The following is a 460,090-nucleotide window of genomic DNA, read 5'->3' as shown; positions in this document are numbered from 1 at the left end:
AACCGTTCTCAAGCTCTTTGAGGAAGGCACCTACGAGATCGTTCCTCACGATGGTATGCGCAAAACCATTGCCCGCCGTCTGGTGGAATCGAAGCAGACTGTTCCGCATTTCTATCTGACGATTGATTGCGAACTGGATGCACTTCTGGCTCTGCGTTCGCAGATCAATGCAGCTGCACCGATGATCAAGACTGAAAAGGGTGAGGTTCCGGCCTACAAGCTTTCTGTCAACGATCTGGTGATCAAGGCTGTCGCTCTTGCACTGCGTGACATTCCTGAAGCCAATGTCTCCTGGACTGAAGGCGGTATGGTCAAGCACAAGCGTGCTGATGTCGGCGTTGCAGTCTCCATTCCGGGCGGTCTGATTACACCAATCGTGCGTCAATCGGACTCGAAGACGCTGTCCGCTATCTCCAATGAGATGAAGGACCTTGCCAAGCGTGCGCGTGATCGCAAGCTGAAGCCTGAAGAATATCAGGGCGGTTCGACCTCCGTGTCCAACCTTGGCATGTTTGGCGTGAAGGACTTTGCCGCGATCATCAATCCGCCGCATGCGACCATTTTCGCAATCGGCGCAGGTGAACAGCGTGCAGTGGTCAAGAACGGTGAAATCAAGGTTGCGACCGTTATGTCTGTAACCCTTTCAACTGATCACCGTGCCGTCGACGGCGCGTTGGCTGCTGAACTTGCTCAGGCCTTCAAGCGTCACATCGAAAACCCGATGGGTATGCTGGTCTGATTGATCAACTTCAAGGGCGTCGCGTTCTGCTGAACTCGACGCCTGAGGTTTTTGAATGGCTGGACAACCGAATCTACGCCCGGCTGAACGCCGTGAAGCCGCAGAGATCGCCATTCTTGTCGATATCTCTTCGCACGGTTTTGCGTCATGGCTCTGGTACGGGGCCGTTCTTGACGGGCGAACCGAAACGGCCATGGAACGCGGTCGGCAATATATGCGCGCTGACGGGAGCGAAGGCTGGCAGAGCGTGACCATAGCCGAATGGGCCGGCGATATTGCCGGGCTTTCCATCGGCTTCACTGTGGACGAAAGTATCAACGATCTGCCTGAAAAACATCCGGTTACGGATCAGCTGATCGCGATGCAGCGCAAGGTCATTGGCAACCGTTTTATAGATAGTGTTGGCGTTTATCGGGAGTTTCGCGGCAAAGGTATTGGCCGTGCACTCGTCGCCAACGAGATCGACCTGGCGTACCGGAACGGTAATCCGGCAATCAGCCTGATAACCGAAAGCCACAATGATGTGGCGCTTTCCCTTTACGGCGCCCATGGTTTCAAGGAAATTGAGCGGCTCGAAGCGATAGAACGCATTGGGCAGGACAAAAGACACGACTGGGTGCTGCTCACCCGAGAAGTGAACTGAGCAAAGGCAGGACAATATGGCCGACATTTACGACGTTATTGTTATCGGCTCGGGCCCGGGTGGCTATGTTACCGCAATCCGCGCTGCGCAGCTTGGCCTGAAGACGGCTATCGTTGAGCGTGAACATCTGGGTGGCATTTGCCTCAACTGGGGCTGTATTCCGACCAAGGCGCTTTTGCGCTCGGCTGAAATCCTGCATTTTGGCGAACACGCCAAGGATTACGGCCTGAAGCTGGAAGGAACGATCATACCTGATGTGACGGCTGTGGTACAGCGGTCGCGCGGTGTGTCCGCACGTCTTAATGGCGGCGTCGGCTTCCTGATGAAGAAGAACAAGATCGACGTGATCTGGGGCGAGGCAAAGCTTGTAAAGGCTGCTTCGGGCAACAATCCGGTTGAGATTTCGGTCGGCAAGTCGTCAAAGCAGCCGATGCAGCCGCAGAACCCTGTTCCGAAGGGCGTTCTGGGCGAGGGCACCTACAAGGCGAAGCATGTTATCGTCGCCACTGGCGCACGTCCGCGCTCTTTGCCGGGTATTGAGCCGGATGGCAAGCTGATCTGGACCTATTTCGAAGCAATGGTTCCGCAGGAACTGCCGAAGTCCATGCTGGTTATGGGGTCGGGTGCTATCGGTATCGAGTTTGCCTCTTTCTACAACGACATGGGCGTTGACGTGACGGTCGTGGAATTGATGCCGCAGATCATGCCGGTTGAAGATGCGGAGATTTCCGCACTCGCGCGCAAACAGCTTGAAAAGCGTGGCCTGAAGATCATTACCGATGCCAAGGTTACCAAGGTCGAGAAGGGGGTAAATAATGTGACCGCCCATATCGAGACCAAGGACGGCAAGACACAGTCGTTGACTGTGGACCGTATGATCTCGGCAGTTGGCGTTCAGGGTAATATCGAAAATCTTGGCCTTGAAGCACTCGGTGTGAAAACAGACCGTGGATGCGTCGTCATTGATGGATATGGCAAGACCAACGTTGCTGGCATCTATGCTATCGGCGACGTTGCCGGTCCGCCAATGCTAGCACACAAGGCCGAGCATGAAGGCGTTATCTGCATCGAGAAGATTGCAGGTCTTCCGAATGTTCACCCGCTCGAAAAGAACATGATTCCGGGCTGCACCTATTGTAATCCGCAGGTCGCTTCCGTTGGTCTGACCGAAGCAAAGGCCAAGGAAAAGGGCTACGATATCCGCGTTGGTCGCTATTCGTTTGCTGCAAATGGCAAGGCGATTGCGCTCGGTGAAGATCAGGGACTGGTTAAGACCATCTTCGACAAGAAGACGGGACAGCTGCTTGGTGCTCATATGGTCGGTGCTGAAGTGACTGAACTCATCCAGGGTTTCGTGATCGCCATGAACCTTGAAACGACTGAGGAAGAGCTGATGCATTCGGTCTTCCCGCACCCGACCCTTTCCGAGATGATGAAGGAAAGCGTTCTGGATGCGTACGGTCGTGTGCTGAACGCATAATACGGAGGGACGCTCATTCCGCTGATCGAGAACGGAGGGCAATGGCGGCGTGCCGCCTGGCCGATCATTAAGTGGTGTACTGTTGGAGGATTGGTGCTGGGGTTTGCAGCAGGCACCTTGAGTGTTCTTGGCGGCAACACCATATCGGTCAACGGAATGGCCATAACTGGTTGGTATGGGGTCTGGGTACTCACATTGGCGCTCGGCGCTGCAGGCTTGGTATTTGGCCTGATATGGGCATTAGTTTTCCGGGCTCTTGGACTGGCGGCGCGGCGATGAGTAGCAAATCGCTCAAGTTGACAGGGTTGAAGGCAGGGATTAGGACCGAACCGAATTTGGGAACATTTCAGGTCCATTCATGAAAATGCTTCGGATAGGCAGGAAAAAGCATGGTTACAGTTCTCGATCTGGTGAACCAAGGCAAGCGTGAGCGGCATCCCGAGAAGGCGCATCGTCCGGACAATGTTGTCCTGAAGAAGCCCGAGTGGATTCGTGTCAAGGCTCCTGTCTCACGCGGCTACAGCGAAACGCGCGATATCGTTCGCTCAAACAAGCTGGTTACGGTTTGCGAAGAGGCAGGTTGCCCGAACATCGGCGAGTGCTGGGAAAAGAAGCACGCGACCTTCATGATCATGGGCGAGATCTGCACGCGTGCTTGTGCTTTCTGTAACGTCTCGACCGGTATCCCGACTGCGCTCGATCCGAACGAACCCGAGAATGTTGCCAAGGCCGTCAAGCAGATGGGTCTGACGCATGTGGTTATAACATCGGTGGATCGCGACGATCTTGCCGATGGTGGTGCGCAGCATTTTGCTGAGGTCATTCAGGCGATCCGCGAAGCTACTCCTGCTACCACGATTGAAATCCTGACGCCGGATTTCCTGCGCAAGGAAGGTGCTCTCGAAGTCGTGGTCAGGGCTCGCCCGGACGTGTTCAACCACAATCTGGAAACTGTGCCGTCGCGTTATCTGAAGGTTCGTCCTGGCGCTCGTTATTTCCATTCGATCCGCCTGCTGCAGCGCGTCAAGGAACTGGACCCAACCATTTTCACCAAATCCGGTATCATGGTCGGTCTTGGCGAGGAGCGGAATGAAATCCTTCAGTTGATGGACGATCTGCGTTCGGCTGACGTGGATTTTATGACCATCGGCCAATATCTCCAGCCGACCCGCAAGCATCATCCTGTCATTCGCTTCGTGACACCCGACGAATTCAAGTCGTTCGAGACGATTGGTCGGACGAAGGGCTTCCTGCTGGTTGCATCCAGTCCGCTGACGCGTTCATCGCATCACGCTGGCGACGATTTCGCGAAGCTGAGAGCCGCGCGTGAGGCGCAGATCTCTGCACGGGCCTAAGACAGGAAATGCCGCAGTTTACGACCGTCAGGCGGGTACATCACCGGGCAGAGCAAATGTTCGGTCTCGTTGCGGATGTCGAGAAATATCCGCAGTTTCTGCCAATGTGCGAGGCCTTGTCTGTTCGCTCCCGCAAGGAGCGTGACGGTAAGGCTCTTCTCATTGCCGACATGACAGTTGGTTACAAGCTTATCCGTGAGACATTCACCAGTCAGGTGCTGCTGAAGCCCGAGGAAAACGTCATTGATGTAAAATATCTCGACGGGCCGTTTCGCTATCTCGACAACCGCTGGACCTTCAAGCCGGTAGGAGACGGAAGTGAGTGCGATGTCGAATTTTTCATCGATTATGAGTTCAAGAGCCGTACCCTCGGTCTTCTCATGGGAACGATGTTCGATCTCGCTTTCAAAAAATTTTCCGAAGCGTTTGAGAAGCGGGCCGATCAGATATACGGATTAACCTGAGAAAAGCCCTGGTTTTCCGGGGCCCTCATTTTCTTCTTTTCACGCACATCTTATCTGAAAACCGTTTCACACTTTTCAGGATGTGCTTTTACTGCGCCGTATAGCCGCCATCGACTAGTATGGATGCTCCCGTGACGAAGGAAGATTCGTCGCTTGCCAGAAAAAGCACGACGCTGGCTACTTCTTCGGCGCGACCGAGACGACCTATAGGATGCAGGGCTACTAGAGCCTGTTTCTTGTCGTCGGGTATATCCTTGAGAAGCGGCGTATCGATATAGCCGGGACAAACCGCGTTCACCCGGATGTTCTGCGCACCGTAATCAATGGCAAGTGTCTGCGTCAGAAGTTTTACGCCGCCCTTTGCAGCCGCATAGGCGGTGACGCCGGATTTCCCGACATGACTGTGAATGGAGCCGCAATTCACGATCACTCCGCCGCCCTGTGAGCGCATCTGGTCAATCGCGTATTTATCGCAAAGATAGACACCGGTAAGGTTGATATCGATGGTTTTCTGCCATGCAGTTTCATCCAGCTCGTCTATCGGGCCATCTGCGGCGATGCCTGCATTGGCGAACATGATGTCGAGGCGACCATAAGTTTCGACGGTTTTTGCAATCAACGCCTGCACGGCTTTCGTATCGGTTACATCGGTTTTGACGAATATTGCCCGTTCGGTGCCGCCTGCAAGCTCGTTGGCCAGTTGCTGGCCATGCTCCGAATAATCCGCGATAACGACATTCGCTCCCTCGCTAACAAAAGCCCGAACAGTCGCTTCACCGATACCGCTCGCCCCACCTGTAACGATTGCCACCTTACCACCGAAACGCATCGCCATGTTCTCCTTGTCTGATCAAAGACAAGGATAGGGCACGACGAATAAAAGTATATGCTTCAGACTATCGAAGGTTTTCCAGAACGAGGTCCAGTGCGGCGAGAACCGTCGCGTGGCGAATTTCGGCTCTGGCTTTTGGACCGAAATGGTATTCGCGATGAAGGGGCGGGTGGCCTTTTCGTGCCGATGCGATGTGCACGAGACCGACAGGTTTTTCATCGGAACCGCCACCTGGCCCCGCAACGCCCGTAACCGCCACCGTTACACCGGCGCGGGAGCGAGAAAGTGCCCCTTCAGCCATGGAAAGCGCCACTTCTTTCGAGACAGCGCCAACGCGATTGATCAATTCCATCGGAACACCGATCATTTCGGCTTTCGCTTCGTTGGAATAAGTAACGAAGCCGCGATCCACGACATCGGACGAACCGGCGATGTCGGTCAGACATCCAGCTATTAGCCCGCCTGTGCAAGACTCGGCCATCGCGATCATTACACCGGCCTTGCGGCAGGCTTCCAGTACGGCAATAGCTTTGTCTTCTGCGATGAGCGCGCTCATTCGGGAACCTCGCCGGGATAGATGACGGTTGCCGTTGCAATGGCAGCGATACCTTCACGGCGTCCGACGAAGCCCAGCTTTTCATTGGTCGTCGCTTTGATGGAAACGCGATCGGCGGCAATTCCCAGCATGTCGCAAAGAGCTTCCGTCATTGCTGCACGATGTGGGCCGATCTTCGGTGCTTCGCTGATAAAGGTCACGTCGACATTGGCGATACGACCGCCAGCTTCACGCACGATATTGGCAGCATGTTCGATAAAGATGCGGGAAGCAGCGCCTTTCCATTGTGGGTCGGAAGGCGGGAAATGCGTGCCGATATCGCCCGCTCCTCGCGTCGCAAGCAGGGCGTCGGTCAGTGCATGAAGTCCAACATCGGCGTCTGAATGGCCATTGAGTTTCGCTTCGTGGGGAATTTTCACACCGCACAGCGTCACATGATCGCCGGGTTCAAAGGAATGGACGTCATAACCATTGCCAGTACGAATGTCGGGAAACGAGACGTGGTCTTGCCGCAGGCGCTTGTCAGCCATTTCGATATCCTTTGCCCAGGTAAGCTTGGTATTGTCCGCCGATCCTTCGATGATGCGGACAGCGATGCTTTGCCATTCGGCAATGGCAGCATCGTCCGTGAAATCAGAGCGACTGATCGCGAAGGCCTTTTCATGTGCATCAAGGATTGGCGTATAGGGAAATGCTTGGGGGGTCTGTGCAGCAAAAAGACCAACGCGAGGCACCGTCGTTTTTACTGTTCCGTCTGTGGCTGACTGTTTCAGAGTGTCCGAAACTGCCAGAGCCGGTAGAACGCCTTCATCAGGCGCGAGATTTTCGACGATACGCTTCAGTAAATCCTGACTGACAAACGGTCTCACACCATCATGGATCATGACATATTGCGGTGCATAATCTCGCAATGCGAGGAGACCAAGGCGCGTTGATTCCTGCCGGGTAGCGCCGCCATTCACGACGAGAATGGTGTCGTAGTTTTCCTGGAGGGCGCGTTCGTAAAGCACATGGTCGTCAGGATGAATGACGACAACGATGCTATCAACCAGCGGGCAGTCGATAAAAGCGCGCAAAGTGCGGGCAAGTACGGCTTCGCCACCGATACGCCGGTATTGTTTCGGCCCTTCGATGCTCTGCCCGGCTCGCTCTCCGCGGCCAGCTGCCACAATGACTGCTGCTATCTTTGAAATGGTTGTCGCCTCTGCCAAAGGTTGCATCTGTTCAAATTTGCCTTTTCAAGCCGAATAATGCCTTGTGCAGATAAATGCCAGACGGCAATTGATTTATCGTGATTTTGCGCGCGCTTTTCCTTGCGTTGAAAATTGAGACTGATTAATGTATGTGCTAATTGCACTATGCACATCAAATAGGCATTTATTGGTGAGTTTTCTCGATCAACCTTTGACCATTGGCGGTGTGGCCCTTGCCAATCGCGTTTTCCTCGCGCCGATGTCCGGCGTTTCGGACCTTCCGTTCCGCAGGCGTGCCGCAGAGGCTGGCGCTGGCATGGTCGTGTCTGAAATGGTCGCCAGCGCCGAACTCTGTAACCGTCACAAGGAAAGCCTTCTGCGCCTCTCAGGCGAGGGGCTTGGAACGCATGTCGTGCAGCTCGCGGGACGAGAAGCACACTGGATGGGCGAGGCGGCCAGGATCGCCGAAGGTGAAGGCGCTGATATCATCGATATCAATATGGGGTGTCCGGCCAAGAAAGTGACGGGCGGTTATTCGGGGTCTGCGCTGATGCGCGATCTCGATCACGCAATGACCCTCGTCGAGGCCACAGTTAACGCGGTCCGCGTTCCGGTCACACTCAAGATGCGGCTGGGATGGGACGAGAAAAGTATCAACGCACCTGAACTTGCAAGGCGCGCTGAAGGCGCCGGTATCGCCATGGTGACGGTCCATGGGCGCACGCGTTGTCAGTTCTATGAAGGTAAAGCGGACTGGAATGCAATTCGCGCCGTCCGGGATGCAGTCAGGATTCCTCTGATTGCCAACGGAGACGTGGCGTGTCGACATGATGCGGAGGAAATTTTGCGCCGTTCCGGAGCGGATGCCGTGATGGTCGGGCGTGCTTCTTATGGACAGCCATGGCTGGCCGGGGCAATTGCTGGAAGCGATCTTGCCCCACAGTCACGAAGTGAAATTCTTGATTATATTATAAAGCACTACGAAGATATGCTCGAGCATTATGGAAGTACGACGGGCATCCGTCATTCGCGCAAACATCTCGGCTGGTATCTTGATCGTCATGCTGGCGCTGCATGTACGCCAATCGAGAAAGCAGAAGTCATGACCCTGACCGACCGAAAAGCCGTCATCGATGCCTTGCGTCGTATATTCATGCGCGAAGTTCCTGAAACCGCGCTCAAAGAGGTTGCCTGATGCGCGAGAGAACCGAAACGAACGGTATTCCGTCTGTTGTACTCGATGCGATCAGCCAACCGGTTATCATGGTTAGCGCCGAAAATTATATCGCCTATGCCAATCTGGACGCGGAACAGTTCTTTCGTTCCGGTTCGTCCATTCTGGCGCGCAACCGGCTGGAATCCTTTCTGCCCTTTGGCAGCCCACTTCTGGCACTCGTCGATCAGGTTCGCACCAGTCAGATGCCGGTGAACGAATATCGCGTCGATGTCTCGTCGCCGCGTCTTGGGGCAGAGCGCATCGTTGATGTTTACGTAGCGCCTGTAGCGGAGCTGCCGGGAGCTGTGGTCATCCTCTTCAAGGAAAAGACGATGGCTGAAAAGATAGACCGCCAGATGACGCATCGAGGTGCTGCGCGGTCCGTGACCGGGCTTGCCTCAATGCTGGCCCATGAAATCAAAAACCCTTTATCCGGTATCCGCGGTGCGGCACAATTGCTGGAGCAGGTTGTCAGCGATGAAGATCGAGCGCTTGCGCGCCTCATTACCGACGAAACGGATCGGATTGTTTCACTGGTTGACCGCATGGAAGTTTTCTCGGACGAGCGTCCCATCGAGCGCTCTGCGGTTAACATTCACGCGGTTCTGGATCATGTGAAGGCGATTGCGAAGAACGGGTTCGCACGGAAGATCCGCTTTGTGGAAGATTATGATCCTTCTCTCCCGCCGGTTTTCGCCAATCGTGACCAGCTCGTGCAGATCTTTCTCAATCTCCTGAAGAATGCCTCGGAAGCCATAGGCGATCGTGAGGGCGGCGAGATTGTCCTGTCCACGGCTTATCGTCCAGGTATTCGTCTGCAGGTGCCGGGCGCGCGGGATAGGGTGGCCCTGCCTCTCGAATTCTGTGTACACGATAACGGACCCGGTGTGCCGCAGGATATGCTGCCGCATTTGTTCGATCCCTTCGTGACCACGAAGACCAATGGTTCGGGGCTGGGACTGGCACTCGTTGCGAAGATCATTGGTGATCATGGCGGTATTATCGAATGTGACAGCCATCCTACGCGCACGACTTTCCGCGTTCTGATGCCCGCATGGAAAAATACTGAACTGGCAGCTGGAAATACTGGAGACAACGCATGATCGCAGGACGTCCGACGGGAACCATATTGGTGGCGGATGACGATGCAGCCATTCGGACCGTGCTGAACCAGGCATTGTCGCGAGCAGGTTATGATGTGCGCGTGACTTCCAATGCTGCCTCGCTCTGGCGATGGGTGGCGGCAGGTGACGGTGACCTTGTCATTACCGACGTCAATATGCCGGACGAGAATGCCTTTGATCTTCTGCCGCGCATCAAGAAGATGCGTCCCGACCTGCCGGTTGTGGTGATGAGCGCGCAGAACACATTCATGACGGCAATTAGGGCATCCGAGGCGGGAGCCTACGAATATCTGCCGAAGCCATTCGATTTGACGGAACTCATTAATATCGTCGGTCGTGCGCTGTCTGAACCAAAACACAAACCCATTGCCGCTCTATCGGATGAGCAGGCAGATAACATGCCGCTGGTGGGCCGTTCGCCTGCGATGCAGGAAATATACCGGGTACTGGCGCGCATGATGCAGACGGATTTGACCGTGATGGTTACGGGTGAATCCGGTACGGGCAAGGAACTGGTTGCGAGCGCCCTGCATGAATATGGGCGTCGTCGAAAAGGACCGTTTGTAGCCATTAACATGGCAGCAATTCCGCGCGATCTGATCGAGTCGGAACTGTTCGGACACGAAAAAGGCGCTTTTACCGGCGCGCAAAACCGTTCGAGCGGTCGCTTCGAGCAGGCGAATGGTGGAACACTGTTTCTCGACGAAATCGGCGATATGCCGATGGAAGCACAAACCCGACTTTTGCGTGTGCTGCAACAGGGCGAATATATGACAGTCGGCGGACGCACGCCGATCAAGACCGATGTGCGCATCGTTGCAGCAACCAACAAGGATTTGCGGCAGTTGATTGCACAAGGACTTTTCCGCGAAGACCTTTATTATCGGCTGAACGTCGTGCCTCTGCGCTTGCCGCCGCTTCGCGAGCGCAGCGAGGATGTGGCCGATCTCGTGCGCCATTTTTTCAAGCGGGCTGCCGAAGAAGGTCTGCCCGAAAAACGTATCAGCACTGCTGGCCTGGAAATGATGCGCCGGTACCCATGGCCTGGAAATGTGCGTGAGCTGGAAAATCTCGTGCGAAGACTTGCGGCGCTTTATCCGCAAGAGGAAATCTCGCCGGAGATCATCGAAACCGAATTGAAGTCTGAACTGGCCAAGCCGGATATCGTTCCCGCCGGTGGTGGCGATATGGAGAACATTTCCATATCGCAGGCTGTCGAGCAGAATATGCAGCGTTACTTCGCGTCATTCGGTGCCGATTTGCCGCCTCCAGGTCTCTACCATCGGGTTCTGGCGGAACTGGAATATCCCTTGATCCTTGCCTGTCTTACGGCAACACGTGGAAATCAAATCAAGGCGGCAGACCTTCTGGGATTAAATCGGAACACGCTGCGCAAGAAAATTCGTGAGCTCGGGGTCAATATATATCGCGGAAACAAGGGAAACTAAGCGGTAGTTGGGCGCTAATAACGCATTAACTACATTATTTAATAGGCAATTAAGTCTGCTCGACTACTGTTAGTTGCATGAGAGATCAGCAATCCACGCGAAGCAAGAAAACCCGGCGCATTCTCGAACCGGCTGTAAGGAGCGGCATTCTTGCTGCGCCTTTGATACTGATGCTAGCGATCGTCGTCATCTTGTCTGGAGCAGAGCCTAAACTCTCTGCGATGATAGATCAAACCTTCACCGGTTCGATAAGCCCCATCATAAAGTAATGCTCATTAGCCTTGAAGAAGACGCCTGAAGTCCTACTCTTTTAGGATAGCTAAAGGAGATAACCATGCGTCTTGCTGTTACGACTTTGTTTCTTGGTCTGTCTGTTGCTGCGGCCTATGCCGCTCCACCACCGGAAGGCACCAAGCTTTCGGAAATAATCGCGAAAATCGAACAGAGCGCGGATACTGCTTTCATTGATGAAGTCGACTGGAATGATCGTGGTTATTACGAGATCGAATATGTCACCAAGGCTGGCGCCAAGGTGGAGGTGAAGGTCGATCCAAAAACCGGAGAAAATGTTCGCTAGTCTCTGACACTTGTGCGAGCGATTGTGTTGGAGCGGGTAGCGGGAATCGAACCCGCGCGTTCAGCTTGGGAAGCTGACAGGCTACCATTACATCATACCCGCAAACTGTAATGTATTTCAGTCGATTAGCGACAAATTCGACGAGGCCGCTTTAGAAAGTTTTACAGTTGGTTTTGCCAAGCTATGTTCTCTTTCTGGTCTCGTCAAACTGTTTTGTCGACAGGTCGGCCTTTTCACTACATGCGGTCTCATGACCTCACGAAACACTACAGTACCGTGACAAATTTTTCATGAACCGTTCCATTGATATCCAGGATTGAGAGGCCATCTGCAGGTAACGCTCCCAACCATGCAGCCAGATTCGCAGGCTGTTGCAGATGACAGGAAGTCCATGGGTAAGACCACAAAGCGTCGAGCACTACTTATCGTAAACCCACATGCCCGGAATGGCAGGGGATACGGCGCGGATATTCGTGCAGCATTGGAACGCGGTGGCCTCCAGCTCATAGAACGAAATCCGCAGGACGATGAAACAATTTCAGATGTGATCCTTCGTGAAAGAGATTGCGATCTGGTTATTGTCGGTGGTGGCGACGGTTCGCTGAACGCTGCGGCCAAAGGATTGATGGAAACCGGATTGCCGCTTGCAATCCTTCCGCTGGGAACCGCAAACGATTTTGCCCGAACCATTGGCATTCCTGCCGATCCAGTTGAGGCAGCGCGTCGCCTTGCATCCTACGAGGTGCAGCCCATCGATCTGGGTGAGGTGAACGGTCACCTTTATTTCAATGTCGCAAGTATCGGTTTCAGCGCTGAATTGGCGCAGCAACTGAGTTCCGCGGCGAAGAAGAAATGGGGGAAGCTCGGTTATGCGATTGTCGCAGCGCGCATCCTCATGCGCTCCGAGCTTTTCACAGTCTATCTGGAGCATGACGGAATGACGGAAAAAATCCGTACGTTGCAGGTTTCTGTCGGGAATGGAAAATTCTACGGCGGCGGTATGGCTGTCGAAAAGGATGCGACAGTGGATGACGGTAAGCTGGATTTCTATAGTCTGGAAGTCGATCACTGGTGGAAACTTTTGCGCCTGCTTCCAAGCCTGCGTCGTGGCACCCATTCCAAATGGGATGATGTGCGGGCTTTTCCGACGACCGAAGTTATTGTGCGTACCAAGAAGCCGCGTGCCGTAAACACAGATGGTGAACTGTCAACCTGGACACCTGCCCATTTTCGTCTGCTGCGCAAAGCAATCAATGTTTACATGCCAGATTCAAAATTGAGGCCGTGATGTTGATCACGCAAAAAAAGACCCGCCTTGTTGGAGCGGGCCTAATCCATGACGTTAGGTGACTGGCTCGGAGGTCATAAGAGCCGTATGAATAACGATTGAAGGGTCTGAACGTTCCACATTTAAAAGAAAAAATACCAGATAAGCAGCACGACAACGAGTGGAACCCCCATCAGCCAAAGGATCATTGCTCTCAACATTTTTGTTCTCCTTCCTGTTGAAAATTCAACGTTTCGAAGGAGCGATTGTTCCACAAGTCACGACATTCATGGCGCGTCCGCGTAGAGCCCGTGCCGTTCAATGCGACTCAAAATACGCGGAATTCCAAAAGCTTTAATGATCCGTCAATGAATCGGTGACATCACTAAATTCTAAAAGGCGCAACCAGCGTTTCCGGTTGTGTTGTTGAGTAACGGGCGTGTGGCGTATGGATTCGAAACGAGGGCTGAAACATTCGGTCAACGGCAAGGCAGTGAAGCTGCGCGATAAGCGCAGTTCTGTCGTTATCTTTTCGTTTATGGCCATTGCTGTTGCCTTGGCGGGTTGTGCATCGGCACCGCAGCCGAAATCGAAGACAAAGCGCTCGAAGGAATATTTCGCCGAATCCAAATATGGTGTGAAAGCCAGCCCACGCGTAGCCTTTTCGAAAGGAAAGCCTCTACCACGTGGTGGCGGGCGCGATCAGACCGGTCAGCCCTACAAGGTCAAAGGTCGCTGGTATTATCCCAAGGAAGACAAGAAATACGTCAAGGTCGGCCATGCCTCCTGGTATGGTGAAGCTTTTCACGGTCGTCTGACTGCCAATGGTGAAGTCTACGACATGACACATTTGACCGCTGCGCATCCAACGATGCCGTTGCCGAGCTATGCCCGCGTGACCAATCTCGCCAATGGCAGTTCGGTGATCGTGCGTGTCAATGACCGTGGTCCATACGAATATGACCGCGTGATCGATCTTTCCCAGAAAGCGGCCGAAATGCTCGACTACCAGTATCACGGTACGGCGAATGTGAAGGTCGAATATGTCGGAAGGGCTCCGTTGAACGGCAATGATGATGCATTTCTGATGGCGTCGTACCGTCCGGCAGGTGGTGATGCGATTGGCCAGCCTGCAACTGGCGTCATGATGGCAATGAACGGGCCGACGCCGACCTCACCGAAGTCACGCGTTCCGATGCCTGTAATGGACGCGGTTCCAGTATCCGCGCCGATACCTGAAAACTCACCTTTTGCTGTCGATCCTGCTTATAGCGATCCGTCGGGTGGAGCAGCTCCAATGTTACCGGTAAATGTACCGGTACCGTCGCAGCGCCCCGGCTCAAGCTTTGGAGTGGCTAATGCTGCCGGTGTCAGCGGTCTCGCGGGCTATGCGTCTGACCGGCTTGCAGCAACAGTCTATGCCGAAGAGCGCGCCTATGGCAGCATCCTGACCAAGGATGCGGTCTCAAGCGCCTGGAAGCGTCGTGAAGCCGAGGAACATGGCGAATATGTTGAGATTGGCACATTCAACACGCTTGAAGAGGCCAAGCAGGTTCAGGCTTCATTGCCAGGCTCAACCAGATTTATGCTCACGAAGATTCCGACCGAAACCAGTGAGTTGTACGAGTTGACAGCCGTGGCCGAGAAGGGTGGAAATGATGCCCTGCTGCGTGCGGCCTGGAAGGTCGGCGCAGAAAATGCGTTTGTGGTGCGTCTCGATTGATCGCTCACGATACGGTGATAAACACTGGCATATTGATTTTGGTCGGATTCGTTGCGTAAGCTCTATCACATTGCTCACGTAACGGGATTTGCATGGGGCTGATTTCAAAAACACTGGTGTTTGCTCGTGCCGTCACTGTCGGCGTTTCGCTGGCTGTTGCCGTGCCGGTTGCTAGCTTGGCGGCACCTGTCGAAGCTGCATTCGTTACAAAAGCTCCGCAGGTCTTGCTCGTCGATGACCGGAGCGGAACTGTGCTTCTCTCCAAAAATGCCAATGTTCCGATTCCTCCTGCGTCTCTTGCCAAGCTGATGACTGCGGAAGTGGTATTCGAAGCGCTCGAACAGGGTGCCACGACACTCGGTACACCATACACAGTCAGCGAAAATGCATGGAGAACCGGAGGTGCACCCTCGGGGACGTCAACGATGTTCGCGCGTATCAAGTCGACGCCGACCGTCGCTGATCTTTTGCAAGGAATGATTGTTCAGTCGGCGAATGACGGAGCTATCGTACTGGCAGAAGGACTGGCAGGCAGCGAGCAGGCTTTCGCAGACCGCATGAATGACCGTGCGAAGGAGCTAGGCTTGACCGGCTCCAAATTCGTAAACTCGACGGGTTTGCCTGCTGAAGGGCAGGTTGTCTCGCTGCAGGATCTGGTCAGATTGGCGCGGCACATACGAACCACCCATCCTGAATACTATAAGTACTATGCTCAGCCGGCCTTCACCTGGAACAACATCATGCAGCGCAACCGCAATCCGTTGTTGCGGCTTGATGTCGGGGCTGACGGCATGGGAACAGGCTTTACGGAAGCATCGGGCTTTGCGCTGGTCGGGTCGGCGGAACAGAACGGTCGCAGGCTTTATCTGGCGATGAGCGGCCTTGCCAGCATCAAGGAGCGTGAAGAAGAAGCAAAGCGTCTCCTGCAATGGGGGATGACGGCATTTGATGATGTGCAGCTTTATCCGGCGGACGAAATCGTGGGTGAGGCGCAAGTTTTCGGTGGTGCGCTCACGCACGTGCCGTTGAAGGTCAAGGATCGCGTCGAGCTGTTGCTGCCCAAGGACGGTCGCGACAAGCTGAAAGCGCGTATTGTCTATAAGGGTCCACTCGATGCACCTGTTGCCGACAACCAGCAGGTCGGTGTTCTTCGGCTGGAGCTTAATGGTAGTATTCTTCGCGATGTTCCTGTTTTTACAGCGCAATCTGTTGAAGAAGGGAGCCTTTCAAAACGCGCATTGGGTGCGGCAATGGAGCTTTCCACTGGCTGGCTACGGAAATATCTTTAACCTGCGCTACGCGTATTCCAGGCTCGACCTGATAGCCAAAGGCCGATAATAACTTTCATAGAAGTCCATTCGGACATCGATTCAAACATTTGGAAGTTGGTTTGTCGGGATTGTTCATCACATTCGAAGGCGGCGAAGGAGCGGGCAAATCAACGCAAATTGCGTTGCTGGCCAAGCATTTGCGGGCAAACGGCTTCGATCCGGTCATCACGCGAGAACCGGGTGGTTCTCCTGGTGCGGAAGCAATTCGCCATGTCATATTGAGCGGCAATGCGGAGAACTACGGCACAGCGATGGAGGCGCTTCTGTTCGCGGCGGCAAGAGCAGACCATGTGGACCAGCTTATCCGCCCGGCGCTGAATGAGGGGCGGGTGGTCCTCTGTGACCGTTTCATCGACTCAAGTCGTGCGTATCAAGGTGTTACCGGCAATCTCGACAGAACCTATATGGCGGCGGTGGAGCGCATTGCGATCGATGGCGCCATGCCTGACATGACGATCATCCTCGATATTCCCGCAGAGAAGGGTTTGTCTCGTGCTGGAAAACGGAGAGGCAGCGAGACGGCGGACCGGTTCGAGAAGGAAGATATTGCTGTGCACGAGGCACGACGGCAAGCCTTTCTCGCAATCGCCGAGGCGGAACCTGAACGCTGCAAGGTGATCGACGCTGATCGCCTGCAAGACCAGATTGCAAGTGATGTCGCAAAAGAGGTTGATAGTGCTTTGAAGGAAAGGGGGTTGTTGTGATTGAGGAACTCGACGTCCCTAAAGCGCACGATTCCATTGAGGGTGTGCCAGAGCCTTCTGCAAGTGATTATGTTGCCGGGCACCGGGAGATTAGTGACTTTTTGGCGCAAGCCTATCGCGAGGGGCGTATGCATCATGCGCTGCTCTTTGAAGGTGCGCAGGGGATCGGCAAGGCAACGCTCGCTTTTCACCTGGCTGGCCATATGCTGGCGCATGGCGACAATAGCGAAGCGCCGGAGCATATTGCTGCTCCGGATTTTGCAAGACCGCTCTGGCGACAGATTGCAGGCGGGATGCATCCCGCTGTCCTGCATATTAATCGCCCATTCGATCAGAAGACCGGGAAATTCAAAACGGGTATTCCCGTGGAGGAAATCCGCCGCGTCACGCATTTTCTGACAAGAACGGCATCGGACCACGCCTGGCGCATCGTTATTGTCGATCCTGCCGATGATATGAACCGCAATGCCGCCAATGCACTTCTGAAAACTCTGGAAGAGCCCCCCGCGCGGGCGCTCTTTATCCTGATTTCCCATTCGGCGGGACGCTTGCTCCCAACAATCCGGTCCCGCTGTCAAAGTATCGGCTTCAAGCCGCTCGAAGATAGTGCGCTGAAGGATGCCCTGGCACATGTCGGTCCCGGTGTCGGAATGCAGGCTGATGCTGTAACGCAAACACTGCTCCGGCGATCGGAAGGCAGTGTGCGTAAGGCACTTCTGCTGGTAGCGAATGGCGGTATCGAAATCTCCGACACTGTCGATTCCCTTCTCGAAGGACAAAATTTCGATTTGCCGAAAGCGCAGGCGCTCGGCGGCATATTGAATGGTCGTGAGTCGGAGGTTCAATATGAGCTGTTCCGTGATCATCTGCTTGGGCAGGTTGCAATCGAAGCTCGTCGTCGTGCGGAGGCAGGGCAACTGCGTGATGCAGATCGCTGGTCGCGTTTCTGGAGCGATCTCGTACGCGAGACCGTGGATGCTGAAACCTACAATCTCGACCGCCGGCAAGCTGTGGTAATCCTTTTGGAAAAAACGCATCGCGCTTTTCGTTCCGGTCAGCCTCCGCTTGCGTGACATGGCCGCTGACATGCGTTATGTCACCGCTGATAATTTTCTCCTCGTGTGTCTGCTAATCATTCAGGCGCGCTTTCAAACTTCGAAAGACCGGGTCCATAATGAGCCGCGAAAAATATTACATCACCACCGCGATTGCTTATCCGAACGGAAAGCCGCACATCGGCCACGCGTATGAATTGATCGCGACCGATGCAATGGCGCGTTTTCAGCGCCTGAACGGCAAGGATGTTTTCTTTCTGACCGGTACGGACGAACACGGCATCAAGATGTTGCAGAGCGCGCGCAAGGAAGGCATTACGCCGCGCGAGCTCGCAGATCGCAATACGGCTGCGTTCCGCCAGATGGCGGATGTGCTGAACAGCTCGAATGACGACTATATTCGCACCTCGGAAGAGCGCCATTACAAGGCGAGTCAGGCTATCTGGAAAGCGATGGCTGGCAATGGCGATATCTACAAGGGTGGATATGCCGGCTGGTATTCCGTGCGTGACGAAGCCTATTACGGCGAAGAGGAAACGGAAGTCCGCGAGGATGGTGTGCGCTACGGTCCGCAAGGGACTCCTGTCGAATGGGTTGAGGAAGAAAGCTATTTCTTCCGTCTCTCAGCCTATCAGGACAAATTGCTCGATCTTTACGAGAAGAATCCGGGCTTCATCATGCCTGCGGAGCGCCGCAACGAGATTGTGAGCTTCGTCAAGTCGGGTCTGAAGGACCTGTCGATTTCGCGTACGACATTCGATTGGGGCATTCCGGTGCCGGGTGACGAGAAACACGTCATGTATGTCTGGGTCGATGCCCTGACCAATTACATTACTGCTCTTGGCTATCCTGATACTTCGGATGAAAAGTGGGGTTATTGGCCTGCCGATGCACATATCATCGGCAAGGATATCTCGCGCTTTCACGCCGTCTATTGGCCCGCATTCCTGATGTCGGCTGGTATTCCGCTGCCGAAGCGGGTTTTCGCACATGGCTTCCTGTTCAACCGTGGCGAGAAAATGTCGAAGTCCCTCGGCAATGTGATCGATCCCTTCGGTCTCGTTGAACGTTATGGGCTCGATCAGCTGCGCTATTTCCTGATGCGTGAAGTACCATTCGGTCAGGATGGCAGCTACAGTCATGACGCCATCGTCAACCGCACCAATGCCGATCTGGCCAATGATCTCGGTAATCTGGCGCAGCGTTCGCTGTCGATGATCGCCAAGAATTGCGAAGGTAAGGTTCCGGTTCCGGGTGAATTCTCCGACGCGGATAAAGCAATTCTCGATCAGGCCGATGCGGCGCTGGAAACGGCGCGTAAAGCTATGGACGACCAAGCGCTGCATCTGGCGCTCGGCGCGATCTTCGCCGTTGTCGCGGAAGCCAATCGTTATTTTGCGGGGCAGGAACCTTGGGCGCTGCGCAAGACCGATCCGGCGCGCATGGGTACTGTCCTTTATGTGACAGCCGAAGTGATCCGGCGCGTTGGCATCATGGTGCAGCCGTTCATTCCGCAGTCGGCAGAAAAGCTTCTCGACATACTGGCAATTCCTGCCGACAAGCGTCAGTTCTCTGACGTTACGGCAAGCCAGCTTGTCGGGGGTGCCGATCTGCCAGCCCCGCAGCCGGTATTTCCGCGCTATGTGGAAACAGAAGAACAGAACTGAGTTCGATGATGCTTGTCGACAGTCATTGTCACCTCGACTTTGCCGACTTTGAACCGGAGCGCGATGATATCGTTCAGCGCGCTCTGGATGCCAGAGTTAGGCGCATGGTGACGATTTCCACACGGGTCAAGAAATTCGATACGATCCGCGCGATCGCGGAAACCTATGACTCCGTTTATTGCTCGGTCGGTACCCACCCGAACAACGCGCATGAAGAACTCGACATTACGGCTGATGATCTCGTGCGTCTCTCGGAACATCCGAAGGTTGTCGCCATAGGCGAGGCGGGTCTCGATTATCACTACGACTATGCCCCACCGGAAGCGCAGCGCCAAGGTTTCCTCGTACACATTGAGGCGGCGCGTCGGACTCAGTTGCCGTTAGTCATTCATGCCCGCAGTGCGGATGAGGATATGGCCGAGATACTGGAGCGTGAGACGGAGAAGGGCGCTTTTCCGTTTATCTTGCACTGCTTCTCTTCCGGTCGTGCTCTGGCTGAAAAGGGCATCGCGCTCGGCGGTTATGTTTCTTTCTCAGGGATTCTGACTTTCAAGAACTCACCGGAGATTCGCGAAATAGCGACCATCGTTCCGCGTGACCGCCTGCTGGTGGAAACGGATGCGCCGTTCCTTGCTCCGTTGCCGCATCGCGGCAAGCGCAACGAACCGTCTTTCGTGCAGCATACGGCGGCCGTGCTGGCTGAGACGATTGGCGTGAGCAATGACGAAGTCGCGCGTATCACGAGCGACAACGTGTTCAGGCTGTTTTCCAAGATGCCTCGGCCTACACTGGCACTGTAAGGGGGAAGATTGAGCGTGAATCCCCCAAAAAATTGCCTGCGTTTCACGGTTCTGGGCTGTGGTTCGTCGCCCGGCGTGCCGCGTATCAATGGCGATTGGGGCAGTTGCGATCCCAATAATCCGAGAAACAAACGTCGTCGCGCATCGCTATTGGTCGAGCGATTTGACGATACAGGTAACAGCACGACAGTTGTGATCGATACCGGGCCGGATTTCCGTGCTCAGATGATTGATGCAGGCGCACACAGCCTCGATGCGGCTGTTTATACACATCCGCATGCTGACCATATTCACGGTGTCGACGATCTTCGCACATATGTCGTTGAAAATCGTCGTCTCATGGATGTCTATGCCAATCGATTGACGCGGAACCGGCTCTTCGAGGCATTTGGTTATTGTTTCGAAACACCTGCCGGATCGAGCTACCCGCCGATCCTCAGCATGCACGACATTGCTCCGGAGACGCCATTTTCCATATCGGGAGCGGGTGGCCCAATCCGCTTCGAGCCGTTTAGTCAGGTGCACGGCGATATTGAATCGCTCGGCTTTCGTATCGGATCTGTTGTTTATTGCACCGATGTGAGCGCTTTCCCTGAGCAAAGCCTTAAGCATTTGGGCGGGGCCGACGTGCTTATCATAGATGCGCTGCAATATCGCCCACATCCAAGCCATTTCTCGCTTGGTGAAGCGCTGGAATGGATCGAGAAGCTGGCGCCCAAGCGCGCCATTCTCACGCATATGCACGTTCCACTCGATTACGAGACAGTCATGCGTGAGACACCGGGTAATGTCGAACCGGGATATGATGGGCTCCGCTTCGAGGTACCGTTTTAGATTTTAGGCCATGAAGAAAAAAGCCCGCGATGAGATCATCGCGGGCTTTTCATTTGAAAGCTCTATGTTTTAGCCCACTGCGCCCTTGGACGGAAACGGCATCACATTGCTACCCTCGACAGCTTTGGGCGCTTTGTCCTCCAGCATGAGGCCGCCAGCACGAAGAAGGTCGGTGAAGCGACCGCCGCGTGCGGCCAGTTCATCGAAGCTGCCGCTTTCGACCAGGTGGCCCTTGTCCATGAAAAGGACCAGATCGGCGGAGCGGACTGTCGAAAGACGGTGAGCAATGATGAAGGTCGTGCGGTTGTGGCTGAGATCGTCAACCGCCTGCTTCACCTTCTCTTCGGTTTCAACGTCAAGCGCACTGGTGGCTTCGTCCAGAACGAGGATCGGCGAATCCTTCAGGATTGCGCGCGCAATAGCAAGGCGCTGACGTTCACCGCCCGAAAGCTGTGAGCCGCGTTCACCGACAACCGTATCGTAGCCATCGCTCTTGGCCAGAATGAAGTCGTGGGCTGCTGCGGCACGTGCTGCAGCATGCACTTCCTCATGCGTGGCACTTTCTCGACCCACACGAATATTCTCCTCGACCGATCGATTGAACAGGCCTGCATCCTGAAAGACGGTTGCGATGGCGTGACGCAGCGAACGACGGCTGACGGTACGCGTATCTGTTCCGTCGATCGTGATGCGGCCGGCTGCCGGATCAAAAACGCGCTGCAACAGATTGATGAGCGTCGTCTTGCCTGCACCGGTTGGGCCGACGATGGCCACCGTCTGTCCCGGCTTGATTTCAAACGATACATCATAAACGCCCTGGCCGGAGTTCGGAAACTCGAAGGTTACATTGTCGAAAATGATGTCGCCCTTGACGTCGTTCAGGTCTGAGACGCTCTGGGGCTCCTGACGATCAGCCGTGGCATCTTCCATCTGGAAGAATTCTTCAAGCTTGGCGCGTGCCGTAACGGTCTGGTTGATGAAGGCGCTGATCTGGTCGAGACGACCGATCATCAGCTGTGCAAAGCCGATAAAGGCAATTACATCGCCGACGCGCATCTGGCCCTTGGTGACAAAGTAAGCGCCGAGAACGAGAACAACCACCATCGAGAAGGTCGATGCCATGCGGTTCAGGCCGCTGGCCAGCGCCCACCAATTGAGAACAGGAAACTGTACCTTCTCCAGGTTCTTGGCATAATCACGCAGAGATTGGGTTTCCGACGCAATGCGGTTATAGCTCTGCACAACCGAGACGTTGCTGATCGTATCGCTCACATGTTCGAACAGCTTGTGGTGATGCTTTTCGACAGCGGTCTGGCCATCCTTGGTCTTGCGCATGACGAGCTGGCCAATCATCACATAGATGACACCAAGCACGATGAGCACCAGCGACATGCGCATATCCATGCTCATTGCGACCGGAATGAGCGTTGCCAGAGCAACCACGGTCGTCAGATGCTGGCGCATGAATTCGAGCCAGAGCGTGAAAAGCGAGTCTGTTGCGCGGATCAGCGTGTGGAGTGCGTTGGATGTACCGCGCTTCTGGTGCCACGAAAGCGGCATAGTGATGAGACGCTCATAAGAATCGATCATCACGCCCAGACGACGGCGGTGTGCGAGACGGTCGGCTCCGCGCGCCACGAAGACTGCAGCAACAATGTTGAAGCCGCCAAGCGCAGCCCACATCGCAAGAGGCGAGAAAATATCGCCCTTATCGGAGATAGCCTGAATGACCCGACCGAACAGAATAGGTTCGGCAAGTGTGACCAGGGCAACCAGCACGCTGGCGACACACATGGTAATCGTTGCAGTCTTTTCGACCGCAAGGTATTCCATGGCTCGCCAGTAGATTTTGAGCAATGACACTTTCGCACTCCCGCTCGTTCTATTTCACGGGACTAAATGGTATAGCCCCTTTGTTCTATCAATATCTGATGGCGACAAGAAGTGGCGATTGGGTGTCAAGATCGACCATAAATTAAAAACGTGTGTAACCGAGTGTGAAGATTCAGTAGTCAGAATGGAATTCTTTAGGGATTGCTGGACCAGTTTCTGCTAAAGCAGCCAAATTGCAGTTTTCAGGAATTCCGCCTAGCAATCGTCGGAACTCGCGTCTATTGACAGGACTTAATGACCGGCGCGCGCGTACGCACCGCAATAGCAAGAGTTGATCGGGTTTCTCCATGGCAGGCGTTGAACAGAAGATTGTGGATACAGGCGAGGCGGGCATGCGGCTCGACCGCTGGTTCAAGGTCCATTATCCGGGGTTGGGTTTCGGCCATCTGCAGAAGCTTCTGCGGTCGGGGCAAGTTCGTATCGACGGCTCAAGGGCCAAGGCAGATACGCGTATTCAGGCCGGACAGACTGTTCGTATTCCACCTCTTGGCGTCGATGAAAAGGCCGTCGGCCCGGTCACGGCGCGGACAATCCGCAGCCAGCAGGACGGCGACGTGCTTTCGCAGATGCTTCTCTATGAAGACCCGAAAGTGTACGTTTTCAACAAGCCTGCAGGTCTCGCCGTGCAGGGCGGTTCAGGCGTATCGCGTCATGTTGATGGAATGCTGGAGGCATGGCGCAACAAGAAGGGCGAAAAACCGCGTCTTGTGCATCGTATCGACCGTGACACATCGGGCGTGCTTGTCGTTGCTCGTACGCGGGGCGCAGCGCAGGCGTTGACCACCGCCTTCCGTGAACGCGACACTAAAAAGACCTATTGGGCTTTGGTCAAAGGCGTTCCACGCAAGCGCGAGGACAAGATTTCAACCTGGCTGGTCAGGGAACAGACACCGGATGGTGACAAGATGCGTGTTTGCCAGCATGGCGAGCCGGATTCCGATCACGCTGTCTCGTATTACCGCATCATCGAGAAGGCAGGGAACAATCTGACCTGGCTGGAGATGGAGCCTTATACCGGTAGAACCCATCAGCTGCGTGTGCATGCGGCTTATATCGGTCATCCTATCATCGGTGATCCAAAGTATTTTGAAGCTGACCAGAATTGGGAGTTTCCGGGCGGTATACAAAAACGTCTGCATCTTCATGCGCGCCGTATTCGTATTCCAAATCCGTCGGGCGGTACTATCGATGTGACCGCGCCACTGCCGCCGCATATGGTTCAGTCGTGGAACCTGCTCGGCTTTGATGAGGAAAGTGCGGAAGATTAAAAATGTCAGGCGGAGCGGGGGGATCGTCCGAGGGGCGAGTTTCGTTCGATGGGCTGGCCATCATGCTGGTCATGTTCATCATGTTCAGCTGGGGGCTCAATCAGGTTGCCATCAAGATCGGCAATCGAGGGTTCAATCCCATGCTGATGGCGGCGGGGCGTGCTGCGCTCGGTGGCCTGTGCGTTTTTCTCTGGTGTTACTGGCGCCGTATTCCGCTTTTCAAGCGTGATGGCACGCTCTGGGCCGGAATTGCCGCCGGGCTGTTGTTCGGAAGTGAATTCGTTCTGATTTTTCTGGCGATGGAGCTGACGAGCGTTGGGCGTGTCACACTCATGATGAACGTCATGCCGTTCTGGGTCGCTATTGGCAGTCATTTCCTTCTCGGCGAGCGGATGTCTGTCCGGGCCTTCGTTGGCATGTGTATCGCCTTTCTGGGTGTGTTTCTGGTCTTCTCCGATCATGTCAGCCGACCGGGGCCGCACGCCATCTATGGCGATATGCTTGCGCTCGTGTCAGGTGTGCTGTGGGGACTTACCACGCTGGTTATCAAGCGAACCCGGCTTGCCCATACGGCTCCAGAAAAGACGCTTCTCTACCAGCTGGTGGTCGCGACACTGGTGCCGCTGCCATTCATCGCGTTGAGCGGCCCATTGCTTCGTAGCCCGGATGCCTTGTCCATATCGGCGTTTCTCTTTCAGGCGATATTCGTGGTGGCTTTCACCTATCCGCTCTGGTTCTGGATGGTGCGCCGTTATCCGGCATCGAAACTTTCTAATTTCGCCTTTCTCACGCCCGCTTTCGGCGTGTTATTGAGCGGTCTGATCCTGAATGAGCCCCTGAGCTGGAAAATATTCGCGGCTCTTGCGCTGATTGGTTGCGGACTGATGATTATCAACAAGCCGGCAAAGGTCACCAACGCCCGATGAAACTGGTCCTTTTCGATTGCGACGGTACGCTGGTCGACAGCGGTGACTTCATTCACAGATGCATGGCTACGAGCTTTGCAGATGCCGGTCTGGAACCTCCCGCAATCGAGGAAACGCATTCGATCATCGGCCTGTCGCTGCATCTGGCTATTGCTAAGATTCTGGATCGCGAGCCGGATGAGCAGGTGCATTGGTTGACGCAACGCTACAAGGAAAACTTTGTGATGTTGCGACAGGCGCCCGATTTCACGGAGCCGCTCTACGATGGAATTCTGCCGCTTCTGACGGAGCTAGGGGCGAGGGACGATCTTCTGCTTGGCATAGTGACCGGAAAATCCCAGCGCGGTGTTCGCTCTGTTTTCGAACGTCATGGCATCGGGCATCATTTCGTGGTGACGCGTACTGCTGACGATTGCCCGTCGAAACCACACCCGGCCATGGTGCTTGAATCCTGCGCGGAAATGGGGATAGAACCCAGCCAGACAATTGTTATCGGCGATGCTGTTTATGATATGCAGATGGCACGCGCGGCGGCGGCTATGGCGGTGGGCGTCTCCTGGGGGTATCATAACCGGCAGGGACTGATTGAATCTGGCGCCCATCACATTCTGGAAGCGCCATCTGAACTCCATGCATTGCTGCAAGGTATGGACGAACAGGTTCTCTAGTTGTTGAGCCTTCCACCAAGTCAGCGACACAGAACTGGACAAATCTATGCGTGATATTTTGAGTGATCTTGAGGCAGGAAAGCAGCTTTCGGACGAAAACCCGATCGTGCGGGCACAAAAGCAGATGCTGGCGCAACTGCCTAAACGCTTCTACGAAAAGGCAGAAGTGGCGGAAGTTGAAGGCGGTTTTACCGTCCATCTGGATGGTCGCCCTGTCAAGACGCCGGCTCGCAATCTGCTGCTGTTGCCGACCAAGGCGGCGGCCCAGATTGTAGCGGACGAATTCACCGCTCAGGAAAAGGTTATCGACCCGGGGAAAATGCCTGCGACCCGTCTCGTCAACACGGCGATTGATGGGATTGCGCAGGATCCGCAGGCAGTTTTCGAGGACATTTTGCGTTTCGCAGGCACGGATATGCTTTGCTATCGCGCCGATAGTCCGCAGGAACTCGTTTCCCGGCAGACCGAGCAATGGGATCCGCTGATCGATTGGATGGAAGGCCTTGGCGCACGTTTTTCACTTGCTGAAGGTGTGATGCACATTGAACAGCCTCGGGAAGCCATCGCGGCATTCGGTGTTCATCTGGCAGGTTTCAAAGACCCAATCGCGCTGGCGTCACTGCATACAATGACGACGCTGACCGGATCAGCGATTATTGCACTTGCTATCGCGAAGGGCGAAATAACTGCAGAGCAAGGCTGGAATCTGGCTCATATTGATGAGGACTGGACCACCGAGCATTGGGGATCGGACGCGGAAGCCGCGGAGCGACGCAAGAACCGCGAAATTGAAATGATGATGGCGGCTCGTGTGCTCAAAGCACTTTAAATATTAGAATTATCGCATTGATCTAATAAAGAAACCCCGGCATTGCCGGGGTTTCTTTTGCGCGCGCAATCATCAAGTGTTGCGCGTCGTTCCCCTCGGTAAGAGCAAAAGAAATGGCGCGAACGGATTAACGCCCGCGCAGCTTTCTTAAACCGAGTAGTACATGTCGTACTCGACCGGATGCGGCGTCGTTTCGTAACGCATCACTTCGGCCATCTTGAGTTCGATGAAGCTGTCAATCTGATCGTCATCGAACACGCCGCCAGCCTTGAGGAATTCACGATCCTTATCGAGTGACTGCAGTGCTTCACGCAGCGAACCGCAGACGGTCGGAATCTTCTTCAGTTCTTTGGCAGGCAGATCGTAAAGATCCTTGTCCATGGCCTGACCCGGATGAATCTTGTTCTTGATGCCGTCAAGACCAGCCATGAGCAGGGCAGCAAAGCACAGATACGGGTTTGCCGCCGGATCAGGGAAACGAACTTCCAGACGCTTGGACTTCGGCGAATTGCCGAATGGAATACGGCAGGAAGCCGAACGGTTGCGAGCCGAGTAGGCAAGCAGAACCGGGGCTTCGTAACCCGGAACCAGACGCTTGTAAGAGTTGGTCGACGGGTTGGTGAAGGCATTCACGGCCTTGGCGTGCTTGATAACGCCACCGATGAAGTAAAGGCAATTTTCCGACAGGCCGGCATATTCGTTACCAGCGAAGGTTGGCTTGCCTTCTTTCCAGATCGAGAAGTGGACGTGCATGCCCGAACCGTTGTCACCGAAGATCGGCTTCGGCATGAAGGTTGCGGTCTTGCCATAGGCATTGGCAACCTGATGCACGACATACTTGTAGATCTGCATCTTGTCGGCGTTGCGGACCAGCGTATCGAATTTCACGCCGAGTTCGTGCTGTGCGGAAGCAACCTCATGGTGATGCTTTTCAACCGTGACACCCATTTCGGTGAGGACGGTCAGCATTTCCGAGCGCATGTCCTGCGCGCTGTCGATCGGCGGTACCGGGAAATAGCCGCCCTTGACGCGCGGACGGTGGCCGAGATTGCCCGTTTCATATTCAGTATCGTCGTTTGACGGCAGTTCGGTCGAGTCGAGCTTGAAACCGGTATTGTACGGGTCAGCCTTGTACTTCACGTCGTCGAAGACGAAGAATTCAGCTTCCGGACCGACATAGACCGTGTCGCCGATGCCGAGCGACTTCATGTAGGCTTCCGCCTTCTTTGCGGTCGTGCGCGGATCGCGGCCATAGGCTTCACCCGAGATCGGGTCAAGAATGTCACAAAGGATGACCAGTGTGGATTGAGCGAAGAACGGGTCGATATGGGCCGTCGTCGGATCCGGCATCAGAACCATGTCGGATTCATTGATGGCTTTCCAACCGGCGATGGAAGAGCCGTCGAACATCACGCCGTCGACAAACATTTCTTCGTCGACGAGGCCGATATCCATCGTAACATGCTGCAGTTTGCCCTTCGGGTCGGTGAAGCGAAGGTCGACGAACTTGATGTCGTTGTCTTTGATTTGTTTGAGAATATCGTTGGCAGTCGTCATTTTAATTCCCTGTTTGCACGACGATGGATTGTACGCAGGTATTATCAGATTGCATCCACGCCGGATTCACCGGTGCGGATACGGATAACTTCTTCGATGTTGGAGACGAAAATCTTGCCGTCCCCGATGCGTCCGGTCTGGGCAGCCTTGCGGATGGCTTCGATGGCGCTGTCCACGGTTTCGTCTGCGACGATGACTTCAACTTTCACCTTGGGAAGAAAGTCGACGACATATTCGGCGCCGCGGTAAAGCTCGGTATGACCTTTCTGTCGTCCGAAGCCCTTGGCTTCGATGACAGTGATCCCCTGTAAGCCGACTTCCTGAAGGGCTTCCTTCACTTCATCCAGCTTGAAGGGCTTAATGATGGCTTCGATCTTTTTCATCAGAGAATGGTCTCCGCTCTTCTACGGAAATGGACATTGTGCCCGTTTCACCAATAGAGAAGCATGAAGTGTGCCAGTTTGAAGTCCGTATAAAAAAATTCTTCGATTTCGTTCATCCACAGGCAGAGTGGCACTATTCATGACGCTTGTGCAAGCGGGACTCTGATGACGGGTATGAAATAGGCACTATCATTCTGGTTCATCTGTCTAAAAATTAGTCATTGTGCATCAAAAGAGGGCAAGCTTGCATAAAGTCCGGTGCCGCGTATTTAATCACAATGAGACCCCGTATTGAGAAGGTACGCGATGTACGAGTTGCTGACCCCGCAGGAAATGGCAGAAGCGGATCGCCAGACGATCGAGACTGGTATCAAGGATGGTTTCTCACTGATGCTTGCTGCAGGCCGGGCCGTCGCAGAGGTTGCACAGCGGATGTTTCCTCGCAATGCTCCGGTTGCTGTTCTGTGCGGGCCTGGCAACAATGGTGGCGACGGCTACATCGCCGCGCAGTTTCTGCTGGAAGCGGGTTTGGAAGTTGTGTGCTTCGCATCCGCTCCCCCGAGGAAAGGCTCCGATGCCATGCGTGCGTCGTTGTTCTACAAGGGGCCTGTCTCGAACTTAGGTGAATTTTCGGTCGCGAGTTTCGGTGGCGTAATCGATGCATTATTCGGCGCTGGCCTCGCTCGCGATGTTCACGGAGCCGAAGCCATCGCGATTGATGCTGTGAACACTTCTGATGTGCCGGTTGTGGCGGTTGATTTACCTAGCGGCATATCCGGTGAAAGCGGCCATATCCTCGGAACGGCGATCCGTGCACGAGCAACAGTTACGTTCTTTCGCAAGAAACCCGGCCATTTGCTACAACCGGGAAGGGCGCATTGCGGTGTACTTCATGCGGCCGATATCGGCATTCCCGATCACATACTCGCGGCGATCGAACCGCATGCATTCGAGAATGCTCCAGACCTTTGGGCAGGCGCCCTGCCAGTATCTGGCGTTGAGGCCCATAAGTATAGTCGCGGCCATGCAGCCGTGTTTTCCGGTGGCGCTCATTCGACAGGTGCCGCACGTTTATCAGCCCTCGCTGCGGCCCGTAGTGGAGCGGGTGCGGTAACGCTTCTGTCTCCGCCCGATGCTATGACGGTTAATGCCACGCATTTGACCAGTATCATGATCCGCGAAACCCGTGGTTTGAGGGATGTTCGACAGTTTTTTGCCGAACGCAAGGTCGCAGCAGCGGTACTCGGTCCGGGCTATGGAAATCCCGCGTTCGCGCGTGAGCACGCCCTGTTTCTCGCAAGCGGTGAGGCTGAGGGGTTTCATGGTTTGGTTCTTGATGCCGACGGGATTACGGCCTTTGAGCAGAATCCAGCTGAGCTTTTCGATAAGCGACAGGGCATAAAGACTGCTCTTGTGCTTACACCACATGAGGGAGAGTTCCGGCGGCTTTTTCCAGATATAGCAAAGAGTTCGACATCAAAGATCGAAAAGGCTCGCGAGGCTGCAAGGCGTGCTAACGCAGTCCTTATTTATAAGGGCCCCGATACCGTGATCGCGGAACCGGGTGGTCTGGCAGTGGTCAACGCCAATGGAACCCCGCTGCTCGCCACAGCGGGATCAGGCGATGTCTTGACGGGAATCGTGTGCGGCCTGCTTGCTCAAAGGATGCCCGCATTTGCAGCGGCGTGTGCTTCCGTGTGGATGCATGCGGACGCCGCACGACGCTTTGGCCATGGACTTATTGCGGAAGATTTGCCTGCTCAGATACCTGCTGTCCTATCGGCATTGGTGCGATCCGCTCGCAATTAACGACCGGACGTCCGGCTGTTCTTGGTGCCGACATCAATCGTGATGCTTCCAGAGACCGAAACGTCAGTATTGCCGACACGAAAATTTTTCCAGTTACCACTTGGTGCCTGTTCCGGTTCGGGAGCAGGCGGCGGGGCGGTCACAATTGGTTTTTGAGCCTGGACGCCGGGCAGTCCCGGCGATCCGTCGTTCGCAGACGCTGTTGATACCGTGGCTAAGAAAACAAAGCCAAATATAAGAAAACGCTGCGTAATCATTTACCATTCTCCCTTTATACGGGATCGGTGACCGCATCGATGAGCTGTTCGGCCATTTCGAGAGTGAACTCGTCAAAATGCGAAATCACACGGCTTGGATCGTAATGCTGCACGGGAAGATCGGTATACCCAAAGTCGACGGCAACAACGGGGATGCCTGCAGCTTTTGCGGTGTCGATGTCGGTTCGGCTATCCCCGACCATGATTGCCCGTTCACGATTGCCACCAGCCCGTACGATGGTCTCGGTGAGATGGCGCGGATCAGGCTTGCGATAAGCAAATGTATCGGCTCCGCAGATTGCAGCAAATCGTTCGGCTTCACCCATGGAAGTCAGGAGTTTTACCGACAAGGCCTCAAATTTGTTCGTGCAAACTGCCAACTCGTAGCCACTTGCCGAGAAGCGGTCCATTGCTTCCAGAACGCCTGGGAAAAAGGTTGAATGTCCCGGCATGTGATCGGCATAATGTTCGCGGAATTCTTCCACGAGATTGTCAAGCTGTGCTTCGTCGGCCTGTTTCTTCTGCGCAGCGAAAGCACGTTCGATCATGACACGTCCGCCTTGCCCTACGAATCTGCGTAACGATTCACGATCTGCTGTTTTCAGTCCCGATATTGCGAGGCAGTGATTGAGACTGTCGAGAAGGTCTGGCGCTGTGTCGACAAGTGTTCCGTCGAGATCGAAAACGATGATGGGCTTAGGGTTGGCAGCAGACATTAGCTTCTCGTGTGTGAAATGGGGAATAAGGAAGTCCTATCTGATTGTCGACTTCGGCTCAACCTCGCGATCGGGATGCGCTCTAAAAACCGAAATTCTGCGTCATAGTTCGAATAGGCGCTTTGTTGTGCCGCGTCCGCATGCTAGAGGCGAACCGGACCACAATGAGAATCCGCAGGGGAATATCGGGAATTCAAGTATGGACGAAGCTCGCAAGCTGAAAATCGCAGCCGCCGCAGAAGCGCTCACGCACGTCAAGGACGGAATGCGTCTGGGGATTGGTACTGGTTCGACAGCCGAGGAATTCGTGCGCCTGCTTGCCGACAAGGTAAGCAACGGCTTCAAGATCATTGGAGTGCCTACTTCCGAACGCACCGCAAAACTTTGCGAGGAACTCGGGGTTCCGCTTACGACGCTCGATGAAACGCCTCATCTTGATCTTACCGTGGATGGTGCCGATGAAGTAGATACCAACCTTTCGCTCATCAAGGGCGGCGGTGGAGCGCTTCTTCGTGAAAAGATCGTGGCTGCGGCATCTGATGCAATGATCGTTATTGCCGACAGTTCGAAGGTCGTCGAAACACTTGGGCGTTTTCCGCTGCCTGTGGAAGTCAATCGCTTCGGTCTTGGTGCTACCATGCGCGCGATTGAAGAAGCAGCTGCGAAGTGTGGTCTTGCAGGCCCGCTGGCACTGCGTTTAAAAGATGGCTCACCCTTCGTAACAGATGGTGGGCATTATATCGTGGATGCATCTTTTGGCCGCATTCCCGATCCAAAGACACTATCTGACGCTCTCTTCGCAATTCCAGGCGTTGTCGAGCACGGACTTTTCATCGGACTGGCGCGTGCGGCAGTGGTTGCCGGCAACGACGGCATCCGCACCATGAACCGGTCTTGAACTGATTGAACGGAGTACTGACCTTATGATCCCGGCAACTGGCTTTCGCCGTCTGATTGCACCGTTATCCGCGCTCGTACTGATGTCGGGCATTCATGCAGCTTCGGCACAGGAAATCACTGAAGCTCATCTGGAAGCTGCCCGTGCTGCTATTTCTGCGATTAGTGCTACTGAGCAGTTCGACGAAATTCTGCCGAACGCAGCGCGCTCCCTCAAGGGTGAACTGATCCAGAAGGATCCGAATCTGGAAGCCCTGATCACGAAGACTGTCGATGACAAGGCTCTCGCTCTTGCTTCCCGCCGTGCTGATCTCGAAACCGAATCCGCTCGCGCCTATGCAAAAGCGTTTTCCGAAGACGAACTCAAAGCCATCGCAGCATTCTATACGTCGCCTGCAGGCAAGAAGCTTCTGTCCGAAGGCCCGATTGTGACGCGTGAAGTCGTGAAGGCAGCAAATATCTGGCAGAATGGCATCGCCCGTGATCTGGCGACCGGCGTAGCTGAGGTTCTGGCGGCACAGGCTGGCGCTGCAGCAGCTCCGGCACAGCCTGCGCAGCAGTAATTTTTGCTGTAACGCGGAATTTGAAAGCCCGGTCCCTTGGCCGGGCTTTTTCTTTTGCTTACATAACAGCCAACCTAATGTTTATTGGAGAATCCCATGACCGGCTTCGACTATGATCTTTTTGTTATCGGCGGCGGTTCTGGCGGTGTTCGGGCAGCGCGTCTCGCTGGAGCCATGGGCAAAAAAGTCGGTCTTGCAGAAGAATATCGCATGGGCGGAACCTGCGTTATTCGTGGTTGCGTGCCGAAGAAGCTGTTCGTCTATGCTTCGCAGTTTCCTGAGCATTTCGAGGATGCAGCCGGCTATGGTTGGGATGTCGGCACATCGACGTTTGACTGGAAAAAGCTGATCGATGCCAAGGACAAAGAAATTGCCCGGCTTGAAGGGCTCTACACCAAGGGCCTCCAGAATTCCGATGTCGAAATTTTTGCCAGCCGCGCCGAATTGATCGATGAACATACTGTCGAGCTGAAGGCAGACGGTCGTCGCGTTACTGCAGACCAGATATTGATTGCGACCGGCGGTCATCCGAGCATGCCCGAATCCATGCCTGGACATGAATATTGCATCAGCTCCAACGAAGCGTTTCATCTCGCTGAGCTGCCGAAAGCGATTGCCATTGCGGGTGGCGGATATATCGCTGTTGAGTTCGCGAACATATTCCACGGCCTTGGCGTCGAAACGACACTCGTGTATCGAGGCAAGGAAATCCTCTCCCGTTTCGACCCGGACTTGCGCCATCTTTTGCATGAAACCATGGAAGCAAAAGGTATCCGTATCATTTGCGAAGCGGTTTTCGAGAAAATCGAGAAGCAGTCCGACGGTAATCTGAAAATTGCGTTGAACAATGGCGATACATTGGAAGTCGGTCAGGCAATGATGGCGATCGGGCGCAAGGCCAACACGACGGGTCTTGGGCTGGAGAGAGCCGGTGTGAGGACGGATGAAATCGGTGCCATTCCGGTTGATGATTATTCGCGCACCAATGTCGCGAACATCTGGGCTGTGGGTGATGTTACGAACCGCGTCCAGCTGACACCAGTGGCAATTCACGAAGCCATGTGCTTTCTCGAAACTGCATTCAAAGACAATCCGACAAAGCCCGACCATGAATTGATTGCGACGGCGGTGTTCTCTCAGCCGGAAATTGGTACGGTCGGTTTGCCGGAAGACGAGGCTGCGAAGAAGTATCCGGAACTTGAGGTTTACCGAGCGCTGTTCCGCCCTATGAAGAACACGCTTTCCGGCCGCAATGAAAAAATGCTGATGAAGCTCATCGTTGATGCCGCGAGCCGTAGGGTGGTCGGGGCCCATATCATGGGGCCAGATGCCGGTGAAATGGCTCAGCTTCTGGGTATTTCCCTCAAGGCTGGTGCGACCAAGGATGACTTCGATCGCACGATGGCGGTTCATCCGACAGCGGCCGAAGAACTGGTCACTATGTACAAGCCGACCTATCGCGTCGTGAATGGTGAGAAAGTTGACGGCTAACTCTTTCGCGACCGGTTTCTCCGGTTAACGATTATTGCTGGCATAAAGTCTCGGCCTGCATTATATCAGCGCGACCACGCAGGCCGGTTTTCCGGGGCAGACTGTCATCTTTGTCAGATGTGGGCTGCCCGTTAAGGGATACCGGCATTCGTGTAAGGAGGATATAATCCGAGAGAAATCGAGCGGATAGAAGCAAACAGGTGCTCAAATGACGAAGAACTGGACCCCGCATTCCTGGAGAAACAAACCGATCAAGCAAGTGCCGTTTTATCCGGACGCACAGGCTCTGAACGACGTTGAGGCCCGTCTTCGCACCTATCCGCCGCTGGTTTTTGCAGGTGAAGCGCGTAAGCTCAAGCAGCAATTGGCTGAAGTGGCCGAAGGCAAGGCATTTCTGCTCCAGGGCGGCGATTGCGCTGAAAGCTTTGCTGAACATGGCGCGGATAACATCCGCGACTTTTTCCGCGTCTTTCTTCAGATGGCCGTTGTACTCACATTCGGTGCGTCGAAGCCCGTCGTGAAGGTCGGTCGTATCGCCGGTCAGTTTGCCAAACCACGTTCATCGGACATGGAAACGCTGAATGGTGTGGAACTGCCTTCCTACCGTGGTGACATCATCAACGGTATCGAGTTCGACGCGGCATCGCGCATTCCCGATCCGCAGCGTCAGGACATGGCATATCGCCAGTCGGCGGCTACGCTTAACCTGCTGCGGGCATTCGCTCAGGGCGGTTACGCTAATCTGGAGAACGTTCACCAGTGGATGCTCGGCTTTGTCGGCAAGAGCCCGCAGGCAGAACGCTATGCAGCTTTGGCGCAGCGTATTTCCGAGACCATGAACTTCATGCGTGCAATCGGTATTACGGCTGACAGCAATCATTCGCTGCGTGAAACCGATTTCTACACCAGCCATGAAGCGCTGCTTCTTGGCTTTGAAGAAGCGCTGACTCGTGTGGACTCGACGTCCGGCGACTGGTACGGCACGTCCGGCCACATGATCTGGATCGGTGATCGCACACGTCAGGCTGACCATGCGCATATCGAATACTGCCGTGGAATCAAGAATCCGCTCGGTCTCAAGTGTGGGCCGTCGCTGCAGCCGGATGATCTCATCCGCCTTATCGATCTTCTGAATCCGGAAAACGAAGCAGGGCGTCTGACGTTGATTGCGCGCTTTGGCTACGACAAGGTTGGTGATCATCTGCCGCAGCTTATCCGTGCTGTCGAGAAGGAAGGTCGCAAGGTCGTATGGTCATGCGATCCTATGCACGGCAATACGATCACCGCCGGTGGCTACAAGACGCGTCCGTTCGACCGTATCCTCAAGGAAGTGGAGTCCTTCTTCGCGATCCATCGCGCTGAAGGATCGCATCCGGGAGGTATCCATGTCGAAATGACCGGCAAGAATGTGACGGAATGCACGGGCGGCGCGCGTGCGATCTCGGCAGAAGATCTGCACGATCGTTATCACACGCACTGCGATCCACGTCTCAACGCCGATCAGGCGCTGGAACTCGCGTTTTTGCTGGCCGAACTCCTCAAGAAGGAGCGCGATGCAGGTGCGGACAAGCAGGTTGCGAGTGCCTGACCTGTTTCCAACATTCTAGAGCTTGCAGGGCGGAGGTTTCGATCTCCGCCCTGTTGCATTTCGGGGAAACTCACCTATTGATTGCCTTGGAGCGGCATGTGTCTGAATGGATGCATAAAGGACGCTTTATGCTTTCAGAAAATTGGCTCTGATTTTCGGGCCAAGCTGTAACCAATTTGATTGAGGGTAATGATGCAGCGCATTTTCCTGGCCTTTCTTAATTCCATGCGAGCACTGAAGTACCTCGCACGACATGAAAAGGCCGTCCAACAGGAGCTTGTGCTGTTTCTTCTGTCTCTGCCGGTGGCTTTTTTCCTTGCGCCGACATGGCTCGCTTTCCTCTTCATGACTGGCTCGATCCTGTTTCTCATCCTCGTGGAAGTGTTGAACACTGGTATCGAGGCAACGTGTGATGCCGTCTCGCGGGATTTTCATAAGGAAATTCAGATTGCAAAGGACTGCGGTTCTCTTGCTGTTCTGATTTCCATTGTGTTCGTCGTCGCGATCTGGGGTTATATCCTCGCCAATACCTATTTGGCCTGACAAACAGAGTGCTCTGTTGATCGCATCCGTTGCATTTGCTTGCCCAAGCGCGCTAAAGCTTGGGCATGTTTGCCTCTCATGAGAATCTTGCCATGCTCCGTATTGCCGTTGCGCAGCTTAATCCCATCATGGGCGATATCGCCGGAAATCTGACCAAGGCACGCGCGGCACGCGCTGAGGCGGCCAGGATGAAGGCCGATCTCATTTTGTTTACAGAATTGTTCATCTCTGGTTATCCGCCGGAAGATCTGGTTCTGAAACCATCTTTTCTTGCTGCGTGTGAAAAGGCTGTTCGTGCGCTGGCGAGCGACACTGCCGACGGCGGACCAGGCGTCATTATCGGCACGCCGCTTAGCCGTGAAAGTGGTCTGCACAACTCTATCGCGGTTCTGGATGGCGGCGAGATCATTGCCGAACGGTTCAAGGTCGATCTGCCCAACTATGGCGAGTTTGACGAGAAGCGCGTATTTCAGGCAGGCCCAATGCCGGGGCCAGTCAATTTCCGTGGTGTTCGCATCGGGATTCCAATCTGTGAAGACATTTGGGGCGAACTCGGTGTGGCGGAAACGCTGGCTGAGAGTGGCGCAGAGATTTTGCTCGTACCGAATGGTTCGCCTTATCACCGTGCGAAGATGGACCGGCGCCATCAGGTTGTCCTGAAGCAGGTGATCGAAACCGAGTTACCGATGGTTTATGCCAATCAGGTTGGCGGACAGGATGAACTGGTTTTCGATGGTGGATCGTTTGCATTCAACACTGACCGGTCGCTCTGTCTGCAATTGCCTCAGTTTGAGGAGCAGATCACGCTGACCGTTTGGCGCAGAGAGAATGACGGCTGGCGCTGTGAAGAAGGCGAAAAGGCTATTCTTCCTGAAGGGCTTGAAGCTGATTATTCCGCCTGCATGCTGGGCTTGCGGGATTATGTGAACAAGAACGGTTTCAAGGATGTGGTGCTCGGGCTTTCGGGCGGCATCGATTCGGCAATCTGCGCGGCTCTCGGCGTCGATGCATTGGGTAAGGATCGGGTGCGCTGCATCATGCTCCCTTACCGCTATACATCTGATGAATCTCTGAAAGACGCGGCCGATTGTGCAAAAGCGCTCGGTGTTCGGTACGATATTGTTCCGATCTCTGCGCCAGTTGAAGGCTTTCTTGAAGCGCTACATCCGCTGTTCGAAGGCACCGAGAGCGGCGTTACCGAAGAAAACCTGCAAAGCCGCGCACGCGGCACCATTCTGATGGCTGTTTCAAACAAGTTCGGTTCGATGGTTGTCACCACCGGCAACAAGTCTGAAATGTCGGTGGGCTATGCGACGCTTTATGGCGACATGAATGGCGGGTTCAATCCGATCAAAGACGTCTACAAGATGCAGGTCTATGCGATGTCGGAATGGCGCAACAGTCATGTTCCGAACGGTGCGCTTGGCCCATCGGGTGAAGTGATCCCGCACAACATCATCTCCAAGGCGCCGTCTGCTGAACTGCGTGAAAACCAGACGGATCAGGATAGTCTGCCGCCTTATCCGGTTCTGGACGATATTCTTGAATGCCTTGTCGAAAACGAAATGAGCAACACCGAGATTGCTGAGCGCGGGCATCCGCTCGAAACCGTTCAACGGATCGAACATTTGCTCTATCTGGCTGAATACAAGCGCCGACAATCGGCGCCCGGTGTTAAAATTACCAAGAAGAATTTCGGACGCGATCGCCGCTACCCTATAACGAACCGCTTCCGCGACCGCTGAAAGACAATAAGATGACCGTAACCGTTCGTTTTGCTCCGTCGCCGACGGGCTATATCCATATTGGTAATACACGCACAGCGCTTTCAAACTGGCTTTTCGCACAGAAGAATGGCGGCAAGTTCATTCTGCGCTATGACGACACTGATGTTGAGCGCTCCCGGGAAGAATACGCGCAGGCAATCGCAGTCGATCTTGACTGGCTCGGTGTCAAACCTGATCGCGTCGAATATCAGTCGAAGCGTTTTGATGTTTATGGCAAGGCGGTAGAGAAGCTCAAACAGGCTGGTTTGCTTTATGCTTGCTATGAAACGGCTGATGAATTGGAGCGTCGCCGCAAACTGCGCCTCGCACGTCGTCTGCCGCCGGTATATGGCCGCGAAGGTTTAAAACTCACTGACGATGAGAAAGCTGCGTTTGAAGCTGAAGGACGCAAGCCACACTGGCGTTTCCTGCTGCCGAATTTCGAAGCTGATCCGTTTGATACGCAGCGCACGGAGGTTCATTGGGATGACCTTGTTCGGGGCCCGCAGACCGTCGATCTGGCCTCTATGTCCGATCCTGTGCTGGTGCGTGAAGACGGCACTTATCTTTATACCTTGCCGTCGGTGGTGGATGATATTGATCTCGGTGTCACGCACATCATTCGCGGTGACGACCACGTAACCAACACCGGTGTGCAGATTGCTATTTTCGAGGCACTGGGGGCCAAGGCTCCGGTTTTTGGGCACCACAATCTACTGACGACAATTTCGGGCGAGGGGCTTTCAAAGCGAACCGGCGCACTGTCTGTCGGATCGCTGCGCGACGCCGGGTTCGAGCCGATGGCAGTGGCCTCGTTGGCGATTTTGATCGGCACCTCGGAAAATGTTTCGGCGGCACCCAATATGGAAAGTCTCGCCGAACGTTTCGATCTGGCATCCATATCGAAGTCATCGGCAAAGTTCGATCCTGCGGAACTGGACACGCTCAATCGGGCCCTGCTGCACGAGATGCCGTTTTCAGAAGCCCAGCTACGTCTGGCTGCCATGGGCATTTGCGGCGAGAAGGCTGAGCCCTTTTGGCGGGCAGTGCGAGGAAATCTCGACCGCTTCAAGGATGCGGTGCATTGGTGGTCCATCGTTGACGGTGATCTGCCAGAAACGCCGGACCCGTCAGAAGAGGATCGCGTTTTCTTGGAAGAGGCTTTTGCCCTTCTGCCACCAGCTCCCTGGGATCATCAGACATGGAAAGTCTGGACCGAAGCAGTGAAGGCTGCAACTGGGCGCAAGGGCAAGAACCTTTTCATGCCCTTGCGCCTGGCGCTTACGGGGCAGGCGCATGGGCCGGAGTTGGCTGACTTGCTGGTGTTGATTGGTCCGGAAAGAACCCTGACCCGACGACCCTGACTTTTGCGTTTGCCGTATAGGGGCGTTCCACAGGCGGTGTCGTTGCGACAGGTGCAACATAGGCCGGTGTCGTATTCGAGGTCTCCACCGTTGCAGATGACGTGTAATCCACTTTCTCTGTTTCGACAGGAGCGGGAGTTTCATAGGCAGGCAATGCAATTGAGTTGGCCATCTCGGCGCTCGGCTTGGCGATGCCCCTGGACTTCCGCTGTGGTACGTGGACAGTTTTCGACTGAGGTTTCTTAGGGGGCACCACCCAGGAGGCCTTGCACGATTTGACATGTTTGGACGCAGACGGATGTCCGGCAAGCGCCATATTCAGCTCATTGACGCGTTCGCGCAAAGTCTGTGTTTCGCTTACCAGATGATCTGTTCTGGTCAGCAATTTCGTGCACTGTGCGGATTTGACAGCAGGTGTAAACAGGCTCCCGACGCAACGATTCTGAGCCGAGGTCTTTCTCATCTGAGAAAGCTCTGCTTCCTTGCGATCAAGGAGTGACTGGGTGACGCGAAGTTGCTTCTTAAGCTGTATTTGCTCGGCAGGCGTGCATAATTCTGGAGGGCGTATAGTTGTACAGCCAGCCAATATTCCCGAGAATATCAAAACTACTGAGTAAGTCAGTGATCTATTAGAATTAATTGAAATAAAAAACATGATAACCTCGATAACGATGCTGGCGATATCATGTTTAAAAAATATAGTAAATTAAATACTAACGGCGAGTATATCTAAATATACTCGCCGCTATTTAAATTCATTTTATAATCATCTAACTTAGTTGTTGTTAAATTACTTCTTCTTGCGAAGAGTCTCTCCTGATTTTTGCAAGGCTTCAACAACTGCCAGTGCTGTCATATTGACGACGCCACGCGAGGTGACGGATGGCGTCAGAATATGTGCCGGACGTGCCGCGCCGAGCAGGATTGGACCCACGTGCAGCGCATCTGTAACCATTTTGACTACGTTCAGCGTGATGTTTGCAGCGTCAAGGTTGGGGAAGACAAGAAGATTGGCTTCGCCCTTCAGGCGCGAATTCGGGAACACACGATCGCGCAGAGCCTGAGAGAGAGCAGAGTCGCCGTGCATTTCGCCATCGGATTCCAGCTCAGGTGCCTTCTCGGCAAGAATTGCCGCTGCTTCACGCATCTTTTCGGCGCTGGCTGATTCTTTCGATCCGAAATTCGAATGCGATACGAGAGCAGCCTTTGGCTCAATACCGAAGCGGCTGATTTCCTTTGCAGCAAGAATTGCCATTTCGGCGATCTCGTTCGCGCCCGGTTCGACGTTGACATAAGTGTCTGTGAGGAAGAGGGCGCCGCGCTGCGAGATGAGCAGGCTCAAGGCGGAATAGTCTCGGATACCGGGAACCTTGCCGATAATCTGCCGTACGACACGGAGGTGGCGTTCAAAGCGACCTTCAAGACCGCAGATCATGGCGTCTGCTTCGTCGCGCATAACCGCGAGAGCGGCAATTGCGGTCGAGTTCGTGCGGACGATGGTGCGTGCAGCTTCCGGTGTGACGCCCTGCCTGCCGGTGTAGGACAGATAAAGGTCTACATAGTCGCGATAGCGCGGATCGTCTTCCGGATTGATGAGTTCGAAATCCGTTCCCGGACGAATCTTGAGGCCGTAGCGGCGCAAGCGTGTTTCGATAACCTGCGGGCGTCCGACGAGAATCGGAGCTGCGATACGCTCTTCAATGACTACCTGAGCAGCGCGGAGCACGCGTTCATCTTCACCATCTGCATAAATGACGCGCTTTGGTTTTTCCTGCGCGCGGGCGGCAGCAAAGACTGGCTTCATGATGAGGCCGGAGCGGAAGACGAAGCGGTTCAGACGATCGAGATAGGCTTCCATGTCTTCGATCGGGCGTGTCGCCACGCCTGTTTCCATGGCCGCTTTGGCCACTGCCGGGGCGATACGCAGAATCAGGCGCTGATCGAATGGCGATGGAATGATGTAGTCTGGTCCGAAAGTGGGTGTGTCGCCGGAATAAGCGCGTGCAGCGACATCCGAAGGCTCTTCGCGGGCAAGAGCGGCAATTGCGCGGACAGCCGCCAGCTTCATTTCTTCGTTAATTGCAGTCGCACCGACATCGAGTGCGCCGCGGAAGATATAGGGGAAGCAGAGAACGTTGTTGACCTGGTTTGGATAATCCGAACGTCCGGTGCAGATCATGGCGTCGGCGCGGGCCGCACGAGCCTCTTCCGGCATGATTTCCGGCTTCGGATTGGCAAGGGCCATGATGAGTGGCTTTTCGGCCATCTGTTTCAGAAGTTCAGGCTTCAGCACGCCAGCAGCCGACAGGCCGAGGAAGACGTCAGCACCACCGATGACATCGGCCAGAACGCGCGCGTCAGTCTTCTGGGCGTAAACTTCCTTCCAACGATCCATCAGCGTGTTACGGCCTTCGTAGACAACGCCTTCGAGATCACAGACCCAGATGTTTTCGCGTTTCGCGCCGAGATTGACGAGAAGATTGAGGCAGGCAAGGGCCGCAGCGCCAGCGCCCGATGTAACGATCTTGGCGTCCCCGATTTTCTTGCCGGCAAGTTCCAAACCGTTCAACACCGCCGAAGCAACGATGATCGCTGTGCCGTGCTGGTCGTCGTGGAAAACCGGAATGTTCATTTTCGCGCGAAGCTGTTCTTCAACTTCGAAGCACTCCGGTGCCTTGATGTCTTCAAGGTTGATGCCGCCGAAAGTTGGCTCCAAAGCGGCAACAACATCAACGATGCGACCGATTTCGTGCGCGTCGATTTCAATGTCGAATACGTCGATGTCGGCGAATTTTTTGAAAAGGACGGCTTTACCTTCCATGACCGGTTTGGAAGCAAGCGCACCAATGTTACCGAGGCCGAGAACAGCAGTGCCGTTTGACACGACGGCAACGAGATTGCCGCGAGCGGTGTATTCGGCGGCAGTTGCCGGGTCTTCGTGGATTGCGAGGCAGGGAGCGGCTACGCCGGGAGAATAAGCTAACGCCAGATCTCGTTGGTTGCCAAGTGGCTTTGTCGCCTGAATTTCCAGCTTTCCGGGCTTCGGATAACGGTGGAAGAACAGAGCTGCTTCATCGAAATCCGAACGGGAAGTGGAAGGTGTTTTCTTGGTCATGGTCGCATCGCTTTCCAAAATCTTTCGTGCAGGGCAAAAGCTCGTTTGCACGTGGAGGGTGCGGTGTCCGCATACAGTTTCCGTACACGACTTCCGCACTCTGGGCCGTCATTGTTCTTAGTCTATCGGCTCAAATCTCAGTAGGCCCGTTTTCGAGAATGAGTTTTTCCAATTTTGCAGATCTATTATTTGATGCTGTTAAAACGCACTCTGATAGGCGCCGCCATCGATAACGAGATTCTGCCCGGTAATGAACCCGGAATGTTCCGAACATAGGAAGGCACAGGCCTGACCAAATTCCTTTGGCTGACCGATTCTCCCGGCAGGAATTGCTGATGCTCGCTTTGCAGCTTCCGCATCCGCTGTCGTGCCGTTCTTCTGGGCTGAGAATGCAAAGCCATTGCGAAGGCGATCCGTGTCAAAGGCGCCGGGAAGGATGTTATTGATCGTCACATTGGAGGCTGCAACCGTGCGGGCGACGCCAGCCAGAAATGCAGTCAGACCGGCGCGGGCGCCAGATGAGAGATCAAGCCCGGGAATGGGGGCGTAAACCGACGTCGATGTGATATTGACGATACGGCCGAAACGGCGCTCGACCATTCCGTCGATAACAGCTTTGATCAATTCTATGGGGGTGACCATATTCTGTGTCACACCCTGCAGGATCGCGTCGCGGTCGAGCAGGCGGAAATCCTTGAAGGCTGGACCGCCGTTATTATTCACGAGAATGTCCGGTGCAGGGCAGGCGGCAAGCAGTTTGGCTTGCCCTTCAGCGGTGGACACGTCGGCAACGACAGTATCGACTTTCACGCCAAATGTTTTGCGAATTGCTTCCGCGGTTGTGGCGAGAGTTTCTTCGTTGCGTCCATTGAGAACCAGATCGCAACCGGCTTCGGCGAGCGCCTCCGCGCATGCCCGTCCGAGTCCCTTGCTGGAAGCACACACAATTGCTTTTCGACCTTTCAGGCCCAAGTCCACGGCTCGATCCTCACATCTTGTTCAAGTTTTAGAGACATGCCACCAAGCGAGCAGTCCGATCAACCGGATTCTGGTTCACGGGCGCATATGTCCACCTTTTACCGGCAGAATATGCGTTCATTGCGAACAATATTTGGTGAAGCGCTATTCAAGCGGCGGCATGAATTCTGCCCTCGGGCGTATGAGCGATCCGCTATCAGCCTGTTCCAGTGCATGGGCGAGCCATCCCACGATGCGTGCGAGCGCAAACAGAAATAGCGGTGCGTCGAGCGGCAGATCATAGATTTCTGTAACGGCGGCGAGGGCGAAGTCGACGTTTGGCTTTTCTCCGAGAATGTTCGCGGCACTTTGTTCCAGATCGCTATAGGGGGGAGGCAATTCCAGATGTTCCAATAGTGCGGTGGCGCGAATATCACCTGTTTCGCGGTAAAGCGGGTGGCCGAAAAAGTGAAACTGTGTTCCTTGTCTGAGCTGGCCCTTGATCGCTGCTTCTGCTCCTATTTGCCGGGTTTGCGTAATAATAGCCGCCGCCGCTGTGGCCGCTCGTCCATGTCGCGGGCCAATCAATGTTGATAATCCGGCGAGAACCGCAGCGGAAAGCGGTGTACCTGTAGACGCCGCAACGCGTGTAGCGAATGCCGATGCATTGAGTTCGTGGTCGGCCAGAAGCACAAGAATGCGCCGGATCACATCACTTGCCTGCGGCTTTTGCCAAGCCTGAGCAATGCGTTCATGCATCGGCATATTCGATGCGGAAACGCCAAGAACGGTATTGTGAAACAGTTGCAGCAGACCAAAAGCCTCTTGCTGCAGGATTGATGTTGAACGCCCCGAACTGGGTAGATCATTCGCAGCGCGAACACCAAGGACAGTAAACAGCCGTTCCAGAGGCGCAGTCTCGGTCTGACGAATGTTCAAGGTCGATTCGTTGTCACTTCTGATGATACCGTCGAAATCCATCTGCCACAGCAGTGCAGCCACTTCCTCCAGCGTTGCTGTTTCGGACAGCTCAGCAGCGTCGCAGCCACGATAGAGCAAGCGGCCATCCAGGATGGTCGAAATGCCCGAGCGCATGATCGGCAGGCCCCAACGAATGGTGTCGGCGGCAACCACGCTATCTCTCTTGCGACCGGGACGCTTGCCAGCCAGACGATGGACATCCTCCGACCGATAGAGGCTGCGTCTCGGATCATCCGGCAATGGCTTGGAACGGATGCGGCCACGGCTCACATTTGCATAGAGAGTCTGCGGCTTTGTCTGGAGAACAGCAAGGGCTTCCTCCGCAGTTAGCCAGTCCATTATTGCCCCCTACATTGATCTATTTCGTCAAGATTGACGTCAACTATACTTGGATTCAATGTCGAAAGGCAAACAAGGAGAATAATTATGAATAGCGGACTTGAAGATGTGATTGCTGCTGAAACCGTGTTGTCTGACGTCGATGGGCTTGCAGGCAGGCTGGTTATTCGCGGTCGGTCGCTGGACGATCTGGTCCCGCATAGCAGCGTCGAAGATGGAATAGAACTTCTGTGGGGCGGCTTTTTCAATGATCTTCCCAAAGGGGAGGAACTTCAGAAAGCGCTCGGTGAAGCGCGCGTACAGGTATTTCATCATACGGATGCGCTTGACGATACATTGATGGAAATGTCTCCCATCGAAGCGCTTCGCGCATTGATGGCACGCATCCCTGACGACGATGATCTGACCGCAGCCTTGCATCTGATGGCGGCACCGGCGGTTTTCACGACGGCCATTCTGCGGGGCCAGAAGGGGCGCCGTCCCATACATCCTGATCCGACGCTTCCCCATAGCGCTGACATCCTTCGTATGATGAATGCGGGAATGCCGGATGAAGCAGAGGTCGCTGGGCTGAACACTTATCTTATGACGGTTTCAGACCACGGATTGAACGCATCGACTTTTGCTGCGCGTGTCGTGGCATCGACACGAGCCGGATTGACCTCATCGCTGCTTGCCGCAATCAGCGCATTGAAAGGACCGCTGCATGGTGGTGCACCCGGACCGGTCCTCGATATGCTGGATGCAATCGGTAGACCCGACAACGCTGAGCGTTGGCTTGAATCTGCTGTTGCCGATGGAGACAGACTGATGGGGTTCGGTCACAGGGTCTATCGTGTACGCGATCCTCGCGCCGATGCCTTGAAAGGTGCATTGAAGCACATCGAAGCCCTAGAACAAGGGCGTGGAAAACACCGCGTTGAATTGGCCGAGGCCGTTGAGAAAGCCGCTATCGCAGTTCTAAGGCGCCACAAGCCGGACCGCTCCCTCGAAACCAATGTCGAGTTTTATACTGCTTTGTTGTTGGAACAGCTGGGGTTCCCGCGTGAGGCTTTCACTTGCGTTTTCGCTATGGGGCGAACCATGGGCTGGATAGCGCATTGTCGTGAACAGGTGGCGGCAAACAAGCTCATTCGTCCGCAGTCGCGATATGTCGGCCCAACTGTGGGACTTGTCGCCTAAAGTGGACAGAACAGGAGGCGCGGACGCCACCTTCCGCGCCTCAAAGCCGACCGTCATATGTCTGTGACATGAATCGGGTTTTCTGCGCTCAGATCAGGTTGCCATTGAAGGGGACAACCATATGAGCACCGACGCTCCGCAGCCCAGAAAACTCCGAACCCTCTTTATCTCGGATGTGCATCTCGGTTCCAAGGCCGCACAGGCGGAACTGCTTCTGGATTTTCTTCGCTATCATGAAGCCGAGACGATCTATCTTGTCGGCGATATTGTCGATGGGTGGCGCCTGCGGCGCAATTGGCATTGGCCGCAAGAGCACAATGATGTGGTCCAGAAGCTGCTCCGCAAGAGTCGCAAGGGTGCCAACATCATCTACATTGCTGGTAATCACGATGAGTTCCTGCGCAATTTTCAGGGAACGCATTTTGGCGGCATCGAAGTGATGAACCGCGCGATCCATGAGACGGCAGACGGACGCAAGTTTCTGGTAATCCATGGTGATCAGTTCGATGTGGTTGTACGCAATGCCCGCTTTATCGCCTATCTGGGCGATTGGGCATATGACACAGCAATCTGGATAAATACGGTTATGAGCCGGGTTCGCTCGCTTTTCGGTCTGCGCTACTGGTCATTTTCAGCCTGGGCGAAGTTTCGCGTCAAAAAGGCGGTCAATTTCATTGGTCAGTTCGAGAGCGTGGTTTCGGAAGAAGCGCAGCGTATCGGGGTTGATGGTGTGATCTGCGGCCATATTCATCACGCCACGATCGAGAGCATGAATGGCGTGGAATACATCAATACGGGCGACTGGGTGGAAAGCTGCACGGCCGTGATTGAACATTTCGATGGCCGTATGGAGCTCATCGAATGGACGGAACGCCGTGATCGCCGCCCGACGACAGGTATTGTCAATTCCGACAGTGAAGAGCATGGCGAGGATAGGGTGATCCAGCTCCCACTTCCCGTCCGCGAACTGGCGACCTTCCGCCGATGAAGAAAATCGTCATCGTTACCGACGCCTGGCATCCTCAAGTCAACGGCGTCGTGCGCACGCTGACCAAATGTCGTGATCTGATGATTGAGCGCGGATACGACGTCACCGTCATATCTCCGCTGGATTATCGGTCGGTCCCCTGTCCGACCTATCCGGAAATCCGGCTAGCCTTGACGACGCCGGGTGCGCTTAGACGACGTCTGAAGGCCATGCGACCGGACTATGTGCACATTGCAACCGAGGGTCCGCTCGGGTTCATGGCACGGCGCGCCTGCCTGAAAATGGGCTGGTCCTTCACGACAAGCTTTCACACGCGGTTTCCCGAATATCTCGCGGAACGCTTTCCTGTCCCGCCACAATGGACCTATGCTTTCCTGCGACGGTTCCATAATGCAGCCCAGCATACGCTAGTACCGACCCAATCTATTGTGGATGATCTCAAGGGGCGAGGTTTTACGCGGCTGGACCTCTGGACGCGCGGTGTCGATCGCAATCTGTTTTATCCTCGACCGGAAGTGGTCAAGGACTTGCCACGTCCGGTGTTCATTTGTGTGGGACGCGTCGCCACGGAAAAGAACCTGCCAGCGTTCCTGGAGCTTGATCTTCCCGGCACAAAGTTGATCGTCGGGGATGGTCCTTCCCTCAACGATCTGCGTGCGCGTTTCCCGGAGGTTGTGTTTGTCGGGAAGCAGGAAGGTGAAACGCTGGCAAACACCTATGCCGCAGCCGACGTGTTTGTCTTCCCAAGCCGGACAGATACATTTGGTCTCGTCTTGCTTGAAGCAATTGCCTCCGGCTTGCCGGTGGCAGCCTATCCCGTTCCCGGATCAAGGGATGTTGTGGGGGCAACCGGGGCAGGCGTTCTCTCCGAAGATCTTGGGAAGGCGTGTCTGTCAGCTCTGCAGATGGAGCCGTTTGAGCCCGCGCAGGTACTCAGGCAGTTCACCTGGGACGCTTGTGCGGACATTTTCGAAGATGCTCTCGCTCCGATAAGCGGAACCGCGAGCGAGAGTTATCAACGTGCAAGTCAGCCCCAGACGGCGGCTTCCGGCGGGTAAACCAGAGCCCCATCATAGCGCAAGCCTGGGTCACGATCATGGGCGAGGAGTAGCGGGCCATCAAGGTCAACCACATTGGCTTTCTGGGCGAGCAGAACAGCTGGCGCCATGCCGAGCGATGTGCCGACCATACAGCCGACCATGATCTGAAGACCATAGTTGATTGCCTTGTCCCGCATGATGAGACCTTCAGTCAGTCCACCTGCTTTGTCGAGCTTGATGTTCACCGCGTCGTAGCGCTTGGCCAGCTCCTCAAGTCCGACCGACGTATGAACGCTTTCATCGGCACAGATAATGACAGGCCGTTCAATTTCACTGAGAATATGATCGTTATCCGCTGGTAAGGGCTGTTCGATAAGAACGACGCCTGCGTCGGCTGCTGCACGTATGTTCTCGGCAATATTGTCCGCCGTCCAGCCTTCGTTCGCATCGATAATGATGCGACTGTTCGGAGCCGCACTCGTGACCGCTTGTATCTTCTCGATATCGTTTTCACCACCCATTTTGACCTTGATGAGAGGATAGTGAGCGACCTTCGCTGCCGACTCTGCCATTTCGGCGGGTGTGCCGAGCGAAACGGTGATCGCGGTTTCAAGTGGTCGGGTTGGCGTACCGAGCATATCGGCGACGCTTCTGCCCGATGCCTTTGCCTCGAGATCCCATAAGGCACAATCGACCGCATTGCGGGCAGCGCCGGCTGGCATCAAAGTCTGGATATCCTGTCGTGTGGCACCACTTTCGATAGCTGTACGGGTGGCTTCAATCTGGGCACTCACGCTCTCGATGCTTTCGCCATAACGCGCATAAGGAACGCATTCGCCGCGCCCTTGATTGAGACCGTTGCCAATCACACACACAACGACAGCGGCTTCCGTCTTGGAGCCTCTGGAGATTGTGAATTTTCCGGCGATGGGATAGCGTTCGACAATGATATTCAAGGTATTGTGCATAGAGATGCCCTCTGGGACGCAGTATTTCGGTCGTTCAACGACTCGTATATGAGGTAGGCCATGTTGACCGACACTGCCGACAAAGCAAGAGCCACCAATAATCCTGCGCCGAAGATTGATCTGACGGAGCAGGACGGTGCGCGCCATATCAGGTTGAGCGGTCGCTGGGTCTCGCAGAGCGTCAATCTTGTCGATGACAAGATGCGCAGTCTTGAGAAAACGGACGAGCACAAAGCAACGATAATCGATGTTTCTGGCGTATCCGGTCTCGATACGGCAGGTGCCTGGCTGATTGAACGCTTGCGGCAGCGGCTCGTTGCAAAGAGTGCCGACGCGCAGCTTGAAGGCGTGCGTCAATCCTGGCTCCCTCTGATGGAGGAAGTGGGGCAGGCTGTCGAACGTACTCTGGATATTCCACGTCAGAAGAAGCCGTTCTTTTTTATCTCGTTTCTGGCCGCGCTTGGCGGTGGCGTTATCTCTATGGGTAACGACTTCAAGATGGCGATGCATATCCTGGGCGCCACCATCCGCGGGGCCCAGCTGAAATACGGTCGAGGAAGCGGTATTCCAATCGCTGCCATCGTTACGCAGATGGATCGCATGGGCGTCGGTGCGATTCCCATTATCATCCTGATGTCGACGATCGTTGGTGCGATCATCGCCCAGCAGGGCGCATTTCAGTTGCGCTATTTCGGTGCAGAAATCTTTGTCGTCGATCTGGTTGGCATTCTGGTGCTGCGTGAACTCGGGGTGCTTCTGACAGCTATCATGATCGCCGGTCGTTCAGGCAGTGCGATCACAGCTGAAATCGGCTCCATGAAAATGCGCGAGGAGACGGATGCTCTGACGGTTATCGGCCTCAATCCGGTCGGCGTTCTGGTTTTTCCCCGTCTTGTTGCGCTGGTCGTAGTCCTGCCATTGCTCACCATCATTTCCGACCTGGCTGCATTGATCGGGGCAGGCGGGGTCGCTTGGTTTTACTCCAATATTTCGCCCGATGCTTTCATCAGCCGCCTGCATGATGCGGTGGCGCTTAATACTTATTTCGCCGGTCTTATCAAGGCACCGTTTATGGCCATGATCATCGGGATTCTCGCCTCGGTAGAAGGTATGAAGGTCGGCGGCAGTGCAGAATCACTTGGTCGTCGTGTTACTGCTTCCGTTGTGAAGGCAATTTTTGTGGTTATTGTCGTGGATGGTTTGTTCGCGATGTTCTATGCGGCCATTAATTTTTAGAAGCTGCTTATGTTCTTTGTTTTTAATGGGTTCTTTGAGACACAGTTGCACAGAAAATTGACCCCTCAATCGTGTTCAACGGTTCAGTCCGAAGCCGAGCTCGGTTAAAGAATGATTATGGAGAACGGCATCGACCACCAGTCGCAACCGCAGGACGAAGACAATCGCCAGACGACCGCGCCGATGATCTCGGTGCGCGACGTGACGGTTTCGTTCGGGCGTCAGACGGTGCTCGACAAGCTGTCGCTTGAGATTTACCAGGGCGAGGTTCTGGGCTTCATCGGTCCTTCGGGGGCGGGAAAATCAGTGCTGATGCGGACCATTCTCGGTCTCAACAAGAAACAGTCGGGTGAAATCGAGATTCTCGGTCGCAACATCGATCAGCTGAATGAGATGGAAAAAATGTCCATCGACATGCGTATGGGCGTCTTGTTCCAGCACGGTGCGTTGTTTTCTGCACTGAATGTTCTTGAGAACATTCAGGTTCCGATGCGCGAGTATCTTGATCTGTCACCGAAGCTGATGGACGAGCTGGCGCGACTGAAAATCGACCTTGTCGGCTTGAAGCCTGACACGGCAGAAAAATTTCCGTCCGAACTTTCCGGCGGCATGATCAAGCGTGCCGCGCTTGCGCGTGCGTTGGCTCTGGATCCGGGCATTCTGTTTCTTGATGAACCGACATCGGGCCTGGATCCCATCGGTGCTGCGGAGTTCGATGACCTGATTGCCAATCTACGCGATACGATGGGTCTGACCGTTTATATGGTCACTCATGATCTCGATAGTCTTTTTGCAATTTGCGACCGGATCGCTGTTCTTGGAAACAAGAAGGTGCTCGTCAGCGGCACCATTGAAGACATGCTAACGGTAGACGATCCGTGGGTTAAATCCTATTTTCGGGGCAAGCGCGCGCGCCAGATTGATCCATCGGCGCCAACGAGACGGCGGCCCGGCAGCCGCTTGCAGACTGGATAAGATATGGAAACTAAAGCCAATTATGTTCTGGTGGGTGTCTTTACGCTGATCGTCAGCCTGTTGGCTTTCGCGTTTGTGTTCTGGATCGCCCGTTTTGGGGAAGCACGCGATTCTCAGGAGCTCGATGTTCGTATCCCGGGTTCTGTTACGGGGTTGTCGCTTGGTAGTCAGGTTCTGTTCAACGGTATCAAGGTTGGTGATGTTCGCGCACTTAAACTCGATGAAACCAATCCAGAAATGGTGATCGTTAAAACCCGCGTCAACGCGACGACACCTATTACCCGCTCAACTGCAGCAACTCTTGGTTTTCAGGGGCTGACCGGGCAGGCTTATATTGAACTGAAGGGCGGTCGTCTTGATGAGCCCAATCTTCTGACCGAGGCTGCAAACGTAGATTCGGTTGCGCGTATTGATGCCGATCCGTCCTCAATCAACAATCTTCTTGCTACCGCACAGGATATTGCTGCACGAGCCAATGCCGTGCTTGGTCAGTTGGAGGGTTTCGTGAAGGATGCTCGTGGACCGCTGACGGATACAATCAACAACACGAAGACTTTCACCGACGCACTGGCACAGAACGCCAACATTATTCAGGAACTTGGTGAGAACACCGGAAACATCAACCAGATCGTCACTGACGCCAAGGATATGATGGCTCGCTTGAACGCTGCTTCTGTGCGTGTTGACGCCATTCTGGCGAAAACGGACAAGCTCCTGTCGAGCGACGACAAGGATGGGGTTGTTGCACAGGCTAAGGCAACGCTGGAATCCATCCGCCAGACATCCGACAATCTCGACAAGCGGATGGGGCCGATTGCGGACAATCTCCAGCGTTTTTCGGGACAGGGATTGCGTGATGTGCAATCAGTCGTGGTGGATAGCCGCCGCTCCATTCAGCGGATAGAACAGGCAATTACCGATCTCGAGCGTAACCCTCAGCGCCTTATCTTTGGCGGTAAAGGGAATGTACCTCAGTATGACGGGAGGACGCGTCATTGATTTCCAAAGCTAGCCTTATTGACATGAAATCACGTCGCACTCTTTGTCGTACAACTTCAATATCTGTTCTGCTCAGCATACTTCTTGCTGGCTGCGGGACGACGACGCCGCTCGACACGTTCAATCTGTCTGCACCGCAGCCCGGTGTTTCTTCGCCAAGCCGCAAGAACACACAGTTGCTGGTTCCGACGCCAACAGCCCTTAAGGCGCTCGATAGCGAGAATATCGTTGTCAGCTCAGCGCCCGGTTCCATCGAATATCTGAAGGGTGCTCAATGGGGCGACAGGCTGACGAACATTGTGCAGTCACGTCTGGTGCAGGCCTATGAGAATACAGGTGTGTTCGGCGGGATTGGCCGTCCAGGAGACGGGCTGGCAATCAACTATCAGATTCTGACCGATCTGCGCATGTTCGGCATTCAGGCCTATGCATCGCCTAAGCTCGCAGTGGTCGAACTGGCTGTCAAACTGATGAATGACAAGAACGGCGAAGTCCGTGCAACCCGCGTATTCCGTACGGCCATTCCGGTAAGCGGTGCAACGAATGCGGCCTATGTGAAGGCACTCGACGCGGCTTTTGAACGGACTGCTAGCGAGATTGTTAGCTGGACAGTGACAGTGCTCTAACTGTTTGTTTTTTAAGTACATCTTGTCTAAAAACCGTTTCACTTTTTTCGAGATGTACTCCAACCGAGGCAAGATGGAACAATAAAAAAGGTCGGCATGTTGCGCCGACCTTTTTTATTGAACGGAACCAGCTGTTTTTATCTGAGCCAGACAAACAAAAACGCGGCCCGAAGGCCGCGTTTTCTTTTAGTTCTGGTCTTAGCGAAGGCGACCGCTTGCGTGGGCAAGCATGGTGTAGACCTTGCCAGTGTCCGAGGTGAGGTAAGTCCGCGTCACCATGTTGTCACGGTCGTTGCGGGCTACATCTTCAAGCAGACGCTGGAAGTCGTCCATGTAGCGGTCAACGGCGCGGCGGAATTCACCATCCGTCTGATACTTGCGCTTGATATCATCAAAAGTCTGCTGACCCTTCAGCGTATAGAGACGGCGAGTAAAGACGTTTCGTTCACCGCGACGATAACGGTCCCAAAGCTCCACCGAAGCTTCATGGTCGATAGCGCGGGCAATGTCCACCGAAAGCGAGTTCAGCGATTCAACGACATGGCTTGGTGAACGAGGCGTTGCGACCGGCTGAGCTTTCGGCTGCGCGGCTTCTTCTTCCTCGCGGGAAGCACGGGCTAGGAGATCAGACACCCATCCACGCGGCTTTTCTGCCTGTGCGGCTGCCGGTGCAGGCTGAGCCTTCGGCGCTTCGTAGGCGCGCTGGCGAATTGCAACATCTGCCTGTACCACCGGTGCCTGAACAGGGGCTGGACGAGCTGCTGCCGGTGCCGGACGCGAAACCGGACGATCAGCACGGCTTTCGCCGACATCTACCAGACGACCGGACTTATTGACGATTTCGGCCAGTTCCTTGAGCGCATTGATCTGCTCGCTCACGGCTTTGCGCATAGCGGTCGTGGTTTCCTTGGCCTCGGCAGGCATGTCGAGAACGCCACGCTTCAGTTCGCCACGGGTCGTGTTGAGCTCGTTGCGAATTTCGCTTGCAGTGCGGCGAATATCGTCGGTCGCTGCAGAGAACTTCTGTGCTGCCTGTTCAACGATTTCCGAAACGCTTTCCCGCATCTTCTCGGCAGACGAACGGGTCTGGCCTTCGGCGCGCTGGAATGCGGAGGTCACCAGCCCTTCGAAGGACTGCATCAGCTTTTCCACGCCTTCCGACTTCTCGACGAGACCGGATGCCAGTTTGTCGAGCGCCTGATGACGATCTTCAAGCGTGCTGACAAGGCCGTTCTGCGCCGTGTTGATCATGTCGGAAGCCGAAGAGAGAACCTTTCCGTGCTCTTCGAAGCGGTCGGCGATGTCTGCGATCTGCGACAGCGTGCTGTCGGAGATAGCGCGCAGCGTACCGATATTGCCGTCAATCAGGCCAGTGGAGGCCTGGAACATCTGCGCTGCACGGTTGGTGTTTTCAACGAAGCTCGAGGTCGTGTCGACAAGGCGACCATCGATATCGGTGAGATTGCGCGTTGCAGTGTCGATCAACTTGCCCAGTTCGCCGTTGGAGGCTGCAAGACGATCGATCAGTTCGCTGACATTGTCGGAAAGACCGGTCTTGGCCTGCTGAACAGCGGCAATCGTTTCCGCTGTGCGGCTTGCAAGCGCATTGACCAGAGCGGCGTTTTCCGAACGAAGCCTGTCTGTTGCGGCATGGGTTGCTTCTTCAAGCTGCTGCGCCAGTCCACGACCGCTATCAGCAAGCCGCTGTACAAGCGGTTCTGCCGTATCGTTGAGGATCTTGGTGATTTCCTGCGAACGGGCAGCGAGAACGGCATTGAGCTCACGAGTACGTTCTTCTAGCGTCACCGCAGTCGTGTCGGTTACCTGTGCAATACGAGCCTCGACGGAGCCGAGTTCCATCGTGATACGCGAGCCGATATCACCGAGACGGGTTGCAATCGCGTCAGCACGCTCAGCGAGGCGCGTTTCGGTGCCAGCGAGATTGTCGGCAACGCTGGCCGAGAAGGACTCGCTATGGCCTGCAAGCGTTTCACTCGTCTTGGAAGCCGTATCGGCAATCCGCGCTTCAATCGAGCTAAGTTCGCCGGTGAGGCGGCTTTCGATTGCTTCAAGACCGCTGGCAATAGCGCTGGCGCGTTCATTGAGGCGCGTTTCGGTGCCAGCAAGGTTGTCGGCGACGCTTGCAGCGAAGGCTTCGCTGTGACCAGCAAGCGTTTCGCTGGTTCTGCTTGCCGTGTTGGCGATGCGGGCTTCGATTGAGCCAAGCTCGCCGGTGAGGCGGCTTTCGATCTCACCAAGACGACCGGCAATCGCGTCGGCGCGGTCGCCGAGACGTGCTTCCGTGCCAGACAGATTATCGATCAGGCGAGCGCTGAATGCTTCGCCGAAGCCATCCAGAGCTTCACCAGCCTTGGCTGCTTCAGCCGAAAGCGTGCTCGCGGCTTCACCGATCTTCTCGCGCAGCGTGCCAGCAACGATGCCAGCGCTCTGTTCGAGTGCACGGCGGACATTGTCGACGCCGATGGTGAGTGCCTTTTCCATCGTCTGTGTGCGTTCTTCGATAATGCCGGTCTGGCCTTCAAATGCGCGGCTGATGGTCGAACTGCTGTCGGCAATTGCGTTGTGAAGGTTGGTCGTGCGCTGTTCCAGGATATCGCTGTGATCCTGCAGCGTCTGGCTCAGCGATGTAGTGCTCTCACTCAGGGTCGAGCGGATTTCGGCAGCACGCGTTTCAATTGTGCGCTCGTGACCGTCCAGAATGCCTGAGAGGGCATTGTTGTGATCGTTCAGGACGTTATGAAGGCCGCTCGTGCGCTCTTCGACCTGACGAACATGTTCGCCCAAGGCGGCAACAAATGCATCGCGACCGGCACCAATGGAATCAGTCATGCTGCTTGCACGTTCATCGAGAATGCGTGCGAGCGTGTTCTGATTATCAGTGATGAGCGCCTGTAGCGAATTTACGCGCTCATCGAAAGTGCGAGCGAGAACCTCACGGTTTTCGTTGAAGTTATCGCGCATTGCGGCGGCACGCTCATCCATCAGTTGAGCAAGCATGGCTTGATTGCCCGCAATGACACCATGAAGCGTGGTGGCACGCTCTTCCAGCGAACGAGCGTGGTCTGCAAAGCTTGCATCAAGCAGTGCGGAATGGCTTGCTATTGTCTCGCGCAGTGCGTTGGTCCGCTCTTCCAGAATTGCCGCATGACTATCGGCAACGGTGTTGAGGGCAGATGCGCTGACGTTAACGGCATTCTCGATATCGCTCGTGCGTGCAGCAAGCGTATCGGCATGACCGCGGATGACGGAGGAAACGCGTTCCGTTTCGCCTTCCAGCGAAGCAGCCAGAACATCACGGCTTTCGGCAAGCTTGCCTGCAAAGGCATCGGCCTTTTCGCCAAGAATATTGCCGACGCTTTCGCCGATAGATGTCAGATCTTCGCCGATCTTTGTCTTGGTTTCGTCGATCATCGTGCTCAGAGACGTGCGACCGCTGGAGAAGGTCTCTGCGATTTCACGAGTACGAGCGATGAGGTTTTCGTTGATCTGGCGCGAACGGGTTTCGAGAGCTGCATTGAGCTTCTCAGTGCTGCTGTCGAGAGCATGCGCACGGGCTTCGAATTCGGACAGAAGCGACCGGCCACGCTCGGAAAGGGTGCTTTCGAGGTTTGCAAGACGGGTGTCGAATTCGCTGACCATGGATTGCGTTGCACCGCCAAGCAGATTGGCAATACCGGTTGTGCGTTCGTCCAGAGCTTCCGTCAGGCGGTCCGATACAGTGCGCGACTGTTCATCAAGCGTTGCAATGCGGGTATCGAGCAGGTTTGCAAAAGCTTCGCCCGAAGTCGTGATGCGGGAACCGATGTCACCGGTGCGGGTTTCAATGGCTTCGGCAATGGCGCCGCCGCTTTCATTGATGCTGCCGATCAGGCGTTCACCGGATTCGCCGAGCAGGGTGCTCAGCTGCTGCGAGGCAGACAGTACATTGTCGCGGATGATGTTGGACGCGCTGGAAAGTTCTTCCTTAAGCTGCTCATGCGCACCGGAGATCGATGAACGTACCCGTTCGGCATGGCTGACAACAGCTTCACGCTCGTTGCCCAGATCGCTGACGAGCGAACGAATGCGAACTTCATTGTCGCTATAAGCACGCTCAAGCTGATTGACTTCGGACTGAACGAGCGTTTCCAGCTCGACGGCACGAGCCAAGGTGCGTTCGATGCCTTCGTTCATGGCGGCGACTTCGCGGCGCACTGCCTGTCCGAGGGTAGAAACGCGATCACCGGATACGGCTTCCGGCTGGAGCAGGCGCATTGCAGCTTCCGACATGCTGCGTGCTGCCGTATGCATTTCCTGCGCGCGCTTTACGAGTTGCGCGAAGCCCCAGAACATGGCGACCGGCAATGCTACACCCGCAACGACGCCGAGGCCGGCGGGCGAGGTGAAAAAGTCCTTGGTGGCTTGCAGGGTCGAAAAGACATCAGGATTGATGGCTTTGCTCAGGGCGACGCCGCCAGCGGCCCAGAGCACGCTGATTGCAGTTGTCGTCCAGAAAAGCTTAGAGGAGTTTTCCGTCGCACGGCGTGGAGCGGCGATAATCGCTTTTTCACTGCGGGAATCGTCATTGGCCGGCGTGAAGGTAGGGGATGCAACGGTGGCGGCGGTTGCAACAGGTGCAACGGAAACAGGCTTGCTGACAACAGGTTCGGGCGCAGGCGTTGCGACCTTCGAAGTGTTGGCAGGCTTGTGCTGAACATTGGCCGTACCTTGCGAAACTGGTTCGGCAGCTTTCACAACCGGCGGGACCGGCGGCGCTGCAGGCGTTGCAATCACCGAGGCAGTGGTGATGGTGGCCACTTTTGCAGCAGTTTCCACAGGGGAAACGGCAACGGGCTCTACCGTCTTGGTCTTCTGCTCAGCAACAAGTTCTTCAGCCGCGCGCGAAATCTGTTCTTCCAGATCATCGACGGAGAAGCCTTCATCGAACGCACTCAAGTCCATGTCGATATCAAGATCGTCACCGAAATCGATATCGAGTGCCTGTTCCAGCGCCTTTTCAACCTCAAGGTCGAGCTTCTGTGCCTTGGATTTGGAAGCCATTGTTTGCCTACCTCGTACTCATTACTGCGACGGCCGGACCATAAAAAGGCCGTTACAAAACTTTCTCCGCCATTTTGCATCGTATCGGCTCGGGCTTGTTAAGGAAATAGGCCTCTTCTGCCGATACCTAAAACTTTAAATACAAGGTTAACAGAAACCGGCTCAATTCATGAAAATTCGACATTTCCGGGCTTTCCGCATTTACCAGCAAGTTGTGGAAATCGATCCGGACCGTTTCCTTCATCCAGGAAAGCTCTACGAGTTTATTAACAAAAATACCCGTATAGAGTGTCTGGATAACTGAATTTCATTTCATGATTGCATCCGCTGGAGCGCTGGATTCTGTCCGTCATTCCTAACCGCCCCTCAATTCACATCATATGATGCAGTTTCCGCAGACGGCAAGGAAGAGTTTTCGGGTTTTAGGCGCAACTGTCGGGTTTATCAGGCAGGGAAACTCGTCGTCGATGCACGGCATATTGGCGCAGTTGTGGGCGCGGGCGCGGTCAAGGTTGAAACTAATTGCAGAACGCCGTATCTGCCATTCCGAGTTTATTTGCGTTTCCCTGCCAAGGCAGTGACGGGCGCTCAGGATGAAGATCGCGCGAAACTTGTGTGTTTCAAGGAATAAAAATGACGAAGATCGTATTCGTATCAGCTGATGGCGCGACACGGACCGAAGTCGAAGCCGACAACGGGTCAAGCGTGATGGAAGCTGCCATTCGCAATGGCATTCCGGGCATTGATGCGGAATGTGGCGGTGCCTGCGCCTGCGCAACCTGCCATGTCTATGTTGATGAAGACTGGACGGACACTGTCGGCGGGCCTGACGCGATGGAAGAGGACATGCTGGACTTCGCTTATGAAGTTCGTCCTACTTCACGCCTCTCGTGTCAGATCCGGGTTTCTGACGATATTGACGGCCTTGTCGTGCAGGTGCCCGAACGCCAGAATTAAGTTTTAAAAGAGATGGTGATGTGATGGGCGCCGAACCGCAGAATGATATTGTCATTATCGGCTGCGGGCCTGTTGCACTCTTTTCCGTTTTTCAGTTGGGGCTGTTCGGTTTCAGGTGCCATCTCATCGATGCCAGTGATCGGCCCGGTGGTCAATGTACGGCACTCTATGCCGACAAGCCGATTTACGACGTGCCCGGGTTTCCTGAAATCATGGGTGAGGAGCTTGTCGAAAGGCTTCTCAAGCAGATCGCGCCATATAATCCTGTTTTTCATTTTAACAAGATAGCGGTCAGCATCGCGGTCGATGATGACGGCGTGGCTGTTAACACTAGCAATGGCGACAAGCTTGAAGCACGGACAGCGGTGATTGCATCCGGTCTTGGTGCTTTCGGTCTCGATGGACAGGTTATTCGCCCCGACCCTCTGGCCGAAGTTTCCTTAATCAAGACGGGCAACATGCTGGCTGTTAGTCCCGAGACCTTCAGAACTTCAATTCCGAAGGTCTACGCTATCGGCGATGCTTGCCACTATCCGGGCAAGCTGAAACTTATCCTGTCAGGGTTCCATGAAGCAGCATTGATGACGCAGGCTATACGCCGCGAATTGAGATAGTTCGGCACTACTGTTATTTGGAAGCCTGCTGGGCGCGCTCCATGCGATAAGTCAGCAAGCGTGCAAAGCGGTTTTCGAAATTGATCGTCTCAACCCGGTCAAAACGTTGTTGCTCCTTATCATGCGCTTCCATAAGGCGTGCAGTCACTTTGTCGATGTCAGCGCGAAGCACAGAGCAATCCGTGCGGGTGCGCAGTCCGCGTATTTCCCGTTCCATCTGGCTTGCAAAGCTGCGGGCAATGACGATGTGGCTCTCTTCGTGGCGGCGAATATCCTGCAACAGAGTATCCCAGATCAGCGCCAGTTCCGGCGTGGCCTTGCGGCGCTGTTTCCAGCGGGGCAGGGAGACCTTTGCGTGAACGTTTACATAGACGTCCTGCACCTTGCAGGCTTTCCCGGGCGCGCGACCATAACGTACCTTCGCATCGAAACGGATTTCAGCGGCACCGGGATGATGCTGACCAGTCTTCTTGAGGAAGGGTCCATTGCGGGAAAGAGCCTTGTCGAGGTCCGCTGCCGTTTTGCCGCTCACGGTATAGTAGCTGAATTCGCGAAAGATCGCGGCGGCTTCCGCCTGGGGAGCTACGATGGCAAGAACTGCACTGAGAGCCAGAACCTTCTTCCTCAAATTCATGTCCTGGCACCTCTTTCTAAAACCAGTAAGAAATTCGCTTTTTATTGCCGCGAGCATGGCATGCAATCGTCAAGAGAACTATAACGCCCTTCACAAAATGACTTCAGGCGAGGTTGGTTGCAACCTCGCCGCAATGAAATGCCCCCAAGTAAACAGCCCAAGGAAATGACACAGGAACATTTCGCTATGACGAAAGAATGGCACGTTGCTCATGGAAGAAGCCTTCGTCTGGGGGAAAAGTCCGTGATCATGGGCATATTGAATGTCACGCCAGACTCATTTTCCGATGGCGGCCACCACAATGAGCTGGAAAGGGCCATCGAAGTGGCCGGTCAGATGCTCGCTGATGGAGCGACGATCATTGATGTTGGCGGAGAATCGACCCGGCCCGGAGCTGCTGCGATCGATTCCGAAACGGAAATCGCGCGCGTTGTCCCGGTCATCGAAGCATTGGTGAAAAAATACGATTGCATCATCTCCATCGACACTTACCGCGCAGCAACAGCACAGGCGGCAGTCAATGCCGGGGCACATATCGTCAATGATGTCTGGGGACTACAACGAGAACCAGAAATCGCTCATGTCGCCAAAAGGAGCGGCGCAGGGCTGGTCATCATGCATACCAGCAGGGATCGACCCGTTCTTGCTGATGTTATCGAAGATCAGTTCTCGTTCCTGGATGCTTCACTGGATATAGCGAAAAAGGCAGGCATTGAAGAAACCCGCATCGTGCTCGATCCCGGTTTCGGTTTCGGCAAAAACAAGGATGAGGATATTGCGCTGCTGGCGAGAGCAGGCGAATTGCAGAAATTCGGATTCCCGTTGCTCGTCGGCACGTCGCGCAAACGCTTTATCGGCGGCATGACGGGCAGGGACAATCCGCTCGACCGCGACATAGGAACTGCGGCAACGTCTGTCGCACTGCGTTTGGCAGGTGCCGACATCTTCCGTGTTCACAATGTCGCTTTTAATAGAGATGCACTTGCCGTTGCAGATGATATCCTGCAATCCAGACGCAGTGAAAATAGAAAGTGAAGCCGTGTACACGATCCGAATGATGAACTGCGCGTTTTTCGCGCATCACGGCGTTTTCGATGAAGAGCACAAGCTCGGTCAGCGTTTTTACGTCGATGCTATTCTCGATGTCGATCCGGGTAATGCGCTGGAGAACGACGATATCGATGGTACTGTGCATTACGGTATCGCTTTTGCGGTTATTGAAGACATTATCACCGGTCGGCAGCGCTATCTGATCGAGACGCTGGCTCTCGACGTGGCCAAGGCAATGACCGCCCGGTTTCCGCAGGTAAAGCGCGCAGAAATTACCGTCCGCAAGCCGAATGCACCTGTTCCGGGCGTATTGGACCATGTTGAAGTGACGGTGGTTTATCCGCAGTGACTACAGGCAGACATTATCGCGCCTGGTTGGGGCTGGGCGGAAACATCGATGATCCTGTCGCTTCGATGGGCAAGGCGTTACGTATATTGGACGAACGAGCCGACACGGATGTCGTTGCGGTTTCGGCAGTCTATCGCACGCCGCCATGGGGGAAGACGGATCAGGCGTGGTTTCACAATGCCTGTGCAGAGATAGAAACGTCGTTGCAGCCATTGGAGTTGATTGCGACCTGCCTTGATGTGGAGCGTTCTTTGAAGCGTGTCAGGCTTGAAAGATGGGGCCCGCGCATCATCGATATCGACATACTGGCAATGCAGGATGATGCGGGAGAGGCTGTCGTCATGACGGATGCTGCTCTCGAGCTTCCGCATCCGCGTATGCACGAGCGGGCTTTCGTCCTCGTGCCCCTGAACGATATTGCATCGTCTCTCGAAATTGCAGGCAAGGTCGTTGCGGACTGGAATGCCGGGATAGAGCGATCCGGAATAGAAAAAGCCCGCACGGATGCGGGCTGGTGGCGTGAATAGCGTTCCGGTCAGTTCTTGGCGATACTGCCGACAGCGATATTATCGACGCGCTTCAGGCTCATGCCGATGACCGGAACCAGTTCCTTGTCGACCCGCACCGAAACCGTCACGTTCATCGTGTTCGGATCGGAGACACGTGCCAGCATCGCACCATTGAGCTGCTTGCGGTTCAGGCCGAAAACAACCTTGTTTCCACTGACGGAACCCGACGTGACATCAAGGCCTTTGCCCGCTGCACCATCATTGAATTTGCCGGAATAAGCGGACCCGACACGCGTGACGGTGGCCTTCATCGGCTGCGAAAAGACGCCAACGCGGCAGGTGCCATCGAGTGTCATGCCAATATCTTCATCCGGAGTCGATCCGGCGAGATTGCAGACGAATTTCGTGCCTTTGTATTTCCCGGCGACGATTTCACCCGGGCCTGACCATTGGCCTTCGATCGTTTGAAAGAACTGTTTGTCCTTATCAGCGGCCAGAACCGGCGCAGCGGAAAATGACACGGGCAGCAGCGTCAGGCAGGCGGCGATGCAATTCTTCATATTCAGCTCTGTCCCGGATTCACGACCTTGATCGGACGTCATTCCTAATCGTTGTTTTCCAGCATGTCACGACCAAAAGCTGGCCGCGCCTCGCAAACCGTCGGATTTGCCGACGTTGCCATAAGCCGATTGACAGAGAAGGGCACGGTTCAGGGGAGTGTGCCGATACACCTGGTCGCTCGATTCTGGCGCAGATTTCTATCTATCCATAATCGTCGCGAATGGTTAATGCTTCGGAAATAAACCGCTATTTTCCGGGATGCTTTTTATCCGGTCGTTCGCCGTTGATCTTCACGAGATCGCCGATAAAGTCGCCGATGCCGGGGCGTTTTTCCGCATTGAATGGAAACGGACGCACCACATCCATGGCGGCAATCCCGATGCGCGCCGTCATGAGTCCGTTGACGACGCCTTCACCGAGCTTGGCCGATAGCCGGGACGCAAGACCATGGCCGACGAGCTGCTGGATCACACTATCACCCATAGCCAGCGTTCCTGTCACGGCCAGATGGGCAATGACCCGGCGGGCAAGTTTCAGAAAGCCCAGCGTGCCAGGACGACCACCGTAAAGTTGTGACAGTCGGCGGATCAGCCGAGCTGATTCAAAAATGACGTAACCGATATCGACCAGCGCACGCGGGCTGATTGCCGTGACAATCGAAACCCGCTTTGAAGCATTCATAATAAGTGTGCGTGCTTCACGGTCGAGGGGGCGAAGAATTTCTGTTTCGGCAAGCTGGATCAGGTTTCGGCCGTCAATGATATCGTCTGTCAGACCGTCCAGAAGCTGTCGTCCGCGTGCCGTCTCCGGCAAGCCCGCCGCAATTGAGCGCAAGGCGTCCACTGTCTTTCTGGCCGCGGCCATATCGTCCCGCTCTGCGGCATCTGCCGCGTCCTTGCGAAGGTGCTGCACCGAAGCGAGGCGGCGTAATGCGACCAGTTCGCGAACGACGATGGCGATAAAGGCGGCGAGCGCAATTATCGCGACACCTAGAGCAGTCCAGCCCAGCCAATCCGCGCGGGAAAATAGCGCTCGGATAAGGTCTTCGGTCCAGATGCCGATGGCGAATGAAACAAGGATACCGAGTGCACCGAAAAGTATTCTGCTAAGCGACCAGCCCTTGCGTTCAGGCGCTTCAAACGACGGATCGAGGATTTCCAGCTCTGCCGCTTCTTCCTCGCTCAATGCGAAAACATCCGGTTGGGCGACAACAACATCAAGGTCTCGCACAGCACGAGGGCGACGTGGCACTTCATCCGCTGCTTCGGGGCGGTTAGAGGACTGGCTTACCGTAAAGGAAGCTGGTTTGCGTGGTGTCTTCTCTGTCATGCGAGACGATCCCCAATCAGAAACTGCAAGGCACGATCCAGCCTTATATGGGGCAGGGACAACGTGATGCCTTCGGCAGTACGTTCAAGCCGGGGCGGCCGGAAACGGACGAAACGAATGGCTGGGTCATCCTGTGCAAAGGACTTTTCAAAAATCGCATTGGGATTCTTCGGTAAGTCACCGGGAAATATAGCTGTTTCGGTTTCGCCATCGAATACTTCACCGTCGATCCTTTCGCCTTCCAGCGGCGTGCCGACGATGACGGGAAGGGTTTCCTTGCCCTGTGTTACAGTTGCCTCACGGGTAGCGCGAACGGCGGCCATTGCCAGAACATCAATATCCGCGCCGGAAAAGTCGGCGCGCTCTATTGCTCGCTCCACGAGACGGCGCACGATGGCTTGCAGACGGTCATGACTTTCATGATGCAGATGGTCGGCCTTCGTTGCAGCCACGAGAATCCGGCCGATCCGTCGCTGGATCAGGCCGGTTAGCAGGTTAGAGCGTCCCGGTCGGAAGCAGGACAGGATATCGGTGAGTGCACGTTCGAGGTCGGCAACGACCGCGCCACCAGCATTCATTGCCTGCATGGCGTCGATAAGCACGATTTGCCGGTCGAGCCGCGCAATATGTTCGCGAAAGAAGGGCTTGATGACATAGGTTTTATAGGCTTCGTAGCGCCGCTCCATCATTGCCCCCAGAGAGCCGGCCTTCAGATCGTCCGGTTTCAGGTCGGGAAGCGGGGCAAATGTCAGTGCCGGTGATCCCTCGAGATCGCCCGGCATCAGGAAACGCCCTGGCGGCAAGGTCGATAATGCACGCTCATCGGCTTTGCCTGCACGCAAATAAGCCGTGAAGCTTTTTGCCAGTCGCTGTGCGGTCAGTTCGTCTGCCTTTTCGGAAGGGGTGACGAGGGAAGCTTCGGTGATCCAATCCTGAGCCAGATCCTTGTGCGTCGGTTCATGGGCCAGAGCAAAAGAATCCGCGCTGAACTCAGCATAGGATTTGCCCAGCAAAGGCAGATCCAGCAGCCATTCTCCGGGATAATCCACAATATCGACCGAAAGCTTGCCCGGTGACAGCCAGCGCCCCCAGGCAGAAGCGGATTCATATTCGATTGTCAGGCGCAATTGCGAGATTGCGCGCGTGGAGTCCGGCCAGATACGCTCATCGATCAAAGCCGACAGATGCTCTTCATATTGAAAGCGGGGGACTGCATCATCGGGCTGCGGTTCGAGCAGCGCACGTGAAATGCGACCCGATTTATAGGCCTCGAACATCGGAAGCCTGCCGCCATGCAGCATGTTGTGAACGAGAGCCGTGATGAAGACCGTTTTTCCGGCACGCGACAAACCAGTCACACCGAGCCGCAATGATGGAGACAAAAGCCCGGTCGCACGATCTGCCAGCGTATCCAGTGCGATCTTCGCTTCGTCGCCAATACTTGTCAGCTTAGCCAATTAATCCTCGCCGAATTCAATGATCTGTCAGCGGTATAGATAGGGTTGTGTCAGCGGTCTTGGCAAGGAATGTTGGTGCACTTACGGAAAATCTACTGGGGTAGTATGAAGCTTTCGAGATAGCCTGCTCCACGTTCGAGTTCGCCCAGTGTGGCAGGAAATGTAATATTTGCCAGTGCGGCAGTGGGAAAACCTGCACGGAGCTTCAAGAGGCCATCCTTGTTGCCATCGCCACATAAGGCCAGCGCCAGATCCTCTATGCTGGGATTGTGTCCCACGAGCAACAGCGTCTGCACATCGTCATGTTCACGTATGGCTTGCATGTAGTCAGCCGCGCCGCCGCTATAGATCGTATCGTCGACGATGGTTTCGACCTCGATACCCAGACGTTCAATAATGCCTAACGCGGTTTCTCGCGTTCTGCATGAACCGGAAAGAACCACCCGATCAGGATACAGATCGATTGACTTCATTGTCCTAGCAAGCCGGTCGAGCGAAGCTTTGCCTTCCTGATCAAGAGGGCGGTCAAAATCCTTCATTCCAGGTTTCGCCCACACGGCTTTAGCATGTCTAAGGAGAAGCAAACGACTCATCTGTAACGTTCCAAGCTGTGTTTTGTGAGCATTTTCGACCATATTTCGAGCGCAATTGAGCGCTCCGATGGTCCATTCTCCCGATTTTTTGATGTCTGTCAGCATTATTTACAGGTGCCGCATGCCTAATTATTGGGCTGATTATGCTTCCATAGGTTGATGGTGACAGTGACTGGAAAATATACCCACTTTATTGGCAATTGATTGAAGTTATTCTGAAAGTCCAAAGAGCAATTTTTTGCGTGCAGTTTTGAATTGCATAATTTTGATGCAAAATCATACAAAATTGATGCACTAAAAAGTAGTGGGATACGGTTGTTTGATGTTGTGTCCTTGTTGCTATGGAACTATATAACCGCTCGCGTCTCCTAGATGTGGGGTAATTCAGAATGAGTGAATTGATTGACCTTGACTATAGGCCCACTGAAGACGAGCCGTTCATGAATGAGCGGCAGAAGTCTTACTTCCGCGCGAAACTGGTCGCGTGGAAGAATGATATTCTGCGAGAAGCGCGTGAAACGCTTGAGGCGCTACAGCAGGAAAATGCAAACCACCCGGACCTGGCGGATAGGGCATCCTCCGAAACGGATCGGGCAATTGAGCTACGTGCTCGCGACAGACAGCGCAAATTGATCTCCAAAATCGATGCAGCATTGAGCCGCATTGATGAAGGAACATACGGCTTCTGCGAGGAAACGGGAGAACCTATCAGCTTGAAGCGGCTTGATGCGCGTCCAATCGCTACGCTATCTATCGAAGCGCAGGAGCGCCATGAGCGTCGTGAGAAAGTCTATCGCGACGACTAAGCTTCGAGACGGTTTGAAAAATTTATAGGCTGCGGTTTCCGCAGCCTATTTTCTTTGTATCGAGACAAGTTTTGGCCGGAAGCTCAGCTTCTGCGAATTTCATCCTTGGTCAATTCACCGAGAAGCTTTTCCATTTCATCTTCGATATCATCCTTCGCCTTGTCTTCGACAACGTCGTCCGTTGCGGAAATATCAAGTGAGCTTAGAAGCTCATTTTCGAAGAATTCGGTATCGAATGAGATCGCGTCCTTGGCGTCAGCGCTGGCGGCGCTCTCCGAATTGACGTCTGCAGCGATTGCTTCGTGCAACGCACCGCCGAGATCGGCCAGGTTATCGCTCGGCGTTTCTACTGCTACGGCTTCTGTTTCTACAGGCTTTGACTCGGCAACCACGATTTCCGGCTCGACGCGCTCCGGTTCCGAAGAGGCGCTGAATGCCGGAGCTGCAGTCGAAGAGACTGTAGGTCCGGTTACATCGACCGAAGGAGACTTATCCGCAACCGTTGTTTCACGCTCGGGAACGATGCTGCCAAGATTTGCTGAAGCAACCGATGCGGCGGCGGCAACACCGGCTGCAGTGGCGGTCGCACCGGACGAGGTTGAACTCAGAACGCCGCGCGAAACCTGGCTCAATGGATAGGCCGGATGTGCACGTGTTGACTGCGGCTGTGCTTGCGCGGGGCGGGGCGGCAATACGGTGCGTGGCTGCGGCGGATAGTTCGGCGCCGGGCGCGGTTGAGGCCGTGGTTGGGGTGGTTGAGCGGATTTCTGCTCGACAGGTGGTCGCGGCGGGATTGGTGCCGTCGGCGCCTGCGGCGGCACGCGAACAGGTGCAGCAGCCTGCTGGACCGGCTCTTCTCGTGCTGGCTCAGGCTTGCGGTAGACCGGTGCTTCGATTGCGGAGGTGATCTGGATCGCTTCGTCCTTCTCTTCGGCCTGCGGTGTTTGCAGTGAGAGAGCAGGGCGCTCCGCCTTGTCATTGGTCAGGGTTGCTTCGTGCTGCTTGAAGCGTTCGATATGTTCAGGCTCGATGCGTGAAGCTTGCACACGCGCATGAGCCCGCGATTCCATGACAATATTCTGTTCCACCACAACATCGGTTGGCCCGCCGATGAGCAGGAGATGTTCCACGTCGTCGCGGCGAATAAGCACGAGCTTGCGTCGGCTGTCGACTGCTGCTGCGTCCATCACCGAAAGGCGCGGCTGTCGCGTACGCCCGTTGGAAACGAAAGTACCTCCGCTGAAACGGCGAATGATACTGAGAACAACGAAAATTCCGCCAAGAATGATCGCAAATATTAGGATGAAGCCAACAATATTAGCCGCACTCTCTCCAACGATGCCGCTGAGCCATTCCTTCATGCGGATACCCTCTTATACAATAAACGAAAAACCTGCGACGAATGGAGACTGCGCTTCCCCCGGCACTCCGCATCATCACATGATTGGTACAGTAGTTGAATTTCTAAGCCTTGGGAATGTTTCTTGGAAATGCGAGAAATATATGATCCCCAGGCAAAACGGTGCAAAAAAGTCCAATTTGCACCGTTTCAGTGCAGCAATGCTTGTACTGCTCGCCGATTAAAGCATTCTGCGAATCGGATATACCCTGACATATTGGCTGCGCGTTCCCACGTGAGAGCTGAACTGTGCGGAAAAGTGCATTCGAGAAAATCGGATATGCGGATGATTGAAATGACGTCTTGGCTGATCGAAAAAATGCATGGCACCCGGGGCACCCGGATGCCTGTTGGTGCTCGGCCACGCAACATGAAAGGGCAGCAGGCTTGATGTCGCGACAGACGGACAACGCTTACCCGAAACCGCTCGTAATGCCCAAGCGCAATCGCAGCGGAGCTCTTCGCCTGCTGATCGTCGGTATTCTGCTTACGGTCGCCGCAATCGCCTATTTTGTGTTCCGCGACCAGCTTGGAGATGGATTCGCCCTCGTTCTTATGGGCATTCTGTCGATGGTCGGCGTATTCTACCTTTTCGGCGCAGCAACGGGTCTCATTCAATTCAGCCAGAAGAACGGTGAACAGGACCTCGCTCATTCCTTCATGGATTCGCAGCCGGAAGGGACTGTCATTTCCGACGCGCGCGGCCAGATCGTTTATGCCAATCAGGCTTATGCCGTCATGACTGGTGTTGCGAATGCCGAAGGAGTCCGTTCGCTCGATAATGTATTGACGGCAGAACCCGCGGCATCCGATGCCATATACCGTCTGACGAATGCCGTTCGCGATGGTCTGTCGGCACAGGAGGAAGTGCGTCTTTCCGGCGGCCTTTCCCGTGAAGGGCATGGCTCGCTGGCGCCTGTCTGGTATCGCATCAAGGCGCGTCCCGTTGAAGCCGGACACGAATTCAAAAGCCCGTTCGTCGCGTGGCAGATTGCCGATATTTCTGACGAGCGTGCGGAGCAGGAGCGATTCTTTCAAGAGCTGCAGGAAGCGATCAATCACCTCGATCACGCGCCAGCTGGGTTCTTTTCTGCCGACCCTTCCGGCCGGATCATCTACCTCAATGCGACGCTTGCAGAGTGGCTTGGTGTCGATCTGACCCAGTTCACACCGGGATCGTTGACACTCAACGATATAGTGGCAGGCAGCGGAATGGCGCTCATCAAGGCGGTGAAAGCCGAGCCGGGCACAAGCCGCAACACCGTCATCGATCTTGATCTCATCAAGCGGAACGGACAGAGCCTCGCCGTTCGCTTCTATCACCGTGTCCAGGCTGCGCGTGATGGAACGCGCGGTACGAGCCGTACCATCGTTCTGGATCGTGCGGAGGGCGAGGATTCATCAATGGCGCTGCGCTCCGCAGAAGTGCGCTTCACGCGTTTCTTCAACTCGGCTCCGATGGCCATCGCTGCGGTTGATTCTGCCGGACATATACTGCGCACCAATGCGCGCTTCCTCGATATTTTCGCTCCTGTTGTCGATCGTGATGCGATTGACGGCAATGCGAAGCTTGAAATCGTCGTGCATGAACGCGATCGCGAGACCTTCAACAGAGCGCTTGCCGCAGCCTTTGCAGGACAGGCAAGCATTTCGCCTGTTGATACGGTGTTGCCGGGCAACGAAGAGCGGCACATCCGCTTTTATATGAGCCCTGTCACTGATCTGGGCGGCGAGCGTGCCGAAGAAGCGGCGATTATCTCGGCTGTCGAAACAACCGAGCAGAAAGCCCTCGAAAACCAGATGGCGCAGAGCCAGAAGATGCAGGCTGTCGGCCAGCTTGCAGGTGGTATTGCGCACGACTTCAACAACGTTCTGACGGCGATCATCATGTCGTCGGACCTGCTGCTGACCAACCATCGCGCATCCGATCCGTCGTTCCCGGACATTATGAACATCAAGCAGAACGCCAATCGCGCGGCCTCGCTCGTGCGCCAGTTGTTGGCCTTCTCGCGCCGTCAGACGCTTCGTCCGGAAGTGCTCGACCTGACCGACGTTCTTGCAGATCTGCGTATGCTTCTGGCTCGCCTTGTCGGCAAGGATATAGAGCTGAAGATCGATCATGGACGTGATCTCTGGCCGGTCAAGGCCGATCTCGGACAGTTCGAACAGGTTGCCGTCAATCTCGCGGTCAATGCACGTGATGCCATGCCGGACGGCGGCGAAATCACGTTGCGTACCCGTAACGTGTCGACGCAGGAAGTCGCAAAGCTGCATTATCGCGATCTGCCGGAAGCGGACTATGTGGTCTTCGAAGTGGAAGACACCGGGACGGGCATTCCTGCGGATGTGCTCGAAAAGATTTTCGAGCCGTTCTTCACGACGAAGGAAGTGGGCAAGGGTACGGGTCTTGGGCTGTCGATGGTCTACGGGATCATCAAACAGACCGGTGGCTTCATCTATTGTGATTCCGAGGTTGGAAAAGGCACGACGTTTAAGATCTTCCTGCCACGCCTCATCGAGGAAAAACGCGCCGACGATGCTCCGGTTGTCGTGAAGGAAAAGAAGGTCGAGAAAGCAATCGATCTTTCCGGTTCCGCGACCGTTCTCCTGGTGGAAGACGAAGACGCGGTCCGTATGGGCGGCGTACGCGCACTCCAGTCACGCGGTTATACAGTCCACGAAGCGGCTTCCGGTGTCGAAGCGCTTGAAGTCATGGCAGAGCTTGGCGGCGAGGTGGATATCGTCGTATCGGATGTCGTCATGCCGGAAATGGATGGTCCGACATTGCTGCGTGAGCTTCGCAAGACGTATCCTGATATCAAATTCATTTTCGTGTCGGGTTACGCGGAGGATGCCTTTGCACGCAATCTTCCAGCTGATGCCAAGTTCGGATTCCTGCCAAAACCGTTCTCACTCAAGCAGTTGGCGACCACAGTTAAGGAAATGCTGGAGAAGCAGGATTAATACTTCGGCGAGGCTGATACCGTGATGCCTGAAGGCAATATTGCCATTCTCGGAGGCGGGCCATCTGGTCTGATGGCCGCCGAAAGACTGTCAGCGCGAGGCTATCGCGTGACGGTCTACGAGCAGATGCCGACAGTTGGCCGCAAGTTCCTGCTTGCCGGAAAGTCAGGGCTGAACATTACGCATTCGGAAGATTTTGCAACTTTCGCGAAACGCTTCGGCTCAAGCATTGACCGTATATTGCCAGCCTTGACGGCTTTCGGCCCGACCGAATTACGTGCCTGGGCGGATGAATTGGGTGCCGAGACATTTGTCGGCTCATCCGGTCGTGTCTTTCCCAAAGCGATGAAAGCGTCTCCGCTTTTGCGGGCTTGGGGAAAACGTCTGGAAGATCAGGGCGTTCGCATTCTCACCCGACATCGCTGGATTGGCTTCGAGGGCAATAGTCTCAAGATCGAGAACCCCGACGGTGTTCAGACGATTACATGCGATGCTGCGCTCTTTGCTTTTGGTGGCGGAAGCTGGCCGAAGCTCGGTTCCAACGGCCTCTGGATCAATGAGTTTCAGCGAAGGTCAATCGATATAGCGCCGTTTCAACCCGCAAATTGCGGTTTTGACGTTGCCTGGAGCGACTTCTTTGCTGAACGCTTCGCCGGTGAACCGGTGAAGTCTGTTATCGCAACTTCCCATGCAGGCGCGACACAGGGCGAGTTTGTCATTACACGCGGTGGGGTTGAGGGTAGTCTCATCTATGCGCATTCCGCAGCTCTGCGCGATAGCTTGCAAGAAAACGGGAAGGCGTTTCTGACGCTCGATCTTGTTCCCGGACGAACTACCGAGCGACTGGAAAGTGATATTGCCCGGCAGGATACAAAGCTGAGCTTTGGCAATCTGTTGCGCAAGGCTGCAGGTCTGACGGGCGTGAAGGCAGCTCTTGTGACGGAATTCACCCGCGACAGAAGCCCGAAAGTGCTGGCCACTACGATCAAAGCCATTTCAATTCCACTGCTCCGTCCGCGCCCGCTGGATGAAGTGATTTCGTCGGCAGGCGGTATTCGTTGGCACGAAATCGACAAGAACTACATGCTGCCGAAGCTACCCGGCATTTTCGTTGTCGGAGAAATGATTGACTGGGAGGCTCCAACTGGCGGCTATCTCCTGACTGCCTGTTTCGCGATGGGCCGCGCGGCGGCGGACGGTATCGATACATGGCTCGAGGCAGGTAACACGTTCGGCGGGAAATAAGACGACACTGACTTCTTTAAGTGGAAATCAGCACATTCGGATATACGGCTGATCGACTGCGGGCTAAGCTGCCGGACAGTGGCATTGAATGCTTGCCGTCTGAGGGGAAGGTACATTCGCATGAATTCAGCTTCTGCCGTCGCTTCACATCCGCTTTTGAGACAAAGAGACGGGCACCATGCCCGGGTGACATTCGAGGAATTGTTCTTCGATCTCGTCTATGTTTTCGCGGTTACGCAGCTCAGTCATGAACTTCTGCATAATCTGACGCTCACCGGTGTTGTCGAAACGCTGGTCCTCTGGTTCGCAGTATGGCTCGGCTGGCAATATACCTGCTGGGTGACAAACTGGTTCAACCCGGAAACGCCGCAGATACGCAGCCTTTTGTTCTGCGTCATGCTGCTCGGTTTGGTGATGGCATCGTCCATCCCCGGTGCTTTCGCTGACAAAGGCTGGATATTTGCTCTGGCCTATGTGGCGATTCAGGTCGGCAAAACAGCCTATATCGTGTTTGTTCTGGGGCAGGACCATCCACTTGCCGCCAATTACAGGCGTATGCTCGGTTGGCTCACTATTTCCGCTGTCTTCTGGATAGCCGGTTGTTTCGTCGAGCATGAAGCCCGTATGGTGTTGTGGCTTATTGCTGTGCTTTGCGAATATTTATCGCCGATGTTCGGCTTTGCGCTACCGGGTCTCGGACGCTCTCACACCAGTGATTGGACCATTGAAGGCGGACATCTGGCGGAGCGTTGCCAGTTGTTCGTAATCGTGGCCCTTGGCGAAACGGTTTTGGCTACCGGGGCAACCCTTGCAAATGCTGAAGTCTGGAATTTGGCCCTCATGTCGGCGCTGCTGGCCACTTTTCTCGGGACGCTTGCCATGTGGTGGCTCTACTTTGGCACCTCCAGCAAGGATGCGACAGATACGATCTCTCACTCCGCTGATCCTGGACGGATTGGCGCATATTTCCACTATGTTCACGCCATTCTGGTGGCCGGGATTATCGCAACGGCAGTTGGAAACGATCTTGTCATGGCCCATCCGCATGATCCGTTGAAGACTGCTTACGTTCTTGTTCTTGTCGCAGGACCGGCGATCTATCTGATTGGCAGCGCCATCTACAAGAAGGTTGTCTATGGCGTTATTCCCACGTCACACGTCTTTGGTGTTTTGGCTCTACTGGCAGCGATCCCGGTCGGCTATATGGCCGATCTATTGGAAATGGGCATATTAACGACGGTTATCATGCTGGTCGTGAGTGTTTGGGAGGGGCGCAATAAAAGACTGCGCTCGGCTGCGATGGTAGGATAGGTGGGCTTTCGACGCCGCCGTTCGATCCCTATCTACGGACACAAATCATATTTCGGAAGCCTATAGCGCATCATGTCAGATATACAGTCCGTCGATCAGCAGCCAGCCGATAATGGCCACGTGAAAGTCGCCCGCAAGGTCGACATTGTGGTTATTGGAGCCGGGCAGGCGGGACTCTCGTCGGCCTATCATCTGAATAAGCTTGGTCTCGCAGGCGAACGGCAATTCGTGGTTCTGGACAAGGCCGCAGGGCCGGGCGGAGCCTGGCAATTCCGCTGGCCTTCGCTAACTCTCCAGACTGCCAACGCCATTCACGATCTCCCAGGCATGAAGTTCGAGGATATTGTCGAAACGACCAATGGCGAGGTGCGTGCATCGGTTGCCGTCCCACAATATTACCGCGCCTATGAGGAAGCCTTCGATCTTCCGGTGCACCGTCCTGTGGCCGTGAAAGTCGTTTGCGATCGTGGCGAACGGCTTCGTGTGGAGACAGATCGGGGCAACTATTCGGCACGCGGGATCATCAACGCGACCGGCACATGGGAGTCTCCTTATATCCCACCCTATCCGGGTGCGGAGCTTTTCAAAGGCCAGCAACTTCACACGCGGGATTATCAGACAGCTGACGCCTTCAAGGGCAAACGTGTTCTTGTCGTCGGCGCGGGTATCTCGGCTGTGCAGCTTCTGGACGAGATATCGCGTGTGACGGAAACCGTATGGGTCACGCGCAAAGAACCTGCTTTCCGGGAAGGTCCGTTTACACCGGAGTTGGGCCGTGCTGCCGTGGCTTTGGTTGAGGAAAGGGTACGCCGGGGCTTGCCACCTGGATCGGTCGTTTCAGTAACGGGGCTGCCGTTGACGCCGGCCATTGAAGCGGCACGCGCTCGCGGTGTGCTCAACCGTTTGTCCATGTTCAGCGAAATCACGGAAACAGGTGTTCGGTGGGACGATGGAAGTGAACAATCCTTTGATGTTATTTTGTGGTGCACAGGATTTCGCAGTTCACTTGACCATCTTGCCCCGCTGCAATTGCGCAATGCGGAAGCCGGTATTCTCATGACTGGACGCCTTGCAACACAGGTGGCCGCCGATCCCCGTATTCATCTTGTTGGTTATGGCCCATCTGCCTCGACCATCGGTGCAAACAGGGCAGGTGGTGCCGCCGCGCGGGAGTTGGCAAGTTATCTCGGCTTGGTATGATTGACGTATCGACTATTTGCGAGGGGCAGCATGAAGCGTATTCTGAAGTTTGTCGGTGGTCTTCTGCTCGTCATCGTGCTGGGAGCAATTCTCTGGCTGGCGGTTCGACCGCCTGAGCTATTGCGTGTCGGCACCGGCTATGCTGCCAAGATTGTTTGTTCAAATGTTTTCATTGCCGGTCGGGATGCTGATGCCGTCCTTGCAGACGATGTTCAGGCACCGGGAAACCCGCTGCTGCGGTTTCTGAATGCCGCCCTCGACAAGAATAATAACAGTGTGACGGTGCGGATTTTCGGCTTTTTTGCACCAAGTACCGCAATCTATCGCCCAGCGCTGGGATGCGCGAATATCCAGAAAGATGATTTGCGCGTTGAAATTCCGACCGGCCCGCAGGTGCCCGCAGAACCGATCCGAATTGAGGCCGATCCAGCGGTGCAGGCTGTGATTGAGGATCAGGTTCTGGCCGGGCCGGGAATGCGCGCGATTGCGGTCGTCCGCGACGGCAAGCTGATTGCCGAGAATTACGGTTCGGGTTTTAATGCGGATACGCCTTTACTGGGCTGGTCCATGACCAAGTCCGTCATCGCGACACTGATCGGCATGCGCATTGCTGAAGGGCGCATGAGTTTGGAAAGCACAGCCCTTTTACCGGAATGGAAGAACGATGAGCGGGCAAAGATTTCTCTCGCAAATCTGATGGCGATGAATAGCGGTCTCCGCTTCGATGAGGACTACGGCACAGTAACGGATGTCACGCGCATGCTTTATCTGGAGCCGGATATGGCCGGGTTTGCTGCGTCTTTGCCGCTGGAGGTGGCGTCAGGGACGAAATTCAATTATTCCAGTGGAACGGCGAATATTCTGTCAGAGCTTTTCATGGATAGTTTTAACAGCCGCGAGGAGGCGCTGGCTTATCCGCGGCTTGCCCTATTCGGTCCGCTTGGCATGAACAGCGTCATTTTGGAGACGGATGCGTCAGGCGTCTTTGCCGGTTCTTCCTATATGTACGCTACCGCCCGTGACTGGGCTCGGTTGGGCGCATTTCTCGCGGATAGTGGAAACCTGTACGGAAAGCCGAGCCTGCCTGCGGACTATATTTCATTTATGCGCAAACCCAGGCCCGAGTCCGAAGGGCGCTATGGTTCCGCTCAGGTCTGGCTGCAGATTAGCGGTGTGAAGGCAGGTGAGGATGGCATTCCGGAAGATGCATTCTGGATGTCGGGCCATGACGGGCAAAGCGTCATGATCGTTCCTTCAATGCATCTTGCTGTCGTTCGTCTTGGCCTGACACCGTCCCGGGCACGCTATAATGTTCAACGTTTGAACGCCAAGGTGATTGAGTCTGCTCGACAGGCGCACTGATCGTCAGTTTGCGAAAATCGTTACCGCTTGGATTTTGGAAGGCACTGAGGCCGAATTCCGGCAACACCGCGTAAAGGTGATCGAAAATGTCCGATTGAATCTGTTCGAATGACGCCCAGACGGTCGTGTTCGTAAAGCAGTAGATTTCCAGCGGCAGTCCTTCGGGAGTAGGATCCATCTGACGCACCAGCAATGTCATGCCTTTGTGTATGCCGGGATGATTGCGCAGATAATTGTCTACATAGGCCCGAAACGTACCGACATTGGTGAACTGACGCCTGTTGACCGGATTGTTGGCGCGGTCGCCAAGCTTCTGGTTCCATTCGGCGATTTCCTTGGCCTTCTTGGGCAGATAATCCGCCAGCCAATCAACTGTGCCAAGTCTGGCTCGCTCGTCATCCGACAGAAAACGAATGGTGTTTTGATCGATATAAAGCGCGCGCTTGATGCGACGCCCGCCGGATTCCTGCATGCCGCGATAGTTCTTCATCGGCTCGGTGATGAGCTTGCGGATCGGAATGGTGGTGATCGTCTTGTCGAAATTCTGGACCTTGACGGTATAGAGCGCGATTTCCGTGACATCGCCATTGGCGTCGAGATTCTTCATTTCAATCCAGTCGCCGACACGAACCATGTTGGACGAGGCGATCTGCATACTGGCGACCAGAGAAAGCAATGTGTCCTGAAAGACAAGGATTAGCACCGCGGCCATAGCACCGACACCGGAAAGAAGGATAACCGGCGACTTGTCCAGCAGTGTCGCAATGACAAGGACTGCCGCCACGATGTAGACAGCAAGTTTGGCCACCTGAATGTAGCCCTTTATGGGGCGGTATCTGGCTTCGGGACGGCGATGATAGAGCGTATCGATCAGCCCAAAGACTGAATTGACCGCCAAAGCCAGCGTCAGAATGATGAAAGCTATCGCTACATTCCGAATAACGGTGATCACGCCTTCGGGCAGGCCCGGCACCGCCATGATCCCGGATGAAATAATCAACGCCGGAACGATATTGGCAAGACGGCTGATGACACTGTGTCTTTTAAGCTCTTCGTCTTGTCCGAAAGAGGTTTTCTGGACAAGACGTTCGAGTAGTTTGAGCAAAATCGCCTTGATTAGAAAGTTTGCAATGAAAGCTGAAAGAAATAATCCTCCAAGCGCCACAAGGGTTTCCGCCCAGGGATGAGCAATAAAAAATTCGGACAATAGACTTTCCTGAGATTAACCTGGTGAAAATTGGGGGCCGTGTTGCGATGCTTGTATCATGTTCTACCGGGAATTAAGGCGGCCATATGAATATTTCAACCGCGAGTAATGGTTATTTGCATCAAAACCCCGGCCAGAAGGCCGGGGTAGACTTGTCGTATTGCTCATCGAGACCGTATCATTGGGCTGGAGGTGGTGATGCGGGAGCTGTATCGCTTGCCGGGGCATCAGTCGTCGGGGCGTTGGTCTCGTTTGCTGCTGATGGATCGGCTACGCCATCCACAAAAAGCTTCGAGCGATCGAATGCCGGTGCATCGGTCAACTGCTGTTTGGTCGCCTTTATGACCAGCCATTTTTTGCCGTCACTGCGGGTTGCAAGCTGCAGCTGATCCGGACTTACGGCTACGTCCTTCTCGCCGATTCCAAGAAAACCACCCACGCCGATCACCGCAGCTTCAATCTCACCTTCGGGGCTGGCGATAAGATCATTCAGCTTGCCGACAGTCTGGGCGTCAGCAGCATCACTTTCATAGACGTTCTGTCCGATGAAAGAGGTCACGAGAAGCTGGCCCTCTTTCGGTTCCAGAAAGCCGACCTTGTCGGTCTCACCCGATGTGGGATTGCCAAACATGTCCTTGGACGAAACCGGCATTTCCTCTGCCGCAGCCGGTGGCTCGGCAGGTGCGGGCGTTGGTGCAGTTGTCTGAGCATAAGCAGCGCCACCTATCAGCAATGCACACGTCGTCGTCAGAAGTGTAGTCCTGAACATAACTATCTCCTTTATACGTTCGGTTGCTTAGACTGAACGTGGAAATAGTCGGTTCGTTCCGAAATTTGTTGAATTTCAGTATTTCATCATAGAACTATTATTATATATAATTGTTCTTTTAAAATACTTTAGGAAAAGAAAAGCCCGCATAAAGCGGGCTTTTTTATTTTCGTATACTACGAATTTTACTTAGCTGCAGCCACTCGTTGCACCGCAAGTGTCGCACTTGAGGCACGTTCCGTTGCGAACCATGGTAAAGTTCTGGCATTCGGTGCAGCTGTCGCCGGTATAGCCCTGCATCATCGACTTGATGCGGCGGTCGGCTTCCAGCTTCTTGGCGGCATTCGCACTTTCCGCGCGGGCAGAAGCAGCGTCTGCTGCAGCCTTATCCGAGAAAAGTTCGGTTGCTGTTGCCGATGTGCTTTCCTGCTGCTGTGCCGGAGCAGGTTGCTCTTCCAACTCCCGCTTGAAGGCGGTCGCACCATCCGTCACCAGACCGATTGTTGCGGGGCGATTGCCCGTCGGCGTGGTCGACTTCAAGGTTGTGACGTTGGAAGCCTGCGGCGCAGAATTTGTCGATCCCTTGGCTTCGTTAGTCGAGTTGGTCACCAGAGTGGGCTTGTAACCACGTGTCCAACCGGTCGAGACCAGATTGGTCTTACCTTCCTTGATACCCTTGCCAAGCGCCGTATTACCGAAATCGCTTGTGTCGACATGGGCGAGGTCATTGCGTCCGAGATAGGATACTGCCAGCTCACGGAAGACATAGTCGATGATCGACGTTGCGGTCTTGATGGCATCGTTGCCGATGACCATGCCTGCCGGTTCGAATTTCGTGAAAGTGAAGGCTTCCACATACTCCTCGAGCGGTACGCCGTACTGCAAGCCGAGTGATACGGCGATGGCGAAGTTGTTCATCATTGCACGGAAAGCAGCACCTTCCTTGTGCATATCGATGAAGATTTCACCGAGGCGTCCATTACCGAACTCGCCGGTGCGCAGATAGACCTTGTGACCGCCAACGACTGCCTTCTGCGTATAACCCTGACGACGGTTCGGCAGCTTTTCGCGCTCATGCACGATCTTTTCGACAACCTTTTCGACGATGCGCTCGGTTACCTGAACGGCGCGGGCTGCAGCGGGGGCTTCGATCAGTGCCTCGACTGCATCGTCTTCGTCCTCATCATCCGAGATGAGGGCGGCGTTGAGCGGCTGCGAAAGCTTGGAGCCGTCGCGATAAAGCGCATTGGCCTTGAGCGCCAGCTTCCAGGACAGCATATAGGCGTTCTTGCAGTCCTCGACGGTTGCGTCATTCGGCATGTTGATCGTCTTGGAGATCGCCCCCGAAATGAACGGCTGTGCGGCTGCCATCATGCGAATGTGGCTATCCACCGAGAGATAACGCTTGCCGATCTTGCCACAAGGATTGGCGCAATCGAACACGGCGTAGTGCTCTTCCTTGAGGAACGGCGCCCCTTCGAGGGTCATTGCGCCGCAAACATGGATGTTGGCAGCTTCGATGTCCTTCTTGGCGAAACCCAGCGCCGGGAGCATCTCGAACGAGAAATCGTTGAGCTGTTCATCGGTGAGCTTTAGCACGTCCTTGCAGAAGTCTTCGCCCAGCGTCCACTTGTTGAAAGCGAACTTGATGTCGAATGCGCTTTTGAGAGCAGCATTCAGGGCTTCGATCTTCTCGTCGGTGAAGCCCTTGGACTTCAAAGAAGACGGGTTGATGCCCGGAGCCTGATTGATGTTGCCGTGACCGACAGCATAGGCTTCGATTTCAGCGATCTGGCTTTCCGAATAGCCGAGCGTGCGGAGTGCTTCCGGTACGGCGCGGTTGATGATCTTGAAGTAACCGCCACCAGCGAGCTTCTTGAACTTCACCAGCGCAAAATCTGGCTCGATACCGGTCGTGTCGCAGTCCATGACGAGGCCGATCGTGCCGGTAGGCGCGATGACGGTGGACTGTGCATTGCGGTAGCCATGCTTTTCGCCAAGTTCCAGCGCCTTGTCCCAGGCAGCACGTGCATGGGTAATCATATCCTGATCCGGGCAATCCTCGGCAATCAGCGCCACCGGGTTGACGGCAAGGCCTTCATAGCCTTCGGTTTCACCATGGGCAGCGAGGCGGTGGTTGCGAATGACGCGCAACATATGCTCGGCGTTTGGCTCATAGCTCGGGAAGGTTCCGAGTTCCTTTGCCATTTCAGCGGAGGTGGCATAGGCCATACCGGTCATGATCGCCGTCAGCGCGCCACAAATTGCACGGCCTTCGTCGGAGTCATAAGGAATACCGGAAGTCATCAACAGGCCGCCAATATTGGCGTAGCCGAGGCCGAGCGTGCGGTATTCATAAGAAAGACGGGCGATTTCCTTCGACGGGAACTGCGCCATCATCACCGAGATTTCGAGAACGATGGTCCACAGGCGTGCCGTGTGCTCGTAAGCCGCAATATCGAATGAACCATCCTTGTTGCGATAGGTGAGCAGGTTGATCGACGCCAGATTGCAAGCCGTGTCGTCAAGGAACATGTATTCTGAGCACGGATTGGAAGCGCGGATCGGACCGGCGGTCGGGCAGGTGTGCCAATCGTTCATGGTCGTGTTGTAGTGCAGGCCCGGATCAGCGGACGCCCAGGCGGCGTAACCGATCTTTTCCCACAAATCGCGCGCCTTCAGCGTCTTCATGACGCGACCGTCGCGACGAGCTGTCAGGTTCCAGTCGCCGTCGTTTTCGACAGCGCGCAGGAATTCGTCCTTCAGCGAAACGGAATTGTTGGAGTTCTGGCCCGAAACAGTCAGATAGGCTTCCGAATCCCAGTCTGTATCGTAGGTCTTGAACTGAATGTCGGTGTAGCCCTGACGCGCGAACTGAATCACGCGCTTGACGTAGTTTTCCGGAACCTGGTTCTTCTTTGCGGCCTTGATTTCGCGCTTCAGGGCAGGGTTCTTCGCCGGATCGAAGCAATCATCATTGTCCGCTTCGCAGTTGACACAAGCCTTCATGATGGCGGTCAGATGCTGCTTGACGATCTTGGAACCGGTGACGAGCGAAGCAACCTTCTGCTCTTCCTTGACCTTCCAGTCGATATATTCCTCGATATCCGGATGATCGATGTCGACGACGACCATCTTGGCGGCGCGGCGGGTCGTGCCGCCCGACTTGATCGCACCTGCGGCGCGGTCGCCGATCTTCAGGAAGCTCATCAGACCGGAGGATTTGCCACCACCGGAAAGTTTTTCACCTTCGCCGCGCAGATAGCTGAAGTTGGAGCCCGTGCCGGAGCCATACTTGAACAGGCGTGCTTCACGGACCCACAGATCCATGATGCCGCCTTCATTGACGAGATCGTCGCCAACGGACTGAATGAAGCAGGCATGCGGCTGCGGATGTTCATAGGCCGACTTGGACTTGGTCAGTTTGCCGGTCTGCCAGTCGACATAGAAATGGCCCTGGCCGGGACCGTCGATGCCATAGGCCCAATGCAGGCCGGTGTTGAACCATTGCGGGCTGTTTGGAGCCACACGTTGGGTCGCGAGCATATAGGCAAGCTCGTCGCGGAAGGCGAGGGCATCTTCCTCAGAGGCGAAATAGCCACCCTTCCAGCCCCAATAGGTCCAGGTGCCTGCGAGACGGTCGAAAACCTGGCAGGCATCCATTTCGGAGCCGTAGCGCTCATTTTCAGGCAGCTTGGCAAGCGCGTCCTCGTCAGCGACCGAGCGCCACAGCCATGAGGGAACGTCGTTCTCCTCGATCTTCTTCAGCTGTGCGGGAACGCCAGCCTTGCGGAAGTACTTCTGTGCAAGAATGTCCGCGGCGACCTGGCTGAACTGCGCGGGCACATTGATGTTCTCAAGACGGAATACGATGGATCCATCGGGATTCTTGATCTCGCTGGTCGCAGTCCGGAACGCGATGTCCGCATAGGCCGACTGATTCTCTTTCGTGAAACGGCGTTCGATCTTCATCTGTCCCATCCAAACGTTCTATATATAGTAGCTCTAGTGACGGTTTTCAGCCACGGCCTGTCTGTATCGCGTCTCTGTCAAAACAGCTCTTCTGCGGGGAGGAGCGTCTTGTTGGGGAGAAAACTCCCGGAAATCCGCTTCCACCTCATCAAAGCCCACGAAAAAACACCTCAGGGGAGCTTAATTGCAACCTTGCTAGCGCGATCGCGATCAAAAATCGGCGGAACGAAAAATACCTTATCTTGTAAGAAGCATGAGCGCAAATACTAAATCTAGTGTTAACGCTGTTTCTGATCGATGTTGCATCTGCTTCTCCAGAGAAGGGCGAACCCAGAATTTGGGCGCAAGAAAGCACCGAGCGAAAACCGCACTTTCAAAGCGCAACGCTCGTTCGATACTCAACTTGACCGAAAAAAGGACCGGCAGATTACAACGCCCGATCACGCTACTTACGCAACGATAGTATCATAAAAAACGACTCGGCTTCGAGCGTCAAGCAATGGTTTGTTGTAACGCTCCAGCATCTAGATATTGTGCGTAACAGCTTGGGGCAAATGTGGATAACGGGGAGAAGCGACACTTTTGCGAACCAAGCCGGCTATGTGATTTGGGGAGCCTGGATAGCCGCTATTATTAGCAGTTAGAGGAACAAGCACGGCAGCGTCGACTGTCGAAAGAGAAAATCCCTGCAAAAGGATCGTAATCCGGGGGAATGTTGCATCGAAGACGGCTTGCGGGCTGCTTACTCCGCAGCAGCGGCAATTCCCGAATCACCAAAATGGTTCAGTAACTGCTTCAGTTCGGTCTCTTCGACGCGATTGGCCGCTTCCTGCGGCGACACCCATTCGCAGATGCGCTGATCCCGCTCAGGCCAGTCTTTCTCCTGCCCGGTGAACTGCACCGCGAATACCGCCGCCGTGAACTGGTTTATACGTTCAGGTGGCAGATCGGTCTTGCAGTAGCAGAAACTACCGATTGGTACTGGTGAGACCTCACCACGAATGCCTGCTTCTTCATAAGCTTCACGAAGAGCAGTATCTGCCAGAGTGCGACCAACTTGCGGCCAGCCTTTGGGGATGATCCAGCGGCCTGTACCGCGGCTCGTAATGACGAGAACCTTGAGGGTGCCCATGTCGCGACGATAGACAAGCGCCGCAACCTGCTGCAAACGACCGGAAGGCGTCAAAATACGCTTTTCGGTTGCAATCAGTTGTTTGGCCTGCGACTTCACCGCGAAAATCCCCTTTTTATCTATAGCATGATCCGATTCGCCAAAATAACAACTGATTAGTTAGGCAGCTGACCTTTGAAAATATTCAAAAAAGCTTTTATTTTAAAGGTATTACTAAAATTTCGGCAGGAGATGGCGGCTTTGAAAACGCTATCTGCCTCTAATCGGCGTTATTTCGATGCGCTTTCCATAAGGTGCGATTGCGGCGGAAATATCACCGCAATCGCGTTCGTTTGTTTTCGTTTCGCAGCGTTTTGATCTGGCGGATGTGAATCCGCCAGTTTTATCGGAAGTGCATTCGATGGATTTATGGCTTCAAGTCTGTCGGGCTTCAGCCGCGCTTGTCGCCTGCGATCGGTTCCTGATAGGTGAAGCCCATATCCCAAGGGAAATAGATCCAGGTGTCCTGAGACACTTCCGTTACGAAGGTATCGATCAGCGGACGGCCTTTCGGCTTGGCGTAAACAGTCGCAAAATGGGCCTTCGGCATCATTTCCCGCACGATGGCTGCGGTTTTGCCGGTGTCGGTCAGGTCGTCTACGACAATGACGCCTTCGCCGCCATTTTCCAGAAGTGTTTCGCTCACACCCTTGAGGATCTGCATGTCGCCTTGCGACGTGTAGTCGTGATAGGAGGCAATACAGACGGTTTCGATGAGACGAATGCCGAGTTCGCGGCAGACAATGGCTGCAGGGACCAGACCGCCACGCGTGATGGCAACAATTGCGTGCCAATCGCGATTCATACCGGCAATCCGCCAGGCGAGGGCGCGGGCATCACGGTGGAACTGATCCCATGAAACTGGGAAGGCTTTATCTGGCAAGGACATCGAAACGCTCCGTGGAACGATCCGGAGCTCGTTCTCCGGACCTTTAAAAACCAAAAATGCGCTATGACGGATTGCCAAGCGCTGTAACTGTCAGGATCTGCGGCTTTTCTTCGTCTGCGCCCTTTCAGGCGGGCGGCAAGAGAGGAAAAGGCTCTCCACCCGGCACAGTCAGCGCCGGGTGATGCTGATAACCGCAAAAATGGTGTTCTTGCAAGCGTGTCGTGTCATCACAGGCTAGTTGTCGGCCAGTTGTTGGCCAATTGCCGGATCAAACTGGCTTCAATCGTGTCTTCTAACGCGAGAAAAGCGTGAGAATGGGCAGCTCGTTCAGCATGGAGCGCGTCACTCCGCCAAAGACCAGTTCACGCAACCGGGAATGACTGTAAGCGCCCATCACGAAAAGATCAGCGCGTTCAGCGATGATATGTTCCCTCAACGCATCCTGCGCATAACGTCCGTTGGATGCCAGTGCTGTGGTCGTCACATCAATCCCATGCCGAGACAGTGATTCCGCAATATCGTGGCTCGCCAAAGCCTGATCCTCGCCTTCAATTTCCGGTGGATCGACCCAAACGATTTCCGTTCTGTCGGCATGTTTCATCAAGGGCAGGGCGTCGAAAGCGGCCCGGGCCGCTTCCCGCTTGCCGTTAAAGGCGACGACGATCCGGTCGAGCGAAACCATCTGCAGCACCGGTGCATAGGGAACCAGCAGAACAGGGCAGCTGGAATTGAAAACAATCGTATCGGCGGTTTCGTCGTTGGTGGCCGGATCGTCGGGGTCGGGTTGCCCGGCGATCAGCAATTCGGCTCCAAGACAAGCAGTCAGCACGCCATCAGCAGCGGTGCCGGTTTCGGATCGCGTGATGCGATATTCATAGTTGGTGCCCTGACGGCGCATCTCTTCCTCGAAGAGATGTTTCAGTCTTTCGGAAAGTTCCTTGTGCTGCTTGTCATGCAGTTCGAACATTCCCGGATCGATGAAGCCGTTCGGGTCGGCATAGACGATGGGCGAAGGGATTGAATAAAGCCCGATGACGTGAATATCGGGCACCTTCTGCTTTAGAAGTCCAACGGCGGACACAACCCGCTTCAACTCGGATTCACTGCGAGAATAGGCAACCACCGTCTTGTAGGACATGACCGAACTCCTTCCGGCTGTGTTTCTATTTTAGCATATAGTGCAACGAGTTGCGCGGGCAAAAGGTTGCAAAGGATTAAGCGGCACCTTTTGTTTCGAGCGACGAGATCATTTTTTCGATTGCATCAATTGCCGTATCGATTTTTTGAGGATCGCTCCCGCGGACGACAAGTTCCGTGCTGAAGCGCCCATTCTCGAATTTCGGATAGGAACCGATGATTGTGTCGGGGTTTTCTTTCTGGATTTCCGTCAGGCGCGCGCCAATCACGCCTTCGCCAAAAGGACAAAGCACTGATCTGGACAGAAGCTTGCGGCCGGTCTTCAGTGTCGGCAGTACATTGTCGAGCATTGCCTGAAACACGGAAGGCACGCCTGCCATCACATAGACATTGCCGATATGAAAGCCGGGTGCGGCGGAGATCGGGTTCGCTATATGCTCAGAACCTTGCGGCATACGCGCCATGCGCTTACGCGAGTCGGTGAATTCCAGCCCGCGCTTTGCATAATTGTCGCCAAGCAGTTTCATGGCTTTTTCGTCATAGATACAAGGCACGCCAAAGGCCGCAGAAACCGCATCGGCGGTGATGTCGTCATGGGTAGGGCCAATGCCACCGGACGTGAAAACATAGTCATAATGCGGTCGCAGTGCATTCAAAGCGGCGACGATGGCGATTTCTTCGTCCGGAACAATCCGTACTTCCTTGAGATCAATGCCCGCCGCTGTCAGGACATCGGCGAGATGTCCGATATTCTTGTCCTTGGTGCGGCCTGAGAGAAGCTCGTCGCCAATTGCCAGCATGGCTGCCTTGACGGCTTGCTGCGGATTGTTGGTCATATCCAGACTCCATTTTCTGGCATCAGTTAAGCGCCAGCAGGACAAGGCTGCAACTGCTTTATTGCAGCATTTTATTCGTGTGCGAGAAGTTGCGCCTTTCCAAAGAAGGCGGCTCCCCTAATTGAACCTGTCGAGGTTGGGACCTCACAAATCGGGATATGGAGACGTCACATGGTTAAAGTGCTGGTGCTGTATTATTCGGCCTATGGTCACATGGAGAAAATGGCCAAGGCGGCGGCTGAAGGTGCGCGCGAAGGCGGCGCGGAGGTCACGATCAAACGGGTGCCGGAACTGGTTCCGCCGGATGTCGCGAAAGCCTCGCACTATAAGATCGATCAGGATGCGCCGATTGCCACGCCGGCTGAACTCGCGGATTACGACGCCATCATCATCGGCACCGCTACCCGCTATGGCATGATGGCGGCTCAAATGAAGAATTTCCTCGACCAGACCGGCGGTCTCTGGGCAAAGGGTGCCCTCATTAACAAGGTCGGGTCGGTGATGGTTTCCACAGCCACGCAGCATGGTGGCGCGGAACTGGCGTTGATTTCCACACAGTGGCAGATGCAGCATCAGGGCATGATTATCGTCCCGCTTTCCTATGCCTATCAGGGGCAGATGGGAAATGATGTGGTGCGCGGCGGTGCTCCCTATGGGATGACGACAACTGCAGATGGCGACGGTTCGCGCCAGCCTTCGGAACAGGAACTGGACGGGGCGCGGTTTCAGGGCAAGCGTGTTGCGGAAATCACTGCCAAGCTGAACAGTTGAGTGGAGTAGCAGCTATTGAAAAGCCGCAGATTCAATCTGCGGCTTCTCTGAAAAAATAGTTAGAAAGATCAGTTAACTGTTTCTGTTTTATTATCTTTTTCAATAACATGATAAGTCATTTGCGGATAAGGGATGTTGATCCCGGCTTTGTCAAATTCGATCTTCACCGTTTTGATTGTGTGGCGCGACACCTGCGCATAATCGGCGCTGTTTATCCAGTAGTTGGCGCTGAGAACGACTGCACTGTCGCCCAGTTGCGATACGAAATAGGCCGGTGCGGGTGTTGAGAGAACACCTTTCTGATCTTCGACAATCTTCTTTATGATCGCGAAGGCCTGATCGATATTGTCTTCGTAGCCAATCCCCACCTTGAACTCGTGCATGCGGGTTTTCATGCGGCTGTAATTGGTGACGGGCGTATTCCAAAGAGAGGAATTGGGTGCCAGCACGTAAAGGCCATCAATGGTTTTGAGCTCCGTCGCAAACAAGCCGACGTCTTGCACGGTGCCGACGACGGTGCCTGCACTGATATATTCACCAACGCGAAATGGCCTGAGGACCAGAATCATGATGCCTGCTGCGATGTTCTGCAACGTACCTTGAAGGGCGAGGCCGATAGCAAGGCCAATGGCGCCTAGCGCTGCGAGAATGGACGCGGTCTGGACGCCAAACTGCCCGAGAACCATGACCAGAATAATGACGAGTATGCTGTAGCGGACGACAGCGCCGAAGAATCCGACCAGAGTCTGGTCGAAGCCGCGAATTTTCGACAGCGACTGTATGGTCCATTTTTGAAGGATTCCGGCCAGTATCCAGCCGACGCAAAGGATAATCAGCGCACCGAGTGTGGAGACTGAATATCGTATGAGAAGGTCGTACATCTGGAGAACGAATGCGTTTGTATTTGCGATCAACTGTGTGGCTTGCTCTTCCATTGTTCCGTCTGCATCTGTTTCGAGTAGGGGAAAACTGGAGGATAGGGCAGCAAATTGTCAAGGCGAGGTTGCCTGGAGCGGATATGGGAAAACTGAGCGCAAAAGGAGGAGGTGGTGCGGTCGGCGGGACTTGAACCCGCAAGTCTAAAAGACGACGGATTTTAAGTCCGTTGCGTATACCAATTTCGCCACGACCGCAGCAATTACCCACGTCTATGTCATGATTTGTGTCACGAATTCAAGCCACAAAGCCTGTTAACATCAACAGTTAGTATTGCCGAATATATGCTTACTCTAAATCGTTGATTTGGCGACCTGACGAGCTTCAACCTTGTCTGCATTGTCAAACCCATGTAGCCATGGGCGGAAATCCAGCAGGAAATGCAGAAAGTCGAATAATGACCGCCTTCGTCAAATCCGTATCCGAGGCCGAAAAGGCAATGCGCGCGCTGTTTCCTGAAACGCCGCTGCAGCTCAACGATTACCTTTCACGGAAGTACGGTGCGGAAATTTGGCTCAAGCGCGAAGATCTCACACCGGTTCGATCCTACAAGATTCGTGGCGCTTTCAACTTCATCTCCAAGGCGGTCGAAACGACCGACAAGAATGCGGTGTTCGTTTGCGCTTCCGCAGGCAATCATGCGCAGGGCTTTGCATTCGTCTGCCGCCATTTTGGCCGCAAGGGTGTCGTTTTCATGCCGGTTACGACGCCGCAGCAGAAAATCGACAAGACCCGCGCTTTTGGCGGCGAATTCATTGAAATTAAGCTGGTGGGCGATATTTTCGACGTTTGCTATGCCGCGTCGCAGGAGTTTGCCGCAAGCCAGAAAGGCGTGATGGTGCCGCCTTTCGATCATCCCGGTATCGTTGAGGGGCAGGCGACGGTAGCGCTTGAGATCGAGCGGCAGTTGCCGGAGGGAAAGAAGCCCGACTTTATTCTGCTGCCTGTCGGTGGCGGCGGATTGTCCGGCGGCGTTACGCAATATGTTTCAGATCTGGGCTGGAAGACGAGTTTCCGCTTTATCGAGCCACAGGGCGCAGCGAGCCTGAAAGGGAGCCTTGAAGCAGGCAAGCGTATCAAACTTACGCATGTCGACAATTTCGTCGATGGTGCAGCTGTTGCCGAGATAGGAAAAGAAAATTTCAAACTTCTCAAAGGGTTCGATCCGAAAACTGTTATAACTGTTCCGGAAAACCGGCTTTGCGCAACAATCATCGAAATGCTTAATATTGAGGGCGTTGTGCTTGAACCAGCGGGCGCGCTCGGCATTGATGCGCTGAAGGATTTCAAGAAGAGCGACCTCAAAGGTAAGCGCATCGTCATTGTTGTTTCGGGCGGCAATTTCGATTTCGAACGCCTGCCGGATGTTCGTGAGCGTGCACTGCGCTTCGAAGGTTTGAAGAAATATTTCATCTTCCGCTTCCCGCAAAGGCCGGGCGCGCTTCGCTCGTTTCTTGATCTTCTGGGACCTGAAGATGATATTGCGCGTTTCGAATATCTGAAGAAATCTGCGCGTAATTTCGGTTCAGTTCTGATCGGCATCGAAACGAAGAACGCAGCGAACTTCAAGCTTCTGGAAAAGAAATTCGCAGAAGCCGGTTGGGCCTATCAGGACATAACGGACAATCAGGTGCTCGCTGATTTCATCATCTGATTTCGGTGCCTTAAGCGAAATCAGTTGCTTTTTGGACGAAAACACCCCATATGCCGCGTCAGGCGCATGGGCCGACGTGTTCGTCGGCTTTCCCGGCATTGGACTTGTTGCGTCTCGCCTCTGTCTCCCGGAATGGTCCGGAAGCGGGGAGACCCGAGAAAATGTTCGGGCACGGCAGCGCAAGTCGCCTGGAGTTTACAAGCTTCGGCGTCCTGTCGTTATCATTGAACAGATAGAGTTCGGCAAGTTGCGCTTGACCGGCATTTGTATGCGGACCATGACATCATGGTGCCGCCGAAAGAGATTGAATTGACAAAAGAAATTACGGGCGGCTTTGCCGCTCTCGGCGTTACCGGCATTTTGCTCAAGGGCGTCGAAGCCGCTGGCATGACCGAGCCGAAGCCGATCCAGTTGCAGGCGATTCCACACCAGCTTGAAGGCCGCGATATTCTTGGTATCGCGCAGACGGGCTCCGGCAAGACCGCAGCTTTCAGCCTGCCGATCCTGCAGAAGATCATCGGCCTTGGCGACAAGCGCCGTCCAAAAACTGCACGCGCGCTGATCCTGGCACCAACGCGTGAACTCGCCGTGCAAATTGAACAGACGATCCGCAATGTTTCCAAACACGCGCATATCTCGACAGCGCTTGTGTTGGGCGGCGTTTCCAAGCTGTCCCAGATCAAGCGCATCGCACCGGGCATCGACGTTCTGATCGCCACGCCTGGTCGTTTGACCGATCTGATGCGTGACGGTCTGGTAGACCTTTCGCAGACGCGTTGGCTCGTCCTCGACGAAGCGGACCGTATGCTGGACATGGGCTTCATCAACGATGTGAAGCGCATTGCAAAAGCGACGCATTCCGATCGTCAGACCGCGCTGTTTTCGGCCACCATGCCGAAGGAAATCGCGTCGCTGGCAGGAAGCTTGCTGCGTGATCCGGTTCGTGTGGAAGTCGCTCCGCAGGGAACGACGGCTGCTGAAATCACGCAGGTTGTGCATCCTGTGCACACCAAGGAGAAGCGCCGTCTTCTTTCCGCGCTGCTGGGTGACAAGGCTATGCGTTCGGTCATCGTCTTCACCCGTACGAAACATGGTGCCGATGCAGTCGTCCGTCATCTGGAACGCGATGGCTATGAAGTCGCTGCCATCCACGGCAACAAGTCGCAGAATGCACGTCAGCGCGCGCTGAACGGATTCCGTGATGGATCGCTGCGGATTCTGATCGCAACCGACATTGCTGCACGCGGCATCGACGTGCCGGGTATCAGCCACGTCGTGAACTACGATCTGCCTGACGAGCCGGAAACCTATGTGCACCGTATTGGCCGTACCGGCCGTAATGGCGCTAGCGGCGCATCGATCACGCTCTATGATCCGGCAGCGGAAGAATCCAAGCTGAGAGCGGTTGAGCGTGTGACGCGTAACAAGCTTCCGATCAAGGATGCACCTGTGGAGCTTGCACCTGCTCCGGCACCGCGCGCAGCGGCTCCGGGCGAACGCCCACAGAAGACCCAGCATCGCAAGGGCGGAACGGCGCAGAAGCCGCGTCGTGCAGCCCCGAAGTCAGGCGACCATCGTACAGGCGGTCACGCAGCAGGTGAAGCCGCTCCGAAAGCGAAGCGTCCGTTCCGCCGCAAGCGCCGCAATGCCAACGGCGATGGCGGACAGCGCGCAGCGTAAGCTTGCCTTGAATATTTTTTCAAAAAGCCGCCCATTTCGGGCGGCTTTTCTATTTATGAGCGTAGGATGGGTTTCAATTTGCGTAATGGCTTGGAAAAATATTCCATGCTTGCTTGAAGGGCAGGGCCGTTCCTCATAATTTCCTCTTCAAAACAGGAAGGACGGAAGCCATGTTCCAATCGGTGCTCGACGCAATCGGCAATACGCCATTGATCCATTTGAAAAAGGCTTCCGAACTGACCGGCTGCGCAATTTATGGCAAGGCCGAGTTTCTCAATCCCGGACAGTCGGTGAAGGACCGCGCAGCGCTCTATATTATTCGCGATGCCGAAAAGCGCGGGCTTCTGAAACCCGGTGGTGTCATCGTTGAAGGTACGGCCGGCAATACCGGCATCGGCCTCACGATGGTCGCGAAAGCGCTTGGCTATCGGACAGTTATCGTTATTCCCGAAACGCAAAGCCAGGAAAAGAAGGACGCGCTGCGCCTGCTTGGCGCCGAACTGATTGAAGTTCCAGCTGCCCCCTATCGCAACCCGAACAATTATGTGCGTCTGTCGGGACGATTGGCCGAACAACTTGCCAGAAGCGAGCCGAACGGCGCGGTCTGGGCCAATCAATTCGATAATCCGATCAACCGGCAGGCCCATATCGAAACAACGGCGCAGGAAATCTGGCGGGATACTGACGGCAAGGTGGACGGGTTTGTCGCCGCTGTTGGATCGGGTGGAACGCTTGTCGGCACCGCATTCGGTCTGAAGGACCACAATGCCGATATCAAGATCGCACTTGCCGATCCATATGGAGCTGCACTCCATTCCTTCTATACGACAGGCGAGCTGAAAGCCGAAGGCGACTCGATCACCGAAGGCATCGGGCAGGGGCGTGTCACCGCCAATCTTGAGGGGTTCACCCCCGATTTCTCTTATCGCCTCTCCGACGCGGAGGCGCTCGATATCGTTTTCGATCTCGTGGAAAATGAGGGACTTTGCCTCGGTGGTTCTTCGGGTATCAATATTGCAGGCGCAATCCGGCTTGCAAAAGATCTCGGGCCGGGCCACACAATTGTGACGGTGCTTTGCGACTATGGTAATCGTTACCAGTCCAAGCTGTTCAATCCTGCTTTCCTGCGTGGCAAGAACCTGCCAGTGCCGGGATGGCTGGAAAGGAAGACCGAGATAGACATACCGTTCGAGGGATAATCATGGCATACGAGACCGAAGCGCTTTTCCGCGAAGATTCCTATCTTTCAACGGCGGAGGGCACGGTACTCGCCATTACCGAGACGGGCGGGATTATTCTCGACCAGACAAACTTCTATGCGACCTCCGGCGGCCAACCGGGGGATATCGGCTTTCTCGAGCGCGCGGATGGTTCTCGTATCGAGATTTCGGCAACCGTTACGGGCGAAAACAAGAACGAAATCATTCATGTTCCGGCAGAAGGACAGGCTTCGCCCACTGTCGGTGAAAAGCTGGTCCTGCATCTTGACTGGCCGCGTCGCTACAAGCTGATGCGGATGCATACGGCCTGCCACCTGCTTTCCGTTGTCTGCCCGTTTCCGATTACCGGCGCTGCGGTGGGCGAGGATGAAAGTCGCGTTGATTTCGATCTTCCCGATCCGAGCTACACCAAGGAATTCGTGACCGAAAGGCTCATGGAGCGGGTGAATGCCAATGACGCGGTTGCCATTCGCTGGATCAGCGATGAAGAATTCCTTGCAAATCCGGATATCGTAAAGTCGAAGAATGTGCGTCCTCCAGTGGGGCTCGGTCGCATACGCCTTGTTCTTATCGGTGAAAACGGCGTGGTGGATTCGCAACCTTGCGGTGGTACGCACGTTTCCGAAACGCAGGAAGTGGGTGAAATCCACATCGGCAAGATCGAGAAAAAGGGCAAGGAAAACCGCCGGTTCCGCATTCGCTTTGGCCCCTTGCCAGAAGCCTGAACCCATTGTTTTCTGCGTGTTTCCCGGTTTTACGAAACATGCTTGAGGAGTGTTTACCCATGGTAGAGAAAAGCGCCTTCGTCGTTTCACGGGACTGGTTGAAAGAACGGCTCGGCAAGCCGGGCATCGCGATTGTCGATGCCTCCTGGTATCTCCCGGCTGCTGGACGCAACGGGCAGGAAGAATACAACGCTGCACATATTTCAGGCGCTGTGTTCTTCGATCAGGACAAGATTGCCGACAAGGAATCCGGTCTGCCGCACACCCTGCCGTCGCCAGAGCTTTTTGCGCAGCATGTCGGTGCCATGGGAATTACGGCTGATGAGACAGTTGTTGTCTATGACGGAGTCGGCATGTTTTCCGCACCGCGCGTCTGGTGGATGTTCCGCGTGATGGGTGTGAAGAATGTCTATGTACTTGATGGCGGCTTCGACGGCTGGAAAAAGGCTGGTTATCCGGTGACCGAAGAAGCTACGAAGATTGCGCCAACGCTGTTCACGCCATCATTCGACGAGGCCGCAGTGGTCGATTTCGTGCAGATGCGCGAAATCGTGGACGAGCGAGGCTCGCAGATCGCCGATGCACGCGCAGCCGGGCGCTTCACCGGACGCGATGCCGAGCCACGGGCAGGCATGCGTTCCGGCCATATGCCCGGTGCACGCAACGTTCCCGTTGGCACTTTGTCTGAAAACGGTGAGCTAAAGGACCTTGCAAGCCTGCGCAAGATTTTCGACGAGGCCGGTGTTGATCTCTCACAACCGGTCGTTACGAGCTGTGGCTCTGGTGTGACCGCAGCGGTCATCATGCTTGCACTGGCGTCGGTCGGCCACAAGGATAATCGTCTATACGACGGTTCCTGGAGTGAATGGGGAAGCAGGCAGGATACACCAGTTGTCACCGGTGAAGCTGAATAAGCATGACCGGAAAACTGACCGCCCGCATCACCCACCTGGAAATGTCTGCCCGTCAGGCAGTTCAGGTGCCGGTGCCGTCTGGTATCCGCCTCGCTATAATGCGCGCGGGTGCCATGCCGGTCCATTACTACCGCTATCTCTATGAACAGATCGGGCGTAAGCATCACTGGATGATGCGCCGTGTTCAGACGGATGCGGAAGTTGCAGCCGTAATTCATGCAGATACGACTGAAATCCACGTTCTTTATGCAGAAGGCTGTCCCGCTGGATTTGTCGAACTCGACTTGACCGCTTTGCCGGAGGCTGCCGAGATTGTCTATTTCGGTCTCATCGATGATTTTCAGGGGCGGGGTCTCGGAAAATTTTTCCTGAGTGAGGCCATTTCCGCAGCCTGGGCGCATGGACCGGAAAAGGTGACGATCCATACCAATACGCTCGACAGCCCACGAGCTCTGCAACTCTATCAGAAAATGGGATTCGTGCCGGTCGGTTGGTCCGAAGAGGTAATAGAACCCTGGGAATGAAGCGCGGCGCTATCCGCGCGCCACTTCCCGAGCACTTACGATAGAAACGACAGATGCGCTGGCAAGGCGCCCACTTTCTTCGTCGAAAACCACGCAATTGCGTCCGCGCTGCTTCGCAATATAGAGGCAGCGATCAGCGCGGCTGAGTACCTGCGAGTTCGTCTCATTTTTCGGCGCAGAGGCAACACCGATACTGATCGTCAACGGATAGACCTGATACTCCGTTGTGTGAAACGGCGTATTTTCTACTTCTGCGCGTATGCGCTGTGCAACCCGCATACCGGTCTCTCCACTGGCGCCCGGCAGAAAAACGCAGAATTCTTCCCCACCGATACGGCCGACGAGATCGCCTTTTCGCGTCACATTCTGAAGCGCGAATGCGATCAGCTTCAATGCGCGGTCGCCGACGCCGTGGCCAAACGTATCGTTGATCGCCTTGAAATGGTCGGCATCGATAACGAGCAAGGTGCCGGTTTCGATGCGGGAGCGGCTAATCTTCATGGCTTCGAACAACGCTTCACGATTGAGAAGACCAGTCATGTGGTCAATCCGTGACCGTGCCTGCAGTTCGACATGCGCTTTTTCAAGCTGGAGATATGCGTCTTGCAACTTGCTATGTTGATGAAAAATATAGGCAAGGGAAGGGAAGGCCGTGGCTGCGGGAATGCCCGCGCTGAGGCCGAGCGCGACGATGCCAGGCGTGACGCCAGAAGTAAACGCCACTATCGAGGTTGCCCCGAGAGAGAACAACACGACAGACAACGTTATCAAGGCTGCTTTTAGTAGAGCAGTCTTCTTCATTTCCTCGCGCTCCCAACCCTGAGTGAGGATGATCTACGACCCGCGCCTGATCCCTATTAAGAACGGGCATTTATTTTGTGGGCCTTATAAAAGGAACGCCGGAGAGGGGAAAGATACCACCATGCGCTTCTTGCAATTTTTTGTCTATGAGTGCCATTATTGACACAATCACAGGTAGCATAGCGAATATATGTTACGAGGAAATGTAATTAAGCACAACTATGTTTAAAAGAACCGTCTCAACGAGACATAAATCGTAAGTGGCTAATATAAGTCAGGAAATACACTGGGTAAGGCATTGTAACGAATCCCGGAGCGGCCTGACACTCCGGGATTTTGGCCGGGATTTCGCCGGCATTATGACTGCTGATGGCTTGAATCAGAAGACCGCCAAATATTTCAGAAGCGAAATGATGCCAATAATGATCACGATAACTTGAGCGATCTGTTTGACCTTGGCATCCAGAGGCAGCATGTTGATGAGATAAAGTACGAGGAAGATAACAAGAATTGTTATCAGAAGGCTGATGAGGATGGACATAGGCGGTCTGATCCTTCCCGGAACTTGGGGTTGCGTTGCCTAACCGACGACCGTTCCTCGACGCCGCCGATTGAGCCCGTTCAAACCGAAAGAAAGAGCAGGGCTCTTGCTAGCGGCACATCGTCTCCAATCCAAAAACGATGTGCCGGTTAACGTTCCAAGGAAAAGAAGGTTCCGCTTTGTAAGCAATAACTTAAATCAAGCTGGCACCGAACAGTGCAAGATTTTTCAGATACTCAGCTACGCATGCTGCCCGTCTCGCGGCGGCGCTGATGCCAGCTGAAAGCCTCTTCAATTAGATGAGGCGTATGCCCGCCACGTGCGCAAGCGCGGTCGAAATAATCGTTGAGTTGTGGGCGATAATCCGGGTGCGCACAGTTGTCGATGATGACACGGGCCCGCTCACGAGGGGCGAGGCCGCGCAGATCGGCAAGGCCCTGTTCCGTTACCAGAATGTCCACGTCATGCTCCGTATGGTCGACATGCGTGACCATCGGAACGACGGACGATATCGCGCCGTTCTTGGCTTCGGATTTGGTCACGAAGATCGAGATGAAGGCGTTACGGGCAAAGTCGCCTGAACCGCCAATCCCGTTCATCATATGTGTGCCGTCGACATGCGTGGAATTCACATTGCCATAAATGTCGAATTCGAGCGCGGTATTGATACCGATAATGCCGAGACGACGGATGACTTCCGGGTGGTTGCTGATTTCCTGCGGGCGCAGAATAAGCTTGTCGCGGTAACGGTCGATATTGTTGAAGACACGCTCTCCACAGGCGGGGCTGAGCGTGATCGATGATCCTGATGCAAAGTCGAGCTTTCCGGCATCGAACAGGTCGAAGGTGCTGTCCTGCAGCACTTCGCTATACATGCGCAGATTGTGGAACGGGCTATCGGCAAAACCGTTCAATACGGCATTGGCAATGGTGCCGATGCCAGCCTGAAGCGGATTGAGCGTCAGATCAAGACGTCCGGCAGCGACTTCCTGCATCAGAAATTCAATCAGATGGCCCGCAATGGCTATTGTTTCACCGTCGGCCGGTTCCACGGTCGAGGCGCTGTCATTTTCCTGCGTGATGACGATGCCTGCGATCTTTTCCGGTGGGATCGGGATATAGGGCAGGCCGACGCGGCTGTCGCACGCCGTGACCGGTATAGGGTCGCGGGAAGGGCGCTTCGTTGGAATATAGATGTCGTGCAGACCTTCAAGCGCCATAGGCTGATTAAGGTTCACTTCAACGATGACCTTATCGGCCAGAATGGCAAAACTTGCCGAATTGCCGATCGATGTCGTGGGAATGATTCCGCCGCTCTCGGTGATGGCAAGAGCCTCGACCACGGCGTAGTCGATAGGACCGATCTGGTTTGAGCGCAATTGCTCTACAGTTTCGGAAAGATGCTGGTCGATGAACATCACTTCGCCGCGATTGATCGCGGCACGCAGGGTTCTGTCGACCTGAAACGGCATGCGCCGCGAAAGCACGTGTGCTTCTGTAAGAATCTTGTCGACGTCGTGGCCGAGGGAAGCGCCAGTAATCAGCGTGATCTTGAAGGGATCTGTCGCAGCACGGGCAGCCATGGCAACGGGTACAGCCTTGGCGTCGCCAGCGCGGGTAAATCCACTCATGCCGACGACCATACCGTCCTGGATAAGGCTCGCGGCCTGTTCAGCGGTAATGATCTTGTCTCGAAGCGAAGTGTTTCGAATACGTGCTTCCAACATCTTTAAATCTACCTTCCTTCCCATCCGGACTTGAGCCGGAAATGGCGCTCACCGTCTCGAAAGCAAGATATCGCTACCGACCATCTGCGAAATACGGCGCCGCCCGGGTAATAGCCTATATGGACCGACAGTACACGCATGCTTTGGTCTTAGATGCCAAGACAGATTGCTGTGATACTGGTCGTGTTTCTCACGTCACGCGATTCTTCGAAATGATTGAAATCAACGATGCAAAGCAGGCTGCTGCGCGTACAATCGGCATGACGGGCAGGATACAAACGGCTAGTGTTTGGTGACGTACATCGATCACATAAGATAGATTATGGAACCAACCCAAATCCATCTGTCTTGAAACATCGCGACAACCGCTTGCGGCGCTGTCGACATCTGAGCTCCTTCGAGACTTAGATGTGAATCCTCAATATCAGCCCAGAGTACTAGCGACGCCGAGCGATATAGAGATGGCCTGGAACTGGCGCTCCTTGTTCGCTGCGCACGACGATATCTTCGCAACGCACACAATCCATTCCGTGGTTGTCGAGCATTGCACGCACATAGGATTGTGCGTGTGCAAAGCGCTGATAGTCCCCAACCATGAATGCACGCCCGGCAAGCCTTGTATCGTCCAGCGTCTCGCTGGAGAAGCCGAAATGTCCGCCTGATGACAGATGCGAGGCAACGCCCGTGAAGAATTTGTCGAGTTCGCCCATATATGGCAGAACATCGGTAGCGACGATCAGATTCCAATCCTGTTCGCTCGTGGTTTCGAGAAAACGAACGGCTTCGCCGACGAACAGCACCTGATAGTCGCCTTTCTCGTAAGCGACTTCGATCATGTTCTCCGAGATATCGACGCCGGTCTTATGTCCGGCCATGTCATCGAGCGCATCAGCTGACAAGCCGGTGCCACAGCCCAGATCGAGCATGCGTTCTACGAAGAACTCGTCGTCCATATCGAGGAGCATTTCCCGCAGCTGCAGCGGAACGTCATAACCGAGCTGGTCAACAAGGATCGTGTCGAACATTTCGGCATGTTGATCGAAGAGTGTCGATACATAGGCATCCGGAGCCTTTAGAGGTACCGCGCCGCGTCCCATGCTCGCAAGCCGCACGGCTGCGCCGCCATGGTCATCAGGATCGATCCGCAGCACATCTTCATAGGCCTTAGCAGCGGCATCGAAATCGCCAGCTTTTTCCAGTGCAAGCGCCCGCTCATAGGCTTCTGCAAGCGCTTCCTGATCAAAAGCTGGGTTGTCATTCTCAGCCATAAAGATCGGCCCTTCTTCTGTTCTTGGCATCTGTTAGATGCGGTATGTAAGTGTTTGTAAAATCGGTAATTTCTTACTTTGGTGGACATTCGAGCGCGTAGAGCAAGAGTATCCCTTCCCGCTTCCTACGCTTATCTGGAAAATCTCGCAAGCGGGGTCGCTGCAATCAGATGGTTCCCTACTCGGCAGCTGCTGTGACGCGCTCGTCTTGTCCTTTATGATCCGCCAGCTTTCGTGCAATCACAGCACAGGCCATAAGCTGGATCTGGTGAAAGAGCATCAAGGGCAGAACGATGCTGCCGACATTCGCACCGGCGAAAATCGCACTTGCCATTGGAGCTCCGCTGGCGAGGCTCTTCTTTGATCCGCAGAACATGATCGTGATGCGGTCGGGATGATTGAAACCGAGCAACTTGCTGCCGTACCAGGTGGCCAGCAGCACAACGACCAGCAGAACGATGTTGACGCCCACCATCATGCCGAGATCGTGCCACGAAACGGTACGCCAAAGACCTTCAACCACAGCCTCGCTGAAAGCCAGATAAACGACCATCAGGATCGAGCCTCGGTCAACAAAGCCGAGTGCTTTGCTGTGCCGCCGCATGAAACTGCCGATCCATGGCTGCAGAATTTGTCCGAGCACGAAGGGTGCGAGCAACTGCAACAGAATGGATTCGAGCGCATCGACCGATATTCCACCACCGCCTTTGACTGCGAACAACAAGCCGACCAGCAAGGGCGTGAGAAACATGCCGAAAATGTTCGACGCAGATGCTGATACGATTGCCGCTGAAACATTGCCGCCCGCAATTGAGGTGAAGGCTATGGACGACTGGACCGTCGAAGGCAGAACGCAAAGAAAGAGGATACCTGTGTAGAAGGCTGATTGCGACAAGCCGGGAATGGTCCAGCCTGCCGCCAGACCGAGGATCGGAAACAGGATGAACGTCGATGACAGGACTGCCAGATGCAGCCTCCAGTGCGTTATGCCTGCAACGACGGCCTCACGCGAGAGCCTCGCACCATGCAGAAAGAACAGAAGCCCGACAGCAAATTTCGTCGCCAGCGCAAACCAGTCTGCAAAATCACCGTGCACGGGGAGCACGGACGCAAGCAGAATGGTCACGATCAGCATGCTGGTGAATTTGTCAGGCAGGAAGCGCATCATATCGTCCAATCTTGCAGGCATCGCGGAGCGCGACGCCCGCTTCATTCAAAATTCACATTCGTTCATAAACCTCTCGGGAGGAGTTTCAATCCTCCCGATATGGCGCGATAGCTCACACTTTTGAGATGTGGCTTCCAATTTAAAATCCAAGCTGATTCATTCGTAACCGTTGGGGTTCTTCGACTGCCAGTGCCACATATCCTGGCACATTTCGCGGAGGTTCTTCTCTGCGGACCAGCCGAGGAAATCGCGGGCAAAGGTTGGATCAGCGTAACATTCAGCAACGTCGCCTGGACGACGTGGTGCAATCTCGTATTTGATCTCGCGGTTCGAAACATGCTCGAAGGCCTTCACGACGTCCAGAACGCTATAGCCCTGCCCCGTGCCGAGATTCACCTCGAAACACTGCGGCTCATCCAGCTTCTTGAGTGCCTTCAAGTGGCCGGCGGCCAGATCCACTACGTGAATGTAGTCGCGAACGCCGGTGCCATCGGGCGTTGAATAATCATTGCCCCAGACATTCAGTTTTTCGCGACGACCGGTCGCGACCTGCGCGATGATCGGCATCAGATTATTCGGAATGCCCTTTGGATCTTCGCCGATCAGGCCGCTCTCATGTGCGCCAACCGGGTTGAAATAACGCAGGATGGCGATCTTCCAGCTGTTGTCGCCGTTATAAATATCGCGAAGCATGTCTTCGATGACGAGCTTGGTCCGACCATAGGGATTCGTTGCTGATAGCGGCTGGTCTTCCGTGATTGGCAATTTCTGCGGATCGCCATAGACCGTGGCTGATGAGCTGAAAACCAGTGTCTTGACGCCGGTTGCTTCCATGGCCTGCAACAGGCGGAGCGTGCCCACCACATTGCAATCATAATAGAGCATCGGCTTTTCGCTCGATTCACCGACGGCCTTCAGACCGGCAAAGTGAATGACGGCAGTGCATTTGTGATGCCTGATCACCTGTTCCAGAAAGGCGCGATCTCGAATATCACCTGCTTCCCGGCGCGGCGTGCGCCCGGTAATCTTTTCGATGCGATGCAGGGCTTCCGGGTGGCTATTGTCAAAATTGTCGACCACAACGACGTCGTGGCCTGCCTCGATGAGCTGAACACAGGTGTGCGAGCCGATATAACCAGCGCCGCCAGTCACAAGAATTGTCATCGTTTATGTATCCGCTTGTTGAACATGCCGCCCCGATGTGCGATCCCCGGCTGACTATGCAAAATCAGTAACAGACTTCAAGCCATCCGGTGCGATTCTCTTGAATGGTTGCAATAGATCAGCCAAGTTTGACGGAGCGATGATGAAACCATCCCGCAATATCGATCGCCTTCTGGAAATCATGGCAGCGCTCCGTGATCCTGAAACCGGCTGTCCGTGGGATGTGGAGCAGAGTTTCGAATCCATCATGCCCTACACGCTTGAGGAAACTTATGAAGTCCTCGATGCCATAGAGCGCAATGATATGGACGATCTGCGCGAAGAACTTGGCGATTTGTTGTTGCAAGTGGTGTTCCATTCGCGCATGGCCGAAGAACAGGGCAGCTTTGCATTTGGCGATGTTGTCGAAGCTATCACGCACAAGATGATCAGGCGACATCCGCATGTTTTCGGTGACGCTGAAGCCAGAAATGCAGGCATGGCCAAGGGTTCATGGAATCGCATCAAGGCTGAGGAAAAAGCCGAGCGGGCCGAACGGCGTGAGAAACTCGGACTTGAAACGGCCGAGAAGAACGGTTTTCTGGACGATATTCCACACGCCTTCCCTGCCCTGCTTCGTGCTTTGAAACTCCAGCAGAAAGCCGCGAAAGTCGGCTTCGACTGGTCTGAGGCAGCACCGATCCTCGACAAGATCGCCGAGGAAACCGCAGAGCTGAAGGAAGCTATGGCGGCGAAGGAGCGCGCGGATATCGAAGAGGAATATGGTGACCTGCTGTTTGCCATGGTCAATTTGGGCCGCCATCTTGAGATCGATGCGGAAACTGCGCTCGTCGCAGCCAATGAGAAGTTCAAGCGGCGGTTCCATTTCATCGAAAAAACGCTCGGTGAAACCGGAAGCGACCTTGACGCCGCTACTCTCGATGAAATGGAAGCAATCTGGGGCGAAGCCAAGAAAAAAGGCCTCTAACTATTTGTTTTTACGCATTTCCGGACGCAAAACCGTTTCACACTTTTGCTGGAATGTGCAATCGGTCTATTTCTCATCTTCCCATTTTGGACGGAACATCTGGTAGACGCTTTCCGTCGTGGCAAAATCCATATAGCCAAGTCTGCTGACAGGTCTGGCTTTCGCGATATCGATGAGACCGTTGGTCAGGACCTGTTCATCGATATGCACGCCGACAACCTCACCGATCACCATGTAATTGTCGGTCGGCCTGCCCTCTTTGTCCTGCAATCGTTTGATTTCCACCGCGACACATTCAAGCGCTGCATAGGCCTCCTTGACGCGTGGGGCTGCGATAAGCCTGCTCGACGTCTGGGTTAGTCCGGCATATTCGAACTCGCTGATACCGCGAGGCGCGTCGACAGATGATGCATTCATCTGGGTTCTCAAATGATCGCTCACCAGATTTGCGGTGAACTCGCCGGTTTCTTCGATGAATGAAACGCTGTCCTTCACACCACTCGATGAGAACATGACCATAGGCGGCGTGTCACAGATCGCGTTGAAGAAGGAGTAAGGCGCGAGGTTGACGGCGCCCCCCTTCGATTTCGTTCCGATCCAGCCTATGGGGCGTGGTGCAACGATTGCCTTGAACGGATTATGGGGCAGCGGGTGCCCTTCCCTCGGTTCATAAAACATATGTTTATCCGCTGATTAGAAAGTCTTGTTGAAGTCAGTTCTAAGCTTGCGTCCATGGGCCGGAATATTCGGTAACGATCTTGTCCATGTCGGCTCTCGGGCGTTCCGGCATCTTGTTTGCCGCCGTTCCGATATGAACAAACCCGGCAACACGTTCATTGGGTGCCAGTCCCAGAAAAGCGCGGGCGGAAGCGTCGTCCGAATACCAGTTTGTAATCCAGTTGCTGGCATAACCAAGCGCGTTCGCAGCCGTGCAAAGGTTCATTGCTACAGCGCCAGCCGAAAGGAATTGCTCCCATTCCGGAATGCGCTCATGCGCGACAGGCGACGACACCACGCCGACAACAAGGGGCGCACGCGAGAAACGCGTAAGCTCTTTTTCCTTGCGTCCTTCCGGCATCGGACCTTCAATTTCTTCGGCACGTTGGGCCAGATACTCGCCGACCTTGAGACGTGCATCGCCACGGTAAAGGATGAAACGCCAGGGTGTCAGGCGTCCGTGGTCAGGCACGCGTGCGGCAACTTTCAGCAATGCTGCCAGTTCCTCGCCCTCGGGTGCTGGTCCGGAAATTGCCGAAATCGGGGTGGAACTGCGCTGTGCCAGAAAATCGAAGATCGGATGGGCCACGGATAACCTCGTCACTAAAATGCTGCTTATATTGCTCCACTTATTCGGGGCTGCTTCTTCTCGCCCTTTGCATCCGCACTGTAAAGTCAAAATTCCGGAAACGATTAATCAACAGAAGTTGGAAAAATGCGGGTGCCGGAAGCGATTTGGCCTTGAATTCGCCACCCGCATGGGCTCAAAAATACAACATGTCGGATCGCTTGAACCTGTTTTACCCAAAGAGAAAAATTGCCCTGCGCGGAGGATCGTTTTTTACGGCGTTCGCGTTTGCCGTCAGTGCAATGCCATCGTTGGCTCAGAGCCTAAATCCGCAGACAAATATCCCGCAGTTGCAGACCACCACGACTGGCCTGCCAGACTTGCCGCAGCCAGCGCTCGATCTTCCGACACTGAACACTTATGCTGCCCCATCCAGCCCGGAGAACAATCCGCTCGTCCAGACGCGTGAACTCGATCTCAAGGCGCGGTTGAGTGAAGGTGGCGGTGATATTCCGGCGGGGCTTGTATGGCGCGTGTTCTCCCCGGATGTCGGAGCGGATGGTCAACTGCCGTTGATCGCAAGTGCAAAGGGCGGCAGCGCTGTTTTCAATCTGCCCGAGGGCAGCTATCTGGTGCATGTAGCCTATGGGCGCGCCGGTGCTACCAAGCGGATCACGGTGGGCAACGCGACTCGTCATGAAGTGATGATGCTCGATGCGGGCGGGATGAAGCTCAGTGCGATTCTGCCGGATGGCGGCAAGATTAATGACGATCTCCTGCGTTTCTCGATCTATGCGGACGAAGACAATAATGATCGTTCGCTGATCGTGCCCGACGTCAAGCCGAACGCGATCATCCGCCTCAACAGCGGCACTTATCATGTTGTTTCCAACTATGGCACGGCCAATGCCACCATTCGGGCCGATATTCGCGTGGAAGCCGGAAAACTGACGGAAGCAACCGTTCAGCATCGGGCCGCGGAAGTGACGTTGAAGCTTGTGCGCGAGCGCGGCGGCGAAGCGCTTGCCGATACGTCATGGTCAATTCTGAACGCTTCCGGCGACGTGGTACGCGAAAGCGCTGGCGCTTATTCGTCGATGGTCCTTATCGAAGGCGATTATGTTGCCGTCGCCAAGAACAAGGACCGCATCTACCAGCGAGACTTCAAGGTTTCATCCGGCAAGAACGAGGAAGTCGAAGTCGTCGCCAATGGCGAATCCGAGTCCGTTCAAGACAGCATGGATTGAGTTTAAACTATCTGCAAAAGCAAAAGGCCGCGCAATGCGCGGCCTTTTTATTGTTAGCCACCATTCTTGAGGCGGAGCAGATCGGGCGGGGTCGCCTCTTCCACCAGCCGTGCGATGGCTTCATCGAGCGTCATGGATTCCTGATCGCGCGAACCGAGACGGCGCATATTGACCGTGTTTTCTTCGGCTTCGCGCTTGCCGCAGACGAGGATCACCGGAACCTTCTGCAAGGAATGCTCACGAACCTTGTAGTTGATCTTCTCGTTGCGCAGATCGGTCGAGACCTGCAGTCCGGCGGCTTTCAGCTTTGCCGCAGCCTGCGCCGCATATTCGTCGGCATCCGAGGTGATCGTGGCGACGACAACCTGCACCGGAGCAAACCACAACGGCATGTGACCGGCGAAGTTCTCGATCAGGATGCCGAGGAAGCGTTCCATCGAGCCGCAGATCGCGCGGTGGATCATCACCGGCTGGCGCTTTTCAGAATCCTTGTCGATATAGAAGGCGCCGAAGCGTTCCGGCAGGTTGAAGTCCACCTGCGTCGTGCCGCACTGCCATTCACGACCGATGGCGTCCTTCAGCGTATATTCGAACTTAGGACCGTAGAACGCACCCTCGCCCGGCAGAATGCCGGTCTTGATGTTGTTGGACTGCTGCTGGATCTTTTCCAGCACCGACATCATCACGCTTTCGGCACGATCCCAGAGCTCATCCGAGCCTACGCGCTTTTCAGGACGGGTCGACAGCTTGATGGTGATCTCTTCGAAACCGAAATCCTTGTAGACCGACAGGATCAGGTCATTGATGCGCAGGCATTCGGCAGCCATCTGCTCTTCTGTGCAGAAGATGTGCGCATCGTCCTGCGTAAAGCCGCGTACGCGCATCAGGCCATGCAACGCGCCCGAAGGCTCGTAGCGGTGCACATTACCGAATTCCGCAAGCTTGATCGGCAGGTCGCGATAGGACTTGAGGCCATGCTTGAAGATCATGACATGGCCGGGACAGTTCATCGGCTTCAGCGCAAAGACACGATCATCATCGGTTTCGTCACCGGCAACGGTTACCTTGAACATGTTGTCGCGATACCAGCCCCAGTGGCCCGAGGTTTCCCAAAGCGATTTGTCGAGCACCTGCGGCGCGTTCACTTCCTGATAGCCATGGCTGTCGAGGCGGCGACGCATATAACTCACCAGATTCTGGAACATCTTCCAGCCCTTGGCGTGCCAGAACACAACGCCCGGTCCTTCTTCCTGGAAATGGAACAGGTCCATTTCGCGGCCAAGGCGGCGATGATCGCGCTTTTCGGCTTCTTCAAGCATATGGAGATAGGCCTGAAGATCGTTGTCGTTGGCGAAAGCCGTGCCGTAGATGCGGGTCAGCATCGGATTGTTGGAATCACCGCGCCAGTAGGCACCGGCGACCTTCATGAGCTTGAAGGAATTGCCGATCTGGCCGGTTGAAGCCATGTGCGGGCCACGGCAGAGGTCGAACCAGTCGCCCTGATAATAAATCTTGAGGTCTTGTCCGGCAGGAATGGCTTCCACCAGCTCGACCTTGTAGTTCTCGCCCTTGTCGGCAAAAACCTGCTTGGCTTTTTCACGCGACCAGACTTCCTTGGTGAAAGGCTTGTTGCGCTGAATGATCTCGCGCATCTTCTTTTCGATCACCGGAAGATCGTCGGGCGTGAACGGTTCATTACGCGCAAAGTCGTAGTAGAAGCCGTTCTCGATCACGGGGCCAATGGTAACCTGCGTGCCCGGAAAAAGCTCCTGCACGGCTTCTGCCAGTACGTGCGCCGTATCGTGACGAATGAGTTCGAGCGCGCGCGGGTCTTCGCGGGTCAGAATCTCAATCTTGCCGGAAGCGCCGAGAGGATCGGAAAGATCGCGCACGGTGCCATCGACGGCATAGGCAACAGCTTTTTTGGCGAGAGATTTGGAAATCGATTCCGCGAGGCCCGCGCCGGTCATCGACGCATCGTATTCACGCACAGAGCCATCGGGAAATTGCATGGAAACGGTATTCGACATTCTGATCATCCTTATCCAGTCCCGCCAACGATTGCGGGTGGGTTCATGCGTATGAAAATGAAGGTTGGGTTCTAGTCTTTTTTGCCCAGCCAGTAAAGCGCGACAGACTGACAGCGTCAGGTCGCGCTCATCTGTGCAATTGAAATGAAATCAGTTCCGAATCGGGAGGCAGTCGATCTTCTGCTGCTTCAACTGCGAGCATGCTTTTTCGGCGGATGCAGAGTCCTTGAAACCGGAAAAACGCGCGCGATAAACCTTGCGGCGCTTTTCTGCAGGCGAAATTTCAGCTTTCAGACCCGGCGCGACTTTGTCGACCGCCGGACGATATTTGGCCAGCAGCTCCTTGGCACCGGAAAGTGTCGGTGGAGCGCCGAGCTGAATCGTCCAGGCCGACGCTCCAGCGGCTGAGGCGATCAGGAAGCCACCGTCGCCCTGCTCGATACGGGAATCGTCGATCAGGTCTGCTACTGCGTCTGCTTTCGGCTGGGCCGGAGCTGCCTGTTTGGCGACAGGCTGCGGCTTTGCCATTGCAACGAGCTGCCCCTTAGCCTCAGTGCCTTCCGTGCCGAACCGGGTGAGCAGTTTCGCCATCTGGTCGTCGCGCTGCCGCGCCGATCCTGCCCCCAGTACGACACCGACAAGGTGCTTGTCGTTGATGACGGCTGAGGAAACGAGGTTGTAGCCAGATACATCCGTATAGCCGGTCTTGATGCCATCGACGCCCTGATAGCGATACATCAGATTGTTGTGGCCGTTGCGAACACGGTCGCGGAAAGTGAAGGAGCGCTGCGAGAACAGCTCATATTGTTCCGGAAAGTCACGGCGGAGCGACATGCCAAGCACGGCCATATCCCGCGCTGTGGTCAGCTGGGTTGACTTCGCGGTCAGTCCCGACGGATTGACGAAGAAAGTGCTCTTCATGCCGATCTGGCGCGCACGCTGCGTCATCAACCGGCCAAAAGCCGCTTCCGATCCGGCGATATATTCGCCCATGACCGTCGCCGCATCATTGGCCGAGACAATAATCATGCCGTTGATAGCGTCACGCACCGTGATCGTCTCACCCGACTTCAGCCAGAGCTTCATGCGAACCTTTGCCGCCGCATTTTTCGATACAGGCATTGCATCGTCCCAATGCAGCCTGCCGGTCTTGAGACCTTCAAAGGCGAGATAGAGCGTCATCATCTTGGCCAGTGAAGCTGGTGCGCGCTGCACATTCGCATCGTCCTGACCAAGGATTCGCCCGCTATCGGCGTCGAACACAACCCAAGACGTATTCGCCATCGCCGCAGACGTACAAAGCACACTCGCACCGAGCGCTAAGGATGCAATGAGACGTGAAAGACGGGACGATGATTTCAGCATAACAGCTCACAGGAATAGGGACGCCGGGGGGACATGCAGGCAAATTGCGGCCCGAAAAAGACCACAGCACTGCCTTAAATTCCAATTCTCAATGAAACGTTGATATCCTTAATGAATTATAATCAGCTAACAAAAAACCGTCAGAATTCACAACTGGGGTAATTCGGGGAACCGGGAGACGGCTTTGATAAAGCGCATCGCGCTCTAAGATGCCGAGCAGCGCCAATACCGCCAGGGCAGATACCATTTGAGATCGCTGGAGAGCGTTTGCGGCACCGGATCGAAACCGTGGGTTCCGAACGGCCCGCAACGCATGACGCGAAAAAGCCCCATCCATCCGCCGCTCCACAGGCCGTGGCGAGCAATGGCTTCATAGGCATATTCGGAACAGGTCGGCAGATGGCGGCAGGAATTGCCGATGAGAGACGACAATGTCACCTGATAAAAGCGCACGAACGAAGTGCCGATTACTCTTCCGGGTGTCTTGCGCCACGGATCTGTAAAATTCCGGCTATAGCGCTTTGGTGCGCCCTCGCCTGCGCGATTCTTGCCGCAAGAGCACATCAGGCAGCTTTGGCCTTTTCCTCGATTTGCCGGATGCAATCGACAACCGCATCGAATGTAAGCAGCGTGGAGGCGTGGCGAGCCCTGTATTCGCGGACAGGTTCGAAATATTTCAGGTCGGCAAAACGCCCTTCCGGCGCCGGACCTTCTTCCTTCAGCATCTTGTACATTTCATCGCGGACGGCTTTCAGTTCCTCTGCGGAAGCGCCGATAATATTGCGCGCCATCACGGACGAAGAAGCCTGCCCAAGTGCGCAGGCTTTCACCTCATGTGCGAAATCCGTCACAATGCCGTCAGCCATTTTCAGGTAGACGGTAACAGTCGATCCGCACAGTTTGGAATGCACTTTGGCAACGGCATCGGGCTCAGGAAGGCGTCCCAGACGCTCCATGTTTCCAGCGAATTCCAGAATACGTTTGTTATAAATATCATCGATCATGGAGGCGAACCTTCCGCAGTGCCGGAGAAAAACATAATTTTGTCGTCCGACTGCGGTTTGAAGTTGCAATTTAATGTCTATATAATAGGCAGGTAGCGTCTGCGCTATGGGTAACATTAGCACAGACCCGGGGGCAGTCGCACGAAAACCTGTCCGGTGGCCTCAAGCGCCGGATCAATACATCGCCCGCTCGCAAAGCGCATCGTTGTATTGTCCGTTTAACTCGTCTCCTCTTTGAAGGAGACTACTGGAGAATACTGATGGACGCTCGCATCCTCAAAGAAGATGACGAATCCGGCCTGCCGAACAAGCAGGCAGATGTAACTCTTTTGCATGGCAAGCCGACGCAGGCCGATGCAGAAGCAGCCGTACGCACGCTTTTGCTTTGGGCCGGAGACGACCCGGAGCGTGAAGGTCTTCTGGAAACGCCGAAGCGCGTTGCCAAGGCCTATAAGGAACTGTTCGCAGGTTATACGGAAAGCCCGGAAGAAGTCCTCGGCACGGTGTTCGAGGAAGTCGGCGGCTATAACGATCTTGTCCTCGTGAAGGATATTTCGTTCCATTCGCATTGCGAGCACCATATGGTGCCGATCATTGGCAAGGCGCACGTCGCCTATCTGCCTGATCACAAGGTGGTTGGCCTTTCCAAGATTGCCCGCGTCGTGGATATTTTCGCGCGCCGCCTGCAGACACAGGAAAGCATCACCGCACAAATCGCCGATAGCATCCAGCGCATTTTGAAGCCGCGTGGCGTCGCCGTCATGATCGAGGCCGAACACATGTGCATGGCCATGCGCGGCATCCGCAAGCAGGGTTCGACGACCATCACCACCACTTTTACCGGCGAAATGCAGGTGAATGCGGAGGAACAGGTTCGCTTCATGACCCTGACCCGCAGATAAGCGCAGACTATGAGCTTCTTTCCTGTCCAGCCTTCTGACAAGAAGGCCATCGAGGAAGGTGCGGCATTCATGCCGCGCTTCGATGCATCGGGTCTCATCACAGCCGTTGTAACCGATGCGCGTGACGGCGAGTTACTGATGGTCGCCCATATGAATGAGGAAGCCTTGCGCCTTACCCTCGAAACGGGAATTGCGCATTACTGGTCCCGTTCGCGCGGCAAGCTCTGGAAGAAGGGCGAGACGTCGGGCAATCTGCAAAGCGTTGTCGAGTTGCGCACGGATTGCGACCAGGATGCGCTTTGGCTGAAAGTGCGCGTCGCCGGTGACGGGCCGACCTGCCATACAGGCCGCCGCTCCTGCTTCTATCGGCAGGTTGTTGCCGAGAACGGCGATATATCGCTGGCTATTGAAGGCGCTTGCGATCACGAGCATTAATCTTGGTCAAAAGGATGTGATGGCGCGAATATGAGTCGCGCCATCAATTCGCAGCATTTATTCTTTGGATACTATGTTTCGCTAATCTGAAGCGGTTCCATTCAAACGGAGTTGTCGGAATCGTTTTAGCCATTTGTCTGGGCATTTCCTGACGCAAACCGCTTGAGTCTTTTGTCGGAAATGCTCCAAATCGAGACGAAGAGGTATCCATCGTGATGCTTGCATGGGGGCAGAGGCGGAAGGCTGCGAATAACGACCTTGCACCGCCGACAGAAGAAATCGTTGAAAAACCTGAAATCAAGCGTGAGCCGCGCCGGATAGCCTTGGCGCTGGGCGGCGGAGCTGCACGTGGCTGGGCGCATATCGGCGTTCTGCGCGCGCTGGACGAAGCCAATATCGATATCGAGATGATTGCCGGAACTTCCATCGGCGCGCTTGTCGGTGGCTGTTATCTGGCCGGAAAGCTCGATGAACTGGAAGATTTCGCCCGCAGCCTCACACGGCGACGCATGTTCAATCTTCTCGACATCACCTTTCGCGGCAGCGGGCTGTTCGGCGGAATGAAACTCGATGGTCGCCTGCGCGAGCATCTGGACGGGCTGCGCATCGAGGAACTGGACCGTCCCTTCGTCGCGATCTGCACCGAATTACGCACCGGTCACGAAATCTGGCTGTCATCTGGCCCGCTTATTGATGCTATGCGTGCTTCCTATGCCCTGCCCGGTGTTTTCGAGCCCGTACGCTGGCAGGAGCGTGTTCTGGTCGATGGCGCATTGGTCAATCCAGTTCCCGTATCCGTGTGCCGCGCTTACGAGCAGCGCCTCGTTCTGGCAGTCAACTTGCATTACGACCAGTATGGTCGCGCTGCAGTCATCAAACATGCGCAATCACGCCAGGAAGGTCTGGCTGAGGCAATTCATGGTGAGAAGGAAGCGCGCCTTGGCATTACGGGCGTGATGATGGAAGCTTTCAACATTATTCAGGACCGCATCTCGCGAGCCCGCATGGCGGGCGATCCACCGGATGTCACGCTTATGCCGATTGTGGGACAGATCGGGCTTGCCGATTTCCATCGCGCATCCGAGGCAATCGACGCCGGATATACGGAAACGCTGAAGCGTCTTGAGGATATCAAGCGCTTGCAGGGCATCGCCGGGTAATTTTTTGGCGATTGAGGCGAATCCGAATGAATCGGATTCGTCGGATTCGCTCTTGTTGCCCCTAGCAGCCCTTTGTTCCACCGCTACACTCTCGTTCGGTGACGTTTTTCGGATTTTTTTTAAGTTTGTGGAAGCCTTTGAAAAAGCCCGGAAATTCAGGGTTTCAATGATATCTTCAATGATTGGGCGCCGGCTTTTTCACATTCTTTTTCAAAAAGATTGCCGGAAGATGCAGATGGGGCTTGTGCACCCCAAAGTGATTTGCTAAATGCCCACTCGCCGACGGAGTTCGGCTCCTACCACGGGCGGTCGTGGCGGAATTGGTAGACGCGCAGCGTTGAGGTCGCTGTGGGGCAACCCGTGGAAGTTCGAGTCTTCTCGACCGCACCATCTTCTCTCAAGAACAATTTAAAATGCCTTCCCCGCAAGGGGTTAAAGTTGTTTCTTGATTAGAGACTTTCACTTTTCATCGATGCATTACAAACAAAAACGCGCCCTTCGATGAAGAGCGCGTCTGGTTGATGACACTATTCTCGTTCAGCTTTTGCCGATTTCCGAAAGAATGATGTTGCTGTGTTCTCCCAGCTTCGGCGAACGCTTGTCGAGCTTTAATTCGGCATCGGAGAAGCGAATAGGCGTCCGCAGACCGGGAACGCCTTGCGGGTCGATCTTCATCGCCCTCGCCTCGAATTGCGGGTCTGCGAATACATCGGCAACCGTGTTGATCGGACCGGCAGGCACGCCAATTCTGGCAAGCTCAGCCAGAAGATCGTCGCGCTTCCATGCCCGTGTCTTGTCTTCCAGAAGTGCCGTGAGAGCCGCCCGGTTGGCTACACGCGCCGAATTGCTGACGAAACGCTCGTCGACTGCAATGTCACCAATGCCAAGCAATGAGGTTAGTTTTCCGAACTGTCCGTCATTGCCGCAGGCGATGATGAAATAGCCGTCGGAAACAGGCAGCGTCTGATAGGGCGCAATATTCGGATGGGCATTGCCCATGCGCTTTGGTGAAACACCGGACGCCAGAAAATTCATGGCCTGATTGGCCAAAACCGCTGACATACAGTCGAATAGCGCCATATCGATATGCTGGCCGATGCCGGTGCGCTCGCGCATAATGAGTGCGGACTGGATCGCAATCACGCTGTAAAGCCCGGTGAAAATGTCGGCGAAAGCCACGCCAATTTTCTGCGGCTCACCGTCAGGTTCGCCAGTCAGATCCATGATGCCGCCCATGCCCTGGATCATGAAATCATAGCCTGCACGCTCGGCGTATGGGCCGGTATGGCCGAAACCGGTGATCGAGCAATAGATCAGGCGTGGATTGATGGCTTTAAGGCTCTCATAGTCGAGGCCGTATTTATCCAGCCCACCCAGCTTGAAGTTCTCGATGACAACATCGGCGTCAGCCACGAGCTGGCGTACCAGTTCCCTGCCCTCATCAGTGCGGAAATCTGCAGTGATCGAACGCTTGCCGCGATTGCAAGCATGGAAATAGGCGGCGGACCTTTCGCCTTCCACATCGATGAATGGCGGCCCCCATTTGCGCGTATCGTCACCTTCAGGGCTTTCCACCTTGATGACATCGGCGCCAAGATCGGAGAGCGTCTGCCCTACCCATGGTCCGGCAAGAATGCGCGCCAGTTCTACCACCTTGAGACCGTCAAGCGGCGTGTTCTGCATTTTCAGCAATCCCGTACAAAAATAAAGAGGCCCGCCCGCGAACTGCGAACGGGCCCGAATGGAAGGCTTGGCGATACAGCGATCAGAAGAATGCCTGAATGCCGGTCTGGGCGCGGCCCAGGATCAGCGCATGAACGTCATGCGTGCCTTCATAGGTGTTCACTGTTTCCAGATTCTGCGCATGGCGCATGACGTGGTATTCGATCTGGATACCATTACCGCCGTGCATATCGCGGGCCTGACGGGCAATATCGAGCGCCTTGCCGCAATTGTTGCGCTTGACGATGGAGATCATTTCCGGAGCCATCCTGCCGTCGTCGAACAGACGACCGACGCGCAAGCTTGCCTGAAGGCCAAGAGCAATTTCGGTCTGCATGTCAGCCAGCTTCTTCTGGTAAAGCTGCGTACCAGCCAGCGGCTTGTCGAATTGCTTGCGATCAAGACCATACTGACGAGCACGGAACCAGCAATCTTCTGCAGCGCCGAGGACGCCCCAGGAAATGCCGTAGCGGGCGCGATTGAGACAGCCGAACGGGCCCTTGAGGCCGGAGACATTCGGCAGAAGCGCATCTTCCGAAACTTCGACACCATCCATGACGATTTCGCCGGTAATCGATGCGCGCAGTGAGAGCTTGCCACCGATCTTCGGTGCGGAAAGACCCTTCATGCCCTTTTCGAGGATGAAGCCACGAATGGCGTTGTCATGCGCAGCGGACTTTGCCCAGACGACGAACACATCGGCGATCGGTGAGTTCGAAATCCACATCTTGGAGCCGCTGAGGCGATAGCCACCGTCGATCTTTTCGGCACGGGTCTTCATGCCTGCCGGATCGGAGCCTGCATCGGGCTCGGTCAGGCCGAAGCAGCCGATCAGCTCGCCGGAGACGAGGCCCGGAAGATATTTCTTGCGCTGCTCGTCCGAGCCATAGGCATAGATCGGATACATCACGAGCGACGACTGCACGCTCATCATCGAACGATAACCGGAATCGACACGCTCGACTTCGCGCGCCACCAGGCCGTAGGCAACATAGCCCGCATTGGCTGCGCCATATTCTTCAGGAAGCGTCACGCCCAGAAGACCAGCCTGCCCCATCAGACGGAACAGTTCCGGATCGGTCGTCTCATCCAGATAGGCCTTTTCAACGCGAGGCAGCAGAACGTCCGTCGCAAAAGCCTTGGCCGAGTCGCGGATCATGCGCTCGTCTTCGGTCAGCTGGTCATCCAGCAGAAACGGGTCTTCCCAGCTAAAAGCCGCACGTGACATCAGTGTATTCTCCTCAATGAAAATTTGCAGGAAATATGAACTGTGCCGAGGTCTGGTGCAATCGACGTTTACTCATCGATCTATTCCATTTAGTAATGGATCATGACTTCGATATCACGCCGCTTGCTCCCCTCCACCAGTGCACTTGCCGCCTTCGATGCGGTTGCGCGGCATGAAAGCTTTTCCGCTGCAGCCGAGGAACTGTCGCTGACGCAGGGCGCGGTGAGCCGACAGATTGCAACTCTTGAAGAGCAGCTTGGAACAGCGCTTTTCGACCGCACCAGCCGCAATGTGGTTCTATCCGATGCCGGGCGCGTCTATCTGAAGGCGGTGGGGCCAGCGCTGGCATCCATCCGTGCCGCTTCGCTGCAAGTCATGTCGCATATGCGTGGCACCACGCTTAATCTGGCTTTCCTGCCGACATTCGGCACACGTTGGCTGATCCCGCGCATACCGCGTTTCGTGGCAAAGTATCCCGATATCATCCTCAATTTTGCGACGCGTATCGGGCAGTTCGATTTTGATCGCGAAGGACTGGATGCAGCGATCCATATTGGCCAGCCGGACTGGCCCAACGCCGACAGTGTCTTCCTGATGGATGAAACGGTTGCGCCTGTGTGCAGCCCTGCATTTCTACAGCAGAATCCGGTTCATGCGCCTGCCGATCTGTTGCCGCTTCCCCTGTTCAATATGGCTTCACGCCCCGGTGCATGGGACCACTGGTTCAAGAGCCTCGATATCGCGGCTCCGGTTTCACCGGGAATGCGCTTTGAACAGTTTTCGAATGTCTCGCAGGCTTGCATTGCAGGCCTTGGCGTTGCGCTGATGCCGCTGTTCCTCATTCGCGCCGAAATCGATAGTGGCCAGCTTGTGGTTGCCTGTCCGCATACGGTCAAAAGCCCGAGCAGCTATTATTTTGTGACGCCGAAGGCTCGTTCGAGCACTCCGGCGGTGTCGGCTTTCCGGGATTGGCTGTTGGCGGAAGTCAAAAGCGAAAACAGCCGCTCAGGCGATTGATTGGCCGATTGAACGGCTGGCGATCTCGTATGAATGCAGACGCTTCTTGTGATCATGTATCATGCCGGTCAACATCAGTTCATCGGCGCCGGTGCTTTCTGCAAAGGCCTTGATGCCTTTCGCTACCGTGTCCGGTCCACCGACTACACGGCATGACAGCATCTGGCGAACAAGCGCCTGCGCTGCCGGATCAAGCTGGTCCGCATAGCCTTCGACCGGTGCAGGAAGCTTGCCGGGGCGACCGCTGCGCAGGTTGACGAAAGCCTGCAGTTGCGACGTGAAAAGATGGTTCGCCTCTTCGTCCGTGTCGGCTGCGATCACGTTGAGGCCCAGCATCACATAAGGCTTCTGCATATATTCCGATGGCTCGAACCGCTCGCGATATAGAGCGATGGCGCGCTCCATTTCGGCAGGCGCGAAGTGCGAGGCAAATGCGTAAGGCAGCCCCAGCATCGCGGCAAGCTGCGCGCCGAACAGGCTGGAACCGAGAATCCAGACAGGCACATTCAACCCCTCGCCCGGCACTGCGCGCACGCGCTGCCCCGGTTCGGCAGGTTTGAAATAGTTGAGCAACTCGACCACATCCTGCGGAAACGCATTGGCGTCACTGTCGAGATTGCGACGAAGCGCATGAGCGGTGATCTGGTCAGTGCCCGGAGCGCGCCCAAGACCGAGATCGATACGCCCCGGAAACAGGGAAGCCAGCGTGCCGAACTGTTCTGCAATCACCAGAGGTGCGTGGTTGGGCAGCATGACGCCTCCAGCACCGACGCGAATGGTTGAGGTGCCGTTGGCGACGTAACCGATGACCACAGATGTGGCGGCACTGGCGATGCCCGGCATATTGTGGTGTTCGGCAAGCCAGTAACGGTGAAAGCCGAGCCGTTCGGCATGTTGCGCAAGCTCCAGCGTATTATGCAGCGATTGTGCTGCATCGCTACCTTCGGGAACGGGCGAAAGATCGAGAACGGATAAGGGTATCATACTGGCTCATATGGGTTGGAACGCAGCGTTTGCAACGTTAGCAAAAATCAAAAGGGCGACCTATTTCTAGGCCGCCCTTTGTCATTGGTTCAACGCAAGTTTCAGTGATGTTGCGCTGGAGCCGGTTCGCCGCCTTCATCCGATGACGCAACATATTCGCCTTCAACATCCTTCTTGGCGATGAAGGTGTAGAACATCGGCACCACGAACAACGTGAAGATCGTGCCGATCACGATACCAGTGAAGATCACCAGACCCATCGAGTAACGTGCGGCTGCACCGGCACCGGTCGCGATGATGAGCGGTACAACGCCAAGCGCCATGGCGGCAGTGGTCATCAGGATCGGACGCAGGCGGGTTTCAGCCGCGACGATGATCGCATCCCGGCGTGAAAGACCATGCAGACGGCGTTGCTGGTTGGCGAATTCCACCATCAGAATACCGTGCTTGGTAATCAGCCCGACAAGGGTGATGAGACCGACCTGCGTGTAGATGTTGAGAGTGCCGAGACCGATGTTCAGCGGCACGATGGCACCGAAGATCGACAGCGGAACCGACATCATGATGATGAACGGATCGCGGAAGCTTTCGAACTGCGCCGCAAGCACGAGATAGATCACGATGACGGCGAGGCCGAAGGCGATCAGGATCGTGTTGCCCTGCTCCACTTCCAGACGCGACTGACCGGAATAATCCAGGAAGAAGCCTTCCGGCATCTTGGATTTGGCCAGATCGACCAGAGTTTGCAGGCCCTGCCCGGTTGTAACGCCTGGCAGCGGCAGAGCTGAAATCGTGGCCGAATTCAGCTGGTTGAACTGCTCGATTGCTGCAGGCGATGCGTTCTGGCTGATCGTGATGACCGACGACAGCGGGATCATCGAGCCGGAAACACTGCGCACATAGAAGTCGCCAAGCTTTTCCGGGTTCGAACGGTATGCATCGGGCACCTGCGTGATGATGTCATAGCTGTTCGAATCGCGGTCGAACTTCGCCACCGATGCGCCACCGGTCAGGAGACCCAGTGTCGAACCGATATCGCTGATCTGCACACCCAGCGTTGCTGCGCGGTCGCGATCGATGGTGATTGTGACCTGCGGTGCGTTGAAGGAAAGCGAGTTCTGCACAATGATATACTGGCCGGAAGCCTGTGCTTCGTTCTTGATTTCCTCAGCCAGTGCGAAAACCTGATCGGCTGGGCCAGTCGATTGGATAGCAATCGAGATCGGCAGGCCGCCACCCGTTCCCGGCAGGGACGGAGGCGCGAAGATGAAAGCTTCAACACCTGCGACCTTGGAAATACGTGCGGTCAGGTCTTCCTGAATCTGCTTCTGCGAACGGGTACGCTCGTTCCAGTCCTTCAAAACCCACAGCGCGATACCGGATGTCGTGCCACCGTCCATGCCGACGATCTGGAAGCGGGTCTTCAGTTCGGGAAGATCCTTGGTCAGTTCGTCGATCTGTTCGGCGTAGAGATTGGTATAGGCCGAGGTTGCATATTGCGGAGCCTGGAACATCGAGAACAGCGCGCCGGAATCTTCTTCCGGTGCCAGTTCGCTCGACGTGTTCATGAAAAGGAAGCCCGTCAATCCCATCAGCGCTACGACAATTGCGAGCGTAATGCCGCGATAGTTGAGCGAGTTGGAGACACGACGGTGATACCACTTTTCGAAACGCGAGAAGGTCCGGTCGATGAACTTCTGGAACCGGGTCTGGTCGCCATGCTTGAGCATACGCGCGCACATCATTGGCGAAACCGTCAAGGCGGCAACGCCCGAAATGATAACGGCGCCAGCCAGCGTGAAGGCGAATTCGCGGAACAGGGCGCCCGTCAGACCGCCCGTGAAGCCGAGTGGTGCGAACACCGCCGCCAGCGTGATCGTCATGGCGATGATCGAGCCGGTGATTTCCTTCATGCCCTTGAAGGCAGCGTCCATGGGCCGGAGGCCCTCTTCGATATGCCGGTGTATGTTCTCCAGAACCACGATGGCATCGTCGACCACAAGGCCGATGGCGAGAACCATCGCGAGCAGTGACAACAGGTTGATCGAGAAGCCGAGCGCATAAAGGAAAAAGCACACGCCGATCAACGAGATTGGGATCGTGACAATCGGAATCAGCACCGAGCGGAACGACCCGAGGAAGACGATGATGACCAGAATGACGATGGCCACGGCTTCGCCGATGGTCGTGAAGACTTCCTTGATCGAAGAGCTGATCTGCTCGGTCGCGTCATAGACGAGAACAAGCGACATGCCTTCCGGCAGCGACGCCTGAATCGACGGCAGTTCCTTGCGGACGGCAGCGGCCATGTCGATGGGGTTTGCCGCCGGTGTCGGGAAGACGCCGAGGAAGGTACCCGCTGAGCCGTTGAACGAAACGATGGTGTCCGTGCTTTTCGCAGCCAGTTCGACCCGCGCAACATCACGCAGACGAACGACGTCGTCACCCGAAGCCTTGATCGGCATGGCGCCAAAGGCTTCCGGTGTCTGCAAGGTCGACTTCAATGTGATCGATGACGACACATATTCGTTCTTGGTCGTGCCGGGCGCCGACAGGAAGTTGGAAGCGTTGATTGCCGCCAGAACTTCCGGTGCCGTGATCTGACGTGCCGCAAGCTGGATCGGGTCGAGCCAGACACGCATCGAATAGACCTGACCGCCCAGAATTTCAGCCTTTGCAACACCCTGAATGGTGGACATGCGCGGCTGGATAACGCGTTCCAGATATTCCGTGATCTGTTCGCTCGTCATATTCGGGTTCTGCGCTGCCAGATACATGGTAGCGAAGTTTTGACCCGTTCCCTTGACGATGACGGGATCATCGGATTCGTCCGGCAGATCGCCGCGAACCTGATTGACCTTGGCGATGACTTCCGTCAACGCCGCGTCGGGGTTTGCGCCGAGCTTCATCTGCACGGTCACCGTGCTCGACGACGGACGGCTCGAGGACGTCACATAGTCGATGTTTTCAGTCGTAGCGACCGCTTCGGCGATCGGCGCGGTGATGAAACCCTGAATGAGATCGGCACTCGCGCCGGCATAGTTTGTTGTGACCGTGATAACGGTTTCATCGACCTTCGGATATTCGCGCACCGTCAGCTGCGCGATACCCTGAAGGCCCAACAGAATGATCATGAGGGCGACTACCGTGGCAAGCACGGGTCGCCGGATGAAAATATCGGAAAAGCTCATCGGGATCGCCTATTGCTTGTCAGCCGGTTGGCCGGCCGGAATCGGATTGACGGTGTTGTCGATGTTCACCGGTACGCCGGGCGAGAGCCGGTTCTGGCCTGCCGTGATGATGATGTCTCCAGCCTTGAGGCCGCTCGTCACTTCGACAATGCCGGAATAGCGGCGTCCAAGCTTGATGAAGACCTGCTGTGCGACCTGCTTCTCGCCATCTTCCGGCTTGGCATCGGCAGCAGGAGCCTTGGCGGTGTTGTCGCCTTCGGCAGCCTTCGCGCCTTCCTGCTTCTGTTCCGGACGAACCGCATAGACATAGTCGCCGTACAGGCTGGAGATGATCGTGGTCTGTGGCAGGGCAATGACATTGTCTTCTTCCGGCAACTCGACGCGAACCTGCACAAACTGACCCGGTGTCAGTTCATGATCCGGATTCTGTACTTCCGCGCGCACGGAAACGAGACGGGTCGTCGGGTCGATCTTCGGATCGATACCGATAATCGTACCGGTGAAGTTGAGTGCTTCTGCAGTCGAACCGACCTTGACGGTTTGTCCAAGCTTGATGGAGGCAAGCGACTGTTCCGGGACAGTGAAGTCGATGCGCATCACGTCGGTGTTCTGCAGCGTGGCAATGACCGTGCCGGGCGTCAGATACTGGCCGAGATCGACCTTGGAAATGCCGATAACGCCTGAGAACGGGGCCTTGACCGACTTCTGCGCCAGCGTTGCACGCATCTTTTCCACCACCGCACCGGCGGCATTGGCGACCGATGCAGTCGTATCGACATTTGATACAGCACCGACACCGCGCGTGCGCAGCGTATCGGCGCGTTTCAGATTCTGCTGTGCAAGAACGGCTTCAGCTTCGGCGGCTGCGAGGTCCGCCTTCTGAATGCTGTCTTCCAGCTGAAGCAGCAGGTCGCCTTCCTTGACTTCCTGATTGGCCTTGAAGTTGATCTTCTGCACGAGGCCGTCAAGCTGTACGGTCAGATCGACGCCATTGAGCGCATTGGCCGTGCCGATGGCTTCCACACCAGGCTTCCATACGCCCGGCTCCACTGTCACGGTCGAAACCGTCTGGGCGGGCTGCTGCATGTTGGCGAAGAAGTCTTTGATGGCCTGTGATCGGAACAGGTTAAAGCCAACGAGGCCTCCAACGACGATCACGAGGAATATTATTGCCAGAATAAGGCGCTTGATCATTGCGGATGCACTCCAGATGGCTCCCTGATCGATCAGGGTTGGGGGATTGGCCGCGGCGCCTTCTTTCGCAGTCACGCAAAGGTCGCGCGTATTTTACTTGAATGAAAGTGGCGAATAACTGTACCGTCTGGACGGTATTGTCAACATACGAACTGTCAGGAGACACCAGTAAATTGCTAACAAAAAAGAAGGTCTCGTCGCGCGAGCGTATTTTGCGCGCTGCTACTGAGCTTGCCCGTGAGATCGGACCCGCTCACCTGTCTCTCGATGCTGTAGCAGCCCGTGCGGGCCTTTCAAAAGGCGGATTACTTTATTCTTTTCCGACAAAGGCCAAGCTGCTCGAAGCGGTGGTCGAAGAATATATGAAAGAGCACGAACACGCCATGGAGGTTCAGGAAACACTCCAGAAAGGCGATAAAAACCGCGTGGCACGGGCTTTTCTCGATGTTTACCGAGTTCAGGCCGATGATGAGCCACCGGCTTGTGGTGTCCTTGCCGCGCTTGCCGAAGATCCCGGTTTCATGGTGCCGGTTCGCCAATATCACAGGGCATTTCTCGACCGCATGATCAAGGACACGACCGATTCCGATACCGCGCTGATTGTCTACCTGGCCGTCGCGGGTCTCGAATGCTCCAAACTGATGGAATGTGAAATTCTGAACGATGAGGAACAGCGCGCCGTTCTCGTCCGTTTGGAAAACATGCTGACAGAAAACTGACAGCTATAAAGAAAAAGGGCGCCGGGCGCCCTTAATTTTAGCAAGTTTCGAATCAGAGTGCGGGAATATCACCCCTCGCCCATCCTTCCGAGGTTTCGGCGGAAAAATCGCCAAAGCGCCCGTCGGCAATCGATGCGCGGATGCCCTTCATCAGATACTGATAATAGGCCAGGTTATTCCAGGTCAGGAGCATGGCGCCGAGCGCTTCACCGGATTTTACCAGATGATGCAGATAGGCGCGGCTATAGTCGCGCGATGCCGGGCAATCCGATTCCGGATCGAGCGGGCGATGATCGTCTGCATGGCGCGCATTGCGCAAGTTCACTTTGCCAAAGCGCGTAAATGCGAGGCCGTGACGGCCCGCGCGCGTCGGCATCACGCAATCGAACATGTCGATCCCGCGCGCCACCGACTTCAGAATATCGTCCGGCGTGCCGACACCCATCAGGTAACGCGGCTTTTCCGATGGCAGGATCGGGCAGACCACTTCCAGCATGTCGAGCATGACCTGCTGCGGCTCGCCAACCGCAAGTCCACCGACCGAATAGCCCTTGAGATCCATGGCCTTCAACGCTTCCGCCGATTTCTCACGCAGACGCGCTACATCGCCGCCCTGCACGATGCCGAACATCGCCTTGCCCGGTTGATTGCCGAAAGCGACCTTGCAGCGCTCGGCCCAGCGCAGCGACAATTCCATTGCGCGCTCGGTGTTCTTTTCCGGTGAAGGCAGCGCCACGCATTCATCGAGCTGCATCTGGATATCGCTATCCAGCAGCCCCTGAATCTCGATGGATCGCTCCGGCGTCATTTCATAAGGCTTGCCGTCGATATGCGAGCGGAATGTCACGCCGTTCTCGTCGAGCTTGCGCAATTGCGCGAGCGACATGACCTGAAAACCACCGGAATCGGTCAGGATCGGGCCTTTCCAGCCGCCGAACTCATGCAGGCCACCCAGCCGCGCCACGCGCTCGGCACCCGGCCGCAGCATCAGGTGATAGGTATTGCCAAGGATGATATCGGCGCCAAGTTCTTTCACCTGGTCCATATACATGGCCTTGACCGTGCCAGCCGTACCGACCGGCATGAAGGCAGGTGTGCGCACCACGCCGCGCGGCATGGAAATCTCGCCCTGACGAGCAGCGCCGTCGGTTGCCAGCACGTTGAATTCGAAGTTTTCGCTTGTCTTTAGATTTTCCAGAGTCATGCGGTGTCTTTAGCTTTGTCGGCTCGCTCAAGCAAGCTGCCGTCACCATAGGAATAAAAGCGATAGCCATTGCTGATGGCGTGCTCATAGGCGGCGTGCATCGTCTCAAAGCCGCTGAAGGCCGATACCAGCATGAACAGCGTCGAGCGCGGCAGATGGAAGTTGGTCATCAGCAGATCGACTGCACGGAACTTGTAGCCCGGCGTGATGAAGATATCGGTCGCACCGGACCACGGACGAATGATGCCATCTTCGCCCGCAGCACTTTCGATCAGGCGCAGCGACGTCGTACCGACGCAGATGATCTTGCCGCCCCGCTCGTGCACAGCATTGAGCGCATCGGCGGTCCGCTGTGACACATAACCGATTTCAGAGTGCATCTTGTGGTCGGTCGTATCATCGGCCTTGACCGGCAAGAACGTTCCCGCCCCCACATGCAGCGTTACGAAATGTTCTTCAACGCCTTTGGCCTTGATCTTTTCCAGAAGATCGGGCGTGAAATGCAAACCGGCAGTGGGAGCGGCAACAGCGCCCTCCTCGCGGGCATAGACCGTCTGATAGTCCTTGCGGTCACGCTCGTCTTCGGCGCGCTTCGACGCGATATAGGGTGGCAGTGGAATGTGCCCGACCGATGCGATGGCCTCATCCAGCATGGCGCCGGAAAGGTCGAACACGAGAAGCGCTTCGCCCGCATCGCCCTTTTCCGCCACGGTGGCATCAAGTGTACCAAGGAAGCAACTTGAACCGGAATGGCCGAAACGGATGCGGTCGCCCTCCTTTATGCGCTTGCCCGGACGCAGAAACGCTTTCCAGCGATCCGGACCGGTGCGCATATGCAACGTGGCGCTGACCTGCGAAATATTGCCATCGCGCTCGCGCATGCCTTCAAGCTGCGCGGGTATCACCTTGGTATCATTGAAAACAAGCGCATCGCCGGGTTGCAATAGATCGGGCAGCTCGAACACCTGTCGATCTTCGAATGGCTGGCCGGGACGGACACGCAACAGTCTGGCGTGGTCACGTGGTTCGGCTGGACGCAGAGCAATGCTCTCTTCCGGCAAATCGAAATCGAAAAGATCAACACGCATTATGAACCTCTAAAGCATTTCCAGCAAAAGTGCGAAGCGGTTTTGCGTTCGGAAATGCGGTAAACAAATTACGGCCCCGGTATGAACCGGAGCCGTAATTTCTCAATGAAATCGGTAGGATCAGATGTCGGCAGCGATGCGCGCCGTCACGATCGTGTCCGGATCGGCAACAGGCTCACCGCGCTTGATCTTGTCGACATTGTCCATGCCTTCAATGACCTGGCCCCAGACGCTGTACTGGCGGTCGAGCCACGGAGCGTCGGCAAAGCAGATGAAGAACTGCGAATTGGCCGAATTCGGGTTGGCCGAACGGGCCATCGAAGCAGTGCCACGCTTGTGCGGCGTGTTGGAGAATTCAGCCTTCAGATCTGGCTTGTCCGAACCGCCCATGCCCGCACGCGAGCCATTGAAATGCGCGCCGCCGGTCTTGCCGAACTTCACGTCGCCAGTCTGGGCCATGAAGCCGTCGATCACGCGGTGGAACACAACGCCGTCATAAGCGCCTTCGCGAGCCAGTTCCTTGACACGCGCAACATGATCCGGCGCGAGGTCTGGATAGAGTTCAAGAACGACGTTGCCCTTGGTGGTTTCCAGAACGAGCGTGTTTTCAGGGTCTTTGTAAGCCATTGGGCCTCTCCTTGTATTTACTTCTTATCGTATTTTACTTTTTACTGGCCTGAAGCGTGGCCTTGATGATCTTGTCGGGGTTTTCCACGGCGCCATTATCGGCTTCGCTACCCTTCTTTATCTTGTCGACGATATCCATGCCGCTGACAACCTTGCCGACCACAGTGTACTGGCCGTTGAGGAATGCGCCGTCCGCAAACATGATGAAGAATTGCGAATTGGCCGAATTCGGGTTCTGGCTGCGGGCCATGCCGACCGTGCCGCGCACGAAGGGTTCTTTTGAGAACTCTGCCGGAATATCGGGATAGTCGGAACCGCCGGTGCCGACGCGCGAAGCATCGAAACCCTTGTCCACGTTACCGAACTTTACATCGCCGGTCTGGGCCATGAAGCCCGGAATGACGCGGTGGAAGGCAACGCCGTTATAAGCGCCTTCCCCGACCAGCTTTTCAATCTGGGCGACATGCTTCGGCGCGAGGTCGGGACGAAGCTGGATGGCAACGTCGCCGTCCTTCAGCTTGAGAACGACGGTGTTTTCGGCATTGGCGGCGGAAGCCGTCTGGACCGCCCCTTGCGACAGCGCGATAAAGGCAACAGCGGCAAGCGCCGAACGGATGAAAGACATGATCGAAAAACTCCCTGCAGTCAGGATTTGAATTTGGTGTTCAAGGCGGCAGCAACAGCCGCAGGAACGAAGGGCTTTATATCGCCGCCCATGGAGGCAATCTGGCGGACCAATGTGGCGGTAATTGTGCGTACTGCCGGGTCTGCCGGCAGGAATACGGTCTGCAATTCCGGCGCCATAGTGCCGTTCATGCCCGCCATCTGCATTTCATAGTCGAGATCGGTGCCATCGCGCAAACCACGCACCATCAATTGTGCGGCATGTTTGCGCGCTGCATCGATAACCAGCCCGTCGAAGGAAATGACCGATACCCGGCCTGCATCCTTGCCCAATATGGCCTTGGAGCTTTCACCGATGAGCGCCACGCGTTCCTCGAAGGTGAAGAGAGGTTTTTTGCCGGGATGAACGCCGATCGCGACAATAACCTCGTCGGCAAGGCGCAAGGCACCTTTGAGGACATCCATATGGCCGTTTGTCACCGGGTCGAAGGAGCCCGCATAAATCGCGATCGTCATTTCTTCCAGCTAGCCTTTTCTGACGGGATTTTCAACAAGAACCACTGCGATAAGAAAACAGAAACCAAGAAACCAGATGAATGCGATATGAACAGCAATTTCACGACAAGTTCACAACCGATTTACCAAGATAGGTGCAAGTTTGGTGCAACCTTTTCGCTTCTGAAGCGTATGTATGTCGAAAGGATAACACGATGATGATCTTTCTTCTGGCATTATCCATGATGGTCGCGATGGCTGCATCGGCAATCATACTGCTTCTCGAAGAGAACGAGTCCAAGCGTCAGCGCGTGCGTCAGGTGACATTTGACATCAATAGCTTGCGCAACATGCGTTCGCGCTAAGTATTAGCAGCCGAGTTCACGCAATAGCGTTGGAGCTTGCTGTGAAAGAGTTTCTGTGATCGCCAATTCCTCCAGTCTTGGCATCTGAAAAAGGCCGATGGTTCCCGCCATCGGCCTTTTTCATTGATCTATATAAAAAGCCCGGGTCCGTTGGTTTGTCGCATTATCCGATGCAAAACTGTTTCACACTTTTGGCTCGAAAATGCTCTACCCCGGGCTTCTCTATTATTCTTCGGTGTCCGCGATTGGTGCTTCGCCTTCAGAGGCTGCCTCGCCCTCACTGCCGTTTTCTTCATCGCTATCCGCTTCGGATATGCGTTCGACCGAGACGACCTTTTCGCCATCCGCCGTGTTGAAGATCGTGACGCCCTTGGTGGAACGTCCGGCAATACGGATACCGTCAACCGGTACGCGAATGAGCTGTCCGCCATCGGAAACAAGCAGAATCTGGTCGCTCGCCTCGACCGGGAACAGGGCAACGAGCTTGCCGATTTCGTCGGTCTTCGACGTGTCGGTAGCGCGGATGCCCTTGCCACCACGGCCTGAAACGCGGAACTCGTAGGACGAGGAACGTTTGCCGTAACCGTATTCGCTGACAGTCAGCACGGTTTCTTCGCGGGCCTTCAGCTCCTGATAGAGCTCTTCGGTCAGTTCCGCATCGGTTCCGACGTCCTCGCCGACAACCACGATGTCGTCTGCGTCGTCCGCACCCTGCGCCCGGCGCTCGGCAATCGAACGCTTGAGATAGGCGGAACGGGTTGATGCATCGGCATCGACGTGATGCAGGATCGCCATGGAGATGACCTTGTCGCCTTCCGCCAGGTTGATGCCGCGCACGCCGATGGAATTACGGCCTGCAAAGACGCGCACATCGGTAACCGGGAAGCGGATGCACTGGCCGCCGGCGCAGGTCAGAAGCACGTCGTCGAATTCCGTACAGGTATCGACCGAGAGGATTTCATCGCCCTCGTCGTCGAGCTTCATCGCGATCTTGCCGTTACGGTTGACCTGAACGAAGTCCGACAGCTTGTTACGGCGAACCGTGCCGCGCGTGGTCGAGAACATGACGTCGAGGTTTGCCCAGGATTCTTCATCCTCCGGCAGCGGCATGATTGTGGTGATGCGCTCGCCCTGCTGCAATGGCAGCATGTTGATGAGCGCCTTGCCGCGCGACTGCGGCGTGCCGACGGGCAGACGCCAGACCTTCTCCTTGTAGACAATGCCACGTGAGGAGAAGAACAGAACCGGCGTATGCGTATTGGCAACAAACAGGCGGGTGACGAAATCCTCGTCCTTCGTGGCCATGCCGGAGCGGCCCTTGCCGCCACGGCGCTGCGCACGATAGGTCGTCAGCGGAACGCGCTTGATATAGCCTGCATGGCTGACGGTGACGACCATATCCTCACGGGCGATCAGGTCTTCGTCATCCATTTCGGCGCCACCGAAACCGATTTCGGTGCGGCGTGGCGTGGCGAACTCGTCACGAACCGCAATCATCTCATCCTTGACGATCGTCATCACGCGCAGGCGCGACGAGAGAATGTCGAGATAATCGCGGATTTCCTCGCCGATCTTGTTCAGTTCGTCTGCCACTTCGTCGCGACCGAGCGCGGTCAGGCGCTGCAGACGCAGATCGAGAATGGCACGAGCCTGTTCTTCGGAGAGGTTATAGGTGTCGTCTTCATTGATACGATGGCGCGGATCGTCGATGAGACGGATCAGCGGAGCCACATCGGCTGCAGGCCAACGACGTTCCATCAACTGCTCGCGGGCCGTCGTCGGATCTGGCGCACGGCGGATGAGCGCAATCACTTCATCGATATTGGCGACGGCAATTGCAAGGCCGACCAACACATGCGCGCGGTCGCGCGCCTTGTTGAGCAGGAACTTGGTGCGGCGCGTCACGACTTCCTCGCGGAAGGCAACAAAAGCGCGCAGCATGTCGAGCAGATTGAGCTGTTCCGGCTTGCCGCCGTTCAGCGCCACCATGTTGCAACCGAACGAGGTTTGCAGCGGCGTGTAGCGATAGAGCTGGTTCAGAACGACATCGGCAACGGCGTCGCGCTTGAGTTCGACCACAACGCGATAGCCTTCGCGGTCGGATTCGTCACGCAGATCGGAAATGCCTTCGATGCGCTTGTCGCGCACCAGTTCGGCCATTTTCTCGATCATCGAAGCCTTGTTCACCTGATACGGGATCTCGGTGATGATAATGGCTTCGCGGTCACCGCGCATCGGCTCAATGGTGGCCCGCCCGCGCATGATCACAGAACCGCGCCCGGTCGTGTAGGCGGAATTGATGCCTGCGCGTCCGAGGATGATGCCACCGGTCGGGAAATCCGGACCAGGGATGATCTCAATCATTTCTTCCAGCTGAATGGCCGGATTCTCGATGAGCGCTACGCAGCCATCAATGACTTCACCGAGATTGTGTGGCGGAATGTTGGTCGCCATGCCGACAGCGATACCGCCCGAACCGTTGACGAGCAGGTTCGGGAAGCGTGCAGGCATAACCACAGGTTCCTGCTCGCGGCCGTCATAATTGTCCTGGAAGTCGACCGTGTCCTTGTCGATGTCCGACAGGATGGATTCGGTAAGCTTTTCCAGACGGCATTCGGTGTAACGCATCGCTGCCGGCGGATCGCCGTCGATGGAGCCGAAATTGCCCTGCCCGTCGACAAGCGGATCGCGCATGGAGAAATCCTGCGCCATACGCACGAGAGCGTCATAAATAGAAGCGTCGCCATGCGGGTGATACTTACCCATGACCTCACCGACCACACCCGCCGACTTACGGTACGGGCGGTTATAGGCGAGGTTCATCTCGTTCATGGCGTGGAGAATGCGGCGATGCACGGGCTTCAGGCCGTCGCGCACATCGGGCAGCGCACGGCTCACGATAACGCTCATCGCGTAATCGAGATAGGAGCGCTGCATCTCCTCGATAATGGAAATCGGTTCGATACCGCTAGGGCCGCCGTTTGGGCCACCATTCATATCGTCGGAACCGGGTGGAGGCGTTTGATCTGACACTATTCAGATTTCTTTCTCAACAGAATCGATAAAGTCACTTTATAACGGAAACCAGCAAAAAACGCCAATTTCACGACCGTTTCGGCGGGCTATTTCCGTCTGTCAATTCAATGACTTAAAAGATATTCACATAAAGATTGAGCAACGATGTTGCCCGTACTGGCGCTTTGCGTCGACCATGTGCCACTGATCGTCTACAATCCATGTATCCGATTGAGCATAACATGCCAACAAGAAGGGCGCGTGCAGTATGGGGTTCTACGATACGGTTTTCAGCGCGTTCGTCACCCTGCTTGTTACAATCGATCCGCCCGGACTGGCGCCATTGTTTCTGGCGCTCACGCCGGGCATGGAGCGGCACCACCGCGGACAGGTGGCGCTCCGCGCCTCGATCATCGGTTTTATCGTGATGGCGCTCTTTGCCATTGCGGGCGCGCAGATACTCGGCATGTTCGGCATTACCATCGGTGCGTTCCGCGTTGCCGGTGGCCTGTTGCTGTTCTGGATCGCATTTGAGATGATTTTCGAGAAGCGGACAGAGCGCAAGGAAAAGAGCGCAGAGGTGGCCATCACCAAGGACCATATCCGCAATATAGCCGCCTTCCCGCTTGCCATTCCACTGATTGCCGGTCCGGGCGCAATTTCGGCTATCGTGCTGACTTCGGACTCATTCCATGGCATCGGGCCGCGTTTGGCCCTTCTTGGTGTTATCTTCGTCTGCTTGCTGATCACCTATCTCGTGCTGCTGCTGGCAGAGCGCGTCGACCGGTTTCTCGGTGAAACCGGTCGTTCCATCCTGACCCGCCTTCTCGGCGTTATTCTGGCAGCGCTTGCCGTTCAGTTCGTTGCAGATGGCATCAAGACACTCATTACCGGTTAAGCAGACTTCTGTGCCTTCTTGCCGATCATCGCGTGACGAAGCTTGGATGAGAACCAGTCGATCACGGCAACAGCCACGAGGATCATCAGAATCAGGAATGAAACGTCCTGAAGATTGAGAACCTTGATCTGTTCCGCCAGATGCGCGCCGATGCCACCTGCCCCAACAATACCGATGATCGTTGCCGAACGGGTGTTTGACTCGAAGAAGTAAAGCACCTGACTGCCGATCAGTGGCAAAACCTGTGGCAGCACGCCGAAGCGATAACCGTGCAGCTTGCCGCCACCCGACGAGACCACGCCTTCGACCGGCTTCTTGTCGGCCCCTTCAATGGCTTCCGAGAACAGCTTGCCGAATGCGCCGAAATCCGAGCAGGCGATGGCGAGGATACCGGCAAACGGCCCAAGCCCCACAACCGACACCCAGATCAGCGCCCAGATCAGCGTATCGACGCCGCGAATGGTATCGAGGAAGCGGCGGATGCCGAAATGCAGGAAGACATTCGGAATGATGTTCTTCGCCGCCAGAAAACCGAATGGAAAAGCGAGGATCGCTGCCAGCAATGTGCCGAGATAGGCGATTGCCAGCGTTTCCATCATCGACCAGAGATAAAGGCTGAAACGACCGCCGGATGATGGCGGCATCATCATCAAGGCGAAATCGCCGAGGCGACCGAGGCCGTTTAGAATGCGCAGCAGCGAAAAATCGAGCCAGTAGAAGGCGAACCAGACCGAAGCGATAAGCGCTACGGTTAAAATCGCCAGATTGCGCCATGTGCGCCCATTGCCGAACAGATCGGCATATTCGGCTCTGAGTTCCTTTTCGTGCGCATGCGCTTCGCGGGAGAGACTTTGTGCAATGTCGGTCATAATTCTCTCCTCAACCAATACGGCCAAGCAGTGCGTGACGCACGCGCTGGGTGACAAGATCGATCACGACGATCGTCACGATGATCAGAAGCAGAATGGCGCTGACATCGCTGTAATAGAACTGGCGGATCGAGGTAAGCAGTTCCTGCCCGATGCCGCCTGCCCCCACAAAACCCATGACGGAAGCGCCGCGCACGTTGATTTCAAAGCGCAGCAGGCCATAGGAAGCAAAATTTGCGGCCACTTGTGGCAGCACGGCAAAGCGGATGACCTGCAGGCCGGAGCCGCCCGATGCGCGAATACCTTCTACCGGGCGCATGTCGATATTCTCGACGACTTCGGAAAACAGCTTGCCCAGCGCCCCTGTCGTATGAAGCATGAGCGCCAGCACACCAGCCATCGGCCCAAGACCAAAGGCAATGACGAAGAGCAGCGCGAAGACGATTTCTGGAACCGTACGCAACAATTCCAGCCCGCGACGGACGATGAAGCGAACCGTCGAATTGGGAGCCATGTTGGATGAAGCCGCGAAGGAAGCGGCGAAAGCGACGACTGCACCGATCAATGTCGCCAGATAGGCGATCAGCAACGTCTCAAACAGCATTTTGAGCCAGCCGCCGAGGTTCCAGTACCAGGCAGCGAGGTCGCCCCAGAAATTGGCAAGGGTCAGATCCGGCAGAATGCGACCGAGATAGCTTGTAAAGCGAAAGAGATTTTCAACCAGAGTGCCCGGCCGAACATCGGCAACGACGGAGGCAGCAATAGCGACAACGACAAGCGCGAGGAGCAGCGCGATACCGTAGAGACGCCGTTTGCCGACTTCTCTGCGATAATCGGCAAGCAGGCCTTTTGCACCGTTGCCGTCGAGTGAGGATACCGTCATGCGATCTTTCCTATAAAAATGCCCGGAACGGGGTACGTTCCGGGCACTTCAATTGTTCTACGGATTAAGACTTGCGAGCCTTGTCGTTGAACTTGAGCATCTCGATGATCGGCTCATATTCCTTGGCTTCGGTCGCCACGAATTCCTGATCCTTGCCGTCGGAAAGGGCGTCAAAACCCGCCTTGTCCTTCTTCGGCATATCGAGGAAAGCCTGCTTGATGTCGGCCTTCAGCTGGTCTGGAAGAGTGTTGAGAACAGCGAACGGACCTTCTGGAAGGAAGTCCGACTTGAAGATGACGCGGAAATCGTCCTTCGTCATTGCCTTACCGTCAGCATCCTTCAGCACGCCGCGGCTGACCATGCGGGTCAGGTTGGAATCGTTTTCCGAGTTCCAGGAGTTGGCAGCGGCGTCAGCGGTGCCCTGCGCAAGAGCAAGAACTGCATTTTCATGGCTGCCAGCGAAGAAGTTCTTACCGAAGAACGTATCGACGCTATAGCCTTCGCGGTTGAGGAAGAAGCGCGGAGCATTGTTGCCCGACGTGGAGTTCGGATCAACGAGAGCAATGGTCTTGCCCTTCAGGTCATCCATTTTCTGGTACGGGCTGTCGGCGCGAACATAAACGACCGAGTAGTAGCCGTTGACGCCGGTGTCATGACGCTGGTTGACGAGCGGAGTGGTTTCAACGCCGGTCATGACGGCGCGGGCATAAGAAGCCGGGCCATAGAATGCGATCTGGATGTTACCGGCGCGCTGGCCTTCGATGACGGCGGCGTAGTCGTTGGCGACGCGCAGCGTGACCTTGGTGCCAAGTTCCTTGCCGAGATATGCAGCCAGAGGCGCATAACGGTCGGAAGTGGTCGAGGCGTTTTCAGCCGGGATAACACCCAGAACGATTTCCGGATAATCCTTGCTCCAGTCAGCAGCCTGAGCGGTGGAGGCCATCATTGGCATGGTCAGCGTTGCGGTAAGCGCAGCAGCCGCCAGAAAGTTTCTACGGTTAAGCATAGGTATCTCCTGTTAATCCTGAGTTTGGAGCGTGTTTTTTTCCGGAGCTTTATGCGCTCAGGCGGAAAGCTGGCGCAGAACGGCTTCAGCCGACTGCGGAACTGGCATTGGCATTGGTTCGCCCTGCTGCTCATCGGCGTCGATGACGTCAGCGGCTTCCATGCCGTAAAGGTCGCGTGATGCCATATCTGTCAGCATCGACGGTGTGCCACGGAATACGATCTTGCCGGCAGACATGCCGACGAGGCGGTCGCAATAGCTGCGCGCAATATCGAGCGAGTGCAGATTGCAGAGGACCGTGATGCCGTATTCGCGATTGATGCGGCGCAGGGCGTCCATGACGCTGCGGGTGTTGCGCGGATCAAGCGATGCAATAGGCTCGTCGGCAAGAATAATGCGTGGCTGCTGCACGAGCGCGCGGGCAATCGCCACGCGCTGCTGCTGGCCACCCGAAAGTTCATCGGCGCGGTGCGCCGCAAGATGCGCAATATCGAACTGCTGCAGAGCGGAAAGCGCGATCAGGCGTTCTTCGTCGCTCCAGATACGCAGGAGCGACTTCGGCGTCGAAACATAGTTCAGGCGCCCCATCAGAACGTTGGTCAGAACATCAAGACGATCAACCAGATTGAAATGCTGGAAAATCATCGCGCATTGCGCGCGCCAGTCGCGCAATCCCGAACCTTTAAGGCCGGTAACATCACGGCCATCCCAGTGAATTGTTCCCTCGGACGGCTCGACAAGGCGATTGATCATACGCAGAAGCGTCGACTTGCCTGCGCCTGAGCGCCCGATAATTCCCACAAACGTGCCCGGCTCGATTTCGAGGTCCACGCCCGAAACCGCCACCTTGTCATTATAGCGGCGCGTTATGTTGTTCAGTTGAAGCATGAATTGGTCTCCATTCATGCTCACTTTGAATTGCTTCCATGACACTGCAATGAAAGCATAATGACGTTTGTGTAAATTTACACACCGCTATAGGAATTTTACCTAAGCAATTGTTTTAACAGTTATTTCCTTCAAATGACGAAGGAAGGTCTCTGTGGATGCATTGACATCACCTGAATTGTCTATTGTGACAACATCTCCGGCATCGTCATCGAAGCTCACTTCACGCGCAAGCCGCGCGGTGATTTCTTCCCGGCTTTCACGACCACGCGACGCAAGCCGTTCTGCCAGAACGTCCGGTCGGGCCGTTATCACAACCACAGAGCGCGACGTGTAGAGCCTGCGGATATCGCCCAGAACCCGGCGCGAAACGTTGGCTATCACCACCGTGCCCTCAGCGATTTCATCCTCAAGCGATTTCGGCAATCCATAGCTCAGGCCATGCGCCTGCCAGTGCAGAGCGAAGGCTCCCTCACCAGCAGCTTTTGCAAAAGATGCTTCGTCCAGACTGTCATGATCTTCCGTGCCCGGCATTTGCGGGCGGGTGATGATGCGGCGCACAAAATGAAAACGCATGTCGCCCGCAAGAGCCACACGCGCTGCATCCATGATCGTATCCTTGCCGGCCCCGCTGGGGCCGACGACGGCGACGAAACAGCCTTTCGGCATATCGGATTGCATCTGCATCAAAGCACCCGTTCGCCTTCGCGCCAGACCGTACGGACAACCGGGATTGCACCTTTCGGGCGCACGCGAACGAGATCGGCGCGCTTGCCGATGGCGATTTCGCCGCGATCATCCATGGCCATGGCGTCGGCAGGATTCTTGGTCACGAGGCGGACAGCCTGTGGCAGCGCAATCGGACGTTCGCCCGAAGCAAGGCCGAAAGCCGACTGAATGAGGCTGAACGGAATATAGTCCGAAGACAGAATGTCGAGGCTGCCATTGTCCACGAGATCACGTGCGGCGATATTGCCGGAATGCGAGCCACCGCGAACGATGTTCGGCGCACCCATCAGGATCGAGAGGCCTGCGCCTTTCGAAGCATTGGCCGCTTCCATCGTGGTCGGAAACTCGGCAATCCGCACGCCATGGTCGAGCGATTCATCGACATGCGCACTGGTCGCATCGTCATGGCTGGCCAGAACGATGCCACGTGTCGCAGCCATTTCGGCAATGGCGCGGCGATGATTGGCCGAATAGGCGTCCGAATCCGCCATGCGCTTCTCACAATGCACCCGGAACTCCTCATCCGTGAGCTTCATCTTGCGCATGTAATAAGTGCGATAGGTCTCAAGATCAACGAATTGACGCTGTCCCGGCGCATGATCCATCAGCGAAGCGAGTTTGACGCGGTCATCGCCCGCAAAAAGCTCGAATGTTTCAAGGCAATCCGCAGATGACACTTCGCAGCGCAGATGCAGAAAGTGGTCTGCACGCAGCCGGTTTTCGCGGACACCGCTTTCGATGGCGTCCGCAAGCATCCGCATATCCTTGCCCACGAAGTCGCGGTCATAGTCGGAGCCGACGCGCATCGCATCGAAAACCGTCGTGATGCCCGATGCTGCAACCTGCGCATCATGGGCCTGAACCGCAGCATCGACATTCCAGCGCACTTTCGGACGCGGCGCGTAATGGCTTTCCAACTGGTCGGTGTGCAGCTCGATGAGGCCCGGAATGACATAATCGCCATCCATGTCATCGCCGCCATTGGCATAGCCCTGATCGATGGCTGCAATTTTGCCGTCACGGATCAGGATAGAACCGGAAACAATCTCGTCAGCGAGCACGATCTGCGCATTTTTCAGAACGATTTCATTAGCCATGGGATAGCTCTTTCATCACCGCATTTGTATTGGCGGCAGTTTCATATTTCGAGAGGAAAGCTTCGATATCGAGCGCGCGGAAATCATCGAGCGCCTCACGCAGACGATCATGGCTCCAGTCCCACCAGGCCAGCCGATCCAGACGATTGCCGGTCGCGGCATCGAAGCGTTCGCGAATGAGACGCGCAGGCACACCGCCCACAATCGTATAGGGTGCCACGTCCTTGCTCACCACCGCTCCGGCCCCGACAACCGCACCATTGCCAACCGTCACACCCGGCAAAATGGTGGAGCCATGGCCGAGCCATGTGTCGTGACCGATTTTCACGGCATTGCCGCGACGCCACTCGAAAAACTCCGTCTCATCCTTTTCCTCCGGCCAGTAATCACCGGCGCGGTAGGTGAAATGATGCAACGTCGGACGCCATGTCGGATGGTTGGTGGCGTTGATGCGCACATGGCTGGCGATATTGGAAAACTTGCCAATTTCCGCACACCAGATTTCGCAATCGACGCCGAGATAGGAATAGTCATCGAGCATAGTTTCTGAAACGCGGCTGCGCTCGCCTATCTCTGTGTAGCGACCGAGTGTGCAACCGCTGACGATGGCGGTTTCATGCACCAGCGGTTCTACCGATAGCTTGGTCATGCGGCGGCCCTCGGAGAGAAAGCTGTCACGTCGATAATCCGGTCCGCAACCTCCGTACGCACATCTTCATCGTGGAAGATGCCTAGCATGGCGACGCCCTGCTCCTTCTTGGTCTTGATGAGATCAACCACGACAGCCCGGTTCTTCGCATCGAGCGAGGCGGTCGGCTCATCGAGCAACAGTATCGGATGATCCGTGATGAAACCGCGCGCGATGTTCACGCGCTGCTGTTCGCCGCCGGAGAAGGTTGCAGGCGGCAGGGCCCACAGCCTTTCTGGCAGGTTGAGCTGTGACAGAAGCTCGCGAGCGCGGTTCAGCGCCACTTCGCGATCGACGCCACGCGCAACCAGAGGCTCGGCAACCACATCAATTGCCGCGACGCGCGGCAATGTGCGCAGAAACTGGCTGACATAGCCAATCGTATCGCGCCGCACCGCCAGCACTTCGCGCGGATCGGCTGTTGCCAGATCCACCATACGGTCTTCGTGACGAATGAGGATCGAACCTGCATTCACAGCGTAATTGCCATAGACCATCTTGAGAATGGAGCTTTTACCGGCACCGGAAGGTCCGCCAAGCACGGCGCATTCGCCTGCTTCCAGATTGAAGTCCACGTTACTTACGACTGGCAACTGAATGCCACCTTGCAAGTGCATCGTGAACGTCTTCGCCAGCCCCGACACCGCCAGCGGAGAGGATGTTCTAACTTGTGTCATTTCTCACCTCACGCATGAAGTTTCGCTAATTTACGAACAACACGCTGCAAACATCTGTTTTAATTTACTAAACCTGCAAAATAGACGACACGAGCAGTTGCGTATATGGCGCCTGCGGGTCATCCAGTACGCGGTCGGTCAGGCCCTGTTCGACAATATGGCCGTCTTTCATGACCATGATGCGATGGGACAGAAGCCGGGCTACGGCAAGATCGTGAGTAACGATGATCACCGACAGACCAAGATCGCTGACGAGGCCGCGCAAAAGATCGAGAAGACGTGCCTGCACGGACACATCGAGACCGCCGGTCGGTTCATCCATGAAAACAAGTCGCGGAGCAGTCACCAGATTGCGGGCAATCTGCAAGCGCTGGCGCATGCCGCCAGAGAAGGCGCGCGGCTGATCGTCGATACGGTCAGAAGCGATTTCGACACGACCGAGCCATTCCGTGGCCGTCGAGCGGATATTACCGTAATGACGTTCACCGACTGCCATCAGGCGTTCGCCGACATTGGCGCCAGCTGAAACCGTCATGCGCAATCCGTCAGCCGGGTTCTGATGCACAAAACCCCAATCGGTCCGCATCAGGAAACGGCGTTCCGCTTCGCCAATCTTGTAGAGATCGCGGAATTCACCGTCACGCATCCGGTATTCGACGGTGCCCGATGTCGGCTCCAGACGGGTTGCCAGACTGTTCAGCAGCGTCGTCTTGCCCGAACCGGATTCGCCGACGATGGCCAGCACTTCGCCCGGCCACAGTTTGAAGGAAATATCTGCACAGCCACGGCGATTGCCGTAAAACTTCGACAGGCTGTTTACTCTCAGCAGGGGTTCGCTGTTCATTTTACGGTCTCCTTGGCCGCAGCCTCCTTGTTTGCAGCCAGATGACCGAAATGGCCGTTGGCCTGACGGTCTTCGCAAAAATCAGTGTCGGAGCAGACGAACATCGAGCCGCCGCGATCATCGAGCACGACTTCATCCAGATAGACGCCCTTCGCGCCGCACAGCGCACAGGGTTCCTTGAACTTCTGCACTTCGAACGGGTGATCCTCGAAATCGAGGCTGACCACCCGCGTATAGGGCGGGACGGCATAAATGCGCTTTTCGCGACCTGCGCCGAACAGCTGCAATGCCGGAGACATATGCATTTTCGGATTGTCGAATTTCGGCGTCGGCGAAGGCGCCATCACATAGCGCCCTTCGATCATCACCGGATAATCGTAGGTCTTGGCGATATGGCCGTGGCGCGCAATATCTTCATAAAGCTTCACATGCATGAGGCCATATTCGGCAAGCGCGTGCATCTTGCGGGTTTCGGTTTCGCGTGGCTCCAGAAAACGCAGTGGCTCGGGGATCGGCACCTGATAGACAATCACCTGCCCTTCGGTCAGCGGATATTCCGGGATACGATGGCGGGTCTGGATGATGGTCGCCTCGCCCGTATGGGTGGTGACGGCGACATCGGCGGTCTTCTGGAAGAAGGCGCGGATGGAAACGGCATTGGTCGTGTCATCGGCACCCTGATCGATGACCTTCAGCACATCATCCGGCCCCAGAATGGCAGCCGTCACCTGCACGCCGCCGGTGCCCCATCCATAAGGCATCGGCATTTCACGGCTGGCAAAAGGCACCTGATAGCCCGGTATTGCGATGGCCTTCAGGATGGCGCGGCGGATCATCCGCTTGGTCTGTTCGTCCAGATAGGCGAAGTTATAATTGGCCAGATCGCTCATTCTGCGGCCTCCTTCGTTACGCCTTCAGTCTCATTGTGCGCTTGGTCATATTCCGCGCGCATGCGGCGGATGAGGTCGAGTTCTGCCTGGAAATCCACGTAATGCGGCAGTTTCAGATGCTCGACGAAACCCGTCGCCTGCACATTGTCGGAATGCGAGATGACGAATTCCTCGTCCTCGGCAGGTGCCGTCACATCCGCATCGAATTCCCGCACGCGCAGTGCACGGTCGCAGAGCGACATGGACATGGCCTTGCGTTCGCTCTGGCCGAACACCAGACCGTAACCGCGCGTGAATTGCGGCGGCTGCTTGGCCGATCCCTTGAACTGATTGACCATCTGGCATTCGGTCAGCTGCACGCGACCGAGCGAGACGGCAAAACCAAGTTCGGGCACGTCGAACTCGACATCCACTTCGCCAATGCGGATTTCGCCGACGAAAGGATGGTTATTGCCATAGCCGCGCTGGGTGGAATAGCCGAGCGCCAGCAGGAAACCTTCATCACCGCGTGCCAATGCCTGAAGGCGCAGATCGCGCTCCATCGGGAATGTCCACGGTTCGCGGGTCAGGTCGCCCGGTTCGTGACCTTCCGGCAGGGAACCATCATCCTCAATCATGCCGACCGCGCCAAGAATATCGGTTACACGCGGCGTCTCTTCCTTCACGGCTTCCCGCATTTCGGGTTCCGGAACGGCAACATCACCGGCCAGATCTGGGTCGAGCAGACGATGCGTGTAATCAAAGGTCGGTCCGAGCAACTGACCACCCGGTAAATCCTTGTAGGTCGCAGAAATGCGGCGTTCGATCAGCATTTCAGCGGTTTCCATCGGCCGCGAATAGCCAAAGCGCGGCAAGGTGGTGCGGTAGGCGCGGACCAGAAAGATCGCTTCGATCAGATCGCCGCGCGACTGGCGCACAGCAAGTGCCGCCAGTTCGCGATCATAGAGCGAACCTTCGGCCATGACGCGATCAACCGCCAGCGCCAGCTGTTCGGCAATCTGATCGAGACGCAGTGCCGGAACCGAACGGTCGCCGCGACGACGATCATCGAGAAGACGGTGTGCATTATGGATGGCCGTTTCGCCACCCTTTACGGCAACATACATTTTCAGCCCTCCAGAGCGGAAACGCGAGTTGTGCGGGGAAGCGCTGCAACAGCGCCGTCGCTGACCAGAACAAGATCAACGCCGAGCGGGTATTGTGCGCCGTTCTCACGCCATTGCTGGATGAAATCCTGCGGCAGACCTTCGACATGAAGTGCACGTTCGCCATCGATACCGGGGCCTTTCAGCACAAAGCCCTGTCCGCTTGTCAGTGACGCAACAGCGAGAACGACGGTTGTCGAACAGTCGGGAAATTCGGCGTCGCCCTGCGAAAACCCTGCCAGAGACGGCAGCAGCGAAACATTGCTGGCTAGAGCGAATTGCGCGGCATCCGCACTTTCGACACGCGGCGCACCCGTGTGGAAAGTAAGCCAGGCGGTTGCGCTTTCATCAGCTGCTATCGCTGCATCGCACCAGACAGTTGCATCGTGATCGAGCAGGGTTGCTGCAATAACGCCCAGTTCAGGCGTCAGCGGCTGCGGTGGTGTGGCTGTGCGAGCCAATGGATAAATGCGACCGGGATTAGCCATGGCGTGCATGACGGCATGAAAAGCTGACTGCGCATCCGTCACCGGATCGGCAAAGCCACCCTCAAACGCGGAGGAAGTGCTGTTTTCGAGAGAAAAAGGAAGCATCAATTGTCTCCCCGGACCATTGTGAAGAAATCGACCTTGGTAGCGGCGGCTTCGCCGCGCAGCTTGGCATCGGCATCGTTCAACCGTTTGCGCAAGACATTCAGCACTTGTGCCTCCACGGCATCGCGATGGCCTTCATCGAGCCACAATGCATCAAAGACAGCGGCAAGCCGCGCCTTTTCCTGATCGCGACCGAGCGCATAAGAGTGACCGACAGAACCGTCGGAGAGCCGCACCGTAGCGCGCGTCACTGTTGCCTCGCCGACATTGAAGGATGCACCGCCGCCACCAATGCGGCCACGCAGCATTACGAGACCGGTTTCCGGTCCGCGCAGAACTTCAAATTCCGGCTTGTTGGACCATGCCTGCCAGAAGGCATGCAGCTCTTCGCCGCTTGCACGCGCAAGAACTGCCATGCTTGCCTGCCGTGCGGCTTGAACTGAATCTGGCACTGCATCCGGCACTGTTCCGCTTTCAGTGGCGGAACCGGCTCCGCCTCCCTTCGCACTTTGCTCCGTACCGTACATGAGCTTCCCTGCCCTGTTAGTTCCAGAGCGCGCTTTGACCTGATTGCATCAGATCAATGCTCTGGAGTTTGTTTTGAGGCGCATCTTGTCCGAAAACCGTTTCATGTTTTTCGGGATGCACTCCCGTTGACTTGATCTCTCAAATTGTCTAGTTATATAGACAACTATACAATACCAGAATGAATACACCCTGCCAATGACAGGACGATGACAGTTGATGACAAAGACCAGACGAATTGAGAGAAACAGCGGCGTGGCCATCTGGCGGCAGATTGCCGACGAGATACGCGGCGAGATCAGAGCCGGAAGGCTTCAGTCGGGTGCGCGTATGCCCGCCGAGATGGAACTTGCCGACAGGTTTGGAGTCAATCGCCATACGGTGCGCAGCGCCATTGCCGCGCTGACGCAGGAAGGCGTGCTGCGTGCCGAGCAAGGGCGCGGCACCTTCGTTGCCAATGCAAAGCGCCTCACCTATCAGATCGGACGTCGCACCCGCATTTCGCAATCACTGGCTTCGCAAGTGCGGGACATGAAAGGCGCGCTGCTCGCTTCCGGCACAGCGCCTGCCTCCCCGGATATAGCCGAAGCTCTTGAGATCGAGCCTGGTTCACCTGTCCTGCGGCTGGAAACCTTGCACAGCGCCGACGGACGCCCCGTGTCGCGCGCAACACTCTGGATCAGTGCCGAACAATTTCCGGAAATTGCCGAGGATTATGCGGAAAGCGGTTCCGTCACCGTGGCTTTCCGAAAAGCAGGAGTTGCCGACTACTTCCGTAAATCGACAATCATATCCGCCCGCCATGCGGATTCGGATGATCTGAAACATTTGAAGCTTTCGCCCGGCGCCATTGTACTGACGGCCAAGGCGATCAATGTGAATACCGATGGAGTGCCGATCCAGTATTCGCTGACACGGTTTTCAGCGGATAATATGGAGTTTTCTATCGACACGTATCCCGGTGACCCGCAGATGAATGACATGAACTGAATCGTGCTGGCACTGAACTGCTCTCGAAGCTGTTATGAACGCGCTCAATCCAGACAGGAAATTTCCAATGACCGTGACCATTTTTCATAATCCAAAATGCGGCACCTCGCGTAATACGCTGGCAATGATCCGTGCCAGTGGCAAAGAGCCCGTCATCATCGAATATGTGCAGAATCCACCCACGCGGGAACGTCTGCTCGGTCTGCTGGCGGCAATGAACATGACACCACGCGAACTATTGCGCGAGAAAGGTACACCCTATGCCGAACTCGGGCTGTCCGATCCGAAATGGACTGATGACGAGCTGATCGATTTCATGATGGCTCATCCGATTCTGATCAACCGGCCCATCGTCGAAACGCCGCGCGGCACCAGGCTTTGCCGTCCCTCTGAGCTGGTTCTGCCGCTTCTGGAAAACCCCGTCGCATCATTCACCAAAGAGGACGGTGAGCAGGTTAAATCTGAGGGCAAATCACGCTGACGAGCTCGCGATCAGACATCATTTTTCCTAGAGAATTGGAAGTATGATCCAATAGAAAAGGCGCTTTAAAACAGCGCCTTATCGTAATTCACTTATAAACTGAATTATATTCGTTCTCAGAACGGAATTTCGTCGTCCAGATCGCGCGAGAAGCCACCGCTGCTGCCACCCTGATTGGATGGGCCAGACGAGCCGAAATCACCGCCGCCACCGGAATAATCAGACATCTGGTTACGGTTGCCGCCACCGCCGCCGAACGAACGGCCTTCACCGCCGCCTTCACCACGGCTATCGAGCATCTGCAGCTCACCACGGAACTTCTGCAGCACGACTTCCGTCGAATAACGGTCATTGCCGTTCTGATCCTGCCACTTGCGGGTCTGGAGCGCGCCTTCGATGTAAACCTTGGCGCCCTTCTTCAGATATTGTTCCGCAACCTTGGCGAGGTTCTCATTGAAGATGACAACGCTGTGCCATTCGGTGCGGTCCTTGCGTTCGCCGCTCTGGCGATCGCGCCAGCTTTCCGACGTTGCAATGCGCAGATTGGCAACCACGTCGCCGGAGTTCAGACGACGAATTTCCGGATCGGCACCAAGATTGCCGACCAGAATGACTTTATTGACGCTACCAGCCATCGAAAATTACTCCGGGTCTTGCATGCACACTCTTTCCGCACTGCTTCGCGCGGACAAGAGGCACTTTTCAAATGAAAGATCAGGCGCAACAATGCGCCATCACCAGAAACTCATATGTTCACCTTACAGGACTGGCTCAAAGCGTGCTCAATCCGGGCCGGTGAATTCTTCAATGTCCACAGAGTTTATGTTCTTGTTTTGTTCAAAATGCAACCTTCCGACATTAAAAAGCCTTGCGTTCGCCATAAATTTCAGTGGGTTTTTGCACCGTTTACCGCGCTGATAATGCAGTTTGCCTCATTTCAGGGGCTGAAACTGCATCTGCCTTAATTTCAAAACAGCCTTGCCGACAACCTTCATAAAGCAATAGCTGCCTGCGCTTGGCAAACGGGATCAGCTTCCAAGGAAAAGCCCTGCCGCTCACTGTATCTTTGGCGCGCAGGGCTTGGGGTTTGAGCAATGCTCATGTGTCGACATTAATTCGTCGGCAGGTCTTTTCGGATCACAAAGGCGCACGGCCATTTGCATTCCGCGCAAATTCAAATTGTCGGCAATCACACTTTCGATCAACGAGGCATCATTCCTTGCGAAAAGATGCTGCCGCAACCGAAACGGATTGTGCTTTCATCTCTGTGAAAGCTAGGCACTGTAGTCAGGTGGACTCATGCTCCTTTACCTCCCTACTGGGTCTCCCCGCCTCCTGCGGACCTCTTGCCGATGCCGTGTCATCCCACCGCGGCACCTCTCCGCTATCAGCGAGTAAGGGTAGTCTGCTCCTGTCAGGAGTGACAGTCAACGCTCTTGCGTTCACATTTCGTATCGCCTATCAGAAGGCTGGTTGTTCGATATTTGTTCTAATGATAAGAGTGCACCGATGAATGACCGGAGCCCCCTTCTTATTGGAGGGTTTCACCCCATATTAGACACCGGCGCGACGTGTTTTACCATTCGGCGCCCGTTATCCATGGCATCATGAGCAGGCAGGACGCGGAATGAGCGATCAGAAATTCATTTCCATACGTGGCGCGCGCGAACACAATCTGAAAAATGTCGATCTCGATCTGCCTCGCGACAAGCTGATCGTAATGACGGGGCTTTCCGGCTCGGGCAAATCCTCGCTTGCCTTCGACACGATCTATGCGGAAGGCCAGCGCCGCTATGTCGAAAGCCTTTCGGCCTATGCGCGCCAGTTCCTCGAAATGATGCAGAAGCCGGATGTCGACCAGATCGACGGCCTGTCGCCCGCAATCTCTATCGAACAAAAGACGACGAGCCGCAATCCGCGCTCGACGGTCGGCACCGTCACCGAAATTTACGACTATATGCGCCTGCTCTTTGCGCGCGTGGGCGTGCCTTATTCGCCGGCGACCGGACTTCCCATCGAAAGCCAGACAGTCAGCCAGATGGTTGATCGCGTCATGGCGCTGGAAGAAGGCACGCGCCTTTATATCCTCGCGCCCATCGTTCGCGGCCGCAAGGGCGAGTACAAGAAGGAACTGGCGGAACTTCAGAAGAAGGGCTTTCAGCGCGTCAAGGTAGACGGCACCTTCTATGAAATCTCCGACGTTCCGGCGCTCGACAAGAAGTACAAGCACGACATCGATGTCGTGGTGGACCGTGTCGTGGTGCGCCCTGACCTGTCGACCCGCCTCGCCGACAGTCTTGAAACCTGCCTCAAGCTTGCCGAAGGTCTGGCCGTTGCCGAGTTTGCCGACAAGCCTCTGCCGCCGGAAGAAACGGCTGAAGGCGGTGCTGCCAACAAGTCCGCCAACGAAACGCATGAGCGCATTCTGTTTTCGGAAAAGTTTGCCTGCCCGGTTTCCGGTTTCACAATTCCTGAAATCGAACCGCGCCTGTTCTCGTTCAACAACCCATTCGGCGCCTGCCCGACCTGCGATGGTCTCGGCACGCAGCAGGCCATTGATCCGAACCTGATCGTTCCCGACGAAACGGCAGTGTTGAAGGACGGCGCAATTGCTCCGTGGGCGCGGTCCTCGTCGCCCTACTACAATCAGACGCTGGAAGCGCTGGGCAAAGCCTATGGCTTCAAGATCGGCGCACGCTGGGCCGATCTTTCGGAAGAGGCACAGCAGGCCATTCTTTATGGCACCAAGGGCAAGGAAATCACCTTCCAGTATGATGACGGCCTGCGCTCCTACCAGACGACGAAGCCTTTTGAAGGCGTGATCCCCAATCTGGAGCGCCGCTGGAAGGAGACCGACTCCGCCTGGTCGCGCGAAGATATCGAGCGCTTCATGGCCTCTACGCCCTGCCCTTCCTGTAACGGCTACCGTCTGAAGCCGGAAGCGCTTGCGGTCAAGGTTGGCATGAAGCATGTTGGCGAGATCACGGAAATGTCGATCCGCAAGGCCGACGCCTGGTTCCGCGACATTGATAGCAGCTTTAACGACAAGCAGCGCGAGATTGCCGCCCGCATCCTCAAGGAAATCCGGGAGCGCCTGCAGTTCCTCAATGATGTCGGCCTCGACTATCTGACGCTGGCGCGCAATTCCGGCACGCTGTCGGGCGGTGAAAGCCAGCGTATCCGTCTTGCCTCGCAGATCGGTTCCGGCCTGACCGGCGTGCTTTACGTGCTGGATGAACCATCCATCGGCCTGCATCAGCGTGATAATGCGCGTCTCCTCGACACGCTGCGCCATCTGCGCGATCTCGGCAACACGGTCATCGTGGTCGAACATGACGAAGATGCGATCCTGACTGCCGACTATGTGGTCGATATCGGTCCAGCGGCAGGTGTCCATGGCGGCAAGATCATCGCTCAAGGGTCGCCGCAGGACGTGATGTCTAATGCGAACTCGCTGACTGGCAAATATCTGTCAGGCGCGATGGAAGTTGCCGTTCCGGCGGAACGCCGCAAGATTTCAAAGTCCAAGCGCATTAAGGTCGTCGGCGCGCGCGGCAACAATCTGAAAAATGTCTCGGCGGATATTCCGCTTGGAACCTTTACCGCTGTCACCGGCGTTTCAGGCGGCGGCAAGTCCACCTTTCTGATTGAAACCCTGTTCAAGGCCGCTTCGCGCCGCATCATGGGTTCACGTGAGCATCCGGCGGAGCATGACCGCATCGAGGGGCTGGAATTCCTCGACAAGGTGATCGATATCGACCAGTCGCCGATTGGTCGTACGCCTCGTTCCAACCCGGCAACCTATACCGGCGCCTTCACGCCGATCCGCGACTGGTTTGCGGGTCTGCCGGAAGCCAAGGCGCGCGGTTATCAGGCGGGGCGCTTCTCGTTCAATGTGAAGGGCGGACGCTGCGAGGCCTGTCAGGGCGACGGCGTCATCAAGATCGAGATGCACTTCCTGCCGGATGTCTATGTGACTTGTGATGTCTGTCACGGCAAACGCTACAACCGCGAAACGCTGGAAGTCCTGTTCAAGGGCAAGTCCATCGCCGATGTGCTGGATATGACAGTCGAGGAAGGTGCGGAGTTTTTCTCCGCCGTGCCTGCGGTGCGCGACAAGATGGAAACGCTCGTCAAGGTGGGTCTCGGCTACATCAAGGTCGGCCAGCAGGCGACGACGCTTTCGGGTGGTGAGGCGCAGCGCGTAAAGCTTGCCAAGGAACTGTCGCGCCGCGCGACGGGCCGCACGCTCTATATTCTGGACGAACCGACAACCGGCCTGCACTTCCACGATGTGGCCAAGCTGCTTGAAGTGCTGCACGAGCTGGTGGAACAGGGCAACACAGTCGTTGTGATCGAGCATAATCTCGAAGTCATCAAGACTGCCGACTGGGTGATCGACCTTGGACCGGAAGGTGGCGATGGCGGCGGCGAGATTGTTGCCGTGGGCCGTCCGGAGGACATCGTGCAGGAGAAACGCTCCTACACCGGCCACTTCCTCAAGGAACTGCTGGAACGCCGCCCCAAGCGCAGTTCAGAGGCTGCCGAATAAGCGGCAGGCAAAGAGAGTTATCGGAAGCCGGGCCCAGTGCCCGGCTTTTTTGCGGATACTCCTCTGTCTGAGCGGGCAAGGACCTGAGAATAAAAGCGTTAGTCGCTTTATAACGGCCAGCGCGGTCACATCATGTTCTGAGGTAATATACGACTTTCTAATACTCCGGGTCTGTTCCCGATCTCGAATTTATACGCCGGGACTCATAGCTTGTTCACGCCCGGCAAGACTGCGTTCTGAATGGCTTCTGCGACATATGCGAGGTTCGTTTGCGGTCGAAGGTTCGGGTAACGGAGATCCAGAACAATGGCTTATGACGAACTCAGAACCAGATTGCGCGGAGTAACAACCGCTCTTGTTACCCCATTTGAAAACGGAGAAGTGGCGCACAAGGCTTTCGCAGAGTTGGTGGAGTGGCAGATTGGAGAAGGCATCCATGCTCTTTCTCCCTGTGGCACGACCGGAGAGGCCCCAACTCTCAATACGGCGGAAAAGATCAGCCTCATCAAAGCCTGTGTTGACGTCTCTGCAGGGCGTGTACCCGTTGTTGCAGGAACAGGCACCAACGATACTCTATCGACAATTGCATTGACGAGCGCTGCAGCTGCCTGCGGTGCTGACGCCGCCCTGATTGTGACGCCATACTATAACTGCCCGTCTCAGGAAGGCTTGTATCGCCACTTCGAAGCCGTGGCTCGCAATGTCCAGATACCAATCATCCTTTATAATGTCCCGAAGCGAACCGGCGTTGATCTTTCTCTGGAAACTATCGAACGGCTGAGTGAACTCCCGACCGTCATTGGTATCAAGGACGCGACTGGTGAACTCGACCGGCCCAAACGCATCGTTCGTCGTATAGGCGATCGGCTGATACAACTATCAGGACATGACGCGACCGCCGTTTCCTTCAATCTTGAGGGGGGAGACGGAATGATTTCAGTCATATCGAATGTGCTTCCAGCAACCACTGTCGAACTTTACGAAGCCTGTAAGCGAACCGATGCCTGCGCTGCCAGAACGCTCGGCTTCAAATTGAAGCCTCTTCTGACTGCTATGGAACAGGATACCAATCCCGTTCCGGTGAAGTACGCCTTGCACCATCGGCGCGGTCTGTCACCGGATGTACGGCTGCCGTTGGTTGGCGTCAGCGAAGAAACCGCCAGCGCCATTCGTCGGGCCTGTGCTGCCATTGACCATGTGGAAGAAACACCCTCGGCGCTCATAGCGCAGCATCAGCAAGCGGTACTTTCCATCACACTGGCGGCGCGCTGAAACACCGCCAGCCTAGCCCCCCAGCAATTGAAACATTCGTGCAACCATCAGAAGTGAGGTTTCGATCATGTACGGAAAATTGGGCCTGTTTTTACACCTGAGCAAAGCAAAGCGTACGCATGCAGGGTCCCGGAACATCAGTTCAGCCATTACCGAGGAAGAATTGCGCCAGGACATCAGCATACTGCTCCGCTTGATGACCGTGATTGGAGCCGGCGTTCTGGTGACGTTCCTCATCATGCAACTTACACAGTGAATGCGGTTACGTCTCTGGATGGAGCACTCGCTATGACCACAAAAAACCAGAGAAACGCCGCAGTTCCACTGCCGCGCTTTATCGTCGACAAGGAAGCCGCACGGCGCTGGGTCGTCTATGACCGGCTGGGACTTGTCGGGGGACTTTTCACAGATCGCGTATCAGCACTGCGTTTTGTGAAGTCCATTTGTGATACGCGGCCTGCTGCTACCTACAGACTTTCTCGTAAAAGCACATTGTGCACCGATATGATCTTCGGGAAGCGCACTTCCCTGCTGAAGATCGTCCGCTAGTCCATTGAGCCGCCAAATGGTGTCATTTGGCGGTGCAATCTCGCAAGATCAGCCGAGCATTCTTTCACTCATGAAAAACCTGGATATATTTTTCGACTGGCTGCTACCATTGGCAGCCGTTTTCGCACTGGCCAGAATCCTGACGGATATTTTTGGTTCTTAGAAGCCAACATCCAGTTGCAAGCACTCATTCACGCTTACTACACTTACGAAAAAAGCCCGGCAATGCCGGGCCTTCTCGACAGCCATTCGCGATCATGCCGCGATGGCTGGAAATTTAACGTCACGATCCGTTCGAAGAGCTTTCACTCTCCAGATCATGATTAGCCGTTTACGGCGTCCTTCAGGCCCTTGCCAGCCGAGAACTTCGGCACATTGCGAGCCGGAATAGCAACTTCCTTGCCGGTCGATGGGTTACGGCCGGTCGAGGCAGCGCGATGCGAAACGGAGAAAACGCCGAAGCCAGGCAGACGGACTTCTTCACCAGCCTTCAGGGCGCCGGTAACAGCGGCGAGTACGGCGTCAACTGCAGTACCGGCATCAGCCTTCGTCAAACCGCCCTTTTCCGCAACTGCGGCAACCAATTCGTTCTTGTTCATTGGCATTTCCTTTCTTTATCTACCGGAACGGATAACGTGACCGGATTGGTCGGAGTTTATTCAAATCGTTTCACAAACCAAGCCTGTCAACGTGAAAAAACCCCGGAAAACCGGGGTTAAACACAGAAATGCCGGGCAAATTGCCCGGCATTTCAATTGTTGGTCCTGATAGACGCCTTCCAGCGGGGCAATCTGACTGAAACAGAATCGCCCGCTGGACGTTCATTTCGGTGCATTACCTGTAAGCAAACCGCTTCGCACGTTTGCCGGAAATGCCTTAATGAGCGGTCGTGGCCCCTGCTTCTTCCTCGACCGAAGGCACGGTCGCCGGGGTTGCCGGCTCGGTCCATTCAATCGGCTCAGGTTCGCGAACCAGAGCATGCTTGAGGACTTCACCCACGCGAGACACCGGAACGATCTCAAGACTGTTCTTCACATTGTCCGGAATATCCGCCAGATCCTTGGCGTTTTCTTCCGGGATCAGAACCTTCTTGATGCCGCCGCGCAGAGCTGCGAGGAGCTTTTCTTTCAGGCCGCCGATTGGCAGGACACGACCGCGCAGGGTAACCTCACCCGTCATTGCGATGTCCTTGCGAACCGGAATGCCGGTCAGCACGGATACGATCGCCGTGACCATGGCGATACCGGCGGACGGACCGTCCTTCGGCGTTGCACCCTCCGGCACGTGCACGTGGATGTCGCGCTTGTCGAACAACGGAGGTTCGATGCCGAAATCGATGGCACGCGAGCGGACATAGGAAGCCGCTGCGGAGATCGATTCCTTCATCACGTCGCGGAGGTTACCCGTGACGGTCATGCGGCCCTTACCGGGCATCATGACACCTTCGATGGTCAGCAATTCACCGCCAACTTCCGTCCAGGCAAGACCTGTCACAACGCCAACCTGATCTTCGCCGTCGATCTGACCGAAGCGGAACCGCTCGACACCCAGATAGTCGGAGAGGTTCTTTTCGGTGACTTTCACCGACTTCTTCTTCGACTTCAGGATTTCGGTCACGGCCTTACGTGCCAGAGTCATCAATTCGCGTTCGAGGCTACGCACACCTGCTTCCCGCGTGTAGAGGCGGATAACATTGCGCAGCGCATCGTCCGTGACCGAAAACTCCTTCGGCTGCAGGGCATGATCCTTGATTGCCTTCGGCAACAGGTGCCGCTTGGCGATCTCGAGCTTTTCATCCTCGGTGTAGCCGGCGATACGGATGACTTCCATACGATCCAGCAATGGACCGGGAATATTCAGCGTATTTGCCGTCGTCACGAACATGACGTTCGACAGATCATATTCCACCTCAAGGTAGTGATCCATGAAGGTCGAGTTCTGTTCCGGATCCAGCACCTCAAGCATGGCCGATGACGGATCGCCGCGGAAATCCTGGCCCATCTTGTCGATTTCATCGAGCAGGAAGAGCGGGTTGGACTTCTTCGCCTTCTTCATCGACTGGATGACCTTGCCGGGCATCGAACCGATATAGGTACGGCGGTGACCGCGGATTTCAGCCTCGTCACGCACGCCGCCGAGCGACATACGGACATATTCACGGCCGGTAGCCTTGGCAATCGAACGTGCAAGCGAGGTCTTGCCGACGCCGGGAGGTCCGACGAGGCAGAGGATCGGGCCCTTGATCTTGGTCGAGCGAGCCTGCACCGCGAGATATTCGACAATGCGCTCCTTGACCTTTTCAAGACCAAAGTGATCGTCGCCAAGTACGCCTTCGGCAAAGTTCAGGTCCTGCTTGATCTTCGACTTCTTGCCCCACGGAATGGACAGCAGCCAGTCGAGATAGTTGCGGACGACCGTTGCTTCGGCAGACATCGGGCTCATACTGCGCAGCTTCTTCAGCTCAGCCTGGGCCTTTTCGCGGGCTTCCTTGGAGAGCTTGGTCTTGCTGATGCGTTCTTCGAGTTCAGCCGCTTCATCGCGACCATCCTCGCCATCGCCAAGCTCCTTCTGGATCGCCTTCATCTGCTCGTTGAGATAGTATTCGCGCTGCGTCTTCTCCATCTGGCGCTTGACGCGGCTGCGGATACGCTTCTCAACCTGAAGAACCGAAATTTCGGCTTCCATGAAGGAAACTGCCTTCTCGAGGCGCTCGCGCACCGAGAGGATCGACAGCATTTCCTGCTTCTCGGGAATCTTGATCGCGAGATGCGAGGCAACCGTGTCGGCAAGCTTCGAGTAGTCGTCGATCTGGCTGGCAGCGCCAACCACTTCCGGCGAAATCTTCTTGTTCAGCTTGACGTAATTTTCGAAATCGGAAACCACCGAGCGGGCAAGCGCCTCGATCTCGACGGCATCTTCTTCAGGCTCCGGCAAAGCCGCAGCATAGGCCTCGTGATAATCTTCGCGGTCGGTAAACTTGGAAACCTTGGCGCGCGCCGTGCCTTCGACCAGCACCTTGACGGTGCCGTCCGGCAGCTTCAGGAGCTGCAATACATTGGCAATCGTGCCGATTTCATAAATCGCGTCCGGTGCCGGATCGTCATCGGCAGCGTTTTTCTGGGTGGCAAGCAGAATCTGCTTGTCCACGCCCATCACTTCCTCCAGCGCGCGAATGGACTTTTCGCGGCCGACAAAAAGCGGAACGATCATATGCGGGAAAACGACGATGTCACGCAACGGCAAAACGGCATAGAGCCCGTCCGAACCGCCCGCTTCAGAACCACCCAATGGGGTCTTCTGTTCAGTACCCGTCATAACTCAAGTCCTTTCTCAGGTCTTTCAACCTGACTGCCACGTCCGCGCCCCCTTTCATCATGAGGCAGGTCACGAATGTGCTTCGTTCCATACTTGGAGAGCCGAACCCGGCAATTCAATAGCCTCGATCGGGACGGCTTTCATAGAATCGTCATCTATCCTGCGCTGTACCGTCATTAAGTACAATATCTAGCTTAGGCTGTACCCCGATTGCTGCGCCTGCAATAGTGACAGGATCAGCCCGGCGCAAGTTTGCACATGAAAAAGGCCGCTTGCGCGGCCTTTTTGTGGATTAGGTGCCCCCGCTTAAGCGGAAACATTACCCTTTTCATCCTGGCGCTCGGCATAGATATAGAGCGGACGGGCGCTGCCATCCACCACATCGCCGGAAATGACCACTTCCTGCACGCCTTCCAGCGTCGGAAGCTCGAACATCGTGTCGAGCAGGATCTTTTCCATGATCGAACGCAGACCGCGTGCACCCGTCTTGCGCTCGACCGCCTTGTTGGCAATGGCTCGCAGGGCGTCGTCGTGGAAGCTCAGCTCGACACTTTCCATGTCGAACAGGCGCTGATACTGCTTCACGAGCGCATTCTTCGGCTCGGTCAGGATCTGCACCAGAGCATCGACATCGAGGTCTTCGAGCGTCGCGATCACCGGCAGACGACCGACGAATTCCGGAATGAGGCCGAACTTCAGAAGATCTTCCGGCTCCAGCTCCCTGAAGACATCACCGATGCGGCGCTCATCGACCGAACGAACGGTGGCGCCGAAGCCGATGGACGTCTTCTCGCCGCGTGCGGAGATGATCTTGTCGAGACCGGCAAATGCGCCGCCGCAGATGAAGAGGATGTTCGTCGTGTCCACCTGCAGGAATTCCTGCTGCGGATGCTTGCGGCCACCCTGCGGTGGCACGGAAGCGACGGTGCCTTCCATGATCTTCAGAAGCGCCTGCTGGACGCCCTCGCCCGACACGTCGCGCGTGATGGACGGGTTATCCGACTTGCGGCTGATCTTGTCGACTTCGTCGATATAGACGATGCCGCGCTGTGCGCGTTCTACGTTGTAATCGGCGGCCTGAAGCAGCTTCAGGATGATGTTCTCGACATCTTCACCGACATAACCTGCTTCCGTCAGTGTCGTCGCATCGGCCATGGTGAATGGCACATCGATGATGCGTGCGAGCGTCTGGGCAAGATAGGTCTTGCCGCAACCCGTCGGACCGACGAGAAGAATGTTCGACTTCGCAAGCTCGATATCGCTGCTCTTGGACTGATGGGCGAGACGCTTGTAATGATTGTGTACCGCAACCGACAGAACGCGCTTGGCATCCTTCTGGCCGATGACGTAATCGTCAAGGACGGCCATGATTTCCTGCGGCGTAGGCACGCCCTCGCGCGACTTCACCATCGAGGATTTGTTTTCCTCGCGGATGATGTCCATGCAGAGTTCGACGCACTCGTCGCAGATGAAAACGGTCGGGCCTGCAATCAGCTTGCGCACTTCATGCTGGCTTTTGCCGCAGAACGAGCAATAAAGCGTATTCTTGGAATCGCCGCCGCTGTTGCTGACTTTGCTCATCGCAGTTTCCTTTCAATTGACCGAAATGAACCTTGGGCGTTCATATCGATCGTTTCTTCCGGTTCGGACCCAGTGCTGGAGGAGAAACGCACCTCCCGCTGGTCACAACGGCAGCAGATACGCGCTGCCTGTCATGTAGGGCCTGTAGTCTCAGGATTCCTGTCACCGTATGGCTCCCCGACCGAAGGAGCCATTTGGCGACTTTTGCAGAAGCTGCACCGTCGAACAATTGAAAAATAAGTTCCCGGCAAAGATTCGGCGTAATCTGACCAAGTTTAGCGCCCCGAACCCCAACAGATGCTTAACGTGGCGCGTTAACCATCACGTAGTTGCAAGAATTGGGCCCCTTTTGTGGCAAAGGGCGCTAAAAACGGGTGCGAGCCGGAGATTCCGGCTCTTACTTCGATTCGTCCGCGCCCACGTCGCGCGATTCAACCACCTTGTCGATAAGGCCGAATTCGAGCGCTTCCTGCGCGGTCATGAAATGGTCGCGGTCGAGCGTGCGTTCGATCGTCTCGTAATCGCGGCCCGTGTGCTTGACGTAGATCTCGTTCAGGCGGCGCTTCATCTTGATGATGTCCTGCGCATGACGTTCGATGTCCGAGGCCTGTCCCTGGAAACCGCCCGATGGCTGGTGAACCATGATACGGGCATTCGGCAGCGCATAACGCTGGCCGGTCGCACCGGCGGTCAGGAGCAGCGAGCCCATCGAAGCAGCCTGGCCCATGCAAAGCGTGGAAACCGGCGGACGGATGAACTGCATCGTGTCATAGATCGCCATGCCGGAGGTTACGACACCGCCGGGCGAATTGATGTACATGTTGATCTCTTTCTTCGGGTTTTCTGCCTCGAGAAAGAGAAGCTGTGCGCAAACCAGCATCGACATTCCGTCTTCAACCGGTCCGTTCACGAAGATGATGCGCTCCTTGAGAAGGCGCGAGAAAATATCATAGGCCCGTTCGCCACGGTTGGTCTGCTCAACCACCATCGGGACGAGGTTCATGACGGTTTCGATCGGATCTCTCATTATGGGCCTCTGGATATATTTATGGCGAAGTGAATAGTTCTGAATCGTAAGTGTTCCATACATAGGGCGTTGCGCCCCTGTTCCGCAAGTGGCGTAGCACTACCTGCCTCACTCCCAATCCGACTCCGGCTTTTCGGGGCGAATGCCGCGCTTCTCGTCCAGCGTTTTGCGGGCCACTTCGGTCAGTCGCGCCTTGATGCGAACGGAGCCATCTTCCAGATTCTCGCGTTCGACGCTGCTGCCATGTTGGTAAATCCAGTCGAGAAGATGGAGCTCGAATGGTGACAGCACAACATCGACCGGGCCGAGTGAGCCCGCTATCCGGGTTTCGATAAGCGAAAGCAACCTGTCAACGCCTTCACCGGTGATGGCTGACAGAGGGATGGGACGTCCCTCCTCACTACCGGCGGCGGCCAGACGCAGGGCGGCTTCGCGCCCGCTTTCGTCAAGGTTGTCGATCTTGTTCCAGATTTCGACGACACGCTTACGGTCCTGCGGCTCGATACCCAGCCCAGAAAGAATGCTTTCCACGTCTTCCGCCTGCGCGGCATTGTCCGGATCGGAAATGTCGCGGACATGCAGGATTAGATCCGCCTCCACCACTTCTTCAAGGGTGGCGCGGAAGGCAGCGACGAGATGGTGCGGCAGGTTCGAAATGAACCCGACCGTATCCGACAGGATAACCGTTTCGCCATGCGGAAGGCGAATGCGTCGCAATGTCGGATCGAGCGTGGCGAAGAGCATGTCTTCGGCCAACACTTCCGCACCCGTCATGCGGTTGAAAAGCGTAGATTTTCCGGCGTTGGTATAACCGACAAGTGCCACGATCGGATGCGGCACCTTGCGCCGCTTCTGACGATGCAGTGTGCGGGTGCGCACCACCGTTTCAAGCTCGCGCTTGATCTTCAGAATCTTGTCCTGCAGCAAGCGGCGGTCGGCTTCGATCTGGGTTTCACCCGGACCACCGAGGAAGCCGCCACCACCGCGCTGACGCTCAAGGTGGGTCCAGCTTCTGACCAGACGGCCCTTCTGATAATTCAGATGCGCCAGCTCGACCTGCAAGGCACCTTCCTTGGTGCGTGCGCGTTCACCGAAAATTTCGAGAATGAGCCCGGTGCGGTCGATGACCTTGACGTTCCATTCCTTTTCGAGATTGCGCTGCTGTACCGGTGTCAGTGCGTGATCGACGATGACCAGCCCGATAGCCTTTTCCTTGACGGTTTCGGCGATGGATTCCACCTTTCCCGCGCCAAGCAAGGTCGCAGGCCGTGGATTGGCGACAATCGCAATTTCGGCATGTTCGATGTCGAGATTGATTGCCCTGGCAAGCCCGACGGCTTCCTCCAGGCGCGCCTCGTTCGAGCGCTGAAATTCGGGGCGAGCCCCATCTTCCGCCGACGTGCCCGTATTATATCGCTCCGGCAGGACGGGAACGATGACGGCTGCCCTTGTGGGCTCAGGTTCTGAAAGCTCGAAAGCCTTGTCTGCATCGGCAGATGTCGGCTTTTTATCCTTGAACTTGGACAAATATATTCACTCCGGGACGCGGAACCTATTGTGGATGCATTTGGCTGAGAAAATCAGGTTAATGCACTATCTGCCAATGCAGATAAGTCGCCGCTAAAGCTGTTTCAAATGAAAGACGCCCCGGATTGTTTAAACATGACGAACCGGACAGGCAGAGCGTGTCCGGTTATCATCAGCAGAAACAAAACTGGAACGAAACGACTTGGAGCATGTCTCCCGAAAGTGGGAACCGGTTTCGGGACAAAGACATGCGTAAAAAAATTATAGAGCATTTCCAATGATTCAATCAAAACAGGAAAAGCTCTAAGTCATCGCGCTCCAGTGGAATTCGCAAAGCGTCAGGCTTCTTCGCCTTCGAACATCTGCACAGGCTGGCTTGGCATGATCGTCGAAATCGCATGCTTGTAGACAAGCTGCGAATGACCGTCACGGCGCAAAAGCACGCAGAAATTATCAAACGACGTTACAATGCCGGTCAGTTTCACGCCATTGATAAGAAAAATCGTCAGGGAAATTTTCTGCTTACGTACAGAATTCAGAAAAAGGTCTTGTAGATTTTGCGATCGTTCAGCCATTGTTTTTATTCCTTTAATCGATCAGCAGCCAGCTCGCGATGTGTTAAACGAACACGCGCATGCACATAAATCAAGCACCGGAGCGTGCAAAACCGGGGCTCGACTGCAATTGCTGTGGAAAGACAACTGCTTCGCTATTTAGCTTCGGTTAACAGGATGGGAATCTTTGCGCAACCGTCAATTTCATTAGTCGCCCGGCAAATTCCGTCAGGCGAGATGGTTTCGTTATCTCAATCGGCCACGACAAGCTCTTCATTTTATAGAGATTCAAGCAGTGGCTGCGTGAAATCTATCGTGCGATCCAAAAACTTCCGGGCCGGAGCGAAACGAGCGTTCCAACCCGACAGGAGTTTGATGCCCCAATGCGTCAGAAGAACTCCAGACTTACGCGGAACATCTGCTCCACATGCTTTACGGCGTCAGAGGTTGCGAAAATGACGACACGATCCTTGGGCTTGATCCGCACATCGCCATTGGGGCGGATCACCTGCCCGTCGCGATAGATTGCCCCGATTCGCAAGCCTTCCGGTAAGTCGAGATCGCGCAGCGGCGCACCGACGAGCGATGACGTTTCCAGCGCCTCGGCTTCGATCAGTTCGGCCATGTCGCGATAAACACTATAGACCGCGCGAATACGGCCCCGGCGCACATGCTGCAGGATTTTCGAGATCGTGACCGCCTTCGGATTGATGTAGGCATCGATCCCCACCATGTGGGTAAAATCCTGATAGGCGACCGTATTAAGCAGGGCCATGTTGGACTTGCAGCCCAGACGTTTGGCCATGATGCTCGACAGAATATTGACTTGATCCTGATTGGTCAGTGCCACCATCAGGTCGGCATCCTGAATATCGGCTTCCTGCAGGAGATTCTGGTCCAGCGCGCTGCCATGCAGAACCATGGTGCGCTTCAGCTGATCGGCAATCGCGAACGCACGATCATGCTCGCTCTCGATCATCTTGACGCGCGTATTCCACTTGCGGTCCTCGATGGCCTTGGCCACGTAGAGACCAATATTGCCGCCGCCTGCAATAACGATGCGGCTGGCTTCCGGTTTCTCGTGCCCGAACAAGGCAAGCGTGCGGCGAACCTGCTCGCGCGTTGTCACGACATAGGCCAGATCGCCCGCATTCAGCTCGTCGGATGAGCGCGGGATGAACAGGCTATCATTGCGCACCACGCCAACGACAGTCGCTGCAAGATCGGGAAACAGATCAGTCAGCTGTTTCAGCGGCGTATTGATGACCGGACATTCATCAAGACATTCGATCGCGAGACCGATGATCTTGTCGTCCGCGAAGCGCAACACGTCTGTCGCGCCCTGCAACGCGATGCGCCGCAGAACCACCTCGCCCACTTCCAGCTCAGGCGAAATAATAACATCGATTGGCAGGTTTTCGCGCAGGAACAGGTCCTGATACTCGGCCTTGAGATAGGACTGCGCACGGATGCGGGCAATCTTGGTCGGCACGTTGAAGACCGAGTGCGCCACCTGACAGGCCACCATATTGACCTCGTCGGACAATGTGACGGCAATGATCATATCCGCTTCGTCGGCGCCAGCAGCTGCAAGCACATCGGGCTGCGATCCGTGACCGACAAATCCCCGCACATCAAGTGTGTCGCGCACGATCTCGACATGGCGTGCGGATGTATCGATGACAGAGACATCGTTCTCTTCGGCGGCAAGCCGCTCGGCGATGCCGTATCCGACTTGCCCTGCTCCGCAAACGATTACCCGCATGACTGCTCCGTCCGAGACAATGAGAGCATTTCCAGCAAAAGTGCGAAGCGGTTTTGCGTAGGATAATGCAACAAAACAGATATCTAGAGCGGCTCCAGCCTCTCCTCTTTGGCTGGAGCGCCCTAAATGCTTATACGCCCAGAGACTTCAGTTTGCGATGCAGCGCCGAACGCTCCATGCCAACGAACTCCGCCGTGCGCGAAATATTGCCGCCGAACCGGTTGATCTGGGCGATCAGATATTCCTTCTCGAAACGCTCGCGCGCCTCGCGCAACGGAAGCGCCATGATGTGCTGGTCGGATTCCGTTGGTGCGCGTGGCAGGGTGTCGCCGATCTCAGCCGGCAAAAGATCGGCTGTCACGGGCTCTTCGGGATCGTCGCCACGTGCCAGAATCATCAGGCGTTCGACGTTGTTGCGCAGCTGGCGAAGATTGCCCGGCCAACTATGCGCCTGCAGAACCGCCATCGCGTCTGGCCCGATCTTGCGCGGCTTGATGCCAGCCTGTTCGGCAATCTGCTTCATGAAGTAATCAACCAGAGACGGAATATCCTCGCGCCGGGATGCAAGCGGCGGCACCTGCACAGGGACAACCGACAGACGGTGGAACAGGTCTTCGCGGAACGTGCCTTCCGCAATCATGCCTTCGAGGTTCTGTGCCGTCGAGGAGATGATACGCACATCCACCTTCACGCGCTTGGTGCCGCCAACGCGCTCAAACTGCTGGTCGACAAGCACACGCAGAATCTTGTTTTGCGTCTCGCGCGGCATATCCGCAACTTCATCGAGATAGAGAATACCGCCATGGGCTTCTTCCAGAGCGCCAACCTTGCGCTCGCCGCCGTCCATCTCTGTGCCGAAAAGCTCGATCTCCATCCGCTCTGGCGTGATGGTTGCGGCATTAACGGTCACGAACGGTCCACTGGCGCGGCTCGACTGCGCATGGATGGCACGCGCGGCAAGTTCCTTGCCCGCACCCGACGGGCCAGTGATCATGATGCGGCTGTTGGTTGGCGCCACGCGTTCAATGGTCTGGCGCAGCTGGTTCAACGCCAGTGATGCACCGATCAATTCCAGATGGTCGCCCGTACGTTTGCGCAAGTTCGAGACTTCGCGCTTCAGCTTCGAGGTTTCAAGCGCCCGTTCCGCAACGAGGATCAGACGATCAGCCTTGAACGGCTTTTCGATGAAATCGTAAGCGCCGCGCCGAATGGCAGACACCGCCGTTTCGATGTTGCCGTGACCGGAAATCATCACCACCGGCAGTTCGGGGTGCTGCTTCTTGATTTCATCGAGCAGCGCCAGACCATCCAGACGGCTGCCCTGCAGCCAGATATCCAGGAAAACCAGCCGGGGAACGCGATCGTTGATCGCTGCGAGCGCGCTGTCCGCATCGAAAGCCGTGCGGGTTTCATGGCCTTCATCGCTCAGGATGCCTGCAACAAGTTCCCGGATATCCGCTTCGTCATCAACTACAAGAATATCGGCAGCCATATCAAATCACCTGTCCAGCTATGTTCTTTTGGTCATTTTCCGCATTGGTGCCAGCCTCGCCGGCAGGTCCCGCATTCGCACCAGCTTCGTTGGCAGGCGCTTGCGGGAAGACCATGCGTATCATCGCGCCTCGGCCTCCGTGGAAATCCGAAGGCGCGTCATGCAATTCCAGATGCCCGCCATGATCCTCGACGATCTTGCGGACAATCGCGAGACCAAGGCCAGTGCCCTTCTCGCGCGTCGTCATATAAGGTTCGAGCAGCTTCTGGCGGTCGTCGCCCGGCAGGCCCTTGCCATTGTCAATAACATCGACAACCAGTTGCCCGTCCGCCTGATAGGAACGGATGAGGATATGCCCGCCTTCGCCTTCCTTGGCGCGATCTTCCTTCGGAAGTCCGTCAATGGCTTCGCTGGCATTCTTGATGACATTGCCGAACGCCTGCCCGATCAGGCGGCTGTCGAAGGAACCGACCAGTTTTTCCGCTCCGAAATCGTTCTGGAAGCGAATATCGCTGCGGCTGACTTCAATCAGGAACGAGGCTTCGCGCAATGCCTCGCGCATGTCCATAAGCCGCATTTCCGGCTTCGGCATGCGGGCAAAGGCGGAGAATTCATCGACCATGCGCCCGATATCTCCCACCTGGCGGATGATCGTATCCGTGCACTGGTCGAAAACCTCGCGATCCTCGGTGATCACCTTGCCGTAACGGCGGCGAATGCGTTCGGCTGAAAGCTGGATCGGCGTGAGCGGATTCTTGATCTCATGCGCAATGCGGCGGGCGACATCCGCCCAGGCCGACGAACGCTGTGCCTGCACCAGATCGGTGATGTCATCCACGGTCACCACATAGGAATGATCTTCGGATTCCGTATCCTCGACGGTCACCTGCACGTTGAACGTGCGCGCCACGCCGCCGCGGGTCATGCTGACCTGCTCGCGGTGTACGGCACGTCCCGTTGAACGGGCGACCTCGAAAGCCTGCCCAATCTCTGGCGCAATGCTGGTAAGGCTTTTGCCAACAGCATCATCCGATGTGACACCGAACATATGCTCTGCGGAACGGTTCAGAATGGAGATACAGCCATCTGTTTCGATGCCGATGACGCCTGCCGTCACACCGGAAAGCACGGCTTCAGAGAAGCGACGGCGCTCATCGATCTGGTCCTTGGCGGAAATCAACTCGTTACGCTGGCTCTTAAGTTCCGCGACCATGTTGTTGAAAGTGCCGGACAATGCGCCGACATCACCGTCCGAAGCGCGTACCGGAACCGAGATATCGAGGTTACCAGCCGCCACGTCGTCCGACGCGCCGATCAGCAGACGGATCGGGCGCACCAGCCGGTCAGCAACAGCAATACCGGTCCAGATCGCCGAAAGCAGAACGATCAGCGTCAGACCGAAATAGAGCAGCGCGAACGCGATCTGCGTTGGAATGCGGTTCGCATCCATTTCCTGATAGCGCTGGGTGTTGGCTTCCATCAGGCGCATGGCGTCGAGAATCTGCGAATCCACGGCGCGAACCGTATAGAGATAGACGTCCGGTATTTCGCGCATCTTGATAATTGCGCCGACGAAATTACTGTTTCCCGGCGGGATGATAACCGGCTTGCCGTCCGGTGCCGTCTTCAGTGCATCTTCAGTCGGCGGCGGCAAGCGATCTTCGACGCCGGTATCGCTTTTGACGACCACTTCACCATTTTCACGCACCAGGAACGCACCGAGCAGACCGCGACCGCGCGTCTGCAACGTCATCAACTGGACGAAGCCACCACGATCAAGACTGTAGATGGTGCGCTGCGCATCGAGATCCTGCAGCATCGAATAGGACGTGCTTTGCAGGTTAAGCGCAGTTTCGCGGATATAGGCGGTGGTCAGGCTCTGCGATGAACTGACAATGTCGCGGGTATTGGTATCGAACCAGCGATCAAGACCCAGATTGAGCGTTACGGAAGCAACGATGGCCACCACGATGGCAGGAACCGCCGCAATCAACGAAAACAGCGCGACGATGCGGACATGCAGGCGCGAAGCGGCCTTTCCAAGCCGGCGGGCCATGACGATGCGATAGACTTCGCGGCATATCAGCAGAATGAGGAACAGAATCAACGCGACATTGATGATGACCAATGCCAGCGTTACCGTCCGGTCAGGCGTGATCGGGGTGATGCCAATCAGAATGGCGAAGGATATCGATGCCGTAATCAGCGCTGAAACAACAGTGATGATACCCGGCAGCGCCAGAAGCCTGCGCCCCTCGCCGCCTTGCGATGATTGTTTCTCGCCGTTCATGTCCGTCGTCAGATTCGCCGTGCTCATGTTAACCATGTTACCCAATAGCGTTGCATCTATGCAACGCATTGTGGCGAAAATGCAACGTTTGTTTCGCACTCAGTTGTTGACGAAGGGTAACTCTCGTTCAGCGGCCATGCGGATACTCGTCAGTCAACCCAATGGAGACAACATTCGGCGCTCAATTTTTGGCGCAATGCATCAGAAATTGAGCCTGGCCATTGCAAGTGAATCGACAAACTCTCCGGCTCGGAAAGCATCCTTCACGTGAATGCCCTCCGGGACGAAACCGAACTTCTCATAGAGATGGATCGCGGCGACATTGTCGACATAAACGGTCAGTTCAAGCCGCTTCAGACCGAGCCAGTTATCGGCGATCTCGATCAGCTCGGTCATAAGTGCCGTGCCTATCCCCTTGCCGACATACTGGTCGTCTATTCCCATTATAATGCCTGCGGTATGGCTCCGTCTTCCGGTGCGCCGCAGCAAGCCAGCGTTTGCGACGATCTCCTCATTGATCGTCGCAACAATCACCGTCGATTCCGGTCCGAGCGAATCCAGCCATTTCTTCGTGGTCTCAAGGCGCTGGAACGGCGTGCGTAAAGTGCCGAACCGAAATCCCGGCATGTTCTGCAGGCGGGTGAGACCTTCAGCATCCGTAGCTTCTACTGCGCGAATGACGAGATTTTCAGGTCGCATTTGGACTCCTGATTTCAGTGTTCTGGCAATCTTCAGTTCGCAGGCTGGCAAACATCCAGACATGCTGAGACCGGTTCGCGGTTCTTATCGCAGATACAACCGTTTGACGCGGAATAGGATAGTCCGGGCTTTTCCCGGTCGTAAAATGAATAAATTGCAACAAGTACGAAGCCTGAAATCGTCAGGCACAATATTTGATACATTTTGACCTCCATTGCGCCGGAAGATCAACATTGTCCTTGCTGGCGGAGAATTTCTCAACGCCAACAAATGCCTCGTAATTATATGGATTAGCTATTGCGCGTGCGCGAGTAGCCCTTCTGACACAGCAACACCGCCCAAATTGGGCGGTGTTGCAAAATTCAGTATGCCGAACGACCCATTCGTTCTACGCGATCAGTTTTCAGCGCCGTAAGCGTCGAAATCAAAGTACTTGTCGTTGACTTCCTTGTACTTGCCGTTCGCGCGGATCGCCTTGATGGCATTGTTGAACTTTGCGACCAGTTCAGGACGGCCCTTCTTCAAGGCAACGCCGACGCCAACACCATGGATGTTGTCGTCGGACGGATAAGTGCCGACCATCTTGCAGCAGGCACCATCCGGCGTCTTCAGCCATTCGCTCAGCGTTACACTGTCGTCGTTGACGGCATCAAGGCGACCATTGGCCATATCGAGCCGGTATTCTTCGGCAGTCGGATAAGCCTTGATCGTGCTGTCGGTGAAGGCGTGTTCGGCATAGTTGGCGTGCGTCGTTGACACCTGAACGCCAATTGTCTTGCCCGCAAGGTCTTCCTTGGTCACACCCTTGATGTCGCTGTCCTTGGGTACCGCGATGCCGGGAGGCGTGTTGTAATACTTATTGGAGAAGTCGACCTGCTTCTTGCGCTCATCCGTGATCGACATGGAGGATACATAAGCGTCAAATTTTCCGGCCTGAAGTGCCGGAATAGTGCCATCCCACTCCTGCGTGATGAATGTGCACTCGGCTTTCATTTCCTCGCAGAGCGCCCTTGCGATATCGACATCGAAGCCCGACAGCGAGCCATCCGGATTGGTGAAATTGAACGGCGGATAGGCGCCTTCCGTTCCGATTACAAGTTTCAATGGCTCTTCGGCAGTTGCCGCGCCGATCACCAAACCACTTGCCGTTGCCGCGATCCCCACAATCGAAGCTGCCACAGCGATACGCTTTAATACGCGCATTCAGATCCCTCCCATTTCATTTTGGCTTTTCCAGAATTGAACTTCTGGTTAAGCCCCTGGCAAGGGGAGGTTCAAGCAGGCAATGCCAAATTGCCGACTCGTCATGATTTCTCCCCCGCCGCTATCAATAGATGGTTCGATGGAGCTTGCACAATGTCTTTTTGATTACGGAAATAGTTCTCGATTCTGTCCCGTTTGCACGCACAAACGCTGTTCATCAAGCTCATCAAGTAAATGGCGCACCCGACACGATGCGAACCTGTGCCCTCTGCCTTCGGTGTCTTCATCAATTAGGCAAGCACTAAAACCTATTTTGCAAACTACCGTACAGCTACCGCCGACAATAGATAAGATCGAAACAAAATAGACCTTTTCAACGATGAAAAAGTAATCATGATAAGCGATTAGGATAAAGCTAACGAGTTGATGTTCCCAGCGGGAGGGCTAAATAAAGTAAACATAAATCGTTCCAAACATTGGCGCGAAATTATGGGGTATAGTAGAATATATTAAACATAACACGCAAATATTGCCAAAGGTGTGCAATGAATAGCCTACTTGATGTGACTCTTGACGCAGCAAAACAAGACCAGAGAACAGTTGACGATAATCGCCGCAGCGTTGCTCCTCTGCTGGACGGGATGTCTTTCTATGAAAGTATCCGTCATAATGATGACCGTGGCAGCGTAACGGAAATATATGACCCGCGCTGGAACTGGCATCCAGATCCGATGGTGTTTTCCTATATGTTCACGATACGCCCCGGCATGGTAAAAGGCTGGGGACTACATAAGGAGCACGAAGATAGATACTTTGTGATCAGCGGCGAATTAGAGCTTGTCTTATTTGATCCAAGGCCGGAATCGAGCACTTACAATAAAGTTTGTAAAGTATATTTATCCGGAAACCAGCCAAGGCTTGTAAATGTACCGAAGTTTGTTTGGCATGCAGATCACAACATAGGTAACTCCGAACTCGTAGTGCTAAATTTCCCAACAATACAATATGATCATTCAAAACCAGATAAATATCGCCTCCCTCTCGATACGGATCTGATACCTTATGACTTCGGAGCAGCAAAGGGATGGTAAGCGACCCTCTGTTCTCGATATTGCTTCCTACCCATAGCCGGGTCGATGTAATCGGCTATGCGGTGCAATCAGTATTAAATCAGACAGTTAAGGATTTTGAACTACTCGTTGTCGGGGACGGATGCCCGCCCGAAACGCGTACAATTTTGCAAGGCTTCAACGACCCTCGGATTCGCTTTTTTGACCTGCCTAAGGCACCGCATTTTGGCTATGCAAATCGTAATATTGCATTGAAAGAATCGCGCGGTAAATTCATCGCCTTCATGGCGGACGATGACCTAATATTGCCAGATCATCTGGAGGTATTGGAGGAGGCATTAAGCGGAGGAAGCGCGCTCGCCTATACTCAGGCAATTTGGATTTCGACAGATGGAATTGCGGCACCATTTTTGACAAATCTTGAGTTCGAAGATGAACTTGAATTCTTTATACTGCATCAAAACTCGATACCAGCCAGTTGCTTCGCTTACCGGGCAGACGCGCTGTCGCAAAGGGATGTTTGGCCAGAAGATGTTTCTTCCGCCGGCGACTGGCGGCTATGGCACGAAATTATCCAAAAGAACTCTGACGATCCATTGACTTATCGGCGCTTGCCGACAGTACTTCATTTTTCGGCACACTGGAAACAGTCACGAAGTTCAGGCATGCCTCAACTTGCCAATTTTCTTGATATCGCTGACAGCGCTGATTGGTGGCCTACCGCTCTCAGGCCCAACGTACCAGCTTCAATGAACGAGCAGAGTGTATTCGCATCAATGCTGTTTGAAGAGCCAGTCTTGTGGCCGGCAAAAATACGTCGTGCCGCAACCGATTTAGTTAATAGGATTGCCTGGGACAACATTAGATTTTTACACGACGATGCTAGGAGGATCGAAGTACTATCTGAAGAATTACGCACACTAACTGAACGCAATAACGTACTTTCCGAGCAGCTTGCCAATCAAAAGGCGGAAAGCAACGTCCATTTGGAAGCGCTTTCAAAATCCCAACAAGATGTAGTAAAATATACGAATGAAATAGACCAACTCCGCAATTCAACTTGTTGGAAGCTCACAGCTCCGCTTCGAAATGTTGTTGAGTTTGTTCGCAGGCAGCTTGGCCAGGACGGAAAAAACTCTTTAAGAACGTGATGCTGCCCGTACCCGATCGAGAGGCTTGTTCGTTTTCTTCATTCGGTCGCGCAGTTGACGACCTTCATGCCGGCGAGATAGCCAGCCGCCACAAGGATGGGGCTTGTCCCGCAGAAATTCCACAGTGAATTTCAAATGCTCGAAACAGAGGGGCCAGCGACCCAATCAATCCAATTAGCGCCAGGAGGAGCGACAGTCGTATGACGACCCTTCGGGCGCATACCTGTGCAACGTCTCGCAGGAATCGACGGCGATAGTGATATGTCCCTGCTTGGGTAATGACGATGTGCTTCAATGCAAGCCCATTGCGCACCTTCCGTGGACCCGTCTATGGACCGGAAATGCCGAGAAATCATAGAAACCATTGATACTTAATGGCTTTTTGGAGAAAAATGGCGCACCCGACAGGATTCGAACCTGTGACCTCTGCCTTCGGAGGGCAGCACTCTATCCAGCTGAGCTACGGGTGCATTGCCGGAAGGCTCGAAGCCTTTACATGCGCGTTTCTAACTGAACCGCGCATATGCATCAATGGCTTATTTTGATTAAGCGGCGCAAATTTTGCCGTTAGAGCGCATCCCGAAAAGTGTGAAACGGTTTTCGGATGAGATGCGCGCCAGAACAGACAGTTGAAGCGCCCTATGAACGCAACCCCGGAGCCTCCTGCCCCGTGCGTTCCACATATTCCGTATAGCCGCCGCCATATTGCTGGATGCCATCCGGTGTCAGTTCCAGAACCCGGTTCGACAAAGCGCCGAGGAAATGCCGGTCGTGCGATACGAACAGCATCGTTCCCTCATAGGCAGCAAGCGCCTTGATGAGCATTTCCTTCGTGTCGAGATCAAGGTGGTTGGTCGGCTCGTCCAGGACCAGGAAATTCGGCGGATCGAACAGCATGGCCGCCATGACCAGACGCGCCTTTTCACCGCCCGAAAGCACCCGGCACTTCTTTTCGATATCGTCACCGGAGAATCCGAAGCAGCCAGCCAGTGCGCGAAGTGGGGCCTGCCCTGCCTTCGGGAAGCGCTCTTCCAGCCATTCCAGTATCGTTGCATCGCCGTCGAGCACGTCCATCGCATGCTGCGCGAAATAGCCGAGCTTGACGCTGGCACCGATGTTGACATTGCCCTTGTCCGGTTCGGCAGCGCCTGCAACCAGCTTCAGCAGTGTCGATTTTCCCGCTCCGTTGATGCCCATGATGCACCAGCGTTCGCGACGGCGAACCATGAAATCAAAGCCGTCATAGATCGTGCGGCTTCCATAGGTCTTGTGCACGCCCTTCAGGCTCACGACGTCCTCACCCGAACGCGGGGCCGGGGCAAAGTCGAAAGCGACCGTCTGGCGGCGGCGTGGCGGCTCCACGCGGTCGATCTTCTCCAGCTTCTTTACGCGGCTTTGAACCTGCGAAGCGTGGGACGCGCGCGCCTTGAAGCGCTCGATAAACTTGATTTCTTTGGCAAGCATGGCCTGCTGGCGCTCAAACTGTGCCTGCTGCTGCTTTTCGTTCAGCGCCCGCTGGCCCTCATAGAAGCCATAGTCGCCGGAATAGGTCGTGAGCGAACCACCATCGATTTCAATGATCTTGGTCACGATGCGGTTCATGAATTCACGGTCGTGCGAAGTCATCAGCAACGCGCCGTCGTAGTTCTTGAGGAATGCTTCCAGCCAGATGAGGCTTTCGAGATCAAGATGGTTGCTCGGTTCGTCGAGCAGCATCACATCCGGGCGCATCAGCAGAATGCGCGCCAGCGCAACACGCATTTTCCAACCGCCGGAGAGCTTGCCGACATCGCCATCCATCATTTCCTGCGTAAAGCTAAGGCCTGCCAGAACCTCACGCGCACGGCCATCCAGACCGTAGCCATCCAGCTCTTCGTAGCGCGCCTGCACTTCACCGTAGCGTTCGATGATCGCATCCATCTCGTCCATACGGGCCGGATCGACCATCGCGGCTTCCAGCTCGCGAAGTTCAGCCGCAACCACGCTGACGGGCCCCGCACCTTCCATCACTTCCGCAACGGCTGATCGACCGCCCATTTCGCCGACATTCTGGTCGAAATAACCAACCGTCACGCCTTTTTCGACGGAAACCTGCCCTTCGTCCGGCAGTTCATCGCCGGTGATCATGCGAAACAGGGTTGTCTTGCCCGCACCGTTTGGACCGACAAGGCCGATCTTTTCGCCACGGTTCAAAGCGGCGGAAGCCTCGATATAGAGAATGCGATGGCTGTTGGACTTGCTGATATTGTCGATGCGGATCATGGAACGGGAGGACTTTGTTGAGTGGAATGGAGCGCAGGGTTGTCGCGTTGCGGCCTCCCTATGCCATGACAGCACGGGCAAGTCACCCCGCTTCGCGATCAAGTGTCGGACGGAAAGCTCAGGGAATATTACGTAACCATTGCTGGGTCGAGAATTTCTCGACCGCAAGCTTTTCCGCAGCTGCATATTCTTCCGGCGTAATCTTGCTGCTCACGCCGCCATTCAGCGACACGAACATATCCTTCATGCGCTTGATGACTTCTTCGCGCGGCAGTCCTGTCTGGCTGCGAACCGGGTCGACACGCTTGACTGCGCTGGCCGTGCCCTTGTCACTCAGCTTCTCGCGCCCGATACGCAGGACCTTCACCATCTTCTCGGCATCCATGTCATAAGCCATGGTGACATGGTGGAGAACTGTTCCCTTGGAAAAGCGTTTCTGCGCCGCGCCGCCGATCTTGCCCTTGGAGCTCGAAATATCGTTCAGCGGTTTATAGAAAGCATCGATGCCGAGCGAGTTGAGCGCCTTCAACACCCAATCATCCAGAAATGCGTAGGAATCGGCGAAGCTCATATCCCCTACGAGTTCGCCCGGCGCATAAAGCGAATAGGTGATGGTACTGCCGGGTTCCACGAACATCGCGCCACCACCGGTAACGCGACGGACAGTTTCAACACCGAATTCCCGCGTTGCGTCCATATCGACTTCATTGCGCAGCGATTGAAATGCGCCGATGATGATGGCGGGACGTTCCCATTCCCAGAAGCGTAATGTTGGCGCGCGGCGTCCGGCGGCAACCTCCTGCGCCAGAACCTCGTCAAGCGCAAGATGCATGGCAGGGGAAACCGGAGGCATTTCAACGATCTGCCATTCGAAATCCCGCCATGTGCGAGCAACACCCAAAGCCCGCCGGACGGCAATCGCAACCGCTTCGGGGCTGAAGCCGAGCATCATGGCGTCGGGCCGAAGACCTGCCCTCACAGCGTCGGCAATCTGCTCCGACGACGCATCGGCAGAGAGACCTTCGACAGCGTTGCGGATATCCTCCAGAGCCTCGTCCGGCTCCAGGAAGAAGTCGCCCGCCACCTGCACATTGCTCAGACGCCCGTCACGAACATCCAGATCGACAACGACAAGTTTTCCGCCGTGGACTTTGTATTCGCCGTGCATATGGGCAGCCTTCCAAAGATTGAACGTGAGTGTTTCACTCTCATTTCATGAAAGCTGCGGGAAAGGAAGCGGTTCAGGAGTGGTCGCCGGATTATATTCCAGCTTCAGAAGGCGCAACGTGCTGAACAAGCGAGGTCTGGCGCACTTCCTTGGTCTTGTGGCCGACATAGAAGCCAGTGGCAATCATGGCCGCCAGAATAACGACAATCGATTTGAAACTGAAAGGCAGATGGTGCATTTCTGGTCCTCACTCCAGCTCCAAGCAAACCAGAGCAGGAAATGATTGTCGACCCCACATTCGTTCCAGCTCTTCGACACCCGCAAAATTCCTGTCAGGCGTTGCAAGCTTGCAGCTCTTTGTGAACTGCGCATTCATCCTCTGTTCAAGATATCGGAACTAAAGCATATTTCATCGATATCAGAGGGACTCATCATGACACCTGCACTCAAGACGACTGTTGCTTCACTATGCCTTGGCGGCCTGGTGGCCGTCCTCTCCCCCCTTGTAACGCCGGCGTCCGCAGCCAAGTTGCAGCGCTGCGCAAGTGAGAACGGAGTCTGCCAGCTGCCCTACCCGGCAGAAGTGGTCTATGGCACCGGCGGACAAAATACGTCGCGCTTCATTGATCGGCCACAGGTCACCTGTTCGAACCGCGTCTTCGGTGACCCGGCGCCGGGCAAAAAGAAAAGCTGCTCCTTCGTGGTTCAGGATCGCTGGGAAGACAGGCCTGGCCGTCCGGGTCGCCCTGATCGCCCCGGACGCCCGGATCGGTATGATCCGTATGACCGCTATGATGACCGCGACCGCGACTGGAGCCGTTGTGCGAAGGAAGGCGGGTTCTGCGATTTTTACGGTCGCAAGCGCGTCCGCTACGGCGCAAATGGCCGGTTCACGGAAGGCGTCTTCCGCAATGGCGTCCAATGTGACAATCGCGCCTTCGGCGATCCCGCACGCGGTAAGGCTAAAGCCTGCTACGTACTCGATTAAGAGCCGGACGTAAGAATATAGAAGCCCGGACTGATCAGTTCGGGCTTTTTCTATCTAGTTAATGCAGAATCTCGAAAATATACATATCACACTGTTTTTATTATACTTTGTTTCCAGCTTCACCGAAAATACTATAGCAGTTACGACCTTTGCCCTTTGCCTCATAGAGCGCAATGTCCGCATTGCGGGCGAGCGTGTCCGGCGTTGTGCCGTCGCGCGGTGCGAGAACTGCCCCGACGCTTGCCGAAACATCCAGATTGACGCCGTGGATGAGGAAAGGTTCACGAAAAGCCTCAACCACCCTTCCTGCCACCGTCTCGATGATTTCCATGCAATCTTCATCAGGAAGAATGACGGCGAACTCGTCACCTCCCACACGCACCGGAATATCTGTTTCCCTTAAGGCGGAACGCAAACGTTGAGCAGCTTCGATCAGAAGCGCGTCGCCCATCAGGTGACCGTAGGTGTCGTTGACCGCCTTGAACCGATCGAGATCAATTAGCAGCGCACCAATCGGCTTGCCCTGCTGCAAGGCTTTTTCGATCATCGGAATGGCAAGTTCGGTGAGAGCCCCGCGATTATAAAGTTTGGTCAGGCGGTCGGTCAGTGCGAGGCGCTTGAGAGCGGTGGAATCGTCAGTGAGGAATTTGTTGGTCTTTTGCAACCGCAGCAATCCACTCGCAATGCGGGCAAAATCCTCAAGCTTGGCACGTTCCGTATCGGAAATCTTTCGCGGCCTGCTATCGACAATGCACAGGGAGCCGACCGTCAATCCGGCATCGACAGACACCGGTGCACCAGCATAAAAGCGGAAACGCGGTTCGCCGGTCACATAAGGCATGCTGCAAAAGAGGTCGTTCTCGACCATATCCTCAATCACGAATAGCTCACCGCTTTCCACCACGAAGGTGCAGGCAGTCAACTCGCGGGGACAACTGCTGACCTTTTCGCCAGCATTGGCAGCAACACGCTGCCAGTCCTCGTCGATGATGTTGAGAGCAGACGTGCTGACGTCAAAAACGTCTTTCACAAGCGATACAAGGGTATCCAGTTCAGGCAGTCCAAGGCTGGACACGGAAACAAGGCTACGGACGCTTTCAAGTCGCTCGACTTCATTGGCAGGAACCGAAAAAGGCTTCTTTTCCGTCATCGAACTATAGGCATCCATGCTCATCATTCTCACCGTCATCTATGCTCCCTTTTGGGATATAGATAGTGATGAGAACCTCGACAGCAAGCCAAGCTTGTCCGGACAGACAGAGTTCGAACAGTTTTTTGTCAGGCGGAAGCCAGAGGGTGAAACAGGTATTTCACTATAAAACAAAAAAAGCGGCGACCGAATGGGCCGCCGCCTCTGTCGCTAGAAACATGGACTGGAGGTCATCATAGTTCTACGACAATGCGTGTGCCGAAGCGGGCACTATTAGCCAGCGTATCAGCCAGAATATCAGAACGAGCGCTGGAAGCGGATCTTGCCCTGCCAGGCGTCTTTGCCGTCCATGCTCGTGTTCTTGTCCTGCCACTTGGTGTAGGAAACTTCAGGCGTGATGGTGAAGCCAGGAACGAGCTGGTAGGCAACGTTTGCCGTTGCAGCGAAGGTTTCGCTGTCGTCATAAGCGGCCTGTACGTTGAAAGTGGCCTTGCTGGTTGCCTTGTAGGCCGCGCCGCCCCAGACTGCCCAGTCACCGCCCCAGGTACCGTAGAACGAGTCGATGATACGGACGCGATAACCGCCCGACGTGCCGTAATGATCGTCGTTGGACTTGTAAGCGCCCTGCAGCCAGACCGAGAACTGATCGGTGATGTTAACATCGCCGCGGACCTTTCCGGCCCATTCCTCGTTACGGGCGTCATAGGCGACGACACCGGCGATCTTGCCCCAGCTCTGCTCGTATTTCAGGCCACCGACCACATGCGGCATGTAATCCTTGATGGTGACGTCTACGTTCGAGTCGGTGTTGCCACCTTCTTCAAAGGAGACAATGGCCGAGAAACCGTTCCCGCCCTTGAAGGTGTAGCTGATAAGGTTGGTGCGGTAGCCGCCAGCGAGGATCACGTCGTCGCTGATGACGTTGCCGAGGTAACCGGTGAAGGTGACGAAAGCCGATTCATCCAGACCAATACGCAGACCGCCAAGCTGGATATAGGCGTAACGCAGCGAGGTGCTGGTGGAGCCGCCATTGTAATTGTTGGCTTTGCCGTTGCCGTCGCCGTTCCAGTCGTAACGCAGTTCGCTATAGGTCTTGAGCGTGCCGAGTTCTGTTTCGGAAGCGGTCGAGAAACGAAGGCTGACGCGGGCCAGCTTGTTCCAGGTGTCGCGCTCCAGCTGTGCGGGGGTACGAGCATAATTGTTGTCGCCACCGCTTGCGTCGTAGCGAACATAACCATGAATGCGAAGGCAGGTTTCCGTCCCCGGAATGTAGAAATAGCCAGCACCATATGCATCGCATACACGGACATATTCGACTGCTTCCGGCTCAGGTGCCACGATCGCATCGGCTGCTTGCGCGCCAGAAATCGCTACGAGCGATGCTGCTGAACCGAGAAGAACTTTTCTGATATTCATAAATGCGTCTCCAGTAGATGAGTTAGACGCCACCGCTATATTTATTCACAATAACTTGATCAATGTTTATTCAATGTAAGTTTTGTGAATTATTTATATGTGATATAAAAGTTACTTAATATATATTTTATAAATACAAAAATATTCAGAACAAAAATAAAGTAATTCCTTTCATCGCCGCTCCACGCAACGAATCCACCATATCAGCGATAATTTTATTCAGCCCCTTATGCCCTTCCAATCCGCGTAACGAGCGGACGCCCTCGCCTATCCGGCAACGGTGAAAGTTTTATAACAGCAACAAGAAATATACGTCGCGAGGCGGATAATTGCGCGTGTTTTCCAGTTCACGCTGGAAAGCCATAAACCGCGACTCGTCAATTCAAATGCATGGAATGTTGATTCGTCATTGTCGACCTGACGAAGTGAATTTCCTCGGTCATTCTCTGACCCAATAAAGAAAACGAAGGCAGCAGGGGTAATGCAATGGTTCTATTCTCTATTGTCATAGGCGTGCTGACGTCTGCGGTGGTAATTGCGGCGTGCATCATGCTTTGGAGATATGAACGTCCCTGAAATTTCCCACAGAAAGAGTGGGCGTGGCGACTGGCCCACTTCGACAGTCGAATCCAATAACAGCCTGACCTACTTCGGTTGATTGCCCTGCATTTTGTTCGCTTCCGCGATTGCAGATACGGTGATGCGTGGAGCTTCCGTCTTCGCTTTTTCGGCAATGTCAGCGAGCATGCGCAGCCTGCCACGGCCTTCCACTCGGCTTTTTCAGTCACCCTGGCGCGTATTTCATCAATTCGCTTCAAAATGTTTTCATTTGCTTTCAGACGCATTTTATTGCCAAGATTAGGCTCAAATCCGGCTCGCTGATATGCCCGTCTGCTGTCAGACCTTCAGCCAATTCCTTTGCGAACATTTCCTGCTTTGCATTTTTCAAGACTGGCTTATGCCCATCACCATAAGGATACTCTATGATGAGATCAGAAGACGCTCTGTTGCTGAATGCTATTAGCGCCCAGGCCGACCGGGCCGAATTGATTATACCCAAGACCCTTTCGCTAAATCCGATTGCCGAACGACTACACGACGAATTCCCACATCGATCCACTGCCGAAATAGAAACTCAGTGCCGAGTTGTCTGGCAGGATCGTTATCTGTTCTGGAACTGATATTCGCCTTCACAACTGGTTTTGGCGTAGACACGTCGTTATCGAGGCGCCGAAGAAAACCGATCCAATGCTGCTGACGCAGGGTCAGCAGTCACTACCCCGCTTCGGCGGGTTTTTGTTTAGGCAATAAGTGCGGTGGCTGTACGTGATGAGGTGGGCTCTTACGACTCGTTCATTTCGTTATTCTTTTTCTTTTTATCTTCGTCGTAATGCCACTTGATGGCGAAGAACATGGCCGCGCCTAACACGAGAACCTTGAACACCACGAAGAATATCGGAATCCATTCCATCTTCTGAATATTTCCATACAGCTATCAATCGCGAGGAGCATTACCTCAGAACCGCTGCCTCGGCATCTTCTTTTTTGTGCCATTGGTACTTTGATAAAATCAGGCGACATCGATTTCCAACCATTGCCGAGTTGGAAAATTTGATGGATCGGGATTTTTCTTTAATTTCAATGAAGTGAATGGTGGGCGTGACAGGGATTGAACCTGTGACCCCTCCCGTGTGAAGGGAGTGCTCTCCCGCTGAGCTACACGCCCGATGAGCCAAGCTCGATCAAGGTGGTGCGGATATACTGGCCAGCGGCTGCATAAGTCAAGCGTCTCGCAAGCCTGTTTCCAAAGAGATTTCGATCTTCTCCCCAACAGCTTCTGATCGCAAAGAAAAACGGCAATCACCCATCGATGATTACCGTTCTGTTTTGATACGGGAGGGATTTCAGAGCGCTGCGAGGCGCGAACCTGCCGTCTTGTCGAATGCTTTCTGCAATCCGGAATCACGGTCGTAAACATCGCCGTAATAATGGATTTTTCCATCCGCTTCCGGCCATGCGGTGAAATAGGAAATGAAGACAGGCACAGGTTCCTTGACCTTGATGCCGCGCTCATTCTTGCCGAAATATTTTTCCAGATCCGTCACCGATGTCCCCAGAACCGCCGCCGCCATGTCACGTGGGCGTTCCAGACGAATGCAGCCATGGCTCAGGGCACGCATATCGCGGCTGAAATAGGATTTGGCCGGAGTGTCGTGCATGTAGATATCATGCGCATTCGGGAACAGAATTTTGAGTTCGCCCAGCGCATTGTCGAGGCTCGGCTTCTGGCGAATACCGACATGGGCTTTGCCCGCGGCAACTGCACTCCAGTTGACGGCGCTGGCGGAAACCTTCTTGCCGCCTGCATAGACCTCGTAACCATTGCGGTCGAGATAGCTCGTATCACGCATGACCTTGGGTAGCATCTCGTTCAGGATGATGGAGCGCGGCACGCCCCATGACGGATTGAAAACGACCGTCTGGACCTTGTTGTAGAAGAAGTAGGTCTGATGGGTTGGAGAGCCGATAACCACATTCATGGCCAGCTTCTCTTTTCCGTCCTCGAAATATTCGGCACGGTAAGCCGGCTGATTGACCATCACGTAACGCGTGCCGAAATCATGCGGCAGCCAGCGCAGGCGCTCCATGGAATAAAGGATACGGTCGCGTTTGATGGAAGATTGCTCTCCTTGAAGTGCGGAAAGCGTATTGCGACCGATGACGCCGTCCGGCGTGCTGCCCGAAAGCTTCTGATAATCCTTGATTGCAGAAACCAGTTCCGGATCATAGACGTCGCCGCGCGCATGCGTGTCCAGCACTTGCTTGTGCTGTGCCAGATAGCCAGCAGGCGCATGTCTCGAAATCAGCGCAACCACCTTGCTGAGCTGGTCATTGGTATCGCCCGGCTTGATGATGCCATTCAGCGAGATGCGGATTGGCTCGGCAGATGGCGGCTCGGTATTCGCAAGCTCACGCTTCAACGCCGCATATTGCTGATTGCTCGGTTGGAAACCATGCAGATAGGCAGCCGGATCGCTTTCCGATGCCAGCTTTTCGAGAACGGCCTTCGGATCGACGCGGTTGCGCGGCAGATCGTGGAAACCGCTGAGGCGGTCCGCGATTACACGTCCCTCACCCGCATCGATGGCATAGCGCAGCGCGCGGGCAGACATGCGAATTTCAAATTCTGCGAGTTTCTGCTGGCGCTCAGATTCAGCAGCGCCATCGAAATTGTCAGCGGGGATCGTGACTGCATATTCATCCGGGTTGAGCCCATCTTCGTCCACACGGGCAAAGAAAGCCGCAACATTCTTGGCGCGGTCGAGCACTTTATCGTCGGCCGACCACATGAAAGAGCGCTGACTTGAATAATAGTCGACGATCGCCTGAGCGATCTCTTTCTCGGCTTTGACATTCACGGATTTCAGATAATTCGTCGCTGCATCGAAGGCACGCTGCCCCGGCGTTTCTTCGCGAATCTGCGGACGGATCGGCGACATGCCCGATGTCAGCGGATCGACGGTCACTGGTTCGGTTGCTGCAGTTACCTGCATATCGAGCGCGCTGAAATCGATATTGACCAGAGTATCCGGCTTGTAGTCGTAAATCTGCGGCCCTTTGACGGTCACGCGCTGGACTGGCGGAAGGCTGCGCACAGCGGCACGAGGAGCAGAAACGGCCTTCGGTGCTACAGGTGCGCGAGGAGTGACTTGCGGCTGAACAGGCTGGGCTGGCTGCACCTGCTGCTGGCGACGTTGTTGGAAAAGTTCCATCAGCGAATTTGCGGCTTGAGCCTGTGCCGTGGGGAGAAACACCGAAGCTGCCAGAGCTATCGCGGCTGCGCGGCGGATATTTTGTCCGCGTGCGGCGCTGCTCTTTTCATCCATCTGCGAGTGTCTGGAAAACTGCATTTCAAACCGCCAAAGTTAATGCGTTCGCTCAAAAGCGAATCCGTCCGAATCTCACCCGTAGAATTTACCAATCTCGTATAGAAACTTTTAACGCTATTGTTTCCTGAAGCAATTTTCTGTTTTGCGTTCATCACAATTGTTTGAGGCTTCTTCTCGGAAGACAAACCCGGAATGCCTTAATGAACAAAGTGACGCAGTGGCATCCACTCCGCATCGCGCTAAAAGCCCCACAGACTATGGTTCCGAAGCTCTTCTTCGGAACTTCGATCAACACATATCGCGCGAGCCGGAAACGATGACGACCTCCGGCTGGCGCAGCTGGCAAGCAAGCGAGGTACCGCGATGGCAGAAGCAAGCGCCGCCGATCTTTTTCCTCTTGGTGAAGACGACACCCCTTACCGCAAGCTGACTTCCGATCATGTCTCTGTCGATACGTTCAAGGGACAGGAAGTCCTGACTGTCGATCCGGAAGGGCTTCGTCTGCTTTCGGAAGCAGCTTTTGCCGATATCAACCATCTGCTGCGCCCCGGCCATCTGCAGCAGCTTGCCCATATTCTCGAAGACCCGGAAGCAACGGATAACGACCGTTTTGTCGCCTACGATCTTCTGAAGAACGCCAATATCGCAGCAGGCGGCGTGCTTCCCATGTGTCAGGATACCGGCACGGCCATCATCATGGGCAAGAAGGGCCGTCGTGTCTGGACCGAAGGCGGTGATGCCGATGCGCTTGGCGCTGGTGTGCTCGACGCCTACAACAAGAAGAACCTGCGTTATTCGCAGCTGGCGCCTCTTTCGATGTTCGAGGAAAAGAACACCAAGAACAATCTGCCTGCCCAGATCGATATCTATGAAGAAGGCGAAGACGCCTACAAGTTCCTTTTCGTTGCCAAGGGCGGCGGTTCGGCGAACAAGACATTCCTCTATCAGGGAACGCCGTCGCTCCTGACGCATGACCGCATGATCGACTTCCTCAAGGACAAGATCCTGAGCCTGGGAACAGCCGCCTGCCCGCCTTACCATCTGGCAATTGTCATCGGGGGCACTTCGGCTGAGATGAACCTCAAGACGGTCAAGCTTGCCTCAACGCGCTATCTGGACAGCTTGCCGACCGAAGGTTCCGAAACCGGACATGCTTTCCGCGACCTCGAAATGGAAGCTGAAATCCATAAGCTGACGCAGTCTCTCGGCGTCGGCGCTCAGTTCGGCGGCAAATATTTCTGCCATGACGTCCGTGTCATTCGCCTGCCGCGCCACGGCGCCTCGTTGCCGATCGGCATTGGTGTTTCCTGCTCCGCCGACCGTCAGGCCAAGGGCAAGATCACCAAGGACGGCATCTTTCTGGAAAAGCTGGAAACCAACCCGGCCAAGTACATGCCGGATATCGACGAGGAAAAACTGTCGTCGCATGTGGTCAAGATTGACCTCAACCAGCCGATGCAGGACATTCTCAAGGAATTGTCGAAACACCCGGTCAAGACGCGCCTGTCGCTCTCCGGTCCAATCATCGTGGCGCGCGATCTGGCCCATGCCAAAATTCGCGAGCGGCTTGAAAACGGCGAAGCCATGCCGGATTATTTCAAGAACCACCCGATCTATTATGCTGGCCCGGCCAAGACGCCTGCCGGTTATGCTTCCGGCTCGTTCGGGCCAACCACGGCAGGCCGTATGGATTCCTATGTGGACCAGTTCCAGTCCTTTGGCGGCTCGATGGTGATGCTCGCCAAGGGCAACCGTTCGCGTCAGGTGCGCGAAGCCTGCGGCCAGCACCGTGGGTTCTATCTGGGCTCCATCGGTGGCCCGGCTGCCCGTCTGGCCCAGGATTGCATCAAGAAGGTCGAGGTTGTCGAATATCCGGAACTCGGCATGGAAGCGATCTGGCGTATCGAAGTGGAAGATTTCCCGGCCTTCATCGTCATCGATGACAAGGGCAATGACTTCTTCAAGGAACTCAATCTGGGTTAAAGCATTTCCAGCAAAAGTGCGAAGCGGTTTTGCGTAGGATAATGCGACGAAACAAACGCTTAGAACACAAATCTGATTCAATCATATCAGAGCTCTAAGCAAAAAAGGGCGGCGCAAGCCGCCCCTTTTGTTTCAGGCATTTGTGCCGCCATCGATCGTGAGCGTAGCTCCAGACACGAAACGCCCTTCGGGGCTGGCAAGCCATGCCACCAGACTTGCAATATCGTCAGGCGAACCGAAACTGCCGGTTGCGATAAGCTCCCGCTGCTGTTCGGCATGTTCTCCAGCCGCCGGATTCATATCCGTATCGGTGGAGCCAGGCTGAACGACGTTGACCGTGACGCCCTTTGGACCAAGGTCGCGCGCCAGACCTTTCGTCAAACCGATCAGCGCCGCCTTGCTTGCCGCATATAGGCTGATGCCCGGCCACGGCACGCTTTCGGCGAGGTTTGAGCCGATGGTTATGACGCGTCCACCAGCACCGAGGTGTGGTGTGGCCGCTGAAACGGCGGCAAAGACAGCCCGGAAGTTCACAGCCATAACCTCATCGAAGTCGGCAAGTGTGACCTCTTCCAGCGGGGCCGCATGCCAGATGCCAGCACTGTTGACCAGTATATCCAGACGACCGAAATCCTTGACCGCTTTCTCGATTGCCGCCGCAATCTGGCTCGCGTCGCGATTGTCGGCCTTCAGCGCCAGAGCCTTGCCACCATTGGCTACGATTTCGGAAACCACAGCTTCAGCTTTTTCCTTGCCGTTCACATAAGTGACGACAACTGCCGCGCCATCTTTCGCGAGCCGTCGTGCAATCGCTGCACCGATGCCGCGACTTCCGCCGGTGATGAAGGCAACCTTTCCGTTCAAAGCTTCGGCTGACATACCATTTCCTTTCTGTATCGATTGATACATAATTGCTGACAGGCTTGCACAGAACCGTCAAGCGATTTATTTAATGATCGATACAGAAAGGTTCGCACGTGGCAGAAAAAGGACGGCCCCGCAGCTTCGACCGCGAAACAGCGCTTCGTGCTGCAATGTTGATATTTTGGGAAAAAGGCTTCGACGGATCGTCGCTGGCCGATCTGACGACGGCTATGGGCATCAATGCGCCAAGCCTCTATGCGGCATTCGGAAGCAAGGAAGAACTCTATCTCGAAGCCCTCACCCTTTATGCCGGTGAAGTGGGCATTGAAATCTGGTCGACACTGGATGAAACGCCGGATGTTCGCGCGGCTTTCGAGCGTTTTCTGCTTGCCACGATAGATGCCTATTGCGAGGAATCCGTGCCGCGGGGCTGCATGATTGCTCTGGATGCGCTTCATCGGACGCATTCAAGCGACAAAGTCTGCGACGTGCTGCGCAATCACCGCCAGACCAATATCGAAATCCTGAAAAAGCGGCTCGAACGCGGCATTCGTGACGGCAATATTCCCGCATCCGTCAATTGCGAAGCGGTTGCGACCTTTTACGCGACAGTCCAGAACGGCATGTCCATTCTCGCACGCGATGGCGGAACGCGGCAAGATCTCACCGCAACGGCACTGGGCGCCATGGCAGGTTGGGAGAAACTTGTTCTCACCGAAACATCATCAGGCAACCAGCCTTAATCGCGGACCGTCATCAAGATAATCCGCTACCAGGGACGCCACTTCAGCACTCGCAATGATGCGGCGATGCCCAAGGCCATCCGCCCAGTGCACCCTGACATGAGAGCCTGCCTTGCCGGCCATTTCCGCGCAGATGGCGGGAACTTCCTTATCGTCATGCGCGTGGATGACCAGCGTCGGAATTGTCATGCGGCGCAGATGAACGTCGGTATCGAAATCCGTGATCGGGCGCGCTGCGAGATGACGGACTTGCTCCTTCATTGCGTTGCGCACGTCACGACCAAGCCCAAGCACTTTGCCGAAACCGTCAAAGACGCCTGCCATGGAGTGCGGGGAAGCAATTGTCACCAGCTTTGCCGGGCGATGTGACTGGTAGCACCCGAGAGAACCCGCTGCGGCATTGACAATGACCGCACCGCCGAATGAGTGACCGATCATCGCATCGAACGGTCCATACTGGCGCCACGCAACATCAACGGCGGCGATTGCCTGTACCAGGTTGAGGGTGCGGCCTGCCGATGCGCCATGCCCCGGCAGGTCGATGGAGACAACTCGTTCCCCACGCGCAACAAGCTCGCGAATGATCGCTATCATATCCGCTGTGCGCGATCCCCAGCCATGAACGACAAGCGACGTTCTTCCCACATAAACATCGGGTTCGAACAAATAGGTTGCGATAAGTCCGCGATCGATAATCAGATCGAGCCGCTTTGCCTGACTGAGTTCGTTGCTCGCCTGTTCAAGCCGTGCGGCATAGGCCTTGGTCTTCGGCTTGCGGCTCGGCGTTCGACAGAAAATCCTGAACGCGGCGCGACCTGCCTTGTCGGTATCAATGCGGCCAAGCACACCCAGACCGAATCGCGTAACCTGCAAAGAAATCGATGTCATGACAGGGCCTCAATTATGTTCAATCCTGAACAAATAATTGTACAAGAATGAACAAAATGCAAGACAAGACTCAAAAACTGCCGTGGGACAATCCGCGCTTCAAGAACTGGATTGCCGTTGCGCGTGCCGGCAAAGCGGTGGAACGCGCCCTCGCCCAGGGGCTGGCGACCTTCGATCTCAAGATCGCCGATCTCGATGTGCTGATGAATGTTTATCGCCACCCCGGCGAATCCCAGCATGATCTTGCGCGCCGCATTCTCGTCGGACGTTCGAACATCACCATGTTGCTGCCGAAGCTAGAAAAGCGCGGCTTGCTGGTGCGCGAGGGCGACCCGGCAGACAAGCGTGTGATACGACTGACGCTAACTGCCAAGGGCGAAAAGCTTCTGGGACATGCGCTGACGACCTATACCGACCTGATTGACCGCGTCATGGCGCAATCGACGAACGCGCAATGCAACGCGATGGGCGATGTGATGCGGCGCATATCCGAAATGCTGGAGAAAGACTGACCGGCAGGCGGGATCAACGATCCCGTTTCAGGCCTTTTTCGGCAAGCTCATCGAGATAAGTTTGCCATAACGTGTCCTTCTCGGTGCCGAGCTTGTGGAGATAGGTCCACGAAAACAGGCCGGTATCGTGCATGTCGTCAAACGTTATGCGGACGGCGTAATTGCCGACCGGCTCCATCTTCATGATTTCGACGGTCTGCTTGCCACCAACCGTGATGCGCTGTGCCGGCGAATGACCCTGCACTTCTGCCGAGGGCGACAGGACACGCAGCAACTCGGCGGTCAGCTCGAATTTCTGGCCATCATCGAACGCCACAGTCAGCAGTTTGCGGTCGTGTGAAACACGCAATTCAGTCGGCCAGACCTCACTCATCACCATTCTCCAGCTTGGTTCTTCGCCAGCTTTTGATAGGCCCCGCGTTAAAATATCGCAATAGTCGCGGTCATTATTGAAAGAGCTTCGCGTGCGTGAAACTGGACATTGAGGCTCGCAGATCCTATTTCTAGGTAGACGACGCGGATATTCCTCCGCATCCTGTGGAAACAACGGCTTAATGATGTACACAAACCAAGCCCAGCCACTTGTTTCCCCGACTGGACCCATGATTGATCCTTTCGGGCGTGCCATCACCTATCTTCGCGTTTCAGTGACGGACCGCTGTGATTTCCGCTGCACCTATTGCATGGCGGAACACATGACGTTCCTGCCCAAGAAGGATTTGCTGACGCTTGAGGAACTGGACCGGCTTTGCACCGCCTTTATCGACAAGGGTGTCAGGAAACTGCGCCTGACCGGTGGCGAGCCTTTGGTGCGCAAAAACATCATGCACCTGATCCGGCAGCTGTCGCGCCATCTGAAATCAGGTGCGCTGGATGAATTGACGCTGACCACGAACGGATCGCAGCTTTCACGCTTTGCCGACGAACTGGCGGAATGCGGTATACGCCGTATCAATGTCTCGCTGGATACGCTCGATCCTGAAAAATTCCACCAGATCACCCGCTGGGGCGATCTTCCCCGGGTTCTTGAGGGTATTGAAGCCGCACAACGCGCCGGTATCCGCGTCAAGATCAATGCAGTCGCGTTGAAGGATTTCAACGATCACGAAATTCCCGAACTGATCCGCTGGGCCCATGGCCGCGGCATGGACATGACGCTCATCGAAACAATGCCGATGGGCGAGATCGAGTTCGACCGTACGGACCAGTATCTGCCGCTCTCGCAGCTGCGCGAGGACCTGTCGCAGCAATTCACGCTTTCAGATATTCCTTACCGCACAGGCGGCCCTGCCCGCTATGTTACGATTGAGGAAACAGGCGGACGGCTCGGCTTCATCACGCCGATGACGCATAATTTCTGCGAAAGCTGCAACCGCGTCCGGCTTACCTGCACCGGTATGCTTTATATGTGCCTAGGCCAGAATGATGACGCCGATCTGCGCAAGGCCTTGCGGGAAAGCGAAAGCGACCTGCTGCTCAGCCAGGCCATTGATGAAGCTATTTCGCGCAAGCCGAAAGGCCATGATTTCATCATCGACCGCGATCATAATCGACCGGCGGTTGCTCGCCACATGAGTCTTACCGGCGGCTGAGCGATTTATACTTAAAAAAGCACACAACCCGAAATAATTGTCGCGAGATCGACTTTAAAACGGTATGCAATCTTAAACTGGATTCTGTATCGTGCCGCAGTCAGCAAATTTTCGCGCAAGTATTTTCATGCTTCTCGCCATGGGCACTTTCACCATCGGCGATACGATTACAAAATACCTCCTGACCGAGATGAACAGCGGACAGTACATGCTGATCCGAGGCATATTCGCCACGGTGCTGATCGGTTTGCTCGCCTGGCGCCACGGTGCATTACGCAATCTGTCGCTTGAAAAGATGACGATCCTGCGCGTCGTAGGCGAAGTTGTCGCCACCATCACCTATATTTATTCGCTCGGCCATCTCTCGCAAGCATTCTGTTCGGCTGTCTTTCAGGCAACGCCGCTTGTCGTGACGCTTGGAGCGGCACTCTTCCTGAAGGAAAAAGTGGGCTGGCGTCGCTGGTCCTGTATTCTTGTCGGCCTTGTCGGGGTTCTCATCATCATCCGGCCCGGAACGGATGGTGCTGCAAGCCTTGCTTCCGTCGCTGTACTTCTTGCCAGCGTAGGTTTTGCCGCCACGCGGGATATCGCCACGCGCCGTGTGCCCGCTCACGTGCCGACCCTCTATCTCTCGACATTGACCGCAGGCGCGATAACATTGACCGGCGGCGCACTGACCGTTCCAATGGGCGGATGGCAGCCCGTTGGAATTACAGCAGTCGGCGCCATGGCCATTGCCGCTGTCCTTCTCCTTGTCGGATATCACTTCATCATTCTGGCCATGCGTGAAGGTGAAGTGTCCTTCGTTTCGCCGTTCCGCTATTCCAGCCTGCTTTGGGCAATCGGCCTCAGCACTTTGATTTTTGGCGAAGCGCCCGACATATATACGATCATGGGATCGGTTCTGGTGGTCGGAAGTGGCGTCTATATGGTCTATCGTGAAAACGTGTTGAAGAAGCGGGAACGCAACAAAAGCACATTGGCGACGATCCCGACCGGCGTGGAACCCTCATGATTGCAGGCGCAATCATCGCTGGCGGGCTCTCCAGCCGCATGCAGCAAGGCGGCGTTGCGGGTGACAAATTCCTTCAGCCGCTCGGCAGCACCGGCACTATCATTTCCCATGTCGTCAGAAGGATCAAACCGCAGGTCGAAGCGCTTGTCATCAATGCGAATAGCGATGATCCCCGCCTGACTGATCTCGGCGTGCCGGTGATCAAGGACCTGCCGGCGGAACATGGCGGCCCGCTGATCGGCATTCTGACCGCGCTGACGCAGGCACAAGAGCCCTCACTGCTGCTAACGACAGCAGCCGATACGCCATTCCTGCCTCGCGACCTCGCGGACCGCCTTCTTGCACGCCGGAACCAAACCGGGGCGCGGATCGTTCTCGCCAGTTCCCTTAACCGGGTCCATCCGATTTTCGGACTATGGGAAACCGGACTGGCTGACGAGCTCACCGTCTGGCTTACCAATACCAGCAGGGCCAGCGTCTTCGCATTCGCCGAACATATCGGATTTGAAACGGTTGATTTTCCGCTTGCCTTCGTTGGCGATAGCCCGGAAACATATGATCCGTTCTTCAATATCAATCGGCCCGACGATCTTGTCGCCGCCCGAAAACTGGTTGAGGCAATGGAATGAACCAGAAGCTTTTCGGCATTACCGGCTGGAAAAACTCCGGCAAGACGACAATGACCGAACGTCTGGTCGCATGCCTTACGGCACGTGGATACCGTATCGCCACCATCAAGCACGCCCATCATAATTTCGATATCGACCATGATGGCACCGATTCCTGGCGTCATCGAAAGGCCGGAGCAGCGGAAGTGGCTATCGTCTCGTCGCAGCGCTACGCAATCATGCATGAAGGTTTCGGCGAAGAAGAACCTTCTCTATGGGAGATTGCGGCCAAGATGGCGCCTTGCGATCTGATTCTGGTCGAGGGCTACAAGCGGGAAACGCACAAGAAAATCGAACTGCGTCGCGAAGGCGGCCATGCCGGGCCAGCTCTCTCCGTTGACGATCCCGCCATCGTCGCCATTGCCAGCGACCAGCAGCAACCCGGCGAAAAAGTGCCGGTGTTCGGCATCGATGAAATAGAGCAAATAGCCGATTTCATCGAAGGCGTTATGGGTCTCTGAGAGACTCTCTATAATTCCCCTCTTTGACAACATAATTCACCGCTTTCCGGTGAAGGCATGCAGAAAACGCCGAGGAATTCCCCCCTTGGACACACAATTTAATTACGCAGACCATCTTGCCAATCGTCTCAAAATGGTGGGAATATCGTTTGCAGATCTGATGGTGGGGACGGAAGCGCGAAAAAATATTGCGCATGATCGGCTCAACCATCTATTGGTAGTGGCCGGGGGGAATCCGCTACCAAACGTGCAATTTAAAGTTTCACGGTCGTGACTACCCCTTAAGCGGCTGAACCAGAAGAAATAATCAGGGAACCAGCCAGAACAAAACGAGAGGACTGAAAATGCGCGTATTGAAGCGTATCGCCGCTGCGGCATCTGTTGCAGCGCTGGCAATTACGATCGGTAGCATGACTGCCGGTGTTGCAAATGCAGAAGAGCCACTCAAGCTCAAGATCGGCACCGAAGGCGCCTATCCTCCATTCAACTTCATCAAGCCAGACGGCACCCTCTCGGGCTTCGACGTCGATATCGCCAAGGCGCTCTGCGAAGAAATGAAAGCGCAGTGCGAATTCGTCACCCAGGAATGGGACGGCGCTATTCCTGCCCTTCAGGCTGGCAAGTTCGACGCCTTCATCGCCTCCATGTCCATCACGGACGAGCGCAAGAAGCAGGTCGACTTCTCCAACAAATATTACAATACACCTCCCGGCATCGCAGCTCCCAAGGATACCGACATCAAGGGTGTGACCAAGGAAGACCTCGCTGGCAAGACCATTGGCGTTCAGGTTTCCACCACACACTCCAACTACTCGGAAAAGACTTTTACCGACAGCACGATCAAGGCCTATCCGACTGCTGAGGAATACCGTCTTGATCTCGCCAATGGCCGTCTCGACGCCGTCAACGACGATAGCGTGACACTGGCCGAATGGCTGAAGTCGCCGGATGGCGCCTGCTGCAAGATGGTCGGCACTTTCCCGCCGGTTATCGAGATCCACGGTCCGGGCGCTGGCGTTGCCTTCAAGAAGGGCCGTCCGGAGTTGGTTGAAAAATTCAACGCAGCCATCAAGGCGATCCGCGCAAACGGCAAATACAAGGAAGTCAACGACAAGTACTTTGACTTCGATGCTTATGGCGCCGAAAATTAATCAAAACTGACACCTATGCGCCGGTTTGCTTTCCGCAAATCGGCGCAAAACATTTGTATGGGCATGCCGTACAAGCCTTGCCGGGCAAAAACCTCGCAGGCGATAAAAACATAGGCAAATGCCTTTAGGAAAAAGAATAGGCGCATGGAACACTACGCCACTTTGTTGAGTTTCGGCCCCGACGGATGGGGTGCCAGTATTGCCTGGGGGCTTCTGGTAACCGTCTCGCTGGCTCTCGCAACACTCCCCGTTGGTCTCGCACTCGGATTTCTAGTTGCTATCGGCAAGCAGTCCACCGAACCATCGATCCGGCTCGCTTCAAACATTTACACGACAATCTTTCGTGGTTTGCCTGAGCTTCTAACCCTCTTTCTCGTTTATTTCGGCGCCTCTCTCGGGTTGCAACGGCTTCTCAGTCTGTTCGGCATCGAAGCGAATGTGGAAATCAATGCGTTCGGCGCCGGTATGGTTGCGCTGGGCTTCGTCTTCTCTTCCTATTCGAGCGAAGTCTTCCTTTCGGCGTTTCGCGCAATTCCGCGCGGGCAGTATGAAGGCGGTTATGCAGTTGGCCTGTCGCACTGGCAGACCATGCGCAAGGTCATCCTGCCGCAGTTGATCCGCATCGCCCTGCCCGGCCTTGCCAATCTTTGGCTGGTGCTGCTCAAGGATACGTCGCTGGTTTCGGTTATCACATTGTCCGATATTCTGCGGCAAACCTCCATCGCGGCACGCGTGACCAAGGAACCATTTCTGTTCTTCGGCATAGCCTGCCTGCTCTATCTGGTTCTCGCAATCATCTCGTCCTACTTCATCAATCGCATTGCCCGCTGGGCTGATGCGGGCGCCAACCGGTCGCGAGGTGCATGATATGAGCCAGACTGTTTCCACTACGACAATTCCCGCGATGGCTCCGCCACCCGTGGTCAAGCAATGGACGCGGATGCGCGTTGCCGGCCATATCATCGTTGCCTTCTGGTTCCTTCTTTTCGCTGGCCTTGCGATCTATCTCTACAATGCATGGCGTATCGATCTGTTTGAAACCTATGGGCCACGCTACTGGTCCGGGCTTCTGATAACGCTGAAACTGGTTGCCGTATCGATTGTCATAGGCGCCCTGCTCTCGCTACCGATCACGGCCGCGCGCATGTCCAACAACCGGTGGCTGCGGGGAATTGCTTTCGGCTATGTCTATTTCTTCCGCGGCACGCCGCTGCTGGCGCAGACATTCCTTATCTATTACGGCTTTGGCACTTTCCGTCCGTTTCTTGAAAGCATCGGGCTCTGGGTGTTTTTCCGCGATGCGTGGAATTGCGCCATTCTGGCGTTTTCGCTCAACACGGCAGCCTACCAGGCTGAAATCCTGCGCGGCGCTATCCAGAGTGTGGCGCTGGGCCAATGGGAAGGCGCTGCGGCGCTTGGCATTTCGAAGCGTGTGACGTTCTGGAAGGTCATTCTTCCGCAAGCGCTCATCGTGGCGTTGCGTCCTTACGGCAACGAAATCATCCTGATGATCAAGGGCTCGGCCATTGTAGCTATCATCACCGTACTTGACCTGATGGGTGAAACGCGTCGCGCCTATTCGCGGACATTCGATTTCCAGACTTATCTCTGGGCTGCAGTCATTTATCTGCTTATCGTCGAATGCCTGCGGCACGTTTGGGATTTCCTCGAACGAAGGCTGACCCGCCATCTCATTCGTTAGAGATCACTAAACCGGCATCAAACCAAAATATCGCCCCCGGCAGCCTTGCAGCTTCCGGGGGCGATCTGTTTAGAGCGCATTTCGATCTGATTGGATCAGATCGGCGCTCTAAATATTTGTTTTAACGCGCATCTTTTCCGAAAACCGTTTCACACTTTTCGGGATGCGCTCTAGAATACAGCTTCCAACAGTAAGGTAACAGGTTGAGTCATGCTGAAAATCTGGGGTCGTATCAATTCCACGAATGTGAAGAAGGCGCTCTGGACAGCGCGCGAACTCAATCTCGACTATGAACAGATCAATGTCGGTGGCCAGTTCGGTGGATTGAAAGATCCGGCTTACCTCGCACGCAATCCGAATGGGCTGATCCCCTTGCTGGAAGACGGCGACACAGTGCTGTGGGAATCCAATACCATCACGCGGTATCTCGCGGCAGCTTACGGCAAAGGCACACTGTGGATCGAAGATCCAGCCAAGCGCGCGCAGGCCGAAAAATGGATGGATTGGGCTTCCGCATCCTTCTACACCAATTTCAGCAATGTCATGAAGCATCTGATCCGGCTGCCGGAAGCTGAACGCGATCCAGCCATTCTGGAACAAGGTCTTCAGGGCCTTGCGCAATCAATGCAGATTGCCAACGAGGGCTTGAAGGAAGCTCCCTGGTTCTCGGGCGAGAACTTCGGTATCGGTGATATTCCCACCGGATGCTACGCCTATGCCTGGTTTGAGTTTCCGATTGAGCGCCCATCTCTTCCGCATCTTGAAGACTGGTATGGCCGCCTCAAACAGCGTCCGGCCTATCAGGCGGCCGTTATGACGCCTCTCACCTGATTTCTAGAAATATCCAGAGGAATGAACGAATGACAACATCCGCTAAAGTCGCCTTTCTGGGCCTGGGTGTCATGGGTTATCCCATGGCAGCTCACCTCAAGAACAAGGGCGGTCACGACGTCACGGTTTATAACCGCACGACGGCAAAAGCCGAAAAATGGGCCAAGGAATTCGGGGGCAACTTTGCAGCGACACCTGCCGAAGCCGTGCGCGATGCAGATTTTGTTTTTGCCTGTGTCGGCAACGATGATGACCTTCGTTCCGTGACCATCGGCCCGGATGGCGCCTTCTCAACCATGAAGAAGGACGCGATCTTCATCGACAACACAACAGCCTCTGCGGAGGTTGCTCGTGAATTGGATATCGAAGCACAGAAGCGCGGCTTTCATTTCATCGACGCCCCCGTCTCCGGTGGTCAGGCCGGCGCCGAGAACGGCATTCTCACGGTAATGGTCGGCGCGCCGGAAGCCGTTTTCGAGCGGGCCCGGCCAGTTATCGATGCTTATGCGCGTATGGTCGGCCTCATGGGACCGGTCGGCTCGGGCCAGCTTGCCAAGATGGTCAACCAGATCTGCATTGCCGGTCTCGTTCAGGGACTGGCCGAAGGTATCCATTTCGGCAAGAAAGCTGGTCTCGATATCGAAAAACTGATCTCGGTGATCTCGAAAGGCGCCGCTGGCTCCTGGCAGATGGAAAACCGGTCCGGCACCATGAACCAGGGCAAATATGATTTCGGCTTTGCCGTCGACTGGATGCGCAAAGACCTTGGCATCTGCCTTGAGGAAGCTGACCGCAATGGCGCACTTCTGCCTGTGACCGCCCTCGTGGACCAGTTCTATAAGGAAGTGCAGAAGATCGGTGGCAGCCGCTGGGACACATCTTCATTGCTTGCGCGGCTGGAACAGCCCTGAGACAAACGATCCTAAACAAAAAAGCCCGGCAATGCCGGGCTTTTCGTTTTCTATGCATCAAGCTTAGAACTTGACCTTTGCAGTGAGCGAAAGGGCGCTGACTAGATCATTACCGAAATCGCCGGTGCTGATCGAATCTCTCAACTCGCCTGAGCCGAGCCAACCGATAGCGCCAGCCAAACGCACATCAACGACGTCATTCGGCTTGTAGTTGGCTCCCAAGCCAAACAGCCAAACGTCGGTCTGAGACGTTGACCTTGCCCCCAAGTTTTATCCAGTTTTGAGTTCGCTCCAGCGGTTTTGGGTTGCTGTATTTGGGGCGGTAGCGGCGGGTTGCGGTGCGGAGCCATTTCGGCTGCGCAGCACCGCATCACGTCGCGGGTTGATGGTCTGAGCGAACTCGGCAGGTGTCAGCCAGCCGAGGCCAGAATGTGGACGGTGATCGTTGTAATCGCCGCGCCAGTTTGAAAGCGCTGATCGAGCATGGGTCAGTGACGAGAAGAGGGTTTCATTCAAGAACTCGTCTCGCAGCCGTCCATTGAAGCTTTCGATGAAAGCGTTCTGAATGGGTTTGCCAGGCGCAATGTAGTGCCAATCCACCTTAGTCTTGTCCGTCCATTGCAGGATCGCGTTGCTGGTGAACTCGCTGCCGTTGTCACTGACGATCATTTTCGGTTTGCCGCGCTCCTCGATGATCCGGTCAAGCTCGCGGGCAACGCGCAGACCGGAAAGCGATGTATCGGCGACGAGTGCCAGGCATTCCCTGGTGCAATCGTCGACGACCGTCAGAATCCGGAACCTGCGTCCATCGGTGAGTTGATCCGACACGAAGTCCAGTGACCAACGATCATTGGCTGTCATCGGAACCAGCATCGGTGCTCGTGTGCCGATCGCTCGCTTGCGACCGCCGCGCTTGCGCACCATCAGCTTTTCCTCCCGATAGAGCCGGAAGAGCCTCTTGTGGTTCACAAGGTGCCCCTCGCGTCTGAGTAGGACATGAATGCGTCGGTAGCCAAAGCGGCGGCGTTCATGCGCCAACGCCTTCATTCGCTCGCGAAGGTCATGGTCGTCGATGCGGCTGCTTTCGTAACGAACTGTCATCCGGCAAACACCGATGGCTTTACACGCCCGCCGTTCGCTCATCCGATGTTGGTTCATCAGATGCGCGATAGCGTTCCGCTGGGCTGCGGGCGTCACCACTTCTTTCCCAAAAGGTCTTTCAACGCGGCGTTGTCGAGCATCGCATCCGCCAGAAGCCGCTTCAGTTTCGTGTTCTCGTCCTCCAGCGTCTTCAGCCGCTTGGCCTCAGACACGTCCATCCCGCCGAACTTGGCCTTCCATTTATAGATGCTCGCATCGCTGACACCGTGTTTGCGGCAAAGCTCCGAGACAGGCGTGCCCGCCTCGTGCTCCTTCAGGATGCCAATGATCTGTTCGTCTGTGAAACGGTTGCGCTTCATTCTCTGGTCCTCTCAATGGGCCAGAGCTTACTTCAAAATGGATTATTTCAACGGGGCAAGGTCAACGTCCACCCCGTGCTGGTGCCGCGATCCCACGTTACGGTTGCTGCACCCGACCATTGTTCATTGAACTTGTGGCCCACGCCGCCCGAAACGGTCCAGCCATCCTGATAGTACAGATCCAGCGAGGTGATTTTGGTTCCATCCGGCAGGCCGCGATTACCATTCGAAACGAAGGTCGCCTGTTGGATGCTCTTCCAGTCGGTCCATTTAACCGAACCAAAAGCTAGCCAATCTGGTGCGATACCCGTCTGGAACTTGAATTCAACCGACTGTGGAGCAGCAATATCGTTCGTCACATTCAAGGGTACGCCCTGTCCTGTGAGCGGGTTCAGCATGAGATTGTCAATCGTACCGTCGAGGTTGTACTTGACCTCAGACTGATAGACGAGAGACGCTCTCATCGCATATTCAGGGATTTCGTAGGCCGCGCCCAGACGCCAGCCAACCGAGCCGTCTTCTACATCAAGTGTAGCGACGCGGAAATTGCCTCTGAATGCGGTCGTCGGAGGGATCAGGCGAGTTTGATAGCCCTTAAGTTCCTGATAGCTAACGCCGCCCAGAATTCTGAAATACGACTTTTCGCCGACGGCAAACCGGTACGAACAGTTTAAGCCAAAGTCGCGCGACGAAATTTTCTGTTCAATCGCAGTGAAGGAGCGAAGGGTATTGAGGCCTACATCGGTCTCGATTCCCCATGGCTCCCGGTATTGGGCGGCACAAGCCAGATCGTCGGTCAAATCGAATTTGGCAGATACTTTTGGTACCCAGTAAGTCTTTGCTTCGTCGACTGAAGTTGACCAAGGCTTGCCCCGATCCGGTCCATAAGGAACGACTGGCGGGGTCGCAACACCGGGGTTCGCACGAATATTTTTCAGTTTGCGCTAAGGCATAACTACCGTCGCACCAGCTTCGACAGCAGTTCCCTTTTCGAAGAGAATATCGAAATCCTGCGAGCTACGCTCGAAGCCGCCTGCATTGGCAGCAACCGCGCTTCCGAGGAGAGCTGCGACCATTCCTGCCATTTTCACGCGCTGTACACTCATAATGTCCTCCCAAACAGCAACGGTATTAACGTTGACGGAAACGTAAATCAGGAAGGATTCAGGCCGCAAGTCGCATTAATTTGGATTAGCATCATCGTACTTTCGGAGCATTCGTCAAAAATGGCTAAAACATCAAATATCGTGCCACTTCATTAGCAAAAATCGCCCGACACATGACAAAACAGGCCCAAATCGGCCAATTTTCCGCCTCTTTTTTGCCTTGTTGCGAAAGCGCAACATTGGTCGAAAACAATCGAAACCAGAGTTCGATCTACCGTTCCAACCCTTGAAACGGGTCCAAACTCTGTCCAGCCGCATAAAAAACACCCGACAGTGAAATGCACTGCCGGGCGTTTGATTCGATAGGGAATCGTTTTCTGATGTCAGGTCAAATCAGCCTGCATCACGGATGCGTGATTCAGCAGTTGCTACACGCTGCGCCGATTCCTTCAGTTCAGCCAACCGCTCACGCTCTGCCTCAACGACTTCCTCGCGCGCGTTCGCAACGAATTTTTCGTTGGAGAGCTTCTTCTCGATACGATCCATTTCAGCGGCAATCTTGCCGGCTTCCTTGGCGAGACGTGCTGCTTCAGCCTTGAGGTCAATCAGATTTCCAAGCGGGATGCAGATTGTCGCCTCACCAAGCAGCATCTGGGCTGAGCCCTTGGGAGCCTGTGCCTCGAACGAGACACTCTCCACGCGGGCAAGGCGCTTGATGGCAGCATCGTGGCGGGCGAAGCGTTCCACGCTTGTCGCGTTGGCATCCAACACGACAACCGGGGCAATCGCACCGGCGGGCACATTCATTTCCGCACGGACAGAACGAATGCCAGTGACGAGATCAACGAGCCAGTTGATGTCAGCCGCGGCTTCCTCGTCCTCAAACGACAGTTCCGGCCAGGCAGCAAGCGCCAGCACCGTATCGCGCTTCTGTCCCTCACCTGCGGTCAGGGTCCAAAGCTCTTCGGTCATGAAAGGCATGAACGGATGCAGAAGCTTATAAACCTGATCCAGACAATAGGCTGCCGTGGCTTGTGCTTCTGCCTTCGCAGCTTCATCGTCACCCATGAAGATCGGCTTCAGCAGCTCCAGATACCAATCGCAGAACTGGTTCCACACGAAGCGATAGGCAGCACCCGCAGCTTCATTGAAGCGGTAGGTGTCGATGCCTTCCGTCACGGCTCGCGTTGCCTTGGTCAGTTCCGTCAGAATCCAGCGATTGACGGCAAGCTTGGCGTTTTCCGGTTTGAAGCCGGCATCAAGCTTCACGCCATTCATCTGGGCAAAGCGCGTTGCGTTCCAGAGCTTGGTGCCAAAATTGCGATAGCCGGCAATACGCGCCGGGTCGAGCTTAACGTCACGACCCTGAGCGGCCATGATGGCAAGGGTGAACCGCAGCGCGTCAGCACCATATTCATCCATCAGCTCGAGCGGATCGATGACATTGCCTTTCGACTTCGACATCTTCGCGCCGTGCTTGTCACGAACGAGAGCATGCAGATAAACCGTATGGAACGGGATTTCGTCCATGAAATGGAGGCCCATCATCATCATGCGGGCAACCCAGAAGAACAGAATGTCGAAACCCGTAACCAGAACACTGGTTGGATAATAGGTTGCGAGTTCCGGCGTCTTGTCCGGCCAGCCGAGCGTCGAAAACGGCCAAAGCGCCGACGAGAACCACGTATCGAGAACGTCAGTATCGCGCTCAAGTGCAACGTCTTCGCCATAGTGAGCGCGTGCGGCGGCTTTCGCTTCCTCTTCGCTCTTTTCGACAAAATACTGGCCATCTGGACCGTACCAGGCCGGTATCTGATGTCCCCACCAGAGCTGGCGTGAAACCGCCCATGGCTGAATGTTTTCCATCCAGTCGAAATAGGTCTTTTCCCAATTCGTCGGGACGATCTTTGTCTTGCCCTCGCGCACCGCCGCCATTGCTGGCTTGGCCAGTTCGCCGGCGTTTACATACCACTGGTCAGTCAGATAAGGCTCGATCGGAACGCCGCCGCGATCACCATGTGGGACGGCGTGCGTGTGGTCCTCGACCTTTTCCAGATAACCGCGCTCGTCCATCAGCTCGACGATGCGCTTGCGGGCTGCGAAGCGGTCCTGCCCTTCGAGTTCGTGGATCAGCGCCTTCAATTCAGGCGTCAGCTGCAGCCCTTCGAGGAAATCAACATTGTCCTTGATCGTGATCGACGCATTCGTCGTCAGAATGTTGATAGCGCGCAGCTCATTCCGCTTGCCCACTTCGAAATCGTTGAAATCGTGCGCGGGCGTGATCTTGACAGCGCCGGAACCGGCTTCCGGATCAGCGTAATCGTCTGCAACAATCGGGATATGGCGACCGACAAGCGGCAGCACGACATCGTTGCCAATCAGGGCGTGGTAACGCTCGTCCTTCGGATTAACCGCAACGCCGGTATCGCCCAGCATGGTTTCCGGGCGCGTCGTCGCAACGACGATGTAGGTATGCGGGTTCTCTGGATCGAATGGAACGTTCTCAAGCGGGTAACGGAAATGCCAGAGATGACCTTTCGTTTCGCGTGACTCGACTTCGATGTCGGAAATTGCCGTCAGCAACTTCGGGTCCCAGTTGACCAGACGCTTGTCGCGATAGATGAGACCTTGCTTGTAGAGCGAGACAAAAACTTCCAGAACCGCGCGCGACAGTCCTTCGTCCATGGTAAAGCGCTCGCGTGACCAATCGCAGGAGGCACCAAGACGGCGCAGCTGGTTGGAAATCATACCGCCGGATTCGGCCTTCCACTGCCAGACGCGCTCAATGAACTTCTCGCGGCCCATGGTATGGCGGTTTGGCTCCTGCCGTTCGGCCAGCTGGCGTTCGACAACCATCTGCGTTGCAATGCCCGCATGGTCCATACCGGGCTGCCACAGCACGTTCTTGCCGCGCATACGCTCGAAGCGAACCATAATGTCCTGGATCGTGTTGTTGAGCGCGTGGCCCATATGCAGCGATCCGGTAACGTTCGGCGGAGGAATGACCACTGCGAACGGATCGGCTCCCGGCTTCGCGCCTGCACCCGCCTTGAATGCACCCGCTTCTTCCCAGCGTTCAGCAATTTTCGGCTCTATCGCCGCGGCGTCATAGGTCTTCTCAAGCATGGAATTATCCGGTCTTTATGCGCGATGAATGGATTGAAGGCTCAATAGCAACTAACAGCAGACAAATCACTTTAAAAGTGACAGCACCACTTTCGGTCACTTTAAAAGTGAAAACCCGCCTGCTGCACAGGCGGGTAATATTTCAATGGATCGGCTTGATACCGTTTATCGCTCGCCACGCACCACACGTTCGATTTCTTCCCGGACAAGCCGCTCAACAAGCGTCGGCAGATTATTGTCGAGCCAGTCCTGCAGCATCGGACGTAACAGTTCCGTAGCGATATCGTCGAACGAACGGCGTGGCTCGGCCCGAACCACATGGTTCAAATCCTGAAATGCGGCAGCTACCTGACGTTCGGCAATCGGCGACAGCATATGAGCAGCAGGCTGCATCTTTGCAGCGGGCTCAGTAACTGGCGCTACCGCCTCGGGCTGAACCGGGGTTTCCTGCTCGGCAATAGCTGCAGGTTCCTGCTTCATGTCCGCATCGAGTTCCGGTTCGAGCAAGGCGTCGACTGCTTCGGCAATTTCCGTCTCAACGGAAAGGTCGATTTCTTCCAGAGATATGTCCGCGTCGGCAGGCAGTTCCAAAGACTGCGCGGCCTTGGCGTGAGAATGATCGTCATTCTCAGCATTGAGAACAACCTCATCCTCGTCATCGGCTTCGATTTCAGGTTCTGGCGCTGCCTGAGCCGGTTCGCCAATCGGGCCGCGCAATGTCGGTTCGTCCTGGAATACGTTGCGCATCATTGCAGGCTTTTCCGGCTGTGCAACGGGCTGCTCGGTGACTGGACGACGGAACTCCGCAACCTCTCCACGAGCCGGAGAGGCCGTTGTCACCGGCGCTGGCTGGCGAGTGACATCGCTGTCTTCAATGATCCTGCGGATGGAAGCGAGAATCTCTTCCATCGACGGTTCACGCGCTGCGCTGGATGTCTGTGCCATGGCTACTATCCGCTTTCCTGTATTGCGACATTGTCTGCAAAAGACAGAGAATCAATGGATTAAGGGTAGCGGACGATCCTCCGTTTGAGAATCCCCGGCCAAGGCAAGCTGGATCAAACTCACAGCTTTATGGATTTGTTAAGAATTGCGGGCGCTGCAAAATCGAATCGCAGCAAACAAAAAGGCACCCGAAGGTGCCTTTTCAATTCTCACTATGCTTGCAAGCAATCACCGACCGTCCGGTGTGCGCAGACCAAACCACTTGTCCTTGACGGCTTCGTAATGCTCTTCCGGCTTGTACTGAGCGACCTGCAAGCCCATCTGGCTGGCAGTCATGCGACCGGTCGCATTAAGAAGAGCATAGCTGGCGACAATAACGTTACGCTCGGATTCGACCAGAGCGATCTGTGCATTGATCAGATCGTTTTGCGAATTCAAAACGTCCAGCGTCGTGCGCTGTCCAACCTTGCGCTCTTCAATGACGCCATCGAGAGCAAGCTGTGCGGCGGAAATACCGTCACGATTTGCCTTGACCGATGCGCGGGCAGCTTCAAGCTGCGACCATGCGGAGCCGATAGCCTGACGAACCTGATCGCGAACGACGTCGACTTCGATACGTGCCTGACCGAGCTGTTCCTTGGACTGGCGAACCTGAGCCGAACTACGGCCACCGGTATAGATTGGGATACTGACGCCGACGCCGATGGACGCCGAGTTGCCATCGGTCTGCGAGCCGCCCTCGCCGGAATAAGTATCAAGGTGGCTGGCGCTTGCCGTAAGGCCGACGGACGGAAGCAGAGCACCTTCCTTGGCCTTCACGTTATATCCAGCAGCATTAACGGCATATTGGGTCGCAAGAATGCCCGGGTGTCCGGCAGTCGCAATGGAGAAAGCCTGATTTGGCGAGCTCGGCAGGTTCTTGGCTGCGGCTGCGGTCGCAAGCTTGTCCGGCTGAACGCCGATAACCTGCACATAGGTTGCTTCTGCCGACTTGACATCCGCACGTGCGGAATTCAACGCCGCTACAGCGGTCGAACGGCTGGCATCTGCCTGCGCAACGTCGGTACGCGTACCTTCACCCACGTCGAGACGGGCACGAGCCGCACGAACCTGTTCGTTCAAAGCTGCAAGGTTGCGTTCACGCAGAACAGCGATCTGGCGAGCCTGATAGACATCCATATAGGCTGTTACCGCCTCATAGAGTCTGTTCTGCTCTTCGTTGCGGAGATTTTCGCGCTGGGCGAAGACCTGTGTTTCTGCGGCGGCGACATTGTTCTTGGTTTGAAACCCATCGAACAGCATCTGGTTCAGCTCGATGCCGAACGTGCCTGTTGTGCGATAACCCTGACTTGAAGGTGTCTTGCCACGCCCTACGTTATAAGAACCGGTAATCTGCGGACGATAACCGGACTTGGCAATGGCCACGCCTTCATCCGTGACGCGGACGCCTGCGCGGGAGTAGTTCAGGTTAGCATTGTTCTTGTAGGCCTTCACGAGAGCGCCGGTTAACGTCTCCGAGAACGCCGCCTGCCCCGTTAAAATGGTGCCAGACAACAATGCTGCGGCCGCTACCAGTCCTTTGCACGTTTTGAACACCGGGTACCTCATATTAAGAACAAACGAATCCAACTATCGAACCGATCGGTTCGGGCAAATCCTAATAACCTCTAAATTCGGTTATTTCCATTGCCCCCGCCAGAGCTTGCACAAACAAATTCCGCAGCGTTGCAGAATTGTATCATCCACTAAAATTAAAATTCGAACTGCGGAACGCGCTCGAATCCCGGTAGCGGACGAACCGCAGTGTTGAACACACCGCGTCCCGATGCAACACCATTTTCTTTAACGTAAATCCGCGCAACTCCGGCGTTCCCCCGGCCTTCAACGGCAACGAGGCGTCCGCCGTCCTTCAACTGGCTGAGAAGTGCGTCCGGAACAAAATCGACAGCGCCTTCAATGACGATCACATCGTAAGGCGCTTCCGACGGATAGCCTGCCTGCAGTTCGCCTGAAACGATCACAACATTGTCATAGCCGAATTCAGCGAGACGGGCAGTCGCAGCAGCCGACAATACGGAATCACTTTCCAGACCGATCACCGAGCCAGCAAGCTTGGAGAGGATGGCTGCCGAATATCCGGTGCCGCAACCGACATCGAGAACCACGTCGGTGTTCTTGATACGGGCGAGCTGCACGAGCTTGGCGAATGGCGAAGGTTCCATAAGGTAGCGAGGCTGCTTGCCTTCGCTTTCCAGAAGCTGGTCTTCATCGATATAGGCGAGAACCTGACGGGCTGCGGAAACAAAAGCCTCGCGCGGGACGGTCAGGAAAGCATCGATAACTGCCAGATCGGTTACGTCCGTCGTACGGATCTGGTTGTCGACCATCTTTGTGCGAAGATCCTGGAAATCGGCTGCCATAGCCCTAAACCCTTCCTTGTCGCGGAATGCGATGTTTCATGCCATTGGAGCGCCGTGCATCCTTTTGGACGCACAAAGAGCACCATAAACGAGATTTGCCGTTGATGTGGCAAAAATCGGGGGTCCAGTCAATGAAACACAGCATTTGCGGCATTTATGCTCACTGATACCCACTACAGTTGTCGGCATCTGGATATGAAGATGCCGGAAAGCCTTCCGAGTCCCGGCATCTCGGTGCCTGTTTTGACACACAGCCTGCCCGAAACCGTTTTACGCTTTTCGGGATGGGCTCTATCGTTCGCAGCACTTTGAAACAAGCGCCCCTCAAATCACATTATTGAGCGTTCGATGCCGGATAACCGGCCTCAGCCAGTGCAGAAAGAACGGCGTCCTGCGAAACCTTGCCGCCGAATTCGACCTCTTTCTTGTCGAGATCGATTTCAATTGGTGCGGTTGCATCGAGCTTGCGCAGTGCGACGGTAACGCTATCGGCGCAACCGCCGCACTTCATCTTGGGAATGGAAAACTTCATCAACTCAGTCACTCCTTATAGTGGATTGAATTTGACGTTTGATATCCGTCCGATATTAATCCCGTTTCAAACGTCAAATTCGAAAAACCCACTAGATTCACAAAGTTACTAGTGGTCTTTTTGCTCCGACATTTGCTCAGCACTCATATCCGAGGGATGCAAATGTCGGAATCAGACCACTAGGACTGAACATAAGATGGGGCTTCCCATCGTGGTAAGGTCAAGGGCTATTCTGCCATTCTTCTTATGGCGCTTCGCAGGTCTCCGGCACGCTCTTTTCCAATGCCAGCGGTGACTTGGTCAAAGACCCTGTCATGATCTGCATCGGCTTGAACGGCGGCTCTTCCTGCATGCCCGGATTTGTGAGGTGAATCGTGTAGCAGCCTGTAAAGACTTCCTTCTTGCCATCCGCCGTTTCGGCTTCGATGGCCAGTGGCTGGCTCCAGTAGATCTGTCCGGCGCCTGGATCAGGATCAGTCTTGCGCAGCGCGACTTTCACGCTCTTGGTATTCTCATAGCCTTTTACAAAGGTCTTGAAATCCGGCTCGCGCCCTTCCTCGGAATAATAACCGTAGGCTCGGGTATATTCCTTGCGATTGATCGCATTGTAATAGGATTCGATCAGGGCCTGTGGCGTCGAGCGATCGTCGCGATAATCGGGAACTGTCACGCCTCCGGCAGCATCCTGCGTCTGCTCGGAAGGCTTGGTTTCCTCCACAGGCTTGGAAGCATTGTCATGCTTTTCCTGAACGTTTCTCGGCGTTTCTTCGGGCGCAGCCTTCGGCGGATTTTGCGCAAAAGCGCTGTCAGCCGAAATGCCTGCAAGCCCCGTGCCCAGAAGGCCGATCACAGCAGCCAGCATCAGAGGTTTCATCCGGTCATTCGACATTCGCTTCTCCTCTTCCTAGCAAAGTTTTTGCGGAACGCGTCGAGGGCGCTCCCGATTTGGTGTATTGCAGTAATGATGTTACAACACTAACTATAGTGAAAACGTGGCAGGCGCAGAGGAAACTCAGCCTGTTGCGACATGATTGGACGATTCTCCGTCCATATGCCAGCACGATACCGGAAGAGAGAAAATGGGCCGTTTCGCAGTCATGACGCTAACTGACAAGGCAGCTGATCGCGTTCGCGAGATCATCGCATCGCGGGACGGCGCTCTTGGTATCCGGGTGGGTGTGAAAAAAGGCGGCTGCGCCGGAATGGAATACACCATCGATCTCGTCACGGAAGCCAAGGCAGGCGACGATGTGATCGAGAAGGATGACGCGAGAGTCTTCATCGCGCCTGAAGCCGTTCTTTTCCTGCTCGGCACCCAGATGGATTTTGAAGTAACGACGCTGCGGACGGGTTTTGTCTTCAACAACCCGAACCAGACATCAGCTTGCGGCTGCGGCGAATCTGTCGAAATCAAAGCCGCCTCCCCGGAAAGCCTCCGCCAGATGCAGGGCGCAGCCTAACTCACGACAAGGTCCATCAGCTAATGGATGACGAAGCTCTTCGCGATCTGTTGCAGGACTTCGGCCCCATCAGCATCCGCCGCATGTTTGGCGGCAAGGGCATCTATCATCAGGGCCTGATCTTTGCACTCGTCGTTCGCGACGAGTTGCTCTTCAAGGCTGACGAAATAACCATCCCGGATTTCATTGACGCAGGCGCCACCCAATGGACCTATGAAGGTCGCAAGGGCGGTGATCCAATCGCCATGCCTTACTGGAGCGTGCCAAGTGAAGCTTTCGATGATCCGGAAGTGATGACGCATTGGGCGCGCCTTGCTTATGATGCAGCGCTACGAAGCGAAAAAACCAAGCCCAAAAAGAAATCGGCTGCGAAGCGCTAGCCTCGCAGCCGATTGATTCATTTTTTTACTGCTTCGGTCAGATTCCAGTCGGAATCAGCATGAAGGCCGGAATGTCATTGCCGAAACCAACAGGCGTCGGGCCGTCATCGTCACGATCACGACGGCGTTTCTGTTCGTGCTGCGGCTTGCCGCGGCGCTCGTCATTGGAAGCGCGGATCGCATCACGGCGCTCGCTGGCTTCGATGACTGGTTGCGGCTGTTCGGCAGGATCGAGAACTTCGGCAGGCTTCGCCTTTGCCTTGTCTTTCGGCTTGTCCTTGCCCTTGGCATCCTTGCCTTTGCCGCGTGCATTCTTGCTCTTGCGCGGATCGTCTGCCTCATCAGAGGCTGGCAGGGTGGACAGATCACCATCGAGCCATTCGATCTTCTCGCCGATCATATTTTCGATGGCTGCAAGATATTTTGTATCGGAAGGCGTCACAATAGTGAATGCCTTGCCAGAACGCCCCGCGCGACCGGTACGGCCGATGCGGTGAACATAGTCTTCCGAGTGAATCGGAACGTCGAAATTGAAAACGTGGCTCACATCGGGAATGTCGAGACCGCGCGCGGCAACATCGGAAGCCACCAGCAGCTGCAGTTTGCCTTCCTTGAAGTTCGCCAACATGGTCATGCGCGCGCGCTGATCCATATCGCCATGCAAGGCACCAGCGTTGAACTCGTGCCGCGTCAGCGAGCGGAACAGTTCGGATACGTCTTTCTTGCGATTACAGAAGATGATCGCGTTCTTGAGCGTATCGCCTTCCGCACGGACGAGATCGCGCAGAACCGCGCGCTTGTCCCAATCCTTCTTGCTGGATTTCACCAGGCGTTGGGTCACGGTTTTGGCCGTAGACGAAGCCTTTGCAACTTCAACGCGCGTTGGCGAATGCAGGAACTGTTCGGTCAGCTTGGTGATTTCCGGCGGCATGGTGGCCGAGAAGAACAGGGTCTGACGCGTAAACGGAATGAGCTTGCAGATGCGTTCGATGTCCGGAATGAAGCCCATATCGAGCATACGGTCTGCTTCATCGATGACGAGAATTTCAACACCGGTCAGGAGCAGCTTGCCACGCTCGAAATGATCGAGCAGGCGACCGGGTGTCGCGATGAGAACATCGGCACCGCGTTCCAGCTTACGCTCCTGTTCATCGAACGACACGCCGCCAATCAGAAGGGCCACGTTCAGCCGATGATTGACGCCGTATTTGGTGAAGTTCTCCTCGACCTGCGCTGCGAGTTCGCGGGTCGGCTCCAGAATGAGCGTACGCGGCATGCGCGCCCGCGCCCGACCCTTTTCCAGTAGCGTGAGCATCGGAAGCACGAAAGACGCGGTCTTTCCGGTTCCCGTCTGCGCGATACCGAGAACATCCTTGCGTTCAAGGGCTGGAGGAATGGCTCCTGCCTGAATGGGTGTGGGCGCAGAATATCCCGCCGCTTCTACAGCAGCGAGCACTTTCGGGGAAAGACCGAGTTCGGCAAATGTCGTCAATGGAGGCGCAGCTCTCTTGGTTTGGAAATGATTTCCACCCATCCTGTCATTGCAGCCGCGTCATCGGGCGCAGGAACGAAGGCAGAATAAGGCGTCTGCAACGCAATATGCGTTTTCTTGCAGCATCGCGTACGTCCACAGCGTGCAAAAGTCAACCAAAATACCATCGAAAGATATCAAATTGCTTCAATTGTGTTGCGACAATCGAAATCAATGCGGAACTTGAACAAATTTACTCAAATTGTCAAAAGCCAAAGAGCATTTGCGTAGCTGAATTGCGTGCCACTTATACGCTGAAACTAATGCCTGAACTGTTCTGTCAGGATGCGCTCGTCCCAGGAATGATTTCGATCAAAGAGGATGGCCACCTGGCTGTTCGGTGCTTCTCGCACGGTAACAGCCCTGACCGATTTGACCTCATTATTGTCCGCGACCGCATTGACCGGGCGTTTTTCGGTTTCCAACAAATCCATGCGAACGGTTACGTGCTTCGGCAATAGCGCCCCACCCCAACGGCGCGGACGGAAGGGACTCACCGGGGTGAGCGCCAGAAGTGGCGCTTCAAGTGGCAGAATGGGACCTTGTGCTGAAAGATTGTAGGCGGTGGAACCTGCAGGCGTCGCGACCATCACACCATCGCAGACGAGTTCGTCCAGACGCACCTTGCCGTCAATCGTTATCCGAATCTTCGCAGCCTGATAGGACTGACGGAAAAGGGAAACTTCGTTGATCGCCAAAGCCTCGAATGATTGTCCGGATTCTGTTTCGGCGACCATGACAAGCGGGCGAATGGTTTCCATCTGCGCGGCCAGAATGCGCTCCGGCAGGTCATCCACGCTGAATTCGTTCATCAGGAAGCCGACAGAGCCGCGATTCATGCCATAGATCGGCGTACCGCTGTTCATGAAATCGCGAAGCGCCTGAAGCATGGTTCCATCGCCGCCAAGCGCAACGATGATATCGGCATCTTCAGCAGCCACATGACCGTAGCGGGCAACGAGTTCTTTTTGGGCGACAAGTGATTCTTCGGTTCCCGACGACAGAAAATGCAGCGCGAGCGATTTATCTTCCATATTTACAGTCCCGAATCTGGCCAACCCTGACAAGTTTGCCACTGTTTCCCCAACCCGCTATTGGCTATCACATGAAAAACCCGGTTGCCATGACCTGCTAGCGATGAATTTTCGTTTTACACGCGCTGCATTTGTGCTAATCGGGCGCAAGTGCCCTTATAGCTCAGTTGGTAGAGCACCTGATTTGTAATCAGGGGGTCGGGAGTTCGAGTCTCTCTGGGGGCACCAAATATCCTCTCATTTGGGGATAATTTATGAGTTATAACAATCGCTTATTGCGTCGTTTCACTTACACAATCCCCTCACCTATAGGCCCCAAATGGGGCATTGATTCCATTGAACAATCCCATTTCTGTTCCCTCACCTTTTCAGCCTAAACTTGCACATCTAGACGTGAGCGATTCAACATCATTTCGAATTTCTGTTGACTCTCCATTCCAGACGTGAACGAAATAGGAACATCTGAGGGGAGCCCGATAAACTCACAGGCATGCTTGGTGGCTTATGTGTCTGTTTCGCTGGAGCCGAGCAATGAATGCAGTTGCGCATGACCTGCAAGACGAAATCGCCCTGGTACTCTCGTACTACCAGGGCGACACGCGAGCTGCGATAAAAGCCATTGCTGGAAGATCGCGGTTCCTGTCGAATCAAATCGCAATTGCATGCATGGCTGCCGACCACAGATATACACGAGGCTGGAATAGTAGCCTCTGTTAACTCGGCGATAAGCGTCTCACATGAAGAACAGCAGCAAATTCAAAGCTTTGTCTACTTGTGGTTGCAGTCATCCGAATGATTGTACAGTCAATTCGTGGTGTGGTATTTGCTATTCTATTATTCTTAGGAGAACGATATGTCGAGAGTAGCAGAAATCCGAGAGAAACTTGGAAAAGCTCATATAGACACCCCATATTATGCAGGCGTGGACAACCCAAATCACCTCGGCATTTTTTGGAACACCGACAGTCTGTTTAGGAGAATGTTTGATCAACTAGACTTGACAAACGTGGTCGAGTTGGCCTGCGGACACGGGCGCCATGCCGCACAGATAGTGAACAGGGCTGGACGCATTACTGTCATTGATATTAATAAGGAAAACATTGATGTTTGCCGCAAACGGTTTTCCCAGAACTCTAATGTCTTTTACTCTGTAAACGCCGGTGTAGACCTTCGCGAAATAAAAACAGAAACCGTCACCGCCCTATTTTGTTATGACGCTATGGTTCACTTTGAAGCCAGTGACGTGATTGCATACTTAAGTGAAATTGCACGCATTATGCGCCCTGGAGGAAGGGCTCTTTTGCACTACTCGAATTGTGAAGATTTTCCCGAAGGAACATATGAAGATGAGCCGCATTGGCGCAATTTTTTCTCTGAAAAGTTGATGCGACACTTTGCAAACCGTGCAGGATTTAGGCTGATTGATACCCAAATTACCCCTTGGCCCCCGACCGCGGTAACACAACCAAGAATTGATGCGGTGACACTTTTAGAGAAATCACAACCATAACTATCACGGGTGAATATCCACATTATCGTTCTTTGCGGGGGGCAAACCTACTTCGCGACTAACAATTAGTAGGCTCGATATTCACCAAATAGATCAGTCCCCATCTGAACCAGACCAGAGTTCGTGATCCGAAAGAGGGTTATTGGTGTCCGGGCAGATTTATCGCGTGCGGAAAGACTACTCTGTCATTGCCGCGTTGACCTGATCGGCCTCCCCCCCCCAGAGAGCAATGGACAGAACCTCCATAACTAACGGTTCTTGCGTTGGAGCAACATTAGCAGCAATCGGGCTATAGACGCCCGCAATCGTCTTTATTCATATTTCGAAACCGTGCGCGGTGCCTACCCCCTTGGCTGTGAAAGCCACAGGACTAAAAGCCTCCTAAGCATAACGGGCCAAGGAATCACACAGATTTGGCCCGACAATCTGTTTGTTGGCCAATTGGGATCAGCGCCCCCCGCATCACGATAATGTCTTCCTATAAATACTAGATCGTTTTGACCGACGGTCGGATCGACATGGGCATAATCACAGGATGTTCAGCGTGTTAGGAGAGTTGACCGCCGAAACGGGAACCGGCATCGATCCAATTCGTTCATTTCGACGGCGGGTGCGAAACTAAAAATGGATAGGTGCCATGTACAAATTTTCGGCAATGGCAGCGGCGATGGTGATTATGTCGGCTTTTGTTTCAGCCGTTCCCGCACAGACCCAAAGTATCGAGATCGGTCCCAATGGTATTCAAGTCAACCCGGACAGCGACCGCCGGGTTATTCCTGATCGTCGTTCTGAACGGGATGAAATCAGCGAACGCCGGGCTGCGAGGATTGCACGTAGCGAGGGAATGGATGAAGTCGAAAGCGTTTCACGACGCAGAGGCGCGTATATTGTCCGAGGAATAGACCGTCGAGACAACGATATGCGTGTAGTTATTGATCGTCGCACCGGAGAAGTGCTTGAAGTGCGCTAGTCCAACGTTACCGTGCTGTCGGGCGCAATTTGATCCGTCTTGATCCACCGGGCCCTCCTCCCGAAGTCGTGTTACGATTTCGGGAGGAAAATGCATATTACCAATTGCGTACGCAATAGCCACGCGGTGTCAGATGATATCCGCGAGCGCAGACCTTATGGACAGGGCGGTTTCGCACACAAACGCCATTTCTGTTCAAGTGCCAGCCACGGGCGCAACGTGCTCTGGCCCGATTGGGAACACAGCGTCCATAGCGATTCATGTGCCAGCCAGGCCCACACCGCCACCCGACCTGCTCCGCAAGACTACCGGCATCATGCGTATTCGTGGGTTGTGACATTGGCAAAGCGAATGACGGCGCCGAAAAAGACATGACACCACCGAAAACAAGAAGAGCAGTTAGGCTGCTTCTGACTGACATCGTTACATCCTCCATAGTCAGCACTCCCGCCTCATTGAAAATAGGCGCTGGCGATTGAATGGAAGATGAATGATAAAATTTTCGTCTGGGTGGCCACGAAGTAAAAATGCGGCTCCTTGAGCCGCATTTTGTGTGCTTCGATCAGATTTCAGTACCAGCCGACAGCCACCTGGGCCTCTTCGGACATACGGTCCGGCGTCCAAGGTGGATCGAATGTCATCGTGACCTCCACCATGGAAACACCCTCAACGGCGCTGACTGCGTTCTCAACCCAGCCCGGCATCTCGCCTGCTACAGGGCAGCCGGGAGCAGTTAGAGTCATTTCGATTTTCACGGTGCGATCATCTTCGATATCGATCTTGTAGACGAGACCGAGTTCGTAGATGTCGGCTGGAATCTCGGGATCATAAACCGTCTTCAAGGCCGCGATGATGTCATCCGTCATACGCAGGAGGTCTTCCTGCGGGATGGCAGAAGCGGAAAACACCGAATTGTCTTCGGCTTTTTCTCCACCCTCGACAGGCGCGGTATCGGCTTTGTCCTGAACTTTCTGTTCCATATCGGTCATCCGAAAAACTTCCTTGCCTTTTCCAAGGCTTCCGCCAATGCATCCACTTCAGCACGGGTATTATACAGGGCGAAGGATGCACGGCATGTAGAGGTAACGCCGAAGCGTTTCAAGAGCGGCTGCGCGCAATGTGTTCCGGCACGGACCGCAACCCCTGCCCGATCAATCACCATCGAAACGTCGTGCGCATGAATTCCCTCCAGCGCAAACGAGATGATGGCTCCCTTGTCCGGCGCATTGCCGAAAATGCGCAACGAGTTGATCCGGCCGAGCTGCTCATGAGCATAATCGCGCAGATCCTCCTCATGGGCGAGGATCGCATGACGACCGATCTTTTCCATATATTCAAGCGCCGCACCAAGACCGATAGCCTGAACGATCGGCGGCGTGCCGGCTTCGAAACGGTGCGGCGGATGATTATATGTCACATATTCTTCCGTGACTTCCTCGATCATTTCGCCGCCGCCCTGGAAGGGACGCATCTTCTCAAGCATTTCCGCACGGCCATAGAGGACGCCGATACCTGATGGTCCGTAAACCTTGTGGCCGGTAAAGACATACCAGTCGCAGCCGAGATCCTGCACGTCGACAGGCAGGTGCACAGCGCCCTGGCTGCCATCGACCAGAACCGGAATACCACGCGCATGGGCAAGCTCGACGATCTTCTTGATCGGCGTCACCGTTCCAAGCGCATTCGACATATGCGTGATGGCGACGAGCTTGGTTCGCTCCGTCAGACGCTTTTCGAATTCTTCGATATGGAAGATGCCTTCATCGTCCACCGGCGTGAAGACCAGCTTTGCGCCCTGTCTTTCACGAATGAAATGCCATGGCACAATATTGGAGTGATGCTCCATGATCGACAGAAGGATTTCATCGCCTTCGCCGATATTCGGCATGCCATAACCATAGGCGACCGTGTTGATCGCTTCGGTCGCGTTCTTCGTAAAGACAATTTCGTTCACAGAACCGGCGTTCAGAAAGCGCCGTACCGTCTCACGCGACTTTTCATAAGCATCCGTTGCCGCATTTGACAAAAAATGCAGGCCGCGATGAACATTGGCATATTCGTTGGAATAGGCGTGCGTTACAGCGTCGATGACGCTCTGAGGCTTTTGCGCCGATGCGCCATTGTCGAGATAGATCAGCGGCTTGCCGTGCACTTCTCTCGAAAGGATCGGAAAGTCGCGACGGATCGCCTCGACGTCATAGCGCGCTACAAGCGGATTCTTCTGGTCCATGATCGTTCCTCTTGCCGTTTCGGCAGGAAAAGGCAGAGCGTGCACCTGCACACTCTGCCTCAATCAATCAGGCATGGGTGGCGAGCCAGTTGGACAGCACTTCTTCCAGTGCCTCAACCAGCGTTTCGTCTTCCAGCTCTTCGATAATCTCGGCGATGAAAGCCTTGATCAGCAGGCCACGTGCCTCGTTTTCGGGTATGCCGCGTGCCATCAGATAAAACAGATAGTCCCTCGACAATTCGGCAACCGTCGCACCATGGCCACACGCCACGTCATCGGCAAAGATTTCGAGTTCAGGCTTGGCATCGAACTCGCCATCATCAGAAAGCAGCAGCGTATTGCACGCCATGCGGGCATCGGTCTTCTGGGCGATCTGCGCAACGCGGATCATGCCCTGGAAAACGCCACGCGCACGGTCCTTGACCACGTTGCGAATGATCTGGGTCGAACGCGTGTTTTCCACCAGATGGCCGACCGTCATGGTGACATCGGTGTGCGTGTCGTCAGCCAGAAGATTGAGACCGCGAAGCTCGAAGTCGGAATCCTCACCCGTCACATTGACGTGCACTTCCTGACGAACCAGCTTGCCGCCCGCATTGACGATATAGAGCGTGAGCTTGGAGCCCTTGCCAATCGTCGCATTGAACTGCGAAAGCTGCGTTGCCTGACCGAAATCACGCAGGATGATCCAAAGGACTTCAGCGCCGTCGCCAACGGTCACATGGTTGACAGAGGTGGAGAAGGCATCGCCTTCGCCGCCATTCTGGCGTTCCACGATGGTGCCCTTGACATTTGCACCAATGCGGACAGGAAAACGAGTGTGTCCCTGTCCGGCCTTCTGGATGTTCTGAAGCTCCAATGGCGCTTCCAGTTCGGTGTCATCGGCGATGGAAACCATCCAGCCATCGCTGACATAGGCAGCGTTGATCTGGCCGATCGTATCGTCGAAGCCGCGCGACCGAAGCTGGGTGACGAGCGAGCCGTCGGCCAACGCCTCGCGAACCGGGGTCAGCGACACACCTTCAGGCGCTTTCGCGGCAAGAGCCACGCCATTGCTTGTGGCAGCGATGGACGAACCGGCGATGAGCGCAGGCAATGCCTGTGTTCCGGCAGCGGCATCGAATGGCGCCACACCCTTGAGAAGCGTACGGAAATCCGTGTAATGCCAGCTTTCGACGCGGCGGGACGGAATGCCGTTCTCCTTGAGAGTTTCAAGCGCCGCATCACGTGCAACGACAACATCGCCATTACCCGGCAGGTCGCCCATGCGGTCGGCAAAACTGTCGATCAGCGCGCTTTCAGCGGGCGTTCGCGGCTTGGTAGCCGGGGCGGTCTGGATATTCATGATCCATCCCTCCTCAGGCAGCTTCGCCGATTACGTCGGCATAACCATTTTCTTCAAGGTGCAGCGCAAGGTTCTTGTCACCGGACTTGATGACCTGGCCCTTGTAAAGCACGTGCACGCTATCCGGAACGATGTGTTCGAGCAGACGCTGGTAGTGCGTGATGACGATCACGGCGCGGTCCGGCGAACGCAGAGCATTCACGCCTTCCGAAACGATCTTCAGCGCGTCGATGTCGAGGCCGGAGTCGGTTTCGTCGAGGACGCAGAGGCTCGGCTCCAGAAGTTGCATCTGAAGAATTTCAGCACGCTTCTTCTCACCGCCAGAAAAGCCGACATTCAGCGGACGCTTCAGCATGTCCATGTCGATGCTGAGCTTGCCAGCAGCGTCCTTCACGCGCTTGATGAATTCCGGGATCTTCAGTTCCGGCTCGCCACGCGCCTTGCGCTGGCTGTTCATCGCAACCTTCAGGAACTCCATCGTGGCAACGCCCGGAATTTCCATCGGATACTGGAATGCGAGGAAGATGCCCTTGGCGGCGCGTTCAGCCGGGTCGAGTTCGAGGATCGACTCGCCGTTGTAGAGAATGTCGCCTTCCGTCACTTCATAGTCTTCGCGACCGGCGAGGATATAGGAAAGCGTGGACTTGCCCGAACCGTTCGGACCCATGATCGCAGCAACTTCACCCTTGTTTACGGTGAGGTTCAGGCCACGGATGATCTCGGTATCCGTGTCGGCGATCTTTGCATGGAGGTTCTTGATCTCAAGCATGAATGTAAACCTTGTTCTAATGCCAGGAAAAGGCTGGCCAGAAAAATCACTGGGAAAGAGGCGATCGGTTAACCGACACTACCTTCAAGCGAGATGCCGATAAGCTTCTGGGCTTCGACGGCGAATTCCATCGGCAGTTCCTGAATGACTTCCTTCACGAAGCCATTGACGATGAGAGCGATTGCCTCCTCTTCCGGAATGCCGCGCTGCATCACATAGAACAGCTGGTCTTCCGAAATCTTGGAGGTGGTTGCCTCGTGTTCGAACTGCGCCGTGGCGTTTTTCGCCTCGATATACGGCACCGTATGCGCGCCACAATCGTTACCGATCAGGAGCGAGTCGCACTGGGTAAAGTTACGGGCATTTTCGGCCTTGCGATGGGCAGAAACCTGTCCGCGATAGGTGTTGTTCGACTTACCGGCCGAAATACCCTTCGAAATGATGCGGCTCGACGTATTTTTGCCGAGGTGCAGCATCTTGGTGCCCGAGTCGATCTGCTGATGGCCATTCGAAACAGCGATTGAATAGAACTCGCCGCGCGAATTATCGCCACGCAGAATGCAGGACGGGTATTTCCACGTGATCGCAGAGCCGGTTTCAACCTGCGTCCACGAAATCTTGGAGTTATCGCCGCGGCAATCGCCACGCTTGGTGACGAAGTTATAGATGCCGCCCTTGCCGTCCTTGTCGCCAGGGAACCAGTTCTGGACTGTCGAATATTTGATTTCGGCGTTTTCGAGCGCAATCAGCTCAACGACAGCTGCGTGCAGCTGATTTTCATCGCGCTGCGGTGCGGTGCAACCTTCCAGATAGGAAACATACGCGCCTTCATCAGCGATGATGAGCGTACGTTCGAACTGGCCGGTGTTCTTCTCGTTGATGCGGAAATAGGTCGAAAGTTCCATCGGGCAGCGAACGCCCTTCGGAACGTAAACAAACGAACCATCCGTGAAGACAGCCGAATTCAGCGTCGCGTAATAGTTGTCCGAAACAGGAACCACAGAAGCCAGATACTTCTGCACCAGTTCGGGATGTTCGCGGATCGCTTCCGAAATCGAACAGAAGATTACGCCAGCTTTGGCGAGTTCTTCCTTGAAGGTCGTAACCACCGACACACTGTCGAACACGGCATCAACAGCAACGCGGCCGGACGCATAGACATTGTCGGAAGGATTGCCATCGATTTCGCTCGGCTCGCCCTGCTTGCGAACGCCAGCAAGGATTTCCTGCTCGCGCAGCGGAATGCCAAGCTTTTCGTAAGTCTTCAACAGCTCCGGATCAACTTCATCGAGCGACTTCGGGCCGGACTGGTTTTTCGGCGCCGCATAATAATATGCGTCCTGGAAATCGATCTTCGGATAATCGACGCGAGCCCATGTCGGCTCTTCCATGGTAAGCCAGCGTTCATAGGCTTTCAGACGCCATTCCAGCATCCATTCCGGCTCGTTTTTCTTGGCGGAAATGAAGCGAATGATATCTTCGTTCAGGCCCTTGGGGGCCTTCTCGGCTTCGATCGTCGTCTCGAAGCCATACTTGTACTGGTCCACGTCAAGGCCGCGGACCTGATCAATGGTCTCCTGCACTGCAGGCATTGGCGTTCTCCATCCTCGTCGGGGTCAAGGCCCGACAGTTGCAAACGTCAAGGTGATATGTCTTGAACAATACCGCCTCAATATAGTGTGCGTGGCCCTTCTTTAAAACCTCTCTAAACTGAATTTCAAGCACCGGGTTCAAATTTGCCCCTAAAAATGCCGATTAAAACGATCAACTTAATGAAACAGTCCGACGAAACGGCGATCGCAGACGACACATCCCGGCTTTGACGCCTTGATTTTCTTTGAAGAATTGGAATTTCCGGGCAGCCTATCAGAATCATGCCCGCCCTTGCCTTGTGCATGTAGGAACATAGATAGCCAAAGGAAAGGGAGACCATAATGAACACCCAAAATCTGCAGGACTATGTAAAGTTTCTCGAACAACAGGTGAACGACGAAGGCCGCACCATCAATCAGCTGAAGTTTTTTCAGGACGCCCACGACAAGTTCAACATTTCAAATGCCAGCGCTTCCGACGATATCGCCGCCGATATCGCCAAGCGGGAAGAATTTAAAACGCGCTACGAGAGCTATATCGCCGCTGCAAAGCAGAAGCTCGGCCTCGATTTTTGAATCACAATCACGCCTTCTTGGCGCGACGCTCGATAATTTTGCGGAACACGTCGAGAAACGCATCGACTTGATCGGGCGTTGCTGTTGGCTCAAGCGACACGCGGATCGCCCCGAGGCTGTCTCCATGTCCCATGGCCGACAGCACATGGCTGGGACCTACTTTCCCTGACGAACAGGCCGAGCCTGCCGAAAGCGCAATCCCGCCGAGATCAAAAGCTATCTGTACGGTTTCCGCCTTTTGCTCCTCAAGGGAAAAGAAGGTCGTGTTCGGCAATCTGCCGACCGATTTGCCATAGATCACCGCATCCGGGGCGATCGCCTCCAACCCGGCCTCCAGCCTGTCCCGCATCGCCGGGGACCAGCCCTCGCCGTCCAGTCGTGTCTTAGCAGTATCTGCCGCAGCACCGAAACCTGCGATCAGCGGCAGAGCTTCCGTTCCCGCTCTATGCCCCTTTTCCTGACCGCCGCCGCGAACAAGCGCGCGCGGCATCATGAGGTCGGAAATAGCGATAATCGCGCCGACGCCTTTCGGGCCGCCAATCTTGTGCGAGGAAATTATGAGATAATCACCACAATTATCTGAAATATCTAACTTAATGCGCCCTGCCGCCTGGACTGCGTCGACGATATAAATGCCGCCCGCAGCCTTCACGATAGTGGCAATTTCCGCAATCGGCTGGATGATGCCGGTCTCATTGTTGGCGGCCTGTATGGCCACGAGCGGCAGACCCTGGTTTTTGTCGTGACCGGCAAGCGCAGTTTTCAGGGCATCGAGTTGTACAATGCCATTTCCATCAACCGGTAGAACGGTGACGTCCTGCGCTGCAAACCGCCCTCCGGACAGCATGCAAGGGTGTTCCGTATCACTCACGTAAAGATGTGACAGGCGGACCGGCGAACGTCCCATCATATAGTTGGGTGTCAGCAGCGTCGACGCGGCTTCCGTTGCTCCCGACGTAAAGAAAACATGGTCTGGTCTGGCATTGACGAGCGCTGCAACGCTGCGGCGCGCCGCTTCGACGAGCGCACGCGCGGCGCGGCCTTCACGATGCACGGAAGATGGATTGCCGGTAATGCCGAGCGCATTGATAACCGCTTCGCGTGCTTCATCAAGCAACGGAGCACTGGCATTATAATCCAGATAGAGCCTCTTGCCGCTCCCGTTCACCGTACCTATCTCCTAAACAAAATTCTGGAAGCGCAATTTTCTTGAATTTTCAATCAAGAAAAGCCTATTAAGCCCCCATAGGAACTGAAACTCGCTTTCAGTCTGTCGAAATTTCCAACCGGTTCTAGAAGCGGCGTCCTACGACGTCAAGTTTCGCCGCCCCAGTCCGGTCTTCCCGTTACGAGCGGAGTACACATGCCAGAAGTCATTTTCAACGGCCCTGCCGGACGCCTCGAAGGTCGCTATCAGCCTTCCAAAGAAAAGAATGCTCCAATCGCGCTTATCCTTCATCCACATCCGCAGTTCGGCGGAACGATGAACAACAAGATCGTCTACGACCTCTTCTACATGTTCCAGCAGCGCGGCTTCACCACGTTGCGCTTCAATTTCCGTGGCATTGGCCGCAGTCAGGGCGAATTCGACCATGGTGCGGGCGAGCTTTCGGACGCTGCAAGCGCACTCGACTGGGTGCAGGCGCTGCATCCGGATTCCAAGACGTGCTGGGTCGCCGGTTACTCGTTCGGTTCATGGATCGGCATGCAGCTCCTGATGCGCCGTCCGGAAATCGAAGGCTTCATTTCGGTTGCACCGCAGCCGAATACATATGATTTCGCCTTCCTCGCCCCCTGCCCTTCGTCGGGTCTCATCATCCATGGCGACCAGGACAAGGTGGCGCCGCCAAAGGATGTGCAGGCTCTGGTCGACAAGCTGAAAACCCAGAAGGGTATCACGATCACCCAGACGACGATTCCGGGCGCGAACCACTTCTTCACCGGTCAGGGTGATGAGCTCATCGAGGATTGCGCAGAGTATCTGGATCGCCGCCTTGCAGGCGAACTGGTCGAAGCACGTCCGAAGCGCTTGCGTTAAGCTTACAAGAAATTCAGCTGTTGTTTTCCAGATTTGCAGCGTCTCATCCGGCGGGTCTCCCGCCGGATTTTTTATGCGATGCTACCATCGCGATCCAATGATTCGTTTTCTCAAATCCATCTCATGAGCGTGACATGCCGGTTTATGCCATTCTTGCTATCGCCATAGTGTCCGAAGTCATCGGAACGCTCAGCCTCAAGGCATCAGAAGGCTTCACACGGCTTGGGCCGTCCTTGATCGTTGTCGTCGCTTACGGTCTGGCTTTCTATTTTCTTTCCATGACCTTGAAGAGCATTCCTGTCGGGATTGCCTATGCGGTCTGGTCCGGGATCGGCGTCACGCTCGTGGCCCTGATCGGCTGGCTGGTGTTCGGCCAGAAGCTCGACCTCGCGGCAGTGCTCGGCATGGGATTGATCATTGCCGGTGTCATTGTGCTCAATCTGTTTTCGAACACGGCACAACACTAGAGCGCGTTTCAATCAATGAAGCGAAACCAAATTACTGGTTCGCAACCCATCAATTCGGGAGTTTCCTTGTTATTGGCGGTTGATTGGTGCTAAAGGCGGACATATCACAGGGATGCAAGCAGCCGCTTGCGACCAGTTTCAACTTCGCCTTATCAGTCAGGGAAAAGGAATGTCCGGTTTCAAATCCGATTTTCTTCGCACGCTTTCCGAGCGTGGCTTCATTCATCAAATTTCCGATGAAAGTGGCCTCGACGAATTGTTGGCCAAGGAAACCGTGACGGCCTATATCGGCTTCGATCCTACGGCTCCAAGCCTTCATGCGGGCGGTCTGATCCAGATCATGATGCTGCACTGGCTCCAGCAGACCGGGCACAAGCCTGTTGCGCTGATGGGCGGCGGCACCGGCATGGTCGGCGATCCGTCCTTCAAGGACGAAGCCCGCAAGCTGATGACCGAAGATACGATTGCCGAGAACATTGCCGGCATCAAGCGTGTCTTCGCCAACTACCTCACCTTTGGTGACAGCGCGACCGATGCCCTGATGGTCAATAATGCCGACTGGCTGCGCAACATCAATTACCTGGAATTCCTGCGCGATGTGGGCCGTCATTTCTCGGTCAATCGCATGCTTTCGTTCGATTCGGTGAAGACGCGCCTCGATCGTGAGCAGTCGCTGTCATTCCTCGAATTCAACTACATGATCCTTCAGGCCTACGATTTCGTGGAACTGAGCAAACGCTACGATCTGCGTCTGCAGATGGGCGGTTCGGATCAGTGGGGCAATATCATCAACGGTATCGATCTCGGTCACCGTATGGGAACCCCACAGCTTTATGCCCTCACCTCACCACTGCTGACGACAGCATCGGGCCAGAAGATGGGCAAGTCGCTTGGCGGCGCAATCTGGCTGAACGCTGAAATGCTGAGCGCCTATGATTTCTGGCAGTACTGGCGCAACACGGAGGACGCCGATGTCGAGCGCTTCCTGAAGCTCTACACGACGCTTCCGCTGGACGAAATCGCCAAGCTGGCAGCGCTCGAAGGCGTCGAAATCAACGAAGCGAAGAAAATCCTCGCGACGGAAGTAACGGCCATGCTCCACGGTCGCGATGCGGCCGAGGAATCCGCAGAAACAGCGCGCAAGACTTTTGAGGATGGCGAACTGTCGGAGAATCTTCCGACAGTCGGCGTTCACAAGGCAACGCTGAACAGCGGCATCGGGGTTTTGGCGCTGATGGTTCTGGCCGAACTCTGCACGACAAATGGCGAAGCCCGCCGTCACGTTGAGGGTGGTGCCGTACGTATCAATGACGAACCGGTCAGCGATCCTCGCATGACCGTAGATGCTGGTGCACTGAACGATCAGGGCGTTATCAAGCTGTCTCTCGGCAAGAAACGCCACGTACTGATCCGCCCGGCATAAAACGGGCGACAACTGAACCAAAAAGCCGGGCCTCGCGCCCGGTTTTTTTGTTATCAAAACTCAAAGATTGAGCGGAATATGCCCGGCGCGATGACGGAGATCGGATTGACGACCACCTGCGGCTGCTTGGCGCTGCCAGTAAGCTTGTAAGTGATTCCGATCAAGCCGCGATCACGACCATTTCCGAGCAGCGCGCCAAAGATGGGTAGTTCGCCGAACAGCCGATTGACACCATAGGCGGGCATGAATGTGCCGGTGATCGACATATTGCCCTGCTTGTCATAGAGCGTTCCCTGGAAGGTCGTGCCGACGGTCGGACCGCGAACGACACCCTTGGACAGGTTCAGATAACCGTTGCCCTTCTCAATCAACGAAAAACCGCGCTCGATATCAACGCGCGAAACGTCGATATCCCGTTTTACTGCCTGATTGAGACTTGTGCCGCCGCTCGATGGCGAACTGGAAACGATTTTCGCAAGACGCGGTTCGTTGATGATCGCAAAATTGCGCGCATCGATCTGACCACGCAACGGGCCGTTGCCCTGTGCGGCGAGACCAACCGTGATTTTGCCACCGCGCATTTTGTCGTAGAAATCGAAGAAACGAAGAACCGCTCCTGCATCATTCGATTGCAGCGAAATGGAGCGCGCATCGCCCTGGTCATTGTTCGTTGCCACAAAGGATTCGCCAGACGACGTTACAGCATTGACCGATACGCCCGATACTTTGCTGCCCGCGCTCTCGTAGGAGACATCGACATTGCTTAAAGCTTCACCGTTAAAGCCGCTGACTGCATCGATCTGAGCGCTCACGACCACCCGCGGATTATTGCTTTTACCGCCGCCGCTGCCCTTCTCGCCAAGGTCGGAAACCTGCTTGATCAGGGCCCGCGCGTCGAACTGCGAACCACGCACATTAACCCGATAGCCGCCGCCGCTCTTGGTCGCTTTGACTGCAAGATTATCGTTTCGGTTCAGGCGTATCTCGCTGAAATTCGCCGATTGAAAATCGCCTTTCGCAATGGAAAGATCGCCCTTCGCTCCAAAGGCATCGCCAGAGAAGACAAGATTATTGATGTCCATCTTGCTCTTGTCGTCCGCGCTCTGGACCAGATCGAAGGTTGCCTTCGCCGGTATGCCTGCCCCTTTGCGCCATCCGAGCCATGGCAGATCGATCTGCGTCTTGCCGAGATCAGCTGAAACATGGCGCTTGCCGCCATCATCCATGCCAAGATCAACAGACATGGGGCCGGAGAAGATGGAATTCAAACCGGGAAAGACTGCGTCACGGGTCTTGTCGTCGATATCCAGCTTGACCTTCTGCTCGCGCTTGACCGGTCCCGAGCGATTGACGGGCTCGACCATGCTGATTTTTGCAGGAACACCATCCAGTTTTGCATCGGCAGTAATAATGGCCGCCGACTGATCTACTTTGATACTGCCTGTCGCATCACTGACGGACGATCCGGCTATCGGCTTCGAAATGTCGAGACCGGTGAAGCCAATGTCAGCGTTCCAGCGAAGCGTGCCGGGCGGCGGATCCTTGGAAACGGCAAAGTTCACCTTGACGCGCGACTTCACATCACCGGTCACGTCGCCGGGCAGAAACGGCACATTCTTCAAAACGTCGATAGGCTTGTTTCCGGCAATTTCAGCGATTGCCGATGCCTCACCGGAAACACCGAGATCCAGTTCCGCGATAACCGGCCGTTGTGGCCCCCATGGAATGATGAGCGTGCCGTCAGACACATCAACTTTACGGTTGTTTGGCGTGTAGGCCACGCCTTTCAAAAGCTTGATGGTCGTATAGGCGCCACGAACCGATATCTCACCATCGGCATCGCGCACGGGCGGCAGTTCTCCAACGACATCAAAACGTGTATCGAAAACCTTGAAATCAGCTTTGATTTCGTCACCAGTCAGCGGTGGTGGCAGACCGGGCCCGTTGAAACGACCGCCTGCGAGCGAAATATCGATGCGGCTGTCTTTAAGAGTTCCGCCAAAGAGGTTTTTAAGCACCCATTCACGTGCGCCATCCGCAACATCGATGGGCCATAGGTGCTTGGCGTCTGCAACCGGCATTTGAGGAATGCGCAGCAGGAAGATCATCTCCGGCGAACCGGCACCGAAGCCCATGCTTCCCTGGCCAAAGAGTTGCCCGGTTTCCGTCTGTACGTCGAGATTGGCAAACTGGATGCGTTGCTGGTCGGCCATATAGCGCCCAGCTATCCGTGTTGCGAAGGATAGCGGCGGATCGGTCGATTCCGATGGCATACTCGTCGCCGAAGTGGTCAGAACCTCGAAGCGATATGTCGGACCGCCCGTATTGTTTTCAGCTTCCGGTTCCGGACCAAATGCCCCATTGAACTGTGCCTGCATCCCGCCAAGCTGCAGCCGGGACGACTTGATCTCGATCTTGCGGCTTCCTACCGTATGTTCAAGATTAAGGCGAATACCACCACGCACGTCTTCAACCTTGCCGAGCTGCATATCTATGCCGTCGACAGCGAGTTCTGTTGCAAGACGTTCCGGCTGATCGCCATCGGCAGCCGATCCTGTCAAGGACAAGCGTGCCGATGCTTCCAGTTCGAAATGGGCCGGATTGACACGATTGCCATTTATGACGGGAGAAACTTCTGGCGGGGAACCCAATGCAACGGGAATATCGCGGACATTCAGCTCGAAGCCGGCCAGACTGTTGTCACCTGCATGCCGGTCGATCTTGCCATCCAGTGCAATTTTCTTGCCTTTCCAGATGACGCTGCCGGCGATGTCGATCTTCCCACCATTTTCGATGAGACGGGCCTGCTCGATATCCAGAACCTGCTGTTCATCGCCAACCTTGAATGCAACGGTGCTGTTGAAAATGCCTATGACATGCGTGTCTTGCGCACGCAAAAGCTCCAGACTGCGGCGCATGGCGGCGAAAAGCTCACCCGAAACCGCATCGAAATCGACAATGCCATGTTCGTCGTAAGGCAAGGACTTCCAGAATCCCGGACCTTTCGTTTCTGGCATTTCAAAGGAAACGCCATCCACCTCGAGCTGAGCAACACGTACCTTGCCGGTCAAAAGCGGCAACGGCGCCAGCCCCAAGCGCACAGATTTGATTCCGCTGATTTCGACGCCCTGCTTCGGATCAGCGATCGATACGTCACGGGCTTCGAGCGCAACGTGACTATCCTGATCCAGCGATAGCGCCGCACTCCCGATGGAGGCGGACGCACCTTCACCGAGAATATGCGTCAGGCTTTTCTGTGCTTCGTCACGCAGAAGATTGCTATCGACACCGCTGCGAAGGATGACAAAACCGGCACCGACTATGAGAACCAGAAGGATACAGATCGACAAAATCGCATGGGAACAGCGCGATAAAAAAGAACGGCTCGGACGGGCCGGGCCGGGCAAAAAGCCACCCTCGCCGTCAGCGGCGAGACGCTCGATTCTTTTCATGTCCCGCTTGCTGAAGCGGATCTTCTGCGGTTTCTCTGTCAACAACCCAGCCAGAAAAAGAGTGCCATTCCATACGACCCTTCAGAGTTTACTTCATTAAGTGATCGTAATTATCTGTTTTATAATCGCTTCCTGTCCGCATCGCATACATGCATAGGCAGCCTTGCGCCTTTCAACCGACATCGCGGTGACGCCAGCATCAATGGTTGCACAAGCCCTGCCTGAATGCGATAGCTCAGACTGTAACAGGTGGTTTCCATCCTAATCCATAAAAGAAAGGCGCAGATATGGCTCATCCCCAAGTTGGCGATCCGGCACCCGATTTCACTCTGCCTTCGGATAATGGCGAAATCTCCCTGTCGTCTCTCAAAGGCAAGCCGGTTGTCATCTACTTCTATCCGAAAGACGACACGTCCGGCTGCACCAAGGAAGCTATTGCTTTCTCGCTGCTGAAGCCGGAGTTCGAAAAGATCGGCGTTCGCGTCATCGGTCTTTCTCCCGATAGCGCGACGAAACATGCAAAATTTCGCAAGAAGCACGATCTGACCGTCGACCTTGCTGCCGATGAAGATCGTGTAGCGCTCGAAGCCTATGGCGTGTGGGTCGAAAAAAGCATGTATGGCCGCAAATATATGGGCGTGGAACGCACGACATTCCTGATCGATGCAGAAGGACGCATCGCTCAAGTCTGGAACAAGGTCAAAGTCGACGGCCATGCCGAGGCGGTTCTGGACGCCGCACGCGCGCTTTGAGCGATGACAAGCAAGCCATCATACGAACAGACACTGCGCGGTAATGCCATCCGCGCCATATCCGCCGGCGATCTCGACGAAAAGGTCAGGCTGACGCGAGAGACCGCTGCTCGCTGGTTCGGTCGCACGCTGTCGGTTCGCAGCCCCCTCGATCCGCCTTTGCCTGAGCGTCCCGGACGCCCTGAAAAGCCGGAACTCGTGCCTCCCCGCATGTTGAAAAAGCGGTCGCTCAACACGGAACACGGGCGCATTGCGCTGATGCACGCGCTCGCCCATATCGAACTGAACGCCATAGATCTTGCGCTCGACATCGTTGCCCGTTTTGCGGCCAAACCAATACCGCGCAGTTTCTTCGATGGCTGGATGAAAGTCGCCGACGACGAAGCGCGGCATTTCACGCTGCTGCGTGATCGTCTCAAGTCGCTTGGCGCAGACTATGGCGACATGCCTGCCCACGATGGGCTTTGGCAGTCTGCTCACCAGACCCGCAACGATCTGGAGGCCCGTCTCGCTGTCGTGCCGCTCATACTCGAGGCGCGCGGGCTCGATGTCACGCCGTCTTTGCTTGAGAAGATGATCGAAACCGGCGACCACGAGACTGCAGCAATTCTTGACGTCATCTACAATGACGAGAAAACCCATGTCGCTGTTGGCGCTAAATGGTTTCGTTTCTTCTGCGCCCGAAACAAAGTCGATCCGGCAGCGCGATTTCGCGAACTGGTTCGCGCCAATTTCCGTGGCGAACTCAAACCACCGTTCAATGAACTGGCGCGTGCCGAAGCTGGGCTGACGCCGTCTTTCTACCGCTCTTTATCACCGGTATCCATCTAGTCGTTTCCTTAAACTCTTCAGTAAAAACAAAACTGCTCGCATGGCCCGCGCAAGCCTCGAATGTAAAGGTCTGTTAACCCTAATAAGTTGTAATCAAACAAGGGAATCGAGAAGGGGCATGCGGCTGGCATGACTGGGAAGCAGGTAAAAACATCGACGAAAAAGGTGTTCGGAGAGCGCAAGGAACCGCCTGTCCTGATTATTGCGCGCGGCGAAAAGATCAGCCATTTCACATTTCGTCCATGGATGGCCGCTCTTGGAGGCGCTGCTTTTCTGGCGCTTTCGGCCGGATATTTGGGAGCAACTGCCTATCTGGTGCTTCGCGACGACCTGATGAGCGCCGGTATTGCGCGCCATGCCCGCAACCAGCAGCTCTATGAGGACCGCATTTCAGCCCTTCGCACCGAGGTTGATCGCATCACCAGCCGTCAAATGCTCGATCAGCAGGTGATGGAGAACAAGGTCGCCGAACTGATGCAGCGCCAGCAAACGCTGAATGCGCGCGACGGAAAACTCGCACCTCTGCTGGAACGAGCTTCGCAATTGCAGCCAATGCCGGAAATGCCGACGGAAGGCGTGCCTGATCAGGAGCAGCATAGCCAGCTTATCCCCGATGAAGCGCTGGCAGGACGCGAGTTTCCAGGTATCGACCCGATCATTACCGGTCCCGTTCCAGGAAAGGCACCTGCAGGAAAGCCTGATCGCCGCGCCGATGCCGGCTCCATAGGACTGCGTCTTTCTGGCGGACTTTCGGGTGAATCGACACTTGAGACTTCCGACAAGATATTGGCCACGATCACCCAGAACCTTCATCGCATCGAAAGCGAGCAGAATGGCAAGGTGAGAGTGCTGGCTGACGCCGCCTATGAAAAGGCCGACAGCATCCTCGATACTTTGAACGCCGCCGGGCTGCGTATCGAAACGCCTGCCAATGCGGCTGTTGCAATGGGCGGGCCGCTTATCCCGGTTTCGTCGCCCGGTATGGTGGTCAATGATTTCGACATGCAATTGCGCAATCTCGACAGCGCGCTTGATCGGCTTGATCAGGTACGCAAACGTGTAAGCGCCCTGCCCTTGGCCAATCCGGCTCCGGGCAAGCCCGTTACCAGCCTGTTTGGCGTGCGCCGCGATCCATTTCTAGGTACGGCTGCGTTCCATTCCGGTATTGACTTTCGCGCAGCATACGGTCAGACGGTGAAGTCCACCGCAGCGGGCAAGGTTGTAAAGGCAGGTCGCTTTGGCGGATATGGCAATATGGTCGAAATCGATCATGGTAATGGATTCTCAACCCGTTTTGCCCATCTGAGCCGCGTTCTGGTACGCGACGGTCAACAGGTTGCCACCGGAGCGGTTGTCGGCGAGGCAGGAAGTTCCGGACGTTCCACCGGCAGTCATCTGCACTATGAAGTCCGCGAAAACGGTCGGGCGATCAATCCGGTCAATTTCCTCAAGGCAGGCAAACAGATAGAACCATTGCTCTGAGCCTCTGAAACGAGAAAACCCGGCCAAAGGCCGGGTTTCGTTTTCTGCACGCATGTTTGCGAATGATCAGTCGATATCGTCGATCATTTCGCCGCCACCCTGAATACGGTGGGCAAGTGCGGCTTCCATGAACGGCGTAACGGAGCCATCCAGCACTTCCTGGGGGTTGGTGCTTTCAACGCCGGTACGCAGATCCTTGACGAGCTGATAAGGCTGCAGGACGTAGGAGCGAATCTGGTGTCCCCAACCGATTTCGGTCTTGGTGGCATTCGCCGCATCCGTCGCTGCTTCGCGCTTTTTCAGTTCCTCTTCATAGAGGCGAGCGCGCAGCATCGACCATGCCTTTTCGCGGTTCTTGTGCTGTGAGCGCTCCGCCTGACACTGCACCACGATTCCGGTCGCAATATGTGTGATACGCACTGCCGAATCGGTGGTGTTGACGTGCTGGCCGCCCGCGCCCGAAGCGCGATAGGTATCGATGCGAACATCCGCCTCCGTAACCTGCACATCGATATTGTCATCGATGACAGGATAAACCCAGATGCTGGCAAAGGACGTATGACGGCGGGCGTTGGAATCGTAGGGCGAAATTCGCACCAGGCGATGGACGCCCGATTCGGTCTTCATCATGCCGTATGAATTGTGCCCCTTGACGAGAATGGTCGCGGACTTGATGCCCGCTTCTTCGCCTTCGTGCACTTCCATCACTTCGACCTTGCGGCCGTTGCGCTCGGCCCAGCGCGTATACATGCGCAGGAGCATCGACGCCCAGTCCTGGCTTTCCGTACCACCGGCACCGGCATGCACTTCGACATAGGTGTCGTTCGCGTCGGCTTCGCCCGACAACAGCATATCGATCTGGCGACGGTCGATCTCTTGCTTCAGTTCGCGGATGGTGTTTTCCGCATCCTGAATGATCGACTTGTCGTCCTCTTCTTCGCCCATGGCGATAAGTTCGATGCTGTCGTTCAGCGTCTGCTTCAGATGGTTGATGCCATTGATGCTATCTTCCAGCTGCTGGCGCTCGCGCATCAGCTTTTGGGCTTCCTGAGCATCATTCCAAAGCGTGGGATCTTCGGCTCTCTGATTGAGATAGCCGAGACGTTTTATCGCCTGATCCCAGTCAAAGATGCCTCCTCAGCAGGCTTATGGCCTGCTGGATTTCGTCAACCAGCGTCTCGATTTCCGCGCGCATGGGCAAATCGTTCCTTCATTATCATTCTATTTATTTGAGAAGCTGAACCGGTCGTTACGAGGCCCAGACTTTCGGGCATGGACGAATAGCCCAAGCGCCGCGGACCATAGTCAGCACGCGGCGCGGTGTAAAGGGCAAAGCCCTGCTTTCCCGGTCAGTAAAGTCCGCCAGATCCCGAGTTGATCGCACGTGTTGCCTGCGGCGACTGTGGTGCAACCGGAGAACCTTCGCGGAAGGAATCCATGCCGATAACCGAATAGCTGTCCGATGGACCCGTCCCCGGTTTGAACGCTTCCATGATCACATTCGGATCGCCCTGATTGGCGCGCATGCCGGTTTTGCGGTTGATAGCGATGACCGTCATGCCTTCAGGTACGCGGAAATCGACTTTCGGCGTCCCGACCAGAGCCTGTTCCATGAACGACTTGAACACAGGCGCTGCCAGACCACCACCGGTATTGCCGCGACCGAGCGGCGTCGGCGTATCGTAACCCATGAAGACGCCAACTACGAGATCGGGCGTGAAGCCGACGAACCACGCATCCTTTTCGTCGTTTGTCGTACCGGTCTTGCCAGCCATCGGACGGTCGAGGCTCTTCAAGATCTGCGCTGTACCGCGCTGAACGACGCCTTCCATCATCGACGTGATCTGATAGGCGGTCATCGGATCAAGTACCTGATCGCGATTGTCGATCAGTGTCGGCTCATCCTGATTTGCCCAATCCTGTGCATTGCAGCCCTCGCACTGGCGGGCATCGTGCTTGAAGACTGTCTTGCCGTAGCGATCCTGAATGCGGTCGATCATCGACGGCGTTATGCTCTGGCCGCCATTCGCAATGATGGAATATGCGGTCACCATGCGCAGAACCGTCGTTTCGCCAGCACCAAGCGCCATCGAAAGAACCGGCAGCATCTTGTCGTAGATACCGAAGCGTTCGGCATATTCGGCTACAAGTTTCATGCCCATGTCCTGTGCAAGACGCACAGTCATGACGTTACGCGACTGTTCGATACCATAGCGCAGCGTAGAAGGACCGGAGAACTTGCCGGAATAATTCTTCGGCGCCCAGACGCCGAGCGTACCACCCTGATTGACTTCCAGCGGACCGTCCAGAACAACGGAAGCAGGCGTATAGCCATTGTCGAGAGCCGCAGCATAAACGAACGGCTTAAATGACGAACCGGGCTGGCGATAGGCCTGTGTTGCGCGGTTAAATTCCGATTCCGCATAGGAGAAACCGCCAACCATGGCCAGAACACGGCCGGTATGCGGGTCCATGGCAACGAGCGCACCTTCAAGCTTCGGCGGCTGCTGGAGACGGAAACGGGAATCACCTTCCTTGGAGACATAGACAATGTCTCCCGCCTTCAGAACGCCTTCCGGCGACTTGGCGCTGGTGCGCTTGCCACCGATATTCACGACACGCATGGCCCACTTCATATCGTCAGCAGCGATGAATGCGCGCTTGCGCTCCTTGCTGCGCGAGCCTGATGCCTCAAGCGGCGGCTGCAGACCGATGTCTGCGCCAGCGGCAGAAACATTGAGCACGATCGCAAGCTGCCATTCCGGCACGTCCGCGTAGGACTGCATGTCACCGAAGGCCGTACCCCAGTCATTGCCAAGCTCGACATTCTTCATGGGGCCGCGCCAGCCGCGCGCCTCATCATAACGAAGCAATGCCGCCTGCAAGGACTTGCGAGCCTCGACCTGCAAGGTCGGGTTCAGTGTGGTACGAACAGAAAGACCGCCTTCGTAAAGCGCATCGACACCGTATTTCTGGATGATCTGGCGGCGCACTTCCTCGGTGAAATATTCCGACGCGAACACATAATGGGCGTCTGAACGTTCCTTCACACCGAGTGGCTGCTTCTTGGCTTCCGTCGCTTCTTCGGCGGTGATGTAGCCATTTTCGCTCATCCGGTCGATCACCCAGTTGCGGCGCTCGATAGCGCGCTCGGGCTGGCGGAAAGGATGGTAGTTGTTCGGACCTTTCGGCAGGGCTGCGAGATAAGCGCTCTCTGCGATGGAAAGTTCACCGACCGATTTGTCGAAATAGGTCAAAGCCGCGCTGGCAATACCGTAGGAACCAAGACCGAAGAAGATTTCGTTGAGATAGAGCTCGAGAATGCGGTCCTTCGAGTAGGCCTGCTCGATGCGCATCGCCAGAATGGCTTCCTTGATCTTGCGATCATAGGTCTGCTTGGACGTCAGAAGAAAGTTCTTCGCAACCTGCTGCGTGATCGTGGATGCGCCAACCGGGCGGCGACCCGAGCCCATATTCTTGACGTTCGTTATCATGGCACGGGCGAGACCCGCAAAATCGAGACCATGATGTTCGTAGAAGGTCTTGTCTTCAGCCGAAACGAAAGCGGCTTTCACGCGGTTCGGCACAGCCTGAATGGGAATATAAAGACGGCGCTCGCGCGCGAATTCCGACATCAGACTACCGTCCGAGGCGTGAACACGCGTCATGACGGGCGGCTCGTATTTTGCGAGCACCTCGTAATCTGGCAAATCCTTCGTGAGACTTCCGACGTAAAGGGCGACGCCACCTGCCACGAGGAGCATCAGCACCGTTCCGATCCCGAAGAAATATCCGATAAGCCTTACCATAAATGCGGAATCCTGCCTTCAGATTATTCACATGATAAGGGTCAAAGCACGAACAGCCAACCCTTTAACCCAATTATGCCGTATGGCAACTACTGGCTTAGTGACCAGCAAATGAGTCAAAGGCAAGATGGTTTACGTGTTTTTACCAATTTAACGCGGTCACTTTCGTCCGCACGACGAAAATCCACAAAACTGTTGCAAGCATGCATCTTATAAGCTGAAGTGCATGTAACTCCAAGTGGGACATCTCCACTTTTCAGGTCCCTACCCTTTGCTCACGCTTGCGGGATGCTTCAATGCTTCAAAAGCCCTGATCGCAATCGCCAGCCGCTCTGCAAGCTTCTTGCGCCATTCAGGATTGCTGATCAGTTTTTCGTCCTCGGCATTGGACAAATATCCGATTTCGATCAAGACGGACGGCACATCCGGCGCACGCAGCACCTGAAAACCGGCAAAGCGATGCGGATTATTAATGAGATTCACTTGTCCTTGCAGCGAATGAATCACCTTCTCGGCAAAGCTCAGCGAGAATGTATGCGTTTCGCGTCTCGTCAGATCGAGAAGAATGTCGGTGACCTCGGGCTGCTCCTCAGGTGCCGCACCTGCAAGGGTGTCAGACTTGTTCTCACGCTCAGCCATGGCGCGTGCAACGGAGTCCGATGCCTTGTCGGAAATTGTGTAGACCGTCGCACCGCGAATATCATGCTGATTGATCGTATCGGCATGGATGGAAATGAACAAATCCGCTTCGTGCTGGCGCGCAATCCGCACCCGTTCTGAAAGTCGCAGATAAGTGTCGTCATCACGCGTCATCAGAACTTTGATATTCTTGTCCTGCGCCAGACGATCTCTGAGCTCCTGTCCGAAAGCGAGGGTCAGGTCTTTTTCCTTGATGCCGCTCAGGCTTTCCGCACCGCTATCGATACCGCCGTGACCGGGATCGATCATAACGGTAAACGGACGCGTGGCGGGCGTGCTCTGGGATGCGGCTTGAACAGGCTTTTCACTGCGATCCGTGGAACTTGTTATTTCCTCGCGCCCCTTGAGCTGATCTGCAAACTCGCGATCCGAAGTCGCAACGATATCGGCCACAAGGCGATAGCCCGATGCGCTGTCATTTTTCAGAACACGGAGATCCTCGACCTTGAACGGACCGCGTAATGTCAGGATGAGGCGTGAACGACCCTTGCCCACCAGCCCGTAACGAACTCGGGATACCAGTCCTCGGGCTTCGAGACTTTTTTCATCAAAACCAAACCGCGTCTCAGGCAGGTCGACAACCAGACGATGTGGATTATCCAGAAGCAGGGTCGACAGCTTTGGCTCCTGATCGAACATGACAACAATGCGCGTTCGCAGATCGTCGCCGGCCATCCGGAAAGTCAGTGCTGATAATGGAGACGTCACGCGATCGGCAGCGGAAACAGATACAGCCTGCAACAGCAAAATCGACAAGAGAGCAAACAATGCCAGAAGGCATCGCAAACTCGCCAATCGTGTCATAGCGTTTTCAGCGCTTCGAAAATGCATCGGCTGCCACAATCAAGAACATCATTGAATGACTGGTATCAATAATCGCGATACCGGCACGCTTGCCCCTGCACCATCTCGCCCGAATACCCATTAAAACACTCGTACAAAACTACAGTTAAGGAAGGATTTCCAGCCGTATTTAGACCTTGAACAGGGCCTATACTCAGCTTTCGGCGAAATTGCGATGCGAATGTCAAATGATATTCGCACTTGTCATCGTTCAAACGACGCCATAAAAGCTATGAAAGGTTTTGGGTGAACTATCAGAATCGTTTGCCGGTTCTCAAAATGAACCGCAAGGAATGATAGTGAAAACAGCGGCATATTCATTCGTCGCCCCCGATAACCAGTACAGAATTCAGCGGAGATGTGGCTCCCCCGCCCTCCGTTTCTATCGGCCGACTGCGCATCTTTACGCGCTGTCGCCAACGCTCGAAAAGAGCACAGAGGTCGGCTCGGCTTTTCCGGGTCATATATGAGGTCGTTTCGTTCGGAACAGCTATGGGTCAAGCAAGACTGACCACTGCAAGCCTGAAGACCGTGATCGCCACGAGGCCGTCGCGCGCGGAGGCAGCAGCTTTTTTTCCGGCGAACCCAGAACCATCCGGCAGATGCAACGCAGTGAGCACGACAGCCCTCAAGGTTTCGTCCGGCGCACGCGTTTTGCGTCTTGGCGCCGGCAGGAAAGACAATAATGTCCAACAAAATGCTTATAGATGCCTCCCACCCGGAGGAGACCCGGGTTATCGTCACTCGGGGCAACAAGATTGAAGAATTCGACTTTGAGTCGGAACACAAGAAGCAGCTGAAAGGCAATATCTACCTCGCACGCGTCACCCGCGTCGAACCTTCGCTTCAAGCTGCGTTCGTGGAATATGGCGGCAATCGTCATGGCTTCCTCGCATTCTCGGAAATCCACCCCGACTACTACCAGATCCCGGTAGCAGATCGTCTTGCGCTGCTCGAAGCGGAAGCTAAGGCCGCACGTGCCGAAGACGATGAGGACGAACCGCGCGCCAAAAGTGAACGAAGCGAGCGCAGCGACCGGAACGATCGTTCGCGCCGCAACCGTCGTCGCGGTCGTCGTGACGGCCAGAATGGCGACGCGCAGGCCAATGCAGCCGACAAGGGATTGCCTGCAGCCGAGCCCGTCGGCCCGGCTTTTGAGAATTACGTGCCCGGCACACCGGCCATGGCTCTTTCGCAGAAAAGCGATGTGATCTCCGAAGCCCTCGATAACGGCGACGAGGACGACATCGAACATGAAGAGGACATGGTCGAATCTGTTGGTTCGGAAGATGCACTTGAGGAGCTTCCGACGCCTGCCCGTACCAATCGCCGCCAGTACAACATTCAGGAAGTGATCAAGCGTCGCCAGATTCTTCTGGTGCAGGTGGTCAAGGAAGAGCGCGGCAACAAGGGCGCTGCTCTTACGACCTATCTGTCGCTTGCCGGACGCTATTCGGTTTTGATGCCGAACACCGCGCGTGGCGGCGGCATTTCCCGCAAGATCACCCAACCGCAGGATCGCAAGCGCCTGAAGGAAATCGTCAAGGAACTCGAAGTGCCGCAGGGCATGGGCGTGATCCTGCGTACCGCTGGCGCCAATCGCACCAAGGCGGAAGTCAAGCGCGACTACGAATATCTGATGCGCCTTTGGGAAAATGTCCGCACGCTGACCTTGCAGTCGACGGCACCTTCCCTCGTCTATGAAGAAGGCAGCCTAATCAAGCGCTCGATCCGCGACCTTTATAACAAGGACATCACGGAAATCCTCGTTTCCGGCGAGAACGGCTATCGCGAGGCCAAGGACTTCATGCGCATGCTCATGCCGAGCCATGCCAAGGTGGTCCAGCCTTATCGTGAACAAGTGCCGATTTTCACACGCAACGGCGTCGAAGCCCAGCTCGACCGCATGCTGCTGCCGCAGGTGACGCTGAAATCGGGCGGCTACCTGATCATCAACCAGACCGAAGCGCTGGTTGCCATCGATGTCAACTCCGGTCGCTCGACGCGCGAACATTCCATCGAAGACACCGCGCTCCAGACCAATCTGGAAGCAGCCGAGGAAGTGGCGCGCCAGCTGCGTCTGCGCGACCTTGCCGGTCTGATCGTCGTCGACTTCATCGACATGGAAGAAAAGCGCAACAATCGCGCTGTCGAAAAGAAGATGAAGGATTGCCTGAAGGACGACCGCGCTCGCATTCAGGTTGGCCGCATCTCGCATTTCGGCCTACTGGAAATGTCGCGCCAGCGTATCCGCGCATCGGTGCTGGAAAGCACGATGCAGGTGTGCCAGCATTGCGGCGGCACCGGCCATGTCCGCTCGGATTCGTCGATGGCGCTGCATATCATTCGCGGCATCGAAGATTATCTGCTACGTCATTCGGGCTTTGACATCAATGTTCGCACGCCAGCGGCTTCGGCGCTTTATGTGCTGAACCACAAGCGTCAGTTGCTGGCGGATCTGGAAGGCCGCTTCGGCGTTGCCATCAGCATCGACGCCGATGAAAGTGTCGGCCATCAGCATTTCGTTATCGACAAGGGCGCGCCGTCGACACGGCCTATCACCCAGCCTCCGGTTCAGCCGATGGCCTATATCGAAGACGATATCGAAGACCCGGAAATCCCGGTCGATGAGGACGAAGCCGAAGAAGAAGCGACGGCTGACGTTCAGGCTCGCGAAGATCGTGGTGACGAAGGTGATCGCAAGCGTCGCCGCCGTCGTCGTCGTCGCGGCGGTCGTGATCGCGAGAACCCGGAACAGGCTGCAAAGACCGATTCCGTTTCGGAAGATGCCTCCGACGAAGACGATGACGCCGATGACGCGCAGGAATCATCTTCGAATGCTTCGCTGAGCGAAGAAGATCGCCGCAAGAAGCGTCGCCGTGGTCGCCGGGGCGGACGCAAGAATCGTCGCGACGACGAACCGCGTGTACGCAAGGTTCCAGATCCGGAGTTCGTCGGTTACACGCCGGTTCTGCCGGTTAAAGCCGAGGAAGCTGTTGTCGAAGCAGTTGCATCGGTAGCGGTGGAACAAGCGGCTGAAGTTGCTGTTCCGGCTATTGAAGCAACAGCCGAGGAAAAGCCTGCCAAGACTGCCCGCAAGCCCCGCGCTCGCAAGTCTGCGAAGACTGAAGAAGCGGCTGAGGACGTGGTAGTCGCGGAGGCGGAGGAAAAGCCCTCCAAGCCTGCGCGCAAGACCCGTAGCCGCAAGAAGGTTGCCGAAGAAGCTCCTGCTGAACCGGTAGCGGTCACTGAGGAGCCAGAAGCAGAAGCGGAGAAGCCAAAGCGGCGTACCCGCAGAGCTGCTGCGAAGCCAGCTGTCGAAGTCGAAGAGACGGTAGCGGTCGAGGCAGAAGTAGCAACGATTGCCGAGCCGCAGAAAAGCGCTGAGCCCGTTGTGACTTCAAGCGAGAGCGAAGACCAGAAGCCCAAGCGTGCTGGCTGGTGGCAGAAGAAGGGTTTCTTCTGAGATCTGTTTCATGATTGAAATGAAAAAACCGGCGGAAACGCCGGTTTTTCTTTATCTTTCGATATTGGTAAATGGTTGGAAGAAACCGGAACCGGCTCAGGCTTTCTGTTGTGGCAGCCAGCCTTCAAGGCGACGGACAGCCTCTTCCATTTCCTCGATCTTGCCAGCGTAGGAAAAACGCATTGTGCGATGTCCATCCAGCGGATCGAAATCGCGTCCCGGTGTTGCTGCTATATTGATTTCGGCAATCATGCGGCGAGCAAATTCCATACTGTCATTGGTGAAACGCGAAACGTCGCAATAGGCATAGAATGCGCCATCCATTGGTGCGGCCAGGCTGAGACCCATGCGTGGAAGATGATCCCGCAGGATCAGTCGGTTCTGACGATAGCGATCCTTTACCCGCTCAAGTTCCGCCGTTGCATGGAAGGCTTCGATGGCAGCGCGCTGCGAAAGCTCCGGTGCGGAGATATAAAGGCTCTGGCTCAGTCGCTCGATTGCGCGGATATCGTCTTCGGGCAGAACCATCCAGCCAATACGCCAGCCGGTCATGCAGTAATATTTGGAGAACGAGTTGATGACCGTCACATCATCGGAAATCTCCAACGCCGTGACATCGTCCGTTTCATAGGAAAGCCGATGATAGATTTCGTCTGAAATGACCCGGATACCCAGATCACGGGCAGTTTCAATGATCGCTTTCAGTTCCGGCTTGTCGATGACCGCGCCGGTCGGATTGGCCGGGCTTGCAAACAATACCCCTTTCAAGGGCTTCTCGGCATGTGCCGCAGCAAGCGCTTCAGCAGTCAGTGACGCCGATGTTCCATTGCCGGTCGGTATTTCCACGACCTCAAGGCCTAGCGCCGTCAATATATTGCGATAGGCGGGGTAGCCGGGACGGGTAATAGCAACCCTGTCGCCCGGATCGAAATAGACCACAAAGGCCAGATTGAAGGCAGCAGACGAGCCAGTCGTGACGGCAACACGTTCCGGTGAGACCGAAACACCGTAATGATCGGCATAATGCCCAGCAATGGCCTCTCTCAGTTCAATCAGCCCCAGAGCGTCAGTGTAACCAATGCGACCGTCCTTCAAGGCACGTTCAGCGGCTTGTCGAACGACTTCCGGTGCCGGATCAGCAGGCTGGCCTACCGCCATGGAAATAATCGGGTGCCCGGCCGCGCGACGACGGTTTGCCTCAGCCAAAACGTCCATAGCGTGAAAGGGCTCGACCGCACTGCGGCTGGAAAGAGTGACCAACTTTACCTCCAGAAACTTGCGAGTTTCGCATTCTACATCCGCCGTATAATCGCCGGATTGGTAAAGCAACAGCACTTTACGAGAAAATACGACCAAATCCCGAGATGGAGATTATGTCTCGCCTGCCTATCGATGATTGAATGCAAAGGCTATAAGATTCGCGCCGGTTTGAAGAAGGAAGAACAACACGATGGGGACGATGACTACACCTTTCCCAGCCAGGAGATTTTCTTTCCATAGTTTGGTTCGCCGTTCGGTCGCCGTAGTGGCCGCAACGTCCATAGCTGTTACCAGTGCCCTCCCTGCATTCGCGCAGTCGCGTGGCGGTGGTGTGCCTATCGTCCGGGACGCGGAAATCGAGGCACTTGTTGCCGATTACGCTGCGCCAATCCTCAAGGCTGCAGGTTTGGGTGGTCGCGGCGTTCGCGTTATTCTGGTCAATTCGCAAAGCTTCAACGCCTTCGTTGATGGACGGCGTATTTTCATAAATACAGGCGCAATCATGCAGGCGGAAACGCCCAATGAAATCATTGGCGTGATCGCACACGAATCGGGACACCTTGCAGGCGGGCATCAGGAGCGTTTGCGTGAACAGCTCAGCCGCGCCCGCAACATGGCGATCATTGGTATGCTGCTTGGCGTTGGCGCTGGCGTTGCAGGCGCTGCGAGCGGCAGCGGCAACGCCGCGGGCGCTGGCGCAGGTATTGCTATGGGCTCAAGCGAAATAGCCATGCGCAGCGTACTCAACTATCAGCGCACGGAAGAAATGACCGCCGATCGTCTTGCCGTGAACTATCTCAATGCCACCGGTCAGTCGACCAAGGGCATACTCGATACGTTCGAGCGTTTCGCATCGGCTCTGTCGCTTACGGGCACCCAGATCGACCAATATCGTATCAGCCACCCTCTCCCACGTGAGCGAATTGCCAATCTGGAAGAGCTTGCACGAAAGAGCCCATACTTCAACAAAACCGATTCTCCGGCCTTGCAGATGCGCCATGATATGGCGCGCGCGAAGATTGCTGCTTATTCGGGCAATATGGGCGCGCTGCAGCGCATGTTCCGCAGCAATCCCGGCGGGCTCCCTGCCCGCTATGGCAATGCCATCACAACATTCCTGAACGGCTCTGCCCGCTCTGCGCTACCGAAATTTGATGCCTTGATCAAGGAACAGCCAAAGAACCCGTATTTCCAGGAAATGCGCGGCGAAGTCTTGCTGAAAGCCAATGATGCCGCGGGAGCGGCAAAGGCTTTCCAGAAGGCGGTTTCGCTCGATCCGCGCAAATCGCCGTTGCTGCGCATGAGCTATGGGCGTGCGCTCATGCTCACCGGTGCCAAGGCAAACATGCCGACGGCGATCAAGGAGATCAAGGCAGGTATAGCTTCCGATCCGGAGTTTCCGGGCGGATATGGTTATCTGGCACAAGCATATGGCCAGCAAGGCGATATGGCGTTGGCCGACCTCGCCACTGCCGATATGAACTACTATTCTGGCAAGCTTCAGCAGGCCCAGATCTTCGCAATCCGCGCGCAAAAGCAGATGAAGCCCCGTTCGCCCGAATGGCTTCGCGCGCAGGACATCATTAATGCCAAGAAAAGCAAGTAAGGCGGTTGGCGCCTGATAGCGATATTAAAGACAGATTGGAATTTGGAATGAAGAATATAGTTTCCATAACAGTTGCCAGCGGCATCGTGGGGATCGCAGCTCTTGCAGCGGGTTATTATGCAGGCACTGCCCGGCAGGCTCCAGCTGCCGTGGAAAGCCCTGCCGCTTCCGCAGCCCCGGCAGCGATGAACCAGCAGGCCATTGAAAACGTCGTGCGCAACTATCTCATCCAGAATCCCGAACTGATGCTGGAAGTGCAAAGCGCGCTGGAAACCAAGCAGGCACACGCGGCGCAGGAACAGATCAAGCAGGTGCTGACTGCCAATCGTGCCGCCCTTTATGACCCCAAGCATGATGCAGTCTTCGGCAATCCGGACGGCGACGTGACGGTCTACGAGTTCTTCGATTACAATTGCGGTTATTGCAAGCGGGCACTGCCCGACATGGAAGCGATCCTGAAAACCGATAAGAATGTCCGTTTTGTCATGAAGGAATTCCCGATTCTTGGTCCGGATTCGGCCAAGGCGCATATCGTGGCACAGGCATTCAGAGCGCTGATGCCGGAAAAATATGCTGAATTCCACCAAGTACTGCTCGGCGCGCAGGAGCGTGCAACGGAAGATTCCGCCATCGCCGATGCCGTAAAGCTCGGCGCTGATGAAGCACAGTTGCGCGAAAAGATGAAAGATCCGGCCATCACCGGCGCATTCCAGCAGACCTATCAGCTGGCGCAACAGCTCAACATTACCGGCACACCATCCTACATCATCGGCGATGAACTGGTTCCGGGTGCAATCGGCGTCGATGGTCTGGTTGAGAGAATCGCAGCAGCGCGCGCTGCAGCGAAAAAGTAAGCTGATCGGCCATGGCTTGACTGATCACTTTTGTGAAACAGTTTATGCCGTGGCATCCAATGTTTATGTTGCGTGAAGAGAAATTGCCTTATCGGCTGCTTATTTTGCAAAGAATAGCGGGAAAAACCGGTTCGGCAAAACATCTGCAATGATTTAGAGGGTTTCGGCTTGCGTCCAAGCCCTCTATATGAAATGCGAAGTGTACCGAAATTTCGCGGTAACGCGTTATCAGTCGCGGACGGATATGGCAAAAACGGTTTTTGTTTTGAACGGCCCCAATCTCAACCTTCTCGGCAAACGAGAACCGGGGATATACGGTGTTGCAACGCTCGAGAATATCGAGGCGGACTGCAAGCGTGAGGCCGAACAACTCGGACTTGATGTCGATTTCCGTCAGTCCAATTACGAAGGCGATCTGGTGACCTGGATTCAGGAGGCTGGCGACAAAAACGCCTATGTCCTCATCAATCCAGCCGCTTACAGCCACACTTCGGTTGCTATTCATGATGCAATCCGCTCGGCCAAGGTAACGGTCGTGGAAGTGCATCTTTCGAACATTCATGCGCGTGAGGCTTTCCGGCATCACTCCTATGTATCCGCAGTCGCCAAAGGCGTTATTTGCGGCTTTGGCGCGGAAGGATATCTGCTCGGTCTGCGCGCGCTTGCGGCAATTGCCAAAGAAGAAGAAAACAACGGGCAAAGCGTTAAAGGGGCCTGATATGTCCAGCAAAAATTCCGTCATCGACAAGGAAACGATCCGCGACCTGGCGGACATTCTCAATGAAACTGACCTGACCGATATCGAAGTCGAACATGGCGATCTGCGTATCCGCGTTTCGCGCAAGGTCACGGTTCAGGCCGCAGCAACCGTTATGCCAGCCGCAGCCCCTGTTGCTGTTGCTGCCGCACCAGCTGCTGCAGCCGCCGAACCGACCAAGGCCGATCTGTCGAAGAACGCCGTTCCGTCGCCGATGGTTGGCACTGCCTATCTCGCTCCGGCTCCGGGTGCTCGCAACTTCATCGAAGTCGGCGCACAGGTGAAGGAAGGTCAGACGCTTCTCATCATCGAAGCCATGAAGACCATGAACCAGATTCCGGCCCCGCGGGCTGGTACGGTCAAGGCCATTCTCATCGAAGACGCTCAGCCGGTTGAATTCGGTGAGCCGCTCGTCGTAATCGAATAAGACAACAGATTACGGCTTATTCAATGAACGGGCAGCAAAGCGCAATGTTTCAAAAGATACTCATAGCCAATCGTGGCGAAATCGCTCTTCGCGTGCTCAGGGCTTGTAAGGAACTGGGCATTAAGACCGTCGCCGTTCACTCCACGGCAGACGCCGACGCGATGCATGTGCGTCTGGCAGACGAAAGTGTCTGCATCGGGCCGCCGCCATCGCGCGACAGCTATCTGAACATCCATCAGATCGTTGCTGCTTGCGAGATCACGGGCGCTGACGCAATCCATCCGGGTTATGGCTTCCTGTCGGAGAACGCCAAGTTCGCGGAAATTCTTGAAGCGCACGGCATCACCTTCATTGGCCCCACCGCTTCGCATATCCGCATCATGGGCGACAAGATCGAAGCCAAGCGCACTGCAAAGCGCCTCGGCATTCCGGTTGTTCCGGGTTCTGACGGCGGTGTGACGGATGACGTCGAAGCCGCTCGCATCGCGAAGGAAATCGGTTATCCGGTCATCATCAAGGCTTCGGCCGGTGGTGGCGGACGCGGCATGAAGGTTGCCCGCACCGAAGAAGATCTTTCGGTAGCACTTGCAACCGCGCGGACCGAAGCCGGTGCAGCCTTTGGTGACGACGCGGTCTATATCGAGAAATATCTCGAAAAGCCGCGCCACATCGAAGTTCAGGTCATGGGCGACGGTGCCGGCAATGCCATCCATCTGGGCGAACGCGACTGCTCGTTGCAGCGCCGTCACCAGAAGGTTTGGGAAGAAGCCAATTCACCGGCGCTCAATGCAGAAGCACGCGACAAGATCGGCATGGTTTGCGCCAACGCCTGTGCGGAACTGGGCTATCGCGGTGCGGGAACGATCGAGTTCCTTTATGAAGACGGCGAATTCTATTTCATCGAAATGAATACGCGTCTTCAGGTAGAACATCCGATTACGGAAGCCATCACGGGTATCGATCTCGTTCACGAGCAGATTCGCGTTGCAGCTGGCCTCGGCCTGTCGGTAAAGCAGAAGGATATCCGCTTCTCCGGCCATGCCATCGAATGCCGTATCAACGCTGAAGACCCGCTGACTTTTGCGCCTTCGCCGGGCCTGATCACGCATTATCATACGCCGGGTGGCCTCGGCATCCGCGTGGATTCGGGCGTCTACTCCGGCTATCGCATTCCGCCTTACTACGACAGCCTTATCGGCAAGCTGATTGTGCATGGTCGCAATCGCGTCGAATGTATGATGCGTCTGCGCCGCGCGCTGGACGAGTTCGTGGTGGATGGTGTGAAAACCACCCTCCCGCTTTTCCAGGACCTGATTGCCAATCAGGATATCGCTAACGGCGATTACGACATTCATTGGCTTGAAAAGTATCTGGCCAAGAAAACCAAGAGCGAAAGCGCCTGACGAAAGTGACCGCAGGAGTGTCCCCGGACGACTATTCAATCGAACCGGAGTTACTCCTGCGGGCCTATGCCACGGGAATATTTCCCATGGCCGAAGAAGCCGACGATCCCGAAGTCTTCTGGGTTCGTCCCGAGAGGCGCGGTGTCATACCCCTTGATGGCTTCCACATGCCGAAAAGCCTCCAGAAGACCATCCGCCAGGGCATTTTTGACATAAAGCTCGATAACGATTTTGATGGTGTGATCGACGGTTGTGCCAGCGGAACCGGTGAACGTGCGCGCACATGGATCAATGGACCTATCCGCGAAGCCTATAAGAATCTGTTCGAGATCGGACATTGCCACACGGTCGAAGCCTGGCATGACGGACAGCTCGTTGGTGGACTTTATGGGGTAACGCTTGGGCGTGCCTTTTTCGGCGAGAGCATGTTCACACGAAAACGGGACGCGTCAAAGGTCTGCCTTGCCTATCTGGTCCAGCATCTGGTGAAGCAAGGCTTCGTGCTGCTCGACACGCAGTTCACCACACCGCATCTCGAAAGATTCGGCGCTGTGGAAGTTCCAAGGAAAAAATACGAGAAACTGCTGGAAAACGCGCTGGATGGAATCGCGCGCTTCTAAATAGCTGCGGTTAATTGCGCTGATCCGGCGGAGGCACTTCCGACTTCTGCTTGCAGTCCTTCAGCCAGACGTCATAGATCGGATGCTCGACAGCATTGAGACCCGGACTATCGGCGAACATCCAGCCGGTAAAAATACGGCGAATCTTTCGGTCAAGCGTGATCTCTTCGACTTCAACGAAACCATCCGTGCGTGGTGCTTCGTTCTCTGTGCGCGAATAACAAACTTTCGGCGTTACCTGAAGGGCGCCGAACTGAACTGTCTCATTGATATAGACGTCGAACGTCGTGATACGCCCGGTGATTTTATCGAGACCCGAGAACTCAGCAACCGGATTGGTGATGCGTTCGGCCATTGCTGCTTGAAAGCTGCTGGTGGTCGCAATGAGCGAAATCAAGGCAACCTGAACAGCCCTTTTTATCGGGTTTTTTCCGTTGCCAGCCGCGCCGTGAGATTGCTTCGTCAAAACGGAGATCCGCATCCAAAGGGTTTAAATTAAGCCGGAACAATTCTTAAGCATGAAATGTGACGATTCGTTGCCCAGTCGCAAGCCGCAATGCTGCCGCTGGTCTTAAGCGAGCCGTCTATCCTCAAACCTTTTCCGCTATAGCGTCAAAAGGCGGACACATAATAAATCCGGCGCGGATGAACGCGCCGGACAAAAATCAAAACCGATTATCAGTTGCCCGGTGTCCAGGCATCGTATTCGCCGGTCACGCGCGGACGTTCCGCAGGTTCCGTGCCCGGACGAGCAATGGCGCCTTTCGGACGATACGCCAGCGGAGAACCGGTCAGGTTCTGCAGATGCGGCTTCTGCCAGTCGCGCGGCTTGTAGTCTTCCTTGGTAGGCGGCGTGTCAACGCGATGATGCATCCAACCATGCCAGCCGGGAGGAATAGCACTTGCTTCCGCATAGCCATTGAAGATTACCCAGCGACGTGTGCGACCTTCGGAGTCCTTGCCGCCCTGATAATAGATATTGCCGAACTCGTCCTCACCGACGCGCTCGCCCTTGCGCCACGTATGAAACCGCGTGCCGAGCGTCTGGCCGTTCCACCAGGTGAAAACTTGCGTAATAAATTTCTTCATGACCTATTCCAGATCCATTATTGCCACAGGTGACCGAAACCACCGGGTTTTCTTGCTTATGGCCCTATCGACTGGCCATGGCAAGGGTCAAGTTGCCGCTGTCACAAGAGTATGATGGGCCCAAAACGCCGCGCGCGTCAGGCTTTTATATTCTCGCATGTCTCCCCAAAGCGATCTCCACTTTGGCGAGACATGCTTTACATATTCCAGCTTTCGAGCGACTTTTCCATAACCAGCACCGGTTCCTTGCAATTGGGATCGCCCCAATCCTCGTTCCGGCCGACTTTGGTATAGCCCTTGCGCTCATAGAAATTCACCGCCTTGGTGTTTCGCTCGATCACTTCAAGCTTCATCGTTCGAACATCAGGAAAAGCCATCTCGATTTCGGCGAGAAGCATCGTTCCAATGCCCTGAACCTGCGTGTCGGGACGAACATAAAGCTGATGCAGCGAAGCCTTGCCTTCTTCGGACTGGCTGGCAAAAGCCATTCCGTCGATCCCACCATTGCCGTTATCGGCGACAATGAATTCCGAATAAGGCTTCTTCAGATTGGCCTTCAGAACAGCGATGCCGTGCCACCGGGCGGTAACGGCATCCACCGTTTCCCGCCCGAGGATGTCGTCAAAGGTCGCGTGCCAGGTCGATACAAGCAGCTCATGCACTGCCTTGAGATCAGCCTCTGTCGCGCTCCTGACCCACATTACTCTTCAATCCCGAGCTTGGCCTTGACCAGTTCATTCACGGATTGCGGGTTGGCCTTCCCGCCCGTTGCCTTCATGACCTGACCAACGAACCAGCCAGCCAGCGTCGGCTTGGCTTTCGCCTGCTCAACCTTTTCCGGGTTGGCAGCAATGACATCGTCCACTGCCTTCTCGATGGCACCGGTGTCCGTAACCTGCTTCATGCCACGTTCTTCAACAAGCTTCTTCGGGTCACCACCCTCATTCCAGACGATCTCGAAAAGATCCTTGGCGATCTTACCGGAAATCGTACCTTCCTTGATGAGATCGATGACTGCACCGAGCTGTTCCGGGCTGACCGGCGATTCCTCAATGTCCTTGCCCGCCTTGTTCAGCGCGCCGAGGAGATCGTTGATGACCCAGTTCGCTGCGGCCTTGCCGTCACGACCCGCAGCAACGGATTCATAATAATCAGCAATGGCCTTCTCGGTAACGAGAATCGATGCATCATAGATCGAGATACCCTGCTTCTCGACGAGGCGCTGCTTCTTGACGTCCGGCAGTTCCGGCAGATCCACTGCCAGCGCATCCACGAATGCCTGGTCGAACTCGAGTGGCAGAAGGTCCGGATCAGGGAAATAGCGATAGTCATGCGCTTCTTCCTTGGAGCGCATGGACCGGGTTTCACCCTTTACCGGATCGAACAGACGCGTTTCCTGATCGATGGAGCCACCGTCCTCGAGAATAGCAATCTGGCGACGAGCCTCATATTCAATCGCCTGACCGACGAAGCGGATCGAGTTGACGTTCTTGATTTCGCAGCGCGTGCCGAATTCCCCGCCCGGACGGCGCACGGAGACGTTTACGTCAGCGCGCATCGAGCCTTCGTCCATATTGCCGTCGCAAGTGCCGAGATAACGCACAATCGTGCGCAGCTTGGTCAGATAAGCGCGTGCTTCATCGGAGGAACGCAGGTCCGGCTTCGATACGATTTCCATCAACGCCACACCAGAACGGTTCAGGTCCACATAGGACATGGTCGGATGCTGATCGTGCATGGACTTGCCCGCATCCTGTTCCAGATGCAGGCGCTCGATGCCGATTTCCACGTCTTCGAACTGGCCCTTATTGTCCGGGCCGACCGAAATCATGATCTTGCCTTCGCCAACGATAGGCTGCTTGAACTGTGAGATCTGGTAGCCCTGCGGCAGATCGGGATAGAAATAGTTCTTGCGGTCGAAAACCGACTTCAGATTGATCTGAGCATTGAGCCCGATTCCCGTGCGAACCGCCTGTTTGACGCATTCCAGATTGATGACCGGCAGCATGCCCGGCATGGCTGCATCAACCAGAGAAACATTCGAATTCGGCTCCGCGCCAAACGAAGTGGAAGCGCCGGAGAACAGCTTCGATTCTGACGTGACCTGCGCATGGACTTCCATGCCGATGACGACTTCCCAGTCGCCGGTCGCGCCGGAGATAAAGCGTTTGGGTTCAGGTATACGCGTATCGATTAGGGACATTACTGGCTCGACAATACTGTGATTGGGCTGAAACTGATTGTTGTATTGGCTAGAGCAAAGCCCCACCGGATGCAAGCTTTTCAGCCACCATTTCCATGATCGCAAAACGAAAAGGCCGCGCTATGCGCGGCCCCTCCGAATTCCTGCTGGAAGTGAAGATCAAGCCTCTTCGGACTTGCCTTCGTCGGCCTTCTTCTTAGGAGCGGCCTTCTTCTTGGGAGCAGCCTTCTTGGCAGGCTTTGCTTCCGAAGCTGCATCTTCGTCTTCAGCCGTCAGCTCTTCCTTCGAGACCTTCTTGTCGGTCACGCTGATGTTGGCGAGCAGATGGTCAACGACCTTTTCTTCAAAGATCGGGGCGCGAAGGTTGGCAACGGCATCCGGCGTCTTGCGCAGGAATTCGTAGATTTCCTTTTCCTGGCCCGGATAGCGACGAACCTGATCGTAAACAGCGCGCTGCAGTTCTTCTTCAGAAACTTCAACGCCAGCCTTTTCGCCGATTTCCGACAGAACCAGACCGAGGCGTACGCGACGCTCAGCGAGCTTGCGATATTCTTCGCGAGCAGCTTCTTCGGTGGTTTCTTCGTCTTCGAACGTGCGGCCAGCCTGCTGCAGGTCGAAGTTGATCTGCTGCCAGATATTGTTGAATTCAGCGTCAACAAGCTTCTGCGGCGTTGCGAACTGGTAGTCACCGTCCAGAGCGTCGAGAATCTGACGCTTTACCTTCTGGCGGGTGATCTGGCCGTACTGGCTTTCGATCTGTTCGCGAACAACCTGACGCAGACGCTCAAGCGATTCGATGCCGAGCTTCTTTGCAGTTTCATCATCGAGAACGAGTTCGTTCGGCTTGGCAACTTCCTTGACGGTAATGTCGAAGGTAGCTTCCTTGCCAGCCAGATGGGCAGCGCCGTATTCTGCCGGGAACGTCACAGTGATGACCTTCTCGTCGCCAGCCTTGACACCAACAAGCTGCTCTTCGAAGCCCGGAATGAACTGACCCGAACCGAGAACGAGCTGCGCATCGTTGTCCGCGCCGCCTTCAAACGGCTCGCCGTCGAGCTTGCCCAGATAGTCGATCGTGACGCGATCTTCGTTTTCGGCCTTGCCCTTCTTGGTTTCGAAGGCGCGGGTCGACGAAGCGATGCGCTTGACCTGATCGTCAACTTCCTCAGCGGAAATATCGACGACTTCACGGGTAACGGCGATCTTCGAGAAGTCCTTGACTTCAATTGCCGGCAGAACTTCGTAGTTCAGCGAGAAAACGAAATCGGCCTTGCCGTCGAGAACCTGTTCGGCCTCTTTTTCGTCTTCCGACATGATGACTTCAGGCTGAGTAGCCGACTTTTCGTTACGTTCAGCGAGAAGCGAACGCGACGAGTCGTTGAGGATTTCGTTGACGATTTCCGCCATGAAGGACTTGCCGTACATCTTGCGGAGGTGAGCCGCAGGCACCTTGCCCGGACGGAAGCCGTTGATCTTGGCGCGGTCACGCGCAGTTTCCAGCCGCTCTGCGAGCTTGGCTTCGAGGTCCTTGGCCGGAACCACGACTTTGATCTCGCGCTTCAGCCCTTCATTGAGCGTTTCGGTAACCTGCATGTTCAAACCTTCACTTCTTGTCATTGTCCCGCCGTCACCGGCTTGTTTGCCTTGTCGCGGGAGAGAAATTCTTTTGCCTTATGGCAGTTGGTGCGGATGGAGAGCAGCCGCACCATACCCCCTGCATTGATTTCCTTGTACAAATTCTGCCAAATTGGCAGCTCTGTATCCCAGTTTGTGTCACAGTACGTATCGCAAAATTGCGCCGTAAAATCACACGTTGGCGCACCTACTACAATCAGAGCCTTCAAAAGACAAGATCGGAATGAACGCCAGTTGCCTGCAAAGACAAAAATTTAGCACCCATCAGTGGCAGGAATGAGGTGTCAGTCTCTATTCGTCGGTCTCTTAAATATGGCGATACTGTGTTGTCTTTTTGTCGTCTTTGTTGCATTCGAGGGTAAGAGTGTATTTCAAAAAGATTCGTCTGGAGATTGAATTGGGGATTCAAGAGAGGAAAGACGTATACGCGGCGATAGAAAAAAAGCTGGAGACCCGCGTAGTTACATATGTGACAGGAGATCGCCCAAGTCTGGAGACGCAAATCAGTCCAGATTGCTTTGATATCTTCGTCGACGTGTTGGACGAGATCGGTCCAACAAAGAAAATATCGCTCATACTTCATACAAATGGAGGAAGTACGTCAGCTGCGTGGCGATTGGTAAATCTCATAAAGACCTTTTGCGATGAATTCGAAGTGATTGTCCCCAATAAAGCAATGAGCGCAGGGACGCTCATTTCGTTGGGCGCAAATTCAATTATCATGACAAAGCAGGCTGCGCTCGGACCAATTGACCCGAGTCTAACGCATCCACTCGGTCCGCAATTTCAAGCCGGAAACCAATTAGCCCGAATACCCGTCAGTGTCGAAGCGGTGCGCGGATATTTGGATGCTGCGAGAGAAGACCTAAAGGTTACAGACGCAACAGTTTTGGGCGGGCTTCTAAACAATTTATCGGATAAGGTTCACCCTTTAGTTTTGGGTGAGATTTTTCGTTCGCAGGCTCAGATCCGTTATCTCGGAACAAAGCTGCTTAGCGGGCATATTCAGGATCACGATAAGGTTAATGAAATCGTAAATTTTTTATGCGCAGAGTCCGGTAGCCATGACTACACTATTAATCGTCGAGAAGCCATAGATCTCGGCCTGAACGTAGTAAAACCAGACAGCGAATTGTATGAGCTATTGAAGGCGCTCCATAAAGACTACGTAGCCGAAATGGAGCTGCTAACACCTTTCAACCCGCTTAATACCGTGCCAGCAAATGGTGTTTTTGACTATTTGTTTACACGGGGATTGATTGAGAGCACACTAGACGCTAATTACGCGTTCGTCTCGGAAGGGCAACTTCGGCGAGATGGCAACAACAATATCGGCGATCAACGGAATTTCGAAGGATGGAGGGAACAATGACTTTTGAATTCCGGAATGCGGATGCATCTTACATATACCGTGAGTCTAGCTCGTCATCGAGCTATCGCCTGGACGGAACAGCAAATACGGGTTCATTGTTCGAGTTGATGCGCGATACCGTTGTAGCTTTTGGAATTACAGATCCACGCCACAATAACGAGAGTGGGATCCCCTCTTCAGCTGGCGGTGACGTTAAGGCTGTATTTCGACAACGATAGTCTTCTAGATTGTTCTAGCCCCGCTCCGGCGGGGTTTTTTATTGCACAAACATGAGAGTCCCGGAGGTTCTGCGGATTTCCCGCCTTTTCAATGGTTTGTAAAAAAGTGGGACAGAAAAGCATGCGTTATAAACATTATGTTTTTTCATTCGCCTGCCCCACATTTCAGCAGCCAAGCGACCAAGCTTTTGCACCGATTTTCCACAACCGGAAAATGCAGATTGACTAACTTTCAAAATGAGAACATTTTAGGAACATATCCACATTGAGCGGAATATGTTCCTGAGCGCATAGGTGCACAGGGCAGGTTTCGCTCGCCCTGATTTTGGAGCGTGCCTTGCGCCTTCCTGAGACTATAGAGCGTCTTTATTTGGACTTTGACGGCTTTTTTGCGAGCGTCGAACAGCAATGCGACCGGCGTTTACGTGGTCGCCCCATCGGAGTCGTGCCCTTCGAAGGCACCGACCGCACTGCCGTCATCGCCTGCTCGAAAGAGGCGAAAAACTTCGGCGTTAAAAACGTCATGCCGATCAAGGAAGCGAAGCGGCTCTGCCCCGATCTTATCCTAGTCCCGCAAAAGCCAGACCTTTATCGGCGCGCTCACAATGCCCTGCTCTGCGAGATCGAGACTGTCATCGCCATCGACACAGCAAAAAGCATAGACGAGCTGACATGCGTGCTGGACGCCAGCGGCAAACGAGATCCGGAGCTACTGGCAGCGCGCATCAAATCGGCGATCTCAGACAACATTGGCCCGTTCATCACATGCTCAATCGGTTTCGCTGCAAATCGCCAGCTTGCAAAGATCGCCTGTAAGGCAGGGAAAGAAGAAACCAAACGGCGGGGATCTTACGGCAATGGACTAGCCATATGGTGGCCATCGATCATGCCGGACCCGCTCTTGCGCGTCGAGCTGGAGGATATACCCGGCGTCGGATCGAATATGGCAAAGCGGCTTTATCGCAATGGCGTGTTTACAACCGCCCAGCTCTACGCCCTACAACCGAAACACATGCGGAAGATCTGGAACAGCGTCAACGGCGAGCGACTTTGGTATGCCCTCCACGGTTATGATATCCAAGCGCCCTCGCAGCAGCGCGGTATGTTCGGCCATGGTCGAGTTCTACCACCAGAGGCGCGCTCGATCATAGGCGCATATGAAATATCCCGCCTTCTGCTGACGAAAGCCGCCCGTCGCCTTCGTCGTGAAAACTTCTACGCAGCAGGCCTATGGCTCTGGCTGTCCGTGCGCGACGGCTCTTGGTTTGGCAAACATTACTTACCGGTCGTGAATGACGATCAGGCTATTTTATCGGCGCTGCGCTTGCTCTGGCAACGCGTGCGAGAAGACCATCCGCGAGGCGTCACTATCTTCAGGGTTGGGGTGACGCTGTATGATCTGTCACCAGCAGGTGAGCGACAGATGGACATGCTGAATAATGACGATGCCGTTCGCCAGAAATGGGAAAAGGCGAACAACGCTGTCGATACGCTCAACGCGAAATATTCCGGAACCATTGTCAGCATGGGCGAATGGAAACCGCCTGCAGGCGGGCATGTGGGCGGCAAGATCAGTTACTCTCGCATCCCATCCGCAGAGGATTTCTGGTAATGGGCAATTGGAAATCCACAATCAAGGTCCGAGATCTGGATGATGAACAGCGACTTGAATTGACCTGCAAAAAGTGCAGTCGCGTGACTTACACAACCAGGCATATGCTTTGCGAGGGGACCGATCGTTCACAGAAATATCTGGATGAGATCGAGGCGAAAGCCCGATGCAAGGCGCGCGGCTGTCACGGCCATATGCGTATGGCAATGGTACGCCTGCAGGAAATGAGCGGATTTGTAGGGGGACTTGCATGAGCGAAACGACGAAGACCCTTTGGCTGGACAGCGAAAATTAATGCCCTACCTAATTCTAGACCATCGAAGGAGGATCGAATGTTCCGACCAAAACAGCCCGGCGATTATCCCGACCGTGAAATTGATTGTCAGGAAGCGATTTCGCAGGGCCTCGCTGACCTTGTTGAGCAACAGGTGGCGGCTGGCGCGACGGAAGCTGAAGCCACTGCGGCGCTTTCGGGCGCAAACGTCGTGGGTGTCCGAGAGCTTATTCAGGATGCGGTCGATGCTGGCTGGTCAGAAGAAGAAGCGGCAACAGCCATCCGTGTTGTATCTGAAGGATTACACCACGGAGCAACCGGCGCAGATCCGAACGAATGAGCGACGACGAAGGCAAGACACCATCCCGACCGGTAGAAAAGAAAAAGCCCGCCGCGTCGGATGACGGGCGGGCGCTTGGTCATTCATATTATAGCGGATCGCTACCGTTTTACCGCGGTAATGGACGCCGCTGTCCAGCCTCCAGACGCTGCAGGATCTCCATCACGACACGCACATCCCCGCGCACCGTCGTCAAAGTATCCTGAATTTCCTTAGAATTATCGGCAGCACTTTTGATCGCTTGCGTGTTTGACGCGATCTGATAGCTCATGCTTTCCTGATTACTGGAGAGCTTGCGAATATCAGCCTCGATGGTTTGGAACCGCTGATCGCTTTTTCCCTTCTCCTCGCGGACCTCAGCCAGACGCTCCTTATGATACGCCTCATGCGAAAGCTTCCACTTTGCGAGATCCTCGATATCGCGAGATCTGTTGACCCAGATCGTCACGCCGCCGAGGATCAGGACTGCGATCTGCCCCAGCTGTAGCAGCGTGTTAAAGTTCCACTCAAACTTTCCTTTGCTTGGTAACCGCATCGCACCTTCCCTCACCGTATCCCCCTTGCCCAGCTGTCATAGAATTCAGCACATCGATCAGTTCGCGCATTCTGCCTGTCGAGCGCCGCTCGCTCCCTTTTCAAGGTGGAGCGAATTTCCACCCCCTCAATCAATGGTGCATGCGCTTCTTTCTCGCGACAGTCATCAGGATAGTCAGGCGGGACGGCGCGCGCCTGCGCCTTGCCTTGCCGTTCAGCAGCCTCTTGCAGCAGTCGATCACTGGCGCAGGAACTGCAAATCATCGCGATCAAGCAGACAGGTACGGCCCGCAGCTGCCAGCTTCTTTTCATAATCTGCTATCTCCTGTTCAGATTTTTCGATCTGTGCGACCTCGGCTGCGCGAGCGTTCCGCAACTGCACCTGGTAGGCTTCTATGACGAGCGCATTGGCTTTGCCCTGCCGTTGCAACTCATCGAGTTCCGCCCGTAGCGCCACCGCCTGAAATTCGGGAACAAGGCCTTTCTTGGCCTGTCCCTCGAAAACAGCTCCGACATAGGGAAGATCCTTGAGAACCGGCACGCCGTTAAAATAGATCGCGGACAACACGATCCCGACGGCGCAGCCAGCGGCTATCTTGAGGTAGTCCAGCAGGCCGAACATCACAGACCTGCCAGACAGAGTTCCAACTCACCGATGCGCTGAGCGTCACCCAGTTCGCGGCGCTTTTTCAGACCATCCACGACCTTGCCCCCGGCGCGATTGAAAGCGGTCATCGCGTTGCAGGCTGCACGCCATTGCCGTTCACTCATGCGGCGGGCGGCGGTCGACTTGCAGGCCGCACCAGTCCCAATGTTATAGGAGAGATCCAGCATCGACGCCTGCACGCTGATAGGTGCCTGATCAAAAGTCCGGATACACTTGCGCAGCGGTTGCCTGAAATCGTTCTCCAGACGTGTGATGAGTTTCTCGCGGCACTGCTTGTCAGTGTAATAGTCACCTTTCTTGACATCTTTGGTTTCGCCGAGACATACGGTCCAGACTTTGCCGAGCTTGTCGTAATAGGCCTGGTTTTCCATTCCCTCCCATGGGGCGGTCAGATAAGTCGCCGTCAAAGCGACGAGCCCCAACCCAGACGCCAGAGCAGCTTTTGCGCGTTTACTCGCCATTTCGAAATACCTTCTGAGAAACAAGGCGCATCACAAAGGCTGCGACCACCACGAAGAAGGTCAGCAACGCGAACACGCCGGAGGGGATGGGGAAAGTGTCACCAAGGAGCGGCAACACGGCTTCAATGCCGGTTAGAACACCGGCAAGCAGGATCAGGCGGACAGACCACGCCTTTCGCAAGACGTGTCGCCAATCGGGCACAAGCTGCATGACAGCCTCTATTTGACGATGGATATGAGAGAGATTTTCAGCTGCAGGCTGACATTGTCGTAGGCGACATAGCTCCAGCCGATCCAGCAACCGCAGATCCTGCCGAAGACCTTGAAGCGGGCGCGATACGAGAAAAACAATCGGCCATTCGCGTCTCGATACACACCCTCATAGAATGTGCCGGGTTTCGACCAGTCAATGCCGCCGCTGTCGATCTGATAAACGGTGGTCACGCCATCTAACCTGAAACCGAGCACATTGGCCGCAAAGCCATAAGCCGGGTTTCGCATGATCCATCGTGTTCGCTGCCACCACAGTTTGAAGCCCTTGGCTTGCGGCCATCCAAGCTGATGTTGCCCGCCGTCCAGGTCGTCATCATGCGTGTGAAAAAGCGAGAATGGGTACGGCAGAACCGAAATCCCCGCCAACACTGAACAGAACGCCAATATCGGTGCGATCAGGATCGCTACCAGCTTGGCAATAAGCAGCAAGATCCCGTAGATCGCCCACTTGATGAAGACGACCGGATAATTCCGGATAATGTATTTCATGATTGCCCCGTTGGAAATTCGAGCGGCGCTATGCGCGACCTATACCCACGCCCATAGGTGACCCGCCCGTCGTTGAGGTTGCGGGCGCTTGCGGTTTGGGATCCGGCACCGCTGGCGTTTTCGGACTGTTCTCGTTTGTTTTCGACGTGCTGGCCGCAGTCGATTTTTTCTTATCCTTGGATGCTTTGCTGGCGACCGGCTTTAGCTTCGCCTCGATATCGGTCATATATCCCGACTTGCTGATGCGGTGGGTTGCTGTCTCGATAATGAATTCTATGCCGTCAATTTCCGGACGCACATTCTGGTAGGTAAACGGCGCGCCTGCCCGAATGGTCGGATCGCCAAACACTGTGACAAAGGTTTTGACAGTTTCCGCCTTGAGGCTTTCAGCCTTGGATTTCGCAGCCTTTTTCGCTTCGGCTTCCGTGCTGAAATTTTCCTTCACCGTAAAATCGGCAGTGCCTTCCTCGTCACTGTCTTCCTCTACCTCGACCGTCTCAGCCTTGGCGCGATCACGAACCTTTGCGCGCACTGTTTTGACTTTCTTGCGATAGGCGAAGTTGATGCGACATGTGCCCTGCACGATCTCGAATGGCCCGACGACAATAGGCGTCAGATCCTTTCCGCTCGCTGACTTTCCACTGCCACGCTTGGCGAAGATGAGCTTGCCATCCTTGACCGAGAACAGCGCACCATGAATGCGAGCCAGACGCTCGCAGACGTGCATGTCGCTCTCATCCTGCTGACCGAACCAGTCATACTTGTGCGAAGCGACCTCGTCGTCGATGACAGGCTGCAAACCGTTTTCGGAAGCGATCTGCTGCAGGATCTCGGCGACAGTCTTTTCATCCCAGTGGCGGGAGCGGCTTTGCTTGAACTTGTCGCGGATATTCGCCCCTCGCCCGCGAATGTTCATGCCGTAAGGAAGGCAGCGGATCTCTGGGTCATCTACAGTGAACGCCCCGAAAGGGAGTATGCCGGTCTCTGCATAGCCAAGCGACACCTCGATCTTGTCACCCTTTTTAGGGATGGCGGCGAACGGGTTGCCATCATTCAGGTCGACATCAACCGAGTCCGAGCCGACACCCTCTTTGTCAGTGACAGTCAGCGATATAAGCCGTTCATTCACAATGGACGCGACGGCTTTGCCGTTGACTTTTATTTCAAGGGCTGGAGTCTTCATACAATTAGCCTATTGGGGAGCATCCAGCCTGTTGAGCCGGAGGGGACATGAAGTTTCTGAGATTTTGTTACGCTGGAGCCGCCGCACTTTGCGCGACATCCGCTCTAGCCGAGGAAAAGTTTACTTGCGCAGATTACATTCGAGACACCGAAGCCGCCTACCTGCACGGCGGTGAATTGATGAGCGCGACCAATCACGGGTTGAACCAAGTCACAATGTTGGCGATGGGTGCCTTTCTGGCAAACAAGGGCATGAGGTTTTCACGCGCCACAAGTGCAGATCAAACGACCGCCTTCGTTAGCATGTATCGGTTCTGCCAGAGGAACCCGGATGAACTTGCCGTTGATGCTGCAATTATGGCAGCCACACCAGCTACTTACAACTCACAGGCTACCCAAGAGGAACCAAAGCGAGAAACAAAACTGGAGCCACAAGCCCACAGCATTACCGCCGCCGAAATTCTGTCTGGCATCAATAGAAACAAGACAGAACTCGAACAGCAAGCTTGGTGGGACAAGAATATGTCAGGCCAGATTTATGAATTAACGGGCGCGGTTACCGAAGTGGAAGAAGGCATGCTATCCGGCTACTGGGTCGACCTCGATCTGGGTCGCAATGTGTTGGTGCGCTGCGGCATGTCGAGTCAATGGAGCGATATCGTGAAAAAGCTCCATAAGGGCGACAAATTCACCTGCAAAGGCAAGGTCGACAGAAGTTGGACATCATTCTACAAAACCATGTTTCAGGTTGATGCCGGCTGATTAATCCCAGAGCGAAACGACCGTCTGCCTATCGTCTGCCTTACTCAATTCTGGCAGGTGAATTTTCGTTCCCATCGGCAATCGATGAGGGAGTGTAGCCAGACCGGGGTTCGCTTCGAACACCTGCTCGACATAGCCACTTTCGTCGCCATAAATTTTCCGGCAGATGGCGTCGACCATTTCCCCTTGTATGGTTGTGTAAATACGGCCCATGGCATCACCCGAATAGTGACTGAATAACTGAAATCGGCGAGAAGCTGCCACCGCTGTAGCGCTTAAGCTGGATGCGAAAAACATCCATTCGCGGCTGTCCTAGCGCAGTATGATACGATTGATCTTCACTAATACCTTCGATCACATGCATACCGTAGACATTCCCGGCTAGTGTAATAAGCGGCAATACAGTTCCGGCAACAGCCGCCCCGCGAAGGCCTTCAAGCGCAGCCAATCCGCCGAACTCATGGGGGAACAACACTCCTTCAATTGTCGTGCGATCATCATCGCCGCCAGTCCACTGCAGGCGGTTCAAACCGCCGACAGTGCTAACATCAGCCCATCGGGTCGATAGATCACGCCTCAACCCTTTGTAGCCAAAACGTAAGGAATGAAACATAAACGGCCCTAGACACATTGGAATTGCCATTACATTCCCCCATCCGAAAACGCACCGTTCGAAGCTGACGTAATCTTACCCACCAGCAATCGCTCCATTTCGCCGCGCAGCTCGGCTGCGGTGGCTCCAGTCTGGGCATTGAGAGTGATATAATTGTTGATTTGCGGAGGTTGCGGATTGGTAACCCGCACATCTTGCGTTCCGCTCGGCATTGTCTGGACCGGATTTGAGATCGATACAGATGGAGTGTCGACAATGGAAACGTCCGTCGGACCTTTGCCAATACCGGCAGTCGGCGACGGTGCTGTCAGAGCATCCCAAATAGCTCCGAGGCTAAAAGGCTGTGGCGCAGTTTGCGCAGGCTGATTAGGCAACGGCGCTGCGGGCACTATCTGTCCGACACCAGATCCAGCTTTGACCTTTTGTTCATTCGATTTCTCTACAAAAAACTCCGGGTCAATGTATCGCGGATCCGACGGTCCCTTTGCTTCCAAGCCCTTATAGAACCCGTAGGCGACAAGCCCCCATAAGCCGCCGCGAGCGACCATACCACCCGTCCCGCCGCCAGATCCCAAAATACGGCTAAGCCATCCCGCACTCGCTCCACCCGCTGCTGCAGTTCCACCGCCAGCGACAGTAGAAGCCGCACCTGCAGCAGCTGTTCCTGCAATCAAGTTCCTCAATTCGAGCAATGGCCCTGCAACGGCCAAAAGGCCTGCGCCAATTGTCACCCAATCCACAAGCGACAACTTCGTCAGGTTATCTGCAAACTCGCCAATGCTGTTTGCACCTTTTACAGCATCAATCAGTGTGATTGCGGTAGCAGCGGCCAACCCAATCCGACCAAATGGAGAGAACGCAAGTCGGGTGATCCCTCGCCCCATGGTCAGCATGGCTGCGCCTGTGGCAGCAATGCCGAGTGCGCTTATAACGGTAGCAGAGCCAGACATCTTGCTGAGAGCTTCCGAAATATTACCGGCAGCACCCAGAATATCGCCCGACCCGATGTCCTTGGCGAAGGCTTTCAGGTCGAGACCAATCTTGCGGAAATTGTTCGATAGCTTGGCCAGATCAATCATGCGCTGATCAACCTGTGTGCTGTCGCCCTCAAATGCCTTGCCGAACAGGAGGTCACCGAGATCGTTGATCAGCTGGCGCGTTCCGCCCTCACCCCCATAACCGAAACCGCTCATCAAACCCTTGACGGCCATTTCGATCTTGTCGATGACGCCCACACGTTTATCCAGTGTGTCCAGTACATCGCCGATACCAAGGCTCATATCCTTGATCGTCGGCAACCAGCTGTCACCAACGCCGATGCCATAAGCTTTGATCTTGTTTCCGAGCAGCTGCAAGGCGTTCGCGGTCGTTTCGGCGCGAACCATATATTCCTGAAACGCGGATCCGCTGTAGTTCGACTCGGTGCCGATCATCGCAAGCTCGCGGCGCAGTTCCTTTGTATCGGCAATGATCGGCATGAGCGCCCGCGACTCATCACCAAACAAGGCAGAAGCGATGCTGATATGCTGATCTTTCGGTAGCTGCTGGATCCGCTCGATCACGTTCAACGTGGTCTTGAGCGCATCTTTCTGCATGTTCTTCGACACCTTGACGGAATCGAGGCCGAGCTTTGCGAATGCCAAACGCTGCGACTTTGTCGCCTGCTCACCTTTCGTCAGCGCTCGCCCCATATTGCGGAACGAGGTCGCCGCAACTTCCGCCTCAGCACCTGCCGAAATCATCGACGCACCGAATGCGAGTGTCTGAGTATCGGAAAAGCCGAACATCTTGCCGGTCGCAGCAACCCGCTTGTCAAACTCGACGAGGTCGCGAGCAGCCGAAGCGGTATTGTTTGCAAGATGATTGATGGCGTCAGCGTGCAAACCGATCTGGTCGACGTTAAAGCCAAGCTGGGTTTTGATCTTCGCCAGTGCATCGCCGGTTTCCCCCTGCGACGTGTCCCACGCCACGCTGACCTTTGCCGCCATTTCCGAGAACTTTGTCAGTTCCTGCAAGGCAACGCCGGACTGACCGGCAGCAGCATAGATCGAGGCAAGCCCATCGGCAGTGACCGGGAGTTCCTTCGATAGTCCGAGGATCTCGGATCGAACGACTGACAATTGCGCAGGCGTGCCGTCAACGACCTTGCGGACATCGGCGAACGCTTCCTCGAATTTCATGGCAGCACCAACGGTGCCGCCGATGCCTTCACGAACGCCGACATAGCCTGCACCAATGGCGACAAGATTGCGAGCCAGCGCCCCGACGGAAAAGCCCCCGCCCGCCCCCATGATCGCGGACGTGGTTCTGCTGGCACGACGGTTGAGACCATCGAGCGCAGCAGCAACACCGCGAGCGGGCCCGGTGATCTGATCGACAAGCGAAACAACAAGCTTGGAACTCAGGACAGCCATTATTTTCTCTTTGCTTTCATCAGATCGACGGCCTCATCACGCCACAGCAAGACTTCCTGCGGCGTCATTTCCAGAAACGTCGATATCGGGGTGTAAAGGTTCTGGCTAAGCCAGATTGTCAGGCGTCGCCATCCGAGGTGCCCTGCCGCAAAAAAGGCGACACCACCTTTGTGCAACGCTCGTAGTCGGTCACGCTAAATTCGGCCACCTCCGGATAGGTGGATCCGGATAGCTGGGCGATCATCAGAGCCATAACCTGATTGTTGCCTCCGCCTTTGGCCACGTTTTCGACGGCGATTAGGTCTGCCAGCTTAGGCTCGCGAAACTCAATCTGGTTGGTATTCGTGCCACCAAGCTTATAAGACTTGGAAAGCAAGACTGTGTTTTTATCAGTCATGTTGTCGTGTCCTTGAAACTACGCTGATTACGCGAGAAGTGCGCTGCGGATGGATTGAGTGCGCGACGTGCCGCCGATGGACACATCAAACGGCGTCATTTCGATCAGGGTCGCCCCTTCGACTTCCAGCTTGTAATAGCGAAGCGTGATCGAGAAATCGTTTTCGGCCATATCACCCGGCTTCCAGGCACCATGATCGTTCTTGATGAGGCGACCGCGAATATAGGCAGTTGCGTTGACGACGGTGCCATCCTCGTGCACGAGCGCACCGGTCACCATGAACTCGCGTTCGGAGCCGACCTCCAGGCCGAACAGCGTGATAACCTGCGGGTCAAAGCCGGAGAGCTTGAAACTAGCCTCCATCTTTTCATAGCCCATCGGAACATCAATCGGCAGCACCATACCGGCGTTGCGCAGTTCCTCGACCTTTTCCGTCGGCACCGGCAGCGTGATTTCACTTGCCTGCCCGATCTTCGATACGCGGTCTGCAAAAATGGTGCAGTTCCGCAGGATATAACGCGGCATGTCAGACATGAGCCTAACCCCTTAATGACGTTGAAAAGTAAGAGCTGGAGAGGGACAGCCTGGCGCTTAGCCAGCCGATCCGGAAGTGATTTCCTGCGCAACCTGGTTGAGCAGCAGCGTATAGCTGGCGATGTTGCGGTAGGCTGTGATGCGGATATCGACCATCGGTGCAGGCGGCTCGAACTTCACGCCAAGCTTGATGATGCCTTGCGCCATATCGTTGTCGGTGTTCGTATCCAGCAGCCAGCAATCATGGCCAGGCAGAATTGCGCCTTCGGCTTCCATCTGCCGGAGGAAAGCGCGTCCGCCCTCGACCATGAATTTCAGATTTGCGCGGGAAAACGGCTTGTCGACAAATGCGAGATATGCCTTTTCCAGCGCTTCATTGATGGCGTCAGCAGTGCGCCGCACAGAAATGAACTGCCAGAGAAGTTCTGCAGCGCAAGTCCAGACACCCCAGAGCCGGAAGCCGGTATTATCGATATTGACGATAGTGTTGACCCGGTTTTCGTTGAGGTAGTTCGACTGGTCGCCGTATTCGATGGGGCGATTGACGCCGACAATACCGGAGATACCGACGTTCGAGCCTGACCACCAGAACCCCTGCTCCAGATCCATTTTCGCCTGCTTGGCGGCGAAGATCGGCGAGGATGGAGCCGGAACGTTGGCATCAAGTTCCGTGTCGTACTTCAAGACTTTCGGATCGCAAATCGCGATGCGCCCCGAATTGATCAGCCCACGATACTGCACAGCCGCCTGATCGGTCGTGTCAGGCCCGTCGACATAAGCAACGGCTTTCAGCTTTTCCGCCACGCCCATCAGCTCGGCAACAACCGGGTTCATAACAGAACCGATATTGGCGGTTGCGGTTGCGTCCTTGGATCCAGCCTTGCCGGTGATCGTAACCCCCGGCGTTCCGGTATAGCCGTAACCAGCCTTGCGAACGATGATCGCAGTGATCGCGCCTTCGGCAACAACAGCCTCTGCGACTGCACCGGAACCCGTCCCCGTGACCGCGACGGTCGTCGTGTCAGCATCATAACCGGTTCCGCCTGCAGTCACATTGATCGAGGCAATGCCGTCGGCTGGCGAGGTTTGGGTGAAGCCAGGAGCAATAAGCAACTTAGGCTTATAGAGACCGTCCGACGATGCGCGCCGGAATGCATGGACGCCGGTAAAGGCAGTCTGATCGCCGATCAGGTTCGACCAGGTTTCTGCCGTCGTGTCACCTTCCTCAACTCGAACCACAATGATCGGACAGCCGACCTGGTCGAAAATGCTGTCGATAGCGTTTTTCAGCGTTCCGGCATTGCCGAGAGTTGCTGCATCCTGCGGGCGCAGGATCTGCACCGGCTTATTCAACGGGAACGCAAGTATATCCGCATTCGGCGCAGTGCCGATAAGGCCGATGACGGCGGTGCGCGCCATGCGTACCAGAAGCGGGGTTTCGGCACTTTCGAATACACGCGTGCCATGGTGAAAGGACACAGATGCCATAGCGGCACTCCTTGGATTAAGACCTCTGAGGGTCGGTTTTCAGGAAAAATCAGAGCGCCGGTTGCGGCCACTCAATCGCATCAACAATGGCACGGGCAGCCGCTTCATCTGCGGCGGCGTCAATATCCCGCTTCGCACCAAGCCTGACTGCCTCGATTGCGGCACCTATCTGCTGCCATAATGCAAAGGCAGCAAGGACAATATCGGCTACCTCGGATAGCGTTTCCGCAGTAATGCCCACTTCCGACGACAGCACGGGATAGTCAGCTGCCTTTGGATTGCTCGCGGCTTTAAACGCTCGCGCTTCATCGACCTTCTGCTGATAGGTCATTGCCTGACCTTCACCCGGCGTGATGTATTTCAGGCGTTCGACTTCTGCTGCATCGTCAATTTCAATCTTCAACGCTTTCTTCAATGCAGTCAGATCAACCTCTGATCGAGGTGGCTTAACAAAGTCCCTGCCGTTGCTGATCCATCCGGCCTCGACTGCGTCTGGTACCGAAACGAACATAGCTGCCACATCAGGATGATAGTAATCAGCCGGCTCGGATCCATCTGGAAGAGCAACCACTTCAACCACAATGTCATCCGTAATTCTTCCGAATTTCATCGGTTTATTCCTTACCATTCAAGAACAACGAGGCCATCAGAGCCCAATCCGCCTTGGGAGTTTCCTGCACCTCCACCGCCGCCGCCACCCGGATAACTAGCTGTGAGGCCACCGGAAACCGACATACCCGTACCTGAAGTGCCATAACTGCCAGCTCCACCCGAACCATGCTTGGGTGTGAGATCAAAGTAAGCGTTTGCAGACGGCTGGCCTCCAACAGAGAATTGTCCGCCTGACGCTCCGCCGCCTTGAGCGCCATTGCCAATAACGCCCGAGGTGGCAGCGCCACCGCCGCCGCCGCCGCCCATGGCTGAAATCATCGTTCCAAAAGAAGATGTTCCGCCAGTGCCGCCATTCCAGACCGTTGCGTTTCCTCGCGTCCCTCCCGCGCCAACTGTGACATTGATTGATTGGCCGGGTACTACAGCGTAAGTCCCCTCAGCATAACCACCGCCAGCGCCTCCAGCAGCTGCCGCGCCTGCCGCAGCACCGCCGCCACCGCCTCCGCCGCCCCACAGCCGTACCCTCACACTGTAAACCCCATCAGGGACAACCCATGCTTGGGTACCAACGGTGTTGAAAGTCCTGCTTGAACGGGTTGGCAATAGAGCCGGATTTAGATTGCTGATCTGAAATGCGGCACCATCGTAGACGAGCTCTACGATCTGCCCTGCGACGATATCGTTTTTCTGCAATGCGCCACCGGATGCACGAACGACTGCTTTAGCGCCTAATGAATTCAGGTTGAGCGTGACAGCGCCCGTATTTGCGCCGATGGCTTTAATTTTTATTGAAAGCCCTGCCACGAGCGCCGGTGGAGCAGGGATCAGTGAAGCTGTCAGCGCGTTCACGGTTCCTTCGGCGACTACGTATAGCCATTTACCTGTCTGAACATCGATGGCAAATTTTTCTACATAAGCGCCGCCAACGCGCTCATAAACCCGGCCATCTGGCAGGGAAACGCCGTGTCCGTTTGGCGGTGTGAGGATTGCCCAACCTGCAGTCGTGTACTCAGCGATCTTTCCCGACTGCCCAGCCCACGCCCCTGTTGCCCCTGTCGGAACAAGATAGACATCGCCGATTGCCGGTGAGGCCGGTGGCGCCGTAACACTCATTGAGACAACAGGAAGCCACGGCAAACGTGAAACACGTTGCAACGGAATTGTGAAAGACGGATCTACAATAATCGTTACGTTCGCAAGGTTCGAAAACGCGACTTCTAAACGAACGGTTCCTTCGACTGTCTGCCCACTGGCTGGCACCGGCTTGTTAATAGGCGGATCATATCTCGCGATGGCAATCAGATCGCCATCCTGATCAATCAGGCCCGCTTCCCGAATTGTGTAAGGGCCTTCCGCAGCCTCCAGAAAAATATCGAAGTAAGCCACATTCGATGCACCCACCACAGTGCCATGACCAGAAATCGCCTTGCGGGCAACTTCATGGTAAAGCGCAGTTTCGCCGCCCGACGGAACGGTTGTGCCGTCACCAATTGCGATGTGAGTAATGACAACGGAAGTACCGTTGGCAAGCGCCGCCGCTTCCTTCGCGCGGCCAAGGTTCGTCATCAAAGCGAACGTGTTTTGAGCCATAGTATTAAACCTTGTAATGAGCAGTTGCCGATATGAAGGCGCACGGCGCACCGGCAATAAAACTGTATGCCCTTAATACGGGCGGTTCGAATGCAAACGGATGGGCAATTGCAGTCAGATTAGTTCGGGGAAATGCACCGATGTAGGTCGTGCCACGAGCCTGAATGACTGCACGTGTTCCAAACACACGCGATTTCGGCTTGGCAGCATCAACCGATGCGATTGCCGCTGCCTGCACTTCCAGATCAAAAACCGGACTGCCATTGCGATAAAGGATCTCGACCCGGAACGTCCCGCGCCTTGAACCATCCTCCCACCACTCGACAATGCTGGTTTCCAGCTCAAACGCTGCCAGCGCCCGCTCAACCGCACCACGCGTACCCTTGAGACGATGCACCATAGGTGAAGCAGCAATAACCCGGCGCTGTTGCGCCTCTGGCCAGTCTGCGGACCAGACATCGACGGACACCCCCATGGCCAAATATGGCAACAGGACCTTAGGGCACGTGGCAGGATTCCAGATCGTCGCAATGACGGTGGGATCAACTGTCGCAATCCGTGCCAGTTCAGCAGCGAGCAACGCGACAGTGAGGGGCGAAGAACGCGCAGGAAGAATGGAGCGTGCGAGATCTGCAACAGCGTCAATTGATTCTGCTGGCGTCATTGCCACGATCCTTGCGTTTCAACCGTATTGACCGTGATTGTGCCGACTTGTCCGACACCTTTCGAGCCCGGCTCGATATCAGCCACAGGCGAAACAACTTCGACAGTGACATTGTCATCAACCGCCGCGCGACCGCCGATCACCTCACGCTGCACAGCCAATCCGATACGACGGCGGGACGCTGCATAAGCAGTCAGCCGCTTTTTCGCTTCCGCTGCCATAGCCGACACATCGACACCCGGCGCATAATAAAGTGTGACCTCGATATCGTAGGCCGTGACTGTTGCAGGCTCGATACGAACATTGTCACCAATTGGCCGAACGTCCTTCGGCGTCACCGCCTCGAACGCCCGGTTCAACAACGTTTGATCTGTAAGGCCGTAGGTAACCGTCGGAAGAATTACGACCAGAATTTCAGGCGCTAGCACTGGATCGCCGGTAGCCCGACCAGAAAACGGGTTCGGGATCAGACCCATTGAATAGGCATCTGCATGAAGCCCATTCGTATAGGTTGCAGCATCTTCCTCGGAATAGACCGCGACATCGGCAATATCCCGTTTTCCATCCAGCTCCAGGGCATGAAAGGCATATGCACCCTCCGGCCCTGCGGTCGAAAACGCTTCAAAGGCAAGCAGGACGCGGGCGCGGAATATATCGTCAAGTTCGACCCACTTCCCCAAAACCGGATCCCATTGCGAATTTTCCGGCTGATCGTCCTCGGCATTATCGTAGACAAGGCGCGAGATCCCGGCATACGTCGCTGCGATATGGTCAAGGTCGCCGCCGATGGCCGTCGCAAGTGACAGGGCGCGGATTGCTTCATTGACCCGCTGGCGAAACTTCATCTCCTGATAGCCGCCGCCTTCCGAAAAGGCGATCACCATGGGATCGGTTTCCAACTTCTCAACATCGTAAGAAACGCCGAACCGCTCCAGCGCGGCAATCAGGTATTCGTCGCGTGAGCTTTTGATTTCCTCAAAATCAACAGCGACGACGCTTGGAACATCGCCAAGGTCAGCCAGGTTCGGCGCAACAAAGCGGCTCATGACATAGTCCTTGCTATTGTGATGTTCGTGGAGGTCTCGCCTTCGGTCACTGAAAAATCGCCCTTGTGACCGTTCGGGTAATAGACACCCCGTATCTGGAGATTGATGACGCCCTGTTCGCTCAGATCGCCTATGTTTATGCCGGTTACCGCAAAGCGCGGCTCCCATTTCGCAACGGCCATGGCGCAGGCTGAATAGATGCCGAGAATGACACGATCATTCATCGGCCTATCGATCAGGCCCATCAGCTCCGAACCGAAGTCCCGACGCATCACGCGAGATCCAACCGGCGTTGTTAGAATGACCTCAATCGACTGCCGAACATGGTCAAAGCCCGCCAGCAGTGAACCATCCACGTTCGAAAAGCCGAGCGATGACATGGCTTATTCCTTCACTGGGCGCACGGCCTTTTGCCGGTCAGACGGCTTTTCCAGCTGATGACCGTAGGGAGCCATAAATTGTTTGGCAACGGCATCCGGCATTTCCTGCTCTACGGCTTTGGCTATGTAATAGGTGCCGCCGTAAAAGCCGCTTTCCTTCACGATGACTTTCATCGCCTGTTCTCCTTTGGTCAGTCGCACGACCATTTGGTCGCGCCAGAAATGAGACTTGCGCCGCAACCCGTCGCGTCGCCGGTTCGCGCCACGGGATCGCCTTCGCAGATGAATTTCGATGATCCCGATACAATCGGCGTGACACCATGGCCGGGAATGGGGCAGGAATGCAGATCGCCTTTTCTGGCGATGAGCTTTCCCTCGCAGCTCCACTTGTCGGCTGACGAAATTACGGTGCCGCCATGACTGGAAGTATCACCGAGACGAACGATCAGTGGCATCAGGCGAGATTTCCGTTGGAGGCAGTAAAAGTGATGTTTGCCGCATCAATCGTGACAGTGTCATCGCTGATGAAAAAGCGGACACCGCCCTTGACTATCACCGCGTCCGGACCATCGTGCGGGCGCGGGTTAGCGTTCGAGTGCGTCGAGAAATCAATAACGGCGTCTGTAAGATCGCCGCTTTCTGACATCACATCGACCTGCTGTCCGACCGTTGGAGGAATATGTGTCGAGATTCCGCCTGCTGCGATTTCCTTCCACGGGATCCAGCCTGTTCGGAAAGGCTGCTCGCCGCCTTCGATTTTCACACGAGCGACGCCTTTGCCATGGTCGATCTCATCGATCACGCCGGTTCGACGATGATTTGCCAGGCGGCGCTCGACCTCGAACAGTCGGCGGTGCAGCTCGACGAGAATATCAGCGAGATTGTCAGCCATCAGATTTTCTTGAAATCGATCCGCGTAATGTCTGGTTCTGTCGCTTCCGCTGCCAGCGGCGGCACATCGCAAAGCGCCCTCGCCTCATCCAGCGTGAAACCAAACCGTCGGCGCTGATCGATGGAATTACGCTGTGTGACGGTTACGCCCATCAGTTCTTGCAGTTTCTGCAAATACGGATGCTGGACCGCTTCCATCTGATCGAGCAGTTTCTGCCATACCGAAGTCGACGCAACCTGCTCGCCGAAAACCGGATCCGGCAACAAATCACAGGTGATGCTTTGCTGATGCGCTGCCATACGGGTGCCGGTTTCGGCATCAGCCGTTCGCCTGCGCTCGACTTTCACGACATCGCGAACAAGCGTCCGCCAAATCTCTGCCCATGGATTGTCTGGATCCATCAAGGCGGCGATTGATTGCCTATCGACGACATCGAGAAACAATTCGAAGGCGGAGTCAGTTGCAGGTATTCCCGGAATGATCGTGCTTTCGCCTGTCTCCTGATTGGTTTCGACCATCGACGCTGCGACGCCCGTTTCAATCAAAAGTTCAGTAAGCCCGTTCTGCCAGAGGCGTCGCGCACCGCTCAGATCTTCCGCCTTCGATCCGTCGGTATAAACCGAGATAAAGGGCTTCTCCTGATCGGTGCGAAGGCTACCGTCCGCGCCGACATCAATCGATCCAATTTCACTGTCGAGAACATTCGAACCGACCGAGGTCGAACCGTTAAGTGCCCCGATTGTCGCGATACGCAGTGCAATTCGACCAATAGACATCAGATCTGCCCCAGCTTCACGACGATGAGATTGCTATATCGATCCGATACTGCGGCGACTTCAAACCAGGGCTTTCCCGCCCTATCATTCGCGCGGACCTTGTCGCCAACCTCCGGATTAGGGCCGGTGTAGGTTGAACGATCAAGGAACAGTTCCGCCTCGCCCAACGACAACCGAGATCGATACGTCCCGGTAGGACCGGGAGCGCGCGAGTCATCCCCACCGACATGCAGGAGTGCGATAATCTCGACCGTTGGCCGATCAGGATCGATCACCTGCTTTTTCATGAAAGACAGGCGAACCGACTCGCCATAGCTACGTGCCATCTTTTGATCGACCATAGCTTCCAGTTTTCGCCAGTTCGCCATGTCGCTTACACCGAAAGACGCACCGCGCCGAACTCGGACGGGTTTGCTGCCGCTTCGGTGGCGTGACCGATGAAGGTATTGCCGGATGCCGCCGTCGAGATATTCTTGTCAGCGGCAACGTAATAGACCTTGGCGCCAACGACCCACGCTTGCGCGGAAACCTTCGGCAAGGCGAAGACGCCCTTGGTAGCGATTTCCACATCTTCGCCAGCTTTTGCAGAGAACTGGGCAACGCCGAACAGATCGCCGACAACAACCAGGTCGCCAGACTTCACGTCGGCTGGAGCCGGAACGGTGACGCTGTCACCGGCCTGAATATAGTTTTTCATGGGAGTTTTTCCTTATGAAGGATCAGAACGGAAAGGATGGCGGGTCAATCGACCCGCCAGCAGTTGATCAGGCCCCGGCGTTCTTGTAGCCAAAGCGATAGTCGGTCGCGCCACAGCCGAAGTCATGTTCAACCGACATGCTGAAACCTTGACGCCCGAACGGCTCATCCATGCGCACGCGCGGTGCCTCGTAGCCTTCCAGATAGCCCCAGCGATAGTTCGAGCCTGCTGCCGGGTCAGAGAACAGATGCCAGGCATTACCCTTGATCTGGGTGCTTTCGATCAGCTCAAGCCTGCCAGAGAAAATGTTGACATTCGCAACTGTCGCAGGCGTGATCGAGGTCAAAAGCTTTTCAGCTTCGGTCAGCTTATCCGGCCCGACAAGCATGATCCGCGGCGAGTTGGACAGCAACGGATTTCCATCTTTGCTTTCCTGCTTGCCCATAGCCGTGCGACCAAGTCCGACGCTATCAACGGTGATGGCAGAAGCGGTAGCGGCCAGGTTCTTATGATCCGCATCAAATACGGTTTTGCCGTCAGCAAGTTTGCCGTTAAACGCACCCGCATAGAAAGTGACTTCCTCGAACAGTGCGACCGACGCACCATAGCTGGTCAGAAGCTCGGAGATCGCCCCCAGGTCGTCATTGATCAACATCTGGCGGCTGATGTTGAGCGCGATGGCATAGCTGTACGCCTGCACTTGCTCCTTACCTTCACCGAACGAGCCGTATTTGATCTCGCCGTTTTCCAGCACCTTTTTCAGGAGCGGGAAATCACCGACCTTAACGGTGGTATCGGGACGGAAATCACGGAAATTTCGCTTGCGTGCGAATCGCTTGAATGTCGGCTGGGCAAGCGCATAGCGCTGTTCGAGCGTCCGGTTGACGGCACCTTCGAATATTGCCGGGAAATCAGAGGTTGAATGCGAAGCGCGCGTAAACACATCGTCGATGTCACGGGCATTCATCATGCGACGACCGCGATAGTTGACGCTCTCGGCAGCCAGATCGACAAGGCCCATACCCATATACTGGCGAGCAGCTGCGGAAGGACCAGCCTGCGGCGTCGGGGCACCGAGACCGTATGCCAGCGCCTCAATCTGGGCTGACCGACGAGTGACCGCCTCATCGTGGACCACATCGACACGCACACGGCTGTCAGTCGGGCTCTGGCGCTCATTCGAGACCATGTGATCAAGGAGCAAGCTGCGGAACTGCTCGACCGGTGTGCCTGCGCGAACATGCTCACGACCGAGATCCGGAAAACCGGAACGGGTAGCCAGATCCTCAATAATGCTGGAACGCTCACGCTCGGCATTCACCGCCTCATCGACTGCGGCTCGAACGGACGGATCAACAGTCGGCGCGTTGCGTTGTTCGTTTTCCATCCGGGTAATATCCGCCCGGACCTGGTCGGCTTCGGCCAGAATAGCCGTATGTTCCTGCTCGATTGCCCGAACAGCATCTTCATCGAGATCATCGGTAATACGAGCGCGAGTAGCTTCCGCACGGCCAGTAATCTCTTTCAGCTTCGAACGCAGGCCCAGCAAGGCAACGTTGGCACCGATCAGGTGCATTCCGTCAGGCTGTACGAAAGCACGATAATCGAGGGATGCTGCATGCGATGGATCTGCGGCGAACAACGCCATAGCCAGACCGACGCAGACAAATGCGGCGACGGTCGCGAAAATGTAAGCACCCTTTTTCATGGTGTGCGTTTCCTTCTATGTACCGGGCAAAACAAGCGCCGTCGCCCTGCAACCCCCGGAGAATTGCAGGCGGCAAACTGGAAATAGAATTGCTGGATTAAGCGAGGCGGCGGACGGCTTCGGCCATTCTCATCCGGGCTGAGGCCGCAAAGGTCGAGACCGACTTACGGTCGATCATGAGCGGGAACGTATCCGCGTGATTGCGAACCTGTGCGCCGGGATCTGCCGGAACCGTCACGAATGAAATTTCGTTCGGCGTCCAACGCTCGACGAACACCTTTTCGACATCGCCCTTTTTCTGGGCTTCCTCGATACGGATCTTGTCGATGGAATAGCCGACCGACACATTTTTGATGATGCCATCGGAGACAAGGCCGAACATGCGGTCGGCGCGCTCGTCGATCCCGGCTTTTGGAAACCGTATCTTCGCTTTACCTTCACCGCCGTCAACCCACGCCCGTTCGACAACCGCGACCTGCGAAAATGTCGACCAGACGGAATGACTATCAAGAACCGGCGCACCGGCATTCATCCGCGACAGATCGATTGCTTTATCGCTGACAAGCAGGATCTCGTCGAACGGTACTACCGTATCCCAGCCGGCAAAACGGCGACGGCGAACAGTTGCGCCGGTAGTCCATACCAGATCCAGCGTACGCGTTTCAGCATCGACACCGGAAGGCAACAGCCGGACTTCCTGCATCTGCATTGGCAGACTGTCCGGCATTTTGCGCAGGTTAAGTTTCGTCATCGTTTTCGTCCTTCTCAGGAGGATCGTCGGTATCGACGGGCTGCTGGACCTGACCCGCCTGCGAGATGCGGCGTGGATCGCTGTCCAGGATGATGCCGCGCTTGTCGAGCTTGGCATTGTCCGACTGGATTTCGTCCAGAACGTCATCAGTGTTTTCACCGGTCTCGGCGATTGCAGATGAGAGCGAACGAAAACCGGCGCGAACTTCCTTGATCCTGGCATTCACATCTTTCAGCGGATCCGCCGAGTAGAAACGCGGCGGCGACCATTCCACCGCCACTGTCGGAGTGCTGATCTTCCCGGCGAGATAGGCAGCTTCACAGAACCAGTCCCACATCGGCTGCAATAGCATCGGTATGATGATCTGCCATTGCAGCATTGAGATCATGCGCCGGAAGCCTTCCAGACCGATCTTGCTCGACGAGTAATTGACCTTGTCGAGGCGACCCGTCATCAGTGCATAGGGAACGCGCCAACCAGCTGAGATCGTATGCAGCATCGAAACTTTATAAGGATCGTAGCTGTCGGTTACGGCAGGCTGAGAGAATTTCATATCTCGACCGCCAACTGCATTGTAGAACATGCCCGGCGTGAACTTTTCGACACGCTGGCCGTGCACATTGTAAATGCCCGGTGTTGTTGCCTCGCCATCCTTGCCGGTCAGCGGCATACCTATTGTGTCGTCAATGTCACCGCCGGTCATCACACCGACAATGCAGGACTCAAGGCGTTTTCTGACAAGCTCGGATTGTTCGTACTCGGCCAAATCGAATGTATCGTCCATCGCAGGCGTTCCCCATGGAACGCCCCTGACCTGCGTGCGCTGCTTTTCGAAGACATGCGCAATATCAGCTGCCGGAACGGGCTTCGAAACGATGGTCGATTGCGGGTCAAAGAAGCTGTTTCCGGGGTGAGACCCGAACATCCAGTAGGCGCGCTTGCGGCCTATCGCATCGAACTCGATCCCCTGAATTGCCTTGCCGCCCCCAGATAATACCCCTTCCTTGGTACTATCGAGCAGGTCCGATTCAATCACCTGTAGCTGCAGCGGGACCGGCAATCCATCTTCCAACCTGCGGCGGCGGCGGCGTACAATACCGTCACCACTTTCAAACATCTCTCTGACGGTCAGGGCAACGATGCCGTTGAAGTCGAGATCGCCATCAGCATCGCAAACCTTGCTCCATTCCTGGAAAAGCTTGATTGCTTCCTTGTTTTTCGAGCGTGGGATAATGCCGTCACCGATGGCATGGCTGACCAGCTCGGAAACTGCTTTCGCCGCATAAGGATTGTTGCGGACCAGATCCCGCATACGGTCGCGAAGCTTGCGACCGGCGCGAGCGATCTCGGCATCCGCCGATGTCGACTTTGCACGACGGCCTGATTTCAGGCGATTTGTTTCCGCACCGGAATAGCTACGCTGGACGATCTCCATTGCAGCCCGGTGACGAACACGGCGCAAGCCTGCCTCCGGCGACACGTAGCCGATGGCCTTATCAAGAATGTTCCCAATGCCCATTAGTCTAACGCCGCCAGAATAGTGCGAGGGCCGCGTGATTTACGGGCCCGAAGATCCGCAAGCGCTTCCCGCATATCTTTCAAGGAATGATATTCCACTTCACGGCGGGTGCCGCCTGAGTGGAATATGACTTTCTTCGCGCCGGTCAGAATAGCTTCCTCTAGCGCTGCGATCTGATCGTCTATTGACGCCATGACTATAACCACTCCGAAGGTGCGATCTGTGGAAGGGATGAAACAGGTTTGATTTCCGGTGGCGTCGACAACTCGCCCTCACGGTGCGCCCAGTTCGCATTCACCATCTGGCGAGCGGCGAAGGCATAAACCGTGCAGTCGAGAGCTTCGTGTCGTCGCCCCGGCACTGGCACGAATTGCCGAACCGTTTGTCCGCGCGAGTATTTGACTACCAGTTGCTCACCTACGAGCTGTTCAAACCAGACAACAGGCAGAACTTTCGAAAAACGCATGGAACCTGCGCGCGCCAGCCGACCGAAAATATGACTCTTGATGCCGTCGACACCGACGATGAACAGCTTTCCACCCTTGACGGTGGACTTGGATTTCTCAATCCATGGCCGGTTGCCGCCCACGCCCTTGATCGCAAACACGCGCCTGCGGAACCGCGGGAAAGCATAACGATAGACAGTCTCCATCGTTTCGCCGTCCGAGCTATCGATGCAGGTCGCATCGACCTTGATCTTGCCGCCGAGCGGATGATCCCATTGAGTGCCGAGAGCAACATCCAATTCCGACCAGGTTGTATGATCGTCGTATCGACCCCAGATCACCTCATGTCCGAGGGCGTAAGGAATCCCCTCTTTGTCCCAGCCAATGAAGGTGATTTCCAATCGATCATCCTGCACGTCAACGCCTGCGGTGATGATGAGAACCTGGACAGGAATGCCGGTCGTGGCCGTCGCATCGTCATCGTCTGGAGTTTCCGCAACCAGACTGAAATCTTCGGCGCGGCTTGCAAGCTCGATATCATCCAGCTCGTCAGTGTTTTCCTTCCAGCCTTGCGCGAGGATCGTGTTGATGAACGTTTGAAGCTTCGACGGATCATTCTTCGCGCCGACAAACTCTTTCGCCAACCGACCCCAAGAGGCATTCGGTAGCAAGGATATCAGGGCATTAATCCGAAACCCTGCATGGTCCTTGACTTCCGGCTTCAATGCCCGCCAGCGACCATTCGCAACCATGCCGGGCTTGTGGCGTTCATCGATAACCGAGCCACACTCCCGGCAAACATAATAGGCCTTCTCCGGCTCACCTTCCGGCCACTGAATGTCTGACCACTGGATTTCGTGGAAGTACCCGCACTCAGGGCAAGGCACCTCATAAATTCGCTTGTCAGACTGTTCATAGGATTGCAGCACATGGCTGGTTTCCTCATAAACCGGTGTCGACCCCATAACGATCTTGCGATCCGCAAACGACAGGGTCCGGCGCTCGGCAAGCAGGATCGGCGACCCTTCCTTGGTCGCCGACATGCCGTCAGCTTCGTCGATAAACAGGATGCGCACATTATGGCGGCGCAGGTTGCGGGGTGCCTTCGCAGCAATGACTTTCAGAAAGCCGCCTGGAAAGCGCCGGGAAAGCAGAGTGTTTCTGCCGCCCTCATCCACATCGCCGGTCAACAATCCGTTGAGTGCAGGCGAGGCATCAAAGATAGGCTCGACATCCGAAACCATATAGTCGCGGCAGTCGGCCTCAGTCGGCAGGAGCGAAAGGATCGGCGACGGATCGTTCGAACAGAAACTGGCCATCGCGCTTGTCAGAAGCGTCGTGAAGCCGACGCGCACCGGCTTCACCAGTGTGACACGCTCTATCGCGCTGTCGCCGATAGCGTCGGCAATCTCGCGCTGCGGTGGCCAGAGCCTGACCCGACCAGTGAGAGACGATACACCCTCAGGAAGATAAACTGTCTGCTCAATCCAATCCGAGAGCTTCAGTTTCGGTGGCGGCGTCAGGGCTTCCCACACCGCCCGCCGCAAGATCGCCAGAGCCGTCGTCATCGTCCTTTTCACCAAGCTCTGTAAGTGCCGTGCGAATTTCCTCGTCGATCAGGTCGACATCGAAAGTGGTTAGGTGGGGCAGCATCTGGCGGCATCTGGATGGAACCGCCATCATCACGTTTCGGACCCGTCGGGCTATCGAAACCCATTCGTTGCGAACCTCGGCAATCGGGACCAATTCCTTGCGCATTGCAGCATTACGCAATGCTGCCTGGTCGGCCTGCTCTCGCGCCAGTCTGGCGCGTTCTGTTGCGAGCGTATCGACATTGTCACCGCCTCGCCCCGCCGCGATCCCGCGCAGGTGCTCGCAATAGAGCTGGACGGACTTGCGCAGGTCGAAGCGATTCCGACCTGTCTTCACGATGATTCCACGTTCGACGTAATCGGATATTGCCCGCTTCGAAACGCCCAGGATCTCTGCGAGATCCGCCGCTGTTATCTCGGCATCGTTTTCAGGCTGCTCGTCATCCTCAACCGGCTCTTGCTCCGGCAAAAGCGGCTGCGCGGCCTGATCGACGTGCTTCTTGTGCGATTTGGCAGCAAAGCTGGGGCTGACACTGAACTTTTCCGCTGCCTGCCGGACGGTATGGCCTTCCTCAATGAAGGCTATCACCTGCTGGCGCAGCTCGTCTGAATACCCTTTGGCCATGTGATTCCGATTCCATTCAAAGGGCGGTGGAATCCCCCTGTAAAAATTCGCAGAGACCGAAATCCCGCAGTCGCGCTCACCCGCTCCGGTGATAGGCCCGGAAAAGGACCCAATGGAGGGGGGATGGGGTCAGGATCGGTCGGTCGGGTGCGCCCGACCTTCGACCCGCTCGCCGGTCGAAACGTTCTCTCGCACGATCTCCTAAAGCACTAGCTTTTTTAGTGCAGCATCGACACGCTGTTGCAGCAAAGGTGCCGCTGTTCTCTCAAATGCCGATCTCGTCGCGCCCTTGGTCATTTCCACCGGGATGAAAACGCCCGACCGGGTATAGGTGATCTTGGTTCCAGACGTGTTCAGCCTATGGAAAGCATGGCCGTAAAACTTTGGAACGTTGACGCGACCGGGAAAGCGTCCGCCTTTCAGAAATGATCCCGCGAACAACTTCCGCTGCCCGAATGGCTTTGCGGAAACGCCTGCACGCAATTCGCGAGGCGAAAGATATTTCAGACGAATATCGCCGCCTCGCGTCACCATTTCGTAGGAAAGCTTGCCCGGTCGAGCAACGCCCGGATCCCCAACGGCCTTGACGATTGTCTTGCGCGCCAGTCCCGTTTGCTTGGTCAGGTTTCGAATAACCTGCGTCTTTGCCCGGTTGCCCACCTGATTGACGATACGGGGCAGCACCGTCGGAAAGCGCGAATTGAGAACCGCTATCCTCGATCCAAATAACGAGAGGTGCTTGTCAGCCCAGTGAGCCGTGATCGTAGTCATGATCGCAATTCCACGTCACTTACAGGCGCTGCTGCTGAAATAGTCATCCATCGTGCAGAAATGCTTTGCGCATCCACTCAGCGCGAAAGCCACCAGCAGCAGTGCGATCAGGACAAACAGTCGATTGTCGATAGTTCTGATCATTGGCGCGGCCTTTCAACAAAACCGTTTATCCTTAGTACAAACGAAAAGAGCGCCTTGCGGCGCTCATCGTTCGGTGAAGTCTGGACATAGCTTACGCACTGGCCCTGAATCGATGCCTGCCATTCTGGCGGTCAGGGCGGGGTCCGAGCGCGACCACCTCAGGAACTAGTCCCCACGTTTTACCGTGTATCGAGGTTCACTATTCATACCGGATCATCCCGTGAGCAGATTACGCTCACAAAGGTTCGAGAATTGCAATAGGCACGGTCATAGCCACTGGCCTGCCCATAATCGAAACCTCAATCACAACCAGACCGTTGCCTTTTGTTCCACCCGAAACCAGTTCTGCACGGCAACCGGCAAAAGGACCGTCGGCAACACGTGCCCATTTCACCCCGAAAAACTTCCGGTGAAAATGCTCGTAATCATATTTACCATCTTCGGCTTTCGCTTTGAAAAGAAATACCTTTTCGGCACTGACCAGAAATGGCGCTTCATATCCACCAAGGATCGAAACGACGTGATCGAAACTCAACAGACCGGCAAGGCATTCGTTCAAAACTGCACAGCGTACAAGCACGTAACCATTCATGACGGGCTGCTGTTTTGCCGGAATGACTCGATGCTGTCGACGAACTACAGGCCCCATTTTCATGGGGACAAGTACTTCGATATTTTCTTTTTCGAGCGCTTCCCGCACCGAAAGTTCGCGTCCTGACGCCACCTGCAGCACCAGCCAAGGAGAATCATCGCCAACGCGATTCGCAGCCGCCGCCCTCATTCGAGCGACCCTGCGACGCTCAGCCAGCACCTTGTCGATAGCGCAAGCCTGCTCGAATGTCGGCTGTCTGGTGATAGCATCTGCAATCTGCTTTGCGTCAATTGCCATCATTTTCACCCAATCCCCTCAGTGCGATTTCGAAACCGTTCAAACCCTCCGGCCCACCAGCCGGGAAATATGCCCACTCGGCGTTTCCGGGATCCGGGAACCATGGCCAACCCTGCTGGCTGTGGAAATCGGCCCACGCCTTCCATTCGTCGCCGCCAACGCGAACCTGCACCAGCAAATCCTTGATCGCCTGCAGGCGAGCTGGAACAAGCGCACCGCGACCACCGGCTGCACGCTCGAAAAGCTCATTCACTGCTGGAAAGCCCTGCTTGGCCTGCTTATCGTGCAGCAGATATTCCTCGGAATAGCGCCCACTCTCCACCAAGCCACGTTCGATCTGGGTCAGGCCAACAACACGGGTGGGGCCGTTCAGCAAAAGCTCATAAACCCTTGCACCCCACATCTTGCCCAAAGGCGCTGCCTGCGCAGATCCGGTCTGCTCTACCGTCGCCTTGGCTGGCAGCTTCTCCCAGCGTCTTTCGCGAAGATAAACCGCATAGGAGCAAACCAGCTTCCGGCCCGTCGCCTTTGCAGCCTCGACGTAGCGCCCAGCCTCGTCGACTGCGGCTTGACGTTCCTCTGGCGTCAGAGACAGCCAGACGCGGAAAGCCTCAGGCTCACTATCGGATATCGCTGTAGGCCACCCATGGAAACCACGCTTGAACGAACGCTCGACAGATTTCCGGCTTTCCCTTCCATCGTCCTCATTCTCGCGCGCTCTCTCACCTAATGGTTTATCTAATGGTTCTATTACGGTTTGGGTGACACCGTGACACCCGTCGGCGTCCTCAATGTCACCCGTCGGTGCTTCCGTTGTCACGGGTGACACCGTGACACCCGTGACACCATGACACCCGTCGACAGCAGGTTTTCCCGCCTGCAAATTGTCCAAAGCCCGCATATCGAAATCGTACCGCGTGGCCTGCCCCGGTCGTCCGCCGCCCTCGGCGACGACAATCAGCAACCCTTCATCGACGAAGTCGCGCAGAAGACGCTGCACCGTACGCTCGGAAAGCTCTGTTTCAAGCGCAAGCCGTCCAACTGTAGGCCAGATTCCGCGCCCGTCATCGTCCGCGAAATCCGCCAGACGGATCGCGAGCATCTTGCGGCTCGGAGATCCAAGTTGGGCCTTGAACAGGCGTGACATGACAGCGATGCTCATTGTGCTGCCTCCAGATACTCAGCGGCAGGCAAACGCCCCCACTGGTCAGCCATCGCGGCTGCAATGCCTGTGAAAAACCGGCTGCGCTCGCGCCAACGGTCAGGACCTGGCGGCATACGATGCACGCGCGCCTCCCTGCCCTCGACGATGTCGGTCGCTGTCAACGGCGGAAGGTTACGCAGCCAGAAGCAGGTGCGCTTGACCTCACCATGGCCAAATTGCCAAGGCTGGACGCTCTGGGCAGGCGGCGCATAGTTTGCGATGCGGGCTTTTGCATGCTTGTGCATGACAGGATTTTCGACGCAAACGCGGTGAATGGGTGCGTTCCAGAACGTTGAAAACAGCTCTGCCGCTTCATCCAGTTCGCGCCAGATCTGTTCGACCGTCTTGCCACGCGGGGGCACCGTCAGCCAGCGAACGCCGGAATTGCAAAGCCGCGTGCATGGCGGATGCGCAACAATCAACAGATCCCAACCATCATGGAGCAGATCCCGAGCATCGCCGACAATATGACGGTTTGTCCTGTCCTCAGCAGGGAGAAGATCGCACGACCATGCATCGTGTCCCGCATCGAGGAATGCATTTCGCACCGTGCCGGAAAACTCACAAGCCACGAGAACGCGCAACGGTTTTATCGTGCCAGAATTTGTCGTCATTGCCCAACCCTCAGCCACACCTCAAAATCGGCGCGCAAATCGCCCCACCGATCTGCTGCAGCGGCATCGCTATTCAGTTCTTTTCTTGATTTGATCCGCAGGACGGCGCGCAATGCATCTGCGGCAGTATCAGCCGTCAGCGGCCCCTCAGCGCCGTGCCGTTCCTCCAGATAAATCCGGAAGGAAGCCTGATCACATTTCATGGCAGCTTCCGCCGCGAAGTCCTTCGAAACACGCCGCTTTTGCTGAACGGGCGCGGCCTTGCGTGATGCCGCAATTGCGCGGTCGACAAGCCCCAGCAAAAACCCGACCATATCCGGCGCGTTGACCAGAAAATCGATTTCATCCGGCGTTGCTACGGGATGAAAATTCGCGATTTCGATCAATTCGCCATTACGAGTTTTAGCTTCGACAAACGTCGTGTTGTCGACACAGCAAAGCTGCCAGCGCGCGCCGTCGAGCGCCCGATATCTATCTTTGATCTTCCGCAGATGATCGGCATCAGAGGTCATATCACCTCCAGCCATTCGACAATGTCGATGCCGCAGTTGAGCGCCAGCTGTCGTTCGGCATTCGCCCCCTTGGACGCCCGCCAGCCCGGCAGCAAAACTATCGTGTCGGCTTCAAGACAAATGAAGTTGCAATATGACGCGAACGCTTGTCGTATCGGGAAAAGTTCCGGTGGCCCCTTGTGCGGATACTCGGCGGGGTTATAGACGCGATGCCCCGCCAAGCGGAGAGCGGCGGCGGCTCTGCGAAAGGCCGGATAATTGAAATCCGGCAATCCGGTCATTGGCCCGGAAAGATAGATAATGCGCGGGCTTCCCAATGTGGCGATAAAGCAGTTGGAGCACATTACGCGGCCTCCACGTCGGCGGCAGGCGCTTCATATCCCCATACATCCCAGCCGGGACGCTTACGGCGCGCATTCAGTTCCAGCTTTGGGAGATCCGGATAAAATTTCTCGATCTGCTCGGCGAAATATTCGGGCTTGGCGGAATGCTCGCCCTTCTTTTCGACATAGACCGTCGGCGGCAGCATTTCCGGCAACGGACACGCGACCTCGCCGCGCCGTCCGATCAGCAGCAGTTCATGTCGGTCCCTGCCCCAATAGCCGGTGCCGATATCGACCTTGTCCCAAACCCAGTGATGAACGTAGGTAAAACCGCAAGCCTTCATGACCCGCAGCGAATCCGGCAACATCGGATTTGTGGCCCAAAGGAAAAGTACAGCAGGATGACTTCCGCCGATCAGCTCCACCATCTGGGCGACAATTTCGTCGGTGGTCATCGTCGGATAGTGATTCTCGGCACTCTTTTCGCGCCCCGTCACTTCCGAATGAACCTGAAATTTCCATGCCGGATCTGCATAATACACCGGATAGAGCCGATCCAGCTTTGCCGGTGCCGTCGCCTTACCGCGCTCGGCGGTCAGTGCCATTTCCGTAAGTCTGACAGCGTGACGCACCTTCTGTTGCTGGGCGCGAATGCTCTTGTTCTCGACTTTGATGCGCTTTTCTTCCGCCAGCGCACCCTCGACCCACGCAATTTGCGCAACATCCGACGGCAGAGCCTTGAGGCGATCCAGCGTAACACCATTATCGAGCCGGGTGCCCCGCAGCTTGTCGAGCGCCGCCTTGCAGATCTTTTCCCCTCGCTCGGCATCGCGCCGGATGCTTCGCTCTGGTTTTCCCGTCAGCTCTGCCGTGGCGGCTACAAAGCTCTTGCGTTCCGACCGGTCGACCAAGTGGCCAACTTGGCCGTTTGATTTTCGGTCGCCGCCATGCCCCGTTTCCGGGTATTTCAGGAGGTAAAGCTCCTTGCGCCGGAAAACAAACATGGCGCGATCAGCTGGCGTCAGTTCGGCACGGGCAAGATTCTCGTCGATCTCCCAAAGCTCGGCATCGAGCGCGCTTTCTTTTCGCACAAATGCCGGGATTTCCTCCCAGCCTATGGCAAGCGCAGCAGCCACCCGGTGGGCACCCGCCGACAGAATGTAAGGCGATGCGCCCTTGCGTTTGCTGTCGTTTGCCCGGACCGTGATCGGCGTCCGCAAGCCCAGCTCAGCGAAGGAGGGCTTCAACGCCTCAACCTTCGCCGGATCCACATCGCGCAGGCGCTTGCCCGTATCGATATCGGCTATCCGGATCATTTCAGGTAATAGCGCGTCCATGTCACCGCCCCGCAAGAAACAGAAAGAAGATGAGAAAAGCCGCGACTGGTGACTCAGCAACCAACGCGGCACAAACGATCAGCGCGACCTCGCGCGGCTGGAAACGAGCGGTCATGGACCGATCCGGCGAAGCGGCTCCCTGCCGTGCAACTGGCGAAAATCGTCGCGCAGCTCGGCCAGCTTTTCCCAGCCCATGACCTGCCAGCGTCCATCCACACGCTTTACGGCAAAGCGATTGCCCTTGCGCCGAACCTCGACGCCGAACCCTTGCATTTCATATTGCGTGGCATCAAAGCCGGATCTGACACCGCATTCGAAGCGACGAGGCCCACCGTGTGATGCAATCCATTGATCGACGAGCGCGGAAACAGCAGTCATTTTCCTGCCTCCAGACGACGCAACACGTCCTCCAGCGCTCGGATCGCCTCGCGCACTTCCCTGGTGATTTCCCGCTTTTCACCGGCGTCAATGCGTCCATCTTCCAGCGCCGTAACGATGGATTTCGAAACGTCCATGGTCTCGGACATGACGCGGTGTGCGTCCATTTCCGTGAGAGGCACATTGTCGGGTGCTTTCATGGCCCCCGATGCTGTCGGGACAAGCTCATATCCGAGCAATCCAGCTGCGGCCTTTATGATGGTCGGTGTTTGCGCGCGCCGGTCGACTTCGACCGCGACATCAATTGGCATGAAGCTGTCGGCATGTTCCTCGCCGAACGATGCGTACTTGGAAAGCGTCGATACGCCGACACGCGTAAAGGGAACGATGCAGGAAATGCCGCCCGACAGCATGTATGCGCCATCGGTAGCAGACTTGAGGGAACGCTGTTCTTGCTCGGAAATTGTGCGCACGGAAACACCCCTGAAAATTTCAAGGAAAAAAGTTCGTCAAAGGATTCGGTGAAGTTGATCAGATCCGCCCGTAAGGTCGGGCTTCAACGGCTACGGAGGCAGCAATGCAGGGATCGAAACAGAGCGGCAAGCACGCCAGCGCCGGAAGAACCGGCGCGCTTGCCATCCACCATGGCGCATGGCCTCATGCGAGTGTGAGAACACAGGAGAATCAGGGCCATGGGGGAATGGGAACTGCCGACGCTTGCGGAAGCTTTCGAGTTTCTCTGGCGAAGCCAGCTTTCGAACATTATCGCGACAATCAGCCTGGTCGTGGCGATCATCAACTATCGACTTTATCGCCGTCAGGAAAGGCGCGCGGACTCGGACATGATGCCGGAGGTAAACGTATCCATTTCCCCGGACAGCTACCCAAATGGCGCGAGAAAGCTCACGGTAAAGGTCAGGAACAACGATGGCTTTGGCCTTGATGGCATTCGCCTTACAATCAAGGCTCCGCGTGGTGCGAAACTTGTTCGCTACAACGATTATGTATCCATCGCGGACTATTCCGGCGAAGTGAAAGTGGCTGACATCGAACCCGATGGCTGCAGCAACACCGTTCCGCTGGACATCAAGTGCGAGAGTGCAGGGAAAGAAACCCGCACACAGGGACTTATTCGATGGAAAGGCACGGGCGATACGGATCACGAGGACTTCCTCCTCTTGCTTCCACCCAGATCGCGCTGGCGCTCCGGCCAAAACTCCGGATCCAATTCGCCACGAGATTCTTTGATGCACCATTCCTCATGGAGACGAGCAAAATGTTTGATCTCATGCAAATCACGTCGCAACGAAAATATCTCCTGGAGGATCATCGCGGTGACGGATATTCCAGCTGCAAAATAGAACAGCGTTACAACCCAGATTACTCTATGGGCATCGAGAAGATCAGCCATGATGCACCTCAGAAACAGGAGCCGGGGCGCGTCCGGCGTCATCCTTACGGCGCGCCCCGGCTTTTACGCCCGATGGGAGGATATCAGGCGATTGGAAACTGGTTGCAGGAGCGGGATTCGAACCCGCGACCTGTTGGGTATGAACCAACTGAGCTACCGCTGCTCTATCCTGCGACAAAGAAGCTGGAGCGTCCGAGGGCGGCAGGGACGCTCCAGCATCGCCCGCAGAGGAACTGACGGGCGAATTCTTTTCAAGGCATCTGCTTGCAATGCTTGAAATACGGTCAGCACAAAAAAAGTCTTCGCGAACCAGATCGACACCAGTGGTGCGGCAGTATTCTAGAAGCTTCTGCTGATCACGAAGGGGGATAATGCCGTCGCAACCCTCACGCTTTGAAGACGGATACGCCCAACGATAGATACGCGACGGATGTTTACCAACGATAGCTGCTACCGCCTTCGCTCCACCCAAGTAATCAATAATCGTTTTTGCAGGTTCCATATCCATAGCATGGATATTTGCGATCTTCGCAATTTTAAGTCAAGAGGGATTTTGCGATCTTCGCGATAGAAATAATCGCGACTATCGCAAATATTAAAGCATGGATATTCAGAAGCGCATCAAAGAATGGATCATCGGCGAGCTCAAGGCGCGCGGGCACGGATCTAAAAGCAAACTGGCGGCACATCTAGGCGTCAGACCCGATGCCATTACGAGAATGCTTAACTTAGCGCCGAATAAAGAAGTGCGAATTATTCACGCAGAAGAGCTTGTAAAGATAAGCGAATTTTTTGGTTCGCCACCTCCTGGTATTGCCGATACAATGTCATTCAACGACGACGAGTTTCTTCAGGCTTACAATGCGGCTGATGATGAGACAAAGGCGGACTTGAAACGCTATTTAAAATTCCTGACTGAATCAAAACGAACATAAGAGCGCGCTTTTCCTCATCAGTGAGAAGCCTCCAACATTCCAGCCCGTCATTACTCATTTATACCCACCTCACACCCTTTTCCCGGTGAATGATGCTGGAACAAGAAGAACAAAACAAGAATTAATTTACTATCCACACATACACACAGCGAATCGCATAAGCGCAAGTTGCGATGATCGCGATATTCTCATATTTGATATTTTGCGATGATCGCAATTTTTAGTTTGACAATTTTTTGCGATTATCGCAATTATTGACTCGCCCCCAACGGAAAGCTGACCGCGCCGGATCGGGTTTGAGTAGAAGGCGCGGTCGGCTCTCCGGATTGAAGCGGAGAGAACAAATGTCAGCAAGGCAATCTGTAGCGGATAAGAAAATTAGCGATCCCAGCCAGGGCGATACCTATAGCCGGCTGCGCAGGATCGCCCAGTTCTTTGGCGTGAGAAAACAGCCAATATTTGCTGAGATCACGAACCGCGTTCTTTTGCAGATGGAGGGATCTTCACTGCGGGAAGAAGTCCTTCCGCAGGGATATGTCTTCGTTCCAAATCAGCACGGCGACGGTATCGATGACAAAACCCGTCGTTATGGCCCTCGGGTGCAATGGCGCGGCACAACCGCTTCGCGAAACGAAGGACTGGTTTCAATTTCCTTCGTGAACGCGACAGGCGCAATCACGCGGCTGTCACTGGATTTTGAAAGCGCGACCAAGCTACGCGATTCAATCAACGCCCACCTGCCTGCCCTCGTCAAGACGCCAGCGGTCGAGGTGCCGTCATGAGATGGCACCCCGATAATAAATTGCCAAGCCGAACGCTGCTGCGCCCGTCACTTGGGGTTTTCCATTTCAAACTTGAAACCCCTCATCGGGAACCAGTTGGCGAATACCCTTCGCCAGAAACCGACCGCATAGCGATATCCAGAAGCTTCTGCTTCGGAGTATGTTGCATTAACGGCGGCGTTGAAGGCAATTGCTTGCACGCCACGATAAGAAGGTGGCGAGTCGGCAGTCGCTCTCTCCTTTTTCGCCCGAAGCGATCGCAACTCCTCAGCAGATCCATCGCATTCTTCGACATCGGCGAGAAGGTTGTGATACCGGCTGCGAAGCGCGCGATGGTCTCGCGCGCCGCCCGCCGGGTCGACGACCAGGAGAACCACGCCAGCCAACGCCGACGCCACTACAAGCCATGCCGGGTTTATCGCAACCGTGTTGGTCATGACAGCAATGGCGCTCGTTCCGAGAAACACCTGCAATCCGGTGAGGAAGCGGTTAAGGCGAGCGAGGGCCTGCTCTCGCATAGCGTGGTAGGCGATCAGCTCGCGCAGCCCAAATCTGAGATTGTGGCGCTCTACTTCGTCCGACGGGGCGGCGGTGGCGGCGGTGCGAAGTTTGTATCGCCTCTTTGCCCACCTTTGCCCGGCAGCGGCGACGGCGTGGGTCGTGGTGGTGGCGGAGGCGGCGTCGGCTTCCCGTCCTTCGATGCGTACCATTGCGATGGCTCCATCCCATTCATCTGGTCGTGTTCCTTTCCACGATTAGGTGTAGGTGCCGAATCGCGCTCCCCGCGACTCGGCACCACCAATTTACCAAGCAACTTCATTCCCACAGCGGGAAAGTGCAAGCCTTTCACAAGGATTAGTTGCGCGCGCCCGTTATCATCGAGCGGAGTGTAGAATGGCAGAGCATTTCAATATCAGCCCGCACATGACGGCAGCGGATTTCGATTGCCCGATCCGTAATACTTATCTCGGACAGGCGCATATCGCCGGAACGGGACCGGAAGGCACAACCTGCCGCCAGTGCAGGCACTGGGGCAAAAAGAAGCTCGTTAAAGACAGCCGCGGCAACTATGTCGAAAAGTTTGCCCCCCAAAGCGGAATGGCAAAAAGAACAAGCTGTATCCGGGCGAGCCGAAAGACGCTTACTGCCTCAAGCCCATCCTCAACAAAGCAAAGCGAGCCATCCCGCATCGCGCGTTGTCGTGCCGATTTTTCGAGCCGAGCGAGAACCCGATGCCCATTCTCACCGGTAAGGATGCGTAACCATGCAGGATAATCACGAGTTTAAAACCGAAACAGGCGGCTTTCACTTGCCGACGGCATACCAGACCGAAGACAGCGACCTGAATTACATGATCGTTCTGTCCACTCTGATTGCGTGCGTCGCTTGCGCAGCCATTCTGGCATCTCGAATTTTCGGCTGATCGACCGAATTTTATGGCCCGTTGGTCAGATCAGGGAGAACGGCAGGCAATAGCGGATGAAACCCGCGATGCCGTTCTCGATACGATCTTCAACCAGTGGCGCGAGATCCGCACATCCGGCGTGTCCGCCGAGGACGCCTTGGACGGCCTGACCGAAGGCCTGCTGGCAGCGGTCGCATCACTCATCACCGCAGTAACCGCGCCGGAAAGGCGCGAGTCAATGCCGCGATTGGCGGCAAACCGATTGATTCATCAATTCAAAATCACCCGCGAGAGGGGCTTGGATCCGCATGACTAAGATTGTTGCATACAAAGGCTTTGACGCCGAGCTGCGCTGCCGAGGATACCAGTTTGAGCTGAGTAAGAGCTTCCAGCATCAAGGCGGCGTTGTCGCTTGTGAAAGCGGCTTCCATGCCTGCGAATACCCTCTTGATGTCTTCGGATATTATCCTCCAGCGAGCAGCCGTTATGGAGAGGTCGAGCTTTCCGGCGACACTAGCAAGGAAGGTAAAGACACCAAAATCGCAGCAGCCGAAATCACCATCAAAGCCGAGTTGAAAATCCCGGAATTGATCGCAGCCGCAGTGCGCTACATCGTCGAGCGGGCCAAACGCATTGATGGTCATCTCGCATCTGGCGAACGCGAGCTAATAGAAGTTCAAGGCGACCGATCGATTGCAACTGTATCAGGACTCTGGAGCGCTGCCACCGCAACAGGATACCAGAGCGCTGCCACCGCAACAGGAGACCGGAGCGCTGCCACCGCATCGGGAGACTGGAGCGCTGCCACCGCATCGGGATGGCGGAGCGCTGCCACCGCAACAGGAGACCAGAGCGCTGCCACCGCATCGGGATGGCGGAGCGCTGCCACCGCAACGGGATACCAGAGCGCTGCCACCGCATCGGGAGACCGGAGCGCTGCCACCGCAACGGGATGCCAGAGCGCTGCCACCGCATCGGGAGACTGGAGCGCTGCCACCGCAACGGGATACCAGAGCGCTGCCACCGCAACAGGAGACCGGAGCGCTGCCACCGCATCGGGAGACCGGAGCGCTGCCACCGCAACAGGATACCAGGGCAAGGTACGCGGCAAGGAAGGCAGCGCGCTCTTTCTCGTCGAGCGTAACGACCAAATGGAGATCGTCGCGGTTTGGTCAGGCATCGCCGGTCAGAACGATATTAAGCCAGATACGTTTTACACCCTCCAAAACGGCAAACCCGTCGAGACCGAGTAATGGCCCGCTCTCGCAAGAAACCTCCAATGACTGCCGAGCGCGTGGAAAATGCGCTCGATATCCTCGCGCGGATCATGGCCGGGGCACCGAAGGGCGAAGCCGTCCTTATGGTCCCGCTGTGGAAGCGCCTGGAATCCGAGCTGGAGAAATTGCGAGACGCTGAGGACGTAGTTGCTAAGGCAATCAACCGCTTACAGAGCCGAACGCAAGTTTCACCTTAATAGGTTTACGCCATGATGATGCCAGAACACACAACCCATGAGGCCGCACATAATCATCCCACGTCTCTAGATAAACCTAGCGACGACGGAAAGAGGAACACACTGATCAGCAAAGCCATCAAGGCTTTCATTCCAGTATTGCAGTATGTGCAAGCCAAATACGGGAATGATCCTCATCTCGATAAACTAGCTCTTGCTGCTTGTCCCGATTTGGAAGCAGCAGTTACTGGAGTGGCAGCGCTTTCCGCAGTGCGTGAGCTTCACGGACCGTTTGGCCATATCGTTGGTCGTCGCGATTTGCGAGAGGACGAATGGAGCCTCGAGAACGACCCGGTTGACGAAGATGACGCCGCCAAGGGATTTTTTTCGGTACCGTTGTACGCCCTGACCGATCCATTCAAGGAAATTGGAGTTGACGGGCCAGCGAATGCAAACTCTCCGGCAACGCGTGAGCTGGCGTTGGAGGAACACCTTCAGGCTATAGAACAGCAGCTTGCCATTAATCTTGAATATTTCCACGACGAAAAGCGCTTCCTGCTTGAAACGCTTCAAGCTCACATCACCACGCGCATCGCCGCCATCCGCGCCCTATCCTCCCCGGACCATGCCGACGCCGGTAAGGTCGAGGGGGATGGGTGGTTGCCGATTGAAAGCGCGCCGAAGGATGGGACGGAGATTACTGCCCGCAGAAGTAACCGTTTCAAGGCGTTCTCATGCTTTTTCTGTCATGGAGAATGGCTTCATTATGATCATGAAGATGGACTGATTTCATATCGCCCAACAGAATGGAAGCCGTTCCCGCAGTCCTCTGCACCAGCTTCGGAGGGCGCGGAATGAACAAGCCATCAAAACAGCAAGTCAAAGACGTGATGGAAGAGGTGGAAGAACTCGATCTTCCAGATGGTGCGCATTGGGCGCTTATTCATGACCGGCTTGGATTGGATTACGGCGATGTATTCGACTTTATTGCCAATGATCCTGAATTTTTCGATTGCCACCCATCAGGAGGCGACCGTCATGGCGAGTGAACTGAAGCCTTGCCCTCTGTGTAGCGCTGATCCGTCTTCGAAATTCACGGATATCAAGGCCGCTATCTGGTGTGAGCCTTGCGGCCTACACATGGAATATTCAACTGCGATGGTATCTCTGCGCATTGCCGAAGAACATCAACGGGGCATTCTCACAAAACGCTGGAACACCCGCCCCACCCCCGTTGCTCCCTTATCGCCGGATGCTACCGGCAAGTACAGGGAGTTGGAGACGGTTGAACACCAGTATTGGCACAACCAAACATACGAATGGCTTCCGACTGGCTTTCCAGACCGTTACCGAAAGGACGGCTTCCTTGTCCGCGAACTCGTCACCCGCTCGCAGGCTGAGGAGCTATTGGCGGCGGAACGGGCGGAGAGTGACAGGCTTGCCAGTATCGCCAGTCAGCAGATGGCGCGTGCTGAGCAGACCGAACTGAAAGAGCGTTGGCTAAAGGAAATGGTTACGACCGTAATTTCCAATCCAATTGGCAGCGTTCAACATTATCGGTCCGTAGAAGATGCTCGTCTTGCACTTGGAAATCCCGAAGCGGCTTTGTCTGAGAATGAGAAGCTTATTCAACGCGCTCAAAAGGCTGAAGCCGACAACGCGGCGCAGGCAGCGCGGATTGAAGAACTGATCGGCACAAACATCGCTGTAGCCAGACGCCAAGAAGAATTGGCCAACCAACTCGCGGAAACCAAAGGGCTATTCAAAACAGCCGACGACTTAGCGTGGCAACGTGGCGCGGCAATCGAAGCCCTCGAAGCCAAGCTCGCGGCTGCTGAAAATGGCGTCCGATACGCGCTTGCCAATTTGCGCATGAACAAAAGTGATGAGGCATTTCTCGCCTCCGTTCTGGGAAGGAAGCCGTCATGAAAATCATCAGACAAGGCACCCTGACTAAGAACGTGACCTACACGCTCCAGTGCCGCAAATGCTCAACATTAGTGCAGGCTGAAGCGCATGAAGGCCGCACCGTCCACGATCCGCGAGACGGTGACTGTCTCGTTTTCGACTGCCCGACCTGCGGCAACGAAATGTGGGTGAATTACAAAGCGCAGGAACGGAGAATGTCATGGTGACCGACCTCATTACCCGTCTCTCCAAGCTAGACGCACCTGACAGGACGACCGCAGCAACCAAGCAGAAAATCCGCGATGCCTTCGCAGGCGTAAAGCCGTGCATCGCCCTCTTGCGCGCAAAGGAGGCCAGCAAGCTATGAACAAGCCTAGCGATGTTGATATCCGCAATGCCATCGATTACGCGCTGCGCCGTTGCCCGATTGAGGAATCAGCCGAGGGCGATGAAGGTGACTTTGTGATGGAAATCACGGATCCAGCCACGGTAACGCCTTTCGTCATGTGCTTACTGGAGGAGCTGGGCGTCATTTAAACGATAGCCGGACTAAAAGGCAGCGCGATTTTCTTGAGCTCGCTCTGCCGCCAATCCAGCGAGCCGCCCATGCCATACCGGGGGCGTTCGATTGTGTGCCCCATCAACAGCCGCCGCAGTTCATCATCCAGATTAGCCTCTTTCATTCGGTCCTCAAAAGAATGGCGGAATGAATAGATCTTATGTTGAGGCGTCGGGAAGAGGCTATTTTCCTTAAAATATTTGTTTAGCGTGGCGGATAGATCATTCTCACGGTTACGGTAACGCGGGAATCCTTGCTTGTGCTTGCGAAAAACGGCGAGCGCTACGCCGACCAAAGGTACGAGGCGCTCAGACGAAGTCGTTTTGATCTCACGCGGATCGTCCGGATCATCGCGCGGCTCGATAGCAATATGCGGAACCTTGTGCGAAAGCCGGATCGACGACGCGGTCAGGTTTGCCAACTCACTTGGTCGCGCCCCTGTTTCGATTAGCGCCAGCACAATCCCTCGAGCTTCATCATTCAAAGTCGCAAGATTTCCCGGCTTCATAATCGTTCCGGTCAGCCACTCACGAGGGAACGGCGGGCGGGAGCGCTTCTTCCGGGTGGAGAAGTTGAGGCGCGCAAACGGGTTCGCCCTGCCTTCCTCACCGATATAGGTGAAATACGCGTCATAAAGTACTCGCATGTTGCCGATGTCGCGATTGCCAGACGAAGCCGAGTGAGTGGACTTTCCCTCTTTGGGCGCGATCCTGGACAACCAATGACGGTATAGCTTCATCGCATCATCGCGCGTGATATCGGTCATCGCCTTATCACCCTCGACGAGAGCAATAAAATTGTTAACGGCGCGCAACTTCACCTTTTTCCATTGAGCCTTTTGAACAGCACTCTTGTTCACCAGCTCATCCGGCACAATCTCATCGCAGTAGATCTCGAATGCCTTGCTGACGGTCACATCAGGAACAGGAATACCACCGGCAACGCCTTGCGCCAGCTCTTGCGGCAACCGCTCGCTGGCAACGCGCTCCAGTCGGGTAACAATCTCGTCAAGTGACGATTGCGCGCTCATCGTCTGCGCAGATCGGTATGTCAGTCCGAGAGCTTCGACGCGCTTCATCGATGCTTCATATCGTGAGCGGGCCGGATCACGCGGTTCATCAAGCACCATTGATGCCCAAAGGATATTGTCAGCCTCTTCCATCAAATCCCGCTTGGCACGGGCGAGAGCGAGATCATCGGTTTTCAGGCTGACGCGAATCGTTGGCGCGCGCTCATCGCGGAGGGCGAGATTGTCCGGCACGCGACGACGATAATAGTATTTTCCGGACCTCAGAAACAGGAACCTGTCGGCATCTCTTTTAGATGAATTTCGCCCCATCAACCCACCATATCGCACCGAAAAAACGAGCTTAAAAACTCAGTTTGTAGCACAATATGTATCACAGTTTGGGGCAAAAATGTAAACCGCCAATTTTCAATTTGGCTGTTTTTCGTTTGTTTTCAATTAGTTGCTGATTTGAAGGAGAGTAAATTGTGGTGCGGATGGAGGGACTCGAACCCCCACGGTCTCCCGCCAGAACCTAAATCTGGTGCGTCTACCAATTTCGCCACATCCGCTTCTGAACCGAAGCACATTCCTCAGAACGCACCATTATTCGTCTCAGATATTGAACCGCCCCTCGAAAGCGCGCGTCTCTATATCATCCAATTTTCCCGGTTCAAAGGAAAAAAGCCGCCTTCCTTGCATAGATTTACAAGGTTCGATCAGGCTGAGCTCTTCCTACCCTTTCCGTCTCTATATAGCGATCCTGTCGCATCAGCCAACCCTTTTGAAACAGGGCGTGATGACAGGATCAATAAAGAGGCTCCTGATAAAGCTGCCGGCCGTCTTCCTGCAGGGCTTTGATGACCGGCGTTCCGTTCGGATCGACCGCCACAACGGCAGTAATCCGCCGCTCGCGCTGGCTGTCTTCAATCGCACGTCCCTGCCCCTCGGGTACATAATACCGTTCGATGCCAAAATTGAGACGAATATTCGATTCCGCATCATCGGATATAGAATAAGCAGCCTCGCCCCGAATCTGCTCCTCACCGGAGGTAAGGTCTGAAAGCGGAACGAATGACGCGCGTGAAAACCGCGCTATCCCGTTTGTATCGGGCTTCACGGCCACATAGACGGTTCGCGAACCGGCAGGACGCTCGCCCTGAATATCCTTTCGGGACAGACTGGAAATCTCGTACCCCAGAACGACATAGTCGCCGCGCATCAGATCGCGCGGGTCGAAAGGCTCCGTCTGCAGCGTCACTTCCGCACCCGAACGCAGGACAGAGGCGCGCTTTTCTATGCCTGCATAAAGAATGCCGGTCTGCAGCAATGCAGTGACGGTTGCCCCGACATAGAGCCATTTGAGCCGAATAATCATAGGCGGGCCTCCACGCTGCTTTTCCTTCCGAACCGGTTCTCCATGCGTCTCACAAAAGCAGCCAGCAGCAGCACGAGAATGCCCGCAGTCAGGAAGAAGCCGGATGTTCCGATCATGGTGCCAACCGTCTCGAAAGCCAGATAGAGAACCTGGATCGAAAATGCGGCATAGGCGATGGAACGCAGGCCGCCATTATTTCGACCGGCAACAGCAATCGCCCCGATCGCGAGCGCCAGTATGAAGATGCTATATAATATGTCCCTATCCAGATTTGCGGTAACGCTGGAATAGGAGAACATCTGGTTGATCTGAAGCGTAACAAGCGCCAACAGCGCGAGAGCCAGCCCGTATGCCGCGAGCGGATGAGCGAAGCGGGTCAGTCTCTGCACCGTATCATGGGCAAAACCGTCAGCCAGTATCAGACCGATTCCCACGACCAGCATAAGCACCAGCACCGTATTGCTCTCATGCTCCGCATAGACGAGCAAAGCCCAGCCGATGGAGAACATTGCCCACAGATGGGCTGCATGTCGCGAGCGCGTGAACAAGGCCGCTGCAGCACCGAACAGCAAAAGCAGCGGTCCGATCCAGCGATAGGTCACGTCATCATAGGACGAGGTATCAAAAACGTAGGTCGAAAGATAAAAGCAGGCGACACCGGCACCGAAAGCCGCCAGCACCGGCGCGCGTAGAAGAAAAGCCGAAACCAGAACGCCTATGGACCAATAGATTGCGGCGGAATGGATGTCGCCGGACAAATGATACATTTGCCCCACAAGCGCCAGCCCTGCCCCGAACGATGCAGCACCCACAATATAGAGCGTAGCCGGAAACAGCTTGTCACCACGAGACTGCCGCCAGGCTCCACCGAGATAACTCACCCAAATAAGAACGAATATGAGGCCGATGCGCATGAGGCGCGGCATTTCCTGCCAGTTCGCGGCAACCAGCATGATAACGGCTGCGCCGAGAAGCAGCCCGCCAAGCGTGGCCAGAACGGAACCAAGGCTGAAGACCGAAGCGCGCTTTTCAAGGTCGGCATTCAGTTTCGATGCTGTTTCCGCATCGATCAGACCGTCCCGCTGCCATCTCTCGATCAGGCGTTCAACAGAAATGGAAAATGACAAATTAGCTCCTGGTCATTCTGTCAGTTGTTGCTGTCGCAACCGTAAGCGTTTGAGAACATATAGGAAACTGCGCTGCCGGCAAAGAGTGGATCAAATCGCTTTGCGGCAATTTTGTGCCGTACCAGTCTAATCGATTTAACGTGTCGTGCAGAACCCGCAGAGCAGCTATGCAAACTCGGGTCTGCAACCTGCGAAAACAATAGCTTATATCATGGGCAACAAACGAGATGAATTGAACAGAACTCCAGTTCCTCAACGATGAAGGAATAGCACGATGAACCTCCTCCGCTCTTACAACAACTGGCGCCGTTACCGCGACACCGTCAATGAACTCAGCCAGCTCTCCACCCGTGAGCTGAACGATCTTGGCATCTCCCGCGCGGACATTCCGTTCGTGGCTCGCCAGACCAAGGCCCGTTAATTAACGAGCCTCACAGTTTCTCCCGATAGGGGTTTCTCCAAGTCTGGATCCTCCTCCCACCAGACTTGGTTCATCGCAGAACCATCCTCCTCCCAGGTTTTGCGATAACAAGACCGGTTCTCCTCCTCCCAATGCCGGTCTTACCATAATGGCATCCGTCGCTCCTCCTCCCGCGACGGATGCCATTTCTTTTTGCGGCTCGATTCCCATCCTTAGCGAGCCTTCTCCATTGAAGGCGTTCAGCAAAGGCGATAAGGGAATGGCCCATGTCAAACACATCCGATCTTTCTCCCGTTCACGTCGTCGGCGGCGGTCTTGCCGGTTCTGAAGCTGCATGGCAGCTCGCGCAGGCGGGCGTGCCCGTCATACTGCACGAAATGCGCCCCGTACGCGGCACCGACGCCCACAAGACCGAGCAACTGGCCGAGCTTGTCTGTTCCAACTCTTTCCGCTCGGATGATGCCGAAACCAATGCCGTCGGCGTTCTTCATGCCGAAATGCGCCTTGCCGGATCGCTCATCATGGCGTGCGCCGACACACATCAGGTTCCCGCAGGTGGTGCGCTGGCCGTCGACCGCGAAGGCTTTTCGCAGGCCGTCACTGCCAAGCTTGAAGCCCATCCGCTGATTACAATCGTTCGGGAAGAAGTCACCGGCCTGCCGCCTGAGGAATGGGGAACGACCATTGTTGCCACCGGTCCCCTGACCGCGCCTTCACTGGCTGAGGCCATTCAGGCGCAAACAGGAGCGGATGCTTTGGCCTTCTTCGATGCCATTGCTCCGATTATCCATTTTGATTCGATCAATATGGATGTCTGCTGGTTCCAGTCGCGCTATGACAAGGTTGGCCCCGGCGGCACCGGAAAAGACTACATCAACTGCCCGATGGACAAGGAGCAGTATGAGGCCTTCGTGGCCGCATTGGTCGAAGGCGACAAGACCGACTTCAAGGAATGGGAAGGCACTCCCTATTTCGACGGTTGCCTGCCGATCGAGGTGATGGCCGAACGCGGGCCGGAAACCTTGCGTCATGGGCCGATGAAGCCGATGGGCCTTACCAACGCCCATAATCCGACTGTGAAGGCTTATGCCGTCGTGCAGCTCCGTCAGGACAATGCGCTCGGCACGCTCTACAACATGGTCGGTTTCCAGACGAAGCTGAAATACGGCTCGCAGACCGGCATCTTCAAGATGATTCCGGGTCTCGAAAATGCGGAATTCGCCCGCCTCGGCGGCCTTCACCGCAACACCTATCTGAATTCTCCCGTGCTGCTCGACGGTACGCTTCGCCTGAAATCACGCGAAACACTGCGCTTTGCCGGTCAGGTGACGGGTTGTGAAGGCTATGTCGAATCGTCAGCCATTGGATTGCTGGCAGGTCGTTTCACTGCAGCAGAAAAGCTGGGGCAGACGTTGACGCCACCTCCCGGAACAACCGCGTTCGGTGCCCTGCTCGGTCATATAACGGGTGGGCACATCGTTGCCGACGACGAACCGGGCAAGCGTTCGTTCCAGCCGATGAATGTGAATTTCGGGCTTTTCCCGCCCGTCGATGTTCCGAAGCCGGAAGGCAAGCGTCTGCGTGGCAAGGAAAAGACTGTTGCCAAGAAACGCGCGCTTTCCGCACGTGCTCTGGCTGACTGCCGTCAATGGCTGGGCTTGTTGGGGCTGGGCTCGGGGCTAGAACCGGCTGAGTGATATTGCGATGGGCTTCGGTTCGAAGTGGACTGAAGCCCATCGGTTCCGGCTACTCAGAAGTTGGCTCTGAACATGAGCCATTGCTTCCGGATGGCTGAAATGTCCGCCACATTTTCCGCAGCCTGTGCGCCCAGGCGCTCGATTGCTCGCAGATAGGCCGGAACAAGCGCCAAAGGCAGAAACGCTGGAACAAGGCTCTTCGGCATCTGTGACTTGTTCTTCTCGAAAATCGCCAGATGTTCACGCGCGAAAGCCAGCATGATGCTGATCACGCGCTCGACAGCAGCCTTGTCTTCGCCAGCAATAAAAGCCTCGCGTGTCACACCGACTGCCTGCAACATATCGGCAGGCACATAGAGTTGCCCACGCCGCCGGTGAATAGGCATAAGGCGAAGCAAGCCGGTTACGGCCTGTGCCACGCCAGCATGGCCGGTTATTTCCGTCTGTGCCTGCGCGGCATCCCTGTCCAATATAAAGCCGGCTAACTGGATGATTGCCGATGCGGTTTCCCCGCAATAACCTTCCAGATCATTGCGGCTGGGCATCGGATCGTCATAAAGATCGAAGATGCGCGCTTCGCAATAATTGTCGAAAGCAGTTCGCGGCAGCTCATATTTTTCAATGGTGTTGATCAGCGCTGCGGCAACGGGATGTGCTTCCGCACTGCCCCTCGCCTCGCCGTTGATGAGATCGCGCCACCATTGCAGCCGGACTTCGCCCGGCAGCGGTTCGTGAACCAAATCACGGATACGCGCGACTTCGGCGTTGAATGCGTATAATGCAGCCAGACCGCCACGATGATCCTCCGGCGCATAAAGCACTGACAGATAGCGGTCCCGGTCAGCTTGGCGAAGCAATGCCAGGCAATGTGCCTCATTCTCGTTCATGATGTCAGTCTACAGCAATCAACGCCGCTGCGACCGCACGATCTTCGGCCAGAAGCACATTATAGGTGCGAACGGCGGCACCTGTACTCATCGGATCGGAAGAAATGCGGTGTTCGCGCAGGATAGCGCGCACGTCTTCTGGAATACGGCGCAGATCCATGCCCGTGCCTACCAGCAGAATTTCAATATCGGATGCCTGCTCAAGGATCATCTTGAGATCGGCTTTGGCCAGTGTCGGCGGCGTCGCAGGTTCCCAGCCATGAATGCCCGAAGGCAGGCAAAGAATGGAACCGCGATGCGACATTTCGGCAAAGCGGAATCCACCGTCGCCATAGGCGTCAATGGGAGCACGGCCCGGAAAATGGGCCTCGCGTATCTCTATCCCTTTGGCCATTTTCAGCTTTCCAAATTCAGCGATTGCGCCAGTTCATCATCCATTTGATCGCTGGATTCATCCGGCCCACGCGGCTTGAGGCCGAACTGAACCAACAATGGAGCGGCGATGAAGATCGATGAATAGCTTGCAACAATGATACCGACGCTCAGTGCCAGTGCAAAGCTGCGAATATCCGCGCCACCGAAGGCATAGAGTGGAATATGCGCGAGAAAGGTCACAAAGGACGTCAGCAAGGTACGCGACAGCGTCTGGTTGATCGAGGCATCGATGATGGCAGGCAGTGGTGCGCTTTTATAGACGCGCAGGTTCTCACGCACGCGGTCGTAGATCACCACCGTATCGTTCAGCGAATAGCCGATGATCGTCAGAATTGCTGCAACGCTCCAAAGATTGAACTCCATGCGGAAGACAATGAACATGCCCGCGAGAATGATGACGTCGTGCAAGGTTGAAAGCACCGCACCAAGCGCGAGCTGCCAGCGGAACCGGACCCATACGTAAATGAAGATACCGATCAGCGACAGAATGACCGCCAGAACTCCGGCGCGCGAAAGCTGTTCCGAAACGGTCGGCCCGACGACTTCAACGCGCTGGAATGAGTAGTCCTGCTCGAACTCTCCGCGCAGTTTCACCGCGACGGTTTGTTCGGCATCGTCGCCGACTTCCTGACTGCCGATAATGACAAGGGCAGAGCGCGGAGACTTTGCCGGCAGAACGCGGGCGCTGTCGATATTGAGTTCGGTAAGACGTTCGGTGATGTCTTCAATATTGGCGTCACCGCTGCGGGCCTGCAGTTCAACCATCGAACCGCCACGGAAATCAATGCCGTAGTTGAAGCCGATATTGACGAACAGCGCGACCACGATAGCGCAGGCCAGCACCGAGATGCCGAGCGTCACGAATTGCAGACGCATGAACGGAATGTGCGTTACAGTCGGAACCAGTTTCAGACGACGCTTCGGCACTTCCTTCGGTTTGGCTGTGCGCACCCACTGCGCGATCAGCAAGCGGGTGAAGGTGAGCGTCGTGAAGAGCGTGGTGCCGATGCCGACCGCGACCGTCAGCGCGAAGCCATGAACCGTCCCCGACCCGAGCAGAAACAGAACGAGCGCTGCAATAAGTGTGGTGAGGTTTGCGTCGATGATGGTCGAGAGTGCGCGATAGAATCCGGATTCCATCGCCTGGACAACGGAATAGCCCTTGCGGCGATCTTCGCGCACACGTTCGTAAATCAGGATGTGGGCGTCAACGGCCAAACCTATGGTCAGTACCAGACCGGCAATACTGGCGAGACTGATCGAGGCGCCGATCAGCGAGAGTATGGCTGTCAGAATGATGATGTTGACGGCCAGTGCGACCATGGCGATCACACCGAGGATACCGTAGGACAAGACCATGAACAGGCCGACGAGCAGTGCCGCAAGCAATGCTGCCAGTGCGGCCGCGCTGGCATAGTCCTCGCCCAGAGCCGACGCAATCGTGCGTTCTTCCAGAACCGTTACATCTTGCGGCAGCGCGCCGGAACGCAGCACAACGGCCATATTGTTGGCCGCCTGAAGATCGAAAGCACCTGAAATCTGCAGCTCATTCGTATCGAGCTTCTCATCGACGGCAGGCGCGGAAACGATCTGATTGTCGACGACGATAGCAAAGCTACCACCAACCAGATGCGATGTTGCTTCGGCAAGATTTTTGCGGCCTGCATCGTCCAATGTCAGCGTGATGACAGGCTCACTATCGTTATCCGACAGCGTCGCCTTGGCATCCGTCACATTGGCGCCAGTCAGGATCGGTTGCTTCTTGACGAGATAGCCGACAGGCGGATCGTCATAGGAATAGATGATTTCACTGTCAGCGGGCGGTGTACCGCGAATGGCATCATCCGGTGACATGGTGCTGTCGACGGCGCGGAAAGAGAAATTTCCACGAACGCTGAGAATGTCTTTCAGAAGCTGCGCGTCATAGACACCGGGAACTTCAACCCGAATCTGATTGCGGTTTTCCTCTTCGACGAGAGGTTTGCCATAACCAAGCTCCTCCAGACGCTGCCGCATGATATTTGCGGTGCGCTCGAGCTCCCCTCGTCCGGGATTCTGCACCTGCAGGACCAGACGTGAGCCGCCGGAGAGATCGAGCCCAAGAGCGATCTGCTGCTTCGGCAGGAAATTTGGCAGTTTTGCCAGCGTTTCACGCGAGAAAAAGTTAGGGGATGCGATGATGAAACTCACGAGAACCGCGAGCCAGATCAGGGCAGATTTCCAGCGTGAAAAATAGAGCATAGAGCAGCAATTCCGTATCAGCTTGGATAGAGCATGCCGGAGTTCACCTGTTGCGAACCGCTCTCCGGCGTCGTGGCACGCGCATCGTATATTAGCGCGCACCGAATAATGCGCAGGCCCCGGTTATGGAAACCTTACCGGGGCCTGCGTGTCGTAAAAAGAATTACTTGTTCTTGTTGTCGGCGACGGGCTCGCCCTTGACGCGAACATCCATCAGCGTGCTGCGCATAACGCGGATGCGCACGCCTTCAGCGATTTCGACTTCAAGTTCGTTGTCATCAACAACCTTCTGAACCTTGCCGACAATGCCGCCGCCGGTCACGACGGTATCGCCACGACGAACCTGGGTCAGCATTTCCTGACGCTTCTTCATCTGGGTCCGCTGCGGGCGGATGATAAGGAAGTACATGATCACGAAGATCAGGATGAACGGCAGAATGCTCATGAGCATATCTGGTCCAACAGCGCCGCCGGATGCCTGAGCGAAAGCCGGTGTTACGAACATTAGGAACTCCTCTGAAGTCTCGAAGACAAATTATTATCGGCATTACAATGGTTAGCGCGCCAAATGCAACCGGCGATGATCCCGCCTGCGCCAAGGTCGCACACTTTTCGCCTCCGCTGTGACATGTTAAGCCGTTAGCCCTATCATCAGGGGCATGAAATGACGACCGAAGACATACTCAGCCAGAAACTGGACCGTTTGATCGCCGCTCTGGAACGCATTGCGCCGCCGGAAGCCAAAACACCCGATCTTGATGCCGCAGACTGCTTTGTCTGGGCTCCCGAACGACTGACCCTGGATCCGGTCAAGCGCGTCAACCGAGTGGATATCGCACTGATCCGTGGCGTAGATTTGGTACGTGATCAGCTCGTGGACAATACCCGGCGCTTCGCAAAAGGATTTCCGGCAAACAATGTTCTGCTCTGGGGTGCGCGCGGCATGGGCAAATCCTCGCTCGTCAAGGCTGCACAGGCAAGTGTGAACGCTGAAATGGCGGATCGCGCTCCGCTCAAGCTGATCGAAATTCATCGCGAGGATATCGATAGTCTTCCGACATTGATGAACCTCATCAAGGATACGGACTATCGCTTCATCCTGTTTTGCGACGACCTTTCCTTCGATCATGACGATACGTCCTATAAATCGCTCAAGGCCGCGCTTGAAGGCGGCGTAGAAGGTCGCCCCGGCAATGTGATCTTTTATGCGACCTCGAACCGGCGCCATCTGATGCCGCGCGACATGATCGACAACGAGCGCTCGACGGCAATCAATCCTTCGGAAGCGATTGAGGAAAAGGTATCGCTGTCGGACCGTTTCGGCCTCTGGCTCGGCTTCCACAAATGCAGCCAGGACGATTATCTCGCGATGGTCGATGGCTATGCGGCCTATTTTAAGCTGGCTTACAATCCGGCCAAGATGCATGCCGAAGCGCTGGAATGGTCCACCACGCGCGGAAACCGTTCGGGGCGCGTTGCCTGGCAATATATCCAGGATCTGGCAGGTCGCCTCGGGATTGCAATGTAAAGAAGACGGAACCAACCAAAAAAGAAAGGCGGGCTTTTGGCCCGCCTTCTTTCGTTGTTAGATTTTGATCACGATTCCAGATACTTGGAAGGATTGACCGGAGCCGAATTTTTGCGCACTTCGAAATGCAGCTTCGGGGATTTCGCGTTGCCGCTCATGCCCGATTTTGCAACTTCTTCACCGCGGCGAACCTTCTGTCCGCGCTGAACCAGTATCTGGCTGTTGTGACCGTAAACGGTGACGAGGCCATTGTCGTGGCGGATCAGAACGGTCTGTCCGAACTCCTTGAGACCGTCACCGGCATAGATGACGACGCCGTTCTCAGCAGCTTTCACCGATGTGCCTTCCGGAACCATGATGTCGATACCGTCGCTTACCGATGTACCGTCACGCTGGCCGAAGCTTGCGAGAATACGGCCACGTACCGGCCAGCGCATCTGTGAAATACCGGTGGAAGAAGGCGCTGCCGCCTGATCCTTTTCGGCATCTTCGATCACCTTGTTGCTCGCCTGTGGCGGCGTGTAAGGCTTCACATCGGCGTTGGCGGCTGGTGCGGCGGCCTTGGCCGGGTTTTCCGGAGGCTGTGAAACCGCTGCGACCTGCGTTGCATTGCCCGCTGCAGCAGAAGGAATGACGAGCGCCTGTCCGACGCGGATAGCGCCGTTCGACAGACCGTTTGCCTTCTTCAACTGTTCGACAGGAACATTGTGCTTCTGCGCGATGGAGAAGAGCGAATCGCCGCTCTTAACCGTGTAGGTGCCGTTCGGCGCCGGCGGCGTCGTAGCATTTGCGCCTGCCGAAGCCATATCGTTCGCCGAAGGCTTCTTGCCGTTGACGGCAGGTGCCTGCGGGACAACCGCGATATTATTATCCGTTGGCCGGGGCATGGCTGGGTTCGCCGGAAGCTGCCCGAGAACCTTTTCCTGCGCACCATTTACGGTGTTGCGCGTAGACGTTGCCGCGCTGGCGACTTTGGTTTCTGCTGCATTGACCGTGTTGTTCACACGGTTTGCGGCCATGTCCTGCGCCTGCCCGACCTGATTCTGAATGTTATTGGATGCCGCTGCGACCGGAGCCTGAACCGACTGCCGTGCCGCCGCGACCGGTGCTGCCATCGGCGCCGAAGACACCGGAGGCAATGAATTGCGCTGAACGGAACCGCTCGATGCGGGAGCCACGGGAGCCGCAGATGCATAAAGATCGCCAGCCGGCTGCTGTGCGACACGCTGACTGGACGTAGAGCCCGTACTGATACCATCAGTGAAGCGCATCGTATCGGCACTGCACCCGGCACCAAAACCGGCAATCAGAACGATCGCGACATTCCGCAGGAGACGTTCAGACGTGTGCTGCAAAATTTGTAAACGCATGTTCAACTCGCCCATACTCGAAACTCAGTAAGGTGATTAAAACGCGTTAATGTTACTCTCTGGTTAAGAACGGCAAATCTTCGAAAAAAGATTCACCAATTAAATACCATAAGCGCACAAAGCGACCAAAAGCCCTCCCTGGCGCTGCCAAAGAGAGCCTGATAGCCATCATTTTGACGAATCGATACGCGTTCCGTTCACAGAACGGACGAAACGCCCTCGATGAAAGGCTGATAGCGGACCGCCATCAGGTCCTCCTGCTCGAATCGGCTGCCGACCTTGGCGATACGTGTCATGATCTGTCGGCCATCTCCCGGACCGATCGGAGCGATCAGCACGCCATGCGTTGCCAGAAGATCAACGAAATGACGCGGCACTTCGTCGAAGGCAAGCCAGATCAGGATGCGGTCAAAGGGGCCACCCGGCATTCCATGGCGACCATCGGCATGTTTGACCATGATGTTTTCGCGCTTAAGCGACACGAATTGCTGCAAGGCGTGGTCGCAGAGCTTGCGATAACGTTCGACCGTTGTGACACGACCGGCGAGCGAAGACATAACAGCAGCCGTGAAACCGGAGCCGGTTCCGATCTCCAGCACACGATGGCCGGGTTCCAGCTTGAGCGCGGCGATGGCGCGAGCCTGATCATCAATGCCCTCCATGTACTCGCCGCAGTCAAGCGGCGCAGTACGGGAGCTGTAGGAAAGATGAGACCATGACGACGCGAGAAAGCTCTGGCGTGGTGTGGACTCGATGGCTGCAAAAAGGCGCGGATCGTCAATCCCGTACCCGCGCATTCGCATAACGAAGGATGCGAATCCTTCTCTGTCCGAAAGCCGTGGGCGCTCAGACGCTGCCTGCCTCATGCTTCAACCCCCAAGTTCTGCAACCCCAAGTGCTGCGCTCAATTCTGCCCGAACCTTATGCGCGGTCAGATCGAGGTGCAACGGGGTTACAGAAATGCAATCGGAACGAATGGCTGCAATGTCGCTGTCGTCGGCGACCGGAGCCTTGCCACGGCCAAAATGCAACCAGAAATACGGGAAACCACGCCCGTCGCGACGCTCATCGAGGCGGGCATCATGGCTGAGCTTGCCTTGAGCTGTGACGCGCGTTCCCTTGACTTCATCCGCACCGCAGTTCGGGAAGTTGAGATTCAACAGGACGCCTTCCGGCCATCCTGCCTCCATCAGCTTTTTTATAAGATCAGGCGCGTGCGTTTCCGCCGTTTCCCACGGCACGATGCGGCGATCGCCTTCATATTCATATTCCTGCGACAGCGCGATAGACGGCACACCGAGCAACGTGCCCTCCATGGCGCCGGCAACCGTACCCGAATAGGTGACATCGTCGGCAATATTCGCGCCGGAGTTCACGCCCGAAAGAATGAGATCAGGCGCACCCGGCAGAACGTGGCGCACACCCATGATGACGCAATCGGTCGGCGTGCCGCGCAATGCGAAATGACGATCATCGATCTGGCGAAGGCGAAGCGGTTCCGACAACGTCAGCGAATGCGCGAGGCCGCTCTGGTCGGTTTCCGGAGCGACAACCCAGACATCGTCGGAGAGCTTGCGTGCGATCCGCTCCAGAACTGCGAGGCCTTCAGCGTGGATACCATCATCGTTCGTCAGCAGAATTCGCACGTCGTCACTCCTTCATTTATCAATAAATGTGATTCACGCAACTTTCTCTATCCGCGTGAGGCCGCCCATGTATGGCTGCAATGCTTCAGGAATATGAATGCTACCATCTTCTTCCTGATAATTTTCCATGACGGCGATCAGCGCGCGTCCGACGGCGACACCCGAACCGTTCAGCGTATGCACGAAACGGGTCGACTTCTCGCCTTCCGGACGATAGCGGGCGTTCATGCGACGGCCCTGGAAATCGCCGCAGACCGAGCAGCTGGAAATTTCGCGATAAGTGTTCTGGCCGGGCATCCATACTTCGATGTCGTAAGTCTTCTGTGCGCCGAAGCCCATGTCGCCGGTGCAGAGCACGACGGTACGGAACGGTAGGCCAAGGCGTTTCAGCACTTCTTCCGCACAGGCGGTCATGCGCTCATGCTCTGCGATCGAGCTGTCGGCATCGGTGATCGACACCATTTCCACTTTCAGGAACTGGTGCTGGCGCAGCATGCCGCGCGTGTCGCGACCGGCAGAACCCGCTTCCGAACGGAAGCATGGGGTCAGCGCCGTGTAGCGCTGGGGAAGCGACTTGGTATCGACGATTTCATCTGCAACCAGATTGGTCAGCGGAACTTCGGCGGTTGGAATCAACCCCAAACGCTTCGGAAGCATTGCCTTAGCTTCGATATCCATCGTTTGAAAAGTATCTTCTATAACAAAAGCACCTACGGCGTTCTGCACGACTGCATCAATTATCTCATCGACCCTCGTGCGGGAAAAAATTTCGCCACCGGCACTTAATGTCTCCGACGCAATACGTGTTATTGATTTCTTTACATCGGCAAACCACTCTGGCGTGCGCGGATCTGTAAAGAAAAGATCCTCTTCAAATTTAGGTAATTGGCCCGTTCCAAAAAAGGCCGAATCCTTAACCAATAACGGCGGCATTACTTCGGTATAACCATGCTCTCCACTATGAATATCAAGCATAAACTGACCGAGAGCGCGCTCAAGTCGTGCTAACGGACCCTTTAATACAGTGAATCGGGCTCCAGAAAGTTTCGCTGCCCGCTCAAAATCCATATACCCTAACGCTTCCCCTAACTCGTAGTGTTCCTTAGGTTGGAAAGAAAAGTTCCGTTGGTTGCCAACACGGCGAATTTCTATATTGCCAGTTTCGTCGGCACCCACTGGAACATCATCTAGCGGAATGTTGGGGAGACGAGACAGTGCATCATTCAACTCATGACTGATTTGGCGCTCAATGCGTTCAGCCTGCGCAAGAAAATCCTTCAACTCGGCAACTTCAGCCTTCAGCTTGTCAGCCGTCGCCGCGTCCTTCGCAGCCATGGCCTTGCCGATTTCCTTCGAAGCGGCATTACGGCGCTCCTGCGCGGCCTGAACCTTGCCAACATATTCGCGGCGTTTTTCGTCCAGCGCCATCAATTCGGACGACAGCGACTGAGCCCCACGCTTGGCAAGCGCCTTGTCGAGGGTTTCAGGGTTTTCGCGAATCCATTTGATGTCGAGCATGGGAAAAGCCGTTTCGTGAAATTGAACAGAAGAGAGGCCGCACAATCTGCGACCTCACAGAATCATAGTGACAAATCAGGACGATGAAGCGTTGTTTTCAGCGTCGGAAGCTTCCTGCGCCTCATCCCGCTTCTTCTCGATCATGCGAGCCACGATGATTGAAATCTCGTAGAGAAGGATTGTTGGCAAGGCAAGGCCGATCTGGCTCGCCGGATCGGGCGGGGTCAAGACCGCTGCAACGACGAAAGCAATGACAATTGCATATTTGCGCTTGTCCTTCAGGCCAGCCGACGTCACCAGTCCGACACGGGCCATCAGGCTCGTTACCACCGGCAGCTGGAAGACCAGACCGAACGCAAAGATGAGCGTCATGATGAGGCTCAGATATTCCGATACCTTCGGCAGGAGAGAAATCTGCACTTCACCGGCGCCGCCAGTCTGCTGCATTGCGAGGAAGAACCACATCACCATCGGCGTGAAGAAGAAGTAGACGAGCGCGCCGCCTGTCAAAAACAGGATCGGCGATGCAATCAGGAACGGCAGAAACGCCATGCGCTCATGCTTGTAGAGGCCGGGCGCCACAAACTTGTAAATCTGTGCTGCAATGATCGGAAATGCCAGCACGATGCCGCCGAACATGGCCACCTTCACCTGTGTGAAGAAGAATTCCTGCGGCGCGGTATAGATCAGTTCCGCTTTCGAGCGATCCATGCCCGCCCAGTCGAGCGCCCATTGATAAGGCACGACAAGCAGGTTGAAGAGCTGTTTGGCAAAAGCGAAACAGAAAATAAATGCCACGAAAAATGCCAGAATTGCCCAGATCAGGCGGCGGCGCAGCTCGATCAGGTGCTCAAGCAGAGGCGCTGCGCTCTGTTCGATTTCGTCCTCGTCGCGTGTCACGCTTTGGTTCCTGTCTTCTTCGTGGTCTTCTTGGCAGTTGTGGCGGCAGCAGCCTTGACCGTTCCAGCCTTTGCCGTTTCCGCTTTTGCCGCCGCGGGCTTTCGGGGAGCCGGCTTTGCAACGGAAGCCGCCTTCGGCGCAGCCTTCGTTTTGGCTACAGTGACTTCGGTCGCTTTATTCTCTGCCTTCGGTGCAGTCTTTCGGGTCGCCTTCTTGGGCGCTGCGGCTTTTTCCACAGCAGGCGGAACCGGTGCGCCACCGGCATCAACCGGCGTCGTCACTTCAGCGACTTTTTCAGGTGTCGCCGGAGACATGGAAGACGTGGACTGAAGGCCCGAGCGCAGATCCTCGCCCGCACTTCGAATCGGATCGAATACCTGCGTGATCTTCGAGCGCGGGTCTAGCTTGCGGGTCTCGTCGATGATGTTCTTGACGTCGTCAAGCTCAGCCTCTTTCAAGGCTTCGTCGAACTGCTGCTTGAACTCGTTGGCGGTGGCACGCATGCGCGCTGTCGCCTTGCCGAATGCACGCAGCATTTTCGGCAAATCCTTGGGACCGACCACCACGATCATCACGATCGCAATAATCAGAAGTTCAGACCAACCGATGTCGAACATATTCTTGATACCCCGCGCAATTCGCGCGCGCGTCCCGTCTTTCGGCGGAAAACCGCACTTGTAAATGGCAAAATATGCTGCGCGCGCTTGCACGTGCGCAGCATGCTTTATCCGTTAGATCAGGACTTGGTGGTTTTCTTGACGTCGTTGACGGTTTCGTCAGCCTTGGCGTCGATCGTACGACCCGAATCCCGCGCGTCATCCTTGGCGTCTTCGTCGGACATGCCCTGCTTGAAGTTCTTGATGCCCTTGGCAACATCACCCATCAGCTCGGGAATCTTGCCGCGGCCAAACAGAAGAAGGACAACCGCCAGGACGATCAGCCAGTGCCAGATGGAAAAGCTACCCATTTTATTCCTCTCATTGCCGCGAACGTGCGGCATGTTCCTGCAATGCCAGTTACGATTTAAGCGCTTTCAACAAATCTTTCAAACAGAAGTGTGACGGTGAACGGCTTTGCGACAAATAAAATTGGCTCCAAAGGCCATACTGAGACTATTCACCGCGTGGGGCGAGCAAGCCAAGGCTTTCCAGATCGATATCTTCGAGCGGCTCTTCGTCTTCTGTCAGCTCATCCGGGTCGATATTCGGCACCGGAACGGCAAAGCTCGATGGCATACGTGCCGAGAGCAGCCCTGCCCCGCGCAGCTCTTCCAGTCCCGGCAAATCGCGGATTTCCGGAAGGCCGAAATGGTCGAGAAACGAGTCGGTCGTGCCATAGGTGACCGGACGACCGGGCGTACGACGGCGTCCGCGCAATTTGATCCAGCCGGTCTCCATGAGGACATCCAGTGTGCCCTTTGAGGTCTCCACACCGCGGATATCTTCCAGCTCGGCGCGCGTGACCGGCTGGTGATAGGCGATGATGGCAAGCACTTCCATCGCGGCGCGGGACAGCTTGCGCTGCTGCACAGCTTCGCGGCTCATAAGAAAGGCGAGATCGGGTGCCGTACGGAACGCCCACGCACTGCCAACCTGAACAAGGTGCACGCCGCGCGTTTCATATATTTTCTGCAAATGTTTCAACACTGGCGCGACGTCAACATTGGCAGGCAGACGTTCGGCCAATGCGCGTTCGGAAACCGGTTCAGAGGACGCAAAAACAATGGCCTCGACAATGCGCGCAAGATCAGCAAGCCCCTGCGTCAAGACAGAAACTTCCGTTTCGATCTGATCGTCGTCACTATCGATTTCAGCCAGATTTCGACGTTCCGCCTCAGACATCCTCGTCCTCATCCAATTCGCTGATATCTCCTGTCGCCCGGATATAGATCGGCTCGAAAGGAGCGTTTTGCCTGACTTCCAGTTTGCCTTCACGCACAAGCTCAAGACTGGCGGCGAAGGAACTCGCGAGCGCCGAAGCTCTTTCTCGGGGCGAAAGCGCATAATCGATCAGGAAGCGATCGAGAGAAATCCAGTCGCCCACCGATCCCATCAAACGCACGAGCGCCACACGAGCTTCCTTCAATGACCAGACTGCGCGCTTGGCAATCTGCACCTGCGACACGGCCTGTCGCTGGCGCTGCGAAGCATAGGCGGTAAGAAGATCGTACAGCGTTCCAGAAAACTGGCTGGTCCTGTCCACCATGACCATTTCCGGCATACCGCGCGCAAAAACATCCCGCCCCAGCCGGTTGCGGTTGACGAGTTTCGCCGCCGCATCGCGCATGGCTTCAAGTCTCTTCAAACGGTAATGCAACGAAGCAGCCAGTTCTTCGCCGGTCGCTCCATCATCGCCCTGTTGCTTCGGGATCAGCAGCTTCGATTTGAGATAGGCAAGCCATGCCGCCATGACGAGATAGTCGGCCGCAAGTTCGAGGCGCAAGGCGCGTGCCTGTTCCACGAACACCAGATACTGCTCTGCAAGTGCAAGAACGGAAATACGGGCGAGATCGACGCGCTGGCTCCGCGCAAGGTGGAGCAGCAAATCAAGCGGGCCTTCAAACCCCTGCACATCGATGAGAAGCGACGGTTCACTTTCGCTACGCTCGGAATCGCCCTGCCACAGCGCGTCCATCGGCACGAGCGTGCCGTCTTTGCCGTCTGTGTCTGCTCCCGATGCCGCCAAACCCGTTTCCCTGCTGATAAGATCCACCGGCGGATCAGTCCGCCGGTGAAGTCAGTTTACCAAGTTTTGACGATTACGCTATCAGTTCGAACATGGCGTTGAATTCTGCACGCAGTTCGTCCTCATCGGAAAGATCGGGATCGCCTGCATAAACTTCGGCCAGATCGGCACGACGCTTCGCCTTGCCTTCAAGAACCGGCACACGCGCTGCAACCTGCTTCAGTTCTTCCATCACACCTGCGCAATAGAGAACCATATCACAACCGGCACCGATGATGCCGTCCGCAATGTCACCGAGTTCGCCCGAAAGCGCCTTCATGGAAATGTCGTCGCTCATGACAAGACCATCGAACTGGATGACATCGCGAATGATCGTGTTGATGACAGTCGGTGACAATGTCGAAGGGCGCTGCGGATCGATGCAATCGAATACGACATGCGCCGTCATTGCCATTGGCAGGTCATTGAGCGCCTTGAACGGCACGAAATCATGCGCAACCAGCTCATTCAGGGGAACCGTGACACGCGCCAGCTCCTTGTGGGTGTCGGCAAACGCACGGCCGTGCCCCGGCATATGCTTGACCACAGGCAGCAGACCACCGGCAAGCAAGCCTTCAGCAGCAGCTCGCCCCATTTCTGCAACCGCCTGCGGGTTCTTGGAATAGGCTCGCGCGCCGATAACATCATGTGCGCCTTCGACGGGTACGTCCAGAACCGGCAGGCAGTCCACATTGACGCCAACCTTCAGCAAATCGAATGCATGCAGGCGGGCATGAAGCCACGCAGCTCGCAGACCTGCTTCGCGATCACGCGCATAGATCGCACCGACTTCCGAGGCCGAAGGATAGTTTGGAACGAGCGGCGGGCGAAGGCGCTGCACGCGTCCACCTTCCTGATCGATGAAAACCGGCGTCTGGTGCCGACCCGTCAGGTCGCGCATGTGCGCCGTCAGCTCGGAAACCTGTTCCAGACTTTCGACATTGCGCGCAAAAAGAATAAAGCCCCAAGGTCTTTCATCGCGAAAAAATGCAATTTCGTCCTCAGTCAGTTTCGTTCCCGACACACCGGCAATCCATGCCTTGCACTCTTTCATGCGCTCTTCCCCAAAATTGTCTGGAAATGCTGTACTCAAACAACCCTGCCCCGGTTTACCCGAAAAGAACAAGGCTTGGTAGTGGACCATGAAAAAGGGCGACCGAGGCCGCCCTTTCCATATTCAATGTCCGACAAATCACTGCGTTACGAAGCAGCTGCCGCCAGCGGACTTAAGGCGTCCGCAAAGTGCGGATGCATCTTCCTTGGAACCACCCTGAACGCGGACACGATAGTAGGTGCCCTTGCCCGGAATGTCGGCACGCTTGATGTCGACGCTGCGGCCACCGATTACGCTGCCATACTTCTGGGCCATATTGGCATAGGACTTCTGTGCCAGCTCGGCAGATGGCTGCGAAGCAATCTGGATGAAATAACCGCCTGCACCTGCTGCCGATGCAACCTGCGACGCTGCCGGAGCAGGATTGGTTGCAGCGGCGGCCTGCGTGCGCTGCGGAACATTGCCGACGATGTTGACCGGTTGTTCAGCAGGCCGTGATGGCACCACTGGAGCACGGACAGGAAGACGCGGCGCTTCCGCAGCCGGCTCCGGCTGTTGTGCCACAGGAGCCGGTGCAGGTGTTTGCGCAGCCGGTTCTGCCGGTACGTTGCCAGCGGCCAGCGCAGCAATTTCATCACCACCGGCGGGAGCCGCCGGCTGAGCAGTGTTTGCTGGTGGCAGCTGCGAGGCTGTTTCCTGCGGAGCCGGAGAAGGCTGGACAATAGAGCCGTCTGGACGAACGATCATGGTTTCCACTTCGCGCGGCTGGACCAATGGCGCATTGTGGTTCGTGTTCTGATTCTCGGCCGAAGCATTATTCGTCACTGGCGGCTCGTCAGGCGTATTGTCCGCCATGTTCTCGCTGTCATCCGTGCCGGAAATGTCCACTGGCTCTTCACCGGAAGTAATCAGAGACTTTTGTTCCGGATTGTTCGGCAGCGTACCGGCAACGCGGTCATAAACCGCCTTGTCCTGGTTCGGTACCGTGGCACCGCCCGGATTTTCCGGCTGCATTTTGATCGGCTGATTGTCGGCACGAATCACGACCGGCTCACCGGAACCGCTACCTCCGAGGAAGTGATAGCCGATCCCGCCAAGAAGCACCGCCGCACCGGCCACGCTGGCCAGAATAAGACCACGACGGCCACGAACCGGGCGATTACGATAAGCTTCGGCAGCGCTGCCAAGATCATCGTCCGCCTGCATCGCAGCGCGTTCGCCAAAGTCGCCTCCTTCAAGGGTCTGTGCACCCTGGGCTGCCCAATGGTTATAGAAGTCGTCTTCATTGCCCAACGGATTGGAGGCTTTTGGCTGTGCTGGCGCCTGGGCTGTTGCCTGTGAGCGGCCATACGCTCCCGCAGCTGCGGCAGCGCCGACACCCACTGCTGCAGCACCGACAGCAGCACCAAGGCTGGCACCGGAGTTTGGCAGATAGCTCGAAGCGCTTTCGCGGAATATGTCCTCAAAAGCCCTGTCAGCTTCGCTCTGTGCGTCTGTTTTTGCCGATTCATCCACACCAACCGTGTTGAAGACCTCGGCGAATTCGGCTTCGAGATCAGTCAAACCGGCGTTGGTTTCTTCTTCGCCGTAGTTGATTTCCGGCAAATCGAGGGAATGCGTCTGCTCAACCTTTTCTTCGGCCACGCTCAAGGTTTCGACTTCGGGCGCCGGGGCGCTGACCGCAGCCGTATGAGCACCGCCGAACTGCTGGAATGAAGTCGATGAAGAACGGTAATCGTCGTCCGGACGCACCGCATGTGCGTAGGCGGTGGTTTCTTCTTCAGGTTCCGAGCTCAGATCGAGATCATCTTCCGTGAAGAAATCATCTTCGCTGAAAGCGTTCTCATCCTGAATGCTGGAAACATCGCCGGACATTTCGAAACCGAAATCATCTTCCGAAAGGCTGATTTCATCCAGCTCCGAAAGGTCGTCTTCGGTTCCTTCAGCAGCGATTGCAGCGGCTGTTTCCTCAACATTGAACGAAAAATCGTCGTCGAAAGAGAAATCGTCGTCGTCGCCAAGAGAAGGCGCAGTTTCTGTAACCGGCGCATAGTCGGCCTGCGGGGCTGTCGCCACTGCGTCCTGCCCTGCGATGCCCGAGGAGAAATTGCTCCGCGTATAGTACGGATATCCTGCAGGCACGACCTGAGGCTGAGGCGCATAGGTTTCAACGGGTGCAGCCGTCTGTGGTGCAGCATCGTAAGCCGGCTCATCGAACTGCAGATCATCGAAATGCAAATCTGCAAGCTCGGTCTCGTCTTGATATCCAACATTCTGCACCGGCACCACGTCGTGGTGGACGTAGGGCTCCTCTGCAGGCGCGACATGGGACGCGACATGGGAAAACCGGGTCTCGTCGTGAGACACTGGCTGCGGCTCATCGCCGAAAAGGAGATTTTCCAGCTCATCCTCAAGCGAAACCGGCGCAGCGGTAGCATAGGACTGTTCGGCAGGCTCAACAGCCTGAACGTTCCATTCATGATCGCGCGCAGGCTGATAAGCCTCTTGATGCGGCTCTATGGCTGGCTGATAGATGGTCGGATCGTAATCGGTCTGATCGACATGAAGCGGCTCGACAGTTTCCCGGCGAGCGTAGACCGACGACGATGCGACATAGGTCTCTTCGTTCGAATCGCGTGCAGTCGAATAATCGTTGTAATCGAATTGCGGCACAGGTTCGGTACGGTCAGCTTCTTCAAACTCAAGTGTTTCGAATGAGGGCGTTTCCAATTCTGGCGCCTGCTCATCTTCATCCATTTGAAGATCAAGCTCGTCTTCCAGAGCCGAAGCAAGTTCTTCCTCATGAATCAGAGGTTCATCCAACAGATGAGAATCATCTTGTGCAGGGGTCGCTGCGAACTGGGACTGGTCCGTAGGCTGAGAATAATCATTGAAGTCACCGAGCAATTCGCGCTCCAGATCCAGCGATGGATCGAAGCCCGGCTCTGTCCGGTTATCTTCAAAGTAACTAGGTCGGCGCTCATTCCAAGCGACGTTGTCATCAGCAGGCGTGCCGAAGTCCATGATCCGCGACAGTTCCATCAGTGGATCGTCTTCGTGCAACGGACGCTCGCCGTAATTACGGGGATTTGCACTGCTGTCCGTCATAGCGTGTTCCTAACTCAAACCCTGGACGTCGCAAGACGTCTCCATACATTGCTTTGTAGCGAGGCAATGTGGGCAAAAGTTGACGGAAGTTTCCTGCGCCAGAAGGAAGACCAATGACTTGCGTTCATTATGGCCTTCCACCTGTTCGACTTGCCAACTTTTGCCTTCAATCAGTCTTTCGACCTGAAAAGCTTCGTGACAGTCGCCTGACCTCCGAAGTCATCTCGAACCACATAGTGCGGCCCGTGAGCTGCGGAGACCGTTCTTCGAGTATAATCCATCTCAAAAGGCTTTCACCTTCGAACTATACTCTAGCGCATTTCCGTTGGAGCATCCGCACCGATTATCGTCAATCCGGAAGTCAGCACATCGGAAACAACCTGTACCAGCCCTAGCCTGGCTAATGACAAGTCTGGATCGTTAACCTTAATAAAACGTAAGTCCGGGTTCTCTGTGCCTCTATTCCACTGCGAATGGAACGCGCTGGCGAGATCATAGAGGTAAAAAGCAAGCCGATGCGGCTCCTGGTGAATGGCCGCAGCCTCGATCAGACGCGGATATTCGGCGAGCTTGCGAACGAGTGCAATTTCGCTCTCATCAGTCAGCTTGTCAAAATGCGCAGCCATACCGACTCGGTCGAGATCGGCGAGACCAAGCTGATCGGCAGCCTGACGGAAAACCGAATGGCAACGCGCGGAAGCATATTGCACGTAGAAGACCGGATTATCCTTCGACTGCTCCGTCACCTTGGCAAAATCGAAATCCAGCGGCGCATCGTTCTTCCGGTAAAGCATCATGAAACGAACCGGATCGCGGCCGACTTCATCCACCACATCGCGCAGCGTGATGAATTCGCCTGACCGCTTCGACATGCGCACAGGCTCGCCATCGCGGAACAGCTTGACCAGCTGGCAGAGCAGCACCGTCAGCTTCGCCTTGCCGTCGGAAACAGCCCTTGCGACCGCTTCCAGACGCTTGACGTAGCCGCCATGATCGGCACCCAGCACATAGATCATCTCGTTGAAGCCGCGGTCGTACTTGTCCTTGAAATAGGCCACGTCGCCTGCAAAGTAGGTAAAAGCGCCATCGGACTTCATCAGAGGACGGTCGATATCGTCACCCACTTCCGTCGAACGGAACAATGTCTGCTCGCGATCTTCCCAGTCTTCCGGAAGCTGACCCTTCGGGGGCGGCAGCTTGCCCTTGTAGACATGGCCCTTGAGCGTCAGATCGTTGATTGCATTGCGAATCGCCCGTGCGTGATCAACATGCAACTTGCGCTCGGAGAAGAACACGTCATGGTGCACGTTGAGCGCATCGAGATCGGCGCGGATCATCGCCATCATGGCATCGATCGTGCGATCCTTTACGAGAGCAAGCGCTTCGGCTTCCGGCATTTCCAGAAGCTTCGAACCAAATTCCTTGGCAAGCTCCTGCCCGACCGGAACGAGATAGTCGCCGGGATAAAGACCAGACGGAATTTCACCGATATTTTCACCGAGCGCTTCACGGTAGCGCATCATAACGGACCGCGCCAACACATCGATCTGCGCACCGGCATCGTTGATGTAGTATTCCTTGACCACATCATAGCCTGCAAATTTCAGCAGATTGGCCAGAACATCGCCCACAACTGCGCCGCGGCAATGGCCCACATGCATCGGGCCCGTCGGGTTTGCCGAAACATATTCGACATTGACCTTCGATCCTGCGCCAAGTTTGGAGCGACCGAAATCCTTACCTTCATTCAGCATCGCCGAGAGTTCGCGTTGCCAGTAAGTGGCCTTCAGACGCAGATTGATGAAGCCCGGACCGGCGACATCAACCGTTTCGACGTCGGCATCCGAGGCAAGAGCCTCGGCGATGCGACCGGCAAGTTCACGCGGGTTCTGACCGACAGCCTTGGAGAGCACCATCGCAGCATTGGTTGCGATATCACCATGGGAAGAATCTCGCGGTGGCTCGACACCGATGCGCGAAAGGTCTAAATCGCCACCGTCTTTCGGTTTCAGATCAATATCTTGCAACGTCTTTTTGATACGTGCGTCGAAATCTGCAAAGATATTCATGGTCTGTCCTGTCAGGCTTACGCCGGGCTTTGTTTTGTCGCATTGTCCGACGCAAAACCGCTTCGCACTTTTGCTGGAAATGCTGTTTCTTTCGCATTGTCCGACGCAAAACCGCTTCGCACTTTTGCTGGAAATGCTGTTTCTTTCGCATTGTCCGACGCAAAACCGCTTCGCACTTTTGCTGGAAATGCTCTAATCCTGTACGGAATCCGGTCAAACTGCCGATAGATGCCGCTTCGTTTGGCCCCCGATTAAGCTAAATCGGGTGTGTGGTCAAACAATCGTCGGTGTTCTCGCACGGCATAATTGTCAGTCATCCCGGCAAGATAGTCAGCGACCCGCCGCGCCCGCGCCGCCTCATCCAGCGTCTCGCAGCCCGATTGCCACTCTGACGGCATGATCGACGGATTGGTGAAACAGGTATCAAAAAGGTCCTGCAATATCTTGTCGGCGGCATGTCTGCGCACCACGACGCTGTCGTGGAAATAGAGATTCTTGAACAGAAACCGCTTCAGCACTTTTTCGTCGGTGCGCATGGTATCGGAAAACGCCACCAGTGCGTGCGACTGGCCATGCACATCTTCAACGCTCTGCGGTTTTGCCACTGCCAGACGGCGCTGGGCCTCCTCGATCACATCTTCCACCATGATGGTGATTTGCCTGCGCACCAGCTCATGTCCGGTTCGCACGGGATCGAGATCGGGATAACGCGCCCGCACGAGATCGAGCAGGCGTTTCGTCAACGGCACTTCGTCAAGCGCATCAAGGCTCAAAAGCCCTGCCCGCAAGCCGTCATCGATGTCATGAGCGTTATAGGCAATATCGTCGGCAATGGCCGCGCATTGCGCTTCGAGACTGGCGAACCGCGTGAGCTCCAGATCATAGCGTTCATTGAAGTCGAGGATCGGCAACGGAACAGCGGCATCCGGATGTGCTGCATGAGCGCCCAACAGCGGCCCGTTGTGCTTGACCAGCCCTTCCAGCGTTTCCCACGAGAGATTAAGCCCGTCGAAATCGGCATATCGATGTTCGAGCTTGGTCACGATCCGGAGCGACTGTGCATTATGGTCGAACCCGCCGAACGCCTTCATGCGATCGTTGAGCGCTTCCTCGCCCGTATGGCCAAAGGGTGTGTGGCCAAAATCGTGGACAAGCGCTACCGCCTCGGCCAGATCTTCATCGAGCCGCAATGCGCGCGCCAACGCACGCGCAATCTGGGCGACCTCTATCGTATGCGTAAGCCGCGTGCGGTAATGATCGCCTTCATGAGCGATGAAAACCTGCGTCTTATGTTTCAGACGACGAAATGCTGTGGAATGGATGATACGGTCGCGGTCGCGCTGGAATGGCGTGCGGGTCGGGCTTTCCGGCTCTGGCACCAGACGACCACGGCTCCGTGCAGGATCACAGGCATAGGGCGCGCGTTCGCGATAACCGAAGCCTATTCCTTCCAGCGACATTGCGATGCATCCTTCACTGTAATATGATTACACAAAACTGGTGCGAATATTGACTTCCGCAGTTCGCGTTCATAGCTATCAGCTAATCATGAAGGCAAGTATGCGGCTATCGGAAATCTGGAGAAATCACCCGGTTCGATATTCGCAATTGCAAACGGAACAAGGCAGATGACAGGCATTACCGTTTCAGATTCCGCAGCAAAGCGGATCGCCAAGATTCTCGGATCGGAACCGGGAAAGACTGCCCTTCGCGTTTCTGTCGAGGGCGGCGGGTGCTCCGGTTTCTCCTATAAATACGATCTGGTTGATGAGCAGACCGACGACGACATCGTCATCGAGAAGCTCGGCGCCAAGGTGCTGATCGATTCCATTTCAGTTCCCTATATGGATGGTTCGGAAATCGATTTCGTCGACGATCTGATGGGACAGTCGTTCCAGATCCGCAATCCGAACGCCACTTCGGCCTGCGGCTGCGGAACCAGCTTCGCCATCTGACGGGCGCGCGAATACGCGAATAGAAGATTTAAAACCGGCTGCCATGTGGCGGCCGGTTTTTTTCATGGCTGCCGGAAAACAACCGGCCTCAAACCTTTACCGAAGCGACCGTCGCTTCGATATGATCCACCAGGGCATCCGGCAGGCCGAGACGACCAGCCAGCATATCCAGATATCCACGTTCAGCCCTGTTATCGGGGTCTATTGCAAGACGCGAAGCCGTATAAAGCTCGACCTTCTGCTCCTCAGTCTGCGCGGCTGAAACCAGAACATTGAGATCAACGGGATCGGCAAGCTCCTTCTCAAGGAAGGCTTCCGCCTCGTCATCAAGACCGGAAATCTTCACCTTCTCCATGATGCGGGCCCGCTCGGCATCATCAATATGACCGTCGGCTTTGGCGGCGGCAATCATCGCCTGCACGAGTGTCAGCGCAAAACTGTTGCTCATAGCGGGAGATTGCGGGTGAAACGGAGAATCGGCCGGGGGCGGAGGAAGAAGCTCGGGCTCCTTCGCGACCGGCTGTTCGGCCGTCTGCGGTGCCTGACCGGACTTGTAATTTTTGTAGGCAAGATATCCCAATCCGGCGATGGCAGCGATGCCGCCGACGGTCGCCACATTGCCTGCGAGCTTGCGCCCGGTCTTCGTGCCAAGAATGGCGGCGGCAATGGCTCCCGTTGCAAGCGGGTTCTTCTTTGCCAGGTCTGTCACCTGCCCGGCCTTGTCGCGGACACTTCCCGACGTACCGGGTACTTGTGATCCCAGAAACTGCTCGAGAAGTTTCTTGGCGTCGAACATTCGAATATCTCCTGTTTGGCTCCTGTCCAGAGCAAATAGGAATGCAAAACCGCCAATACAAATAGTCTTGAGCCGATTTTTCCCCGGATATCGAAATTGTGGCCGATGAAAAGCTGTGACGCGCGATTGCGCCCTGCTTGCCCTCACCTACCTAAGCGCATAATCATAGCGATATGAAAATCGCGACCTGGAACATCAACGGCGTCAAAGCCCGTATCGAGAACCTCCAGCACTGGCTGAAGGAGTCCTCGCCCGATATTGCCTGCCTGCAGGAAATCAAGTCGGTCGATGACCAGTTTCCGCGCCTGGAGATTGAAGCGCTCGGCTATCATGTGGAAACACACGGCCAAAAGGGCTTCAACGGCGTCGCGCTTCTGTCCAAGAAATCACCGGATGAGGTCAATCGCGGTCTTCCCGGCGACGATGGCGATGAGCAGGCGCGTTTCATCGAAGGCGTCTACTCGACGGACAAGGGCGTTGTCCGCGTCGTTTCACTTTACCTGCCGAACGGCAATCCCGTGGACACGGAGAAATTTCCATACAAGCTTTCGTGGATGCAGCGGCTTGAGCTGTGGGCGAAAGATCGCCTTGCTCTTGAAGAACCTTTGGTGCTTGCCGGTGACTATAACGTCATTCCCGAGCCGGACGATGCCAAGAATCCCGAGCAGTGGATGGGCGACGCGCTCTTCAAGCCACAATCGCGTCAGGCATTCCGCAGGCTTGAAAATCTGGGCTTTACCGATGCAATCCGTGCGTCAACCGACGATAGCGGGATTTACTCGTTCTGGGATTATCAGGCTGGTGCTTGGCAGAAGAACAACGGCATCCGTATCGACCATCTGATGCTGTCGCCGGAGGCGGCCAATCGTTTCATATCGAGTGATGTGGAAAAGCACGTTCGTGCGTGGGAGAAGCCATCCGACCATGTGCCGGTGACGATAACGCTTTCGGTCTGAGAACTGACGCTAAATCAAGACCATAGCGTTTCCAGTTAAATCAGAAGTCGCCTTTGGTGACGTAGTCACTGGAGAGTGCAATCGCATTACGACGGTCCGCTTCGCCGGCAATCGAGAATGCCTGCTCCTGCATATCGCGTATCCATGGGCAATCTTCGGTCGGGCAGCGTTCGAAAGCTGCGGTCATCATAGCGAGGCCACGAACGGTCTTGCCTGCCTGAAACAGCATGTTGCCGAGCATGGCTTGCGCACCGGCATTACCCTTCTTGGCGGCAAGCTGGAACCAACGTGCGGCCTGAATGGAATTGCGTTCTCCGCCGTCGCCGTCGAGCAGCATTTTGCCAAGCTCGAACTGGGCAGCGGAATCACCGAAATTCGAGGCGGCCTGCACATAGAGATTGCGTGCCATACCCGGATTGGCATTGACCGGCGAGCCCGGAATGCCGCGCTTCACATAACCTGCAAGCGCCACGAGAGCGTCAGCCACATAAGAGTCGTTTTCCGAACCCGGTTCCGAACCTTCGCGAACGATCTTTTCGAAAATCTTATAGGCTTCATAGTCATTTTCCGGTACGCCGTCGCCATCGGCATACATGCGGGCCAGTTTCCACTTCGCACCCTGATGGCCGCGATCCGCAGCATAACGCAGAGCCTTGATCGCTTCGTCCTTGTGACCATTCTTGTATGCGGAAAAGCCGAACTTGAAGAGTTCAAACGGGCTTCTCGACTTTTCGGAATCGTCATTAAGGTCGAAAGCAAAGGCGCTGTTACAGGCAATGGCCAAGCCGAGAGCCATAGCAAGGGCGCTATATGAAAAACTGCGGATACGCATCACAACGCTGGTCTTTCACATTCAGAGGAAACATTCATAGAGGACAGAATGCACGCTGTTTTCGTCAAGACTGAGACCCGATCTTGGCCGAAAAAAGCCTTACCATCATTGGAAAGAATAAAGGGTGCGCGAACAGGGGTGATCCTGTTCCCAATCCGTTTGCTGTGCAACAACGCGCCCTTCGTCATTCCTGCCTATCCTGCTGGAGCCTGACAGCTCTCAATACTTTGGTGGCTTCTGCCTTTCCATGATCGGTGACGCCAGTTTGTGGCGGGAAATGGGCAAAATGTGCCTGAGCTCTTTCTAACCTAAAGCAACGGTAAAGACTGTTGCTAATTGACAACAAACTGACTGTTGTTCCGATCAACAATCTGCTCTTGTTGACGTCAGCGACAGGAGCTCGCAGTCTGCGCAAAATGAAGGATGCCGGGAGTCGCGAAGCTATCTATGAGCAAATACCGTCGCCCTTACAGACGTCCCTATCGTCCGGCTCGCAAAAGCAACAGCATAAGCTTTCGCAGTATCTTATTGACTATATTACTATTTTCTTTTTTAGCCGTGCTTATCGCCTATCTGCCAATCCAATCGGCGCCTAAAGAGGCATTGAACGGGCCGGTCTATGTGATTGATGGCGATACTGTCGTTCTCAGCAAGAAACATATACGTCTCAAGGGTATCGACGCACCGGAGATGCAACAGCAGTGTGTTCGGGCAGGAACCCCTTACGATTGCGGCAAGGAAGCCCGCAACATCTTGCGGGCCAGAATCGGGAAGTCCTCGATTCGGTGCGAGAAAGAGGGACGAGATCAGTATAATCGCGACCTGGCGCGCTGTTATCTTGGGGAAACCGACCTCAACCGCTGGATGGTTGAACAGGGCTGGGCCGTCTCCTACGGCGATTATCAGCGTGAGGAACGCGACGCCCGCCGCACCCGGCGTGGCATCTGGGCCGGTCAGTTTGAGCAACCGTCCCTATGGCGCAAGAACCATCGCGATCTTGAAATTGAACAGCCGTCCGGCCGCGAACCGTTGCTGGCTGTAATTGGCGATGGCTTTACCTATATTAGGGAACATATTCGAACCTTCATCGAAATGATCCTGCCCCGAAACTGATAGTATTCATGGAAAAACTGGACGAACTCAGTCACTCGATCCGGGCTTGCCGTATCTGTCGCGACACACCGCAGTTTCCGCCGCCCCTACCGCACGAGCCCAATCCCGTCTGCATCGTCTCGGATACAGCGAGAATTGCCATTTGCGGTCAGGCTCCCGGCATTCGCGTGCATAACACCTCCCTGCCGTTCAACGACCCGTCCGGTGATCGCCTGCGGCAATGGCTCGGCGTCTCACGAGAGGAGTTTTATGATCCGTCACGCTTTGCCATCGTCCCGATGGGCTTCTGCTTTCCCGGCTATGACAAGCATGGCGGTGATCTCCCGCCGCGCCGCGAATGCCGCCAGACCTGGCATGACCGTGTTTTCGCGGCAATGCCGCAGCTGGAATTCATTCTGGTCGTAGGACAATACGCTCTTGCCTATCACCTGCCCGATTATCGGGGCCGCAATCTGACTGAAACCGTCAGGAACTGGCGGTATTTCTTGGAGACACCCAATCCGGCGGGTCGAATCGCCCTGCCCTTGCCGCATCCATCCTGGCGCAACAGCGGCTGGCTCAAGCGAAATCCATGGTTCGATGCTGAAGTTGTGCCCGTTCTTCAGGCAAAAGTGCGAGACCTCATCCAAGACGATAAATAATTTTTACTCCATTCGTTTTCATCAGAATATTTTTCCTGTAACTTCGGATCATTGCGAACCATAAGGTATGACGTTTCACCTATTCGCACAGTTCGGGAAACGATTTCTAAAACCGGGAACGGAAACGCATGGACAGGCTCGACAGGAAGATACTGCGCTTATTGCAGGAAGACGCGACACTTGCGGTGGCAGACGTTGCCAAGAAAGTTGGCCTTTCCACGACGCCATGCTGGCGCCGCATCCAGAAACTTGAAGAAGATGGCGTCATCAAGCGCCGTGTCGCCATTCTCGATCCGATCCGCGTCAATGCGCGGGTGACGGTGTTCGTATCGGTGCGCACAAGCTCCCACAGCCATGAATGGCTGAAGCGCTTTTCTGAAGTGGTTCAGGAATTCCCTGAAGTCATCGAATTCTACCGCATGAGCGGTGATGTGGATTATCTGCTTCGTGTAGCCGTGCCGGACATCGGCGCTTATGACGCTTTCTACAAGCGCCTCATCAGCAAGATCGAAATTCGCGACGTGTCTTCGTCCTTCGCCATGGAGCAGATCAAGTACACCACCGAATTGCCGCTCGACTACATGGTGCTCGACAAAGACAACAACTGATGTTTTTAAGCTATTGATTTAAAATAAAAGCCCGCCAAATGGCGGGCTTTTTTGACGATGCGGTGACCGTTATTTCGAACCGGATATTCCAGCCTGTTCGAACGTGGCCATGCCGCTGTGGCACAGCGCTGCCGCCTTGACGATACTGGCTGCGAGCGCCGCACCGGTTCCTTCACCAAGGCGCATTCCCATATCAAGAAGCGGCTGCTTGCCCATCTTCTCCAGAAGCTTGCGGTGGCCCGGCTCGGCAGAAACATGGCCGAACAGGCAATGGTCGATGGCTTCCGGATTGGCGGCATAGAGAACAGCTGCGGCAGCGCTTGCCACAAAACCGTCGACGATGACCGGAATTTTCTCCATGCGCGCCGCCAGAATTGCACCGGCCATGGCTGCGATTTCACGACCGCCGAGACGGCTCAGCACTTCCAGCGGGTCCTGCAGGTGTGCCTGATGGAGGGCTACGGCCTGACGAACGGCGGCGAGCTTGCGCTGCAGCAGTTCACCCGTTGAGCCCGTGCCCGGCCCTACCCAGTCTTCCGCCGTACCACCGAAGAGCGCCAGCGCGATCGCTGCGGCAATCGTGGTATTACCGATACCCATTTCACCGATGCATAGGAGATCGGTTCCACCGGCAATCGCTTCCATGCCGAAAGCCATGGTCGCGGCGCAGGTGCGCTCATCCATGGCCGGTTCTTCGGTAATGTCACCGGTTGGATGCTCCAGCGCCAGATCGAAAACCTTTAGCCCAAGATCGTTGGCAATGCAGATCTGGTTGATGGCTGCGCCACCGGCGGCGAAATTCTCGACCATCTGTGCCGTGACACTTGGCGGAAATGGCGTGATGTTCTTGGCCGTAACCCCGTGATTGCCAGCAAACACCGCGACCAGCGGGCGATTGATCTGCGGTGTGCGCTTGCCAGTCCATGCGGCAAGCCATGCCACGATGTCTTCCATGCGTCCGAGCGAACCGGCAGGCTTGGTTAGTGTAGCCTCACGCTCGCGAACGGCCCTTTCCGCTCCGAGATCAGGCCCCGGCAGATTTCGGATCAATTCTCGGAAATCGTCAAAAGGTAGGCCGCTGGCGCTCATAAGTTCAGTCCAATCAATGATGGGAGGTGTAAATTCGTTGGGCTCGTCCTATAAGCACTGACGCGAATTTTCAAATCACCTCTTTGAGTTGAAGCAACATTGAGGCGAATTATCGCGGAAATCCATTTCGGGAAACAAAGTGGAACAGTCACTTGCAGCGAAATAGTCTCATTGGCGACACGATCCGGAGTCTGGGCTTTCTAAGCCGCCTGCCGCTTCCGCAGAGATGGTTCGAGGATGGCGATGATTCGTTGCCGCGCAATGCCCGTGCCTTTCCGCTCGCGGGAGCGGTTCTGGGCCTGCTGGCAGGCGCGGTGCTTTTCATGGCCTATAAAGTGAACCTGCCACCCCTTGCCTGCGCGATGCTCGCAATTGGCGCTCTGGCGGCGATGACCGGCGCGCTCCATGAAGACGGTCTGGGCGATACTGCTGACGGTTTCTTCGGTGCTTCTTCGCCTGATCGTCGGCTGGATATCATGAAAGATTCCCGCATCGGGACTTTCGCGGCGCTGACGCTGATTGTCTTCGTCGGTTTGAAAGCGGCTCTACTGATGACAATCATCGACCGCGCAGGCGCGGGATACGCAGCACTTGCGCTGGTCGGCTGCGAGGCGGCAAGCCGATCAGGCATGCTGGCATTCTGGCACGCCCTTCCTTCCGCGCGTCCCGGTGGACTGTCTGACAGTGTTGGCCAGCCACAATGGGAGACCGTAGTTTGCGGTTTCGGGATTGGGTTGGCCTTTCTTGTCTTCACGCTCATTCCAGCGGGCGGATTTCTCTCGCTCATCAATGCGCTTGTGCTGGCGACGGGTCTGCTTTTCGGCTTTGCCAGACTTTGCATCGCAAAAATCGGCGGGCAGACGGGTGACACGCTAGGCGCGGCGCAGCAGATCGGTTCGGTTGCCGTCCTCGCCGGGCTTGTCATGGCCCTTTGATGCAACCACATTGCATTCATGGACACGACAACCATCGAATCCCCGTGCATATTGGTTTGCACGATAGATACGGAAACCGGCTTCTGTCTCGGCTGTGCCCGGACGCTGGATGAAATCGCACGCTGGTCCAGCATGAGTGCAGAAGAGCGAATGGCCGTCTGGGCGCTTCTCGCCGACAGGCATGAGATTATTGTAGAAAAGAGAATTGGCTGATGGGGCGCTTTTTCTGGCTCATTATTGCGGCAGTCGCGATTGTTGTCCTGCTGCTGATGTCCAACAATGACAGCGGCTCAACGCTTGGCATGGACAATGACGTGTTTGCCCGCGCAGCCTATCTGGGCATTTGGGGCGTCGTGCTTGCCGCTGGCTTGCTCGGCTCCGGCATCAAGCTGACCGACTTCGCGCGCAATATGGCCATGTGGGCCGTAATTATCCTCGGTCTCGTCGCTGGCTACCAGTATCGTTATGAGCTGCAGGATGTCGCGAGCCGGGTCACGGCCGGGCTAATCCCCGGCAGTCCTATTTCAGGCCGCAATGCCGATGGTGCCCTGACTGTCACGCTTGCAAAGGCTGCAAACGGTCATTTCGAGGTCAACGGGCGCGTAAACGGCGAACGCGTTCACTTTCTGGTCGATACTGGCGCATCTTCGGTCGTCCTGTCCCAACAAGATGCAGAGCGCGCGCGCATAGACACGGCCTCGCTCAACTATTCGGTTCCGATCATGACGGCCAACGGCACGGCAAGTGCAGCAGTCATCAACATTGCCACATTGCAGATTGGCGATATCGAGCGCCAGAATGTGCGCGCCATGGTGACGAAGGAAGGCCTGATGACCGGCAGCCTACTCGGCATGAACTTCCTTCAAACCCTCGGCGGGTTCACTGTCCGCGGCGACCAGCTTATTCTGATTGATTAGACTGCATCCCGAAAAGTGTGAAACGGTTTTCGGATAAGATGCGCGTCAAAACAAATACTGAGAGCGCCGATCTGATCCAATCAGATCGAAACGTATTCTAAGCAGCTTCTGCTGCCGCTTCAGTCACGACGGCATAGGCCTGACGCAGCACGTCGCTGTTTGCGCCCGGCTTGGTGGCGTCTGTCGAAAGGATTTGCCGCCAGCGCCGTGCACCCGGCTGCCCGGTAAAAAGCCCAACCATATGGCGGCTCACATGCGAAAGCCTGCCGCCTGCCGCGATATGGCGATCAGTGTAAGCGCACATGTCATCGATGATATCAGCGATCGAGGTATCTGCCTGATCGCCGCCATAAAGGCGCGCATCCACCTCCGCCAAAATCTCGGGGTTATGGTAAGCGGCGCGACCGAGCATCACCGCATCGACCGTCTGCAAGTGCTGCTCTGCTTCGTCCAGTGTATTGATCCCCCCGTTGATGCCGACGAAAACATCACCAAGCCGCGCCTTGAGGCGATAGACGCGATCATAGTCGAGTGGTGGAATCTCGCGGTTTTCCTTCGGCGACAATCCCTTCAGCCAGGCCTTGCGGGCATGGACCCAAAGCGCATCAGCGCCAGCGTCAAGCGTCAGATCGGTCAAAGTGTCGAGCGCAACTTCCACATCCTGATCGTCAACGCCAATACGGCATTTGACCGTAACGGGCACGGAAACAGCCTCTTTCATGGCCGAAACGCAACGCGCCACCACATCCGGGGTCTGCATGAGGCAGGCTCCGAATGTACCGGACTGCACACGATCCGACGGGCAACCGACATTGAGATTGATTTCATCATAGCCGTAATCAGCGCTGATCTTCGCAGCCTCTTTCAGCTTCACCGGATCGGAACCGCCCAGCTGCAGTGCCACAGGATGTTCGGCGGCATCGAAACCCAACAATCGGTCACGCGGGCCGTGAATGATGGCATCCGCCACGACCATTTCAGTGTAGAGCAATGCGTGCCTGGAAAAGAGCCTGTGAAAGTAGCGGCAATGTCTGTCCGACCAGTCAATCATGGGCGCAACAGCAAAGCGCACGTCCGGATAGTTGCGTTTTTTTGATTTTATTTCAGTCATTTATACAACAATCCTGAGAATGCGATTCAGTCGCAATCGGCGCTTTCGGCATTTATTTGAATTCGGAAGGGTGCCAAAAGCCACAATTGATCGAAATGATCAAGTTTCACCAATATTGCAGTCGCTCCTCAATATAGTGAGCCGAAGCGAATTTTCATACCCGATGTGGGGACTCTGGCTGCTCCAAAGACTGTCTTCTCACCCAATAAACATTATGATCAATCACAGAAGCATTCTCCCGATTCTCATCCGCGTAGTTAAAGGACATTCAGCGTGACCTCCTTTTCCCCTTTCGGCAAATCATTCGATGCGTTTCTTTTCGACATGGACGGCACGATATTGAGTTCCATTGAAGCGACCGAACGTGTGTGGAGCGAATGGGCGATACGTCATGGCATCGATCCGGTCACATTCCTGCCGACGATCCACGGTGTTCGGGCCGTCGAAACCGTCCGTCGCCTCGCTCTGCCGGGCGTGGACCCGATCCGCGAGGCGGAGATATTGTTTCAGGCCGAAATGGCGGATCTGGACGGTATCGCACCTATCGACGGCGCGTATGACTTTCTCAGTTCATTGCCGCAAGACCGTTGGGCAATCGTTACCTCGGCGCCACTTGAACTTGCTACCCGCCGCGTCGCCGCAGCAGGACTGCCGATGCCAAAGACCATCGTTTCCGCCGAAGATGTAGAGCGTGGCAAGCCGAGCCCTGAATGTTTCCAGCTTGGCGCGAAACGACTTGGTTTCGATCCGCACAATTGCCTTGTGTTCGAGGATGCGCCAGCCGGTATCGTTGCCGGAGAAACTGCCGGTGCGAGCGTTGTCGTGGTCACCGCAACACATCCGCACTCCCCAAAGACATCCCATCTGAGCATTGAAAGCTATCGCTCTCTGCAGCTCGATATTCTGGATGATGGCAGACTGGCGCTGGAACCGACCACGCCCATCTCGGTGGGTTAGAGCATAATCCGACCGGAGTGAAACGAGGATCGATAAGATTATGCTTGAAATAGAAATATTTAGAGCGTCGGTCTGATCCAATCAGATCGATGCTCTAAATAACCCGCCGTCCCTCTCGCCAGACGGTGCGGATGATCGGAACGTGATCGGCAATCTGCACACGAACCAGATCAGCTCGTTTGCTGGCAACAATCTCGCCGCGATCATCCAGCCCTACCGCTTTGGCGGGGTTGGCGGAAACCAGACGAATGGCTTGCGGAAGCGAGATATTCTCGACGACATCAGCTAGAAAAAAAGCCGACTGCATCATGCTGGCCGGGATATAATCCGACGATATGATATCGAGATGCCCGGCTTCGACCAGCTCGCGCGCAGACACATTTCCCGAATGCGAACCGCCGCGTACGACATTCGGCGCTCCCATAAGCACCGACATTCCGGAATCTTTTGACGCTTTCGCAGCTGTGTGTGTCGTGGGAAATTCCGCGACGCGTATCCCCTGTGCCTGTGCTTCCGCGACATGCTCTGTCGTCGCGTCATCGTGGCTCGCCAGAATAACCCCGCGCTGGTGGCACAATTCGGCAATCGCCTTGCGTGTCGGCGCGGAATATTGCTGGGACTGCCCAATGCGCCGCTCGCAATAAAGCCGGAACTCTTCTTCCGAGAATTTCAGCTTGCGGATGAAATAGGTTTTGTAGGTTTCGATATCCGTAAACTGACGCTGCCCCGGCGCGTGATCCATCAGCGATACCAGCCTGACCAGCGCCTGATTGCCAAACTGTTCGAAGGCAGGAAGGCAGTCGGGTGCGGAAACCTCGCAACGCAAATGCAGGAAATGGTCGGCGCGCAAACGGCCCGCATCGCGGCCTTCGGCAATTGCCGACGATAGCTTGCGCATATCGTCGATACCCGTTTCGGCGTCGTCATCAAAGCCAATGCGCAATGCGTCGAAAACGGTGGTAATCCCTGAGGCGGCAATCTGGGCATCATGCGCCTGTACGGCGGCAATAGGGTTCCAGCGCACCTTTGGGCGCGGAGCATAGTGTCCTTCGAGATGATCTGTGTGCAGTTCCACCAGTCCCGGCGTCAGGAAGTCGCCTTCCATATCTTCGCCGACACTGGAGGTGCCGGTAGAGATATCGGCGATCTTGCCGTCGACGAGCTTCAGCGAACCGAGAACGACATCGTCGGAGAGCACGATACGGGCGTTGCGCAGAACCGTTTCATTTCCCATTGCTTACGGCCTCCCAACCGCTCGTGAGGCCCGAGCAGACGCAACCTTGCCACCGGTCAGAGGATGCAGCGAATGAATCTCGAAAGGAGCCCCTTTCTCAGGTTCCACGAACAGCGCGAGATTCGCAACCTCTACGGCGTCGTCCAGCAGCGGCGTAAAGAATTCGTCCAGCGTCCGCTCCACGCGGGCGCGGTCTTTCTCCTCAACCGGGCCGGTCAGGGTCATGTGAAAGCGGAACTCCTCGAACACATAAGGATAGCCCCAGCGTTCGATGTTGTGCCGCTGTGTCTCGCTGAGACGCTCCGGTCGCCGCTTTGCAATTTCCGCCTCAGTGAGCGGTGCGCGAAACCGGTCGAAGGCAACGACAACATCATTGGCGAGCTGGTTCAGCTCAGCAACCGGCTCTTCCGGCACGAGAGCGAAGAACGGGCCAATTGCATGCAGCTTCAAACGGGGAATGACGACCGGTGACGTCGACGATGCGAAATGCATCAATGCGGAAAGCAGGTCATTTTCAGTATGTTCTTCATCCAGACGGAACGGCGCTTTCATGGTCGCATGAAAACCATAACGGCGCGGCTCTTCGGTCAGCTGGGCGATTTCAGCGGTCGCGAGCGAGCGAATCGCCGGCATCTTGACCGGCTCACCGCTGAACGCATTGCGCCCGAGCCAGTTTGCGGCAACCTTCAAAAGCGCATCATTGGATGGCGGCGTGAAATAAATCGCATAACGCATGTCAAATCCTTAGGCGAGGTTCGCTACACGACGTCAGCGGAACTCCAAAATATCAGGTAATGCATCGTGCTTTTGAAAAGCTATCCCGATTTTGAGGGCGATGCAGTCGGGGGATGCTTACACAATGAATGTGGCAAGTCGATAAAGGCTGGATGACTACCGACAAACCAATTTTACATAGCGGCAAATTAGTATAGGCGTTAGCCCCATTGGAAGTGAGGAGACTGACATGGGCGGATTTGCGTCTATCGGCGAATGCATGATCGAGCTTTCAGGCAATGAAGGCGATCAATGGCGCATGGGTTTTGCGGGTGATACGCTGAACACCGCCTGGTACATGCGGGCACTGATGGAGAAATCCTACCCTGTCGAATATGTGACCGCTTTCGGCGAAGACAGCTTCTCCCAGAAGCAGCGCGTATTCCTGACATCAAATGGAATCGGAATCGCCCATAGCCCCATTATTGACGGGCTTCATCCCGGTCTTTACGCAATCACGCTCAACGGCGCCGAGCGTTCCTTCACCTACTGGCGGAGCGACGCCGCCGCAAGGCGTCTCGCCAGCGACCGCGAAGCCCTGGAAAAAAGCCTGACCGGCCGTGACATCATCTATTTTTCGGGCATTTCAATCGCCATCATCCTGCCCGAGCATCGCGACACATTTTTCGATGTCTTGCGGGAGTGCCGTGCCGCCGGCTCAAGAATCGCGTTCGATCCGAATTTCCGCCACCAGCTCTGGCCAGACCGGAAAGTTGCGCAGGAGATTATCAGCGAAGCGATGCGCATTGCGGATATTGCCCTACCCACATTCCCCGATGAACAAGCGCTCTTTGGCGACAAGGATGCCGCCGCCTGTGCAGATCGCCTTGCCGCACTCGGCGTGAAAGAGATCGTCGTCAAGGACGGCACCGAACCGGCTCTGGTCGTCTCCGGCGATGAAAGAGTGTCGGTACCATCCGTTATGGCGCAAGCCGTGGACACCACCGGCGCTGGCGACAGCTTCAACGGTGCTTATCTTGCTGCGCGATTAAACGGGCTCGCGCCGGTGGATGCAGCCCGCAAGGCGCATCTGGTTGCAGCGCGTGTCGTCGAGATACGCGGCGCGCTCGCTCCGATGGAAACCGCACGCGCCGCTTTTGCTGATTGATTACTTTTCGCGTGAAAAGCTGAAATGGCTGGTCTGGGCGTAAATCTCGCCCGGACGCAATATTGCCTGCGGGAAATACGGATATTCCAGCGATCCCGGCCATATCTGCGGCTCAAGACAGAAGCCTGCGTGTTTTCCGTAAGGCTTGCCCATCAGGCCGATGCAATCATTGGCCATGGTGTTGCCTGCATAGAACTGAACGCCCGGTTCTGTCGTTGAGATATCGAGACGAATACCGGAACGAGCGCCCTTGACCGACGCGCATGGGCGCAATGGTCCCCGCGCTGCGGTCAGGCAGAAATTGCTGTCGTACTGGACCTGACTGCCATTCTCCTCAAAGCGAATCGGACGGAACTCCCGGAAATCGAAAGGCGTTCCTTTGACCGGCAGAACGCGTCCGTCCGGAATGAGAGCATCATCGACCGGCATATAGGCGTCGGCTCCGATCTTGAGCTGATGATCGAGGATATCGCCCTCGCCGCCATCATCGAGATTGAAGTAGCTGTGATGCAGCAGGTTGCAGACGGTCGGCTTGTCGGTCACCGCTTCCAGCCGCACGATGAGCGTCCCATCCCCGGTGAGCATATAGGTGCAGCTGACATTCAGGTTGCCGGGAAACCCCATCTCGCCATCGGTTGCCACCGTCGCAAGCGTCACGAAATCCGGACCGTTTCCGGTTATCTTCCAGACGCGATTGCCGAGCCCCTTGCTGCCGCCGTGCAGGTTGTGGCGGCCCTGAAAATTCGGCTCTACCTCGTAAGTCGTTCCGTCCAGATCAAACCGGGCATTGCGGATACGATTGGCCGAACGACCCGCAATCGCACCCAGATGCGGTGAATGGGCCGGATAATCGGCAAAGTCGCGATAGCCGATCACCAGCGGAGCCGCATGCCCCTCCATGCGCAGATCCTGAATGGCTGCGCCCCAATTGATGATCCTGGCCGTCAGCGGGCCATTGGAGATCGTGAGCCGGTGAACCGCCTGCCCGTCCGGTGCATATCCAAAGATTTCCGAATTCACTTTTGCCCGCCTGTCAATGATGCAGCGATGAGATGCTCATGAAGCCGCATCATCGTGCAGTACGCAAGACACATCGTGATCAAATATTGATTTTGAACCAATCTTGATTGAATGCATGAACAAGTAGTTTTCACACTATTTTCTTCTGAAGAACCAATGATATCCTGAGCTATAAATTACTGTTTTTTATCGATAAATACTAAATTAGAGGCTTTTTCAATGAAATCGAATTTCCAGAAAGTCATGCCTTATATTTTTAGTGAAGAAGGCGGATATGCAGACAATCCCGCTGATCCCGGCGGCGCAACCAATATGGGTATCACCATCGCAACCCTGTCCGCATGGGACGGACATCAGGTATCGCCCGAAGATGTAAAGGAAATGACGCCAGCAACTGCCACGCAAATCTATCAGGCGCAATTCTGGAACAAGATCGACGGAGACAACCTGCCTTCGGGTCTCGACTACGCCCTGTTCGACTTTTCGGTCAATTCAGGTCCCGCACGCGCGGCAAGGATGCTGCAAGGTATTCTGGGCTTGCCCGAAGATGGAATAATTGGAGCCCAGACGGTTGCGGCCGCCAATATGCGATCTACCGACGAGGTCATCAATGCTTTGTGCGATGCACGCGCATCCTGGCTGGAAGGATTGTCTACAGCCTCAACCTTCGGCAAAGGCTGGCTCGCCCGTGTCGAACGGGTGCGTTCGCGCGCGCTGGCGCTCGCTGCCAACGCGCCCATCATCCATGCCGCAGGACCGACGAATGATATCTCACCCAAGGCCCGTCAGGGCGATATGGCCGTCACATCTGTTTTGAAGCACCCGGAAGCTTTGGGGACAATGGGGAGCGTGGCATCAGGCCTCGTGGCAATTGCATCGGGGAATGGCCCGGTGCAATACGCACTGGCAATTGTGATGATCGCCTGTGCTGCGGTTGGTCTTTGGTATTTTGTGCGGCGCGTCAGAAACGAACCCTAGCCCAGTTGTAATAACTCAGTTTTGAGAATATTTCCAAAATTAGAGTTTGTCTTTATGTTGCGCTTCGTATGTTGCGCGCCTTATATGCGGTTTTGAAAGCTCGGTGACTATGAAAGTAATATGACTTTCCCTGTCACCGGAAAAACGCTAGACACGCGCAAACAGTCAGATGCGTGCCAACTGTGGCACCGCCATGAATAAAGGAATCGAAACTTGTCCTCTACTTTTGACAAAGTCGCCGACATCATCGCCGAAACCAGTGAAATCGACCGTGACACCATCACGCCAGATAGCCACACCATCGACGATCTGGGCATCGACAGCCTCGACTTCCTCGACATCGTCTTCGCCATCGACAAGGCTTTCGGCATCAAGATTCCGCTTGAGCAGTGGACCCAGGAAGTGAACGAAGGCAAGGTTCCGACCGAAGAATATTTCGTTCTCAAGAACCTCTGCGCAAAAATCGATGAGCTGGTTGCAGCCAAAAAAGGCTGATCCGGCACATAATATGGCGGTATTGAGGGGTGAACAGAAATGTTCGCCCTGATTCCGTTTCTGGTAGCGCGAATTTTTCGCGTGTCAGAGCAGTCTCAGCATCGACGGACAAACGGGACCCATGCAGAACAATAAAGTCGTCATCACAGGTATCGGCATCATCTCCTCGCTCGGCGAAGGGGTCGATGTGCATTGGAACGCTTTCTCGAAGGCTGGCACTGAGCCGCGCCTCGAAAAGGAAGCCTTTGCGCCTTACACTGTTCATCCATTGGGTGAAGTGGACTGGAGCCTGCAGATTCCAAAGCGTGGCGATCAGCGCCAGATGGAAACCTGGCAGCGCCTTGGCACCTATGCCGCAGGGCTTGCTCTGCAGGATGCTGGCATGAAGGATGACGAAGCGCTTTGCGCGACCATGGATATGGTCGTGGGTGCCGGTGGCGGCGAACGCGACATCACCGTCGATATGCAGATTCTGGATGAAGGCCGCACCCGCAACGATCGCGGCGTCATGCTGAACGAGAAACTCTCGACCGAACTGCGCCCGACCCTGTTTCTGGCGCAGCTTTCCAACCTGCTCGCAGGCAATATTTCGATCGTCCACAAGGTGACCGGTTCTTCGCGTACCTTCATGGGCGAAGAAGGTTCCGGCCTTTCGGCTATCGAAACCGCAGCGGCGCGCATTCGCACGGGTCAGAGCACCCATGCGCTGGTTGGCGGTTCCTACAATGCCGAACATTTCGACATGATTCTCGGTCACGAGCTTGGCGGACTGCTCAAGCATGATGGTTGGGCGCCGCTCTGGCAGCGTGACGGTTCGGCTGGCGGCGGCATGATTTCCGGTTCCGGCGGCGTGTTCCTTGTTCTGGAAAGCGCTGACCACGCAGCCAAGCGCGGCGCACGCGCCTATGCGGAAGTTGCCGGCATCGAAAGTGCACAGATCCGGCGCGACAATGCCGATCTTACGAACACCATCCGTGAACTCATCCTCGCAGCCAATGACGGCAAGGACCCCTCCTATGTTGTTTCCGCCGCTTCCGGTGCCCATGAAGCGACCGGCGCGGAGAAAACCGCATTGGACGCTCTGTCAGCCACTTATCGCGGCATATCCGGCCTGACCGGTCATCTGCGCGAAGCGCAGTTCCCGCTGGCGCTGGCACTTGCGGCCATATCCGTCTGGAAAGGCGAGGCTTTTGCACCGCTGGATGCATCCGAAAAGGATGCCAGTGGCCCAATCAGCGAAGCAATTGTCACCGCAGTCGGAGCGACTCGTGCCGAAGGCGCAGCAAAGCTGGTGAGAGTATAAGATGACGAAATATACAGACCATCTCGGCCGTCCCATTGTCGCCATCACCGGCGCAGGTGTGGTTTCCTCGCTCGGTCAGGGCAAGGAAGACAATTGGGCTGCATTGACCGGCGGAAAATCGGGTATCCATGCCATCACCCGCTTTCCAACCGACAACCTCAATACACGCTTCTCCGGAACTGTCGATTTCCTGGCCGAAAGCGATGTGGGCGCATCGGCGCTCTCCGAAGCGCTGGCCCGGCTCGCAGGTGAGGAAGCCCTTGCCCAGTCCGGTCTTTCGTCTACCGATTTCGGCGGTCCGCTTTTTCTGGCGGCTCCTCCGGTCGAACTGGACTGGAAAAGCCGGTTCGCACTTGATGCGACCGTGAAGAATGAAGGTCCGGCAAGCTATCAGCTCCTGCTGGAAGCATGCCGCCGCGCCCGTCAGAATGACCTCTTCAATACGACCCAGTTCGGCTATATCGCTGAACGCCTGTCGGAAGCTTTTGGCACGCGCGGCCTGCCGATCACGCTTTCGACCGCATGTGCCTCGGGTGCGACAGCGATCCAGCTCGGTGTCGAGGCCATCCGTCGTGGCGAAAGTGATCGGGTTCTTTCCATCGGTACTGACGGCTCCGTCTCTGCCGAAGCCCTGATCCGCTTTTCGCTGCTTTCGGCCCTTTCCACCCAGAACGACAAGCCGGAAAAGGCTTCCAAGCCCTTCTCCAAGGATCGTGATGGCTTTGCCATGTCGGAAGGTTCCGGCGCGCTGGTGATGGAATCACTCGAAAGCGCTGTTGCACGCGGCGCCAAGGTTCTGGGCATTCTGGCCGGTTGCGGCGAAAAGGCCGATGATTTCCACCGCACCCGTTCCAAGCCGGACGCTTCACCTGCCATTGGCACGGTGCGCGCCGCATTGGCCGATGCCGGTCTGACCGAAGAGCAGATTTCTTACATCAACGCCCACGGCACCTCGACGCCGGAAAACGACAAGATGGAATATCTGGCGCTTTCGACCGTATTCGGCGACAAGCTTGCCTCCATCCCGGTTTCCTCCAACAAGTCGATGATCGGCCACACGCTGACCGCTGCAGGTGCTATCGAGGCAGTCTTCTCGCTGCTGACGATCCAGACGGGCACCCTGCCCCCGACCATCAATTATGACAATCCGGACCCGGCTATTCCGCTTGATGTCGTGCCGAATATGAAGCGTCAGGCAGAAGTTTCTGCCGTGCTTTCCAACTCGTTCGGTTTCGGCGGACAGAATACGAGCCTTGTTTTGGCGGCAAATCCGAATTAATCGGTCCGACAAATACGAATTTTCCCATGATCCCGGACGGTTCGCCGTTTCCGGGATTATGTCTTGAAAAGGATTACTTCATGCGCGCCTTGCAGCTTCTCGACGATCGCCGCCTTGAAATCACCGATATCGCACCGCCGCCTGCCCCCGGCATTGGCGAGGTAACCGTGAAGATCAAGGCCGTTGCGCTCAACCACATCGACGTGTGGGGCTGGCGCGGCATGGCGTTTGCCAAGCGCAAGATGCCGCTGGTTATCGGTGCGGAAGCTTCAGGCGTTGTGGATGCTGTCGGCCCCGGCGTTTCCAATCTCCTGCCCGGTCAGCTCGTCTCGATCTATGGTGCGCGCACCTGTGGTCTTTGCCGTGCCTGCCGCGAAGGTCGTGACAATCTGTGCGAACATGTCGGCGGCGTGCATGGTTTCCATCTCGACGGCTTTGCCTGCGAGGCAGTGAACCTGCCTGCCCGTCTTCTCGTTCCGGCACCTCCCGGTGTGGATGCCATCGGCGCCGCCGTCGCCCCTGTAACCTTCGGTACGGTCGAGCACATGCTGTTCGACAATGCCAAGCTTGAGCCCGGCGAAACCGTTCTCGTTCAGGCCGGCGGTTCCGGCATTGGTTCAGCCGCGATCCAGCTTGCCAAGAAGATGGGCTGCACCGTCATCACCACTGTCGGTTCTGACGACAAGATCGAGAAGGCCAAGGCACTCGGCGCCGATCACGTCATCAACTATCGCGAAGACCGCTTCGAGGGTGTGGTGCGCAAGCTCACCAAAAAGAAGGGCGTCGATGTCGTCTTTGAACATGTCGGCGCAGACACCTGGGCCGGTTCGATGCTTTGCATGAAGCGCGGCGCGCGTCTCGTCACCTGCGGATCGACCTCGGGCGTTTCCACCAATATGAACCTGATGCAGCTTTTCCAGCAGCAGCTCAAGATTCTGGGTTCCTTCGGTTGCCGTATGGAAAACATGGCCGACGCCATGCAGAAAATGGCGCGCGGCATTGTGCATCCGGTCATCGACACCGTGGTCGGCTTCAACGATATCGACACGGCGCTGAAGCGCATGGAAGGCCGCGACGTCTTCGGCAAGATCATTCTCGAGATCGACTGAGTCGCCCACGTCCATGATGTTCAAGCTGAAACTTCTGCTCTTCCGCTGGACCCGCAAGCTGAAGCAGTTCAACTACTGGCTCTGGGCGCAGGCCGTCTTTCTGCTGCTTGGCTTGCTGCGCCTTTTTCCGGCGAAGGCTGCAATCAGCTTTTCAGCCAAGGTGGCCCGTCTGGTCGGGCCGCTGACGCCGCGCCACAAGGTTGCCACCGATAATCTGCGTCAGGCTTATCCTGAGAAAAGCGACGCGGAAATCGAGGAAATCGCCCGCGAAATGTGGGATTCGATGGCGCGCCTTTTCGCGGAATATATCTTCCTCGACGCCGTTTTCGACTTCGACCCCAATGCCACAACGCCGGGCCTGGTCGAAGTGGAAGGCATTCCGATTTTCGAACGCCTCCGCGACGAGAAGAAGCCGCATATCTTCTTCACCGCTCATACCGGTAATTTCGAGCTTCTGCCGATCTGCGCCGCCACCTTCGGCCTGAACGTTACGGCGCTCTTCCGCCCGCCAAACAATCCCTATATCGCCAACAAGGTTCTGAAGGCCCGTCGCACCAATATGGGCCATCTGGTGCCGTCGAAAGCTGGGGCCGCGTGGTCGCTTGCGCATATCCTCGATGAAGGCGGCAATGTCGGTATGCTGGTGGACCAGAAATTCCGCCGCGGTGTGCCTTCCACCTTCTTCAATCGCCCGGTGAAGACCAATCCACTGTTGGCCAAGCTTGCGCGGCAATATGATTGCGACGTCTATCCGGCACGCTGTATCCGCCTTCCCGGCGGGCGCTATCGTCTCGAACTCTATGAGCGCATGGAATTGCCGCGCGACGACAAGGGCGAGATCGATGTTGCCGCAACCGCACAGCTGTTGAACGATACCGTCGAAACATGGGTGCGCGAATATCCCGGCCAGTGGATGTGGTTCCACAAGCGCTGGGGATAGGATTCTTGCCCCTCATGTGCTAGGGGCTGGCCAAAGTTACGGAGATCACATATGCGCCCCATCGCCATCGCCCCGTCCATTCTTTCCGCCGATTTCGCCCGTCTTGGCGAAGAAGTCGATGCCGTGCTGGAAGCCGGTGCCGACTGGGTGCATATCGACGTCATGGATGGCCATTTTGTGCCGAACATTACTTTCGGCCCGCAGGTGGTGAAGGCGATCCGCCCGCGCACCAAGGCATTCTTCGATGCGCATCTGATGATTGCGCCTTGCGATCCCTATCTGGCACCCTTTGCCGATGCCGGTTGCGATCTCATCACAATTCACGCCGAAGCCGGTCCGCACACGCACCGTTCGCTGCAGTCGATCCGCGCTCTGGGCAAGAAAGCCGGTCTGGCGCTTAACCCGGCAACGCCCGCCGAAGCGCTGACGAACGTCATCGATGATGTCGATCTCGTCCTCGTCATGACCGTCAATCCCGGTTTTGGCGGCCAGAAGTTCATCACGCCGATGCTCGACAAGATCAAGCGCGTCCGCGAAATGGTTGGCGACCGCCCTATAGATATCGAAGTTGACGGCGGTATTACACCGGAAACCGCAGGCTCGGTCGTTGCAGCAGGCGCCAACATTCTCGTGGCCGGTTCTGCGGTCTACAAGGGCAACTCCGTCGAGAGCTACCGCGCCAATATCGACGCCATTCGTGCTGCGGCTGAAGCTGCCCGCAATCGTTAAACTCCCACTTTCTACAGGATGCACCCATGATCCCGCGCTATTCCCGGCCTGAAATGGTCGCCATCTGGTCGCCCGAAACGAAGTTCCGCATCTGGTTCGAGATCGAAGCCTATGCCTGCGAGGCGCTGGCGCAACTCGGCGTCATCCCGAAGGAAGCGGCGAAGACCATCTGGGAAAAGGGTAGCGTGGCGAAGTTCGACGTCGCCCGTATCGACGAGATCGAGGCCGTCACGAAGCATGACGTCATTGCATTTCTGACCCATCTGGCCGAATTCATCGGTCCGGACAGCCGCTTCGTGCATCAGGGCATGACCTCGTCGGACGTGCTCGACACCACGCTCAACGTCCAGCTCGTACGCGCTGCCGATCTGCTGCTTGCCGACATGGACCGCGTTCTGGAAGCCCTGAAGAAGCGTGCTTTTGAACACAAGGATACGGTCCGCATCGGCCGCAGCCATGGCATCCATGCCGAACCGACGACCATGGGCCTTACCTTTGCGCGTTTCTATGCCGAAATGGCGCGTGGCCGTGCCCGCCTCGTTGCGGCGCGCGAAGAAATCGCAACCGGTGCCATTTCCGGCGCTGTTGGCACGTTCGCCAATATCGACCCGCGTGTGGAAGAATATGTCTGCGCCAAGCTCGGCCTCGAAGCAGAGCCGGTTTCGACGCAGGTGATCCCGCGTGACCGCCATGCAATGTTCTTTGCAACGCTCGGCGTCATCGCCTCTTCGATGGAAAACATCGCCATCGAAATCCGCCATATGCAGCGCACGGAAGTTTTGGAAGCAGAAGAATTCTTCTCGCCGGGCCAGAAGGGTTCGTCGGCCATGCCGCACAAGCGCAACCCGGTTCTGACCGAAAACCTGACCGGCCTTGCCCGTCTGGTTCGCATGTCGGTAACGCCTGCAATGGAAAACGTGGCTCTCTGGCACGAACGCGATATTTCGCATTCGAGCGTCGAACGTGCGATTGGCCCGGACACCACCATCACGCTCGACTTCGCGCTCAACCGTCTGGCTGGCGTGATCGAAAAGCTGGTCATCTACCCCGACAACATGCTGAAAAACATGAACAAGTTCCGCGGTCTGGTGCATTCGCAGCGCGTGCTGCTGGCGCTGACACAGGCTGGCGTATCACGCGAAGACGCCTATCGTCTCGTGCAGCGCAACGCCATGAAGGTCTGGGAACAGGGTGCCGACTTCCTCGAAGAACTGCTCTCCGACGCGGAAGTACGCGCGGCCCTTTCCGAAGAACAGATCCGCGAAAAGTTCGATCTCGGCTACCACACCAAGCATGTAGATACGATTTTCAAGCGCGTCTTCGGTTGAAGTGGCGCTGCCCACCCCTCCCTCACCCTGAGGAGTCGTTGAAAACGGCGTCTCGAAGGGCTGAGGGAAACACTCCGCCTGCCCTCGTCCTTCGAGGCTTCGCTTCGCTCCGCACCTCAGGATGAGGGAGGAAGCACGAAAACAGGAACAAGTCCCATGTTTATGAAAACATGGGGCTTTTTTACATTCAGGAGATGGGCTGGTTACGCCTTGGTCTTGATCGTATTGACCACGTTGCCCCATGGATCCACGAAGGTGCTGTTGTTACCGCCACGCGTGTCTTCCAGCTCAACCCAGCCGAGGCCGGTCCGATCTTCGTCACGCTTGCCCGCACCGGCACTCTGCCAGGCATTGGCAGCGATATGGTGATGGTAGCGCCCGGTGGACATGAACACAGCCCGGTCACCATAGGTTTGAACGGTTTCGAGGCCGAGTTCATTGTGCCAGAAGGTTTCGGCTTCATGGGCATTGCCGACGCGCAGATGAACGTGACCAACCACGGTGTTTTGCGGTGCGCCGTCCCATTCTCCGCCCTCGCGCTTGATGACATCGAGCAGATTGCTGACATCGAGCGGATCGGTGCTCATGGCAACACGGTCGCCATTCCACTGCCACTCATTATTCGGACGATCTGAATAGATTTCGATACCGTTGCCCTCGGGATCGGTCAGATAGATGGCTTCGCTTACCTTGTGATCCGATGCACCGCTGACCGGCAATTGCTTGTCGATGGCGCGGCGCGACCAGCGCGCAAGGTCGCCACGTGTCGGCAGCAGGAATGCGGTGTGATACAGACCGGCGCTGCGCGGGTCGTCCGGCCTGGCCGCCGAAAACTGTTCAATTTCCATCAGTTCGCGGTCGCCGGCGCCGAGTACAATCGACGCGCCGCGACGCGTCATCTCACGCAAGCCGACGACATCGCGATAATATTCAGCCAATGTTTCGGCATCGCGCGCCTTCAGGCCAACGCGAGCCACACGCATTGGCGTGGTCATTGCGAATGGAAGCGGAGCAACCGTACGTTCGGTTTCGACTGCGGTTGCTCTCAAATGCTGTGTCATGTCGCCCTCCTTCGACGGCATTTCTGCGCGAACAGGAAGAATGTTGGCCATGACAGCAGTCCCGGCAGCGCCGAGGATATTACGTCTGCTGATTGTCATGCCAGTCTCTCCGTCGTGTTTCAAATCTTGCCTAAACATCACCATTTGGGACATGTTTCACAAGATCACGATCAGCGAACAGGCTGTTCATCATTCGCATGCCTTCTATACCAAGCATACAACAAGCACGGCTTGAAGAAGTTACAAAGCCTCTCTAAATGGGAAGCCATGAAAGTCAAAGACGCAGATATCCTCATCATCCCCGGCTATACCAATTCCGGCCCCGACCACTGGCAGACCCGTTGGGAGAGCAAACTCTCGACGGCGCGGCGCGTCGAGCAGGCCGAGTGGACCAAACCTGTTCGCGAAGACTGGATTGGTGAAGTGGTAAAGGCCGCCAATGCGGCGACCAGGCCGATTGTTCTCGTCGCGCATTCGCTCGGCGTTGCAACTGCAGTTCATGCCTTGCCGCATTTTCAGCACAAGGTGGCTGGAGCCTTTTTCGTGGCGCCTCCGGATGTTTCCAACGACAAGATCCGCCCCAAGCATCTGATGACGTTCGGCCCCTACCCGCGTGAACGTCTGCCATTCCCCACGATCACCGTGGTTAGCCGTAACGATCCCTTCTCCAGCTTTGAAGCTGCCGAAGATGTCGTGAAGGACTGGGGTGCAATGCTGATCGACGCTGGCGAATCCGGGCATATCAACTCGGAATCCGGTCATGGACCGTGGCCGGAAGGCTCGATGGTGTTCGCCGAGTTCATGACGCAACTACAGGCGCCCAAGCATCACTGATGTTTATTCATACAGCATGAAAAAGGCGGGTCATTAGCCCGCCTTTTCTTGTTGAATATCTTGCAATGGAATTAGTCGCGAACCGCTTTGGTCAGCGTTTCTGCTGCGAGCCGGATATAACCGCCATCATTGCTGAGTGTCAGGAAGCGGAAACCAAGCGGAATGTAGCGACGCGCAAACTCCGGTGACGGTGAATAAATACCGGCAATCTTTCCTGCCGCAGCGGCCTTGCGGGCAATATTGCCGATAGGTTCCACAATCGCATCCGAATTCGGATTTGCCTCACGCCCGTTGCTCCACGCAATGGAGAAATCCGCAGGGCCGACGAAAACGCCGTCGATGCCGCGAACATCCAGAATGGCATCCAGCGCATCGTAGGCATCGCGCGTTTCTATCATCGCGAAGGCAAGCGTATCGTGATTTGCGGTAGTCAGATAATCGTTGGAACCCGGTGCGCCGTAATCCGCATTGGCCCGGAACACGCCCCATGAGCGTTCGCCCACCGGGGGATATTTCATGGCGGCTGCAAACCTGCGGGCATCCTCGACGGAATTGATCATCGGAGCGATGACCGCCTGCGCACCAAAATCCAGCGCACGGCTTGCCATGTCGAAGCGTCCGACAGGAACGCGCACGACCGGCGGCTTGCCAGCGTTCAGGATAAGGCCGAGAGAGCGAAGAACACTCGCCTCGTCGTGGCCGCCATGCTGCATGTCCAGCGTTACGGCATCGAAGGCGCTATGGGCGAGAATTTCGACCGTCAGGGGTTCGGGAAGGGAGGACCATGCAGAAAGCACTGTTTCCCCGGCGCGGAGGCGCGAAGACAACGACATTCGAATTTCCTTCATTTCAAAAGGATCAGGGCGGAAGCGCTATCTACCCTTCCGCCCCGAACCATCCATCAATCCTGCTTTACCTGGCGGATTGCCTCTTCAAGGAAAGCAAACATCTTCTCACGAATAACTTCGTCTGCAACGCTTACACTTGCGGCATCGAAGTCGGCGCGCACCTTGCGGAAAACATCCTCATCACCAGATTCTTCAAAGTCGGCGGCAACGACTTCCTTGGCATAGGCTTCGGCATCCGCATCCTTCTTGCCAAGCTGGTCTGCGGCCCAGAGTCCCAGAAGCTTGTTGCGGCGTGCCTCCGCCTTGAAGCGCAGTTCCGCATCAAGCGCGAATTTCTTTTCAAAAGCGTCGCGGCGATCATCCATGCCAGTGGTCATTCATAAAGCTCCCAGACTTACAAGTTAGAAGAGATCGTCATCCGTTCTCTTGCCTAAAGCTGGCAAGGGGAGCAAGATTATACAAGAGCTAAAGACTACTTTCTTGCGACTCATGCATAAACTTGCATCAGAAACAGCGAAAACGGGGGAACGGGCACAAAGCAGGATTGTTAAAAGCCCACAATTGCTATAGGTAGCCCGCGAGAATAGCGGCTTAGAGCCGATCACCATAAATATGGAAATCCGAGAAAAGCCATGAACCGTCGCCGCCGTATTTACGAGGGCAAGGCCAAGATTCTTTATGAAGGCCCTGAACCCGGTACGCTCGTCCAATTTTTCAAAGATGATGCAACCGCTTTCAATGCAAAGAAGCATGAAGTCATCGACGGAAAAGGCGTGCTGAACAACCGCATTTCCGAGCATATTTTCACCCAGCTTAACCGCATTGGCATTCCAACGCACTTCATCCGCCGCCTCAACATGCGTGAGCAGCTGATCAAGGAAGTGGAAATCATTCCGCTTGAAGTGGTTGTGCGCAATGTCGCCGCCGGTTCTCTGGCAAAGCGCCTTGGCCTTGAAGAAGGCACCGTGCTGCCGCGCTCGATCATCGAGTTCTATTACAAGGCTGACGCACTCGACGACCCGATGGTCACCGAAGAGCATATCACGGCTTTCGGCTGGGCAAGCCCGCCGGAAATCGACGACATCATGGCGCTCGCCATTCGCGTCAACGACTTCCTGACCGGCCTGTTCCTCGGCATCGGCATCCAGCTTGTCGATTTCAAGATGGAATGCGGTCGCTTGTGGGAAGGCGACATGATGCGCATCGTCGTCGCCGACGAAATTTCTCCGGACTCTGCGCGTCTTTGGGATATCACCACCAATGACAAGCTCGACAAGGACCGTTTCCGCCGCGACATGGGCGGACTGGTTGAGGCCTATCAGGAAGTGGCTCGCCGTCTCGGCATCATGAACGAGAACGACACGCCGCGCCCGGCTGGCCCTACGCTTGTGAAGTAAAATGATCCGCCCAGCCCGGAAGGGCACGATCCCGGAAAGTCGACACGGTTTTCGGGATCATGCCAGATTAAGCCTTCCGGGCTGTTTCATTCGTTCTAAAATTGCAGGAACTACAGAGTGATCAAGGCACGCGTCACCGTTACACTGAAAAACGGCGTTCTCGACCCGCAGGGCAAGGCAATCGTCGGCGCGCTCGGCAGCCTCGGTTTTGACGGCGTCAACTCGGCCCGTCAGGGCAAGGTTTTCGACCTCGAACTGAATGGCTCCGACAAGAGCAAGGCCGAAGCCGACCTGAAGGCCATGTGCGAAAAGCTGCTCGCCAACACGGTGATCGAAGACTATTCCATCGCCATCGGCTGATCAGGCAAAGGACAGAGACGCTCATGAAATCCGCAGTCATTCTCCTTCCCGGTCTCAATCGCGATCGCGACATGATCGCAGCACTCACCAAGATCACCGGACAGGCACCGGTGACCGTCTGGCAGACCGATACGAGCATTCCCGACGATGTGGACCTGATCCTGATTCCGGGCGGCTTTTCCTACGGTGACTATCTGCGCTGCGGTGCGATTGCAGCCCGTATGCCGGTGATGCAGGCCGTTCGCGAGAAGGCCGATAAGGGCGTCATGGTCATGGGTGTCTGCAACGGCTTCCAGATCCTCGTCGAAGCCGGGCTTCTGCCGGGCGCATTGATGCGCAATGCTTCGCTGAAGTTCGTCTGCCGCGAAGTGAAACTCGAAGTAACCAACGCCAACACGTCGTTCACGCGCGGCTACAAGCCGGGCCAGATCATCCGCTGCCCGGTCGCGCATCATGACGGCAATTATTTCGCCGATGCCGAAACGCTGAAGCGTCTCGAAGGCGAAGGCCAGGTTGTGTTCCGCTATGCCGAAGGCACCAATCCGAACGGATCGGTCAACGACATTGCCGGTATCGTCAACGCACACGGCAATGTGCTCGGCATGATGCCGCATCCTGAAAACCTGATCGAAGCCGCGCATGGCGGTGATGACGGTCGGGCGCTCTTCGCAGGCGCGCTGGGCCTCGCTGCATAAGCTGGCACACAGATAAACGGAAAAGGCGGCTCGATTGAAGCCGCCTTTTTTATTGCGCCTGCTCTGACGCCTCAGCTGCAAAACTGCACTGGCAAAGCGTCTATTTTCGTGGCAGCTTGACTTCGGGAGGGTCCTGATCAGGAGGAATCGTCGGGATCGCCCCATATTTGTTTCATGCGCTATCCTGGCAAGAGCGTTCACACTTTTGCTGGAAATGCCTCGCACATTTTAGCGATAACGAATCAGGGGAACTTCATTCATGCAGCTTTATTCCAGACCTCTTTCCCCTTACTCGGCCTTTGTCCGCGGGGTTCTTTATCTGAAGGACCTGTCGTTCAAGCCGATGAACATGCCCTACCCCTTCCCAGCCGATTTCGGCAATATCACACCGCTCCGCCGCGTTCCCGTGCTGATTACCAGTTCCGGAGAAACGCTGTACGAAGGGACGGTGATCGCCGAATATCTCGAAGATCATTTTCCGGAAATATCCGTGCTGCCCGGAACGCCGCGCGAGCGCGCACTTATTCGCCTCCTTGCCCGCGTGACGGAACTGGACGTGCTTGGACCCGCGATGAAGCTTTTCATCCTTTTGAGCAAGCCCGAGCGCGACAATGCAAGCATCGAACGCCTGTTCGAAAAGATGCATACCGGCCTGAAAGTGGTCGAAAGCCGTCTCTCGGACAAAGCCTATGCCACCGGAGACGAACCGACCCTTGCAGATTGCTGGCTGTTGCCGGTGCGTTTTCTGATGGAACCATTGAAGAAACTCTCGGGCAGAGCGGATTTGCTGGACGAGTTCCCGAAGTTTGATGCATATGCCGCCAAGGCAAAACAGCATCCGGTTTTTGAGCGCATCTGGAACGAGATGGATGACGGACTGAAAGCTTTCATGCCGCAACTAGTGGATTGAATTTGACGTTTGAATGCCGACTGAATGAGATGCTGTTTCAAACGTCAAATTCGAAAAATCCACTAGATACATAAAGTTGCTAGTGGTCTTTGCGATTCCGACATTTGCTCGGCGCCTGTATCAGAGGGACGCAAATGTCGGAATCAGACCACTAGCCTGACACTGTTTACCCCCACCTCTCATGCGTGCCTTTTTGAAGGCACGCACTATCGGAGCCCCTCCTTGAAGACCAAGACTTTCGCTCTTCTGGCCCTCCCGGCCATTGCATTGCTTGCAGCCTGCACTTCCAGCAAGCCCACGGGGCCCATCGCCGTCGACGCCAGCAAGGCGGCACTGCCAACCATGGAGCGCATCGCGCTGGCAGCAAATAGCTGCTGGTTCAAATCCAAGGACAAGGATTTCCGCGGTTACTCACTCGCGCCGGAACTGAATTCCTTCACCGGACGTCCGCGCATTCTGGTCGTGCCCGCCCGTAATCCGGCATTACGTCCGCTGCTCGTCGTGCAGGCGCAAGGCAATCCTGCACGCGTCGAGGCTTTCGGTCCCATGATGCAGGAAAGCCATGGCGGCAGGATCGCCGCCGACGTCAACCGCTGGGCTTCAGGCCAGAGCGGTTGCCAGTAATCAAGCTGTCGCGGAAAGCTGCTTTCCGCGACATACTTCAACGCAAGTGAAAACGCACCTTACGCGCTTCGCGCTCTGCTTCGTCGCGCTGTAGTCCGATATCGCGCAACTGATCGTCGGTCAGTTCGCCGAGGGCGATCCGACTGCGCCGCAGCATCATTCGATAAGACATCCAATTCAGAGCCCTTCCAGCAAAAGTGCGAAGCGTCTGCGCAGGGAAATCAGTCCGCTGGACTGATTTCTTTTCCAGCTTCGATGCGTCGGACAATGCGTAAGAACAAAAAGAGACAACGCGCCGTACATATCCGATCTGCGGTTGGGACGCCGCCATCAGATTGACCTGCAAAGCTTTTGGCAAATCCGTAATGCCATCAGCCACGGGCACAGGAAGAATTGTATCTATTGTCTCGGTCTGCGGTCTAAAGTAAAACATTGGCTCGGTCCATTTCATTGCCAGTTGGGCCAGTTGGGAGCTGGGAAGCAGTCGAGACAAACCTTGTGTTTAGCTCGATGTCTGCATTGTCACCAAGTAGCGACGAATTGACTCTACAATTGACTTGGCAATAGGTACAATTTATAAGTTGTCACCATGACAAATTGGATTCCAGACCTTGCCGGTAAATCCGGTCCATTTTACCTGCAGCTTGCCGATGCCATCGAAGAAGCCATCGGGAATGGTGGATTGCCAGCGGGTATCAAACTTCCGCCACAGCGCAATCTCGCATTCGACTTGAAGGTGACAATCGGCACAATCGGTCGTGCCTATGCGCTGGCCCATGAACGCGGTCTCGTGACGGGCGAAGTCGGTCGAGGAACTTACGTTCTGGGCGAAGAACCGGCAGACAACGCGCTGACCGCCTCTGGCATTGCCGGTACAAAGCCTGCCGATGTCCCTTCTGGGAAAATACGTTTCGACACGACTGCGGCGCCGGATGTCGGCCAGCATGAAGTTCTGGCCAAAATCAATGCCGACATTCATCGGGATTTTCCGCAGGATATTGCGAGCTATTCGCGCTATTTTCCGCAGCACTGGCTGGAAGCCGGACAAAAATGGCTTTCGCGAGCCGACTGGCGACCAGATCTTGACAGCATTGTCGTTACCAATGGGGCGCAGGCTGCGAGCATCGCCATTATCACGGCCTTCACGAATCCGGGCGATCGCATCCTGTTCGAAAATCTGACCTATGCGCAGATCAGCCGCTCCGTGCGCCTTCTCGGGCGCCGTACCATTCAGGCCGGTCTGGATGAATATGGTCTGATCCCGGAAGAATTCGAACGAGCCTGCCGCCAGCAGCATCCTACCCTCGCCTTTTTGATGCCGACGCTGCACAATCCGACCCTGTCCGTCATGCCGGAAGAACGCCGTCGGGCAATCGCCGACATCGCAAGGCGTTACAATGTCTGGCTTATCGAAGACGATATCTATGGCATCATGTGCGACAGCCAGATTCCACCCTTGGCAAGCTTTGCGCCTGAACGCACATTCGTCGTCTCCGGTCTGTCAAAGGCCGTTGCCGCAGGCATACGCAGCGGATGGGTCGCCTGCCCTGCGCATTGCGCCCAACGCGTGAAGGTAACGCACAAGATGGTCACAGGCGGCGCAGCATTCCTGCTCGCTGAAACCGGCGCTCAGCTTGTGTTGTCCGGCGAGGCAGACGCCATTCACAGCAAATGCCGCGAAGAAACGGGCATTCGCGAAAAGATGGCGCGAGAAATCTTCAACGGTTTCGATTTCGTATCCCGTCCGACAGTTCCATTTCTGTGGATGGGGCTACCCGAACCGTGGCTTTCGGGCACGTTCAAGGCCGCCGCCTATGAAAGCGGAATCCTGATCGACGACGAAGATGAGTTCAAGGCCGGACGTGTCGATCAGATCTATCACCGGGTCCGCGTTGCCTTCTCGTCTCCGGCTGATCGCAGTGTCGTCGAAAACAGTTTTCTGACGCTCCGTCGCCTGCTTGAAAACGAACAGGCGGGATATGAAGGGAGTGTCTGACCGCGTGCGCTTGCCTGCGATTATTATGGATATTCGATGAAGGGTTGGAAAAGCGGTATTTTCCTGTCGCACTTCGTGAAAACATAGGTTAAAGAGGCGCCTTGAAACCTTAGGCGACCGTCCCTTAGGCACAGGGCGTCGGACGCCGCAGCCTGCGACGGGGTTCCCCATTTCCATGACTATTTCCAATACGCGAGACATCACGCCGGAATTGATCGAAGCGCATGGTCTTAAGCCGGACGAGTATCAGCGCATTCTTGATCTGATCGGACGCGAGCCCACCTTCACAGAGCTCGGGATTTTCTCGGCGATGTGGAACGAGCATTGCTCCTACAAATCCTCCAAGAAATGGCTTCGCACGCTTCCGACAACCGGGCCGCGCGTTATTCAAGGCCCCGGTGAAAACGCAGGCGTGGTGGACATCGGCGATGGCGATTGCGTCGTCTTCAAGATGGAAAGCCACAACCACCCGTCCTACATCGAGCCCTATCAGGGTGCAGCGACCGGCGTCGGCGGCATTTTGCGCGACGTGTTCACCATGGGCGCGCGTCCTGTTGCGGCGATGAACGCGCTCCGCTTCGGCGAACCCGATCATCCGAAGACCCGTCACCTCGTCTCGGGTGTCGTGTCGGGCGTTGGCGGTTACGGCAATGCCTTTGGCGTGCCGACCGTTGGCGGCGAAGTGAACTTCGACAAGCGCTATAACGGCAATATCCTCGTCAATGCGTTTGCTGCCGGTCTTGCCAAGCATGATGGCATTTTCCTGTCGGAAGCCAAGGGCGTCGGCCTGCCGGTCGTCTATCTGGGCGCCAAGACGGGTCGCGACGGTGTCGGTGGCGCGACCATGGCATCCGCCGAATTTGACGAGTCTATTGAAGAAAAGCGCCCTACCGTTCAGGTCGGCGATCCTTTTACCGAAAAGTGCCTGCTTGAAGCCTGCCTTGAACTGATGGCCTCTGGCGCAGTTATCGCCATTCAGGATATGGGTGCGGCTGGCCTCACCTGTTCGGCTGTCGAAATGGGCGCAAAGGGCGATCTCGGCATTGAACTCATTCTCGACCATGTTCCCGTCCGCGAAGAGAACATGACGGCCTATGAGATGATGCTTTCGGAAAGCCAGGAGCGCATGCTCATGGTTCTGAAGCCTGAAAAGGAAGCTGAGGCACAGGCCATTTTCCGCAAATGGGGTCTCGACTTTGCCATCGTCGGCAAGACGACCGACGATCTTCGTTTCCGCGTCATCCATCAGGGTGAGGAAGTCGCCAACCTGCCGATCAAGGATCTGGGCGATGAAGCGCCGGAATATGATCGTCCGTGGATGGAGCCGGGCAAGCACGCGCCGCTCCCTGCCAGCAATGTGCCGCAGGTGGAAGATTATTCGGCAGCCCTTCTCAAGCTCATCGGTTCGCCTGATCTTTCGTCGCGTCGCTGGGTCTATGAACAGTACGATACGCTCATTCAGGGCAATTCGTTGCAGGTTCCGGGCGGCGATGCCGGTGTGATCCGCGTCGAGGGCCATGACACCAAGGCTCTCGCCTTCTCATCCGACGTGACCCCGCGCTATTGCGAAGCCGATCCATTCGAGGGCGGCAAGCAGGCCGTGGCCGAATGCTGGCGCAACATCACCGCGACCGGCGCGGAGCCGCTGGCATCGACCGACAACCTGAACTTCGGCAATCCTGAAAAGCCGGAAATCATGGGCCAGCTCGTCAAGGCCATTGAAGGCATCGGTGAAGCCTGCCGCGCGCTCGATTTCCCGATCGTTTCGGGCAATGTCTCGCTCTATAACGAAACCAACGGTCAGGCCATCCTGCCAACGCCAACCATTGCAGGCGTTGGCCTCATCCCTGACTGGACACAGACTGCGAAGATCGGCGGCATGCAGGATGGTGACACGCTGGTTCTGCTTGGCGGCGACGGCACACATCTTGGCCAATCGGTTTACCTGCGCGATCTGTTCGACCGTGCCGATGGTCCTGCCCCGACAGTCAATCTTGCGCTTGAAAAGCGTAACGGCGAGTTCGTCCGCTCGGCCATCCGCAACGGTCAGGTTACGGCCTGCCATGACCTCTCCGATGGCGGTCTGGCGATTGCCGTCGCGGAAATGGCGATCAAGTCCGGCAAGGGTGCAGAACTTGATGCCGGTGATGGTCTGCCGCACGCAGTCCTTTTCGGTGAAGATCAGGCGCGCTATGTCGTCGCGGCCACGGCGGAAATGGCAAAGCTCATTGCCCTCAATGCAGAAGGCGCAGGCGTTCCGTTCCGCGTGCTCGGCACGGTTGGCGGCGACCGCCTGAAGATTGGCAATCTGGTCGATGTCAGCATTGCCGATCTGACAGACTCGTTTGAAGGCTGGTTTCCGAGCTTCATGAGTGGTGAACCGGTCAGTGATAACTGACCTGGTTTCGCATCGTTGATATCTTTTACCGCCCGGATGGAAAGCCTGTCCGGGCGGTTTGCTTGTCGGCTATTTAAGCGTTAGACAGATGTTAGTTGACGTTCCACGATGGTGCGTTACGATTCGATAAAATGAGAAGAAGAAGCCGGAAACGGCGGGAGATTTTGCATGGCTATGGACGCACATGAGATCGAAAAACTGATACGCGAGGGGATTCCCGACGCAAAGGTGACGATCCGCGACCTTGCCGGAGACGGAGACCATTATGCCGCCGAGGTTGTCGCTGAAAGTTTCCGTGGCAAGTCCCGCGTGCAGCAGCATCAGATGGTCTATGATGCGCTGAAGGGCAATATGGGTGGTGTGCTTCACGCGCTTGCCCTTCAGACAAGCGTACCGGAATAACGGAAGCCCGTTCCAGGGGAGCCCCATTCGAGCAGCGAACCCCGCTGCGGCAAGATGCAGCTCCCCTTTATACGGATTTCTTGAGCATTTGACTTGCATTCGCCCCAACAGGGTGGTTACCAGCATTCAAATGACTATATTGGGGAAGACCTCCCTGTTTGCGTCGAAATTTGCCTCGACGTATTTGTTTAGCGCATAATCCTGTCCGAAAAGTCAGGCGACTTTTCGGGATTATGCTTGGAAAGGACCGCAAATGACCGGCATCAACGATTTCATCGCGAATGAAGTGAAGACCAACGACGTCGTGCTTTTCATGAAGGGCACGCCGGGTTTCCCGCAGTGCGGTTTCTCCGGTCAGGTCGTTCAGATCCTCGACTATCTCGGTGTGGAGTATAAGGGCGTCAACGTTCTGTCTTCGGATGAACTGCGTCAGGGCATCAAGGAATATTCGAGCTGGCCAACCATTCCTCAGCTTTATGTAAAGGGCGAATTCGTCGGCGGCTGCGATATCATACGCGAAATGTTCCAATCGAGCGAGTTGCAGGCACTTTTTACCGATAAGGGTATTGCCACAAAGGCAGCTTGAGGATTAATTGCCGGTTATACGGCTTCAGCCTCACCTTTTTCCAAAGGCGCCGTTCTACGGCGCCTTTTGCATTTGCTAGAGCGGTTCCAGTTAAAACGGAGTCGCTGGAACCGCTCTAAGTATTTTTCCGTCGCATTATCCTACGCAAAACCGCTTCGCACTTTTGCTGGAAATGCTCTAGATGCTGCAACGACAGATTTTCATCTGTCTGCTTCTGCTTTCTAAATTATGTCTTTCGTATCGTGTCTCGCGACGCGATGCGCCACTTTGCCAAGGAATGCCAGTCATGCCGCTCGACATCAAGAACGGTTCGTCGGACCAGAAGACTTCCATGCGTGGACGCGGCGAATTCATCGCGCTCATCGCGGCGATCATGGCCATCAATGCGCTGGCGGTCGACATCATGCTGCCCGGCCTGCCGCAGATCGGTGCAAGCCTCGGCGTTCAGTCGGAAAACCACGTCCAGTTCGTCATCACTGCCTATCTGCTCGGGTTTGGCGTTTCGCAGCTCTTCTATGGCCCCTTGAGCGACCGCTTCGGCCGCAGGCTGCCGCTGTTCGCCGGGCTCGTCATTTACATTCTGGCAGCTCTGGGAGCGGCCATCGTCACCGATTTCACGACGCTTATCATCCTGCGTGTCTTGCAGGGGCTTGGCGCTGCTGCCACGCGCGTGATCGCCGTATCCGTCGTTCGCGACAAGTTCGCCGGGCGTCAGATGGCCGAGGTCATGTCACTCGTCATGATGGTTTTCATGATCCTGCCCGTTGTTGCGCCCGCAACCGGCCAGCTCATCATGCTTTTCGGCGAATGGCACCTGATCTTTCTGTCGATGGCCTTCATGGCATTTGTCATCGGTATCTGGGCGTTTCTTCGTCTGCCCGAAACCCTGCCTGCTACCAACCGGCGCCCGCTGACGGTCAAGAGCGTGATTGGCGGATTCGGCATCGTTCTTTCGAACCGCGTCGCCCTGTTTTATATGCTCGGCACCTCGTTCATTCTCGGCGCGCTGTTCGGCTATATCAACTCGGCTCAGCAGATTTTCGTCGACATCTACAAGCTCGGCGCCTTGTTCCCATTGGCTTTCGCTGCCGTCGCCATGACGCTGGCGCTCGCCTCGTTCATGAACTCGCGCCTGGTCGGTCGTTACGGTATGCGGCGAATTTCCCAGACCATGTTGCTGGTCTTCACCAGCTTCAGCCTTTTGTGGATGGTACTTTCGGTCACGATGGAAGGCCCTGTTCCCTTCCCGATCCTGATGGCGATCTACATGACCATCATGTTCTCGTTCAGCCTCGTGACCGCCAATTTCAACGCACTGGCGATGGAGCCGCTCGGCGAAGTTGCCGGAACGGCCTCCTCCGTTCTGGGCTTTGCTCAAACGGTGATCGGTGCGGCATTGGGCGCGATTATCGGTCAGGCCTTTGACGGCACCACAACGCCGGTTGCAACCGGCTATTGCGTGCTCGGATTCGTCGCGCTCGGCTGCGTATTGATAGCCGAACGCGGGCGACTGTTCAGGGTGCAGAACCCGCCTGCCGAACATGTGATCTGATCAAATATCAGTCATAAACAATCAAAGCCCGCTCATAGTTAGCGGGCTTTTCTTATGCCATACACATGCTATCAGTGGGTGTTTCGGGAGCAAAAGCAGAACGCGCCGGCCAGCAGGCGCATCGGGGAGGATAAGCCACCTCGACTTTGGCAAGAGCTTTGCTCTCGAACCGGAGTGACACAAATGGGTTTCATACCCGTGAGTATCACGCTGACGATAAAGAAAACCCGCACGGGCTGGCAATGCTACGTGCGGGTCAGACTCTTTATCTAAGCGAAACGGGTTGGGAGTTCGCGCTTCCAACCCACTCCGCCAATATAGTGCCCAAGTGTCCAAAACACAAGCTGGGCCCAAGCGTTGCTAATCTTCCCAGAGCGCCGCCTGAATGGATTGCCAGCTGTCCTTGCTGGGCGCGGCCAGAATGCCGCCGCCGGTATGTGACGGCAGATAATCGCTTCCATCCCAGCGCGCGAGATAGCCACCGGCTTCCTGATGGATCAGCGCACCGGGCAGATGATCCCACGGCATCAGCTTGTTGTAGACCACGAAATGCGCGCCGCCGGTGGCGAGGATGCGATATTCGTGCGCTGCACAGCGATAGCCGATCTGGGACAGAAATTTCGTATGATTACGCGCCAGACGCGACCGTGTCGGCTCAGCCGTGTACTGCCAGGAAATCGAACCGGTCATCTGGTTGATAGAAGTCGGTTCGGCAACGCCGACCTTGCTCACATCTCCATTGGCGTGGCGGATGTAGCTTCCGCCTCCCTTTGAAGCCATGATCCAGTCATTACCGACGGGGTCATGAATGATACCGGCAACGGTTTCGCCTTTTGACACCACCGCAAGCATGACACCAAAGAGCGGAACACCAGATGCAAAGTTGAAAGTGCCATCGACCGGATCGATTGTGAAGGCAAGCTCCGCATCATCGAGGCCGGTCAGCAAAGCCGGATTGTCCGAGCAGGCTTCCTCACCGACGATCACCGCATCGGCAAAGCGTTCCTTGAGCTTGGCAGTGATGAACCGCTCAGCATTCACATCCGCTTCCGTCACCAGATCGGCGGGTGACGTCTTCTGCCGGATATCACTGACGTCCAGCCTGCGAAACCGGGGCATGATTTCCTGACGCGCCGCATCTGCCAGCAAATCGGCCAGCCAGTCCATCTGTCCTTCGTCAAACCGCATGGTCACCCTCTCCCTCGCCATTCAGCATCAGTCCTGCAAAATCGAACAGTTTGCGATCCAGCAAATGGCTCGGACGCACATTCGTCATGGCGCGGATCATCGTGTCCTTGCGCCCCGGCATACGCTTTTCGATGTCGGTCAGCATGGCTTTCATCGCATTGCGCTGCAGCCCTTCCTGACTGCCGCACAGGTCGCATGGAATGATCGGAAACTGCATTGCGGTCGCAAACTTCTCCAGATCGTCCTCCGCAGCATAAGCCAGCGGACGGAACACCATCAGGTCTCCTTCGTCGTTCAACAGCTTCGGCGGCATCGCAGCCAGACGCCCGCCGTGGAACAGGTTCATGAAGAAGGTTTCGAGAATATCTTCCCGGTGATGGCCAAGAACGATCGCCGAACAGCCCTCTACACGCGCAATGCGATAGAGATTCCCCCGGCGCAAACGCGAGCAGAGCGAGCAATAGGTGCTGGTTTCAGGCAGCTTGTCGGTCACAATCGAATAGGTATCCTGATATTCGATACGGTGTTCGATTTCATAACGATTGAGGAAATCCGGCAGGATGTGCTTGGGAAAGTTCGGCTGCCCCTGATCCAGATTGACCGCCAGCAGCTCAACAGGCAGCAGGCCGCGCCATTTAAGATCGAGCAGCAGCGCAAGTAGGCCATAGGAATCCTTGCCACCCGAAAGGCAGACCATCCAGCGCTCGCCGGGCTTCACCATCGAGAAATCCTCGATAGCCTGCCGCGTCAGGCGCAAAAGACGTTTGCGCAGCTTGTTGAACTCGACCGTGGTCGGCACATCGCGGAATAGCGGGTGACAGCCGTCGCTGCCCGCGTCTTCTGCAATATCTGGATCGAAAGCGTTCATGGTGCTTCCCGGAAAAACGATTGAAGATGTTGAAGGCTTAATAGCGAAAACTGGCTGTCGGGAAAACCGTCAAACAAGATTTCTTTATGATTGCGTGCATCAGCACACGTCGACCACCGTTTGCCAGCAAAAATGTATGAGTGTTTGCAGCTGCCTTTTGCTCTAGAACTCATGCAGGCATTCACGGATGAGATATCTATGGCTCAGTATGTTGGTTCTATAAGTGTTCTTCGGCGAAAGCCGCGCATCATCGCGCTCCGAAAACTGTCCTTACTGTTATTCATTGGAGCATTGTTGTCGGCCTGCGCCACATATCATTCCGACCGGCAGATTGACGATACGCTCGGCCCTCCCGGCCCCATCGCCAAAGTGCCGGGATAAAAGCAAAGAAAAAGCCGCGCTGCAGTACAGCGCGGCTTTTCGATTTCGGCATATATCCAGCGCGCCAGAGCGCGCCTGGAATTAACGCGAATAGAATTCGACGACCAGGTTCGGTTCCATCTGGACAGCGTAAGGCACATCCGTCAGGGTCGGAACGCGGGAGTACGTCGCAACCAGCTTGTTGTGGTCTACTTCGATGTAATCCGGAACATCACGTTCTGCGAGCTGAACAGCTTCGAGAACGATAACCAGCTGCTTCGACTTTTCGCGAACTTCAACAACGTCACCGGTCTTCAGGCGGTAGGACTGAACGTTGACGCGGCGACCATTCACATTCACGTGGCCGTGATTGATGAACTGGCGGGCAGCAAAGATCGTCGGAACGAACTTGGCGCGATACACAACTGCGTCAAGACGCGATTCCAGCAGACCGATCAGGTTTTCACCGGTGTCGCCCTTGCGGCGAGCGGCTTCTTCGTAGGTCTTGCGGAACTGCTTTTCGGAGATATCGCCGTAGAAGCCCTTGAGCTTCTGCTTTGCGCGGAGCTGAACACCGAAGTCCGACAGCTTGCCCTTGCGGCGCTGGCCGTGCTGGCCCGGGCCATATTCACGGCGGTTTACAGGGGACTTCGGACGGCCCCAGATGTTTTCGCCAAGACGGCGATCAATTTTGTACTTAGCGGATTCGCGCTTGCTCATCGCATTTCCTTCAAAAGGTTATAGCGCCCGGAGGCGCTGGAGGAAACGCGCCCTCCTCTGCCCTCCGTTTGAGAGGACTGACAGGATGAAGCGCGCGAGCGCAATCTTCATCCACGGGACACGTCAAATGAAACGCCGGTGCGAGAACGCGCCAGCGATGGGCGGCTTTTAGTCATGCAGCTGTTATCTTGTCAAGCTCAAGCAGTCGAAAAAGCCTGAAAAACCGGACCGCTGAGGGTGTTTCCTACCATTTGCTACGACCTGCCATCAAGCGTGAAGGAACGCCATCGCCTGTTTCATCATTAGTCATGACGGATCCGCAATTCATGAGGCATCAATGGCTTTGTCTTTTTTCCTGCCCGGCAAGGGTGCATTCACCGCTCTGATTGCCTTGGGCCTTGTTGCGATGCCGTGTTTTTCCGGCATCGATTCCGATCAGGCACAGGCGCAAACTTTCATCGAACGCATCCTGAAACAGGACGCCCAAAAGGCAAAACAGCATCGCAAACGCCCGGCGGTAAAGCGCAGCCAAAAGAAACCGGCTTCGAAACAGCAAACAGCAACGCAATCTGAAAGCGCTCCGGCAAAAGCCGAAACCAAACCTGCTCCCATGATACCCGTTCCGACGCCTGCCCCTCGCCCGGAAAATACAGCAACCAAGGGGGCAGAACCGGAAACTCCACCCATTCCAACGGAAAAGCCGGAGGCAGAAACCGAAAATCAACCGCTGGCCAAGCCTGCTCCTACAACCCCGACCCAGGCAGACCCGCCAAAACCGGCTGATAATCCGAAGCCGACGGACGAAAAACCGCAAGAAGTGAAACCCGGTCCCGATCAACAGCCAAAGCCAGAAAAGGACGAGCGCGTCTATCAGGTATCCTGCCCGGCGCTGATAGCCGGCGAAGTAGAGGGCAAGCTGCTGCCTCCGATCAAGGATGGTGAGCAATGCGGCGCCCACTCTCCGTTGTCCCTGACCGCCATTGGCAAGGACAACCCTTTGAAATTTGCCAATGCCGTCACCACAAATTGCGCAATGGCAGTCACGCTGGCGCAGTGGAGCAGTGAGGTGACCAAGGCAGCCAAAGATGTTTATGGACCGGATTCGAAAATCGCTGAAATCGGCACCGGCTCGGATTACCAGTGCCGGAAGGTCAACGGCGCATCCGTAGGACGCGTTTCCGAACACGCCTTTGCCAACGCGCTCGACATCATGTCGTTCAAGTTTTCGGATGGTAGCAAGACGGAACTGGAACGCGGCTGGAACGGCACCGACAAGGAGAAGGCTTTCTGGCGCGCCGTGCATAGCGCGAGCTGCAAGCTTTTCATGACGGTAATCGGCCCGGACGGTGATGCCGCACATCGCACCAACATGCATCTCGACCAAGGCTGCCACGGCAAATCCTGTCTTGCGCGCATCTGCCAATAAGATATCGTCGTAACCGTTGGAAATTCATAAAAAAATCAGAATCGCGTCTGTAATCTCTATTTCATTATCGATTCAATTCCGCCGCCCGCCACCGAGCGACGGGTTTCCAGAAGGACATGGGCATGAAATCGACCAAATTTATAATTTCTGCAATTTTAGCACTGGGCTTCACCACCGCCGCGAATGCAGATTCCGTCCCGAAAAGATCGAAGGATTTTACGGGCAACTATCAGACCCTCGTGAAGGATCAGCAAGCGGCTCCACAGGTCGCGGATTGCGTTGCCAGCGCTTATGATTACGTCAAGAAAAGTAAAAAATATGATCGTCTTGGCTTCACCAAAGATGATATCTCTTCGGCAGAAACCAATGATAAGTCTGCGAAATTTAGCACCAGCGACCCACGCAAGGTTTCGGCTGTCATCTCGGTTCCCGGTGAAGCACGAACCAAAGGCGCATCAACAAAATGGGATAGCGTCACGCTGCGCTGCGGCATTACCGATGGCAAGTTGAAAGCAATCGAGCTGGCGCCGAACAAATCTGGCAAGTAACCATCTGGCCAATGCGGCGAGTGCCCGACGGCGCTCGCCAATTCTATTCAGTGTTTTTTCTTGTCATCTACGTGTTCCGGCAAGCCTTTGCGCTTTGTTTCGGCAAATTCCTCCAGTTCCTTCTCGGTCATCGATTCATACATTTCCTTTGACGCACCGAAGAGTTCGCTTTTCTTGATTTCACCGCGTTTGGCAGCAAGCGCGGCGCCAGCGGCTTTCTGTTGGGCCTGGGATTTCGCGGGCATCAGACTTCTCCTGTTTGAAAGACAAACGCAAACGGACCAAGGCCGGTTCCTTTTTATTCAATGCTTCCATCAAAACGTGAGCGGGCGTCGCGAAGAAGATCGCGGTTCCTGACGGCCCATTGCCCCAGCACGTCGATAGGCACAGCAAGAGAATGTCCAAGTTCAGTCAGCGAATACTCCACTTCGGGCGGAGAAGTCGGGCGCACATGTCGAGACACGAGGCCATCCCGCTCCAGCGATCGTAGCGTAACGGTCAGCATGCGCTGTGAAATACCCTCAATGGTCCGTCGCAACGCATTGAAACGCATCGAGCCTTCCTGAAGATTGAAAATGACGAGAATGCTCCACGTGTCGCCAACCCGATCCAGCACTTCACGGATCGGGCAAGAACCGTCACCATCGTTTTCGAAGGCAGGTGTCGACGAAAGCAAAGGTGTTTTCCCGTCAGGGCGTGTCGGTATTGTCATCTTTTTCTCCACAAAAACCGGTTGGCAGACCGGCGTTTTCTCCATCGGTTAAGTTAGAGAGTTTTCACTGAAATACGCGTCAGCCACGCGTCATAACATAAGTAAAAACAATTAGTTATAGCAGCTTCATCGTTCCGTTTCGACCGGAGCATCTCTGAACACTTGCCTTTGTGGCGGTTACTTCCATGTATCCTGCTCATGTAAAAGTGCGTTCTTCACAAGCATGATGGCATCACATATGTAGTTATCAGTAATAACCTGATTATGAAACATACCTTAATTCGTTTGATACGAGAAGGTCGAAAAAAGGAGAATGCCATGACCAAGATCGCACTGATCGGCGCAACGGGTTTCGTAGGCGCTGCAATCCTCAAGGAAGCTGCTGCACGCGGCGGCGAGGTTACCGCACTCGTTCGTCATCCGGAGAAAGTCGAAAAACTGCCCGATGTGACGGCGGTAAAGGCCGACGTGTTCGATACCGACGCGCTTGCAAAGCAGCTTGCAGGGCATGACATCGTGATTTCCGCCTACAATCCGGGCTGGGGCGACAAGGACATCCGCGAAAAGCACATCAACGGCAGCCGTTCCATCACGGAAGCCACCAAAAAAGCAGGCATCAAGCGTCTTATAGCAGTCGGCGGCGCAGGTAGCCTTTCGATCAATGGTAACCAGTTGGTCGACTCGCCGGAATTCCCTGCCGAATGGAAGGAAGGCGCGCTCGGTGCCCGTCAGGCGCTCGAAGACCTGCGTGGTGAGAAAGAACTGGAATGGTCATTCGTATCACCGGCGATCATTCTTCAGCCCGGCGAGCGCACCGGAAAATATCGTCTTGGCGGCGACGAACCGGTTTTCGACGACAAGGGTGAAAGCAAGATTTCAGTTGCTGATCTGGCAGTCGCAATTCTGGATGAAGCAGAAAAAGGCCAGCATATTCGCAAGCGTTTCACAGCCGCTTACTGATGCCAATCACAAAAACGCCATGTTTTTGACAGGCGTTCGCCGCAAAATCGGTGGTAAAATACGCACATCACCACCGGTTTTTCGCGCAAAAAGACCGCAAAACGGGTTTGCCCTCGTTTTGCTTCAATCAGATCGGCGCTCTCACTCACACCAGTTCCACATCCACGACGCCCTGAATGGCTTTCATGGCGCTGGCGATCTGCGGACTGACGCGATAGCGATGCGGCAGCTCGATCTCGACTTCACGCTGACCGTTATCCTTGATGACGATGAGGCTCACCTGCCCGTCGCCACGCGTGTTGAAATGCGGAGCGATATGACGAACCGCATCGGCCGAGCGCAGGTAAAGCCGCAACGCCTTCTGCATACGGCAGGCTTCGTCTTCGAGCGACTGCACCGTCTGGATGCGCAAGCCTATACCTTCAGGACGGTTTTCCGCCTGAACCGTGATCACCACCGACTTGCCGCTCTCCAGAAGGTCGCGATATTGCGCCAGTCCTTCTGAAAACAGCACCGCTTCGAACTGGCCGCTGGCATCGGACAGTTGCACAATGCCCATCTTGTTGCCGGTGCGGGTCTTGCGTTCCTGACGGGCCGTCACAGTGCCTGCCAGACGACCGGCATTGGCGCCGCGTTTCACGGCTGCTGAAAAATCTGCCCAGCTTTGAACACGCATGCGGTTCAGCACATCGCGATATTCATCAAGCGGATGGGCCGACAGATAGAAGCCGACCGCCTGGAACTCCCGATGCAGCATTTCCGATGGCAGCCAGGGAGCCGCCTGCGGCAGGATAAGCGTTTCCTTCGGAGCGCCTGACAGACCAAAAATATCGGACTGACCGCTTGCGGCATTTTCCTGCGTGCGCTGGGCAAAGCCCATGATGCGGTCCATGCCCGCACTCATGGCCGGGCGCTCACGACCGAAACAATCCATCGCACCGGCATTGATGAGACTTTCCAGCACGCGCCGGTTGACGATGCGCGGATCGACCCGCTCGCAGAAATCCTCAAGGCTTTCAAAAGGTTTCTCGGCGCGCACATCGACAATATGATCGACGGCGGCCTCGCCGACGCCCTTGATGGCGGCAAGCGAATAGAAAATCTGCTTTTCGCCGACTTCAAACGGACGGAAGGACGTCATCACCGAAGGCGGCACGACCTCAATGCCCAAACGGTTCGCCTCGCGGCGGAAATCGTTGAGCTTGTCGGTGTTCGACATATCGTAGGTCATCGACGCCGCGATGAACTCGACTGGATAGTGGGCCTTCATATAGGCCGTCTGGTAGGACACGATGGCATAAGCGGCGGCGTGCGATTTGTTGAAGCCGTAGTCAGCGAACTTGGCAAGCAGATCGAAGATCATGTTGGCCTGCGCCTTGTCGACTCCGCCCTCAATCGCGCCATCCACGAAGCGGACGCGCTGCTTGTCCATTTCCTCGCGGATTTTCTTGCCCATGGCGCGGCGCAAAAGGTCAGCTTCACCGAGCGAATAGCCGGAAAGCACCTGTGCAATCTGCATCACCTGTTCCTGATAGACGATAACGCCCTGCGTTTCCTTGATCAGGTGATCGATCTTCGGGTGAATGGAGGCAATCTCCTCCTCACCGTTCTTGCGCGCATTATAAGTCGGGATGTTCTCCATCGGACCGGGACGATAAAGCGCCACAAGCGCGATGATATCTTCGATCCGGTCCGGGCGCATACCGAGCAGCGCCTTGCGCATACCCGCACTTTCCACCTGGAACACGCCGACGGTTTCGCCGCGCGACAACATCTCATAGGTCAGTTCGTCGTCGAGCGGCACATGGGATAGGTCAATCTCAACGCCCTTGCGCGCCACCAGTTTGACCGCCGTTTCAAGGACGGTCAGCGTCTTGAGACCAAGAAAGTCGAACTTGACCAGTCCCGCCTGCTCGACCCATTTCATGTTAAACTGCGTGACGGGCATGTCGGAACGCGGATCGCGATACATCGGGACCAGTTCCGACAGCGGACGGTCACCGATCACGATACCGGCGGCATGGGTCGAGGCGTGGCGGTAAAGCCCTTCGAGCTTGAGCGCCATATCCAGCAGCCGTCCGACCACCGGCTCTTTCTCACGCTCCTCATTGATCTTCGGTTCTGTGTCGATGGCTTGTGCCAGTGACACTGGATTGGCCGGGTTTTGCGGCACCAGCTTGCAGAGACGATCGACCTGCCCGTAAGGCATTTCCAGAACGCGACCGACATCGCGCAGCACAGCGCGTGCCTGCAGGGTTCCGAATGTGATGATCTGGGCTACCTGATCGCGCCCGTACTTTCCCTGCACATAGCGGATCACCTCTTCACGGCGGTCCTGACAGAAGTCGATATCGAAGTCGGGCATCGAAACGCGATCCGGGTTGAGGAAGCGTTCGAAAAGCAGCGAGAACCGCAAAGGATCGACGTCGGTAATCGTCAGCGCATAGGCGACGAGCGAACCGGCACCCGAGCCACGGCCCGGCCCGACCGGAATGCCATGGGCTTTCGCCCATTTGATAAAGTCCGCAACGATCAGGAAGTAGCCCGGGAACTTCATGCGGGTGATGATGCCGATCTCGTATTCGAGACGTTCGGCATATTGCTCTGTCGTATAGCCTTCTGCGAGACCGACGGTCTCCAGGCGCATCTTCAGGCCTTCGCGGGCCTGCCGCGCCAGCTCGTCGGCTTCCTCCTGAACGGCGGCCTCCGCGTCATCGGATTCGCCGGTAAACCGCGGCAGGATCGGTGCACGGGTCTGCGTGTACCAGCTGCAACGCTCTGCAATTTCGACGGTGTTGTCGAGTGCTTCCGGCAGATCGGCAAAAAGTGCAGCCATTTCCGCACGGCTTTTCATGTGATGGTCCGGCGTCAGACGGCGGCGGTCATCGTTTGAAAGAATCTGGCCTTCCGCGATGGCAAGAAGCGCATCGTGGGCCTCGAAGTCTTCTGCCTTGAGAAAGAATGCCTCATTGGTGGCTACCAGAGGCAGATCCATCTCATAGGCAAGCGCGACGGTCTTTGCTTCCAGCGCACGGTCGTAACCTGCCTGGCGCTGCAACTCGACATAAAGCCGATCGCCAAAGGCTTCACGCAGGAAAGCAAGCCGCGCCTCTGCCCTGTCGGGACGGTCGGCGGCAAAAGCGCGACCGATTGGTCCCAATGCGCCACCGGAAAGAACAATGACATCTTTCGATAATGACGGCAGCCAGCTTGCTTCGACATGCACCGGATCACCTGCCGGTGTTTCCAGAAACGCGCGACTGACGAGCCGCACGATATTCGCATAGCCCTCTTCCGTTGCCGCCAGCAGCACAACTGGAGCGAGGTCCAGCGCGACACGGCGATTGACGCTGCGGCCATTATCATTGTGATCGCCGAAGGCTATATCGACCTGACAACCGATGATGGGTTGCAGACCATCTTTCGATGCCTTCTGCGCAAATTCAAGCGCACCGAACAGATTGTTGGTGTCGGTGACTGCGATAGCCGGCGCCTCGTCGGCAATCGCCTGTTTGATGATCTTGCCGAGCGGCAATGCGCCTTCCAGCAAGGAATAGGCCGAGTGTACCCGCAGGTGCACAAAACGTGGCGTCAAAGCACCGTCTTTTGCTGCATTGCCTGCTGCTACGTCACTCATTCCATCGACCCCGATCATCTGCTGAGCCGCCCGGATGGACATACATCCGGCGCTCTAAATCCAAGCATCACGCTTTCCGAAAACCGATTCCGATTTTCGGGCCGATGCAGTAGCCGCCTGATAGCACATTGCTTGCAAGATGGGCCACACGCATGGCCCATCGCGGCTGGCGACTCTGTCGCCTGATAGCATCAGTTTCGGGGAATGATATGGCGATGTCCAGTAAGACTATCGCCACCTTGCAGCGGGTTCACAAGAACCAGCCAGAGCATCTCCAATTTTTCCGGGGTCATCGGAAATGCCCTATCGTTTTCACGCATGTCTATATCCCAAAACCGGTTCCCACTTTTGGGAGACATGCTCTATTTCCTTCAGATCGCACTCACCCAGATGGCGAAAGTTGCAATGAACAGGCTTACCGAAATGAAAGACAGAACGTCGTGGACGAGATCGGTCATGTTGGAAACTCCTCTGTGTTCACGTATGTTTATTTTTTGTTCTATTTTTGTTCCAAAGTCAACACCCGTTCTAGCCCGCCATTCATTTTAGGGTTTACGAATAGTGAATATACAACCGCAGACGCTGGCTGCGTGAGCGGGGAACGAAAGCGCCATATTCAGGCGGAGACGCACCTCGCCCTTCGAGACGCCACCTGTGACGGCTCCTCAGGATGAGGTGCTACTATGATCTGGAAGGCTTATAGATCGACGACCTTGCCGTCCTTCAGCGTGACGCGCCGGTCCATGCGGCGGGCAAGTTCGTGATTATGGGTCGCGATCAGGGCCGCAAGCCCCGACTGACGCACGAGGGCCTCAAGAGCTCCGAAGACGTAGGATGATGTCGTCGGGTCGAGGTTGCCGGTCGGTTCATCCGCCAGAAGAACAAGCGGCGCGTTGGCAACGGCGCGGGCAATAGCGACGCGCTGTTGCTCGCCGCCGGAAAGTTCCGACGGGCGATGCGAAGCGCGCTTGCCGATCTTCATATATTCAAGAAGCTGCTGCGCACGCTCTGCTGCGGCTTTCCTGGACAGACCGCGGATCATCTGCGGCATCATCACATTCTCCAGCGCGGAAAATTCCGGCAGGAGATGGTGGAACTGATAAACGAAACCGACGTCGTTGCGGCGCACAGCTGTGCGCTCATCATCGGACAATTTGCTGCAGGAACGCCCATCCAAGAAAACGTCTCCGTTGTCGGGACGCTCCAGCAGGCCTGCCGTGTGCAGCAATGTCGACTTGCCCGCTCCCGATGGCGCGACAAGCGCAACCATTTCCCCACGACGAAGTGTGAAATCGGCATCCTTCAGAATGACCAGTTCGCGGTCGGCTTCCTTATAGGCGCGGCCGACACGCTCCAGCCGCATGATGATTTCAGCCGCCATTTATTCGTACCTCAATGCTTCGACCGGATCGAGCTTGGCAGCGCGCCAGGCCGGGAAAATGGTGGCAATGAATGAAAGCACCAGAGCCATGACGATAACGGAAATCGTTTCGCCGGGGTCCATCTTCGCAGGCAACTGGCTCAGGAAGTAAAGTTCCGGGTTGAAGAGCGTGGTTCCCGAGAGCCACGAGAAGAACTCCCGCAGGCGCTCGACATTGAGGCAGACGACAACGCCCAGAACGACACCGGCTATCGTGCCGGTGACGCCGATGGCGGCGCCCGTCATCAGGAATATGCGCATCACCGCGCCACGGGTTGCGCCCATGGTTCGCAGGATCGCGATATCGTGCCCCTTGTCCTTCACCAGCATGATGAGGCCGGAAATGATGTTCAGCGCCGCCACGAGCACGATCAGCGTCAGGATCATGAACATGACATTGCGCTCGACTTCCAGCGCCGAGAAGAAAGTCTGGTTGCGCTGGCGCCAGTCGACGAGCGAGAGCTGACGTCCCGCTGCCTCTTCTACGGGCGCGCGCATCGCATCCACCTTGTCGGGATTATCGACAAAGATTTCCAGCGATTGCACCTTGCCTTCCTGATTGAAGAAAAGCTGCGCCTCGGACAGCGGCATCATGACAATCGACGAGTCGTATTCCGACATGCCGATCTCGAAGATCGCGACAATCGGATAGGCCTTCACGCGCGGATTGACGCCGAACGGGGTCACATCGCCATCCGGCGAAATCACCCGTAGCGTATCGCCGATTGAAAGGCCGAGATTTTCGGCCATGCGGGTTCCGATGGCGACGCCGCCGCCCTGATCGAAGCCCTGAAGCGTGCCCTGGCGAATATTGCCGGAGACGAGCTTGAGCTTGTCGAGATCCTCTTCGCGAAGACCGCGCACCAGTGCACCCGTTCCTGCGCCGATATTCCCCTGGACGAGCGCCTGCCCTTCCACCACGGGAATGGCGAACCTGATGCCGGAAATACCGTCGATCCGCTTGATGAGATCGGCATAATCATCCAGCGGACGATCAATTGGCTGCATGATGAGATGGCCATTGATGCCGAGAATTCGCGAAAGAAGCTCGGCACGGAAACCGTTCATCACCGCCATGACGATGATGAGGGTCGCCACGCCCAGCATGATGCCGGTAAACGAAAAACCGGCAATGACCGAGATAAAAGTCTCGCGGCGGCGCGCGCGCAGATATCGCCAAGCGATCATCCGTTCGAAAGCCGAGAATGGACCTGACTTTGGAGCCTTTTGAGCTGCCTTAGCCTGATCCCCGGATTTTGCTGCCGCCGCGCTGCTCATGCTTCTGCCGTCAACAGATTGATCGCAGCTTCAACGCTCAGGCTCTGGCGTTCACCGGTCTTGCGATCCTTGATCTCGACTTCACCGGCGGCAACGCCACGCGGGCCAACGATCACCTGCGTCGGCAGGCCGATCAAGTCCATCGTGGCGAACTTTGCACCCGGACGGTCATCCGTGTCGTCCAGCAGAGGATCGACGCCTGCATTGGTCAGCGCTTCGTAGATCTTCTCGCTTACAGCGTCGCAGCCTTCGTCGCCCGGCTTCATATTGACGATACCGGCACCGAACGGCGCGATGGCTTTCGGCCAGATAATGCCCGCATCGTCGTGGAAGGCTTCGATGGCAGCCGCGACGAGGCGCGACGGACCGATGCCGTAGGAACCCATGGAAACCAGATGTTCCTTGCCATCCGGGCCCTGCACTTTCGCGCCCATCGGTTCAGAATATTTCGTGCCGAAATGGAAGATGTGCCCCACTTCGATGCCACGTGCAGAGACCTGATCTTCCGGCTTCACCTTGGACCAGTCGGCCTCGTCGTGCATTTCGTCGGTTGCCGCATAAGGCGTCGTCCAGCGATTGACGATATCGGTCAGCTGCGCATCGTTGCGGAAATCGGTGTCCGCGCCCGGCACGGCCAGATCGAGATAGGCCTTGTCGCAGAAAACCTGGCTTTCGCCGGTTTCGGCCAGAATAATGAATTCGTGGCTGAGGTCGCCGCCAATCGGCCCCGTATCGGCGCGCATCGGGATGGCCTGCAGGCCAACACGTGCAAAAGTGCGCAGATAGGACACGAACATACGGTAGTAAGCCATTTTCGCGCCCTCATAATCGAGGTCGAACGAATAGGCGTCCTTCATCAGAAATTCGCGCGAACGCATGACGCCGAAACGCGGGCGCACTTCGTCGCGGAACTTCCACTGGATGTGGTAGAGATTGAGCGGCAGATCCTTGTAGGAGCGCACATAGGAGCGGAAAATGTCGGTGACCATTTCCTCATTGGTCGGACCGAAGAGCATATCGCGCTCCTGACGGTCCTGAATGCGCAGCATTTCCTTGCCATAGGCATCGTAGCGACCGCTTTCGCGCCACAGGTCTGCGGACTGGATGGTCGGCATCAGGATTTCATTGGCGCCCGCGCGGTTCTGTTCTTCACGAATGATATCGCAGACCTTGTTGAGAACCTTCAGACCGATCGGCAGCCAGGAATAGATGCCGGCCGACTGTTGACGGATCATGCCCGAGCGCAGCATCAGCCTGTGGGAGACGATTTCCGCCTCCTTGGGGTTTTCCTTCAGAATAGGCAAAAAATACCGCGACAGACGCATCGTAACCACCAATCAAGAGGGACTGCCTGAGTGCTTCAAGAATCAGGCAAAAATTAAGCATATTTGTCGGTTTCTTACCGGGTTATACACCGGTTGGAAACCCGCTTGAAAAAGCTTTCGCGATAGCGGATTTCCCCATCCACAACCATGATCGCCTGTCGAAAGAACCAGAGACGCGAAATGCGGCCTCCGGATTCACATTCAAATTCAATATATTACAGATATATCACTCTCATTCGGGAAAATTTGCGAAAGAAATATGACGCCATAGAAGATTTTTCGTGACAAAAGCTGTGCAGTTCGCTATTTTTTTCAGCATAAGAGCAACAACGGAATAAAACCGTTGGTTTCACGCGGTCAAAGTCTTGGGAGGATGGATCCAGGCGCGACTTTCGCAGCCGCCAGTCAAATGGAAACGGATCGAACGCGTATTTGATTAGCAAGGCGAAAGCCTTGCTTTTTTTTTGAACTTGCAGCACCTCCACGCTTTCCGCAGTTTCCCTATTTTATAGCTTGCAATAACACATTGATTTTGTGGGATTTATCGCAGCGCCCTCCGTGCAATCAAGTATTAAATTTCACTTAAGTATAAATCGATTTATATGAAGAACATTGCTCAGGGAGCGCTATCGCTGTCACAAATGACGCCGGGTTGTGCTGTGTCGTAAATTCAATACGTTACGCCAACAAGCTCGATATCTGACGCAACCCATGGTAGGCGCGTCCACTTTTCTTTATACAAAAGAAAGGCTGCCTATAATTTAGGCAGCCTCAAAAATTCATGGTGGAACGCGAACGAATGCTCAGGTCAGATCCGGGAAGAAATGTGGGATATCATCGAGGCCGAAACCGCTGATCTGCGTCACATAATAATAGAGCAGGAAGATGAGTGTTGCGACGATGGTCGTCCGCAGAAAGGCACGACCGATGCGTGGTTTTGCCGGAGCGCTGGCCACCGTGCCCAAAGTCACTTCGTTTTCTTCAGCCTGGGTGCGCAAGCCAACCGGCAGCAGCGCGAACAGCGTCGTCCACCAGATGATGAAGTAAATCGCGATTCCTGAAACCAGAGACATGATTACACCTCTTCCAGTTCGATCAGTGTGCCGTTGAAATCCTTGGGATGCAGGAACAGAACTGGCTTGCCATGGGCGCCGGTCTTCGGTTCGCCATCTCCAAGGATACGCGCACCCTCCGCCTTGAGGCGGTCGCGAGCGGCAATTATGTCCGCAACCTCATAGCACAGATGGTGCATCCCGCCGGAAGGATTCTTTTCCAGAAACGCCGCAATCGGCGACCCCTCACCCAACGGTTCCAGCAATTCGATCTTGGTGTTGCCGACGTCGATAAAAACCACGGTTACGCCATGTTCAGGCAGTGCCTGCGGCTCGGTGACTTTCGCACCGAGCTTGCCGCGATAAAGCGCTGCCGCGGCATCGATATCCGGAACGGCAATCGCCACGTGGTTCAAGCGTTCGAGCATCAGCACCTCCCATGCCGGTCATTTTGCAATCCGTATGACTACCGTATCCTATTCACGAATACGGTCACTACCGGCTTTTTGCCCCATGCTTCATTTGCCGCAGCGCGAACGGCACGGCGCACGGACTCCCGGACAAGCTCGATATCCTTGCGGCGAACGCGCGGAATGCTGTCGATGGCCTCGATGGCTGCATCCAGCAGGATGTCTTCCAACAGGTCGCCCTGCGCGTTTTCTTCCGGCACGCCGAAAGTTACGAGATCGGGCTCATCGATGATCTTGTGTTCACGGTCCAGCAGCACCGAAACGGCGACATGACCGACATAAGCGAGCTTGCGACGCTCGACCATGCCGATTTCTTCCTCGTCACCGATCAGCTTGCCGTCCTTGTAAATCCGGCCAACCGGCGCTTCATCGATAATCTCCGCCTTGCCGGGTGCCAGACGCAGCATGTCGCCGTCACGCACCTGCGCGACCTGCTCGATGCCCTCCATCGCGCCAAGAGAACCTTGCGCGACCAGATGAGCGGCTTCGCCATGCACCGGCACCAGAATTTGCGGACGAACCCAGGAATACATGCGACGCAATTCGCTGCGCCGTGGATGGCCCGACACATGGACCAATGCATCCTCATCACCGATGATCTTGATACCCCGATCAATCAGGCGGTTCTTGATGTCGAGAATGGATTTTTCATTGCCCGGAATGGCGCGCGATGAATAGATGACCGTATCGCCCGCCGTCAGCGCGAGGCTGCGCATTTCGTCACGTGCCAGTTTGGCGAGTGCCGCGCGCGGTTCGCCCTGACTGCCGGTAAGGATCATCACCACGTTTTCGCGTGGAATATAGCCGTAATCCTCTTCGCTGAGATATTCCGGCAAGCCTTCCATATAGCCAAGTTCTGTGGCGACGGAGATGGCGCGCTTCATCGAACGCCCAACCACCAGCACCTGACGGCCCGCATCGCGTGCTGCTTCGGTAATCGACCGGATACGACCGACATTGGAAGAGAAAGTGGTGATGGCCACACGACCGCGCGCATTTTCAATCAACTCGCGCAGGCTCTCGCCCACCTGACGTTCCGAAGGAGACTCGCCTTCGCGCAAAGCATTGGTGGAGTCGCAGATCAGCGCCAGAACGCCTGCATCACCGATAGCGCGGAAACGCGCCTCATCGATAACCGGTCCGAGCGATGGTTCCGGGTCCATCTTCCAGTCACCCGTATGCACGACCGTGCCGAGCGGTGTCGTAATAGCCAGCGAAACCGGCTCGGGAATGGAGTGGGTTACTGCGACAGCTTCAAGCTTGAAAGGCCCGACTTCGAATTTCTCGCCTGCCTTGTAGATCGTGATTGGAATTTCGGGCGCACCGTGTTCCGACTGTCGCTTGGCTTCAAGCAGACCGGCGGTGAATGGCGTCGCATAAACCGGAACCTTCAGGCGCGGCCACAGATCGAGCAAAGCACCGAAATGGTCTTCATGCGCATGGGTGATAACGATGCCGCGCAGATTGTGCTTTTCAGCCTCGAGATAGCGGATATCCGGCAGGATGAGATCAGCGCCCGGCTGTTCAGGCCCCGCAAAGCTCACCCCCATATCCACGACAAGCCATTCACGGTTATCCGCAGGACCGAAGCCATACATGGCCAAATTCATGCCGATTTCGCCTACGCCGCCAAGCGGCAGAAAGACGAGTTCAGTAGTATTGGATCGGGCCATGAAATTTCCTCTGTGATTAATCCCGCCTTGCGGCATCAACTGGACCTAAAGTTGTCCCGTTGCAACCCTAGTAAGATGCGATAAAGCAATTATTTGCGTATTGTTGCAGCAGTTCCGAAATAGACATCGCCAGCCGTTACCGCAACTCGCGAACCTTCGTCCTCGCGAATAACAAAACGGCATGCCTCATCGATTGTCTCAAAACGACCTTCGATGATACGGCCTTCAACCTGCATGGTTACATTCTGGCCAAGGCCATGCGCGCGCTGCAGCCAGCGCTTGCGAATATCGTCGAGACCGCGCCCTTCATTCCAGACGCGATAGTTGACCGACCAGGCATCCGACAAGGCTGCGAACAAAGTCTCGGCATCGCATTTGCTGCCGAGAGCCTGCAACGACGTTGCTGCATAAGGCAGGTCATCGGGAAAGGCGACCACATTGGTCCCGATACCGATGGCAACGGCGAACAAATTCTTCGCCAGAATGGACGATTCAAGCAGGATGCCGGTGAGTTTGGCGCCATTGAGCAGGACATCGTTCGGCCATTTGAGGCCGATTGTCGGCGGCACGGCAGGCCCCGTGGCTGCGAACACCGCATCAAGTGCATCGGCGAGCGACAGACCGGCAACAAAACCAAGCGTTGCCGCCATTTTCATTTCATAGGATTCAACAAGAAGCAGTGTGGAGGCAAGATTGCCTTCCGGCGTAGACCAGGCACGGCCCCGTCTTCCGCGACCGCTTTCCTGTCTCTTCGTAACAAGCCAGAGCTTGCCCGGATCACCGCTGGCTGCCCGTTCGAGAGCAACCGCATTGGTGGAACCTACCGTCTCGAAAGCTTCGAGACGGTAGCCCTCATTTGCCGCAACAGGCGAAAGCGCAAAACTCATTTATGCTTCCGCCTTTTGCATTAATCAGAAAAACGTCTTGGCTGCGGCTTCGGCAAATCCGCCGATCGGACCAGCAAGGAAGACGTAGAAGAGCACGAAGGCACCCGTTACGCCGAGAACGAGGCGAAGCTCGCCTGCGACCGGAACGAAACCACCCGTCGGCTCATCGAACCACATGATCTTTATCATGCGCAGGTAGTAGAACGCGCCCACGACCGAAGCCACGATACCGATGATGGCAAGCGGATAGAGACCCGCTTCGACGGCGGCAAGGAAGGTGTACCACTTTCCGAAGAAACCGGCGAGCGGCGGGATGCCAGCGAGCGAGAACAGGAAGATGGTCATGATCGTTGCCAGCACCGGATTGGTGCGGGACAGACCGGCCAGATCCTCAATGCTCTCCACATTGCCGTCCTTGGTGCGCATTGCGAGAATGAACGCGAAGGTGCCGAGCGTCATGGCAAGGTAGATTGCCATGTAGATCATCACGCCCTTCACGCCGATCACCGTTCCGGCGGCCAGACCAACGAGCGCATAGCCCATATGGCTGATCGAGGAATAAGCCATCAGGCGCTTGATGTTACGCTGGCCGATGGCGGCAAACGCACCAAGGACCATCGAGGCAAGCGCGATGAAAATCACGACCTGCTGCCAGTCATGGGTGACCGGAGCAAAGGCTTCCGAGACGACGCGGATGATGAGCGCCATGGCAGCCATCTTCGGGGCGGCGGCAAAGAATGCCGTTACCGGGGTCGGCGCGCCTTCATAGACGTCCGGCGTCCACATGTGGAACGGAACGGCAGAAATCTTGAATGCCAGACCGGCCAGAATGAAGACGAGACCGAACACCAGACCGAGTTCACGCTGACCGCCGGAGACGGCCTGGGCGATTTCGGTAAAGCCGATGTGGCCGGTGTAACCGTAGACGAGCGAAATGCCGTAAAGCAGCATGCCCGAGGAAAGCGAACCGAGAACGAAGTATTTCAGACCAGCTTCCGTCGAACGGACGCTATCGCGGTTGAACGCTGCCAGAACGTAGAGCGCCAGCGATTGCAGTTCGAGACCGAGATAGAGCGACAGCATGTTGGATGCTGAAACCATCAGCAGCATGCCGAGCGTGGAAATCACGATCAGGACCGGGAACTCGAACTTGTCGAACTTCTCAGCCTTGGCGAAGCCGACCGACATGATCAGCGTCACGATGGAGCCGATCAGCGTCAGCACCTTCATGAAGCGGCTGAAGCTGTCATTGACGATGGCACCGCCGAATGCGGCGCCGTTCGTTGGGAAAAGGACCACCAGAGCCAGCGCTGCAATAAGCACCGCGACGGATAATCCGTTGACGAGCGTGGTCGCCCGTTCGCCGGAGAACACGCCAATCATGAGCAGTGCCAAGGCGCCTACAGCAAGGAGAACCTCCGGTGCTGCAAGGGTCAGATGAGCTATCAGATCAGTCTGCATGACCTACGCCTTTATTTCTTACTGTGCCAGCACGGCGCTCGCGGTGCCCGCGAGTGCTGCGTCGTAATGTTGGACCAGGGCGTTCACGGCACCGGCGGTCACGTCGAAGACCGGGGTCGGATACACACCGAAGAAGATGGTGAGCGCCACAAGCGGGTAGAGAATGATCTTCTCACGCGGGCTCAAGTCGAGGAGCGCCTTCAGGCTTTCCTTCGTCAATGCACCGAAGACTACCTGACGGTAGAGCCAGAGCGCATAAGCCGCCGAGAGGATGACACCCGTGGTTGCGAACAGTGCCACCCAGGTATTGACCCGGAACACACCGAACAGCGTCAGGAATTCACCGATGAAGCCCGAAGTACCCGGCAGGCCCACATTCGCCATCGTGAAGATGAGGAAGGCCACCGCATATTTCGGCATGTTGTTCACCAGACCGCCGAACGCCGCAATTTCACGGGTATGCATGCGGTCATAGATCACGCCGACGCAGAGGAAGAGCGCGCCCGACACGATACCGTGCGACAGCATCTGGAAGATGGCGCCCTGAATGCCCTGCTCGTTCGCGGCAAAAATACCCATGGTCACATAGGCCATGTGGGCAACCGACGAATACGCGATCAGCTTCTTGATGTCTTCCTGAACCAGAGCGACCAGAGACGTGTAGATGATGGCTATGACCGACAGCGTGAAGATCAGCGGAGCAAAATCGGCGGACGCCAGCGGGAACATCGGCAGCGAGAAGCGCAGGAAGCCGTAACCGCCGAGCTTCAGCAGGATACCGGCCAGAATGACCGAGCCTGCCGTCGGCGCTTCAACGTGCGCATCCGGCAACCAGGTATGGACCGGCCACATCGGCATCTTCACGGCAAAGGACGCGAAGAAGGCGAGCCATAACCATGTCTGCATCCCGGCAGGGAAGCTGTACTTCTGCAGTTCCACGATGTTCATCGTGCCAGCCTGCCAGTACATGGCCATGATGGCGATGAGCATCAGAACCGAGCCCAGAAGCGTGTAGAGGAAGAACTTCAAGCTCGCATAGACGCGACGCTTGCCGCCCCACACGCCGATGATGATGAACATCGGGATAAGGCTTGCTTCGAAGAACACGTAGAACAGGAACAGGTCGAGCGCGCAGAACACGCCGATCATCAGCGTTTCCAGAATGAGGAACGCGATCATGTATTCCTTGACGCGCTTTTCCACCGATATCCAGCTTGCGAGAATGCAGAAGGGCATGAGGAAAGCCGACAACACCACGAACAGGACGGAGATACCGTCCACGCCCATGTGGTAGCTGATGCCGCCACCCATCCAGTCGATCTGTTCGACCATCTGGAAGCCGGGGTTCGAATTATCGAACCCTGCCCAGATGACGAGCGACAGGATGAAGACGAATATCGTCGTCAGCAGCGCGACATTGCGGATATTGCGACGCGAAGCCTCGCTGTCGTCCTTGATCAGAAGGATCAGTAACGCGCCGACAAGCGGCAGAAACGTGACCGTTGAGAGAATTGGCCAGTCGGTCATCAGAAAGAGCTCCCGAGCATCATCCAAGTGACGAGCGCGGCGACGCCGATCAGCATCGCGAATGCGTAGTGATAAAGGTATCCGGACTGCATCTTGACGACGCGGTTGGTGACATCGAGCACGCGAGCCGAGATGCCATCCGGGCCGAAGCCGTCAATAAGCCAGCCGTCGCCACCCTTCCAGAACAAGCGGCCAAGCCAGCGAGCCGGACGTACGAAGAGGAAATCGTACAGTTCGTCGAAGTACCACTTGTTGAGAAGGAACTGGTAGAGGCCACGATGACGGGCAGCCAGCGCCTTCGGCGTTTCCGGCGAGCGGATGTAGAAGATCCAGGCGACGATAAAGCCGAGAACCATCGAGATGAACGGCGACAGCTTAACCCACAGAGGAACATGGTGGTATTCCTCAAGGATCTGGTTGGCAGCCGAAGTGAACAGCGCGCCCTTCCAGAATTCGGCATATTCGTGGCCGAAGAAGAGTTCCTTGAACACGACACCGGCAAAGAGTGCACCGACGCCGAGGATCAGCAGCGGAACGAACATGACGGCTGGCGATTCATGGACATGATGCATGACTTCCGCCGAAGCGCGCGGCTTGCCGTGGAAGGTCATGAAAATCAGACGCCATGAATAGAAGCTCGTGAAGAGCGCTGCAACGATGAGAAGCGTCGAAGCGTAGCCGCTGGCAGCACTGTGCGAAGCGAAGACGGATTCGATGATCGCATCCTTGGAGAAGAAACCGGCAGTGCCGATGATCGTGCCCGGAATACCGAGGCCCGTAATGGCAACCGTACCGATGACCATCATCCAGTAGGTGATGGGGATCAGCTTGCGCAGGCCGCCCATGCGACGCATGTCCTGCTCTTCCGAAACGGCATGGATAACCGAACCGGCGCAAAGGAACAAAAGCGCCTTGAAGAAAGCGTGCGTGAACAGATGGAACACGGCGGCGCCATAGGCACCCACACCAAGCGCTGCAAACATATAGCCGAGCTGCGAACAGGTCGAATAGGCGATCACGCGCTTGATGTCGTTCTGTACGAGAGCGACCGTTGCCGCAAAGAAGGCAGTGGTGGCGCCGATGATGGTCACGACCAGAAGAGCGGTCTGCGACAGTTCAAAGATCGGCGACATGCGGGCGACCATGAACACGCCCGCGGTAACCATGGTAGCGGCGTGAATGAGAGCCGAAACCGGGGTCGGGCCTTCCATGGCGTCCGGAAGCCAGGTGTGCAGCAGGAACTGCGCCGACTTGCCCATCGCCCCCATGAAGAGCAGCAGACAGGTGATCGTGATCGCGCCCTGCTTGTCGAGCTGATAGCCGAGGAAGTTCAGAACGACCTGATTGGCATCGGCAGCGCCTTCAGCCGGCAGATAATTGGCTGCCGCAGCAAAGATCGTGTTGTAGTCGACCGACTGGAACAGCGCGAAGACGCCGAAGATGCCGAGCAGGAAGCCGAAGTCGCCGACGCGGTTGACGACGAACGCCTTCATGGCGGCTGCATTGGCCGAAGGCTTCTGGAACCAGAAACCGATCAGGAGGTACGAAGCCAGACCCACGCCTTCCCAGCCGAAGAACATCTGGACCAGATTGTCCGACGTGACCAGCATGAGCATGGCGAAAGTGAAGAGCGACAGATAGGCGAAGAAGCGCGGACGATGCGGATCGTGGTGCATATATCCAATGGAATAGATATGCACGAGAGCCGACACCGAGTTCACCACGACCAGCATGACGCCGGTGAGCGTATCGACGCGCAGTGACCAGTCAAAGGAAAGCGCGCCCGATGTCACCCAGTGAAGAACCGGGATGCGGACGGTTTCTGCATCGTGGCCAAGCGGAATCTGGAAGAAGACGACCCAGGACAGGATCGCGACGATGACCATGAAACCGGAAGTGATGTATTCGCTCGCCTTGGCTCCGATCTGATTGCCGAAAAGACCGGCAATCAGGAAGCCGAGAAGCGGAAGGAAGACGATCGCGTAATAGAGCATTTGCCCGTCAACCTTTCATAACATTGACGTCTTCCACCGCGATGGAGCCGCGATTACGGAAGAAAACAACGAGAATTGCCAGACCGATGGCTGCTTCGGCAGCAGCAACAGTCAGAACGAAAAGGGCGAAGACCTGCCCGACCATGTCGCCGAGCTGGCTGGAGAACGCCACGAAATTGAGATTGACCGACAAAAGGATCAATTCGATCGACATCAGGATGACGATGACGTTCTTGCGGTTCAGAAAAATGCCGAAGACGCCAAGCGTAAACAGGATGGCCGAAACGGTGAGATAGTGGGCGATACCGATTTCCATATGCTTATCCTCAGATGCCTTTGCCCGTTTCGACCTTCTTGATCTCGATCGCCGTTTCGGGCATGCGAGCTACCTGGGTCGGGATGGACTGGCGCTTGACATTCGGCTTGTGCCGCAGCGTCAGAACAATGGCGCCGATCATCGCGACCAGAAGGACGAGACCAGCAACCTGGAAGTAGAAGACGAAGTCGGTGTAGAGAATGTCGCCCAGAGCAGCGGTATTGCTCCGCTCGGCGATATTCGGGATCGGCACGGAACCCTGCCCCAGCTTCGGCGCAAACATGTTGCTTGCGAACACGAAGATCAGTTCGCCGAGCAAGATCAGACCGACCAGAGCGCCGACCGGTGCATATTGCAATGCGCCGCGCTTCAGTTCGGAGAAGTCCACATCCAGCATCATGACGACGAAGAGGAAGAGAACCGCCACTGCACCGACGTAAACGACGAGCAGGATCATGGCGAGGAACTCGGCCCCGGTCAGCAGGAACAGAGCTGCCGCATTGAAGAACGTGAGGATCAGAAACAGCACCGAATGCACGGGGTTGCGTGCCGCAATCACCATGAACGCGCTTGCGATCATGATGAAAGCGAACAGATAGAAAAACGCTGCCGCAATACCTGTCAGCATGGGGATCCCCCAACACCTTTCCGTGAGCAAAGCCTTATTGCCTCGCTCGCTTTAGTCTTTGTTTGCCGCGAATATTCGCGAAACTTAAATTCCAGCAACAAGATGGGCCGCCCCTTCCTGTTGCCGCTTTTCAAACCGGATGCCGAAACGAGGTTTCAGCAAAACCAATCAGCGATATGGCGCATCCATCGCGATATTGCGCGCGATTTCGCGTTCCCAACGGTCGCCATTGGCAAGGAGCTTGTCCTTGTCATAGTAGAGTTCTTCGCGGGTTTCGGTCGCGAATTCGAAATTCGGACCTTCCACGATGGCATCCACCGGGCATGCTTCCTGGCAGAAACCGCAATAGATGCACTTCACCATATCGATGTCGTAACGCACCGTGCGGCGGGTGCCGTCGTTGCGGCGCGGACCGGCCTCGATGGTGATGGCCTGCGCCGGGCAGATCGCTTCGCAAAGCTTGCAGGCGATGCAGCGTTCTTCACCGTTCGGATAACGGCGCAGCGCGTGCTCTCCACGGAATCGCGGAGAGACCGGGCCCTTTTCATGCGGGTAGTTCAACGTCGCCTTGGGCGCGAAGAACTGGCGCATGGAAAGAAAGAACGCGCCGACGAATTCCTTGAGCAGGAGCGATTTGGCTGCTTGAGCGAATGAAGCCATAGTTATTACTCCTTACGCCAGACCGAAGACTTTGAGGAAGGTCGCGGTTGCGACAACCATGAAGAGCGAGATCGGCAGGAACACTTTCCAGCCAAGGCGCATCAGCTGGTCGTAGCGGTAACGCGGAACGAAAGCCTTCACCATTGCGAAGAGGAAGAAGCAGAAGCAGAGCTTCAGCATGAACCAGATGATGCCCGGAACCCAGTTGAGGAACCAAACGTCAACCGGAGGCAGCCAGCCGCCAAGGAAGAGCGTCGTCATCAGGGCGCACATCAGCGTGATCGCCACATACTCGCCAAGGAAGAACAGAAGGAACGGCGTGGACGAATATTCGATCATGTGACCGGCCACGAGTTCGGATTCAGCTTCGACAAGGTCGAATGGCGGACGGTTCGTTTCGGCAAGTGCCGAAATGAAGAAGATCACGAACATCGGGAACAGAGCCAGCCAGTTCCAGTCGAGGAACGAAGCCGGAAGACCGAGCATGGTGCCAAGGCCCGTATTCTGCGAAAGCACGATGTCGGTCAGGTTGAGCGAGCCAACCGTCAGCAGAACCGTGACAATCACGAAGCCGATGGAGACTTCGTAGGAAACCATCTGTGCAGCCGAACGAAGCGCACCGAGGAACGGATACTTCGAGTTCGATGCCCAGCCACCCATGATCACGCCGTAAACTTCGAGCGAAGAAATGGCGAAGATATAGAGAATGCCGACATTGATATTGGCGATGGCCCAGCCTTCATTGACCGGAATGACCGCCCAGGTTGCCATTGCAAGAACGGCAGAAACGAAAGGCGCAAGGAGGAAGACACCCTTGTTTGCGCCAGACGGAATGATTGGTTCCTTGAAGACGAACTTCAACAAGTCGGCGAAAGCCTGGAACAGACCCCAGGGACCGACAACGTTCGGGCCGCGGCGAAGCTGTACCGCTGCCCAGATCTTGCGATCTGCGTAAAGCAGGTAAGCGACGACGATCAGCAATACGACGAGCAGAACGACCGACTTCAGCGCTATGATAAGCGCGGGCAAGACGTAAGCTGCAAAAATACCTTCCATTGTTCCGTCTCTCTCTCGCTTACTCGGCAGCCTGCTGGAAGCCGCCAGCCGCGAGCGCCGAGCATTCGGCCATGACGGCGGAAGCGCGCGCAATTGGGTTCGTCAGGTAGAAGTCCTTGACCGGGGAAACGAACGCAGCGCCGCCGCCCGGATTGGATGCTTTCGCTGCCAGCGCGACGAGATCGTCGGACGAGGCAGGCGTGATGGTGTCGATGGCCAGCATATGCGGATAGTCCGCATAGAGCTTGGCGCGAAGCTGCTGCATCGAATCGAACGGCAGGCGCTTGCCAAGGCTGTCGGAAAGAGCGCGCAGGATTGCCCAGTCTTCCTTTGCCTCGCCCGGTGCGAAACCGGCGCGGCTGCCGAGCTGCACGCGACCTTCGGTGTTGAGCCAGGTGCCCGACTTTTCCGTGTAGGCTGCACCCGGCAGGATAACGTCGGCAGCGTGTGCGCCGGCATCGCCGTGCGTGCCGATGTAAACGACGAAGCTCGAACCCTTTCTGGTCATGTCGAGTTCGTCTGCACCGAGCAGGAACACGACATCAAGATTACCCAGCATGTCGCCAGCCACCTTGCCGCCCTCACCCGGCACAAAGCCGAGATCCAGAGCACCAACGCGCGAAGCGGCAGTGTGCAGAACGGAGAAGCCGTTCCACTCGTCCTTGATGGCGCCGACGTCCTGAGCAAGCTTGGCTGCGGTCGACAGAACTGCAGAACCGTTTTCGCCGGTGAGCGCGCCCTGACCGATGATGATCAGCGGACACTCAGCCTTGGCCAGCACGTCGCGGAATGCGTTCTTGCCGGAAGCGACTGCTGCTAGCGTTTCAGCGCCAGCACCCAGATATTCGTAATCGTAACGCAGTTCAGCCTGTTCGCCGATCAGGGCGACCGGGAAATGGCCCATGCGCTGACGCTTGCGAATACGTGCGTTCAGGACTGCGGCCTCCACGCGCGGATTGGAACCGATGATGAGCAAAGCATCAGCGTTTTCAATGCCTTCGATCGTTGCGTTAAAGAGATAGCTTGCACGACCCAGAGCCGGATCGAGAGCAGCACCATCCTGGCGGCTATCGATATTGGCGGAGCCGAGCGAAGCCATCAGGCCCTTCAGCGCATAGATTTCTTCAACCGAGGCCAGATCGCCAGCGACTGCGCCAATCTTGTCGGCGGAGGTTGAGGAGACCTTGGCAGCAATAGCGGCAAAAGCTTCCGGCCAGCTTGCGGCGACCAGACGGCCATCCTTGCGAACATAAGGACGGTCGAGGCGCTGGGTGCGCAGGCCATCCCAGATGAAGCGGGTCTTGTCGGAAATCCACTCTTCGTTCACCGCTTCATTGACACGCGGCATGACGCGCATCACTTCGCGGCCACGGGTGTCGACGCGGATGTTCGAACCGACCGCATCCATCACATCGATGGTTTCGGTCTTGTTCAGTTCCCACGGACGGGCCTGGAACGCGTAAGGACGCGAGGTCAGAGCGCCAACCGGGCAAAGATCGATAACGTTGCCCTGCAGTTCCGACGTCATGGCGCGTTCGAGATAGGTGGTGATCTCGGCGTCTTCGCCACGACCGATGAGGCCGAGTTCCGAAATGCCTGCAACTTCCGTCGTGAAGCGGACGCAGCGCGTGCAGTGAATGCAGCGCGTCATCACAGTCTTGACGAGCGGACCGATATATTTGTTTTCAACGGCACGCTTGTTCTCGCGATAGCGCGAACCGTCGGTGCCGAAAGCCATTGCCTGATCCTGCAGATCGCACTCACCGCCCTGATCGCAGATCGGGCAATCCAGCGGGTGGTTGATGAGCAGGAATTCCATCACGCCTTCGCGGGCCTTCTTGACCATCGGCGTATTGGTGAAGATTTCAGGCGCTTCGCCATTCGGGCCGGGACGCAGATCGCGCACGCCCATGGCGCAGGATGCCGCCGGCTTCGGCGGTCCGCCCTTTACTTCAACAAGGCACATGCGGCAGTTTCCGGCGATGGAAAGCCGTTCGTGGAAACAAAAACGCGGGACTTCAGCCCCCGCGGCTTCGGCAGCCTGAAGGAGCGTATAGTGATCGGGTACTTCGATCTCTGTGCCGTCAACCTTAATATTTGCCATCGCTTATCCAAACCTGCGGCTTATGCCGCATCTTCCAGATCTCAAACTTTCGAGCGGTCTTCTTCAAACCGCATGCAACTCGTTAAGCCTTATTCCGCTGCTTCCAGACGGATATTGCGGCTCTGAACGGCGTTGCGGGTATAATCGTCAATGCGCTTTTCAATTTCCGGACGGAAATTACGGATCAGGCCCTGAATAGGCCATGCAGCAGCATCACCAAGCGCACAGATCGTGTGACCTTCAATCTGCTTGGTCACATCGAACAGCATGTCGATTTCACGCTTCTGCGCGTTACCCTTGACCATGCGTTCCATCACGCGCCACATCCAGCCGGTGCCTTCGCGGCAAGGCGTGCACTGGCCACAGCTCTCGTGCTTGAAGAACGCTGCCAGACGGGCAATCGCCTTGATGATGTCGGTGGACTTGTCCATGACGATCAGGCCGCCGGTGCCGAACGACGATTTCTTGTCGCGCATGCCGTCAAAGTCCATGATGGCATCCATCATGTCTTCGCCCTTGATGACCGGGCACGATGCACCGCCGGGAATAACCGCCAGCAGATTGTCCCAGCCGCCACGAATGCCGCCGCCGTGCTTTTCAATCAGATCGCGGAACGGAATGCCGAGGCCTTCTTCGATGACGCAAGGCGTGTTCACATGGCCCGAAATCTGGAACAGCTTGGTGCCGACATTGTTCGGGCGTCCGATGGACGAGAACCAGGCCGCGCCACGACGCAGGATCGTCGGCGCAACGGCAATCGATTCCACGTTGTTCACGGTCGTCGGGCAGCCATAAAGGCCCATATTTGCCGGGAATGGAGGCTTCAGACGCGGCTGGCCCTTCTTGCCTTCAAGGCTTTCGAGCAGAGCTGTTTCTTCGCCACAGATGTAAGCACCGGCGCCGTGGGATACGAGAACATCCATATCCCAGCCGCACTTGTTGCCCTTGCCGAGCAGACCGGCTTCGTAGCACTCGTCGATAGCGGCCTGCAGCGCTTCACGCTCACGCATGAACTCGCCGCGAATATAGATATAGGCAGTGTGTGCGCCCATGGCGCAACCGGCGATTACGCAGCCTTCGATCAGCGTATGCGGATCGTGGCGCAGAATTTCGCGGTCCTTGCAGGTGCCCGGTTCGGATTCGTCGGCGTTGACGACCAGATAATGCGGGCGGCCGTCGCTCTGCTTCGGCATGAACGACCACTTGAGACCTGTCGGGAAGCCAGCGCCGCCACGGCCACGCAGGCCCGAAGCCTTCATCTCGTCGATGATCCAGTCACGGCCCTTTTCGATCAAGCCCTTGGTGTTGTCCCAATGGCCGCGCGCCATGGCACCCTTCAGGGACTGATCCTTGAAGCCGTAAATATTGGTGAAGATGCGATCTTTATCAGCCAGCATGTCTCACCTGTTTCCGTTCGTGTTTGCCAATATCGAAGTCATCATACCGGCTTCTTTCCGAATACCTTGATGTATTCCTCGACGCCGCCCTTGGCCAAAGCCTTGGCCTGCTTTACCCAGTCTTCACGCTCGATGCGACCGTGGAAGCTGAGATAGCCGTCGACCCATTCGCGCTCGGCCTTCTTCCAGGAAGCGACCTGCTTGAAGGTGAAGATGCCCAGCTCATGCAGGGTTTCCTCAATCTTCGGGCCAACGCCGGAAATCAGCTTCAGATCGTCAACAGCTTCCGGACGCTCCATGGCAACCGGACGGTTCTTGTCATCAAGCTTGAATGCCTGCTTGCTGTCGACCGAAGCGGCCTTTTCGGCAGCCTTCGACACCTTGACATCCGAAGGCGTCTTGAGCGCCGGATCGGTTTCAGGTGCATTGGTTACCGGCTTTGCAGCATTCGAAGGAGCGACGTTTTTCGCTTCGTCGGCAGCTTTTGCAGCGGCTTCCGCCTTGGCCTTCTCTTCAGCTTCGGCCTTCGCCTTGGCTGCGGCGGCATCGGATGCCTTGCGGGTCTCAAGGCCGACCTTCTTGTAGTCGAGATCTTCGGTCAGAGCGGTCAGGCCATTGATCGGCTCGGACGTCACACGTCCATCCTGCGGGCCCGGCTTCACGGTGTCGCCCTTGCCAGCTTCAAAAGCATCGATGATTTCGGCAAGACGCTCAGGCGTCAGATCTTCATAGGCGTCCTTGAAGATCATGACCATCGGTGCGTTGGCGCAGGCGCCCTGGCATTCCACTTCTTCCCACGACAGCGTTCCGTCGGCATTGAGCTCGAACGGGTCGTGGTTGATCTTGTGACGGCAGACATCCATCAGCGCTTCCGAACCACGCAGCATGCATGGCGTGGTGCCGCAAACCTGAATGTGAGCGCGTGTGCCAACCGGCTTCAGCTGGAACTGCGTATAGAAAGTCGCGACTTCCAGAACGCGGATCAGCGGCATTTCGAGCATGCCTGCGACATGTTCGATAGCAGCTTTCGTGACCCAGCCGTCCTGCTCCTGCGCACGCATGAGCAACGGAATGACAGCCGACTGCTGACGGCCTTCGGGGAATTTTGCGATCGTCTTGTGCGCCCACGCCTGATTTTCCGCGTTGAACGCGAAAGCGGCTGGCTGGACGGCATCATCTGCGAGACGGCGAACGGACATCAGCGGTCAACCTCACCAAACACGATATCGAGCGAGCCAAGAATTGCCGACACGTCAGCCAGCATATGGCCGCGGCACAGGAAATCCATGGCTTGAAGATGGGCAAAGCCCGGAGCGCGCAGCTTGCAGCGATAAGGCTTGTTGGAGCCGTCCGACACGAGGAAGACGCCAAATTCACCCTTCGGTGCTTCAACTGCTGCGTAAACTTCACCGGCAGGCACGTGATAGCCTTCCGTGTAAAGCTTGAAGTGATGGATAAGCGCTTCCATCGAGCGCTTCATCTCGCCGCGCTTCGGCGGCACGATCTTGTTGTCGGCGTTGGAAACCGGACCGACGCGCTCCTTGCCGAGCAGAAGATCAACGCACTGGCGCATGATGCGTGCCGACTGGCGCATTTCTTCCATACGGATCAGGTAGCGATCATAGCAGTCGCCGTTCTTGCCGATCGGAATGTCGAATTCCATCTCGTTGTAGCACTCGTAAGGCTGCGACTTGCGCAGATCCCATGCCGCGCCCGAACCACGCACCATGACGCCCGAGAAGCCCCATGCCCATGCATCCTCCAGCTTCACGACGCCGATATCGACGTTACGCTGTTTGAAAATACGGTTCGGCGTGATGAGATCATCAAGATTGTTGAGCGTATTGAAGAACGGATCGATCCATTTGCCGATGTCTTCAACGAGCTGATCCGGCAGGTCCTGATGGACGCCACCCGGACGGAAATAGGCTGCGTGCATACGTGCGCCACAAGCGCGTTCGTAGAACACCATCAGCTTTTCGCGCTCTTCGAAGCCCCAGAGCGGCGGCGTCAACGCACCGACGTCCATGGCCTGCGTGGTCACGTTCAGAAGATGGTTCAGGATACGACCGATTTCCGAATAGAGAACGCGGATCAGCTGGCCACGCTTCGGCACATCGATGCCCAGCAGGCGTTCGACGGCGAGTGCATAGGCGTGCTCCTGGTTCATCGGCGCCACGTAATCGAGGCGGTCGAGATAAGGCAGAGCCTGAAGATAGGTCTTGGCTTCCATCAGCTTTTCGGTGCCGCGATGCAGCAGACCGATATGCGGATCGACGCGCTCGACGACTTCACCGTCGAGTTCAAGCACCAGACGCAGCACGCCGTGCGCGGCAGGGTGCTGCGGACCGAAGTTGATATTGAAATTGCGGACCTGAGTCTCAGCCATGTTCAGCTTCCTGTTTGGCTGCAAGAGCCGCCAAGAACTCCTCGCCGGTCATCCGGTGGGTGTCATTGGCAAAATCGTAATTCGCAGGCTTGTTATCGATGAAGATTTCTTCGGCGAAATGAAAACGTTCCGGCTCGGCAAAGGCCTGCATCGAAACAACCGTCATTCCATCATGGATACCGCGCCAGAACAGCGACGAACCGCACTTCGAGCAGAAGCGGCGTTCGCCCCATTCCGAAGAAGAGTAAGTCGCCAGGGCAGCTTCGTTTTCGATTTCGACCGAAGTGCCGCAATTGACGGCCATGAAAGCACCACCCGACCAACGCCGGCACATGCTGCAATGGCAGACATCCATTTCCATCTTCACCGGAGAAGCAGTGAATTTCACCTCTCCGCAAAGACATTGACCGTTCAATCTTTCGCCTGCGCCCATGAGTATGCCCTCAGTTCGCCTTGGCTTTCTCGTCGCCCGGCAGAACGTAATCCGTTCCTTCCCAAGGCGAGAGGAAGTCGAAGTTGCGGAATTCCTGACGCAGCTGGACAGGCTCGTACACGACACGCTTCAGCTCGTCGTTATAACGAACTTCAACGAAGCCGGTGAGCGGGAAGTCCTTGCGCAGCGGATGGCCTTCAAAACCATAGTCGGTCAGGATGCGGCGCAAATCCGGATGGCCGGAGAACAGAACGCCGTACATGTCGTAGGTTTCGCGCTCGAACCATTCGGCACCAACGAAGACCGGCACTGCGGAAGGCACCAGCGTATCTTCGTCAGCCTGAACCTTGACGCGGATGCGCTGGTTCTGACGCGGAGACATCAGCTGATAAACGACATCGAAGCGCTTGGCGCGCTGCGGATAGTCGACGCCTGAAATATCCGTCAGGTTGACGAACTGGCACTGCACGTCGTCACGCAGGAAGGTCAGAACGCTGATGATGCTCGCGGCCGGAACCGAAAGCGTCAACTCGCCATAGGCAAGTTTCGCCTCTTCGATCGCGTCGCCGAGGCGTTCCTTGATATAGCCGGAAAGTTCACCGAGAGCTTCTTCGCTCATTTTCCTAACTTCCTTCTTTAGAACTCACACCGCACTTGCCTTTTGGGAGGCCCTTTTCAGGGGATGGCAGGCAGTCGAACCCTAACAAAACTTGTCTTGCGCAAACCGGTCGATAACCGGCTCAGCGCTCAATCGTACCCGTGCGACGGATCTTTTTCTGAAGCATCAGAATGCCGTAGAGCAGTGCTTCAGCGGTCGGAGGGCAACCCGGAACATAAATATCGACCGGAACCACGCGATCGCAGCCACGCACCACCGAATAGGAATAGTGGTAGTAGCCGCCACCATTGGCGCAGGAACCCATCGAGATAACGTAACGCGGCTCCGGCATCTGGTCGTAGACCTTGCGGAGAGCGGGTGCCATCTTGTTGGTCAGCGTGCCGGCAACGATCATCACGTCGGACTGACGCGGTGATGCGCGCGGAGCGATACCGAAGCGTTCGGCGTCGTAGCGCGGCATGGAAATGTGCATCATTTCCACGGCGCAGCATGCCAGACCGAAGGTCATCCACATCAGCGAACCGGTACGCGCCCAGGTAATCAGAGCGTCAGCGGATGTGACAATGAACCCCTTGTCGGACAGTTCGCTGTTCAGATCGTTGAAGAATGCATCGTCGGAACCGACAGGCTTGCCCGTGCGCGGGTCAAGAATGCCCTTCGGCTGCGGAGCCACGAGCGTTGTGTTGGCTGTGGTCAATCCCATTCCAGCGCTCCCTTCTTCCATTCATAAATGAAACCGATGGTCAGAACGCCAAGGAACACCATCATCGATGCAAAGCCGAACCAGCCAATTTCGCCAAAGGACACAGCCCATGGGAAAAGGAAGGCGACTTCCAGATCGAAGATGATGAAAAGAATCGACACCAGATAGAAACGGATGTCGAACTTCATACGGGCGTCATCGAAGGCATTGAAGCCGCACTCGTAAGCAGAAAGCTTTTCGGGGTCGGGCTGTCTATAGGCGACAAGAAACGGCGCAACCAGGAGGGCTACACCAATTACCATCGCAATGCCGAGAAAGATGACGATCGGCAGGTAGGAACTTAAAAGCTCGTTCATGGTCCTTTATCCGGCTTGAATACGAGGCTGCGCCGCCTGTCATAAGCTTTTTGGAGCTGACGACCATGCGACACATTGCATCTGTTGCAACCTCGTCGCCCAAGCAGCTTCAAAAGGCATGCCGTGCGAACTAAGCGCTTTTCGCCGGGACGGTTATCGCAGCGCGTTCGCAAGCGCAACCCCTCCGGCATGATCTATTGGGCAAAGACGAGCCAAGATGCTTAACAAGCCATGGCATCAAGCCCGCATATCCCACTGAAAACCCGTATAACATGAAAAGATCATAATTTCGTGAGGAAAAGTCGCACGGACTGGTCGGCTTAGCAATCGCCAGGAGAATCAATTGCCTGCAACTTGGGAATGAAAGTTGGGGGTTTCAGCTCTCGCTTTAAAATGAACTCATGGAGCAGCAGAAGTCGTTGCCCCGACCAGCCTACCGGGCAGATAAAGCACAAGCGATGCAGCTCCCTTGATTGCAGAGGCACCGTCTGCCAGCACCGCCTGCCCCGTTGTCTGCTTCTCCCGCCCGTTCAGAGCGTCCAGCGAAAGACTGCCATCACTGACCAGAGCCATGAGCGATGGCGACGATGCAAAGACATTATGTTCGCCTCCATCCAAATCGGTAGCGTCGATCACCGCGATTCCATATTTCTGGAGCGTCGGAATACTGGTGCCGTCCCCTACTCGCGCATGGCCGCCCGTAATAAAGGATGAGACCCCGAGCGCGCGATCGCTGCGCGATGTCATCACCGCCGTTGGGCGCGGCATGGGATCGATATCCTTGATCTGCTTTTCGAAGACGTCGAGATCGATGTCCGGTGCGGCGAGCAACAGCGCATTGATGCGACGCAACACATTCTTTTCGCCACGCAGAGACAGGGTCCTCAGAGCCTCCATAGTCACGAAGCCGCCCATGGAGTGCCCGACGAGAACAATACGCTCCGCCTTGCTGCGGGCGACGAGTTCCAGCAATCGCGCCAGACCGTCACGTGCGAAGTCCGCGCTGTCGCGATCATAGACATAAAGCCCAAGATCGCCGCCCGACGGCCAGGCATATTCGACCGCCACCGACTTCATTTTGTAATCATGGACAAATTGCGCAGTGCGGAATGTGCTGTCGGCAAAATTATTGTTGTAGCCATGCACGAAGATCAGGATTTCCTTGTCCTTCGGCCCCTGCTTCGCCAGGACGGCATTCAATTGCGCGAGAAACTGCTCGGCATTGTCGTAAGGCTGGAATGCCGTGGCGGCGAAATTTTTGGCGGGATCAGGCTTGTAGCCGGTAGACTCAACCTGTCCTTTGACGTGAGCTGCCGGAATCCCGACATCAACCTGCGCAAAATTCAGCGTTTCCGAGCGCTTTGAATTGTAAGGCTGCGAGAAATTATCCGAGCGCTGGCGGCTCGTCGCAACATAAATAGGAACCACTGCCGCCGGTTTTGAAGGCTTGACGATAGCGGCTTGCGCTGCGGCCACCGATTGCGGGCTTGAATTCGGTCCATGCCACAGCACAGCGCGGGGTGTGCCACACCCGGCAAGAATCAAAAACGTTGCAAGCACACCAAGATAAGCGCGTCGGGTCATCGTCGCAGCGATCCGTTCCTGTCATCCGATTTCACGCGATTGAAAACAGGAAATTCGTTCCATGGCAATGCATGGACCAAATGGGCCGCTTCTCGCCAACTCAAATTGTCGCGAAGTGCCTGCGGCGCGGACATTGAGAAATTCCGTTCGCGTTTATCGAGAAAGTTGGAATGGAAGCGTTCCAAATGCAGCAAGCTTTGCGAAGCCATGCCTTCAGATCACGTTCGCCCCGGCTATCATGAAGCACATTGTCGGCCAAAGTATCGCAAGGAGGTCACGCATGAGCCATTATCTGCTCGCCAGCGGCGATCTTCTCGCCATTGCCGCGATCATCCTGTCAGTCGCCTATCTATCCTGGAAGCAGTTTTCCAAATAGCAGGCGTACGGTTCGGCGAAACAGCTACCCTCCGGCAATTCCATGAAGATTCTTTGAAGATGCGGCGACCCGAGAGACAAGGCGGTGGGCGCCACTTTCGTGTCAACGTTCAATCTATCGATTTGTTGAGAGGAAAGTGGCGCGAGTGACGGGGCTCGAACCCGCGACCTCCGGCGTGACAGGCCGGCACTCTAACCAACTGAGCTACACCCGCGCATTTCTCAGCAACCTTGCGGTTGCGTCGCACCGGCGTTTCCGTCCGGTGTGAGCGGTCGTTTAAGGGGTTCTCGAACAAGTGTCAAGCGCGTGTTTGGAGAAGAATTGCGATATTACAAAAATCATTCACAGGGCATTTCAATGCCCGTTCACGATCAGTAATTCTGGCTTGAAAGAAGCAAAAACGGCGGTAGGCGCCACTTTCGTGTCAACGTTCAATCTATCGATTTGTTGAGAGGAAAGTGGCGCGAGTGACGGGGCTCGAACCCGCGACCTCCGGCGTGACAGGCCGGCACTCTAACCAACTGAGCTACACCCGCGCATTTCTCGGCAACCTTTCGGTTGCGTCGCACCGGCGTTTCCGTCCGGTGTGAGCGGTCGTTTAAGGGGTTCTCGAACAAGTGTCAAGCAAGGGTCACGAAGAAAGAATAAGAATTTTCGATTTTGCTGCAGAACACCCGATTTTCGGGCTTTTTCAATGACATCAAACTTATCCACAAACCCGGCCATGCACTCGAATCCAAACCAGCTTTCAGAATCATCCGCATCGCAATCACCGACAGCCCTCCCCGCAGCAAATAGTGATACGTCAGTTGGTCACTTGATTTCATACCAACCAGTTGGTATTGTATATCAAGGAGCACGATTATGGCACGCAAACAAAATCCAATGACCCGGTCCAACCTGCTTGATGCAGCATTAAGCGTTATTCGCACCAAGGGTTATGCCGCAACGACGGTCGATGACATCTGCAACAAAGCGTCCTTATCCAAAGGTGCTTTCTTTCATCATTTTTCCAGCAAGGAAGATCTGGCCGTTGCTGCCGCGAATTACTGGTCGGAAATGACCGGCGCGTTCTTTGCGGAAGCCACCTATCATGCTCCCGAAGACCCGCTTGAGCGCGTGCTGGCCTATGTCGAGTTGCGTAAGCAGCTGATTCAAGGCGAGTTGCCTGATTTCACCTGTCTCGTCGGCACCATGACACAGGAGGTCTACGAGACCAATTCCGTGATCCGCGATGCCTGCTGGGACAGCATTTCAAGCCATGCAGACACGCTTGTTCCGGATATCGCAGCCGCGATGGAACGCTATCCGGTTGCAGGTGAGTTCACCGCTGAAAGCCTGGCTCTGCATACGCAGGCGGTCATTCAAGGCGCTTTCATCATCGCCAAGGCAAGCGGTGATCCGCTGCGTGCGGTGGAAAGTGTCGACCATCTCAAGCGGTATATAAGCCTGCTCTTCAAACACCCCGCCAATACCCATTGAACAGAAAACCGACAAAGGGAGGAAACCATGCCCAGCACTATTCGCCTGCACCGTGTATTTGCCACCAAGCCGGAGAAGGTTTATCGCGCATTCGTCGAGCCGGATGCGGTGGCCAGCTGGTTGCCGCCATATGGCTTCACTTGCACCGTCTATGAACTGGACGCAAAGGTCGGCGGCAAACACAGAATGTCGTTCCGGAATTTCACAACCGGTCACAGCCATTCCTTTGGCGGCACATATGTGGAACTCGTTCCGGGAGAACGGCTGGTCTATACGGACAGTTTCGACGATCCGAACCTGCCCGGCGAAATGAAGGTCACGATAACCTTGAAAGCCGTTTCGGTCGGAACGGAAATCAACATCGAACAGCAGGGCGTCCCCGATATAATTCCGGCTGAAGCCTGTTATCTCGGCTGGCAGGAATGTCTGGACAAGCTGAAGAAGCTCGTCGAGCCTGAAATCAACCAGTAACGCTGTTTCGGCGATGACGCACGGCTTGTTGCCAGCGGTGCGTCATCGATCCGATAATCCCTACACAGCCTGTGGCTGCCTCACCGAAGAAAGATGGCGAACCACAACCGGCACCAGCAGCAGCAGCCCCACGATCGACGAGTAAATCTCCGGCGCGACCAGAAGAATGGCTGCAAAAATCATCAGGACATTTTCCCAGGCCTTGGTCCGCACCAGGAAGAAACCTGACAATGCGGCACCGAGAGCGGTGATACCTATGGCGCAACCAAGGAACGCCACCAGGAAATCCGGCCAGTTGAAGTCCGATGTAACCAGCAGGAGTGACGGAGAGAAGACGAAGACAAACGGCACGAGCACCTTGCCGAGACCGAGCCGAAACGCCGTATTGCCTGTCTTGAACGGATCGGCGCCCGCCATACCTGCCGCCGCATAGGCGGCAAGCGCAACAGGCGGCGTGATATCCGCCAGCACCCCGTAATAAAAGACGAAGAAGTGAGCCACAATGGGCTCAACACCCAGCAGCCCCAGCGCGGGCGCGGCAATTGTCGCCATGATGATGTAATTGGCTGTCGTCGGAATTCCACAGCCCATCAGAATGCAGACAATCCCCGTCATGACGAGCGTGAAAAGCAGCGTCAGTGTCTGCGGACCGAACCAGGCGGCAGGCAGAATGGTGCCGAAATAGGTGGCAAGCTGACCTGCAGTCGACGTCACGATATAGGAAATCTTGAAGCCAACGCCGGTAAGCGTCACCACGCCGACAATAATGCCGACGGTCGCCGCCGCAGCGCCAACGGCGAGCGCATATTTGGCGCCGTCGCGCAGTCCGTCAAAAATCTCGCCTATCGACATGCGCCTGCGCGGATTAAGCAATCCCACCGCAATACAGAGCGTAATGCCCCAGAACGCAGCCAGATAAGGCGTATAACCCGACAGCAGAACACCGATCAGCACGATCAGCGGAATAACGGTCGGCCAGTCGCGCTTGAATGCTTCCTTCAGGTCAGGCAGTTCTTCCTTCGTCATGCCGCGCAACCCGTTGCGCTTGGCTTCGAAATGAACCTGCATCAGAACGCCGAAGAAATGCATGAAGGCTGGCACGATGGCTGCCAGAATGATCGTCGTGTAAGGCAGGTTCAGAAATTCGATCATCAGGAACGCCGCTGCGCCCATGATCGGCGGCGTGATCTGCCCGCCTGTCGATGATGCCGATTCCACGGCAGCGGCAAAGTGGCGTTTATAACCGAGCCGGATCATCGCCGGGATCGTCAGCGAACCGACTGTCACCGTATTGGCGACTGACGAGCCCGAAATCATGCCGAACAAGGCGGAGCCAAAAATGGAGACCTTTGCCGGACCGCCTGCGAAGCGGCCTGCTACCCAGGCCGCGCAATCCAGAAACAGCTGACCGAGACCGATGCGGGTTGCAAAAACCCCAAACAGCACGAAATGGAAAACATAGGTCGCGACCACACCGAGCGCGATACCGTAGATACCTTGTGTCGTCAGATAAAGATGATCGACAAGCTGGCTGACCGTTGCACCGGGATGCACGAGAATGCCCGGCATATGCTGCCCATAGAGCGCATAGAGCATGAACAGGACCGATATGATCGGCAGTGGCCAGCCGACGGAGCGTCGCGTCGCTTCCAGAAGGACCAGAATGAGAAGGCCGCCGAGAACGACATCCGTGGTCGTCGGATTGCCGACGCGGAAAGCCAGATCGTCGAGCGGTATCATTGGAACGTGGGCGACGGACACGACCGCGATGATTGCCAGCGCCCAATCGATAATGGAAATGCCAAGCGGTCTCAGCCACGACGATGTGGTGGGCTTGTCGTATCCCTTGCGGGAAAACGGGAAAACAAGAAAGACGAGGCCGAGCACGAAGGAAAGGTGAATACCGCGATGCACCATTTCCGACAGAAGGCCGAAACCCGCAGTGTAATAGTGGAAGATGGAAAGTGCGATCAGCAGCGCGCCAACGATGCGGGCTGCGAGCGGCCCCAGCGGGCGAAAACGAATCTCGGAGTCGAATTTCTCTTCAAGCTCGCGCGCCTTGGCTTCATCCAGTTCCATGGGCGACAGTTTCGCCTCTTGCTCGCTCACCATACTGGCCTCTCCATCCAGAGCGCAGCTGATCCACTTGAATCAAAAAACACTCTAATCGCTTGTTTTAAAATGCTTATATACCTGAAAGATGCTTTGTACCGGACTGGAAGCAAATGCACGGAGTTCCGGTGAAACTCCGTGCAACTTGTTCATCCGAACCGGAATGGTCGGCTTATTTCAGAACGCCTGCTTCCTTGTAGAAGCGTTCTGCGCCGGGATGTAGCGGAATGCCAAGGCTGGTCGTTGCCGTATCAAGCTTGATGAGCTTGCCCTTTGCGTGCCCGGCATCCAGTGCTTTTCGGCTGTCGTCGTTAAACAGGGTTTTGGTGATGTTGTAGACGAGTTCATCCGGTTGCTTGGCGCTCGTCACCCATTGCGCCGCGACTGCCAGAGTCTCGGTCTGACCGACATCCTTGTAGGTATCGGCAGGAACAGCATCCTTCGAGAAGAACGAGTATTTCTCAAGAATCTTCTGCGCTTCCGGACCGGAAATCGGAACCAGCGATATACCGTTCGATGTGGCAAGCTCCGAGATTGCGCCGGTCGGATAGCCGCCAACGAAGAAATAGGCATCGAGCGCGCCGTCCTTCAGACGCTCTCCTGCAGGTCCCGGCTTCAGATGTTCAGCCTTGATGTCGCTTTCGCTCAATCCATACGCTTCCAACACGATACGGGCATCAACGATCGTACCCGATCCCGGTTCATCGATGGAAACGCGTTTTCCCTTGAGATCGGCAACGGATTTGATTCCTGCATCCTTGCGGGCGACCAGATGAATGGTTTCGGGGTAGAGCGTAGCAATCAGGCGCAGATCTTCGACCTTGCCCTTGCCGTCATAAAGACCGGTGCCGGTATGCGCCCAGTAAGCCACGTCCGACTGGGTGAAGCCGGATTCCAGCGATCCGGACTGAATAGCGTTGATATTGGCGACCGAACCGTTCGATGAAACCGCCGTCGCCACCAGACCGGGAACGCCTTTATCCCCTGCCCCAGAAATCGCGTTGGCGATCAAGCCACCGATCGGATAATAGGTGCCCGCTGTTCCTCCGGTGCCGATGCGAAAGAAGGCGGGAGCCTGTGCAAGAGCGATGCTGGCTCCGACAGCCACAATTCCTGCAAATGCAGCAACCACACCGCGCCGGGTGAACTTTCCCATTGTCATATCTGCTCTCCGTTCCCAGAATAATTTTGTTCAAATTGTGTCGCCGAGCATGGAAAGCTGGGCGCGGCTTGTCAAGCGTCCAGTCCGCCATTGGCCAGACCTGCTGAATTTTGATATAACCTCAAAGCTCGAAGCGGTATTCTATCAAAATTAAAACCTCGATAAACAAGAAATAACGAGATTTATAAAACTACAATATGATAAATCATCGAGTAATTTAAATAAAAATCAAAAACTATACATATTTACTTGTAACACCACATAAATACCGTCAGAAATCGAATCCCAACTCCATAAACGACTTGAAAGCGCAGAATTTGTCGCTATCTTGGCTTCATGGCGTGTGCTGCGTGCGCCCAGGGATTACCCTGAATACGGAGACTGTTTTTAACCGTTTCTGTCAGGGAGCTGCCATGGCTGGTCGCATTCAAAATACTATACGCAATTTTCTTGATAGTGAGTCGTCAGGCGGCCTGCTGCTTATAGCTTCTGCAGCAGCGGCATTGCTGGTGGCCAACTCGCAGTTTTCAGAAGCTTATTTTGGCGCCCTTCATGCCTATCTCGGACCGCTTTCTGTCCAGCACTGGGTCAATGACGCACTGATGGCAGTGTTCTTCCTCATGGTCGGGCTGGAGATCAAGCGCGAGATGGTTGACGGCCACCTCTCGTCATGGCCACGCCGCATTCTGCCCGGTGCAGCAGCAGCGGCAGGCATGGCAGTGCCGGCGCTCGTCTACCTTGCCTTCAATCTCAATAACGGTGCTGCCCATGGTTGGGCGATCCCGGCGGCGACCGATATCGCGTTCGCGCTCGGTGTTATTTCCTTGCTGGGGCCAAGAGTTCCGACATCGCTGAAGGTGTTTCTTGCAGCTCTTGCCATCATTGACGACCTCGGCGCAGTGATTGTCATCGGATTGTTTTATACAACCGGCGTTTCACTGATGGACCTTGGTTTGGCTGCAGCAGTCGTCGCTGCCCTGGTAGCCTTGAACCTGAGCGGCGTGAAGCGTCTGACACCTTATCTTCTGCTGGGCCTCGTGCTGTGGTTCTTCACCTATCGCTCGGGCGTCCACGCGACCATTGCAGGCGTTTTGCTTGCGCTGACCATTCCGATCAAGCGCACCCCCGCGAAGCCTGAAGCGACCGTCTCCGAAAGCCCGCTGCATCTGCTCGAGCATAGCCTCATCAAGCCGGTTTCGTTCATCATCGTGCCCATATTCGGTTTCGCCAATGCAGGCGTCAGCTTCTCCGGTCTCGGCATGGAAGCCTTCTTCGCGCCGGTGACGATGGGTGTTGCCGCCGGTCTGGCCATCGGCAAGCTTGTCGGCATATTTGGCGCGGTGTTGCTGCTGGTGAAAACCGGAATCGTCGGCCTGCCCGCCGGGGCAAGCTGGCCGCAAATGCTGGGAACGACGCTTCTGTGCGGCATCGGCTTCACGATGAGCCTCTTCATCTCGCTTCTCGCTTTCGATGACGTGTTGCTGCAGAACGAAGCGAAAATCGGGATATTGATTGGCTCGCTCGTTGCCGGTCTCGCCGGGTTCATCGTGTTGCGTTTTTCAAAACGTGCCGATGGACGGAATTTCAGCCAGTAAGTCGGATACAAACAATGCCCGGATGCTGAGCATCCGGGCATTGTTTCATCACTCCACCTGAACTTATCGAGGGTCTGCTATCCTCGTTGCGCGTTGAGCGTTTCGTCGGATGGCTTCCAGATTCTATAGCGGATTTCAAAGCCATCTTTCGCATAGATGACGATCGGCAGCCGGCTGTTGTAGCGGAGCATGAAGTTCTCACCCCGAACCGGCACGAAATCGGTCCGCTTGCTGTCCTCCGGACAAGCCATGAGCGTACCCGACATGCGGTCGCTTGCCGCCAGAGTGAAATAATCAAAGCCCCAGCCCTCGACGGTGCTCGGCGTTAAACTTCCACCAAACCAGCTGATATTGCAGTCCACGGTTGCGTTGCGGCCCGCGATAATTTCAACCTTGGCATCCTGTTCTTTCTCCAGTGGCGGAAGATGGATGACATAACGGTAAGAGCCCGACGGTGCTGCCGGGAAAGCTTCGAGATTCCGTTCAGATTCGGTCTTGTCCTGAGCGCTCGCGCCATTTGGAACGCCGAAGCTGACGGCGACCAGTGCTGTCAGTAAGAAATGTCTGACCTTCATGTTCATGCTCTCATCTGTTGCAGGTTTTATTGCGCTTATTCGGCCAAACCACCGGTTCCGGTGGCGGTTGCGCTATCAAATAAGAGGAAGATGATCGGCGTGCCCGGCTCGCATGAGGCATCGGTACGCTTGGCACCGACTTTGCCCGCCACGGGCGCGGAATATTCAGCCACGACTTCCCCGAATGAATTTCTCTGACTAGCCACTTTTTGTCCCGCTTGCACCTGCTCATTGAGTTCAACGTGATGTTCGATAAACCCGCCATGTGTCGTCAGAACCGGCGCCATTCCATCCGCAGCGAAGAGACCGGAATCCTTGCTGGTTTTGCCTATATTGCCTTCAATGACCTTATGGTGTTTGAGAACATTCATGGTGCCTTCGACAAAAAGGGCAATCATCGCATGATCGAAGATACGCGGTCGGCCTATTTCTGGCGTGAAGGCTGGAATACCCTCATCGATCAGTGCATTTGCGAGAAGGCCGTGGGCGCCGAAATTGTCGAAAATCTGCTCTATCGGATAAAGCTCCGCCATTGCCCGCACTTCCGGCTGATCCATTCGAGCCAGATGAAATGAGGCCATATCCATACCGGTGGCTGCGGTATGAAAATCGATCCCGTAGTCGAGATTCGGTCGCAGCAGGCGATTGAACACCAGCCAGGCGTGGCGTGCCGCCGCTTCCGGTGCGTTCTCGTTACCCGGAAACAGCCGGTTGATGTCGACAAGATCAATCCCGCGTCCTGAACTCGGCCATCGCCTTGCCATTGCTTCAAGCGCCGGGCGAGACAGATCGAAGACAGCGACAACAGAGCCGAACATTTTTTGCGGGTCGAGCTGATTCACGATGGTGTGCAATGTGTGCACCGGGCTCATTTCGTCGCCGTGCACGCCACTGATCAATCCGATCCGTTTGCCGGGCGACTTGCCCTTCATCACCGTGACCGAAACATGCCAATGCTGGCCCGTCGGCATCTGCACGCCCTGGAAATAGAAATTGTGCCGCTTGCCCGCTTCCAGATCGGAAATATCGAGAAAGGAAATCACGCGCTTACCGTCTATGACATCACCGGTATAGACCGTGCCTGAACCCTTGCCGTCGGTATCCGGTTTTGCATCACCCGTCTGGGCCTGTGCCTGCCCGGATGCGAGCGCAACGGACCCTGCTGCCGCAATGGATGCGAGCATGAAATCGCGCCGGTCGATGCTCTGTGATTTTGTCTCGGTCATTCAGTTCCCCAGTATCGGACAATAGGTCGAAGGCTCCGTGAGGCTTCACTCATGTACTGTTTCAGAGGCGGTATCCTTTTTCTCATCCGTTTGCCGTCCGAGACGCTCGCTCAGACGCTGGATGACAAAGTAGAGACCGGGGGTGAGAATCAACCCAATCGTAGTCGCGGCAAGCATTCCGCCGAAGATCGTCACACCTACAGCCTGACGTGCACCGGCGCCCGCGCCCGAAGACAGGATAAGGGGAAGAATACCAAGGATGAACGATACGGCCGTCATCATGACGGCGCGGAAACGCTGCTCGGCTCCTGTACGGGCCGCTTCTGCGGCTGTCAGGCCGGCCTCGCGTTTTTCCTTGGCGAACTCCACGATCAGGATCGCATTCTTTGCCGCCAGCCCGATCAGCAACACCATCGCGATCTGGACATAGAGGCTGTTCTGCAGTCCGAAGAATGTTAGAGCGGCAACAGCCCCCAGCAGCGCAGCACCCAGCGAGAGGATAACCACCGCTGGCAATGCCCAGCTTTCATATTGGGCAACAAGGAAGAGATAGGCGAAGAGGAAGGCAAGCGCGAAGACGATTACCTCCTGACCGCTGCTTCTGCTTTCCTGGAAAGACAGTCCCGACCACTCGTAACCATAGCCATCCGGGAGAGCTTCCGAAGCGACCTGCTCCATGGCCGCCATGGCCTGCCCGCTACTGGAACCGGGAGCCGGGACAGCATTCACCTGCGCCGAAACCGAGAGGTTGTAGCGGGTGATGACGAAAGGCGCCAATACCGTGGTCAGTGACACCACGCTTCGCAATGGCACCATGGTTCCGTTGCGACTTCTGACATGAAGTTTCAGAATATCCTCGCTGTGCGCGCGGAAATCGGAATCAGCCTGAAGATTGACCTGAAACACACGGCCATTCAGCGTGAAATCATTGACATAGCGCGAGCCGAAATTCGCACCGATAGAAGCGTAAATATCCGACACACTAAGGCCAAGGGCTTCAGCGCGGGCACGATCCACATCGACATAGATCTGTGGCACATTCGCGTTGAATGTGGTCGCCGCACCACCGATTTCCGGCCGCCGGTTGAAGTAACCGAGCAAAGCGCTGGTCACCTGCGCTATTTCCTGCGGAGGCTGGCCCTGCAAGGCCTGCAGACGGAAATCAAGACCGCCAACAGCACCGATGCCCGCAATTGCGGGCGGCGCAAATACCGAGATATTCGCGCCCGGCACCTGCGAGAACTGCGCGCGCAAGGTGTTGATGATGTTGTTGAGCTGCAGCGCCTCCGTCTCACGATCTTCCCATGGTGTAAGAGCGGCAACCGCCATGGCGCCGTTGGGCGTGCTGGTCGACTGCAGGATGCTGAACCCGGCAACCGTTATGACATCCTGAACGCCTTCGGTCTCGCTCAGAACCTTGCGCACATTCTCGACAATCAGGTTTGTGCGGTCGAGCGAGGCCGCACTTGGCAGCTGGATATCGACAAAGAGCGCGCCCTGATCCTCGTCGGGCAAAAACGTCGCGGGAAGATTGACGAAAACGAAATAGGCCAACGCGAAACAGGCGACGATGCCGGCAACCGGCACTATCCAATATTTCACCAGAAAGCCGACGATCTTGCCATAGCCGTTGCGGGTTTTCTCCATGAAGCTTGAAAACCACGCCAGAGGACCGCGCTTGTAGCCTCCCTGACCGCGCTTGAGCAAAAGTGCCGCAAGCGCCGGACTAAGTGTCAGGGCTACGAATGACGAAAGGATCAGCGCCGACGAGATCGTGACTGCGAATTGCCGGTAGAGCTGCCCGCCAATGCCTTCCAGAAACGCCGTGGGCGTGACCACCGCCAGCAGAACCAGCGTTGTGGAAATAATCGGCCCGGTGATCTGGTGCATCGCCTTGCGCGTGGCCTCGATGACCGAGATATCGGGCGTATCATCCAGCACGTGCTTGACGTTTTCCACGACCAGAATTGCGTCGTCCACCACAAGCCCGATGGCGAGGACAAGCGCCAGCAGGGAAATCATGTTCAGCGAATAGCCAACGGCGAGCAGCACCGCAACCGCGCCCAGCATCGAGGCCGGAATGGCAAGCGCTGAAATGAGCGTCGCCCGCCAGTCCTGCAGAAAGATGAATGTCACCACGAGCACGATCACGAAAGCTTCGAACAATGTTCGCGCAGTCAGTTGCAGGCTGGCCTCGACAAACCGGGTCGCATCGTAGACGACATGATATTGCAGTCCCGAAGGAAATCTGGACGACAGACGTTCAAGCTCTGCCTGCACGGCAGTCGCGGTCTGGATCGCATTGGCATCGGGCGACTGGTTGATCTGCAGCATGGCCGACTCATGACCGGCAAAACTTGCGCGCGATGCATAGTTACGTGCGCCAAGTTCAAGACGTGCAATGTCGCGCAGAAACACTTTTGCTCCGTCCGCCCCGGTGCGGATGACAATGCCTCCAAATTCATCCGTATCGCGAAGCCGCCCTTGTGCCACCAGCGTATATTGAAGTTCGGTGCCCACCCGCATCGGCGGCGCGCCCGCCTGCCCCAGCGTTGCCTGAATATTCTGACGCTGGATCGCCGCCGACACTTCATCGACGGTTATGCCCAGCGCATCCATTCTTTGCGGGTTGAGCCAGACGCGCATCGAATATTCGGATGCGCCCACAACACTCGCTTCGCCGACGCCGGGCACGCGCGAGATTGCATCGACAATTGTAGTCGTGGTGAAATTGGTAATCTCAAGCGCGTTGAGGCTATCGTCCGGCGAATAGAATGCAATGCCCAGCACGAAATCGGGCGAACGGGAACGGACCGACACGCCTTGCTGCGCCACTGCCGCGGGCAGTCGGGAAATCGCCAGTTGAGCCCGGTTTTGAACATTGATCTGCGCCAGTTCGGGATCGGTCCCGACTTCAAAAGTGACCGACAGCGAATACTGCCCGGCGTTGGAGCTGGTCGATGACATATACATCATGCCGTCCACGCCATTGATTGCCGTTTCCAGCGGGCCACCGACAACGTCGGCAATTACCTCCGCACTCGCACCGGGATAGACCGCCGATACGTTCACTGTCGGCGGCGTAATCTGCGGATATTGCTGGATGGGCAATGAAAAGATCGCAATCGCACCGGCGATGGAAATGATGATCGAGATGACGATTGCGAGGCGGGTTCGTCGTATGAAGACTTCAGAAATCATTGCCCCACCCCTGCAGTACCGGAGATCGGGTCACGCGGGGATACGGCCTGCCCATCGGCGATGCGTTGCAAACCCTCGACGACAATCGTTTCACCAGCCTTGAGGCCATCTGTAACCGACCAGCCATTGTCGATACGCGTGCCGGTTACGATCGCACGCCGGGAAACCGTATTACCCTCGTTGAGAACATAGACATATTTGCCCTGCCGGTCCTGCAACACGGAAGACATGGGAACTATCGGCAATTCACCAACCGTTTCATCCAGCAGATTGACGGCAACCACCTGCCCCGGAACCAGAATATGGTTGGGATTGGCGAACAGGGCGCGCACCGCCACTGTGCCGGTCTGCGCGCTCACTTCATTGTCGATGAACTGGATGTTTCCCCGCTCGCCATATTGCGTACCGTTGGCCAGCATCAAAGTCAGCTTGAAGCTTTCGGGATTGACCGTCCCGCCTCCTGCTTCCTTCTGGCGAATAGCAATCAGAGCGCGGTCCGTGATCGAAAACACAACACGCACGGGATCAAGCTGCACAATGCGGGCGAGCGGTCCCATGCCCGGGCCAACGAGGTTGCCGACAGTAAAGAGCGAGCGCCCTATTGTCCCGTTGATTGGTGATCTGACCTGCGTATAGGAGAGATTGAGCCGGGCATTGTTGAGCGCGGCTTCTGCGTTCCGCACATCCGCAGTCGCGATATCAAACGCTGCCTGTGCATCGTCGAGGGAAGCTTGCGAAGCGGTGTTGCGGTTGGCAAGCGTTCGGGTTCGCGACAATGATTGCCGCGCGGCATTCTGGGCAGCTTCGGCACGTGCAACCTGTGCCTCAGCAGACATAACTGCCGCCTGCATCTGGTCTGGCTCAATTTCAAAGAGGAGATCGCCTGCCTTGACCGCAGCCCCCTGCTCGAACGCCTTTTCCTTCAGGAAACCGGTGATCCGCGCCTGAATATCAACAGCTTCAATCGCCTCGACCTGCCCGTTGAAACGAAGCGGTGCGGTCGCAGGTGCCAGTTCCACCTGGCGCACGATCACGGGAGGCGCCGCGCCAGTTGGAGCTTGCTGAGCCAGACTTGGCTGCAGAAGCAAAGGCGACAACACGGCTACAAAGGCAGCGTTCACAGAACGACGAACGAGAGTCTTCTTCAATTGCGTGTCCTCCCTCCGGTCGGAAATCGACCGATCACTCACGCATTTCGGGTACTCAAGGCTATTCCGATATAGGCGACACCAGCGATCAGCAGTGCAATTCCCGCAATCGATCCTGATGGCAGGTCACGCGTCCAGGGCCATTTTACCACCAGTGCCGCGCTGGCAGTCCAGGCGATCAGGCCGGAAAGCGTAAACCACCACCAGCCGCTTGCCGGTTTGATTTTCCAGGATAGCGCCAGCTGAAGGAAACCATGCACAAACACCACGATGGCAATCAACAGAGTGATGGCAAGGGCACCCTTGTGCGGGTTCAGATAGATCATGATCCCGCCGACAAGCTCCACTGCTCCGGACAGTTCCTGCCAGACAAAGCCCGCCCAGCTTTTGACCCAGAGCGACTGGATTATCTTGACGACGCCGATGGCTACAAGGACGAGGCCAAACATCGTGCTGGCTGCGAATTCAGAGAACACAGGCAAGAACAGGCAAAGTATTCCGCCCGCCATAAGCAAAGCGCCTATCCCGAGAAAACCTTTCCATTTTCTCTGTTCGACAGTTTTGCGTTCCAATACCTGCAGTTGCTGAACGTCCATTATAGACCCCTCTATGTTAGGCGGCGTGGACGAATTTGAGCCAGTATCTTGCGGTAGCAATATGAACCATGCTGATGAAGCTCTCGGCGAGTTGGTCGTATCGAGTAGCAATGGCGCGGTTGATTTTCAGTCTGCCAAACATCCGTTCGATTAGGTTGCGCTGTTTATACAGCGTGCGATCATATTCAATCTTCACGCGGCGGTTTGCTCTGCCAGGAATGACGGGCTTGATATTGCGGCTGGCAAGATCATCACGAATGGCATCCGCATCATATCCCTTGTCAGCAAGAAGCGCCTGTGGCGCTTGCTCGGGTAAGCTGATCAGAGTGTCGTAAGCCTTGCAATCTGCGGCTTCGCCAACCGTCAGATGGAAGGCAAGCGGTCTTCCTCTGGCATCAGCCAGACAGTGAAGTTTACTGGTGAACCCGCCCCGCGAGCGGCCAAGAGCGCGTCGATGAATCCCCCCTTTCCGCCCGCTGCCGAAATATGGGCCCGAACTGTGGTGCTATCGATGCTGTAGTGGCCGCTGTCAGCCATGATCTCAGCGAGCGTGATCGAAACAGCCTCCCAGACCCCGGCTTCGCTCCAACGCCGAAACCGCCGATAGATCGTATTCCAATTGCCGTATTTGGGTGGGACATCCCGCCAAGGCGTCCCGCAGCGAAGTCTCCAAAGTATGCCGTTGATGATCGCACGATTTTGCTCCGGACGACGACCGCGTCCCCGATTGACTGCTTCAATCGGCAATAAATCCTTCAGAACACGCCATTCGGATTCGCTCAGATCGCCTCGGCTCATGACTGCCTCCAAAAAGCAGTCTTGAATCAAGCTGCGATCAATTCGTCAACCAATTCGTCCACGCCGCCTAAAAGGGATGCGTTACTGCGAATGCGAAAGTATGTGCATGTTTCGATATAATAGTACAGCCCGAAGGCAACAAATTTAGTGGGCTACCGCCCAATCGCCATCTTCCAGTTTCAACCAGCTTGTAGACGTGATGCTGGAACGCAAGCAGAGTTGCGCTACCAGCCCTTCGACCAGACGATCGTCTTCCTTGCCGGCGAATAGCGTCGCCTCGACCTCGACTTCATCGCTGCCTTCTATGTGGTGGCTTCGGATCGCGTGGAACCGGAGCTTCTTCAGATCTAGTGTCTGGATTAGCAACGCCCTCACAGAAATCTCGCTTTCCGCAGGACATCGGAACTTCACAAGATAGAATTGTTCGATTTCCGGCTCGACAAAGGAATAGCGGTTCACGAGCACTGCAATTTTTGGCAGTGAAACATTGAGGCAGACAATGAAAAATGCCGTCTCCACGGCAAGAAGCCACAGTCCATAACCGGTAAGAACGCCAACTGCCCCCGTACTCCAGATCGTAGCTGCAGTACTCAGTCCCTTGATGCTTGCGCCATCCTTGATAATCAGCCCGGCACCGAGAAAGCCAATCCCCGTAACGACTTGCGAGCCCATTCTGAGATCGCCTTCAAGTCCAAGAGCGTAGGGTAGAGAAGCATAGGCTGCCGCACCCAATGCCACGAGGCCATGTGTGGCGAGACCGGAATGACGTTGTTTGATCTGACGTTCCAGCCCGATTGCAGAACCGAGCAGGAGCGCCAGACCGAGATTGACCATGATGGATGGGATTGCGACGACTTCCGGCATGCAGTCCTCTTTATGCCTCGGACGACCAGGCAAGAAATCGCGCGGAAGCCACAAAGCTGAAAGCGATCACGATATTTTAATTGGCGTTACAATTGAGTGATGCAACCAAAGCCGTTGTAGTAAACAGATGGCAGTATAGACATTATTTGTGGAGATTAGGAAGTCTTCTCACATCAGCCTCATCATATTTTATTATAGTACTTGAATTATTTCATCTAAAGTAGTTTCATCAGTAAATTCCGTACGCATTCTTTCCTACATCGACTGAGGGGTCAGATAGCATGGGTTTGCTTGGAATACTGCTCGGACTAGCTCTACTCATGTGGTTTGCCTATCGCGGCTGGAGTGTGCTTCTGCTTTCTCCTGTAGCAGCACTGCTCGCCGCGCTTATTTCCGGTGAACCTCTTCTGGCGAACTGGACATCGACCTTCATGGGCGGGACGGCCAGCTTCGTCGGCCGATGGTTTCCACTCTTTCTGCTCGGTGGCATTTTTGGAAAGTTGATGGACGATAGCGGCTCCATCACGTCCATCGCGAAGTATCTGACCGAGAAACTGGGCGTAAAACGCACCATGCTTTCCGTCGTGCTTGCATCGGCAGTCGTCACCTATGGCGGTGTCAGCGTGTTTGTCGCCTTTTTCGTGCTGGTGCCCATGGCACGTGAAATGTTCAAGGCGGCCAATATTCCTGCGCGGCTGATGCCAGCCGCCATCGGGCTTGGCGCGTTCACTTTCACCATGTCGGCAATGCCGGGCACGCCCTCTACGAACAACGCTATTCCGATGCCCTATTTCGAAACCACGACCTTTGCGGCACCGGGGCTTGGGATCATCGCATCCATCATCACACTGGCCTTCGGCATGTGGTGGCTGCAGCGCGCCGAAGCCAAGGCGCGGGCCGCAGGCGAAAACTATGTCGACGACACTGGCGATCTCGAAATCACAGAGAAAGTCAGAGAACAATCAACATTGTCGGGCGATTTCGATCCGGCCGAATTCGAACACGGCGCACGTCCCGACAATCAGCCGCCGTTTTTCTTTGCGGTTCTGCCCCTGCTTGTGGTCATCGTCGTCAATTTCCTGATGGCGCTCATCATCCTGCCCCGTATCGATTTCTCGTTTCTGGAACAGGAACCATGGGGGATCGATGTTGGCTCCTCAATCGGCCTGTGGGCAGTTCTGATCGCACTGGCAGCGGCTATCCTGACCCTGATAGCAGTCAATTTCGGGCGGCTTCGGGCAATCCGGGAAAGCCTCGACGCAGGCGCCAACTCCTCAGTTCTGCCGATCCTCACCATTGCAAGCCTCGTCGGCTTTGGCGCAGTCGTGGCGGCAATGCCTGCTTTTGCGGTGGTTCGCGATGCCGTGCTTGAAGTGCCGGGCGGCCCGCTTGTTTCACTGGTCGTCGCCATGAACGCGCTCGCAGCCCTCACCGGAACGGCATCCGGCGGCATGGCCATCGCGCTCAATGCGCTGGGTGAAGAGTATATGCGGCTCGCGATCCAGTACGGGATCAATCCCGAACTCATGCACCGCCTGACCGTCATCAGCGCCGGTACGCTGGATGCGCTGCCGCATAACGGCACGGTGCTTCTTCTCCTGCAGATCAGCAAGCAAACCCACGCATCGAGCTATTTCGACATGGTCATGACCGTGATTGTCGGCGTGATCATATCGCTCGTCGCGGTTTTTGTACTGGGATCAATGTTTGGCTCCTTCTGAGCATGGCCATTGTTGTTGAAAGGAAGTTGAAATGAAAAGGACTTCTCTCCTGATTGCCGTCCTGCTCTCCTTGATGGCGAGCCCTGCATTCGCGCATCTCAATCCCGCAGAGCACGGTTCGTTCGCCGCAGGGTTTACACATCCCCTCTCCGGTGCCGACCACATACTTGCGATGGTTGCCGTTGGCCTTTGGGCTTCAATGCTTGGTGGACGCGCACTCGTCGTCGTTCCCTTGAGCTTTGTCGGTGTCATGCTTCTGGGATTCGTGGCAGCGCTTGGCGGAGTATCACTCCCCTATGTCGAACCGGTCATCCTTGCGTCAGTGATAGTGCTTGGCCTCCTTGTCGCCATGGCATTCCGCGCATCGACCCTGACGGCGGCACTTATCGTCGGCTTCTTTGCATTCTTCCATGGCTATGCTCATGGCGGAGAAATCGGCAGCGCTGCGTTTCTTTCCTACGGCGCCGGGTTTGCTCTTGCGACGGCATTGCTCCACGCGGCAGGCATCGGTGTCGGTCTAGCAGCAGGTCGCCTGCTGCAGGGGCGCACGGGACAGATAGTGATGCGAATAGCTGGCGGCTTTGCTGCCCTGAGCGGACTCTACCTTATGGCCGGGTGATGTGAGCATCGTCTTGCTGGATCATTCGAAGAGACACGCTGAAGCTGATATTGAACATGATGGGTCAGTGCCGGAAATGCCTATGCATTCTCCGGCGCTGCCTATGCTGCATCTCATGCGGCTTGTCAGTCCCAGCCAGCCAGTTGGCGCGTTTTCCTATTCGCGCGGCCTCGAATGGGCCGTGCATGCGGGAACAGTGACGAACGAGGAAAGTTGTGCCGGGTGGGTGTTCGGCCTTCTGGAACACAGTTACGCTGTGCTTGATGGCGCGATTTTCTGGCGCATGATTTCAGCATTGATGCGAAACGATGACGCCGAATTCTGCCGCCTGAATGACTGGCTTGGAGCAAGTCGCGAAAGCAGCGAACTTGAGCTTGAAGATCGCCGCATGGGCGAATCCCTGCTCACTCTACTGTCGGAACTTGGTGTCGAACGGGCCCGTAGTTTCGCTTCGGAACAGCGAGCCACCTATCCCGCAGCTTTCTCCATTGCAGCATGTCACTGGAATATCGAGCCTGTCGATGCGCTGCGCGGTCTCATGTGGAGCGTGGTTGAAAGCCAGATCATGGCTGCAATCCGTCTCGTCCCGCTTGGCCATACGGCGGGCCAGAGGATACTTATCGCTGGAGCAGCCAAGATTGAAAGAGCCGTCGAAAAGGCGCGCACGCTGAATGACGACGACATCGGCAATACGGCTCCCGCACTGGCGATGGCCAGCGCCTGGCACGAGACACAATATAGCCGCCTATTCCGGTCGTGAGTGCAGCGTTTCACGGTATCGCTTGAGATTGTCCTCAGCCGAAGTCGCATCAGCCGGTGCGACGGGCACCAGCGCCTTGAAAGCATACTGACCGATCAGCATGACCCAGGTGACGAGCACGAATGTCGAGGTCAGCACCGGCATTCCGATCGGCTTCAGGAATATGGCGACCGACGCCCAAAGCCATGTCGCCACGATGGCGCCGAAGATGGCGTAAAGAAAACTGCTCCAGCTGAAAACAAGGAAGAAGCCGCCGAGCGCAATTGCCGTCAACGCCGCGTTATAACCGAAGAGCCCATCGCGAATGGCGCCTTCCGGACCACCGAAGGCGGCGGCAACCACAGCTCCGGTTACGGCTCCCAGAAGCCCCATCAATGCGCTTATTCGCGAATGGATCGCGATACCGGCAAGGATGATGTAACCGGTGATCCAGTTATCCTGAAAGAATATCTGCCCGATGGCAGTGCCGATGCCCATGTACCAGGTCGGAAGCACATAAGGGACGGCGTAGGAAAACTGTTCCGGCGATACCGGCTTTGCCATCGGACCGGCATCTATGGCATCGAATTTGAGTATCGCGAACAGAAAGAGCCAGCCGACGAGTACGAATGGCATTGTCAGGGGTGCCACCTTGTGCGGCCCCAGAAGCGTAGCGATACTGGCGAAAGCCATGGTGGAGAAAGCGGCGCCACAGATGAGATAGATCGTCATGGCAGGCGACGGCAGGGCACCGCTGCGGAAATCCGCACTGGTAAACGCAATCAGCGCAAGGGCGACCAGAGCGCCGTTGAACCCGAACAGGCCATCCCGGATCAGCCCCTTGTCAGCCTTGAGGATGATTGCCGTCAGCGTGCTGGCAACAACGCCAAGCACGCAGATGAAAGCATAAATCCAGGAATTGACCAGAATGGCGAACAAAATGACCAGCCCCGACAGAGGATTGTTCTGGAACACCACCTGCCCGATACCGCGCAGCGTCCAATCAACAAACCCCAGAGAAGGGTGATCCTGCAAGGCATTGAGCTGCATGGATTTATTCCCCGTCTTTCGTGATCTATTTTCCGCTGACTAGAGCATTTTCTGTTTTGATTGAATCACCGGAAAAACTCTATCTCTTTGTTTTTACGTATGTCTCCCGAAACCGGTTCCCACTTTCGGGAGACATGCTCTAAAACAGAAAATAACGCTGCGTCATCGGCAGAACGTCAGCCGGTTCGCACGTGATCAGTTCACCGTCCACCCGCACCTGATAGCTCTGCGGATCAACCTCCAGTTTGGGTGTAAGCCCGTTATGGATCATGTCCTTCTTGCGGATCGTCCGGATGCCCTTCACCGCAACCAGTTGCTTGCTGAGTTTCAGTTTCTCGCCGATGCCGTCATCCAGCGCCGCTTTCGAGACGAAGGTGACGCCGGTGGAACCAAGCGCCCGGCCCAATACCCCATACATTGGCCGATAATGAACCGGCTGGGGCGTCGAGATCGATGCGTTTGGGTCGCCCATCGGTGCAATCGCAATCATGCCGCCGATCATGACGAGGCTCGGTTTCACGCCGAAAAATTCCGGCTTCCACAACACCAGATCCGCCCGCTTTCCGACTTCGATTGAGCCGATCTCATGGGCAAATCCATGCGTAATTGCGGGATTGATCGTATATTTGGCGACATAACGTTTGGCGCGGAAATTGTCGTTCCGGCTGCTGTCCTGGCTTAGCGGACCGCGCTGCACCTTCATCTTGTGAGCAGTTTGCCAGCAACGCAGCGTCGTTTCACCGATACGGCCCATGGCTTGAGAATCCGACGACATCATCGAAAACACGCCCAGATCATGGAGAATGTCTTCGGCAGCAATGGTTTCGCGCCGGATGCGGGATTCCGCGAATGCCACATCCTCGGGGATTTTCGGGCTGAGATGGTGACAGACCATCAGCATATCGAGATGTTCATCGACTGTGTTGATGGTGTAGGGGCGGGTCGGATTGGTTGAGGACGGCAGGATATTTTCTTCGCCAGCAGCTGTGATGATATCCGGCGCATGGCCGCCACCGGCGCCTTCCGTATGGAAACTGTGGATGGTTCGGCCTTTCATGGCAGCAAAGGTGTCCTTGACGAACCCGCTCTCGTTCAGCGTATCCGTATGGATGGCGACCTGAATGTCTTCCTCATCGGCGACGTTCAGGCAATTATCGATGGCGGCTGGCGTGGTTCCCCAGTCTTCATGCAGCTTCAGGCCGACAGCACCGGCTCTGATCTGCTCGCGAAGCGGTTCCGGCTTGCTTGCATTGCCTTTGCCGAGCAGTCCCACATTGATCGGAAGCGCTTCGACGGCCTCAAGCATGCGATGGATAGCCCATGGCCCCGGTGTAACCGTGGTTGCGAGCGTGCCGACCGTCGGCCCCGTTCCGCCACCAACCAAAGTCGTTGTACCGCTAGCCAGAGCTTCTTCGGCCTGTTGCGGCGCAATGAAGTGAATATGGGTGTCGATACCGCCAGCGGTGAGAATCTTGCCTTCGCCTGCAATGACGTCGGTCGCAGGTCCGACGATAATGTCGACGCCGGGCTGAATATCGGGATTACCGGCCTTGCCGATCCCTGAGATACGACCTTCCTTGATGCCGACATCGGCTTTGATGATGCCCCAATAGTCGAGAATGATGACATTGGTGATGACCAGATCGGCGGTTTCGGACGAGGGTCGTTGCCCCTGCCCCATACCGTCGCGAATGACCTTGCCGCCGCCGAAGGTTACTTCTTCGCCATAGATGCAGCGATCTTCCTCGACCTCGATGATGAGCTCTGTATCGGCCAGACGCAAACGGTCACCCTTGGTCGGGCCATACAGTTCGGCATAGGCCTGTCTTGAGATCCTTCCCATCTGTCCCTCCTAGAGTTTTCCGTCGATTTTTGCGTTGAAGCCATAGACTTCCCGATTGCCATCCAGCGCTACCAGTTCGACTTCTCGGTCCTGTCCCGGCTCGAACCGCACCGCAGTTCCGGCCGGAATATTGAGCCGGAAACCTCTCGTCTGCTCCCGGTCGAAGGCAAGCGCTTCGTTCGTTTCATAGAAATGATAATGCGATCCAACCTGTATCGGCCTGTCGCCCGTGTTCTCCACGGCGATGGTGCGCGTTTCGCGACCATTGTTGAGGTCGATCGACCCGTCTTCGATGAAATATTCACCCGGTATCATGATCGTCTCCTGAGACGCATCCCGAAAGACGTGAAATGTTTCGGACAAGATGCGCGTAAAAACAAAAACCAGAGCGTTTCCAAATAGTTATGAAATGCTCTACGGAATTGGGTTGTGAACGGTTACAAGCTTGGTACCGTCAGGAAAGGTGGCTTCCACCTGAATGTCGTGGATCATTTCAGGCACACCCTCCATCACCTCATCGCGGGTGAGAAGCGTGGCACCGTAGGACATGAGTTCCGCAACTGTCTTGCCGTCACGGGCCCCCTCAAGAATTTCGGCGGAGATGTAAGCCACGACTTCCGGGTAGTTAAGTTTCACCCCTCGGGCTCTCCGTCGCTCCGCAACCAATGCTGCGGTGAAGATCAGAAGTTTGTCCTTTTCACGTGGCAATAGTTCCATTTGTAGGCCCTCTCCAAAGTGAGTTATGTTGCCCAGATGCGTGGCGCAGCTGCCGGTTTCCCCAGTCCGGTTTCGCGCAGAACTTCCCAGGCTTTTCGAAACAGAGTCTTGGCTTCCGACATGCGCCCGCCGAGATAGCGACAGACGATCACCCGCTCGAGCCGCGACACCGAGAACAGATTTCTGGCTGCATCGCCGACCGCTTCGCGAATAGCGTGAAGCGCGCTTTCATCTGCCGGACCGGCATAAACCATCGTCGCGACAATCGGTTTTGCGCAGAAGGCAAAAGCGGCATTCAGCGCCGGGTCGGCACCATGAAGGCGAAACTGCTCGAACCAGATCGGCTTGCCATCCCTGAATATTTCGACCCTTTGACGGACTTCGCCAGTGTCGAAACTTTCCTGACAGGCCGGCCGTCCGAGACTGATAATGTCCCACCCCAGATAGACCGCATCTCCACTCAAGAATACTTTCGTGCCTATGGAAGCCTTTGCGCCATCAAAAACGATTGTTTCCTGCGGGAGATATTCGCATATGCCGCCCTCACCCACATCGATTCTGGTCGTCTGGGTACTCTGGCCCCTCTCGCTGCGATAGAATTTGGTAGCGCCGGGCGTCGTTAGAACGGTTCTGGCGCCACATCCTAAAAAACAAGAAATATCAAGGACATCGTCACCAGCCACGCCACCCGGTGGATGAAGAAGATAGACGTGCGCACTGCCATCCTTTTCAGGATAGAATGGTTGTTGCACCGCAAGTGGCCCCACATGGCGTCGCCGCATGAGCCGCGTCACTTCGCGATTATGCTCGAACCGTAGTTCAAGCTCGGCATGCCAACCCGTGCTCATCGACGATTGCCACCTCTATGTTCTCAGGGAACTACGATGCGTTATCGATACCGAACAATAAAACCAAGGCAGGATGAAATATTCAGGCAGATTAACTCGCTGGATCACTATAGACAAGTTCAATTATAGACTTGAGTGATGCACCATCAACTTGTTCAGTCGTGAGCCGCACAAGAAGCTTAACCTAGTTTATCATTGAGGGTCCACTGTCACGGTGTGGTGCCCCTACCGTGAACCCAGGCGATCAATCACACGTGCAGGCAGATGAAGGGCCAGCGAGGCCTGTTCGAATGTACCCTGCCCGGCGGCGATGAAAGTATCATCCATGCCTGCATACTCATCTGTAATAAGTCGGCGCAGCAGATAGCCCGAACCCAGAAACTTGATCAGCGTGTTCGAGCTGGCAAACAGACTATGACCACCGCTATCAACCTGAGAAATATCAAGAACCTGAATATTCTTGTTCTGCAGGAAAGCTATATCAAAGCCGCTACCGACCCGCGGCGCCCCACCTGCCAGTCTGCGCGAGATATCGAGAGCCCGATCACGCCGGGATACGACAATCGTGAAAGGCTGAGGCAAATAGTCGATATCATCAATCTGGCTGCGGAAAAGATCGGGATCGAGATCGGGAGCCGCAAGCAGCACACCCTTGATGCGCTTCAACACGTTAAGGCGTTTATCTGCAGACAATGTCCGCAAGGCTTCCATAACGACGACAGCGCCCATCGAATGGCCGACAATGACGATGCCGTTGGCTTTTGTCTGTGCTGCAATTTCGAGTGTTTCAGCCAGTCCCCTACGCGCGATGATCGCACTGTCGCGATCGTAGAGATATCGCGTAAACGCCGCAGCGGACGCCCATGAAAAATGAACAGGCACCGAGGAGACATCATAGTCGTGGACAATCTGCGCATTGCGGAAAAGTCCCTCGGCAAAGTTGTTGTTATAGCCGTGGACGAAAACGAATATCTCACGCTGTGCCGCCGGGCGGCTTGCAAGACGCCGGTTCAACTCCCGGATCATGGCTTGTCGATCAGGCAACGGTGCATAGTTTGAGGCTATGAAATTCCTTCGGGGATCAGGTTTGCCCGACGCAGTCTCTACATTTCCCGGACGGTGCGTTTCCGGGATGTGCACGTCAATCGTCGAGAAGTTCAGTACTTGAGACCTGTCGCGCGAATAGGCGATACTGGGATCGTCTATTCGCTCGCGTACGGTCGCAACCGTAAACGGAACCACCACTTTGGAAAGGGTCTGGTCAGACACATCCATTCCCAGACCAGTGACAGCCCTGTTTCCGGCGCATCCCACTGCGACAAGCAGAACAAATGCGAGGATGAAAATCTGCTTCAAATCATGCCCTCGCTCGATAATCGAGGCAAAACGGCCACGTTGTCGCGATGATGTCGCATCGCCGGTTTCTGGGCAACGCCATATTATGAGGTTGTCGGCAACGCTCCCTCGAGTGCTTCCTTGAGGCGCTTTTCCTGTTCTAGAGACAAGGACGTTTTCAGGACCCTGCCGCGCAGGTCAGGGAAATCGGCCATGACCCTATCCCACTGGATTTTGCGCAGGAGAACGAACAAGGCGGACGAGTTCTCCGGGATGGTTTCGCCAAGAGACACGATGAACTTGTCATCGATGCCGTAATCGGCGAGCGAGCCCGACAAAGCTCCGGCGCCTGCCCCTACAGCGCCACCAAGCGCCATGCCGGCAAGCGGATTGAGGAAAATAAGCCCTACCAGTCCGCCCCAGATCGCTCCGGAAAGCAGCCCCGATCCAGCGCCCATGGCGGGCAGGTTATACTTCTGCTTGAGATGAACCTTGCCCTGTTCATCCCTGACGACAATCACGGCGTCCTCAAGATCGACGAGATATTCCTTCTGAAGCTGATTGAGCTTCAAAAGAACAGCATCCGCCTCTCCTACCGTATCAAATCCAATAACAACCAGTTCTGACACAACCGTGCTCCTTTCCTCGACAAGCCTGAAATGAAGACATCACATGGATCAGCGACGCCATCTCACCGTGCGAACATTGGTAATTCTGCCGTCTCTGGCCCGAACCGTTACATCGTAAGTTCTACGAGACCGATCAGCCCGATACACAAAATGACTCCCGCGGCAATCGAGTGCGCGAACATTGCGAAAACCGCGCATTCTCAGCAATCGGACACCTTCGGAACACCGTATCCTGTGTCCGTTGTTGATCCGCACGCCCACGGTAACCGAATAGCTCTGGCTGAAAGCCGGAACCGTCTCGGCAACGGTTCCAATCGTAAAAATGGCAGTGAATGCAAGAATAGCCCCGATCGAATGCAGCTTCATGTCCCCTCCAAAGTAACAAAGAACCACAACTCACAAGCCGAACCTGTTCGCCGGTTTCATGATTGGCGACAGGCATAAAAAGTCCCGAAGCGGATGAACAGGTTCGGGAAAATGTCATGAAAACAAACTTTTGGAGCGCCTATCTGATACAATCAGATCGAGAGACGCTCCAGATATCCAATGCATAGATGCGGCACAGCCGTATCAGGACCGCAAGTCTCTATTCCAAAACCGGCTCCCGCTTGCGGGAGACATGCTCTAGCGGCAACGTGCTTCGTAAATACGGCCGTGCTGATCGCGATAGCGGCAGTACTGAACGCCATTACGGGTCTGTGCGACGCCTACGAGCGTACCTGCGGCCGCACCGATGGCTGCGCCGGTGAGAGCGCCACGCGTGTCACCTCCAATGGCAGCTCCGGCAAGCCCGCCAATCGCGGCACCGCCAACACCATAGCCGGCTGTTCTTCTTTCGTCGGTTGTGCACCCGCTCGCAGTGGCGCCAATTACGGCCATCGTCAAGACGCTGTACAGGATCATTCTCATAGAAATATCCTTCCCATTTTGATTATGCCCATTCCCAGATATTACATAGGCTGCATCTTGAAAGGTCAAGGCACCCGCTTGAGACCCGATTACTGGTTCTTCCATCGTAAAGCTTTCAACGTTATTCGCGGGAAAAGCCGAATATTTCGGCAAACCAGCTGGTAGCGGAATATTGCGCGCAGAAAGTCAGGGCGACGATTGTGATCGGCACGCCGATAAAGGCTCCGAAGACACCCCAGAGCGAGCCCCAGGCGAATACGGAAAAGAGCGTTGCAAACGGTGACAGGGAAATTGTCTTTCCCGTCAATCGAGGCTCGATCACGCTTCCGATGACAGATTGTATGATGTTCAAACCGACAAAGACCGCGAGCACCCATTGCCAGCTGGCAAAGTGTGTGAAGGCAAACGCTGTAATAAAAAGCGTGGCGACCAGCGGTCCGAGGAAAGGGATGAAGTTCAGAATGAACGCGACAAATCCCCAGGTTTCGGCAAATGGCAAACCGATCAAACGGGTCAAAAGCCAGACAAACGAACCAGTCGCAAGGCTCATCAAAGCCCTAAGCAGCATATAAAACCGGATTTTTGTAGCGGCTGACTGGCTGGCACGCAGGAATGAATTTGCAGCCTCCTGATTTTTCAGCTGCTTGATCCGCGCGCGAAACTCATCGGTTTCGGCAAGCCCCAACAAGACATAGACCAGAGCCACGAGCCAGAAACTGAATGTATTGTTGAGGCGGCTTCCTATCGATTGAAGCATCCGCAAAGTCCAGCTTACGCTGAAATTCTCCGACCACAGTACTGAAGCCGCAATACCATGCCCCTCGAGCCAGATTTTAAGCTGCTCATAGAGGAGCTGATACCGAACTGCATCGATCAATATGCGGCGACCGACCTGCCCGACTGTCCACGCGAGCAGCCAGCCAAAACCGAGCAGAAGGAAAACCACCAGAAGAAAAGTGATCACCAACGCAAGATAGCGCGACATGAGCGATGAAAGTCCGCGCTGGACCGGCCAGACGAGCATAATGATAAACAATGCAAAAACGACCGGTGCAAATACCGCGCCGCCGTAATGGAGCAATGCAATCAGGACGCATCCTGCAATCAGGATCAGGGTTGCATTGCCAGCCTTCAGCATAAAACCTCCCCATCCCCAGCCAAGAAATCAACTCATGATTTCAGGGTATTCTTGTGAATTTGACCGTCTTTCATGACAACCGCCAGCGTCTGTTCCGGCTTTTCAAGCACGTGAATATCATCGAGCGGATTTTCGTTCAGAACCAGAAGATCGGCGAAAGCGCCCGGTTCTACGAGGCCGAGCTTGCCGGGATATGGATTGCGCAGATTGGAAAGGGCGAGCAATTCCGCATTGACCGATGTAGCCGCACGAAGCACTTCCGCATTTGAATACCACTGGCTCAAATGGGTCAGCATGAAATTCTGGCGCGGGGTCAATGCGGGTGAAAACAGAACGTCTGAACCCCAGGCGGTCTTTATCCCGTATTTGCGCGCGAATTCGTAAATCCTTGGCGTGCCTGCGAAAAGCTGCTGAATCCGTTCGGCGCCTAGCCCTGTCTGTGACGCAGCATCCTCCATTGTCAGGAAAGGCTGCATGCTCAACCAGACATTCTTTTCCGCAAACATGCGCGCGGTTTCCTCATCCATCAGATGCGCATGTTCAACACATGCAACACCAGCCCTGATAGACCGCTGGACTGTATTCGACGCATAGGCATGGACCGTGACATAGGTGTTCCAGTCCTTTGCCACATCGACCGCCGCACGAATTTCGTCCTCACTGAATGTCGACATGTCGAGCGGACTGCGCGGCGAGGACACACCGCCGCCTGCGACGATCTTGATCTGGGACGCGCCCTGCAACAGCTGCTCGCGCACACGAAGCTTCAAGCTGCCTGCATCATCGACGATTGCTGAAGCCCCCATCAATTCACCAGTGCTGAGTTTGCCTCCGTCGCGCGGAATTTCCGTTGGCAGCCTCAGATCACCATGACCGCCGGTCGTCGTTATCATCGCACCTGCGGGAAAGATGCGCGGGCCGGAGATGATCCCCGTATCAATCGCGCGCTTGAACGAGAAAGTCGGCCCGCCCATATCGCGCACCGTCGTAAAGCCGCGCAGAAGCGTGCGTTCTGCTTCTGCCGTAGACGCTGCGAAAATTATCCCCAGATCTCCCTCCAGAAGCACCGGCAGCGGCACCGCCGCATAAACGGCGTGCCAGTGCGCGTCGATCAGGCCCGGCATCAGCACGCGGTCGCCGCAGTCGATAACCGTCGCGCCTTCGGGCGGAGCACTGTTTGTCGTATCGACAGCCGCGATGCGATTGCCCTCGACCAGAACCTGCACACCGGATTTCAGAGTGTCCGCCTTGCCGTCGAAAAGCCGCGCCCGCGTCAGGAGAATTTTAGGAGACTGTGCAAAAGAGCGATCCGCGATCATCGTTGCCGCTGCTGTCGCCGCCGCTCCTGCAAGAAAATGTCTTCGCGATAATCGGTCCAGACGCCGGGAAACCTGCTGCAACATGGGGTTGGAACAACCGCAGCTGTCACCGTGAATGAAATGCTGATATTTTCCACCCAGTCTAAACATGGCAACTCCCGATTGAATCAGTTATTCAAACCAACTATTCGACTATCTTGAAGTAATATACGTCGATAAACCTTCCCCTGACGTCGTTTTCGACACGACCCCGAATTTCAATTTTGTTCTTGGTGTTTATTTCTCTTCCGCGCCAGACTTCTCTTTCGATCCGAACTCTCGTTCGTCCAGTGCGATCCTGAAAAACATACTGAGCCCTCCTGACATTGCTTTTGATCGAACCGGTGAGCACCACACGGGTTCCGACCGGCGTCCGGGTAATGGCATCAGCCGTTATTGTATTTCGGGCTCTGAAAGCATCGAGAAATTGTGCACGGGAAACATCAATAGAGCCCAGAGAGAAAAGGCCCAGCATCAACGCAAACTGAATCATATACTGCTTTATCGAGGTCATGGATTTTCACCTCCTCATAGCAATGATTGAATTTCTTCTTCCGTATCAAATAAACTGCTGTCGATGATTAGCTGTATTAGGGGAAGACACAAGACATATTCCCCATGAAATTTCAAAATCGCAAGTACCGGACAGGTAACACCCCAATTTTGGGCACTTGTCACATCAGGCTCAGAGCAACCCGTTGCGCAACTTAAAGCGCCGGAAACCGCCGACATTGACGCTACGGCCCCGATTGAGCAACTCGCGCATGATGGGCTCGCGCTGCTGAGCAGGCATATAGTCCAGAATGCGTGCGCAATCATGTTCGAAAAGAAGACCGCGAAGAAGCAGATCACGCTTGATCAGCGGACTATCCATCGTTCTGTGAAACAGCCCAAAACCATAGTGAACCTGACTGCCATTCATGACGATCCCCATCATGTGATTGACCAGGACCTCTCGCCTCACCTGTTCGCCGACAAGCCTGCCCCGGTCGTCAGCGGGCGATGTGTCAACACGTCCCTTCATCGCCTTTGAATATTGGCTGATGGTTGGCGTCAGGTTCATCTCATCGATAGCCGCAGGCTTTGCGTTCCGCTTACCGGAGCGTTTGGAAAGCATTTTACCGGTATAGATCGCGCCAGCCAGAAGCGGCTCAAGTTCATAGCTGCGAAAAGCGCCATTTGGCAGATAGCGAAGATTGGATACGATATCCGGCATCGCCATTTTGTCGAGTTTGAGAGCCAGCTTGTCAGTGGAGTACAGCACATCGATGTTGTAACCGCAGCGCACGAAGCATTCTGACAGAGCCACCTCACCCTTTCTGATGGCATGAGGTCTGATATCGTATGGGCGATATCGCGACCAGAAACGCCGCACCGCAGCATCGTTGAATACTTTGCCGGAAACGCTGAAGGCATAGCTGCCAACGTGGTGGATGAATTCGTGATTTTCGTTCGTGCCGACGACATCATACGCACTATCGGCAAGCGATGCGATCATGTTTCGAAGGCCAGCACCGGGAACATACATGATGCTGTCGTTGAAATAGAGCAGTCGCCGGAGTTGCAGCCCTTCAGTACCAAGAAGCAATGTAGCTGCGCGATAGGCGCCAAAATCGCGGCCGATATTCTGGCGGACGAGAACGCGTTGGGCCACGGCTTTGATTGCGTCATGCTCCGGTTGCGACAGTCTGCCATTGCAAACAACAATGGGATTGATGTTCTGATGACGCAGTTCATTCAGGAGATGCAGAAAATCGGGCGTAACGCCAAACTTGTTATACTTGACGACGATTGCATAGAGATCGCCGTTCGGCTGGCGTGTTGTTTCATCCGATAGAAATCGCGGCGTTCTTTCCATGAAAATATGCGGCGCCTGAACAAGCTTGGCGCTACGTATATAAGCGCGCACAGCCAACCAGTTCATTGCTTTTCCAATGCGCATTCCTGCCCCCCCGGCTCAATTTCTTTGTGAATAACACTGGGCCTCGCTAAAATAAATGGCTCGGATGCGATATTCAGAGAAGATATAATAAAGGGGGCAGGCTATTCATGGATTTCCGGGAGCTGATCAGAAATGAAGTGGGAAAAAACTCTCGCGGCATAGAAATAGGTGCATCTTATGCTCCGATTTTACCAAAGAGAGACGGCTTCAGGACGCTCGTCATAGACCATACCGACACGCAATCCTTGCGTCTCAAGTATAATAGTATGGGTGTCGACACTTCCAGGCTGGAAACCGTCGATGCAATTGACGATGGCGGCGAGTTCAGCGAGCTGGATCTGACCGGGGATGGGTTTGACTTCATCGTTGCCAGCCATGTTTTCGAGCATCTGACAGACCCCATTCATTTCCTTCAGCGTTGTGAGCGTGCGCTCAAGCCCGGCGGCAAGGTTTATCTTCTCGTGCCGGACCGACGTTATACTTTTGATTATCTGCGTCCGAGCACCACAGCAGGTCATATGCTGGCTGCCTACCTCGCGGAACAAAAGAGACATGGAACAGCTGTCCTCTTCGATCACCATGCCTCCAATGCAACACGCGGCGGCATACAGGTCTGGATGGAAGGGCATAAGGGCGATTTCGCTTTTGCCGGCACACCATCGTCCGGCTACGCGAGCGCGACGAGCAAGAATGACGAATACGTCGACTGCCACGCCTGGGTTTTCACACCCTCAAGTTTCCGTCTCGCCATGCAGGATTTGTACAATGCTGGCGTTCTGGGTCTCAAGGAAGAGCTGTTTCACCCAAGTTTCGGCTGCGAATTCTATGTGGTGATGAGCCGCAATCCATCTGTAACGACGCAGCCGGACAGGCTTACCCTTGCACTGAATGCGATCAAGGAAGCAGGCCCGGAGGAACCTTCGTCGGCAGCGGCAACTCCCCCGCAAATTGACATTGCGCCAGGCTATGAAAGCGCAGCACCTTCGGCACAGAATGCCATGGACATATTCAAGGGTGGCTGGGTATCGGCCTTTCCTTCAGAGACAGGCCTGCGGGCGGGCACCAATGCCCTGTTTGCGGACCCGAGAATCCTCTGGCTCACCGCACAGTTGAAGGATTGGTTCAAAGGAAAAGACGTCCTCGAGCTGGGGCCCCTGGAAGGTGCCCATACTGCAACCTTGCTTTCAGAAGGTGCTGCATCCGTTACGGCTATTGAGGCAAAACGGGATTCTTATCTTCGCTGTCTGGTAACGAAAGAAGTTCTGCAACTGCACGGCGCATCTTTCCAGCTGGGTAATTTCCTCCCCTATCTGGAAAGAGACGAAACGCAATGGCCGCTGATCGTCGCCAGCGGCGTGCTGTATCACATGTCGGACCCGATCCGTACGCTCGAGCTTCTTTCCAGCCGTACTGATCGGCTATATCTCTGGACGCATGTTGTCGATCCGGATGCCATGCGTCCCGGTGATCCGCGCCTGGATGCCCTCGGCGATCCGGAATTGCGCGACTGGAATGGACGACTGATCAAGCTCCACAAGCGGCCCTATCTGGAACAAAAGGAAAAGACCTTTTGCGGCGGCATGGAGGCGGAACCACGCTGGATCAACCGGGAAGATTTGCTCTGGCTTCTGGCCCAGCTCGGCTTTGACGAGATTATTACCGCGCACGATAAGCCCGATGCCGAACATGGACCATCTCTGTCCATCCTGGCTTCGCGCTCCAAAGCGTCTGCTTAGACTGAGCTCTAACACTTTTTTTAACACGCATCTTTGTCTGAAAATCGCATCACATCGGGTAAAGATCATCGCCGAGAGAGGAAAGTGAAACAGGCCAGTCAAGGTTCGTTTCGCCTGTCTTCCTGAAAAAGACCGCTGACATCAAGGCCCCGGTATAGAACTCGCCGAAGCTTGTCGCCAAATTGTGGACTTTCGCCACGATATAGGCGTCACAACCATCAACGGCTTTGATTATTTCAAAGCCCGTTGCGCGATTGAGCAGCGCTTTCCATGAATGGCGCGAGAAGCGGAAGTAATCGCAAGGCTCCTCATGCAGCGGCCAGGTCTGTGGTGCGAGTATGATGCCAATCGCTCCCGGCTTCATCACCCGGTTCATTTCGATGACTGCTTTCCACGGCATCAGCAGGTGTTCAAACACCGCAAATGACATGACGGCGTCGAATTGATTTCTGGGCAGAAAACTGCTCGCTTCGTGGGCATCGCCGACGACGTCGACATTTTCGCCTTCCAGAATATCAAAACCGGTATATTCCCAGGCGGCAGGCAGACGTTCGCACCACATGGCGCCAGTTCGATTGCGAGAGCCAATTTCGAGCATATGCCCGTTTGAGCACTGATGAATCTCATCGAAGAAACGGTTGACCAGCACCAGAACAGGGTCATGCGGATCCGCTGCGGAAAGCGGCTGTTCCAATCTGGACCCATCAGCCAAGCAAACTTCTATCGTTGCATCCAGCATTTGAGCTGTTTCGAGGCCGGTAAAGATGCGCTCATTGAAACGACATGCTGCCGCCAAGCGCCCATAGACACGGCTCAGGTCCGGGCTTGGCAGGCTGTGCTGTGAGATTACCAGTTCACGCCCGTCCGGCAGTTTGAGATTCAAACCAAGCACTTTGCTGTTTGCCGCGATGACAAATCCGGAAATATGTACAGCGCCCTGGAAACAGGAATTTCGCTCCACGACACAAAGAGGTGCAGCACCAGTATTCTTTGGGCGCAGGTGAAATACTGGATCGAGCGTCATGATGAATGCAGCCGCCCGACTGATACAGACCCGTTATTGAGCATAGTCACGTGTCCCCCGAGCGATTCCCCACACCAGATTGCTGTGGCGCCAGCAGTTTTGTCAATCGATCAATATTAGCCAACATCAACAGACCCGCCCCACACAAAACCTTCGGCCCATTCATGGATAGCCGCCGCCGACAATATGACGGCAGATTTAGGCATGGTGCCTGCCAAGACGGCATTTTACCGGATGAAGTGCGGCGGGAGATGTGACAGCCTCGACGGTCAAGCGGGAACAGAGCAAGACGCAGGACGAAAAAGAAAGTGGGCAAGTCGCAATCATATGTTCGACTGATTGCACCTGATCACTCACGGAGGTTCTGGACCTGCACTGGCTGTTCGTAGGCAGGATCATCGAAAGGTGACGGGGACGACAAATAATGCGGGGGCGGAACTGAAAACGTTGGAACTGGCTCGAAGTGAGCAAAACTATATGTGCGAATTGCGCAGGGAACTTCATAAATACCCTGAGCTTTCCCTGAATGAGCGACGCACTTCTGCACGTATCAGGGCAGAACTTGATGCAATAGGCGTCCCCTATATTTTAGTCGGCGAATTTGGGATTGTGGCAACAATTGCCGGATCGCAAAGCGAACGGGTTATCGCCTTGCGCGCTGACATGGATGCTTTGCCAATCGAAGAAGACAATCCTCACCTGGAGTACAGGTCCGGCACGGCTCGCGTCATGCATGCCTGCGGCCATGATGGACATGTCGCCATGCTGCTGGGCGCGGCGCGTATTCTCGTGAAATCTCGCGACCAGCTCCATGGAACAGTCAAGCTATGCTTTCAACAAGCCGAAGAAGTTGGCGAGGGAACAGAAGACATTCTGAAAGAACTCGCAAGGCACCCCGTTGAAAGCGTATTGGGGATTCATCTCTGGTCGGAGCTGGAGACCGGCAAAATCTCCATTGAATCAGGCCCTCGAATGGCTGCCGGACAATCAATCGATCTGACGATCCATGGGGTGGGCACGCACGGCGCTTACCCCAACAGAGGTATCGACCCCATCATCGCAACTGCAGCGATCATTATGAATTGCGCTGCACTCGTCAGCCGTGAATTCGATCCTACGGAGCCCGTCGCGCTGACTTTTGGAAGTATCAGCGGCGGCAATGCAGATAACGTCATTCCGGATAGGGTCAGCGTCTCTGGCACGATGCGGGCGACGCGCTCTGAGACAATGAATTATCTCGAAGAAGCGCTGAAGCGGACAGTAACAAGCACGGCCGATGCCTATCGCACCCGAGCAGAAATCAGATTCAGCGGCGGTGTTTCAGCAGTCACCAATGATCCGGCATGCAGCAACATTGCCCGTCGCGCCATTCAGTCTCTCGGTCTGGAAAAAGACTGCACGAGTTTCAACACGGTAATGGCCTCAGAAAACTTTGCCGATTTCCTTAAAGTCTATCCCGGTGTCTTTGCATTCATCGGCGTACGAAACGAAGAGATCGACGCTGTCTATCCCCACCACCATCCGAAATTCAATATCGATGAAGATGTTCTTTTCAGGGGCGCAGCCCTGTATGCACAATATTCTATCGAATACTTTCAACCGGGCAATTTAAAAAACAACAAATAGTATTCTTTCGAAGACCTATTTCAATTTCAAAAAAAATGGGAGGAAACCATGAAATATTTGAAAACAGCGGCGCTCACACCATCAATAATCGCGATGGCGCTCTCTTTAGGAGCGGGCATTGCCCATGGCGAAGCGCCTTTGAAGCTCATCATTGGTACTGAGGGTGCCAATCCGCCGATGAATTATCAATTGGCAGATGGAACGCTTGCCGGTTTCGAGGTTGAAATCGCCAAGGCGCTCTGCGATCAGATGAAGGCGCAATGTGAAATTGTCGCTCAGGATTGGGATGGTGCTATCCCTGCTATCCAATCCGGAAAGTTTGATGCGTTTATCGCTTCCATGTCGATAACCGAGGAACGCAAGAAGCAGGTTGATTTCTCCAATAAGTACTTCAACCCTCCTCCGGGAATGGTGGCATTGAAGGATTCTGACATCAAGGGCGTCACCAAGGACGACCTTGCTGGCAAGACTGTCGGTGTGCAAGGCTCAACGACCCATGCGAACTATGCAGAGGCTTACTTTACAGACAGCACAGTAAAAGCCTATCCGACCTCTCAGGAATTCAAGCTAGACCTGGTGAACGGTCGTCTTGATGCCATTAATGATGACAGCGTGTCGCTGGCAGAGTGGCTCAAAACATCCGAGGGCGCATGCTGCAAGATGATCGGCACCTATCCGCCGGTGGCACAATATCATGGCGCCGGTGTTGGAGCTGCTATCAAAAAAGGACGCCCGGAACTGGTTTCAAAGTTCAACGAAGCGATCAAGGAAATCCGGATCAATGGAAAATATAAGGAAATCAACGATAAGTACTTTGATTTCGATGCTTTCGGATATGACGGCTAGTTCAGCTTCGGTGGTGGGAGACGCACCATCAAGTCTGACTTGAGCGCGGATATCTGCATGCTTACAAGACCGTGTGCGAGGCTCGCGCTGACATCGGCCGGTATCTGAACTTTTACAATAGCCGATGCCCACATTCATCGCCTGACCGGCAGACGCCGGATCAGGCTTACTTCAATGCACTGACACCAATGATGGCGGCGGCATAATCGGGGCGGAAATCCACTTAGCGAAACGCCCGAAACTGTTCAGACAAACCGAGCCACTTCTGTGCGGAAAATTGTTGGCGATAATCTTACCTGGATACGAAAAGAAAAAGGCCTGACACAGGAACAAGTGGCGGAGGGTTCGGGCTTCAGCCAGCAGTATTTGAGTAGCCTTGAACGGGGACAGCGCAACCCAACAATTATAACGATATACGAGCTGTCATTGGCGCTTGAAACAACCTATTTCAGCCTAATTTTGCCGGAGGATACCCGGGGCAGGTAATCTCGTCGAAGGTCTATATTCTTCCCCTGAACGCAGCTTCGGTAACCTCAAAGCTGCCGAACCGCTTTGCGCCCTCATATCGGTCATTGGATTGAACTTCACGAAGTCCTGAAAGGTGGCGGTCCGCTTACAATTTCGTTTTGTAAGCAAGTACAGTTTTTAGTTTTTGTAACAGTCCATCACAGTCGAAGAAGCGTCTACTGAGGGGCAAGGAGGGGCCGGCCATCTACCCATTCCAGTCGTTGAAGGCCGAAGATTGCCGATTGGCAATTATATAATGAGGATGGCAGTGCGAGGTGGAAGCCATTCATTCTGTGAACTAAACTAGTTGCGTCCCGCGCGTTTCGACACAATGCAAAGTCGAGAAAATTGTCGAATAATTCTATTGAGCCATGGTGGTCAGCGATAAAAGCGGCGCATTGACTCCTCTTAAAAACTGGCTATAACCATAAATGCAGACTGAAGATTTAAGACCATCTGCAAGGATGGTCTTATTGCGTCTGGAATCCGGATAAGTCCTCTTGCAGATGTCTTAACGACGTTGGGAGGACGCCGTAATGCACGGAAGCAAGATAGCCCTGAGGGGCGTGCCGGATATTATTTCTTACATTGATGCGAATGACGGTATTCGAGGTCGCGCCGGTATCATCTGGTGGCTTGCCCTCGGCGGCCTGTTTCTTGATGCCTTCGCCAATTCGGCGCTGAGCGCAGGGCTTGGGCCTATGACACGGGATCTGGGGCTGGATGCGGCGCAGGTTGCGCTTATGACGTCTTTCGCCTCGTGGGTATCGATCGCATTCAATCCAATCGGCGGCTGGATCGCCGACCGCTGGGGCCGTATGCGCCCGCTGATCTTCGCAAAGCTCATTGCGCTCATCGGTGCAGTGCTGGTGATGACGGCCCACTCCTATGAAGTCATCCTCATGGGGCGTTTCTTCGTGGGCGCTGCCTACGGTATCGATTTTGCTATCGCCATGGCCGTACTTGCCGAGTTTACGCCTGCGCGCCTGCGCAGCCGCCTCAATACGTGGCAGGGCATCTGGTACACCGCCGTTTGTACAAACGTGCTTCTGGCCATGCTGTTCTACAGCTGGGACGTGGGTGACTCGATCTGGCGCTATTCTGTTGCCGCAACGGGTGTGTTCGCCTTCGCCATCATGATTCTTCAGGCGGTATTCATGGTTGAAAGCCCGATCTGGCTCGCCCGCAAGGAGCGGCTGGAGGACGCTGCCCGTGCGATGACCCGCATCTATCACCGCGATTTTGTTGCCGCCCTGCCTGAAGACCGTTTGCCGGTTCTCAACCAGGCCCGTCGCGGCATCGCCAATGTTGCCCTGATTTTCCGTGGCATCTATCTGCCGCGCACGATTCTTGCTGCAACCGTCCAGATCGGACAGTCGATCCAGTATTTTGCCGTGGGCTGGTATCTGCCGCTTATCAGTGCGGCGCTGTTCGGCAAGGACTTCCTCTACGCCATGATGGGCACGCTGGTGTTCAACGTGTTTGGCATCATCGGTGGCTTCTCTTCGCCAGTCATCGGACGCGTACTCGGCTTGCGCAAGGCTTCCGCCATCGGCTTCGGTGCAGTCTTTGTCATGCTGCTGATCATGGGCCTGTTCCATGACACCATGCCGACCTGGCTTGCGGTGATCGTGCCGTCGCTGTTCATCCTGTTCCATTCCGGCGGTCCCGGTGCGAACGGCAAGAGCCTGTCGTCACTCTCGTTCCGCAGCGAACTGCGTGCTGGCGCCAACGGTGTCATCGGTGCGCTCGGTGCCATGGGTGCGGCTCTTGGCCTGCTGGTCTTTCCGATCTTCCGAGAGACCTACGGTCTCGGCACGACATTCCTGATCCTATCGGTCGTTCCACTGATTGCCTGCATCATCTGCTCGATCATTCAGTGGGATCCGACACGCACCAAGATCAGCCCGGATGACGAGCCGAATGCGCCGCAGTTCGAAGGTGACCGGTAATAACGGAGGATAATGTGAACGGACGCAGACAGGCCATTCTGGCAATCGATGAAGGAACGTCCGGAACCAGGGCCGCGCTTGTCGCGGCCGACGGTTCGGTCTCCGCCGTCAATTACACGACGCTTACCGTATCTTCGCCGCGTCATAACGTGGTGGAACAGGACGCCGATGTTCTTTTGCAAAAGACCATCGAAGTATGCGGCAAGACGTTTGCCGCAGCGCGGGATGTGGGCGTAGAGATCGCCGCAATGGCAATTGCCACGCAACGCGCAACCGGTGTTCTCTGGGATACGGAAACCGGCCGCGCGCTGGTTCCGGCCATGGTGTGGCAGGATTCGCGCTATGCCGAAGAGCTGAAGCCGCTCGGCGCCATATGGGACACGAAACTCGTGTCGCTTGCCGGGCGTCCGGTTGGCGGACGAGCGATCTATCTGTGGGCGGCGCGCCATATGCAGGAAACACCTGCTGTGCGCGAGGCGTGGAAAGCGAAAAGACTTGCCTTTGGCACGGTCGACAGCTGGCTGCTGTGGAACCTGTCCGAAGAACGCAAAGCCGTCACGACGCCGACCAATGCGACCTCTGCCGGTGCCTATATTCTTGGTGAACATCGCTATTTCACCGATTGGGTGGAAGCGCAGGATTTTCCGCTGGAACTGTTGCCCGAGCTGAAACAGGACGCCGATGATTTCGGTTTTACGCGGCAGGACATTCTGGGTATCCGCGTGCCGATCAAGGCGTCCTGCGGTGATCAGCTCGGCGGCCTGGTCGGCCTTGGCTGTCACGATGCGGGTCAGGCCATGTGCGTGCATGGCACGGGAAGCTTCGTCGATCTGGTGATTGGAAAGCAGACGCCGAAAAATCCCGGCCTCTACGAGGCAACTTTCACCATGACGGCCTGGCGGAGCGAGAACCTCTCGCATTTCGCGGTCGAGACCTATGCCGCCACAACCGGCTCGGCGCTCAACTGGCTCTGCAATGAAATGCGCTGGTTCGAGAATGCCAGGGAAATCAGCGAACTGGCTGCGACAGTACCGTCTTCCAACGGCCTTTTCTTCATGCCGACCCTGACGGGATTGCGCCAGCCGAACATCGTACCGGATGGCCGGGCATCGCTGACCGGGCTTTCGATGGCCCACAGCCGGGCGCATCTTGCTCATGCCATTCTGGAGGGCATTGCCCATTCGGTTGTTTCCTGCGCAGAGGCAAGCTCTGAAGTGGCTGGCGTTCCGGTGCGGGAAGTGGTGGCAGGCGGGGGGCTTTCGTCCAGCGATACGCTGCTTCAGCTGCAGGCTGATCTCAGCGGTGCTCCTGTGCGGCGCATGGCGGATCAGGATCGCGCGAGCCTGCGGGGCACCGCGTTTCTGGCAGGCAGCGACGGATTGCTCTGGAGTGACCTTGCGGAAGCGCGCGCCACGCTGCCCGAAGGCAATCTCTTCATCCCCAAGACCAGCGAAGCGGAAAGACAAGACCGTAGAGCGCGATGGCACTCCCTCACGGATGAGGAAGTCGCACGCGTTCAGTCGGGTCACTATCATTAAACAGGAGTTGAAATGCTGAATCTGCGCTCCCGGCGCGCGGACAAGGATCGCGCCCGGATGATCCGCACCGAGCCGCTGAGGTTGAACCGGTCGGAACAGGAAGACCGTCTTGCCACTGAAACTTACGACATTCTGATCGTTGGCGGTGGGGTGACCGGTGCTTACTGCGCCTTTGACGCAAGTCTGCGCGGCTTTCGTGTTGCGCTGGTCGAGAAGGATGATTTTGCATCCGGTACGTCGTCCAAATCCTCCAAGATGGTGCATGGTGGCCTGCGCTATATCGAGCAGGGCAATCTCGGTCTGGTGCGTCACTCGCTGCTGGAGCGTCAGCGCCTGCGCCGCAATGCCAGCCATCTGGTGCAGCGCCTGCCTTTCCTGTTCCCCATTCTGGAACGGGATGGCGTGTTCGATTCCCGCTTCGCCAAGGCATTCGAAGGCCTGCTCTGGACATATGATCTGGCCGGCGGCTGGCGCGAGGGCATCCTGCATCAGAAGCTGACTGCGGCGGAAGTGCTGGCGCATTGCCCGACCTTCAAGGACGAATATCTGCGTGGCGGCCTCATGTATTTTGATGCCCGCGTCGATGATGCGCGCCTGACACTGGCGCTTGCCCGTTCCGCCGGCTTTTATGGGGCCACGGTCCTCAACCATTCGAAGGTAGCAGAGATTACCCGTAGCTCGGGTCGGGTCGACGGCGCTATTGTTCAGACTGTCGAGGGTAAGGAAATCCAGGTGCGCGCCAAGACCGTCATCATGGCGACAGGCGTGTGGCTGCGCGACTGGATGGGACTCGGCAAGGACGGCGAAAAGCCGTTGCATGTGCGTCCGGCCAAAGGTGTTCACGTCGCGATCCCCTGGTTGAAAATTCGCAACGACTGCACCGTGACGGTGCCCGTGCCTGGCCGCAGCCGTCGCGCGACCATCACGCGCTGGGGCAACGTCTCCTATCTTGGCACGACCGATGAGGACTATCAGGGCGATCTCGATGATGTGCATTGCACGCGTCGCGAGCTCGATTTTCTGATCGAGGGCGCGTGCAGCGCGCTCAATATCGACCTGACGCCGGATGATGTCGTCGGCAGCATTGCCGGGTGCCGTCCGCTGGTAGCCGCTTCGTCTGGTGGTAGCACCATGGACGTCAAACGCGATCATTCCGTGCATGTTGCACCAGACGGCCTCGTCACAATTGTGGGGGGCAAGCTGACGACTTCGCGTCATATGGCCGAACAGACGGTGGATGCTGCTGCAAAAGTTTTGGGTGATCGTCGCCGCTGCACCACGAAGAAGGCGTTTCTGCTGGGTGCAGCCGGTTATGACGCACCGGCAATCGTGGCTTCCGGTGGCATGGAGGCGCATCTGGGCGAACGCTACGGCACGGAATCGCGCTTCGTCAGCGATCTGATGGCTGCTCGTCCTGAGCTTGCCGAACCGGTGGTGGAGGGCCTGCCCTATACTGGCGGAGAAGTCGTCTACGCTGCCCGGCATGAACTTGCCCGGACCATCGATGACGTGCTGTCGCGTCGTATGCGTGCCCGCCTGATGGCGCGCGATGCCTCCGCCCGTGCCGCCGCAAAGGTTGGCGCCTTGCTGGGTGAAGAGCTTGGTCTTCCCCAGGCCGAAATCGACCGTCAGGTCGCCGCCTATGTGGCCGCGACCGAAAAAGAAAAATCCATTCTCACAGGAGCGAACTGAACATGATCAGCAAGGAAGCCATCAAGCGCGGTTACAATCGCGGAAATTATGTCGTTGGTGCCCCGACCCAGCCGCATTATGCCGGCAGCATCAACGAAATCGGAACCAAGGCCGATCTGGCTCAGGACGCCGTTTCAGTGGACGCCGCCCTTGTCGCGAAGCTGCAGGGCGTTGCAGACGAAGTTCTAACCGCGCGCGAAGATCTCGTTGTGAATACCCGCGACTGGTGGGCGCGCACGATGGTCGCGGAAACGGGCGGAAAGCCCGCAACGGTTGATGGCGTGTTCGTTCGCGTTTCGACGGTGGAGCAGGTTCAGGCTGTCATGCGCCTTGCGCACGAAGCCAAGGTTCCGGTCACTGTTTCTGCAGGTCGCTCCAACGTTACGGGCGCAGCGCTGCCGCTGCGCGGCGGCATCGTGCTCGATGTCTGCAATCTCAACCGTTTTGTCAGCTTCGATGCCGACAGCCAAATCGTTGAAGTTGAAGCTGGTATGTTCGGCGATATTTTCGAGGAAATGATCCAGCGTGACTTTGGCATGACCATGGGGCATTGGCCGTCCTCGTTCGGTATTAGCACTGTGGGTGGCTGGATAGCCTGCCGCGGCGCGGGCCAGCTTTCGACGCGCTACGGCAAGATTGAGGACATGGTCTACGGCATGGAAGTCGTGCTGGCCGATGGTTCGTTGGTGACGGTTGGAAACTATGCCCGCGCGGCAATCGGACCTGATCTGCAACAGATCTTTATCGGTTCGGAAGGTACGCTCGGCATCATCGTGAAGGCGCGCCTGAAACTGCATCGCCTGCCGGACTACGCTCGCGCCATTGCCTATGGGTTCAAGAGCTTTGCCATCGGTCTGGAAGCCTGCCGCCGCATCATGCAGGGCAGTGCCAATCCGGCAGCGCTGCGTCTTTACGACGAGCTGGAAAGCGGCGTGCAGTTCGGCCTGCCGGAAAGCAACGTGCTGCTGATCGCCGATGAAGGCGCGAAGGAAATGGTTGATGCCGTGATGGCGATCAGCGAAAAGGTTTGCGCCGAACTCGGTGACAAGCTCGATGGCGATACGATCTTCGAAAAGTGGCTCGACACACGTTATCTGACCGGCAAGAGCGCCGAGGGCTTCAAGCGCAGCCCAGGCTTTGTTGCGGATACGCTGGAAATGACCGGCTGCTGGCGCGATCTGCCTGCGATCTATGATGAGGTGGTCGCTGCCATCAATGCAGTGCCGGGTACGCTGGCCGGTTCGGCGCACCAGTCACATGCCTATGTCGATGGCGCCTGCCTTTATTTCTCGCTGCGTGGCGACGTGGAAGTGGAAAAGCGCGCTGAATGGTATCGTGCTGCATGGGATGCTGCCAATGCGGTTCTAATCAAGTATGGTGCAGCATTGAGCCATCACCACGGCGTGGGATGGCTCCGTGCGCCTTACATGAAGGACGCTCTCGGATCGGCATTTCCGCTGCTGGAAACGGTGAAGAAGGCGCTCGACCCCGACAACCTGCTTAACCCCGGCAAGCTCGGACTTTCGCTCGACATGCCAAGAGACGGAAAATGACGGAATGACTTTGGACAGAACGATCGGTGAGCGGCTTTTACGGGCGCCAGTCATGGCAACGCTCTACGGCGTGGACAATCTTCAGGCGTTTCTGGACAGCAAGGCGGAAGTGGGCATCGTTGCCAATATCGCCTTGCGCCATGTGGCCGAAGTGCTGAACGCGCTCAAGAAAAGCAACAAGCTGATCGTTCTGAACATCGACAGTTGCGAAGGCCTGTCGCAGGACAAGGGGGCCATCGAGTTTCTTGCCGAGATTGGCATTTCGGTGCTGCTGTCGACGCGCGTTCCAACAATTCAGAAGGCTGCGCAATGCGGCCTTCTGACCATGCAGAAGGTATTTGTGACCGACCGCTCCACCTGGCCCCGCAGCCTCAAGGCAATCTCGCAAAGCGCACCCAATCTGGTGCAGATCATGCCATCGCCGATGCTTGGATATCTGTCTGCAGAAGACAAGCGCCGCCTGCCACCCGTCGTGGCTTCTGGCTTTATCTGCAATGAGGCCGATGTTGCTACGGCAATGAAGCAGGGTGCCATTGCCGTTTCGTCAAGCAATAAGTCGCTTTGGGATTACAAGCGATAACCGGCGCTTGAAGGCTGTTTTCAACATTCGCACCTGACACGCAGATCGGGAATTCTGGCGTGACTACCAAGGAAAGAGGAAGCTCATCTGCGTGCAATAGCCCGCGACGCCACGAAGCAAATAAGGCTGCTGGTCAACGCTTTCGAGCAGGAGAAAGCTCAAGGACGGGCCGGTCAGATCGCCAACCGGCTTAAGTACTCCGATCTCGTTATCCTTGACGAACTTGGATACCTGCCATTTAGCGCATCAGGCGGCGCATTGCTATTCCACCTGCTGAGCAAACTCTACGAGCGGACCAGCATCATTATCACCACTAATCTGAGCTCCAGCGAATGGGTTAGCGTCTTCGGCGATGCCAAGATGACTACCGCGCTGCTCGTTCGCCTAACGCATCATTGCCACATCCTAGAAACCGGAAACGACAGCTTCCGATTCAAGAACAACTCAGCGCATGAACGCAAAGGAGAAAAGTAGGAACTTGACCACCACTATCGACCCGAAACATAACTAACAGGCGGGTCAATTCTCGGCGCAAATGCCAGGTCAATTCTCAGGGCAAATCAACAGCGTGTACTCTAAATCGCGGCAGAGACCACAATCTCGATACGCATATCGGGGTCGGCCATGAATACTTGCCCGCAGCATCGCGTCGGCGGGTTAGCTGTATCTATCCAACTGTCCCAAACCTGATTCATCGCCGCGAAATCCGACATGTCTTTCAGCCAAATCTGTGCGGTAAGTAGGCGAGATTTGTCGGTACCGGCACGTGCCAAAAGATCGTCAATCTTGGCGAGTGTTTCTATCGTTTGCTGGGTAATGTCCCCAGCAGAATCGGAAAATTGGCCCGATAGGAAACACATACCATTGTATTTTACGAGACGACTGCGGCGGTGATTTATGTCAAGTCTTTCAATCTGCATTTGGTTGCCTTCAGGGTTCAAGATGTCAAAATATTTCACTTCATGCATTTATGAAGCAGGCGAAAACTATATTGCGTGGCCAAGGCAATCGCGCAGTTCATCGATGATCTTGGGAAGCCAATCTTCCGTCATCATCTCAAGCGGTGCTGTGAATGAAATCGCAGCATTCAGCTCATAGGGATTTGTGGCGCGCACCGGCAAACCGAGCCCGCCTTCCCCGGGCAGATAATATGCCATGTTGACAGCGAAACTCCGCCGTCGCGCGTCCTCAATTTGGGATATGACAACAGCCTTATCGACATATTGAACCGAAGGATGACTAAGATAGCGTGGTGCATTTGCCTCAAGTAGTGCGAGACAGTCGGCTTCAGGCATGATGGACATGAGGGCAATGCTTCCGGCTGCGACACCCATCGGCACGCGCCCGCCAACCCCCATCGTAAACTGGCGATCTGGAAATCGCGAAACCATCTCGGCGCAAACGGCGTCAACGCCTGCCTGTACCATCATGTAAACGGTGTGTCCGCTTCGTCGCGCAAACTCGGTCATTCCAGGTCGGAATTTCGAAATCAGGGGTTCGAGACGGGCCTGCCCCCTCGCAAGCATTGGGATAGCAGGCCCAAGCCGGTAAAAGCCATGCTTGCCAGCCGGTTCGGCGAAGCCCTTTTGAAGAAGCGAAACGAGGCTACGATGCACGGCTGGTTTTGCTTCGCCAATGCGTTCAGCAATCTCTGCTAGAGCCAAGCCATCAGCGCCCGCTTCCCCCAGAACTATTAGAATATCAAGTGCGCGTACTGCATTGCTTGATGCGTTCGTAGTCACGTCTAACTCCAAAATTCTAATTATTAGAATATTTCATAAAATTCATTCCAATAAAAGGAATATGTTGACTTCTGTCACATTTTTCGCTGTCATTCAACCACGGCGTTAAGTCTTTGAACCGAGGGAGGAGCGTTCAAAGATTGCTGTCTTTACACCTGATTTCAGGTTGCTGACGCACGTCCCTGTCATGCTCCCCCATCATCTGTTTGAGGCGAGGACAACAGCATGGTGTCGTTCCTGATCAAACGAATGGGCTTCGCGCTCTTCACGCTGTTCAGCGTGTTGACGTTAGTCTTCGTAATCGTTCGTGTTCTGCCGGGCGATCCGGCTCTTGTGATTCTTGGCGATCAAGCCAGCCCCGCAAGTATCGCTGCACTGCATCACAAGCTTGGTCTGGATCAGCCGATCATTGTCCAGTACGGGAGCTTCATGCTGGGTGTACTCCAGGGTAATCTTGGGACATCCATGATAACCGGCCGCTCGATTACGGCCGAGATCATGAACGTCCTGCCCTATACGATGGAGTTGACAATCGCGTCGCTCATACTGGGGGTACTGTTGGGTGTTCCCGCAGGTGTTTGGGCAGCAGTGAAACGAAATAAGCCGGCTGATCTGTTGCTGCGCCTTGTTTCCCTGTTGGGTCTTTCGCTTCCAGCGTTTGTTGCAGCGATCATTTTGCTCATGATTTTTGCAATCCAGTTGCGCTGGTTTCCTGTGATTAGTTCAGGTGGCGGCGATGGATTGCTGGACCGCTTGAGGCAAATGGCACTGCCAACCATTTCGCTGGCACTGATCATGATGGCGTATATTACACGTGTCACCCGCTCGGCCATGCTCGAAGTTTTGAACCAGGACTTCGTGCGCACGGCGAAGGCCAAAGGCGCTTCACATCACGCAGTTGTTTGGCGTCATGCGCTTGGTAACTGCACGATCCCAATTACGACGGTTGTGGGGCTCTATCTCGGTATTCTGATCGGTAATTCCGTTCTGACCGAAATCGTCTTCTCTCGCCCAGGTCTTGGTAAGCTAATTCTCAACGCCTTGACCCAGCGTGACTATACCCTGCTGCAGGGGATGATCGTCATTTATACGCTTATGGTTGTTGCGGTGAACATGCTGACCGACCTGACCTATGGTTTCCTCGATCCGAGGGTTCAGTACAAATGACATCCATCACCACCAATTCATCTGCCGCGCCGCGCGTGCAGTCTCGATGGGAATTTCTACGTCGATTGAATTTCTCTACCTGGTTGGGTGTAGCGATTGTTCTGACGCTTATTCTGTGCGCAGCCTTTGCTCCGATCTTGGCGCCATATGATCCGAATGAACAGAACATCATCGTTTACCTGTCGCCGCCAAGTGCAGAAAATCTGCTGGGCACGGACCAGTTCGGTCGTGATGTTCTTTCGCGATTACTCTATGGAGCCCGTTATTCGCTAACCATCGGATTTCTGGCCATTCTGGTCGCGCTGATAATTGGCTCGTTTCTGGGCATGATTGCTGGTTATGTGGGGCGTTAGACCGACATCATTGTGATGCAGATCATGGATGTCGTACTGGCATTTCCATCATTGATTCTTGGTTTGGCACTCGTCGCCCTTATGGGGGCCACGCTGACGAATATTGTCATTGCTATCGCATTCACCGCTATACCGGCCTTTGCGCGAATTGCCCGCGCAGGTGTTCTGACACAGCGCGACCGCGAATATGTTCAGGCCTGTCACGCGATGGGCTTTTCCCACACGCGCATTCTGTTCGGCCATATTCTGCCTGCCATTCTGCCGGAGATCCTGGTCATGGCATCACTTTGGATGGCCACTGCAGTTCGCACCGAGGCGTCGCTCGCATTCATTGGGTTAGGGCTGGCCCCACCGACGCCGACTTGGGGTGGCATGGTTCGCGAAGGCTTCGACAATATTCTGAGCTCCTTCCATCTGGCTCTTTATCCGAGCCTTGCAATTCTGGTGCTCGTTCTCGCTCTCAACCTGATCGGCGACGGTCTGCGTGACGCAATCGATCCACGACTGAAGGATGCCAGCTAATGACTGTCCAGCCTGCGATCATTGTTCGTGATCTCAAGATTTCATTCGCCAGAAAGCCGGTTGTCCATGGGATCAGTTTCCAGATCGAGCCTGGCAAGACACTGGCTCTGGTGGGAGAGTCCGGCTCTGGCAAGAGCGTTACTTCTCTGGCGATCATGCGTCTTCTGCCTGATCGCATCGCAAAGGCTGAGGGCGCTGTAATGCTTGGCCAACAAGACTTGCTAAAACTGCCTGAAGCGGACATGCGAGGCGTGCGAGGCGGCAAGGTCAGCATGATCTTTCAGGAGCCGATGACCTCTCTTAACCCGGTACAGACTGTTGGAGCACAGCTTGCCGAAGTTCTGAGAATTCACAAGAAACTCAAGGGGAAAAAACTGCAGGAAGCGGTTCTGGAGCTTTTGCGCAAGGTGCGCATTCCCGATCCGGAGCAGCGCGTCAATCAGTATCCACATACGTTTTCTGGCGGAATGCGACAGCGTGTGATGATTGCGATGGCACTGGCATGCGATCCTGATCTCATCATTGCTGATGAGCCTACAACCGCGCTTGATGTGACTGTGCAGGCTCAGACGCTTCAACTGCTGAAGGAGTTGCAACAGGAAACTGGAACGGCGGTTCTATTTATAACGCATGACATGGGCGTTGTTGCCGAAGTTGCTGATGACGTTCTGGTCATGCGCCATGGGCGCGTCATTGAGCACGGCTCGGTGATGGAAATTTTCAGCAATCCTAAAGATGCCTATACGCGCAGCCTTATCGAAGCAGCCCCGAGTTTGGTCGGCAAGTTGCAGGCCAAAACGATTCCGGCCAGACCTGTCGACAGTCCCTTGATGGCGAATGCTGCAACGCCGGTTCTCGAAGTGAGCGACCTTTCGGTAAGATTTCCGGTCCACGGTGGCCTATTTGGCCGTGCCAGAGGCGCAGTGCATGCGGTCGAAGATGTGTCGTTCAGCATTGGCAAAGGTGAGACACTTGGACTGGTTGGCGAGTCCGGTTCAGGAAAATCCACCATTGGTAAGGCGATTATCAATCTCGCACCCGTGCACAACGGCAAGATCACCGTTGGTGGGGAGACGATCGACTATCTGGATCGCAAAAGCCTGTCGTCATTGAAACGGCAAGTACAGATGATCTTCCAAGATCCCTTTGGTTCTCTTGATGCACGTCAAACCATTGGCTCGGCAATCATGGAACCAATGAAAGTTCATGGTTTGGAGACTGGTGTAGCCGCACAACAGAAGATGGAATGGTTGATGGAGCGTGTTGGATTGGATCCCAATCGCGCATCCAGTCTGCCGCATGAATTTTCTGGCGGACAGCGCCAGCGTATCTGTATTGCGCGTGCTCTCGCAATGGCTCCACGGCTGATCATCGCAGATGAAGCGGTGTCGGCGCTTGATGTCGCCATCAAGGGTCAAATTATTGATCTGATGATTGATCTTCAGAAGGAATTTGACATTTCGTATCTGTTCATCAGCCACGATATGTCCGCAGTCGAGCGCATCTGCGACCGCGTTGCGGTGATGTATTTCGGTGAAATCGTGGAAATCGGACCACGTGACGACGTGATCGGACGACCGGGGCACGAATATACGCAACGGTTACTTTCGGCGATCCCGATAACACATCCCGACCAACGGGGAACAAGGCGGCGAGCTGCCGATGCCGGTCCACCCAGAAGTCCGCTCAAACCCCTCGGTTACAGCGCACCAGCGGCACGCTGGAGCATGGCTGCGGACGGTCATTTCATTCGTATGGCGAGCTAGATTGGAGTCCTTCGGAAATGCATGCCCTAACTCAACTTGCTGAATTTGTGTCTGGCCACCCCAAAGGCGCGTTGCCATCGGAAACGCGCGAAGCCATCTCGCTGCTGCTGCTCGACTTGATGGGCGCAACCGCAGCAGGCCTTCATTCACGCCTGGCTGCTTCGGCGAGGCAAGCAGCATCCGATGTCTACGGTTCAGGCGTAGCTCAGGTCTGGCTCACGGATTTGAAGCTGAGCGTTGTGGGCGCTGCCATGGCCAATAGTGCGGCGGCCAGTGCGCTCGATATTGATGATGGCCATCGTGGAGCGGCAGGCCATGCGGGGGCTGGCGTCATTCCTGCAGCACTTGCTGTCGGCCAATCCATCAATGCATCGGATGCGGAGATGCTGGATGCCATTGCACTGGGCTATGACGTCGCTCTGCGTGTTGCCACATCACGCCCCACCAACACCATCGAGACTTATGCCAGTGGCAGGTGGGTCAGCTATGGTGCGGCTGCAGCTGCCGGACGCTTGCTCGGTCTTGACGCTGAAGAAATGGCACATGCGCTGGCGATTGCAGGCTCTGAAGGCCCTATCGTTTTCCCGACGGGCTCCTCCAAGTTTCAGGGCAGCACGGTAAAAGAAGGAATCCCACCTGCTGTCGTTGCCGGTATCACCGGGGCTTATCGCGCAAGGGCGGGAGCAACCGGACCGTTAGACCTGCTCAACAATGAAGATCGCTATGATCGCAAAATCTTGCTGGGGCAGCTTGGCGAGGTGTGGGAGCTGCAGAAGTGTTATCTCAAGCCTTATGCATGCTGCCGTTATATGCATGCTGCCATCGATGCTATCCTGAAAATGCGTCAGGATGGGCGTCATATTCACAGGCTCCGCATCGAAACCTTCCCGCAGGGGCTTCGTCTCGCCAATGAGCGCACCCCAAGCACGTTGGAGGGCGGCCAGTATAGTTTCTATTTCAGCTGCGCGCTTGCGGCGCTGCGTGGGCAGGAGGCGCTTCAGCCCGTCGATCCCGACAGTCTAAAAGACATAGAGGTCCTCGGCCTTGCGAACCGGATCGAACTTGAAACGTCGATCGATTTTGCCACGGCGTTTCCAGTTCGCACGCCAGCGCGTGTTCTGATCGATCAAGGCGACGGTGAAAAAGAGCTGGTTATCGACCACCCGCTTGGCGATGTGGCGAACCCGATGAGCTGGGATCAGGTCGCTCACAAGTTCAAGAATATCGGGCGTGTCAGTCTGAGTACCCAAAGTCAGGACAGCATTATTTCCGCGATCAGCCAACTGAACGAAGCAGGCTTCACCCCACTGCTCAGTGCGCTCAGCAAATCTCAAGACAATAATCTGCAATAAGAAGGGAACAGGCATGAAACTGAAAAGCATCATGGGACCACCGGCACTTGCCGCTCTTATGGCCTTTACGGCACTTGGTACGCTCTCAGCTTCCGCAACACAGACCGAATTACGGCTCGGTGCGGCAGCTGCTGATATTGGCAATCTCGATCCGCATTTTGCCGCCAGTACCTCTGACCGTACCCTTGTCGCATGGATATTCGGAGGGCTGGTCAGATTTGCGCCCGGCTCTACTGATCCGGCGACGATTGAAGGAGATCTTGCGGAGAGTTGGGAAGCAACAGACAATAATCTGGTCTGGACCTTCAAGCTGCGGCCCGGCGTGCAATGGCAACATGGCTATGGTGAAGTGACGGCCGACGACGTCGTTTTCAGTCTGCAAAAGGCGGCCGATCCGAAGCGCTCTGCATTCGCAACGGACTATAAGGCCGTCAAGAGCGTCGAGGCTGTAGACCCGCACACTGTGCGCATAACGCTTGCAAATCAAGTCCCGAGCTTGCTCGGTCTGGTGACCAACTATTCGGGTGGCTTTATCATCAGCAAGAAGGCGTACGAAGAGCGTGGAGAGGGTTTTACCCGCAATCCTGTCGGCTTTGGGCCTTTCCAGTTTGAATCAATCGAACCCGGCGTTGCGGTCCATTTTACCGCTCATGAAAAATACTTCCGTGGCAAGCCGAAGATCGAAAAGGTGACATATCGTTTCCTTAATGCAGCGGCAGGCCGTGATCTTGCCTTTACCGCAGGTGAAATCGATGTATCCGCCGGCAATGCCGATCGGCGCTGGTTGCAGCGGATGAAGGAAACGCCCGGCGCCAAGGTCGACATCTTCGATCCTGCCGAACTGACAGTGGTGCATATCAACCGCAACCAGAAACCTTTTGACGATATCAAGGTACGGCAGGCCGTTGCTTACGCGATCAATCCTGAACAGATCGCACAGTTTCGTGGGCCTGAATTCACGCGTGTTGCAAAGTCAGTCATTCCTTCAAACAATCTCGGGCTCAATCCCGATCCGGGCCTCATCCAGCCAGATGTGGAGAAGGCCAAAGCACTGCTAGCAGAAGCGGGGTATCCCAACGGTCTCACCGTCAAGATGATTTCAAGCCAGATGCCTAGCTATGCGACGACGGACCAGCTTTTGCAGGCGCAACTCGCCAAGGCTGGCATCAAGCTTGAGCTTGAACCGGTTGAGCACGCGACCTGGCATCAGATGATCCGCAAGGATTTAAGCCCGCTTGTTGATTACGGCGCGGCACGCTTCCCCGTTGCGGATACGTTTCTGACGCAGTTCTATCATTCCAGCAGCGCGATTGGGGCTCCGGGGCAAGTAACGAACTTCAGCCATTGCTCAGTCGCCGACAAGCAGATCGAGGCCGCTCGCACCGAGATTGATCCCAAAAAGCAGATGGAACTCTGGCAGGAAGCACAAAAGCTGATCGTCGCTGATGTTTGTGCTGTGCCGGTGACAGAAACGGCCCAGGTCTGGATCAGAAACGAGAAGCTTGACTGGGGCTTCGAGCTCAAGGGTTCGATGTCGCTGGGCCCGCTACTCACTGAACAAGCTCACTTCAAGGAATGATAAGAGCAATCGGGATGGTGCGATGCACTATCCCGAAATCTTTCAGGCACCAATATGACAAAGCTAACCTATCCTCGTTATTCCAATCTGTGCGGTTGGAATGCCATGCTCCCGCCGCGCCAGCAGCACGCTGCACTTAATCAAGACATTGCGGTCGATTACGCAATCGTCGGAGCCGGGTTTACCGGTTTCGCTATCGCACGTCGATTGCGTGAATTGGACCCTGACGCCAGTATCGCAGTAATTGAAGCGACGACGGTGGGGGAAGGTTCTTCCGCCCGAAACTCAGGTTTCACAGGGTCCGACGTGCTGCCGCGCAATGCCTCGATAGAAATGGCTGAAAAGGCACGTCTTCAGTCGAGCTTCTTCACCGAAGCTTTTGAATGGTTGATGCGGATCATCCGTGAAAATAATATTGATTGTGATATGCGGCAGGTGGGATCGATCCGCGGTGCAGCAACAGAACTCGGCGAAGCCTCTTTACGCAAAGTCGCCGAAGTAGCTCGCGTCAATAATATTGCTCATACTCTCCTGTCGCGCGAGGACATTAATCGTCGTATCGGGAGCGCGTATTATCGCTTCGGCATCCACATGCAGGATACTTGGTTGCTACAACCCGCGGCCCTGATCCGTGGTCTTGCCGATGCACTACCAAACGACATTGCGATCTATGAAAACACACCGGTTACAACGTTGACCAAGCGCGACGGCTGGGTTTTGGAGACGCCAGGTGGCGTTGTAAAATGTAAGAACGTGGCGCTGGCGACCAACGCATTCATCCGAAAGTTCGGCTATCTGAAATCACGTATGGCGACCATTTATACTTATGCTGCGGTGACTGAAGAAATTGCCGATAGCCGGGTTGATGAACTAGGCGAGTCCGAGGCATGGGGATTGTTGCCCTCGCATCGGCTTGGCACGACGTTGCGTCGCATTGGTCCTAACCGGATTATGGTGCGCAGTCTTTATGCGCATGAGGCCGAACTCGGTGAGCGCGAAGCTGTAAGCAAGCTCAGAGATCGTTTTGAACGCCGATGGCCTAATCTCAAAGATGTGCAGTTCGAATATTTGTGGGCTGGTACGACTGCGTTCACGATGAATGGGGCGCCGTGGTGGGGTCGCGTTGAGGACGGCCTCTATGCATCGGGTGGCTGCAATGGCAGTGGTATCGCGAAAGGTACAATGCTTGGGCGACACCTTGCCGAACTTATGCTGGGCAAGGGCGAGCATACAGCAATGTCTGGTGTAATGGGTACGGCAAGTTGGATTGTACCTGAGCCCTTCCGGTCAATTGGGTTCAATCTTATCTCAACACTGGAAAGCCGTAAGGCAGGTCTGGAAATGTGAAGCCAGAACAGGTTGACGGCGCTAACGACCGCCCTTGAACGTGTCCAATTAAATCCAACCGCACGTTCACGGTTCCGTTCGGGTCGTAAGAGCCTGGGACGGGTAGCCACGAAGAATCTTGACTGGCAATCAGGTGGTTGTGCCGACAGCTAATGATGCCCACTTCACTACATTCTTGGCTGGACCGGAGTCTGCTTCCGGTCCCTGTGCGGTCGTTTCAAATGGCACATATGATAATAATCACATTTTTCCATATGTCTGTTTTCAATGTTTGGACGTGTATCAAACTAGCGCCAATATGCTGGCGGCGTCCAATTGGCGGCCGAATTGTTGACGAGTGTACAGATCGACGTCGACATTTGGTTTGTGAAAAACAAAAGCTGTCTATTCATTATCCCCTCTCCGCCCCTCCGCTTCGCTTCCCGTAAAAATCACGAACTATTCACTGTGCTGTTCATCAATCGACGGTCTCAGGCCCTTCAGCGCTCGAAAACCAGCTTGGCGTTTCTCATCTAGATCCTGACCCGAACGTAGAGTCGGTTCTCCAAGACGCTTCATCCATTGAATCGTGGCGACTAAGGGCGAACCGGGATTTTCCAGGACGTCATGTGTCAAAATTCGAGCGTATATCCGATATCATTCCAAATTTAATTGAATGATGCCGCAGGAACTTTAGGGAGTTTTGAGGAAGAATGCTCGCACCGTTGCGCAAGAGGTTTGTAGCAACAGCAACACAGTTGCTAGGCTGTTGCTAGGCGAGAAACGCAAACAACCGCACAATCTATTCAGTCAAAATTTGCAAACAATTTCAAGGGGGTAAATGGTGGGCGATGAGAGACTCGAACTCCCGACATCTTCGGTGTAAACGAAGCGCTCTACCAACTGAGCTAATCGCCCGACTGTTTCGCCAAGTGTCTGGCCAGTCGCTGTGAGAGCCGTTTAGGCAATTCGCGCGACAAGCGCAAGTGCAAAAATCAGCATTCGGCGTCTTTCTTGTATTTTTCTACAGCCCTTTCCGTGTCTTCACCAACGGATAAGCCAACAAGAGAATAGCCAACCGAAAAACGCCGTGAAAAGGTCCAGTGCGATCGGCAATCTGGCGTCAACAATGTCACGAAAAGCAACTGAACTGGATTGTCGGGGCGGCGAGTATCACGCCGCCGCCTGAATAATTATCCGGCCAAGCGGTCGGGGGCACGGAGGATGGATGCGCCACCTGCTGCCTGTACGGCGAGGCTTCCATATTCGATACCGGCTGCAAGCGCCCGATATGCATCATGACCTTCTAGCCATGCATCGATGAAGCCGGCATTAAAAGCATCGCCTGCCCCGGTCGTATCGATAACCGGCACGTCCTTTGCCGCCATATGAAGGTCCGCATCGGCAGTGCGCAGCCACGCCCCTTCTCCACCGCCCTTGAGAGCCACGATTGGAAAGTGCTTCGCAAGCGCATTGAGCGCCTTTGCCGGATCATCGTGGCCAGTGATGGCCTGCGCCTCCTCGCGATTGGGAAGGAATATATCGACGCCCTCACAGGCCGCGAGCAAACCCGGATCGTAAATCAGCGCTTCATCCCAGCTGGGGTCGAGCGAGACTGAAAGGCCTGCCGCCTTTGCCTGCTGCACGAGCTCAGGGATTTCGTGCAGCGTTGCGAATTCAGCAATGTGCAGATGCCCCGCATCCTTCCATTGCAACGCGGCTTCGAGCGTCGAAGGCAACGCCGAACCGGCACGGCGCGAGAGGAATGCGCGGTCGTTGTCGATCACGCTTGCCACCGTCACCTGCGGCCCGGCATCGTCAGCCCGTTCCAGAAAGCGCAGATCGACACCGTCGATCTTCAGGTCCGGTTCAAGCCCGCGTGACAGGCCGTCAAAGCCGAGACGTGCGACCAGCGCCACCGCCCTACCCGCGTGGGCAAGATGGGCAGCCGAAATGAAGGCCCCTCCGCCTGCCGCCATCTTCATGTTTTCGGCAAAAACCTCTCGTCCGGGCTGCGGCAGTGATTGCAGCCCAGTGAAGATAAGGTCGCAGTAAATCCGCCCGATACTGAGGACAGCCGGAGACTTGAAATGCCGTTTGAATTGTTGCGGCATCATAGGCGGCCCAGACTTTTCTCGGTCTTGGCATTGAAGAGATACAGGCTTCCGGCAGGCGCCGACACGGAAAGCGTACCGCCCGTTGCGGGAATGATCTTGCCCGGAGCAGTTGCAATCACCGAGACGCCGTTAACGTCCAAATGAACCAGCGTTTCGGCGCCGAGCGGCTCAACGGCCGTCACAGTGCCCGTGAGCGAAAGGCCATCGGGTGTGCCTTCCTCAACTTTCAGATCATGCGGGCGGACGCCGACCAGAATGTCGCCATCAGGTGCAAGTTCCACGCCTGATCCATTGCGGCGACCCGCAATCAGGTTCATCGACGGGCTGCCGATGAAGCGCGCCGTAAAAACATCAATCGGGTTTTCATAAAGCTCGGTCGGCGTTCCGGTCTGGAGAATGCGACCGTCACGCATGACGACGATGCGGTCGGCCATGGTCATGGCTTCAACCTGGTCATGTGTCACGTAAACGGTCGTCGTCTTGAGACGCTGATGCAAGCGTTTGATTTCAATACGCATCTGCGCGCGAAGCTGGGCGTCGAGGTTCGACAGCGGCTCATCGAAAAGAAAAGCAGACGGATTGCGCACCATGGCGCGACCGATAGCGACGCGCTGGCGCTGACCACCGGACAATGCTGCCGGGCGACGGTCGAGATAAGGTTCCAGCCCGAGCGCCTTGCCGGTTTCCTCGATACGCTTGTCCTTCTCGGCCTTCGACAGTTTCGACGTGTAAAGCCCAAAGCCGATATTCTGGCGCACGGTCATATGCGGATAAATCGCATAGTTCTGGAACACCATGGCGATGTTGCGCTGCTTCGGATCACGTTCGTTGACGACCTCGCCGCCGATCTTCAGATGACCGCCGGAAATGTCCTCAAGCCCTGCGATCATGCGCAAAGTCGTGGACTTGCCACAGCCGGAGGGGCCGACAAAAACGACGAACTCGCCGTCCTTGATCTGGAGATCGATTGCCCGGACCGCCTCGACCTTGCCGTAACGCTTGACCAGCTTTTCAAGTTCGATGGTTGCCATCAGCGTGCCTCCACAAGTGCACTGAATTTTTCATTGAGTTCGCGGGCAGCCTTTGCTTCGGCGGCTGCATGGTCGAAAGCGACTGCCTTGAAGCGATCAGCTTCCGCCTTATGCCGCGCAAGTGCTGCATTCATCGCTGTCGGTGCCGGACCGCCGAGACGATCACGCACAGCCACGAAATGTTGCGGGGAGACCAGTTCCTCAAACTTTTCGCGCCCGAAGGATGGCTCGCGCCCGGCGGACTCGCGGAAAGCGTCAAGGAAAGGTTCAAACCCATCCTTCTCCAGACCGCCGCCCATGGCGACGACAGCGCGCGCAACCCTGGCTGCGATTTCATGCGCCTGCCGGAACGAAAGACCTTCGATGCGCACCAGCGAATCCGCCAGTTCCGTGATCGTGATGCAGGAGCGGCGGATATTTTCCGCCACACGGGCCGGATCGATACGGATCGCGCCGATGAATGCGGCCAAAAGATCGAGCACGCGACCAGCGGATGCGAATGCCTCATAACCCATCGCTTGAGTTTCGCCCTCACTGTCATTCATGTCGGTGAACGGCGTATTGTGCATCACGTCCAGAACAGTGCGGGCGCGACCCATGGTCTGGCTCGCCAGATGGCGCATATGTTCGATCGGAACCGGATTGCGCTTTTGCGGCATGATTGATGAAATCTGCACGAAGGCATTCGGCACGTAAATCTGGCCGACCTCGAAACTGGTCCAGAACTGGAAGTCCTGGATGAGGCGTCCCAGATGCACGAACATCAGCTCCAACGCCGAATAGGTCGAGGTGATGTAATCCACCGCTGCAATGCAGCTATAGGAATTCGGCAAGGGGGCAGCAAAGCCCAACAGGCTCGCCACTCGTGCGCGATCGATCGGGAAGCCTGAGGTGGTGATGGCCGCCGCCCCCATGGGTGACAGGTTGACGATGGCGCGCGCGGCTTCCATCCGTTCCATATCCCGGATGAGAACCTCGACTGCCGCCGAAAGATAGTGACCGAAGGTCGATGGCTGCGCAGGCTGACCATGCGTATAGGCGACGATCAGTGTCTCCTTTTCACGCTCGGCAGCAGCAATCATTGCATCAAGCAGATTGCGGGCCTGCGTCATCAGCGTATCGATACGATCCTTCAGACCAAGCTTGAACAGCGTGTGGTCAATATCGTTGCGTGAGCGCGCCGTGTGAAGGCGACCGGCAGTGTCGGCACCAATGCGCGCCTTTAGCTCCTTCTCGATGAGGAAGAAAAAGTCTTCCACCTCACCCGTATAGGTGAGCTTCGAAGGATCGATTTCCTTGTTGATAGCTTCCAGCGCACCCGCAATGGCCGCTGCCTGCGCACGGTCGAGAATGCCGGTTTCGGTCAGCATAACGAGATGGGCGCGGTCGATGCTGCGGAAGCCGTCGACATGATGGGTCTTGGCGCCGTCAAAAAGCGGGCGAAGCACGGTTTCCTTGTAAACCGGATCGGGGAAGACGCTTTTATCGGACAGCCGTGGATCGAGATCGGACATGGTTCAACCCTTGAGGCCAGCAAGCATGACACCGCGCACGATGTAACGCTGGAGAAGAAGAAAGACGACGAGCGTGGGAAGCGTGGCGATTGCCGCGCCGGTCATGATCATTTCCCACTGGATGGATTGCTCGACGGCGAAGCTCGAAAGCCCGACCGGCAGCGTGTAAAGCTCCGGGCTGGTCGCAACGATCAGCGGCCAGAAGAATGCGGTCCAGTTGCCGAGGAAGGTGAAGATCGCGAGCGCCGAGAGTGCTGGCGTCACCAGCGGCATGGCAACTTTCCACCAGATCTGGAATTCGTTGAGGCCGTCGACGCGGGCAGCTTCCAGAAAATCATTGGGAACGCCTTCGAAGAATTGCTTCATGAGGAACGTGCCGAAGGCCGTCATCATGCCGGGGAACATGATGCCCCAATAGCTGTCCAGCCAGCCAAGCTTGCTCGACATCAGATACCATGGGATCACCAGCATTTCGGTGGGGATCATCAGCGTGGACAGAATGGCGAGGAAGATGAAATAGCGACCGCGGAACTGGAATTTCGCCAGCGTATAGCCGACGAGACTGTCGAAGAAGACATTCGACAGCGTGACCACGACCGCAACGATCATGGAATTCAGGAACCAGCGCAGGAAGCGCCCATCGGCAAGGATAGTGACATAGTTCTGCAATGTCGGCTCTGCCGGGATCAGACGCAGATCGTAGACCTGCCCTGCCGTCTTGAGCGAGGTGGAGAACATGAAGGCCAGCGGCGTGACCATGATGAGGCCGCCGATAAGCAGCAGCGTCCATGTCAGGATGCGACCGGGCCGCAGGTTCTGGAACGGCAGTGGTTTGTTTTGAGCGGACGCTGTCATTTCTTTTCCCTCAGGATCCAGAGCTGCAACAGCGAGACGCAAAGCAGGATAGTGAAGAGAACGACGGTTTGCGCAGCCGCATAACCCATCGCATAGGAGGAGAAGGCCGTCTGATAGATCATCAGCACCAGCGGCTTGGTGGAGCCGAGCGGTCCGCCGGGATCGTTCGTGGTCATGTTGTAGACCTGATCGAAGATGCGCAGGAAACCGATGGACGAGAAGACGACGAGGAACACCGTGGTGGGCTTCAGAAGCGGGATCGTGATCTTGCGCAGGATCGCCCATTCACCGAGACCGTCAATGCGTGCAGCTTCATAGAAGGTGTTGGGAACAGCGCGCAGGCCAGCCATGAAGATAATGATCTGGAAGCCAAGACCCGCCCAGATGGACGTCGCCATGATGGCATAGAGACCCTGATCGACAGAGCGCAGGAAGCCTTGCTGCGGAAGCCCGACGGCGCTCAGAATATTGTTGATGAAGCCGATGGGAGCAGGTTGATAGAACCAGCGCCAGACCCATGCCATGGCCGCTGCCGTGGTGAGATAGGGCAGGAAATAGAGCGCCCGAATGAAGCCGTGCATGATGCGCACACGATCCAGAAAATAGGCGATTACGAACGCCACCACGAGGCTGATCGGTGTGCCGACCAGCAGATAGGTGAAAGTGTTCCTGAACACTTTCCAGAATTCCGGATCGGCAAAGAGCTTCTGGTAATTGGCGAAGCCGATGAACTTTGGCGGGTTCATCAGGTCCCAGTCCGTGAGAGACAGCCAGAAAGCCTCCAGCGTCGGGTAAAAGCGGATGACCGAATAGAACAGGATCGGGAGAGCCAGAAAGCTCCACACCCAGATCAACCGTCTCGTGCGCATGGAAAGGCGATCCGTCAGGCGGTTGCCCGAAGGCCCCTTCCCCGTGCCGCCTGTTTCAGCCGTCCCGGCTACAGACATTGTCATGTTTCAAGATCCTTCGGCTACGGATTAGCCGTGCCGCGAGAAGAGCGGCGAGGCCCTGCCCCGCCGCATTTCAAGCCTGTTACTTGGCGGCGTCGAGCACATCCTGCTCGGCCTTGGCTGCCTGATCGAGAGATTCCTTGACCGGCTGCTTTTCGAGAATAACGCGATTGGCCATATCGACAGCGATCTGGCGCTGCTTCAGCTCGTCCACGAACATGGTCGTGTGCGCATATTCCAGACCCTTCAGGAACGGGCCGTAGATCGGATCGGCAAGGTTCGTTTCCGTCAGGGCTGCCGAACGGCGTGCAGGCAGTTCGCCCACATCCTTCAGCCAGATTTCCATGGCTTCCGGCGAGGAGATGTAGTTCAGGAACTTCTTGGCAGCTTCAAGTTTCTCGCCGCTTGCCTTGGCGCTAATGCCGTTGGCGAAGTAGCTCGCATAGTTGGAACGCACGCCTTCGGCATTGGCCGGAAGCTCGGTCACGCCCCATTCGAAGTCCTTGATGGTGCGGAACGAACCGAGACGGAAGGTGCCGTCGATGGTCATGGCCGCCATGCCAGCGCGGAAAGCAGCCTGCCCTTCATCCATGAACTTGACTTCGCCGACCTTATGTTCGGTCTGGAGGCCAGTATAGAAGGCAAGCGCCTTTTCACCGGCGGCGTCGTTATAAGCAACCTTGCGGTCATTGTCGGTATATGGCTGGCCGCCGAACTGGCGCACCAGAACTTCACGCCACCAATGCTGGTCCTGTCCCGGCATATCGAGCGTGATGCCTTCGGCCAGAAGATTGCCGGAAGCGTCGCGCTTCGTCGTCTTCTTGGCAGCTTCGACCATTTCATCCAGCGTCTTGGGCGGATTGTTCGGGTCGAGGCCAGCGTCGGTGAAGAGCTTCTTGTTGTAGAACAGGGCCAGCGAGCGCACAGCAGTCGGCAGACCGTAATACTCATCGCCGCGCTTCATCGCCGAAACAATCGGGAAGAATTCGCTCTCAATCTTGTCATGCGGGAACGTGTCCTGCGGCAGCGGCTGCAGAATGCCGCCAGCCACGAACTTGTCCAGCCAGCCGTAGAAAAGCTGCATCACGTCCGGGCTCTTGCCCGCCATCTTCGCTGCGATTACGCGCGTCTGATAGTCGTCGTACGGGAACGTGACCTGCTTGACCTTGATGTCCGGATTGGCCTTCTCGAAATTCTCGATCAGCTTGTCCATCGCCTTGACGCGTGTCTCGAAGACATACTGCCAATATTCGATTTCGACAGCCTGAGCGGCATTGATCGCAAAGGTGCTGAGCCCCGCAACCAAACCTGCCAATAACAGCTTACGCATTTAAACCTCCCTAATGCCCCGCCCACCGGTTCGAATGCGGTCGCCAGGCACGGCCGCGGCAGTGCTTCGCACAATCCGCATATTCCACCACATGCCGCGCAGATGATGCGCAGCGCCCATTTTTCCTCATGCAGGAACCCACTTCCCCGACATGAGCCAAGGCGGTTCTTCACCACCCTGCCCTTACGGTTCAATGTTGCGAGCGTTTTGTCAATAAGATAATTTAGTTGAATTAATATATTGCTGTTAAAAGCGGCTCGCGTTATCTCTTTTGACGGGAGACAGGAGGGACCATGACATCGAAATCAGATGGGCAATCCGAAGACGGGCGGGCCAATACGCCTGCCGCCGTACAAGGTGGGTCGCTTGCGGTCACTCTCGGCAAGAATCCCGAGCGAATTCGTGACCATAACCGACGTGTAGTGCTTGATGTCGTGCGCCGCCACGGTCCTCTCGGCCGGATGCATATCGCCCGCCTTACGCATCTGACCGCACAGGCCATCGCCAATATCGTCGATGAGCTGGTTTCAGAGAATCTGCTCATGCAGCTGGGGCGACTGAAAACGGGGCGCGGCCAGCCGCCGATCCAGTTTGCCGTCAACCCCGAAGGCGCGATGACCATCGGTGTGGAAATGGGTTCGACGCATATGGTGACGACGGTGCTTGATCTTTCCGGCAAGCCGCGCACGCAGCATGTGCGCCCCATTCAGGATGTCAGCCCCGACAGGCTCTCCACACAATTGCGAAAAGAAGTCGATGCGGTGAAGACTTCGTTTCCCGCGCGCCTGCTTGGAATAGGTGTCGTGATGCCAGGTCCGTTCGACATCGAAGGCATGAGTTCTGTCGGTCCGACCACCCTGCCCGGCTGGTCCGGGATCGATGCAGCGGCGGTTCTGAGCGAAGCCTGCGGCGAATCCGTTCTGGTCGAAAACGACGCGAATGCCGCCGCCGTCGGCGAACGCCTGTTCGGCGCAGGACACGCGATTTCCAATTTCGCCATGATTTATTTCGGTGCCGGTATCGGGCTTGGCATGATTCAGGACGGCGCACCGTTTCGCGGCGCTTTCGGCAATGCCGGTGAAATCGGTCATATCGTCATCACGCCTAATGGGCGCAGCTGCGCCTGCGGCCAGAAGGGCTGCCTCGAAACCTATGCCTCCCTTCATACCTTGCGGGAAAAACTTCACGCAGCAGGGATTGAGGACACCGATTTCGACGCGCTGGAAAAGCTGCATGGAAACCGCAACCCAGTTCTGATGGGCTGGGTACAGGAGGCCGCCGACCATCTGGCTCCGATGATTGCCATGATCGAAAACATTCTCGATCCCGAGACGATCATTCTGGGCGGCATGTTGCCCGATGCGATCATCGACGACCTGATCTGGCATATGGGTGGCTTGCCGATTTCGGTTGCTAGCCGCCGCGCCCGTGCGTTGCCACGGGTCATCCGAGGGCAGACGGGACAGTTCACCGCCGCCCTGGGTGCTGCATCACTGCCGATGTTCGAGGCCATGACGCCGAAGCTTGATACCAATTCGGAAATCTGACCATGCTCACCGCCCTTCAGCGCATCGAGCGCCAGAAGTCGTCTCCTGCCCTCGTCCGTCTGCATCGCGCTCTAAGCAGGCTGCGCTCGACTGTCACGCTGATGCATACGGGTGCGCACCCTGACGATGAGCAGAGCGGCCTGATGGCCTATTTGCGGTTCGGACTTGGTATGCGGGTGGTGATCGCCTGTTCGACACGCGGCGAAGGCGGGCAAAATGCGCTTGGCCCGGAACGTGGTGGTGCGCTCGGCGTGATCCGCAGCCGTGAGATGGAAGAAGCTGCACGCATTCTCGATTGTGACGTGCATTGGCTCGGCCATGGTCCAGACGATTCCGTCCACGACTTCGGTTTCTCCAAGGATGGTGACGGTACCTTTGCCCACTGGGGTGAGAAGAAAACCGTCGAGCGGCTCGTACGCGCCTATCGCACCGAGCGTCCGGATATCGTGCTGCCGACCTTTCTTGATGTTCCCGGCCAGCATGGCCACCACCGCGCCATGACGCGGGCGGCGGAAACGGCCATACGGCTCGCCGCCGATCCCGATGCCTTTCCCGAACATTTTGCCGAGGGATTGATGCCGTGGCAGGTGGCAAAATTCTATCTCCCTGCCTGGTCAGGCGGCGGCGACACCTATGATGACGAGCTTCCTCCGCCCGATACGACATTGACCGTTCACGCGGCGGGTCGCGACGCTGCGACCGGTGCCGATTACGACCGTATCGGTGAATGGTCGCGTGCCTGTCACGCCACGCAAGGCATGGGGCGCTGGCCGGAAACGCCCAAGAGCGAATGGCCGCTGCATCTGAAACTGCCGGAAAGCTGTGCTGAAACAACAATTCTTGAAGGTATTCCGGAATCTCTCGCAACACTGGCTGAGGTCGATGGACTGACACTTGAAACCCGGAAGCAGCTTCTTGACGCTCATTTGTCTGTCGAGCGGACTATTGCGGCTTTTCCTGAGCGCGAAACCATTGTCAAAAATCTTATCGGTGCTGCGAAAAGCCTGAAAACTGTACTGACCAGCGCACCGCAAGGTTTCCTCGTGCAGCACGGGCACAGGCTGGAACGCAAGCAGTGGGAAATCGACGCCATCTTGATCGAAGCAGCGTCTTTGTTCGAGCGGGCTTATCTGGAAGAAGCCATATTGCCTACAGGTGGAGAAACCCGCCTTGTTGTCGAATACGGCCCCGGAGCGACGGCAGTCGCAATAACAGCCGACCCCATATTGCCAGAAAGCTGTTCGACCGCTTGCGAGTACGTGACGCCCGAGAGGGAAATTCTGGCTGTGTCACTGGCAAAGGAGGCAGCACTTTCCCCGCTTTTTGAACCGGCTTGGCGGTCACTCGGCGGCAACGGACAGGCCTATATCCGGTTAAAGGCGCAGTTTGACGATCACCTGGCAGAGTGCAGCTTCGATCTCGAAGAAGCACTTGCCATTGTTCCATCTGCCTCGTTAAGGATTGATCCGCCAGCAGTCATCATATCGGGCAAGCAGGATCCCTCGCCGATCCGGCTTGTGGTCGATGGCGAGACCGGCCAAGTCACATTCACAGCGCAAAACGGTTGGAGCGCCGGTATAATCGGACAGGATGCCGTTCTACGTGGGTCTTCCGATCCAGAGCCCGGTTTGACTGCGCTACAGGCCACGATCAACGGACGTGTTGCATGGCAGACACACGTCGCCAGCTATCCGCATATCGGTAAAACCGTCTGGCGTGAACCTGCCGTGCTGCCTGTATTGGCCCTCGACGTGAAATTGCCCGATGCGCGTATCGGCTATATCGGCGCTGGGGCAGACAACGTTGGTCTTTGGCTGAAACGCATGGGATTTGATGTCACCGATGTCGAAGCACGCCATCTTTCCGGCGATCTTTCGCAATTCACCACCATCGTGGTCGGTATATTCGCCTTCGGCCTGCACGCTGATCTCGCCGCAGCAACGGACAATCTGCATCGATTCGTCGAGGATGGCGGACATCTGGTGACCCTCTATCACCGGCCATCCGATGGCTGGCATCCGGATCGGACACCACCGCGAAGATTAGCCATCGGTTCCCCGTCATTGCGCTGGCGCGTTACGAATCCCCATGCCGCAGTTACAGTTCTCGATCCAGAGCATCCCTTGCTCGTCGGCCCCAATATTATCAGCGAACGTGACTGGAATGGATGGCACAAGGAACGCGGGCTTTATTTCGCTTCCGCATGGGATGAGGTCTACCAACCGCTTCTTTCCATGCATGATGAGGGAGAACAGCCGCTCTTCGGTTCGCTTGTTTCAGCAAAGATCGGCAAGGGCCGCCATACCCATACGAGCCTGGTCCTGCATCATCAGCTCGACAAGCTTGTTCCCGGTGCATTCCGGCTCATCGCCAATCTGGTACAACCTGCGGGATAGTTTCGCTCATGTCTGTTTCTTGAAATATTCATGACATCGAAGCTATCTTGGATGGAAAGTATTTCCTTTATATTTCATTTCACTAATTAATTTTTCTTGAGTTCCCTTCGTCGGGAAATTCGCTCTATCTCAACGTGTATTTGACTCATGGAGATGAATTATCATGCGCAATCTGGTACGTGTTTCTTTGACCGGTCTTTTCCTCGGTGCAAATCTTACAATGGCCTTCGCACAGGCAACGCCTGAACAGATGGAAATGGCTTATAATGCCGCCCGCAACCAGCTTGGCGTACTCCAGTACTGCCAGGAAAAGGGTTATACCGATGGCGGAGCCATCGAAATCCAGACAAAGATGATTGCGCTTATCCCTGCCCCATCCGACACGAGCAAGGCCGAGGCTGCTGAGGCAACCGGCAAACAGGGCAAGGTCTCTGCGATGGGTATGGAACAGGATATTGCCACCAGCGCAAAAGCACAGAATGTCTCCGAGGAGAAGCTCTGCCAGACCATGGCTGATGCCGTTAAGCAGGCTGGCGCCCAGCTGCCGCAGTAAGGCAGATCACAGCCTCCAAGAAAAAGAGAGCCTCGCGCAAGCGGGGCTTTTACTTGCCTGAAGATTTATATTCGACATCGCTTAAATACAACGTACGGCGCTATTGCAGTTTTCGTTTTTAATTCAGCACTTTATTAATCATATGCGATACTCACCTTCCGTTTACCATGCAACTTAAGAGGGTGCACATATTTGCCGGGTAGTTTGCTCTCAGGTCACAGAGACCACTAAACAAGCAAGAATGATCTCAGGAGCAACACATGACCAAGCTTATTGCACGCTTTCGTAAAAGCGAATCCGGCGCTACCGCCATCGAATACGGCCTCATCGCGGCTTTGATTGCTGTCGTCATCATCGGTGCAACGACGTCTCTCGGCACCACCATCCGCACCCAGTTCACTGCCATTGCGACCGCTATTGGTGGTGCTGGCGGCAACTAATAGGCTCTGCAAACGCGACAATAATGCCACCGCCCTTCGGGGCGGTTTTGCTTTTTGCGGAGACGTTCTGCCTTCTCAACAGCAACTTTTGAAATCCCCACGCGTTTACTAAGTATGTGTGGAACATATTTCACGGCCTTATGCGGAGGTTTGATCACAGCTAACCAAGCTAACGCTCTGCAATCTTTATTGATTATGGGCTTCAGATAGAAACGCGCATAATCCCTCTAAATAGTGGTTCGCCGCGTGGTTATTGCGTATTCCAGCGCTGGCCCCGGCTTTTCGGGAGTAGCGAACATGTCATTGAAATCCATTTTACTGGCGCTCGGCATCGGCGCCGCCAGTCTGACGCTCAGCGGTTGTGTTTCCGAGGGCTATTACGGCTCTGGCTATTCTGATCCGTATTATGTTCGCGGCGGTTATGTCGGCACGGGGGTCGTTTACAATAGTGGCAGCTATTATCGGAACTACCCACGTTATCCACGCTACTATAGAGATTCACGCTACTATCGTGACCGTGATTACTACCGCTATCGCGACCGGGACCGTCCACGTCGTCCTGACACCAACAGACCGGATCGCCCGCGTCCACCGCGGCCGGACCGTCCGCCATCAGGCAACGATGGTGCAGGTCGTCCGAATCCGGGCAATCTGCCAGTTATCCAGCCGATCAGGCGTGGTCCGCATAACTAAAACAAAAACACCCGCCGAAATCCGGCGGGTGTTTTGCATAGAAGGAACCAATGTCAGATCTTGATGACATATTCCTTGCGGGTGGTCTCGATGACTTCCCAGCTTCCCTTGAACCCCGGTCGGATGACAAAACTGTCGCCTGCAACGACTTCGCGGCTTTCGCCACCCTCTTCGCAGATGACCGACCGGCCGGACAGGATGTGACAGAACTCCCATTCATCATATTCGATGCGCCACTTTCCTGGCGTGCTCTCCCATATGCCAGCAAAGAGCGTGCTCTCGGTATTCTCCTCCAAATTCCATGTGCGGAATTTCGGGGCACCGGAAAGAACGCGCTCCGGTAGCGGCGCGCCTTCCTCCGGTTCGATGCCGGTCAGGTCGAAATCGAGAAACCGGCTCATGGATCAGACCTTTGCCAGCGCCTGCTCGATATCGGCAATAATATCGTCCGCATCCTCGATACCGATAGACAGGCGCACCACGTCCGGGCCAGCGCCAGCCGCCACCTTCTGCTCATCACTCAGCTGACGGTGGGTGGTGGATGCCGGGTGGATGACCAGCGAGCGCGTGTCGCCAATATTGGCCAGCAGCGAGAACAGGTCGAGGCTGTCGACGAACTTTACGCCCGCGTCGTAACCGCCCTTGAGACCGAAGGTAAACACCGAACCGGCACCCTTTGGTGCATATTTCTGCTGGAGCGCATGAAATTTGTCATGCGGCAGCCCGGCATAGTTCACCCAAGACACTTTCTCGTGGCCATGCAGCCAGGATGCGACCTTCAGAGCATTGTCGCTGTGACGCTGCATGCGCAGCGGCAGGGTTTCCGCACCAGTGAGGATCTGGAACGCATTGAACGGCGAAATGGCCGGGCCGAAATCGCGCAGACCCAGCACTCGGGCCGCGATTGCAAAGGAAATATTGCCAAAGGTCTTGTGCAGTTCCAGACCCGCATAATCCGGGCGCGGTTCAGTCAGAAGCGGATAGTTGCCGGACTTCGCCCAGTCGAATGTACCGCCATCGACCAGAATACCACCCATGGAATTGCCGTGACCACCGATAAACTTGGTCAGCGAGTGAACGACGATATCCGCACCATGTTCGATCGGGCGCACCAGATAAGGCGATGCAAGCGTGTTGTCCACGATCAGTGGCAGGCCGTTTCTGTGCGCAATTTCGGCGATAGCCTCGATGTCCACCACGATGCCGCCCGGATTGGCGAAGCTTTCGATAAATATGGCACGTGTCTTGCTGTCGATCTGCTTTGCAAAATCGGTCGGGTTGGTGGCATCGGCCCAGCGGACCTGCCAGCCGAAGGACTTGAACGACTGACCGAACTGATTGATCGATCCGCCGTAAAGCTGGCGCGCGGCGACGAAATTGTCGCCCGGCTGAAGCAACGTATGGAAAACAAGCAACTGCGCTGCGTGACCGGATGCAGTCGCTACAGCCGCCGTACCGCCTTCGAGTGCGGCAATGCGCTCTTCCAGAACTGCGGTCGTCGGATTTGTGATGCGCGTATAGATATTGCCGAACGCCTGCAGGCCGAACAATGAAGCTGCGTGGTCCGCATCTTCAAACACGAACGAGGTCGTCTGATAGATCGGCGTTGCACGGGCACCTGTCGTCGGATCGGGCTTTGCCCCTGCGTGAACGGCAAGTGTTTCAATTCCGGGAGAGCGTTTCGACATCATATCCTCCTATGTCCCAAACCCCAAACAGGTCTGGAACCTAGGCTCTACAGCGAGGAAAGCAAAGGAGGATTTTCCGCCAAATACTGGATTCGCAGAAATTAAATCCGAAAGCTCTCATCAACCGATCAGGCGGGGATATTCGATTGCCGGACAGCGATCCATGATGACGGTCACACCGGCTTCTCTGGCCCGGTTTCCAGCTTCTTCATGCACCACGCCGAGCTGCGTCCAAAAGATCTTCGGGCGGTGCTTCATTGCAAGAACTTCGTCCACTATACCCGGTAGCGAATAAGGCTCACGGAAGACATCCACCATATCGACTGGCTCTTCGATATCAGCCAGACGCGCCACGACACGCTGACCATGAATGTGTTTTCCCACCTGCCCCAGATTGACCGGAATCACGCGGTACCCCTTGGAAAGCAGGAATTCCATCACGCCATTGCTCGGGCGCTCCGGCTTCGGTGACGCGCCAAGAAGCGCAATCGTTTTGACGGAACGGAGGATCTCGCGGATCTGATCGTCGGAAGGGTTTTGCATTTTATCCTCTTCGGTCGCTGGAGCGAGCGCTTGCATGAAGGGTGGCGCTCCCTTTATTGATAAATAAATTTGGGAGGAGCGCATGAATATCAATACCGCGCAGGAGCGGAATGCCGCCATGGTGGCAAGCCGGTCGTTGAGCCCTGTCATGAACATTGAAGAGCTGCGCGCATTCATGAAGCGCGAGTTTCCGCAACTTGGCAACGCTTTCGAGATCACGGCAATTGGTGACGGTTCCGCAACCATGCAGCTTAATGCCGATGAACAACATCTACGCCCCGGCGGTACTGTTTCCGGCCCTTCGCTTTTTGCACTCGCCGATGTGACGGCCTATGCTGCCATACTGGCCCATATTGGCCCGGTGGCACTGGCCGTGACAACGAACCTGAACATCAACTTTCTGCGTAAACCCTCTCCCGGCACGGTCGAGGCCGTCGCACACCTCCTGAAACTCGGCAAACGCCTTGCTGTACTCGATATCAGCCTGACCGATGGTACAAGCGGCGAGCTGGTGGCCCATGCAACGGCAACTTACTCGATCCCGCCGCGGTAAAGCATCCAAAAAAGATAAGGTATTATAATACCAAACATTTAACACATTGATTTTACTGTATTTTTAAAACAAAGCTCTGAATATAGGACTTGACGCCCACTCGGACATTGTGTATCGACCCGCCAGTGAGTTGAGCAGAAGTTATCTTTTGCCCGCTCGTTCGGGTTGGACACGATCCAACACAAGCAACAAAAAAAGCCCTGATTTTCAAGATCGGGGATTAAGTCAAGGAAGACTTCAATGGCAACTTTCTCTCAGAAGCCGGCTGAAGTGGTGAAGAAGTGGGTGCTGATCGACGCCGAAGGCCTCGTGCTCGGCCGTCTCGCCACCATCGTCGCCAATCGCCTGCGCGGCAAGCACAAAGCAACCTTCACCCCACACGTTGACGATGGCGACAATGTCGTAATCATCAATGCCGACAAGGTTGTTCTGACCGGCAAGAAGTACACCGACAAGGTCTATTACTGGCACACCGGTCATCCGGGCGGCATCAAGGAGCGCACTGCTCGCCAGATTCTCGAAGGCCGTTTCCCGGAACGCGTCGTCGAAAAGGCCATTGAGCGTATGATCCCGCGCGGTCCGCTCGGCCGTCGCCAGATGAAGAACCTGCGCGTCTATGCAGGCCCGAACCATCAGCAGGAAGCTCAGCAGCCGGAAGTCCTCGACGTCGCCGCGCTGAACCGCAAGAACAAAGGGAATGCATAATCATGGCTGAGCAGCTCAACTCGCTCGAAGAACTCGGCACTGTTGCCAAGACCGAAGCTGCCGCTCCGGTTCATGTCCAGAAGCTGGACGCACAGGGCCGCGCTTATGCCACCGGCAAGCGTAAGGACGCCGTTGCACGCGTATGGGTCAAGCCGGGCACCGGCAAGATCACCGTCAACGACAAGGAATTCGAAAAGTATTTCGCACGTCCGGTCCTGCAGATGATCCTGCAGCAGCCGATCGTTGCTTCGAATCGCGCTGGTCAGTTCGACATCGTTGCCACCGTTGCCGGTGGCGGTCTCTCCGGTCAGGCCGGTGCTGTTCGTCACGGCATCTCCAAGGCCCTCACCTACTACGAACCGGGCCTGCGCACGGTTCTCAAGAAGGGTGGCTTCCTGACTCGCGATAGCCGCGTTGTTGAACGTAAGAAGTACGGTAAGGCCAAGGCTCGCCGTTCGTTCCAGTTCTCCAAGCGTTAACGCGCTTAGGGCCAGTTCTCCAAGCGCTAACGCGCTTAGGGCCAGTTCTCCAAGCGCTAGTATCTATCGCTTCAGAGCTTACGGAAAAGCGGACCTTCGGGTCCGCTTTTTTGTTTCATTCAATACCGGATTTCAGCCGCCCCAACTGCGGATGGACTTGCGGTTGATCTCGAGCTGTTTTTCAGGCGATTGTTTGTAATAATCGGGTGCCATCCCGGAAACCCAGTCACCATAGCTCGGATTGGGTAGCATGAAGAACCTCGTCCCGAAGGCTTCGCGGTTGGCTTCTACGAATGTGCGTCGCTGCTGATTGTTCTTGTGATAGGTCGCAGCTCCAAAGTCGTTGAGATTGTCACCGACGTAAACGACAACATCAAAGCCATCTGCCTTGACGGCATCGAAACGGCTCTGCTTGTTGGACTGACCGCCATTCAACAAAAGTGTTTTCGCAGATACGCCGGGGAACCCCAGTTTTCTTATATTTGCTGCCGTTGGCTCAAACGACTTCACATCGCGGTTCGTGACATAGAACATCGTGCCGCCATTCGCATTGACATGTCTGGCAAACTCTACGGCACCGGCAATGGGACGTGCTTGCTTTGCTGCCATCCAGCGCCTCCAAGTTTTCTCCGTATATGGCGCGCTTTGCTTGACGCGCCATCCGGCATAGGCGGTATTATCGATCATGGTCTCATCGAGATCGACGATCACAGCCTTCCGCCTTCCCTTTGTCGGTTTTGCTGCATCGAAAGCCAGACGCGCACCGTTGAACGTCTGATAGGCCAGCGCATCATACTCGCCTGACTGCTGCATCCAGTTGATTGCGCTTACATTCTGCTGCTCCAACTGAAATCTGGCCGTACGCTGATCCGTTGCACAACCCGCAAGGGAAGCAGAACAAGTAACAATGACCGAAATAGTAAGTAAAGTTCTTCGCATAATGTCCCTCTTTGAAAGAGGGCTATTAGCGCCGATGAATTCCCGCGCCTCAACCGCCGATATGTGCCCTCAACATTGTGGGCGGCAGTGCGGCTTCATCACAGTTGCAAGCCGGTTCGATAGTCGTCATGAGTATAGAAAAAAGCTGAAGCCTCTCCGACCACTTTCACGAACGGATAAGCCCATGTCCTCGTCTGCAGCACCAAGCCGCTTTGCGGTCACACCGGAGCCTCCTTATCTGATCGTCACCTTCGCTTCGCAGCGTATCATCGGCGAGGATGATGGCTATGGCGAGATGGCGGTTCAGATGGGAGAACTTGCAGCGAAGCAGCCGGGCTATCTCGGCATTGAAAGCGCACGCGATGCGGAAGGTTTCGGCATCACCAATTCTTTTTGGGCAGACGAAGCCAGCATCCATGCATGGAAGCGCGAAGTGGACCATCTGGTGGCGCAGAAGCTCGGGCGCCAGAAGTGGTATGAAACCTATCGCGTGCGTATCGGTCGCGTAGAGCGTGCTTATGGATTTGATGCCAAAAGCGAATGAAACCGCTATAGAAATCTAACCTTATCCAGGTAACAGCCATGCCTTCAAAGACTATCGACCACGCGATTACTGCCCGCAGCCTGACAAGCGCAGCAACGGACCCGACCCACGCCGGTGTATTGTCGTTCATGCGACGTATGTACACGAAGTCGCTGAAGGGCGCAGACGCCGTTGTCTGGGGTATTCCGTTCGATGCAGCCGTATCCAACCGGCCCGGCGCACGTTTCGGTCCGCAGGCGATCCGGCGGGCGTCGGCGATCTTCGACAATGATCCGCAATACCCGTTCGAGCGCGACCTTTTCGAGAATCTCTCCGTCATCGACTATGGCGACTGCCTGCTCGACTATGGCAATCACACCAAGACCCCTGCCACTATTGAACGCGAAGCGACAAAAATCCTGAAATCGGATGCGTTTCTGCTAACGCTTGGCGGCGATCATTTCATCACATGGCCGCTGCTCAAGGCCCATGCCGCGAAATATGGTCCACTGGCACTCGTTCAGTTCGACGCGCATCAGGATACGTGGTTCGACGATGGCAAGCGCATCGATCATGGCTCCTTCGTAGCCCGTGCGGTGCGCGACGGCATTATCGATCCAGATCACTCGATCCAGATCGGTATCCGTACGCACGCGCCGGAAGATTGCGGCATCAAGATCATTTATGGCCATGAGGTCGAAGACATCTCGGCGGCGGCGATTGCCGATGAAATCCTGAAACGCACCGATGGCAGGAAGACCTATCTGACCTTCGACATCGACTGTCTTGATCCGGCCTTTGCGCCGGGAACCGGCACACCGGTCGCAGGTGGACCGTCGTCTGCAAAGATGCTGTCCGTCCTGCGCAAGCTGACGGCTCTTGACTTTATGGGCGCGGATGTGGTCGAGGTTGCACCGGCTTACGATCATGCCGATATAACAGCAATCGCGGGAGCGACGATCGCAATGTACTATCTGGGCCTTCTGGCTGAGAAGAAAGAACGACGATGAGCCGCTTGTTCATAGATTGATTCAAGCAGCTCGAAAACTGATTCCGAATATTGTCGTAACTTTCTGAATTCAAAGGCAAAATGCATGAAACCGAAAATCTTCATTGATGGCGAACACGGCACCACTGGCTTGCAGATCCGCACCCGTCTGGCCGAACGCGACGATCTTGAAGTGATCTCCATTCCGGAAGCCGAGCGGCGCAACAAGGACTTGCGCGCCGACTATCTGCGCGCAGCCGCTATTGCGATCCTGTGCCTGCCGGATGATGCTTCCAAGGAAGCGGTTTCCCTGCTCGAAGGCCACAACTCGACCCGCATCATTGATACTTCGACTGCTCATCGCGTGCACCCGGACTGGGCCTATGGTTTCGCCGAACTGGCCAAGGGCCAGCGTGAACGTATCGCCGACGCCCGCCTGGTCGCCAATCCGGGTTGCTATCCGACGGGTGCAATTGCGCTTGTCCGCCCGCTGCGCGATGCGGGCCTGCTGCCTGCCGACTATACGGTCAGCGTCAACGCCGTTTCGGGCTATACGGGCGGCGGCAAACAGATGATCGCGCAGATGGAAGACAAGAACCATCCGGAGCATCTTGCTGCAAACAATTTCCTTTACGGCCTGCCGCTCAAGCACAAGCACGTGCCGGAACTGCAATTGCACGGTCGCCTGGATCGCCGCCCGATCTTCAGCCCCAGCGTCGGACGCTTCCCGCAGGGCATGATCGTGCAGGTCCCTCTGTTCCTGACCGGACTAGAGGGAACGCCGTCGCTTGCAAAGGTTCATGCCGCACTGACAGAGCATTATGCCGGTCAGGACATCGTCGAAGTCGTGCCACTTGAAGAAAGCACCAGTCTGGCGCGTGTCGATGCAGAAGAGCTTGCCGGCAAGGACGGTATGAAGCTTTTCGTCTTCGGCACTGAAGGCGATGGAGAGGTCAATCTGGTGGCGCTGCTCGACAATCTCGGCAAGGGCGCATCGGGCGCAGCCGTTCAGAACATGAATCTCATGCTCGGCAAAGTCTGAAGCATGTCTCCCAAAAGTGGGAACCGGTTTTGGGATAAAGACATGCTTGAAAACGAAGACTTAAAGCCGGTATTTCCCATCGAATGGAATATCGGCTCATTCGAGCCTCTGGCGGATACGCATTCAAGCCTCGTCTGGAAGGTCGAACGCACCGATCATCCGGGCGAGGTTTTTGTCGTCAAGCAGTTGAAACCGGCCGGAATGGAAGAGCTGCGCGGCGCGCACTATCTCGACTGGCAGGACGGCCATGGTGCGGCACGATTATACGGCCTCAATGATACATCGATGTTGCTCGAACATGCGGGCGACTATCACCTTGATGAACACCTGAAACGCGGCAAGGATGCCGAATGTCTGCAGATATTCGGCGAAGTTCTCAGCGCGCTGTATACGCCCTCTCCCGCCCCGATACCGGCTGACTTACAACCATTGGACAGGCATTTTTCTGGTCTCTTCGCCGTGACGAATGAAAGTCCGATCTATGCGGAAGGCACGGCGGTCGCGAAACACCTGCTGGCAACGCCGCACGAGGCCATTCCGCTACATGGCGATATTCACCATGAGAACATCATCAGGGGACCGCGCGGCTGGCTCGCTATCGACCCGCACGGACTTGTCGGCGACGCAGCGTTCGACGCGGCCAATATCTTCTACAATCCGCTCGACCGGGATGATCTCTGCCTCGACCTTGAACGCGCCCGGCACATGGCAGAGCATTTCGCACCGATCATCGGGCGCGAACCGGCTTACATTCTGGATTATGCCTTTGCCTATGGCTGTCTCT

The 460,090-nt window shown here is 55.6% G+C and carries 433 protein-coding genes, 11 tRNA genes and 8 pseudogenes (2 of these 452 only partly in view); 191 read left to right on the top strand and 261 right to left on the bottom strand.

The genetic code is table 11. The features are described 5' to 3' along the window. From OHI65_RS16155 to OHI65_RS16130, 6 genes are all read left to right on the top strand, one after another. Positions 1 to 739 carry the 3' portion of a pyruvate dehydrogenase complex dihydrolipoamide acetyltransferase gene (locus tag OHI65_RS16155; RefSeq protein ID WP_125300211.1) on the top strand. It extends 596 nt beyond the left edge of the window, so 739 of the gene's 1,335 nt are visible here — the last part of the coding sequence; its start codon lies off the left edge, out of view; it ends in the stop codon at positions 737 to 739. Between the two features lie 55 nt (positions 740 to 794). After that, the gene (locus tag OHI65_RS16150; RefSeq protein WP_012091973.1) at positions 795 to 1,382 is read left to right on the top strand and encodes a GNAT family N-acetyltransferase; all 588 of its coding nucleotides are present in this window, start codon (positions 795 to 797) and stop codon (positions 1,380 to 1,382) included. Between the two features lie 16 nt (positions 1,383 to 1,398). Then, positions 1,399 to 2,862 carry a dihydrolipoyl dehydrogenase gene (gene lpdA / locus OHI65_RS16145; protein WP_125300212.1) on the top strand — a complete coding sequence of 488 codons (1,464 nt, stop codon included), beginning with the start codon at positions 1,399 to 1,401 and terminating at the stop codon, positions 2,860 to 2,862. Between the two features lie 93 nt (positions 2,863 to 2,955). After that, positions 2,956 to 3,141 carry a hypothetical protein gene (locus OHI65_RS16140; protein ID WP_012091975.1) on the top strand — a complete coding sequence of 62 codons (186 nt, stop codon included), beginning with the start codon at positions 2,956 to 2,958 and terminating at the stop codon, positions 3,139 to 3,141. A gap of 110 nt (positions 3,142 to 3,251) precedes the next feature. After that, positions 3,252 to 4,217 (top strand): lipoyl synthase, encoded by a 966-nt coding sequence (gene lipA / locus OHI65_RS16135; RefSeq protein WP_012091976.1) that lies wholly within the window; start codon positions 3,252 to 3,254, stop codon positions 4,215 to 4,217. Between the two features lie 8 nt (positions 4,218 to 4,225). After that, a complete protein-coding gene (locus OHI65_RS16130; RefSeq protein WP_010660013.1) occupies positions 4,226 to 4,681 on the top strand; it encodes a type II toxin-antitoxin system RatA family toxin in 456 nt (151 codons plus the stop codon). Between the two features lie 88 nt (positions 4,682 to 4,769). Here OHI65_RS16130 and OHI65_RS16125 read toward each other — a convergent pair whose 3' ends face one another. The 3 genes from OHI65_RS16125 to OHI65_RS16115 form a co-directional block, all read right to left on the bottom strand. Further along, the gene (locus OHI65_RS16125; protein WP_125300386.1) at positions 4,770 to 5,510 is read right to left on the bottom strand and encodes an SDR family NAD(P)-dependent oxidoreductase; all 741 of its coding nucleotides are present in this window, start codon (positions 5,508 to 5,510) and stop codon (positions 4,770 to 4,772) included. Between the two features lie 67 nt (positions 5,511 to 5,577). Further along, positions 5,578 to 6,069: a CinA family protein gene (locus tag OHI65_RS16120; RefSeq protein WP_125300213.1), complete on the bottom strand. Its 492-nt coding sequence runs from the start codon at positions 6,067 to 6,069 to the stop codon at positions 5,578 to 5,580. Next, positions 6,066 to 7,289, bottom strand: a complete 1,224-nt coding sequence (locus tag OHI65_RS16115) for a bifunctional 2-C-methyl-D-erythritol 4-phosphate cytidylyltransferase/2-C-methyl-D-erythritol 2,4-cyclodiphosphate synthase (protein WP_125300214.1) — start codon at positions 7,287 to 7,289, stop codon at positions 6,066 to 6,068. Before OHI65_RS16115 ends, OHI65_RS16120 begins: the two co-directional genes overlap by 4 nt. Before the next feature lie 163 nt (positions 7,290 to 7,452). On the opposite strand from OHI65_RS16115, the gene dusB reads away from it, so the two are divergent. The 4 genes from dusB (at position 7,453) to OHI65_RS16095 (ending at position 11,627) form a co-directional block, all read left to right on the top strand. Beyond that, positions 7,453 to 8,457 carry a tRNA dihydrouridine synthase DusB gene (dusB, locus tag OHI65_RS16110; RefSeq protein ID WP_185755993.1) on the top strand — a complete coding sequence of 335 codons (1,005 nt, stop codon included), beginning with the start codon at positions 7,453 to 7,455 and terminating at the stop codon, positions 8,455 to 8,457. Next, the gene (locus OHI65_RS16105; RefSeq protein ID WP_125300216.1) at positions 8,457 to 9,581 is read left to right on the top strand and encodes a two-component system sensor histidine kinase NtrB; all 1,125 of its coding nucleotides are present in this window, start codon (positions 8,457 to 8,459) and stop codon (positions 9,579 to 9,581) included. Before dusB ends, OHI65_RS16105 begins: the two co-directional genes overlap by 1 nt. Beyond that, positions 9,578 to 11,050: a nitrogen regulation protein NR(I) gene (gene ntrC, locus OHI65_RS16100; protein ID WP_012091982.1), complete on the top strand. Its 1,473-nt coding sequence runs from the start codon at positions 9,578 to 9,580 to the stop codon at positions 11,048 to 11,050. The genes OHI65_RS16105 and ntrC overlap by 4 nt, the downstream gene beginning before the upstream one ends. Positions 11,051 to 11,384: 334 nt before the next feature. Further along, positions 11,385 to 11,627: a PepSY domain-containing protein gene (locus tag OHI65_RS16095; RefSeq protein ID WP_012091983.1), complete on the top strand. Its 243-nt coding sequence runs from the start codon at positions 11,385 to 11,387 to the stop codon at positions 11,625 to 11,627. Positions 11,628 to 11,655: 28 nt separating this feature from the next. Here the strand turns inward: OHI65_RS16095 and OHI65_RS16090 are convergent. Continuing rightward, positions 11,656 to 11,729: transfer RNA gene (locus tag OHI65_RS16090), tRNA-Gly, on the bottom strand. 289 nt (positions 11,730 to 12,018) lie between these two features. On the opposite strand from OHI65_RS16090, the gene OHI65_RS16085 reads away from it, so the two are divergent. From OHI65_RS16085 to OHI65_RS16050, 8 genes are all read left to right on the top strand, one after another. Continuing rightward, positions 12,019 to 12,915: a lipid kinase gene (locus OHI65_RS16085; RefSeq protein ID WP_029376096.1), complete on the top strand. Its 897-nt coding sequence runs from the start codon at positions 12,019 to 12,021 to the stop codon at positions 12,913 to 12,915. 427 nt (positions 12,916 to 13,342) lie between these two features. Continuing rightward, on the top strand, positions 13,343 to 14,617 hold the full coding sequence (locus tag OHI65_RS16080; RefSeq protein WP_125300217.1) for a septal ring lytic transglycosylase RlpA family protein: 1,275 nt from the start codon (positions 13,343 to 13,345) through the stop codon (positions 14,615 to 14,617). A gap of 92 nt (positions 14,618 to 14,709) precedes the next feature. Beyond that, positions 14,710 to 15,906 carry a D-alanyl-D-alanine carboxypeptidase family protein gene (locus tag OHI65_RS16075; protein WP_125300218.1) on the top strand — a complete coding sequence of 399 codons (1,197 nt, stop codon included), beginning with the start codon at positions 14,710 to 14,712 and terminating at the stop codon, positions 15,904 to 15,906. Positions 15,907 to 16,007: 101 nt separating this feature from the next. Further along, entirely contained in the window at positions 16,008 to 16,652 is a 645-nt protein-coding gene (gene tmk / locus OHI65_RS16070; protein WP_125300219.1) for a dTMP kinase, read from the top strand. Further along, positions 16,649 to 17,725 carry a DNA polymerase III subunit delta' gene (locus tag OHI65_RS16065; protein ID WP_125300220.1) on the top strand — a complete coding sequence of 359 codons (1,077 nt, stop codon included), beginning with the start codon at positions 16,649 to 16,651 and terminating at the stop codon, positions 17,723 to 17,725. The genes tmk and OHI65_RS16065 overlap by 4 nt, the downstream gene beginning before the upstream one ends. 101 nt (positions 17,726 to 17,826) lie before the next feature. Continuing rightward, positions 17,827 to 19,374: a methionine--tRNA ligase gene (metG, locus tag OHI65_RS16060; protein WP_012091989.1), complete on the top strand. Its 1,548-nt coding sequence runs from the start codon at positions 17,827 to 17,829 to the stop codon at positions 19,372 to 19,374. An 8-nt stretch (positions 19,375 to 19,382) separates the two neighbouring features. Next, entirely contained in the window at positions 19,383 to 20,174 is a 792-nt protein-coding gene (locus OHI65_RS16055) for a TatD family hydrolase (RefSeq protein WP_040130126.1), read from the top strand. Between the two features lie 15 nt (positions 20,175 to 20,189). Then, positions 20,190 to 21,008 (top strand): MBL fold metallo-hydrolase, encoded by an 819-nt coding sequence (locus OHI65_RS16050; RefSeq protein WP_125300221.1) that lies wholly within the window; start codon positions 20,190 to 20,192, stop codon positions 21,006 to 21,008. 69 nt (positions 21,009 to 21,077) lie between these two features. Here the strand turns inward: OHI65_RS16050 and OHI65_RS16045 are convergent, their stop codons facing one another. Next, the gene (locus OHI65_RS16045; protein ID WP_010660029.1) at positions 21,078 to 22,871 is read right to left on the bottom strand and encodes a glucan ABC transporter ATP-binding protein/ permease; all 1,794 of its coding nucleotides are present in this window, start codon (positions 22,869 to 22,871) and stop codon (positions 21,078 to 21,080) included. A 317-nt stretch (positions 22,872 to 23,188) separates the two neighbouring features. Between OHI65_RS16045 and OHI65_RS16040 the strand changes: the two genes are divergently transcribed. Genes OHI65_RS16040 through OHI65_RS16025 form a run of 4 tightly spaced genes read left to right on the top strand, consistent with a single transcriptional unit; the run spans position 23,189 to position 26,592 of the window. After that, on the top strand, positions 23,189 to 24,169 hold the full coding sequence (locus OHI65_RS16040; protein WP_010660030.1) for an RluA family pseudouridine synthase: 981 nt from the start codon (positions 23,189 to 23,191) through the stop codon (positions 24,167 to 24,169). Positions 24,170 to 24,171: 2 nt separating this feature from the next. Continuing rightward, positions 24,172 to 25,095 carry a DMT family transporter gene (locus tag OHI65_RS16035; protein WP_012091993.1) on the top strand — a complete coding sequence of 308 codons (924 nt, stop codon included), beginning with the start codon at positions 24,172 to 24,174 and terminating at the stop codon, positions 25,093 to 25,095. Next, on the top strand, positions 25,092 to 25,763 hold the full coding sequence (locus OHI65_RS16030) for an HAD-IA family hydrolase (RefSeq protein ID WP_012091994.1): 672 nt from the start codon (positions 25,092 to 25,094) through the stop codon (positions 25,761 to 25,763). The genes OHI65_RS16035 and OHI65_RS16030 overlap by 4 nt, the downstream gene beginning before the upstream one ends. A gap of 46 nt (positions 25,764 to 25,809) precedes the next feature. After that, the gene (locus tag OHI65_RS16025) at positions 25,810 to 26,592 is read left to right on the top strand and encodes an ATP12 family chaperone protein (RefSeq protein ID WP_125300222.1); all 783 of its coding nucleotides are present in this window, start codon (positions 25,810 to 25,812) and stop codon (positions 26,590 to 26,592) included. A 147-nt stretch (positions 26,593 to 26,739) separates the two neighbouring features. On the opposite strand, the gene glnA is transcribed toward OHI65_RS16025, so the two are convergent. Continuing rightward, on the bottom strand, positions 26,740 to 28,149 hold the full coding sequence (gene glnA, locus OHI65_RS16020) for a type I glutamate--ammonia ligase (RefSeq protein WP_010660034.1): 1,410 nt from the start codon (positions 28,147 to 28,149) through the stop codon (positions 26,740 to 26,742). A 44-nt stretch (positions 28,150 to 28,193) separates the two neighbouring features. Beyond that, positions 28,194 to 28,532 carry a P-II family nitrogen regulator gene (locus tag OHI65_RS16015; protein ID WP_002964122.1) on the bottom strand — a complete coding sequence of 113 codons (339 nt, stop codon included), beginning with the start codon at positions 28,530 to 28,532 and terminating at the stop codon, positions 28,194 to 28,196. A 306-nt stretch (positions 28,533 to 28,838) separates the two neighbouring features. Here OHI65_RS16015 and OHI65_RS16010 point away from each other — a divergent pair, with 306 nt between their 5' ends. Continuing rightward, positions 28,839 to 30,341: an NAD(P)H-hydrate dehydratase gene (locus OHI65_RS16010; RefSeq protein WP_125300223.1), complete on the top strand. Its 1,503-nt coding sequence runs from the start codon at positions 28,839 to 28,841 to the stop codon at positions 30,339 to 30,341. Here the strand turns inward: OHI65_RS16010 and OHI65_RS16005 are convergent. Next, complete coding sequence (locus tag OHI65_RS16005; protein ID WP_010660036.1) at positions 30,338 to 30,598, bottom strand: hypothetical protein; 261 nt, start codon at positions 30,596 to 30,598, stop codon at positions 30,338 to 30,340. The two genes, OHI65_RS16010 and OHI65_RS16005, sit on opposite strands and share 4 nt — an antisense overlap. A gap of 14 nt (positions 30,599 to 30,612) precedes the next feature. Then, positions 30,613 to 31,314 carry an HAD family hydrolase gene (locus OHI65_RS16000; protein ID WP_012091998.1) on the bottom strand — a complete coding sequence of 234 codons (702 nt, stop codon included), beginning with the start codon at positions 31,312 to 31,314 and terminating at the stop codon, positions 30,613 to 30,615. A gap of 199 nt (positions 31,315 to 31,513) precedes the next feature. Here OHI65_RS16000 and rpiA point away from each other — a divergent pair, with 199 nt between their 5' ends. The 7 genes from rpiA to gltX all read left to right on the top strand — a co-directional run bounded on the left by rpiA (position 31,514) and on the right by gltX (position 39,526). Next, a complete protein-coding gene (rpiA, locus tag OHI65_RS15995) occupies positions 31,514 to 32,212 on the top strand; it encodes a ribose-5-phosphate isomerase RpiA (RefSeq protein ID WP_125300224.1) in 699 nt (232 codons plus the stop codon). 25 nt (positions 32,213 to 32,237) lie between these two features. Beyond that, positions 32,238 to 32,774, top strand: coding sequence for a DUF2059 domain-containing protein (locus OHI65_RS15990; RefSeq protein WP_125300225.1), 537 nt, complete (start codon positions 32,238 to 32,240; stop codon positions 32,772 to 32,774). A gap of 96 nt (positions 32,775 to 32,870) precedes the next feature. After that, entirely contained in the window at positions 32,871 to 34,265 is a 1,395-nt protein-coding gene (gene gor, locus OHI65_RS15985) for a glutathione-disulfide reductase (RefSeq protein ID WP_125300226.1), read from the top strand. Positions 34,266 to 34,473: 208 nt separating this feature from the next. Next, on the top strand, positions 34,474 to 35,853 hold the full coding sequence (locus tag OHI65_RS15980; RefSeq protein WP_010660041.1) for a class II 3-deoxy-7-phosphoheptulonate synthase: 1,380 nt from the start codon (positions 34,474 to 34,476) through the stop codon (positions 35,851 to 35,853). 192 nt (positions 35,854 to 36,045) lie between these two features. Next, a complete protein-coding gene (locus OHI65_RS15975) occupies positions 36,046 to 36,396 on the top strand; it encodes a diacylglycerol kinase (RefSeq protein ID WP_125300227.1) in 351 nt (116 codons plus the stop codon). A 65-nt stretch (positions 36,397 to 36,461) separates the two neighbouring features. Continuing rightward, entirely contained in the window at positions 36,462 to 38,141 is a 1,680-nt protein-coding gene (locus tag OHI65_RS15970) for an NAD+ synthase (RefSeq protein ID WP_012092001.1), read from the top strand. A gap of 11 nt (positions 38,142 to 38,152) precedes the next feature. Beyond that, on the top strand, positions 38,153 to 39,526 hold the full coding sequence (gltX, locus tag OHI65_RS15965; protein WP_012092002.1) for a glutamate--tRNA ligase: 1,374 nt from the start codon (positions 38,153 to 38,155) through the stop codon (positions 39,524 to 39,526). Between the two features lie 790 nt (positions 39,527 to 40,316). On the opposite strand, the gene OHI65_RS15960 is transcribed toward gltX, so the two are convergent. From OHI65_RS15960 to OHI65_RS15950, 3 genes are all read right to left on the bottom strand, one after another. Then, positions 40,317 to 42,641: an NADP-dependent malic enzyme gene (locus tag OHI65_RS15960; protein ID WP_029924749.1), complete on the bottom strand. Its 2,325-nt coding sequence runs from the start codon at positions 42,639 to 42,641 to the stop codon at positions 40,317 to 40,319. 198 nt (positions 42,642 to 42,839) lie between these two features. Further along, complete coding sequence (locus OHI65_RS15955) at positions 42,840 to 43,619, bottom strand: SDR family oxidoreductase (protein WP_012092005.1); 780 nt, start codon at positions 43,617 to 43,619, stop codon at positions 42,840 to 42,842. 144 nt (positions 43,620 to 43,763) lie between these two features. Beyond that, on the bottom strand, positions 43,764 to 44,918 hold the full coding sequence (locus tag OHI65_RS15950; protein ID WP_012092006.1) for a citrate synthase: 1,155 nt from the start codon (positions 44,916 to 44,918) through the stop codon (positions 43,764 to 43,766). 87 nt (positions 44,919 to 45,005) lie between these two features. On the opposite strand from OHI65_RS15950, the gene OHI65_RS15945 reads away from it, so the two are divergent. The 3 genes from OHI65_RS15945 (at position 45,006) to OHI65_RS15935 (ending at position 48,146) form a co-directional block, all read left to right on the top strand. Continuing rightward, a complete protein-coding gene (locus tag OHI65_RS15945) occupies positions 45,006 to 46,100 on the top strand; it encodes a citrate synthase/methylcitrate synthase (RefSeq protein WP_125300229.1) in 1,095 nt (364 codons plus the stop codon). A gap of 121 nt (positions 46,101 to 46,221) precedes the next feature. Then, entirely contained in the window at positions 46,222 to 47,088 is an 867-nt protein-coding gene (locus tag OHI65_RS15940; protein ID WP_012092008.1) for a UDP-2,3-diacylglucosamine diphosphatase, read from the top strand. Next, positions 47,085 to 48,146: a glycosyltransferase family 4 protein gene (locus OHI65_RS15935; RefSeq protein ID WP_125300230.1), complete on the top strand. Its 1,062-nt coding sequence runs from the start codon at positions 47,085 to 47,087 to the stop codon at positions 48,144 to 48,146. The genes OHI65_RS15940 and OHI65_RS15935 overlap by 4 nt, the downstream gene beginning before the upstream one ends. Here the strand turns inward: OHI65_RS15935 and dgcA are convergent. Further along, complete coding sequence (gene dgcA / locus OHI65_RS15930; protein ID WP_125300231.1) at positions 48,116 to 49,096, bottom strand: N-acetyl-D-Glu racemase DgcA; 981 nt, start codon at positions 49,094 to 49,096, stop codon at positions 48,116 to 48,118. The genes OHI65_RS15935 and dgcA overlap by 31 nt on opposite strands. A gap of 60 nt (positions 49,097 to 49,156) precedes the next feature. On the opposite strand from dgcA, the gene OHI65_RS15925 reads away from it, so the two are divergent. The 4 genes from OHI65_RS15925 (at position 49,157) to OHI65_RS15910 (ending at position 52,932) form a co-directional block, all read left to right on the top strand. Further along, positions 49,157 to 50,332, top strand: coding sequence for an ABC transporter permease (locus OHI65_RS15925; protein WP_010660053.1), 1,176 nt, complete (start codon positions 49,157 to 49,159; stop codon positions 50,330 to 50,332). 111 nt (positions 50,333 to 50,443) lie between these two features. After that, positions 50,444 to 51,307, top strand: coding sequence for an ABC transporter ATP-binding protein (locus OHI65_RS15920; RefSeq protein WP_012092011.1), 864 nt, complete (start codon positions 50,444 to 50,446; stop codon positions 51,305 to 51,307). 3 nt (positions 51,308 to 51,310) lie between these two features. Further along, positions 51,311 to 52,306 (top strand): MlaD family protein, encoded by a 996-nt coding sequence (locus tag OHI65_RS15915; RefSeq protein WP_012092012.1) that lies wholly within the window; start codon positions 51,311 to 51,313, stop codon positions 52,304 to 52,306. A gap of 23 nt (positions 52,307 to 52,329) precedes the next feature. Then, positions 52,330 to 52,932 (top strand): ABC-type transport auxiliary lipoprotein family protein, encoded by a 603-nt coding sequence (locus OHI65_RS15910; RefSeq protein ID WP_413541930.1) that lies wholly within the window; start codon positions 52,330 to 52,332, stop codon positions 52,930 to 52,932. Between the two features lie 198 nt (positions 52,933 to 53,130). Here OHI65_RS15910 and OHI65_RS15905 read toward each other — a convergent pair whose 3' ends face one another. Beyond that, the gene (locus OHI65_RS15905) at positions 53,131 to 57,993 is read right to left on the bottom strand and encodes a kinesin (protein WP_125300233.1); all 4,863 of its coding nucleotides are present in this window, start codon (positions 57,991 to 57,993) and stop codon (positions 53,131 to 53,133) included. Between the two features lie 633 nt (positions 57,994 to 58,626). Here OHI65_RS15905 and OHI65_RS15900 point away from each other — a divergent pair. Both OHI65_RS15900 and OHI65_RS15895 read left to right on the top strand, forming a co-directional pair. Next, positions 58,627 to 58,950 (top strand): 2Fe-2S iron-sulfur cluster-binding protein, encoded by a 324-nt coding sequence (locus OHI65_RS15900; RefSeq protein WP_010660058.1) that lies wholly within the window; start codon positions 58,627 to 58,629, stop codon positions 58,948 to 58,950. A 23-nt stretch (positions 58,951 to 58,973) separates the two neighbouring features. Beyond that, positions 58,974 to 59,564: an NAD(P)/FAD-dependent oxidoreductase gene (locus tag OHI65_RS15895; protein WP_125300234.1), complete on the top strand. Its 591-nt coding sequence runs from the start codon at positions 58,974 to 58,976 to the stop codon at positions 59,562 to 59,564. A 13-nt stretch (positions 59,565 to 59,577) separates the two neighbouring features. Here the strand turns inward: OHI65_RS15895 and OHI65_RS15890 are convergent, their stop codons facing one another. Continuing rightward, a complete protein-coding gene (locus tag OHI65_RS15890) occupies positions 59,578 to 60,198 on the bottom strand; it encodes a DUF922 domain-containing Zn-dependent protease (RefSeq protein ID WP_012092016.1) in 621 nt (206 codons plus the stop codon). Between the two features lie 186 nt (positions 60,199 to 60,384). Here OHI65_RS15890 and folP point away from each other — a divergent pair, with 186 nt between their 5' ends. From folP to folK, 3 genes are read left to right on the top strand one after another with little or no spacing between them, the layout of a single operon-like run. Continuing rightward, on the top strand, positions 60,385 to 61,233 hold the full coding sequence (gene folP / locus OHI65_RS15885; protein ID WP_125300235.1) for a dihydropteroate synthase: 849 nt from the start codon (positions 60,385 to 60,387) through the stop codon (positions 61,231 to 61,233). Between the two features lie 4 nt (positions 61,234 to 61,237). Then, positions 61,238 to 61,597 carry a dihydroneopterin aldolase gene (gene folB / locus OHI65_RS15880; protein WP_010660062.1) on the top strand — a complete coding sequence of 120 codons (360 nt, stop codon included), beginning with the start codon at positions 61,238 to 61,240 and terminating at the stop codon, positions 61,595 to 61,597. After that, complete coding sequence (gene folK / locus OHI65_RS15875; protein ID WP_125300236.1) at positions 61,594 to 62,124, top strand: 2-amino-4-hydroxy-6-hydroxymethyldihydropteridine diphosphokinase; 531 nt, start codon at positions 61,594 to 61,596, stop codon at positions 62,122 to 62,124. The genes folB and folK overlap by 4 nt, the downstream gene beginning before the upstream one ends. Positions 62,125 to 62,132: 8 nt before the next feature. Here folK and OHI65_RS15870 read toward each other — a convergent pair whose 3' ends face one another. The 4 genes from OHI65_RS15870 to OHI65_RS15855 all read right to left on the bottom strand — a co-directional run bounded on the left by OHI65_RS15870 (position 62,133) and on the right by OHI65_RS15855 (position 66,046). After that, entirely contained in the window at positions 62,133 to 62,666 is a 534-nt protein-coding gene (locus OHI65_RS15870; protein ID WP_012092019.1) for a hypothetical protein, read from the bottom strand. A 247-nt stretch (positions 62,667 to 62,913) separates the two neighbouring features. Then, entirely contained in the window at positions 62,914 to 63,996 is a 1,083-nt protein-coding gene (locus tag OHI65_RS15865; protein WP_125300237.1) for a YcjF family protein, read from the bottom strand. Beyond that, entirely contained in the window at positions 63,993 to 65,453 is a 1,461-nt protein-coding gene (locus OHI65_RS15860; protein ID WP_029924777.1) for a YcjX family protein, read from the bottom strand. Before OHI65_RS15860 ends, OHI65_RS15865 begins: the two co-directional genes overlap by 4 nt. A gap of 92 nt (positions 65,454 to 65,545) precedes the next feature. Beyond that, positions 65,546 to 66,046, bottom strand: coding sequence for a SixA phosphatase family protein (locus OHI65_RS15855; RefSeq protein ID WP_125300387.1), 501 nt, complete (start codon positions 66,044 to 66,046; stop codon positions 65,546 to 65,548). Positions 66,047 to 66,435: 389 nt separating this feature from the next. Here OHI65_RS15855 and dksA point away from each other — a divergent pair, with 389 nt between their 5' ends. After that, positions 66,436 to 66,852, top strand: a complete 417-nt coding sequence (dksA, locus tag OHI65_RS15850; RefSeq protein WP_010660068.1) for an RNA polymerase-binding protein DksA — start codon at positions 66,436 to 66,438, stop codon at positions 66,850 to 66,852. Positions 66,853 to 66,935: 83 nt separating this feature from the next. On the opposite strand, the gene OHI65_RS15845 is transcribed toward dksA, so the two are convergent. After that, the gene (locus OHI65_RS15845) at positions 66,936 to 68,213 is read right to left on the bottom strand and encodes a flagellar biosynthetic protein FliO (protein ID WP_012092023.1); all 1,278 of its coding nucleotides are present in this window, start codon (positions 68,211 to 68,213) and stop codon (positions 66,936 to 66,938) included. 428 nt (positions 68,214 to 68,641) lie between these two features. Between OHI65_RS15845 and cckA the strand changes: the two genes are divergently transcribed. The 5 genes and pseudogenes from cckA to OHI65_RS15820 form a co-directional block, all read left to right on the top strand. After that, the gene (gene cckA, locus OHI65_RS15840; protein WP_012092024.1) at positions 68,642 to 71,215 is read left to right on the top strand and encodes a cell cycle histidine kinase CckA; all 2,574 of its coding nucleotides are present in this window, start codon (positions 68,642 to 68,644) and stop codon (positions 71,213 to 71,215) included. 24 nt (positions 71,216 to 71,239) lie between these two features. Then, positions 71,240 to 72,460, top strand: coding sequence for a TIGR03862 family flavoprotein (locus tag OHI65_RS15835; RefSeq protein ID WP_125300239.1), 1,221 nt, complete (start codon positions 71,240 to 71,242; stop codon positions 72,458 to 72,460). A gap of 120 nt (positions 72,461 to 72,580) precedes the next feature. Beyond that, a complete protein-coding gene (locus OHI65_RS15830; protein WP_125300240.1) occupies positions 72,581 to 73,771 on the top strand; it encodes a low temperature requirement protein A in 1,191 nt (396 codons plus the stop codon). Positions 73,772 to 73,843: 72 nt separating this feature from the next. Next, a complete protein-coding gene (locus tag OHI65_RS15825) occupies positions 73,844 to 74,971 on the top strand; it encodes an NAD(P)-binding domain-containing protein (protein ID WP_185755994.1) in 1,128 nt (375 codons plus the stop codon). A gap of 30 nt (positions 74,972 to 75,001) precedes the next feature. Next, positions 75,002 to 76,315 (top strand): annotated as a pseudogene (locus OHI65_RS15820) (serine hydrolase domain-containing protein); the annotation flags it as partial. On the opposite strand, the gene OHI65_RS15815 reads toward OHI65_RS15820, so the two are convergent. From OHI65_RS15815 to OHI65_RS15785, 7 genes are all read right to left on the bottom strand, one after another. Next, complete coding sequence (locus tag OHI65_RS15815; RefSeq protein WP_125300241.1) at positions 76,212 to 77,540, bottom strand: mechanosensitive ion channel family protein; 1,329 nt, start codon at positions 77,538 to 77,540, stop codon at positions 76,212 to 76,214. The pseudogene OHI65_RS15820 and the gene OHI65_RS15815 sit on opposite strands and share 104 nt — an antisense overlap. Positions 77,541 to 77,718: 178 nt before the next feature. Continuing rightward, complete coding sequence (locus OHI65_RS15810; RefSeq protein ID WP_125300242.1) at positions 77,719 to 78,309, bottom strand: PRC-barrel domain-containing protein; 591 nt, start codon at positions 78,307 to 78,309, stop codon at positions 77,719 to 77,721. 189 nt (positions 78,310 to 78,498) lie between these two features. After that, complete coding sequence (locus OHI65_RS15805) at positions 78,499 to 82,281, bottom strand: vitamin B12-dependent ribonucleotide reductase (protein ID WP_125300243.1); 3,783 nt, start codon at positions 82,279 to 82,281, stop codon at positions 78,499 to 78,501. Positions 82,282 to 83,023: 742 nt separating this feature from the next. Further along, positions 83,024 to 83,512 (bottom strand): NUDIX hydrolase, encoded by a 489-nt coding sequence (locus OHI65_RS15800; RefSeq protein WP_012092032.1) that lies wholly within the window; start codon positions 83,510 to 83,512, stop codon positions 83,024 to 83,026. Positions 83,513 to 83,843: 331 nt separating this feature from the next. Then, entirely contained in the window at positions 83,844 to 84,341 is a 498-nt protein-coding gene (gene gpt, locus OHI65_RS15795; protein WP_012092033.1) for a xanthine phosphoribosyltransferase, read from the bottom strand. A gap of 292 nt (positions 84,342 to 84,633) precedes the next feature. Continuing rightward, positions 84,634 to 85,479 (bottom strand): universal stress protein, encoded by an 846-nt coding sequence (locus OHI65_RS15790; RefSeq protein ID WP_125300244.1) that lies wholly within the window; start codon positions 85,477 to 85,479, stop codon positions 84,634 to 84,636. A 76-nt stretch (positions 85,480 to 85,555) separates the two neighbouring features. After that, the gene (locus OHI65_RS15785) at positions 85,556 to 86,314 is read right to left on the bottom strand and encodes a competence/damage-inducible protein A (RefSeq protein ID WP_125300245.1); all 759 of its coding nucleotides are present in this window, start codon (positions 86,312 to 86,314) and stop codon (positions 85,556 to 85,558) included. Positions 86,315 to 86,485: 171 nt separating this feature from the next. Here OHI65_RS15785 and wrbA point away from each other — a divergent pair, with 171 nt between their 5' ends. Then, positions 86,486 to 87,085: an NAD(P)H:quinone oxidoreductase type IV gene (gene wrbA, locus OHI65_RS15780; protein WP_010660082.1), complete on the top strand. Its 600-nt coding sequence runs from the start codon at positions 86,486 to 86,488 to the stop codon at positions 87,083 to 87,085. A gap of 68 nt (positions 87,086 to 87,153) precedes the next feature. Here the strand turns inward: wrbA and OHI65_RS15775 are convergent, their stop codons facing one another. Beyond that, complete coding sequence (locus tag OHI65_RS15775; RefSeq protein WP_012092036.1) at positions 87,154 to 88,020, bottom strand: mechanosensitive ion channel family protein; 867 nt, start codon at positions 88,018 to 88,020, stop codon at positions 87,154 to 87,156. A gap of 112 nt (positions 88,021 to 88,132) precedes the next feature. Then, positions 88,133 to 88,218 (bottom strand) — tRNA-Leu (locus tag OHI65_RS15770). Positions 88,219 to 88,415: 197 nt separating this feature from the next. On the opposite strand from OHI65_RS15770, the gene ilvA reads away from it, so the two are divergent. The 6 genes from ilvA to OHI65_RS15740 all read left to right on the top strand — a co-directional run bounded on the left by ilvA (position 88,416) and on the right by OHI65_RS15740 (position 94,738). Beyond that, the gene (gene ilvA, locus OHI65_RS15765) at positions 88,416 to 89,675 is read left to right on the top strand and encodes a threonine ammonia-lyase IlvA (RefSeq protein ID WP_029376102.1); all 1,260 of its coding nucleotides are present in this window, start codon (positions 88,416 to 88,418) and stop codon (positions 89,673 to 89,675) included. 285 nt (positions 89,676 to 89,960) lie between these two features. Next, positions 89,961 to 91,355: a DEAD/DEAH box helicase gene (locus tag OHI65_RS15760; RefSeq protein ID WP_185757962.1), complete on the top strand. Its 1,395-nt coding sequence runs from the start codon at positions 89,961 to 89,963 to the stop codon at positions 91,353 to 91,355. A gap of 170 nt (positions 91,356 to 91,525) precedes the next feature. Beyond that, positions 91,526 to 92,554 carry a cysteine synthase A gene (locus tag OHI65_RS15755; RefSeq protein ID WP_125300246.1) on the top strand — a complete coding sequence of 343 codons (1,029 nt, stop codon included), beginning with the start codon at positions 91,526 to 91,528 and terminating at the stop codon, positions 92,552 to 92,554. Between the two features lie 2 nt (positions 92,555 to 92,556). Next, positions 92,557 to 93,300: an alanyl-tRNA editing protein gene (locus OHI65_RS15750; RefSeq protein WP_125300247.1), complete on the top strand. Its 744-nt coding sequence runs from the start codon at positions 92,557 to 92,559 to the stop codon at positions 93,298 to 93,300. A gap of 59 nt (positions 93,301 to 93,359) precedes the next feature. Continuing rightward, positions 93,360 to 94,214 (top strand): 3-mercaptopyruvate sulfurtransferase, encoded by an 855-nt coding sequence (gene sseA, locus OHI65_RS15745; protein WP_125300248.1) that lies wholly within the window; start codon positions 93,360 to 93,362, stop codon positions 94,212 to 94,214. A 2-nt stretch (positions 94,215 to 94,216) separates the two neighbouring features. After that, positions 94,217 to 94,738: a GNAT family N-acetyltransferase gene (locus OHI65_RS15740; protein ID WP_125300249.1), complete on the top strand. Its 522-nt coding sequence runs from the start codon at positions 94,217 to 94,219 to the stop codon at positions 94,736 to 94,738. Between the two features lie 9 nt (positions 94,739 to 94,747). Here OHI65_RS15740 and OHI65_RS15735 read toward each other — a convergent pair whose 3' ends face one another. The 3 genes from OHI65_RS15735 to OHI65_RS15725 all read right to left on the bottom strand — a co-directional run bounded on the left by OHI65_RS15735 (position 94,748) and on the right by OHI65_RS15725 (position 97,807). After that, positions 94,748 to 95,539, bottom strand: coding sequence for a GGDEF domain-containing protein (locus OHI65_RS15735; protein WP_012092042.1), 792 nt, complete (start codon positions 95,537 to 95,539; stop codon positions 94,748 to 94,750). Positions 95,540 to 95,918: 379 nt separating this feature from the next. Then, positions 95,919 to 96,080 carry a Thivi_2564 family membrane protein gene (locus OHI65_RS15730; protein WP_010660091.1) on the bottom strand — a complete coding sequence of 54 codons (162 nt, stop codon included), beginning with the start codon at positions 96,078 to 96,080 and terminating at the stop codon, positions 95,919 to 95,921. Positions 96,081 to 96,316: 236 nt separating this feature from the next. Further along, a complete protein-coding gene (locus OHI65_RS15725) occupies positions 96,317 to 97,807 on the bottom strand; it encodes an acetyl-CoA hydrolase/transferase family protein (RefSeq protein ID WP_040129276.1) in 1,491 nt (496 codons plus the stop codon). 41 nt (positions 97,808 to 97,848) lie between these two features. On the opposite strand from OHI65_RS15725, the gene OHI65_RS15720 reads away from it, so the two are divergent. Next, positions 97,849 to 98,103 carry a hypothetical protein gene (locus OHI65_RS15720; RefSeq protein WP_125300250.1) on the top strand — a complete coding sequence of 85 codons (255 nt, stop codon included), beginning with the start codon at positions 97,849 to 97,851 and terminating at the stop codon, positions 98,101 to 98,103. A 141-nt stretch (positions 98,104 to 98,244) separates the two neighbouring features. Here the strand turns inward: OHI65_RS15720 and OHI65_RS15715 are convergent, their stop codons facing one another. The 3 genes from OHI65_RS15715 to galE all read right to left on the bottom strand — a co-directional run bounded on the left by OHI65_RS15715 (position 98,245) and on the right by galE (position 101,407). Continuing rightward, positions 98,245 to 99,075, bottom strand: coding sequence for a class I SAM-dependent DNA methyltransferase (locus OHI65_RS15715; RefSeq protein ID WP_125300251.1), 831 nt, complete (start codon positions 99,073 to 99,075; stop codon positions 98,245 to 98,247). 178 nt (positions 99,076 to 99,253) lie between these two features. Continuing rightward, positions 99,254 to 100,240, bottom strand: a complete 987-nt coding sequence (locus OHI65_RS15710; protein WP_036586888.1) for a bile acid:sodium symporter family protein — start codon at positions 100,238 to 100,240, stop codon at positions 99,254 to 99,256. Positions 100,241 to 100,399: 159 nt separating this feature from the next. After that, on the bottom strand, positions 100,400 to 101,407 hold the full coding sequence (gene galE / locus OHI65_RS15705) for a UDP-glucose 4-epimerase GalE (RefSeq protein WP_010660095.1): 1,008 nt from the start codon (positions 101,405 to 101,407) through the stop codon (positions 100,400 to 100,402). Positions 101,408 to 101,549: 142 nt separating this feature from the next. Here galE and mazG point away from each other — a divergent pair, with 142 nt between their 5' ends. Then, on the top strand, positions 101,550 to 102,374 hold the full coding sequence (gene mazG, locus OHI65_RS15700; protein WP_029924824.1) for a nucleoside triphosphate pyrophosphohydrolase: 825 nt from the start codon (positions 101,550 to 101,552) through the stop codon (positions 102,372 to 102,374). Positions 102,375 to 102,440: 66 nt separating this feature from the next. Here the strand turns inward: mazG and OHI65_RS15695 are convergent, their stop codons facing one another. Further along, positions 102,441 to 103,052 (bottom strand): flavin reductase family protein, encoded by a 612-nt coding sequence (locus tag OHI65_RS15695; protein WP_012092047.1) that lies wholly within the window; start codon positions 103,050 to 103,052, stop codon positions 102,441 to 102,443. A 40-nt stretch (positions 103,053 to 103,092) separates the two neighbouring features. After that, positions 103,093 to 103,680, bottom strand: coding sequence for a nitroreductase (locus tag OHI65_RS15690; protein ID WP_012092048.1), 588 nt, complete (start codon positions 103,678 to 103,680; stop codon positions 103,093 to 103,095). Between the two features lie 188 nt (positions 103,681 to 103,868). Here OHI65_RS15690 and OHI65_RS15685 point away from each other — a divergent pair, with 188 nt between their 5' ends. Beyond that, positions 103,869 to 104,906: a hypothetical protein gene (locus OHI65_RS15685; RefSeq protein ID WP_125300252.1), complete on the top strand. Its 1,038-nt coding sequence runs from the start codon at positions 103,869 to 103,871 to the stop codon at positions 104,904 to 104,906. A 53-nt stretch (positions 104,907 to 104,959) separates the two neighbouring features. Here OHI65_RS15685 and thrS read toward each other — a convergent pair whose 3' ends face one another. From thrS to OHI65_RS15665, 4 genes are all read right to left on the bottom strand, one after another. After that, positions 104,960 to 106,936, bottom strand: a complete 1,977-nt coding sequence (gene thrS, locus OHI65_RS15680) for a threonine--tRNA ligase (protein WP_029924832.1) — start codon at positions 106,934 to 106,936, stop codon at positions 104,960 to 104,962. A 150-nt stretch (positions 106,937 to 107,086) separates the two neighbouring features. Further along, positions 107,087 to 108,301, bottom strand: coding sequence for a D-alanyl-D-alanine carboxypeptidase (locus OHI65_RS15675; protein ID WP_125300253.1), 1,215 nt, complete (start codon positions 108,299 to 108,301; stop codon positions 107,087 to 107,089). Positions 108,302 to 108,505: 204 nt separating this feature from the next. Then, positions 108,506 to 108,865: a membrane protein insertion efficiency factor YidD gene (gene yidD, locus OHI65_RS15670; RefSeq protein WP_036586738.1), complete on the bottom strand. Its 360-nt coding sequence runs from the start codon at positions 108,863 to 108,865 to the stop codon at positions 108,506 to 108,508. After that, the gene (locus OHI65_RS15665) at positions 108,865 to 109,305 is read right to left on the bottom strand and encodes an iron-sulfur cluster assembly scaffold protein (protein WP_010660103.1); all 441 of its coding nucleotides are present in this window, start codon (positions 109,303 to 109,305) and stop codon (positions 108,865 to 108,867) included. Before OHI65_RS15665 ends, yidD begins: the two co-directional genes overlap by 1 nt. Before the next feature lie 260 nt (positions 109,306 to 109,565). Here OHI65_RS15665 and folE point away from each other — a divergent pair, with 260 nt between their 5' ends. From folE to OHI65_RS15645, 4 genes are all read left to right on the top strand, one after another. After that, a complete protein-coding gene (gene folE, locus OHI65_RS15660) occupies positions 109,566 to 110,207 on the top strand; it encodes a GTP cyclohydrolase I FolE (RefSeq protein ID WP_006466810.1) in 642 nt (213 codons plus the stop codon). Positions 110,208 to 110,216: 9 nt separating this feature from the next. Further along, on the top strand, positions 110,217 to 110,642 hold the full coding sequence (gene hisI / locus OHI65_RS15655; protein ID WP_010660104.1) for a phosphoribosyl-AMP cyclohydrolase: 426 nt from the start codon (positions 110,217 to 110,219) through the stop codon (positions 110,640 to 110,642). A 212-nt stretch (positions 110,643 to 110,854) separates the two neighbouring features. Then, on the top strand, positions 110,855 to 111,802 hold the full coding sequence (locus OHI65_RS15650; protein WP_010660105.1) for a patatin family protein: 948 nt from the start codon (positions 110,855 to 110,857) through the stop codon (positions 111,800 to 111,802). A gap of 305 nt (positions 111,803 to 112,107) precedes the next feature. Beyond that, positions 112,108 to 112,192, top strand: a tRNA-Leu gene (locus OHI65_RS15645). 147 nt (positions 112,193 to 112,339) lie between these two features. Here OHI65_RS15645 and OHI65_RS15640 read toward each other — a convergent pair. Both OHI65_RS15640 and OHI65_RS15635 read right to left on the bottom strand, forming a co-directional pair. After that, positions 112,340 to 113,485, bottom strand: coding sequence for a CaiB/BaiF CoA transferase family protein (locus OHI65_RS15640; RefSeq protein WP_125300255.1), 1,146 nt, complete (start codon positions 113,483 to 113,485; stop codon positions 112,340 to 112,342). An 82-nt stretch (positions 113,486 to 113,567) separates the two neighbouring features. Further along, complete coding sequence (locus OHI65_RS15635; RefSeq protein ID WP_010660107.1) at positions 113,568 to 114,752, bottom strand: acyl-CoA dehydrogenase; 1,185 nt, start codon at positions 114,750 to 114,752, stop codon at positions 113,568 to 113,570. A 102-nt stretch (positions 114,753 to 114,854) separates the two neighbouring features. Here OHI65_RS15635 and OHI65_RS15630 point away from each other — a divergent pair, with 102 nt between their 5' ends. Continuing rightward, a complete protein-coding gene (locus tag OHI65_RS15630) occupies positions 114,855 to 115,769 on the top strand; it encodes a LysR family transcriptional regulator (RefSeq protein WP_010660108.1) in 915 nt (304 codons plus the stop codon). Here the strand turns inward: OHI65_RS15630 and OHI65_RS15625 are convergent. The 3 genes from OHI65_RS15625 to OHI65_RS15615 form a co-directional block, all read right to left on the bottom strand. Next, the gene (locus tag OHI65_RS15625) at positions 115,758 to 116,753 is read right to left on the bottom strand and encodes an LLM class flavin-dependent oxidoreductase (RefSeq protein WP_012092064.1); all 996 of its coding nucleotides are present in this window, start codon (positions 116,751 to 116,753) and stop codon (positions 115,758 to 115,760) included. The two genes, OHI65_RS15630 and OHI65_RS15625, sit on opposite strands and share 12 nt — an antisense overlap. A gap of 101 nt (positions 116,754 to 116,854) precedes the next feature. Next, positions 116,855 to 119,944, bottom strand: coding sequence for an efflux RND transporter permease subunit (locus OHI65_RS15620; protein ID WP_010660110.1), 3,090 nt, complete (start codon positions 119,942 to 119,944; stop codon positions 116,855 to 116,857). 9 nt (positions 119,945 to 119,953) lie between these two features. After that, on the bottom strand, positions 119,954 to 121,138 hold the full coding sequence (locus OHI65_RS15615; protein ID WP_012092065.1) for an efflux RND transporter periplasmic adaptor subunit: 1,185 nt from the start codon (positions 121,136 to 121,138) through the stop codon (positions 119,954 to 119,956). A 101-nt stretch (positions 121,139 to 121,239) separates the two neighbouring features. On the opposite strand from OHI65_RS15615, the gene OHI65_RS15610 reads away from it, so the two are divergent. Continuing rightward, the gene (locus OHI65_RS15610) at positions 121,240 to 121,857 is read left to right on the top strand and encodes a TetR/AcrR family transcriptional regulator (RefSeq protein WP_373418770.1); all 618 of its coding nucleotides are present in this window, start codon (positions 121,240 to 121,242) and stop codon (positions 121,855 to 121,857) included. 52 nt (positions 121,858 to 121,909) lie between these two features. Here the strand turns inward: OHI65_RS15610 and tgt are convergent, their stop codons facing one another. From tgt to coaD, 5 genes are all read right to left on the bottom strand, one after another. After that, complete coding sequence (gene tgt, locus OHI65_RS15605) at positions 121,910 to 123,061, bottom strand: tRNA guanosine(34) transglycosylase Tgt (RefSeq protein WP_125300256.1); 1,152 nt, start codon at positions 123,059 to 123,061, stop codon at positions 121,910 to 121,912. Then, positions 123,058 to 124,149 (bottom strand): tRNA preQ1(34) S-adenosylmethionine ribosyltransferase-isomerase QueA, encoded by a 1,092-nt coding sequence (queA, locus tag OHI65_RS15600; RefSeq protein WP_125300257.1) that lies wholly within the window; start codon positions 124,147 to 124,149, stop codon positions 123,058 to 123,060. Before queA ends, tgt begins: the two co-directional genes overlap by 4 nt. A gap of 120 nt (positions 124,150 to 124,269) precedes the next feature. Then, positions 124,270 to 124,776: a peptidylprolyl isomerase gene (locus OHI65_RS15595; protein WP_012092069.1), complete on the bottom strand. Its 507-nt coding sequence runs from the start codon at positions 124,774 to 124,776 to the stop codon at positions 124,270 to 124,272. Between the two features lie 34 nt (positions 124,777 to 124,810). Beyond that, positions 124,811 to 125,401 (bottom strand): peptidylprolyl isomerase, encoded by a 591-nt coding sequence (locus OHI65_RS15590; RefSeq protein WP_125300258.1) that lies wholly within the window; start codon positions 125,399 to 125,401, stop codon positions 124,811 to 124,813. A 20-nt stretch (positions 125,402 to 125,421) separates the two neighbouring features. After that, complete coding sequence (gene coaD, locus OHI65_RS15585; protein WP_012092071.1) at positions 125,422 to 125,916, bottom strand: pantetheine-phosphate adenylyltransferase; 495 nt, start codon at positions 125,914 to 125,916, stop codon at positions 125,422 to 125,424. Between the two features lie 194 nt (positions 125,917 to 126,110). Here coaD and OHI65_RS15580 point away from each other — a divergent pair, with 194 nt between their 5' ends. Then, complete coding sequence (locus tag OHI65_RS15580) at positions 126,111 to 126,260, top strand: hypothetical protein (protein ID WP_010660118.1); 150 nt, start codon at positions 126,111 to 126,113, stop codon at positions 126,258 to 126,260. Between the two features lie 225 nt (positions 126,261 to 126,485). Here OHI65_RS15580 and gyrA read toward each other — a convergent pair whose 3' ends face one another. Then, positions 126,486 to 129,257, bottom strand: a complete 2,772-nt coding sequence (gene gyrA, locus OHI65_RS15575) for a DNA gyrase subunit A (RefSeq protein WP_125300391.1) — start codon at positions 129,255 to 129,257, stop codon at positions 126,486 to 126,488. 286 nt (positions 129,258 to 129,543) lie between these two features. Between gyrA and OHI65_RS15570 the strand changes: the two genes are divergently transcribed. Further along, positions 129,544 to 130,173 (top strand): MarC family protein, encoded by a 630-nt coding sequence (locus OHI65_RS15570; RefSeq protein ID WP_125300260.1) that lies wholly within the window; start codon positions 129,544 to 129,546, stop codon positions 130,171 to 130,173. Here the strand turns inward: OHI65_RS15570 and phnE (OHI65_RS15565) are convergent. The 13 genes from phnE (OHI65_RS15565) to phnG all read right to left on the bottom strand — a co-directional run bounded on the left by phnE (OHI65_RS15565) (position 130,170) and on the right by phnG (position 141,009). Continuing rightward, positions 130,170 to 131,042 carry a phosphonate ABC transporter, permease protein PhnE gene (gene phnE, locus OHI65_RS15565; RefSeq protein WP_029924860.1) on the bottom strand — a complete coding sequence of 291 codons (873 nt, stop codon included), beginning with the start codon at positions 131,040 to 131,042 and terminating at the stop codon, positions 130,170 to 130,172. The two genes, OHI65_RS15570 and phnE (OHI65_RS15565), sit on opposite strands and share 4 nt — an antisense overlap. A gap of 10 nt (positions 131,043 to 131,052) precedes the next feature. Then, positions 131,053 to 131,925 carry a phosphonate ABC transporter, permease protein PhnE gene (gene phnE / locus OHI65_RS15560; RefSeq protein ID WP_125300261.1) on the bottom strand — a complete coding sequence of 291 codons (873 nt, stop codon included), beginning with the start codon at positions 131,923 to 131,925 and terminating at the stop codon, positions 131,053 to 131,055. 64 nt (positions 131,926 to 131,989) lie between these two features. Next, positions 131,990 to 132,931, bottom strand: coding sequence for a phosphonate ABC transporter substrate-binding protein (gene phnD, locus OHI65_RS15555; RefSeq protein ID WP_125300262.1), 942 nt, complete (start codon positions 132,929 to 132,931; stop codon positions 131,990 to 131,992). A 57-nt stretch (positions 132,932 to 132,988) separates the two neighbouring features. After that, positions 132,989 to 133,819 (bottom strand): phosphonate ABC transporter ATP-binding protein, encoded by an 831-nt coding sequence (gene phnC / locus OHI65_RS15550; RefSeq protein WP_071632852.1) that lies wholly within the window; start codon positions 133,817 to 133,819, stop codon positions 132,989 to 132,991. Between the two features lie 102 nt (positions 133,820 to 133,921). After that, entirely contained in the window at positions 133,922 to 134,500 is a 579-nt protein-coding gene (phnN, locus tag OHI65_RS15545) for a phosphonate metabolism protein/1,5-bisphosphokinase (PRPP-forming) PhnN (RefSeq protein ID WP_125300392.1), read from the bottom strand. Positions 134,501 to 134,505: 5 nt separating this feature from the next. Continuing rightward, positions 134,506 to 135,645: an alpha-D-ribose 1-methylphosphonate 5-triphosphate diphosphatase gene (locus tag OHI65_RS15540; protein WP_036586751.1), complete on the bottom strand. Its 1,140-nt coding sequence runs from the start codon at positions 135,643 to 135,645 to the stop codon at positions 134,506 to 134,508. Further along, entirely contained in the window at positions 135,638 to 136,294 is a 657-nt protein-coding gene (locus OHI65_RS15535) for a DapH/DapD/GlmU-related protein (protein WP_125300263.1), read from the bottom strand. The genes OHI65_RS15540 and OHI65_RS15535 overlap by 8 nt, the downstream gene beginning before the upstream one ends. Next, entirely contained in the window at positions 136,291 to 137,010 is a 720-nt protein-coding gene (phnL, locus tag OHI65_RS15530) for a phosphonate C-P lyase system protein PhnL (RefSeq protein WP_036563687.1), read from the bottom strand. The genes OHI65_RS15535 and phnL overlap by 4 nt, the downstream gene beginning before the upstream one ends. Before the next feature lie 67 nt (positions 137,011 to 137,077). Next, a complete protein-coding gene (gene phnK, locus OHI65_RS15525; protein WP_036586756.1) occupies positions 137,078 to 137,854 on the bottom strand; it encodes a phosphonate C-P lyase system protein PhnK in 777 nt (258 codons plus the stop codon). Then, positions 137,851 to 138,744, bottom strand: a complete 894-nt coding sequence (locus OHI65_RS15520) for an alpha-D-ribose 1-methylphosphonate 5-phosphate C-P-lyase PhnJ (protein ID WP_036586757.1) — start codon at positions 138,742 to 138,744, stop codon at positions 137,851 to 137,853. The genes phnK and OHI65_RS15520 overlap by 4 nt, the downstream gene beginning before the upstream one ends. Then, complete coding sequence (locus OHI65_RS15515) at positions 138,741 to 139,850, bottom strand: carbon-phosphorus lyase complex subunit PhnI (RefSeq protein WP_010660131.1); 1,110 nt, start codon at positions 139,848 to 139,850, stop codon at positions 138,741 to 138,743. Before OHI65_RS15515 ends, OHI65_RS15520 begins: the two co-directional genes overlap by 4 nt. A gap of 2 nt (positions 139,851 to 139,852) precedes the next feature. Then, entirely contained in the window at positions 139,853 to 140,482 is a 630-nt protein-coding gene (gene phnH, locus OHI65_RS15510; RefSeq protein WP_012092083.1) for a phosphonate C-P lyase system protein PhnH, read from the bottom strand. Beyond that, a complete protein-coding gene (gene phnG / locus OHI65_RS15505) occupies positions 140,482 to 141,009 on the bottom strand; it encodes a phosphonate C-P lyase system protein PhnG (protein WP_012092084.1) in 528 nt (175 codons plus the stop codon). The genes phnH and phnG overlap by 1 nt, the downstream gene beginning before the upstream one ends. Before the next feature lie 214 nt (positions 141,010 to 141,223). Between phnG and phnF the strand changes: the two genes are divergently transcribed. Then, on the top strand, positions 141,224 to 141,997 hold the full coding sequence (phnF, locus tag OHI65_RS15500) for a phosphonate metabolism transcriptional regulator PhnF (protein WP_115179273.1): 774 nt from the start codon (positions 141,224 to 141,226) through the stop codon (positions 141,995 to 141,997). 67 nt (positions 141,998 to 142,064) lie between these two features. Next, positions 142,065 to 142,478: an arsenate reductase (glutaredoxin) gene (gene arsC, locus OHI65_RS15495; RefSeq protein WP_125300264.1), complete on the top strand. Its 414-nt coding sequence runs from the start codon at positions 142,065 to 142,067 to the stop codon at positions 142,476 to 142,478. Between the two features lie 116 nt (positions 142,479 to 142,594). On the opposite strand, the gene ssb is transcribed toward arsC, so the two are convergent. Continuing rightward, entirely contained in the window at positions 142,595 to 143,113 is a 519-nt protein-coding gene (gene ssb / locus OHI65_RS15490; RefSeq protein WP_029924876.1) for a single-stranded DNA-binding protein, read from the bottom strand. Between the two features lie 992 nt (positions 143,114 to 144,105). Here ssb and uvrA point away from each other — a divergent pair. The 3 genes from uvrA to OHI65_RS15475 all read left to right on the top strand — a co-directional run bounded on the left by uvrA (position 144,106) and on the right by OHI65_RS15475 (position 148,851). Continuing rightward, the gene (gene uvrA, locus OHI65_RS15485) at positions 144,106 to 147,030 is read left to right on the top strand and encodes an excinuclease ABC subunit UvrA (protein WP_264359151.1); all 2,925 of its coding nucleotides are present in this window, start codon (positions 144,106 to 144,108) and stop codon (positions 147,028 to 147,030) included. 306 nt (positions 147,031 to 147,336) lie between these two features. Continuing rightward, the gene (gene dapA, locus OHI65_RS15480) at positions 147,337 to 148,302 is read left to right on the top strand and encodes a 4-hydroxy-tetrahydrodipicolinate synthase (RefSeq protein ID WP_125300266.1); all 966 of its coding nucleotides are present in this window, start codon (positions 147,337 to 147,339) and stop codon (positions 148,300 to 148,302) included. A gap of 288 nt (positions 148,303 to 148,590) precedes the next feature. Next, positions 148,591 to 148,851 carry a hypothetical protein gene (locus OHI65_RS15475; RefSeq protein ID WP_036586767.1) on the top strand — a complete coding sequence of 87 codons (261 nt, stop codon included), beginning with the start codon at positions 148,591 to 148,593 and terminating at the stop codon, positions 148,849 to 148,851. A gap of 323 nt (positions 148,852 to 149,174) precedes the next feature. Here the strand turns inward: OHI65_RS15475 and OHI65_RS15470 are convergent, their stop codons facing one another. The 12 genes and pseudogenes from OHI65_RS15470 to OHI65_RS15415 all read right to left on the bottom strand — a co-directional run bounded on the left by OHI65_RS15470 (position 149,175) and on the right by OHI65_RS15415 (position 164,304). Beyond that, positions 149,175 to 149,450 (bottom strand): HU family DNA-binding protein, encoded by a 276-nt coding sequence (locus OHI65_RS15470; RefSeq protein WP_006470422.1) that lies wholly within the window; start codon positions 149,448 to 149,450, stop codon positions 149,175 to 149,177. A gap of 277 nt (positions 149,451 to 149,727) precedes the next feature. Continuing rightward, a complete protein-coding gene (lon, locus tag OHI65_RS15465; protein ID WP_264359150.1) occupies positions 149,728 to 152,166 on the bottom strand; it encodes an endopeptidase La in 2,439 nt (812 codons plus the stop codon). A gap of 306 nt (positions 152,167 to 152,472) precedes the next feature. Next, complete coding sequence (gene clpX, locus OHI65_RS15460; RefSeq protein WP_010660143.1) at positions 152,473 to 153,747, bottom strand: ATP-dependent Clp protease ATP-binding subunit ClpX; 1,275 nt, start codon at positions 153,745 to 153,747, stop codon at positions 152,473 to 152,475. A 397-nt stretch (positions 153,748 to 154,144) separates the two neighbouring features. Next, positions 154,145 to 154,774 (bottom strand): ATP-dependent Clp endopeptidase proteolytic subunit ClpP, encoded by a 630-nt coding sequence (gene clpP / locus OHI65_RS15455; RefSeq protein ID WP_010660144.1) that lies wholly within the window; start codon positions 154,772 to 154,774, stop codon positions 154,145 to 154,147. A gap of 108 nt (positions 154,775 to 154,882) precedes the next feature. Beyond that, on the bottom strand, positions 154,883 to 156,301 hold the full coding sequence (hflX, locus tag OHI65_RS15450) for a GTPase HflX (protein ID WP_012092092.1): 1,419 nt from the start codon (positions 156,299 to 156,301) through the stop codon (positions 154,883 to 154,885). Between the two features lie 338 nt (positions 156,302 to 156,639). Next, positions 156,640 to 156,876 (bottom strand): RNA chaperone Hfq, encoded by a 237-nt coding sequence (gene hfq / locus OHI65_RS15445; protein ID WP_002964239.1) that lies wholly within the window; start codon positions 156,874 to 156,876, stop codon positions 156,640 to 156,642. A gap of 5 nt (positions 156,877 to 156,881) precedes the next feature. Continuing rightward, positions 156,882 to 157,094 (bottom strand): annotated as a pseudogene (locus OHI65_RS15440) (hypothetical protein). Between the two features lie 149 nt (positions 157,095 to 157,243). Then, positions 157,244 to 158,620, bottom strand: a complete 1,377-nt coding sequence (gene trkA / locus OHI65_RS15435) for a Trk system potassium transporter TrkA (RefSeq protein WP_010660146.1) — start codon at positions 158,618 to 158,620, stop codon at positions 157,244 to 157,246. A 130-nt stretch (positions 158,621 to 158,750) separates the two neighbouring features. Continuing rightward, a complete protein-coding gene (locus OHI65_RS15430; RefSeq protein ID WP_010660147.1) occupies positions 158,751 to 160,112 on the bottom strand; it encodes a sigma-54-dependent transcriptional regulator in 1,362 nt (453 codons plus the stop codon). A gap of 1 nt (position 160,113) precedes the next feature. Next, positions 160,114 to 162,471, bottom strand: a complete 2,358-nt coding sequence (locus OHI65_RS15425; protein ID WP_040129319.1) for a sensor histidine kinase NtrY-like — start codon at positions 162,469 to 162,471, stop codon at positions 160,114 to 160,116. 132 nt (positions 162,472 to 162,603) lie between these two features. Beyond that, positions 162,604 to 163,101 (bottom strand): GNAT family N-acetyltransferase, encoded by a 498-nt coding sequence (locus OHI65_RS15420; protein ID WP_012092095.1) that lies wholly within the window; start codon positions 163,099 to 163,101, stop codon positions 162,604 to 162,606. A gap of 396 nt (positions 163,102 to 163,497) precedes the next feature. Next, on the bottom strand, positions 163,498 to 164,304 hold the full coding sequence (locus OHI65_RS15415) for an ABC transporter substrate-binding protein (protein ID WP_036586775.1): 807 nt from the start codon (positions 164,302 to 164,304) through the stop codon (positions 163,498 to 163,500). Between the two features lie 545 nt (positions 164,305 to 164,849). On the opposite strand from OHI65_RS15415, the gene OHI65_RS15410 reads away from it, so the two are divergent. Both OHI65_RS15410 and OHI65_RS15405 read left to right on the top strand, forming a co-directional pair. After that, positions 164,850 to 165,395: a dTDP-4-dehydrorhamnose 3,5-epimerase family protein gene (locus OHI65_RS15410; RefSeq protein ID WP_036586776.1), complete on the top strand. Its 546-nt coding sequence runs from the start codon at positions 164,850 to 164,852 to the stop codon at positions 165,393 to 165,395. Beyond that, the gene (locus OHI65_RS15405; protein WP_125300268.1) at positions 165,389 to 166,525 is read left to right on the top strand and encodes a glycosyltransferase family 2 protein; all 1,137 of its coding nucleotides are present in this window, start codon (positions 165,389 to 165,391) and stop codon (positions 166,523 to 166,525) included. The genes OHI65_RS15410 and OHI65_RS15405 overlap by 7 nt, the downstream gene beginning before the upstream one ends. Positions 166,526 to 166,918: 393 nt before the next feature. On the opposite strand, the gene OHI65_RS15400 is transcribed toward OHI65_RS15405, so the two are convergent. The 4 genes from OHI65_RS15400 to OHI65_RS15385 form a co-directional block, all read right to left on the bottom strand. Further along, positions 166,919 to 166,995, bottom strand: a tRNA-Arg gene (locus OHI65_RS15400). A gap of 169 nt (positions 166,996 to 167,164) precedes the next feature. Next, a complete protein-coding gene (locus tag OHI65_RS15395; protein ID WP_264359149.1) occupies positions 167,165 to 168,787 on the bottom strand; it encodes an ABC-F family ATP-binding cassette domain-containing protein in 1,623 nt (540 codons plus the stop codon). 118 nt (positions 168,788 to 168,905) lie between these two features. Then, positions 168,906 to 169,955, bottom strand: a complete 1,050-nt coding sequence (locus OHI65_RS15390) for a biotin/lipoate A/B protein ligase family protein (protein WP_010660170.1) — start codon at positions 169,953 to 169,955, stop codon at positions 168,906 to 168,908. A 91-nt stretch (positions 169,956 to 170,046) separates the two neighbouring features. Beyond that, on the bottom strand, positions 170,047 to 170,193 hold the full coding sequence (locus tag OHI65_RS15385) for a hypothetical protein (RefSeq protein ID WP_155269231.1): 147 nt from the start codon (positions 170,191 to 170,193) through the stop codon (positions 170,047 to 170,049). 195 nt (positions 170,194 to 170,388) lie between these two features. Here OHI65_RS15385 and OHI65_RS15380 point away from each other — a divergent pair, with 195 nt between their 5' ends. Then, the gene (locus OHI65_RS15380) at positions 170,389 to 170,943 is read left to right on the top strand and encodes a hypothetical protein (protein ID WP_029376114.1); all 555 of its coding nucleotides are present in this window, start codon (positions 170,389 to 170,391) and stop codon (positions 170,941 to 170,943) included. A 100-nt stretch (positions 170,944 to 171,043) separates the two neighbouring features. On the opposite strand, the gene OHI65_RS15375 is transcribed toward OHI65_RS15380, so the two are convergent. The 4 genes from OHI65_RS15375 to OHI65_RS15360 form a co-directional block, all read right to left on the bottom strand. Beyond that, the gene (locus OHI65_RS15375) at positions 171,044 to 172,132 is read right to left on the bottom strand and encodes a sensor domain-containing diguanylate cyclase (RefSeq protein ID WP_012092102.1); all 1,089 of its coding nucleotides are present in this window, start codon (positions 172,130 to 172,132) and stop codon (positions 171,044 to 171,046) included. A 258-nt stretch (positions 172,133 to 172,390) separates the two neighbouring features. Beyond that, on the bottom strand, positions 172,391 to 173,509 hold the full coding sequence (locus OHI65_RS15370; protein ID WP_036586779.1) for a porin: 1,119 nt from the start codon (positions 173,507 to 173,509) through the stop codon (positions 172,391 to 172,393). 1,651 nt (positions 173,510 to 175,160) lie between these two features. Beyond that, positions 175,161 to 175,235: transfer RNA gene (locus OHI65_RS15365), tRNA-Val, on the bottom strand. Positions 175,236 to 175,413: 178 nt separating this feature from the next. Continuing rightward, positions 175,414 to 177,396: a L,D-transpeptidase family protein gene (locus OHI65_RS15360; protein WP_413541936.1), complete on the bottom strand. Its 1,983-nt coding sequence runs from the start codon at positions 177,394 to 177,396 to the stop codon at positions 175,414 to 175,416. 366 nt (positions 177,397 to 177,762) lie between these two features. On the opposite strand from OHI65_RS15360, the gene OHI65_RS15355 reads away from it, so the two are divergent. Beyond that, complete coding sequence (locus OHI65_RS15355) at positions 177,763 to 179,382, top strand: fumarate hydratase (protein ID WP_012092106.1); 1,620 nt, start codon at positions 177,763 to 177,765, stop codon at positions 179,380 to 179,382. A 132-nt stretch (positions 179,383 to 179,514) separates the two neighbouring features. Here OHI65_RS15355 and OHI65_RS15350 read toward each other — a convergent pair whose 3' ends face one another. Further along, complete coding sequence (locus tag OHI65_RS15350; RefSeq protein ID WP_036586781.1) at positions 179,515 to 180,261, bottom strand: SDR family NAD(P)-dependent oxidoreductase; 747 nt, start codon at positions 180,259 to 180,261, stop codon at positions 179,515 to 179,517. Between the two features lie 98 nt (positions 180,262 to 180,359). Here OHI65_RS15350 and OHI65_RS15345 point away from each other — a divergent pair, with 98 nt between their 5' ends. After that, entirely contained in the window at positions 180,360 to 180,989 is a 630-nt protein-coding gene (locus tag OHI65_RS15345) for a TetR/AcrR family transcriptional regulator (protein WP_043062078.1), read from the top strand. On the opposite strand, the gene OHI65_RS15340 is transcribed toward OHI65_RS15345, so the two are convergent. Beyond that, complete coding sequence (locus OHI65_RS15340; protein WP_125300350.1) at positions 180,972 to 181,877, bottom strand: alpha/beta fold hydrolase; 906 nt, start codon at positions 181,875 to 181,877, stop codon at positions 180,972 to 180,974. The genes OHI65_RS15345 and OHI65_RS15340 overlap by 18 nt on opposite strands. A gap of 47 nt (positions 181,878 to 181,924) precedes the next feature. On the opposite strand from OHI65_RS15340, the gene OHI65_RS15335 reads away from it, so the two are divergent. Next, positions 181,925 to 182,389, top strand: coding sequence for a MarR family winged helix-turn-helix transcriptional regulator (locus OHI65_RS15335; protein WP_125300351.1), 465 nt, complete (start codon positions 181,925 to 181,927; stop codon positions 182,387 to 182,389). Between the two features lie 13 nt (positions 182,390 to 182,402). Here the strand turns inward: OHI65_RS15335 and OHI65_RS15330 are convergent, their stop codons facing one another. Further along, the gene (locus OHI65_RS15330) at positions 182,403 to 182,762 is read right to left on the bottom strand and encodes a gamma-butyrobetaine hydroxylase-like domain-containing protein (protein ID WP_036586786.1); all 360 of its coding nucleotides are present in this window, start codon (positions 182,760 to 182,762) and stop codon (positions 182,403 to 182,405) included. 229 nt (positions 182,763 to 182,991) lie between these two features. On the opposite strand from OHI65_RS15330, the gene moaA reads away from it, so the two are divergent. The 9 genes from moaA to OHI65_RS15285 all read left to right on the top strand — a co-directional run bounded on the left by moaA (position 182,992) and on the right by OHI65_RS15285 (position 190,720). After that, positions 182,992 to 183,981 (top strand): GTP 3',8-cyclase MoaA, encoded by a 990-nt coding sequence (gene moaA, locus OHI65_RS15325; protein ID WP_029924909.1) that lies wholly within the window; start codon positions 182,992 to 182,994, stop codon positions 183,979 to 183,981. Positions 183,982 to 184,108: 127 nt separating this feature from the next. Further along, positions 184,109 to 184,996, top strand: coding sequence for a DMT family transporter (locus OHI65_RS15320; protein WP_125300396.1), 888 nt, complete (start codon positions 184,109 to 184,111; stop codon positions 184,994 to 184,996). Beyond that, positions 184,993 to 185,625, top strand: coding sequence for a molybdenum cofactor guanylyltransferase (locus OHI65_RS15315; RefSeq protein WP_125300352.1), 633 nt, complete (start codon positions 184,993 to 184,995; stop codon positions 185,623 to 185,625). The genes OHI65_RS15320 and OHI65_RS15315 overlap by 4 nt, the downstream gene beginning before the upstream one ends. Then, positions 185,622 to 186,125, top strand: coding sequence for a molybdopterin-guanine dinucleotide biosynthesis protein B (mobB, locus tag OHI65_RS15310; RefSeq protein ID WP_125300353.1), 504 nt, complete (start codon positions 185,622 to 185,624; stop codon positions 186,123 to 186,125). The genes OHI65_RS15315 and mobB overlap by 4 nt, the downstream gene beginning before the upstream one ends. 344 nt (positions 186,126 to 186,469) lie before the next feature. Beyond that, complete coding sequence (locus OHI65_RS15305) at positions 186,470 to 187,276, top strand: ABC transporter substrate-binding protein (protein ID WP_010661304.1); 807 nt, start codon at positions 186,470 to 186,472, stop codon at positions 187,274 to 187,276. A gap of 144 nt (positions 187,277 to 187,420) precedes the next feature. After that, the gene (locus OHI65_RS15300) at positions 187,421 to 188,143 is read left to right on the top strand and encodes an ABC transporter permease (RefSeq protein ID WP_010661303.1); all 723 of its coding nucleotides are present in this window, start codon (positions 187,421 to 187,423) and stop codon (positions 188,141 to 188,143) included. Position 188,144: 1 nt separating this feature from the next. Then, positions 188,145 to 188,978, top strand: a complete 834-nt coding sequence (locus OHI65_RS15295) for an ABC transporter permease (RefSeq protein WP_029376257.1) — start codon at positions 188,145 to 188,147, stop codon at positions 188,976 to 188,978. A gap of 210 nt (positions 188,979 to 189,188) precedes the next feature. Next, positions 189,189 to 189,809, top strand: a complete 621-nt coding sequence (locus OHI65_RS15290) for a glutathione S-transferase family protein (protein ID WP_012092117.1) — start codon at positions 189,189 to 189,191, stop codon at positions 189,807 to 189,809. Between the two features lie 29 nt (positions 189,810 to 189,838). Beyond that, the gene (locus OHI65_RS15285) at positions 189,839 to 190,720 is read left to right on the top strand and encodes an NAD(P)-dependent oxidoreductase (protein WP_012092118.1); all 882 of its coding nucleotides are present in this window, start codon (positions 189,839 to 189,841) and stop codon (positions 190,718 to 190,720) included. A 63-nt stretch (positions 190,721 to 190,783) separates the two neighbouring features. On the opposite strand, the pseudogene OHI65_RS15280 reads toward OHI65_RS15285, so the two are convergent. The 10 genes and pseudogenes from OHI65_RS15280 to OHI65_RS15235 form a co-directional block, all read right to left on the bottom strand. After that, positions 190,784 to 190,972, bottom strand: a pseudogene (locus OHI65_RS15280) (transporter); the annotation flags it as partial. 18 nt (positions 190,973 to 190,990) lie between these two features. Beyond that, a protein-coding gene (locus OHI65_RS15275; RefSeq protein WP_086000502.1) for an IS3 family transposase occupies positions 190,991 to 192,180 on the bottom strand; the annotation gives its coding sequence in 2 pieces (ribosomal slippage) (positions 190,991 to 191,931 and positions 191,931 to 192,180; 1,191 coding nt in all). 65 nt (positions 192,181 to 192,245) lie between these two features. Then, positions 192,246 to 192,980: pseudogene (locus OHI65_RS15270) on the bottom strand (OmpP1/FadL family transporter); the annotation flags it as partial. A 144-nt stretch (positions 192,981 to 193,124) separates the two neighbouring features. Next, positions 193,125 to 193,286, bottom strand: a complete 162-nt coding sequence (locus OHI65_RS15265; protein WP_264359148.1) for a hypothetical protein — start codon at positions 193,284 to 193,286, stop codon at positions 193,125 to 193,127. Positions 193,287 to 193,679: 393 nt separating this feature from the next. After that, positions 193,680 to 196,412 (bottom strand): valine--tRNA ligase, encoded by a 2,733-nt coding sequence (locus OHI65_RS15260; protein WP_125300354.1) that lies wholly within the window; start codon positions 196,410 to 196,412, stop codon positions 193,680 to 193,682. 165 nt (positions 196,413 to 196,577) lie between these two features. After that, positions 196,578 to 197,357 (bottom strand): PopZ family protein, encoded by a 780-nt coding sequence (locus OHI65_RS15255; RefSeq protein WP_125300355.1) that lies wholly within the window; start codon positions 197,355 to 197,357, stop codon positions 196,578 to 196,580. 228 nt (positions 197,358 to 197,585) lie between these two features. Then, the gene (locus tag OHI65_RS15250; protein ID WP_010661296.1) at positions 197,586 to 198,965 is read right to left on the bottom strand and encodes a TolC family outer membrane protein; all 1,380 of its coding nucleotides are present in this window, start codon (positions 198,963 to 198,965) and stop codon (positions 197,586 to 197,588) included. Positions 198,966 to 199,108: 143 nt separating this feature from the next. After that, a complete protein-coding gene (locus tag OHI65_RS15245; RefSeq protein WP_012092123.1) occupies positions 199,109 to 199,777 on the bottom strand; it encodes a protein-L-isoaspartate O-methyltransferase family protein in 669 nt (222 codons plus the stop codon). Positions 199,778 to 200,111: 334 nt separating this feature from the next. Next, positions 200,112 to 200,312, bottom strand: coding sequence for a heavy-metal-associated domain-containing protein (locus OHI65_RS15240; protein ID WP_010661294.1), 201 nt, complete (start codon positions 200,310 to 200,312; stop codon positions 200,112 to 200,114). Positions 200,313 to 200,553: 241 nt separating this feature from the next. After that, the gene (locus OHI65_RS15235) at positions 200,554 to 201,198 is read right to left on the bottom strand and encodes a hypothetical protein (protein ID WP_012092125.1); all 645 of its coding nucleotides are present in this window, start codon (positions 201,196 to 201,198) and stop codon (positions 200,554 to 200,556) included. A 190-nt stretch (positions 201,199 to 201,388) separates the two neighbouring features. Here OHI65_RS15235 and sufA point away from each other — a divergent pair, with 190 nt between their 5' ends. Further along, positions 201,389 to 201,769, top strand: a complete 381-nt coding sequence (gene sufA / locus OHI65_RS15230) for a Fe-S cluster assembly scaffold SufA (RefSeq protein WP_010661292.1) — start codon at positions 201,389 to 201,391, stop codon at positions 201,767 to 201,769. 23 nt (positions 201,770 to 201,792) lie between these two features. Further along, positions 201,793 to 202,149: a TfoX/Sxy family protein gene (locus OHI65_RS15225; RefSeq protein WP_012092127.1), complete on the top strand. Its 357-nt coding sequence runs from the start codon at positions 201,793 to 201,795 to the stop codon at positions 202,147 to 202,149. A gap of 37 nt (positions 202,150 to 202,186) precedes the next feature. Here the strand turns inward: OHI65_RS15225 and OHI65_RS15220 are convergent, their stop codons facing one another. Beyond that, positions 202,187 to 203,641 carry a DEAD/DEAH box helicase gene (locus OHI65_RS15220; RefSeq protein ID WP_040129327.1) on the bottom strand — a complete coding sequence of 485 codons (1,455 nt, stop codon included), beginning with the start codon at positions 203,639 to 203,641 and terminating at the stop codon, positions 202,187 to 202,189. A 299-nt stretch (positions 203,642 to 203,940) separates the two neighbouring features. Beyond that, positions 203,941 to 204,714, bottom strand: coding sequence for an NAD kinase (locus tag OHI65_RS15215; RefSeq protein ID WP_012092129.1), 774 nt, complete (start codon positions 204,712 to 204,714; stop codon positions 203,941 to 203,943). A gap of 152 nt (positions 204,715 to 204,866) precedes the next feature. On the opposite strand from OHI65_RS15215, the gene OHI65_RS15210 reads away from it, so the two are divergent. From OHI65_RS15210 to OHI65_RS15200, 3 genes are all read left to right on the top strand, one after another. Further along, positions 204,867 to 204,942 (top strand) — tRNA-Thr (locus tag OHI65_RS15210). Positions 204,943 to 205,567: 625 nt separating this feature from the next. After that, the gene (locus OHI65_RS15205) at positions 205,568 to 206,224 is read left to right on the top strand and encodes a class I SAM-dependent methyltransferase (RefSeq protein ID WP_264359146.1); all 657 of its coding nucleotides are present in this window, start codon (positions 205,568 to 205,570) and stop codon (positions 206,222 to 206,224) included. Between the two features lie 637 nt (positions 206,225 to 206,861). Next, positions 206,862 to 207,194, top strand: a complete 333-nt coding sequence (locus tag OHI65_RS15200) for a PepSY domain-containing protein (protein ID WP_125300356.1) — start codon at positions 206,862 to 206,864, stop codon at positions 207,192 to 207,194. 97 nt (positions 207,195 to 207,291) lie between these two features. Here the strand turns inward: OHI65_RS15200 and OHI65_RS23075 are convergent, their stop codons facing one another. The 6 genes from OHI65_RS23075 to sufB form a co-directional block, all read right to left on the bottom strand. Beyond that, on the bottom strand, positions 207,292 to 207,534 hold the full coding sequence (locus OHI65_RS23075; protein WP_413541935.1) for a GCG_CRPN prefix-to-repeats domain-containing protein: 243 nt from the start codon (positions 207,532 to 207,534) through the stop codon (positions 207,292 to 207,294). Positions 207,535 to 207,763: 229 nt separating this feature from the next. Further along, on the bottom strand, positions 207,764 to 208,183 hold the full coding sequence (locus OHI65_RS15195) for an SUF system Fe-S cluster assembly protein (protein ID WP_125300357.1): 420 nt from the start codon (positions 208,181 to 208,183) through the stop codon (positions 207,764 to 207,766). Next, positions 208,180 to 209,424, bottom strand: a complete 1,245-nt coding sequence (locus OHI65_RS15190; RefSeq protein ID WP_125300358.1) for a cysteine desulfurase — start codon at positions 209,422 to 209,424, stop codon at positions 208,180 to 208,182. The genes OHI65_RS15195 and OHI65_RS15190 overlap by 4 nt, the downstream gene beginning before the upstream one ends. A 67-nt stretch (positions 209,425 to 209,491) precedes the next feature. Beyond that, entirely contained in the window at positions 209,492 to 210,769 is a 1,278-nt protein-coding gene (gene sufD / locus OHI65_RS15185; protein WP_125300359.1) for a Fe-S cluster assembly protein SufD, read from the bottom strand. A gap of 13 nt (positions 210,770 to 210,782) precedes the next feature. Next, the gene (gene sufC, locus OHI65_RS15180; protein ID WP_012092132.1) at positions 210,783 to 211,538 is read right to left on the bottom strand and encodes a Fe-S cluster assembly ATPase SufC; all 756 of its coding nucleotides are present in this window, start codon (positions 211,536 to 211,538) and stop codon (positions 210,783 to 210,785) included. 68 nt (positions 211,539 to 211,606) lie between these two features. Then, positions 211,607 to 213,130, bottom strand: coding sequence for a Fe-S cluster assembly protein SufB (gene sufB / locus OHI65_RS15175; RefSeq protein ID WP_006466708.1), 1,524 nt, complete (start codon positions 213,128 to 213,130; stop codon positions 211,607 to 211,609). 342 nt (positions 213,131 to 213,472) lie between these two features. On the opposite strand from sufB, the gene OHI65_RS15170 reads away from it, so the two are divergent. Beyond that, positions 213,473 to 213,706, top strand: a complete 234-nt coding sequence (locus OHI65_RS15170; RefSeq protein ID WP_012092134.1) for a hypothetical protein — start codon at positions 213,473 to 213,475, stop codon at positions 213,704 to 213,706. 7 nt (positions 213,707 to 213,713) lie between these two features. Here the strand turns inward: OHI65_RS15170 and OHI65_RS15165 are convergent, their stop codons facing one another. After that, a complete protein-coding gene (locus OHI65_RS15165; protein ID WP_151572483.1) occupies positions 213,714 to 214,874 on the bottom strand; it encodes a cysteine desulfurase family protein in 1,161 nt (386 codons plus the stop codon). A 195-nt stretch (positions 214,875 to 215,069) separates the two neighbouring features. On the opposite strand from OHI65_RS15165, the gene OHI65_RS15160 reads away from it, so the two are divergent. The 3 genes from OHI65_RS15160 to tyrS all read left to right on the top strand — a co-directional run bounded on the left by OHI65_RS15160 (position 215,070) and on the right by tyrS (position 217,634). Then, entirely contained in the window at positions 215,070 to 215,744 is a 675-nt protein-coding gene (locus OHI65_RS15160; RefSeq protein ID WP_010661280.1) for an alpha/beta hydrolase, read from the top strand. Positions 215,745 to 215,878: 134 nt separating this feature from the next. Further along, on the top strand, positions 215,879 to 216,211 hold the full coding sequence (locus OHI65_RS15155) for a DMT family transporter (RefSeq protein ID WP_010661279.1): 333 nt from the start codon (positions 215,879 to 215,881) through the stop codon (positions 216,209 to 216,211). 169 nt (positions 216,212 to 216,380) lie between these two features. Next, complete coding sequence (gene tyrS, locus OHI65_RS15150) at positions 216,381 to 217,634, top strand: tyrosine--tRNA ligase (RefSeq protein WP_010661278.1); 1,254 nt, start codon at positions 216,381 to 216,383, stop codon at positions 217,632 to 217,634. Positions 217,635 to 217,687: 53 nt separating this feature from the next. Here the strand turns inward: tyrS and OHI65_RS15145 are convergent, their stop codons facing one another. Beyond that, positions 217,688 to 221,086 (bottom strand): AsmA family protein, encoded by a 3,399-nt coding sequence (locus tag OHI65_RS15145; RefSeq protein ID WP_264359145.1) that lies wholly within the window; start codon positions 221,084 to 221,086, stop codon positions 217,688 to 217,690. 287 nt (positions 221,087 to 221,373) lie between these two features. Between OHI65_RS15145 and bcp the strand changes: the two genes are divergently transcribed. The 3 genes from bcp to OHI65_RS15130 all read left to right on the top strand — a co-directional run bounded on the left by bcp (position 221,374) and on the right by OHI65_RS15130 (position 224,151). Continuing rightward, positions 221,374 to 221,838 (top strand): thioredoxin-dependent thiol peroxidase, encoded by a 465-nt coding sequence (gene bcp / locus OHI65_RS15140; protein ID WP_125300362.1) that lies wholly within the window; start codon positions 221,374 to 221,376, stop codon positions 221,836 to 221,838. Between the two features lie 3 nt (positions 221,839 to 221,841). Then, positions 221,842 to 222,669 (top strand): ferritin-like domain-containing protein, encoded by an 828-nt coding sequence (locus tag OHI65_RS15135; RefSeq protein ID WP_036586811.1) that lies wholly within the window; start codon positions 221,842 to 221,844, stop codon positions 222,667 to 222,669. Positions 222,670 to 222,798: 129 nt separating this feature from the next. Further along, the gene (locus OHI65_RS15130) at positions 222,799 to 224,151 is read left to right on the top strand and encodes a M23 family metallopeptidase (RefSeq protein WP_036586812.1); all 1,353 of its coding nucleotides are present in this window, start codon (positions 222,799 to 222,801) and stop codon (positions 224,149 to 224,151) included. Positions 224,152 to 224,217: 66 nt separating this feature from the next. On the opposite strand, the gene prfB is transcribed toward OHI65_RS15130, so the two are convergent. From prfB to OHI65_RS15110, 4 genes are all read right to left on the bottom strand, one after another. Next, positions 224,218 to 225,346 (bottom strand): peptide chain release factor 2 gene (gene prfB, locus OHI65_RS15125; RefSeq protein WP_105529024.1). Its coding sequence is split into 2 segments (ribosomal slippage): positions 224,218 to 225,276 and positions 225,278 to 225,346, totalling 1,128 coding nucleotides; the frame shifts between segments, so codons are not numbered across the junction. A gap of 154 nt (positions 225,347 to 225,500) precedes the next feature. After that, positions 225,501 to 227,960 carry a penicillin-binding protein 1A gene (locus tag OHI65_RS15120; RefSeq protein WP_010661272.1) on the bottom strand — a complete coding sequence of 820 codons (2,460 nt, stop codon included), beginning with the start codon at positions 227,958 to 227,960 and terminating at the stop codon, positions 225,501 to 225,503. A gap of 264 nt (positions 227,961 to 228,224) precedes the next feature. Then, the gene (locus tag OHI65_RS15115; RefSeq protein WP_012092142.1) at positions 228,225 to 229,490 is read right to left on the bottom strand and encodes an N-acetylmuramoyl-L-alanine amidase; all 1,266 of its coding nucleotides are present in this window, start codon (positions 229,488 to 229,490) and stop codon (positions 228,225 to 228,227) included. Positions 229,491 to 229,999: 509 nt separating this feature from the next. Further along, positions 230,000 to 230,185, bottom strand: coding sequence for a hypothetical protein (locus tag OHI65_RS15110; protein ID WP_036586815.1), 186 nt, complete (start codon positions 230,183 to 230,185; stop codon positions 230,000 to 230,002). 2 nt (positions 230,186 to 230,187) lie between these two features. Here OHI65_RS15110 and OHI65_RS15105 point away from each other — a divergent pair, with 2 nt between their 5' ends. After that, positions 230,188 to 232,968, top strand: a complete 2,781-nt coding sequence (locus OHI65_RS15105) for an Rne/Rng family ribonuclease (protein WP_114047935.1) — start codon at positions 230,188 to 230,190, stop codon at positions 232,966 to 232,968. A 96-nt stretch (positions 232,969 to 233,064) separates the two neighbouring features. On the opposite strand, the gene OHI65_RS15100 is transcribed toward OHI65_RS15105, so the two are convergent. Beyond that, entirely contained in the window at positions 233,065 to 234,228 is a 1,164-nt protein-coding gene (locus tag OHI65_RS15100; RefSeq protein ID WP_040129331.1) for a pyridoxal phosphate-dependent aminotransferase, read from the bottom strand. Positions 234,229 to 234,418: 190 nt separating this feature from the next. Here OHI65_RS15100 and OHI65_RS15095 point away from each other — a divergent pair, with 190 nt between their 5' ends. The 6 genes from OHI65_RS15095 to aat all read left to right on the top strand — a co-directional run bounded on the left by OHI65_RS15095 (position 234,419) and on the right by aat (position 239,895). Next, a complete protein-coding gene (locus tag OHI65_RS15095; protein WP_264359144.1) occupies positions 234,419 to 235,834 on the top strand; it encodes a M48 family metalloprotease in 1,416 nt (471 codons plus the stop codon). A gap of 47 nt (positions 235,835 to 235,881) precedes the next feature. Next, complete coding sequence (locus tag OHI65_RS15090) at positions 235,882 to 236,688, top strand: DsbA family protein (RefSeq protein WP_012092146.1); 807 nt, start codon at positions 235,882 to 235,884, stop codon at positions 236,686 to 236,688. A 244-nt stretch (positions 236,689 to 236,932) separates the two neighbouring features. Then, complete coding sequence (gene aroQ, locus OHI65_RS15085; protein WP_010661265.1) at positions 236,933 to 237,406, top strand: type II 3-dehydroquinate dehydratase; 474 nt, start codon at positions 236,933 to 236,935, stop codon at positions 237,404 to 237,406. Between the two features lies 1 nt (position 237,407). Continuing rightward, on the top strand, positions 237,408 to 237,872 hold the full coding sequence (gene accB, locus OHI65_RS15080) for an acetyl-CoA carboxylase biotin carboxyl carrier protein (protein ID WP_010661264.1): 465 nt from the start codon (positions 237,408 to 237,410) through the stop codon (positions 237,870 to 237,872). 44 nt (positions 237,873 to 237,916) lie between these two features. Next, the gene (gene accC, locus OHI65_RS15075; RefSeq protein ID WP_010661263.1) at positions 237,917 to 239,275 is read left to right on the top strand and encodes an acetyl-CoA carboxylase biotin carboxylase subunit; all 1,359 of its coding nucleotides are present in this window, start codon (positions 237,917 to 237,919) and stop codon (positions 239,273 to 239,275) included. Between the two features lie 5 nt (positions 239,276 to 239,280). Next, positions 239,281 to 239,895, top strand: a complete 615-nt coding sequence (gene aat / locus OHI65_RS15070) for a leucyl/phenylalanyl-tRNA--protein transferase (RefSeq protein ID WP_413541929.1) — start codon at positions 239,281 to 239,283, stop codon at positions 239,893 to 239,895. A gap of 10 nt (positions 239,896 to 239,905) precedes the next feature. Here aat and OHI65_RS15065 read toward each other — a convergent pair whose 3' ends face one another. From OHI65_RS15065 to tig, 5 genes are all read right to left on the bottom strand, one after another. After that, entirely contained in the window at positions 239,906 to 240,376 is a 471-nt protein-coding gene (locus OHI65_RS15065) for a DUF2155 domain-containing protein (RefSeq protein WP_010661261.1), read from the bottom strand. 197 nt (positions 240,377 to 240,573) lie between these two features. After that, the gene (locus OHI65_RS15060) at positions 240,574 to 240,984 is read right to left on the bottom strand and encodes an NADH:ubiquinone oxidoreductase subunit NDUFA12 (protein WP_010661260.1); all 411 of its coding nucleotides are present in this window, start codon (positions 240,982 to 240,984) and stop codon (positions 240,574 to 240,576) included. A gap of 197 nt (positions 240,985 to 241,181) precedes the next feature. After that, entirely contained in the window at positions 241,182 to 241,685 is a 504-nt protein-coding gene (locus tag OHI65_RS15055) for a GNAT family N-acetyltransferase (protein WP_036583875.1), read from the bottom strand. Beyond that, positions 241,685 to 243,187, bottom strand: a complete 1,503-nt coding sequence (gatB, locus tag OHI65_RS15050; RefSeq protein ID WP_012092152.1) for an Asp-tRNA(Asn)/Glu-tRNA(Gln) amidotransferase subunit GatB — start codon at positions 243,185 to 243,187, stop codon at positions 241,685 to 241,687. Before gatB ends, OHI65_RS15055 begins: the two co-directional genes overlap by 1 nt. A 159-nt stretch (positions 243,188 to 243,346) precedes the next feature. After that, positions 243,347 to 244,780, bottom strand: a complete 1,434-nt coding sequence (gene tig / locus OHI65_RS15045; RefSeq protein WP_264359172.1) for a trigger factor — start codon at positions 244,778 to 244,780, stop codon at positions 243,347 to 243,349. Between the two features lie 406 nt (positions 244,781 to 245,186). Between tig and OHI65_RS15040 the strand changes: the two genes are divergently transcribed. The 3 genes from OHI65_RS15040 (at position 245,187) to OHI65_RS15030 (ending at position 248,638) form a co-directional block, all read left to right on the top strand. After that, positions 245,187 to 246,194, top strand: a complete 1,008-nt coding sequence (locus OHI65_RS15040; protein WP_264359142.1) for an SDH family Clp fold serine proteinase — start codon at positions 245,187 to 245,189, stop codon at positions 246,192 to 246,194. Between the two features lie 555 nt (positions 246,195 to 246,749). Then, positions 246,750 to 248,024 (top strand): Y-family DNA polymerase, encoded by a 1,275-nt coding sequence (locus OHI65_RS15035; RefSeq protein WP_264359141.1) that lies wholly within the window; start codon positions 246,750 to 246,752, stop codon positions 248,022 to 248,024. 332 nt (positions 248,025 to 248,356) lie between these two features. Next, on the top strand, positions 248,357 to 248,638 hold the full coding sequence (locus tag OHI65_RS15030; protein ID WP_264359140.1) for a hypothetical protein: 282 nt from the start codon (positions 248,357 to 248,359) through the stop codon (positions 248,636 to 248,638). Positions 248,639 to 248,747: 109 nt separating this feature from the next. On the opposite strand, the gene OHI65_RS15025 is transcribed toward OHI65_RS15030, so the two are convergent. From OHI65_RS15025 to OHI65_RS14995, 6 genes are all read right to left on the bottom strand, one after another. Continuing rightward, complete coding sequence (locus OHI65_RS15025) at positions 248,748 to 249,188, bottom strand: hypothetical protein (protein WP_264359139.1); 441 nt, start codon at positions 249,186 to 249,188, stop codon at positions 248,748 to 248,750. A 222-nt stretch (positions 249,189 to 249,410) separates the two neighbouring features. Beyond that, positions 249,411 to 249,794, bottom strand: a complete 384-nt coding sequence (locus tag OHI65_RS15015; RefSeq protein WP_264359138.1) for a hypothetical protein — start codon at positions 249,792 to 249,794, stop codon at positions 249,411 to 249,413. Next, a complete protein-coding gene (locus OHI65_RS15010) occupies positions 249,794 to 250,300 on the bottom strand; it encodes a lysozyme (protein WP_151654424.1) in 507 nt (168 codons plus the stop codon). The genes OHI65_RS15015 and OHI65_RS15010 overlap by 1 nt, the downstream gene beginning before the upstream one ends. Next, positions 250,290 to 250,511: a hypothetical protein gene (locus OHI65_RS15005; RefSeq protein WP_264358682.1), complete on the bottom strand. Its 222-nt coding sequence runs from the start codon at positions 250,509 to 250,511 to the stop codon at positions 250,290 to 250,292. The genes OHI65_RS15010 and OHI65_RS15005 overlap by 11 nt, the downstream gene beginning before the upstream one ends. 8 nt (positions 250,512 to 250,519) lie before the next feature. Beyond that, the gene (locus tag OHI65_RS15000; protein WP_264358681.1) at positions 250,520 to 251,062 is read right to left on the bottom strand and encodes a hypothetical protein; all 543 of its coding nucleotides are present in this window, start codon (positions 251,060 to 251,062) and stop codon (positions 250,520 to 250,522) included. Positions 251,063 to 251,090: 28 nt separating this feature from the next. Next, positions 251,091 to 252,245: a phage late control D family protein gene (locus OHI65_RS14995; RefSeq protein WP_264359137.1), complete on the bottom strand. Its 1,155-nt coding sequence runs from the start codon at positions 252,243 to 252,245 to the stop codon at positions 251,091 to 251,093. A gap of 47 nt (positions 252,246 to 252,292) precedes the next feature. Here OHI65_RS14995 and OHI65_RS14990 point away from each other — a divergent pair, with 47 nt between their 5' ends. Continuing rightward, positions 252,293 to 253,006 (top strand): hypothetical protein, encoded by a 714-nt coding sequence (locus tag OHI65_RS14990; protein WP_210845468.1) that lies wholly within the window; start codon positions 252,293 to 252,295, stop codon positions 253,004 to 253,006. On the opposite strand, the gene OHI65_RS14985 is transcribed toward OHI65_RS14990, so the two are convergent. The 33 genes from OHI65_RS14985 to OHI65_RS14825 form a co-directional block, all read right to left on the bottom strand. Beyond that, on the bottom strand, positions 253,007 to 253,219 hold the full coding sequence (locus OHI65_RS14985; RefSeq protein ID WP_210845470.1) for a tail protein X: 213 nt from the start codon (positions 253,217 to 253,219) through the stop codon (positions 253,007 to 253,009). It lies immediately after the preceding gene. Positions 253,220 to 253,223: 4 nt separating this feature from the next. After that, a complete protein-coding gene (locus tag OHI65_RS14980; RefSeq protein WP_210845472.1) occupies positions 253,224 to 253,649 on the bottom strand; it encodes a phage tail protein in 426 nt (141 codons plus the stop codon). Next, positions 253,649 to 256,033 carry a phage tail tape measure protein gene (locus OHI65_RS14975; protein ID WP_264359136.1) on the bottom strand — a complete coding sequence of 795 codons (2,385 nt, stop codon included), beginning with the start codon at positions 256,031 to 256,033 and terminating at the stop codon, positions 253,649 to 253,651. Before OHI65_RS14975 ends, OHI65_RS14980 begins: the two co-directional genes overlap by 1 nt. Positions 256,034 to 256,151: 118 nt before the next feature. Beyond that, on the bottom strand, positions 256,152 to 256,430 hold the full coding sequence (locus OHI65_RS14970; protein ID WP_151609880.1) for a phage tail assembly protein: 279 nt from the start codon (positions 256,428 to 256,430) through the stop codon (positions 256,152 to 256,154). Positions 256,431 to 256,457: 27 nt separating this feature from the next. Next, positions 256,458 to 256,964: a phage major tail tube protein gene (locus tag OHI65_RS14965; protein ID WP_012092167.1), complete on the bottom strand. Its 507-nt coding sequence runs from the start codon at positions 256,962 to 256,964 to the stop codon at positions 256,458 to 256,460. 57 nt (positions 256,965 to 257,021) lie between these two features. Then, positions 257,022 to 258,452 carry a phage tail sheath subtilisin-like domain-containing protein gene (locus OHI65_RS14960; RefSeq protein ID WP_264359135.1) on the bottom strand — a complete coding sequence of 477 codons (1,431 nt, stop codon included), beginning with the start codon at positions 258,450 to 258,452 and terminating at the stop codon, positions 257,022 to 257,024. Between the two features lie 49 nt (positions 258,453 to 258,501). Further along, positions 258,502 to 259,062: a hypothetical protein gene (locus OHI65_RS14955; protein ID WP_264359134.1), complete on the bottom strand. Its 561-nt coding sequence runs from the start codon at positions 259,060 to 259,062 to the stop codon at positions 258,502 to 258,504. Positions 259,063 to 259,073: 11 nt separating this feature from the next. Continuing rightward, positions 259,074 to 260,654 carry a phage tail protein gene (locus tag OHI65_RS14950; protein ID WP_264359133.1) on the bottom strand — a complete coding sequence of 527 codons (1,581 nt, stop codon included), beginning with the start codon at positions 260,652 to 260,654 and terminating at the stop codon, positions 259,074 to 259,076. A gap of 4 nt (positions 260,655 to 260,658) precedes the next feature. Further along, entirely contained in the window at positions 260,659 to 261,318 is a 660-nt protein-coding gene (locus tag OHI65_RS14945) for a phage tail protein I (protein WP_264359132.1), read from the bottom strand. Continuing rightward, positions 261,315 to 262,364: a baseplate J/gp47 family protein gene (locus OHI65_RS14940; protein WP_264359131.1), complete on the bottom strand. Its 1,050-nt coding sequence runs from the start codon at positions 262,362 to 262,364 to the stop codon at positions 261,315 to 261,317. Before OHI65_RS14940 ends, OHI65_RS14945 begins: the two co-directional genes overlap by 4 nt. Continuing rightward, positions 262,361 to 262,744 (bottom strand): GPW/gp25 family protein, encoded by a 384-nt coding sequence (locus tag OHI65_RS14935; protein ID WP_264359130.1) that lies wholly within the window; start codon positions 262,742 to 262,744, stop codon positions 262,361 to 262,363. Before OHI65_RS14935 ends, OHI65_RS14940 begins: the two co-directional genes overlap by 4 nt. A gap of 3 nt (positions 262,745 to 262,747) precedes the next feature. Next, on the bottom strand, positions 262,748 to 262,918 hold the full coding sequence (locus OHI65_RS14930; RefSeq protein ID WP_192798617.1) for a hypothetical protein: 171 nt from the start codon (positions 262,916 to 262,918) through the stop codon (positions 262,748 to 262,750). A gap of 17 nt (positions 262,919 to 262,935) precedes the next feature. Then, positions 262,936 to 263,199 carry a PAAR domain-containing protein gene (locus OHI65_RS14925; RefSeq protein WP_264359129.1) on the bottom strand — a complete coding sequence of 88 codons (264 nt, stop codon included), beginning with the start codon at positions 263,197 to 263,199 and terminating at the stop codon, positions 262,936 to 262,938. Further along, positions 263,199 to 263,636, bottom strand: a complete 438-nt coding sequence (locus tag OHI65_RS14920; protein ID WP_151654484.1) for a phage baseplate assembly protein V — start codon at positions 263,634 to 263,636, stop codon at positions 263,199 to 263,201. Before OHI65_RS14920 ends, OHI65_RS14925 begins: the two co-directional genes overlap by 1 nt. Continuing rightward, entirely contained in the window at positions 263,636 to 264,412 is a 777-nt protein-coding gene (locus OHI65_RS14915) for a hypothetical protein (RefSeq protein ID WP_264359128.1), read from the bottom strand. Before OHI65_RS14915 ends, OHI65_RS14920 begins: the two co-directional genes overlap by 1 nt. After that, a complete protein-coding gene (locus OHI65_RS14910) occupies positions 264,412 to 264,780 on the bottom strand; it encodes a hypothetical protein (RefSeq protein WP_264359127.1) in 369 nt (122 codons plus the stop codon). The genes OHI65_RS14915 and OHI65_RS14910 overlap by 1 nt, the downstream gene beginning before the upstream one ends. 5 nt (positions 264,781 to 264,785) lie before the next feature. Continuing rightward, a complete protein-coding gene (locus tag OHI65_RS14905; RefSeq protein ID WP_264359126.1) occupies positions 264,786 to 265,109 on the bottom strand; it encodes a DUF2190 family protein in 324 nt (107 codons plus the stop codon). Positions 265,110 to 265,176: 67 nt separating this feature from the next. Then, positions 265,177 to 266,817 carry a hypothetical protein gene (locus OHI65_RS14900; protein ID WP_264359125.1) on the bottom strand — a complete coding sequence of 547 codons (1,641 nt, stop codon included), beginning with the start codon at positions 266,815 to 266,817 and terminating at the stop codon, positions 265,177 to 265,179. Between the two features lie 97 nt (positions 266,818 to 266,914). After that, on the bottom strand, positions 266,915 to 267,568 hold the full coding sequence (locus tag OHI65_RS14895) for a hypothetical protein (protein WP_264359124.1): 654 nt from the start codon (positions 267,566 to 267,568) through the stop codon (positions 266,915 to 266,917). After that, entirely contained in the window at positions 267,555 to 269,087 is a 1,533-nt protein-coding gene (locus tag OHI65_RS14890) for a phage portal protein (protein ID WP_264359123.1), read from the bottom strand. Before OHI65_RS14890 ends, OHI65_RS14895 begins: the two co-directional genes overlap by 14 nt. Then, positions 269,087 to 269,281, bottom strand: coding sequence for a phage head-tail joining protein (locus OHI65_RS14885; protein WP_041545160.1), 195 nt, complete (start codon positions 269,279 to 269,281; stop codon positions 269,087 to 269,089). The genes OHI65_RS14890 and OHI65_RS14885 overlap by 1 nt, the downstream gene beginning before the upstream one ends. A 2-nt stretch (positions 269,282 to 269,283) precedes the next feature. Continuing rightward, entirely contained in the window at positions 269,284 to 271,101 is a 1,818-nt protein-coding gene (locus OHI65_RS14880) for a phage terminase large subunit family protein (protein ID WP_264359122.1), read from the bottom strand. Beyond that, positions 271,016 to 271,750 (bottom strand): terminase small subunit, encoded by a 735-nt coding sequence (locus OHI65_RS14875; protein ID WP_264359121.1) that lies wholly within the window; start codon positions 271,748 to 271,750, stop codon positions 271,016 to 271,018. The genes OHI65_RS14880 and OHI65_RS14875 overlap by 86 nt, the downstream gene beginning before the upstream one ends. A gap of 201 nt (positions 271,751 to 271,951) precedes the next feature. Further along, on the bottom strand, positions 271,952 to 272,521 hold the full coding sequence (locus OHI65_RS14870) for a hypothetical protein (RefSeq protein ID WP_264359120.1): 570 nt from the start codon (positions 272,519 to 272,521) through the stop codon (positions 271,952 to 271,954). A 15-nt stretch (positions 272,522 to 272,536) separates the two neighbouring features. Continuing rightward, positions 272,537 to 272,665, bottom strand: a complete 129-nt coding sequence (locus tag OHI65_RS14865; RefSeq protein ID WP_255482242.1) for a hypothetical protein — start codon at positions 272,663 to 272,665, stop codon at positions 272,537 to 272,539. Positions 272,666 to 272,900: 235 nt separating this feature from the next. Then, complete coding sequence (gene nusG, locus OHI65_RS14860; protein ID WP_264359119.1) at positions 272,901 to 273,557, bottom strand: transcription termination/antitermination protein NusG; 657 nt, start codon at positions 273,555 to 273,557, stop codon at positions 272,901 to 272,903. Beyond that, the gene (locus OHI65_RS14855) at positions 273,544 to 274,716 is read right to left on the bottom strand and encodes a helix-turn-helix domain-containing protein (RefSeq protein WP_264359118.1); all 1,173 of its coding nucleotides are present in this window, start codon (positions 274,714 to 274,716) and stop codon (positions 273,544 to 273,546) included. Before OHI65_RS14855 ends, nusG begins: the two co-directional genes overlap by 14 nt. Then, positions 274,713 to 275,372: a hypothetical protein gene (locus OHI65_RS14850; RefSeq protein ID WP_264359117.1), complete on the bottom strand. Its 660-nt coding sequence runs from the start codon at positions 275,370 to 275,372 to the stop codon at positions 274,713 to 274,715. Before OHI65_RS14850 ends, OHI65_RS14855 begins: the two co-directional genes overlap by 4 nt. After that, the gene (locus OHI65_RS14845) at positions 275,369 to 275,884 is read right to left on the bottom strand and encodes a hypothetical protein (protein ID WP_264359116.1); all 516 of its coding nucleotides are present in this window, start codon (positions 275,882 to 275,884) and stop codon (positions 275,369 to 275,371) included. The genes OHI65_RS14850 and OHI65_RS14845 overlap by 4 nt, the downstream gene beginning before the upstream one ends. Next, on the bottom strand, positions 275,881 to 276,228 hold the full coding sequence (locus OHI65_RS14840; RefSeq protein ID WP_114215502.1) for a DUF4406 domain-containing protein: 348 nt from the start codon (positions 276,226 to 276,228) through the stop codon (positions 275,881 to 275,883). The genes OHI65_RS14845 and OHI65_RS14840 overlap by 4 nt, the downstream gene beginning before the upstream one ends. Then, complete coding sequence (locus OHI65_RS14835) at positions 276,228 to 277,544, bottom strand: MT-A70 family methyltransferase (RefSeq protein WP_264359115.1); 1,317 nt, start codon at positions 277,542 to 277,544, stop codon at positions 276,228 to 276,230. Before OHI65_RS14835 ends, OHI65_RS14840 begins: the two co-directional genes overlap by 1 nt. Before the next feature lie 111 nt (positions 277,545 to 277,655). Then, positions 277,656 to 277,922 carry a hypothetical protein gene (locus OHI65_RS14830; protein WP_264359114.1) on the bottom strand — a complete coding sequence of 89 codons (267 nt, stop codon included), beginning with the start codon at positions 277,920 to 277,922 and terminating at the stop codon, positions 277,656 to 277,658. Continuing rightward, the gene (locus tag OHI65_RS14825; protein WP_264359113.1) at positions 277,919 to 278,395 is read right to left on the bottom strand and encodes a phage regulatory CII family protein; all 477 of its coding nucleotides are present in this window, start codon (positions 278,393 to 278,395) and stop codon (positions 277,919 to 277,921) included. Before OHI65_RS14825 ends, OHI65_RS14830 begins: the two co-directional genes overlap by 4 nt. A 219-nt stretch (positions 278,396 to 278,614) precedes the next feature. Here OHI65_RS14825 and OHI65_RS14820 point away from each other — a divergent pair, with 219 nt between their 5' ends. Further along, positions 278,615 to 279,283 (top strand): hypothetical protein, encoded by a 669-nt coding sequence (locus tag OHI65_RS14820; RefSeq protein ID WP_264359112.1) that lies wholly within the window; start codon positions 278,615 to 278,617, stop codon positions 279,281 to 279,283. A 149-nt stretch (positions 279,284 to 279,432) separates the two neighbouring features. Here the strand turns inward: OHI65_RS14820 and OHI65_RS14815 are convergent. Further along, positions 279,433 to 279,507, bottom strand: a tRNA-Met gene (locus OHI65_RS14815). A gap of 428 nt (positions 279,508 to 279,935) precedes the next feature. Here OHI65_RS14815 and OHI65_RS14810 point away from each other — a divergent pair. Continuing rightward, positions 279,936 to 280,268: an XRE family transcriptional regulator gene (locus tag OHI65_RS14810; RefSeq protein WP_114215507.1), complete on the top strand. Its 333-nt coding sequence runs from the start codon at positions 279,936 to 279,938 to the stop codon at positions 280,266 to 280,268. A gap of 344 nt (positions 280,269 to 280,612) precedes the next feature. Beyond that, the gene (locus OHI65_RS14805) at positions 280,613 to 281,050 is read left to right on the top strand and encodes a hypothetical protein (RefSeq protein ID WP_264359111.1); all 438 of its coding nucleotides are present in this window, start codon (positions 280,613 to 280,615) and stop codon (positions 281,048 to 281,050) included. Positions 281,051 to 281,097: 47 nt separating this feature from the next. Here the strand turns inward: OHI65_RS14805 and OHI65_RS14800 are convergent, their stop codons facing one another. Next, positions 281,098 to 281,760, bottom strand: coding sequence for a hypothetical protein (locus tag OHI65_RS14800; RefSeq protein WP_264359110.1), 663 nt, complete (start codon positions 281,758 to 281,760; stop codon positions 281,098 to 281,100). Positions 281,761 to 282,314: 554 nt separating this feature from the next. On the opposite strand from OHI65_RS14800, the gene OHI65_RS14795 reads away from it, so the two are divergent. Both OHI65_RS14795 and OHI65_RS14790 read left to right on the top strand, forming a co-directional pair. After that, entirely contained in the window at positions 282,315 to 282,473 is a 159-nt protein-coding gene (locus tag OHI65_RS14795; RefSeq protein WP_162750369.1) for a hypothetical protein, read from the top strand. Between the two features lie 13 nt (positions 282,474 to 282,486). Then, a complete protein-coding gene (locus tag OHI65_RS14790) occupies positions 282,487 to 282,771 on the top strand; it encodes a hypothetical protein (protein WP_264359109.1) in 285 nt (94 codons plus the stop codon). Here OHI65_RS14790 and OHI65_RS14785 read toward each other — a convergent pair. Next, entirely contained in the window at positions 282,737 to 283,099 is a 363-nt protein-coding gene (locus tag OHI65_RS14785; protein WP_264359108.1) for a hypothetical protein, read from the bottom strand. The two genes, OHI65_RS14790 and OHI65_RS14785, sit on opposite strands and share 35 nt — an antisense overlap. A 32-nt stretch (positions 283,100 to 283,131) precedes the next feature. Beyond that, complete coding sequence (locus OHI65_RS14780) at positions 283,132 to 283,635, bottom strand: hypothetical protein (RefSeq protein WP_264359107.1); 504 nt, start codon at positions 283,633 to 283,635, stop codon at positions 283,132 to 283,134. A gap of 99 nt (positions 283,636 to 283,734) precedes the next feature. On the opposite strand from OHI65_RS14780, the gene OHI65_RS14775 reads away from it, so the two are divergent. The 7 genes from OHI65_RS14775 to OHI65_RS14745 are packed head-to-tail and all read left to right on the top strand — an operon-like array spanning position 283,735 to position 286,353. Beyond that, positions 283,735 to 283,929 (top strand): hypothetical protein, encoded by a 195-nt coding sequence (locus tag OHI65_RS14775; protein WP_114215513.1) that lies wholly within the window; start codon positions 283,735 to 283,737, stop codon positions 283,927 to 283,929. Positions 283,930 to 283,941: 12 nt separating this feature from the next. Beyond that, the gene (locus OHI65_RS14770; RefSeq protein WP_264359106.1) at positions 283,942 to 284,766 is read left to right on the top strand and encodes a hypothetical protein; all 825 of its coding nucleotides are present in this window, start codon (positions 283,942 to 283,944) and stop codon (positions 284,764 to 284,766) included. Then, a complete protein-coding gene (locus OHI65_RS14765) occupies positions 284,763 to 284,957 on the top strand; it encodes a hypothetical protein (protein WP_264359105.1) in 195 nt (64 codons plus the stop codon). Before OHI65_RS14770 ends, OHI65_RS14765 begins: the two co-directional genes overlap by 4 nt. Further along, complete coding sequence (locus tag OHI65_RS14760; RefSeq protein ID WP_264359104.1) at positions 284,947 to 285,837, top strand: hypothetical protein; 891 nt, start codon at positions 284,947 to 284,949, stop codon at positions 285,835 to 285,837. Before OHI65_RS14765 ends, OHI65_RS14760 begins: the two co-directional genes overlap by 11 nt. Beyond that, a complete protein-coding gene (locus OHI65_RS14755) occupies positions 285,834 to 286,043 on the top strand; it encodes a hypothetical protein (RefSeq protein ID WP_264359103.1) in 210 nt (69 codons plus the stop codon). The genes OHI65_RS14760 and OHI65_RS14755 overlap by 4 nt, the downstream gene beginning before the upstream one ends. Then, entirely contained in the window at positions 286,037 to 286,183 is a 147-nt protein-coding gene (locus tag OHI65_RS14750; RefSeq protein ID WP_264359102.1) for a hypothetical protein, read from the top strand. The genes OHI65_RS14755 and OHI65_RS14750 overlap by 7 nt, the downstream gene beginning before the upstream one ends. Beyond that, positions 286,180 to 286,353 carry a hypothetical protein gene (locus tag OHI65_RS14745; protein ID WP_264359101.1) on the top strand — a complete coding sequence of 58 codons (174 nt, stop codon included), beginning with the start codon at positions 286,180 to 286,182 and terminating at the stop codon, positions 286,351 to 286,353. The genes OHI65_RS14750 and OHI65_RS14745 overlap by 4 nt, the downstream gene beginning before the upstream one ends. Here OHI65_RS14745 and OHI65_RS14740 read toward each other — a convergent pair. The 4 genes from OHI65_RS14740 to OHI65_RS14725 all read right to left on the bottom strand — a co-directional run bounded on the left by OHI65_RS14740 (position 286,350) and on the right by OHI65_RS14725 (position 289,886). Continuing rightward, on the bottom strand, positions 286,350 to 287,714 hold the full coding sequence (locus OHI65_RS14740; RefSeq protein ID WP_264359100.1) for a DUF6538 domain-containing protein: 1,365 nt from the start codon (positions 287,712 to 287,714) through the stop codon (positions 286,350 to 286,352). The two genes, OHI65_RS14745 and OHI65_RS14740, sit on opposite strands and share 4 nt — an antisense overlap. A gap of 156 nt (positions 287,715 to 287,870) precedes the next feature. Next, positions 287,871 to 287,953, bottom strand: a tRNA-Leu gene (locus OHI65_RS14735). 236 nt (positions 287,954 to 288,189) lie between these two features. Further along, positions 288,190 to 288,759, bottom strand: coding sequence for a GDYXXLXY domain-containing protein (locus tag OHI65_RS14730; RefSeq protein ID WP_264359099.1), 570 nt, complete (start codon positions 288,757 to 288,759; stop codon positions 288,190 to 288,192). After that, positions 288,756 to 289,886, bottom strand: a complete 1,131-nt coding sequence (locus OHI65_RS14725) for a DUF2157 domain-containing protein (RefSeq protein WP_094513706.1) — start codon at positions 289,884 to 289,886, stop codon at positions 288,756 to 288,758. Before OHI65_RS14725 ends, OHI65_RS14730 begins: the two co-directional genes overlap by 4 nt. A 274-nt stretch (positions 289,887 to 290,160) precedes the next feature. Here OHI65_RS14725 and OHI65_RS14720 point away from each other — a divergent pair, with 274 nt between their 5' ends. Both OHI65_RS14720 and trmFO read left to right on the top strand, forming a co-directional pair. Further along, positions 290,161 to 290,307, top strand: a complete 147-nt coding sequence (locus OHI65_RS14720; protein ID WP_006466676.1) for a DUF1127 domain-containing protein — start codon at positions 290,161 to 290,163, stop codon at positions 290,305 to 290,307. Between the two features lie 266 nt (positions 290,308 to 290,573). Beyond that, the gene (gene trmFO, locus OHI65_RS14715) at positions 290,574 to 292,004 is read left to right on the top strand and encodes a methylenetetrahydrofolate--tRNA-(uracil(54)-C(5))-methyltransferase (FADH(2)-oxidizing) TrmFO (RefSeq protein ID WP_125334273.1); all 1,431 of its coding nucleotides are present in this window, start codon (positions 290,574 to 290,576) and stop codon (positions 292,002 to 292,004) included. 53 nt (positions 292,005 to 292,057) lie between these two features. On the opposite strand, the gene OHI65_RS14710 is transcribed toward trmFO, so the two are convergent. The 4 genes from OHI65_RS14710 to yajC all read right to left on the bottom strand — a co-directional run bounded on the left by OHI65_RS14710 (position 292,058) and on the right by yajC (position 296,072). Continuing rightward, entirely contained in the window at positions 292,058 to 292,891 is an 834-nt protein-coding gene (locus OHI65_RS14710) for a phytoene/squalene synthase family protein (RefSeq protein WP_264359098.1), read from the bottom strand. Positions 292,892 to 292,895: 4 nt separating this feature from the next. Beyond that, positions 292,896 to 293,285 (bottom strand): Mth938-like domain-containing protein, encoded by a 390-nt coding sequence (locus OHI65_RS14705; protein ID WP_012092205.1) that lies wholly within the window; start codon positions 293,283 to 293,285, stop codon positions 292,896 to 292,898. A gap of 2 nt (positions 293,286 to 293,287) precedes the next feature. After that, positions 293,288 to 295,567, bottom strand: a complete 2,280-nt coding sequence (secDF, locus tag OHI65_RS14700; protein WP_264359097.1) for a protein translocase subunit SecDF — start codon at positions 295,565 to 295,567, stop codon at positions 293,288 to 293,290. Positions 295,568 to 295,730: 163 nt separating this feature from the next. Continuing rightward, complete coding sequence (gene yajC, locus OHI65_RS14695) at positions 295,731 to 296,072, bottom strand: preprotein translocase subunit YajC (protein WP_010661250.1); 342 nt, start codon at positions 296,070 to 296,072, stop codon at positions 295,731 to 295,733. Between the two features lie 159 nt (positions 296,073 to 296,231). Here yajC and OHI65_RS14690 point away from each other — a divergent pair, with 159 nt between their 5' ends. Then, on the top strand, positions 296,232 to 297,095 hold the full coding sequence (locus OHI65_RS14690; RefSeq protein ID WP_264359096.1) for an ATP-binding protein: 864 nt from the start codon (positions 296,232 to 296,234) through the stop codon (positions 297,093 to 297,095). 68 nt (positions 297,096 to 297,163) lie between these two features. Here OHI65_RS14690 and dipM read toward each other — a convergent pair whose 3' ends face one another. The 13 genes from dipM to OHI65_RS14625 all read right to left on the bottom strand — a co-directional run bounded on the left by dipM (position 297,164) and on the right by OHI65_RS14625 (position 312,944). Beyond that, positions 297,164 to 298,480: a cell division endopeptidase DipM gene (dipM, locus tag OHI65_RS14685; protein WP_043062152.1), complete on the bottom strand. Its 1,317-nt coding sequence runs from the start codon at positions 298,478 to 298,480 to the stop codon at positions 297,164 to 297,166. A 182-nt stretch (positions 298,481 to 298,662) separates the two neighbouring features. After that, positions 298,663 to 299,331 carry a protein-L-isoaspartate(D-aspartate) O-methyltransferase gene (locus OHI65_RS14680; protein ID WP_264359095.1) on the bottom strand — a complete coding sequence of 223 codons (669 nt, stop codon included), beginning with the start codon at positions 299,329 to 299,331 and terminating at the stop codon, positions 298,663 to 298,665. 3 nt (positions 299,332 to 299,334) lie between these two features. Then, positions 299,335 to 300,111, bottom strand: coding sequence for a 5'/3'-nucleotidase SurE (gene surE, locus OHI65_RS14675; protein ID WP_264359094.1), 777 nt, complete (start codon positions 300,109 to 300,111; stop codon positions 299,335 to 299,337). 33 nt (positions 300,112 to 300,144) lie between these two features. After that, positions 300,145 to 301,629: a serine--tRNA ligase gene (gene serS / locus OHI65_RS14670; RefSeq protein WP_264359093.1), complete on the bottom strand. Its 1,485-nt coding sequence runs from the start codon at positions 301,627 to 301,629 to the stop codon at positions 300,145 to 300,147. Positions 301,630 to 301,704: 75 nt separating this feature from the next. Next, positions 301,705 to 302,529, bottom strand: coding sequence for a twin-arginine translocase subunit TatC (gene tatC, locus OHI65_RS14665; protein WP_012092212.1), 825 nt, complete (start codon positions 302,527 to 302,529; stop codon positions 301,705 to 301,707). Beyond that, entirely contained in the window at positions 302,526 to 303,146 is a 621-nt protein-coding gene (gene tatB, locus OHI65_RS14660) for a Sec-independent protein translocase protein TatB (protein ID WP_094513747.1), read from the bottom strand. The genes tatC and tatB overlap by 4 nt, the downstream gene beginning before the upstream one ends. Before the next feature lie 119 nt (positions 303,147 to 303,265). After that, entirely contained in the window at positions 303,266 to 303,496 is a 231-nt protein-coding gene (locus OHI65_RS14655) for a twin-arginine translocase TatA/TatE family subunit (RefSeq protein ID WP_010661242.1), read from the bottom strand. Between the two features lie 145 nt (positions 303,497 to 303,641). Further along, the gene (gene scpB, locus OHI65_RS14650) at positions 303,642 to 304,370 is read right to left on the bottom strand and encodes an SMC-Scp complex subunit ScpB (protein ID WP_012092214.1); all 729 of its coding nucleotides are present in this window, start codon (positions 304,368 to 304,370) and stop codon (positions 303,642 to 303,644) included. Beyond that, positions 304,363 to 305,214: a segregation and condensation protein A gene (locus tag OHI65_RS14645; RefSeq protein ID WP_010661240.1), complete on the bottom strand. Its 852-nt coding sequence runs from the start codon at positions 305,212 to 305,214 to the stop codon at positions 304,363 to 304,365. Before OHI65_RS14645 ends, scpB begins: the two co-directional genes overlap by 8 nt. Positions 305,215 to 305,287: 73 nt before the next feature. Next, positions 305,288 to 306,307 (bottom strand): beta-N-acetylhexosaminidase, encoded by a 1,020-nt coding sequence (gene nagZ / locus OHI65_RS14640; RefSeq protein ID WP_012092216.1) that lies wholly within the window; start codon positions 306,305 to 306,307, stop codon positions 305,288 to 305,290. 138 nt (positions 306,308 to 306,445) lie between these two features. After that, on the bottom strand, positions 306,446 to 309,415 hold the full coding sequence (locus OHI65_RS14635) for an SPOR domain-containing protein (RefSeq protein WP_264359092.1): 2,970 nt from the start codon (positions 309,413 to 309,415) through the stop codon (positions 306,446 to 306,448). 311 nt (positions 309,416 to 309,726) lie between these two features. Continuing rightward, positions 309,727 to 311,484, bottom strand: a complete 1,758-nt coding sequence (argS, locus tag OHI65_RS14630) for an arginine--tRNA ligase (RefSeq protein ID WP_264359091.1) — start codon at positions 311,482 to 311,484, stop codon at positions 309,727 to 309,729. A 251-nt stretch (positions 311,485 to 311,735) separates the two neighbouring features. Next, positions 311,736 to 312,944 carry a deoxyguanosinetriphosphate triphosphohydrolase gene (locus OHI65_RS14625; protein ID WP_125334281.1) on the bottom strand — a complete coding sequence of 403 codons (1,209 nt, stop codon included), beginning with the start codon at positions 312,942 to 312,944 and terminating at the stop codon, positions 311,736 to 311,738. A 168-nt stretch (positions 312,945 to 313,112) separates the two neighbouring features. On the opposite strand from OHI65_RS14625, the gene erpA reads away from it, so the two are divergent. Next, positions 313,113 to 313,439, top strand: coding sequence for an iron-sulfur cluster insertion protein ErpA (erpA, locus tag OHI65_RS14620; RefSeq protein ID WP_006471759.1), 327 nt, complete (start codon positions 313,113 to 313,115; stop codon positions 313,437 to 313,439). Between the two features lie 88 nt (positions 313,440 to 313,527). Here erpA and OHI65_RS14615 read toward each other — a convergent pair whose 3' ends face one another. Continuing rightward, positions 313,528 to 314,235, bottom strand: a complete 708-nt coding sequence (locus tag OHI65_RS14615) for a tellurite resistance TerB family protein (RefSeq protein ID WP_010661235.1) — start codon at positions 314,233 to 314,235, stop codon at positions 313,528 to 313,530. A gap of 173 nt (positions 314,236 to 314,408) precedes the next feature. On the opposite strand from OHI65_RS14615, the gene xth reads away from it, so the two are divergent. Then, on the top strand, positions 314,409 to 315,191 hold the full coding sequence (gene xth, locus OHI65_RS14610; RefSeq protein WP_264359090.1) for an exodeoxyribonuclease III: 783 nt from the start codon (positions 314,409 to 314,411) through the stop codon (positions 315,189 to 315,191). A 40-nt stretch (positions 315,192 to 315,231) separates the two neighbouring features. Here xth and OHI65_RS14605 read toward each other — a convergent pair whose 3' ends face one another. After that, positions 315,232 to 316,023, bottom strand: coding sequence for a tetratricopeptide repeat protein (locus OHI65_RS14605; RefSeq protein WP_010661233.1), 792 nt, complete (start codon positions 316,021 to 316,023; stop codon positions 315,232 to 315,234). 447 nt (positions 316,024 to 316,470) lie between these two features. Between OHI65_RS14605 and OHI65_RS14600 the strand changes: the two genes are divergently transcribed. From OHI65_RS14600 to OHI65_RS14590, 3 genes are all read left to right on the top strand, one after another. Continuing rightward, positions 316,471 to 317,136 (top strand): thermonuclease family protein, encoded by a 666-nt coding sequence (locus OHI65_RS14600; RefSeq protein WP_264359089.1) that lies wholly within the window; start codon positions 316,471 to 316,473, stop codon positions 317,134 to 317,136. Next, a complete protein-coding gene (locus OHI65_RS14595) occupies positions 317,136 to 317,777 on the top strand; it encodes a uracil-DNA glycosylase family protein (RefSeq protein ID WP_029376248.1) in 642 nt (213 codons plus the stop codon). The genes OHI65_RS14600 and OHI65_RS14595 overlap by 1 nt, the downstream gene beginning before the upstream one ends. Positions 317,778 to 317,905: 128 nt before the next feature. Beyond that, on the top strand, positions 317,906 to 318,385 hold the full coding sequence (locus tag OHI65_RS14590) for an Lrp/AsnC family transcriptional regulator (RefSeq protein ID WP_010661230.1): 480 nt from the start codon (positions 317,906 to 317,908) through the stop codon (positions 318,383 to 318,385). A gap of 69 nt (positions 318,386 to 318,454) precedes the next feature. Here OHI65_RS14590 and cobT read toward each other — a convergent pair whose 3' ends face one another. Further along, on the bottom strand, positions 318,455 to 319,474 hold the full coding sequence (gene cobT / locus OHI65_RS14585; RefSeq protein ID WP_012092222.1) for a nicotinate-nucleotide--dimethylbenzimidazole phosphoribosyltransferase: 1,020 nt from the start codon (positions 319,472 to 319,474) through the stop codon (positions 318,455 to 318,457). Positions 319,475 to 319,626: 152 nt separating this feature from the next. Here cobT and OHI65_RS14580 point away from each other — a divergent pair, with 152 nt between their 5' ends. The 3 genes from OHI65_RS14580 to OHI65_RS14570 are packed head-to-tail and all read left to right on the top strand — an operon-like array spanning position 319,627 to position 321,326. After that, positions 319,627 to 320,409 (top strand): adenosylcobinamide-GDP ribazoletransferase, encoded by a 783-nt coding sequence (locus OHI65_RS14580; protein WP_012092223.1) that lies wholly within the window; start codon positions 319,627 to 319,629, stop codon positions 320,407 to 320,409. A gap of 18 nt (positions 320,410 to 320,427) precedes the next feature. Further along, entirely contained in the window at positions 320,428 to 320,622 is a 195-nt protein-coding gene (locus tag OHI65_RS14575; RefSeq protein WP_012092224.1) for a DUF1289 domain-containing protein, read from the top strand. Continuing rightward, complete coding sequence (locus OHI65_RS14570; protein ID WP_264359088.1) at positions 320,622 to 321,326, top strand: TIGR02281 family clan AA aspartic protease; 705 nt, start codon at positions 320,622 to 320,624, stop codon at positions 321,324 to 321,326. The genes OHI65_RS14575 and OHI65_RS14570 overlap by 1 nt, the downstream gene beginning before the upstream one ends. Before the next feature lie 97 nt (positions 321,327 to 321,423). Here OHI65_RS14570 and dusA read toward each other — a convergent pair whose 3' ends face one another. Continuing rightward, on the bottom strand, positions 321,424 to 322,437 hold the full coding sequence (gene dusA, locus OHI65_RS14565; RefSeq protein ID WP_264359087.1) for a tRNA dihydrouridine(20/20a) synthase DusA: 1,014 nt from the start codon (positions 322,435 to 322,437) through the stop codon (positions 321,424 to 321,426). 273 nt (positions 322,438 to 322,710) lie between these two features. Here dusA and OHI65_RS14560 point away from each other — a divergent pair, with 273 nt between their 5' ends. Next, positions 322,711 to 323,394 (top strand): HAD family hydrolase, encoded by a 684-nt coding sequence (locus OHI65_RS14560; protein WP_125334285.1) that lies wholly within the window; start codon positions 322,711 to 322,713, stop codon positions 323,392 to 323,394. A gap of 94 nt (positions 323,395 to 323,488) precedes the next feature. Here the strand turns inward: OHI65_RS14560 and OHI65_RS14555 are convergent, their stop codons facing one another. After that, entirely contained in the window at positions 323,489 to 324,628 is a 1,140-nt protein-coding gene (locus OHI65_RS14555) for an alpha-D-ribose 1-methylphosphonate 5-triphosphate diphosphatase (RefSeq protein WP_264359086.1), read from the bottom strand. A 3-nt stretch (positions 324,629 to 324,631) separates the two neighbouring features. Continuing rightward, entirely contained in the window at positions 324,632 to 325,363 is a 732-nt protein-coding gene (locus OHI65_RS14550; RefSeq protein WP_264359085.1) for a DUF1045 domain-containing protein, read from the bottom strand. 229 nt (positions 325,364 to 325,592) lie between these two features. Here OHI65_RS14550 and OHI65_RS14545 point away from each other — a divergent pair, with 229 nt between their 5' ends. Further along, the gene (locus tag OHI65_RS14545) at positions 325,593 to 326,510 is read left to right on the top strand and encodes a sugar kinase (protein ID WP_264359084.1); all 918 of its coding nucleotides are present in this window, start codon (positions 325,593 to 325,595) and stop codon (positions 326,508 to 326,510) included. Here OHI65_RS14545 and OHI65_RS14540 read toward each other — a convergent pair whose 3' ends face one another. After that, positions 326,511 to 327,530, bottom strand: a complete 1,020-nt coding sequence (locus tag OHI65_RS14540; protein ID WP_264359083.1) for an aldose epimerase family protein — start codon at positions 327,528 to 327,530, stop codon at positions 326,511 to 326,513. 219 nt (positions 327,531 to 327,749) lie between these two features. On the opposite strand from OHI65_RS14540, the gene OHI65_RS14535 reads away from it, so the two are divergent. The 8 genes from OHI65_RS14535 to purB all read left to right on the top strand — a co-directional run bounded on the left by OHI65_RS14535 (position 327,750) and on the right by purB (position 335,691). After that, positions 327,750 to 328,508 (top strand): glycoside hydrolase family 108 protein, encoded by a 759-nt coding sequence (locus OHI65_RS14535; protein WP_264359082.1) that lies wholly within the window; start codon positions 327,750 to 327,752, stop codon positions 328,506 to 328,508. Positions 328,509 to 328,721: 213 nt separating this feature from the next. Continuing rightward, positions 328,722 to 329,003, top strand: coding sequence for an acyl carrier protein (locus tag OHI65_RS14530; RefSeq protein ID WP_006466638.1), 282 nt, complete (start codon positions 328,722 to 328,724; stop codon positions 329,001 to 329,003). Between the two features lie 121 nt (positions 329,004 to 329,124). Next, on the top strand, positions 329,125 to 330,306 hold the full coding sequence (locus tag OHI65_RS14525; RefSeq protein ID WP_012092231.1) for a beta-ketoacyl-ACP synthase: 1,182 nt from the start codon (positions 329,125 to 329,127) through the stop codon (positions 330,304 to 330,306). Position 330,307: 1 nt separating this feature from the next. Then, the gene (locus OHI65_RS14520) at positions 330,308 to 331,585 is read left to right on the top strand and encodes a beta-ketoacyl-ACP synthase (RefSeq protein ID WP_264359081.1); all 1,278 of its coding nucleotides are present in this window, start codon (positions 330,308 to 330,310) and stop codon (positions 331,583 to 331,585) included. Positions 331,586 to 331,665: 80 nt separating this feature from the next. Beyond that, positions 331,666 to 332,694, top strand: a complete 1,029-nt coding sequence (locus OHI65_RS14515) for a zinc-binding dehydrogenase (protein ID WP_010661217.1) — start codon at positions 331,666 to 331,668, stop codon at positions 332,692 to 332,694. 13 nt (positions 332,695 to 332,707) lie between these two features. Beyond that, complete coding sequence (locus OHI65_RS14510; protein WP_012092233.1) at positions 332,708 to 333,634, top strand: lipid A biosynthesis lauroyl acyltransferase; 927 nt, start codon at positions 332,708 to 332,710, stop codon at positions 333,632 to 333,634. A 51-nt stretch (positions 333,635 to 333,685) separates the two neighbouring features. Then, a complete protein-coding gene (rpe, locus tag OHI65_RS14505; RefSeq protein ID WP_226622189.1) occupies positions 333,686 to 334,363 on the top strand; it encodes a ribulose-phosphate 3-epimerase in 678 nt (225 codons plus the stop codon). A gap of 26 nt (positions 334,364 to 334,389) precedes the next feature. Next, on the top strand, positions 334,390 to 335,691 hold the full coding sequence (gene purB / locus OHI65_RS14500; protein ID WP_122241982.1) for an adenylosuccinate lyase: 1,302 nt from the start codon (positions 334,390 to 334,392) through the stop codon (positions 335,689 to 335,691). Between the two features lie 203 nt (positions 335,692 to 335,894). On the opposite strand, the gene OHI65_RS14495 is transcribed toward purB, so the two are convergent. Beyond that, complete coding sequence (locus tag OHI65_RS14495) at positions 335,895 to 336,851, bottom strand: VOC family protein (RefSeq protein ID WP_012092236.1); 957 nt, start codon at positions 336,849 to 336,851, stop codon at positions 335,895 to 335,897. A 168-nt stretch (positions 336,852 to 337,019) separates the two neighbouring features. On the opposite strand from OHI65_RS14495, the gene OHI65_RS14490 reads away from it, so the two are divergent. Next, complete coding sequence (locus OHI65_RS14490; RefSeq protein WP_010661212.1) at positions 337,020 to 337,586, top strand: alpha/beta hydrolase; 567 nt, start codon at positions 337,020 to 337,022, stop codon at positions 337,584 to 337,586. A 71-nt stretch (positions 337,587 to 337,657) separates the two neighbouring features. On the opposite strand, the gene OHI65_RS14485 is transcribed toward OHI65_RS14490, so the two are convergent. Then, positions 337,658 to 338,425, bottom strand: a complete 768-nt coding sequence (locus OHI65_RS14485) for an HpcH/HpaI aldolase family protein (RefSeq protein WP_029376246.1) — start codon at positions 338,423 to 338,425, stop codon at positions 337,658 to 337,660. Between the two features lie 62 nt (positions 338,426 to 338,487). After that, a complete protein-coding gene (locus OHI65_RS14480) occupies positions 338,488 to 338,811 on the bottom strand; it encodes a DUF1476 domain-containing protein (protein WP_012092237.1) in 324 nt (107 codons plus the stop codon). A gap of 255 nt (positions 338,812 to 339,066) precedes the next feature. Here OHI65_RS14480 and purC point away from each other — a divergent pair, with 255 nt between their 5' ends. From purC to OHI65_RS14455, 5 genes are all read left to right on the top strand, one after another. Then, positions 339,067 to 339,831, top strand: a complete 765-nt coding sequence (gene purC / locus OHI65_RS14475; RefSeq protein ID WP_010661209.1) for a phosphoribosylaminoimidazolesuccinocarboxamide synthase — start codon at positions 339,067 to 339,069, stop codon at positions 339,829 to 339,831. Between the two features lie 117 nt (positions 339,832 to 339,948). Beyond that, on the top strand, positions 339,949 to 340,191 hold the full coding sequence (purS, locus tag OHI65_RS14470) for a phosphoribosylformylglycinamidine synthase subunit PurS (RefSeq protein WP_010661208.1): 243 nt from the start codon (positions 339,949 to 339,951) through the stop codon (positions 340,189 to 340,191). A 23-nt stretch (positions 340,192 to 340,214) separates the two neighbouring features. Next, positions 340,215 to 340,886, top strand: a complete 672-nt coding sequence (gene purQ / locus OHI65_RS14465) for a phosphoribosylformylglycinamidine synthase subunit PurQ (RefSeq protein ID WP_029925003.1) — start codon at positions 340,215 to 340,217, stop codon at positions 340,884 to 340,886. Between the two features lie 259 nt (positions 340,887 to 341,145). After that, entirely contained in the window at positions 341,146 to 341,796 is a 651-nt protein-coding gene (locus tag OHI65_RS14460) for a glutathione S-transferase family protein (protein WP_012092239.1), read from the top strand. Positions 341,797 to 342,018: 222 nt separating this feature from the next. Then, complete coding sequence (locus OHI65_RS14455) at positions 342,019 to 342,420, top strand: hypothetical protein (protein WP_012092240.1); 402 nt, start codon at positions 342,019 to 342,021, stop codon at positions 342,418 to 342,420. 37 nt (positions 342,421 to 342,457) lie between these two features. On the opposite strand, the gene OHI65_RS14450 is transcribed toward OHI65_RS14455, so the two are convergent. Continuing rightward, complete coding sequence (locus OHI65_RS14450) at positions 342,458 to 342,871, bottom strand: DUF1127 domain-containing protein (protein ID WP_012092241.1); 414 nt, start codon at positions 342,869 to 342,871, stop codon at positions 342,458 to 342,460. 138 nt (positions 342,872 to 343,009) lie between these two features. Between OHI65_RS14450 and OHI65_RS14445 the strand changes: the two genes are divergently transcribed. The 5 genes from OHI65_RS14445 (at position 343,010) to OHI65_RS14425 (ending at position 349,354) form a co-directional block, all read left to right on the top strand. Further along, the gene (locus OHI65_RS14445) at positions 343,010 to 344,416 is read left to right on the top strand and encodes a PLP-dependent aminotransferase family protein (protein WP_264359080.1); all 1,407 of its coding nucleotides are present in this window, start codon (positions 343,010 to 343,012) and stop codon (positions 344,414 to 344,416) included. A 175-nt stretch (positions 344,417 to 344,591) separates the two neighbouring features. After that, complete coding sequence (gene purL, locus OHI65_RS14440) at positions 344,592 to 346,814, top strand: phosphoribosylformylglycinamidine synthase subunit PurL (protein ID WP_264359079.1); 2,223 nt, start codon at positions 344,592 to 344,594, stop codon at positions 346,812 to 346,814. A 168-nt stretch (positions 346,815 to 346,982) separates the two neighbouring features. Next, positions 346,983 to 347,216 carry a BolA/IbaG family iron-sulfur metabolism protein gene (locus OHI65_RS14435; protein WP_006466620.1) on the top strand — a complete coding sequence of 78 codons (234 nt, stop codon included), beginning with the start codon at positions 346,983 to 346,985 and terminating at the stop codon, positions 347,214 to 347,216. A gap of 253 nt (positions 347,217 to 347,469) precedes the next feature. Next, on the top strand, positions 347,470 to 347,802 hold the full coding sequence (gene grxD / locus OHI65_RS14430) for a Grx4 family monothiol glutaredoxin (RefSeq protein WP_010661201.1): 333 nt from the start codon (positions 347,470 to 347,472) through the stop codon (positions 347,800 to 347,802). 286 nt (positions 347,803 to 348,088) lie between these two features. Continuing rightward, positions 348,089 to 349,354 (top strand): multidrug effflux MFS transporter, encoded by a 1,266-nt coding sequence (locus tag OHI65_RS14425; protein WP_010661200.1) that lies wholly within the window; start codon positions 348,089 to 348,091, stop codon positions 349,352 to 349,354. Positions 349,355 to 349,714: 360 nt separating this feature from the next. Here the strand turns inward: OHI65_RS14425 and OHI65_RS14420 are convergent, their stop codons facing one another. The 3 genes from OHI65_RS14420 to rpsD all read right to left on the bottom strand — a co-directional run bounded on the left by OHI65_RS14420 (position 349,715) and on the right by rpsD (position 352,490). Then, a complete protein-coding gene (locus tag OHI65_RS14420) occupies positions 349,715 to 350,542 on the bottom strand; it encodes an inositol monophosphatase family protein (RefSeq protein WP_264359078.1) in 828 nt (275 codons plus the stop codon). Beyond that, positions 350,532 to 351,410 carry a tRNA 2-thiocytidine(32) synthetase TtcA gene (ttcA, locus tag OHI65_RS14415; protein ID WP_264359077.1) on the bottom strand — a complete coding sequence of 293 codons (879 nt, stop codon included), beginning with the start codon at positions 351,408 to 351,410 and terminating at the stop codon, positions 350,532 to 350,534. The genes OHI65_RS14420 and ttcA overlap by 11 nt, the downstream gene beginning before the upstream one ends. A gap of 462 nt (positions 351,411 to 351,872) precedes the next feature. Beyond that, a complete protein-coding gene (rpsD, locus tag OHI65_RS14410; RefSeq protein ID WP_010661196.1) occupies positions 351,873 to 352,490 on the bottom strand; it encodes a 30S ribosomal protein S4 in 618 nt (205 codons plus the stop codon). Positions 352,491 to 352,896: 406 nt separating this feature from the next. Here rpsD and OHI65_RS14405 point away from each other — a divergent pair, with 406 nt between their 5' ends. Both OHI65_RS14405 and bspC read left to right on the top strand, forming a co-directional pair. Continuing rightward, on the top strand, positions 352,897 to 353,916 hold the full coding sequence (locus tag OHI65_RS14405) for an extensin family protein (RefSeq protein ID WP_264359170.1): 1,020 nt from the start codon (positions 352,897 to 352,899) through the stop codon (positions 353,914 to 353,916). Between the two features lie 122 nt (positions 353,917 to 354,038). Next, positions 354,039 to 354,464: a type IV secretion system effector BspC gene (gene bspC, locus OHI65_RS14400; protein ID WP_010661194.1), complete on the top strand. Its 426-nt coding sequence runs from the start codon at positions 354,039 to 354,041 to the stop codon at positions 354,462 to 354,464. Between the two features lie 47 nt (positions 354,465 to 354,511). Here the strand turns inward: bspC and OHI65_RS14395 are convergent, their stop codons facing one another. Then, the gene (locus OHI65_RS14395) at positions 354,512 to 354,709 is read right to left on the bottom strand and encodes a DUF3008 family protein (protein WP_029925012.1); all 198 of its coding nucleotides are present in this window, start codon (positions 354,707 to 354,709) and stop codon (positions 354,512 to 354,514) included. Between the two features lie 53 nt (positions 354,710 to 354,762). Continuing rightward, positions 354,763 to 355,176: a winged helix-turn-helix transcriptional regulator gene (locus OHI65_RS14390; protein ID WP_040129348.1), complete on the bottom strand. Its 414-nt coding sequence runs from the start codon at positions 355,174 to 355,176 to the stop codon at positions 354,763 to 354,765. A 318-nt stretch (positions 355,177 to 355,494) separates the two neighbouring features. On the opposite strand from OHI65_RS14390, the gene OHI65_RS14385 reads away from it, so the two are divergent. Further along, positions 355,495 to 356,136: an NAD(P)-dependent oxidoreductase gene (locus tag OHI65_RS14385; RefSeq protein WP_151662645.1), complete on the top strand. Its 642-nt coding sequence runs from the start codon at positions 355,495 to 355,497 to the stop codon at positions 356,134 to 356,136. Here OHI65_RS14385 and OHI65_RS14380 read toward each other — a convergent pair. The 27 genes from OHI65_RS14380 to OHI65_RS14250 form a co-directional block, all read right to left on the bottom strand. After that, the gene (locus OHI65_RS14380) at positions 356,130 to 356,285 is read right to left on the bottom strand and encodes a hypothetical protein (protein ID WP_192798946.1); all 156 of its coding nucleotides are present in this window, start codon (positions 356,283 to 356,285) and stop codon (positions 356,130 to 356,132) included. The two genes, OHI65_RS14385 and OHI65_RS14380, sit on opposite strands and share 7 nt — an antisense overlap. Continuing rightward, complete coding sequence (dnaE, locus tag OHI65_RS14375; protein WP_151609805.1) at positions 356,282 to 359,773, bottom strand: DNA polymerase III subunit alpha; 3,492 nt, start codon at positions 359,771 to 359,773, stop codon at positions 356,282 to 356,284. Before dnaE ends, OHI65_RS14380 begins: the two co-directional genes overlap by 4 nt. Before the next feature lie 697 nt (positions 359,774 to 360,470). Further along, positions 360,471 to 361,154: an ABC transporter ATP-binding protein gene (locus OHI65_RS14370; protein ID WP_010661189.1), complete on the bottom strand. Its 684-nt coding sequence runs from the start codon at positions 361,152 to 361,154 to the stop codon at positions 360,471 to 360,473. Beyond that, positions 361,155 to 362,471 (bottom strand): lipoprotein-releasing ABC transporter permease subunit, encoded by a 1,317-nt coding sequence (locus OHI65_RS14365; RefSeq protein WP_010661188.1) that lies wholly within the window; start codon positions 362,469 to 362,471, stop codon positions 361,155 to 361,157. Continuing rightward, the gene (gene proS, locus OHI65_RS14360; protein WP_012092253.1) at positions 362,468 to 363,796 is read right to left on the bottom strand and encodes a proline--tRNA ligase; all 1,329 of its coding nucleotides are present in this window, start codon (positions 363,794 to 363,796) and stop codon (positions 362,468 to 362,470) included. The genes OHI65_RS14365 and proS overlap by 4 nt, the downstream gene beginning before the upstream one ends. Before the next feature lie 803 nt (positions 363,797 to 364,599). Further along, on the bottom strand, positions 364,600 to 364,869 hold the full coding sequence (locus OHI65_RS14355; RefSeq protein ID WP_012092254.1) for a DUF1467 family protein: 270 nt from the start codon (positions 364,867 to 364,869) through the stop codon (positions 364,600 to 364,602). Between the two features lie 2 nt (positions 364,870 to 364,871). Beyond that, a complete protein-coding gene (gene mce, locus OHI65_RS14350; protein ID WP_006471802.1) occupies positions 364,872 to 365,276 on the bottom strand; it encodes a methylmalonyl-CoA epimerase in 405 nt (134 codons plus the stop codon). A gap of 38 nt (positions 365,277 to 365,314) precedes the next feature. Beyond that, positions 365,315 to 366,991, bottom strand: a complete 1,677-nt coding sequence (locus tag OHI65_RS14345) for a ribonuclease J (RefSeq protein ID WP_010661185.1) — start codon at positions 366,989 to 366,991, stop codon at positions 365,315 to 365,317. A gap of 89 nt (positions 366,992 to 367,080) precedes the next feature. Next, complete coding sequence (locus tag OHI65_RS14340; RefSeq protein ID WP_151689765.1) at positions 367,081 to 367,878, bottom strand: biotin--[acetyl-CoA-carboxylase] ligase; 798 nt, start codon at positions 367,876 to 367,878, stop codon at positions 367,081 to 367,083. A 24-nt stretch (positions 367,879 to 367,902) separates the two neighbouring features. Then, entirely contained in the window at positions 367,903 to 369,339 is a 1,437-nt protein-coding gene (nuoN, locus tag OHI65_RS14335; protein ID WP_010661183.1) for an NADH-quinone oxidoreductase subunit NuoN, read from the bottom strand. An 18-nt stretch (positions 369,340 to 369,357) separates the two neighbouring features. Beyond that, a complete protein-coding gene (locus OHI65_RS14330; RefSeq protein ID WP_010661182.1) occupies positions 369,358 to 370,866 on the bottom strand; it encodes an NADH-quinone oxidoreductase subunit M in 1,509 nt (502 codons plus the stop codon). Beyond that, positions 370,866 to 372,860 carry an NADH-quinone oxidoreductase subunit L gene (nuoL, locus tag OHI65_RS14325; protein ID WP_012092258.1) on the bottom strand — a complete coding sequence of 665 codons (1,995 nt, stop codon included), beginning with the start codon at positions 372,858 to 372,860 and terminating at the stop codon, positions 370,866 to 370,868. Before nuoL ends, OHI65_RS14330 begins: the two co-directional genes overlap by 1 nt. Positions 372,861 to 372,867: 7 nt before the next feature. Continuing rightward, entirely contained in the window at positions 372,868 to 373,176 is a 309-nt protein-coding gene (gene nuoK / locus OHI65_RS14320; RefSeq protein WP_006466598.1) for an NADH-quinone oxidoreductase subunit NuoK, read from the bottom strand. A gap of 10 nt (positions 373,177 to 373,186) precedes the next feature. Continuing rightward, a complete protein-coding gene (locus OHI65_RS14315; RefSeq protein ID WP_264359076.1) occupies positions 373,187 to 373,804 on the bottom strand; it encodes an NADH-quinone oxidoreductase subunit J in 618 nt (205 codons plus the stop codon). Positions 373,805 to 373,972: 168 nt separating this feature from the next. Next, positions 373,973 to 374,464 (bottom strand): NADH-quinone oxidoreductase subunit NuoI, encoded by a 492-nt coding sequence (gene nuoI, locus OHI65_RS14310; RefSeq protein WP_007874549.1) that lies wholly within the window; start codon positions 374,462 to 374,464, stop codon positions 373,973 to 373,975. Between the two features lie 12 nt (positions 374,465 to 374,476). Continuing rightward, entirely contained in the window at positions 374,477 to 375,520 is a 1,044-nt protein-coding gene (gene nuoH, locus OHI65_RS14305) for an NADH-quinone oxidoreductase subunit NuoH (protein WP_010661179.1), read from the bottom strand. 19 nt (positions 375,521 to 375,539) lie between these two features. Then, entirely contained in the window at positions 375,540 to 377,624 is a 2,085-nt protein-coding gene (nuoG, locus tag OHI65_RS14300; protein ID WP_012092260.1) for an NADH-quinone oxidoreductase subunit NuoG, read from the bottom strand. Positions 377,625 to 377,713: 89 nt separating this feature from the next. Then, the gene (nuoF, locus tag OHI65_RS14295) at positions 377,714 to 379,021 is read right to left on the bottom strand and encodes an NADH-quinone oxidoreductase subunit NuoF (RefSeq protein ID WP_010661177.1); all 1,308 of its coding nucleotides are present in this window, start codon (positions 379,019 to 379,021) and stop codon (positions 377,714 to 377,716) included. A 41-nt stretch (positions 379,022 to 379,062) separates the two neighbouring features. Further along, complete coding sequence (locus OHI65_RS14290) at positions 379,063 to 380,220, bottom strand: NADH-quinone oxidoreductase subunit E (protein WP_010661176.1); 1,158 nt, start codon at positions 380,218 to 380,220, stop codon at positions 379,063 to 379,065. Then, complete coding sequence (locus tag OHI65_RS14285) at positions 380,220 to 381,410, bottom strand: NADH-quinone oxidoreductase subunit D (protein WP_010661175.1); 1,191 nt, start codon at positions 381,408 to 381,410, stop codon at positions 380,220 to 380,222. The genes OHI65_RS14290 and OHI65_RS14285 overlap by 1 nt, the downstream gene beginning before the upstream one ends. Further along, entirely contained in the window at positions 381,403 to 381,843 is a 441-nt protein-coding gene (locus tag OHI65_RS14280; protein WP_012092261.1) for a GFA family protein, read from the bottom strand. Before OHI65_RS14280 ends, OHI65_RS14285 begins: the two co-directional genes overlap by 8 nt. A gap of 10 nt (positions 381,844 to 381,853) precedes the next feature. Next, the gene (locus tag OHI65_RS14275; RefSeq protein ID WP_010661173.1) at positions 381,854 to 382,462 is read right to left on the bottom strand and encodes an NADH-quinone oxidoreductase subunit C; all 609 of its coding nucleotides are present in this window, start codon (positions 382,460 to 382,462) and stop codon (positions 381,854 to 381,856) included. A gap of 121 nt (positions 382,463 to 382,583) precedes the next feature. Continuing rightward, a complete protein-coding gene (locus OHI65_RS14270; protein WP_010661172.1) occupies positions 382,584 to 383,165 on the bottom strand; it encodes a NuoB/complex I 20 kDa subunit family protein in 582 nt (193 codons plus the stop codon). Beyond that, on the bottom strand, positions 383,156 to 383,521 hold the full coding sequence (locus OHI65_RS14265; RefSeq protein WP_006466588.1) for an NADH-quinone oxidoreductase subunit A: 366 nt from the start codon (positions 383,519 to 383,521) through the stop codon (positions 383,156 to 383,158). Before OHI65_RS14265 ends, OHI65_RS14270 begins: the two co-directional genes overlap by 10 nt. A gap of 399 nt (positions 383,522 to 383,920) precedes the next feature. Then, positions 383,921 to 385,105 (bottom strand): alpha/beta hydrolase, encoded by a 1,185-nt coding sequence (locus tag OHI65_RS14260; protein WP_151609796.1) that lies wholly within the window; start codon positions 385,103 to 385,105, stop codon positions 383,921 to 383,923. A 513-nt stretch (positions 385,106 to 385,618) separates the two neighbouring features. Beyond that, positions 385,619 to 385,695, bottom strand: a tRNA-Asp gene (locus OHI65_RS14255). A gap of 245 nt (positions 385,696 to 385,940) precedes the next feature. Beyond that, positions 385,941 to 386,017 (bottom strand) — tRNA-Asp (locus OHI65_RS14250). A gap of 328 nt (positions 386,018 to 386,345) precedes the next feature. On the opposite strand from OHI65_RS14250, the gene OHI65_RS14245 reads away from it, so the two are divergent. Then, the gene (locus OHI65_RS14245) at positions 386,346 to 386,963 is read left to right on the top strand and encodes a TetR/AcrR family transcriptional regulator (RefSeq protein WP_012092263.1); all 618 of its coding nucleotides are present in this window, start codon (positions 386,346 to 386,348) and stop codon (positions 386,961 to 386,963) included. Between the two features lie 27 nt (positions 386,964 to 386,990). Continuing rightward, entirely contained in the window at positions 386,991 to 387,434 is a 444-nt protein-coding gene (locus tag OHI65_RS14240; protein WP_012092264.1) for an SRPBCC family protein, read from the top strand. A 60-nt stretch (positions 387,435 to 387,494) separates the two neighbouring features. On the opposite strand, the gene OHI65_RS14235 is transcribed toward OHI65_RS14240, so the two are convergent. Both OHI65_RS14235 and OHI65_RS14230 read right to left on the bottom strand, forming a co-directional pair. After that, positions 387,495 to 389,546 carry a TRAP transporter permease gene (locus OHI65_RS14235; protein WP_151689759.1) on the bottom strand — a complete coding sequence of 684 codons (2,052 nt, stop codon included), beginning with the start codon at positions 389,544 to 389,546 and terminating at the stop codon, positions 387,495 to 387,497. Positions 389,547 to 389,718: 172 nt separating this feature from the next. Then, a complete protein-coding gene (locus OHI65_RS14230; protein ID WP_010661166.1) occupies positions 389,719 to 390,708 on the bottom strand; it encodes a TAXI family TRAP transporter solute-binding subunit in 990 nt (329 codons plus the stop codon). A gap of 413 nt (positions 390,709 to 391,121) precedes the next feature. Here OHI65_RS14230 and nhaA point away from each other — a divergent pair, with 413 nt between their 5' ends. Further along, the gene (gene nhaA, locus OHI65_RS14225) at positions 391,122 to 392,303 is read left to right on the top strand and encodes a Na+/H+ antiporter NhaA (protein WP_010661165.1); all 1,182 of its coding nucleotides are present in this window, start codon (positions 391,122 to 391,124) and stop codon (positions 392,301 to 392,303) included. A gap of 77 nt (positions 392,304 to 392,380) precedes the next feature. Here nhaA and eco read toward each other — a convergent pair whose 3' ends face one another. The 7 genes and pseudogenes from eco to OHI65_RS14190 form a co-directional block, all read right to left on the bottom strand. Beyond that, a complete protein-coding gene (eco, locus tag OHI65_RS14220) occupies positions 392,381 to 392,878 on the bottom strand; it encodes a serine protease inhibitor ecotin (protein WP_010661164.1) in 498 nt (165 codons plus the stop codon). 35 nt (positions 392,879 to 392,913) lie between these two features. Beyond that, entirely contained in the window at positions 392,914 to 394,104 is a 1,191-nt protein-coding gene (locus tag OHI65_RS14215) for a succinylglutamate desuccinylase/aspartoacylase family protein (RefSeq protein WP_264359075.1), read from the bottom strand. Positions 394,105 to 394,149: 45 nt separating this feature from the next. After that, entirely contained in the window at positions 394,150 to 397,305 is a 3,156-nt protein-coding gene (locus OHI65_RS14210; RefSeq protein WP_029925029.1) for an efflux RND transporter permease subunit, read from the bottom strand. Continuing rightward, a complete protein-coding gene (locus OHI65_RS14205; RefSeq protein ID WP_151609793.1) occupies positions 397,302 to 398,453 on the bottom strand; it encodes an efflux RND transporter periplasmic adaptor subunit in 1,152 nt (383 codons plus the stop codon). Before OHI65_RS14205 ends, OHI65_RS14210 begins: the two co-directional genes overlap by 4 nt. Before the next feature lie 38 nt (positions 398,454 to 398,491). Continuing rightward, positions 398,492 to 399,049, bottom strand: a complete 558-nt coding sequence (locus OHI65_RS14200; protein WP_264359074.1) for an HdeD family acid-resistance protein — start codon at positions 399,047 to 399,049, stop codon at positions 398,492 to 398,494. A gap of 16 nt (positions 399,050 to 399,065) precedes the next feature. Then, positions 399,066 to 399,847: pseudogene (locus OHI65_RS14195) on the bottom strand (IS5 family transposase). Positions 399,848 to 399,991: 144 nt separating this feature from the next. Then, positions 399,992 to 400,711, bottom strand: a complete 720-nt coding sequence (locus tag OHI65_RS14190) for an MgtC/SapB family protein (protein ID WP_036583741.1) — start codon at positions 400,709 to 400,711, stop codon at positions 399,992 to 399,994. Positions 400,712 to 400,992: 281 nt separating this feature from the next. Between OHI65_RS14190 and OHI65_RS14185 the strand changes: the two genes are divergently transcribed. From OHI65_RS14185 to OHI65_RS14175, 3 genes are all read left to right on the top strand, one after another. Beyond that, on the top strand, positions 400,993 to 402,432 hold the full coding sequence (locus OHI65_RS14185; protein ID WP_010661158.1) for a GntP family permease: 1,440 nt from the start codon (positions 400,993 to 400,995) through the stop codon (positions 402,430 to 402,432). 31 nt (positions 402,433 to 402,463) lie between these two features. Beyond that, positions 402,464 to 403,051 (top strand): HupE/UreJ family protein, encoded by a 588-nt coding sequence (locus OHI65_RS14180; RefSeq protein WP_012092272.1) that lies wholly within the window; start codon positions 402,464 to 402,466, stop codon positions 403,049 to 403,051. A 76-nt stretch (positions 403,052 to 403,127) separates the two neighbouring features. Next, positions 403,128 to 403,811 (top strand): urease accessory protein UreF, encoded by a 684-nt coding sequence (locus tag OHI65_RS14175; RefSeq protein ID WP_264359073.1) that lies wholly within the window; start codon positions 403,128 to 403,130, stop codon positions 403,809 to 403,811. Here OHI65_RS14175 and OHI65_RS14170 read toward each other — a convergent pair. The 12 genes from OHI65_RS14170 to OHI65_RS14115 form a co-directional block, all read right to left on the bottom strand. Then, complete coding sequence (locus OHI65_RS14170) at positions 403,797 to 404,840, bottom strand: urea transporter (RefSeq protein ID WP_010661155.1); 1,044 nt, start codon at positions 404,838 to 404,840, stop codon at positions 403,797 to 403,799. The genes OHI65_RS14175 and OHI65_RS14170 overlap by 15 nt on opposite strands. Positions 404,841 to 404,979: 139 nt before the next feature. After that, positions 404,980 to 406,683 carry an urease subunit alpha gene (ureC, locus tag OHI65_RS14165; RefSeq protein WP_012092275.1) on the bottom strand — a complete coding sequence of 568 codons (1,704 nt, stop codon included), beginning with the start codon at positions 406,681 to 406,683 and terminating at the stop codon, positions 404,980 to 404,982. A 9-nt stretch (positions 406,684 to 406,692) separates the two neighbouring features. Continuing rightward, positions 406,693 to 406,998 carry an urease subunit beta gene (locus OHI65_RS14160; RefSeq protein WP_029925033.1) on the bottom strand — a complete coding sequence of 102 codons (306 nt, stop codon included), beginning with the start codon at positions 406,996 to 406,998 and terminating at the stop codon, positions 406,693 to 406,695. 99 nt (positions 406,999 to 407,097) lie between these two features. After that, on the bottom strand, positions 407,098 to 407,400 hold the full coding sequence (gene ureA / locus OHI65_RS14155; RefSeq protein ID WP_010661152.1) for an urease subunit gamma: 303 nt from the start codon (positions 407,398 to 407,400) through the stop codon (positions 407,098 to 407,100). A gap of 23 nt (positions 407,401 to 407,423) precedes the next feature. Continuing rightward, a complete protein-coding gene (locus tag OHI65_RS14150; protein WP_264359072.1) occupies positions 407,424 to 408,248 on the bottom strand; it encodes an urease accessory protein UreD in 825 nt (274 codons plus the stop codon). Between the two features lie 225 nt (positions 408,249 to 408,473). After that, complete coding sequence (locus OHI65_RS14145; RefSeq protein WP_264359169.1) at positions 408,474 to 409,523, bottom strand: alpha/beta hydrolase; 1,050 nt, start codon at positions 409,521 to 409,523, stop codon at positions 408,474 to 408,476. Positions 409,524 to 409,687: 164 nt separating this feature from the next. After that, entirely contained in the window at positions 409,688 to 410,212 is a 525-nt protein-coding gene (locus OHI65_RS14140) for a DUF1269 domain-containing protein (protein ID WP_010661149.1), read from the bottom strand. A gap of 624 nt (positions 410,213 to 410,836) precedes the next feature. Continuing rightward, entirely contained in the window at positions 410,837 to 411,121 is a 285-nt protein-coding gene (locus OHI65_RS14135; protein ID WP_012092279.1) for a glycine zipper 2TM domain-containing protein, read from the bottom strand. A gap of 121 nt (positions 411,122 to 411,242) precedes the next feature. Next, on the bottom strand, positions 411,243 to 412,259 hold the full coding sequence (locus OHI65_RS14130; RefSeq protein WP_012092280.1) for an AI-2E family transporter: 1,017 nt from the start codon (positions 412,257 to 412,259) through the stop codon (positions 411,243 to 411,245). A gap of 32 nt (positions 412,260 to 412,291) precedes the next feature. Further along, positions 412,292 to 413,728, bottom strand: a complete 1,437-nt coding sequence (locus tag OHI65_RS14125; RefSeq protein WP_125334312.1) for a metal-dependent hydrolase family protein — start codon at positions 413,726 to 413,728, stop codon at positions 412,292 to 412,294. 34 nt (positions 413,729 to 413,762) lie between these two features. Next, on the bottom strand, positions 413,763 to 414,131 hold the full coding sequence (locus tag OHI65_RS14120; RefSeq protein WP_040129385.1) for a YgiW/YdeI family stress tolerance OB fold protein: 369 nt from the start codon (positions 414,129 to 414,131) through the stop codon (positions 413,763 to 413,765). 171 nt (positions 414,132 to 414,302) lie between these two features. Continuing rightward, positions 414,303 to 415,541 (bottom strand): rhamnan synthesis F family protein, encoded by a 1,239-nt coding sequence (locus tag OHI65_RS14115; RefSeq protein ID WP_264359071.1) that lies wholly within the window; start codon positions 415,539 to 415,541, stop codon positions 414,303 to 414,305. Positions 415,542 to 415,666: 125 nt separating this feature from the next. On the opposite strand from OHI65_RS14115, the gene OHI65_RS14110 reads away from it, so the two are divergent. Next, entirely contained in the window at positions 415,667 to 417,295 is a 1,629-nt protein-coding gene (locus OHI65_RS14110; protein WP_264359070.1) for a class I SAM-dependent methyltransferase, read from the top strand. Positions 417,296 to 417,344: 49 nt separating this feature from the next. Here the strand turns inward: OHI65_RS14110 and OHI65_RS14105 are convergent, their stop codons facing one another. Beyond that, complete coding sequence (locus tag OHI65_RS14105; protein WP_264359069.1) at positions 417,345 to 418,319, bottom strand: class I SAM-dependent methyltransferase; 975 nt, start codon at positions 418,317 to 418,319, stop codon at positions 417,345 to 417,347. Positions 418,320 to 418,724: 405 nt separating this feature from the next. Between OHI65_RS14105 and OHI65_RS14100 the strand changes: the two genes are divergently transcribed. From OHI65_RS14100 to OHI65_RS14055, 10 genes and pseudogenes are all read left to right on the top strand, one after another. Continuing rightward, on the top strand, positions 418,725 to 419,945 hold the full coding sequence (locus tag OHI65_RS14100) for a M20 metallopeptidase family protein (RefSeq protein ID WP_264359068.1): 1,221 nt from the start codon (positions 418,725 to 418,727) through the stop codon (positions 419,943 to 419,945). 48 nt (positions 419,946 to 419,993) lie between these two features. Then, positions 419,994 to 420,791 (top strand): transporter substrate-binding domain-containing protein, encoded by a 798-nt coding sequence (locus OHI65_RS14095; RefSeq protein WP_264359067.1) that lies wholly within the window; start codon positions 419,994 to 419,996, stop codon positions 420,789 to 420,791. A 41-nt stretch (positions 420,792 to 420,832) separates the two neighbouring features. Continuing rightward, positions 420,833 to 420,997, top strand: a pseudogene (locus tag OHI65_RS14090) (IS3 family transposase); the annotation flags it as partial. 61 nt (positions 420,998 to 421,058) lie between these two features. Further along, positions 421,059 to 421,277: a helix-turn-helix transcriptional regulator gene (locus tag OHI65_RS14085; protein ID WP_151609787.1), complete on the top strand. Its 219-nt coding sequence runs from the start codon at positions 421,059 to 421,061 to the stop codon at positions 421,275 to 421,277. A 557-nt stretch (positions 421,278 to 421,834) separates the two neighbouring features. Next, positions 421,835 to 423,250 carry an MFS transporter gene (locus OHI65_RS14080; protein ID WP_012092289.1) on the top strand — a complete coding sequence of 472 codons (1,416 nt, stop codon included), beginning with the start codon at positions 421,835 to 421,837 and terminating at the stop codon, positions 423,248 to 423,250. 14 nt (positions 423,251 to 423,264) lie between these two features. Next, positions 423,265 to 424,788 carry an FGGY-family carbohydrate kinase gene (locus OHI65_RS14075; protein WP_264359066.1) on the top strand — a complete coding sequence of 508 codons (1,524 nt, stop codon included), beginning with the start codon at positions 423,265 to 423,267 and terminating at the stop codon, positions 424,786 to 424,788. A gap of 12 nt (positions 424,789 to 424,800) precedes the next feature. Next, positions 424,801 to 426,480, top strand: coding sequence for a glycerol-3-phosphate dehydrogenase/oxidase (locus OHI65_RS14070; protein WP_264359065.1), 1,680 nt, complete (start codon positions 424,801 to 424,803; stop codon positions 426,478 to 426,480). Positions 426,481 to 426,482: 2 nt separating this feature from the next. Beyond that, positions 426,483 to 428,033: an FAD-binding oxidoreductase gene (locus OHI65_RS14065; protein WP_264359064.1), complete on the top strand. Its 1,551-nt coding sequence runs from the start codon at positions 426,483 to 426,485 to the stop codon at positions 428,031 to 428,033. A 4-nt stretch (positions 428,034 to 428,037) separates the two neighbouring features. Then, positions 428,038 to 428,613, top strand: coding sequence for a glycerol-3-phosphate responsive antiterminator (locus OHI65_RS14060; protein WP_012092293.1), 576 nt, complete (start codon positions 428,038 to 428,040; stop codon positions 428,611 to 428,613). Positions 428,614 to 428,742: 129 nt separating this feature from the next. After that, a pseudogene (locus tag OHI65_RS14055) lies at positions 428,743 to 429,087 on the top strand (ATP-binding protein); the annotation flags it as partial. A gap of 101 nt (positions 429,088 to 429,188) precedes the next feature. On the opposite strand, the gene OHI65_RS14050 reads toward OHI65_RS14055, so the two are convergent. Together OHI65_RS14050 and OHI65_RS14045 are read right to left on the bottom strand one after the other, a co-directional pair. Then, positions 429,189 to 429,581: a RidA family protein gene (locus OHI65_RS14050; RefSeq protein WP_235915769.1), complete on the bottom strand. Its 393-nt coding sequence runs from the start codon at positions 429,579 to 429,581 to the stop codon at positions 429,189 to 429,191. Between the two features lie 18 nt (positions 429,582 to 429,599). Next, on the bottom strand, positions 429,600 to 430,355 hold the full coding sequence (locus OHI65_RS14045; RefSeq protein ID WP_151689741.1) for an IclR family transcriptional regulator: 756 nt from the start codon (positions 430,353 to 430,355) through the stop codon (positions 429,600 to 429,602). Positions 430,356 to 430,580: 225 nt separating this feature from the next. Between OHI65_RS14045 and OHI65_RS14040 the strand changes: the two genes are divergently transcribed. From OHI65_RS14040 to OHI65_RS14010, 6 genes and pseudogenes are all read left to right on the top strand, one after another. Continuing rightward, positions 430,581 to 431,522, top strand: a complete 942-nt coding sequence (locus tag OHI65_RS14040; protein WP_012092301.1) for an ABC transporter permease — start codon at positions 430,581 to 430,583, stop codon at positions 431,520 to 431,522. Then, a pseudogene (locus OHI65_RS23070) lies at positions 431,519 to 432,397 on the top strand (ABC transporter permease). The gene OHI65_RS14040 and the pseudogene OHI65_RS23070 overlap by 4 nt, the downstream one beginning before the upstream one ends. Next, positions 432,397 to 434,163 (top strand): ABC transporter ATP-binding protein, encoded by a 1,767-nt coding sequence (locus OHI65_RS14025; RefSeq protein WP_264359061.1) that lies wholly within the window; start codon positions 432,397 to 432,399, stop codon positions 434,161 to 434,163. Before OHI65_RS23070 ends, OHI65_RS14025 begins: the two are co-directional and overlap by 1 nt. 17 nt (positions 434,164 to 434,180) lie before the next feature. Next, entirely contained in the window at positions 434,181 to 435,515 is a 1,335-nt protein-coding gene (locus tag OHI65_RS14020) for an MmgE/PrpD family protein (RefSeq protein WP_151689739.1), read from the top strand. A gap of 13 nt (positions 435,516 to 435,528) precedes the next feature. Continuing rightward, positions 435,529 to 437,094, top strand: coding sequence for an ABC transporter substrate-binding protein (locus OHI65_RS14015; RefSeq protein WP_012092305.1), 1,566 nt, complete (start codon positions 435,529 to 435,531; stop codon positions 437,092 to 437,094). A 54-nt stretch (positions 437,095 to 437,148) separates the two neighbouring features. Further along, positions 437,149 to 438,441, top strand: a complete 1,293-nt coding sequence (locus OHI65_RS14010) for an NAD(P)/FAD-dependent oxidoreductase (protein ID WP_264359060.1) — start codon at positions 437,149 to 437,151, stop codon at positions 438,439 to 438,441. Between the two features lie 821 nt (positions 438,442 to 439,262). Here OHI65_RS14010 and OHI65_RS14005 read toward each other — a convergent pair. From OHI65_RS14005 to OHI65_RS13975, 7 genes are all read right to left on the bottom strand, one after another. After that, positions 439,263 to 439,338, bottom strand: a tRNA-Val gene (locus tag OHI65_RS14005). A 275-nt stretch (positions 439,339 to 439,613) separates the two neighbouring features. Then, positions 439,614 to 440,537, bottom strand: a complete 924-nt coding sequence (locus tag OHI65_RS14000; RefSeq protein ID WP_125334927.1) for a carbohydrate kinase family protein — start codon at positions 440,535 to 440,537, stop codon at positions 439,614 to 439,616. Continuing rightward, positions 440,534 to 441,568 (bottom strand): ABC transporter ATP-binding protein, encoded by a 1,035-nt coding sequence (locus tag OHI65_RS13995; RefSeq protein WP_125334929.1) that lies wholly within the window; start codon positions 441,566 to 441,568, stop codon positions 440,534 to 440,536. The genes OHI65_RS14000 and OHI65_RS13995 overlap by 4 nt, the downstream gene beginning before the upstream one ends. Beyond that, on the bottom strand, positions 441,568 to 443,082 hold the full coding sequence (gene argH / locus OHI65_RS13990) for an argininosuccinate lyase (protein WP_264359059.1): 1,515 nt from the start codon (positions 443,080 to 443,082) through the stop codon (positions 441,568 to 441,570). The genes OHI65_RS13995 and argH overlap by 1 nt, the downstream gene beginning before the upstream one ends. 3 nt (positions 443,083 to 443,085) lie before the next feature. Further along, positions 443,086 to 443,937, bottom strand: coding sequence for a carbohydrate ABC transporter permease (locus OHI65_RS13985; protein ID WP_010661134.1), 852 nt, complete (start codon positions 443,935 to 443,937; stop codon positions 443,086 to 443,088). Beyond that, entirely contained in the window at positions 443,934 to 444,884 is a 951-nt protein-coding gene (locus tag OHI65_RS13980) for a carbohydrate ABC transporter permease (RefSeq protein WP_413541934.1), read from the bottom strand. Before OHI65_RS13980 ends, OHI65_RS13985 begins: the two co-directional genes overlap by 4 nt. Before the next feature lie 85 nt (positions 444,885 to 444,969). Further along, entirely contained in the window at positions 444,970 to 446,217 is a 1,248-nt protein-coding gene (locus tag OHI65_RS13975) for an extracellular solute-binding protein (RefSeq protein WP_010661132.1), read from the bottom strand. Between the two features lie 293 nt (positions 446,218 to 446,510). On the opposite strand from OHI65_RS13975, the gene OHI65_RS13970 reads away from it, so the two are divergent. The 5 genes from OHI65_RS13970 to OHI65_RS13950 all read left to right on the top strand — a co-directional run bounded on the left by OHI65_RS13970 (position 446,511) and on the right by OHI65_RS13950 (position 451,846). Next, positions 446,511 to 447,764: an ROK family protein gene (locus tag OHI65_RS13970; RefSeq protein WP_029925059.1), complete on the top strand. Its 1,254-nt coding sequence runs from the start codon at positions 446,511 to 446,513 to the stop codon at positions 447,762 to 447,764. A 2-nt stretch (positions 447,765 to 447,766) separates the two neighbouring features. Beyond that, positions 447,767 to 450,160 carry a PIG-L family deacetylase gene (locus tag OHI65_RS13965; protein WP_264359057.1) on the top strand — a complete coding sequence of 798 codons (2,394 nt, stop codon included), beginning with the start codon at positions 447,767 to 447,769 and terminating at the stop codon, positions 450,158 to 450,160. A gap of 163 nt (positions 450,161 to 450,323) precedes the next feature. Continuing rightward, positions 450,324 to 450,713 carry a pore-forming ESAT-6 family protein gene (locus OHI65_RS13960; RefSeq protein WP_061347410.1) on the top strand — a complete coding sequence of 130 codons (390 nt, stop codon included), beginning with the start codon at positions 450,324 to 450,326 and terminating at the stop codon, positions 450,711 to 450,713. A gap of 260 nt (positions 450,714 to 450,973) precedes the next feature. Then, the gene (locus OHI65_RS13955) at positions 450,974 to 451,153 is read left to right on the top strand and encodes a Flp family type IVb pilin (protein ID WP_012092314.1); all 180 of its coding nucleotides are present in this window, start codon (positions 450,974 to 450,976) and stop codon (positions 451,151 to 451,153) included. A 297-nt stretch (positions 451,154 to 451,450) separates the two neighbouring features. Further along, a complete protein-coding gene (locus tag OHI65_RS13950; RefSeq protein ID WP_264359056.1) occupies positions 451,451 to 451,846 on the top strand; it encodes a hypothetical protein in 396 nt (131 codons plus the stop codon). A 53-nt stretch (positions 451,847 to 451,899) separates the two neighbouring features. Here OHI65_RS13950 and OHI65_RS13945 read toward each other — a convergent pair whose 3' ends face one another. The 3 genes from OHI65_RS13945 to OHI65_RS13935 all read right to left on the bottom strand — a co-directional run bounded on the left by OHI65_RS13945 (position 451,900) and on the right by OHI65_RS13935 (position 454,077). Next, positions 451,900 to 452,247 (bottom strand): cupin domain-containing protein, encoded by a 348-nt coding sequence (locus OHI65_RS13945; RefSeq protein ID WP_264359055.1) that lies wholly within the window; start codon positions 452,245 to 452,247, stop codon positions 451,900 to 451,902. Between the two features lie 3 nt (positions 452,248 to 452,250). Further along, the gene (locus OHI65_RS13940; RefSeq protein ID WP_264359168.1) at positions 452,251 to 453,534 is read right to left on the bottom strand and encodes an O-acetylhomoserine aminocarboxypropyltransferase; all 1,284 of its coding nucleotides are present in this window, start codon (positions 453,532 to 453,534) and stop codon (positions 452,251 to 452,253) included. A gap of 120 nt (positions 453,535 to 453,654) precedes the next feature. Further along, positions 453,655 to 454,077 carry a CoA-binding protein gene (locus tag OHI65_RS13935; protein WP_264359054.1) on the bottom strand — a complete coding sequence of 141 codons (423 nt, stop codon included), beginning with the start codon at positions 454,075 to 454,077 and terminating at the stop codon, positions 453,655 to 453,657. Positions 454,078 to 454,159: 82 nt separating this feature from the next. Between OHI65_RS13935 and OHI65_RS13930 the strand changes: the two genes are divergently transcribed. The 3 genes from OHI65_RS13930 (at position 454,160) to rpsI (ending at position 455,814) form a co-directional block, all read left to right on the top strand. Then, positions 454,160 to 454,630 carry a PaaI family thioesterase gene (locus OHI65_RS13930; protein ID WP_012092319.1) on the top strand — a complete coding sequence of 157 codons (471 nt, stop codon included), beginning with the start codon at positions 454,160 to 454,162 and terminating at the stop codon, positions 454,628 to 454,630. A 240-nt stretch (positions 454,631 to 454,870) separates the two neighbouring features. Continuing rightward, complete coding sequence (rplM, locus tag OHI65_RS13925) at positions 454,871 to 455,335, top strand: 50S ribosomal protein L13 (protein ID WP_010661122.1); 465 nt, start codon at positions 454,871 to 454,873, stop codon at positions 455,333 to 455,335. A 2-nt stretch (positions 455,336 to 455,337) separates the two neighbouring features. Further along, positions 455,338 to 455,814 (top strand): 30S ribosomal protein S9, encoded by a 477-nt coding sequence (rpsI, locus tag OHI65_RS13920; protein ID WP_006466519.1) that lies wholly within the window; start codon positions 455,338 to 455,340, stop codon positions 455,812 to 455,814. A 132-nt stretch (positions 455,815 to 455,946) separates the two neighbouring features. Here rpsI and OHI65_RS13915 read toward each other — a convergent pair whose 3' ends face one another. Beyond that, a complete protein-coding gene (locus OHI65_RS13915) occupies positions 455,947 to 456,753 on the bottom strand; it encodes a 5'-nucleotidase, lipoprotein e(P4) family (protein WP_264359053.1) in 807 nt (268 codons plus the stop codon). 184 nt (positions 456,754 to 456,937) lie between these two features. On the opposite strand from OHI65_RS13915, the gene OHI65_RS13910 reads away from it, so the two are divergent. From OHI65_RS13910 to OHI65_RS13895, 4 genes are all read left to right on the top strand, one after another. After that, positions 456,938 to 457,297 carry an antibiotic biosynthesis monooxygenase family protein gene (locus OHI65_RS13910; protein ID WP_029925081.1) on the top strand — a complete coding sequence of 120 codons (360 nt, stop codon included), beginning with the start codon at positions 456,938 to 456,940 and terminating at the stop codon, positions 457,295 to 457,297. A 38-nt stretch (positions 457,298 to 457,335) separates the two neighbouring features. Continuing rightward, positions 457,336 to 458,286, top strand: a complete 951-nt coding sequence (gene speB, locus OHI65_RS13905; RefSeq protein WP_264359052.1) for an agmatinase — start codon at positions 457,336 to 457,338, stop codon at positions 458,284 to 458,286. Between the two features lie 84 nt (positions 458,287 to 458,370). After that, positions 458,371 to 459,306 (top strand): N-acetyl-gamma-glutamyl-phosphate reductase, encoded by a 936-nt coding sequence (argC, locus tag OHI65_RS13900; RefSeq protein ID WP_264359051.1) that lies wholly within the window; start codon positions 458,371 to 458,373, stop codon positions 459,304 to 459,306. Between the two features lie 42 nt (positions 459,307 to 459,348). Continuing rightward, positions 459,349 to 460,090, top strand: partial view of an aminoglycoside phosphotransferase family protein gene (locus OHI65_RS13895; RefSeq protein ID WP_264359050.1) — the 5' portion only. Its footprint extends 104 nt past the window's final position; the window shows 742 of its 846 coding nt (coding positions 1-742); the start codon lies at positions 459,349 to 459,351; its stop codon lies beyond the right edge, outside the window.

The sequence above is a fragment of the Brucella sp. MAB-22 genome, assembly GCF_025908475.1.
GTDB lineage: Bacteria > Pseudomonadota > Alphaproteobacteria > Rhizobiales > Rhizobiaceae > Brucella > Brucella anthropi.
This window is presented reverse-complemented; position numbering and strand designations above follow the sequence as displayed.

Coding starts and splice junctions, on each gene's coding strand:
- OHI65_RS16150 (WP_012091973.1), top strand. CDS start 795: ATGGCTGGACAACCGAATCTACGCCCGGCTGAACGCCGTGAAGCCGCA.
- lpdA (WP_125300212.1), top strand. CDS start 1,399: ATGGCCGACATTTACGACGTTATTGTTATCGGCTCGGGCCCGGGTGGC.
- lipA (WP_012091976.1), top strand. CDS start 3,252: ATGGTTACAGTTCTCGATCTGGTGAACCAAGGCAAGCGTGAGCGGCAT.
- OHI65_RS16130 (WP_010660013.1), top strand. CDS start 4,226: ATGCCGCAGTTTACGACCGTCAGGCGGGTACATCACCGGGCAGAGCAA.
- OHI65_RS16125 (WP_125300386.1), bottom strand. CDS start 5,510: ATGCGTTTCGGTGGTAAGGTGGCAATCGTTACAGGTGGGGCGAGCGGT.
- OHI65_RS16120 (WP_125300213.1), bottom strand. CDS start 6,069: ATGAGCGCGCTCATCGCAGAAGACAAAGCTATTGCCGTACTGGAAGCC.
- OHI65_RS16115 (WP_125300214.1), bottom strand. CDS start 7,289: ATGCAACCTTTGGCAGAGGCGACAACCATTTCAAAGATAGCAGCAGTC.
- OHI65_RS16105 (WP_125300216.1), top strand. CDS start 8,457: ATGCGCGAGAGAACCGAAACGAACGGTATTCCGTCTGTTGTACTCGAT.
- ntrC (WP_012091982.1), top strand. CDS start 9,578: ATGATCGCAGGACGTCCGACGGGAACCATATTGGTGGCGGATGACGAT.
- OHI65_RS16095 (WP_012091983.1), top strand. CDS start 11,385: ATGCGTCTTGCTGTTACGACTTTGTTTCTTGGTCTGTCTGTTGCTGCG.
- OHI65_RS16085 (WP_029376096.1), top strand. CDS start 12,019: ATGGGTAAGACCACAAAGCGTCGAGCACTACTTATCGTAAACCCACAT.
- OHI65_RS16080 (WP_125300217.1), top strand. CDS start 13,343: ATGGATTCGAAACGAGGGCTGAAACATTCGGTCAACGGCAAGGCAGTG.
- OHI65_RS16075 (WP_125300218.1), top strand. CDS start 14,710: ATGGGGCTGATTTCAAAAACACTGGTGTTTGCTCGTGCCGTCACTGTC.
- metG (WP_012091989.1), top strand. CDS start 17,827: ATGAGCCGCGAAAAATATTACATCACCACCGCGATTGCTTATCCGAAC.
- OHI65_RS16055 (WP_040130126.1), top strand. CDS start 19,383: ATGCTTGTCGACAGTCATTGTCACCTCGACTTTGCCGACTTTGAACCG.
- OHI65_RS16040 (WP_010660030.1), top strand. CDS start 23,189: ATGGCAGGCGTTGAACAGAAGATTGTGGATACAGGCGAGGCGGGCATG.
- OHI65_RS16035 (WP_012091993.1), top strand. CDS start 24,172: ATGTCAGGCGGAGCGGGGGGATCGTCCGAGGGGCGAGTTTCGTTCGAT.
- OHI65_RS16030 (WP_012091994.1), top strand. CDS start 25,092: ATGAAACTGGTCCTTTTCGATTGCGACGGTACGCTGGTCGACAGCGGT.
- OHI65_RS16025 (WP_125300222.1), top strand. CDS start 25,810: ATGCGTGATATTTTGAGTGATCTTGAGGCAGGAAAGCAGCTTTCGGAC.
- glnA (WP_010660034.1), bottom strand. CDS start 28,149: ATGACGACTGCCAACGATATTCTCAAACAAATCAAAGACAACGACATC.
- OHI65_RS16015 (WP_002964122.1), bottom strand. CDS start 28,532: ATGAAAAAGATCGAAGCCATCATTAAGCCCTTCAAGCTGGATGAAGTG.
- OHI65_RS16010 (WP_125300223.1), top strand. CDS start 28,839: ATGTACGAGTTGCTGACCCCGCAGGAAATGGCAGAAGCGGATCGCCAG.
- OHI65_RS16005 (WP_010660036.1), bottom strand. CDS start 30,598: ATGATTACGCAGCGTTTTCTTATATTTGGCTTTGTTTTCTTAGCCACG.
- OHI65_RS16000 (WP_012091998.1), bottom strand. CDS start 31,314: ATGTCTGCTGCCAACCCTAAGCCCATCATCGTTTTCGATCTCGACGGA.
- rpiA (WP_125300224.1), top strand. CDS start 31,514: ATGGACGAAGCTCGCAAGCTGAAAATCGCAGCCGCCGCAGAAGCGCTC.
- OHI65_RS15990 (WP_125300225.1), top strand. CDS start 32,238: ATGATCCCGGCAACTGGCTTTCGCCGTCTGATTGCACCGTTATCCGCG.
- gor (WP_125300226.1), top strand. CDS start 32,871: ATGACCGGCTTCGACTATGATCTTTTTGTTATCGGCGGCGGTTCTGGC.
- OHI65_RS15980 (WP_010660041.1), top strand. CDS start 34,474: ATGACGAAGAACTGGACCCCGCATTCCTGGAGAAACAAACCGATCAAG.
- OHI65_RS15975 (WP_125300227.1), top strand. CDS start 36,046: ATGCAGCGCATTTTCCTGGCCTTTCTTAATTCCATGCGAGCACTGAAG.
- OHI65_RS15970 (WP_012092001.1), top strand. CDS start 36,462: ATGTTTGCCTCTCATGAGAATCTTGCCATGCTCCGTATTGCCGTTGCG.
- gltX (WP_012092002.1), top strand. CDS start 38,153: ATGACCGTAACCGTTCGTTTTGCTCCGTCGCCGACGGGCTATATCCAT.
- OHI65_RS15960 (WP_029924749.1), bottom strand. CDS start 42,641: ATGACCAAGAAAACACCTTCCACTTCCCGTTCGGATTTCGATGAAGCA.
- OHI65_RS15950 (WP_012092006.1), bottom strand. CDS start 44,918: ATGGACTGGCTAACTGCGGAGGAAGCCCTTGCTGTTCTCCAGACAAAG.
- OHI65_RS15945 (WP_125300229.1), top strand. CDS start 45,006: ATGAATAGCGGACTTGAAGATGTGATTGCTGCTGAAACCGTGTTGTCT.
- OHI65_RS15940 (WP_012092008.1), top strand. CDS start 46,222: ATGAGCACCGACGCTCCGCAGCCCAGAAAACTCCGAACCCTCTTTATC.
- OHI65_RS15935 (WP_125300230.1), top strand. CDS start 47,085: ATGAAGAAAATCGTCATCGTTACCGACGCCTGGCATCCTCAAGTCAAC.
- dgcA (WP_125300231.1), bottom strand. CDS start 49,096: ATGCACAATACCTTGAATATCATTGTCGAACGCTATCCCATCGCCGGA.
- OHI65_RS15925 (WP_010660053.1), top strand. CDS start 49,157: ATGTTGACCGACACTGCCGACAAAGCAAGAGCCACCAATAATCCTGCG.
- OHI65_RS15920 (WP_012092011.1), top strand. CDS start 50,444: ATGATTATGGAGAACGGCATCGACCACCAGTCGCAACCGCAGGACGAA.
- OHI65_RS15915 (WP_012092012.1), top strand. CDS start 51,311: ATGGAAACTAAAGCCAATTATGTTCTGGTGGGTGTCTTTACGCTGATC.
- OHI65_RS15910 (WP_413541930.1), top strand. CDS start 52,330: ATGAAATCACGTCGCACTCTTTGTCGTACAACTTCAATATCTGTTCTG.
- OHI65_RS15905 (WP_125300233.1), bottom strand. CDS start 57,993: ATGGCTTCCAAATCCAAGGCACAGAAGCTCGACCTTGAGGTTGAAAAG.
- OHI65_RS15900 (WP_010660058.1), top strand. CDS start 58,627: ATGACGAAGATCGTATTCGTATCAGCTGATGGCGCGACACGGACCGAA.
- OHI65_RS15895 (WP_125300234.1), top strand. CDS start 58,974: ATGGGCGCCGAACCGCAGAATGATATTGTCATTATCGGCTGCGGGCCT.
- OHI65_RS15890 (WP_012092016.1), bottom strand. CDS start 60,198: ATGAATTTGAGGAAGAAGGTTCTGGCTCTCAGTGCAGTTCTTGCCATC.
- folP (WP_125300235.1), top strand. CDS start 60,385: ATGACGAAAGAATGGCACGTTGCTCATGGAAGAAGCCTTCGTCTGGGG.
- OHI65_RS15870 (WP_012092019.1), bottom strand. CDS start 62,666: ATGAAGAATTGCATCGCCGCCTGCCTGACGCTGCTGCCCGTGTCATTT.
- OHI65_RS15865 (WP_125300237.1), bottom strand. CDS start 63,996: ATGACAGAGAAGACACCACGCAAACCAGCTTCCTTTACGGTAAGCCAG.
- OHI65_RS15855 (WP_125300387.1), bottom strand. CDS start 66,046: ATGAGTCGTTTGCTTCTCCTTAGACATGCTAAAGCCGTGTGGGCGAAA.
- dksA (WP_010660068.1), top strand. CDS start 66,436: ATGAGTGAATTGATTGACCTTGACTATAGGCCCACTGAAGACGAGCCG.
- OHI65_RS15845 (WP_012092023.1), bottom strand. CDS start 68,213: ATGAAGGAATGGCTCAGCGGCATCGTTGGAGAGAGTGCGGCTAATATT.
- cckA (WP_012092024.1), top strand. CDS start 68,642: ATGTCGCGACAGACGGACAACGCTTACCCGAAACCGCTCGTAATGCCC.
- OHI65_RS15835 (WP_125300239.1), top strand. CDS start 71,240: ATGCCTGAAGGCAATATTGCCATTCTCGGAGGCGGGCCATCTGGTCTG.
- OHI65_RS15830 (WP_125300240.1), top strand. CDS start 72,581: ATGAATTCAGCTTCTGCCGTCGCTTCACATCCGCTTTTGAGACAAAGA.
- OHI65_RS15825 (WP_185755994.1), top strand. CDS start 73,844: ATGTCAGATATACAGTCCGTCGATCAGCAGCCAGCCGATAATGGCCAC.
- OHI65_RS15810 (WP_125300242.1), bottom strand. CDS start 78,309: ATGTTCAGGACTACACTTCTGACGACGACGTGTGCATTGCTGATAGGT.
- OHI65_RS15805 (WP_125300243.1), bottom strand. CDS start 82,281: ATGAAGATCGAACGCCGTTTCACGAAAGAGAATCAGTCGGCCTATGCG.
- gpt (WP_012092033.1), bottom strand. CDS start 84,341: ATGTCCTTGCCAGATAAAGCCTTCCCAGTTTCATGGGATCAGTTCCAC.
- OHI65_RS15790 (WP_125300244.1), bottom strand. CDS start 85,479: ATGTCCTACAAGACGGTGGTTGCCTATTCTCGCAGTGAATCCGAGTTG.
- OHI65_RS15785 (WP_125300245.1), bottom strand. CDS start 86,314: ATGACCAACAATCCGCAGCAAGCCGTCAAGGCAGCCATGCTGGCAATT.
- wrbA (WP_010660082.1), top strand. CDS start 86,486: ATGGTTAAAGTGCTGGTGCTGTATTATTCGGCCTATGGTCACATGGAG.
- OHI65_RS15775 (WP_012092036.1), bottom strand. CDS start 88,020: ATGGAAGAGCAAGCCACACAGTTGATCGCAAATACAAACGCATTCGTT.
- OHI65_RS15760 (WP_185757962.1), top strand. CDS start 89,961: ATGGTGCCGCCGAAAGAGATTGAATTGACAAAAGAAATTACGGGCGGC.
- OHI65_RS15755 (WP_125300246.1), top strand. CDS start 91,526: ATGTTCCAATCGGTGCTCGACGCAATCGGCAATACGCCATTGATCCAT.
- OHI65_RS15750 (WP_125300247.1), top strand. CDS start 92,557: ATGGCATACGAGACCGAAGCGCTTTTCCGCGAAGATTCCTATCTTTCA.
- sseA (WP_125300248.1), top strand. CDS start 93,360: ATGGTAGAGAAAAGCGCCTTCGTCGTTTCACGGGACTGGTTGAAAGAA.
- OHI65_RS15740 (WP_125300249.1), top strand. CDS start 94,217: ATGACCGGAAAACTGACCGCCCGCATCACCCACCTGGAAATGTCTGCC.
- OHI65_RS15735 (WP_012092042.1), bottom strand. CDS start 95,539: ATGAAGAAGACTGCTCTACTAAAAGCAGCCTTGATAACGTTGTCTGTC.
- OHI65_RS15730 (WP_010660091.1), bottom strand. CDS start 96,080: ATGTCCATCCTCATCAGCCTTCTGATAACAATTCTTGTTATCTTCCTC.
- OHI65_RS15725 (WP_040129276.1), bottom strand. CDS start 97,807: ATGTTGGAAGCACGTATTCGAAACACTTCGCTTCGAGACAAGATCATT.
- OHI65_RS15720 (WP_125300250.1), top strand. CDS start 97,849: ATGGCGCTCACCGTCTCGAAAGCAAGATATCGCTACCGACCATCTGCG.
- OHI65_RS15715 (WP_125300251.1), bottom strand. CDS start 99,075: ATGGCTGAGAATGACAACCCAGCTTTTGATCAGGAAGCGCTTGCAGAA.
- OHI65_RS15710 (WP_036586888.1), bottom strand. CDS start 100,240: ATGCGCTTCCTGCCTGACAAATTCACCAGCATGCTGATCGTGACCATT.
- galE (WP_010660095.1), bottom strand. CDS start 101,407: ATGACAATTCTTGTGACTGGCGGCGCTGGTTATATCGGCTCGCACACC.
- mazG (WP_029924824.1), top strand. CDS start 101,550: ATGAAACCATCCCGCAATATCGATCGCCTTCTGGAAATCATGGCAGCG.
- OHI65_RS15695 (WP_012092047.1), bottom strand. CDS start 103,052: ATGTTTTATGAACCGAGGGAAGGGCACCCGCTGCCCCATAATCCGTTC.
- OHI65_RS15685 (WP_125300252.1), top strand. CDS start 103,869: ATGTCGGATCGCTTGAACCTGTTTTACCCAAAGAGAAAAATTGCCCTG.
- thrS (WP_029924832.1), bottom strand. CDS start 106,936: ATGTCGAATACCGTTTCCATGCAATTTCCCGATGGCTCTGTGCGTGAA.
- OHI65_RS15675 (WP_125300253.1), bottom strand. CDS start 108,301: ATGCTGAAATCATCGTCCCGTCTTTCACGTCTCATTGCATCCTTAGCG.
- yidD (WP_036586738.1), bottom strand. CDS start 108,865: ATGTGCTCTTGCGGCAAGAATCGCGCAGGCGAGGGCGCACCAAAGCGC.
- OHI65_RS15665 (WP_010660103.1), bottom strand. CDS start 109,305: ATGATCGATGATATTTATAACAAACGTATTCTGGAATTCGCTGGAAAC.
- folE (WP_006466810.1), top strand. CDS start 109,566: ATGGACGCTCGCATCCTCAAAGAAGATGACGAATCCGGCCTGCCGAAC.
- hisI (WP_010660104.1), top strand. CDS start 110,217: ATGAGCTTCTTTCCTGTCCAGCCTTCTGACAAGAAGGCCATCGAGGAA.
- OHI65_RS15640 (WP_125300255.1), bottom strand. CDS start 113,485: ATGCAGAACACGCCGCTTGACGGTCTCAAGGTGGTAGAACTGGCGCGC.
- OHI65_RS15635 (WP_010660107.1), bottom strand. CDS start 114,752: ATGTCACGTGCGGCTTTTAGCTGGGAAGACCCGTTTCTGCTGGATGAC.
- OHI65_RS15630 (WP_010660108.1), top strand. CDS start 114,855: ATGACTTCGATATCACGCCGCTTGCTCCCCTCCACCAGTGCACTTGCC.
- OHI65_RS15625 (WP_012092064.1), bottom strand. CDS start 116,753: ATGATACCCTTATCCGTTCTCGATCTTTCGCCCGTTCCCGAAGGTAGC.
- OHI65_RS15620 (WP_010660110.1), bottom strand. CDS start 119,944: ATGAGCTTTTCCGATATTTTCATCCGGCGACCCGTGCTTGCCACGGTA.
- OHI65_RS15615 (WP_012092065.1), bottom strand. CDS start 121,138: ATGATCAAGCGCCTTATTCTGGCAATAATATTCCTCGTGATCGTCGTT.
- OHI65_RS15610 (WP_373418770.1), top strand. CDS start 121,240: ATGAAAGTGGCGAATAACTGTACCGTCTGGACGGTATTGTCAACATAC.
- tgt (WP_125300256.1), bottom strand. CDS start 123,061: ATGACTCTGGAAAATCTAAAGACAAGCGAAAACTTCGAATTCAACGTG.
- queA (WP_125300257.1), bottom strand. CDS start 124,149: ATGCGTGTTGATCTTTTCGATTTCGATTTGCCGGAAGAGAGCATTGCT.
- OHI65_RS15595 (WP_012092069.1), bottom strand. CDS start 124,776: ATGGCTTACAAAGACCCTGAAAACACGCTCGTTCTGGAAACCACCAAG.
- OHI65_RS15590 (WP_125300258.1), bottom strand. CDS start 125,401: ATGTCTTTCATCCGTTCGGCGCTTGCCGCTGTTGCCTTTATCGCGCTG.
- coaD (WP_012092071.1), bottom strand. CDS start 125,916: ATGACGATCGCGATTTATGCGGGCTCCTTCGACCCGGTGACAAACGGC.
- OHI65_RS15580 (WP_010660118.1), top strand. CDS start 126,111: ATGATGATCTTTCTTCTGGCATTATCCATGATGGTCGCGATGGCTGCA.
- gyrA (WP_125300391.1), bottom strand. CDS start 129,257: ATGAATGGTGGCCCAAACGGCGGCCCTAGCGGTATCGAACCGATTTCC.
- OHI65_RS15570 (WP_125300260.1), top strand. CDS start 129,544: ATGGGGTTCTACGATACGGTTTTCAGCGCGTTCGTCACCCTGCTTGTT.
- phnE (WP_029924860.1), bottom strand. CDS start 131,042: ATGACCGACATTGCACAAAGTCTCTCCCGCGAAGCGCATGCGCACGAA.
- phnE (WP_125300261.1), bottom strand. CDS start 131,925: ATGACGGTATCCTCACTCGACGGCAACGGTGCAAAAGGCCTGCTTGCC.
- phnD (WP_125300262.1), bottom strand. CDS start 132,931: ATGCTTAACCGTAGAAACTTTCTGGCGGCTGCTGCGCTTACCGCAACG.
- phnC (WP_071632852.1), bottom strand. CDS start 133,819: ATGCTTCAACTGAACAACATAACGCGCCGCTATAATGACAAGGTGGCG.
- phnN (WP_125300392.1), bottom strand. CDS start 134,500: ATGCAATCCGATATGCCGAAAGGCTGTTTCGTCGCCGTCGTCGGCCCC.
- OHI65_RS15540 (WP_036586751.1), bottom strand. CDS start 135,645: ATGGCTAATGAAATCGTTCTGAAAAATGCGCAGATCGTGCTCGCTGAC.
- OHI65_RS15535 (WP_125300263.1), bottom strand. CDS start 136,294: ATGACCAAGCTATCGGTAGAACCGCTGGTGCATGAAACCGCCATCGTC.
- phnL (WP_036563687.1), bottom strand. CDS start 137,010: ATGACACAAGTTAGAACATCCTCTCCGCTGGCGGTGTCGGGGCTGGCG.
- phnK (WP_036586756.1), bottom strand. CDS start 137,854: ATGAACAGCGAACCCCTGCTGAGAGTAAACAGCCTGTCGAAGTTTTAC.
- OHI65_RS15520 (WP_036586757.1), bottom strand. CDS start 138,744: ATGAGCGATCTGGCCAATTATAACTTCGCCTATCTGGACGAACAGACC.
- OHI65_RS15515 (WP_010660131.1), bottom strand. CDS start 139,850: ATGTATGTTGCCGTAAAGGGTGGCGAAACGGCCATCCATAATGCACAC.
- phnH (WP_012092083.1), bottom strand. CDS start 140,482: ATGCTTCCTTTTTCTCTCGAAAACAGCACTTCCTCCGCGTTTGAGGGT.
- phnG (WP_012092084.1), bottom strand. CDS start 141,009: ATGTACGGTACGGAGCAAAGTGCGAAGGGAGGCGGAGCCGGTTCCGCC.
- arsC (WP_125300264.1), top strand. CDS start 142,065: ATGACCGTGACCATTTTTCATAATCCAAAATGCGGCACCTCGCGTAAT.
- ssb (WP_029924876.1), bottom strand. CDS start 143,113: ATGGCTGGTAGCGTCAATAAAGTCATTCTGGTCGGCAATCTTGGTGCC.
- uvrA (WP_264359151.1), top strand. CDS start 144,106: ATGAGCGATCAGAAATTCATTTCCATACGTGGCGCGCGCGAACACAAT.
- dapA (WP_125300266.1), top strand. CDS start 147,337: ATGGCTTATGACGAACTCAGAACCAGATTGCGCGGAGTAACAACCGCT.
- OHI65_RS15475 (WP_036586767.1), top strand. CDS start 148,591: ATGACCACAAAAAACCAGAGAAACGCCGCAGTTCCACTGCCGCGCTTT.
- OHI65_RS15470 (WP_006470422.1), bottom strand. CDS start 149,450: ATGAACAAGAACGAATTGGTTGCCGCAGTTGCGGAAAAGGGCGGTTTG.
- lon (WP_264359150.1), bottom strand. CDS start 152,166: ATGACGGGTACTGAACAGAAGACCCCATTGGGTGGTTCTGAAGCGGGC.
- clpX (WP_010660143.1), bottom strand. CDS start 153,747: ATGAGCAAAGTCAGCAACAGCGGCGGCGATTCCAAGAATACGCTTTAT.
- clpP (WP_010660144.1), bottom strand. CDS start 154,774: ATGAGAGATCCGATCGAAACCGTCATGAACCTCGTCCCGATGGTGGTT.
- hfq (WP_002964239.1), bottom strand. CDS start 156,876: ATGGCTGAACGATCGCAAAATCTACAAGACCTTTTTCTGAATTCTGTA.
- trkA (WP_010660146.1), bottom strand. CDS start 158,620: ATGCGGGTAATCGTTTGCGGAGCAGGGCAAGTCGGATACGGCATCGCC.
- OHI65_RS15430 (WP_010660147.1), bottom strand. CDS start 160,112: ATGGCTGCCGATATTCTTGTAGTTGATGACGAAGCGGATATCCGGGAA.
- OHI65_RS15425 (WP_040129319.1), bottom strand. CDS start 162,471: ATGCGTTGCATAGATGCAACGCTATTGGGTAACATGGTTAACATGAGC.
- OHI65_RS15420 (WP_012092095.1), bottom strand. CDS start 163,101: ATGCGACCTGAAAATCTCGTCATTCGCGCAGTAGAAGCTACGGATGCT.
- OHI65_RS15415 (WP_036586775.1), bottom strand. CDS start 164,304: ATGCGCGTATTAAAGCGTATCGCTGTGGCAGCTTCGATTGTGGGGATC.
- OHI65_RS15410 (WP_036586776.1), top strand. CDS start 164,850: ATGAATAGCCTACTTGATGTGACTCTTGACGCAGCAAAACAAGACCAG.
- OHI65_RS15405 (WP_125300268.1), top strand. CDS start 165,389: ATGGTAAGCGACCCTCTGTTCTCGATATTGCTTCCTACCCATAGCCGG.
- OHI65_RS15395 (WP_264359149.1), bottom strand. CDS start 168,787: ATGATCCGCATCGACAATATCAGCAAGTCCAACAGCCATCGCATTCTC.
- OHI65_RS15390 (WP_010660170.1), bottom strand. CDS start 169,955: ATGCACGGCGAATACAAAGTCCACGGCGGAAAACTTGTCGTTGTCGAT.
- OHI65_RS15385 (WP_155269231.1), bottom strand. CDS start 170,193: ATGCACCATCTGCCTTTCAGTTTCAAATCGATTGTCGTTATTCTGGCG.
- OHI65_RS15380 (WP_029376114.1), top strand. CDS start 170,389: ATGACACCTGCACTCAAGACGACTGTTGCTTCACTATGCCTTGGCGGC.
- OHI65_RS15375 (WP_012092102.1), bottom strand. CDS start 172,132: ATGACGGTGAGAATGATGAGCATGGATGCCTATAGTTCGATGACGGAA.
- OHI65_RS15370 (WP_036586779.1), bottom strand. CDS start 173,509: ATGAATATCAGAAAAGTTCTTCTCGGTTCAGCAGCATCGCTCGTAGCG.
- OHI65_RS15360 (WP_413541936.1), bottom strand. CDS start 177,396: ATGGATGAAAAGAGCAGCGCCGCACGCGGACAAAATATCCGCCGCGCA.
- OHI65_RS15355 (WP_012092106.1), top strand. CDS start 177,763: ATGGCAGAAGCAAGCGCCGCCGATCTTTTTCCTCTTGGTGAAGACGAC.
- OHI65_RS15350 (WP_036586781.1), bottom strand. CDS start 180,261: ATGTCAGCCGAAGCTTTGAACGGAAAGGTTGCCTTCATCACCGGCGGA.
- OHI65_RS15340 (WP_125300350.1), bottom strand. CDS start 181,877: ATGACATCGATTTCTTTGCAGGTTACGCGATTCGGTCTGGGTGTGCTT.
- OHI65_RS15335 (WP_125300351.1), top strand. CDS start 181,925: ATGAACAAAATGCAAGACAAGACTCAAAAACTGCCGTGGGACAATCCG.
- OHI65_RS15330 (WP_036586786.1), bottom strand. CDS start 182,762: ATGAGTGAGGTCTGGCCGACTGAATTGCGTGTTTCACACGACCGCAAA.
- moaA (WP_029924909.1), top strand. CDS start 182,992: ATGATTGATCCTTTCGGGCGTGCCATCACCTATCTTCGCGTTTCAGTG.
- OHI65_RS15320 (WP_125300396.1), top strand. CDS start 184,109: ATGCTTCTCGCCATGGGCACTTTCACCATCGGCGATACGATTACAAAA.
- OHI65_RS15315 (WP_125300352.1), top strand. CDS start 184,993: ATGATTGCAGGCGCAATCATCGCTGGCGGGCTCTCCAGCCGCATGCAG.
- mobB (WP_125300353.1), top strand. CDS start 185,622: ATGAACCAGAAGCTTTTCGGCATTACCGGCTGGAAAAACTCCGGCAAG.
- OHI65_RS15305 (WP_010661304.1), top strand. CDS start 186,470: ATGCGCGTATTGAAGCGTATCGCCGCTGCGGCATCTGTTGCAGCGCTG.
- OHI65_RS15300 (WP_010661303.1), top strand. CDS start 187,421: ATGGAACACTACGCCACTTTGTTGAGTTTCGGCCCCGACGGATGGGGT.
- OHI65_RS15295 (WP_029376257.1), top strand. CDS start 188,145: ATGAGCCAGACTGTTTCCACTACGACAATTCCCGCGATGGCTCCGCCA.
- OHI65_RS15290 (WP_012092117.1), top strand. CDS start 189,189: ATGCTGAAAATCTGGGGTCGTATCAATTCCACGAATGTGAAGAAGGCG.
- OHI65_RS15285 (WP_012092118.1), top strand. CDS start 189,839: ATGACAACATCCGCTAAAGTCGCCTTTCTGGGCCTGGGTGTCATGGGT.
- OHI65_RS15265 (WP_264359148.1), bottom strand. CDS start 193,286: ATGAGTGTACAGCGCGTGAAAATGGCAGGAATGGTCGCAGCTCTCCTC.
- OHI65_RS15260 (WP_125300354.1), bottom strand. CDS start 196,412: ATGCTTGAGAAGACCTATGACGCCGCGGCGATAGAGCCGAAAATTGCT.
- OHI65_RS15255 (WP_125300355.1), bottom strand. CDS start 197,357: ATGGCACAGACATCCAGCGCAGCGCGTGAACCGTCGATGGAAGAGATT.
- OHI65_RS15250 (WP_010661296.1), bottom strand. CDS start 198,965: ATGAGGTACCCGGTGTTCAAAACGTGCAAAGGACTGGTAGCGGCCGCA.
- OHI65_RS15245 (WP_012092123.1), bottom strand. CDS start 199,777: ATGGCAGCCGATTTCCAGGATCTTCGCACAAAGATGGTCGACAACCAG.
- OHI65_RS15235 (WP_012092125.1), bottom strand. CDS start 201,198: ATGTCGAATGACCGGATGAAACCTCTGATGCTGGCTGCTGTGATCGGC.
- sufA (WP_010661292.1), top strand. CDS start 201,389: ATGGGCCGTTTCGCAGTCATGACGCTAACTGACAAGGCAGCTGATCGC.
- OHI65_RS15225 (WP_012092127.1), top strand. CDS start 201,793: ATGGATGACGAAGCTCTTCGCGATCTGTTGCAGGACTTCGGCCCCATC.
- OHI65_RS15215 (WP_012092129.1), bottom strand. CDS start 204,714: ATGGAAGATAAATCGCTCGCGCTGCATTTTCTGTCGTCGGGAACCGAA.
- OHI65_RS15205 (WP_264359146.1), top strand. CDS start 205,568: ATGTCGAGAGTAGCAGAAATCCGAGAGAAACTTGGAAAAGCTCATATA.
- OHI65_RS15200 (WP_125300356.1), top strand. CDS start 206,862: ATGTACAAATTTTCGGCAATGGCAGCGGCGATGGTGATTATGTCGGCT.
- OHI65_RS23075 (WP_413541935.1), bottom strand. CDS start 207,534: ATGTCACAACCCACGAATACGCATGATGCCGGTAGTCTTGCGGAGCAG.
- OHI65_RS15195 (WP_125300357.1), bottom strand. CDS start 208,183: ATGACCGATATGGAACAGAAAGTTCAGGACAAAGCCGATACCGCGCCT.
- OHI65_RS15190 (WP_125300358.1), bottom strand. CDS start 209,424: ATGGACCAGAAGAATCCGCTTGTAGCGCGCTATGACGTCGAGGCGATC.
- sufD (WP_125300359.1), bottom strand. CDS start 210,769: ATGAATATCCAGACCGCCCCGGCTACCAAGCCGCGAACGCCCGCTGAA.
- sufC (WP_012092132.1), bottom strand. CDS start 211,538: ATGCTTGAGATCAAGAACCTCCATGCAAAGATCGCCGACACGGATACC.
- sufB (WP_006466708.1), bottom strand. CDS start 213,130: ATGCCTGCAGTGCAGGAGACCATTGATCAGGTCCGCGGCCTTGACGTG.
- OHI65_RS15170 (WP_012092134.1), top strand. CDS start 213,473: ATGAACACCCAAAATCTGCAGGACTATGTAAAGTTTCTCGAACAACAG.
- OHI65_RS15160 (WP_010661280.1), top strand. CDS start 215,070: ATGCCAGAAGTCATTTTCAACGGCCCTGCCGGACGCCTCGAAGGTCGC.
- OHI65_RS15155 (WP_010661279.1), top strand. CDS start 215,879: ATGCCGGTTTATGCCATTCTTGCTATCGCCATAGTGTCCGAAGTCATC.
- tyrS (WP_010661278.1), top strand. CDS start 216,381: ATGTCCGGTTTCAAATCCGATTTTCTTCGCACGCTTTCCGAGCGTGGC.
- OHI65_RS15145 (WP_264359145.1), bottom strand. CDS start 221,086: ATGAAAAGAATCGAGCGTCTCGCCGCTGACGGCGAGGGTGGCTTTTTG.
- bcp (WP_125300362.1), top strand. CDS start 221,374: ATGGCTCATCCCCAAGTTGGCGATCCGGCACCCGATTTCACTCTGCCT.
- OHI65_RS15135 (WP_036586811.1), top strand. CDS start 221,842: ATGACAAGCAAGCCATCATACGAACAGACACTGCGCGGTAATGCCATC.
- OHI65_RS15130 (WP_036586812.1), top strand. CDS start 222,799: ATGACTGGGAAGCAGGTAAAAACATCGACGAAAAAGGTGTTCGGAGAG.
- OHI65_RS15120 (WP_010661272.1), bottom strand. CDS start 227,960: ATGGTAAGGCTTATCGGATATTTCTTCGGGATCGGAACGGTGCTGATG.
- OHI65_RS15115 (WP_012092142.1), bottom strand. CDS start 229,490: ATGCATTTTCGAAGCGCTGAAAACGCTATGACACGATTGGCGAGTTTG.
- OHI65_RS15105 (WP_114047935.1), top strand. CDS start 230,188: ATGTCCAACAAAATGCTTATAGATGCCTCCCACCCGGAGGAGACCCGG.
- OHI65_RS15095 (WP_264359144.1), top strand. CDS start 234,419: ATGGGGACGATGACTACACCTTTCCCAGCCAGGAGATTTTCTTTCCAT.
- OHI65_RS15090 (WP_012092146.1), top strand. CDS start 235,882: ATGAAGAATATAGTTTCCATAACAGTTGCCAGCGGCATCGTGGGGATC.
- aroQ (WP_010661265.1), top strand. CDS start 236,933: ATGGCAAAAACGGTTTTTGTTTTGAACGGCCCCAATCTCAACCTTCTC.
- accB (WP_010661264.1), top strand. CDS start 237,408: ATGTCCAGCAAAAATTCCGTCATCGACAAGGAAACGATCCGCGACCTG.
- accC (WP_010661263.1), top strand. CDS start 237,917: ATGTTTCAAAAGATACTCATAGCCAATCGTGGCGAAATCGCTCTTCGC.
- OHI65_RS15065 (WP_010661261.1), bottom strand. CDS start 240,376: ATGCGGATCTCCGTTTTGACGAAGCAATCTCACGGCGCGGCTGGCAAC.
- OHI65_RS15060 (WP_010661260.1), bottom strand. CDS start 240,984: ATGAAGAAATTTATTACGCAAGTTTTCACCTGGTGGAACGGCCAGACG.
- OHI65_RS15055 (WP_036583875.1), bottom strand. CDS start 241,685: ATGTGGGTCAGGAGCGCGACAGAGGCTGATCTCAAGGCAGTGCATGAG.
- gatB (WP_012092152.1), bottom strand. CDS start 243,187: ATGTCCCTAATCGATACGCGTATACCTGAACCCAAACGCTTTATCTCC.
- tig (WP_264359172.1), bottom strand. CDS start 244,780: ATGCAGGTTACCGAAACGCTCAATGAAGGGCTGAAGCGCGAGATCAAA.
- OHI65_RS15030 (WP_264359140.1), top strand. CDS start 248,357: ATGTTCCGACCAAAACAGCCCGGCGATTATCCCGACCGTGAAATTGAT.
- OHI65_RS15015 (WP_264359138.1), bottom strand. CDS start 249,794: ATGTTCGGCCTGCTGGACTACCTCAAGATAGCCGCTGGCTGCGCCGTC.
- OHI65_RS15010 (WP_151654424.1), bottom strand. CDS start 250,300: ATGGCGAGTAAACGCGCAAAAGCTGCTCTGGCGTCTGGGTTGGGGCTC.
- OHI65_RS15005 (WP_264358682.1), bottom strand. CDS start 250,511: ATGCAGCTTGTGCCCGATTGGCGACACGTCTTGCGAAAGGCGTGGTCT.
- OHI65_RS15000 (WP_264358681.1), bottom strand. CDS start 251,062: ATGAAATACATTATCCGGAATTATCCGGTCGTCTTCATCAAGTGGGCG.
- OHI65_RS14995 (WP_264359137.1), bottom strand. CDS start 252,245: ATGAAGACTCCAGCCCTTGAAATAAAAGTCAACGGCAAAGCCGTCGCG.
- OHI65_RS14990 (WP_210845468.1), top strand. CDS start 252,293: ATGAAGTTTCTGAGATTTTGTTACGCTGGAGCCGCCGCACTTTGCGCG.
- OHI65_RS14985 (WP_210845470.1), bottom strand. CDS start 253,219: ATGGGCCGTATTTACACAACCATACAAGGGGAAATGGTCGACGCCATC.
- OHI65_RS14980 (WP_210845472.1), bottom strand. CDS start 253,649: ATGGCAATTCCAATGTGTCTAGGGCCGTTTATGTTTCATTCCTTACGT.
- OHI65_RS14975 (WP_264359136.1), bottom strand. CDS start 256,033: ATGGCTGTCCTGAGTTCCAAGCTTGTTGTTTCGCTTGTCGATCAGATC.
- OHI65_RS14970 (WP_151609880.1), bottom strand. CDS start 256,430: ATGACTGATAAAAACACAGTCTTGCTTTCCAAGTCTTATAAGCTTGGT.
- OHI65_RS14965 (WP_012092167.1), bottom strand. CDS start 256,964: ATGTCTGACATGCCGCGTTATATCCTGCGGAACTGCACCATTTTTGCA.
- OHI65_RS14960 (WP_264359135.1), bottom strand. CDS start 258,452: ATGGCATCTGTGTCCTTTCACCATGGCACGCGTGTATTCGAAAGTGCC.
- OHI65_RS14955 (WP_264359134.1), bottom strand. CDS start 259,062: ATGAAATTCGGAAGAATTACGGATGACATTGTGGTTGAAGTGGTTGCT.
- OHI65_RS14950 (WP_264359133.1), bottom strand. CDS start 260,654: ATGGCTCAAAACACGTTCGCTTTGATGACGAACCTTGGCCGCGCGAAG.
- OHI65_RS14945 (WP_264359132.1), bottom strand. CDS start 261,318: ATGACGCCAGCAGAATCAATTGACGCTGTTGCAGATCTCGCACGCTCC.
- OHI65_RS14940 (WP_264359131.1), bottom strand. CDS start 262,364: ATGAGCCGCTTTGTTGCGCCGAACCTGGCTGACCTTGGCGATGTTCCA.
- OHI65_RS14935 (WP_264359130.1), bottom strand. CDS start 262,744: ATGTCATCGCTCGGCTTTTCGAACGTGGATGGTTCACTGCTGGCGGGC.
- OHI65_RS14930 (WP_192798617.1), bottom strand. CDS start 262,918: ATGAAAGTCATCGTGAAGGAAAGCGGCTTTTACGGCGGCACCTATTAC.
- OHI65_RS14925 (WP_264359129.1), bottom strand. CDS start 263,199: ATGCCACTGATCGTTCGTCTCGGTGATACTTCCAGTCATGGCGGCACC.
- OHI65_RS14920 (WP_151654484.1), bottom strand. CDS start 263,636: ATGGCTGACAATCTCGCTGATATTCTCGTCGAGCTGCACCGCCGACTG.
- OHI65_RS14915 (WP_264359128.1), bottom strand. CDS start 264,412: ATGTCTATTGGTCGAATTGCACTGCGTATCGCGACAATCGGGGCACTT.
- OHI65_RS14910 (WP_264359127.1), bottom strand. CDS start 264,780: ATGGCGAACTGGCGAAAACTGGAAGCTATGGTCGATCAAAAGATGGCA.
- OHI65_RS14905 (WP_264359126.1), bottom strand. CDS start 265,109: ATGAAAAACTATATTCAGGCCGGTGACAGCGTCACCGTTCCGGCTCCA.
- OHI65_RS14900 (WP_264359125.1), bottom strand. CDS start 266,817: ATGAAAAAGGGTGCTTACATTTTCGCGACCGTCGCCGCATTTGTCTGC.
- OHI65_RS14895 (WP_264359124.1), bottom strand. CDS start 267,568: ATGACGAAACTTAACCTGCGCAAAATGCCGGACAGTCTGCCAATGCAG.
- OHI65_RS14890 (WP_264359123.1), bottom strand. CDS start 269,087: ATGGGCATTGGGAACATTCTTGATAAGGCCATCGGCTACGTGTCGCCG.
- OHI65_RS14885 (WP_041545160.1), bottom strand. CDS start 269,281: ATGGCGTCAATAGACGATCAGATCGCAGCGCTAGAGGAAGCTATTCTG.
- OHI65_RS14880 (WP_264359122.1), bottom strand. CDS start 271,101: ATGACGACGGCTCTGGCGATCTTGCGGCGGGCGGTGTGGGAAGCCCTG.
- OHI65_RS14875 (WP_264359121.1), bottom strand. CDS start 271,750: ATGGCCAAAGGGTATTCAGACGAGCTGCGCCAGCAGGTGATAGCCTTC.
- OHI65_RS14870 (WP_264359120.1), bottom strand. CDS start 272,521: ATGACTACGATCACGGCTCACTGGGCTGACAAGCACCTCTCGTTATTT.
- OHI65_RS14865 (WP_255482242.1), bottom strand. CDS start 272,665: ATGATCAGAACTATCGACAATCGACTGTTTGTCCTGATCGCACTGCTG.
- nusG (WP_264359119.1), bottom strand. CDS start 273,557: ATGATGGCAATTGACGCAAAGCAGATTGCAGATGCTATCACCAGACAG.
- OHI65_RS14855 (WP_264359118.1), bottom strand. CDS start 274,716: ATGAGCATCGCTGTCATGTCACGCCTGTTCAAGGCCCAACTTGGATCT.
- OHI65_RS14850 (WP_264359117.1), bottom strand. CDS start 275,372: ATGACGACAAATTCTGGCACGATAAAACCGTTGCGCGTTCTCGTGGCT.
- OHI65_RS14845 (WP_264359116.1), bottom strand. CDS start 275,884: ATGACCTCTGATGCCGATCATCTGCGGAAGATCAAAGATAGATATCGG.
- OHI65_RS14840 (WP_114215502.1), bottom strand. CDS start 276,228: ATGTGCTCCAACTGCTTTATCGCCACATTGGGAAGCCCGCGCATTATC.
- OHI65_RS14835 (WP_264359115.1), bottom strand. CDS start 277,544: ATGGACGCGCTATTACCTGAAATGATCCGGATAGCCGATATCGATACG.
- OHI65_RS14830 (WP_264359114.1), bottom strand. CDS start 277,922: ATGACTGCTGTTTCCGCGCTCGTCGATCAATGGATTGCATCACACGGT.
- OHI65_RS14820 (WP_264359112.1), top strand. CDS start 278,615: ATGGGGGAATGGGAACTGCCGACGCTTGCGGAAGCTTTCGAGTTTCTC.
- OHI65_RS14810 (WP_114215507.1), top strand. CDS start 279,936: ATGGATATTCAGAAGCGCATCAAAGAATGGATCATCGGCGAGCTCAAG.
- OHI65_RS14805 (WP_264359111.1), top strand. CDS start 280,613: ATGTCAGCAAGGCAATCTGTAGCGGATAAGAAAATTAGCGATCCCAGC.
- OHI65_RS14800 (WP_264359110.1), bottom strand. CDS start 281,760: ATGGTACGCATCGAAGGACGGGAAGCCGACGCCGCCTCCGCCACCACC.
- OHI65_RS14795 (WP_162750369.1), top strand. CDS start 282,315: ATGCAGGATAATCACGAGTTTAAAACCGAAACAGGCGGCTTTCACTTG.
- OHI65_RS14790 (WP_264359109.1), top strand. CDS start 282,487: ATGGCCCGTTGGTCAGATCAGGGAGAACGGCAGGCAATAGCGGATGAA.
- OHI65_RS14785 (WP_264359108.1), bottom strand. CDS start 283,099: ATGACCATCAATGCGTTTGGCCCGCTCGACGATGTAGCGCACTGCGGC.
- OHI65_RS14780 (WP_264359107.1), bottom strand. CDS start 283,635: ATGCCTGACCAAACCGCGACGATCTCCATTTGGTCGTTACGCTCGACG.
- OHI65_RS14775 (WP_114215513.1), top strand. CDS start 283,735: ATGACTGCCGAGCGCGTGGAAAATGCGCTCGATATCCTCGCGCGGATC.
- OHI65_RS14770 (WP_264359106.1), top strand. CDS start 283,942: ATGATGATGCCAGAACACACAACCCATGAGGCCGCACATAATCATCCC.
- OHI65_RS14765 (WP_264359105.1), top strand. CDS start 284,763: ATGAACAAGCCATCAAAACAGCAAGTCAAAGACGTGATGGAAGAGGTG.
- OHI65_RS14760 (WP_264359104.1), top strand. CDS start 284,947: ATGGCGAGTGAACTGAAGCCTTGCCCTCTGTGTAGCGCTGATCCGTCT.
- OHI65_RS14755 (WP_264359103.1), top strand. CDS start 285,834: ATGAAAATCATCAGACAAGGCACCCTGACTAAGAACGTGACCTACACG.
- OHI65_RS14750 (WP_264359102.1), top strand. CDS start 286,037: ATGGTGACCGACCTCATTACCCGTCTCTCCAAGCTAGACGCACCTGAC.
- OHI65_RS14745 (WP_264359101.1), top strand. CDS start 286,180: ATGAACAAGCCTAGCGATGTTGATATCCGCAATGCCATCGATTACGCG.
- OHI65_RS14740 (WP_264359100.1), bottom strand. CDS start 287,714: ATGGGGCGAAATTCATCTAAAAGAGATGCCGACAGGTTCCTGTTTCTG.
- OHI65_RS14730 (WP_264359099.1), bottom strand. CDS start 288,759: ATGATTATTCGGCTCAAATGGCTCTATGTCGGGGCAACCGTCACTGCA.
- OHI65_RS14720 (WP_006466676.1), top strand. CDS start 290,161: ATGAACCTCCTCCGCTCTTACAACAACTGGCGCCGTTACCGCGACACC.
- trmFO (WP_125334273.1), top strand. CDS start 290,574: ATGTCAAACACATCCGATCTTTCTCCCGTTCACGTCGTCGGCGGCGGT.
- OHI65_RS14710 (WP_264359098.1), bottom strand. CDS start 292,891: ATGAACGAGAATGAGGCACATTGCCTGGCATTGCTTCGCCAAGCTGAC.
- OHI65_RS14705 (WP_012092205.1), bottom strand. CDS start 293,285: ATGGCCAAAGGGATAGAGATACGCGAGGCCCATTTTCCGGGCCGTGCT.
- secDF (WP_264359097.1), bottom strand. CDS start 295,567: ATGCTCTATTTTTCACGCTGGAAATCTGCCCTGATCTGGCTCGCGGTT.
- yajC (WP_010661250.1), bottom strand. CDS start 296,072: ATGTTCGTAACACCGGCTTTCGCTCAGGCATCCGGCGGCGCTGTTGGA.
- OHI65_RS14690 (WP_264359096.1), top strand. CDS start 296,232: ATGACGACCGAAGACATACTCAGCCAGAAACTGGACCGTTTGATCGCC.
- dipM (WP_043062152.1), bottom strand. CDS start 298,480: ATGGGCGAGTTGAACATGCGTTTACAAATTTTGCAGCACACGTCTGAA.
- OHI65_RS14680 (WP_264359095.1), bottom strand. CDS start 299,331: ATGAGGCAGGCAGCGTCTGAGCGCCCACGGCTTTCGGACAGAGAAGGA.
- serS (WP_264359093.1), bottom strand. CDS start 301,629: ATGCTCGACATCAAATGGATTCGCGAAAACCCTGAAACCCTCGACAAG.
- tatB (WP_094513747.1), bottom strand. CDS start 303,146: ATGTTCGACATCGGTTGGTCTGAACTTCTGATTATTGCGATCGTGATG.
- OHI65_RS14655 (WP_010661242.1), bottom strand. CDS start 303,496: ATGGGTAGCTTTTCCATCTGGCACTGGCTGATCGTCCTGGCGGTTGTC.
- scpB (WP_012092214.1), bottom strand. CDS start 304,370: ATGTCTGAGGCGGAACGTCGAAATCTGGCTGAAATCGATAGTGACGAC.
- nagZ (WP_012092216.1), bottom strand. CDS start 306,307: ATGAAAGAGTGCAAGGCATGGATTGCCGGTGTGTCGGGAACGAAACTG.
- OHI65_RS14635 (WP_264359092.1), bottom strand. CDS start 309,415: ATGACGGACAGCAGTGCAAATCCCCGTAATTACGGCGAGCGTCCGTTG.
- argS (WP_264359091.1), bottom strand. CDS start 311,484: ATGAATATCTTTGCAGATTTCGACGCACGTATCAAAAAGACGTTGCAA.
- OHI65_RS14625 (WP_125334281.1), bottom strand. CDS start 312,944: ATGTCGCTGGAAGGAATAGGCTTCGGTTATCGCGAACGCGCGCCCTAT.
- erpA (WP_006471759.1), top strand. CDS start 313,113: ATGACAGGCATTACCGTTTCAGATTCCGCAGCAAAGCGGATCGCCAAG.
- OHI65_RS14615 (WP_010661235.1), bottom strand. CDS start 314,235: ATGTTCGACGCCAAGAAACTTCTCGAGCAGTTTCTGGGATCACAAGTA.
- xth (WP_264359090.1), top strand. CDS start 314,409: ATGAAAATCGCGACCTGGAACATCAACGGCGTCAAAGCCCGTATCGAG.
- OHI65_RS14605 (WP_010661233.1), bottom strand. CDS start 316,023: ATGCGTATCCGCAGTTTTTCATATAGCGCCCTTGCTATGGCTCTCGGC.
- OHI65_RS14600 (WP_264359089.1), top strand. CDS start 316,471: ATGAGCAAATACCGTCGCCCTTACAGACGTCCCTATCGTCCGGCTCGC.
- OHI65_RS14590 (WP_010661230.1), top strand. CDS start 317,906: ATGGACAGGCTCGACAGGAAGATACTGCGCTTATTGCAGGAAGACGCG.
- cobT (WP_012092222.1), bottom strand. CDS start 319,474: ATGAGCGCCAGCGGCCTACCTTTTGACGATTTCCGAGAATTGATCCGA.
- OHI65_RS14575 (WP_012092224.1), top strand. CDS start 320,428: ATGGACACGACAACCATCGAATCCCCGTGCATATTGGTTTGCACGATA.
- OHI65_RS14570 (WP_264359088.1), top strand. CDS start 320,622: ATGGGGCGCTTTTTCTGGCTCATTATTGCGGCAGTCGCGATTGTTGTC.
- dusA (WP_264359087.1), bottom strand. CDS start 322,437: ATGACTGAAATAAAATCAAAAAAACGCAACTATCCGGACGTGCGCTTT.
- OHI65_RS14555 (WP_264359086.1), bottom strand. CDS start 324,628: ATGGGAAATGAAACGGTTCTGCGCAACGCCCGTATCGTGCTCTCCGAC.
- OHI65_RS14550 (WP_264359085.1), bottom strand. CDS start 325,363: ATGCGTTATGCGATTTATTTCACGCCGCCATCCAATGATGCGCTTTTG.
- OHI65_RS14545 (WP_264359084.1), top strand. CDS start 325,593: ATGGGCGGATTTGCGTCTATCGGCGAATGCATGATCGAGCTTTCAGGC.
- OHI65_RS14535 (WP_264359082.1), top strand. CDS start 327,750: ATGAAATCGAATTTCCAGAAAGTCATGCCTTATATTTTTAGTGAAGAA.
- OHI65_RS14525 (WP_012092231.1), top strand. CDS start 329,125: ATGCAGAACAATAAAGTCGTCATCACAGGTATCGGCATCATCTCCTCG.
- OHI65_RS14520 (WP_264359081.1), top strand. CDS start 330,308: ATGACGAAATATACAGACCATCTCGGCCGTCCCATTGTCGCCATCACC.
- OHI65_RS14515 (WP_010661217.1), top strand. CDS start 331,666: ATGCGCGCCTTGCAGCTTCTCGACGATCGCCGCCTTGAAATCACCGAT.
- OHI65_RS14510 (WP_012092233.1), top strand. CDS start 332,708: ATGATGTTCAAGCTGAAACTTCTGCTCTTCCGCTGGACCCGCAAGCTG.
- rpe (WP_226622189.1), top strand. CDS start 333,686: ATGCGCCCCATCGCCATCGCCCCGTCCATTCTTTCCGCCGATTTCGCC.
- purB (WP_122241982.1), top strand. CDS start 334,390: ATGATCCCGCGCTATTCCCGGCCTGAAATGGTCGCCATCTGGTCGCCC.
- OHI65_RS14495 (WP_012092236.1), bottom strand. CDS start 336,851: ATGACAATCAGCAGACGTAATATCCTCGGCGCTGCCGGGACTGCTGTC.
- OHI65_RS14490 (WP_010661212.1), top strand. CDS start 337,020: ATGAAAGTCAAAGACGCAGATATCCTCATCATCCCCGGCTATACCAAT.
- OHI65_RS14480 (WP_012092237.1), bottom strand. CDS start 338,811: ATGACCACTGGCATGGATGATCGCCGCGACGCTTTTGAAAAGAAATTC.
- purC (WP_010661209.1), top strand. CDS start 339,067: ATGAACCGTCGCCGCCGTATTTACGAGGGCAAGGCCAAGATTCTTTAT.
- purQ (WP_029925003.1), top strand. CDS start 340,215: ATGAAATCCGCAGTCATTCTCCTTCCCGGTCTCAATCGCGATCGCGAC.
- OHI65_RS14460 (WP_012092239.1), top strand. CDS start 341,146: ATGCAGCTTTATTCCAGACCTCTTTCCCCTTACTCGGCCTTTGTCCGC.
- OHI65_RS14450 (WP_012092241.1), bottom strand. CDS start 342,871: ATGAAATGGACCGAGCCAATGTTTTACTTTAGACCGCAGACCGAGACA.
- OHI65_RS14445 (WP_264359080.1), top strand. CDS start 343,010: ATGACAAATTGGATTCCAGACCTTGCCGGTAAATCCGGTCCATTTTAC.
- purL (WP_264359079.1), top strand. CDS start 344,592: ATGACTATTTCCAATACGCGAGACATCACGCCGGAATTGATCGAAGCG.
- OHI65_RS14435 (WP_006466620.1), top strand. CDS start 346,983: ATGGCTATGGACGCACATGAGATCGAAAAACTGATACGCGAGGGGATT.
- grxD (WP_010661201.1), top strand. CDS start 347,470: ATGACCGGCATCAACGATTTCATCGCGAATGAAGTGAAGACCAACGAC.
- OHI65_RS14425 (WP_010661200.1), top strand. CDS start 348,089: ATGCCGCTCGACATCAAGAACGGTTCGTCGGACCAGAAGACTTCCATG.
- OHI65_RS14420 (WP_264359078.1), bottom strand. CDS start 350,542: ATGCGGTTTGACGAAGGACAGATGGACTGGCTGGCCGATTTGCTGGCA.
- ttcA (WP_264359077.1), bottom strand. CDS start 351,410: ATGAACGCTTTCGATCCAGATATTGCAGAAGACGCGGGCAGCGACGGC.
- rpsD (WP_010661196.1), bottom strand. CDS start 352,490: ATGAGCAAGCGCGAATCCGCTAAGTACAAAATTGATCGCCGTCTTGGC.
- OHI65_RS14405 (WP_264359170.1), top strand. CDS start 352,897: ATGCCGTGTTTTTCCGGCATCGATTCCGATCAGGCACAGGCGCAAACT.
- bspC (WP_010661194.1), top strand. CDS start 354,039: ATGAAATCGACCAAATTTATAATTTCTGCAATTTTAGCACTGGGCTTC.
- OHI65_RS14395 (WP_029925012.1), bottom strand. CDS start 354,709: ATGCCCGCGAAATCCCAGGCCCAACAGAAAGCCGCTGGCGCCGCGCTT.
- OHI65_RS14390 (WP_040129348.1), bottom strand. CDS start 355,176: ATGACAATACCGACACGCCCTGACGGGAAAACACCTTTGCTTTCGTCG.
- OHI65_RS14385 (WP_151662645.1), top strand. CDS start 355,495: ATGACCAAGATCGCACTGATCGGCGCAACGGGTTTCGTAGGCGCTGCA.
- dnaE (WP_151609805.1), bottom strand. CDS start 359,773: ATGAGTGACGTAGCAGCAGGCAATGCAGCAAAAGACGGTGCTTTGACG.
- OHI65_RS14370 (WP_010661189.1), bottom strand. CDS start 361,154: ATGGCGGCTGAAATCATCATGCGGCTGGAGCGTGTCGGCCGCGCCTAT.
- OHI65_RS14365 (WP_010661188.1), bottom strand. CDS start 362,471: ATGAGCAGCGCGGCGGCAGCAAAATCCGGGGATCAGGCTAAGGCAGCT.
- proS (WP_012092253.1), bottom strand. CDS start 363,796: ATGCGTCTGTCGCGGTATTTTTTGCCTATTCTGAAGGAAAACCCCAAG.
- OHI65_RS14355 (WP_012092254.1), bottom strand. CDS start 364,869: ATGTCTCTGGTTTCAGGAATCGCGATTTACTTCATCATCTGGTGGACG.
- mce (WP_006471802.1), bottom strand. CDS start 365,276: ATGCTCGAACGCTTGAACCACGTGGCGATTGCCGTTCCGGATATCGAT.
- OHI65_RS14345 (WP_010661185.1), bottom strand. CDS start 366,991: ATGGCCCGATCCAATACTACTGAACTCGTCTTTCTGCCGCTTGGCGGC.
- OHI65_RS14340 (WP_151689765.1), bottom strand. CDS start 367,878: ATGAGTTTTGCGCTTTCGCCTGTTGCGGCAAATGAGGGCTACCGTCTC.
- nuoN (WP_010661183.1), bottom strand. CDS start 369,339: ATGCAGACTGATCTGATAGCTCATCTGACCCTTGCAGCACCGGAGGTT.
- OHI65_RS14330 (WP_010661182.1), bottom strand. CDS start 370,866: ATGACCGACTGGCCAATTCTCTCAACGGTCACGTTTCTGCCGCTTGTC.
- nuoL (WP_012092258.1), bottom strand. CDS start 372,860: ATGCTCTATTACGCGATCGTCTTCCTTCCGCTTCTCGGCTTCCTGATT.
- nuoK (WP_006466598.1), bottom strand. CDS start 373,176: ATGGAAATCGGTATCGCCCACTATCTCACCGTTTCGGCCATCCTGTTT.
- OHI65_RS14315 (WP_264359076.1), bottom strand. CDS start 373,804: ATGCTGACAGGTATTGCGGCAGCGTTTTTCTATCTGTTCGCTTTCATC.
- nuoI (WP_007874549.1), bottom strand. CDS start 374,464: ATGGCTTCATTCGCTCAAGCAGCCAAATCGCTCCTGCTCAAGGAATTC.
- nuoH (WP_010661179.1), bottom strand. CDS start 375,520: ATGGAAGGTATTTTTGCAGCTTACGTCTTGCCCGCGCTTATCATAGCG.
- nuoG (WP_012092260.1), bottom strand. CDS start 377,624: ATGGCAAATATTAAGGTTGACGGCACAGAGATCGAAGTACCCGATCAC.
- nuoF (WP_010661177.1), bottom strand. CDS start 379,021: ATGCTGGCTGATAAAGATCGCATCTTCACCAATATTTACGGCTTCAAG.
- OHI65_RS14290 (WP_010661176.1), bottom strand. CDS start 380,220: ATGTCCGTTCGCCGTCTCGCAGATGATGCCGTCCAGCCAGCCGCTTTC.
- OHI65_RS14285 (WP_010661175.1), bottom strand. CDS start 381,410: ATGGCTGAGACTCAGGTCCGCAATTTCAATATCAACTTCGGTCCGCAG.
- OHI65_RS14280 (WP_012092261.1), bottom strand. CDS start 381,843: ATGGGCGCAGGCGAAAGATTGAACGGTCAATGTCTTTGCGGAGAGGTG.
- OHI65_RS14275 (WP_010661173.1), bottom strand. CDS start 382,462: ATGAGCGAAGAAGCTCTCGGTGAACTTTCCGGCTATATCAAGGAACGC.
- OHI65_RS14270 (WP_010661172.1), bottom strand. CDS start 383,165: ATGGGATTGACCACAGCCAACACAACGCTCGTGGCTCCGCAGCCGAAG.
- OHI65_RS14265 (WP_006466588.1), bottom strand. CDS start 383,521: ATGAACGAGCTTTTAAGTTCCTACCTGCCGATCGTCATCTTTCTCGGC.
- OHI65_RS14260 (WP_151609796.1), bottom strand. CDS start 385,105: ATGACCCGACGCGCTTATCTTGGTGTGCTTGCAACGTTTTTGATTCTT.
- OHI65_RS14245 (WP_012092263.1), top strand. CDS start 386,346: ATGGCACGCAAACAAAATCCAATGACCCGGTCCAACCTGCTTGATGCA.
- OHI65_RS14240 (WP_012092264.1), top strand. CDS start 386,991: ATGCCCAGCACTATTCGCCTGCACCGTGTATTTGCCACCAAGCCGGAG.
- OHI65_RS14235 (WP_151689759.1), bottom strand. CDS start 389,546: ATGGTGAGCGAGCAAGAGGCGAAACTGTCGCCCATGGAACTGGATGAA.
- OHI65_RS14230 (WP_010661166.1), bottom strand. CDS start 390,708: ATGACAATGGGAAAGTTCACCCGGCGCGGTGTGGTTGCTGCATTTGCA.
- nhaA (WP_010661165.1), top strand. CDS start 391,122: ATGGCTGGTCGCATTCAAAATACTATACGCAATTTTCTTGATAGTGAG.
- eco (WP_010661164.1), bottom strand. CDS start 392,878: ATGAAGGTCAGACATTTCTTACTGACAGCACTGGTCGCCGTCAGCTTC.
- OHI65_RS14215 (WP_264359075.1), bottom strand. CDS start 394,104: ATGACCGAGACAAAATCACAGAGCATCGACCGGCGCGATTTCATGCTC.
- OHI65_RS14210 (WP_029925029.1), bottom strand. CDS start 397,305: ATGATTTCTGAAGTCTTCATACGACGAACCCGCCTCGCAATCGTCATC.
- OHI65_RS14200 (WP_264359074.1), bottom strand. CDS start 399,049: ATGGACGTTCAGCAACTGCAGGTATTGGAACGCAAAACTGTCGAACAG.
- OHI65_RS14190 (WP_036583741.1), bottom strand. CDS start 400,711: ATGCCGGAAGTCGTCGCAATCCCATCCATCATGGTCAATCTCGGTCTG.
- OHI65_RS14185 (WP_010661158.1), top strand. CDS start 400,993: ATGGGTTTGCTTGGAATACTGCTCGGACTAGCTCTACTCATGTGGTTT.
- OHI65_RS14180 (WP_012092272.1), top strand. CDS start 402,464: ATGAAAAGGACTTCTCTCCTGATTGCCGTCCTGCTCTCCTTGATGGCG.
- OHI65_RS14175 (WP_264359073.1), top strand. CDS start 403,128: ATGCCTATGCATTCTCCGGCGCTGCCTATGCTGCATCTCATGCGGCTT.
- OHI65_RS14170 (WP_010661155.1), bottom strand. CDS start 404,840: ATGCAGCTCAATGCCTTGCAGGATCACCCTTCTCTGGGGTTTGTTGAT.
- ureC (WP_012092275.1), bottom strand. CDS start 406,683: ATGGGAAGGATCTCAAGACAGGCCTATGCCGAACTGTATGGCCCGACC.
- OHI65_RS14160 (WP_029925033.1), bottom strand. CDS start 406,998: ATGATACCGGGTGAATATTTCATCGAAGACGGGTCGATCGACCTCAAC.
- ureA (WP_010661152.1), bottom strand. CDS start 407,400: ATGGAACTATTGCCACGTGAAAAGGACAAACTTCTGATCTTCACCGCA.
- OHI65_RS14150 (WP_264359072.1), bottom strand. CDS start 408,248: ATGAGCACGGGTTGGCATGCCGAGCTTGAACTACGGTTCGAGCATAAT.
- OHI65_RS14145 (WP_264359169.1), bottom strand. CDS start 409,523: ATGGATGTGTCTGACCAGACCCTTTCCAAAGTGGTGGTTCCGTTTACG.
- OHI65_RS14135 (WP_012092279.1), bottom strand. CDS start 411,121: ATGAGAATGATCCTGTACAGCGTCTTGACGATGGCCGTAATTGGCGCC.
- OHI65_RS14130 (WP_012092280.1), bottom strand. CDS start 412,259: ATGCTGAAGGCTGGCAATGCAACCCTGATCCTGATTGCAGGATGCGTC.
- OHI65_RS14125 (WP_125334312.1), bottom strand. CDS start 413,728: ATGTTTAGACTGGGTGGAAAATATCAGCATTTCATTCACGGTGACAGC.
- OHI65_RS14120 (WP_040129385.1), bottom strand. CDS start 414,131: ATGACCTCGATAAAGCAGTATATGATTCAGTTTGCGTTGATGCTGGGC.
- OHI65_RS14115 (WP_264359071.1), bottom strand. CDS start 415,541: ATGAACTGGTTGGCTGTGCGCGCTTATATACGTAGCGCCAAGCTTGTT.
- OHI65_RS14110 (WP_264359070.1), top strand. CDS start 415,667: ATGGATTTCCGGGAGCTGATCAGAAATGAAGTGGGAAAAAACTCTCGC.
- OHI65_RS14105 (WP_264359069.1), bottom strand. CDS start 418,319: ATGACGCTCGATCCAGTATTTCACCTGCGCCCAAAGAATACTGGTGCT.
- OHI65_RS14095 (WP_264359067.1), top strand. CDS start 419,994: ATGAAATATTTGAAAACAGCGGCGCTCACACCATCAATAATCGCGATG.
- OHI65_RS14080 (WP_012092289.1), top strand. CDS start 421,835: ATGCACGGAAGCAAGATAGCCCTGAGGGGCGTGCCGGATATTATTTCT.
- OHI65_RS14070 (WP_264359065.1), top strand. CDS start 424,801: ATGCTGAATCTGCGCTCCCGGCGCGCGGACAAGGATCGCGCCCGGATG.
- OHI65_RS14065 (WP_264359064.1), top strand. CDS start 426,483: ATGATCAGCAAGGAAGCCATCAAGCGCGGTTACAATCGCGGAAATTAT.
- OHI65_RS14060 (WP_012092293.1), top strand. CDS start 428,038: ATGACTTTGGACAGAACGATCGGTGAGCGGCTTTTACGGGCGCCAGTC.
- OHI65_RS14050 (WP_235915769.1), bottom strand. CDS start 429,581: ATGCATGAAGTGAAATATTTTGACATCTTGAACCCTGAAGGCAACCAA.
- OHI65_RS14040 (WP_012092301.1), top strand. CDS start 430,581: ATGGTGTCGTTCCTGATCAAACGAATGGGCTTCGCGCTCTTCACGCTG.
- OHI65_RS14025 (WP_264359061.1), top strand. CDS start 432,397: ATGACTGTCCAGCCTGCGATCATTGTTCGTGATCTCAAGATTTCATTC.
- OHI65_RS14020 (WP_151689739.1), top strand. CDS start 434,181: ATGCATGCCCTAACTCAACTTGCTGAATTTGTGTCTGGCCACCCCAAA.
- OHI65_RS14015 (WP_012092305.1), top strand. CDS start 435,529: ATGAAACTGAAAAGCATCATGGGACCACCGGCACTTGCCGCTCTTATG.
- OHI65_RS14010 (WP_264359060.1), top strand. CDS start 437,149: ATGACAAAGCTAACCTATCCTCGTTATTCCAATCTGTGCGGTTGGAAT.
- OHI65_RS14000 (WP_125334927.1), bottom strand. CDS start 440,537: ATGATGCCGCAACAATTCAAACGGCATTTCAAGTCTCCGGCTGTCCTC.
- OHI65_RS13995 (WP_125334929.1), bottom strand. CDS start 441,568: ATGGCAACCATCGAACTTGAAAAGCTGGTCAAGCGTTACGGCAAGGTC.
- argH (WP_264359059.1), bottom strand. CDS start 443,082: ATGTCCGATCTCGATCCACGGCTGTCCGATAAAAGCGTCTTCCCCGAT.
- OHI65_RS13985 (WP_010661134.1), bottom strand. CDS start 443,937: ATGACAGCGTCCGCTCAAAACAAACCACTGCCGTTCCAGAACCTGCGG.
- OHI65_RS13980 (WP_413541934.1), bottom strand. CDS start 444,884: ATGTCTGTAGCCGGGACGGCTGAAACAGGCGGCACGGGGAAGGGGCCT.
- OHI65_RS13975 (WP_010661132.1), bottom strand. CDS start 446,217: ATGCGTAAGCTGTTATTGGCAGGTTTGGTTGCGGGGCTCAGCACCTTT.
- OHI65_RS13970 (WP_029925059.1), top strand. CDS start 446,511: ATGACATCGAAATCAGATGGGCAATCCGAAGACGGGCGGGCCAATACG.
- OHI65_RS13965 (WP_264359057.1), top strand. CDS start 447,767: ATGCTCACCGCCCTTCAGCGCATCGAGCGCCAGAAGTCGTCTCCTGCC.
- OHI65_RS13960 (WP_061347410.1), top strand. CDS start 450,324: ATGCGCAATCTGGTACGTGTTTCTTTGACCGGTCTTTTCCTCGGTGCA.
- OHI65_RS13955 (WP_012092314.1), top strand. CDS start 450,974: ATGACCAAGCTTATTGCACGCTTTCGTAAAAGCGAATCCGGCGCTACC.
- OHI65_RS13950 (WP_264359056.1), top strand. CDS start 451,451: ATGTCATTGAAATCCATTTTACTGGCGCTCGGCATCGGCGCCGCCAGT.
- OHI65_RS13945 (WP_264359055.1), bottom strand. CDS start 452,247: ATGAGCCGGTTTCTCGATTTCGACCTGACCGGCATCGAACCGGAGGAA.
- OHI65_RS13940 (WP_264359168.1), bottom strand. CDS start 453,534: ATGTCGAAACGCTCTCCCGGAATTGAAACACTTGCCGTTCACGCAGGG.
- OHI65_RS13935 (WP_264359054.1), bottom strand. CDS start 454,077: ATGCAAAACCCTTCCGACGATCAGATCCGCGAGATCCTCCGTTCCGTC.
- OHI65_RS13930 (WP_012092319.1), top strand. CDS start 454,160: ATGAATATCAATACCGCGCAGGAGCGGAATGCCGCCATGGTGGCAAGC.
- rplM (WP_010661122.1), top strand. CDS start 454,871: ATGGCAACTTTCTCTCAGAAGCCGGCTGAAGTGGTGAAGAAGTGGGTG.
- rpsI (WP_006466519.1), top strand. CDS start 455,338: ATGGCTGAGCAGCTCAACTCGCTCGAAGAACTCGGCACTGTTGCCAAG.
- OHI65_RS13915 (WP_264359053.1), bottom strand. CDS start 456,753: ATGCGAAGAACTTTACTTACTATTTCGGTCATTGTTACTTGTTCTGCT.
- OHI65_RS13910 (WP_029925081.1), top strand. CDS start 456,938: ATGTCCTCGTCTGCAGCACCAAGCCGCTTTGCGGTCACACCGGAGCCT.
- speB (WP_264359052.1), top strand. CDS start 457,336: ATGCCTTCAAAGACTATCGACCACGCGATTACTGCCCGCAGCCTGACA.
- argC (WP_264359051.1), top strand. CDS start 458,371: ATGAAACCGAAAATCTTCATTGATGGCGAACACGGCACCACTGGCTTG.